The organism is Lysinibacillus irui (genome assembly GCF_028877475.1).
Lineage (GTDB): Bacteria > Bacillota > Bacilli > Bacillales_A > Planococcaceae > Lysinibacillus > Lysinibacillus irui.
On record NZ_CP113527.1, the window covers coordinates 3,459,310 to 3,920,682 of the forward strand.

Annotated in this window: 431 protein-coding genes, 16 tRNA genes, 6 rRNA genes, 1 other RNA gene, 2 pseudogenes, 7 riboswitches and 1 other annotated feature (2 of these 464 cut by a window edge); of the genes and pseudogenes, 108 read left to right on the plus strand and 348 right to left on the minus strand. The window is 37.7% G+C overall.

Annotated elements, in window-relative coordinates; genetic code table 11:
- On the minus strand, window positions 1–673 hold the 5' portion of the coding sequence (locus OU989_RS17455) for a phosphoadenylyl-sulfate reductase (RefSeq protein WP_274794229.1). Its footprint begins 29 nt before the window's first position; 673 of the gene's 702 nt are visible here — the first part of the coding sequence; its start codon is at window positions 671–673; its stop codon lies off the left edge, out of view.
- Between the two features lie 441 nt (window positions 674–1,114).
- On the opposite strand from OU989_RS17455, the gene OU989_RS17460 reads away from it, so the two are divergent.
- The 4 genes from OU989_RS17460 to OU989_RS17475 are packed head-to-tail and all read left to right on the plus strand — an operon-like array spanning window position 1,115 to window position 4,972.
- Window positions 1,115–2,167, plus strand: a complete 1,053-nt coding sequence (locus OU989_RS17460; RefSeq protein ID WP_274794230.1) for a sulfate ABC transporter substrate-binding protein — start codon at window positions 1,115–1,117, stop codon at window positions 2,165–2,167.
- A gap of 11 nt (window positions 2,168–2,178) precedes the next feature.
- A complete protein-coding gene (cysT, locus tag OU989_RS17465) occupies window positions 2,179–3,012 on the plus strand; it encodes a sulfate ABC transporter permease subunit CysT (RefSeq protein ID WP_274794231.1) in 834 nt (277 codons plus the stop codon).
- Window positions 3,013–3,022: 10 nt separating this feature from the next.
- On the plus strand, window positions 3,023–3,886 hold the full coding sequence (cysW, locus tag OU989_RS17470) for a sulfate ABC transporter permease subunit CysW (RefSeq protein WP_274794232.1): 864 nt from the start codon (window positions 3,023–3,025) through the stop codon (window positions 3,884–3,886).
- A 15-nt stretch (window positions 3,887–3,901) separates the two neighbouring features.
- Window positions 3,902–4,972: a sulfate/molybdate ABC transporter ATP-binding protein gene (locus OU989_RS17475; RefSeq protein WP_274794233.1), complete on the plus strand. Its 1,071-nt coding sequence runs from the start codon at window positions 3,902–3,904 to the stop codon at window positions 4,970–4,972.
- Window positions 4,973–5,081: 109 nt separating this feature from the next.
- Here the strand turns inward: OU989_RS17475 and cysI are convergent, their stop codons facing one another.
- The 7 genes from cysI to OU989_RS17510 all read right to left on the minus strand — a co-directional run bounded on the left by cysI (window position 5,082) and on the right by OU989_RS17510 (window position 12,544).
- Window positions 5,082–6,797, minus strand: a complete 1,716-nt coding sequence (cysI, locus tag OU989_RS17480; RefSeq protein ID WP_274794234.1) for an assimilatory sulfite reductase (NADPH) hemoprotein subunit — start codon at window positions 6,795–6,797, stop codon at window positions 5,082–5,084.
- A 108-nt stretch (window positions 6,798–6,905) separates the two neighbouring features.
- Window positions 6,906–8,693 (minus strand): assimilatory sulfite reductase (NADPH) flavoprotein subunit, encoded by a 1,788-nt coding sequence (locus tag OU989_RS17485; RefSeq protein WP_274794235.1) that lies wholly within the window; start codon window positions 8,691–8,693, stop codon window positions 6,906–6,908.
- Between the two features lie 45 nt (window positions 8,694–8,738).
- Entirely contained in the window at window positions 8,739–8,888 is a 150-nt protein-coding gene (locus tag OU989_RS17490; RefSeq protein WP_274794236.1) for a YezD family protein, read from the minus strand.
- Window positions 8,888–9,628, minus strand: a complete 741-nt coding sequence (locus OU989_RS17495) for a sirohydrochlorin chelatase (RefSeq protein WP_274794238.1) — start codon at window positions 9,626–9,628, stop codon at window positions 8,888–8,890. Before OU989_RS17495 ends, OU989_RS17490 begins: the two co-directional genes overlap by 1 nt.
- Before the next feature lie 12 nt (window positions 9,629–9,640).
- The gene (gene cobA, locus OU989_RS17500) at window positions 9,641–10,414 is read right to left on the minus strand and encodes a uroporphyrinogen-III C-methyltransferase (RefSeq protein ID WP_274794239.1); all 774 of its coding nucleotides are present in this window, start codon (window positions 10,412–10,414) and stop codon (window positions 9,641–9,643) included.
- Between the two features lie 283 nt (window positions 10,415–10,697).
- Window positions 10,698–10,901 (minus strand): uroporphyrin-III methyltransferase, encoded by a 204-nt coding sequence (locus OU989_RS17505; RefSeq protein WP_274794240.1) that lies wholly within the window; start codon window positions 10,899–10,901, stop codon window positions 10,698–10,700.
- 134 nt (window positions 10,902–11,035) lie between these two features.
- On the minus strand, window positions 11,036–12,544 hold the full coding sequence (locus tag OU989_RS17510; protein WP_274794241.1) for a leucyl aminopeptidase: 1,509 nt from the start codon (window positions 12,542–12,544) through the stop codon (window positions 11,036–11,038).
- A gap of 122 nt (window positions 12,545–12,666) precedes the next feature.
- Between OU989_RS17510 and OU989_RS17515 the strand changes: the two genes are divergently transcribed.
- Complete coding sequence (locus tag OU989_RS17515) at window positions 12,667–13,152, plus strand: divergent PAP2 family protein (protein WP_274794242.1); 486 nt, start codon at window positions 12,667–12,669, stop codon at window positions 13,150–13,152.
- A gap of 89 nt (window positions 13,153–13,241) precedes the next feature.
- Here OU989_RS17515 and OU989_RS17520 read toward each other — a convergent pair whose 3' ends face one another.
- The 7 genes from OU989_RS17520 to OU989_RS17550 all read right to left on the minus strand — a co-directional run bounded on the left by OU989_RS17520 (window position 13,242) and on the right by OU989_RS17550 (window position 20,019).
- A complete protein-coding gene (locus tag OU989_RS17520; protein ID WP_025116669.1) occupies window positions 13,242–13,571 on the minus strand; it encodes a YuiB family protein in 330 nt (109 codons plus the stop codon).
- Window positions 13,572–14,043: 472 nt separating this feature from the next.
- Entirely contained in the window at window positions 14,044–15,837 is a 1,794-nt protein-coding gene (locus tag OU989_RS17525) for a carbon starvation CstA family protein (protein WP_274794243.1), read from the minus strand.
- 119 nt (window positions 15,838–15,956) lie between these two features.
- A complete protein-coding gene (locus OU989_RS17530) occupies window positions 15,957–16,700 on the minus strand; it encodes a LytR/AlgR family response regulator transcription factor (RefSeq protein WP_274794244.1) in 744 nt (247 codons plus the stop codon).
- Between the two features lie 6 nt (window positions 16,701–16,706).
- Window positions 16,707–18,458, minus strand: a complete 1,752-nt coding sequence (locus OU989_RS17535) for a sensor histidine kinase (protein ID WP_274794245.1) — start codon at window positions 18,456–18,458, stop codon at window positions 16,707–16,709.
- Between the two features lie 23 nt (window positions 18,459–18,481).
- Window positions 18,482–18,979, minus strand: coding sequence for an NUDIX hydrolase (locus OU989_RS17540; RefSeq protein ID WP_274794246.1), 498 nt, complete (start codon window positions 18,977–18,979; stop codon window positions 18,482–18,484).
- Window positions 18,980–19,105: 126 nt separating this feature from the next.
- Window positions 19,106–19,600 (minus strand): DUF4871 domain-containing protein, encoded by a 495-nt coding sequence (locus OU989_RS17545; protein ID WP_274794247.1) that lies wholly within the window; start codon window positions 19,598–19,600, stop codon window positions 19,106–19,108.
- A gap of 11 nt (window positions 19,601–19,611) precedes the next feature.
- Window positions 19,612–20,019 carry an NUDIX hydrolase gene (locus OU989_RS17550; protein ID WP_274794248.1) on the minus strand — a complete coding sequence of 136 codons (408 nt, stop codon included), beginning with the start codon at window positions 20,017–20,019 and terminating at the stop codon, window positions 19,612–19,614.
- A gap of 118 nt (window positions 20,020–20,137) precedes the next feature.
- On the opposite strand from OU989_RS17550, the gene OU989_RS17555 reads away from it, so the two are divergent.
- Window positions 20,138–20,659 (plus strand): GNAT family N-acetyltransferase, encoded by a 522-nt coding sequence (locus OU989_RS17555; RefSeq protein ID WP_274794249.1) that lies wholly within the window; start codon window positions 20,138–20,140, stop codon window positions 20,657–20,659.
- Window positions 20,660–20,857: 198 nt separating this feature from the next.
- Here the strand turns inward: OU989_RS17555 and OU989_RS17560 are convergent, their stop codons facing one another.
- The gene (locus OU989_RS17560; protein WP_274794250.1) at window positions 20,858–21,232 is read right to left on the minus strand and encodes a HesB/IscA family protein; all 375 of its coding nucleotides are present in this window, start codon (window positions 21,230–21,232) and stop codon (window positions 20,858–20,860) included.
- A 186-nt stretch (window positions 21,233–21,418) separates the two neighbouring features.
- On the opposite strand from OU989_RS17560, the gene OU989_RS17565 reads away from it, so the two are divergent.
- Window positions 21,419–22,111 carry a DUF2225 domain-containing protein gene (locus tag OU989_RS17565; RefSeq protein ID WP_274794251.1) on the plus strand — a complete coding sequence of 231 codons (693 nt, stop codon included), beginning with the start codon at window positions 21,419–21,421 and terminating at the stop codon, window positions 22,109–22,111.
- A 48-nt stretch (window positions 22,112–22,159) separates the two neighbouring features.
- On the opposite strand, the gene OU989_RS17570 is transcribed toward OU989_RS17565, so the two are convergent.
- Entirely contained in the window at window positions 22,160–22,396 is a 237-nt protein-coding gene (locus OU989_RS17570) for a NifU family protein (RefSeq protein WP_004228295.1), read from the minus strand.
- 83 nt (window positions 22,397–22,479) lie between these two features.
- On the opposite strand from OU989_RS17570, the gene OU989_RS17575 reads away from it, so the two are divergent.
- Entirely contained in the window at window positions 22,480–22,815 is a 336-nt protein-coding gene (locus OU989_RS17575) for a YuzD family protein (protein WP_274794252.1), read from the plus strand.
- A gap of 53 nt (window positions 22,816–22,868) precedes the next feature.
- On the opposite strand, the gene OU989_RS17580 is transcribed toward OU989_RS17575, so the two are convergent.
- Window positions 22,869–23,933, minus strand: a complete 1,065-nt coding sequence (locus OU989_RS17580; protein WP_274794253.1) for an NAD(P)/FAD-dependent oxidoreductase — start codon at window positions 23,931–23,933, stop codon at window positions 22,869–22,871.
- Window positions 23,934–24,203: 270 nt separating this feature from the next.
- Here OU989_RS17580 and OU989_RS17585 point away from each other — a divergent pair, with 270 nt between their 5' ends.
- Window positions 24,204–24,440, plus strand: coding sequence for a YuzB family protein (locus OU989_RS17585; RefSeq protein WP_036119739.1), 237 nt, complete (start codon window positions 24,204–24,206; stop codon window positions 24,438–24,440).
- Window positions 24,441–24,518: 78 nt separating this feature from the next.
- Here the strand turns inward: OU989_RS17585 and OU989_RS17590 are convergent, their stop codons facing one another.
- Window positions 24,519–25,271, minus strand: a complete 753-nt coding sequence (locus OU989_RS17590) for a TIGR01457 family HAD-type hydrolase (protein ID WP_274794254.1) — start codon at window positions 25,269–25,271, stop codon at window positions 24,519–24,521.
- A complete protein-coding gene (locus tag OU989_RS17595; RefSeq protein ID WP_274794255.1) occupies window positions 25,268–25,720 on the minus strand; it encodes a DUF86 domain-containing protein in 453 nt (150 codons plus the stop codon). The genes OU989_RS17590 and OU989_RS17595 overlap by 4 nt, the downstream gene beginning before the upstream one ends.
- 88 nt (window positions 25,721–25,808) lie before the next feature.
- Here OU989_RS17595 and OU989_RS17600 point away from each other — a divergent pair, with 88 nt between their 5' ends.
- On the plus strand, window positions 25,809–26,075 hold the full coding sequence (locus OU989_RS17600; protein ID WP_274794256.1) for a DUF3055 domain-containing protein: 267 nt from the start codon (window positions 25,809–25,811) through the stop codon (window positions 26,073–26,075).
- A gap of 149 nt (window positions 26,076–26,224) precedes the next feature.
- On the opposite strand, the gene OU989_RS17605 is transcribed toward OU989_RS17600, so the two are convergent.
- The 14 genes from OU989_RS17605 to sufC all read right to left on the minus strand — a co-directional run bounded on the left by OU989_RS17605 (window position 26,225) and on the right by sufC (window position 39,085).
- Window positions 26,225–26,404 carry a hypothetical protein gene (locus OU989_RS17605; protein ID WP_274794257.1) on the minus strand — a complete coding sequence of 60 codons (180 nt, stop codon included), beginning with the start codon at window positions 26,402–26,404 and terminating at the stop codon, window positions 26,225–26,227.
- Between the two features lie 65 nt (window positions 26,405–26,469).
- A complete protein-coding gene (locus OU989_RS17610) occupies window positions 26,470–27,042 on the minus strand; it encodes a D-glycero-alpha-D-manno-heptose-1,7-bisphosphate 7-phosphatase (protein WP_341386949.1) in 573 nt (190 codons plus the stop codon).
- A gap of 63 nt (window positions 27,043–27,105) precedes the next feature.
- A complete protein-coding gene (locus OU989_RS17615) occupies window positions 27,106–27,453 on the minus strand; it encodes a YutD family protein (protein WP_274794259.1) in 348 nt (115 codons plus the stop codon).
- A gap of 33 nt (window positions 27,454–27,486) precedes the next feature.
- Complete coding sequence (gene lipA, locus OU989_RS17620) at window positions 27,487–28,404, minus strand: lipoyl synthase (protein WP_274794260.1); 918 nt, start codon at window positions 28,402–28,404, stop codon at window positions 27,487–27,489.
- A gap of 107 nt (window positions 28,405–28,511) precedes the next feature.
- Window positions 28,512–29,309 carry a sporulation protein YunB gene (yunB, locus tag OU989_RS17625; protein ID WP_274794261.1) on the minus strand — a complete coding sequence of 266 codons (798 nt, stop codon included), beginning with the start codon at window positions 29,307–29,309 and terminating at the stop codon, window positions 28,512–28,514.
- A 23-nt stretch (window positions 29,310–29,332) separates the two neighbouring features.
- Entirely contained in the window at window positions 29,333–30,442 is a 1,110-nt protein-coding gene (locus OU989_RS17630; RefSeq protein ID WP_274794262.1) for an HD-GYP domain-containing protein, read from the minus strand.
- A 33-nt stretch (window positions 30,443–30,475) separates the two neighbouring features.
- Window positions 30,476–31,843: a bifunctional metallophosphatase/5'-nucleotidase gene (locus tag OU989_RS17635; RefSeq protein ID WP_274794263.1), complete on the minus strand. Its 1,368-nt coding sequence runs from the start codon at window positions 31,841–31,843 to the stop codon at window positions 30,476–30,478.
- Window positions 31,844–31,874: 31 nt separating this feature from the next.
- Entirely contained in the window at window positions 31,875–32,699 is an 825-nt protein-coding gene (locus tag OU989_RS17640) for a sulfite exporter TauE/SafE family protein (RefSeq protein ID WP_274794264.1), read from the minus strand.
- Window positions 32,699–33,556, minus strand: a complete 858-nt coding sequence (locus OU989_RS17645; protein WP_274794265.1) for a DUF72 domain-containing protein — start codon at window positions 33,554–33,556, stop codon at window positions 32,699–32,701. The genes OU989_RS17640 and OU989_RS17645 overlap by 1 nt, the downstream gene beginning before the upstream one ends.
- Before the next feature lie 286 nt (window positions 33,557–33,842).
- Window positions 33,843–35,240, minus strand: a complete 1,398-nt coding sequence (sufB, locus tag OU989_RS17650; protein ID WP_274794266.1) for a Fe-S cluster assembly protein SufB — start codon at window positions 35,238–35,240, stop codon at window positions 33,843–33,845.
- 95 nt (window positions 35,241–35,335) lie between these two features.
- The gene (gene sufU / locus OU989_RS17655) at window positions 35,336–35,761 is read right to left on the minus strand and encodes a Fe-S cluster assembly sulfur transfer protein SufU (protein ID WP_274794267.1); all 426 of its coding nucleotides are present in this window, start codon (window positions 35,759–35,761) and stop codon (window positions 35,336–35,338) included.
- Window positions 35,751–36,980, minus strand: a complete 1,230-nt coding sequence (locus OU989_RS17660; protein WP_274794268.1) for a cysteine desulfurase — start codon at window positions 36,978–36,980, stop codon at window positions 35,751–35,753. The genes sufU and OU989_RS17660 overlap by 11 nt, the downstream gene beginning before the upstream one ends.
- Window positions 36,980–38,287, minus strand: coding sequence for a Fe-S cluster assembly protein SufD (sufD, locus tag OU989_RS17665; RefSeq protein WP_274794269.1), 1,308 nt, complete (start codon window positions 38,285–38,287; stop codon window positions 36,980–36,982). Before sufD ends, OU989_RS17660 begins: the two co-directional genes overlap by 1 nt.
- Before the next feature lie 18 nt (window positions 38,288–38,305).
- Entirely contained in the window at window positions 38,306–39,085 is a 780-nt protein-coding gene (sufC, locus tag OU989_RS17670; RefSeq protein ID WP_396631737.1) for a Fe-S cluster assembly ATPase SufC, read from the minus strand.
- A 523-nt stretch (window positions 39,086–39,608) separates the two neighbouring features.
- Here sufC and OU989_RS17675 point away from each other — a divergent pair.
- Entirely contained in the window at window positions 39,609–40,511 is a 903-nt protein-coding gene (locus OU989_RS17675) for a glutamate biosynthesis transcriptional regulator GltC (protein WP_274794270.1), read from the plus strand.
- Window positions 40,512–40,539: 28 nt separating this feature from the next.
- On the opposite strand, the gene OU989_RS17680 is transcribed toward OU989_RS17675, so the two are convergent.
- The 19 genes from OU989_RS17680 to OU989_RS17770 all read right to left on the minus strand — a co-directional run bounded on the left by OU989_RS17680 (window position 40,540) and on the right by OU989_RS17770 (window position 65,634).
- On the minus strand, window positions 40,540–41,586 hold the full coding sequence (locus tag OU989_RS17680) for a glycosyl hydrolase family 18 protein (RefSeq protein WP_274794271.1): 1,047 nt from the start codon (window positions 41,584–41,586) through the stop codon (window positions 40,540–40,542).
- A 22-nt stretch (window positions 41,587–41,608) separates the two neighbouring features.
- A complete protein-coding gene (locus OU989_RS17685; protein ID WP_274794272.1) occupies window positions 41,609–43,360 on the minus strand; it encodes a polysaccharide deacetylase family protein in 1,752 nt (583 codons plus the stop codon).
- On the minus strand, window positions 43,357–45,225 hold the full coding sequence (locus OU989_RS17690) for a glycosyltransferase family 2 protein (RefSeq protein ID WP_274794273.1): 1,869 nt from the start codon (window positions 45,223–45,225) through the stop codon (window positions 43,357–43,359). The genes OU989_RS17685 and OU989_RS17690 overlap by 4 nt, the downstream gene beginning before the upstream one ends.
- Window positions 45,222–46,655, minus strand: a complete 1,434-nt coding sequence (locus OU989_RS17695; RefSeq protein ID WP_274794274.1) for a polysaccharide deacetylase family protein — start codon at window positions 46,653–46,655, stop codon at window positions 45,222–45,224. The genes OU989_RS17690 and OU989_RS17695 overlap by 4 nt, the downstream gene beginning before the upstream one ends.
- 16 nt (window positions 46,656–46,671) lie before the next feature.
- Complete coding sequence (locus OU989_RS17700; protein ID WP_274794275.1) at window positions 46,672–47,997, minus strand: nucleotide sugar dehydrogenase; 1,326 nt, start codon at window positions 47,995–47,997, stop codon at window positions 46,672–46,674.
- A gap of 471 nt (window positions 47,998–48,468) precedes the next feature.
- Window positions 48,469–51,648 carry a hypothetical protein gene (locus OU989_RS17705; RefSeq protein ID WP_274794276.1) on the minus strand — a complete coding sequence of 1,060 codons (3,180 nt, stop codon included), beginning with the start codon at window positions 51,646–51,648 and terminating at the stop codon, window positions 48,469–48,471.
- On the minus strand, window positions 51,645–53,066 hold the full coding sequence (locus tag OU989_RS17710) for a glycosyltransferase family 2 protein (protein ID WP_274794277.1): 1,422 nt from the start codon (window positions 53,064–53,066) through the stop codon (window positions 51,645–51,647). Before OU989_RS17710 ends, OU989_RS17705 begins: the two co-directional genes overlap by 4 nt.
- The gene (locus OU989_RS17715) at window positions 53,067–54,110 is read right to left on the minus strand and encodes a HEAT repeat domain-containing protein (RefSeq protein WP_274794278.1); all 1,044 of its coding nucleotides are present in this window, start codon (window positions 54,108–54,110) and stop codon (window positions 53,067–53,069) included.
- Window positions 54,107–54,979, minus strand: coding sequence for a response regulator (locus OU989_RS17720; protein WP_274794279.1), 873 nt, complete (start codon window positions 54,977–54,979; stop codon window positions 54,107–54,109). The genes OU989_RS17715 and OU989_RS17720 overlap by 4 nt, the downstream gene beginning before the upstream one ends.
- Before the next feature lie 282 nt (window positions 54,980–55,261).
- Window positions 55,262–56,113: a MetQ/NlpA family ABC transporter substrate-binding protein gene (locus tag OU989_RS17725; RefSeq protein WP_274794280.1), complete on the minus strand. Its 852-nt coding sequence runs from the start codon at window positions 56,111–56,113 to the stop codon at window positions 55,262–55,264.
- A gap of 70 nt (window positions 56,114–56,183) precedes the next feature.
- Complete coding sequence (locus OU989_RS17730; protein WP_274794281.1) at window positions 56,184–56,852, minus strand: methionine ABC transporter permease; 669 nt, start codon at window positions 56,850–56,852, stop codon at window positions 56,184–56,186.
- The gene (locus tag OU989_RS17735; RefSeq protein WP_274794282.1) at window positions 56,842–57,870 is read right to left on the minus strand and encodes a methionine ABC transporter ATP-binding protein; all 1,029 of its coding nucleotides are present in this window, start codon (window positions 57,868–57,870) and stop codon (window positions 56,842–56,844) included. The genes OU989_RS17730 and OU989_RS17735 overlap by 11 nt, the downstream gene beginning before the upstream one ends.
- Before the next feature lie 83 nt (window positions 57,871–57,953).
- Window positions 57,954–58,057, minus strand: a riboswitch (SAM riboswitch).
- A gap of 56 nt (window positions 58,058–58,113) precedes the next feature.
- Window positions 58,114–58,425 (minus strand): thioredoxin family protein, encoded by a 312-nt coding sequence (locus OU989_RS17740; RefSeq protein ID WP_274794283.1) that lies wholly within the window; start codon window positions 58,423–58,425, stop codon window positions 58,114–58,116.
- Window positions 58,426–58,440: 15 nt separating this feature from the next.
- Complete coding sequence (locus OU989_RS17745) at window positions 58,441–58,782, minus strand: toprim domain-containing protein (protein ID WP_004228229.1); 342 nt, start codon at window positions 58,780–58,782, stop codon at window positions 58,441–58,443.
- Between the two features lie 91 nt (window positions 58,783–58,873).
- Window positions 58,874–59,254 carry a glycine cleavage system protein GcvH gene (gene gcvH, locus OU989_RS17750; RefSeq protein ID WP_004228227.1) on the minus strand — a complete coding sequence of 127 codons (381 nt, stop codon included), beginning with the start codon at window positions 59,252–59,254 and terminating at the stop codon, window positions 58,874–58,876.
- Between the two features lie 215 nt (window positions 59,255–59,469).
- Complete coding sequence (locus OU989_RS17755) at window positions 59,470–59,826, minus strand: arsenate reductase family protein (protein WP_274794284.1); 357 nt, start codon at window positions 59,824–59,826, stop codon at window positions 59,470–59,472.
- Window positions 59,827–60,024: 198 nt separating this feature from the next.
- Window positions 60,025–61,809, minus strand: a complete 1,785-nt coding sequence (locus OU989_RS17760) for an acyl-CoA dehydrogenase FadE (RefSeq protein WP_274794285.1) — start codon at window positions 61,807–61,809, stop codon at window positions 60,025–60,027.
- Between the two features lie 218 nt (window positions 61,810–62,027).
- A complete protein-coding gene (locus OU989_RS17765; RefSeq protein WP_274794286.1) occupies window positions 62,028–63,200 on the minus strand; it encodes an acetyl-CoA C-acetyltransferase in 1,173 nt (390 codons plus the stop codon).
- A gap of 49 nt (window positions 63,201–63,249) precedes the next feature.
- On the minus strand, window positions 63,250–65,634 hold the full coding sequence (locus tag OU989_RS17770) for a 3-hydroxyacyl-CoA dehydrogenase/enoyl-CoA hydratase family protein (RefSeq protein ID WP_274794287.1): 2,385 nt from the start codon (window positions 65,632–65,634) through the stop codon (window positions 63,250–63,252).
- Window positions 65,635–65,984: 350 nt separating this feature from the next.
- Between OU989_RS17770 and OU989_RS17775 the strand changes: the two genes are divergently transcribed.
- Together OU989_RS17775 and OU989_RS17780 are read left to right on the plus strand one after the other, a co-directional pair.
- Entirely contained in the window at window positions 65,985–66,329 is a 345-nt protein-coding gene (locus OU989_RS17775; protein WP_274794288.1) for a thioredoxin family protein, read from the plus strand.
- A 57-nt stretch (window positions 66,330–66,386) separates the two neighbouring features.
- A complete protein-coding gene (locus OU989_RS17780) occupies window positions 66,387–66,890 on the plus strand; it encodes a C39 family peptidase (protein ID WP_274794289.1) in 504 nt (167 codons plus the stop codon).
- A gap of 55 nt (window positions 66,891–66,945) precedes the next feature.
- Here the strand turns inward: OU989_RS17780 and OU989_RS17785 are convergent, their stop codons facing one another.
- Both OU989_RS17785 and OU989_RS17790 read right to left on the minus strand, forming a co-directional pair.
- A complete protein-coding gene (locus OU989_RS17785; RefSeq protein WP_274794290.1) occupies window positions 66,946–67,833 on the minus strand; it encodes a 5'-3' exonuclease in 888 nt (295 codons plus the stop codon).
- A 114-nt stretch (window positions 67,834–67,947) separates the two neighbouring features.
- Window positions 67,948–68,934 carry an agmatinase family protein gene (locus OU989_RS17790; RefSeq protein ID WP_274794291.1) on the minus strand — a complete coding sequence of 329 codons (987 nt, stop codon included), beginning with the start codon at window positions 68,932–68,934 and terminating at the stop codon, window positions 67,948–67,950.
- 390 nt (window positions 68,935–69,324) lie between these two features.
- On the opposite strand from OU989_RS17790, the gene OU989_RS17795 reads away from it, so the two are divergent.
- On the plus strand, window positions 69,325–69,909 hold the full coding sequence (locus OU989_RS17795; RefSeq protein WP_274794292.1) for a hypothetical protein: 585 nt from the start codon (window positions 69,325–69,327) through the stop codon (window positions 69,907–69,909).
- Here OU989_RS17795 and OU989_RS17800 read toward each other — a convergent pair.
- The 6 genes from OU989_RS17800 to OU989_RS17825 all read right to left on the minus strand — a co-directional run bounded on the left by OU989_RS17800 (window position 69,852) and on the right by OU989_RS17825 (window position 75,618).
- Window positions 69,852–70,844, minus strand: a complete 993-nt coding sequence (locus OU989_RS17800; protein ID WP_274794293.1) for a polysaccharide deacetylase family protein — start codon at window positions 70,842–70,844, stop codon at window positions 69,852–69,854. The genes OU989_RS17795 and OU989_RS17800 overlap by 58 nt on opposite strands.
- 4 nt (window positions 70,845–70,848) lie before the next feature.
- Window positions 70,849–71,595 (minus strand): hypothetical protein, encoded by a 747-nt coding sequence (locus OU989_RS17805; protein WP_274794294.1) that lies wholly within the window; start codon window positions 71,593–71,595, stop codon window positions 70,849–70,851.
- A complete protein-coding gene (locus tag OU989_RS17810; RefSeq protein WP_274794295.1) occupies window positions 71,576–73,249 on the minus strand; it encodes a GNAT family N-acetyltransferase in 1,674 nt (557 codons plus the stop codon). The genes OU989_RS17805 and OU989_RS17810 overlap by 20 nt, the downstream gene beginning before the upstream one ends.
- Before the next feature lies 1 nt (window position 73,250).
- Window positions 73,251–74,381 carry a glycosyltransferase family 4 protein gene (locus OU989_RS17815; RefSeq protein ID WP_274794296.1) on the minus strand — a complete coding sequence of 377 codons (1,131 nt, stop codon included), beginning with the start codon at window positions 74,379–74,381 and terminating at the stop codon, window positions 73,251–73,253.
- A gap of 10 nt (window positions 74,382–74,391) precedes the next feature.
- Window positions 74,392–75,027: a sugar transferase gene (locus tag OU989_RS17820; protein ID WP_274794297.1), complete on the minus strand. Its 636-nt coding sequence runs from the start codon at window positions 75,025–75,027 to the stop codon at window positions 74,392–74,394.
- Between the two features lie 141 nt (window positions 75,028–75,168).
- Window positions 75,169–75,618 (minus strand): SACOL1771 family peroxiredoxin, encoded by a 450-nt coding sequence (locus OU989_RS17825; protein ID WP_274794298.1) that lies wholly within the window; start codon window positions 75,616–75,618, stop codon window positions 75,169–75,171.
- 346 nt (window positions 75,619–75,964) lie between these two features.
- On the opposite strand from OU989_RS17825, the gene OU989_RS17830 reads away from it, so the two are divergent.
- Window positions 75,965–76,612, plus strand: a complete 648-nt coding sequence (locus OU989_RS17830; protein ID WP_274794299.1) for a 3-ketosteroid-delta-1-dehydrogenase — start codon at window positions 75,965–75,967, stop codon at window positions 76,610–76,612.
- Window positions 76,613–76,653: 41 nt separating this feature from the next.
- Here the strand turns inward: OU989_RS17830 and OU989_RS17835 are convergent, their stop codons facing one another.
- The 3 genes from OU989_RS17835 to OU989_RS17845 form a co-directional block, all read right to left on the minus strand.
- Window positions 76,654–78,309: a GNAT family N-acetyltransferase gene (locus OU989_RS17835; protein WP_274794300.1), complete on the minus strand. Its 1,656-nt coding sequence runs from the start codon at window positions 78,307–78,309 to the stop codon at window positions 76,654–76,656.
- 96 nt (window positions 78,310–78,405) lie between these two features.
- A complete protein-coding gene (locus OU989_RS17840) occupies window positions 78,406–80,094 on the minus strand; it encodes an FAD-binding protein (protein WP_274794301.1) in 1,689 nt (562 codons plus the stop codon).
- Between the two features lie 133 nt (window positions 80,095–80,227).
- Window positions 80,228–81,367 (minus strand): zinc-dependent alcohol dehydrogenase, encoded by a 1,140-nt coding sequence (locus OU989_RS17845; RefSeq protein WP_274794302.1) that lies wholly within the window; start codon window positions 81,365–81,367, stop codon window positions 80,228–80,230.
- Between the two features lie 203 nt (window positions 81,368–81,570).
- On the opposite strand from OU989_RS17845, the gene OU989_RS17850 reads away from it, so the two are divergent.
- Window positions 81,571–82,257, plus strand: a complete 687-nt coding sequence (locus tag OU989_RS17850; protein WP_274797374.1) for a ZIP family metal transporter — start codon at window positions 81,571–81,573, stop codon at window positions 82,255–82,257.
- A 40-nt stretch (window positions 82,258–82,297) separates the two neighbouring features.
- On the opposite strand, the gene OU989_RS17855 is transcribed toward OU989_RS17850, so the two are convergent.
- From OU989_RS17855 to OU989_RS17910, 12 genes are all read right to left on the minus strand, one after another.
- The gene (locus OU989_RS17855; protein WP_274794303.1) at window positions 82,298–83,359 is read right to left on the minus strand and encodes an S-layer homology domain-containing protein; all 1,062 of its coding nucleotides are present in this window, start codon (window positions 83,357–83,359) and stop codon (window positions 82,298–82,300) included.
- Window positions 83,360–84,034: 675 nt separating this feature from the next.
- Window positions 84,035–84,703: a M15 family metallopeptidase gene (locus tag OU989_RS17860; RefSeq protein WP_274794304.1), complete on the minus strand. Its 669-nt coding sequence runs from the start codon at window positions 84,701–84,703 to the stop codon at window positions 84,035–84,037.
- Window positions 84,700–85,104, minus strand: a complete 405-nt coding sequence (locus tag OU989_RS17865; protein ID WP_274794305.1) for a phage holin family protein — start codon at window positions 85,102–85,104, stop codon at window positions 84,700–84,702. Before OU989_RS17865 ends, OU989_RS17860 begins: the two co-directional genes overlap by 4 nt.
- Window positions 85,105–85,194: 90 nt before the next feature.
- Complete coding sequence (locus OU989_RS17870) at window positions 85,195–86,343, minus strand: siphovirus ReqiPepy6 Gp37-like family protein (RefSeq protein WP_274794306.1); 1,149 nt, start codon at window positions 86,341–86,343, stop codon at window positions 85,195–85,197.
- 79 nt (window positions 86,344–86,422) lie between these two features.
- Window positions 86,423–87,790, minus strand: coding sequence for a pyocin knob domain-containing protein (locus tag OU989_RS17875; protein ID WP_274794307.1), 1,368 nt, complete (start codon window positions 87,788–87,790; stop codon window positions 86,423–86,425).
- 12 nt (window positions 87,791–87,802) lie between these two features.
- A complete protein-coding gene (locus OU989_RS17880; RefSeq protein ID WP_274794308.1) occupies window positions 87,803–88,663 on the minus strand; it encodes a phage tail family protein in 861 nt (286 codons plus the stop codon).
- Complete coding sequence (locus tag OU989_RS17885) at window positions 88,663–92,007, minus strand: phage tail tape measure protein (protein ID WP_274794309.1); 3,345 nt, start codon at window positions 92,005–92,007, stop codon at window positions 88,663–88,665. The genes OU989_RS17880 and OU989_RS17885 overlap by 1 nt, the downstream gene beginning before the upstream one ends.
- A 190-nt stretch (window positions 92,008–92,197) precedes the next feature.
- Entirely contained in the window at window positions 92,198–92,512 is a 315-nt protein-coding gene (gpG, locus tag OU989_RS17890; RefSeq protein WP_274794310.1) for a phage tail assembly chaperone G, read from the minus strand.
- 70 nt (window positions 92,513–92,582) lie between these two features.
- A complete protein-coding gene (locus OU989_RS17895) occupies window positions 92,583–93,158 on the minus strand; it encodes a major tail protein (RefSeq protein WP_274794311.1) in 576 nt (191 codons plus the stop codon).
- Between the two features lie 26 nt (window positions 93,159–93,184).
- Complete coding sequence (locus OU989_RS17900) at window positions 93,185–93,526, minus strand: hypothetical protein (protein WP_274794312.1); 342 nt, start codon at window positions 93,524–93,526, stop codon at window positions 93,185–93,187.
- A 245-nt stretch (window positions 93,527–93,771) separates the two neighbouring features.
- Window positions 93,772–94,083, minus strand: coding sequence for a hypothetical protein (locus OU989_RS17905; RefSeq protein ID WP_274794313.1), 312 nt, complete (start codon window positions 94,081–94,083; stop codon window positions 93,772–93,774).
- A gap of 372 nt (window positions 94,084–94,455) precedes the next feature.
- Window positions 94,456–94,854, minus strand: a complete 399-nt coding sequence (locus tag OU989_RS17910) for a hypothetical protein (protein ID WP_274794314.1) — start codon at window positions 94,852–94,854, stop codon at window positions 94,456–94,458.
- A 316-nt stretch (window positions 94,855–95,170) separates the two neighbouring features.
- Here OU989_RS17910 and OU989_RS17915 point away from each other — a divergent pair, with 316 nt between their 5' ends.
- Both OU989_RS17915 and OU989_RS17920 read left to right on the plus strand, forming a co-directional pair.
- Window positions 95,171–95,803 (plus strand): LexA family protein, encoded by a 633-nt coding sequence (locus OU989_RS17915; protein ID WP_274794315.1) that lies wholly within the window; start codon window positions 95,171–95,173, stop codon window positions 95,801–95,803.
- Between the two features lie 294 nt (window positions 95,804–96,097).
- On the plus strand, window positions 96,098–96,997 hold the full coding sequence (locus tag OU989_RS17920; RefSeq protein WP_274794316.1) for a 3-hydroxyacyl-CoA dehydrogenase: 900 nt from the start codon (window positions 96,098–96,100) through the stop codon (window positions 96,995–96,997).
- 55 nt (window positions 96,998–97,052) lie between these two features.
- On the opposite strand, the gene OU989_RS17925 is transcribed toward OU989_RS17920, so the two are convergent.
- Entirely contained in the window at window positions 97,053–97,244 is a 192-nt protein-coding gene (locus OU989_RS17925; protein ID WP_274794317.1) for a hypothetical protein, read from the minus strand.
- A 2-nt stretch (window positions 97,245–97,246) separates the two neighbouring features.
- Window positions 97,247–97,798, minus strand: coding sequence for a sigma-70 family RNA polymerase sigma factor (locus OU989_RS17930; protein ID WP_274794318.1), 552 nt, complete (start codon window positions 97,796–97,798; stop codon window positions 97,247–97,249).
- 172 nt (window positions 97,799–97,970) lie between these two features.
- On the opposite strand from OU989_RS17930, the gene OU989_RS17935 reads away from it, so the two are divergent.
- Together OU989_RS17935 and OU989_RS17940 are read left to right on the plus strand one after the other, a co-directional pair.
- Complete coding sequence (locus OU989_RS17935; RefSeq protein ID WP_274794319.1) at window positions 97,971–98,129, plus strand: YvrJ family protein; 159 nt, start codon at window positions 97,971–97,973, stop codon at window positions 98,127–98,129.
- 111 nt (window positions 98,130–98,240) lie between these two features.
- Window positions 98,241–98,486, plus strand: coding sequence for a hypothetical protein (locus OU989_RS17940; RefSeq protein WP_274794320.1), 246 nt, complete (start codon window positions 98,241–98,243; stop codon window positions 98,484–98,486).
- A gap of 59 nt (window positions 98,487–98,545) precedes the next feature.
- Here OU989_RS17940 and OU989_RS17945 read toward each other — a convergent pair whose 3' ends face one another.
- Entirely contained in the window at window positions 98,546–99,043 is a 498-nt protein-coding gene (locus tag OU989_RS17945) for a GNAT family N-acetyltransferase (protein WP_274794321.1), read from the minus strand.
- Window positions 99,044–99,778: 735 nt separating this feature from the next.
- Here OU989_RS17945 and OU989_RS17950 point away from each other — a divergent pair.
- Window positions 99,779–101,209 (plus strand): amino acid permease, encoded by a 1,431-nt coding sequence (locus tag OU989_RS17950; RefSeq protein ID WP_274794322.1) that lies wholly within the window; start codon window positions 99,779–99,781, stop codon window positions 101,207–101,209.
- 165 nt (window positions 101,210–101,374) lie between these two features.
- Here the strand turns inward: OU989_RS17950 and ald are convergent, their stop codons facing one another.
- From ald to OU989_RS17970, 4 genes are all read right to left on the minus strand, one after another.
- A complete protein-coding gene (gene ald / locus OU989_RS17955) occupies window positions 101,375–102,505 on the minus strand; it encodes an alanine dehydrogenase (protein ID WP_274794323.1) in 1,131 nt (376 codons plus the stop codon).
- A 19-nt stretch (window positions 102,506–102,524) separates the two neighbouring features.
- Window positions 102,525–103,811: a kynureninase gene (kynU, locus tag OU989_RS17960; protein WP_274797375.1), complete on the minus strand. Its 1,287-nt coding sequence runs from the start codon at window positions 103,809–103,811 to the stop codon at window positions 102,525–102,527.
- Window positions 103,812–103,967: 156 nt separating this feature from the next.
- The gene (locus OU989_RS17965) at window positions 103,968–104,576 is read right to left on the minus strand and encodes a TetR/AcrR family transcriptional regulator (RefSeq protein ID WP_274794324.1); all 609 of its coding nucleotides are present in this window, start codon (window positions 104,574–104,576) and stop codon (window positions 103,968–103,970) included.
- Window positions 104,577–104,675: 99 nt separating this feature from the next.
- Window positions 104,676–105,524, minus strand: a complete 849-nt coding sequence (locus OU989_RS17970; protein WP_274797376.1) for a pyridoxamine kinase — start codon at window positions 105,522–105,524, stop codon at window positions 104,676–104,678.
- Between the two features lie 178 nt (window positions 105,525–105,702).
- Between OU989_RS17970 and OU989_RS17975 the strand changes: the two genes are divergently transcribed.
- Both OU989_RS17975 and OU989_RS17980 read left to right on the plus strand, forming a co-directional pair.
- Entirely contained in the window at window positions 105,703–106,257 is a 555-nt protein-coding gene (locus OU989_RS17975) for an ECF transporter S component (RefSeq protein ID WP_274794325.1), read from the plus strand.
- 141 nt (window positions 106,258–106,398) lie between these two features.
- A complete protein-coding gene (locus tag OU989_RS17980) occupies window positions 106,399–106,839 on the plus strand; it encodes a cell wall hydrolase (RefSeq protein WP_274794326.1) in 441 nt (146 codons plus the stop codon).
- Between the two features lie 120 nt (window positions 106,840–106,959).
- Here the strand turns inward: OU989_RS17980 and OU989_RS17985 are convergent, their stop codons facing one another.
- From OU989_RS17985 to OU989_RS17995, 3 genes are all read right to left on the minus strand, one after another.
- The gene (locus OU989_RS17985; RefSeq protein WP_404809740.1) at window positions 106,960–109,134 is read right to left on the minus strand and encodes a 5'-nucleotidase C-terminal domain-containing protein; all 2,175 of its coding nucleotides are present in this window, start codon (window positions 109,132–109,134) and stop codon (window positions 106,960–106,962) included.
- Between the two features lie 274 nt (window positions 109,135–109,408).
- Window positions 109,409–110,674: an MFS transporter gene (locus OU989_RS17990; RefSeq protein ID WP_274794328.1), complete on the minus strand. Its 1,266-nt coding sequence runs from the start codon at window positions 110,672–110,674 to the stop codon at window positions 109,409–109,411.
- A 116-nt stretch (window positions 110,675–110,790) separates the two neighbouring features.
- Window positions 110,791–112,251, minus strand: a complete 1,461-nt coding sequence (locus OU989_RS17995; RefSeq protein ID WP_274794329.1) for an amidase — start codon at window positions 112,249–112,251, stop codon at window positions 110,791–110,793.
- A gap of 130 nt (window positions 112,252–112,381) precedes the next feature.
- Here OU989_RS17995 and OU989_RS18000 point away from each other — a divergent pair, with 130 nt between their 5' ends.
- On the plus strand, window positions 112,382–113,113 hold the full coding sequence (locus OU989_RS18000) for a response regulator transcription factor (protein ID WP_274794330.1): 732 nt from the start codon (window positions 112,382–112,384) through the stop codon (window positions 113,111–113,113).
- 227 nt (window positions 113,114–113,340) lie between these two features.
- Here the strand turns inward: OU989_RS18000 and OU989_RS18005 are convergent, their stop codons facing one another.
- The 11 genes from OU989_RS18005 to OU989_RS18055 form a co-directional block, all read right to left on the minus strand.
- On the minus strand, window positions 113,341–114,237 hold the full coding sequence (locus OU989_RS18005) for a hydroxymethylglutaryl-CoA lyase (RefSeq protein ID WP_274794331.1): 897 nt from the start codon (window positions 114,235–114,237) through the stop codon (window positions 113,341–113,343).
- 19 nt (window positions 114,238–114,256) lie between these two features.
- Window positions 114,257–115,612 (minus strand): tripartite tricarboxylate transporter permease, encoded by a 1,356-nt coding sequence (locus OU989_RS18010; protein WP_016995237.1) that lies wholly within the window; start codon window positions 115,610–115,612, stop codon window positions 114,257–114,259.
- A complete protein-coding gene (locus OU989_RS18015) occupies window positions 115,609–116,049 on the minus strand; it encodes a hypothetical protein (RefSeq protein WP_274794332.1) in 441 nt (146 codons plus the stop codon). The genes OU989_RS18010 and OU989_RS18015 overlap by 4 nt, the downstream gene beginning before the upstream one ends.
- 3 nt (window positions 116,050–116,052) lie before the next feature.
- Window positions 116,053–117,309, minus strand: a complete 1,257-nt coding sequence (locus OU989_RS18020; RefSeq protein ID WP_216485256.1) for a hydroxymethylglutaryl-CoA reductase, degradative — start codon at window positions 117,307–117,309, stop codon at window positions 116,053–116,055.
- Window positions 117,310–117,446: 137 nt separating this feature from the next.
- On the minus strand, window positions 117,447–117,995 hold the full coding sequence (locus tag OU989_RS18025; RefSeq protein ID WP_112116562.1) for a helix-turn-helix domain-containing protein: 549 nt from the start codon (window positions 117,993–117,995) through the stop codon (window positions 117,447–117,449).
- A 634-nt stretch (window positions 117,996–118,629) separates the two neighbouring features.
- Window positions 118,630–118,779: a hypothetical protein gene (locus OU989_RS18030; protein WP_257961980.1), complete on the minus strand. Its 150-nt coding sequence runs from the start codon at window positions 118,777–118,779 to the stop codon at window positions 118,630–118,632.
- A gap of 444 nt (window positions 118,780–119,223) precedes the next feature.
- The gene (locus OU989_RS18035; RefSeq protein ID WP_274794333.1) at window positions 119,224–121,968 is read right to left on the minus strand and encodes an N-6 DNA methylase; all 2,745 of its coding nucleotides are present in this window, start codon (window positions 121,966–121,968) and stop codon (window positions 119,224–119,226) included.
- Window positions 121,961–122,839: a DNA-methyltransferase gene (locus OU989_RS18040; RefSeq protein WP_274794334.1), complete on the minus strand. Its 879-nt coding sequence runs from the start codon at window positions 122,837–122,839 to the stop codon at window positions 121,961–121,963. Before OU989_RS18040 ends, OU989_RS18035 begins: the two co-directional genes overlap by 8 nt.
- Window positions 122,840–123,120: 281 nt before the next feature.
- Window positions 123,121–125,520: an AAA family ATPase gene (locus OU989_RS18045; protein ID WP_274794335.1), complete on the minus strand. Its 2,400-nt coding sequence runs from the start codon at window positions 125,518–125,520 to the stop codon at window positions 123,121–123,123.
- A 7-nt stretch (window positions 125,521–125,527) separates the two neighbouring features.
- Window positions 125,528–126,250: an ABC-three component system middle component 1 gene (locus OU989_RS18050; protein ID WP_274794336.1), complete on the minus strand. Its 723-nt coding sequence runs from the start codon at window positions 126,248–126,250 to the stop codon at window positions 125,528–125,530.
- Window positions 126,240–127,754 (minus strand): ABC-three component system protein, encoded by a 1,515-nt coding sequence (locus OU989_RS18055; RefSeq protein ID WP_274794337.1) that lies wholly within the window; start codon window positions 127,752–127,754, stop codon window positions 126,240–126,242. Before OU989_RS18055 ends, OU989_RS18050 begins: the two co-directional genes overlap by 11 nt.
- A 285-nt stretch (window positions 127,755–128,039) precedes the next feature.
- Between OU989_RS18055 and OU989_RS18060 the strand changes: the two genes are divergently transcribed.
- The 4 genes from OU989_RS18060 to radC all read left to right on the plus strand — a co-directional run bounded on the left by OU989_RS18060 (window position 128,040) and on the right by radC (window position 130,281).
- Window positions 128,040–128,255 (plus strand): hypothetical protein, encoded by a 216-nt coding sequence (locus OU989_RS18060; RefSeq protein ID WP_274794338.1) that lies wholly within the window; start codon window positions 128,040–128,042, stop codon window positions 128,253–128,255.
- A gap of 2 nt (window positions 128,256–128,257) precedes the next feature.
- On the plus strand, window positions 128,258–128,731 hold the full coding sequence (locus OU989_RS18065) for a hypothetical protein (protein ID WP_274794339.1): 474 nt from the start codon (window positions 128,258–128,260) through the stop codon (window positions 128,729–128,731).
- A gap of 8 nt (window positions 128,732–128,739) precedes the next feature.
- Window positions 128,740–129,504 (plus strand): hypothetical protein, encoded by a 765-nt coding sequence (locus OU989_RS18070; RefSeq protein ID WP_274794340.1) that lies wholly within the window; start codon window positions 128,740–128,742, stop codon window positions 129,502–129,504.
- Window positions 129,505–129,675: 171 nt separating this feature from the next.
- A complete protein-coding gene (gene radC, locus OU989_RS18075) occupies window positions 129,676–130,281 on the plus strand; it encodes a RadC family protein (RefSeq protein ID WP_274794341.1) in 606 nt (201 codons plus the stop codon).
- A 198-nt stretch (window positions 130,282–130,479) separates the two neighbouring features.
- On the opposite strand, the gene OU989_RS18080 is transcribed toward radC, so the two are convergent.
- Window positions 130,480–131,523, minus strand: coding sequence for a hypothetical protein (locus OU989_RS18080; RefSeq protein WP_274794342.1), 1,044 nt, complete (start codon window positions 131,521–131,523; stop codon window positions 130,480–130,482).
- A 349-nt stretch (window positions 131,524–131,872) separates the two neighbouring features.
- Between OU989_RS18080 and OU989_RS18085 the strand changes: the two genes are divergently transcribed.
- Window positions 131,873–132,124: a helix-turn-helix domain-containing protein gene (locus tag OU989_RS18085; protein ID WP_274794343.1), complete on the plus strand. Its 252-nt coding sequence runs from the start codon at window positions 131,873–131,875 to the stop codon at window positions 132,122–132,124.
- Between the two features lie 105 nt (window positions 132,125–132,229).
- Entirely contained in the window at window positions 132,230–133,396 is a 1,167-nt protein-coding gene (locus OU989_RS18090) for a site-specific integrase (RefSeq protein ID WP_274794344.1), read from the plus strand.
- Between the two features lie 139 nt (window positions 133,397–133,535).
- Here the strand turns inward: OU989_RS18090 and ssrA are convergent.
- The 17 genes from ssrA to secG form a co-directional block, all read right to left on the minus strand.
- Window positions 133,536–133,891, minus strand: a transfer-messenger RNA (tmRNA) gene (gene ssrA, locus OU989_RS18095).
- 204 nt (window positions 133,892–134,095) lie between these two features.
- Window positions 134,096–135,019 (minus strand): DMT family transporter, encoded by a 924-nt coding sequence (locus tag OU989_RS18100; RefSeq protein ID WP_274794345.1) that lies wholly within the window; start codon window positions 135,017–135,019, stop codon window positions 134,096–134,098.
- 218 nt (window positions 135,020–135,237) lie between these two features.
- Window positions 135,238–135,546: a Zn-ribbon domain-containing OB-fold protein gene (locus OU989_RS18105; RefSeq protein WP_274794346.1), complete on the minus strand. Its 309-nt coding sequence runs from the start codon at window positions 135,544–135,546 to the stop codon at window positions 135,238–135,240.
- Between the two features lie 3 nt (window positions 135,547–135,549).
- Complete coding sequence (locus OU989_RS18110; RefSeq protein ID WP_274794347.1) at window positions 135,550–136,683, minus strand: thiolase C-terminal domain-containing protein; 1,134 nt, start codon at window positions 136,681–136,683, stop codon at window positions 135,550–135,552.
- The gene (locus OU989_RS18115; RefSeq protein ID WP_274794348.1) at window positions 136,680–138,161 is read right to left on the minus strand and encodes a class I adenylate-forming enzyme family protein; all 1,482 of its coding nucleotides are present in this window, start codon (window positions 138,159–138,161) and stop codon (window positions 136,680–136,682) included. The genes OU989_RS18110 and OU989_RS18115 overlap by 4 nt, the downstream gene beginning before the upstream one ends.
- A 13-nt stretch (window positions 138,162–138,174) precedes the next feature.
- Window positions 138,175–138,651, minus strand: coding sequence for a PCC domain-containing protein (locus tag OU989_RS18120; protein WP_274794350.1), 477 nt, complete (start codon window positions 138,649–138,651; stop codon window positions 138,175–138,177).
- Window positions 138,644–139,390, minus strand: a complete 747-nt coding sequence (locus OU989_RS18125) for an SDR family NAD(P)-dependent oxidoreductase (protein ID WP_274794351.1) — start codon at window positions 139,388–139,390, stop codon at window positions 138,644–138,646. The genes OU989_RS18120 and OU989_RS18125 overlap by 8 nt, the downstream gene beginning before the upstream one ends.
- A gap of 17 nt (window positions 139,391–139,407) precedes the next feature.
- Window positions 139,408–140,733: a TRAP transporter large permease gene (locus OU989_RS18130; protein WP_274794352.1), complete on the minus strand. Its 1,326-nt coding sequence runs from the start codon at window positions 140,731–140,733 to the stop codon at window positions 139,408–139,410.
- Window positions 140,730–141,227, minus strand: coding sequence for a TRAP transporter small permease (locus tag OU989_RS18135; protein ID WP_274794353.1), 498 nt, complete (start codon window positions 141,225–141,227; stop codon window positions 140,730–140,732). Before OU989_RS18135 ends, OU989_RS18130 begins: the two co-directional genes overlap by 4 nt.
- 11 nt (window positions 141,228–141,238) lie before the next feature.
- Entirely contained in the window at window positions 141,239–142,270 is a 1,032-nt protein-coding gene (locus OU989_RS18140; protein WP_274794354.1) for a DctP family TRAP transporter solute-binding subunit, read from the minus strand.
- A 185-nt stretch (window positions 142,271–142,455) separates the two neighbouring features.
- A complete protein-coding gene (locus OU989_RS18145) occupies window positions 142,456–143,556 on the minus strand; it encodes a CdaR family transcriptional regulator (protein WP_274794355.1) in 1,101 nt (366 codons plus the stop codon).
- A gap of 44 nt (window positions 143,557–143,600) precedes the next feature.
- Window positions 143,601–144,941, minus strand: a complete 1,341-nt coding sequence (locus OU989_RS18150) for a (Fe-S)-binding protein (protein WP_274794356.1) — start codon at window positions 144,939–144,941, stop codon at window positions 143,601–143,603.
- Window positions 144,928–146,343, minus strand: a complete 1,416-nt coding sequence (locus tag OU989_RS18155) for an FAD-binding oxidoreductase (RefSeq protein ID WP_274794357.1) — start codon at window positions 146,341–146,343, stop codon at window positions 144,928–144,930. The genes OU989_RS18150 and OU989_RS18155 overlap by 14 nt, the downstream gene beginning before the upstream one ends.
- 230 nt (window positions 146,344–146,573) lie before the next feature.
- Window positions 146,574–147,038, minus strand: a complete 465-nt coding sequence (gene smpB / locus OU989_RS18160) for an SsrA-binding protein SmpB (protein WP_274794358.1) — start codon at window positions 147,036–147,038, stop codon at window positions 146,574–146,576.
- Window positions 147,039–147,109: 71 nt separating this feature from the next.
- Window positions 147,110–149,578, minus strand: coding sequence for a ribonuclease R (gene rnr, locus OU989_RS18165; protein ID WP_274794359.1), 2,469 nt, complete (start codon window positions 149,576–149,578; stop codon window positions 147,110–147,112).
- 38 nt (window positions 149,579–149,616) lie between these two features.
- Complete coding sequence (locus OU989_RS18170) at window positions 149,617–150,363, minus strand: alpha/beta hydrolase (RefSeq protein ID WP_274794360.1); 747 nt, start codon at window positions 150,361–150,363, stop codon at window positions 149,617–149,619.
- A gap of 169 nt (window positions 150,364–150,532) precedes the next feature.
- Complete coding sequence (gene secG / locus OU989_RS18175) at window positions 150,533–150,760, minus strand: preprotein translocase subunit SecG (RefSeq protein WP_008173196.1); 228 nt, start codon at window positions 150,758–150,760, stop codon at window positions 150,533–150,535.
- Window positions 150,761–150,965: 205 nt separating this feature from the next.
- Between secG and OU989_RS18180 the strand changes: the two genes are divergently transcribed.
- The 7 genes from OU989_RS18180 to dltD all read left to right on the plus strand — a co-directional run bounded on the left by OU989_RS18180 (window position 150,966) and on the right by dltD (window position 158,529).
- Window positions 150,966–152,216, plus strand: coding sequence for a transglutaminase domain-containing protein (locus OU989_RS18180; protein WP_274794361.1), 1,251 nt, complete (start codon window positions 150,966–150,968; stop codon window positions 152,214–152,216).
- A 145-nt stretch (window positions 152,217–152,361) separates the two neighbouring features.
- Window positions 152,362–154,008 (plus strand): alkaline phosphatase, encoded by a 1,647-nt coding sequence (locus OU989_RS18185; RefSeq protein WP_274794362.1) that lies wholly within the window; start codon window positions 152,362–152,364, stop codon window positions 154,006–154,008.
- A gap of 280 nt (window positions 154,009–154,288) precedes the next feature.
- A complete protein-coding gene (locus OU989_RS18190; protein ID WP_274794363.1) occupies window positions 154,289–154,426 on the plus strand; it encodes a teichoic acid D-Ala incorporation-associated protein DltX in 138 nt (45 codons plus the stop codon).
- A 17-nt stretch (window positions 154,427–154,443) separates the two neighbouring features.
- Entirely contained in the window at window positions 154,444–155,919 is a 1,476-nt protein-coding gene (gene dltA / locus OU989_RS18195; RefSeq protein WP_274794364.1) for a D-alanine--poly(phosphoribitol) ligase subunit DltA, read from the plus strand.
- A complete protein-coding gene (gene dltB / locus OU989_RS18200) occupies window positions 155,916–157,079 on the plus strand; it encodes a D-alanyl-lipoteichoic acid biosynthesis protein DltB (protein WP_274794365.1) in 1,164 nt (387 codons plus the stop codon). Before dltA ends, dltB begins: the two co-directional genes overlap by 4 nt.
- 41 nt (window positions 157,080–157,120) lie before the next feature.
- Entirely contained in the window at window positions 157,121–157,354 is a 234-nt protein-coding gene (gene dltC / locus OU989_RS18205) for a D-alanine--poly(phosphoribitol) ligase subunit 2 (protein ID WP_016994756.1), read from the plus strand.
- Window positions 157,351–158,529 carry a D-alanyl-lipoteichoic acid biosynthesis protein DltD gene (gene dltD / locus OU989_RS18210; protein ID WP_274794366.1) on the plus strand — a complete coding sequence of 393 codons (1,179 nt, stop codon included), beginning with the start codon at window positions 157,351–157,353 and terminating at the stop codon, window positions 158,527–158,529. Before dltC ends, dltD begins: the two co-directional genes overlap by 4 nt.
- 40 nt (window positions 158,530–158,569) lie before the next feature.
- On the opposite strand, the gene OU989_RS18215 is transcribed toward dltD, so the two are convergent.
- The 11 genes from OU989_RS18215 to OU989_RS18265 form a co-directional block, all read right to left on the minus strand.
- Window positions 158,570–159,391 (minus strand): methyl-accepting chemotaxis protein, encoded by an 822-nt coding sequence (locus OU989_RS18215; RefSeq protein WP_274794367.1) that lies wholly within the window; start codon window positions 159,389–159,391, stop codon window positions 158,570–158,572.
- A gap of 118 nt (window positions 159,392–159,509) precedes the next feature.
- The gene (eno, locus tag OU989_RS18220) at window positions 159,510–160,802 is read right to left on the minus strand and encodes a phosphopyruvate hydratase (RefSeq protein ID WP_274794368.1); all 1,293 of its coding nucleotides are present in this window, start codon (window positions 160,800–160,802) and stop codon (window positions 159,510–159,512) included.
- Window positions 160,803–160,804: 2 nt separating this feature from the next.
- Entirely contained in the window at window positions 160,805–162,346 is a 1,542-nt protein-coding gene (gene gpmI, locus OU989_RS18225; protein WP_274794369.1) for a 2,3-bisphosphoglycerate-independent phosphoglycerate mutase, read from the minus strand.
- Entirely contained in the window at window positions 162,339–163,100 is a 762-nt protein-coding gene (gene tpiA, locus OU989_RS18230) for a triose-phosphate isomerase (protein WP_274794370.1), read from the minus strand. The genes gpmI and tpiA overlap by 8 nt, the downstream gene beginning before the upstream one ends.
- 28 nt (window positions 163,101–163,128) lie before the next feature.
- A complete protein-coding gene (locus OU989_RS18235; protein WP_274794371.1) occupies window positions 163,129–164,313 on the minus strand; it encodes a phosphoglycerate kinase in 1,185 nt (394 codons plus the stop codon).
- 216 nt (window positions 164,314–164,529) lie between these two features.
- On the minus strand, window positions 164,530–164,679 hold the full coding sequence (locus OU989_RS18240) for a hypothetical protein (protein ID WP_274794372.1): 150 nt from the start codon (window positions 164,677–164,679) through the stop codon (window positions 164,530–164,532).
- Window positions 164,680–164,862: 183 nt separating this feature from the next.
- Entirely contained in the window at window positions 164,863–165,879 is a 1,017-nt protein-coding gene (gene gap, locus OU989_RS18245) for a type I glyceraldehyde-3-phosphate dehydrogenase (protein WP_274794373.1), read from the minus strand.
- A gap of 126 nt (window positions 165,880–166,005) precedes the next feature.
- Window positions 166,006–167,046, minus strand: a complete 1,041-nt coding sequence (locus OU989_RS18250; protein WP_274794374.1) for a sugar-binding transcriptional regulator — start codon at window positions 167,044–167,046, stop codon at window positions 166,006–166,008.
- A 175-nt stretch (window positions 167,047–167,221) separates the two neighbouring features.
- Window positions 167,222–167,344: a hypothetical protein gene (locus OU989_RS18255; RefSeq protein ID WP_255250346.1), complete on the minus strand. Its 123-nt coding sequence runs from the start codon at window positions 167,342–167,344 to the stop codon at window positions 167,222–167,224.
- 261 nt (window positions 167,345–167,605) lie between these two features.
- Window positions 167,606–167,839: a glutaredoxin family protein gene (locus OU989_RS18260; protein ID WP_274794375.1), complete on the minus strand. Its 234-nt coding sequence runs from the start codon at window positions 167,837–167,839 to the stop codon at window positions 167,606–167,608.
- A gap of 51 nt (window positions 167,840–167,890) precedes the next feature.
- On the minus strand, window positions 167,891–168,808 hold the full coding sequence (locus OU989_RS18265) for a DMT family transporter (protein ID WP_274794376.1): 918 nt from the start codon (window positions 168,806–168,808) through the stop codon (window positions 167,891–167,893).
- A gap of 123 nt (window positions 168,809–168,931) precedes the next feature.
- Here OU989_RS18265 and OU989_RS18270 point away from each other — a divergent pair.
- Window positions 168,932–170,303: pseudogene (locus tag OU989_RS18270) on the plus strand (aminotransferase-like domain-containing protein).
- Window positions 170,304–170,360: 57 nt separating this feature from the next.
- On the opposite strand, the gene OU989_RS18275 reads toward OU989_RS18270, so the two are convergent.
- From OU989_RS18275 to OU989_RS18285, 3 genes are all read right to left on the minus strand, one after another.
- Window positions 170,361–172,631, minus strand: a complete 2,271-nt coding sequence (locus OU989_RS18275) for a S9 family peptidase (protein WP_274794377.1) — start codon at window positions 172,629–172,631, stop codon at window positions 170,361–170,363.
- A 148-nt stretch (window positions 172,632–172,779) separates the two neighbouring features.
- Entirely contained in the window at window positions 172,780–173,529 is a 750-nt protein-coding gene (locus OU989_RS18280; RefSeq protein ID WP_274794378.1) for a TPM domain-containing protein, read from the minus strand.
- The gene (locus OU989_RS18285) at window positions 173,529–174,113 is read right to left on the minus strand and encodes a LemA family protein (RefSeq protein WP_274794379.1); all 585 of its coding nucleotides are present in this window, start codon (window positions 174,111–174,113) and stop codon (window positions 173,529–173,531) included. The genes OU989_RS18280 and OU989_RS18285 overlap by 1 nt, the downstream gene beginning before the upstream one ends.
- 135 nt (window positions 174,114–174,248) lie before the next feature.
- On the opposite strand from OU989_RS18285, the gene OU989_RS18290 reads away from it, so the two are divergent.
- Complete coding sequence (locus OU989_RS18290) at window positions 174,249–174,863, plus strand: spore coat protein (protein ID WP_274794380.1); 615 nt, start codon at window positions 174,249–174,251, stop codon at window positions 174,861–174,863.
- A gap of 45 nt (window positions 174,864–174,908) precedes the next feature.
- Here OU989_RS18290 and OU989_RS18295 read toward each other — a convergent pair whose 3' ends face one another.
- The 4 genes from OU989_RS18295 to OU989_RS18310 form a co-directional block, all read right to left on the minus strand.
- Window positions 174,909–175,631, minus strand: a complete 723-nt coding sequence (locus tag OU989_RS18295) for an amino acid ABC transporter ATP-binding protein (RefSeq protein WP_274794381.1) — start codon at window positions 175,629–175,631, stop codon at window positions 174,909–174,911.
- Window positions 175,628–176,332, minus strand: coding sequence for an amino acid ABC transporter permease (locus OU989_RS18300; RefSeq protein WP_274794382.1), 705 nt, complete (start codon window positions 176,330–176,332; stop codon window positions 175,628–175,630). The genes OU989_RS18295 and OU989_RS18300 overlap by 4 nt, the downstream gene beginning before the upstream one ends.
- A gap of 88 nt (window positions 176,333–176,420) precedes the next feature.
- Window positions 176,421–177,218: a basic amino acid ABC transporter substrate-binding protein gene (locus OU989_RS18305; protein WP_274794383.1), complete on the minus strand. Its 798-nt coding sequence runs from the start codon at window positions 177,216–177,218 to the stop codon at window positions 176,421–176,423.
- 496 nt (window positions 177,219–177,714) lie between these two features.
- Window positions 177,715–177,789, minus strand: a tRNA-Arg gene (locus tag OU989_RS18310).
- Window positions 177,790–178,095: 306 nt separating this feature from the next.
- On the opposite strand from OU989_RS18310, the gene clpP reads away from it, so the two are divergent.
- Both clpP and OU989_RS18320 read left to right on the plus strand, forming a co-directional pair.
- A complete protein-coding gene (clpP, locus tag OU989_RS18315; protein WP_004228025.1) occupies window positions 178,096–178,686 on the plus strand; it encodes an ATP-dependent Clp endopeptidase proteolytic subunit ClpP in 591 nt (196 codons plus the stop codon).
- 149 nt (window positions 178,687–178,835) lie between these two features.
- The gene (locus OU989_RS18320; protein WP_274794384.1) at window positions 178,836–178,967 is read left to right on the plus strand and encodes a hypothetical protein; all 132 of its coding nucleotides are present in this window, start codon (window positions 178,836–178,838) and stop codon (window positions 178,965–178,967) included.
- Here OU989_RS18320 and OU989_RS18325 read toward each other — a convergent pair.
- From OU989_RS18325 to OU989_RS18465, 29 genes are all read right to left on the minus strand, one after another.
- The gene (locus tag OU989_RS18325) at window positions 178,964–179,221 is read right to left on the minus strand and encodes an HPr family phosphocarrier protein (RefSeq protein ID WP_274794385.1); all 258 of its coding nucleotides are present in this window, start codon (window positions 179,219–179,221) and stop codon (window positions 178,964–178,966) included. The genes OU989_RS18320 and OU989_RS18325 overlap by 4 nt on opposite strands.
- 113 nt (window positions 179,222–179,334) lie before the next feature.
- Entirely contained in the window at window positions 179,335–180,282 is a 948-nt protein-coding gene (gene whiA / locus OU989_RS18330) for a DNA-binding protein WhiA (RefSeq protein ID WP_274794386.1), read from the minus strand.
- Window positions 180,283–180,345: 63 nt separating this feature from the next.
- Window positions 180,346–181,341: a gluconeogenesis factor YvcK family protein gene (locus OU989_RS18335; protein WP_274794387.1), complete on the minus strand. Its 996-nt coding sequence runs from the start codon at window positions 181,339–181,341 to the stop codon at window positions 180,346–180,348.
- Window positions 181,342–181,345: 4 nt separating this feature from the next.
- The gene (gene rapZ / locus OU989_RS18340) at window positions 181,346–182,239 is read right to left on the minus strand and encodes an RNase adapter RapZ (protein WP_274794388.1); all 894 of its coding nucleotides are present in this window, start codon (window positions 182,237–182,239) and stop codon (window positions 181,346–181,348) included.
- A 9-nt stretch (window positions 182,240–182,248) separates the two neighbouring features.
- Window positions 182,249–182,716: an NUDIX hydrolase gene (locus OU989_RS18345; RefSeq protein WP_274794389.1), complete on the minus strand. Its 468-nt coding sequence runs from the start codon at window positions 182,714–182,716 to the stop codon at window positions 182,249–182,251.
- A gap of 423 nt (window positions 182,717–183,139) precedes the next feature.
- Entirely contained in the window at window positions 183,140–184,084 is a 945-nt protein-coding gene (gene trxB / locus OU989_RS18350; RefSeq protein WP_274794390.1) for a thioredoxin-disulfide reductase, read from the minus strand.
- A 186-nt stretch (window positions 184,085–184,270) separates the two neighbouring features.
- Window positions 184,271–185,794: a tetratricopeptide repeat protein gene (locus OU989_RS18355; protein ID WP_274794391.1), complete on the minus strand. Its 1,524-nt coding sequence runs from the start codon at window positions 185,792–185,794 to the stop codon at window positions 184,271–184,273.
- A 90-nt stretch (window positions 185,795–185,884) separates the two neighbouring features.
- Window positions 185,885–186,502, minus strand: a complete 618-nt coding sequence (hisIE, locus tag OU989_RS18360; protein ID WP_274794392.1) for a bifunctional phosphoribosyl-AMP cyclohydrolase/phosphoribosyl-ATP diphosphatase HisIE — start codon at window positions 186,500–186,502, stop codon at window positions 185,885–185,887.
- Window positions 186,499–187,260, minus strand: a complete 762-nt coding sequence (hisF, locus tag OU989_RS18365) for an imidazole glycerol phosphate synthase subunit HisF (protein ID WP_274794393.1) — start codon at window positions 187,258–187,260, stop codon at window positions 186,499–186,501. Before hisF ends, hisIE begins: the two co-directional genes overlap by 4 nt.
- Window positions 187,254–187,886, minus strand: coding sequence for an imidazole glycerol phosphate synthase subunit HisH (gene hisH, locus OU989_RS18370; protein ID WP_274794394.1), 633 nt, complete (start codon window positions 187,884–187,886; stop codon window positions 187,254–187,256). Before hisH ends, hisF begins: the two co-directional genes overlap by 7 nt.
- A complete protein-coding gene (gene hisB / locus OU989_RS18375; RefSeq protein WP_274794395.1) occupies window positions 187,883–188,482 on the minus strand; it encodes an imidazoleglycerol-phosphate dehydratase HisB in 600 nt (199 codons plus the stop codon). The genes hisH and hisB overlap by 4 nt, the downstream gene beginning before the upstream one ends.
- Before the next feature lie 4 nt (window positions 188,483–188,486).
- Window positions 188,487–189,761 (minus strand): histidinol dehydrogenase, encoded by a 1,275-nt coding sequence (hisD, locus tag OU989_RS18380; RefSeq protein ID WP_274794396.1) that lies wholly within the window; start codon window positions 189,759–189,761, stop codon window positions 188,487–188,489.
- A gap of 32 nt (window positions 189,762–189,793) precedes the next feature.
- Window positions 189,794–190,438 carry an ATP phosphoribosyltransferase gene (gene hisG / locus OU989_RS18385; RefSeq protein WP_274794397.1) on the minus strand — a complete coding sequence of 215 codons (645 nt, stop codon included), beginning with the start codon at window positions 190,436–190,438 and terminating at the stop codon, window positions 189,794–189,796.
- Window positions 190,431–191,603 (minus strand): ATP phosphoribosyltransferase regulatory subunit, encoded by a 1,173-nt coding sequence (locus OU989_RS18390; protein WP_274794398.1) that lies wholly within the window; start codon window positions 191,601–191,603, stop codon window positions 190,431–190,433. Before OU989_RS18390 ends, hisG begins: the two co-directional genes overlap by 8 nt.
- A gap of 331 nt (window positions 191,604–191,934) precedes the next feature.
- Window positions 191,935–192,477, minus strand: coding sequence for an acyltransferase (locus tag OU989_RS18395; RefSeq protein ID WP_274794399.1), 543 nt, complete (start codon window positions 192,475–192,477; stop codon window positions 191,935–191,937).
- Between the two features lie 5 nt (window positions 192,478–192,482).
- Window positions 192,483–193,124: a pyrophosphatase PpaX gene (ppaX, locus tag OU989_RS18400; protein WP_274794400.1), complete on the minus strand. Its 642-nt coding sequence runs from the start codon at window positions 193,122–193,124 to the stop codon at window positions 192,483–192,485.
- Between the two features lie 15 nt (window positions 193,125–193,139).
- Window positions 193,140–193,961: a prolipoprotein diacylglyceryl transferase gene (gene lgt, locus OU989_RS18405; RefSeq protein ID WP_274794401.1), complete on the minus strand. Its 822-nt coding sequence runs from the start codon at window positions 193,959–193,961 to the stop codon at window positions 193,140–193,142.
- A 51-nt stretch (window positions 193,962–194,012) separates the two neighbouring features.
- Window positions 194,013–194,948 (minus strand): HPr(Ser) kinase/phosphatase, encoded by a 936-nt coding sequence (gene hprK, locus OU989_RS18410; RefSeq protein WP_274794402.1) that lies wholly within the window; start codon window positions 194,946–194,948, stop codon window positions 194,013–194,015.
- 122 nt (window positions 194,949–195,070) lie between these two features.
- A complete protein-coding gene (gene cccB, locus OU989_RS18415) occupies window positions 195,071–195,388 on the minus strand; it encodes a cytochrome c551 (RefSeq protein WP_274794403.1) in 318 nt (105 codons plus the stop codon).
- Window positions 195,389–195,436: 48 nt separating this feature from the next.
- Window positions 195,437–196,279, minus strand: a complete 843-nt coding sequence (locus OU989_RS18420; RefSeq protein ID WP_274794404.1) for a YitT family protein — start codon at window positions 196,277–196,279, stop codon at window positions 195,437–195,439.
- Between the two features lie 169 nt (window positions 196,280–196,448).
- On the minus strand, window positions 196,449–197,678 hold the full coding sequence (locus tag OU989_RS18425; protein ID WP_274794405.1) for an EAL and HDOD domain-containing protein: 1,230 nt from the start codon (window positions 197,676–197,678) through the stop codon (window positions 196,449–196,451).
- Window positions 197,679–197,827: 149 nt separating this feature from the next.
- Window positions 197,828–198,472 (minus strand): VTT domain-containing protein, encoded by a 645-nt coding sequence (locus OU989_RS18430; protein ID WP_274797377.1) that lies wholly within the window; start codon window positions 198,470–198,472, stop codon window positions 197,828–197,830.
- A 252-nt stretch (window positions 198,473–198,724) separates the two neighbouring features.
- A complete protein-coding gene (locus OU989_RS18435) occupies window positions 198,725–200,272 on the minus strand; it encodes a fatty acid--CoA ligase family protein (protein WP_274794406.1) in 1,548 nt (515 codons plus the stop codon).
- Between the two features lie 142 nt (window positions 200,273–200,414).
- Window positions 200,415–202,349 carry an FtsX-like permease family protein gene (locus OU989_RS18440; RefSeq protein ID WP_274794407.1) on the minus strand — a complete coding sequence of 645 codons (1,935 nt, stop codon included), beginning with the start codon at window positions 202,347–202,349 and terminating at the stop codon, window positions 200,415–200,417.
- Entirely contained in the window at window positions 202,321–203,097 is a 777-nt protein-coding gene (locus tag OU989_RS18445) for an ABC transporter ATP-binding protein (protein WP_274794408.1), read from the minus strand. Before OU989_RS18445 ends, OU989_RS18440 begins: the two co-directional genes overlap by 29 nt.
- Window positions 203,098–203,109: 12 nt before the next feature.
- On the minus strand, window positions 203,110–203,535 hold the full coding sequence (locus OU989_RS18450) for a hypothetical protein (RefSeq protein WP_274794409.1): 426 nt from the start codon (window positions 203,533–203,535) through the stop codon (window positions 203,110–203,112).
- A gap of 11 nt (window positions 203,536–203,546) precedes the next feature.
- On the minus strand, window positions 203,547–204,530 hold the full coding sequence (locus OU989_RS18455; RefSeq protein ID WP_274794410.1) for a sensor histidine kinase: 984 nt from the start codon (window positions 204,528–204,530) through the stop codon (window positions 203,547–203,549).
- Window positions 204,530–205,234 carry a response regulator transcription factor gene (locus tag OU989_RS18460; RefSeq protein WP_274794411.1) on the minus strand — a complete coding sequence of 235 codons (705 nt, stop codon included), beginning with the start codon at window positions 205,232–205,234 and terminating at the stop codon, window positions 204,530–204,532. Before OU989_RS18460 ends, OU989_RS18455 begins: the two co-directional genes overlap by 1 nt.
- A 100-nt stretch (window positions 205,235–205,334) precedes the next feature.
- A complete protein-coding gene (locus OU989_RS18465) occupies window positions 205,335–206,327 on the minus strand; it encodes a lipoate--protein ligase (protein WP_274794412.1) in 993 nt (330 codons plus the stop codon).
- Between the two features lie 144 nt (window positions 206,328–206,471).
- Between OU989_RS18465 and yhfH the strand changes: the two genes are divergently transcribed.
- A complete protein-coding gene (gene yhfH, locus OU989_RS18470) occupies window positions 206,472–206,597 on the plus strand; it encodes a protein YhfH (protein WP_004230455.1) in 126 nt (41 codons plus the stop codon).
- A 220-nt stretch (window positions 206,598–206,817) separates the two neighbouring features.
- On the opposite strand, the gene OU989_RS18475 is transcribed toward yhfH, so the two are convergent.
- The 6 genes from OU989_RS18475 to OU989_RS18500 form a co-directional block, all read right to left on the minus strand.
- Complete coding sequence (locus tag OU989_RS18475) at window positions 206,818–209,007, minus strand: YhgE/Pip domain-containing protein (protein ID WP_274794413.1); 2,190 nt, start codon at window positions 209,005–209,007, stop codon at window positions 206,818–206,820.
- Window positions 209,008–209,138: 131 nt separating this feature from the next.
- A complete protein-coding gene (locus tag OU989_RS18480; RefSeq protein WP_274794414.1) occupies window positions 209,139–209,711 on the minus strand; it encodes a TetR/AcrR family transcriptional regulator in 573 nt (190 codons plus the stop codon).
- Window positions 209,712–209,831: 120 nt separating this feature from the next.
- On the minus strand, window positions 209,832–210,356 hold the full coding sequence (locus OU989_RS18485; protein ID WP_274794415.1) for a FixH family protein: 525 nt from the start codon (window positions 210,354–210,356) through the stop codon (window positions 209,832–209,834).
- 3 nt (window positions 210,357–210,359) lie between these two features.
- Window positions 210,360–211,748, minus strand: a complete 1,389-nt coding sequence (locus OU989_RS18490; RefSeq protein WP_274794416.1) for a sensor histidine kinase — start codon at window positions 211,746–211,748, stop codon at window positions 210,360–210,362.
- Window positions 211,745–212,428 carry a response regulator transcription factor gene (locus OU989_RS18495; protein WP_274797378.1) on the minus strand — a complete coding sequence of 228 codons (684 nt, stop codon included), beginning with the start codon at window positions 212,426–212,428 and terminating at the stop codon, window positions 211,745–211,747. The genes OU989_RS18490 and OU989_RS18495 overlap by 4 nt, the downstream gene beginning before the upstream one ends.
- Entirely contained in the window at window positions 212,428–213,396 is a 969-nt protein-coding gene (locus tag OU989_RS18500; protein WP_274794417.1) for a YncE family protein, read from the minus strand. Before OU989_RS18500 ends, OU989_RS18495 begins: the two co-directional genes overlap by 1 nt.
- Before the next feature lie 177 nt (window positions 213,397–213,573).
- Between OU989_RS18500 and OU989_RS18505 the strand changes: the two genes are divergently transcribed.
- Together OU989_RS18505 and OU989_RS18510 are read left to right on the plus strand one after the other, a co-directional pair.
- On the plus strand, window positions 213,574–214,659 hold the full coding sequence (locus tag OU989_RS18505) for a glycosyltransferase (RefSeq protein ID WP_274794418.1): 1,086 nt from the start codon (window positions 213,574–213,576) through the stop codon (window positions 214,657–214,659).
- 188 nt (window positions 214,660–214,847) lie between these two features.
- A pseudogene (locus tag OU989_RS18510) lies at window positions 214,848–217,638 on the plus strand (beta strand repeat-containing protein).
- Between the two features lie 146 nt (window positions 217,639–217,784).
- Here OU989_RS18510 and hemY read toward each other — a convergent pair.
- The 3 genes from hemY to hemE all read right to left on the minus strand — a co-directional run bounded on the left by hemY (window position 217,785) and on the right by hemE (window position 221,340).
- Window positions 217,785–219,209 carry a protoporphyrinogen oxidase gene (hemY, locus tag OU989_RS18515; protein ID WP_274794419.1) on the minus strand — a complete coding sequence of 475 codons (1,425 nt, stop codon included), beginning with the start codon at window positions 219,207–219,209 and terminating at the stop codon, window positions 217,785–217,787.
- 14 nt (window positions 219,210–219,223) lie between these two features.
- Window positions 219,224–220,144, minus strand: a complete 921-nt coding sequence (gene hemH, locus OU989_RS18520) for a ferrochelatase (protein ID WP_274794420.1) — start codon at window positions 220,142–220,144, stop codon at window positions 219,224–219,226.
- Window positions 220,145–220,290: 146 nt separating this feature from the next.
- Window positions 220,291–221,340, minus strand: coding sequence for a uroporphyrinogen decarboxylase (gene hemE, locus OU989_RS18525; RefSeq protein WP_274794421.1), 1,050 nt, complete (start codon window positions 221,338–221,340; stop codon window positions 220,291–220,293).
- Window positions 221,341–221,626: 286 nt separating this feature from the next.
- Here hemE and OU989_RS18530 point away from each other — a divergent pair, with 286 nt between their 5' ends.
- The gene (locus OU989_RS18530; protein WP_274794422.1) at window positions 221,627–222,145 is read left to right on the plus strand and encodes an antibiotic biosynthesis monooxygenase family protein; all 519 of its coding nucleotides are present in this window, start codon (window positions 221,627–221,629) and stop codon (window positions 222,143–222,145) included.
- Window positions 222,146–222,224: 79 nt separating this feature from the next.
- Here the strand turns inward: OU989_RS18530 and OU989_RS18535 are convergent, their stop codons facing one another.
- Window positions 222,225–223,406 carry an ABC transporter permease gene (locus OU989_RS18535; protein ID WP_274794423.1) on the minus strand — a complete coding sequence of 394 codons (1,182 nt, stop codon included), beginning with the start codon at window positions 223,404–223,406 and terminating at the stop codon, window positions 222,225–222,227.
- Window positions 223,390–224,139 (minus strand): ABC transporter ATP-binding protein, encoded by a 750-nt coding sequence (locus OU989_RS18540; RefSeq protein WP_274794424.1) that lies wholly within the window; start codon window positions 224,137–224,139, stop codon window positions 223,390–223,392. The genes OU989_RS18535 and OU989_RS18540 overlap by 17 nt, the downstream gene beginning before the upstream one ends.
- Before the next feature lie 104 nt (window positions 224,140–224,243).
- Here OU989_RS18540 and OU989_RS18545 point away from each other — a divergent pair, with 104 nt between their 5' ends.
- The 6 genes from OU989_RS18545 (at window position 224,244) to OU989_RS18570 (ending at window position 227,578) form a co-directional block, all read left to right on the plus strand.
- Window positions 224,244–224,657: an HIT family protein gene (locus tag OU989_RS18545; RefSeq protein ID WP_274794425.1), complete on the plus strand. Its 414-nt coding sequence runs from the start codon at window positions 224,244–224,246 to the stop codon at window positions 224,655–224,657.
- Between the two features lie 146 nt (window positions 224,658–224,803).
- Window positions 224,804–225,340 (plus strand): tryptophan transporter, encoded by a 537-nt coding sequence (locus OU989_RS18550; RefSeq protein ID WP_274794426.1) that lies wholly within the window; start codon window positions 224,804–224,806, stop codon window positions 225,338–225,340.
- Between the two features lie 133 nt (window positions 225,341–225,473).
- Window positions 225,474–225,869 (plus strand): YtxH domain-containing protein, encoded by a 396-nt coding sequence (locus OU989_RS18555; protein ID WP_274794427.1) that lies wholly within the window; start codon window positions 225,474–225,476, stop codon window positions 225,867–225,869.
- A gap of 157 nt (window positions 225,870–226,026) precedes the next feature.
- Window positions 226,027–226,587, plus strand: a complete 561-nt coding sequence (locus OU989_RS18560) for an HTH-type transcriptional regulator Hpr (protein ID WP_016992097.1) — start codon at window positions 226,027–226,029, stop codon at window positions 226,585–226,587.
- A 189-nt stretch (window positions 226,588–226,776) separates the two neighbouring features.
- The gene (locus OU989_RS18565) at window positions 226,777–227,322 is read left to right on the plus strand and encodes a DUF3267 domain-containing protein (RefSeq protein ID WP_274794428.1); all 546 of its coding nucleotides are present in this window, start codon (window positions 226,777–226,779) and stop codon (window positions 227,320–227,322) included.
- 70 nt (window positions 227,323–227,392) lie between these two features.
- Window positions 227,393–227,578, plus strand: coding sequence for a hypothetical protein (locus OU989_RS18570; RefSeq protein WP_274794429.1), 186 nt, complete (start codon window positions 227,393–227,395; stop codon window positions 227,576–227,578).
- Between the two features lie 229 nt (window positions 227,579–227,807).
- Here OU989_RS18570 and OU989_RS18575 read toward each other — a convergent pair whose 3' ends face one another.
- Window positions 227,808–227,912 carry a YjcZ family sporulation protein gene (locus tag OU989_RS18575; protein ID WP_274794430.1) on the minus strand — a complete coding sequence of 35 codons (105 nt, stop codon included), beginning with the start codon at window positions 227,910–227,912 and terminating at the stop codon, window positions 227,808–227,810.
- 143 nt (window positions 227,913–228,055) lie between these two features.
- Between OU989_RS18575 and OU989_RS18580 the strand changes: the two genes are divergently transcribed.
- Window positions 228,056–229,033 (plus strand): peptidylprolyl isomerase, encoded by a 978-nt coding sequence (locus tag OU989_RS18580; protein WP_274794431.1) that lies wholly within the window; start codon window positions 228,056–228,058, stop codon window positions 229,031–229,033.
- A gap of 145 nt (window positions 229,034–229,178) precedes the next feature.
- On the opposite strand, the gene yhaM is transcribed toward OU989_RS18580, so the two are convergent.
- The 3 genes from yhaM to OU989_RS18595 are packed head-to-tail and all read right to left on the minus strand — an operon-like array spanning window position 229,179 to window position 234,218.
- Window positions 229,179–230,114: a 3'-5' exoribonuclease YhaM gene (gene yhaM / locus OU989_RS18585; protein WP_274794432.1), complete on the minus strand. Its 936-nt coding sequence runs from the start codon at window positions 230,112–230,114 to the stop codon at window positions 229,179–229,181.
- Window positions 230,111–232,999, minus strand: coding sequence for an ATP-binding protein (locus OU989_RS18590; RefSeq protein ID WP_274794433.1), 2,889 nt, complete (start codon window positions 232,997–232,999; stop codon window positions 230,111–230,113). Before OU989_RS18590 ends, yhaM begins: the two co-directional genes overlap by 4 nt.
- 4 nt (window positions 233,000–233,003) lie before the next feature.
- On the minus strand, window positions 233,004–234,218 hold the full coding sequence (locus OU989_RS18595) for a metallophosphoesterase family protein (RefSeq protein ID WP_274794434.1): 1,215 nt from the start codon (window positions 234,216–234,218) through the stop codon (window positions 233,004–233,006).
- 256 nt (window positions 234,219–234,474) lie between these two features.
- Here OU989_RS18595 and OU989_RS18600 point away from each other — a divergent pair, with 256 nt between their 5' ends.
- Window positions 234,475–234,660, plus strand: coding sequence for a YhzD family protein (locus OU989_RS18600; RefSeq protein WP_274794435.1), 186 nt, complete (start codon window positions 234,475–234,477; stop codon window positions 234,658–234,660).
- 49 nt (window positions 234,661–234,709) lie between these two features.
- On the opposite strand, the gene OU989_RS18605 is transcribed toward OU989_RS18600, so the two are convergent.
- A complete protein-coding gene (locus tag OU989_RS18605) occupies window positions 234,710–235,492 on the minus strand; it encodes an enoyl-CoA hydratase (protein ID WP_274794436.1) in 783 nt (260 codons plus the stop codon).
- A gap of 139 nt (window positions 235,493–235,631) precedes the next feature.
- Between OU989_RS18605 and trhO the strand changes: the two genes are divergently transcribed.
- Window positions 235,632–236,600: an oxygen-dependent tRNA uridine(34) hydroxylase TrhO gene (gene trhO, locus OU989_RS18610; RefSeq protein ID WP_274794437.1), complete on the plus strand. Its 969-nt coding sequence runs from the start codon at window positions 235,632–235,634 to the stop codon at window positions 236,598–236,600.
- Window positions 236,601–236,938: 338 nt separating this feature from the next.
- Here the strand turns inward: trhO and OU989_RS18615 are convergent, their stop codons facing one another.
- Window positions 236,939–238,591, minus strand: coding sequence for an FAD-binding dehydrogenase (locus tag OU989_RS18615; protein WP_274794438.1), 1,653 nt, complete (start codon window positions 238,589–238,591; stop codon window positions 236,939–236,941).
- A gap of 405 nt (window positions 238,592–238,996) precedes the next feature.
- Window positions 238,997–239,238, plus strand: a binding site (T-box leader).
- A 161-nt stretch (window positions 239,239–239,399) separates the two neighbouring features.
- Between OU989_RS18615 and serA the strand changes: the two genes are divergently transcribed.
- From serA to OU989_RS18630, 3 genes are all read left to right on the plus strand, one after another.
- Window positions 239,400–241,007 carry a phosphoglycerate dehydrogenase gene (serA, locus tag OU989_RS18620; RefSeq protein ID WP_274794439.1) on the plus strand — a complete coding sequence of 536 codons (1,608 nt, stop codon included), beginning with the start codon at window positions 239,400–239,402 and terminating at the stop codon, window positions 241,005–241,007.
- Window positions 241,008–241,112: 105 nt separating this feature from the next.
- Entirely contained in the window at window positions 241,113–241,607 is a 495-nt protein-coding gene (locus tag OU989_RS18625) for an RNA polymerase sigma factor (protein ID WP_274794440.1), read from the plus strand.
- Entirely contained in the window at window positions 241,594–242,526 is a 933-nt protein-coding gene (locus OU989_RS18630) for a hypothetical protein (RefSeq protein WP_274794441.1), read from the plus strand. Before OU989_RS18625 ends, OU989_RS18630 begins: the two co-directional genes overlap by 14 nt.
- 56 nt (window positions 242,527–242,582) lie before the next feature.
- Here OU989_RS18630 and OU989_RS18635 read toward each other — a convergent pair whose 3' ends face one another.
- The 5 genes from OU989_RS18635 to OU989_RS18655 form a co-directional block, all read right to left on the minus strand.
- Window positions 242,583–243,371 carry an HAD family hydrolase gene (locus OU989_RS18635; protein WP_274794442.1) on the minus strand — a complete coding sequence of 263 codons (789 nt, stop codon included), beginning with the start codon at window positions 243,369–243,371 and terminating at the stop codon, window positions 242,583–242,585.
- A 130-nt stretch (window positions 243,372–243,501) separates the two neighbouring features.
- Window positions 243,502–243,750, minus strand: coding sequence for a DUF3006 domain-containing protein (locus OU989_RS18640; protein WP_274794443.1), 249 nt, complete (start codon window positions 243,748–243,750; stop codon window positions 243,502–243,504).
- A complete protein-coding gene (locus OU989_RS18645; RefSeq protein WP_274794444.1) occupies window positions 243,737–244,924 on the minus strand; it encodes an MBL fold metallo-hydrolase in 1,188 nt (395 codons plus the stop codon). The genes OU989_RS18640 and OU989_RS18645 overlap by 14 nt, the downstream gene beginning before the upstream one ends.
- A 67-nt stretch (window positions 244,925–244,991) precedes the next feature.
- Complete coding sequence (locus OU989_RS18650) at window positions 244,992–246,338, minus strand: GntP family permease (RefSeq protein ID WP_274794445.1); 1,347 nt, start codon at window positions 246,336–246,338, stop codon at window positions 244,992–244,994.
- Window positions 246,339–247,478: a glycerate kinase gene (locus OU989_RS18655; RefSeq protein ID WP_274794446.1), complete on the minus strand. Its 1,140-nt coding sequence runs from the start codon at window positions 247,476–247,478 to the stop codon at window positions 246,339–246,341. It lies immediately after the preceding gene.
- A gap of 155 nt (window positions 247,479–247,633) precedes the next feature.
- On the opposite strand from OU989_RS18655, the gene OU989_RS18660 reads away from it, so the two are divergent.
- Window positions 247,634–248,731 carry a CdaR family transcriptional regulator gene (locus OU989_RS18660; protein ID WP_274794447.1) on the plus strand — a complete coding sequence of 366 codons (1,098 nt, stop codon included), beginning with the start codon at window positions 247,634–247,636 and terminating at the stop codon, window positions 248,729–248,731.
- Window positions 248,732–248,752: 21 nt separating this feature from the next.
- On the opposite strand, the gene OU989_RS18665 is transcribed toward OU989_RS18660, so the two are convergent.
- The gene (locus OU989_RS18665) at window positions 248,753–250,258 is read right to left on the minus strand and encodes a coproporphyrinogen III oxidase (RefSeq protein ID WP_274794448.1); all 1,506 of its coding nucleotides are present in this window, start codon (window positions 250,256–250,258) and stop codon (window positions 248,753–248,755) included.
- A gap of 174 nt (window positions 250,259–250,432) precedes the next feature.
- Here OU989_RS18665 and OU989_RS18670 point away from each other — a divergent pair, with 174 nt between their 5' ends.
- Window positions 250,433–250,831, plus strand: a complete 399-nt coding sequence (locus OU989_RS18670) for a hypothetical protein (RefSeq protein WP_274794449.1) — start codon at window positions 250,433–250,435, stop codon at window positions 250,829–250,831.
- A gap of 53 nt (window positions 250,832–250,884) precedes the next feature.
- Here OU989_RS18670 and OU989_RS18675 read toward each other — a convergent pair whose 3' ends face one another.
- Window positions 250,885–251,793: a copper amine oxidase N-terminal domain-containing protein gene (locus OU989_RS18675; RefSeq protein WP_274794450.1), complete on the minus strand. Its 909-nt coding sequence runs from the start codon at window positions 251,791–251,793 to the stop codon at window positions 250,885–250,887.
- Between the two features lie 190 nt (window positions 251,794–251,983).
- Here OU989_RS18675 and OU989_RS18680 point away from each other — a divergent pair, with 190 nt between their 5' ends.
- The gene (locus OU989_RS18680; RefSeq protein ID WP_274794451.1) at window positions 251,984–253,063 is read left to right on the plus strand and encodes a hypothetical protein; all 1,080 of its coding nucleotides are present in this window, start codon (window positions 251,984–251,986) and stop codon (window positions 253,061–253,063) included.
- A gap of 46 nt (window positions 253,064–253,109) precedes the next feature.
- Here OU989_RS18680 and OU989_RS18685 read toward each other — a convergent pair whose 3' ends face one another.
- From OU989_RS18685 to OU989_RS18695, 3 genes are all read right to left on the minus strand, one after another.
- Window positions 253,110–253,772: a ribonuclease H family protein gene (locus tag OU989_RS18685; RefSeq protein WP_274794452.1), complete on the minus strand. Its 663-nt coding sequence runs from the start codon at window positions 253,770–253,772 to the stop codon at window positions 253,110–253,112.
- Window positions 253,773–253,909: 137 nt separating this feature from the next.
- A complete protein-coding gene (locus OU989_RS18690; protein WP_274794453.1) occupies window positions 253,910–254,257 on the minus strand; it encodes a YlbF family regulator in 348 nt (115 codons plus the stop codon).
- A 16-nt stretch (window positions 254,258–254,273) separates the two neighbouring features.
- Entirely contained in the window at window positions 254,274–255,416 is a 1,143-nt protein-coding gene (locus OU989_RS18695) for a DUF445 domain-containing protein (RefSeq protein WP_274794454.1), read from the minus strand.
- A 209-nt stretch (window positions 255,417–255,625) separates the two neighbouring features.
- Between OU989_RS18695 and OU989_RS18700 the strand changes: the two genes are divergently transcribed.
- From OU989_RS18700 to OU989_RS18715, 4 genes are all read left to right on the plus strand, one after another.
- Window positions 255,626–255,829: a YheE family protein gene (locus OU989_RS18700; protein ID WP_274797379.1), complete on the plus strand. Its 204-nt coding sequence runs from the start codon at window positions 255,626–255,628 to the stop codon at window positions 255,827–255,829.
- A 171-nt stretch (window positions 255,830–256,000) separates the two neighbouring features.
- A complete protein-coding gene (locus tag OU989_RS18705; RefSeq protein WP_274794455.1) occupies window positions 256,001–256,417 on the plus strand; it encodes a hypothetical protein in 417 nt (138 codons plus the stop codon).
- A gap of 432 nt (window positions 256,418–256,849) precedes the next feature.
- A complete protein-coding gene (locus tag OU989_RS18710; RefSeq protein WP_274797380.1) occupies window positions 256,850–258,169 on the plus strand; it encodes a hemolysin family protein in 1,320 nt (439 codons plus the stop codon).
- A 189-nt stretch (window positions 258,170–258,358) separates the two neighbouring features.
- A complete protein-coding gene (locus OU989_RS18715) occupies window positions 258,359–259,267 on the plus strand; it encodes a cation diffusion facilitator family transporter (RefSeq protein WP_274794456.1) in 909 nt (302 codons plus the stop codon).
- 18 nt (window positions 259,268–259,285) lie between these two features.
- Here the strand turns inward: OU989_RS18715 and OU989_RS18720 are convergent, their stop codons facing one another.
- Window positions 259,286–260,032 carry an effector binding domain-containing protein gene (locus tag OU989_RS18720; protein WP_274794457.1) on the minus strand — a complete coding sequence of 249 codons (747 nt, stop codon included), beginning with the start codon at window positions 260,030–260,032 and terminating at the stop codon, window positions 259,286–259,288.
- A 65-nt stretch (window positions 260,033–260,097) separates the two neighbouring features.
- On the minus strand, window positions 260,098–261,024 hold the full coding sequence (locus OU989_RS18725) for a helix-turn-helix transcriptional regulator (protein ID WP_274794458.1): 927 nt from the start codon (window positions 261,022–261,024) through the stop codon (window positions 260,098–260,100).
- Window positions 261,025–261,562: 538 nt separating this feature from the next.
- Here OU989_RS18725 and OU989_RS18730 point away from each other — a divergent pair.
- On the plus strand, window positions 261,563–262,684 hold the full coding sequence (locus OU989_RS18730) for a response regulator (protein ID WP_274794459.1): 1,122 nt from the start codon (window positions 261,563–261,565) through the stop codon (window positions 262,682–262,684).
- 74 nt (window positions 262,685–262,758) lie between these two features.
- Here the strand turns inward: OU989_RS18730 and OU989_RS18735 are convergent, their stop codons facing one another.
- Entirely contained in the window at window positions 262,759–263,406 is a 648-nt protein-coding gene (locus tag OU989_RS18735) for a response regulator (protein WP_274794460.1), read from the minus strand.
- Between the two features lie 12 nt (window positions 263,407–263,418).
- Complete coding sequence (locus OU989_RS18740; RefSeq protein ID WP_274794461.1) at window positions 263,419–264,534, minus strand: GAF domain-containing sensor histidine kinase; 1,116 nt, start codon at window positions 264,532–264,534, stop codon at window positions 263,419–263,421.
- A gap of 188 nt (window positions 264,535–264,722) precedes the next feature.
- Here OU989_RS18740 and OU989_RS18745 point away from each other — a divergent pair, with 188 nt between their 5' ends.
- The gene (locus OU989_RS18745; RefSeq protein ID WP_274794462.1) at window positions 264,723–265,148 is read left to right on the plus strand and encodes a disulfide formation protein C; all 426 of its coding nucleotides are present in this window, start codon (window positions 264,723–264,725) and stop codon (window positions 265,146–265,148) included.
- A 56-nt stretch (window positions 265,149–265,204) separates the two neighbouring features.
- On the plus strand, window positions 265,205–266,044 hold the full coding sequence (locus tag OU989_RS18750; protein ID WP_274794463.1) for an RluA family pseudouridine synthase: 840 nt from the start codon (window positions 265,205–265,207) through the stop codon (window positions 266,042–266,044).
- Window positions 266,045–266,090: 46 nt separating this feature from the next.
- On the opposite strand, the gene OU989_RS18755 is transcribed toward OU989_RS18750, so the two are convergent.
- Complete coding sequence (locus OU989_RS18755; RefSeq protein ID WP_274794464.1) at window positions 266,091–266,921, minus strand: aldo/keto reductase; 831 nt, start codon at window positions 266,919–266,921, stop codon at window positions 266,091–266,093.
- Window positions 266,922–266,999: 78 nt separating this feature from the next.
- Complete coding sequence (locus OU989_RS18760; protein ID WP_274794466.1) at window positions 267,000–267,170, minus strand: hypothetical protein; 171 nt, start codon at window positions 267,168–267,170, stop codon at window positions 267,000–267,002.
- Window positions 267,171–267,560: 390 nt separating this feature from the next.
- Here OU989_RS18760 and OU989_RS18765 point away from each other — a divergent pair, with 390 nt between their 5' ends.
- A complete protein-coding gene (locus OU989_RS18765) occupies window positions 267,561–268,406 on the plus strand; it encodes a VOC family protein (protein WP_274794467.1) in 846 nt (281 codons plus the stop codon).
- A 71-nt stretch (window positions 268,407–268,477) separates the two neighbouring features.
- On the opposite strand, the gene trmL is transcribed toward OU989_RS18765, so the two are convergent.
- The 3 genes from trmL to queG all read right to left on the minus strand — a co-directional run bounded on the left by trmL (window position 268,478) and on the right by queG (window position 270,980).
- Entirely contained in the window at window positions 268,478–268,951 is a 474-nt protein-coding gene (trmL, locus tag OU989_RS18770) for a tRNA (uridine(34)/cytosine(34)/5-carboxymethylaminomethyluridine(34)-2'-O)-methyltransferase TrmL (RefSeq protein WP_274794468.1), read from the minus strand.
- A 75-nt stretch (window positions 268,952–269,026) separates the two neighbouring features.
- A complete protein-coding gene (locus OU989_RS18775; protein WP_274794469.1) occupies window positions 269,027–269,779 on the minus strand; it encodes a hypothetical protein in 753 nt (250 codons plus the stop codon).
- 70 nt (window positions 269,780–269,849) lie between these two features.
- Window positions 269,850–270,980 (minus strand): tRNA epoxyqueuosine(34) reductase QueG, encoded by a 1,131-nt coding sequence (gene queG, locus OU989_RS18780; RefSeq protein WP_274794470.1) that lies wholly within the window; start codon window positions 270,978–270,980, stop codon window positions 269,850–269,852.
- 59 nt (window positions 270,981–271,039) lie between these two features.
- On the opposite strand from queG, the gene OU989_RS18785 reads away from it, so the two are divergent.
- From OU989_RS18785 to OU989_RS18795, 3 genes are all read left to right on the plus strand, one after another.
- Window positions 271,040–271,729 (plus strand): B3/B4 domain-containing protein, encoded by a 690-nt coding sequence (locus OU989_RS18785; RefSeq protein WP_274794471.1) that lies wholly within the window; start codon window positions 271,040–271,042, stop codon window positions 271,727–271,729.
- 15 nt (window positions 271,730–271,744) lie between these two features.
- Complete coding sequence (locus OU989_RS18790; protein WP_274794472.1) at window positions 271,745–272,254, plus strand: hypothetical protein; 510 nt, start codon at window positions 271,745–271,747, stop codon at window positions 272,252–272,254.
- A gap of 304 nt (window positions 272,255–272,558) precedes the next feature.
- Entirely contained in the window at window positions 272,559–274,145 is a 1,587-nt protein-coding gene (locus OU989_RS18795; RefSeq protein WP_274794473.1) for a catalase, read from the plus strand.
- 45 nt (window positions 274,146–274,190) lie between these two features.
- Here the strand turns inward: OU989_RS18795 and OU989_RS18800 are convergent, their stop codons facing one another.
- The 3 genes from OU989_RS18800 to nagB all read right to left on the minus strand — a co-directional run bounded on the left by OU989_RS18800 (window position 274,191) and on the right by nagB (window position 276,585).
- Window positions 274,191–274,589, minus strand: a complete 399-nt coding sequence (locus OU989_RS18800) for a cytidine deaminase (RefSeq protein WP_274794474.1) — start codon at window positions 274,587–274,589, stop codon at window positions 274,191–274,193.
- A gap of 13 nt (window positions 274,590–274,602) precedes the next feature.
- Window positions 274,603–275,508, minus strand: a complete 906-nt coding sequence (locus OU989_RS18805; RefSeq protein WP_274794475.1) for a S66 peptidase family protein — start codon at window positions 275,506–275,508, stop codon at window positions 274,603–274,605.
- 363 nt (window positions 275,509–275,871) lie between these two features.
- Window positions 275,872–276,585, minus strand: a complete 714-nt coding sequence (nagB, locus tag OU989_RS18810; RefSeq protein ID WP_274794476.1) for a glucosamine-6-phosphate deaminase — start codon at window positions 276,583–276,585, stop codon at window positions 275,872–275,874.
- 186 nt (window positions 276,586–276,771) lie between these two features.
- Here nagB and OU989_RS18815 point away from each other — a divergent pair, with 186 nt between their 5' ends.
- Window positions 276,772–277,518: an arylamine N-acetyltransferase family protein gene (locus tag OU989_RS18815; protein WP_274794477.1), complete on the plus strand. Its 747-nt coding sequence runs from the start codon at window positions 276,772–276,774 to the stop codon at window positions 277,516–277,518.
- Between the two features lie 36 nt (window positions 277,519–277,554).
- Here OU989_RS18815 and OU989_RS18820 read toward each other — a convergent pair whose 3' ends face one another.
- From OU989_RS18820 to OU989_RS18940, 25 genes are all read right to left on the minus strand, one after another.
- The gene (locus tag OU989_RS18820) at window positions 277,555–278,640 is read right to left on the minus strand and encodes an S-layer homology domain-containing protein (RefSeq protein WP_274794478.1); all 1,086 of its coding nucleotides are present in this window, start codon (window positions 278,638–278,640) and stop codon (window positions 277,555–277,557) included.
- A gap of 79 nt (window positions 278,641–278,719) precedes the next feature.
- Window positions 278,720–279,070, minus strand: coding sequence for a VOC family protein (locus OU989_RS18825; protein WP_274794479.1), 351 nt, complete (start codon window positions 279,068–279,070; stop codon window positions 278,720–278,722).
- Window positions 279,071–279,194: 124 nt separating this feature from the next.
- Entirely contained in the window at window positions 279,195–279,881 is a 687-nt protein-coding gene (locus OU989_RS18830; RefSeq protein WP_274794480.1) for an ABC transporter ATP-binding protein, read from the minus strand.
- 2 nt (window positions 279,882–279,883) lie between these two features.
- Window positions 279,884–280,915, minus strand: a complete 1,032-nt coding sequence (locus OU989_RS18835; RefSeq protein ID WP_274794481.1) for an ABC transporter permease — start codon at window positions 280,913–280,915, stop codon at window positions 279,884–279,886.
- A gap of 144 nt (window positions 280,916–281,059) precedes the next feature.
- On the minus strand, window positions 281,060–281,851 hold the full coding sequence (locus tag OU989_RS18840; RefSeq protein WP_274794482.1) for a phosphotransferase family protein: 792 nt from the start codon (window positions 281,849–281,851) through the stop codon (window positions 281,060–281,062).
- A 349-nt stretch (window positions 281,852–282,200) separates the two neighbouring features.
- The gene (locus OU989_RS18845; RefSeq protein ID WP_274794483.1) at window positions 282,201–282,551 is read right to left on the minus strand and encodes a hypothetical protein; all 351 of its coding nucleotides are present in this window, start codon (window positions 282,549–282,551) and stop codon (window positions 282,201–282,203) included.
- 403 nt (window positions 282,552–282,954) lie between these two features.
- Window positions 282,955–283,035: transfer RNA gene (locus tag OU989_RS18850), tRNA-Leu, on the minus strand.
- A 47-nt stretch (window positions 283,036–283,082) separates the two neighbouring features.
- Window positions 283,083–283,156: transfer RNA gene (locus OU989_RS18855), tRNA-Cys, on the minus strand.
- A 7-nt stretch (window positions 283,157–283,163) separates the two neighbouring features.
- A tRNA-Gly gene (locus OU989_RS18860) sits at window positions 283,164–283,238 on the minus strand.
- A gap of 5 nt (window positions 283,239–283,243) precedes the next feature.
- Window positions 283,244–283,318, minus strand: a tRNA-Gln gene (locus tag OU989_RS18865).
- 4 nt (window positions 283,319–283,322) lie between these two features.
- Window positions 283,323–283,398: transfer RNA gene (locus OU989_RS18870), tRNA-His, on the minus strand.
- Window positions 283,399–283,410: 12 nt separating this feature from the next.
- Window positions 283,411–283,484 (minus strand) — tRNA-Trp (locus OU989_RS18875).
- Between the two features lie 14 nt (window positions 283,485–283,498).
- Window positions 283,499–283,582: transfer RNA gene (locus tag OU989_RS18880), tRNA-Tyr, on the minus strand.
- Between the two features lie 7 nt (window positions 283,583–283,589).
- A tRNA-Thr gene (locus OU989_RS18885) sits at window positions 283,590–283,665 on the minus strand.
- 9 nt (window positions 283,666–283,674) lie between these two features.
- Window positions 283,675–283,750: transfer RNA gene (locus tag OU989_RS18890), tRNA-Phe, on the minus strand.
- 17 nt (window positions 283,751–283,767) lie between these two features.
- Window positions 283,768–283,843, minus strand: a tRNA-Asp gene (locus OU989_RS18895).
- A gap of 3 nt (window positions 283,844–283,846) precedes the next feature.
- Window positions 283,847–283,921: transfer RNA gene (locus OU989_RS18900), tRNA-Met, on the minus strand.
- 26 nt (window positions 283,922–283,947) lie between these two features.
- Window positions 283,948–284,023 (minus strand) — tRNA-Val (locus OU989_RS18905).
- A gap of 15 nt (window positions 284,024–284,038) precedes the next feature.
- Window positions 284,039–284,113 (minus strand) — tRNA-Glu (locus OU989_RS18910).
- 24 nt (window positions 284,114–284,137) lie between these two features.
- A tRNA-Ser gene (locus OU989_RS18915) sits at window positions 284,138–284,229 on the minus strand.
- 5 nt (window positions 284,230–284,234) lie between these two features.
- Window positions 284,235–284,311: transfer RNA gene (locus OU989_RS18920), tRNA-Asn, on the minus strand.
- A gap of 16 nt (window positions 284,312–284,327) precedes the next feature.
- Window positions 284,328–284,443, minus strand: a 5S ribosomal RNA gene (gene rrf / locus OU989_RS18925).
- 110 nt (window positions 284,444–284,553) lie between these two features.
- A 23S ribosomal RNA gene (locus OU989_RS18930) occupies window positions 284,554–287,481 on the minus strand.
- A 305-nt stretch (window positions 287,482–287,786) separates the two neighbouring features.
- Window positions 287,787–289,338: ribosomal RNA gene (locus OU989_RS18935) — 16S ribosomal RNA — on the minus strand.
- The 16S, 23S and 5S rRNA genes sit together here with 15 tRNA genes alongside, the layout of an rRNA operon.
- Before the next feature lie 345 nt (window positions 289,339–289,683).
- Window positions 289,684–290,571 carry a nucleotidyltransferase-like protein gene (locus OU989_RS18940; RefSeq protein ID WP_274794484.1) on the minus strand — a complete coding sequence of 296 codons (888 nt, stop codon included), beginning with the start codon at window positions 290,569–290,571 and terminating at the stop codon, window positions 289,684–289,686.
- A 148-nt stretch (window positions 290,572–290,719) separates the two neighbouring features.
- On the opposite strand from OU989_RS18940, the gene OU989_RS18945 reads away from it, so the two are divergent.
- The gene (locus tag OU989_RS18945; RefSeq protein ID WP_274794485.1) at window positions 290,720–291,073 is read left to right on the plus strand and encodes a YgzB family protein; all 354 of its coding nucleotides are present in this window, start codon (window positions 290,720–290,722) and stop codon (window positions 291,071–291,073) included.
- Between the two features lie 19 nt (window positions 291,074–291,092).
- Here the strand turns inward: OU989_RS18945 and perR are convergent, their stop codons facing one another.
- The 3 genes from perR to bcp all read right to left on the minus strand — a co-directional run bounded on the left by perR (window position 291,093) and on the right by bcp (window position 293,074).
- Entirely contained in the window at window positions 291,093–291,536 is a 444-nt protein-coding gene (gene perR, locus OU989_RS18950) for a peroxide-responsive transcriptional repressor PerR (protein WP_274794486.1), read from the minus strand.
- A 120-nt stretch (window positions 291,537–291,656) separates the two neighbouring features.
- Entirely contained in the window at window positions 291,657–292,601 is a 945-nt protein-coding gene (locus OU989_RS18955; protein WP_274794487.1) for a D-2-hydroxyacid dehydrogenase, read from the minus strand.
- Window positions 292,598–293,074, minus strand: a complete 477-nt coding sequence (gene bcp / locus OU989_RS18960) for a thioredoxin-dependent thiol peroxidase (RefSeq protein ID WP_274794488.1) — start codon at window positions 293,072–293,074, stop codon at window positions 292,598–292,600. The genes OU989_RS18955 and bcp overlap by 4 nt, the downstream gene beginning before the upstream one ends.
- Before the next feature lie 130 nt (window positions 293,075–293,204).
- On the opposite strand from bcp, the gene OU989_RS18965 reads away from it, so the two are divergent.
- Together OU989_RS18965 and OU989_RS18970 are read left to right on the plus strand one after the other, a co-directional pair.
- The gene (locus tag OU989_RS18965; protein WP_274794489.1) at window positions 293,205–294,494 is read left to right on the plus strand and encodes a glutamate-1-semialdehyde 2,1-aminomutase; all 1,290 of its coding nucleotides are present in this window, start codon (window positions 293,205–293,207) and stop codon (window positions 294,492–294,494) included.
- A gap of 134 nt (window positions 294,495–294,628) precedes the next feature.
- Window positions 294,629–295,717: an FUSC family protein gene (locus OU989_RS18970; protein WP_274794490.1), complete on the plus strand. Its 1,089-nt coding sequence runs from the start codon at window positions 294,629–294,631 to the stop codon at window positions 295,715–295,717.
- A gap of 138 nt (window positions 295,718–295,855) precedes the next feature.
- On the opposite strand, the gene OU989_RS18975 is transcribed toward OU989_RS18970, so the two are convergent.
- The 18 genes from OU989_RS18975 to mutY all read right to left on the minus strand — a co-directional run bounded on the left by OU989_RS18975 (window position 295,856) and on the right by mutY (window position 315,767).
- Window positions 295,856–296,890, minus strand: a complete 1,035-nt coding sequence (locus OU989_RS18975; RefSeq protein ID WP_274794491.1) for a toxic anion resistance protein — start codon at window positions 296,888–296,890, stop codon at window positions 295,856–295,858.
- A gap of 22 nt (window positions 296,891–296,912) precedes the next feature.
- Entirely contained in the window at window positions 296,913–298,544 is a 1,632-nt protein-coding gene (locus OU989_RS18980; RefSeq protein WP_274794492.1) for a YceG family protein, read from the minus strand.
- Window positions 298,545–298,642: 98 nt separating this feature from the next.
- Entirely contained in the window at window positions 298,643–299,455 is an 813-nt protein-coding gene (locus tag OU989_RS18985) for an HAD family hydrolase (protein WP_274794493.1), read from the minus strand.
- Window positions 299,456–299,466: 11 nt separating this feature from the next.
- Entirely contained in the window at window positions 299,467–300,567 is a 1,101-nt protein-coding gene (locus tag OU989_RS18990; protein ID WP_274797381.1) for a cysteine protease StiP family protein, read from the minus strand.
- An 11-nt stretch (window positions 300,568–300,578) separates the two neighbouring features.
- Window positions 300,579–301,925, minus strand: a complete 1,347-nt coding sequence (locus OU989_RS18995) for a phosphoribosyltransferase family protein (RefSeq protein WP_274794494.1) — start codon at window positions 301,923–301,925, stop codon at window positions 300,579–300,581.
- The gene (locus OU989_RS19000) at window positions 301,906–303,099 is read right to left on the minus strand and encodes an HpcH/HpaI aldolase/citrate lyase family protein (protein ID WP_274794495.1); all 1,194 of its coding nucleotides are present in this window, start codon (window positions 303,097–303,099) and stop codon (window positions 301,906–301,908) included. Before OU989_RS19000 ends, OU989_RS18995 begins: the two co-directional genes overlap by 20 nt.
- A gap of 298 nt (window positions 303,100–303,397) precedes the next feature.
- Window positions 303,398–303,973 (minus strand): TerD family protein, encoded by a 576-nt coding sequence (locus tag OU989_RS19005; RefSeq protein WP_274794496.1) that lies wholly within the window; start codon window positions 303,971–303,973, stop codon window positions 303,398–303,400.
- A 33-nt stretch (window positions 303,974–304,006) separates the two neighbouring features.
- The gene (locus OU989_RS19010) at window positions 304,007–304,588 is read right to left on the minus strand and encodes a TerD family protein (protein WP_274794497.1); all 582 of its coding nucleotides are present in this window, start codon (window positions 304,586–304,588) and stop codon (window positions 304,007–304,009) included.
- Window positions 304,589–304,617: 29 nt separating this feature from the next.
- Window positions 304,618–305,235 (minus strand): TerD family protein, encoded by a 618-nt coding sequence (locus tag OU989_RS19015; protein ID WP_274794498.1) that lies wholly within the window; start codon window positions 305,233–305,235, stop codon window positions 304,618–304,620.
- A gap of 283 nt (window positions 305,236–305,518) precedes the next feature.
- Window positions 305,519–306,415 carry a nickel transporter permease gene (gene nikC, locus OU989_RS19020; protein ID WP_274794499.1) on the minus strand — a complete coding sequence of 299 codons (897 nt, stop codon included), beginning with the start codon at window positions 306,413–306,415 and terminating at the stop codon, window positions 305,519–305,521.
- A gap of 12 nt (window positions 306,416–306,427) precedes the next feature.
- Complete coding sequence (locus tag OU989_RS19025) at window positions 306,428–307,432, minus strand: ABC transporter permease (protein ID WP_274794500.1); 1,005 nt, start codon at window positions 307,430–307,432, stop codon at window positions 306,428–306,430.
- A 224-nt stretch (window positions 307,433–307,656) separates the two neighbouring features.
- Window positions 307,657–309,273: an ABC transporter substrate-binding protein gene (locus OU989_RS19030; RefSeq protein ID WP_274794501.1), complete on the minus strand. Its 1,617-nt coding sequence runs from the start codon at window positions 309,271–309,273 to the stop codon at window positions 307,657–307,659.
- A 31-nt stretch (window positions 309,274–309,304) separates the two neighbouring features.
- On the minus strand, window positions 309,305–310,285 hold the full coding sequence (locus OU989_RS19035) for an ABC transporter ATP-binding protein (protein WP_274794502.1): 981 nt from the start codon (window positions 310,283–310,285) through the stop codon (window positions 309,305–309,307).
- On the minus strand, window positions 310,260–311,273 hold the full coding sequence (locus tag OU989_RS19040) for an ABC transporter ATP-binding protein (protein ID WP_274794503.1): 1,014 nt from the start codon (window positions 311,271–311,273) through the stop codon (window positions 310,260–310,262). The genes OU989_RS19035 and OU989_RS19040 overlap by 26 nt, the downstream gene beginning before the upstream one ends.
- A gap of 285 nt (window positions 311,274–311,558) precedes the next feature.
- Window positions 311,559–313,283, minus strand: coding sequence for an ABC transporter ATP-binding protein (locus tag OU989_RS19045; protein ID WP_274794504.1), 1,725 nt, complete (start codon window positions 313,281–313,283; stop codon window positions 311,559–311,561).
- A gap of 307 nt (window positions 313,284–313,590) precedes the next feature.
- On the minus strand, window positions 313,591–314,139 hold the full coding sequence (gene ntdP / locus OU989_RS19050; RefSeq protein ID WP_274794505.1) for a nucleoside tri-diphosphate phosphatase: 549 nt from the start codon (window positions 314,137–314,139) through the stop codon (window positions 313,591–313,593).
- A 321-nt stretch (window positions 314,140–314,460) separates the two neighbouring features.
- A complete protein-coding gene (locus OU989_RS19055) occupies window positions 314,461–314,637 on the minus strand; it encodes a gamma-type small acid-soluble spore protein (RefSeq protein WP_274794506.1) in 177 nt (58 codons plus the stop codon).
- An 80-nt stretch (window positions 314,638–314,717) separates the two neighbouring features.
- Complete coding sequence (gene mutY, locus OU989_RS19060) at window positions 314,718–315,767, minus strand: A/G-specific adenine glycosylase (protein WP_274794507.1); 1,050 nt, start codon at window positions 315,765–315,767, stop codon at window positions 314,718–314,720.
- A gap of 197 nt (window positions 315,768–315,964) precedes the next feature.
- Here mutY and OU989_RS19065 point away from each other — a divergent pair, with 197 nt between their 5' ends.
- Window positions 315,965–316,951 carry a metal-dependent hydrolase gene (locus OU989_RS19065; protein ID WP_274794508.1) on the plus strand — a complete coding sequence of 329 codons (987 nt, stop codon included), beginning with the start codon at window positions 315,965–315,967 and terminating at the stop codon, window positions 316,949–316,951.
- Between the two features lie 35 nt (window positions 316,952–316,986).
- Here the strand turns inward: OU989_RS19065 and OU989_RS19070 are convergent, their stop codons facing one another.
- Genes OU989_RS19070 through recX form a run of 3 tightly spaced genes read right to left on the minus strand, consistent with a single transcriptional unit; the run spans window position 316,987 to window position 318,386 of the window.
- Entirely contained in the window at window positions 316,987–317,256 is a 270-nt protein-coding gene (locus tag OU989_RS19070; RefSeq protein WP_274794509.1) for a YfhJ family protein, read from the minus strand.
- Window positions 317,257–317,586, minus strand: coding sequence for a YfhH family protein (locus OU989_RS19075; protein ID WP_274794510.1), 330 nt, complete (start codon window positions 317,584–317,586; stop codon window positions 317,257–317,259).
- Complete coding sequence (recX, locus tag OU989_RS19080) at window positions 317,583–318,386, minus strand: recombination regulator RecX (protein ID WP_274794511.1); 804 nt, start codon at window positions 318,384–318,386, stop codon at window positions 317,583–317,585. Before recX ends, OU989_RS19075 begins: the two co-directional genes overlap by 4 nt.
- A gap of 254 nt (window positions 318,387–318,640) precedes the next feature.
- Here recX and OU989_RS19085 point away from each other — a divergent pair, with 254 nt between their 5' ends.
- The 3 genes from OU989_RS19085 to rlmD (OU989_RS19095) are packed head-to-tail and all read left to right on the plus strand — an operon-like array spanning window position 318,641 to window position 321,847.
- On the plus strand, window positions 318,641–319,549 hold the full coding sequence (locus OU989_RS19085; RefSeq protein WP_274794512.1) for a TIGR01777 family oxidoreductase: 909 nt from the start codon (window positions 318,641–318,643) through the stop codon (window positions 319,547–319,549).
- A 56-nt stretch (window positions 319,550–319,605) separates the two neighbouring features.
- Window positions 319,606–320,430 (plus strand): polysaccharide deacetylase family protein, encoded by an 825-nt coding sequence (locus OU989_RS19090; RefSeq protein ID WP_274794513.1) that lies wholly within the window; start codon window positions 319,606–319,608, stop codon window positions 320,428–320,430.
- A 37-nt stretch (window positions 320,431–320,467) separates the two neighbouring features.
- Complete coding sequence (rlmD, locus tag OU989_RS19095) at window positions 320,468–321,847, plus strand: 23S rRNA (uracil(1939)-C(5))-methyltransferase RlmD (RefSeq protein WP_274794514.1); 1,380 nt, start codon at window positions 320,468–320,470, stop codon at window positions 321,845–321,847.
- Between the two features lie 333 nt (window positions 321,848–322,180).
- On the opposite strand, the gene OU989_RS19100 is transcribed toward rlmD (OU989_RS19095), so the two are convergent.
- Together OU989_RS19100 and OU989_RS19105 are read right to left on the minus strand one after the other, a co-directional pair.
- Complete coding sequence (locus OU989_RS19100) at window positions 322,181–322,816, minus strand: hypothetical protein (RefSeq protein ID WP_274794515.1); 636 nt, start codon at window positions 322,814–322,816, stop codon at window positions 322,181–322,183.
- 239 nt (window positions 322,817–323,055) lie between these two features.
- Entirely contained in the window at window positions 323,056–324,240 is a 1,185-nt protein-coding gene (locus tag OU989_RS19105) for an MFS transporter (protein WP_274794516.1), read from the minus strand.
- 369 nt (window positions 324,241–324,609) lie between these two features.
- Between OU989_RS19105 and OU989_RS19110 the strand changes: the two genes are divergently transcribed.
- On the plus strand, window positions 324,610–324,795 hold the full coding sequence (locus OU989_RS19110) for an SE1561 family protein (protein ID WP_274794517.1): 186 nt from the start codon (window positions 324,610–324,612) through the stop codon (window positions 324,793–324,795).
- Window positions 324,796–324,913: 118 nt separating this feature from the next.
- Here OU989_RS19110 and OU989_RS19115 read toward each other — a convergent pair whose 3' ends face one another.
- The gene (locus tag OU989_RS19115) at window positions 324,914–325,714 is read right to left on the minus strand and encodes a YwqG family protein (RefSeq protein ID WP_274794518.1); all 801 of its coding nucleotides are present in this window, start codon (window positions 325,712–325,714) and stop codon (window positions 324,914–324,916) included.
- A gap of 190 nt (window positions 325,715–325,904) precedes the next feature.
- Between OU989_RS19115 and OU989_RS19120 the strand changes: the two genes are divergently transcribed.
- Window positions 325,905–327,443, plus strand: coding sequence for a fumarate hydratase (locus OU989_RS19120; protein WP_274794519.1), 1,539 nt, complete (start codon window positions 325,905–325,907; stop codon window positions 327,441–327,443).
- A 289-nt stretch (window positions 327,444–327,732) separates the two neighbouring features.
- Window positions 327,733–329,637: a heavy metal translocating P-type ATPase gene (locus OU989_RS19125; protein ID WP_274794520.1), complete on the plus strand. Its 1,905-nt coding sequence runs from the start codon at window positions 327,733–327,735 to the stop codon at window positions 329,635–329,637.
- Between the two features lie 54 nt (window positions 329,638–329,691).
- Here the strand turns inward: OU989_RS19125 and OU989_RS19130 are convergent, their stop codons facing one another.
- A complete protein-coding gene (locus tag OU989_RS19130; RefSeq protein ID WP_274794521.1) occupies window positions 329,692–330,606 on the minus strand; it encodes a YihY/virulence factor BrkB family protein in 915 nt (304 codons plus the stop codon).
- A 22-nt stretch (window positions 330,607–330,628) separates the two neighbouring features.
- Complete coding sequence (locus OU989_RS19135; RefSeq protein ID WP_274794522.1) at window positions 330,629–330,955, minus strand: YtxH domain-containing protein; 327 nt, start codon at window positions 330,953–330,955, stop codon at window positions 330,629–330,631.
- A 177-nt stretch (window positions 330,956–331,132) separates the two neighbouring features.
- Here OU989_RS19135 and OU989_RS19140 point away from each other — a divergent pair, with 177 nt between their 5' ends.
- Window positions 331,133–331,354, plus strand: coding sequence for a DUF1128 domain-containing protein (locus tag OU989_RS19140; RefSeq protein WP_036123318.1), 222 nt, complete (start codon window positions 331,133–331,135; stop codon window positions 331,352–331,354).
- 55 nt (window positions 331,355–331,409) lie between these two features.
- On the opposite strand, the gene motB is transcribed toward OU989_RS19140, so the two are convergent.
- Together motB and motA are read right to left on the minus strand one after the other, a co-directional pair.
- The gene (gene motB, locus OU989_RS19145) at window positions 331,410–332,174 is read right to left on the minus strand and encodes a flagellar motor protein MotB (RefSeq protein WP_274794523.1); all 765 of its coding nucleotides are present in this window, start codon (window positions 332,172–332,174) and stop codon (window positions 331,410–331,412) included.
- Window positions 332,158–332,961 (minus strand): flagellar motor stator protein MotA, encoded by an 804-nt coding sequence (motA, locus tag OU989_RS19150; protein WP_274794524.1) that lies wholly within the window; start codon window positions 332,959–332,961, stop codon window positions 332,158–332,160. The genes motB and motA overlap by 17 nt, the downstream gene beginning before the upstream one ends.
- 189 nt (window positions 332,962–333,150) lie before the next feature.
- On the opposite strand from motA, the gene OU989_RS19155 reads away from it, so the two are divergent.
- The 3 genes from OU989_RS19155 to OU989_RS19165 all read left to right on the plus strand — a co-directional run bounded on the left by OU989_RS19155 (window position 333,151) and on the right by OU989_RS19165 (window position 335,397).
- On the plus strand, window positions 333,151–334,392 hold the full coding sequence (locus OU989_RS19155) for an aminopeptidase (RefSeq protein ID WP_274794525.1): 1,242 nt from the start codon (window positions 333,151–333,153) through the stop codon (window positions 334,390–334,392).
- 139 nt (window positions 334,393–334,531) lie between these two features.
- Entirely contained in the window at window positions 334,532–334,666 is a 135-nt protein-coding gene (locus OU989_RS19160; protein WP_274794526.1) for a hypothetical protein, read from the plus strand.
- Window positions 334,667–334,833: 167 nt separating this feature from the next.
- Window positions 334,834–335,397 (plus strand): beta-class carbonic anhydrase, encoded by a 564-nt coding sequence (locus OU989_RS19165; RefSeq protein ID WP_274794527.1) that lies wholly within the window; start codon window positions 334,834–334,836, stop codon window positions 335,395–335,397.
- A gap of 71 nt (window positions 335,398–335,468) precedes the next feature.
- On the opposite strand, the gene OU989_RS19170 is transcribed toward OU989_RS19165, so the two are convergent.
- Window positions 335,469–336,056 (minus strand): GNAT family N-acetyltransferase, encoded by a 588-nt coding sequence (locus tag OU989_RS19170; protein ID WP_274794529.1) that lies wholly within the window; start codon window positions 336,054–336,056, stop codon window positions 335,469–335,471.
- 218 nt (window positions 336,057–336,274) lie between these two features.
- Window positions 336,275–337,078: a polyphosphate kinase 2 family protein gene (locus OU989_RS19175; protein ID WP_274794530.1), complete on the minus strand. Its 804-nt coding sequence runs from the start codon at window positions 337,076–337,078 to the stop codon at window positions 336,275–336,277.
- A gap of 200 nt (window positions 337,079–337,278) precedes the next feature.
- Between OU989_RS19175 and OU989_RS19180 the strand changes: the two genes are divergently transcribed.
- On the plus strand, window positions 337,279–337,992 hold the full coding sequence (locus OU989_RS19180) for a TspO-related membrane protein (protein WP_274794531.1): 714 nt from the start codon (window positions 337,279–337,281) through the stop codon (window positions 337,990–337,992).
- A gap of 28 nt (window positions 337,993–338,020) precedes the next feature.
- Here the strand turns inward: OU989_RS19180 and map are convergent, their stop codons facing one another.
- Both map and thiT read right to left on the minus strand, forming a co-directional pair.
- Complete coding sequence (map, locus tag OU989_RS19185) at window positions 338,021–338,776, minus strand: type I methionyl aminopeptidase (RefSeq protein ID WP_274794532.1); 756 nt, start codon at window positions 338,774–338,776, stop codon at window positions 338,021–338,023.
- Window positions 338,777–339,057: 281 nt separating this feature from the next.
- Entirely contained in the window at window positions 339,058–339,618 is a 561-nt protein-coding gene (gene thiT / locus OU989_RS19190; RefSeq protein WP_274794533.1) for an energy-coupled thiamine transporter ThiT, read from the minus strand.
- Between the two features lie 119 nt (window positions 339,619–339,737).
- Window positions 339,738–339,845, minus strand: a riboswitch (TPP riboswitch).
- Window positions 339,846–339,972: 127 nt separating this feature from the next.
- Between thiT and OU989_RS19195 the strand changes: the two genes are divergently transcribed.
- Both OU989_RS19195 and OU989_RS19200 read left to right on the plus strand, forming a co-directional pair.
- A complete protein-coding gene (locus OU989_RS19195; RefSeq protein ID WP_274794534.1) occupies window positions 339,973–340,296 on the plus strand; it encodes a magnetosome magnetite crystal formation protein family in 324 nt (107 codons plus the stop codon).
- Between the two features lie 55 nt (window positions 340,297–340,351).
- Window positions 340,352–340,474, plus strand: coding sequence for a hypothetical protein (locus OU989_RS19200; protein WP_274794535.1), 123 nt, complete (start codon window positions 340,352–340,354; stop codon window positions 340,472–340,474).
- Between the two features lie 40 nt (window positions 340,475–340,514).
- Here the strand turns inward: OU989_RS19200 and OU989_RS19205 are convergent, their stop codons facing one another.
- From OU989_RS19205 to OU989_RS19245, 9 genes are all read right to left on the minus strand, one after another.
- Window positions 340,515–343,595, minus strand: coding sequence for an SbcC/MukB-like Walker B domain-containing protein (locus OU989_RS19205; protein WP_274794536.1), 3,081 nt, complete (start codon window positions 343,593–343,595; stop codon window positions 340,515–340,517).
- On the minus strand, window positions 343,592–344,749 hold the full coding sequence (locus tag OU989_RS19210) for an exonuclease SbcCD subunit D (RefSeq protein WP_274794537.1): 1,158 nt from the start codon (window positions 344,747–344,749) through the stop codon (window positions 343,592–343,594). Before OU989_RS19210 ends, OU989_RS19205 begins: the two co-directional genes overlap by 4 nt.
- Before the next feature lie 137 nt (window positions 344,750–344,886).
- Window positions 344,887–345,789: an SGNH/GDSL hydrolase family protein gene (locus tag OU989_RS19215; protein ID WP_274794538.1), complete on the minus strand. Its 903-nt coding sequence runs from the start codon at window positions 345,787–345,789 to the stop codon at window positions 344,887–344,889.
- 31 nt (window positions 345,790–345,820) lie between these two features.
- Window positions 345,821–347,050, minus strand: coding sequence for an aminopeptidase (locus tag OU989_RS19220; protein ID WP_274794539.1), 1,230 nt, complete (start codon window positions 347,048–347,050; stop codon window positions 345,821–345,823).
- 1 nt (window position 347,051) lies between these two features.
- On the minus strand, window positions 347,052–348,200 hold the full coding sequence (locus OU989_RS19225; RefSeq protein ID WP_274794540.1) for a DEAD/DEAH box helicase: 1,149 nt from the start codon (window positions 348,198–348,200) through the stop codon (window positions 347,052–347,054).
- Window positions 348,201–348,421: 221 nt separating this feature from the next.
- Window positions 348,422–349,123 carry a cysteate racemase gene (locus OU989_RS19230; RefSeq protein WP_274794541.1) on the minus strand — a complete coding sequence of 234 codons (702 nt, stop codon included), beginning with the start codon at window positions 349,121–349,123 and terminating at the stop codon, window positions 348,422–348,424.
- On the minus strand, window positions 349,120–350,352 hold the full coding sequence (locus tag OU989_RS19235) for a carboxylate--amine ligase (protein ID WP_274794542.1): 1,233 nt from the start codon (window positions 350,350–350,352) through the stop codon (window positions 349,120–349,122). The genes OU989_RS19230 and OU989_RS19235 overlap by 4 nt, the downstream gene beginning before the upstream one ends.
- Before the next feature lie 61 nt (window positions 350,353–350,413).
- Complete coding sequence (locus OU989_RS19240) at window positions 350,414–351,403, minus strand: C39 family peptidase (RefSeq protein WP_274794544.1); 990 nt, start codon at window positions 351,401–351,403, stop codon at window positions 350,414–350,416.
- Window positions 351,404–351,591: 188 nt separating this feature from the next.
- Window positions 351,592–353,088, minus strand: a complete 1,497-nt coding sequence (locus tag OU989_RS19245; protein WP_274794545.1) for a class I adenylate-forming enzyme family protein — start codon at window positions 353,086–353,088, stop codon at window positions 351,592–351,594.
- Between the two features lie 379 nt (window positions 353,089–353,467).
- Between OU989_RS19245 and OU989_RS19250 the strand changes: the two genes are divergently transcribed.
- On the plus strand, window positions 353,468–354,070 hold the full coding sequence (locus OU989_RS19250) for a metallophosphoesterase family protein (RefSeq protein WP_274794546.1): 603 nt from the start codon (window positions 353,468–353,470) through the stop codon (window positions 354,068–354,070).
- A 44-nt stretch (window positions 354,071–354,114) separates the two neighbouring features.
- On the opposite strand, the gene OU989_RS19255 is transcribed toward OU989_RS19250, so the two are convergent.
- The 6 genes from OU989_RS19255 to OU989_RS19280 form a co-directional block, all read right to left on the minus strand.
- Window positions 354,115–355,866 carry a protoglobin domain-containing protein gene (locus tag OU989_RS19255; RefSeq protein WP_274794547.1) on the minus strand — a complete coding sequence of 584 codons (1,752 nt, stop codon included), beginning with the start codon at window positions 355,864–355,866 and terminating at the stop codon, window positions 354,115–354,117.
- A 283-nt stretch (window positions 355,867–356,149) separates the two neighbouring features.
- A complete protein-coding gene (locus OU989_RS19260; protein WP_274794548.1) occupies window positions 356,150–356,734 on the minus strand; it encodes a DUF305 domain-containing protein in 585 nt (194 codons plus the stop codon).
- Between the two features lie 94 nt (window positions 356,735–356,828).
- Window positions 356,829–357,020: a cysteine-rich CWC family protein gene (locus OU989_RS19265; protein ID WP_274794549.1), complete on the minus strand. Its 192-nt coding sequence runs from the start codon at window positions 357,018–357,020 to the stop codon at window positions 356,829–356,831.
- A gap of 80 nt (window positions 357,021–357,100) precedes the next feature.
- Complete coding sequence (locus OU989_RS19270; RefSeq protein ID WP_274794550.1) at window positions 357,101–357,298, minus strand: gamma-type small acid-soluble spore protein; 198 nt, start codon at window positions 357,296–357,298, stop codon at window positions 357,101–357,103.
- A gap of 13 nt (window positions 357,299–357,311) precedes the next feature.
- Complete coding sequence (locus OU989_RS19275; RefSeq protein ID WP_274794551.1) at window positions 357,312–357,521, minus strand: hypothetical protein; 210 nt, start codon at window positions 357,519–357,521, stop codon at window positions 357,312–357,314.
- A gap of 44 nt (window positions 357,522–357,565) precedes the next feature.
- Entirely contained in the window at window positions 357,566–357,799 is a 234-nt protein-coding gene (locus tag OU989_RS19280; RefSeq protein WP_274794552.1) for a hypothetical protein, read from the minus strand.
- 132 nt (window positions 357,800–357,931) lie between these two features.
- On the opposite strand from OU989_RS19280, the gene OU989_RS19285 reads away from it, so the two are divergent.
- Window positions 357,932–358,426 (plus strand): L,D-transpeptidase family protein, encoded by a 495-nt coding sequence (locus OU989_RS19285; protein ID WP_274794553.1) that lies wholly within the window; start codon window positions 357,932–357,934, stop codon window positions 358,424–358,426.
- A 55-nt stretch (window positions 358,427–358,481) separates the two neighbouring features.
- Here the strand turns inward: OU989_RS19285 and OU989_RS19290 are convergent, their stop codons facing one another.
- The gene (locus OU989_RS19290) at window positions 358,482–359,246 is read right to left on the minus strand and encodes a DUF2935 domain-containing protein (protein WP_274794554.1); all 765 of its coding nucleotides are present in this window, start codon (window positions 359,244–359,246) and stop codon (window positions 358,482–358,484) included.
- A 242-nt stretch (window positions 359,247–359,488) separates the two neighbouring features.
- Between OU989_RS19290 and OU989_RS19295 the strand changes: the two genes are divergently transcribed.
- On the plus strand, window positions 359,489–361,162 hold the full coding sequence (locus OU989_RS19295; protein WP_274794555.1) for a ribonuclease J: 1,674 nt from the start codon (window positions 359,489–359,491) through the stop codon (window positions 361,160–361,162).
- A gap of 46 nt (window positions 361,163–361,208) precedes the next feature.
- On the opposite strand, the gene OU989_RS19300 is transcribed toward OU989_RS19295, so the two are convergent.
- Entirely contained in the window at window positions 361,209–361,865 is a 657-nt protein-coding gene (locus OU989_RS19300) for a restriction endonuclease subunit S domain-containing protein (RefSeq protein WP_274794556.1), read from the minus strand.
- A 212-nt stretch (window positions 361,866–362,077) separates the two neighbouring features.
- On the opposite strand from OU989_RS19300, the gene OU989_RS19305 reads away from it, so the two are divergent.
- The gene (locus OU989_RS19305) at window positions 362,078–362,467 is read left to right on the plus strand and encodes a helix-turn-helix domain-containing protein (protein WP_274794557.1); all 390 of its coding nucleotides are present in this window, start codon (window positions 362,078–362,080) and stop codon (window positions 362,465–362,467) included.
- A gap of 35 nt (window positions 362,468–362,502) precedes the next feature.
- Here the strand turns inward: OU989_RS19305 and OU989_RS19310 are convergent, their stop codons facing one another.
- Window positions 362,503–363,378, minus strand: coding sequence for a radical SAM/SPASM domain-containing protein (locus OU989_RS19310; protein ID WP_274794558.1), 876 nt, complete (start codon window positions 363,376–363,378; stop codon window positions 362,503–362,505).
- 191 nt (window positions 363,379–363,569) lie between these two features.
- Here OU989_RS19310 and OU989_RS19315 point away from each other — a divergent pair, with 191 nt between their 5' ends.
- The gene (locus OU989_RS19315; RefSeq protein ID WP_274794559.1) at window positions 363,570–363,977 is read left to right on the plus strand and encodes a hypothetical protein; all 408 of its coding nucleotides are present in this window, start codon (window positions 363,570–363,572) and stop codon (window positions 363,975–363,977) included.
- A gap of 55 nt (window positions 363,978–364,032) precedes the next feature.
- Here OU989_RS19315 and OU989_RS19320 read toward each other — a convergent pair whose 3' ends face one another.
- From OU989_RS19320 to OU989_RS19330, 3 genes are all read right to left on the minus strand, one after another.
- The gene (locus tag OU989_RS19320; RefSeq protein ID WP_274794560.1) at window positions 364,033–365,436 is read right to left on the minus strand and encodes a SpoVR family protein; all 1,404 of its coding nucleotides are present in this window, start codon (window positions 365,434–365,436) and stop codon (window positions 364,033–364,035) included.
- A 44-nt stretch (window positions 365,437–365,480) separates the two neighbouring features.
- Complete coding sequence (gene yhbH / locus OU989_RS19325) at window positions 365,481–366,638, minus strand: sporulation protein YhbH (RefSeq protein WP_274794561.1); 1,158 nt, start codon at window positions 366,636–366,638, stop codon at window positions 365,481–365,483.
- A 173-nt stretch (window positions 366,639–366,811) separates the two neighbouring features.
- Window positions 366,812–368,707 (minus strand): PrkA family serine protein kinase, encoded by a 1,896-nt coding sequence (locus OU989_RS19330; RefSeq protein ID WP_322606347.1) that lies wholly within the window; start codon window positions 368,705–368,707, stop codon window positions 366,812–366,814.
- A 215-nt stretch (window positions 368,708–368,922) separates the two neighbouring features.
- On the opposite strand from OU989_RS19330, the gene OU989_RS19335 reads away from it, so the two are divergent.
- Together OU989_RS19335 and OU989_RS19340 are read left to right on the plus strand one after the other, a co-directional pair.
- Complete coding sequence (locus tag OU989_RS19335; protein ID WP_274794563.1) at window positions 368,923–369,918, plus strand: M23 family metallopeptidase; 996 nt, start codon at window positions 368,923–368,925, stop codon at window positions 369,916–369,918.
- 275 nt (window positions 369,919–370,193) lie between these two features.
- Entirely contained in the window at window positions 370,194–371,888 is a 1,695-nt protein-coding gene (locus OU989_RS19340) for a methyl-accepting chemotaxis protein (RefSeq protein ID WP_274794564.1), read from the plus strand.
- A gap of 44 nt (window positions 371,889–371,932) precedes the next feature.
- On the opposite strand, the gene OU989_RS19345 is transcribed toward OU989_RS19340, so the two are convergent.
- The 6 genes from OU989_RS19345 to OU989_RS19370 all read right to left on the minus strand — a co-directional run bounded on the left by OU989_RS19345 (window position 371,933) and on the right by OU989_RS19370 (window position 378,050).
- Entirely contained in the window at window positions 371,933–372,622 is a 690-nt protein-coding gene (locus tag OU989_RS19345) for a hypothetical protein (protein WP_274794565.1), read from the minus strand.
- Between the two features lie 161 nt (window positions 372,623–372,783).
- Complete coding sequence (locus tag OU989_RS19350; RefSeq protein WP_274794566.1) at window positions 372,784–374,274, minus strand: sodium:solute symporter family protein; 1,491 nt, start codon at window positions 374,272–374,274, stop codon at window positions 372,784–372,786.
- Between the two features lie 22 nt (window positions 374,275–374,296).
- Window positions 374,297–375,049, minus strand: coding sequence for an SDR family NAD(P)-dependent oxidoreductase (locus OU989_RS19355; protein ID WP_274794567.1), 753 nt, complete (start codon window positions 375,047–375,049; stop codon window positions 374,297–374,299).
- Window positions 375,039–376,790: a methyl-accepting chemotaxis protein gene (locus OU989_RS19360; protein ID WP_274794568.1), complete on the minus strand. Its 1,752-nt coding sequence runs from the start codon at window positions 376,788–376,790 to the stop codon at window positions 375,039–375,041. Before OU989_RS19360 ends, OU989_RS19355 begins: the two co-directional genes overlap by 11 nt.
- A gap of 107 nt (window positions 376,791–376,897) precedes the next feature.
- A riboswitch (cyclic di-GMP riboswitch) is annotated at window positions 376,898–376,983 on the minus strand.
- A gap of 228 nt (window positions 376,984–377,211) precedes the next feature.
- Window positions 377,212–377,406, minus strand: a complete 195-nt coding sequence (locus OU989_RS19365) for a hypothetical protein (protein ID WP_274794569.1) — start codon at window positions 377,404–377,406, stop codon at window positions 377,212–377,214.
- A gap of 149 nt (window positions 377,407–377,555) precedes the next feature.
- On the minus strand, window positions 377,556–378,050 hold the full coding sequence (locus OU989_RS19370; protein ID WP_274794571.1) for a YehS family protein: 495 nt from the start codon (window positions 378,048–378,050) through the stop codon (window positions 377,556–377,558).
- A gap of 183 nt (window positions 378,051–378,233) precedes the next feature.
- Here OU989_RS19370 and OU989_RS19375 point away from each other — a divergent pair, with 183 nt between their 5' ends.
- Window positions 378,234–378,437: an alpha/beta-type small acid-soluble spore protein gene (locus OU989_RS19375; RefSeq protein ID WP_004225662.1), complete on the plus strand. Its 204-nt coding sequence runs from the start codon at window positions 378,234–378,236 to the stop codon at window positions 378,435–378,437.
- Window positions 378,438–378,511: 74 nt separating this feature from the next.
- Here OU989_RS19375 and OU989_RS19380 read toward each other — a convergent pair whose 3' ends face one another.
- The 19 genes from OU989_RS19380 to OU989_RS19470 form a co-directional block, all read right to left on the minus strand.
- Window positions 378,512–379,708, minus strand: a complete 1,197-nt coding sequence (locus tag OU989_RS19380) for an MFS transporter (protein ID WP_274794572.1) — start codon at window positions 379,706–379,708, stop codon at window positions 378,512–378,514.
- A gap of 309 nt (window positions 379,709–380,017) precedes the next feature.
- Window positions 380,018–381,376 (minus strand): trypsin-like peptidase domain-containing protein, encoded by a 1,359-nt coding sequence (locus OU989_RS19385; RefSeq protein WP_274794573.1) that lies wholly within the window; start codon window positions 381,374–381,376, stop codon window positions 380,018–380,020.
- A gap of 261 nt (window positions 381,377–381,637) precedes the next feature.
- Complete coding sequence (locus tag OU989_RS19390) at window positions 381,638–382,606, minus strand: tRNA dihydrouridine synthase (protein ID WP_274794574.1); 969 nt, start codon at window positions 382,604–382,606, stop codon at window positions 381,638–381,640.
- Between the two features lie 184 nt (window positions 382,607–382,790).
- Window positions 382,791–384,155 carry a 23S rRNA (uracil(1939)-C(5))-methyltransferase RlmD gene (gene rlmD, locus OU989_RS19395; RefSeq protein WP_274797382.1) on the minus strand — a complete coding sequence of 455 codons (1,365 nt, stop codon included), beginning with the start codon at window positions 384,153–384,155 and terminating at the stop codon, window positions 382,791–382,793.
- Between the two features lie 109 nt (window positions 384,156–384,264).
- The gene (gene cydS / locus OU989_RS19400; protein ID WP_012292033.1) at window positions 384,265–384,387 is read right to left on the minus strand and encodes a cytochrome bd oxidase small subunit CydS family protein; all 123 of its coding nucleotides are present in this window, start codon (window positions 384,385–384,387) and stop codon (window positions 384,265–384,267) included.
- Window positions 384,388–384,400: 13 nt separating this feature from the next.
- Window positions 384,401–385,426 (minus strand): cytochrome d ubiquinol oxidase subunit II, encoded by a 1,026-nt coding sequence (locus OU989_RS19405; protein WP_274794575.1) that lies wholly within the window; start codon window positions 385,424–385,426, stop codon window positions 384,401–384,403.
- Window positions 385,423–386,769, minus strand: coding sequence for a cytochrome ubiquinol oxidase subunit I (locus OU989_RS19410; protein ID WP_274794576.1), 1,347 nt, complete (start codon window positions 386,767–386,769; stop codon window positions 385,423–385,425). Before OU989_RS19410 ends, OU989_RS19405 begins: the two co-directional genes overlap by 4 nt.
- 981 nt (window positions 386,770–387,750) lie before the next feature.
- Window positions 387,751–388,665: a diacylglycerol kinase gene (locus tag OU989_RS19415; RefSeq protein ID WP_274794577.1), complete on the minus strand. Its 915-nt coding sequence runs from the start codon at window positions 388,663–388,665 to the stop codon at window positions 387,751–387,753.
- Window positions 388,666–388,737: 72 nt separating this feature from the next.
- Complete coding sequence (locus OU989_RS19420) at window positions 388,738–389,301, minus strand: thioredoxin family protein (protein WP_274794578.1); 564 nt, start codon at window positions 389,299–389,301, stop codon at window positions 388,738–388,740.
- A 156-nt stretch (window positions 389,302–389,457) separates the two neighbouring features.
- Window positions 389,458–390,885, minus strand: coding sequence for an Asp-tRNA(Asn)/Glu-tRNA(Gln) amidotransferase subunit GatB (gene gatB, locus OU989_RS19425; protein ID WP_274794579.1), 1,428 nt, complete (start codon window positions 390,883–390,885; stop codon window positions 389,458–389,460).
- Window position 390,886: 1 nt separating this feature from the next.
- Entirely contained in the window at window positions 390,887–392,350 is a 1,464-nt protein-coding gene (gene gatA, locus OU989_RS19430) for an Asp-tRNA(Asn)/Glu-tRNA(Gln) amidotransferase subunit GatA (protein WP_274794580.1), read from the minus strand.
- 24 nt (window positions 392,351–392,374) lie between these two features.
- Entirely contained in the window at window positions 392,375–392,662 is a 288-nt protein-coding gene (gene gatC / locus OU989_RS19435; RefSeq protein WP_274794581.1) for an Asp-tRNA(Asn)/Glu-tRNA(Gln) amidotransferase subunit GatC, read from the minus strand.
- A 232-nt stretch (window positions 392,663–392,894) separates the two neighbouring features.
- On the minus strand, window positions 392,895–394,034 hold the full coding sequence (locus OU989_RS19440; RefSeq protein WP_274794582.1) for a CamS family sex pheromone protein: 1,140 nt from the start codon (window positions 394,032–394,034) through the stop codon (window positions 392,895–392,897).
- 113 nt (window positions 394,035–394,147) lie between these two features.
- The gene (gene ligA, locus OU989_RS19445; protein WP_274794583.1) at window positions 394,148–396,151 is read right to left on the minus strand and encodes an NAD-dependent DNA ligase LigA; all 2,004 of its coding nucleotides are present in this window, start codon (window positions 396,149–396,151) and stop codon (window positions 394,148–394,150) included.
- A 13-nt stretch (window positions 396,152–396,164) separates the two neighbouring features.
- Window positions 396,165–398,420, minus strand: a complete 2,256-nt coding sequence (pcrA, locus tag OU989_RS19450) for a DNA helicase PcrA (protein ID WP_274794584.1) — start codon at window positions 398,418–398,420, stop codon at window positions 396,165–396,167.
- A gap of 33 nt (window positions 398,421–398,453) precedes the next feature.
- Window positions 398,454–399,143: a heptaprenylglyceryl phosphate synthase gene (locus OU989_RS19455; protein WP_274794585.1), complete on the minus strand. Its 690-nt coding sequence runs from the start codon at window positions 399,141–399,143 to the stop codon at window positions 398,454–398,456.
- A 111-nt stretch (window positions 399,144–399,254) separates the two neighbouring features.
- Window positions 399,255–399,575, minus strand: a complete 321-nt coding sequence (locus OU989_RS19460; RefSeq protein WP_004225717.1) for a YerC/YecD family TrpR-related protein — start codon at window positions 399,573–399,575, stop codon at window positions 399,255–399,257.
- Window positions 399,576–399,590: 15 nt separating this feature from the next.
- A complete protein-coding gene (locus tag OU989_RS19465; RefSeq protein ID WP_319023456.1) occupies window positions 399,591–400,646 on the minus strand; it encodes a DUF3048 domain-containing protein in 1,056 nt (351 codons plus the stop codon).
- A 62-nt stretch (window positions 400,647–400,708) separates the two neighbouring features.
- On the minus strand, window positions 400,709–402,430 hold the full coding sequence (locus tag OU989_RS19470) for an adenine deaminase C-terminal domain-containing protein (RefSeq protein WP_274794587.1): 1,722 nt from the start codon (window positions 402,428–402,430) through the stop codon (window positions 400,709–400,711).
- A 199-nt stretch (window positions 402,431–402,629) separates the two neighbouring features.
- Here OU989_RS19470 and OU989_RS19475 point away from each other — a divergent pair, with 199 nt between their 5' ends.
- Complete coding sequence (locus OU989_RS19475) at window positions 402,630–403,043, plus strand: YgaP-like transmembrane domain (RefSeq protein ID WP_274794588.1); 414 nt, start codon at window positions 402,630–402,632, stop codon at window positions 403,041–403,043.
- Window positions 403,044–403,157: 114 nt separating this feature from the next.
- Here the strand turns inward: OU989_RS19475 and purD are convergent, their stop codons facing one another.
- The 26 genes from purD to OU989_RS19605 all read right to left on the minus strand — a co-directional run bounded on the left by purD (window position 403,158) and on the right by OU989_RS19605 (window position 434,816).
- On the minus strand, window positions 403,158–404,414 hold the full coding sequence (purD, locus tag OU989_RS19480) for a phosphoribosylamine--glycine ligase (RefSeq protein ID WP_274794589.1): 1,257 nt from the start codon (window positions 404,412–404,414) through the stop codon (window positions 403,158–403,160).
- Window positions 404,415–404,495: 81 nt separating this feature from the next.
- Window positions 404,496–406,022, minus strand: coding sequence for a bifunctional phosphoribosylaminoimidazolecarboxamide formyltransferase/IMP cyclohydrolase (purH, locus tag OU989_RS19485; RefSeq protein WP_274794590.1), 1,527 nt, complete (start codon window positions 406,020–406,022; stop codon window positions 404,496–404,498).
- Window positions 406,023–406,134: 112 nt separating this feature from the next.
- Complete coding sequence (gene purN, locus OU989_RS19490) at window positions 406,135–406,704, minus strand: phosphoribosylglycinamide formyltransferase (RefSeq protein WP_274794591.1); 570 nt, start codon at window positions 406,702–406,704, stop codon at window positions 406,135–406,137.
- The gene (purM, locus tag OU989_RS19495; protein WP_274794593.1) at window positions 406,704–407,759 is read right to left on the minus strand and encodes a phosphoribosylformylglycinamidine cyclo-ligase; all 1,056 of its coding nucleotides are present in this window, start codon (window positions 407,757–407,759) and stop codon (window positions 406,704–406,706) included. The genes purN and purM overlap by 1 nt, the downstream gene beginning before the upstream one ends.
- 94 nt (window positions 407,760–407,853) lie before the next feature.
- Window positions 407,854–409,278 (minus strand): amidophosphoribosyltransferase, encoded by a 1,425-nt coding sequence (purF, locus tag OU989_RS19500; protein WP_274794594.1) that lies wholly within the window; start codon window positions 409,276–409,278, stop codon window positions 407,854–407,856.
- Window positions 409,254–411,488 carry a phosphoribosylformylglycinamidine synthase subunit PurL gene (gene purL, locus OU989_RS19505; RefSeq protein WP_274794595.1) on the minus strand — a complete coding sequence of 745 codons (2,235 nt, stop codon included), beginning with the start codon at window positions 411,486–411,488 and terminating at the stop codon, window positions 409,254–409,256. The genes purF and purL overlap by 25 nt, the downstream gene beginning before the upstream one ends.
- On the minus strand, window positions 411,475–412,158 hold the full coding sequence (gene purQ, locus OU989_RS19510) for a phosphoribosylformylglycinamidine synthase subunit PurQ (RefSeq protein ID WP_054611985.1): 684 nt from the start codon (window positions 412,156–412,158) through the stop codon (window positions 411,475–411,477). Before purQ ends, purL begins: the two co-directional genes overlap by 14 nt.
- A 2-nt stretch (window positions 412,159–412,160) precedes the next feature.
- Window positions 412,161–412,409, minus strand: a complete 249-nt coding sequence (gene purS, locus OU989_RS19515) for a phosphoribosylformylglycinamidine synthase subunit PurS (protein WP_274794596.1) — start codon at window positions 412,407–412,409, stop codon at window positions 412,161–412,163.
- 2 nt (window positions 412,410–412,411) lie between these two features.
- Window positions 412,412–413,122, minus strand: coding sequence for a phosphoribosylaminoimidazolesuccinocarboxamide synthase (purC, locus tag OU989_RS19520; RefSeq protein ID WP_274794597.1), 711 nt, complete (start codon window positions 413,120–413,122; stop codon window positions 412,412–412,414).
- 120 nt (window positions 413,123–413,242) lie between these two features.
- Window positions 413,243–414,538 (minus strand): adenylosuccinate lyase, encoded by a 1,296-nt coding sequence (gene purB / locus OU989_RS19525; RefSeq protein WP_274794598.1) that lies wholly within the window; start codon window positions 414,536–414,538, stop codon window positions 413,243–413,245.
- A 13-nt stretch (window positions 414,539–414,551) separates the two neighbouring features.
- Window positions 414,552–415,676, minus strand: coding sequence for a 5-(carboxyamino)imidazole ribonucleotide synthase (purK, locus tag OU989_RS19530; protein WP_274794599.1), 1,125 nt, complete (start codon window positions 415,674–415,676; stop codon window positions 414,552–414,554).
- A complete protein-coding gene (gene purE / locus OU989_RS19535) occupies window positions 415,673–416,161 on the minus strand; it encodes a 5-(carboxyamino)imidazole ribonucleotide mutase (RefSeq protein WP_274794600.1) in 489 nt (162 codons plus the stop codon). Before purE ends, purK begins: the two co-directional genes overlap by 4 nt.
- Window positions 416,162–416,367: 206 nt before the next feature.
- Window positions 416,368–416,466: riboswitch (purine riboswitch) on the minus strand.
- A 93-nt stretch (window positions 416,467–416,559) separates the two neighbouring features.
- Window positions 416,560–416,754 (minus strand): NETI motif-containing protein, encoded by a 195-nt coding sequence (locus tag OU989_RS19540; RefSeq protein WP_274794601.1) that lies wholly within the window; start codon window positions 416,752–416,754, stop codon window positions 416,560–416,562.
- 242 nt (window positions 416,755–416,996) lie between these two features.
- On the minus strand, window positions 416,997–417,257 hold the full coding sequence (locus OU989_RS19545) for a hypothetical protein (RefSeq protein WP_274794602.1): 261 nt from the start codon (window positions 417,255–417,257) through the stop codon (window positions 416,997–416,999).
- 146 nt (window positions 417,258–417,403) lie between these two features.
- Window positions 417,404–417,519: ribosomal RNA gene (gene rrf / locus OU989_RS19550) — 5S ribosomal RNA — on the minus strand.
- 194 nt (window positions 417,520–417,713) lie between these two features.
- Window positions 417,714–420,641: ribosomal RNA gene (locus tag OU989_RS19555) — 23S ribosomal RNA — on the minus strand.
- Window positions 420,642–420,946: 305 nt separating this feature from the next.
- A 16S ribosomal RNA gene (locus tag OU989_RS19560) occupies window positions 420,947–422,498 on the minus strand.
- A 520-nt stretch (window positions 422,499–423,018) separates the two neighbouring features.
- Window positions 423,019–424,320 carry an NCS2 family permease gene (locus OU989_RS19565; protein WP_274794603.1) on the minus strand — a complete coding sequence of 434 codons (1,302 nt, stop codon included), beginning with the start codon at window positions 424,318–424,320 and terminating at the stop codon, window positions 423,019–423,021.
- A 130-nt stretch (window positions 424,321–424,450) separates the two neighbouring features.
- A riboswitch (purine riboswitch) is annotated at window positions 424,451–424,552 on the minus strand.
- A 216-nt stretch (window positions 424,553–424,768) separates the two neighbouring features.
- On the minus strand, window positions 424,769–425,437 hold the full coding sequence (locus OU989_RS19570; RefSeq protein WP_274794604.1) for an MOSC domain-containing protein: 669 nt from the start codon (window positions 425,435–425,437) through the stop codon (window positions 424,769–424,771).
- A gap of 177 nt (window positions 425,438–425,614) precedes the next feature.
- Window positions 425,615–427,168, minus strand: coding sequence for a glutamine-hydrolyzing GMP synthase (guaA, locus tag OU989_RS19575; RefSeq protein WP_274794605.1), 1,554 nt, complete (start codon window positions 427,166–427,168; stop codon window positions 425,615–425,617).
- Between the two features lie 156 nt (window positions 427,169–427,324).
- Window positions 427,325–427,426: riboswitch (purine riboswitch) on the minus strand.
- A gap of 32 nt (window positions 427,427–427,458) precedes the next feature.
- Window positions 427,459–429,642, minus strand: coding sequence for a DUF4129 domain-containing transglutaminase family protein (locus OU989_RS19580; protein WP_274794606.1), 2,184 nt, complete (start codon window positions 429,640–429,642; stop codon window positions 427,459–427,461).
- A complete protein-coding gene (locus OU989_RS19585; protein WP_274794607.1) occupies window positions 429,639–430,820 on the minus strand; it encodes a DUF58 domain-containing protein in 1,182 nt (393 codons plus the stop codon). The genes OU989_RS19580 and OU989_RS19585 overlap by 4 nt, the downstream gene beginning before the upstream one ends.
- A complete protein-coding gene (locus OU989_RS19590) occupies window positions 430,817–431,761 on the minus strand; it encodes an AAA family ATPase (RefSeq protein WP_274794608.1) in 945 nt (314 codons plus the stop codon). The genes OU989_RS19585 and OU989_RS19590 overlap by 4 nt, the downstream gene beginning before the upstream one ends.
- A gap of 269 nt (window positions 431,762–432,030) precedes the next feature.
- Window positions 432,031–432,351 carry an NAD synthetase gene (locus OU989_RS19595; protein WP_274794609.1) on the minus strand — a complete coding sequence of 107 codons (321 nt, stop codon included), beginning with the start codon at window positions 432,349–432,351 and terminating at the stop codon, window positions 432,031–432,033.
- Window positions 432,352–432,510: 159 nt separating this feature from the next.
- Complete coding sequence (gene nadE, locus OU989_RS19600; protein ID WP_274794610.1) at window positions 432,511–433,335, minus strand: NAD(+) synthase; 825 nt, start codon at window positions 433,333–433,335, stop codon at window positions 432,511–432,513.
- 20 nt (window positions 433,336–433,355) lie between these two features.
- On the minus strand, window positions 433,356–434,816 hold the full coding sequence (locus OU989_RS19605) for a nicotinate phosphoribosyltransferase (RefSeq protein WP_274794611.1): 1,461 nt from the start codon (window positions 434,814–434,816) through the stop codon (window positions 433,356–433,358).
- Window positions 434,817–435,127: 311 nt separating this feature from the next.
- Between OU989_RS19605 and OU989_RS19610 the strand changes: the two genes are divergently transcribed.
- On the plus strand, window positions 435,128–435,469 hold the full coding sequence (locus tag OU989_RS19610) for a P-II family nitrogen regulator (protein WP_274794612.1): 342 nt from the start codon (window positions 435,128–435,130) through the stop codon (window positions 435,467–435,469).
- Between the two features lie 14 nt (window positions 435,470–435,483).
- Entirely contained in the window at window positions 435,484–436,785 is a 1,302-nt protein-coding gene (locus OU989_RS19615) for an ammonium transporter (protein ID WP_274794613.1), read from the plus strand.
- Between the two features lie 368 nt (window positions 436,786–437,153).
- On the opposite strand, the gene OU989_RS19620 is transcribed toward OU989_RS19615, so the two are convergent.
- Complete coding sequence (locus OU989_RS19620; RefSeq protein WP_274794614.1) at window positions 437,154–437,654, minus strand: methylated-DNA--[protein]-cysteine S-methyltransferase; 501 nt, start codon at window positions 437,652–437,654, stop codon at window positions 437,154–437,156.
- Window positions 437,655–437,747: 93 nt separating this feature from the next.
- On the opposite strand from OU989_RS19620, the gene OU989_RS19625 reads away from it, so the two are divergent.
- The 3 genes from OU989_RS19625 to OU989_RS19635 all read left to right on the plus strand — a co-directional run bounded on the left by OU989_RS19625 (window position 437,748) and on the right by OU989_RS19635 (window position 440,277).
- Window positions 437,748–438,479 carry an ABC transporter ATP-binding protein gene (locus OU989_RS19625; RefSeq protein ID WP_274794615.1) on the plus strand — a complete coding sequence of 244 codons (732 nt, stop codon included), beginning with the start codon at window positions 437,748–437,750 and terminating at the stop codon, window positions 438,477–438,479.
- Window positions 438,476–439,228: an ABC transporter permease gene (locus tag OU989_RS19630; RefSeq protein WP_274794616.1), complete on the plus strand. Its 753-nt coding sequence runs from the start codon at window positions 438,476–438,478 to the stop codon at window positions 439,226–439,228. Before OU989_RS19625 ends, OU989_RS19630 begins: the two co-directional genes overlap by 4 nt.
- 74 nt (window positions 439,229–439,302) lie before the next feature.
- Window positions 439,303–440,277 carry a proline dehydrogenase family protein gene (locus tag OU989_RS19635; protein WP_274794617.1) on the plus strand — a complete coding sequence of 325 codons (975 nt, stop codon included), beginning with the start codon at window positions 439,303–439,305 and terminating at the stop codon, window positions 440,275–440,277.
- Window positions 440,278–440,321: 44 nt separating this feature from the next.
- On the opposite strand, the gene OU989_RS19640 is transcribed toward OU989_RS19635, so the two are convergent.
- The 10 genes from OU989_RS19640 to OU989_RS19685 all read right to left on the minus strand — a co-directional run bounded on the left by OU989_RS19640 (window position 440,322) and on the right by OU989_RS19685 (window position 455,394).
- Window positions 440,322–440,933, minus strand: coding sequence for a response regulator transcription factor (locus tag OU989_RS19640; protein WP_274794618.1), 612 nt, complete (start codon window positions 440,931–440,933; stop codon window positions 440,322–440,324).
- Between the two features lie 16 nt (window positions 440,934–440,949).
- Window positions 440,950–442,098 carry a sensor histidine kinase gene (locus OU989_RS19645; protein WP_429978485.1) on the minus strand — a complete coding sequence of 383 codons (1,149 nt, stop codon included), beginning with the start codon at window positions 442,096–442,098 and terminating at the stop codon, window positions 440,950–440,952.
- 126 nt (window positions 442,099–442,224) lie between these two features.
- Window positions 442,225–443,256, minus strand: coding sequence for a Delta(5) desaturase DesA (locus OU989_RS19650; RefSeq protein ID WP_274794619.1), 1,032 nt, complete (start codon window positions 443,254–443,256; stop codon window positions 442,225–442,227).
- Between the two features lie 109 nt (window positions 443,257–443,365).
- On the minus strand, window positions 443,366–443,863 hold the full coding sequence (locus OU989_RS19655; RefSeq protein ID WP_274794620.1) for a GNAT family N-acetyltransferase: 498 nt from the start codon (window positions 443,861–443,863) through the stop codon (window positions 443,366–443,368).
- Window positions 443,864–443,944: 81 nt separating this feature from the next.
- Window positions 443,945–447,376 (minus strand): methionine synthase, encoded by a 3,432-nt coding sequence (metH, locus tag OU989_RS19660; RefSeq protein ID WP_274794621.1) that lies wholly within the window; start codon window positions 447,374–447,376, stop codon window positions 443,945–443,947.
- Window positions 447,369–449,216, minus strand: a complete 1,848-nt coding sequence (locus tag OU989_RS19665) for a bifunctional homocysteine S-methyltransferase/methylenetetrahydrofolate reductase (protein WP_274794622.1) — start codon at window positions 449,214–449,216, stop codon at window positions 447,369–447,371. The genes metH and OU989_RS19665 overlap by 8 nt, the downstream gene beginning before the upstream one ends.
- 88 nt (window positions 449,217–449,304) lie before the next feature.
- Window positions 449,305–449,404, minus strand: a riboswitch (SAM riboswitch).
- Between the two features lie 99 nt (window positions 449,405–449,503).
- Window positions 449,504–450,898, minus strand: coding sequence for a protoporphyrinogen oxidase (locus OU989_RS19670; RefSeq protein WP_274794623.1), 1,395 nt, complete (start codon window positions 450,896–450,898; stop codon window positions 449,504–449,506).
- 186 nt (window positions 450,899–451,084) lie between these two features.
- Complete coding sequence (locus tag OU989_RS19675) at window positions 451,085–452,377, minus strand: globin-coupled sensor protein (RefSeq protein ID WP_274794624.1); 1,293 nt, start codon at window positions 452,375–452,377, stop codon at window positions 451,085–451,087.
- Window positions 452,378–452,925: 548 nt separating this feature from the next.
- Window positions 452,926–454,215 carry an SEL1-like repeat protein gene (locus tag OU989_RS19680; RefSeq protein WP_274794625.1) on the minus strand — a complete coding sequence of 430 codons (1,290 nt, stop codon included), beginning with the start codon at window positions 454,213–454,215 and terminating at the stop codon, window positions 452,926–452,928.
- A 162-nt stretch (window positions 454,216–454,377) separates the two neighbouring features.
- Entirely contained in the window at window positions 454,378–455,394 is a 1,017-nt protein-coding gene (locus OU989_RS19685; RefSeq protein ID WP_274794626.1) for a YdcF family protein, read from the minus strand.
- A gap of 184 nt (window positions 455,395–455,578) precedes the next feature.
- Here OU989_RS19685 and OU989_RS19690 point away from each other — a divergent pair, with 184 nt between their 5' ends.
- Complete coding sequence (locus OU989_RS19690) at window positions 455,579–456,043, plus strand: hypothetical protein (protein ID WP_274794627.1); 465 nt, start codon at window positions 455,579–455,581, stop codon at window positions 456,041–456,043.
- On the plus strand, window positions 456,031–456,318 hold the full coding sequence (locus OU989_RS19695; RefSeq protein WP_274794628.1) for a DUF2653 family protein: 288 nt from the start codon (window positions 456,031–456,033) through the stop codon (window positions 456,316–456,318). Before OU989_RS19690 ends, OU989_RS19695 begins: the two co-directional genes overlap by 13 nt.
- 50 nt (window positions 456,319–456,368) lie before the next feature.
- Here OU989_RS19695 and OU989_RS19700 read toward each other — a convergent pair whose 3' ends face one another.
- The 4 genes from OU989_RS19700 to OU989_RS19715 all read right to left on the minus strand — a co-directional run bounded on the left by OU989_RS19700 (window position 456,369) and on the right by OU989_RS19715 (window position 459,978).
- The gene (locus OU989_RS19700) at window positions 456,369–456,737 is read right to left on the minus strand and encodes an ion channel (RefSeq protein WP_274794629.1); all 369 of its coding nucleotides are present in this window, start codon (window positions 456,735–456,737) and stop codon (window positions 456,369–456,371) included.
- Window positions 456,738–456,842: 105 nt separating this feature from the next.
- Window positions 456,843–458,465, minus strand: coding sequence for an S-layer homology domain-containing protein (locus tag OU989_RS19705; protein ID WP_274794630.1), 1,623 nt, complete (start codon window positions 458,463–458,465; stop codon window positions 456,843–456,845).
- A gap of 109 nt (window positions 458,466–458,574) precedes the next feature.
- Complete coding sequence (locus OU989_RS19710) at window positions 458,575–459,741, minus strand: endonuclease Q family protein (protein WP_274794631.1); 1,167 nt, start codon at window positions 459,739–459,741, stop codon at window positions 458,575–458,577.
- A gap of 66 nt (window positions 459,742–459,807) precedes the next feature.
- Entirely contained in the window at window positions 459,808–459,978 is a 171-nt protein-coding gene (locus tag OU989_RS19715) for a hypothetical protein (RefSeq protein WP_274797398.1), read from the minus strand.
- Window positions 459,979–460,276: 298 nt separating this feature from the next.
- On the opposite strand from OU989_RS19715, the gene OU989_RS19720 reads away from it, so the two are divergent.
- The 3 genes from OU989_RS19720 to OU989_RS19730 form a co-directional block, all read left to right on the plus strand.
- Entirely contained in the window at window positions 460,277–460,855 is a 579-nt protein-coding gene (locus OU989_RS19720) for a TetR/AcrR family transcriptional regulator (RefSeq protein ID WP_274794632.1), read from the plus strand.
- A 71-nt stretch (window positions 460,856–460,926) separates the two neighbouring features.
- On the plus strand, window positions 460,927–461,280 hold the full coding sequence (locus OU989_RS19725; RefSeq protein WP_274794633.1) for a DMT family transporter: 354 nt from the start codon (window positions 460,927–460,929) through the stop codon (window positions 461,278–461,280).
- Window positions 461,280–461,373 carry the 5' end (the start) of a DMT family transporter gene (locus OU989_RS19730; protein WP_274794634.1) on the plus strand. The gene runs 221 nt beyond the window's last position, so 94 of the gene's 315 nt are visible here — the first part of the coding sequence; its start codon is at window positions 461,280–461,282; the stop codon falls past the right edge of the window. The genes OU989_RS19725 and OU989_RS19730 overlap by 1 nt, the downstream gene beginning before the upstream one ends.

Sequence of the window (461,373 nt, forward strand, 5' to 3'; positions counted from 1 at the left end):
CCGACCCTTGCCATCTGCCCGACCGTAAATCATCCATTGTAAATGCTGGCTTTGTACAATGCTCACAGCCAATACTTGGATAACCTTGATCATGCAAAGGATTGTATGGCAGATTGTGCTTAGAGACATAGCGCCAGACATCCTTCCAAGTCCAATGAATCAATGGACAAACTTTAATGGATGTAAATTTCTCGTCGCGATTAAGAAAATTTGTTTGTTGACGTGTTGGCGACTGTTCACGACGTAAGCCAGAAATCCAAGCCTTTTTCCCTGACAAAGCTTCATGTAAAGGCTTAATTTTACGAATGTCACAGCATTTATTTGGATTTGACTTCCATAGTTCATCGCCATATTGTGCAGCTTGTTGTTCAAGTGTAAGTGCAGGCTTTTTCATAACGATGTTTAATAGCGGATATCTTTCTTTAACTTTATTAATAGTTTCATATGTTTCTTTAAAATGAACATCTGTATCTAAAAAGACAATCGTCGCATCAGGCCTTACCTTTGAAATAAGATCAATGAGTACTATTCCCTCAATACCAAAGCTACATGCATAGACGATTTCATCCCCATATTCTTGAAAGCTCCACTTTAACACCTCCAGTGCTGCCTTATACGTTTCATCGATTTGAAAATCAATGGTTGGTTCTTGCCAATTTGCATATGTTAACATCGAATCCCCCTCATAGCGAAAAAAGGCGTTCTAACAACAGACACAGTAAAACAGGTCTTTGTTAAAACGCCTCTAGTTTGACTAGCCAGCTCTTTATTTAATGATTGTTCACTAGTAGTTGCTACCTCATTCTTCAATCATTTTTCTTATTACCAAATATATACTAAAGTACACCTAGCAGTCAACTAGGTTTTTAAAATTTTTAAATAATCCCACTTTTTCAATTCTCCAGCTGCATATGATGAATGGAAAATTGAAAATAAAAAATCTTTTTATAATTCCTTGTTGACTAATAGGAAATATATGTTTAATGTATTACTAAAGCTTTGACACCAACAATAACATGCTGATCAGAGGATCTGAAGGCCATCTACCCATGAGGTGAATTCACTATGGGGGGTGGCCTTTTGCATTCTTTAGACAGAAAAGGAGCGAAATGATATGAAAAAAAGGAAATTTGTACTGCAATCAATAGCGCTAATATCTTTATTTGCTTTGGGCTTAACAGGCTGTGGGCGTGCTAGCTCAGACAAAGAAGCAAGTGACCAGGATGCAAAGAAATCTGTAGAACTACTAAATGTCTCCTATGATCCGACACGTGAGCTTTACGATGAATTCAACAAAGACTTTATTAAAAAATGGAAGGATGAAACAGGTCAAGATGTCACGATCAATCAATCTCATGGTGGATCTGGTAAACAGGGGCGGGCGGTGATTGATGGGCTTGAGGCTGACGTTGTCACACTTGCACTAGCTTACGATATTGATGAAATTGCTCAAACGCGCGATCTCTTGGATAAAGATTGGCAGACAGAGTTTGATCATAACTCTACTCCATATACATCAACCATTGTTTTTTTAGTACGTAAGGGTAATCCAAAAAACATTCAAGACTGGAATGACTTGATTAAAAAAGATGTGTCTGTCATTACACCGAACCCTAAAACTTCTGGTGGTGCACGTTGGAATTACTTAGCTGCTTGGGCTTATGCTGGGAAATTATATAACGATGATGAAACAAAAATAAAACAATTTATGAAATCACTATATAGCAATGTAGAGGTACTAGACTCCGGAGCTCGTGGTGCCACTACAACATTTGTAGAACGAAAAATCGGTGATGTCTTAATTGCATGGGAAAATGAGGCATACTTATCTCTAAATGAATTAGGTAAGGATGAATTTGAAATCGTTACACCTTCATTAAGTATTTTAGCTGAACCACCAGTTGCTATTGTCGACAAAATTGTTGATAAAAAAGGGACACGCGAAGTGGCTGAAGCTTACTTACAGCATTTATATAGCGATATCGGGCAAGAAATTGCTGCGAAAAACTATTATCGACCACGTAATGAAACGATTTTGGCGAAATATAAAGAACAATTCCCACAGCTTGAACTTGTCTCAATAGATGATTTTGGTGGCTGGGCACAAGCACAAGCAACCCACTTTAAAGATGGTGGTACCTTTGATGAAATATACGTACCACAATAAGGAGCGTTTTAATGAGTAGTTTAATCCGTCTTAAAAAATCGCATCGCATTATTCCAGGCTTTCATCTATCACTCGGTTATACAATGCTTTATGTTAGTTTACTAGTGTTATTGCCACTTTCTATGATTTTTATTCATACCATGTCATTAAGCTGGACGGCGTTTATAGATATTATTACAGACCCTCGTGCTGTTGCTTCTTATAAAGTAAGCTTCAGCACAGCGTTAATTGCTGGTTTACTCAATGTTATTTTCGGCACAATTATCGCTTGGGTTCTTGTTCGTTACCAATTTCCCTTTAAACGAATCATCGATGGACTTGTCGATTTACCTTTTGCCTTACCAACTGCTGTCGCAGGCATTGCTTTAACGTCACTCTATGCACCAAATGGTTGGATCGGCCAATTTTTCAATTTTAAAATTGCCTTTACACCCCTTGGTATCATTATTGCCTTAACTTTTATCGGGCTACCCTTTGTTGTGCGAACAGTTCAGCCTGTATTACAAAATAGTAGTGCTGAGGTGGAAGAAGCTTCAGCAAGTCTTGGCGCAAATCGATTACAAACCTTCCATAAAGTTATTTTGCCTGAGCTATTACCCGCCATATTAACTGGCTTTTCGTTAGCCTTTGCTCGGGCATTAGGTGAATATGGCTCTGTTGTTTTTATTGCTGGAAATATGCCGATGAAAACGGAAATTACGCCATTAATCATTATGACAAAGCTAGAGCAATATGATTATGCGGGTGCAACAGCAATAGCAGTTGTCATGCTTGTCACATCCTTTATTTTGTTATTCACCATCAACTTCATACAATGGCTAGCTAATCGTCGCTTTGTGCATTAGGAGGTACGTTATGGAACAATCAACTTTTATTCAACAGTCAAATAAAGCTGTCACAACGTCTGCTGCATTACAGGAGCCTCGTATTATTCGCTATACGTTAACTGGCATTGCCTTCGCTTTTTTAGCTTTATTTATTGTGCTGCCGTTAGTATCTATTTTTATTACTGCCTTTCAACAAGGAAAAGATGTTTATCTAGCAGCTATTACACATCCAGATGCATTAGCAGCTATTAAACTTACTCTTATTGTTGTGGCGATTACGGTACCATTGAATGCTATTTTTGGTGTAATGGCTGCTTGGGCACTCACAAAATTTAATTTTAAAGGAAAAAATCTTTTACTTACCATTGTTGATCTACCTTTTGCAGTCTCGCCTGTTATCGCAGGTTTAGTGTTTATTCTTTTGTTTGGCTCTCAGGGACTATTTGGTGATTGGCTGTTCGCAAACAATATAAAAATTGTTTTTGCCCTCCCTGGTATTGTTCTCGCCACTATTTTCGTCACGTTGCCCTTTGTAGCACGTGAGTTAATCCCGCTCATGCAGACACAGGGAACCTCTGAGGAGGAAGCGTCTATTTCACTTGGTGCTAGTGGTTTTAAGACCTTTTGGTATGTCACATTACCGAATATTAAATGGGGACTGTTTTATGGGTTAATTTTATGTAATGCCCGTGCTATTGGAGAATTTGGTGCTGTCTCTGTTGTATCCGGTCATATTCGAGGTTTGACCAATACGATGCCACTTCATATTGAAATTCTTTATAATGAATATCAATTTTCAGCAGCCTTTGCTGTCGCATCTTTAATGAGTGTCATGGCAATCTTTACATTAGTAGTGAAAGACATGATTGCCTGGAAATCAAAATCTAGTTAAAAGGAGATCGTCACTATGAGTATACAAATTCAGAACGTATCCAAAAAATATGGTTCGTTCCAAGCATTAGAGGATGTATCAGTCCATATTCAATCTGGAGAGCTAGTAGCATTGCTTGGCCCTTCCGGTTCAGGAAAAACCTCTTTATTACGTGTCATTGCAGGGCTTGAAGCTACTGATGTTGGGGACATATTATTTGATGGGCAATCTATAACCAATCAACATCCAAAGGAACGCAACGTAGGCTTTGTGTTTCAACATTATGCACTTTTTCGTCATATGACGGTCTTTGATAATGTGGGTTATGGCCTAAAGGTTCGTCCAAGAAAAAACAGACCTTCAAAGGAAGAAATAACAAAAAAAGTAATGGAATTGTTGCAACTAGTTAAACTTGAAAATTTATCTGACCGGTATCCAACGCAGCTTTCCGGAGGGCAACGTCAACGTGTAGCACTAGCAAGAGCACTGGCTGTAGAGCCTAAAGTCCTTTTATTAGATGAACCATTCGGAGCCCTTGATGCAAAAGTACGCAAGGAGTTACGTCGCTGGCTACGGAAGCTGCATGATGAGTTTCATATTACAAGTATTTTTGTTACACATGACCAAGAGGAAGCACTTGATGTAGCTGATCGTATTGTGGTCATGAACAATGGCAAAATTGAGCAAATTGGCAGTCCAGACGAGGTATATACAAATCCTAAAAGTCCGTTTGTTTATGATTTTTTAGGCAATGTCAATCTTTTTAAAGGGCGCTTACATAATGGCAAGCTCTTGCATGGCGAAATTGCACTTGATGTACCTGATGCTTTAACACATACTGAAGACAACGCCATTGGCTATGTACGCCCGCATGATATTCATATTGAGAAAACAAGTATTCCAGGTACGGTTCCTGTTATAATCAGTCATATACATTTGTTAGGCCCTATTGTTCAAATGGAGCTACGCCGTGAGGATCTTGATGAGTTTTTAGAGGTAGAGTTATCTAAAGAGCAATTTCATCATCTCCAGCTTCATGTTGGCGATCAAGTATTTGTAAAGCCGAAACAATTGAAGGTGTTTATACCTGAGGATTACTCTATTTAAATAGAATTTTTGTGGCAGGTGGAACGGATATCCCCCCTCACCCTACCCATCATCTTTTTCTAACAACATAAAACCATGTAGCAAAGAAAATGCTACATGGTTTTTAAGATTAGTGAAAATCTCTTCCATCATACACGGCTGTTACATACCCAGTGCGAATAACAAAGTCTCCAAAATGCTCGCCCTCTAAACGTTCCTTCGCAAAATGTAGAAGAATTGGGCGTAGCTCTGCTAAAATTTCCTCTTCGCCAATATTTTCACGATAGATTTTATTTAAGCGATTGCCTGTAAAGCTAGCACCTAGGTACATATTATATTTTCCTGGCCCTTTACCGATAAAGCCGATTTCCGCCATAGCTGCACGTGAGCAACCATTTGGACAACCAGACATACGAATGACGATCTCGGTTTCATTTAAGCCCGCTTCATCAATAATCTCATCGATTTTAGTAATTAGAGAGGGTAAATAGCGTTCTGCTTCAGCCATCGCTAAACCACATGTCGGTAAAGAAACACAGGCAATAGAATTGCGACGTAAAGCTGAATAATGGGCCCCATCCGTTAGCTTGTATTGTTCAATAATCGTATTTATTTTGTCCTTGTTCTGTGGTGTTACATTACTAATCATTAAATTTTGGTTTGGTGTTAAACGAAAATCACCTGTGTGTACCTTAGCTATTTCTCGTAATCCAGTTAACAACTGATAATCCTCAAAATCTTTTAAACGACCATTTTGAATGAATAATGTATAATGCCAATTGTCATCAGACCCTTTAATCCAGCCAAATTCATCACCTGTACGCTCAAATGTATAGGGGCGAGCCGGCTGAATTTCCCAGCCTAGACGACGAGTTAATTCTTCTTGGAACCATTCAAGTCCTCTTGCATCAATCGTGTATTTAAAACGTGCATTTTTGCGAACAGAGCGATTTCCATAATCACGCTGGATCGTCAGTATTTTTTCTGCTGTTTCTAGCAATTTATCGGGTGTAATAAAGCCAATTACACGAGCAAGCTGTGGATAGGTATCATGATCACCATGTGTCATACCCATTCCTCCGCCAACAGCAATATTAAATCCGATAAGTTCGTTCTTTTCAACAATGGCAATAAGGCCGATATCCTGTGAAAAAACATCTACATCATTACTTGGTGGAATGGCAATTCCAATTTTAAATTTACGTGGTAAATATTGAGCTCCGTAAATCGGTTCAATTTCTTCATCCTGACTATCTACTACCTTTTCTCCATCCAACCATAATTCATGGTATGCACGCGTTCGAGGTAATAAATGCTCACTTAATTTAGCTGACCAATTATATACTTCCTCATGCAATGCAGATTGATTTGGATTCACATTACACATCACATTGCGGTTTACATCTCCACATGCTGCAAGAGAATCCAATAACACTTCATTGATTTCCTGCATATATTTTTTCACATTCCATTTTAAAATGCCGTGTACTTGAAATGCTTGACGTGTTGTTAATTTTAAGGAACCATTCCCATACTTTCTTGCCATTTCATCCATAACAAGCCATTGAGCCGGTGTAGCTGCTCCTCCAGGTGTTCGTACACGAACCATAAATTGATAGGCTGGTTCTAGCTTTTGACGTTGACGCTCATTGCGAAGATCTCGATCATCCTGTAAGTAACTGCCATGGAATTTCATTAGACGATTATCATCCTCAGGAATACCAGAGCTTAATGGATCATTCATCGATTGCTCAAGTGTTCCACGTAGGTAATTACTTTCGGTCTTAATACGTTCTACATCGCTTGGTTTCCCAGGCTGTGGAGGTAATACTATTTTTTCTGACATTCCTTATCGCTCCTTTAATCCATAACACTTCGGTGTTTTCTGACACACCTAAGACCCCGCTTGCTAGCAAAGGTTCACTATAGGTTTTTTAACATGCACGAAATACTGTTAATAAACGTCCCGTTGGTAGCGTTTTTGCTGCTTTAATTCTTTCACAAAGGATTTTGCTTCTTCTGGTGTTTTCTGTCCTTGCTGCTCAATAATTTGATGAATGGTTGCATCGACATCAGCTGCCATTGATTTTTTATCCCCACATACATAAATGACTGCACCCTGCTCAAGCCATTCATAAAAACTTGCTGCATGTTCTTGCAATTTATGTTGAACATATACTTTTTTCTCGGTATCCCGTGAGAAGGCAACATGCATTTGGCTTAATGTGCCAGAAGCAAGCCATCGTTGCCAATCCGTCTGGTAGAGGAAATCCGTGACAAAATGTTGATCACCAAAGATGAGCCAAGCTTTCCCCTCAATGCCTAACTCCTCTCGTTCTTCTAGAAAAGCACGATAAGGAGCAACACCTGTGCCCGCACCAATCATAATAATTGGTGTATCCTCATTTTCTGGTAATCTGAAGTTCGGGTTTTTATGAACATAAATTGGTAAAGTATCGCCGGGTTGAATGCGTTCTGATATACTACCAGAGCAAACACCAAGACGTTGTCTACCATTAGTCTCATAACTTACCTTACTAATCGTTAAATGAACCTCTTCACTATTGGCCTTTTGGCTACTAGCTATGGAATAAAGTCGTGCTGGAATTTTACGGAGCATCTCGACAAATTGCTGAGCACTCCAAGTAAAAGGTGCAAAATCCTCTACTACATCAAGTAAGTCTCTTCCCTCTGCATAGTCCTTCCAAGCATTAGGCTCTTCCAATAGCTTTAAAAACTCAGGATGTTTTGTATAGGCACTAACTTTTTCAAGTAACGGCTTAGATAACACGGTAATTTCTAACTTTTTCTGTAGAGCCTGCTTGATAGTGATTGCTTCATCCAAAACCGTCACCTCGGTTTCTGGATTAAACTCCAGTGCAGTCAATAATGCACTAACTAACTGTTCATCATTCTCCGGTTGAATCCCAATACTATCTCCAGGTTCAAAATGAAAATTAGCGCCCTCAATAGATAATTCAAGATGACGTGTTTCTTTATTAGAGCCGCGACCATTTAAATTAATATTTTCTAACACTTCAGCGTAAAATGGATTTTTTCTTGAATATGTAGAATCTCCTAGACCTTGGTTTTCATTGGTTTGTGTTGCTGTTACTGCTGTCGTCTGTTGCAGAAATTCCTTTTCTACGGCTAAGAACCATTGTGCAGCTGCGTCATCATAATCCACATCACAATCAGTTCGAGGAACAATTCTTTTTGCGCCTAATTTAGCAAATTGTTCATCAAAATCCTTACCAGTCTTACAGAAAAATTCATAGGAGCTATCCCCTAAAGCAAGAACTGAATAGTGTAAATGCTCTAGTTTTGGTGCACGCTTACTATGCAAAAATTCATAGAATTGAATCGCTTGATCTGGTGGATCTCCCTCTCCATGTGTACTGACAATCAGTAAGAGATTGGTGATCTTTTTTAAATTCGTTGCTTTAAATTTCCCTAGGGATGAAATTGTAACATCTACATTCTGGGCTTTTAAAGCTGACGCGTATTTTTCCGCTAATCCTTGACTATTGCCTGTTTGCGAGCCATATAAAATCGTCATTGTTTTTGTAATAGGTTCGACCGCTGGTAATGCATCTTCAACAAGCGCTTCAAGTGTTGCTTGTGGTGCACTTAAATAGCCGTTTAGCCATATTTTCTGTTCGATTGTTAATTTAGGAAGAAGCTCATTTAATAGCTTCACCTGCTCTTCATTAAATGGACTATTTATTACTTGCAATTTCAATCTTTGCCACCTCACGAATTATCATTTAATCCTCTTTCAAAGGTATTATCGAAGTCTTATTTTTTCCTTTTTTTCTATTTGAACCACATAAGAGTTTTGAACAATCAATGTAATTGATCCGTGGTTCACTGTATTTAACATTTGGCGGACATTATCTAATGCTAGATTTACATTTTCTGCCCTTTTATCTACCATTACGAAACACCTTCCTCTTTAACTTGTAGTAATTCATCAATACGTTCCACTAACACCTTTTTTACATTGTCGTCATAGCCTAAGCTTTCACATAACATGATGTTCTTGCTGTCAAAGCCCTGTAATTGTTTGGTAATACTTTGCCGTAATATACCTGTAAATAATAAATAGGGTACGATAAAGACTTGTTGTTGCTCCACTTTTGCTTGTTGAAGCCAGTCTTCAAATGTTGGTCCCATCCCATATAAAAAGCATGTTTCCACTGAATGATAGTTATATTTAGTACGTAACCGCGCGGCAATTTTAGCTAAATCTCTTTTGACGCTTGGATCACTACTCCCACGCCCAATAAGTAAAACACGGGCATTGCGATTAGGTTGCTGTTTTTCTATAATCCTAGCTTGTAAGGTATCAATTAATCGTTCATGGATTCCAAGAGGCTCACCATAAGTGAATTTTACATAAGGATATTGTTTTTGAGCTTTCGCAATTTCTATCGGAATATCTTGCTTTGCGTGTTGGGCAGCCAGGAGCAGAATGGGCACCACAGCAATCGTTGTTGCACCCTTTCGTATACAGCTTTCAATTCCTTCAGCAATTGTTGGTGTTGCAAGCTCTAAAAAGCATATTTCCTGAATAGATACATGGACTGCTTGTTGAACTCCTTGAAGAAATGTTACGGCTTGCTCTACACCTGCCTTGACACGACTACCATGTGCAATATATAAAATAGCCTGCATAAATCCACATCCTTACCCAGTAATTTGGACTGGCTGTGGATGGTTACTCTCAAACCATTGAATGGTTTCTCTTAGTGTCACAACCTTCCCCACTAAAATGATGCTAGGGTTTTGAATATTTTCTAAACGGACATTTTCTTCAATTGTGGCTAAAGTACCCGTAACCGTTTTTTGCTTAGATGAAAAAGTGCCCCAATGAATAACGGCTACAGGTGTTTCTTCATCACGTCCATATTTGAGTAGCTGTTGACGGATGTATGGCAGATTACCAACCCCCATATAAATGGCAATCGTATCGATCCCTTTTGCAAGACTTTCCCAACGTATAGCGTCTTCCTTACCATCTTGCATATGCCCCGTAACCATGGCAAAACTTGAACCTAAATCTCGATGTGTCACAGGAATCCCTGCATAAGCTGGTGCTGCTATACCCGACGTAATACCAGGAACAATTTCAAATGGTATATCATGCTTAGCTAGTACCTCAGCCTCCTCAGCTCCTCTGCCAAAGACAAATGGGTCTCCTCCTTTTAATCGTGTTACGACATAGCCTTGCTGTGCGTAACTGACAAGTGTTTGATTGATATGCTCTTGAATCATGGCATGCTGTTGTGGTAATTTACCGCAAAAAATTAATCTAGCATCTTTCTTTGCGTAGGCTAATAGCTCTTTATTTATGAGTCTGTCATATAAAATGATGTCTGCACATTCAATACAACGTAATCCTTTGACCGTAATGAGGTCAACATCCCCAGGACCTGCACCTACGATATAAACTTTCCCCATTTATTTCACTCCTCTTCTGTACAAGACACATTGCTTTCGAAAAAAACAATTACTGAATCAAGATAAAGAAAAAAGGCCAATATTATTCCTTAGACACAAAAATGTCTATGAACAATAATAGCCTCTAGTTTGCTAGTCAGCCTCGTATTTAATTCTTAGTAATATAATAAGAATAATAAATAATTTAGTATATTCTGTCAACACCAAATTTGCTCCATGTTCAATCAATACAAAAAACCAGTCGCCGATTTTGTAACCGACAACTGGTTGATCTTTTATGTGCTTACCATGGTCTACGATATCTCGGACCTGGTCGAAAATATGGACCTGGCGGATATGGTCGATAGTTTGGATAATATGGATTGTAAGGATATTGATTAAATTGAGAGCCAAGGAAACTTCCTAAAAACCCACCAAAAAACGGTGCACCAAATGGCCAAATAAGACCACCAAATCCTCCTCCTGGGTAACCTCCGAAATTGCGCATATGCTACCTCCCCTTTTTACTCTATCGTATGAAGGAAGACACATCTATCATATGTATAATGCCTAATCTATCGGGATTAGTACCTGTAATCATAAAAAATCAGCGGGAAAACTCCCGCTAATTGATATGGTCTATTATTTTTCTTCGCCTAGACGTTGAACAAAATTCGCAAGCGTACGAACCATAACACCTGTACCGCCTTTTGGTCCTAAATCATGAACAGATACCGCATCAGATGTGCCAGCAATATCTAAGTGAATCCATGGTGTATCACCAACAAATTCTCCTACAAAGCCCCCACCGAAAATCATATGACCATCACGGCCAGGAGAGTTATTTAAATCAGCTACATCTGACTTACGAATTCGTTTTTTATCGTTCTCTGTTAAAGGCATGCGCCAAACAAATTCATCAGTTTCTTTTGCGGCTTCCATAAATGCTTCAAAGAATGCATCATCATTCGCAAGAGCACCTGTTTTATCCATACCTAATGCAGTAATGACGCCGCCTGTTAAAGTAGCAACATCGATAAGTGATGTAGCCCCTTGCTGTTTAGCATATGTAGTCGCATCTGCCAGAACTAAACGTCCTTCTGCATCCGTATTTAACACCTCAACTGTTTTTCCACTATACGTTGTAATGACATCATCTGGTTTAAATGCTGTATCAGAAACCATGTTGTCTGTAGAACCGATAACAGCTACGACGTTTTTATTTGGGCGCAGTTCACCGATAATGTTCATGGCACCAAGTACAGCAGCGGCACCGCCCATATCACCCTTCATACCAACCATCGAGTCTTTTGGTTTTAAAGAATAACCACCAGTATCATATGTTACACCCTTACCAACAAGGCCAATCGGATCTTCAAAATCTTCAGTCGCTTTATATTTTAAGGTAATTAATCGAGGTTCCTCATAAGAGCCTTGGTTAACACTCAAAATACCACCCATGCCTAGTTCCTCTAGTTGGGCTTTACCTAAAATCTCTACTTCAAAGTTGTATTTAACTGCAAGAGATTCTGCATAATTAGCTAAATCCGTTGCTGTTAGTAAGTTTGGCGGTAAATTAATTAAGCTACGAGCTTCATTGACAGCATCTGCATAAATGACACCTACTTCAAAGCTGGCTACTACCTCATCTAAATCCTCTGAGTTTGTTACTAGATGAACAGCATCGATTCGTTTATCTACTTCATTTGATGTTGTTTTGTAATGCGGAATCGAATAATAGCCAAGGCCAATTCCTTCACCCGCTAAAAATGCTACATCTGCTGCAGTAATTGAATCTGTTGTAAACGATTCAAGCCAAATGGAATATTCTTTTACTTTTAAAGCTTTTAATTCTTTTCCAACTAAGCCAAATGCAGCTCGAACATCCCCTTCTGTTAGGTTTTTACGCTCATCCAGTCCTACAAATAAAATACGCTTAAGGTTGGCATGTTCCTTCACAAATGGTAACTTTGTTAGTTTCTTTAATTCAGTTGACACATCTCCTGCACTAATCCACGCATCAAGTGCTTCACCATAAAATGATGAAAAGCTTGTCCAGTCCTGCATTTGTTCACGATGTTTTGTGACTCCCACCACTAATAGTTCAGTAGAAATCGTTTCAAATGTTTTTGCTTCTTTTACAATATGCATGTAAATTCCTCCATTCCATTACTATTATAACGAAGTTTCTGAAAAGCGCGTAATATTTGCCTATATCTTCTTTTAGAAAATAATGAATGTTATAATAAAAGCAATTATTTGTGAAGGTTGTGATGAATTTGAGTTTACTTCAAAATACCCCATTACTAATTGCCCTCTTTGCAGTACTCTTTGCACAGTTTGTCAAAATCCCCATCCATTTTTTAATGACTCGACAAGTAAAATGGAGTCTCTTTACTTCGACAGGTGGTATGCCAAGCTCTCACTCCGCTTCTGTCACTGGACTGGCAACCTCTATAGCTTATGAGACAGGCTTGGATTCCCCCATTTTTGCGGTAGCTGCCATGTTTTCAATTATCGTTATGTACGACGCAAGTGGTGTTCGATACCAGGCAGGGCAACATGCAGCTATCCTCAATCAGCTACGCAAGGATTTCCAAACATTACTACATGATTTAAAAAAATGGCCACAGATGGATGGACAGGAGAAAATGGAGGAATTGAAAACACTATTAGGTCATAAACGAAGTGAGGTATTTTTTGGGGCTCTCACAGGAATTTTTATCGCCATCATAACCTACGAGTTTTTCATATTGTAAACACTCTGACACAGCCTTTAAAAAGGAGCTGTGTTTTTTTCTATAAAAAAAGTATTCCTCCCTCGATTGAAAGAAGAATACTAACCACATTAGAACATTCGGTATCCACTTTTTCGTAAAAAAATCATCACAATGCCCGCCACAATCGAACCTGCAAAACCACCTGATAAAATAGCAATATCTACAAACTGAAGAGCTTGTAATTTATCGATTAACGCTGGAAATGCAGAGCCTGGCTTAAATATATAATCTAAGAAGCTGACTTCATCAACGATAAAGATGACAACAATTGGATACACAATCGCCATTAACCACGTCATACGTAACAGCATATTTAATAAGAATCCGATACCAAAGAACATGACGAAAAATAACAAAATAGAAATGATTAACTGTACTAATGAAACTGGACCATCCATATATGTATAACCTCCGTTTTCCTCTCATTAGTTTACATGATTACGACAACGCTTTCAATGAACATATCCTTGATTTCGCTTGTTCGACATATTTAGGAAAATCACTGATTTATCATCGTCTGCTAACTACGATTAACGTTTGCGGGTGTTCACTCTTCTTCCGCGGGTATTCGCTTCTCTTCCGCGGGTGTTCACTCCTCTTCATCGGGTGTTCACTTCTCTTCCGCGGGTATTCGCTTCTCTTCCGCGGGTGTTCACTTCTCTTCCGCGGGTATTCGCTTCTCCTCCGCGGGTATTCACTTCTCCTCCGCGGGTATTCGCTTCTCTTCCGCGGGTGTTCACTTCTCTTCCGCGGGTATTCACTTCTCTTCCGCGGGTGTTCGGTTCTCTTCCGCGGGTGTTCACTCCTTTCCTTTTTAACTAAAAAAACTATTGAAGACAAATACTTATCTTCAATAGTTCTACTATTACTTTATGAAGTTGATTGGGTTAACAAAAACTTAGGTGATTTCCAAAGCTGGGCCCACTTTTTAATGGCTGTGATGACAATTAATAGACCGAGCATTAGCATAATAACCGATAAAATACCGTTTAACATATTGAAGCCTGCAGCTGCTGGATTCCAATATACATTTTTAATCATCCAGTAGCCGGCAACATTAACAGTGACGTATAAATAAGCCAATGGAATAAAGCATGTCAATGCATAGATTCGCTTATCAGCAACCTTTAATACCATCGTCACCCCACATACTAAACCAATGGCTGCCATTAGCTGATTGGATACTCCGAACAATACCCAGATGGAGCTAATATCGCCTGAATACAATAAATACCCCCACATAAAGCAAGCAAGTGCACTAGCAAAAATTGTTCCTGGCACCCAATTAGTACGCTTTAATGGTTTATAGACATTGCCTCCAAAGTCTTGTATTAAGTAACGAGCTACCCTCGTTCCTGCATCGATTGCAGTTAGAATGAAAACAGCCTCAAACATGATGACAAATTGATAGAAATAAGAAGATAAGTTCGCAAACCATGGAATCCCTGTAAAGATATCCGTCATCCCGACAGCAAGTGTTACAGCTCCGCCTGTGCGCCCTTCTAAGTCCATGCCAATACTTTGTGATAAGGCTTGTAAATGAACAGGCTCCATTCCTAATGTAGCAAACACAGCTGGTGCTGAATTAATCGCAAAATAATCTGCTGGATGAAGTGCCGTTGCAGCAATTAATGCCATTACACCTACTAAAGATTCTACTAACATAGCGCCAAAGCCTACAATACGTATATCTTCCCAACGGTCAATCATTTTAGGCGTTGTACCTGATCCTACAAAAGCATGGAAACCAGAAATGGCACCACAAGCAATTGTGATGGATACAAACGGCCAGACAGGACCTGCTATTACTGGACCACCACCATGAATAAACTCCGTAAATGGTGGGAATTGAATAGCAGGGTTGACGAAGAAGACACCAATAATTAACGCAATGAATACCCCAATTTTCATGAAACTACTTAAATAATCACGTGGAGCTAATAATAGCCACACAGGTAAAGCTGCAGCGAAAAATGCATAGATTGGTAGAATAATCGCTAACGTATCACGATCAAATGTTAAAAATTCACCAAAAGCTGTACCTTGAATAAGCGGTCCTACAAATACACCTATCATTAATAAAATAAAGCCAATAGTTGACGTAACAATTAAATTACCTGTTTTACGATAGGCAATCCCCACGAGCATGGCGATAGGAATAGTAATCCCTACTGCAAATGTTCCCCATGGGTTGCGTTCTAATGCACCTAGCACTACCATCGATAGGCCAGCCATTGTAATCGTAATAATAAATAGCATCGCAAGGCCTGTACAGAAGCCTGCAATAGGACCAAGCTCCTCCTTCATTACTTCCGATAATGATTTACCACCATGACGCATGGAAGCAAATAGCACAACTGCATCATGGACTGCCCCACCAATTACCGCTCCTATTAATAACCAGAGTAGTCCAGGTAAATATCCAAACTGTGCAGCCAAAATTGGTCCAACTAAAGGTCCTGCTGCGGCAATTGCTGCAAAATGATGCCCAAATGTTACCCATTTATTCGTCGGAACATAGTCCTTACCATCTTCCAAAGCGTGGGCGGGTGTGGGCGTATCATCTTTTATTTTGAGCACCTTCTTTGTAAAGAAAATGCCATACAAACGATAGCTGATCATTAAAATACAAATCGAGCCTATCACAATTGTAATCGCATTCATCTCAACACCCCTTTTACTTTTTTTCACATCATAGCAAAGGAATGTCCACATTATTCACAAAATTAATCGAAATGTCAGAAATCAATGTTGAAAGGTAGTATTCTATTGTTGAAATGCAACTATTTTGAGAGGTCGAAAATTTTTCGAACATCCTTCATATACAGCCTACTTACAGGAATTGAATGTCTGTTATGCAAGATTAAATTATATTTAGAATTGCTCCAAGGCTCCAGTTCCACAATATGCTCTAAATTGACTATAAACGCACGGTGGACACGCACAAAGCCTTTTAACGATAGCCTCTTTTCTAAGGCTGCTAATGACTCGGAAGCAAAAAATCTTCCTTGTTCTGTCACCACAACTGTTTTACTATCTTCAGATGTACAATATAAAATATCCTGTACTTTTATTAATAAAATTCGATCATTGATAAAAACTGTTAATTTATCAAGCTTATCCAACTGTGACCCCTTTATTTCTTCCAATGTTTTTACCTGAGCAGCTCGTTTTTTAGCTATTAACTTTTCTACAGCTATTTGTACCCGCTGTGCCTCAAAGGGTTTCAAAATATAATCAAATGCATTCACTTCAAATGCCTGTAATGCATAGTCATCATAGGCCGTAGCAAAAATAATTTCAGGTCTCTGTTCATTTAGCAAAAGCTGTCTGGCTAAATCAAGACCATTATTCATCCCTAATTCAATATCTAAAAATACACAATCTACCTCTTCAAGCTGTGATTCTTTGTAAAACTCCTCTAGATTTTCAGATTCACCACAAACATTGACTAAACCCGTTTGCTCTAACAAATAACGTAGCTCAGCCCTTGCTAATGGTTCATCATCAACAATATATACATTCAATTTCGTCTACTCCCATCTAGTCGCCTTTAACGGCAGTTGAATCATAATTTTTGTTCCTACATCTAACGTACTTGTTATATGAAAATCAGCCTCAGAACCGTAAATTTCATGTATTCGCTGATAAATATTCCATAACGCCGTGCCTGTCCCATGTTCCGATTCCATAATACGTTTGCCCAGTTGTTTCACCTGTTCCTTCCTCATGCCACAGCCATTATCCTCGGTCAATAGCAACAGTTTGTCGTTCACGCGTTGTACTTTGACATAAATTTTGCCTTCCTTACGATTTTTAAAGGCATGGTAAATAGCATTTTCGACGAGTGGCTGTAAGGTAAATGGAGGGATTTGTACATCAAAGAGTGTTTCATCCATTATAAATTCAACTTCATAGCGATTTGGAAACCTTGTTTGCTCAATGGATAAATAAGCTTCAACATGATCAATTTCATTCTTCAATGGAATGAGCATTTGTCGTGCGCCCTGCAGATTGCTTCTAAAAAATGTACTAAGCTTGATTAATAAAGCTCGCGCCTCATCCGCATCTGTTCGAATTAAGCTTGATATAGTATTAAGGCTATTAAAGAAGAAGTGGGGATGGACTTGTGCTTGTAACGCTTTAATTTCAGCATCCTTTAATAATTTCCGTTGTTGTTCACTTTCAGCATATTCAAGCTGTGAGGAGAATAGTCTGCTTAAACCCTCCGCCAATTCCTTCTTTACCCCTGTCAAAGAATCTGCTTTAGTGAAATAAAGCTTCAAGCTTCCTACTGTTCGATGCTGCACCTTCAATGGTAGGACAATGGCAGCACTTAATGGACACCCTTCATGTGGACATTGAATTTCCTGTTCAGATGTAGCCATTAAAATTTTGCCTTCCTCTAATACCCGTTTCGTCAAAGCCGTCATTATTTCACGATGTATTAAATGATGATCCTCACCAACTCCAACATGTGCTAACACGCCATTTTTGTCAGTAATAGCGACCGCATCTACTTTTATTTCTCTTTTAATAATTTCAGCAACCGTTTGGCACGATTCTTCATTTAAGCCTTTTCGAAAATGCTCAATGGTTTGTTGGGCAATAGAAAAAGCCTGATGTGTCTGTAATGCCTTCGTCCGCTCCTCTTCATCAATAAACGTTTTAATAATCATAAAAAACAAAAATATCCCAAAGGCATTCATTAAAATCATAGGCATCGCAATTAATGATACTAACTGCAAGGCCTGTTCAAATGGCTTCGCGACTACTAAAATCACCATCATCTGTATCGTTTCCGCGCAGATTCCAATGATGACAGCTTTCTTATAGGAGAAAGTTTGCCGTATTTTGAAACGTTTACTTAAACCACCTGTAATAAAACCAGCTAGAATCGTCGAAACACCACATGCTATTGCTGTAAAGCCCCCTAGTGTAATACGATGAATACCTGCAATAATACCTACACAAACACCAACAAGAGGTCCACCAAAAATACCCGCAATGGCGACACCGATTAATCTCGTATTGGCAATGGCCTCCTCTGCATTGATCGTACTATGTATCATCTGATTTAAAGGATGGATGGTACCACTTTCAATTTTAATCCCTGTATAACTACTGATAATACATAGGCTACTGAAGATGATAATAAGCCATATTTTTTCCTTCGTTCCTTGCTCCTGAAACAACTTCTCTCGAAACAGTCGCCACCTTGACATTAAAAAGGCAAACACAATGATCAGCCCGACTCGCTCTAACATAAATAAAAATAGCTCCATCAAGGTTCCCTCCTGAAGCCCTATCATTTTTTAAAGAACAATCGATAGGAAGTATAACCAAAAATATCCCCAGGATTAATTCCCTCGATCGCTTCTAATTGATGTTTTTCAAATTGATTGGATGCCATTTCCTTTAACATCACAGAGGTCGTTTCATCTTGTGCTAGTTCCTGTGGATACAACCATTTCGCTTCTAATATTTCTTTTTCCTGAATGGTAACCTGCTGTCGCGCATCTAGCATATGACAATAGAATATGGCCATATTATCACTAATATCATCACGGATAACACCTGTTCTAAATCCAATTAAGCCCGATACTTTACAATCGATTCCAGTTTCTTCTTTGATTTCACGAATGACTGCCTCATCTACTGTTTCACCCGCATTCACAAATCCCGCTGGCAAGGACCAACGCCCCTTCAGTCCACTATACGCCTTTTTAACAACTAACCATTGCCCATGCTCGTTAACTGTAACACCGGATACACCTAACCATATTTTCCCTCGATCTTTTCTCATAACCTTCACCTCTATCTCCCTATTATACCTGCTTGCTTTCAATGGAATGAAGCATTTATTCTGAATTTTACGGCTAATCCACATTAAAAAGGCCTCTTCCATTGAACATCAATGAAAGAAGCTTTTTTATTGTACATCGACTGCTATTTCATCAAAGAGAGACTCGCCGATGTAAACATGTAACTCCCATACCCCAGCTGACGGGAAATCCATTAAAGTAGGAAAATGTGTATCAGCACCATTGTTCGGACTTAACCCAATTTGATTAGAATAAGCCCAAACCTTCCCATTAGAATCTTTTAATATTTTATGTTCTTTTCCCTCTTCATCAATCCCTATAATCTTTAATGGGCCCTCTAGTTCTTCCTTCTTTCCCCAAAAGTGCCACATATACTTATTAGCTTTTCCATGTACAATCGGTTGAACCTCAGACTCTCCTTTCTTTCCTGAACCAATTAAAAAACCAAGCCTTCCTTCTTTTCCAATTAACACATATTCACCTTCAGTCCCATCGTCAAAAGTCACAGGTAGTTTAAAAGTTGGACTGACAGTCATACGCTCATCATCAGAGCATCCCATTAATAGAACAGTGAACAACAATCCCGCAAAAAGCCGCTTCATGCCTAACCTCCTTATTCAAAGTAAATTGGGTCTCTATTATTATTTAAACAAGTTATGAGTTCTCTTTTGAAATTTTCATTTTTAATAAGTATGAATGCTGTCTCCAAATCGAAAAAACCAACCTCTAAACTTTCATTACTTGTTTGACATGTACCACTAATCGGCATTCCGATCCACCACATATTACAGACATTACTCTTTACTTCCTGTGAAACGCCGCAAAATTTTATAATTTCAATATCTATTCCCGTTTCCTCTTTTACTTCTCTAATAACCGCTTCTTTAAACGTTTCATTCTTTTCTACACAACCACCCGGTAACTCCCACCCCCTAATCGGATCTTTCTTTAAAAGGATTTTATTCTGATGATCTACTACTACTGCACCTGAAGTAATTTTAAACAGTTGTATGATTCTCATCTCCTCTATTATTTAGCACATTCCCTCTATAATAAATTACCATATTCCTACCATTATATATGATACCTTGTTACAATTCACAATAGGTATTTTTACTTGCTATAGGAAGGAGATTATAATGATCATTAAAATGAATCATCTAAATATGAAAGACTTTAATAAATCCAACGAGGGTTTCATGGTCTCTGGTAGAATTATACCGACCTTAGAGAATAATGTTTGGAGCTATACAGAAGAAATATTTACTCAACCATACGTTAAGAAGTACGAAGATGATGAAATAGACATCAGTTATATTGAAGATGATAGGAAAGCTGTATTTTTTTATTACGTGGACAACAACTGTGTTGGACAAATAAAGCTCTGTTCGAACTGGAATGGGTATGGACTTATTGAAGATATTGCTGTTAAGAGTGCTTATAGAAAAAATGGTGTTGGAACGGCATTAATCAATCAAGCAATGAAATGGGCTAAGGAAAACAATTTATGTGGACTGATGCTTGAAACACAAGATATTAATGTATCCGCTTGTTATTTTTATGCTAAAAATAATTTTGTTATTGGTGCCGTTGATACAATGCTTTATTCAAACTTTCCATCAGCCAATGAACTAGCAATTTTTTGGTATTATAAATTTTAGATATATTGTTGTTTTGAACAAAAGGACTTGTGTTTAACTAAACAAGGAGGGGCAGTTCATAGTAAAAAACGCTCCCCTCCGTTATTTCAATACGGAAGAAAGCGCAGGTTAGCATTCATATTCAAATATTCGTTAAACCAACGATCAACTCGTTGGTATCATTACGTAAGCATGACATCCTATTGTCTGTTCAATGAATTACTCACAAACCTCAGGTGTACCTTCACGCTTTGCTGTTCTGAAAGACGTACCACAGCCACATGATGCAATGGCATTTGGATTATCGATTGTGAAGCCACCGCCCATTAGCGATTGTTTATAGTCAATTTTTGTTCCCATCAAAATCGGCGCATCTTCACGGGAAACAAGAATTGTTAAACCATGCTGTACATCTTCAAAATCATCTACTTTTTTCTCTTGATCAAAATGCATGCCATAGGATAGCCCGCTACAGCCACCACCATTTACTACTACGCGTAAAAAAGAACCTTGCTCTTCATTATGCTCCATCATTTCATTAATATGAAAGCCAGCAGCTTGTGTAATTTCAATAACTTGCTTTGTACTTGTCATCCCAATCACCTTCCTTCTTACGTATTATCATATCAATTTTGACCATTGTATGACAAACATTCAGCTTCAAGTCGATTTTTAGTCATAATTCTAATATTCTTCACTTTATTAGTTCATTTTATTCATGTTTATAAAAACACCATTGGTATAATAGTTACAATGACTTCTATGCAGGGGGTAATATATATGGAGATTTCACCATATTATGAAAAACAAATTCAGTGTTTGAATTGTAAGAAAGAATTTCCAACGTTAAAAGTTCGCTCTAAGTTTATCAAGGTAGATCATACAGAAACAGATTTCCAGCCAATTTATTCAGATGATGTGAATGCGCTTTATTACAATGTCTTTGTTTGTGAGCATTGCGGCTTTTCCTTTACAGAAGACTTCACAAAATATTTTGCACCAGGTATCCAGGATGTCATACGCACACAAATTACGGAAAAATGGGTGCACCATGATTTCAAAGGTGAACGTACTGTATTTCAGGCGATTCAAGCTTATAAACTTGCCTTTCTCTGTGGCACAATTAAAAAGGAAAAAAATGTAGCAATTGCTGGATTAGCTTTACGACTTGCATGGCTTTATCGTTCTTTGAACAATAGTGGACAAGAGGAACGCTTTATGAAGTTAGCACGTGATCATTATATGGAATCTTACTCAACTGAAGATTATAGCTCCACACAAATGTCAGCTGTTCGTATTATGTATATGATTGCTGAACTATCTAGACGAATAGGGGATATTGAAAATGCCACACGCTTCCTTTCAAGAGTTATTGAAAAGCAAAGCTCAGGTGGCGAAGCAAAAATTATTGATATGGCGAAAGAACAATGGGCTATTATACGTAGGGAAAAAGAACATGCACGTCATGTGTAATAATTAAAAAAGTTCTAGCTGGCGATCAGCTAGAACTTTTATGATGACTTAGAATACTTGCTCTACTTCCACAATACCTGGTACTTCTTCTAATAAAGCACGTTCAATACCAGCTTTTAGCGTAATCGTAGAACTTGGGCAACTACCACAAGCACCTAATAAACGTAGTTTAACAACGCCATCCTCTACATCTACTAATTCACAGTCTCCACCGTCACGTAGTAAGAAGGGACGTAATTTATCTAATACCTCTTGAACTTGGTCATTAATTGTTGCTTCTGCCATTTATCTCGACTCCTTTCCTTATAATGATTATAATGTTAGCAACAGAAAAAATCCAATAATGAATCACAAGGAGAGTAAATACTATGCAACCAACGAAACCTATGATTGAAATTTATGGAACAGCTGTCATCTGTGCTAGCTGTGTCAATGCCCCATCTTCAAAGGATACATATGAGTGGCTACAAGCAGCCATCAATCGCAAATATCCAGATCAAGCATACGATATTCGCTATATCGATATTGAAGGTCCAATTGAGAATGACCGCGACCAAGAATATGCGACACGTATTCAAGAAGATGAGTTCTTCTACCCACTTGTCCTTATTAATAATGAGGTTGTTGGAGAAGGCTATGTCCAGTTAAAGCCTGTATTTACAGCACTTGAAAACTTAGGCTTTGTTCCAGACGAAACGGTATAGCAAAGGCAAAGGGATTGTTTCAAAATGATTTTGAAACAATCCCTTTCAACTAATTAATCATTTTGACGTTTGTAATACCATAGTAATCCTGATTTCATCAAGCGAGCGATACGACCTGTTACTGTTGTATCAGCTAAATATACAAAGCCTTGTTTTTTACCAAGAGCTCCCATAAAGCCTTTTAATTTAATATCCGGCATTTTCTCTGGTAATTGCTCACCTTTCCAACGCATACGAAGTACTTTCACGATTTGCTCCGCTTGTTCCTCAGCCAATTGGGCTGTTGGTGGCAAATCTGATGCAGCACAATCCCCTACAACATAGACATGCTCATCATCAAGTACATTAAAGTATTGCGTTACAAGAGGTCGATTATGTTTATCCTTCTCAACATCTAGGTCACGAACGATTTTGACAGGTTGAACCCCAGCAGTCCATACGACAGCATCAAGTAAAATTTCATCATCATGATTGAAAATTTTCCCTGCCTCCACTTTTGTAATATTAGAATTGGCAACGACATCTACATTATGTTTTACAAACCAATCCTTGACGTATTTACTTAGTTTTTCTGGAAAATCCTTTAGAATACGTTGACCACGGTCAAATAATTTTATTTTTAAATCTGAACGACTTTCACGTAGCTCACTTGCAAGCTCAATTCCACTTAAGCCAGCCCCTACAATTCCCACTGTAGATCCAGCCGGTAAACCACAAAGTGCTTGGAATGTGGCACGAGATTGTCCCATTGTTTGGATGCTGTATGTGTTCTCTGCAGCACCTGGTACACCATGATATTTATCTTCACAACCTAGACCAATGACTAAATCATCATATTCAATACGTTGTCCGTCTTCTAAAATGACTACTTTTTCCGCACGATTAATTTCAACGACTTCACCATATATAGCTGTTAAACGTTCATGTTCTGGGAAGCTTACACGAATTTCTTTATCTGTTGCAGTCCCTGCTGCTAATGCATAAAACTCAGTTTTTAAACTATGGAATGGGGCTCTATCTACTATAACTACCTCTCTGTCTAATGGCAGGTTATTTAATAGACGAAGCATGACACGCATATTGCCGTAGCCGCCACCTAAAAGTACTAATTTTCCCATAATAGTCTCCTTTTATGTCTCTTTTAATAATTGTTCACAAAGTATCCACAAACGAGTATAACTGATTGTGAGAAGTTTCACAATATCAGAATGAAATTTTGTGAAAGATTTCACAAAACAAACGAGAACTTGCTGATTTCGCACGTTTTTATACGTAATTACTAACGATTTTCCCTTTATCTGTTATAAAAAAACGTTCCTTTACCTTAAACTTAAATAATTGACGAAAATCGTAAAACCGAGTAGCATTACTTTGGTGAGGTGACATGGATGAATCCAATGGTTGAATTTTGTATTAGTAATTTAGCAAATGGCTCTCAAGCAACTTATGAAGTACTCGAACGCGACCCGAACATCGACGTTTTAGAATATGGCTGCCTCAGTTATTGTACAAAGTGCTCAGAATCTTTTTATGCCATTGTAAACGGTGAATTAGTCGAAGCTGATTCTCCCGATGCATTAACAAAAGCCATTTATCAGTTTATTGAAGAAAATCCATTATGGTAGTTTTTCTTAAATACCTATATGAATAAATTTGAACAAATAAAAAGGATGTTATGCTAAAACAGCATAAACATCCTTTTATTACTTTAATACATCCATTACATATGTAGGTCGACTTTCTTTCTCTAGAACAACCTTGGTAGGCGTAACGCCAGTATTTACGTGGATGGTGTCACAGCCAAAATTAATGCCACACATAATATCCGTATCATAATTATCACCGATCATTACCATATCTTCTTTAGTAAAGCGATGCTCTATAGCGATCATTTCTAGCATGGCTGGTGATGGCTTACCTATGTAGATTGGTTCAACATCAGCAACCTCACCTACTAAGCGAGCAAAGGAACCATTACCGGGTAAGAAACCATATTCGGTTGGGAATTTAATATCTTGATTAGTAGCAACAAAAACGGCTCCCTTTTGGACAAAAATCGTAGCTCTAGCTAGCGCCATATAATCAAGCGTACGATCAATCCCCATAACAAATACATCCGGCTCATCCTCAACAGGCACAATATTTTCATTAAGTAATGCCTGTCGAATACCATCTGTACCCATCATGGCTACTTTTTTACCTGGAAAATTAAGTGCCACATACTTTGCTGTTACCAATGCACTTGAATAAATATGCTCTAATGGTGCCTTTATACCAATAGACAATAAAGCTTCTTGCAGTTGTTCTCGCGTCTTCGAAGAGTTATTTGTTACATAGAATGGCTCGATTCCTGCTTGCTGTAAACGATGAATAAAAGCAACCGCAGAAGGAATTCCTTCCTTCCCACGGTAGACAGTGCCATCTAAATCAAAACAATAGGCTTTATATTGTTTCATTGATGATCCTCTGGCAAAAATGCAGAAACTGGCCCTAATTCATTTGTTAAATAATTATGGACCGCTGGCGAGAATTGCTTAAGAGCTGATAAATTGTTTGTTAATACATTGATAACCTCTTGGATATCTACATCTATAAACTCGCGTACAAGCATTTTACGCAAGCCCACAACGGCTTTATATGGTGCTTCCATTTCAGCAGCTACAACTTTTTCATCGACTAAAATATCAATAATATCCTCGTAGCTTCCTGGATCGCGCATAATGAAACCGTCAATCATTAAATTTCCTACATCCATCATTGACTCCATAATGTTGTGTCCAATTCGCTCGATAGCTAATTTCTTTATATCATTTTGAAGCCAGTTATCCTCTGACTCCAAAATTGCTAATAGCCCATCTAAGTACTGTAAATTTTTTGTGATTTTATTACGATCTACAAAATACACAAGGAAAGCCCCCATTCAAATCATTAAAAGTTGATAGTCTTTTCTCTTCTATAGTACCATAACTATAGGATTGGAAGGAGATTAAAAGATGGAACGTTTTTTTTTATATGATGATGTCGAAGATACAAAAACACGCTTTGTTAGTTTTGCTGGGAAAAAGTTACGTTATGATTTAGCTATTTTACAATCAGGCCGCTTCTTTGGGAAAGTACTTGTCATGGATATCCAATTTGGTCGCTTTGCTATTATCGGCCCTGATGATGTAGAAGAACCAGGTTATTTAGAACATGTGTATAATCGCACAGAGGAAGAAACAGTCGAATTACGAGAATATTTACGTGAATTATTGAACTAACACCTTTTATAAACTGCCCCGTAAACGTTAGAAACAACTTTTAACGACTACGGGGTGTTTATATATGGCATAAAAAAATTTCGCAGCTCTAAGCTATTGCGAAATCTTTTTACTTATAGTCTTTTTACTTATAGTCTTTTTACTTATAGCTATTTATTTAAAGTAGATGGATTATCTTTATTATGTGGCTTGTCTTTATTTTCATTATCATTTTGTTTTTTCGCTTGCTCATTTTGACCAATGACAGCTAAATCATCTACACTTAAATCAAAGCCAAACCCATATTCCTCTCGATCTAATGGCTTTTTATTACGTTTTTCCTTTGCCAATATGATCACCTCCAGTCATAAATTATCCTTTTTTTTATGATTTATACTTCTTTTTCATCATAATATTAAGCCGTTGCATCCTTAATAATCCATTGCGCAGCGCTAATTAAATCTGGAAAGACAGCATCAGCTAATGGGTCTTGTTCCCCTAGGAATACACCCTTTGTTCCCGCTCGTTTTCCTGCCATAATATCCGTATCGGTATCTCCTACCATATAGGATTTTGATAAATCAATATTATATTTCTTCCCTAGATCCACAATTAATTTACTATTGGGCTTTCGGCAAGCACAGCCAGACTTTGGCTTATGCGGACAATAAACGACTTCGTGGATGGTTGCTCCCTTTTTCTTTAACTCCTTCACCATATGCTCATGTATTTTTTGCAAGCCACTTTCCTTCATAAAACCTAAACCTACGCCACCTTGATTTGTCACGACAAAAACATAATCAAAATGCTTATTTAGCTTTTTTATCGCTTCAGGTACATGTGGCAAAAAATACAGATCCTTCGGCTTATTCACGAATTTTACACGATTCGTTAGTACTTCATTGATGACACCATCACGATCTAAAAATACGGCTCTTTTCATTTCAACACACCTTTGATAGCTGTTTTGAGCTTTAGTTTTCCCCAATTTTTCTAAAGATAACAAGAACAAAGAAAAAACCTGATGCCTAGCACATCAGGTTTTAGTAATTTATTCTGCTAATGATTCGTGATCTGTTGGCTTTGATAGCTCATTCGCATCCAATACTTCTGGCTTTTTCGTGACTTTACCAGTTTTCCGTAGGACAAAATAAGCACAGCCAAAATTACAATACTCATATAGGTAATCTTGCAACGTACTTATTTTCGTATCAAACGTTGATTTTTGATTTTTATCATCAAAAAAGCCCTTTAAACGTAATTGGTTATAGCCCCAATCGCCTACAATATAATCATATCTAGCTAAGATATCTGAGTACCTTTCCTGGAAAACATCCTCCTGAAAGGCTTCTCGATAGTCTTCTATTAGTTCATATTCTAATCCTTCAACTATGATCAAAGTGACACCACCCTTTTTGTTCAGCCTTGACGTTTAGAATTCTGCTTGTAATTGACGTTCTTTTGTTGCAGCATTTACTTGTTCGTCAGCATGGTAACTACTACGTACAAGTGGGCCAGCTTCACAATGTTTAAAGCCTTTTTCCATAGCGATCTTACGCAGTTTACCAAATTCTATTGGTGAATAATACTTTTTAACTGGAAGATGCTTTTTCGTTGGCTGTAAATATTGTCCAATCGTCATAATATCTACATTATTCGCACGTAAATCATCCATTACTTCTAAAATTTCTTCGTGTGTTTCACCTAATCCAATCATTAAAGATGATTTTGTTGGAATATCTGGCTGCATCTCTTTTGCCAAACGAAGGAACTCTAAAGAGCGTTCGTATTTTGCACGAGCACGTACTCTTGGTGTTAAGCGACGTACTGTTTCAATATTATGATTTAAAATATCTGGTTTCGCATCCATAAGCATTTGAAGGTTTTCCTTCACTCCACCTAAATCTGATGGTAATACCTCAACAGATGTGAATGGACTTTTACGGCGAATAGCACGAACTGTTTCTGCTAAAACCTGTGCACCGCCATCCTTTAAATCGTCACGCGCTACCATTGTAATAACCACGTGTTTTAGGTTCATAATAGCTACTGAATCTGCAACGCGCTCTGGTTCTGCTAAATCTAATTCATTAGGTAAGCCTGTTTTAACGGCACAGAAACGGCATGCACGTGTACATACAGATCCAAGAATCATCATAGTAGCAGTTCGTCTTTCTCCCCAACATTCATGGATATTTGGACAGCGAGCCTCTTCACAAACTGTATGCAGATTTTTTTCACGCATTAGCTTTTTAAGCCCTTTATATTCATCATTCGTGTTTAGTTTTATTTTTAGCCACTCTGGTTTTCTTAAATGTTCTTCTTTACTTGTAGGTTTACAAGATGTCATACGAATATCGCCCCTATCAAAAATATGCATTTTTTAATATTAACTATCTTCACTGTTGTCAATGTAACATATTAAATGAACTCCAACAACTATCACAACAAACATTTCTATTTAAATGGGACAGGTATTTCAATGGAAGGTTGAGGTGCATCACTGCTATTTGTATAAATGTTTGGAACAGGCCCTCTTGTTAAGCCCATTGCTACAGGGATATCCTGTGCAACGGTTGAAGATTTACTTGCAAATGGGACAATAATCTGGACATTTACTTCTAAATGAATGCCTACCTCCACATAGGCACTGTTAATCCCAAATTCTTGAATGGAGGATGTCACATTGCTATGAACGTTCCCAATTACGTGGAAGCGAATCGGGATTTTTGGTCCTAGATTTCCGAGCAAAGGGATATTAGCCGCCTGACCAAGTGGCACAAAGAAAACTATACCATCACCTTCTTGAATTCTGTTTATATCGTATTCAACATTCTCTAATTCAGGTAAATGGGATAATTCCCCTTGTTCAGCTTGCTCTAAATACATTTTGACAAGCTCTAATGTCTCCGCTCGAACACGATTAATAATTTCCGTATTAAATTTTGTCGTCATCATTTCAGACGTACCTGGAGGAATATCTTCAATGATATCATTTACATCTAATACATTGGAGGTACGCGAATTAATTGCTTTACTCACAACATATGATGCAATTTTATTGGTCTGTACTTCAGCGTATTGCAAATAGGTGGGCATGAGCCTTTCATTTAAAAAATAAATAAATAATATAAGGCAAGCAACCATACTAATAATTAAAATGGTTAATCGATTAAGACGCATTCCCCTTTTACTATATGAGCGTAATTTCATTCTTTTTCGAGGGAAAAACAAAAAAATCTCCTCCTGTTCCATAACGTATGAACAGGAGGAGCAATTTATTCTACTTTTGTAGGAACCACATAATCTGTCTCAACATTTTCGATTGTCACTCCAGGATAGTCCACTAAATTAATTTCATATGTAGCTGCGAGCAATTGATTTTGCTCCTCAAAAATACGAATCCACGGCAATGCTGCATCTAATGGATTTTGTCTAGAGACAATACCACGTCGTCCATCAGATAACTTTAAAATAACGCCATTAGGATAATGGACAACAGCTCGTTTTAAAGCTTTTACAATTCGTGCATCAAACAGAGTACCAGAGCCCGCTTCAACGATAGCTAGTCCTTGTGAGGGCAACATCTTTTCACGATAAACACGATTTGTAGTAACAGCATCAAATACATCAGCAACGCCAATAATCTTGGCAAATGGATGAATTTCAAAGTCTACAAGGCCTCTTGGATAGCCACTTCCATCAATGCGTTCATGATGTTGAAATGCACAGTGTGCCACAAGCAATGAGATGGAATGTAAATTGCGCAATAAATCAAAGCCATAACGAGCATGCATTTTCATTGCTTCAAACTCCTCATTTGAGAGGCGACCTGGCTTTGTTAAAATGTCTTTCGGTACCATTAGCTTACCAACATCGTGCAATAATGCACCAATCCCTATCAAGCGTAAATCCTCAGCTGAATAGCCAAGTTCTTTGGCAATCGCAATAGAATACAATGTCACTTGGAAGGAGTGTTGATAAAGATATTCATCAAATAAATAAGCATCTGTTAGTATCGTTAAAATTTCATCATTGCCTGTAACAGCCGAAAGTAGCTCATCTACAATGGAGACAATTGTTTTAGATTGCTGATCTAAAATATAAGAGGCATTTACTTGATTTAAACCATCAATTGATTGGAATGAATCCTTAATAGTCGTAATGACTTTACTTCGCATAGCTGGTGGAACTGTCTCTTCTACTTCTATGCCATTAGAAATTTCATCGTCAATATATAAATAGTGTGTATTTAGCTGTTGAAGTCTTTGAATAATACGGTCATTAATGACAACATCTTTCTTTAAAAGCGGATGACCTGCTTCATTCCAAATGGTTCTTCCTAATACCATTCCTTCTTTTAATACATCGATTGAAATTAATCGCATGACTTCTTCCCCAATCCATTCTTTAAGCTCTCTCTATTGCTTAAAGAATCTTTGACCATAATCTATCATAATGTTTCGTAAAAATTCAGGTAAAATATATTGTTTCTTTGCATATTTAAAACTTGGATAAAAATAACCAAATGTAAACAAATCTAATGTTACAAGTTTATAAATGTGATCTTGATCCGCCAAATTACCATTAATTAGTAATTGCCGATTTTCATTCATTGAAAAGCCATATGTTAGCATTTTGCCAAAAATAACGCCTCTAAAACCTAAGCCTTTTAATTCAATATAGGGCCACTCTTCATTTTTAGATTGCATATAAATTTCTTTCATTTCAGCAACGGATAATTCAATTATACATAAATTAATAGGATGCGGAAAAATACGATGCAAATCTAAGGCTGTTACCGTTCCTTTAGGCAGACCATCTAAAAATATCCCTGCATTGAATAATGCACAATCGGCACCGCTTTTTTCTAGAATAGCTTGGGCAAATAAATCAGATAGCTGTGAATAGTGGAACCATTCTTTGTTGTAGGATTTCGTCGTTGTAAAGACTGGAGTGTTTAGTATTCTATTCCCTTCATCCTCGAAAAACTGGACCCTTTCCTGTTCGTTTTGAACGATTGGCAAATCCTTATTATGAATTAAAGTATCCTTTTTTTCAACAATTTTCCTCATTTTTTTATCGTATTCAATGACAAGATGGCCTGTATATTGTCCAAATTTCCCTCCTCCTGTCAGTAATACACCATTAATGAGTTTGCCGGTTGGCAGGACATGATGTGTATGGGAGCCGAATATCACATCAATTTCTGGACATTCTTCGGCTAAAAGCTCATCCTCTGTAATACCTAAATGTGATAAGCACACAATAATGTCTACTTCTTTGCGGAGCTGATGAGCTAGTTGTAGTAGTGTAATGCGTGGCTCGTCCATTTGCCAATTTAATTCCTGATAATACACTTCAAACATAGCCGTGGCTGCTATTACACCCACCTTTGTACCTGCTTCGGTTGTTAACACAACATAGGGCTTCATCCACGCAGGATTTTTCCCCGTAGTTGAATAGACATTTGCGACCACAACATCAAAATTTGCATTATCATACAAATGAAAGAGCTCTTCGTGGGATAATGTAATACCTTCATTATTACCGATAGTCACCACATCGTACCCTGCATCATTTAGTAATTGTACATTACCTTTACCAACAGTTGCCTCTGTATAGATATTGGAGCGGTCTAAATGATCGCCAACATCAAATAAATAGCTTGTTTCCCCTATTTTTGCCAAACTGTTGCGCATCTCTTTCACAAAGCTTTGCATTCGTGGCCAATACTTAAAATGACTGTGCAAATCATTTGTGTGAAATATATGGATCTTTTCAAGCATTAAAGCCACCTCATTTCTTTAGCTACCATACTTAAGCCAATATGCCTTCAATGATGGATCGAATTCCTAATAATAATAAAATAATCCTTAGTGCAAGAACAAGCGTATCTGATTTAATTTTTTTATTTAATGCTGCGCCCAATTTTGCGCCAATATATGCTCCTGGAATAACAGGAATGGTATAAAGCCATGGAACATGTCCCAAAGCAATATGACTCGCAGAATTAACAATGGACGTTAAAAATACCATAAACATGGATGTCGCCACTGCAACATGTGGTGGAAATAAAAACAAAATAATCATGGCTGGTACAATCATCGAGCCTCCACCAATGCCAAACAACCCTGAGGCAAAGCCAATACCAAATGTTAATGTAATCGCAAACCAAATAGGATACCCATAGACAAAGGTTTGTCCTTCAGAGTCTGTAAATTCTTGTTGCATCCCGTTTTTTACAAACCACTTCACTGGCTTGAGCTTGTCACGGACAAGCAATATAATTGATAAAATAATCAATAGAATACCGAAATACAAATTAAAGGATGGTAAATCCAATCCTTTATTCACCCAAGCACCTAGAATGGTACCTGGAATGCTTCCAATAAAGAATATAAACCCGCTTTTATAGTCTACTGTTTTGGATTTCATATAGCTTAGCGTGGAGGCAAGTCCTGTGAAAATCATCATAACTACAGATAAACCGACTACTTTTTGTGGTGTAATATCTGGAATCATGCCAAGATTTAAACCAATGTATAACGTTGCTGGCACGAGCACAACGCCACCACCTAGCCCAACTAACGAGCCAATTAGACCAGCAAATAAAGCAATGACTACTAATAAAATAAACTCCATTATAGTTCCCCTTCAAATATGTTTAATTGTTTAGGTGCTAACCCGACATCTTTAATATTTAAAATGCTTTGTAGCTCCTTTGCGTTTTTCGCTGCATGATTACCTGAATTATTATTAAATAATACGAAGAGTTCATGGACCTCTGATTCGAGCTTTAGCATACTTTGTCCAAGCTGTTGCAATTCTTCTTTATTATAATCATATAAAAAGCGAACTTTACGCCAATTTTCTGCGTTTCCTGTGTTTCGCCATCCATGGATATTACGACCATGGATACGAATAAGTGCCTTTTTGGCAGTTACTTCAGGGTAGAAGGGGACGGAACCTACACCAGCCTGTGGTTCATCACAAATCGTATGAATAAATTGATGTTCACGTAAAAAATTCATTGTCTGCTGAACAACATGATCTGCATACCATGTTTGATTGCGAAACTCTATCGCTACTTCAAAATCCTTAAGTTGCTGCCGAATATATAATAAATATTGAACATTTTTTGCCTGACAATCAAACCATGGTGGAAACTGAGCTAAAACCATTCCTAACTTTCCATAACGTTTAAATTCATGGGCACATTCGATAAAAGCGTTGAACATGTCATTTTTCGATTCAAAAGGAATATCTCCCCGCAAATGTCCGGTCATGCCTTGATAGGCCTTTACGATAAAGCGGAAATTTTCTGGTGTATCCTCACACCATTTACGAACATGCTCTTTAGATGGTATAGCATAAAAAGAAGTATCGACTTCAACTGTTAAAAAATGACCTGTATAATCGAATAATTTATCCTTTGAGGGAGTCACTCCACTATAAAGTGAAGGGTGATCACCCCATCCAGTTAAACCAACTACAATCATGTGACATCCTCCTCTATGTACATAATCATAGCACACAGCATGACACTACAAATAAACATCATGTAAAAAATATCGCTTTCTTTTGAACATTACAATGAAAAGGTTTGTCTCTTCTCGAGAATTTATACAAACGAAAAAGCATGAGATATATTACATTGTCCTCATGCCATTTGTTTTAACTGTCTAACAAACATTTAAGTAGCTCTATTAGTATGTAGACTTGCAAGGCGAGCTATAAAAAAAACCCTTGCCACAAATTTAATTGTGACAAGGGTTGGTTAGTAAATTAACCGATAGAACCTTCCATCTCGAACTTGATAAGACGGTTCATCTCTACTGCGTATTCCATTGGTAATTCTTTTGTAAATGGCTCAATGAAGCCCATTACGATCATTTCTGTCGCTTCTTCTTCAGAAATTCCGCGAGACATTAAGTAGAATAATTGCTCTTCAGATACTTTTGAAACTTTTGCTTCATGCTCTAAAGAAACATTATCATTAAAGATCTCATTGTATGGAATTGTATCAGAAGTAGATTGGTTATCCATGATCAGTGTATCACACTCGATGTTAGCACGTGCACCACTTGCTTTAGGACCGAAACGAACTTGTCCCATATACGTTACTTTACCACCTTGTTTTGCAATCGATTTAGAAACGATTGTTGAAGATGTATTTGGTGCCATATGGATCATTTTTGCGCCAGCATGTTGGTGCTGTCCTTTACCTGCTAATGCAATGGATAATGTCATACCACGAGCACCTTCACCCTTTAGGATACATGCTGGGTATTTCATTGTTAATTTAGAACCAATGTTACCATCAATCCATTCCATAGTACCGTTTTCTTCTACAACTGTACGTTTCGTTACAAGGTTGTAAACGTTGTTCGCCCAGTTTTGAATTGTTGTATAACGGCAATATGCATCTTTACGTACAACGATTTCTACAACCGCTGAGTGTAAAGAGTTTGTTGTGTAAACAGGAGCTGTACAACCTTCAACATAGTGTACGTGAGCGCCTTCATCTACAATAATAAGTGTACGTTCGAATTGACCCATATTTTCAGAGTTAATACGGAAGTAAGCTTGTAATGGAGTTTCGACTTTAACACCTGGTGGTACATAGATAAATGATCCACCTGACCATACAGCTGAGTTTAATGCAGCGAATTTATTGTCAGTATAAGGAATAACTTTACCCCAATATTGTTTGAAAATATCTTCGTTTTCACGTAATGCTGAGTCTGTATCTTTGAACACAATTCCAAGATCCTCAAGGTCTTTTTTCATGTTATGATAAACTACCTCAGATTCGTATTGAGCAGATACCCCAGCAAGATATTTTTGCTCTGCTTCTGGAATACCTAATTTATCAAAAGTAGCTTTGATTTCATCAGGTACTTCATCCCATGAGCGTTGTGTTGCTTCTGATGGTTTTACATAGTACGTAATTTCATCAAAATCTAAATCCCCAAGATCGCCACCCCATTGTGGCATTGGTTTTGTATAAAAAGTTTCAAGTGCTTTTAAGCGGTACTCAAGCATCCACTCTGGCTCTTGTTTCATATTAGAAATTTCACGGACGATTTCTTCAGTCAAACCACGTTTTGAACGGAAAATTGATACGTCCTTGTCATGGAATCCGTATTTGTAATCGCCGATATCAGGCATTTTTTTAGCCATCGTTTCTCCTCCGTTCATTGAGCTGTATTTTTCTGTACAATCCTTGCCCTGAGTGAAAGTTTGTAGCTTTCACTCAGGCAACAAGGAAGTAAGTTTTATTTCACACCTTTTTCCATCGCTTTCCAAGCTAATGTCGCACATTTAATACGTGCAGGAAATTGTGATACACCTTGCAGTGCTTCAACATCCTCAAGGTCATATTTATCGCTGTACTCTTCGCCCATCATCATTTTAGAAAAAATATCGGAAAGCTCTACTGCTTCCTCTACTTTCTTCCCTTTGATAAGCTGTGTCATCATCGATGCAGAGGACATAGATATTGAACAGCCTTCACCGTCAAATTTCGCATCCTCTACAACACCGTCTGTCACTTTCAATGTTAAGTGAATACGGTCGCCACAAGTTGGATTGTTCATATCAATCGTTACAGCATCCTCTTCTAAAGATCCTTTATTACGAGGATTTTTATAGTGATCCATAATAACTGAACGATATAGTTGATCTAAATTATTAAAAGACATCGCCAAAATACTCCTTCGCAGAACGTAACCCTGCGACTAAACGGTCAATATCCTCCTCTGTATTGTACAGATAGAAGCTTGCTCGTGCTGTCGCTACTTGCTGAAGACATTTCATTAGTGGCTGTGCACAATGATGTCCTGCACGAACAGCAATACCGTTCATGTCAAGCACCGTTGCCACATCATGTGGATGTACATCATCTAAGTTAAATGTCACAAGTCCACAACGCTTCATTGGGTCACGTGGGCCGAAAATTTTTAAACCGTCGATTGTTTCAAGCTGATCCATTGCATAGCCCGCAAGCTTATGCTCATGCTCCGCAATTTTATCTAGCCCAATATCAGTTAAGAAATCAATAGCGGCACCTAAACCTATTGCACCTGCAATAATAGGCGTTCCACCTTCAAATTTCCACGGTAATTCCTTCCACGTTGACTCATAAAGCCCAACAAAGTCAATCATTTCGCCACCAAACTCAATTGGCTCCATTTTTTCAAGGTGTTCCTTTTTACCATATAGTACACCTATTCCTGTTGGACCGCACATTTTATGCCCAGAGAAACCTAAGAAATCGACATCCAAATCTTGCACATCAATTTTCATATGTGGGGCAGCTTGAGCACCATCGGCAACCATAACCGCTCCATTAGCATGTGCAATTTGAGCAATTTCTTTAATGGGATTAATTGTTCCAAGTACGTTTGAGGCCATTGATACCGAAACGATTTTTGTGTTAGGCGTAATCGTCGCACGTACTTTTTCCAGACTAATCGTGCCATCTGCTTCTAGCTCAATATATTTCAATGTCGCATTTTTCTCTTTAGCTAGCTGTTGCCAAGGAATAATATTGGAGTGATGCTCCATTTGCGTAATGACAATTTCATCACCCTCGGCAACATTTGCACGTCCATAACTTGATGCTACTGTATTTAAAGCTGTTGTTGTACCACGTGTGAAAATAATTTCCTGTGTTGATTGAGCATTTATAAACTTTCGAACCTTTTCACGTGCACCCTCATATTTATCTGTAGCACGGTTTCCTAATGTATGCACACCACGATGTACATTAGAATTATCAAATTCATAATAAGCCTTAATGGCCTCAATCACTTGAACAGGTTTTTGAGACGTCGCTGCACTATCAAGATAAACAAGTCTATGCCCATTTACATCTTGATTCAAAATTGGGAAATAGCTTTTAATGTCTTTATTCATCATTAGCGAACTTTCCTTTCAATAACCTCCGTCAGTTGCTTTTGAACGCCTTCGATTGGTAATTGCGTAACAACTGGCGCAAGGAATCCATGGATAACAAGGCGCTCTGCTTCTGCTTTCGAGATACCACGACTCATTAAATAGTAAAGCTGTAATGGATCTACTCGACCAACAGACGCTGCGTGTCCTGCTGTTACATCATCTTCATCAATTAAGAGAATTGGGTTTGCATCCCCACGAGCTTTTTCTGATAGCATTAATACACGTGATTCTTGCTGTGCATCAGCTTTTGTCGCACCATGCTCGATATAGCCAATACCGTTAAAGATAGATTGTGCTGCATCCTTCATGACACCATGCTTTAGGATATGCCCGTTAGAGTTTTTACCCCAATGACGAACCTCTGTAGTGAAGTTAAGTTTTTGTTCTCCACGACCAACCACTACTGTTTTAGTATCTGCATGAGAACCGTCACCAATTAAATGCGTAATGTTTTCAGAAATCGTGTCTGAGTCATTCATTAAACCAAGAGCCCAGTCAACTTTAGCATCACGAGCTAAACGTGCACGACGATTTACGTATGTTGTATAGCCTTTTGCAAGGACATCTACCGCACCGTATGTTACTTGAGCATTATCTTGGACTACAACTTCCGCAATAATATTCGCTTGGCCTTTTGCCTCTTCCACTGTAGAAATATATGTTTCCACATATGTTACAGCAGAGTTTGCTTCTGCTACTACTAACACGTGGTTGTATAGTGAAGCTTCTGCATTATCGTTTAAGAAAACAACTTGAAGTGGTTGTTCAATAACTACATTTTTTGGTACGTATACAAACACACCACCATTAACAAGTGCAGTATGAAGTGCTGTTAACTTATGCTCATCCACTTTAACTGCTTCAGTCATAAAGTATTTTTGTACAAGCTCACCATGTTCACGAACTGCTGTAAAGATATCGGTAAAAATAACACCTTTATCTGCAAGCTCTTGTGATGTCTTAATGTAAGCTGGTGTATTATTACGTTGAATATATAGGTTTTCCTGTGCTTCAAGGTCAATTAAACCTTTTGCTTCTTCAGGTAAAGCGTCCAATGAAGGGAATGCCTCACTATGAACTGTAAATGTTGGGAAGTTCATGAAATCCCATTTTGTAATATTAGTTCTATCTGGTTTTGGCAAATCTAAACCAGTTACTTTGTCTAGTGCTGCCGCGCGAAGCTCTGTAAACCAAGTTGGTTCACCGTTTGCTTCTGAGAACGAGCGCACGTCCTGTACTGTTACAGGCAAGTTAAGTTCCACTGTCATGCTAGTTCGTCCTCCCTCTTATGCTTCTTGTTCTTCTGTTTCTTCTTCGATACCTAATTCTTTTTTAATCCAGTCATAACCTTCTGCTTCTAAACGTTGTGCAAGTTCTGCACCACCAGATTTAACAACACGTCCTTGCATCATTACGTGTACATGGTCTGGAGTAATGTAGTTTAATAGACGTTGATAGTGCGTAATCATTAAGCAGCCAAAGCCTTCACCGCGCATTGCGTTGATACCCTTTGATACTACTTTAAGTGCATCGATATCAAGACCAGAGTCGATTTCGTCTAAAATAGCAAATGTTGGTTTAATCATCATTAATTGAAGAATCTCATTACGTTTTTTCTCACCGCCAGAGAAACCTTCATTTAAATAGCGTTGAGCCATATCTTCATTCATTTCTAGGAATTCCATATTTTTATCTAATTCACGGATAAATTTCATTAATGAAATTTCATCGCCTTCTTCACGACGTGCATTAATGGCTGAACGTAAGAAGTCAGCATTTGTTACACCTGCAATTTCAGATGGATATTGCATAGCTAGGAATAATCCCGCTTGAGCACGCTCGTCCACTTCCATTTCAAGTACATTTTCACCATCAAGCTCAACAGTACCTGAAGTTACTTCATATTTAGGATGACCCATAATAGCAGAAGCTAGTGTTGATTTACCAGTTCCGTTTGGTCCCATGATTGCGTGAATTTCATTTGTATTAATTGTAAGATTTACGCCTTTTAAAATCTCTTTCCCGTCGATAGCAACGTGAAGATCTTTAATTACTAAAGTTGACATGAAAATACCTCCATAGTGTTCAGTGAATGGGTCAACCATTCCTTAATTATCATCATTCTAATCTTAACTGAAAATCGTTCTCTATGCAAACCATTTCAATTACTTTCCTACTTCTTAAATAAAATCTTGAAAAATAAAGGCTTTGTAAGCATTTTCAGATTATTACTACTTGAACTAGATAATGAGAATGGACTTTCTTCATTTTCAATAAAATATCCCTAAATGAGAATCGATTTCATCTAGCTACATAGTGAAAACCTCTTGGAAAGTGCTAATTGTAGCGGTTTTGTGACAAATATGCATAAACAACATATCTATACTATAACCTATTTCATTAAAATGGAATCAATAAAAGAAGATATTTATATGATGTTTCTTTGAGACTTTACTATCCCAAACTATCCTACGAGATAGCATGCTACTTTAACTTTTATTTTGTCGTTACCAATCACTTTTCATCTTAAATAATATATAATTAAGGTAAAATCAATCTTATAATTAGATTAATAGAGGTGAATTATTAGTGGAGTTACGTCAATTACGCTATTTTGTAGAAGTTGCTGAACGTGAGCATATTTCAGAAGCCGCCGAGCATCTCCATGTAGCCCAATCTGCCATTAGTCGGCAAATCGCCAATCTTGAAGATGAGTTAGGTACTCCATTATTCGAGCGTGTTGGACGAAATGTTAAATTAACCCCTATAGGGAAGACGTTTCTAGAACATACCATAACAGCATTAAAGGCTATTGATTTTGCTGCCAAACAGGTGGAAGAATATCTTGATCCTGCTAAAGGCTCGATTAAAATTGGATTTCCAACAAGTTTGGCAAGCTATGTCCTACCTACCGTTATATCAGCCTTTAAACGAGAATTTCCTGATTTACAATTCCAACTGCGACAAGGATCTTACCGATTTTTGATTGATGCTGTCAAAAATAGAGAATTAAATCTAGCCTTTCTGGGTCCTCTTCCCCCAAAGGACGAATCGATTCAATCCACAATCCTGTTTACTGAAAATATTGCTGCTCTTTTACCGGCCAATCACCCATTAGCTAAAAGAGAGAGTATCCAGCTTGCAGAGTTAAGAAATGATCTATTTGTATTATTTCCCGATGGCTATATTTTACATAAAGTCGCGATGGACGCTTGTCGAGCTGCTGGCTTCTTGCCAAATGTAATTTCTGAAGGGGAAGATTTAGATGCACTAAAAGGATTAGTGGCTGCTGGCATAGGTGTTAGCCTATTACCTGAAAGCTCCCTTTATGATTCTGCCGCTCGATTTACTGTCAAGGTTCCGATTGAATCTCCCACAATACCTAGAACAGTTGGTATTATCTCCCCTGTTAATCGAGAAATCGCACCCTCAGAAGTCATATTTTTAGATTTTGTGAAAAACTTCTTTTCCCGCCTTTCCCAATTCCAATAAAAAAATCGCCTTTTGGGCGATTTTTTTATTATTCTGTTGATTGCTCAGCAATCCATTCTATTGTTTTCTCTCCTAAGCCTCCTGCACGCCATAATACAACGTCATGATAGCTTTTCTTCTGTACGTAAGTAACCCATTTTTCTAGCGTTTCTTGATCAGCATACCAAACTTCATGGCTGACATTATTGTCATCTACATATGAAAAATAAACGGCTCCACTTGCTTGATCACGCTGCTTAGCTGCTTTTCTATCGGCTAGTAATTGTTCGGCCTCAAGCTCTGTTAAAGCGACTGTTTTGCCCTGAGCTACCCAATCGAAACCTCCAGTGGCAAAGGCGATAGCTAAATCTTGATTAGACTTCTTTATTTTTGTTACTAAATCATCTAGAAAAGAAAAAGTAGCTTTAGCACCTGGCCCACTGTGGTAACCATGAACATTATAGGCCATTACTGTATAGTGAGGTCCATCTGGCAATTTCACATCAAAAGGAAAGCGTGGTTCGAGTACAACATGCAATGTAACATCCTTTTTGGAAAGCTCTTGGTAAAGCTCTTCTAAAAATAGGATATAGTTTTGAAGGTCATCTTTAGCCACCTTTTCATAATCAATCTCAATGCCATTTACTTGATATTGTTCCACAACCCGCAAAATATTTCCAATATGCTTTTGCCTTGCTGAGGAATCCTGCAATAATCTATGCAAAAGCGTGCTATCCTTTTGAACAGATGGGGCATTCTCTGTTACATAATCATTGATGAGTGTTAGGATCACATGATGGGAATCATTAAATTGCTGCTTGGTCTTTTGCAACATATCTACGGCATTTTCTGTTAACAATAGTTCATCCTTGCTATTAAAATATGCGCCAAAAACACGTATATCTTGTAATCCAAGTTGAGAATTTTCCACATCTTTCATGGCGGATTTATTTTGCCATTCTGGTAACCAAATAGATAATCGGAGCTTCTCCTTATCGTTAAATTCTTCCTTTGCTTTAGCTGGCTGTTCTTTACTATTACTACAAGCTGTAATAAATAGTAGCGCAATACAAATAAATAACATAATATTCTTCACTTGACTCTAATTTCACCCCGATTTAGAAGGTCTCGATAAAGAAATCAACGACATGATTAAATAACGCAGTGGATTTATACTTAACCTTCTCGAAATTCGTATATTGGTTCGTAAAAATAGTTTGATGGTTTTTATCTGTAATCAAAATATCTTCAATTAATGTATCGTAAATATCATCTGCATACTGTTCATGTGAAGTGTTCTTATTACTGTACAACGCACCAAATCCAATCTGTGCCCCTTGTAATTTCGGATTTATTTGAACGGTCTCGGATAATACATTATCTACATCTATTTCTATTTTATCCTTATTTATAGCAATGTTAAATACTCTTTTTTCCGTTAGGTTTCTTGGGTACTCTTCTTCATCTATACGTGACCCTTTTTGCGTATCATGGTAAGTGTAAACTGTTGCTTTATTAAATGCGTATTCTTCTTCATTCCACTTAATTTCATTTAATGGAAAGCGTTCTTTTTCGACAATTCCCCCGCCTGGTAATTTTTCACTTATTACAATCTCATTATCGACTAGTGCAATTCGTAAATAACTATTTGTTTTTTCATCATAATTTACATAGAAAGCTTGTTGGCCAACCACATTCCCTTTAAACGCAAAATTCACATTATATTGATCTGGCAGTTGCTCCTTTAGAAGAATTCTGCCTTCACTTGATGGAGCTGAAGTTAAGGTGATCTCATTATTTTCATATTCTGCCGCACCATTTATCACTTCCCAGTGTTGAGCTACTTCCCGATCTCCTATTTTAAATTGTACGTTTTGTCTACTGGCCTGTCTGATCTTCATCATCACATGATTGGTTGACCAATATGGCGATACTTGTAATCGGCTTAAATTATAAAGATCTGCCTCTTTATCATTGTAGGCCCCTAATTCTCGATTAAAATGCATACGAAACTTGTCCTTAATTTCTTTGTTATTGACACTTTCCACGAGAGGATCCATATTGTTATAAAGTGAGTTTGCATGCATAATTGCGTAGGCTTTAGGGACTTCCCCCAGCTCTTCATGATAGATATCCTGCATTAAATTGTAGTCCTTCTTAATTCGAGCCTCCATCTCTTGTCGAGTTTCACTTGGTATCATATATTGATTACGAATAAAATCCATTAAATAGTGATTATAGTATTCTATTGTTGTTTTATTCGGTACGTTGTTTTCATCGATGACGCCTAAGGACTGTCCTTTATCATTAAAAATATTAATATAAGTTAACCTATATCCATTGGAGCCCATTTCCCAATAACCACTTTTTTCCATCAACTTTAAATCTTTAGGCTTTAAAAATTTATTATCGGTTGTATCCATTTTATTGGCATACGTAAACATCGTTGCCTTATAATTTAATTTTTCCATAATATTTTGAGCAAAAATACTAGAATCTGTACGACCATCTTCAAATGATAGATACAAAGCTTTTTCCGGCAATGGTTTATCATGCTGATAGAAGTCTAAAATATCCTTTTGAGTAATAGTTTGATACCCTTGTTTTTCTAACAAAGTTAATTGTTCTTCTAAATTCTTTTTAGACACATATTTAGGTGATTCATTTCTACTGACGCCAAAATAGGAAAGGGCAATAAAACCCTCTTTATTATTTAATGGAACTGTTTCAGCTCCTCTTTTCTCTGTTAGAAAAACAGCTTTAATTAAAATGACAGCTAACAATACTACTATAATTAATTGAGCGATCGAACGAATGATTTTCCGACGATTTTTTTTAGCTGGCTGAAGCTCTACACTTTTTCCGTTCATTCCTTCTCACCCTTTTTTCTAATTTTCAACATCGAAAATCGGGATTTTCGTAATTTTTGCTTTTCCATTTTCTTTTCCTTCGCTAGAACATCCTGTGGTGTTTCCCTTGTCCCCCATGTAGATTTCCAAAAAGTCACCCAAGCAACTGGCATCTGCCATAGCAAAATAAATTCATAATAAAGGACAAAGATAAAACCAAATCCCCATAGTTTACTTTTTCTAAAGAATAGATGAGCCAAACTCATTAGCATGGCCATTAATAGTAAACCTATTAAAAACGTTGTAGGAAAAATACCATACATGACTGGTACATAAATTAAGTTATAAACAACGACAATCGGTGCTGCAATCGGCACAATTAAACCGATAATGAAGAAAAGGAACATAAACGGTTCTTTTTTCCACATAAATAAAAATGCGCGCAATGATTCTCGAAGCCAAGAACGTTTCCATCTCATTTGCTGGGATAGAAAAACTTTTGTGTCAGATGGAACAATTGTCGAACAAATGGCATTGTCCTGATAGCCTGTTCGATGTGTTTTTAAAATATAGTTCGTCATACTACGGTCATCACCAAAAGTTGCTGGCTGACCAAGAAATTTTTGATTAAGCCAAGCTGTTTCATTTTTTAAAATTAGCTCTTTTCGGTAACAGGCTAGTGGTCCTGATAAGCAAGTAACCGTATCAAACCATGATTCAGCTGCTTTCATGATACGGAAGGCAATATAATAACGAACCGTTTGTAATTTAGTTAGCGCATTCGTAAATTTATTTTCAACCTCTGTTCGACCAGCCACACCGCCCATTTTAGGATCTTGAAAAGGTTGTACTAAATTGCGGATTGCATGTGGTTCTAAAAAACTATCTGAATCCACAAAAACAACTAAATCATGCTTTGCTTGATGAACACCCGCAACTAACGCTTCCCTTTTCCCACCATTTTGCGGAAGCTTATAAAACTTTAATCGATCATTCGTCTTAAATCTTTCACCCTCCTGATGAATAAGGTTAATCATGTCGTTTGCCTTTTCCTCTGTACGATCCGTTGAACAATCATCAACAACGATTACTTCTAATTTATCCACTGGGTAATATTGATTGATACAACTAGAAATCGTGCGGTGAATCCACTCTTCCTCATTAAAGACTGGGATAATAATGGAGACACCTGGTTCAAACTTCGGATTGATCGGTACACTTTTATAAAAAATACCAAATAAATATCTACTTAATAGAAATGTTGCTGCAATAATACTATAAAGATATAAAAATTTATTAAACCTAAAGTAAATCACACTTTCTGCTCTCATTAACATGACAATAAGCGATACGACCAATAAAAATAAACTGGCCATAAAAATAGAAATGCCCCAACGTTTTTTTGTCATATATTCGTTTAAAGGCTGTAAAAATTCACAGGCAGCATAATAACGTAGTTCTCCATCCACTTCTTTTGTAAAATAACGGACAACCTTAGCCTTTAACTTCATTTTAGCTTCATAGCCCTCAGGCATTGCACCACCCGGTATGGTGAATTTCATTGTTAAAATTTCATCTATTAAAAATTGATGAGGTTGATTAGAGTAAACGAGGATACCCGTTACCGAAATATCCTCTGCATAAAGTTTTTCTACGCTCACTTGGCGTTTTACCCTTTTAATATGAACCTCAAAATGAGTTTCGTAGCGTAAACTCAATTGTTGAAGTCGATAAATTTCATTCACATCCGTCGGATCAATTTCCTCTTTCTGATAGGATGCTCCACGACGATTCACAAGGCTCCTTACATTTTCGGGATCGGGAATATTTGAAAGAATCCTACGGTCAGAGCGTGGTATCGTTAAGATCTCTTTTTTTGTTTTCATTGTTCATTCACATCCCTATTTGAATCTTCTTCAATCCAAGTTGACATTTTGCTAAAGCTATAACCATCTTCTAGAAGTTTTTCAATGATGAGTGGAAGTGCTTCTACCGTGTTTGTCCCATCTAGGATATGCATAACAATGACCTTTCCGGGCGCAACTCTAGAAATCACCCGGTCGTAAATATCTTGTGCTGAGTAATCTAAATTCCAATCAAAAGAAGCGATATCATACATAGCAATCGTTTTGATTCCCGCAGCAGTAATGATTTTAGCTGTTCGTTCATCCATGATTCCTTGAGCTGGTCGGAAATAAAGAAGTGGCGGCTCTTGTAATGCATAGGTTAATGCCTGATGTGCCTTCACTAAATCCGCTTGTAAGTCTTCTGGTGTCATCTTTGTAACATCTAAATGGTAATAGGAGTGGCTTGCTACCTCATGTCCTTCCTCTACAATCATCTTCGCTAATTGCGGATTCTTCTCTACTCCACTTCCTATTAGGAAAAAAGTGCTTTTGATATTATATTTACGTAATACATCCAACACTTCTTTTACTCTTTTTTCATGTGCCCAATCATCAAAAGTGATAGCTATTTCCTTTTTGGTTGTCTCTTTTCGATAATATAATTTTGGCTGGACTTGCTCATAATTTAAATTGGGACTAACAGCATCATATCCAGCAATCTCTTCCACTGACTTTGTTAAATAACGTTCATCTAATAGATCACTTAAGGTAGTAATAGTATACTCGCGTTCTTTAGCTAATTGAGCTAATAATGGTATTGCATCAATAATGGCTGGATTAATGTATGTGTTGAGATGAATAATAGAGCCCCTATCAATATATTTACTGATATAATTAATCAGCTCCTGAGCACTTTGCATTTTTCTATCAAGTGGGTTAATAGATAATCCAATAACAGCTTTCATATCAAGCGCCTTAGCTGCTAAGCGCATATTATCGGTAACGTCGCCTGAACGACTACGAACAAATTTTGGTGTATAGCCTAAATGCTCTTCAAAAATTTGATTGGTTAACATAATTTCTTCATACGTTTGCTCATAATTCAAAGTCGATACATCTGGAAATGTTAATGTACCATTTTGCACCTCATGTCCTCTTTTTAAGATATCTTTCACAAGCTCTGGCTCCTGAGCAACACGCATTCCGTCCAGAAAAAAGGTAGCCTTCATATTGGATTCATCTAGTTTCGTTAATAGCAACTTCATCGTGTCGTTATCTGCTAAGCCATTAAATGTTAACGATACTTTCGGCACTACAATATTGGCATGACTGATTACATCACTTTTACTTCCATCAGATTTTTTAACCTCTATAGAAGAATCGATGGGATGAATCGTTTCTTGGGTCGCTGTCTGACAGCCCGCTAAGAATAGTATGATGAGCAGACCACATAGTTTTAGTAGTTTCATTTCCTATGAATTCCCCTTATAATTTGTAATAATTTTTATTTTCGAACAAAAAATGGGTATTGCGTGTATCAAAAATTAAAGAAGCTTGTTGATCAATTAAAGAGTAATCAATAGTTGAATGATTCGTTAAAATTAATACTGCATCTGCTTGTTGGATTATTGGTGCTGTTAATGCAACCGTATCGAAATGCGATTGTTCGATAGAGAATGTTTGTATAAAAGGATCAATGATCGTTAATTGGCATTGTTTATCTAGTAGTTGTTGAATAACATGAAGTGCTGGCGATTCACGTGAATCATTTATGTTAGGCTTATAAGTGACACCAATGACAACAATATTGGCTCTATACAGCTCTTTATTTTGAATACGTAAGTAATTACTTAGTCTCTCGACTACAAAGTTGGGCATTGAGTCATTGATTTTATCAGCTGCTTCAATTAACGTTGCAGAGATACCATGTTGTTGCCCAGCCCATAGTAGATATTTAGGATCGACTGGAATACAATGTCCTCCCACTCCTGGCCCTGGTGTAAATGGCATAAAACCATACGGCTTTGTAGACGCTGCATCAATAACTTCCCAAATATCAATGTTCATCTTATAGCAAATCTGACTTAACTCATTTACAAGGGCTATATTAATTTGGCGAAAAGTATTTTCAAGTAATTTCTCCATTTCAGCCACTCTAGGGCTTGTCACAGTACACACATGTGTATGAAGGACTGTTTCATAAAAAATTTTTGATAATTCTAGGCATGTGGCTGTTATTCCCCCAATGACTTTAGGTGTATTCGACACGGAAAAGGTGCTATTTCCTGGATCAACACGTTCTGGTGAATACGCTAAAAACAAATCATGACCAATAGCAAAACCATATTTTTGTAAAATAGGCTGGACCATTTCTTCTGTTGTCCCAGGGTAAGTCGTACTTTCAAGAATAACTAGCGTATTCGCTTTAATATTTTGTCCAATAGCATGCGTTGCTTCCTCGATATATGAAATATTAGGTGTCCCATCAGTAGTAGTAGGTGTAGGTACACAAATAATCACAACGTCTACTTGTGAAAGCATAGAAAAATCTTTAGTTGCTTCAAATTGTTTACTTTCGATTGTTTGCTCTATATTTTCTCTCGGTAAATCAGCAATATAACTTTCACCATTTTGCAACTGTCTGATTTTTTCTTGATTCTTATCAAAGCCAATAACCTTAAATCCTTTTTGAGCCATTTCCACAGCAAACGGTAAACCTACATAGCCAAGTCCGATCACTCCAATTGTTGCTTTTTTTGTTTGAAATTTTTTCAATAAAGCTGTACTCAGTGATTTCGTTTCGATTGTCATTAAAATTACTCCTTTAATTAATCTGTTTTTCAATTTTTCGTTATTTTAACCGAGGAAAGTATTCCATAAAGTAATGGTTCAATTCCAGTCATTCTTTGTAAAAAGCCCCCTTCAACATTCAAACTTACATATGTCTCTTTAGTCGAAATAGATCAGTAGGATTACATATCATTCAAAATAAATTTATTAACGTTTATATAGTACTAATTGAAACTGAACAATTTCTAAACAATTACATTCTCGGTATTAAAGACCTATCATTTAAATAAATACACCGTTTTTTCATTATAAAAATATCCATTTACAATACTTTTACATTAACCATTAACTGTAAAATAAAAATACTTTGTTTAGAAAACTTTTTCTTTCTACAATTCTAAAAATCCCCTTAATCGCCGGTTGTCCACCGACACTTAAGGGGATTGATAAATAATAAAAAACTAAGGGCAGAACAATCTACCCTTAGCTTCTTTAATATGCTTTAAATAATTTTTGTAAAATATAATAGGATTGTTTTAAGCGCTCTTCATATTTTGGTACTTGCCAAGTTTCCCATGTATAAGCAGACAGTGGTGGTAAAACACCATTAGTAGCTGCTGGCATAGATTGAACAACGTTGTTCTCTTTATCTACAAATAAAGCACCAATATAAATATTGTCTACTTTAACGGAAGCCTGATTACCATCTTTATAGAGGTCACCTATAAACTCACGTTGACTTGGATCTTTGGCTTGAATCAATAACCAAGGGATGCGAAGTTCTATAACATTATCTTCAGCCCAAGTATAATCAACTAGAGAATCATAGTCTTTCGCTTCTGGATTAGCATTTCCTTGATGTAATTTTCCTGTTTCATAAATACTAAAATCAGTCGTTCTATTTTGCTCAGGTAAAAATAGTTGTTTATTTAACACATAGTAAATAGGGGCGAACTTTCCACTATTTTTCATAGCATTAGCCATTCGAGGAGCAACTAAATTTAAACGGTGGCCATATAAATAATCATAAAAATCGTAGTATTCATCAATAACAACCCGAGAATCACCATTTTTATTGAGCTCAACTATAAAATCAATACCATTTGAAAACGTCATATTTTTTATAGATGTAGCAGACGTATTTCCTTGATCTGGTACAACATCTAATAAAATGCGAGGGGAGGTATGGGCTAACTCCTCACTTTTTAATTTAATGTACAAATAGCGCTCGTCATAGTCTACTGCAAAATCTGTTGGATTGTTTGGTGTAGTATCATATAGCTGTTTACCCATCCATTCCGTTGTCTCGCCATCTACTTTTACCTTCATTCTATCAAAGCTTAATAAACCAAACTGTTGCTCATTTGTTTGGGCATTGGACCAAAATGGTCGACGATTCGGATCATCATAATCCATCGTATTCCACGTTCGTTTAAACCACTCATCTTGCCATGTAAAAACAAGTCCTCCCATGAGCCCTTCATGCATAATATCCTCAAATAAATGTTGAAGTGTTTCTCCCTGTGCTTGTTCTGACATTTGCCCCTGATTCCAACCATATACATTATCATGTGTTTTACCACGTGATGCAGGGATACCAAATTCCGCAATAAGAACTGGCATATTATGAGCTTCATGGAGCTCTTTTAAATAACCTGCATAGCTATTTTTATTCCCTCGGAAATCGACATAATTTAAATAATCTTTATCAAAATTAAAGAAGTCAGGGTAGTAAGGATACACATGATAGGAAGCAAATTGTCCCGGTGCAGTCATCTCTCCTTTTGTATAAATAACATTTGGATTGACCCCTACTAAATCTTCATCCTCAGATGGCTCTGACGGATGTTCAAGAATGTCAGTTGTGACCCAGTTCGTAAAACTCATTGGACGTATCCAGTTATATTTTTCCTTTTCATAAACTGACACAAGATCCATTTGTTCTGCTAGCCAATGCTCAAATGGAGAGGCATCCTTTGTTTCAAAAAAAGTACCGTTGTATTGACCAATATTTGCATGTTTTTCATTTGTTCCAACAACCATATGTGGATACCATTCGATTCCTAATACCCATCCTATAACATATTTTGATACGTCTACATCATACAAGCCAGATGCATGTCCTGGTTGAGGCTCCACATAGATATTTCCATGAATGACATCTACCATTCGTTTCATTTCTAATTGAAAATCTTCTAACGTATCTTTATCATAGGCGTCCAATGAATTTGATAAGCCCTCTTCATTAATCCAAACTCCATGTAAAACATATAATGGATTTTTTGGATGTTCTTCATTATATTTAGCAAGTGCTCTATAAAAGCCGGGTGGATGTAATGTATAGACTCGTATCGTATTAGCATTCATGTCTGCTATTTGTTTAAACCATCGATAATATTCCTCTTCAGTAATTGCTGCTTCTCCAGGAAAGGCACCAGGTTTCCCCATTCCGATATTGACACCCTTAAATACGATTGGTTCCCATTTGCCGTCTCTTCGCACTTCAAAAGATTGTCCCTGAATCCGTGCATTATAGTTTAATTTCTCATGATTCACAGTATCCTGAACCTCTTTGTGCTCAAATGAATCAAATATTTTATGCATTACCGGGATGTAAATGGACCAATAAAACGAACTGTCTGCATACTTCTCAGCATATTTATAGATTGTTGGTAACCCTTTTATCTTATAAATATTTGGTACCCTTGCGATATCATTAAAATCTCCCGCAAAATAATAACTAGATGTGTAGCGCTTATCTTGACCTACAATTGCTGCAAATTGTTCTGGAATACCATTAGCCTTTAACAGCTCTGTTCCCTTTTTCGTTAAATCCCATTTATAATTTGCAAGAGCATCTTCAGCATATTTAGGTGTAATAATATCAAACCAATAATCGTATTGCGCCCTTGCAGATGAATGAAAGAATTTTTTACCATTTTCAGTAAACTGTACTTGAATACCTGCAGATTTAACATGCTTGTCCAATTCAAGTACAAGTAGCTCTTCTGTTATTTCATTAAATAGTAAAAATCCTCCACCCTTATATGACCAATTATCGCCATGTTCATCGATAACCCATTGCGGTATTTCTAAATTTTTATGATAATCAAGCTCATCGAAATAACGCCCGATCCAGCCAGACCATGTGATTCCTAAATAATCCTGTAATTCTTTACGAACTTCCTCTGATGTTGGTGAAGCAAACGTGTTATACTCAGCAATTAACATGCTCTTCTTTTTGCTGGCTAAGCGTTCGACGATTGCCTGCCATTCTTTCTGTTCAAGTCCTCCAACAATTTTTTCAGAACGTTCACCTAAACGTTTTGTTTGTTGCAAATCATCTTTATAAACTCCGTACGTATCTGCCAAATAAATAACATCATAGTCACTATAATCATTTGGCAACTTCTTTTCTACAACACTTTTAGTTTCATCATTTGGTGCTGTTCCATAGTAATCGCGTTCTACGTCATAAGGTTCATTATTTAATCTATATTTATAATGGTTTAAAAACCAATTCACCCCTAAGTGCTCTCGGTAAGACTCATTCGGAACCGTTTTATCTATAACGGCTACATTTAGCTGTTTCTCATCTTCCAAGTACCACCATGCAATAGGGATTATCATGAGGCCTAGTACGACCATAATCCCTATATAGATTCGTTTCATACACTTTTCTCCTTTTCAGCAATGCCGACACGTTTCATATTACCCCATTCACTTTTTCTTAAGACAAAACGAACTAATCCCTCACAGCGCCAGAATAATGTTAGTGGGCGATACCAAAAAATTTCTGTAAACGCTAAAAGAATCATACGTAACAACTCTCGTTTTTTCGGATACGTATTCATACTCCACGATTCAAACAATACTGCCGCTATTGAAAAAATAACACCATAAATAACGAATAGTAGTAGCAGCATGAGCGCAACTTCATAATAAATTTTCCCTAAGAAAAAGGCTATGACAATATAAATATATCCACCTAACTCCACAAGAGGCCCTAGACATTCTACTAGCCAAAAATACGGGAACGAGAGAAATCCAATCATGCCATATCTAGGATTCAAAGTCATTTTTTTGTGCTTCCATAGACTTTCAAATAACCCTTGATGCCACCTTCTTCGTTGATTGCGCAGTACCCCTAATGTTTGAGGTGCTTCCGTCCAGCAAACTGGGTCGGGTACAAATTCAATACGTTTATTTTCTTTTTTTTCTTTTATAAGTCGATGAATATTCACTACAAGTTCCATATCTTCGCCAATAATATTGGTTGAATATCCACCTGCTTCAACAGCCCATTTTTTAGAGAAAACACTAAATGCTCCTGAAATAATAAGGACTAAATTGAATTTACTTAAGGCTATTCTCCCCATTAAAAATGCCCGCAAGTATTCGATTACTTGCATGATTACTAAGTAATTACTAGGTAATTGAGTCTCATAAATAGAGCCAAACTGCATCTTTGCGCCATTTGCAATACGAATATTACCACCTGCTGCAATGACCTCACCATCAGATAAAATGATAGGCTTCATCACCCGCAGCAAGGATTTTTCATCTAAAATGGAATCCCCATCAATGGAGCAAAAATACGGATATTGAGAGACATTAATACCCACATTTAACGCATCAGCCTTACCACCATTTTCTTTATCAACTAAAATACAATTTTTATAGATTTCAGATTCATATATTTGCTTAATATCTTTTGTAGGGATGTTAGTTCGGACAATTTTGTTGATTGGCTTCATTTGAAAATGTTCGATGACCGTTTGAAGGGTTTGATCTGTAGACCCGTCGTTAATAATGATAATTTCAGTTTGAGGATAACGTAAATTCAATAATGAATAAACTGTATCTACAACCCCTACTTCTTCATTGTAAGCAGGAACAAGTAACGACACGGGTTTTGAATAAAAAGCATCTATATGTGCATCATCATACTCTGATAGATCGAGACGATAGCGTTTTCTTAAATCCAGCATAGCAATGATGAACATTGTACAATATGAAACGATAACGAACAGCATATAAAATAAAATAATGCCCCCAAAAAACATCATGCAATAGTCAATTATTTTCATTTACTTCCCCTCTTTTCTCGCTGCAATTTCCTGGGCCATTTCAATTGCATATTGGTCATTTGAGGATTCAATGAATTGCTGTAATTTAGCTATACCATGTCGATCTTCTACAATCGTTTTTGCCGCTTGAGAACGTACCCACCAATTCTCATCTTGAAGAAGTTGCTCTAAATAACTATAAGTGTAAGTAAGCGGTACATGCTTGAAAATTTTGGCAACCATTAACCTTGCTTCCCACATTTCTGAAGTCACAAAAGGGATAAAGGGATCCATCTCATCAATAATACCTATTTCATAAAGGCCTTTTAATGCTCTGATGTTTATTTCCGTCGTATCATGGTCTAATAATTTTTTTAACTCCTCCAAATACTCCATCTTTCTTTTTACAGCAGCAGTATCAATAACAGCAAATTGCATATTAGCTGGCAAGCTATTAAAATCATGGAAAAATTGAATAAATACATTATCATCTAATAATACAAACAGTCTTCTATATTCACTTTCAGCGTAATTTACATTGGAATTTTTTATTTTCTCCATAAATAAATCTGGTTGGAAAAGGGAGTATATTTTTAATAACTGGAAATGTTCTTCATCTGTAATGTTATTTTTTTCGAATTCTTGGCACTTCGTTAGCAATTGATCTATTTGTAAGTCTGCAATTCGATAGAGGGCATTCATTCGAATACTCCATCGTCTACTTGATAAATCTTTTTCGTAGAATGCTTTTAAATATTGATTGGAGAATTGTTTAATTTTTAGTTCCAACTGTTCATTCCTTATATTCTTTAAATAGGATGAAAAAATTCTTTCAATAGCTTCAACTTGCGCCCTTCCTCTAGGTACCAATACGATACTAAATAGTGCGTTATTGAATAAGTAATCATACCAAAGTTGAGAATAATTTTGTAAATAACGGTCACGAACTTTTTCAAAATAGCTTTCACGCTGTCGCTGAACAAGTAAATACAGTAAAAAGATAAAGAGCACAACTAGTAAGAAGGAAATTATTGCGAAAAGCGTAGAAATAGTCAGCTTGATCATAGCCAAAACCTCGCAAAAGTTCTTTTAATTTTGGCTTCGAGCAAACGTAAATTAAATGGTTTGACAATATATTCATCAACACCGCCTTCATAAGCATTAAGCGCTGCCCCTTCAGAATTGCGTTCTGACATCATATAAATAATAAATTTCTTTTCATTTGGCATATGTCGTAAGATATGCAATATTTCTAAGCCATTTTTTAGAGGTAAAATATCATTCATAAGAATTAGATGCATATGCCCTGATTTATAATGATCCGATTGTAAAAAGCTATAACCATCCTCATAAGCCTTTACATCCAGAGTAAAATGAGGGATATCTAATTGTTTTAGCGTTGACTCTAATACTTGTCTAAAAATAGCGTTCTGTTCAATAATACTAACTTTCACTAATTCCGTTGGTTGCTCACTATAATCTTTTACTTGTGCTATACTCCACGTTAATTGCTCATCCTCTGATAGCATTTGTTTATTTTTATTTAACAACTCTTCAAAGATAACGTTATTATTTCTTATTTCTGTTATAGAGGCCTTTAATGCAATATGTTGAAACTTCCGTTCTGCTTCTAGGATGGCAAATATTCGTTTTAAAAATGCTTTAGCTTCTACATCACTACTTTGTAAAAAAAAGATACCCCAATGATTTCCATCTGATAATTGAAAAAGCAAATCTGTCTTACGTATTTTCGATTGTAAAAATGAGGTAACTTGATCATTCGTGGTTTCATTTGGTTGTGTAGAATTAGCTCTTTTTAAAAAGACTGCTGTTATTGTAAGGCGTGATCTAATAACACTTTCCCGCCATATTTCAAAGTAGCGTTCTACTTCATGTTCTTGCATGATATCATGGGCGAATTTTATATCATTCATTAGAATCACTCCCTATTTGTTTTTCTATATTATTATTTTCTATCATTTATTTAATAAATTAACAACAGTATTATAGTAAAAAATATAACTAGACAATATCTGAACATACCTATACGTCATAAAAAGTACATAGTTGAGGATAATTAATCATCTGTACCCTTTCTTAGGAAAGTTGGGCTTCCCAATGACCGAGATGAAAAGCAACCGCCTCGCTTTTTTCAATAACACAAAAGGGTACATAAGTCATTAAACTTATGTACCCTTTTGAAGAATTTTCAATTCTTATTTTACCGGCACTACTGCACCTTTCCATTCTTCTAAGATGAAGTCTTGGATTTCTTTCGAAGTTAATACTTCTAATAATTTTTTAATTTCTGGTTTTGTTTCATCACCTTTACGTACAGCAATGATGTTTACATATGGAGATTCTTTGTCTTCAAGAGAAATAGCGTCTTCGATTGGGTTTAAGCCGTTATCAATAGCAAAGTTAGAGTTGATTAATACTGCATCACCTTCGTCATTTTCATACATTTGTACAAGCATTTCTGGTGCAGTATTCGCATCGAATTTAAAGTTTTTAGGATTTTCTTCAATATCCTTTAATTCAGCTGCTGTTTTATCAATACCCTCTTTTAGTTTAATTAAGCCTTTTGCTTCTAATAATGATAGCATACGACCATGGTCGGATACTGAATTAGAAAGTAAAATTGTTGCTCCTTCAGGAAGGTCCTCTAATGATTTATATTTTTTAGAGTAAATACCGATTGGTTCAATATGAACGCCACCTGCATTAACGAAATCATAGCCATTGTCTTTAATTTGTAACTCTAAGTAAGGAATATGCTGGAAATAGTTTGCATCAATTTCTTCTGACTCTAAATCTTGGTTTGGCAAAACATAATCTGTATATGTTTCGATTTCAAGATCAATACCTTCTTTTGCTAAAATCGGTTTTGCCTTTTCTAAAATAACAGCATGTGGTGTGTTAGAAGCACCTACTTTTAATGTTACGTTTTCTTTGCTATCTGATTGATCATCTGATGCTGAATTTGCATCTTCTTTTTTATCAGTACCACAAGCTGCTAAAGCTAGGACAAGTATTGATAAAAATAATCCTGCCAATAATTTCTTCATTTATGACACTCCCTTTTACTTTGTTTGAAATATGTTAGCGGTAAGAACCGGAATAACCTCTAATGTCTTTCTAGCGTTTATCGATTTTATCGGTAATGACATCACCAATCCATTGAATGATAAATACAACTACTAAGATCAAAATAGTTGCCATTAATGTCACATCTTGGCGATTTCGTTGGAAGCCATCAAGGAAAGCTAAGTTTCCAAGACCACCTGCACCGATAATCCCTGCCATTGCAGTATAACCAACAAGTGCTACAGCCGTTACGGTAATACCAGAAATCAGAGCTGGTAATGATTCAGGGATTAGGACTTTCCAAATAATTGTGGACGTTTTAGCCCCCATTGAACGAGCTGCTTCAATGACACCTTTATCAATTTCGCGTAATGCAATTAAAACCATACGAGCGTAAAATGGAGCTGCACCGATAATTAAGGCTGGTAAAGCCGCATTTGCTCCGCGAATTGTCCCAAGTAAAAACTTCGTAAATGGAATTAATAAAATAATTAATACGATAAATGGAATGGAACGGAATATATTAACGAGTGACCCCGTTAAAAAGTTAACAATTTTATTAGCCCATAACTGATTAGGACTTGTTAAAAATAGCAAGATACCAATAACCAATCCAAGAATAAATGTGACAAATGTTGAAATAGCTGTCATATACAATGTTTCATACGTAGCTTGCCACATATTTTCCCAGTCTACGTTCGGAAAGAGATTAGTTAGCATTTGCGATCACCTCCGTTTGAACTTCGACTGTATTTAAATAATGTAGGGCATCAGCCACATTTTCCTTAGAACCATCAATTTGCACAATAAGTGTACCGTATGCTCCATTTTTCGTTTGCGAAATATTGCCATGAACAATGCTTACTTCCACATCGAATTTTTTAACAAGATGTGAAATGACGGGCTGTTCCGTTTTTTCACCAACAAAGATCAGCTTGACAAGTTGACCAGTTGGGTAGTTTGCTTTGATCTGTTCCACTGTATCCTTTGTTTCTTTTGTGTCGGTAATCTGGGCTACAAATTTCTTAGTAATAGCTGCTTGTGGTGCTTGGAAAACTTGCAACACCTCACCACGCTCTACAATTTCACCAGCCTCCATTACGGCTACACGATGACATATTTTACGGATAACGTGCATTTCATGGGTAATCAATACGATCGTTAACCCTAAACGTTCATTGATATCAACTAGTAAGTCAAGAATAGCATCTGTCGTTTCAGGATCCAGTGCAGATGTCGCCTCATCACATAGTAAAACTTCTGGATTATTAGCTAATGCTCGTGCAATCCCAACTCGCTGCTTTTGACCACCTGAAAGCTGTGATGGGTATGCCTTATCACGTCCTTCTAAACCTACAAGTGAGATTAACTCCTTCACACGGGCTTCTCGTTGAGCTTTTGGAACACCTGCAATTTCCAGAGGGAAAGCGATGTTTTCAGCAACTGTTCTAGACCAAAGTAAATTGAAATGCTGGAAGATCATACTTACCTTTTGTCTAGCAGCTCTTAACTTTTGCCCTTTAATGGATGAAAATTCTAGATTGTTTACTGTTACCGTTCCTGTTGTCGGTTTCTCTAATCCATTTAATAAACGAATCATGGTACTTTTACCGGCACCACTATAGCCGATGATGCCAAAGATTTCACCTTTATTTATAGTAAGGTTGACGTCTTTGACTGCCGTTAATTCGCCATTTGCTGTTTTGTATTTCTTCGTAATATTTTGAAGCTGAATCATAGCGAATACTCCTTTTCTTATATAAAAAAACCCCTTCACTCATAGACAAGTAGAAGGGGTCACGTATGATACGTTAAACCGTTCTCTCATCTTTCAAAGAAAAATCTTTGGGTGATTTGGCACCTTTTCACATGGTGATGGTTGCCGGGCTTCATAGGGCACTTCCCTCCGCCGCTCTTCATAAGAGTTCGATATATTTAATGTTTTAGTAATATATTTGATACTTTACCACGCTAGTAATGTTCAGTCAATTGATTTTTTTAACAATTCGTACAAAAAAGGTACAGATTGAAAAGCATAAATTTTATCTGTCACTTTCCCGCCATCAGTAACAAGTAAACATGGGACACTTTCAATTTGATGCTCATAAGCAATCTGCTCTAGAAAGTTGATATTTGCTTTGCCAATTTGAAGCTGTGGCAGCAATTGTTCAATAACTGACAGCATTTTTGATGCCACCGCACATGTTCCACACATCGGTGTATATAAATAAAATGCAGCTTTTTCACCCGACTGTATAGCCGCTTCCCACTGCTCTTTTGACCATTCTTCCATTGATTTCACGCAACCTTACAAAATATATTCATTATGGATTGAGAAATGAGCGCGCAATAAAATCATCGCTAACACTTTTCTTGGTGTTGTCTCTACTTCCTTATATGTTGGCATTGTACGTAAATGCTCAGCCTCTGGATAATGTCTGTCCATTAATGCACGTAGCTTATCGCCAGACGTATCTGCATCAAAAAAAGTGAAAAGCTCACAGCCCTCATAAGGATCGAGTAGCTCTTCTAATTGATGCACACCAATTGTACCATTCGTACAAAGTATTGTAACATTCTCATTTAAAATAGGCTCAATTTGTAGCTTATCTGAGCGTCCTTCTACGATCAAGCATTTTCCCTCGAACATTACGCCACCTCCAATTAGACATCCCCACTTATAAGTCATTATATAACAAAAAACGCCGGTAGTTTCCGACGTTTTTCGATTATAGCTTGTCTTATTCAGCGATCATTTCTTCGTATTGCTCTGCTGTCATAAGTTTTTCAACTTCAGATGCATCAGCAGGCTCAACAACGATCATCCATGCTTTTTCATATGGTGATTCATTAACGAATTCTGGGCTATCTTCTAAATCTGCATTGACTTCAACTACAGTACCTGAGATTGGTGCATATAATTCAGAAACAGTTTTAACTGATTCTACGCTACCGAATGGATCATCTGTTTTGATTTCGTCGCCAACCTGTGGAAGCTCAACGAAAACGATATCTCCTAATTCAGATTGTGCGAAGTGAGTAATACCAATACGTACTTTTCCATCTTCTACTTTTACCCATTCATGTTCTTCAGAGTATCGTAAGTCTTTAGGTGTGCTCATGCAATAAACCCCTCCATAAATATGTAATATATTCACTTTCAGTGTGCCATACTTCTCCTATAAAAACAAGATTCAATTACACCTCTAGGTAATTGAAAGCATATTTTTTCGAGTTCGCTTCAAAAATTAGAAACATCCATCGGAGACATTATTTTCATTCAGATCATGCCTTACACTTCCAAATAGAGGTAAGCCCTTTATCACGATCAAGACGGCTATTTCCAAGTTTGCTCAAAATCAGCTTCTTTAAACCCTAACGTTACTTTTTTTCCATCAGTCACGATAGGTCGTTTAATTAACATACCATCAGAAGCAAGTAGCTCAAGCTGTTCCTCTTCCGTCATATCAGCCAACTTGTCCTTTAAACCAAGCTCACGATATTTCATACCAGATGTATTAAAAAACTTCTTTAAAGGCATTCCACTTGCCTGCCATAAAGCTGTTATTTCTTCCTTTGTAGGTGGTTGCTCTACAATGTGAACCTCTTCATAGGAAACTTCATGATCATTTAACCACTTTTGCGCTTTTTTACATGTTGTACATTTAGGGTAATGGATAAATTGAATAGTCATTAATATGCTCCTCTACTGTCTTTTTCTGTAGTATACCATCATAATTGTTTTGAATGGAGGAACTTCTCTCATTTTCATCAGTCTATCCATCTGTTTTGCTTTTTTATCCGTCACTTTTATGATTCTCTATTTTGCAATTTATTGGTATCGCAAAAACTAGCTACCCAAAAGAGGATAGCTAGTTTGCTACATTGATGATTAAACGATATATTTTTCTGCTTCGATTAATTTTACAGATGCTTCACGTTTTTTCGCAATTAAGTTGTATGGGTTATTGCGAGTTAGCTTACGAAGCGCAGATAATGTCATACGCGCTGCATCACCATCTGCTGAAGCAAGAATTGTATCTTTTGCTTCTTTTTCGATTTCAGCAAATGCTTCTTGGCAGAAGATTTGTGTATAAAGCAATTTTTGATGTGCTTTTTCAGCGCCATCACGAGCAATTGCTTTTTCTGTACGTAAAACAGCCGATTCCATCGCAAATAATTGGTTAGCGATATTCGCAATATTCACTAATACTTCTTGCTCCTGATCAAGCTTTGCACCAAAGCGTTGCGCTGCTAAACCTGCTGCTAATACAGCAATCTTCTTCGCATTTTTCACTAAATATTTTTCTTGAGCAAGTGGCTCTGTACCGATATCTTCTGGCATTAACATTAGAAGCTCTTGCTGTAAGTTTTGGGCAACCTGTAATAGTGGTAACTCACCTTTTAGCGCCTTTTTCATAAATGTGCCTGGTACAATCATGCGGTTAATTTCATTTGTACCTTCAAAAATTCGATTGATACGAGAATCACGATAAATACGCTCAACCTCGTATTCAGCCATAAAGCCATAGCCACCATGTAGCTGTACTGCTTCATCTGCAATGTAATCTAGTGTTTCTGAACCAAACACTTTTGCAATAGAGCATTCAATTGCGTATTCTGCGATAGCACCTGCAATCACTTTTCCTTGCTTTTGCTCTTCAAGGCTTAACTGACTTAAACGATCTTCAAACAGACCAACCGTACGATAATTTAAAGATTCCGATGCATACAGTTGAGAAGCCATTGTTGATAATTTCTCTTTAGTAAGATTGAAATCAGAAAGCTTTGTTTTAAATTGCTGACGTTGGTTTGTGTATTGAATTGCTAACTCTAATGCACGTTTAGAGCCACCAATTGTGCCCACACCCAGCTTATAACGACCAATATTTAAAATATTAAACGCAATTACATGCCCACGGCCAATTTCACCCAATAGATTTTCTACAGGTACTTCCGCATCTTCTAACACTAATGTACGAGTTGATGATGATTTAATCCCCATTTTCTTCTCTTCAGGGCCAACTGAAACGCCGTTGAATGCACGTTCTACGATGAATGCAGAGAATTTATCGCCATCAATTTTCGCGTAGACAACAAACACATCTGCAAAGCCTGCATTAGTAATCCATTGCTTTTCACCATTTAAAATATAATGTGTTCCTGCATCATTAAGCTTCGCAGTTGTTTTTGCTCCAAGGGCATCTGAACCCGAACCTGGTTCTGTTAATGCATAGGCTGCAATTAACTCCCCAGAGGCAAGCTTAGGTAAATATTTTTTCTTTTGATCTTCATTACCGAAAAGAACGATTGGTAATGAGCCAATCCCCACATGAGCGCCATGTGTAATAGAGAACCCACCTGCAACAGACATTTTCTCAGCAATTAAAGCAGAAGAAACTTTGTCTAATCCAAGCCCTTCGTATTCTTCTGGTACATCTGCTCCAAGTAAACCTAATTCGCCTGCACTTTTAAGAAGACGCACTGAATGCTCAAATTCATGGTGCTCTAAGTTTTCAACTACTGGTAATACTTCATTTGCTACATATTCCTCTGTTGTTTTAGCAATCATTTTATGCTCATCAGTGAAATCTTCTGGTGTAAATACACGATCTAATTCCACATCTTCAATAAGAAATCCGCCGCCTTTAATGAAATCAGTTGTTTTTTCAGTCATGTTTAATTCCTCCCAATGTATCTATTTTGATTGTCTAATCCCCTAATAAGTGACACCTCAGCGCCATAAATTCATCGTCCCTATAAAGAGATAGCTGACGCTTCGATTGCACTCCAAAAACCATGTTTCTTGGCTTAACATATCTATAGAAAAGCTTGATGTATACAATGTTCGGAGGCAACCGTAAACAGTACACCTCAAGCTTATCTAGCAAATTATTAAAGAATTTCAAATACCCCAGCAGCGCCCATACCGCCACCAATACACATTGTCACTACGCCATATTTCTTACCTTGGCGTTTCAATTCATGAATAAGCTTAAGTGTTAAAATGGCCCCTGTTGCACCAAGCGGATGACCTAACGCAATGGCTCCACCATTTACATTGACTTTTTCTTGGTCGATCCCTAAATGACGTACGACCTGTAATGATTGAGAAGCAAATGCTTCATTGATTTCCCATAAATCAATATCCTCTATAGATAAACCTGCGATTTCTAACGCTTTTGGTACAGCAACAATTGGACCAATCCCCATTACTTCGGGCGGTACCCCTCCAACAGCAAAGCCTAAGAATTTTGCCATTGGCGTTAGCCCTTGCTTGACAGCTTCTTCACGGTCCATTACGAGTACAGCAGCAGCACCATCAGAAGTTTGAGAGGCATTACCAGCCGTTACACTGCCTTTTACATGGAAAGCTGGACGTAGTTTTGCTAAACCTTCAACAGATGTACCTGGACGTACCCCTTCATCCATACTAAATGTGAATTTTTTCACTTGTGGTTTATTTTGATCATCTACATAATGCTGTTCCACTTCGATTGGTACAATTTCATCATTGAATTTACCTTCTTTAATGGCCTTTTCAGCAAGCTCATGTGAGCGAACAGCAAAAGCATCCTGGTCTTCTCGACTAACATTGTACTGGCGAGCCACTTCCTCAGCTGTATGGCCCATCCCCATATAATATTGTGGAGCCGTTTCAGCTAACGTTGGATTTAGGCGTGGTGTATTTCCCACCATTGGCACCATACTCATAGACTCTACACCACCAGCAAGAATCGCTTTGGAATGTCCGAGCATGATCCGTTCTGCCGCATAGGCAATCGCCTGTAAACCTGACGAACAAAATCGATTAATCGTTAGAGCAGGTGTTGTATCTGGTAACCCAGCAAGTGCACCAATACTACGTGCTACATTCATCCCCTGCTCCGCTTCTGGCATCGCACAGCCTAAGATTAAATCATCAATCGGTCCTTCATAGCCCGCTCTTTTCAATGTTTCTTTGACTACAACAGCACCAAAATCATCTGGTCTCACCGTTGCTAATGAACCTTTTTTTGCTTTTCCTATTGGAGTTCGTGCTCCTGCTACAATAACGGCTTCACGCATCCTATTAATCCCCCTTTGTTTCATGTGCAAGATTGATCTATTTCGTCAATTAATTACGAAGTGGTTTACCTTTTAACAGCATGTGTTGCATTCTTTGCTGTGAAAGTGGATCAGCAACAAGGCTTAGGAACGCCTCACGCTCTAAGTTTAATAAATACTGTTCATCAACTAATGTGCCGTATGGAACCTTACCACCTGCAATAACATAAGCTAATTTTTTAGCAATTTTTAAATCATGTTCACTAATAAAGCCTGACTCAAACATCCCTTGCGCACCGATGAGTAATGTACCGTAACCTGATGCACCGACAACAGGCACTTTTGTAGGTACAGGTGGTTGATAGCCTGCTTCATAAAGCGCTAAAGCCGCCTGCTTTGCATCATATAATTGATGATCTGGGTTAACGGAAATACCATCTGCAAAGTTTAAGAAGTTATTTTCACGTGCTTCTTCGCCAGAAGTTGATACCTTAGCCATCGCAATTGTTTCAAATACTTTATTAGCAATATGTTGATAGTCTACCTCTACGCCATTTGGCAAGCCCTTAAGGAATTTTTGATAAAGCGCTTTATTTCCGCCACCGCCAGGAATTAAACCAACGCCTACTTCCACTAAGCCCATATACGTTTCCATCGTTGCTTGGATATGTGCAGCTGGTAGACAAACCTCTGCTCCACCGCCTAATGTCATCGCAAAAGGTGCTGCCACAACTGGCTTACGGGAATATTTAATTTTTTGCATAGCATCTTGGAATGCCTTAATGACGAAATCTAGCTCGAAGATATTATCATCCTGTGCTTCTACTAAAATCATTCCTAGATTTGCGCCAACGCAGAAGTTTTTCCCTTGGTTACCGATAACTAGGCCCTTGTAGTTAGCCTCTACTTCATCTACTGCAAAGTTAATCATTTGGATAATATCTAAACCAATTGCATTCGATTGTGAATGGAATTCAAGTAATGCGATACCATCCCCTAAGTCTATTAAACTAGCACCTGTATTTGATTTAATGACACCATGCTTTTTCTTATAACGTTTTAAATTAATCTCTTTTTCATTAACTGGCACTTTCACATATTGTGACCCATTGTAATAAGCTAAATCGCCATCTATTTCAGAATAGAATGTCTCAAAACCATTTGCCAGCATCTCTTTAACAAATGCAGGTACATCACGACCTTCTGACTCCATTTTCGCTACAGAGTCTTTTACGCCAAGAGCATCCCAAATTTCAAATGGTCCTTGTTGCCAGCCGAAGCCCCATTTCATGGCATTGTCAATGGCTACGATATCATCCGCAATTTCACCATGTAGCTGAGCAGAATAAATTAATGTTGGTGCAAAAATTCCCCATAATAGCTCACCTGTACGATCCTTCGCATATGTTAATGCTTTGACTTTATTAGCCAAGCCTCGCGTTTGTTTTGCCATTTCAATAGAAGGAGTTTTCAACTTTTTCACCGGGCTATAAGTTAAAGTTGTTGGATCAATCTCATGTATGTCCTTACCTTGTTTAAAGAAGAACCCTTGACCAGATTTAGCACCTAGCCAGCCATTCGCGACCATTTTCTGTAAAAACTCTGGTACAGCAAACACCTGCTGCTCCTCACCTGTTGTTTGATCGTAAACATTTTTAGCTACATGAATAAATGTATCTAATCCCACAACATCCAGTGTACGGAAAGTGGCAGATTTCGGACGACCAATAAGTGGACCTGTTACAGAGTCTACTTCACCAACAGAATAACCACCTTTTAACATTTCCTGTAAAGTTATAAGTAAACCATACGTTCCGATACGGTTCGCAATAAAGTTTGGAGTATCCTTTGCTAATACAACACCTTTCCCAAGCACATCTTCCCCAAACGTTTTCATGAAGCTAACTACTTCAGGCGCAGTTGTATTAGCAGGAATCACTTCTAATAGTTTTAAATAGCGAGGAGGATTGAAAAAGTGCGTTCCAAGGAAATGCCTTTTAAAGTCGTCTGAGCGTCCCTCTGCCATTGCGTTAATACTAATTCCTGATGTGTTTGAACTGATAATTGTTCCTGGTTTACGAACAGCATCAATTTTTTCATAGAGACTTTGTTTAATTGGTAAATTTTCAACTACAACTTCGATTATCCAATCTACATCTTTTAGTTTCCCTAGATCGTCTTCAAAGTTGCCAACCGTTAGTAGTGATAAATTTTTCTTAGAAGTAAGTGGTGCTGGCTTTTGCTTTAATAACTTTTGCAAAGCTCCGTTTACAATACGATTTCTTACAGCTGGATGCTCTAAAGAAAGACCCTTTGCCTCTTCCTCTTGCGTCAGTTCCTTCGGTGCAATATCTAATAGTAATGTTGGTATACCGATATTGGCTAAATGTGCTGCAATTCCAGAGCCCATCACCCCAGAACCTAGAACAGCTGCTTTTTTAATGTTGTAAGTCACAAGCAATTCCCCCTTATTCTCCCATTGAATGAATAGCCATTCATTTTTTGGCCAAAAAAATATCAAGTGTACCTTAGTGTTTTTTCGTCCTGTTGTTGGATGAAATTCATTCCAGGCAACTAAGCCCGACTAAGGCTTATCTTCGTTCTTAACTCACTTTTTAATGAATGAAGATAAAACTACTTTTCTGTTTTTAGTGTAGATTATTTTGTCTAATTTAGCAATCTTTTTTCAAGAATTATTTTTGCAATATACATCTTTTTCTGTTTTTTACGAGCTAAAAGCAGACAATAAGTAGCAATCAAAACGGCCAAACAGAAAACTTTCAGGTTAAGAGAAAAATGTGTAGAATGGAAAACAAGGAGAGTGAATATATAATGAAAACAATTACTACAGCAGATCAATTTAATGAACTAATCGCGGGTGACCAAAAAGTACTAGTGAAATTTTACGCTGGCTGGTGCCCAGATTGCACACGAATGAACATGTTCATCGATCCAATCATTGAAGAGTACAACCAATATGACTGGTATGAGCTAAACCGTGATGAGCTTCCAGAAATTGCAGACAAATATGATGTAATGGGAATCCCAAGCTTATTAATTTTCCAAAACGGTGAAAAACTTGCACATTTACACAGTGCCAATGCAAAAACACCTCAGCAAGTAACAGAATTTTTATCTGCTCAACAATAAAGAGCAAAGAGCTGCATTTCATTTTTGAAATGCAGCTCTTTTTAAAAGGAGATTGTTATGCACAAACAATTAGTTCTACTCGGTACATCACAATATGATACATCGATTGCACCAAGATTCCGTCAATCTGCCTGTGGACCTACTACTATTCACGTTATATTAAACTTTTTGAACAAATCAGCCCCTTCAATAAATGAACTCTACAAGCTGCTCGGTGGCACAAAAATTGGCTTATTTAAATGGCGACTTATCCACAATCTCCGTCGACTATATCCAACTTGGGATATTCGAAATTGTTCATTAAAAGAAGCTTTACAGGAGATTGACGCCGGTCGTCCCGTTGCTATGCGTTTTGATCGTTACTTTAGCCTTCAATGGCGAGATAAAAAATCGGCCTTTGCCTATCATTGGGTACCGCTAATTGGCTATAACATAAAAAATGGCGACCTATCGTTAATTTTTCATGATAATGGTAGACCTCATCATGAAAGTACTATTCGTCGAGCTTTCTATAAAGATAATGAGAAGGTGTTATCGTTTGTTAAAATTAAACCTCAATAGCGCTTATTTATAAAAAATAAAAAGCAGAGCATATTACTATACTCTGCGTTCATTGTTAAATAAGGGAATACAAGGAGCGTGCGTGCTTGGCGATTAGCGTGTAGCCACTCTCTTCTATTTCTTTAAAAATATGTGGTTCATAGCTTGGTAACGCTAGGCTTGCAAAATCTGCTTCAATTGGTACATCGGTTTGAATAGTTGCAAGCTCATGGGATAATTTTAGCATGTCCAAATTTTCCTGGATTTTTGTGCGTTGGCCTGGCTTTAATTCACCAAGTGATTCTAGAATCTTGTCAATTGAGCCATATGTTTGAATGAGCGTCAATGCTTGCTTCGGACCAATACCCTTGACACCTGGATAGCCATCACTAGTATCGCCCATAAAGGCTTTCACCTGTGCAAACTGCGTTGGCTCTATACGATATTCTTCTTTAAAGCGTGTATGTGTATAAATATCATACTCTGTGTAGCCCTTTTTCGTAAAGGCAATTTCTGTAGAAGGTCTTAAAAGCTGAAGCAAGTCTTTATCCCCACTAATAACCGTAATATCTGCCTCATCCTGCCATTTAGTAATCATGGAACCAATTAAATCATCTGCTTCCATACCCTTCACACCGAAATTTTTCCAGCCAATTTGCTGCGATAATTTTTTCGCCATATCAAATTGAGGCAGCATTTCCTCTGGTGGGGCTGGGCGATTTGCTTTATAGCCATCAAATAAATCATTGCGGAACGTATGTGCCCCCATATCCCAGCAAACAGCCATATGCGTTGGCTTCATAATTGATTGTGCTGTTAAAACATGACGTACAAATCCTTGGGCCCCATTCGTCGGTGTCCCATCTGCCAAGCGAATAAAATGTCCCATTGCAGCTGAGGCAAAAAATGAACGGAATAACAGTGCCATACCGTCAACAATCAATAGTTTTGGTTTTGTTGTCATATAATTTCCTCTCTATTACAAATACAAAGTTTGTATAAAATAAAATGTTTCCTATTTTACATTATAACAAACTTTCACTAATCAGCATTGTCAATACACAGAAATACTATTACTTTACGGCGTAACCTTCCCTTTTTTTGAAATACGATTACGGTGATCAAGTTGAATGCCTGTTAACCACTGTAAAAATGCTGTTACCCCAATTTTAACGGTTTCCGGACGGAGCATTCCTTCCTTAGGATCAGCATAAACAAAATCAATATGACGAACTCCTTCATTTTCTCCAATCAGCTTGAGAATATCAAATAATTCGTAGGCCGTTAAGCCACCTGGTGTTGCTGCAGGAACGTCACGAGCAAACATAATATCTAGAGCATCTAAATCTACTGAAACATAAATACGATCTACTTCATACATCAGCTGACGAAGCATTTCACGAATTGTGAGCTGTATACCATCTCGTCGCATTTGCTTTAACGTAATCATATGAATCCCTTGCTCTCTTGCGTAATGAATCATTTCAGGTGAATTGAAAAAGCCATGCAAACCGACATTATACACATGTTTCCCCTCAACAACTCCTGCTGCCATTAACTGATGAATGGGAGAATCTTGTGCTAAACCAACCTCTTCTTGATTCCTTGCATCTAAGTGTGTATCAATCTGAATAATGCCAATCCGATCTTGCGGAAAAGCATTTTTTATACCTCTTAAGGAACAGGCAGTAACCGCATGATCTCCTCCAATCAAACAAGTAAAGCTTTTTTGAAAAGCAATACTTAAATTTTCCGCTGCTGCTTCGATGGCAGATTCAGAAAGCATACGATCTTGTTCATGAATCGCCACATCTCCTATATCCACGACTGACAGCGCACGTAAATTAACCTGTTCATCTAAATTATATGATTGAAAACTAGGCCACACTTTACGAAATTCAGTTGGATATTGCGCTTTTGTTGATCCTCCACTGGCATACGATAAAAGCGCACCATAAATTACAATATCCACATCATTTGGATTCGGATTAGCTTGCTGCTTTATCCATTGATGCATTGCTGATCCATTTTCTTGCTTCCACTGGCATTCCGGTTGAATAAACATTATTCTCTACCACCCTTCATATCTTTTCCATCCAAGTTAAATTTACCTACATAAATTTTTACTTTCCGCAAAATGTCCTACCATAAAATTTCTACTATTATAGTACCATTCGTACATTCATTTTCGTCATTGTTTTACTTTTTTCCTCTTTTCTTTTGAAATTTCTCAATTAGACAACAAAAAAGCAAACTAGAAACCGATCTAGTTTGCTTTCAATAACGAAAGGGTGATTTTCATATTGTGAGTTGGCCTTATATCTTTCATTTAAAGTGAGGAGCACCATAGTTAGGAGCGCTTTGCTCAGATTTTGGAGCGGTTACCTCCTCTTTTGGAGCGCTTTGTCAACACTTTCGAGCAGTTACCTTCTCTTTTGGAGCGACTTGCCACACTTTGGAGCGGTTACCTTCTCTTTTGGAGCACCTTGTCCACACTTTCGAGCGGTTACCTTCTCTTTTGGAGCGCCTTGCCCACACTTTCGAGCGGTTACCCCCCCTTTTGGAGCGCCTTACCCTCACTTTCGAGCGGTTACCTTCTCTTTTGGAACGCTTTGCCCTCACTTTCGAGCGGGTATCACAACCTTTGGAGCGCCTTGCTCACACCTTCGAGCGGGTATCACAACCTTTGGAGCGCCTTGCCCTTACTTTCGAGCGGTTACCTTCTCTTTTGGAGCGCTTTGCTCACACCTTCGAGCGGTTACCACCTCTTTTGGAGCGCCTTGCCCTCACTTTCGAGCGGGTACCACAACCTTTGGAGCGCTTTGCCCTCACTTTCGAGCGGTTACCTTCTCTTTTGGAGCGCCTTGTCCACACTTTCGAGCGGTTACCTTCGCTTTTGGAGCGCCTTGCCCTCACTTTCGAGCGGGTATCACAACCTTTGGAGCGCCTTGCTCACACTTTGGAGCGGTTAACTCATCAAAACTATTTCTGCTGTTTAAAGTGGCTTTGGCATAGCTCAGCAACTTCATGCATGGAATAACTTTGAAAATTGTATTGGCTGCGCAACTCTTGATAATAGCGTAATAGCTCTTCCAGCATCGCTAAATTTTTATCAATGTGCTTGCCAAAATTATGAGGGTGCCACCATAAATGATAAAATGCTTGTGCCTTTGCAGCTTCGAGCATACTTTCCTTAATACGTTTTACTTTTAACCCTTCGAATACACGCAATGGACCACAATAAGGCCTTAAAAAGGCACTTGACCGAATATTAATGAGCTGCGCCTCTTGCATTTCTGCTAGTGTTGCCATATGGTGTCCGGTTAGATTCCAATAGCTATCTAGCCATTTCTTTGCTCCGAAAAGTCTGCCCTTCTTCGTAAACTTTTGAGCTTGATACAATGCATGGTTTTCAGTTCCTCTGTAGCAAATATAGCCAGCTTCTGAACACGCTGATAAATAGTCTTTGTTTATTTGGTTACGTGGAAAGACAATGGATTTCATCGGAGCGATATATCCTTCACTAATTGTTTTTGTAGCATGTAAATCGGCACGAAAAGCTGCCTCTGTTTGCCCCTTTTCCAAGCAATAGAAATGGGAGAAGGTATGACTTCCTATTTCCTGATGTGGTGTACGTTTAATATCCTCGATTAAAGATTTACCAAAATGTAAGAGATCCTCTTGTTCATTTTCGCCTACTTTTGCTAGCTGTGTATGTGCAGCAAAGCGCATATTTTCATATTTCACAGGGATACCTCGTAAATAATGAGCCATTTCTGCCTTTGATTCTGCAAACAATAATCCGACTGTAGCCCAAGTCGCATGAATGTCATATTGCTCAAATAACGCTAGTATCCTGGGCAATGCTTTACGTACACCATATAGGTTTTTATTGTATTGTCCATATCGAAAAACGTCATGGACACCCCAATTCAGCTCAAAATCTAATGAAATAACGAGACCCCCACCATTCATGTTGCTACTTCCTCCATTTTTGTACACCTAATAGCAGTGCACGTATTTTTGATTGGGTGATGTAGCCTGAGTAGACATGGACAATTTGGCCACCAAAGCTTAGTTTAAAGGCTCGTACATTATGACTATTTGTTAATTCACCCATATCATATAAAACAAAACCTTGCTCCTTTAAGTGGAGTAGATTATGCCAGATTAAAAAACGATTGGCATAACGGATCGGTCGTTTTAAATGTGAAGGCATAGCTGATGCATGACAAGTAGCCTCGTAAAAAGACATCGCTCTTTTCTCATGAACAATATCTAATCGATAGCACAGTGTTTGTCCACAAATACTCTGGATCTCGGATAATAATAATGCACCCTGTTCATTTAGGAGCATGAGTGTTTCCATTTGTGACTTGCCAATTGCTTCAAGCTTTTTTCTTTTGGCAAACTGATTGTAGAATTGCTGGAAGGCTCGCAAGTTGTCCATCGAGGGCTCTTTGTACAAAATAACTTGATAAAATTCTTTTTGGGCCCGTCGAAGGATTTTACGATTCCCTTCTGAAAGTGCTAAATATAACGAAAGCTCATGCTCTTGCAAATGAATGTGAACCGTTTCGCTTTTTACAAGCTTTCTGCTAGGTACAAGTGAATGTGTATAGCCTACAACTTTCATTGAGTTTCGAACATTTGCTGGCTTTTCTAGAAGATAAAAATGCTGCATTGCGATATTCCATCGCTTACTTTTAATGGACAGAATGAACATCGCCCCCACTCTCCGTATATTTTTCTACACGATTTCGCTCAAAGCGAGCGAATTTAAAATGTTTCATTCGAGAAATAGGTTTATAGCCTAGCTGTACTAAGCGCTTACGCTTACGCCATTGCCAAAAGCTTGCCGTTACCCATAGTGTTTGTGCCGGTTTTATTTTTCGAAAATAAGCTGTAATAATATCGATTTGTTTGAAAACATCATAGGCTAAAAAATAGGTCTGCTTCGGTAACGGTTCTATAATCCGCAATGAATCGACTCGCCAATTTGTGGCATGTAACGCAAAGGCTGGTTTATTCGTTTCTGCAAAGGAGTCTTTATAAATCGTATATCCCTTATAAAAGAGGGCAATGACTTCCTCCTGATCAAGCTGCATCGCTTCCTGAATCGACATTTCTTCAAATAAGTTACCAACAGGCTGCTGTGGCGATACATCCTCTGAGGGAGTTAATTCATACAGCTCCACTTGTTTCATACGAACAAATTTTTCTACGAATTGTTGTCCATATTCTAGCCAATCTTTTAGCTTTCCATACTTTACTAAAAAACGTAACTGGCCTAGTGAATTACGCTTCCAGTCCACAATTCGCTGATTACTTTTTACGTATTCCTTAAGTCGTTGCTTTAATGATAAAAATCCTGTCAGTAAATTTGTACGTTTCGAACCACTGCTGGCAAGCATATGCCTTGTAAAATCAATGCTAGAGCGCCAGTCAAATTTATAAGGCTCATAGCCAATACTCATATCAAATAGGCGATAATTGGCTGCGAACGTTCGCTGAATGGTTTCCTGATTGACGATACGTCCAGCACCAAATAAATTAAATGTTGGCTCATGTGCAAGAGCGTAAGTTACATAACGCCCCCGACAGCAAAGTCCATATGTGAAACCAATCCACTGATTTTCAAAGACAAGTGCATCGACCTCCACCTGTAAGGCCTCTCCCTTTAGCATTGTTAAACGTTCAAAAAAGTCTCTTTTCTTGCCCTTTGTAAATTCACTTGTATCAAGCTTTTTTGCCCAACGACGATTAAATAATCGAAACATTTGCCAAAGCTCGTCCTGCGATGGAGCACGTCTTTCTAATGAGCCTAAATTTCGTAGCTTTCGTTCGCGTCGATCGACACCATGCATTTTTCGTCGTTGATTGAAATGATGTTGAAAATCTACTTCTGAAAATGCTAGATACGGTGTCACTACACGGAATATGCTTGTACGTAATTGTCTTTCAACAAAATATTGCTCCAAGATTTTAGTAGATGCTTTACTTTCTAATAAGCCATGGAGAGAAAAAACAACGTGTCGATATTTTTTAATCAGCTCATCAAATATAAAGGTCGCTGCTTGGAGTAACCACTGTTGTTTAGCGACTATCCCGGTATAGTTAGCAATCTGTTTACCTGCAAATGTATACACCCTTATTCCCCATCGAATAGACACCGTAAAGGGGAAAAAGGCGATGATTGTCCCCTCATGTTCAATGGCATAAAGCTCTACACGTTCTTTACGTCCAACAATTTGCCACCAATTATAAAACCAAGCAAATTCTATAAATGGGTTATCATTGTCCTCTGCTTCTAAAATGGCATCCCAAATTTCCTTGTACCACATAAGCTCATCATCAGTTCTAATGCGAATTAATTGCAATTTAATCCCCTTTCTTCGCTAGTTCTGAAACAGCTTGCTGATAGACCATTATTGTTTTTTGATACATAGGGGTAAACGTGAAATACTGCAAATAACGGCATTCACTTACATTCCCCATTTGTTGCCTTAAATCGGCATCTATTATTAGTTGGTGTAGCCTCTGCTTTAATAATTCAAAATTATCTCGTTCTACTAAAAATCCATTACCATGATCTTCTACAAGCTCTTTTACACCACCTACATTTGTTGCAATAATAGGGAGACCTACACGCATCGCTTCAATAATAGAAATCGGCAAGCCTTCCCAATCTGACAACAAGACAAAAATGTGGCTTTTCTCAAGATAAGAATGGACATCTAATTGATTGCCTAAAAATGTTATACGTGCTGTTAAACCAGACTGTTCAACAAGTTTTTCTAAGTCAGAACGTAGTGAACCATCTCCAATTAGTTGAAGATGCCATGGAATATGCGTCAGCTCCGCCAAAGCCTTGAGTAAGATATCCTGCCTTTTTGGCACTTCAAAACGAGCAACCATAACAATGATTGGCTGCTCCAAAAATGTTCTTTCAGTTGTTGTCCTTTTCTCTATTAGATCAATGCCATTATGAATTGTCAGTAATTTATGTGCAGGAGCCACCTCCTTCATTAGTGCTAATTCTCGATCGTATTCGGATACCGTAATAATTTTTGTAGTAAATAGCTGAACAGATTTTTCCATCCGATGGTATAGCAGCTTTTTCTTTTGTGGAACACCTTCTGTAAAACTCCAGCTATGTGCTGTAAAGATAGTTGGAATTCCTAGTAAACTACCAACTACACGACCTATGATACCTGCCTTGGATGAATGGGTGGCTACAACATCTGGTTGTATTCGTTTAAAGACAGCTCTTAATTGCCAGAATGATCGAAAGTCTTTCGCTAAATGAATCGCTCGTTGTAAGGAAGGTATATTGATGACGGGAATTTGCAGTTCTTGCAAGCGCCACAGTGATGGCTGATAGGAGCCTGTTACAACTGTCACCTCATGTCCATCTTGTTGTAATTGGATAGAAAGTGCCTCCACATGTTTTTGAGCACCTCCGACCTTATCCATTCTTGTAATAAGCTGAACTATTTTCAGTACTGCCACTCCTTATTTTTTAATAAGCACCCGTTCTTGCTACGATGACATAAATAGTCTTCAACATAATTTGGATATCCATCCAAAAGGAGAAATTTTCAACATATTCAATGTCATACGAGATTTTTTGTCCATGTGATATATTCGATCTACCATTTATTTGAGCAAGCCCCGTCAATCCTGGCTTTACCTCCAGTCGCCGAGCTTGTAAAGAGTTATAAGCATTTGTAATCGTTGGAACTTCCGGGCGTGGACCTACAATGCTCATATCACCCTTTAGCACATTTAAAAGTTGTGGGATTTCATCAATACTTAGCTTTCGAAGGATAGCGCCCACTTTTGTGATACGTGTATCTTGCTTCGTTTTAAAGTAATAATCATCAGGGATACCATTAGCACAAATAGTCGGCATATTTACTGGAACTGCCTGAATACACATTGTTCGTAGCTTCCAAATCACAAAGCGGTGATGATCGAGGCCAGTTCGTATTTGTTTGAAGAAAATGGGGCGACCCGTTGTCATGAGTAAAATGAGAAAGACTATTAACATAAGAGGAATCGTTATAAAAAGTAAAATTAAAGCCCCAATAATATCAACTATTCTTTTGCCGTACTGACCATAGAATGTGAGATTCTGAGCTGTCTGAACGTGCAATACATCATCCTTTGCATTTTTTTAGCACTTAACACTATATATTCATTTTGTACATTTCTAGAACTAGTATAGAAAAAGTGCTCCCTTTAAGAAAAAAAGAGTTATGTCAGCGTCATATGCTGAATAACTCTTTTTGCCGTATTATATGCTTGCTTCTAAAATTTGAACATCACATTCAATCAAAACATTCCCCTTCACCGCTTTACTTATCATACAAGTCTGTTCCGCCTTGTGTGCTAAGCGCTCTATTCTTTTTGCAAGATGTTCCGATAGCTCTTGGACAACAATCGTTGGTTTATGGACAATTTTTTCATAAGTAAAAACGCCATTTTCTACGCTTACAAACCCATGAGCCTGCATGGATAAAGACATCACATCTATTTCCGATCTTTCAAGCAGAGCAGCTAAGGTGATTAAATAACAGGTTGCCGCTGCACCTAAAAGCATTTCATCTGGATTTGTACCAATCCCTGGACCATTCATTTCCTGAGGAATAGATATTTGCGTTTGTAAATTGCTTGATGTTATGTTCCCTGTCCCATTTCTTCCATCCGCCCAAGTTAAATCCATTGTAAATTTATGCTGAACCATCGTTTATATCCTCCTTTATTTTTGGCTAAGAAAAATGCGAAATATTTATCGTAAGGCAAGCAAGGCGTAGCTTACCTTTGCTTTCTTTAACTCTACCACATTTTCAACGTGATGCTTGAAATCAAAAATTGCGTTGATTACTTCGAACAGCCACCAGTAACTTCAAGTGCAGTTTGAATCCCTAGCAAAACATTCAACCTCACTGTGTTTCGAAAGAACCATTGCCATAGCTCCACTATTAGGGGTGATTTCCTTTATCGTACAAAATCAACCATTATTTTACGAAAAACAATGTGATAATTTTTATGGTAGAATAGAATAAATAATTCTTTAGGAGATTTTCAAAATGATTTTAACAAAGCAAGAAGCAATACAAGCATTAAAAAAGAACAAGTTCATCGGTTTTACGATTACAACAGGAAATATTATTATGAAAAAGATTAATAAAACCGATTATAATATTTTTGTCTTTGAAGAAGGGAAAGAAAAACCTTTACGTTATGTTGGTTCTATTATGAACGTAATGGCGACAATGAGTGATAAAGCCTCAAATAAAGACTTTTTCATTGTTGAACAGTTACCATCAGAAAATAGTGCTGTAGAAGCTCAAACTACTGAACATGAGGCAACAACAGAAGAAAAAGTAACACCTGTTAAGGAAAAAGAAGAAACTGTTGCTGAAGAAAAAGAAGATATTGTTGTTGAAGGAAATGAGGAAAGCCGTGCTATCGCTGGCTATGAAGGATTATATGAAATGACGGCAAGTGGTCGAATTATTACGGTCCGTGAAAACCGTGCGTTAGCTCGTTGTAATGATGAGTACGGCTTCCATATTGCACGCTTGACGAAGGATGGCAAAGCAACTAGTCATAATGTTTTTGAACTTTGGAAACAAACATTCCCAGAACTAGAGCAAACTCATTTTAAAGGTGCTTTAAAAGCAAAATATGGTACAGGCTGTAAGCTAATCGATAAACCTGGTATCCACTTTTAATCATGAAACACCCTCAGCTTTTTTGCTGAGGGTGTTGTCGTTTAGAATTGATATATTTTTCGCCATTTGAACAACTGTAAGATACTGATTTTCTCCACTTTACGGAAACCTGCTTGCACCAACTTTCGCCTTCTTTTTCTATCAAACCACGGGGCAATCGTACAAACGGCTCTTCCTTCTCTCTGGACATCAGCAATGATATCAACGAGTTGCTGACTGTCATACTCTCTTATATACGACATATTGTCTGCTAGCTCATAGGAATAGTTAGCAGCTTCTTCAGATGCTATTTTATCATGCCTCTTATATATAATTTGATCACCATTTCCCAAAAGTCGATAGCCCCTATAGAAACTTGAAACATAGTTTGCTCGCTCATGCATCTCCGTAATATCCTTCATTGATACTTCTTGAAAGTTCACTTGCCCGAAAGCATATTTTTGTTCTGCTATATAAACATCTAAAATATGTACTGCTAAAAATCGTTGTATTATCCTAACTGAAGCTCTTAACCAATCTTTTATTTTCGCGTGCTTCACAAAATATCGTAGTTCTCCTAAACGGTCCCGCTTCCATTTCACGAGCTGATGATTATTCGTTAACAAACCTTTTAAGCGATCTCGTAAGACCATCCAGGATCGAAGTACACGCTCTTTTGTTCCTTTCGTACTCATAACAAATTTTCTTGTAAAATCAATATGGGTATACCATTCAAACTTGTATGGCTCATAGCCACTTCCTAGATCATAATAACGATAGCCTACACCATGTGCTTTTAACATATTTTCTTTTTCAATAATGCGGCCTGGGCCAAATAGATTGAAGTCAGGCTCATGTCCCATTGCCAGACAAAAATTACGCTCTCTACAGCAAAGGTCAATCGTAAACGCAATCCACCGGCCTTCAAATTGCAGGCTATCCACCTCTACTCGAAATGCCTTATTGGAGACCTTGGCCAATCGCTCGTAGAACAATCGAGTCTGTTTTTCAGTAAAACCACTTTTATCAATTTTCTTTTGCCACCTTCTCGTAAATAACGTAAACATGTCTTGTAAATGATGGTGATTTTCTTCTTGAAATGCTACATGACCAAGTAACTTTAATTTATTTTCCCGACGCTTCAAACTTTTGAATTTTTTTCGATGCTTCTGCAAAAAATTATCAAGTGTAATTGATTGAAAATCTATATAAGGCGTGACAGTCCGAAAAATAGAATGTGGCATCTGATATTCTATCGCAAATTTTTCTAATTCTTGAGAGGTATTTTTACTTTCTAACAATCCATGTAACACCATTAAATAACGCTTGTATTTTTTTGAAAGCTCCTTCAGCATAAAGTTAATGGAACGTTCAAGCCAATTCTTTTCAGCGACTACTTCCATATAAGTCGCAAACCCTTGTCCCAAAAAGCCAAAATGATGCACTTTACCAAACCGTACTGTATGCACTAATGGAAAAAAGGCAACTGCTACTCCTTGATATTCAACTACATAAATCTCAACATTGTCATGAGTACCTAGTGTTGTCCACCAAGTTGAGACCCACTCGTACTCAATAAAAGGATTATCATTGTGCTCTTTTTCGAGTATTGTTGACCAAGTACTTCGATAGGGCTCTAATGCTTCAATAGTCGTGATGAGTTTATACGTAAGCAATTTACTATATCGCTCCTTTTTTCCATTATCATCGCCATACATGTTGTAGCCACTATATTCTTAGCAAGAAAATATTAGAACATTTCATCCACGTGAAAGCCCTTCCTTATCACAGTCATAGGAAGGGCTTAGTCAACTTTATATTTTTACAAGCGGTACTTCTTCTTTTTTTACGGCGTTAGCCATATGTGTAGTCGCCACAAAGCTTAATGTCATACCAGGCCCAATCGTAGCACCCGGTCCAGGATACGTTTCTCCCATGATCGACGCTGAACAATTACCTGAAGCATATAATCCTTCGATTGGTTCGCCATCTGCCTTAATAACCCGAGCATGTTCATCCACTACCAAGCCTCCCTTTGTGCCAATATCGCCTGGATATATACGTAATGCATAGAAAGGAGCTTTTTTGATCTCTGCTAAATTTGGATTTGGCAATGTTGGGTCCCCATAGTAATTATCATAGGCACTATCACCACGATAAAAATCATCATCATGACCATTTCGGGCAAAGTCATTAAAACGATTTACTGTCTCTATTAGACTTTCAGGCAGCACATCCATTTGTCTAGCAAGTTCTTCAATGGACTCTGCACTTTTCACGATGCCATGATCAAACCAGCTTTTTGGGAAGGCTTGTCCTGGGAACAGACCTGTAAAAATATAACGGCTTTTAGCAGAGGCATCAATGACTATCCATGAAGGAACAGCCTGTTGCGTGGTCTTTTGATGCTCGTACATGGTATCTACAAATTCATGATAAGGAGCCGCTTCATTCACTAAACGCTGTCCTGCGCTATCTACAACAATCATATTTGGTACGCCCCTGTCCGCTACTAGGAAGAAGGGTTGTCCTTGTGGATCAATAACAGAAGGCGCTCCCCACACTTTATCCATTAAATCTAATGTAGCGCCAATTTTTACACCTGGTTCTATAACGTCACCTGTTTGTCCCTCTGGTGAAGAAGTCCATGCAGCGTTCGTTGGGCTTGGTAAATATTGTTCTCGAAGTGCTTGGTTGTGTGAAAAGCCGCCTGATGAAAGAACAACACCTTTCTTTGCCTCAATTCGTAGCTCTTGTCCATCTCGTTCCACAATGATCCCCATCACTCGACCCTTATCCATCATAAAATCTTTAAAGGCCGTTGATAGCCAAAGCTCACCATTTGCCTCCGCTAGCGATAGTCGTAAACGTGCTACTAAAGCTTCACCTAACGCAACTGGCTCACTTTTTGTCACCTTTGATTTTACTAGGCGCATGCCTAATTTCAGTGCAGTTGTTTTACCTTTTAACGTCCGTGTTATCATATTAACTTTATGAAACTCATAGCTATTCATTGTAAAGCCCTTAGTTGATAGAGTTGCTCGACGCATAGTATGTGCTAAAGAGCCCATTTTCGTTAAATCGAAAATTAGTGGTTCAATGGAACGTCCCTGAGACAAGCCCCCTGGTTTTTCTGGATAGTAGTCCGAGTAACCTTTTGCATATTGGAAACGCATATGCTTAGTTTTATTGTATAAAAACCGCAACATTTCTGGGCCTCTTGTAATATAGGCCTCCTTTAAAGCTTCAGGCACTCGATCACCAACTGTTGAATCTAAATATTGGCGTGCAAGTTCATGTGTATCTGGAACACCTGCACCTTTAATAACATGATTATTCGGAATCCATAAGGCACCGCCTGAAATAGCAGAAGCACCACCATAGCGATCCGTTTTTTCAATTACTAATGATTTCAAACCTTGTAACTTTGCTGTTAAACCTGCTGTCAATCCCGCAGCTCCAGAGCCTACTACAACTACATCATAACTTGCATCCCATTTCATTCAACCATTCCTCCCTTAATGAGCTAAATCGATGAATCTGGTCTTCCTATTAGAAAGTATAGAATTAAACTAATATTCAGTCAATTTTTCCATCCCAACATTACACACAAAAAAAGGAGCGTCGACGCTCCCTTTAAGGTTTTAAAATCACTTTAATACAGTTATCTTCACGGTTACTAAATAGTTTATAGGCTTTACTTGCTTCCTCTAATGGTAGCTTATGTGTAATTATGTCAGTCGGATCAAACTTTCCTGCAGTGATTAAATCAAATAATTTTGGCATGAGATGAATAACAGGTGCCTGGCCCATTTTTAGAGATATATTACGTTCAAACAGATGTCCTAATGGAAATTGATTGTACTTAGCGCCATAAACACCTGTAATTTGGATTGTGCCAAATTTGCGTACTGCATCCATTGCAATTCGCAGTGGGCTTAATGTTCCTCCTTGTACTTTCATTTTTTGTCCGATAGCTTCTAAAGGTGTTTTTTTCCCATCCATACCAACGCAATCAATGACAACATCTGCTCCACCTTTCGTTATTTCACGAATATAAAAAGCCACTTCATCGTAATCGTCTAAATTAATAATTTCAACATTGTTCATTTTTTTCGCGTGGGCTAAGCGATAGCTAATATAATCAACAGCAATTACTCGCTTTGCACCCTTCATCCATGCAAATTTCTGTGTCAATAAGCCCACTGGTCCACAACCTAACACCACCACTGTATCGCCCTTTTTAACTCCCGCATTTTCCACACTCCAATAGGCAGTTGGTACAATGTCCGATAAAAATAAAAGTGCTTCATCCTCTAGCTCACAAGAGTCAGGAATGACAAAGGGCATAAAATTGCCATAGGGAACATGTAAAAATTCAGCTTGTCCACCAGGATAATTACCATAACGCTGGGTAAAGCCTACGTACCCTCCTGAATCTACTCCAAGATTGTCATTGGAATGATCACATTGACTTTCCATAGCATTGTTACAATAAAAGCAATCTCCGCACGATACATTAAAAGGTAGGATTACACGGTCCCCCTTTTTCACCTTGGTCACATCTGAACCCACTTCTTCTACAATGCCCATTGGCTCATGTCCAATCACATAATCTTTATACGTAGGAATAGCTCCCTGGTAAATATGCAAATCTGAACCACAAATGGCTGTCGAGGTAATACGGACAATGATATCATCCTTCTTTTTAATAGCTGGGTCCTCTACATTTTTAACTTGAATGTCTTTAATCCCTTGATATGTTACTGCCTTCATGTCAACATCTCCCTTTTACAAATTATCAAGCATCGATTCTGACACTATTCTCTCCTTCTCTACCCGACAGTATGCACAACAAACTTCCTTTATAGATTGTATACAGCCAAGTGGACAGAAAGCATAATCGTTTCTAGTTAGCATATATTTGGTAAAACAGCTTTTAGTTTAAGATAGGGCGGAGGAATTTACAGGTGAGTGCAATGATTCTTGGTGGATTTCTATTTTTTAGTGTGAGCATAGGAGGCGCGATTGCCTGGATTTTCTCTAAGCTATTTCAGCATACAACGCAAGGGCTATCTTTATTATGCGGGGGTTTTTTAGTCGGCTTACTGGTGCTAGATATCATCCCTTCTTCCTTTCAAATCTATCAGTCTTTCGGAGTCATTCTTGGTATTTTTATTGGTTACTTCATCTTTCAGTTATTAGATACCCTATTTCATGCTTCCCATGCACAAAATCCCTCAGTCTCTCTATTAACGCTAGCTATGATTATCCATACTATTCCCATTAGTCTCACCGTCGGCAATTTACTAGGAAACGCTGCATTAAGTATTTCGCTCACTGCGTCCATCATTCTTCATCATGTGCCAGAAGGTTTTGCTCTATCGACTGCACTCATTTCACAGGGTGAAAGGCTTTGGAGACTTTTTATTTATTTCTTTATCTTCTCTATTTTCTTTAGTCTTTTCATTTGGCTTGGACAATATTGGGCCTTAACCGAAAAGGCACAGGGCATTTTAATGGGGATTTCCATTGGATTGATTGCGACGGCCAGTATTTCTGAATTCATTTTGCATCAAATCCAAAAAGTCTCCTTCCGATCATTTTTTATGTATCTTTTCTTAGGCTATTTTCTCAGCTATATTTTCCATATTCTCGTTGAATAAAAAGGGGTGTCTCTATGGATATGAGACACCCCCTTTCCTATTAAGCTTCTTCACTCAATAGCAATAAAGTCATTGTTAAAATTTTTGAAACCTCTGCACGAGTTAGATTGCCTTTTGGATTAAATTTGCCATTCGTGCCATTTAATATTCCTAAATGCTGCAATAGACCAATAGCTTCTACTGTTTCTTTACGCATTTGGTTTTTATCTGTAAATGTGTTGTTTTTACTTACTTGAGATAGGTCAACTTCCATTGCTGTTAAGTACCTAGCAGTGATATAGGCCATTTCTTCGCGTGTAACAGGCTTTTTCGGCTGGAATTTGTCGCCGTCGAAAATATCTATTAAACCATATTCTTCAAGAATAGCTACTTCCTTTGCACCCCAGAAACCATTCAGATCCGTATAAGAAGCAGGACCCTCATAATCTTCATTCACATTTAAGCCAGAGGCACGGAAAATAATAGCTGCCAGTTCTCCACGAGTCACTTGACCATTTGGATTAAACGAAGTTGCCGTTGTGCCATTAATGATGTCTGTTTGATAGAGCAACTGGATATAGCTCTCAGCCCAATGCCCAATAGCATCCTTGAAATAACCACCTGGTTTTAACTCAACATCTGCACGACCAAAAACCATGATCATCCCATTTAAATCTTCAGCACTAACCGCTTCCCATTTACCAGCAGTATAGATTTCACTCTTGAAGCCATTTCCAGTTTGTGTGATTTTTATTTGGATGGCATTCCCGAATATTTTCTTAAATTCCTCATAGTTTTCCTTAAATTCTTTTTCTCCCTCAGGATAAAGATTTGTACCATCTTTGTAGGATTGAAGAATCGCCTCTAACGAAACCTTTACCGTAATACTATTTTTTGTTGTAACAATCGTTACCTCATTATTTTCAAAGCCTATTTTAGATAACAGCAACATTTTATAAACATCTTGATAAGACATGGCTTGTAATTGATTAGTGGCTGCAACAGCTTGCTTTGGATGGATGATACTTGCCACATCCACAGCTTCCTGTGCATATGCCTGCCCGCCAAATCCTCCTGTAAAACATGCAATACTTAGTGCGCCAGCTAACATTATTTTTTTCACTGTTCTTCCCCCTTAGATTCATAAAATCAGTGTACTAAAACAACAGTTTGTAAATCTATAATAAAATGTAAATTATGCAAGAATTATATAAAAGACCTATTTTTCACATATTAGCATTTTACTACTTCAATTTTTCAATTCGGAAGGAGTCCAATAAAGAAATACGATAATTTTTTATTGCTATAAGAGAAATTCACTCAAATTATAATAAAACATGTCGCTTTACATGATACAAATGTAACCTAAATTTATGAGTAGGTATAAAGTAGAGGAATGCCCTAAATTTAGTAAGTAGCTGCTTGGAATGGTTATCAGCTTAGAATTATATATCTAGCCCTTGAATTGCAATAGATGGCGGAAAGCTTTGCCCATTGAAATAGAATATCTTGTTCAAGTATTGGATTAAAAGACTCCACCATTTTTGGCATCTGTTAATCGTTTATGTATTCATGTCATTAATCGACTCTTTGAGAAAACCATTGTTCAATCATATATATTTAATTGTTAATACTGCATATATGTTGTGTCTTATTTGGAGCCCTGTAGTAACCTTTAAGGGGCTTATAGTACATCATCGTCATACACCTAATCATGATATAAACAACAGGAGTTTCAATGTGTGGTTTTTAGTATGGTAATTAACTTTTAAAACACCGCCATTTGGCGGTATTTTAACTAATTGGCACGTCGCTGTTGAATGGTAATAAATAGACCAAGTAAGTGATCAGTTGTCATTACACCGTTCCTTAAATCTTCTAAATGTGATTCTTGAATAACCCCTTCTTTGATTGCTTGTGCTATATAACTCTCCGTTTCTGTACGTATTGCTTTCGAAGCTGGGTTCCATGCTTGAGCCACTTTCGTCTCCTCCTCGTTTTCTACGATAATTAACTGGACTTTCTTTTTACTGCTGATAGGTACAATGACTTGTCCCTCTAATTTATAATTAGCTGGCATCTTCCAAGATTTCGGTACCTCGAAATGAGGTCGATCTTTATTACCTGTCCAATCACCACCCCATGTTATTCCTAGCTTACGAGCAATAGCTCCTACTCGTTTTAAAGTAACTTCATCATACAAAGATTGCGGGGGACCAATTGCAATATCCCATGCAAGGCGTGATGTATGATTGCTACTCAATGTCCAAGTTACAATTTGCCCTGGTCTAGTTCGACCTTGTGCATATAGGTAATTTTGTCTTTCCTGAGAACGATATGTTTCAGTAATAAAAATATTATTTATTCCTTCTTTATAGCATTCTTGAAATAATAAACGACATGCTATTTGAGCCACTGATAGCAACTGATCTAAATCTCTACAAGTCGTTGTTATATTCGTACTCATTTGCTGTCACCCTCATCAGATTGATCTTTTACAATCGCTAAAATATTTTTGATGAAATTTGGTGTTGGCAACCCCATCTTCGTTCCATTTTCGGTAATTGAAATAAATTCAAGGACGCAAAATGCAATAGCTGCTCCATCACCTGCATACTCGATCCCTGGAATCACAAAAGCAAGCAGGTAAATAGAACCTACCAACATCAAATAATAGATTTTTCTAATAATACCATTAACACCAATACGACTATTTAAATTATGATTAACAATTCCCGACAATATCCCAGTAATATAATCTATAGCCATAAATCCTATTAAAACAGTTACGGCAATACCCAAACCATTTACTGAGTATGAAATAAGAGCTCCAATAAATCCACCCAATGTCCCTATCCATTTTTCCACTTCACCACTTCCTTTTTGTAGAAAAGGCCTTCCATATATAGAAGTATGGAAGGCCTTTAGATAAGTTACGAATATTGTTGTTCATATCAGTTATTTTCTTACTTCTCCGCTGATTTGATTAAACTCTTGCTTAATTTTTTGTATAAGTGTGGGTCGGTTGTTTCCAAACGTTGCTTCAATGCTAAATCCTGTAGTTTCATAAATCTCTTTTATATCTGTTATTTGTGCATCCATCGAAATATTCCAATCAGAATTTTGGATGGTAATAACATCCCCTAAGTCATAATCCTTTTGATATTCAAATGGACTATTTGTTAAAACTTGTCCCTCTAAATACTCTTCCTGCATGAATTCTTTTAATTGTTGTTTTCCACGATCAACTAAAGCTTCAGTTATTTTCTCCTGTGATATTAATTGTTGATTTTCATCAACTTCAGCAATATCTCTTGCATCAATAAAAACTTCATGGCGTTTTGTTGATGTATAGTCACCTACCTCGATGATTCGCCGATCCACACCTTCACCTTGTCCAGCAACTATTGCTAGATTTTTGTAATTTAATTCGCTTTCTGTGTAATGCAATGATTTTAAACTTTCAAATTGAGGTGAAAAAATGACGGGTGGATTAACTGATTGCCCTACTGTTAAATTCCTACCTTCCATAACATCAAATATCCACTTTTTATTTTTTAAATCCAGTGTTACATCCCAACCTAACTTACTCGATAAAGAAAGAATGTTCATGTCTTCTGCTAAGTTTTTAAATCTAGTCGAATAACTTAGTTGTATACCACGCTGCTGATCAGTTTCTATTAACAAATGTGGTATTTTTCTTTTACTATTAATCGGATTCACAAGATTCTGATATACATAGTATTTCATTACAGTTTCAGCTGTACCGGTCTTTATATCATATGCATTATTTGCAGGGGGAATGGTAATACGCTGAGCAATAATCGATTTAAGAGAGTACCCCTTAATGAGCCAGTTTTCCGTAACCTTCCCACTTTCATCTAATTCAATTTCTCGATGTTTAATGATAAAAACCTTATTCAAATCTGTACCGATCAGAATAAGGTTATCTTTTAATAAAGTGTTAGCGTATTTTATATGGCGATTTATTCGTAATTCTATTGTTCCTACATCATACCATGAACGATTAAAAAACATGGACTCATAGTTGTCAATTTCAGCTAATATATCCATGTTTAAGGATAATATTCGGATAGGCTTGTTCATCCTAAACACCTTCTGTATTTAACCAATATTTTATCCCTCCAACTTTTTCAATTTCACTTTTTATAAATATTCACTTCTCTCATCCCCAAGCTTGTACTGTAATCACCAAAGTTTGAGCAGAGATTGTTGTAGAAGAATGGTAAGTCAATCTTACACGCACATAATTTCCATCAATAACAGTTTGGTATGTGCCATCAGTGTGAAAATACTTTGATACATTTGCCATAATAATACCATTACTGGTTGCACCACCTGCCTGACGAAAACTAGATTCTCCAGCGGTCAAAGATATGCTTGTTCCTGTCCTTTTTGAATTATTATCATAAGAAAAATCATGACAAATTATATTTGCGTGTTTAATGGTAAATCCAGCATCAAAAAGGAACTCAAGTTGATGTCTTGCTGCTGTTCCTACTTCGAATAAGAAGTATTGTTCTCTATATTTGAATGTTTGAATAGCTCTAACATTTTTAGCAATCGTCGCAAACTCTGCTGTTGGAGATGTTGCCACTCCCATGTCAGTAATAGCGCTTGCGACTAATGCTTTCCCATTACTGACAGATTGCTTTAAACCTTGTAGACTTGGCCCCCATGGTGACCACTGACCATTATAAAAATGTCTGATTTTCATATCTGCTTTATCACCAAGATATGACCTAGCAAATTGAGATCGACTACTATTTGGCCCAACAGTATTATAAAATATTTGGTCAATATACCAAAAATTATTACTACCTTCACTTTGAGCATTAGCATGGTTGGTAATTAAAATCGAATCTAGAGATGTATTTGGATCAGGATAATCCACACCAACTGATTTATCAGCTGCTATAAAATCTGCTTTCTTATCCCATTTTCCACGTTCTCCATCTTGAAGGTGCTTACTGTTGTCCGCAATATGTTGCTTCAAAGCATTATCATCAAAACTTGGCAAAATGTTACTATCAGCCCACGGACAAATATCATTTGTTCCACGTTCATCTACAACAGCTTCAGCTGAAATAAATGTCTGTCCCCCTACTACAAGAACTTGAGCTAAACTAATCTCGTAAAAATTTGCTGTTTGGGTTAATGGTGGTGCAACAGGATTTGCAGACGCTACACCCTTTTTAATAAATGCTTTGACATATCTTGCCTCTGTACTTAAATCCATTCTAATAACTATTCTGTCGATACGACTATTTCCAAGTGACTCCGTATCATGTAGCAATTCTTTTAAACTATCATTTTCATAATAGCGCCCTAATATAAATGCAACCCCTGTGTCAATGGTTGTCATCATATTAGATCCATTTGCTGTAACGTTTAATTGATTGCCGGCTGCTTTTAGAATGCCAGTATTTATTAACGTTTTAAAATAATCAGTAAACTCTTGAGCACTATATTCTCTATCATATGTTCCATCTTCTCTTTGTACTGGATCAAAAAATTTATATTTTTCTGCCATTTCATCACATCCTTATACACTTAAATATCTTTTTTTATACTTTACGTATACCTCAGGATTTCCACTATCAGTAATAAATGCAACCCTATTTTCACCTACCTCTAAGTGAAAGAAGGTTGACTGTAAATCAATGTAGTGGAATGCATTTTCTTTAACACCATTAGGATTCTCTATCTCGACTTTTTTATTGCCAAATGATGTATCAAGAATAAGTTTGTAGCCTATAGGTATTTCTCGATTTACACGAATAAATTCCCCAGTTGTTATATTGGTAATTTGGGGATTTACAACAGGTCCTCTGAACTCTACTACGATTGGTGTTGGTACATCACCATTATTAATTAGCACTTTCGAGTCACCTCGTGTTGCAAAACGTACAGGGAAATAAAAAGGAAATCTAAAATTACTAACAAAGTCTACTAACTTATAACTTTCAGTAGAAAATGCCTGCCAAAAAGGTGAAGGACAAAGAAAATTAATAATAGTTCGTTGAAATCTTATGCCATTGTTCTCTCTTCCCACACCAAAAACTGGTACATTTTCAACAACTGCTTGAATTTCTCGTTTTGTATTTCCTTTAATGTAAGTGAGCTTTCCAAGCCCAAATTTAGGATTGCATATAGTAACAAGCAGCTGCCGCTGTTCTAACATTGATAAGGTGTTTTCTGCCAATACTGCAACATTTAAAGCTATCGAACGCTGTTGTAGGTAGCTGTCTATATAAGTGCTACCGTCTTGAAATGGCGCAGATTGTGTTTGAATATCAGCACTAATATCCGCTTTCCCCTCAACAGATTGTAATAAGAAGGGCTTTTGATTGGAGAATTTAATGGATTGTCCACGTGCGTTTGTAAATATTACCTCTTCAATCATCAGATCATCCCCCATTCCATTGCTAATTGACGTTGTACTTGTTTATTTTTTCGGGCTATTTCTGACGGTGAAGGGTGACTATCATATATATAAATATTTGTATCTCCATTAGTATAGGTGCGAGATCTATCAATTGATGTAGCTTGGGAAGAACTTATACCTTTATAACCATCCATAGTTGAAGCTAACTGCTGTGTTGCAGTTGCAACCCTACCTGCTATATCATCAATCCCTAAAATTAATCCTTGGCCAATATTAATGCCAAAACTACGCATAACACGTGAAGGACTATGAATACCCAAGTTTTTCCGAACTGTATCTTCAACACTATCTGTTAAGTCATTCATTACTCCTTTTAGATTATTTTTTCTCTCGGCCATTCCAATTTCCCAGCCCTCGATTGTGTTTCTTCCAATAGCCATAAATACTCGAGACGGAGATTTAATACCTAGGATTTCCATTGCCCAGTTTGGAATAAGTCCTGCTAATTCTTCAATTTTCCTACGGACATTCCCAAACATATCACCTATTCCTGAAATCAAACCTAAGACAATGTTTTTACCTATACTTGCTAGCTCAATATTTTTCAAAAATGACTGTGCCTCATTCCACTTTGTTTCGATTTTATTTTTGACCTCTGTCATTTTGTCTTCGACTGTGGATTTCATCTCTTCTATTTTCCTACCAGGCCAAGCCTTTATTTCTTCCCAAATACGTATGGTGTCTGCTTTCATTTCTTCCCATTTATTCGAGGCACTTGCTTTAATATCATCCCACTTTTTTGAAGCATTATTTTTAAAAACTTCCCACTTGGAAAGTACTTCTCCAGTTTCCCAATTTACTTTATTTACATGTTCTTCAGCTTGGAGTTTTGCTTCACTAACAACTTTTTGATGCATAGATTCAGCGTTTTTAATGGTTTCATCTCGTTTACGAGCAGCTTCATCAATCACAGCTTGTGCCTCTTCTGCAGACATGGCACCAGTTTCATCTCGTTGTCTTATTGCCCACTTGTATGTTTCGTTGTATTGATCTTCAGCATCTCGTATAACATCTTCTTTTTGTTTCAAGGAGTTTTGGACAACTTCAGCAGCTTGCTCTGCTGAAATCTTTGAGGCTTCATTTTTTAAACTTTCTAAAATAATCTTTTGCTCTACCTCACTATCAGAAAGATGCTTTATTGCATTCTCCTTCATCATTTCTTGAATCAAATTAATTTCCTGTTGCTCTGCTTCTGTTATACTTCTATTGTTTTCAGCAGCATTTTGATAAATTTCTGTAATTCGTGCCTTTCCATCTGTAATAACCATTTGTTGCTTTGCGTGACTCTGTGCAACACGTTCTAAAATACTTGCTTCCTGCTCTTCAGTTAAAGCATTACTTGAAGCAAAATGGTTCTGCATTGTCTCAAGTTCTTGAGCATGATCAGCTTGCATTTCAGCTAACACTTGATCACCCATATCGCTATAAATGGCTATCATATTTGTCGCCATCTCTTGTGTTACTGTTTCTCCAGACCATGCTAGTTGATTAAGTGCCACTGTTGCTTGATCTGATAACTCTAAAAAGCTTCCTACTGACTCTGCAGTAGCTTCAGATACTTTCCCTTTCCAATCTTCCACCTGAATAGATGATTCATTAAGGTCCTTAGTTACTGCATATGCTGCGATTCCAATAGTTGCAAGTGCACCGACAGTAAGACCTATTGGTCCCGTTATTAAGGCTAAAGTAGCCCCTAATGCCGTGGTCGCCCCACCTGCAGCTCCAATTGCCACTGAAAATCCACCAATCGCGGTTACAATTGATCCAATACTTGAAATTAATGTTCCTCCAACTACTAGTAGAGGGCCAATAGCAGCTGCTAAACCTCCAATAATGACAATAGTATTTTGTGTTTCAGAAGATAAACTGCTGAACTTCTCTATCCAGGGTACAAAAACATCAAGAACTTTTTGAATAATGGGAATTAACACATTTCCGATGCTTATACCTACATCTACCAGTTGATTTTTCATTATAGCTATTTGAGATTCTGTCGTTTGATAACGCTCAGCTGCTTTATCAGATAAAGCCGTGTTTTCCTTCCAGGCATCTGTAGAAGAATTAACAGCTGATGTAAGTAAATCCGAAGCACCAGCCATACTTAAAAGTACATCAGTTTCATCACCATTAACCCCTAAATCTGCAAGCACATCTTTTAAGTTAGCTCCACCTTCAGACGATTCAGCTAACCCTTTTACCAATGCATCTAACGCAGAGGCCGCATCTGTTTCGAATGCCTTTTTAAAATCGGCACTAGTCATGTTAGCTACTTTAGCAAAACCAGATAAACTTTCACCGCCATCACCAACTGCCTTTTGAATCTTTTGCAAAACTGAAGTCATAGCTGCTCCCCCAGTTTCTGCATTAATCCCTAGGCTCGACATAGTAGCAGCGAGTCCCATTATTTGAGCTTCAGTTAAACCAATTTTAGAACCTTGCTCAGCAAATCCCATTCCCATCTTCATAATGTCGGAGGCAGCCACACCCATTGTAGTACTCAGATCAACAATAGAAGAACCTAATCGATCAAAGTCTCCTTGCCCCATTCCTACAATATTTGCAAATTCAGCAAACTCTTTTGCTGCCTGTTCACGTGTCATCCCCGTTGAATTGCCCATATCAATAACAGCACGAGAAAATGAAAGTAGATGTTCTTCTGCAATTCCTAGCTGTCCTGCAGATTCAACAACTCCTGCAATTTCAGTAGCACTTACTGGAAGCTCCTTAGCCATACTACGAATTCCACTTTCAAGCTTCTTAAAATTTTCCTCACTTGTGTTTACAGTTTGACGCACACCAGCAAAAGCACTTTCAAAATCTACAGCAGCATTTAGGGCATATACACCAAAAGCTTTAACAGGAGCTGTAATCGTGGACATACTTTCTCCGACAGTCTTTAACTTTCCACCAAGCTCTTGAAATTTGTTCCATTTTGATGATTGTTCACTTAATTGCTGATCAACTTCTTTTAGCTGTGTATTTAAACTATTGTATTCAACAAGAGCTTCATTCACAGCAATTGCTTGTTTTTCTATTTCTTCAGTATTTGCTGAACCTGAGGCTATTAATTCATCATACTTTCTACGTTGCTCCGTAAAATTAAGGTTTGCAGCTTCAACAGAACGTGTTAGAATATTGTGTTTATTCGTTAAACCTTCCACCGAACTTTCATATTCATTACCTAGTGCTTGTAATGCCCTTAATTCAGCTCCCATTGCTGTCAAATTACGAGTTGATTGTTCTATAGAGCCATTAAAATTCGTTGTATTTAAATTAAGCTCAACAGCACTAATTTCTGCCATATTCAATCACCACCTTTATTCCATCACAACCAGGAAATTTCATCAGCTGTGACTTCCTCTACTTCATCAATATCAACTATTAGTTCGAACCAAAAATGAATATCCATTTCGTCTACCTCATGTAGTTTATAACCCTCTTTTATCAATTTTCTATAAAATAATTTAATATGTTGATAAGGAGTTATTTCACTTACTTTCCCTCCTCATCATTTATAATGCTTTTTGTTTCTAGTCCTCCAATGTTAAGAACACTATTAAAAACGCGCATAATTTCATCTTGCAATTTTCCTGCCTCTAACCCATCCCAAACATCATCCATTGTGAATTGGTTCTCAAACACATTGACAACAAAGGCAATCATTTCATCAAACGTTTCAACAGAAATTTCATTTCCTTCTTGTCTCATTTTCTCATTCATTTTTAAAGCATTGCGAAAAACTCGGGCTTTCACAAAGTCATTTGAAAATTGTTTTTCTTGTCCATCAATTTTTAACGTAATTTGCATTTCGTTATTCATCCTTTCTAGTAACTTTCTATTCTGAATAAAGAAGAAACCCTATAAAGGGTTTCTTTTTTTAAGGCGTTACAACAGTTTCACTTGGTTTTGCGACAGAGGCAAAGAATGTTTCGGCTGTCACCGTTACTCCTGCATCTCGTGTGTCTACCGTATGTTTAATTACTCCATCAATTAATGGCAATGCCTCACCACCGAATGGATATACCTTGTAACCTGTTTCACCTTTCTTACGAGTCGAATTTGTTTCTTCACCTAATTTCAATTTTGCCTTTAATAGCCAAACAAGCTTAGTTCCCGATTCAAATCCAATAGCAATTGGATTCGGTGTATCATTTGAATTTGTAATGATACCTCCTTCTGCTGACTTCTTATGCCCGTACCAATCTACTAGCACTTCAGTAGGTAAATCAGCCGTTTCCCCTGCAATTGTAATCGAATCCAATTGTGCTTCCTGATCTACTACGCGGTCACCTGCATCTAAATGCGCTTCTGAGAAGTTAGGTGTAAGTGTCATGGAAATAGGCATGGTTAAAGTTTTAACTTCACCCCATGTCTCTGTTTGTTCATTTGTCATTAGTGCATAATGAATACGTTTTAAGCTAAGTTTTTGTGGTTTTTCATTTAAAATTGTCATTTACATGACCTCCATATTTTTTATTATTATTCATCACAGAAGACGAATTGAAGTACCCTGTTATAATGGGATTCACCGGCAATATAAGGCTCATCATATTCTAGAATCCGTTCAAATTCTGCATTTCCCATCAAATGTTTAATACTCTCTGCTAGCTGATGATAGTTTATATTGGACCATACATTAATTTGAATAATCCTCTCAGTTTCAATTTCGTTTCCACCAGCTACAAAGATTGGCTTTGCACTTATTTCTAAAAAAGTAATAAACTGATTTGGTTTTTCGGAATCTTTAGGAAATCCATTAAAAATGATAGGCAAACCTAATGGCTCTAAAATAATAGGAATATGATTCATTAGATCCTTCATATTTATTTCTCCTAACTCATTGAAAAGTTATAAAGCACAGTCAATGCTAGATTTTTAATATATTCCCCTTAAGTGAATGAAAAATTGAACTTCTAAAATAAAGAATCAATTCAACTACAGTCATTCTACAATTGTTGATTTTTTGCAAACTAAAAACGCCTACTGACAATAACTCAGTAGACGTTATCTTTTGATCTCTTTTAATCACGTTTTTTCACCACCTTTCAATAATATTTTTAATACTGCTAGCTACTTTCAACCATATTTTTAATTTCAGCCATACTATTACAAATACTATGTTTCAATGTAGACTCAATTTTCTTTAACTTATCAAACTGGAAACTATTAACATTTTTCATTTCAAGATATAGTTTCCTTAATTCGCCTTGAAGTTTTCGTATATTATCATCAGTGTAATAACATACGTATTCTCGGCCACAGTTAGGGCAAGAAAAATAGTTTTTTTCAATTGTATGGTTCAGTCTTTCTTTCTTAAAATATTGAACATAGAATTTATAACCACATGACTTATTACATTTTGCATATAGTACTTCCATCCAATCGTCTCCTTAAATGAGTATTTTAAAAGACCACTCTATTTGAGTGGTCTTTAGCTAACATAATTCATGTAAAGTTAACATTTCATATCACAATCTTCTACATTAACATCATATAATGGAATTTCTATACTTTCTATTCAATCATCTGAGTGTCAGTAAAAGGAAAGAAACTAAAAATAATTTTCAGCTAAAATGTACTTCAAATAACCGAACTTTTACATTACCATCATATTACGAGTTAGCAATCCTTTCTATACAATCTAGTTGGTGTCAATTAAGTGAAAGCTATAATTTAGGCAATAGAAAAGACCACCTTTAACAAAAGTGGTCACCCCATTATTTAATATTCATAAGATCCTACTAATCCAATTAATTTGTTAGTTTAATTTCATGAGCAAATTTTATCATCTTCGCAATTTCTGCATGCTTTTTGTAAATATAACTTGCACTGTAATTTAATACTTCCGCTATTTCTTCTAATGTCATGCCATCCACATATTTCAACTTTAATATTTTATGATTCAGTCCACTAAACTTGCTAATAAGGTCCAAGAAATTTTTCTGTTCCATCAGTTTAACTTGCAACTCTCGTTCAATTCGTTCAATACGTTCTTCTAGTTTCGCTCCATCTGATTCAGCAGTAAGTTTTACCCCAGCCAAATCCCCAGTAACCCATCGTTTTAATTCTTTTTGTGATCGCTCAAGGTTATATTCTAAAAAAGCAATTTCATCCTCAATTTGCTGGTAATCTAGTAACCATTCGTACATATATAACACCCACCCTTTTGGATTTCTGAATTTTTTTCTAATTTCACTTTTGAACTGTTTACATTTTATAAAACACCTTTAAACGGTATTTCATGTGAACAACTTACTTCTTCTCATTTCTTTTTTACAACGATACTTATTAAATTGCACTTCTAACTCCCCCTATTATCCAAGTAATTTATTAACCATATAACAAGTTATCTCCAATATAGTACCTTTAAACGGTATAGTCAAGATAAAAATACTCTTAAACGGTATTATTAGGTTTACATCACTACTTTTTATCAGTATTATTATTATAAGGTGGTGATGAAATATGGATAACTCGGATAAATTAAAGAGGGTTTTTTCAAAAAACTTAAAACTTCAATTAGAGAAGAAAGGTTTAAATCAAACAGACATGGCGAGGGAACTAAATATACCTGAAACAACTGTATCTAATTGGATGAAAGCTAGTACGTACCCTAGACACGATAAAATTCAATTAATGGCAGACTATTTTAATATAAGACGCTCTGATTTAACAGAAGAACAACCAACAAACTTAATAGAGGTACAGCCTAACTTTGTTAAAATTCCAATTTTAGGTGTGATCGCTTGTGGAGAGCCGATAATCGCACAACAAAATGTAGAAGGGTATTTGTACGAGTTTTCAGAATTACTGCCAACAGGTAATATTTTCGCTCTTGTGGCTAAAGGTGATTCAATGGAACCAACCATACCAAACGGCTCTAAAGTGCTTATAAGGGAGCAGAGTGAAGTTGAATACGGTGAAATAGCGGCTGTACTTGTAAATGGTGATACTGAAGCGACTCTTAAACGCGTAAAAAAACAGGGTGATACGATTTTACTTATGCCAGATAACCCCAAACATGAACCTTATATAGTGGATGAGAATAATCCTGCAAAAATTATTGGAAAAGCTATTAGTTTTAAGGTTACATTATAATTTCACAGTCATAGAAATAATAATTAATGAAAAGATAAAAGTAAATAATTTTATAGATTAAGCATGTCACTCAATTGGGTGACAATTTTTTTATGACTAATTTTTAATGTAAATTCGCACATACTACTCAAATAGAGTTTTTAACTAGCCATCCATTCTTTTTATACTTATATAATATCAGGGGCTATCATTTGATTTTTATTCCAGGGTAGAAGTAGTATGGAATTGTAACAAAGGAATATCTACATATCCCAACTATTATATTAATGTAACAATTTCGAAGGAGGAATTTCGATGAATTATCAAAACATTACGGTTGCAGGTAGTGGTGTATTAGGAAGTCAAATTGCTTATCAGTCTGCGTTCAAAGGGTTCAATGTAACAGTTTACGACATTAACGATGAGGCTCTAAAAAATGCACAGGACCGAATCACAAAATTAAAACCATTGTATCAACAAGACTTAGGTGCAACTCAAGAAGAAGTGGATGCTGCCTATGCACGTCTTACCTTCAATAGTGACTTGGCTCAAGCCGTTGCCAATGCTGATCTTGTAATTGAAGCCATTCCTGAAGTTGTTAGCATCAAAACAGAATTTTACACAAATCTTAGTAAAGTAGCGCCAGCAAAAACAATCTTTGCTACGAACTCATCTACTTTATTACCGAGCCAATTTGCTGAAGCAACTGGCCGTCCTGAGAAATTTTTAGCGCTTCACTTTGCTAATACTATTTGGAAAAACAATACAGCTGAAATTATGAAACACCCAGGTACAGATATGAAGGTATTTGATGAGATTGTTGAATTTGCACGTGCAATCGGCATGGTACCACTGCCATTATATAAAGAACAACCTGGCTATATTTTAAACTCATTGCTCGTGCCATTTTTAGATGCAGCTGAATCTTTACTTGTAAAAGAAGTGGCTGATCCAGAAACAATTGATAAAACATGGATGATTGGTACAGGCGCTCCACTTGGACCATTTGCTATCCTAGACATCGTTGGCATTAACACTGCTTATAACATTGTGGAAGCGAAAGCGACTGCAACTGGTGATGAGAACATGAAAAAATTAGCCAACCTCTTAAAAACAGAGTATATCGAAAAAGGCAAACTTGGCCGTGCAACAGGTGAAGGCTTCTACACATATCCAAATCCAAGCTTTGCAAAACCAGATTTTCTAAAAGGCTAATGATATCGAAAGAGCAATTGTCCTCTTTAAAAGGATCATTGCTCTTTTCCTTAGTTTATATAAAAAAATCCCAAAAACTAGGTGTATCATTAAATTCTTGCTTTGCCAGCTTTTCAATAATTTTTAATTTGATCTCCTGTTCCAAGTCCTCTCTTTCCTGATAGCTTGTTTGGTGAAGACATTGCTTAATTTTTGGTGTAAAGTTCTCGATGATCATTAACGCTTCCTCATTGTAGTTGTTTTCCATTCCTAGTTCACCTCTTTTCTAAGCATATGATGAAGTTTATTTAATGCCTTTCGATGAAGATTGGATATATTCTGGGGTGTTGTTTGTAAGCTTTCAGCAATAACTTTTATAGGACTGTCTTTTACATAAATCATTTCTAAAATTTGAAGCTGCTTGTCTGTTAACTTTCTTAATGCTTTAAAAAGCTCTTCATTTTCAATCGTATCTAATAGCCCTTCTTCAATCCTTTCATCTTCCCCTGCACTGTCAGACCCTGATATGCCGTTGTCTACAATTAATAAGTAACGGTTTTGCAATCTTCTCCTTTTTTTATCAAAATCCAAGCTAAAATAATAAATTAAACTGCTGACATATTTTATTTTTCGAACCCTTATATAGTGTGATTGGAAAGTTTCATCAACCATTTTCATATTACAATCGGTTGGATATAAGATAGCATTTTGAACCAAATATAAATTTTTAGCATCAGCCAAAAAACTACTGATAATTGGATTTTTAACCTGCTCTATATTCCTGCGAAAAAACTCTTCTATTTTTTGATGCTCATTACACATTTTCATCACTCCTATAGATCCGCCTTCTTTGATAAATAAAGTGAATATCATATATCTATTATAAACCAAAAACAGAACAAATGTTCTCAAAAATATTTATTCATATTGATTTTATAAAGAGACATTTCACTTTTTGTTGTAAGGCACAACATTAAAGAAGGAGGAAAATGACATGATAACACTCGAAACGATTCAAATATGGGTAAGCCTAATTGGAAATTCTGGTTTCCCTATTGCCATCACCATCTATCTCTTTATACGCTTTGAAAAAAAAATTGAGGATTTAGAAGCAGCCATCATGAAGTTATTAGATAAAAACGAGGATTCATAATAAGAATTTACGGTAGCACCCTTTTTAAAGAGTAAAGTACTGCCGTGTGACTTAAGCGTGCATTTGCATACCATATATGTAAGAACAAATAGTTAGATGGGGGGGAATTTTATGGATCTTATAGTGACCATTTTTCTCATGCTAGATATTCCCTATAATTACTTTCACGATTCATTCCCCATTATGATTGAATACTTGGGGATTCTTGGATTTTGGCTAGCACTCCCATTATCGGTCATTGTTATCTTGCTAAGTATATGGTTACTTATAAAGAAAGTGGGCATTGTTAGCTCTTTACTTATTCTTTTTACGACAGCCATTCTTTTATATTTTGCATTATGTTCATTGTTCCTTTGATACTCTCCATAACCAAATTGAAGCCTTTGAATGTGCATACCTCAAAGGCTTTTTCTTTTTTAGAAATAAAGTACCATATAATCCTCATCAAAATATTGCTGTCCTATTTTTAAGGCATTTCGCTCTGTTCCAAAAACGCGAAAGCCTAACGATGTGTATAAACCTTTTGCTGATTCATTGGAAGAAACAACTGTTAAATTAATCTGCTCGACATCTACTAATGTCTTTGCTTGATTGATCACTTCTACCATTAGTTGCTTTCCTATGCCCAATCCCCGTTTTTTGGGAGAAACATAGACAGCAAAAATGCTCGCTTTGTGCTTGAGCTTCACTTTATTTGCTTGCACTAATGTCGCTACTCCAAGCAAATCCCCCTGGTTAAATGCCCCAATTGTAAATGTTCCCTCCCCTTCGATTCTACTTGCAAACGACTCAAGCGATATATCCTTTTCTTCCTCAAAGCTAGAGCCAAATGCCTCAGGATTCGTTTGTAGTCCTTCCAATCTCAATTCTCGATAAACTTCGGCATCTGCTGCTGTTAAAAGCCTAATATTCATTCTTTTCCCTCCCAAAATACTTTTCATTTTTATCGACCATAATGATGAGCATTTAATGTACATTGTTAACAAATTCCATAAAGTGGGAATGAGGTGAATGGAATCTAACAATATAGCCAAATATTTTTAAACATTACAGGAGCAACGAACCTTACCTACAAGCTACTCATTTATTATCACAGGAAGAACTATGGCGAGAACACATGAGGGAAAAGCTCCATTGGTGAACACTTTTATCACCTCCATTTGATTCAGAAGAGCTACATACAGCAATTGCCCACTATTAATCTTATTCAAGAGATTCAGTTGTTGGCTATTCATGAAAGGCATCACTTTACCATCATTCAAGAAATGACTGTATAAAAAGAAAGGAGGTCTTTGTAGGTTACTTTCCTCAAAGGCTTTTTTATATGTAGTTCATCTATCAATGTTATATTTCCTTCGAAAATTGATAATATATCAATTATTGATACGAATGTCTTTTTTCAATGAAAAGGATAGTTATACATTTAAACACCTTAATATAATTGATATATCTTTCATTTTTATTAAAACCCTCAAACCAATATACATACACTAAACAGAAAAATACGACATTATTCAGCAAATCATGACGCATAATATTGACACGGTGTCATTTTTAAATTAGTATATGCTTATATTCACAAGATTTATAGCAATGACAGAAAGAAGTTGATCTATGAAAGGTATTATCTACACAAAGGGGCTGAAAGAATGGTTAAAAACAATCACAGTATGGAAGACATTATGGAGCGTGAGAAAGGTTTAAATAAGGGGTTAAAAACGAAGCAAATCACGATGATTGCCATAGGAGGTGCGATTGGAACTGGGTTATTTCTTGGCAGTAGTTTAGCAATTGGTCTCGCTGGTCCAAGTGTTATTCTTAGTTACGCTGTAGGAGCTTTGATCGCACTATTATTAATGGGTTGTCTTGCTGAAATGACGGTTGCACATCCTACAACTGGTTCATTCGGTGCTTATGCTGAAAAATATGTAAATTCATGGTCCGGCTTTGCTATTCGATATTCTTATTGGTTTGCATTAATTTGCTCAATTGGTACAGAGGTCACAGCGGTTGCACTTTATATGCGCTACTGGTTCCCAAGTGTACCAAATGCTGTGTGGATTATATTGTTTGCTGCTATACTGCTTTATGTAAACGCTACCACAGTAAAATTATTCGGTGCTGTAGAATATTGGTTCTCGGTTGTTAAAATCGTCGCGATTGTCGGCTTTATTATTTTAGCTACGGTTGTTATTTTTGGAGCAGATAGCTCCTCCAACATTGGTATACAAAACTATTTTAATGATGGAGGCTTTTTCCCACATGGCTTCTGGGGTATGTGGATGGGGATTTTTATCTCATTATTTAGTTACTTAAGTATTGAAATGATTGCAGTAAGTGCTGGGGAGGCTGAGGATCCAAGGAAAGCTGTCCCAATAGCATTAAAATCAGCAGTAATACGTCTAATTTTATTCTATATTGTCACGCTTATCCTGATGCTCATGATTGTTCCTTGGGGAATGGCTGGTGCAGACAAAAGTCCATTCGTTAAAGTAATGGAGATTTTAAATATTCCTGGTGCGGCATCCGTCATGAACTTTGTTGTCCTAATTGCGGCGCTTTCGGCTATGAATAGCCAGCTTTACATTTCAACTCGCATGATGTTCTCACTTTCAAGAGGTGGCTTTGCGCCAAAGAAATTAGGTGAGCTCAACAAAAGACAAGTACCCACGAAGGCATTGTTTGCATCTATTATCGGTATTGTCATTGCGACAGTATTCTCTATTTTTAAGCCAGAATCAGCTTTATCGCTTATGATTTCAATATCAAGCTTTGGTGCAATGTTTGCATGGTTTATGATTTTTATCACCCATTTATTTTTCCGTAAAAAATACAAGGCAAAAGATGGAGAAAAACTGCCAGTACGTATGATTGGTTATCCTTATTTAACAATCCTAGGTGCCGTTTTATTAGCTTCAGTTGTATTATCAACATGGTTTTCTCCTGACTTTAAGGCAACATTACTTGTTGGTTTCCCATGGCTACTCTTCATTTCCATCTGTTATTTTGTTTGGAAAAAAGTAAATGAAGCGAGAAATCGTGTCATTAAAAATGAGCTTGAGGAAGAACATATCATTTAACACAGTTGCTTTACCGTCGACATAGATAAGATACCTCCAAGACAGATAGGGATAAGCTGCCATCTTGGAGGTATTTTTCTGAATTTATTCCTCATTAAAAGCCTGAGTCCCTAACTACCGAACTCAGGCTGTTTAATATTATTAAATCCTTCACTTTTTAGAGTGCTATAATACAAGCTGACCTTTTAGAAGGTCCTCTGCACTTTCATATGGTAGCTGTAATGCTTCAGCAACCTTACTCATCGTAATCTTACCTTGATAAACATTCAAGCCTTTTCGTAATGCTTCGTTTTGTAATAGTGCTTCCTTATAACCATTTGCTGCAATTTGTAGCGCATAAGGCAATGTCACATTTGTTAAAGCCATGGACGATGTTTTTGGCACCGCACCTGGCATATTACCTACTGCATAATGCACAACACCATGCTTTTCGTATGTTGGATGATCGTGTGTTGTCACATGGTCTGCTGTTTCCACAATTCCACCTTGGTCAATAGCTACGTCTACGATAACAGAGGCTGGCTGCATATCCTTAACCATGTCCTCCGTGACGAGTCGTGGCGCTTTAGCACCAGGAATAAGTACTGCACCAATAACCAAGTCAGCTGTTTTGAGTTGTTCTGCAATATTAAAGCTATTCGATATTAACGTTTGAATACTATCACCGAAAATCTCTTCAAGCTGGCGTAGGCGTGCCGGATTAACATCTAGAATGGTTACGTTTGCACCTAACCCTACAGCAATTTTTGCTGCACTATAGCCTACAACTCCACCACCTATAATGGTTACATTGCCCTTTGCTACACCTGGCACGCCACTTAGTAATATGCCTTTACCGCCATTTGTTTTTTCTAAATAATGTGCACCGATTTGCGCAGCCATTCGTCCAGCAACTTCTGACATTGGAGCAAGTAGCGGCAGGCTACCATCTGCAAGTTGGACCGTTTCATAGGCAATGGCCACCACTCCCTTTTCTAATAACGCCTTCGTTAATGCTTCATCGGCTGCTAGATGTAAGTAAGTAAATAATATTTGCCCCTTGTAAAAATAATCGTATTCCGAAGCGATCGGTTCTTTTACTTTCATGACCATTTCTGCAGCCCATGCATCCTTCGCTGTTGGAACAATTGTTGCACCGGACTCCATATATTGCTTATCTGTAAAATTTGAACCAAGACCTGCGTTCGATTCAATTAGCACTGTATGTCCCTCAGCAATTAAAACACTAGCACTTGCAGGCGTTAACGCGACACGATTCTCCATTACTTTTATTTCCTTGGGTACACCAATAATCATCTAATTCCCACCTTTTTTGTTATGCTACGATTTCACGTTCGTTTTTGAATTGCTCATACAACTTTTCATCCATAATGGTCTTTAAAATTTGCACAACTTCATAAACTTCCTCAAATGAGTTGTACAGTGCCACAGGTGCAATACGAATGCCATTTGGTGCTCTAAAATCAGGAACAACTCCCTTTGCCTTCAATGCCTTACAAATACGAGCTGAATCTGAATGTGTAAGATAGACATGACCACCGCGCAAGTCATTGTTCACTGGGCAATTTAATGTAAAGTCGTAATCACCTATATAATAATTGTATAGTTGAATAAAATACTCTGTTAGCTGCATGGATTTCTCACGAATGCGTGTAATTCCTACTTCATTAAAAAGTTCCAGTGCACCTAGTAGTGGTGCTAGGCTTAATAAATGTGGTGTCCCCATTTGGTAGGCACTTACATTTTGGGCCTGTATAAGGCTTGTTTCCATATCAAATTGCTTCGCTTTATCGGAACTGAACCAGCCTGCCAATCCAGGCTTTGTACCAAAATGCTCCTCATGTACAAACAACCCAGCAACTGCACCAGGTCCTCCATTTAGATGTTTATAGTTACACCAGAAGGCAAAGTCTACATCCCAATCATGAAGGGAATGCTCTACAGAACCAACTGAGTGGCAAAGATCAAAGCCTATTAAAATACCACGTTGATGCGCCTCTTTTGTTAACGCTTTCATATCTAGAATTTGACCGCTTCTATATAACACGCCAGGTAGTACAATCAAAGCTACATCTTCTGTCATTGCTGCAACAATATCCTCATGCGTATAATAGTGCCCGTCCTGACTACGTATATATTGAATATGCTCCTCGATATTTTCGTAGTGTAAACCTAGCTGGCTTTGTACAGCATATAAATCTGTTGGAAAGTTTAATTCGTCAATAACAATTTTTGTTTTCTTGCCTGTTGGCTTATAAAATGTTGCAATCATTTGATGCAGGTTAACAGTAGTAGAGCCAGTTGCAATGACTTCCTCTGGTTTCGCACCTACGATCTTTGAAAGCTGAGCACCTACCTGCTCTGATAAAAAGAACCAAGGATGCTCCCCTTGTGTCCATCCATCAATGCCATGCTGCTTCCAAGAATCCAAAAGCTTCAACAAGCTAGCCTCTGCTCTCTTTGATAACAGTCCTAATGAATTCCCATCAAAATAAATTGTGCCTGGTTGAAGATAAAATTGTTCTCTAAATTTTTTTAAATCATCATTTTTGTCTAAAAAAGCTGCGTATTCTCTTGTAGGATTAAATTCCATTATAAACACCTCACTTTTGAAATGATGGTAGCATTGCAATCTATTAACCATCTTATACTCATCTTATCAAAAAGTGACACAGTGTCAATATTTTTAAAAGAAGAATTTTTAAGTTTAAAATCTAATTTTCATCACATTAAACAGAAAAACCTCCAACAAGGGAGGTTAATCTGTATAGAGGCCTTTAATATAAAAGTGTACAATTAATTCTACGTTTTCCTCGATCGAAACATTTTTATCTTGCAAGCAACGCCAAAGGAAGTTCTCATTTATGTGATACCACATATTCGCTACATCTTTAGCATTTAAATGAGGTAAGGCAATATTATTATGTTGTACATATAAAATATCCTTCTCAATATGATCAATAAAATGTTGCTGGACAAGAGACCATTTGTGACGAATTTCCTCTGACACACCAATCGCCTCTTGCACTAGCCTCATCAATTTCTCATTTTCAATACCTTGTTTATTGAACGCTTTTACCTGATATGTAATTTGCTCCCTCGCCTCTTCCTTTGATTTTGGAACAAAACTTAGCTTCGCAATACTGTACATTTTTTCAAGAAGCGAATCAATTATTTCTATTAACAGGGCATCCTTATTAGAAAAATAAACGTATGCTGTGCCATGGCCTACACCAGCTTCTTTAATAATTTGCTTCATTGTTGCTTTCTGAAAGCCCAGTTCAAAAAAAACCTTTTTCCCCGCCTCAATTAATGTCTTGCGTGTTTCATGAGCACGGTCTTGCTTTATCTGACTACGATTCTTCATAATACACCAACTTCCACTTTCTCTATGCCTTTATTATACAAAAGATACACTACTATTACTTTCCGATGTCATTAATGTACGATCAAATGACTACAATCGCTAAAGGAGCATTCGTAAAAACTGTTCAAAATGCACGCCTGCCTCGGGTGGAACTTGCTCCTTCGATGTTGCTTCAATGGCAGCGGCTAAAAATGTCTCCGCTAGCTTCATGGACTCCACTAAATCTTGCCCACGCATCATGCCACCCATTATGATGGATGCGAATAGATCCCCTGTGCCTGAATAGCTTTGACCGTTGTAGTTGCGAATACTATGAAAAGACCGCTTCGCATCGACATACATATTCCCAACATAACGCTTGTCCGCATCTGCTACTGGTGGATTCAAGCCAGTAATAATGACATTGGCTCCAGTTGCCTGCTGTAGATGTTGACCTGCTTCTTCTAGGGCATGAATATAGTCTAAATCATTTTGATAGCTCAGTAGCTTTTCATATGGCAAGCCCGTAAGCAAGCAGCATTCCGTAACATTAGGGGTAATAATGTCCGCACACTTCACTAATTCTTTCATCCGATCAAGTAATTCTCCTGTAAACATTTTATAGACTTCGCCATGATCGCCCATTACTGGATCAACAAGCAATGTCGTCTTATCGGAGTGAAACACATCTAAAAATCGAAAGATATTATCTATTTGCTCCTTTCCTGTGACAAAGCCCGTGTGAATACCGTCAAAGGTAGCCCCTAGCTTGCTCCATTCGTCTACGAAGAAATCCATCTTTGACGTTAAATCTTCACAATAAAAGGTCGAATACCCAGTTTGCGCCGTTAAAATAGCTGTTGGTAGCGGCACGGCTTGCACACCCATCACAGATAGCACTGGCATCGCAGCTGTTAATGAGCATTTCCCAAAGGAAGACATATCCTGAATGACAGCAACTTTTTTCATCATACATTCCACCTTACTAATCCTGCTTATACTCATCTCATCGTATCATAATTAGAAGAATGCGAAAATAACCTCAATCTGACCCCTATTTTTTTTATAAAATTGACACTTTCACAACAGTCAGTCCTTTGTTAAAGTAAAAATCATCAAAATATTCATCATAGTGAGGAAGAGACAAATGCAAAATATACAAAGGCCATCATCCTATACAAAATCACGCACCAAAACATTTGATTTAGTTATTACAGCGATTTTAGCAGCACTTGTTTTCGTTGCTACAATGTTTATCAATCTAAAGCTACCATTTGGTCAAGGTGGGCTTATTCACTTAGGGACATCCATGCTTTTTATTTCTGCCATTTTATTTGGGCCTAAAAAAGGAGCTCTTGCTGGAGCAATTGGAATGGGCTTATTCGATATCGTAGGGGGCTGGTTAATTTGGGCACCTACTACTATTATTTCTCGTGCATTACAGGGCTTCATCGTTGGTAAAATTGCTTGGTCAAAAGGTCATAAAGGCGACAATATTGGATTCAACATTTTAGGTGCAGTAGTATCAATGCCTGTGATGATTGCTGTGTACTATATTGGGCAAGCCATTATGTTTAATAGCTGGGTTGCACCATTGGCATCCATTCCAGGAGACGTCATTCAAAACATCGTTGGTTTAATTATTGCCATCCCTGTTTGTGTAGTGCTAAAAAAAACACCCTATTTCAAAAGGAATTTTTAAATTGAAACACGCCATCTTGCTGTTTAGCCCACAGCTTAGATAGCGTGTTTTTATATTTTGTCAGTATGCCAAACAAATGATTTTACAGATAAAGTGAAACTAGCCTAGTTCTTTTTCATACTATAAGGTGGAGGTGTAAAAATGCCAAGAGTAAAATATCGCGATGCAGACGTTGCTTTAATGGCTAGGATGATGAGAGCTGAGGCTGAGGGTGAAGGAAAACAAGGCATGTTATACGTTGGCAATGTCATTGTAAATCGTGCAGTAGCAACTTGTTTAGATTTTAACGATGTCAGAACTATCGAGCAAGTGATTTACCAGGTACAAGGAGGAAACTTTTCGTTTGAAGCTGTTCAAAAAGGTAATATGTTTTATCAAAGAGCAAGAGAATCCGAAAAAAGATTGGCGAAACAGAACCTAGACTACTGGCGAGATCATCCAGCAAAATACGCACTTTGGTACTTCAATCCATATGCGCCATGTCCCCCAACATGGTACGGCCAACCGTTTACTGGTCAATTTAAGAACCATTGTTTCTACGAGCCTGCACCAGGGACTTGTGAGAGTGTTTATACGGGGTAAGAGGTTACTTGAGCTACGTTAAAAAGTATTTTCATCGCGATTCCGTACCTGTAAGCTTTTCAAAGTGCTGAATAAAAAAAAGCTGAAGGAATAGTGGTTCCTTCAGCCTTTTACTACTGCTTATTTTTTAATCTTTACATATTTGCTATAAACATAGCCCGTTTTATCTTGATAAGCTATTTTATACCAGCCTTGCACTTCACCTAAAATGGCAATTTCAGTATTCTTTGAAATTGTTCCAATTACTTTTCCTGAGTTCGATGGCTTTGAACGTACATTTAAGTGATAGGCCGTAACAATTCCTTTAGGTGATTCTGGTTGAGTAACAACAGGCTTTGATTTGTCTGGAGCTGGCTTACTTGGATCCTCAGGCTTTTCTCCCGGCTTATCTTGTCCCTGTTCAGCCTTAGGATTATTCATTGCTTTTACCAACTTCTGATAAAATTCGCCTGTCGTTTTAACCCCAGCAAATTGGCTTGCATCAACATTTGCTTTTGTTGCTAGCTCTTTTATTTCTTCTTTTGTAATCACATCTTTTACATTAATAGATGCGATATTTGTATATTTTCCATCTTCTGTTGTAGGGATAGCTAAAATGTCTTTATTGATTAATTCAACAACAGCAGCACGAGCTGGCGATTTCGTATCAACTCCAATGATTTTCCAATTATTTTGGATCACTGGCTCATACACACCGTTCATCTCTTCTTTTAAATATCGAATGGCTAGATTACGGATAGTACCTCCTGTTTCTCCATAGGCACTTTCTTCTTTAGAGGACCAGATCATATTGAACTTACGCCCTTCAAGTGCTTGACCTTTTGATACAAGAAAATCCATTCGATAAGAGTTCATACCAAGCTTTAAATTGTCTTCCATCTTAATTGGCGTACCGTCTAATTTGCGTAGATTTTTGATTCTGTTACCTGGCTGCTCCGTTAAATCGATGTCATATTTTACATTTCCGAAATAATCATTCGTACTATATTTAGAGGAACGACGAGTTTTATCAAAACTAATCGTCACATCTCCATCTCGTGTGCTATTAAAATAGCCAACTGCCCATTCCATATAATCTTTTAAATCTTTGCCCGTCACTTCATAAACAGATACTTCTCCACCAGCAAATTGATAATTATAGGCGATATCCTTTTTCTTAATAGGGCCTACATCCAATGAAGCTTTATCATTATCAATTTGATGCGCTACTACATCTGCCTTACTATAATGTAGCATGACCTCATGGAAAAAGTCTGATAAAGGTGTTTCTTGAATGTGTACAGTTGGTATGCCTTTAATTTCATTTTTAGGGACAAGATTTGTTCCTTTAAGCTGTGCTACTTCGATATTAGCATCTTCACGTGCAAACTCATGGTATGGCTTCAACGTTTCTTCTAGTTCTTTATCAGATTGAACGAATGTTCCATCTTCTTTCTTTACTGGAATAGTCGAAGCATCTTTTTCCTTTAGCTCTAATTGTTCGCCTTGGCGAGTAAATGTTAAATCAATACGTGAAATATGTGTTCCATATTTATTTGGCTCTGTTATAAAAACGCCGTTCACATCTTCTTTATTAATAAGAACATGATTATGCCCTGCAAAAATAGCTGCAAGCTCTGGAATAGCATTAGCCATTTCCTTTACGCCTGTCCCAGGAACACCATTTTCATTTTCTAGCCCCATATGCATCAGGCCAATCATAACATCTACCTTACCTTCTAATTCCTTAACGGCCTTTTTAGTTTCTTCTATTGGGTTTTTGATCACTAATCCATCTAAATGATTTGTGCCCTTCTCATACTCTGTAATTAACGGTGTTACCATGCCAATAACGCCGATCTTAACACCTTCACGCTCAATAATTGTATAAGCGGGTAAATAACGTTCTCCATTTTCTTTATAAACGTTCCCAGCAAGTCTTGCTCCATTAAATTGGCTAGAAACTTTATCTAAGACATCCAAACCAAAGTTGAACTCATGATTACCATATGTCCAAGCTTCATAGCCCATTTCATTGACTGCAACCATCATTGGGGATTGTGGCTGATCATTGAATAATTCTGCAGAATTATCCTGTATTAAATCTCCATTTTCCAATAAGATGGTATTCGGATTATCATGACGAATATCTTTAATAATTGTATATAACTGCGTTAAACTTCCTGTGAGATTTGGTCCATCCACCGCATAATCCCAAGGCATAGTGCGGCCATGAATATCTGACGTAGCGAGGAGTGTAATATGTATATCTTTATTTTCCTCTTGTGCATTGACAGGCGTTGGCGTAACGACCATTCCTGTTGCCAGAATCAATACTGCCATACTTAGTATAGATATAACTTGTTTCAATTGATTCATTTCCTAGTTTTCTCCCTTTTAATTCTGAATTTTAAGATTCCTACCCAGTGTAGCATGTATGGTGATGCCTAACCAGGTAAAATCTATCATAAAAGTTATATAATTTCATCGTTTTAACAGATTTTAGCGCGAGTAAGAGGAAAAAAGCTATAGTAAAGGGATATTGAATAAAAGTTCAATATCCCTAATCAGACTTATATCTCATAGAATCCTAGCCATTGTCAATCTGAGCTCTCTCTCGCTTTTCTTTTAATAACAGCACGCCCATCAAGCCGATCACGGAGAATAGGACTGGCGAAACGAAGCCATAGTAATATCCATCACTTACATTCCCTGTGGCAGCTTGAAAATAATCTAAAATATACCCAAAAATAATTGGAAGCAATGCTGCACTTAGAAAGCCCCCTGTATTAGCAAACCCAGAAACGATACCAGATTCAGTAATAGGGAACGTTTGACGAACAGCCGCAAAGGTTAAGGCACTGGCGCCATAGCCAAAGCCAATAATAAAGAACAGTACGATGAGCCCCCAAAATGACGGATGCCCTTTTACTATAAGGAAGGAAAACCAACTCAATAAAACGGTCATTTGAATAGCGATATAGGGTCTTTTAATTGTTCCTAGCCAGCCGGCAACCCCACTCATTAAAGGAGCTCCTAGCAGCGCCCCGATTAGGCCAATCATTATTAGCTGACTAGCCTCTGAACGTGTCATCTCATACATGTCGATGCCGTACGGTACTGCCCACGAACTAATAAAACCAACATAGCCTCCAACAACTCCAAAATGACAAAAAAATAAGGCCCATGCTTGCCTACTTGAAAATATTCTTCTTATTAAAATAGAAGTTTTTTCACGAGTTACTTCCTCAGTGATCACTGCTGGTTTCTCTGGAATGAGACGTTTGGTGTTTTTCACAAGTACAAAATAAAGAAGCACACCACATAACAATAATAATAAGCCCGTTGAAAAAAATGTGATACGCCAACCAAATAAAAGAATCAATGTAGCAAAAGGAACTGTCGCCAATAAAAAACCTAGACTCCCTGTCATACCTGCAAAGCCGATTAAGCGAACAAACTCCTTTTTATGAAACCATTGTGCCAAAATAAGCACCATATTCACCCATATGGTCGCGTCCCCTACCCCTGTTAACATTCTAGAAAAAAACAGCACAAACTCATGTGTACCTAAGCTGTAAAGAATTGTCCCTAATCCTGTAAGCGTAGCACCAAAGATGAGAAAAAAATTCGGTCCAAAGCGATCTGCTAAAATCCCCATAGGAATCTGCAAACTTGTATACACAAAAAATTGGATACTCGTTAATAGCCCGATAGTGGAGGCTGTTACACTAAAATCCCTCATCAATTGGTCTGTAATTAACCCTGGAGCAGTTCGTTGACTTGCCATTAACAAATAGGTAAACAATACAGCAACAAACACAATCCACCTGTACCTATGATGTTGTTTGTCCAATAATCACTACTCCTATTAGCTTTTATTTTATATATATGTAATTTTGATTGTAAGGAAGACCAGCTTTTTCAAGAATAAAACGCACCTAATCGATACTAGGTGCGTTTATCCCTATATTATACGGCGGGCTGAGGCTGTTCACTGACATGTACTGCCGGTTTACGATCTTTCCAAGGCATTGCTTCCTCTAATTGTCTACCTAGCTGTAATAGCGTCAGTTCATCTGCAAATTTACTTGTAAATTGTAGACCAATTGGTAGGCCTGATTTACTTTCGGCTAATGGCAATGATAAGGAAGGCTGACCTGTAGCATTGAATAAGTTTGTAAATGGCGCATACGTGAAAATTTGCTCCGTCCATTCAACAGCTGAAATGCTAGGATTATTGGCATTTAATTCACCAATTTTCGCAGGCAATGTACCGATTGTTGGACTCAATAAGATGTCGTAGTCTTCAAAGAAGCCCGCAACCTGACGCGAAACAACTGCATTAGTATGAATAGCTTCTAATAAATCAGCCGCCTTTAACTGTCCACCATATTCATAGCATTTCCAAATGGCTGCTTCAATATGGTCTGGAGAAACTGCTTTACCCGTCCCCGCTGCTGCACCTTGAATCATTTGATAAATATTCGCTGTCCAAATAGCAACCGTCGCCTTTGTAAATGACGCTTGCTCATATTTCGGACGAGCCTCAACTACTTCGTGTCCTAGGTCCTTTAACACTTGAACTGTTTTATGAACAGCCTCTATGCATTCAGGATCTACAAATGCTCCAGAATTTGTTTCAGTTGTCCATGCAATTTTTAAAGGGCGTACTTTTTCATGGATTAGCTGTCCATATGGTGCATGTGTTACTTCTAATTTGGAGTAGCTTCCTAAATCAGGACCCGCTACTTGATCCAGTAGCACTGCTGTATCGCGAATTGTACGAGTCACAGCGAACTCGATTGCAATACCATTTAAAGGCTCGCTATTGAATGGACCAGCTGGAACTCTTCCTCGTGTAGGCTTTAATCCAACTAACCCACTACAGGAAGCGGGAATACGAATAGAACCACCACCATCATTCGCATGGGCAATTGGTACAATACCACTCGCAACAGCTGCTGCCGACCCACCACTTGAACCACCTGGACTATGCTGTAAATTCCACGGATTACGCGTTGCACCATAAATAACTGCTTCAGTAGCTGCATTATAGCCAAACTCAGGTGTAGTCGTAGTACCTGCTAAAATCAAACCAGCCTTTCTAAAGCGCGCCATTAATTCACTATCAACAGGCATAACTGTATTTTCCCCTATACGACTCCCCATACTATGCGGGACACCCTCTGCATGTAACACAAGCTCTTTAATTAAAAACGGAACACCTGCAAACGGAGCGTTTTCATCAACCTTCTCAATGGCTTTATCAGCCTGCTCTTCTAACACACTAACTACCGCATTAATGGATGGGTTTACTTTCTTTATCCCTTCTAACGCTAGCTTTTTTAGCTCCTGTGGTGTTACTTTCTTTGATTTAACTAGTTCGGCTAACCCCAAGCCATCATATGATGCATACTCTTGTAAATTCATATCATCACCTCGTATAGTAGTAATCTTACAACTATAATGTACTGAATATTCTAAGTATTTAACATTACCCGAAAGGATAATTCTCCTCAAAGTAGAATATAAAAGCATAAGAGAGAAACGAGGTGTTTTCATGTTTTACGAAAATGATGTAGAAAACATTCTTAAAGCTAGCTATCATATTTCAAATATGAATGTTAAACAAAGTAATGAAGGCTTTAAAAGAGAACTGTTGCAAACGTTAAGTCAGCATCTCGACTATCACCATATGCTTTTTTGGGAACTATCAAATAACGAATTAAGTGCCCCAGTGCTTTTTAATATAGAAGGTCATACGATTAATGATTACTTACAAAGCTATAAACACCTTGATCCATTACACCCTCAAAATATAAATTCACAGCATTCCATTCACCTAATGACCAAGAATGAAATTATGTGCCCACAAAAACAAACACACTATAAAGAAGTCTTTTTAAAAGAAAATCGCTATGAAGATGAAATGGCTATGTATTTAAAGGTAGACAATAAACCCGTAGCAGTTATCGGCTTTTTAAGAAAATTGGGCGAGAAGCTATTTAATGAAAAAGATATGTTAAAGCTAGTATATTTGAAAAGAAATATCGAAAACATGTACTCCCTACATCACTATTCACAGCCCTCTATCCTATTTGAAATGACAGAACGAGAACGTGACGTGTTGAATTTTGTTTTCAAAGGCTTAAAAAACGGAGAAATCGCCCAACAATTATTCGTCAGCGAAAATACCATCAAAAAACACCTTCAAAACCTCTATAGAAAGTTTCAAGTAACCAATCGTACCCAGCTGCTTGCCAAGTGTTTGAAGTATATTGACCATGTTTAATAGGTTCCTTCATAGAATTCAAAGGTAGTGTAAATTGGTTCAAATATGCTTCTACGCCTTCATATTGGATTTTATTACCCTAACGAACGATTGATTTAACAGCTTCCAACTTTTCCTCCGTAGAAAAAACTGCATCACCAATTAGTAGAGTGTGTCAAACAATTGGTGTGCAGTTCTGATTTTGACTCTATCTATAGGGGAGAAGGTCCCTCCCCATATCCTTTTTCTTAATTACTTTGCACTTTATACACTTTACTATCAAGCTGTCTATTCATTGCCTGCTGTAAAAATCGTGTAGCGGTAAACAATTTTTCTTCATCAATATTCGTTTGCACGCCTAAACGGTGCAGGAAATTCACTAAATCATTCGTTGCCACATTGCCGCTTGCACCAGGGGCATAGGGGCACCCCCCTAAACCTCCAATAGCACTGTCGTATTTTGTAATGCCCAGCTCAAGTGCTGCAAATATATTTGCTAAAGCGCGGCCATACGTATCATGAAAATGAAGGGCAAACAAATCACGGTCATATTGGGTGAGCAGCTCTGATAAAATAGCTTTCACTTGTACAGGGTCAGCTACACCAATTGTATCGCCGAGTGAAATTTCAGAAACGCCCATTGCTAGATAGGCATCAATGATTTCCTTCACGGTTTGAAGCTTTACTTCATCACCAAACGGACTGCCAAATACAGTTGAAATATAACCTCTTAACGATATACCTTCACGATTTGCTACTTCAGCTACAGCTTTTAAGTTCTGCAAAGATTGGTTGATTGAAGCGTTTACATTACTTTGATTATGCTCTTCAGAAGCAGAAATAAATAAAGCAATTTCATCAACTTTTTGTTGGATGGCTCCTTCTATCCCTTTCAAATTAGGCACAAGAGCTGTATACGTTATGTTTTCATGACGTGTGATTTGCTCGAATACTTCATGATGATCGGCTAAAGCCGGTATCCACTTGGGACTAACAAAAGAGGATACTTCGATATGGCGGACACCTGTTTCACTTATTAAGTTAATCCATTGCACCTTCAAATCAGTTGGAATAAAAATTTTCTCATTTTGTAAGCCGTCACGCGGACTTACTTCTCTAATCTCCACTGCTTTTGGTAAGTTCATCAAGATACACTTCCTTTAATTAAATGCCGAACAGCTGTAGCATAATCCAGCTTGATGCGTAGAATACCATGAATTGCACACCGGCCCCTACACCTAAAATACGATTTAATAAACCACCAACAGTTGCGACTGTAAACGTTAAAACTACTCCTAATAATTGTGCCTCGTTATAAGCAAGCAAGAACGCTAAACCTATGAACATCGCTACAATTGCTTCCTGGCTGATATATTTTAATACTAATACAGACGCTTTACGTGCATAATTCATCGCAAATGGATAGGCAATTAAAGCAGCTACACTTATACCAATTAACCCAAAAATAAAAAAGTCCCAAGAAGACATTAATGTGTGTAAGTTGTTTACTGGATCTACTGTAAAAATTGGGGGTGCATTAAACAATGGTGATGCTGGTCCAAGTGCTACTGGGCTTAACGGAATACCGAATGCAATTAATGGAATAATCGCTTCAGCAATATAAGTCGATTCCGTTACACCATTCATGACAGTAAGACTCGTTGTTGATTTTTTATAGGCACCTTTTGTGCGGGAGCCTACAATTTCTCCCATCAATGACGTCATCCCTACAGGACTAAAAACAAATGTAAGGGAGGAAAGAAACGTTGTAATGCTCGTAAAAATGGTCTGCCTTTTCGATAAAATTTTAAATGGATTCGGGAAATAGCCTTTCCAAGACTTCGTTTCGGGAGCAAGATTGTATTGATTTGGCTTACTGCGAGCTAGATCATTTTTAGCAACAGAAGAAGCCGCCATTAAAATATTACAAAACATCGGTCCAATCGCAATTCCTAAAAAGAATGTAATACTTAAATGTTTATCAAGCATCGCAAAGCTAACGCTATCTAAAGCCTTTATGAAAAATGCAAATGGAATAATAATTAAAATACTTGCCCATTTTCCCTTTGAAAAGAATGCGATTAAAATAGCGGCAAGTGTAAAAATAATGCCTGATGAAGATTTAAAAAAATCGGCGAATTGACCTAAAAACTGACCTAAAAGTACAGCTGTTGGTAGGGCGATAAATGCACCGATGACGCCGCCGGAAATCATTTTACGTAGTGCGACGTGCGGCATCCCTAAACGGCGTAATGTATTGGCATGGTCGATTAACGGTACAGCTGTTGTATCCCCAGGAATACCTAATAACGCAGTTGGTACAGCATGTGTTAAGTGCTTTGCTAACACCCCCGCCATGAAAAAGGCGAATACCCCTTCAGGAGGCGCTCCTAGCAAAATAACTAACAATGTAATTGGTACCATAATTGCTGTTTCATCTGTACCCGAAATAAGTCCAATTATAGTAAAGATAGCTGCACCAAGAAGTGCAAATAAAAGAGCTATTAAATAAATACTCATTTTTTATCCGCTCCTTTCAAGCCTTGTAAGCTAGAAAGAATACCAAAATCCTCAAGCTCCTTTTTTGTCACTGGATCTTCCTCGATTAAACGTATTTCCTCGTCTATATCAATTTGTAAATCCTCAAATGCTTCCTTTAAAGAATGACTAGATGCTTCATCCTCTACTAAAATACGCTTTGGTTTAAAAAGAATCGTATTAATAGCAACAACAATCAGAATTCCCGTGATTCCTGTTAACAGTGAATAAGAGTTAATCATTTGAGGGTCTGCAAACTTCGGAAAAACCCACTGGCCAAACTGATAGCCTAAAAAGCTTGCAGCAACGCTTAAAATAATTGAAATAATTAATTGATTACCAGAAACCGTGTCTCCTAAAATTTCAATAAACTTCTTTTCCTCTACCTTTTTTTGCTCATTGTATGGAGTATTCGCCATGTATTATTCACCTCGCAGAGAGTTTGTAATCTCTAAAACACGATCATAACGGAAATCCTTCTCTTCAACCGCCTGCTGCACAACACGATCAATAATATCGCCTGTTGCCCCAGCCATTACAGCCAAGTTTTTCGCATGCAGACGCATATGACCAGATTGAATACCCTCCGCTGAAAGTGCGCGTAAGCTTGCTAGATTTTCTACTAATCCTACTGCGGCAATGTAGCTAGCTAGCTCCTCTGCAGATTGCACATCCATAATTTTTAGCGCTGCTTTTGCAACAGGATGAGTCTTCGTAGCCCCTCCAACAATACCAACAGCTAATGGCAATTCCAACGTTCCAACAAGATTGCCTGCTTTATTCAGCTCCCACGTTGTTAAAGAACGATATCTACCAGAACGAGCAGCATAGGCATGAGCACCAGCCTCAACAGCACGTGTATCATTACCCGATGCTAATACTGCAGCAGTAATACCATTCATAACCCCTTTATTATGTGTGGCAGCCCGATACGGGTCAGCATCTGCAAATTCGTAAGCACTTACTATATTTTTAGCAATTTCTATACCGCCAAGCATATCTGTCGAGAATTCTCCACGCGCACGGACAATACGCTTATCTGCTAAATTTGAAATAATCCGAAGCACAACTCGTCCATTTGTAATCCGTTCGATTAATGGTGACACAGATTCCGCCATCGTATTAACAGCGTTTGCCCCCATTGCATCCTTCGTATCTACGATTAAATGGACGACAACCATTGTTTCTTTTGCTGTGTCGATTAAGTGCACTTCTATATCCTTCACTCCACCGCCTAACTTGACTAACGTTGGATCCTTTTCATTACAATGCTCGATGATCTCATTTTTATGTTCAAAAATTTTCGCCCTTGCTGCATGAGGGTCCTCAATATTTAATACCTGAATCTGTCCTCGCATAACTGTTCCCGAGCTGGAAGTAAAAATACCACCTAACTCATATGCTGCCCGAGCCGCATTACTAGCCGCAGCGATTACTGAAGGCTCTTCCGTAGCCATCGGAATAAATACCTCTTTACCATTCACCTTAAAGTTGGCCGCTACCCCTAGAGGCACTGAAATATGTCCAATAACATTTTCAACCATTGCATCAGCAAGCTCTAATGAAATTCCACTTTTTAAAGCTTCAACTTCCTCGTTGGTTAAATTTGATTTTTCAGCGATTAACTTAATTCGCTCTTCTACTGAAAGTAAATAAAATCCCTTAATACGTGAAGTCATCCCCATACCCCCAAAATTAAAAAAGTGTAATATAATTCAACTTAGTTGAATAACATTACACCAATTGTAAATTGTCTGAATAGTATTGTAAACAAGAAAATTGTATTTTCGATAATATTTACGTTTAAAGGAAAGATTTAATCCTCAACATAAATCGTTAATACCTTTGAGTTCTCTACAGAATTGTTAATAAAGATATGCTCCTTTTTCCCAGAAAAATACGCAGAGTCCCCTTCTTCTAAATTGTAAAATTTATGATCGTATTTCAAGACGATACTACCCGAAATGACATAAATAAATTCATCATTATCGTGTGTATAAGGAGCTAAATTTTCCGCCCCATTATGTACAGTAACAATAGAAGGATTGATATTGCTCATATAACTCTTATTCGCTAACAGCTCATATTGATAGCCAAGTTCATTCGTTTCTACAGTCTCATTGCGTTCTTTTTTCGAAACAATCGAAATGCCATCAAATTGATCCTGAATAACAAACCAGGCCATTGGAACATCAAATATTTCCGCAATTTTAGACAATGTCACCAAGCTAGGTGTTGCTTTGCCATTTTCTATTTTTGAAATATGACTTTTCGTTAAATTAATCTGCGAAGCTAAATCATCCTGAGACATTTTATTTTTCTTCCGCATCTGCTTTATTTTTACTCCAACTTCTAGTAAGTTCATCTATTCCAGTCCCCTCGATCATTTCGGTTTTTACAATAACTATACTATATTTTTAAATGATGGATAGAAAAATACGGAGCGTATAACACTCCTTTATTTTCGTCTGTTCAATTAAATACAAAAGGGTGTGCTAAAAGTTTCTAGACTTTTTAGCACACCCTTATACCATTACAGTGATGACATTCCCATCTTCTTAGGCTGTATACCGCGAATCGTACTTTTCGGAATTGTTGCATCATGCTCAATAATAAATACTTTGAGAGGCCAAAATCAGCTTAAGTTGAACTGAAGAAAGACCACTAATTCAAAAGCTCTTGATAGAATCGGTGACAGTTCCGACCTTGTCATAAAAGCGTTCAAAAAAATGAAAATGAGATGGATTAATTCTCTCAAATTTTCAATGATTTCATTTGTTTTTCAAAAAAGAGTTTCTTCCCTATGACAACAAATGCACGGAGTATGAACAAATAAAAATTCTAGGGTGGACGGTACAAGAAATGTTAAGAGGAATGGATATCTGATAATAAGTTTTCTGTCATCGAATCTGCAATTTAGGAAAATAATAAAATCTACCGCAATTTTATTTTAAAGAAAAACATAGGGAGATTTTAGTCTTCCTATGTTTTCATTCAAATTATTGATCTGTTTGTTCTTGCTTCTTTTTCAAATACTCCGCTCGTATTTTCTCAAGTTGCTGCTTTTTATCAAATTGGGCTGGCTTGTGTTTTTCATGATACTTGGCCACAGCCACCTTACCTTTAGTATCCAATTGATATTTCCCCACTTTGGTTCACCTACTTTTCTTACCTTTAAAGAAATCTTATTCAACAAATATATATAATATACCTTATTTTGCTGATGTAAACCTTTTTACTATATTAGCGTACCGCTTAACCTTAATTTTAGTAAAAACTTAGTAATAATTCATAGGGTATTTAAAATATCTGTTTCCCACACATTTCAGACGACGATACCTTTATCCTTATTTATCGCTACAATATTCCTCACCTTTATGTATGGAGACGGCGGGAGTCGAACCAACCGTCTCAAAGTACTGATATATCAATAGCTGCGGGGGCAATTAATTTTTTTGACTACGTTTTTGACTACGCTTAAAAATATTGTATTACGGGGGCAGTTCGTTATCTGTAAAAACTATAAAGCCGATTAAGAATTTGACTAAACTTCTAAAATATTAATTGCTAAAAATGTATTTAAACCTTTAATATTAATTATCTTTTACTGATAATCGAGAAGTTTGAAGAGATACTAAGGTATGTTTTATATCATCATATAAATGGTCAATTCCGTATGCTTGTAATACAACATGGTCAAAATTAATTCTATCTTCTAATTGAAGCTCTTTTAACGTTTCTTCGATGTCTCTATTTTTCAAAGGTTCAAATGCTTTCTTAATCTTTAATTTATCGTCAGCAGCTATTAACTCAGGATTTAGCATATACATTCGTTCAAAACTGCCTTTGTTAATATCTAAGGCACCTTGCCCCATACCAAAACCATTAGCCTCAACAAAGAACATCCCTACTATTGAATTCAAGAGCGCTAAACATAATTCTAAATCAGTATCATTATCTTTCTCAACAAATCCTATTAAACGTTGGTTAATATAAGTATAATCATCAAAGCATCCATAAAATATTCTTTTAAAGGGATTCATACCAGTAAATAATTTTACAGGTTTTGTCCCTTTAAGAATATGCCAATCTCTTCCTCTAACCTTAACTGACGCATTTAGATTACTCTCAAATGATTGTAGATATTTTATAGTTTTATTATCTTGTAGTACCATTAATTCATCTCTAGTTCTAGTACAATAAAAAACCTTTGTATCAACCTCCGCTTTTATATTATTGATATTTTTAGAAGTCTTTAATCCGGATATTATATACTCCTCATTAACTAATGACTCATCTTTCAAATAAAAAATAGGGTCTTGTCCCGTTTTTACACCTCTAATAATATTAAATATGTTATTTATTGGACAAATAATCGATTCTAATTTAAGCAGCCATTCTGGATTATAAAAATATAAATTTAATGAATCTATAAATTTAGAGATTCTCGACATTTCAGAAGGCTTAATATTAGTTAAACCTAAAATAGATCCGAATTTTTGAGGGACAGTATTAACATTTATTGAATTGGCTATTGCATTAATTGTTGTTTCATCCCAATTTCTAATATTAGATTTAATCAAACCAAATGTAATCGTTTCGTCAGATGGTTGAGAAACTTGCTTTTTTTCAAGGACTAATATCGTAGTTACTACATCAGCATTGGTAAACCATATACCATTTCCGCTTATTACTACTTTCTGAATATTATAGTACCATTGCAATGCTTCATAAAAACTTTTACCAGCATCCGTTCCTAACCAAGAATTCGAAATTATTACACCTAATTTACCTCCATTAGATAGGTTTTTCCATAAACTAAATATTATATATGCATAAACATCATTTCTGTCCGATAACTCAATTTTAGTATTAGTATATACTTCTTCTTTTATTGAATTTAAATATTCAATATCTTCTCGTTTTAGAGTATTAAAATCTACAAAAGGCAGGTTACTTACTATGCTGTCGAACTTAGGTAATTTTAAATTCAATATTTTTCCGTCAGCAGGATTAACGATTTCTACACCATCATCAGGTAATAAGGCAAATACGTTCCGCTGGATTACTCTAGCTGGGATGTTAATACTATCAGGATTCGTTAAGCTAATGTTAGTCACTTGTAAGGGGAAAGAAAATTTATCCGAAGCCCATGTTGTTTCATAAGCATTCTTAATCTGATTTCCACTTTCAATTTTATATTTTATTACTTGATTAGGAATAGTCCCTGTTCCACAACAAGGGTCAATTGAATTACCCGTTGTATCTAGAATAGTTATCTTACATAATAATTCTGCAAGCTTTGGTGGCGTAGGATATTGCCCTATTATCTCTCTTCTAGTAGCTAAAACTGTATTTTCTAAAATACTTTGAAGTGTTTCTTGACTAACATGCTCAATGTCATTCTTGGATAAGAACTCATTAAAATCTATAATTTCTGTCCAAGATTGTTGGGGAATTAACTCGCCTAGTTTGTAATTTTTAAATATATTATAAAAATCACATTCGTTACTTACTTCTCTAAAAATGTCTATGGCTTCTTTTGTTGTTTTTCCACTAAGTATCTTCTCAACTTTCCTAGCTGGTGAATGATGCAGCTTTATACTATGTGCAAAAACGAACTTATTAAGCCAATCAACTAAGATTGTTTTTGCATATGCATGATACATATTTTGTTCATCTGCCATATACTCTTGTTTAACTTCTTCCCACCAAATCTGTACATAGCTTTTAATAGTTACATTTTTCAATGCAGAATCCTCAATATACTCTGCTACTAATGTTTTATTTCGTTCTATAAGTTGCGGCATAATTGATTCAGAAATAGCAAAATCTAAGCTTCTAGGTACTAAAGCTCCCTTTTCTAAAAAGTCATTAATTTCTATCAATACTTTTTGTAATAACGTTTCCCAATCAGTTCTATATAAAGAAACATCTTCTCTAGTAACAATGTGATTTGTATTGTCCCAATAAGCTGCTTCTTCAAATAGTTCAGTATCTTTGTTTTTAATAAATAATTTGCAATATGTAAAATTCCAAACCACATAACTATTTAAGCCTAAAATTCTAGCCTTTCTTTCAGCATCAGCAATAAAATCAATATTGGTTATACTAACATCGGGCATTTTAATTTCCCATCCCTGAAGTATGGTACCTTGTACCTTATCGCCATATAAAAGAATATCCGGGAACATAACTGATTTTCCGGTATTAATAGTGGCTTCTCCCCCTACACTTTTAATTTGCCAAGTCTTATCTTTAATAAATCCCGCAATAAATGAAATCATCTGACCTGACCAGAATCTTTCATTACCCGTGGCAGAAATATTCTTATTCATTTTGTGACTCCTCTACTAAAGTGTGCATATCAATACTTTTTAAAAGTTCAGAATAATAAATAATACTCCTTTTTTCTTCATCTAGAAATTGCCAAGTGTTTTTCACTCTCATGCCACATACTTCAATATAATCAATATCCTTATTCTTGAATCTTGCCACATCTTCATTTTTTTCAATACCAATGAAATTTCTTCCTTCCATCATTGCAGCCACTAAAAAAGAACCGCTTCCACATGTATTATCAAGCACAATATCGCCTTCATTAGTATAAGTTCGAATCAAATATCTCCCTAGTTCTACTGGCTTTTGAGTAGGGTGAAATACTTCCCCTTCTGATTCTGCAGTTTTAAAATAGATTACATCTGTTGGATATCTCATACCGTCACTTTGAACATGTGCTGGAGAAAAATCTCCATAGCTTCCTGTTAATTGATTTTTACGTACCCCTTTATCATACGCATCCCCTTCAGTCATTTGAGGATTATAGACAGGTTGCTTTTTGTAAAAAACGCAAACATCTTCATGTTTTCTTAACGGTTGTTTCTTTGAGTTCAAGAAATTTGTTGCTTTGGATTTTTCCCATACCCATTTGTACTTATAATATTTAGTATTACTCATTATTAATTGTGCTGTAAATATACCATTTGAAGTCAATACAATGGCTCCGTTATCTTTAATAATTCTTAGATATTCTTTCCATAGTTCATCTAATGGAATTACAGAGTCCCATTTATTTTGAGTAGTACCATATGGCAAATCACATAAAATCATATCTATCGATTTACTTGGCAATTCTTTCATTTTTTCTAAACAATCTGCCTGAAAAACTGTATTTAAAAAAGGTTTAATCTCTTCGTTTATCGTATTCAATGTACAATCTCCTAACATTCATCAAATCACTAAAGTGTCTATACATTAAATAGAACCACTTGCTCTTACTATACATTAAAAAAATACGATATTGAATAATTTAGATTACAGAAAATATTGCTTTAAATTCCAATAAAAATAGCCCCCGCTGCTAACTTGATATTGCGTAAAGGAGCCATTCCAAATATTGAAAACCTAACATTTCAATTGCTTTTACACCATCCCTGACTAAGTACTTACATATTTAGTTTATCGGTGTTTGTTTATTCAATTTTATATCACTAGTGTTTGTTTTCAGAATAATACTTTTTTCTTAAATTTAATGATTGTGTTTGTAAATTATAATTAGAAAACTTGTAGAGCATATATTTCGTTACATGTTCCTCATGTGTAGATAAAATAATTTGTTTATCACTAAAATCATTTCTTAAAAGCTCTAAAAATGAAGAGATATTAATGTCATCCATGGTTTGTAACGGATCATCTATTAATAATGTTGATAATCCTTTATTACCATATACTTTATTTAATGCAAGTGTAAGTGAGAGTGTAATTGCAGATAATTGTCCTGAACTCATAAAATTAGAAACGTCATGATCTTTTTCAGGATGTGTAATAAATCTTATGATTTTCGATTCACTTTCTTTCATAAATATTCCTAAACCTCGTTGATGATTTTGCAGTATCTTACCAGAGTATATATAAAATACAATCTCTATATCTTTCATTATCTTTTTCCAGTACATCTTAGTTTTACTGCTATACTCATTAACTAAAATACCTAAATCAATATAAAGACCATCGTAATTACCCTTATCAATAATTGTTTTATCTAATTCAGTTTGTAATTCACTTTTCTTGTTCAGAACATCATTATAGTAAGAAGCCTTAATATAATTTATTTTATTATTTATTAATTCCTCATTACAAGAATTTACTGCAATTGAATTATTAGAAAAGTATCTTTTAAATATAGAATCATATATCTCAATGTCTTGAAGTGTCAGCTCACTGTTAATTACTTGTTTATAATTAGCTTTTAATCTGCTAATCAATTTTTGAGATTTACTATCAAGTTCCTCCTCACCTATATAATGATCTCCCTTTTCAATAATCGTATCTAATTCTATATTATTTTCACTTAACCAAGTTTCAAACTCCTTAACCCTTTCTATATTGCTTTGACTTAGAATTAACTGCTTATAATTATCACTACTAATAAGTGAAATATTTTCTATATTGAAATATTCTTCACTACTAGAAATGATATTTATAATTTCTTTTGAATGTAGCTCTTCTAAATTCTTATTAATCTCGTTCGATACATCATCTAATAAACTTTGTAAAAAATCCCTTTTTTGCTCCAATACATCAATTAGATTATCGAACGTTTCCCAATCACTGCCACAAAGTGGACAATGTGATTCTATAATTTCTGGATGCATTGAATGGTTTTGTTTAAACTTTTCAACAAAGTTATTTCTAATATTCAATAGTTCTCGTAAACTACTAGATATTTGTGTTGAGCTTTCTTCAGTTTTAATAAGCTCATTTATCTTATCCGTTATTCTTTTATAACTTTCTTCCGAGAGTAATTTAACATCTGATAATTTATTTTCTATAATTTTTTTGAAATCTATTTCTTTCCATTTTGAAATGAATGATGTCTTTTCTAAATCTTTAATAACATTGTATACATCTACTTGTGATTGATATTGTTTTATCAGATCTTCAATTTTAGAATTTTTTGAGGCAATAATAATAAAATCTTTAATTAAATTGGGGGCTTCTATATAACCAGTTATTAATTTATTTATTTTTTCCGACTTATAATCATCGAAATTCTTTAAAAACATTTTAATTTTTTCTAATTCTATAAAATACTTTTCCATTTTTATATTATCTTTTATATTTAAATTTTCTAAATCCCATGGTTCTAAAACATCTAAATGTGGCAATAACCTAAAATATTCTATATTCCCATTTTCTTTTTCAATGTTGAGATTCAAGTTTTGAATTTCTTTTTTTAGTGTATCTATTTTCCCTTTTAATTTAGTTCTCTTAGCATTTACAGTGGTTCTTAAATCGCGATAATATTTCTCTTCACTTTGTTCCTCTTCAGTATTAAATAATGAAGATAACTGTACTAATCTCTCACTTTCATTCATGCTTAATAGAAATTTATTATCTTCTTGTTCAATATAGTGGATTAAATTAAATATATTATTTAAATCAATTTCGAACTTTTGAAATATTTCATTATAACTTTTAATTAAAGTTTCATTTGATAAATCATCCTCAAACGATGAAAGTATATGCGTTTCAAATATATCAAAATTATCCGGTAAGTTTTTTTCAGTATTATAATTAGCTTCTATTTTTTTAGCTAATGTGAATTGTTTTTCTCCTAACTCATTAACAAATTCTACTTTTAATAAACTCTCTTCGGAATTATTGTTTTTTAATAATACTTCATTATACTTACTCCTAGAATCTGCTTTTTTTATTCTTTTTAGTCGGCCAGTTATTATTAGTTCTATTACATCAAATATTGAAGTTTTTCCAAAACCATTCGGCCCGTCTAATACAACTAGATTTTTACTATTTATTTCCAAAGGTTGAGCTAAACTGTTAAAAAGTTTAAAGTTCTTAATATATATTCGATTTATAAAAAAACTCATTTTAACTTTACTCCTTATCTACATATAAATTAATAAGTTCATCTAAAAAGTCATCATTTATTTCACTATAATTGAGTTTTAGTTTATCTATTTTTACTTTCAAATCACTTAAATTTCTCTGTTCAAGTGAATCGTTTATCATAGTTCTTAAAGATGTAACCTTTTTATCTTCAACATTCATACGAATAATTGAGAGTTTAATAAAAATTGTGGCAATAAGATTATAAATACTATTATCATCAGGATTTTTTTTAAAAGTCTCAAACAACTCAATATTATTAATAATTTCTTCCATTACTTTCACTACACCTTTAGCTTTTATTTCAGCTAAATGTGTTTTAAATAAATCATTTACCTCATCATCTGAATATTGAAGTAAATATTTCCTGAAGTAATATGGGTCTTCTTCTAGTTTTAAAACTAAGTTGTCTGAAACTCTTCTTGAATTTAAAAGGACTAATAAGGAAGTATTTTTTTCAATGTTTGGATCTTCACCAAAAAACTCTTTTAATAAATAAAAGTAACGAGCTTGATTTTCTAATATTTTATTTAGCAAATTTTCGTCTTCTAAAAATAAGACAATGTAATAATTTTTTTTCAGAGGATTTTTTGCAAAAATACTTTTATTAAGCAGCTCATCTTGATCATCTACATTTGAGAAGTTTGTATTTACATAATTAAGTTCTTCAAATATTTTTTCTATCAACCCATTAATATTTTCATTCAGCATTTCTCTCTCTCCTTAAACGACATTCATTTAGATCTATTAGATCTATATTTTTTATTGATAAAATATGATTATTATGGTTAGGTTGTTCATATTCTTTCATTGCTGTTGTTTTATGTATATAATCTTTCAATGGCTTATTTATATTTCCAGTAATAATATAATCAATTTTATAAAGCTCTTTATAAATTTTATTATTTTCCAAGATATTTATTGCTATTTTGCTTATTGTAGCCTCGATATTAGCATTTATTTGCCGTTGATAAAATAAAGAATCTGTAGGATTAGGCTCTGGCAATGTGTGGACTATTGTCGTAGCTAAATAATGTGAATTATTTATGTTTATCGAAAAATCTTCTTTTACTATGTTCTCATGAAAATCTACTAATGCTTGAAACCATGGATAGTTCATAAATTGAGAAGTAACAAGCTCACTAAGATATAAGAAACTGTCGTTAAAATCTACTTTTACATGAGGATTTATTTTATGACAAAATAACAAGAATTCTTCTTCGCCTAATTCTCTATAAACTTTTTTAATTAGACCTAAAATTTTATTAAGTCCTTCTTCCAGATTCTTACATTCTTCAATTTCAGTTTCATGTTGTAAATACAAATATCCATTTCGAATAAACTGCATTTGACTATTATAATATTCATTAAAGTTTCGAATTAGTTTATCTTTCAAATAATACACATAAAGTGATTTTGGTAGTTTATCATATTCTTCATTTAAAATATCCTTGATTTCGGTTAAATTTATTTCTTTATCATAATTTTCGATACCATTTTGCCTATTATAATGTCTTATATTTATGTGTTTATCAATAAACCCTAAAAGATTTACATATGAACTTTCTGTATATTTATCTAACAATCCCTTTTGTTCTAGTTGTTCCTTTTTTCCTGTGAATTCATAATACTCTATAATTTTCTCTTTTACTGTTCCTTCTATTTCTAATAAAGTACAATATAAATTTTCATTAGAATATTTATACAAAGTAAATTTTTCAAATGCTTGATCTAATAAATCTTTTTCAAATATGTAATTATATAATTCTGAAGGGCTCATTTGAGTTAAAGACTCTGAACTTTTTGGTTTTGTATAGCTCGTTAAAACTGTTCTTAGAGTGCTATTATTAGTAATAATACCTTTCTTAGAGTCAATACTTTCAGCAGCGTGTAAATATGCCTTTTCAATTGTTTCATAATCTTCATAAACCGATTTTCCAAGTAATAACCATATAGCATCCTTATATTCACTCAATGATTCAATTCCATATGATTTAACTTGATGAATTTGAATATATTTACCATCCTTCTTTATTGAAAAATCCTCCAAATATTCAAACTCCAAACTATATTGATTAATTAATTCAGTATCCTTAATTGAATTTATTATGTAATCAATTACGGCAATAATAGCTACTTTACCTTGATAGCAAAAACCATTCCAACTATGTGTCGCATCAAATTCAACATTTTTTTCAATAATTTTATTTACCACTACTTTATATACCTCCCAAATTTACTCACAGTATTATCTTACATTTATATTGTAAAGTAATAGAAAATAAATAGTAATACTTTACCAAAAATATCAGGTAAAAAACTATATTTTTTCACCCATCACCTGGTCATTTATTTAAGTAAGAGGGGTACCTGCGTTTCATGCCCCACCCCTCTACACATAAGTCGTTATGTATCCATTCGGATATGTAACGGCTTTTTGTGTTACAGCGAAAAAGGGGCGTAGTGAGAAGAGCACCAATATTGAAAGGAGGTGAAGACGATGAATAAAACACTGTTGCGCATCTTAATTCGTGCCAAGGAGGTAAACAAATGGGTTGCTACTAAGCATCTTGTAGAAGTCTCATTGCAACGCTCGATTCTGTTGCATTTAGAAGATCAAAGGTTGTTATTAGTAAATAGTCATCAAGAAGATGGCATTCTCATCAAGTTAACGGTAAAAGGTTATCACCAATATAAAAGTGTATCGGAGGAATAAACATGTTAAAACGATTCAAACAACGTTTCCAAGCATCGCCATTAGAAGAAGGTGTTGTTTTATCAACGAAGGAAATAAAAGAGATTCACCTGGATTTAACGCAGCAACTACACAAATTGGAGGAAGCAATTCTACGTGTTATTGATCGAAATAATTACACATTATTATCTGACTTAGTCGTTGAAAGGAAACGCATTTCCATCGCTATTGATATTGTCGAAACGACACTCGATCAAACACATCGACGTCGTTTCTTTTCGTCTACAGCCATTGCTAAGTTGACGACAAAGCTCGATGATTCACTAACATCCATCAACAATGCATCGAAAAACATCACTGCCAATGTCATCAACCGCGCAGCAAAAGGTTTAGCTTATAGTTCTCAACTTAGTGGAAAAATGCAACATTCTCTTCGACAGTCATCAACACGGTTATCTCAATTATCAGAGCAAGTCATTCAACAAACAAAGGAGTGAAAAAACAAATGAAACAACAAATTTCAAACAACGTCGTTCATCTAAAAAAAGAATCAACAACAAATCCGTCGTCGACACTACCTGATTTAATCATTACGTCGACAGAAGCAAAGGAGCGTATCGAAAAGCTACAAGAGTTCGTAAAGACGTCGATGGTGCGCGGTGTCGATTATGGCTCAATCGACGGTTTCTCAAAACCTACATTGTTAAAGCCAGGTGCTGAAAAGTTCTGTGATGCATTCGGTTTTTCTAAAACTGTCGACGTCATCAACCGCATTGAACAATGGGACGTTGGGATTTTTTCTTATGAAGTACGCGTGACATTATCAAATAAGGAAACAGGTGTCGTGGAGGCTGAAGGGATTGGCTCATGCAATAGCAAAGAAGCTTCTTTCCGTTATCAAGACCCTTTTACAGTCGTCAACACACTTCTGAAGATGGCAAAGAAGCGTGCGTTGATTGACGCTGTATTATCCGCTACAAGAGCATCTGGGCTATTCACACAAGATATTGAGGACTTTCCTAAACCAGACCGTAAAGGAGGTGATGCCCCAGCAACAGCGCATCAATTAAAAACACTTTTCCGCATCGTCAAGCAAATGGATATGTCTAACGGTGTAGCAAAGGAGATGATGAAGATTAAGTTCGACGTCGACAAAAGTATCTTGTTGACGAAGCAGCAAGCCCATGAATTCATTCAAGATTTATTGTTATTACAATACGCTCAACAACATGGTAACGATGCTGTCATCGACCATATTCAGCAACAGTAAAACCCATCCATTGCAATCGCAGTAGATGGGCTTTTGTATGTGTAGATACATTTGAGAGATGCATCTACATGTGTTATTAACCTTTATTCAATTTTAACACACACAAGGGAGTGGCGTCGACGCTGCTCCTTTTTGCATTTAAAAAACTTACACAAATCGGAGGAATATATTATGACTACAATCAGTGAAAACACATTCAAATCATTAATCGCTACGACATTACGTGAGAAGGAAGATGGTTATATTCTATCGGAAATCTTCACACGCTATCCATCTATTCAAGAACTATTGGATGTGACGGAGGTAGAACTATTAAACATCAAGGGTATTGGTAAAGTAAAGGCACAACAAATCATCGCAGCACTTCAATTAGCACGCATGAATCCAGTGACAACTGAACAACGTTTCAAAATCCGCAGTCCACAAGATGCATATACCTATCTCCAAGATTTACAACATCTACAACAGGAGCACTTTGTTGTACTGGGGTTAAATACAAAAAACGAGATAATGTTCCGTAAAACAATCTTTGTAGGTTCTTTAAATGCATCTATCTGTCATCCACGCGAAATCATGAAAGAGTTGATTAAACGCTCTTGTGCCTGTGCAATCCTATCACATAATCATCCTTCTGGAGACACGACACCATCCCCAGAGGATATCCAAGTAACTGAGCGATTAGTTGGTGCTGGCAACATCATCGGTATTACAATCATCGACCATGTGATTATTGGCTCAAACAAGTATCTGTCGATGAAAGAAAAAGGATACTTCTAAGCTAGTAAGGGGTGCGTCTATTGATTTAGACGTGCCTTTCTTTTCTTCAATTTCATTAATGGGCTTAAGTTTGGTGTTTTGTGTACTTTCTTTTTCAGTACCACTTAAAATAGCGATAAATCAATGTTTCTGTATATTAGTATAGCCATGAAGCGCGGCTTACTTTAGCCTCTTATATTTATATACAAACTAAAGTCGCTAATTGTAACATTGGAATCTCCTTTTTCCATTTTTAAATTTCGTGAAATCAAATTCAGACACCACTAAATCAGGAATACTCGCATCTTTTACTATCTCTAATTCTGATTCAATCAAATTAGAAAATTGAGACTTAATTTTTTTAAAGCCAGATTCAGAATAAGCTTCTTTTGCATTAGTACCTAATAAAGATTTTCTAGTTGCAAAAGCAATTAAACTCGATTTTGAATTAGTTGAAATATTAAGCTTTTCAATATACTCGATTGTTTGTGCTAATTCAGTTGTCTGGTATGAGTTAGTAATCCCTAGTCTTCTCAGATATCGATTCAATACAGGCAAAATTGTTGCAGAACTTAATAATTCGGTTGTGTTTTTTGTACCCTGCAACTTTCTTATTTCATTATTATTCAATTCAACCTCGTATCTAATTACTCCATTTAAAAATGGTATAAGTTTCTCGTAATTTTCATGCATCGAGTTATTTTCTAATACTTCTTCTTTTTTATCATAAAGCTTTTCTTTACGTGTTTTTGCCTGCCAGATAACACTTTGAACTTGGTTACCTCCCTTTTTCATATAAACATTGAGTTTATGTTGTCGAAGTGTTGTGTTACTTGCTGCTTTTAAATATGCATTCACCTTAGCTCCAACATTAAGGTTTTTACAAATATGCAGCTTAGTCACTTTCCAAGAATCAACAGGCGGCATTCTAGAAATTACAACTGACAATTGGCGACTTATATACATTTTTAATAAACCTAATGTAAATATTAGTTCGTTATCGTCCACTTCATAAAAGTTAGTACCGTATCTTAACTTTGGCAAAGAAACTTCTACACTTAGTTTGAAATAGTTGGGGTCTGATTTCTTACAGACATATTTGATTCTTGGGCATCCAATATACTCATTATCATAATGTTTGAATGAAACAAAGGTTTCACCATTATCAACATATTTCGTTTTATTATTCCTACTCCAATTTGCATTGTTGATTTCATCATCAGTTAATTTTAACGGAATATCGAATTTTACTGTATCTATCATTATGAATATCCTCCTCAAGTACCTTAGAGTAGCCCGAAATACGAGTATTACTAAGAACTTTGTCTTTTGTTTATTGTCTATTTTAAGCAACTTATTTTATTTGGCAAATACCAAAAACCCCACAAAATCTATTGATTCTGTGAGTTTGTGGATAACTTTAATGATAATTTGTCTTCCCTTTCGGAAAATCAAAAGAATTTATTCAATACTTAAAAAAAATGGCAAAATCGCATCGTACACTACATCAAAATCTGTTGATAATTTTTACTATTTTCGATGCTACAATAGCAACATCAAATGGTACCAATTGAAATCTAATAAAATACAAACCTTGAAAGGAACGATTATTATGAATACAGAAAGCAAATATTCTATCGAAGACATTGTTAATAAAACAATTTTAAAAACGCTTCACTCCATTAACTTTGAAATACATCCTAAAGAATGGATGACTCTTAAAGAGGCTGCTGCATATTCAGGTGTTTCTTATAACACTTTCATCAAATTTAGAACAATGGGATTGAAGGTGACAGAAATAGACGGGGTAAAACGTGTATCAAAGAAAGAAGTAGATCGTTTTATGGAAAGCTATAGCTTTTAATATCTTCAGAGAGGAATTAACTGTACCCATTCATTTATAATGGTGTTTGAGGTTAATCCTCTCCTTTTATATCTTGCCCCCGCAACGATACTAGGAGGAATTATTATGACAAAGAAGAAAGTATCACCGATTAATAGCTATAAAACTAAAAAAGGTGAAACAAGGTATTGGTTTCCTGTTTATGCGGGCGTTGATCCATTAACAGGTAAACAAAAACGCACAAGAAGATTAGGTTATAAGACTCGTAAGGAAGCTGAATTAGCTTTAGCTCGAATCAAGCTAGAGATTGCTAATGGGACATTTCATCAAGAAAGAGCTGAAACTTATCAAGAAGTTTATGATTTATGGATAACTGCTTATGAAAAGACGGTTGAGGAAAGTACATTTGTAAAAACGTTAAGTATTTTCAAAAATCACATCTTACCTGCAATGGGCTCATACAAAATAGAAAAAATACACGTGGATGTCTGCCAAAAGCACGTTGATGAATGGTCTAAGAAATTAAAGAACTTCCGTATGGTTAAATCCTATGCAGCAAAGGTACTTGATTTTGCAATGAAGCGCGGTTACATTCAACAGAATCCATTCACATTAATTGACATGCCTAAATCTCAGAAAAAGTCTTCTCCTTCGGCTGAAGCACAAGAAAACTTTTATACAAAAGAGCAGCTCAATACATTTTTAACTTGCTTAGAGAAGGAAACAAATTTTAAAGCATATGTATTCTTCCGATTACTTGCCTTCAGTGGTATGCGTAAAGGAGAAGCATTCGCACTAACGTGGAATGATATTAACTTTAAAGCGAATGAAACAAAAATCACGAAAGCTCTTTCTCGCGGTAAAGATAATCGACTATATGTTAAATCTACAAAGACAGGAGATTCTCGTTCAGTTAGTATGGATGAGAAAACAATGGGGATTTTAAAGGAATGGAAAAAAAAGCAGAAGCTAGATTATTTAAAGCTTGGTTATAACACGATGCAACCTGGACAATTGGTATTTAGCAATGAAACTAATGAGCTAATGCAACCAACGAAATCACGTAAATGGTTATTGCATGTTGTAGAAAAATATAAGTTACACCAAATCACTACACATGGATTACGTCATACGCATTGTTCACTACTCTTTGAAGCGGGTGCTACACTCAAAGAAGTGCAAGATCGATTAGGTCATAGTGACGCCCAAACAACAATGAACATCTACGCTCATGTATCACAAAAAGCGAGAGATGGCGCTATTCAGAAGTTTGAGAACTTCTTAAACATGTGAACTTCCTTATATAGATTTTTTTGACTACGTTTTTGACTACGTTTGACTACGTTCATATGAAATTGAATGAAAATGAAAAAACGCCAAAACCCTTATATATAAAGGATTTTGACGTTCAGTGAAATTCTATGAAATTCATTTATGGAGACGGCGGGAGTCGAACCCGCGTCCAGAAACTCCAATACTTCAGCTTCTACGCGTGTAGTTTGCCTATTTACGATTCACGTAACATTATGCCGACAAACAGGCGTCCTGTACGCTAACCTGGAAATCTCTTGCCGATGACTCAGGTGGCACCATCGACCGTATCCCACTAAAGTTGGGCCCTACGTTCTCTACATGGGCGATAGAGAGGCAGAGCGCTTAAGAGCTTACGCTGCGAAAGCTAAGTTTTGTTGTTTGCCAGTTATTATATAACTGTCGTTGATGACGGAGCCGAGCCCTCCGACGCGCGACCAAAGCTTGAACCATCCCTGTCGAATCCGTAACGTCCCCGGATATAATCCGGTTATAAACCGTTCGGACAACGCTGCATAATGCAGGTTGTAAATGAACATCGTATGAGTAGATGCTCACTGGCATGTAGTACTATTATAAAATAAAGAGCTTAAAATATCAAGTAGAGACACACTGAATAAGCTGGATCATCAACTAAAGTATTCTTATAGAGCCAAGGAAATACTGAGCATCTCTACTTTTCTAACATTCTAGTTTATCGCGATTTTTTTTCCTTTGAAGAAGTCTTTCCTCTAAATTGCTTGTGCCGATTATAACGCCTGAAATAATAATTAAACTACCGATAAATTGCTGAAGTGTAATGACTTCATGTAAAAATAAGGCCGCTCCAATTAATGCGAATACGGTATTGAAATTCACAAAAATAGCGGATTCCGCTGCACCAATGTGTTTTATACATAAATTATATAGTGTATGTCCGATCGAAGTAGCTAAAATAGCGGACATGAAAAATACGAGCCATATGAACGGACTGAAGGATAAAAATGCCCCGTAGCTTCGGAAGCTTGTAGCGAATGTGAAAATTAATAAGATGGATGAGCCAATAAGTAGCATCCAGCCTGTCATCAGCATCGGAGAGATGACTTCAGTGGCACGACGAATTGCGATAAAGCTAAATGCCTGCAAAAAGAATGACATAAACACGAGAAAATCACCTAGCTGTAGATTGGTCAGCTCAGTAATGTCGTCTACCACTGCGAATAGCACGCCAACTCCACCGAGTGCAAAGCCAATTAATTTAGATTTTGTCATAACCGTGTCTTTGAATAGTACGGCAATGAGAGCCGTGAAAAGTGGACTTAAGCCACTAATAATGGCCGTTTTCATGGCGGTTGTTTGAACGATGCCATATGCTAAAAAGACGTGGTGACAAATGACGCCAAAAAAACAACCAATTAATATGTACTTAAATGGCATTCCTTTTACATAAAGCGGTTGCTTCGTTAGCTTTAAAATAATAAAAATCGTAATAGCCGCAAGAAAAATACGGGCCGTTTGTATCGTTAATGGATCGCCGTTGGAGACAATTACTTTCAGCCATGTAACATTCATTCCCCAAAGAAACATAACGAAAACTAAAATGGAATAAACCTTTGCATTTGCCAAGTTATCACCTCCTGTTTTATTCGAGCGCATGATAAGAAGTCTCATTATCTTCTACGTTCTATAGGGCAACAGACTAACATCCGCAGCAAGACCCAAATTGAAATTCTGCCTCAATAAAGGAACATTTATAAAAAGTCTAGTAGACTATTCATAAGAAAGTAGGCTGTCAGGAAAGACAAATCGCCTTCCAAACAGCCTACCATACTTCATACCCTTCGTTAAGCAGTTCTCACCTTTTGATAAATGTATGTTCCATTTTTAATTTCTTCAAGCTGTACGAGGTCACCGATTTGTACACTCTCTTGAATGCGTACTGTTAGCTTGGCTGTCGAATCCCTTAGCTGTACTAGTGCCACGGTATACGGTGCCAAATGGGCGAACTCTTCTGGTGCAATGTGAATGACCGTAAAGCTATACACGGTTCCCTTATCTGAGACTTCTCGTTCGTTTTTGATTTCTTGGCGGCAGGTGCTGCAATACACTTTTTTCGTTACTGACTCCACACCACAGCATTCATAAACCTTCATCTGCTACACCCTTTCTAATATGTGGACAACCGAATAAGAACCAGTGCCACCTAAATTTTGTGCAAGTGCTAATCGTGGTCGTTTTTCTAGCTGGTTTGGTGCGTTTCCGCGTAATTGCAGTACTAATTGGTAAAACTGCGCCACACCCGTTGCGCCAATAGGATGTCCTCTCGATAAAAGACCTCCGCTTGTATTGACAGGCTTTTCTCCGTTCACGCGCGTTTTGCCTTGCTCAATAGCTAACCAGCCTTCTAATTTCGGGAAAAAACCGAGCTCTTCAATGGCTAGCATTTCTGTCATAGAGAAGCAATCGTGAATTTCCACAACATCGATATCCTCAGGACCAACCCCTGCTTTTTCATAGGCTTGCTGACCTGATATACGAATCGCTGGTAATGATAATAAATCAATGGCATCCTGCATCATCGTCGGTCCTGAAGCCTGTGCAGATGCTGCTATTTTAATATCCGATGGCTTACGAGATAACACAACTGCTGCTGCTCCATCTGTAATCGGTGAACAATCGAATAAGCCAAGTGGATCGGTAATCATGCGTGCGTTCATTATTTCTTCGAGTGTTGCTGGTTTTTGGAATTGGGCTAGTGGATTTTGTAAAGCATTTTCACGGTTTTTGAGCGCTAATTTTGCTAAATGGGATTTATTTGCACCTGTCTCATGGAAGTAGCGATTTGCGACTACGCCAAAAAATCCTGGGAAGGTTAGACCCGCATAACGTTCGTTTGTCGTCTGATCCATTGCAGAGTTAATAAATTGCGTTACAGTGGCGGTTGGCGCATGCTTCATTTTTTCTACACCGACAACTAAAACGCTTTCATATTCGCCACTTAAAATACCTAAAATACCTTGTCTTAAAGCGATACCACCTGATGCACAGGCACCCTCTAATTTAGCTGTAGGAATAGGACCGAGCCCCAAGTCATTTGCTACAATCGCGCCTAGAATTTCTTGATTGGCTAAGCTACCTCCCATGTAGTTACCAACAAAAACCGCATCAATTTTTAAGTCTCTTGCCTCATCTAGCGCCTCTCGACTAGCAGTGAGCATTAAATCCTTCAATGAAGCATTTTCATTGTTACCGAACTTCGTCATGCTTACACTATGAACATATACTGTCATTGTGTCACCTCCATATGCTGTTTTACTAGCTCGCGTTTTAAAATCTTCCCGTAGGAGCTTTTTGGTAGGGACTCTACTACGAAAATTTCTTTTGGCTTTTTAAAGCTCGCTAAATGTTGCTGACAAAGCTCGATTAAAGCTTCCTTCTCAATTTCTCCACGCCCGTTTGGCACGACATATGCGACAATGGATTCGCCCCATTTGTCATCAGGAATACCAATTACACATGTTTCCTTGACGAATTCATGCTTGTTCAACACTTCCTCTACTTCGCGAGGATAGATATTAACGCCACCTGAAATAATGACCTCCTTCTTACGGTCAACGATATATAGGTAGCCATGCTCATCTAGTTTGCCTAAATCGCCTGTATGAAGCCAGCCGTCACGCAATGTTTCCGCTGTCGCCTTTTCGTTATTCCAATAGCCCTGCATAATAAGTGGACCCTTTGCTGTAATTTCACCTATTTCTCCTACTGGACATTCATTGCCCTCAGCATCCACTATTTTCACATCAACAAATGGTCCAACTCTGCCACATGAATCAAGGCGAGATGGTAAATCCTCACGTGGCATCATAGAAATGCACATCGGCCCTTCTACTTGACCATAGGTTTCTACAAATTTTGTTCCTACTTTATCTAGTGCCTCTTGTAACTTAGCAGCAGCAATGGGTGAACCTGCCATATTAATCGATTTAATGGTATGAAGCTTCTGCGGGTTGAACTGATCGTGCTGAATCATTAAGTTGACCATCGTTGGTACTAGGAAAATGATTGAAATACGGTCCTGCTCTAATAAATGAACAAATTGCTCTGGCTCAAATTTATCGTAGACAACTTGTGTTAAGCCATAGAGCCATGCCACGTGACTTAAAAAGTTTGCCCCGTGTGTGAGTGGTGCAACGTGACCGAGCATATCCGTATAGTCAACCTCACACGCCATTGCTAATGACAAGGCTCCACTGACCATATTGCGATGTGATAGCATAACGCCCTTCGGATTGCCTGTCGTTCCGGAAGTATACATAATGGCCATTGTATCATTCTCATCTACTTCATTTTCATGGGACTGGCCTTCAAATTGTTTCACTACTTGCTCATACGGTTCTCCACAATAAAGAATTGGAAAATCAATTTGCAGCGGAACAATTAATGACTTTTCACCAATAATCAGACTCATACCTGAATCCTTCACCTGATAATCATGTTCTTTCGGATGCAAACGGTAATTCAGCGGTACTTTAATAAGACCATATAAAGAAACAGCTACATCAAGCTCAATATGCTCTAATCGATTGGACATTAAAATACCTACGCGCTCGCCCTTTTGTAAGTTCAGGCTTTTAAAATAAGCTGTTAGTGCATAGGCTCGTTCCATTAATTCGGCATAGGAAATCGCACGGTCTTTGAATTTAACTGCTATTTTATCTGGATACGCTCGAGCGGATTTCAGTGCTAGTTGGCCAATTGTACTCATTTATCTTTCCCCCCTATTCATCAAAATGAAAAATTAGCACCCCAAATTGGTCATCCTTTCGTCTTTTCGGTATGGCCTCTTTTAATGGATAGAGTATAAATTCGACTGTGATAGCGATTTCATTTTCTCCTTCAAGAAAATGACCACCAGAAAAATGTTGATCACAATCGACAAAAGATCCATGGAAATGAATATCTAAATCATTCGTCTCCATATCTATCCCAATAAAGCCTAAACCTGAAATAAGTTCGACTGGAGATGTAGTTTGCCGTTTTGGTGAATAAACGATGGTCCCTTGCTTTTCACCTCGCTGAACTTGAACATAGGTCGCCTGCTTTAAGGACCCCATGCATTGAAATTGCCCGCCTCTGACACCAAAGTGATTGCAAACCTCTTTCATCCCTGTAAATAAATCCGTTCCTGCTTTCAATCTGCCGATAATTCTATCCGTAGGTCGGTCATACAAAGCTTGCCACCGAGAATTATCCAATACTAATCCCTCCATCTACTTTTAACACCTGAGCAGTCGCATAGCTAGCCTCCCTAGATGCAAAGTATAAGACAGCACTTGCAATATCTTCAGGTGTACCAATACGCTTAATAACCTGCTGATCTAAATTGTATGGAACCCCCGTTGTAATAGCTGTTAAGGTTGCGCCTGGTGCTACGGAGTTACAAGTAATATTGAAAGGTCCCAGCTCCTTTGCTACCCATTTCGTGAGAGCAATTACACCGCCTTTTGATGCTGCATATGCTGGGCCTGAGCGACCTGTACCATCCTCACCAGATGTAACACCACCGTTTATACCTGATACTGAGCTAATATTAATAATGCGACCATATTGTGCATCCTTCATATGTGGGTACACACATGCCTGTGTAAACATAAATGTTGCCTTTAGGTTCGTATCAAGATCACGTGACCAGTCCTCAAATGTCATCGTTTCAATATTTTTGCGACTACATGTACCAGCATTGTTCACCAAAATATGAATCTCTCCATATTTTTCTACTGTTCGGTTGACTGTTGCTTTGACAAATTCCGCATCGCGAATATCCCCCAAACACTCTAAATAGCTATCATGTGCTAGTTTTTCAATTGTCGCCTCACATGAATTTAAGTCAACTAATACAACATGTGCACCTTGCTTTGAAAGCTGAACTGCGACTGCCTGTCCAATACCACTTGCCGCTCCTGTAACAATCGCTACATCATCTTTTAATGTCATAATCATTTTCCCCTTTGCTACTTAATATTTAATAAATCTGGTAAAAATGTTGATAGAGAAGGTATATACGTTACAAGTAATAAGACGATAATCGAAGCAACAATAAACGGTACGACCCCTTTTGAAATTTGAATGATATTAGTCTTTGACATACTTGCTGCAACATATAAATTTAACCCTACAGGTGGTGTAAATAAGCCGATTGCTAAGTTAATCGTCATGAACACGCCAAATACAGCCGGATCTACATCGAGCATTAACATAATCGGTAGTAATATCGGAACGAAAATATAAAATGCTGAAATGGCATCAATAAACGCACCCGCAATTAATAAAATAATGTTGACTAGTAGTAAAATAATGATTTTATTATCTGTTAAACCTAAAACCGTATTTGAAATAGTTGAGGCAATTTGCTCTGTTGTGACAATGTAGGCAAAAACAGAGGCTGCACTTACGATAATCATTACAACAGCTGTTTGTAACGCCGATTCAATAAAAATACGATACATCATTTTTATGTAGCCTTTTCGGTGAATGAACAGTCCAACAACTAATCCATATACAACAGCAATTACTGCCGCTTCTGTTGGTGTGAAAAAGCCTCCATAAATTCCACCTAAAATAATGACAGGAATCATTAATCCAGGAAGTGCTTTAATAAATGCTTCCCACCGTTCTTTTCCTGTGCTTTTTTTCATAGCTGCTTCTACAGAGTCATTAAAAATACCCTTTTGAATATCACGTTTGCGGACATACATCCCAGCGATAAATAAACCGATCCCTACTAAAATACCTGGTATAACCCCAGCCATAAAAAGTCGGTTAATCGTAATAGGGATTTGATCGCCTGCTACGACTGCAAAAATAATAAAGGCGATCGATGGGGGAATAATAATGCCAATTGCACCAGCACTCGCCACCAATCCTCCAGCAGTTTCTTTGCGATAGCCGTTTTTCACCATTGCCGGAATTAAGATACCTCCAATTGCAGCAACTGTTGCGGGGCCAGACCCTGAAATAGCAGCAAAGAAAATCGCGACTAATACAGTTACAAGTACAATGCCACCTTTACGATGCCCTACTAATGTTTGTGCAAAGTCAATTAAACGCTTGGAGATTCCAATATGGTCCATAATGACACCCGCTAAAATAAAGAATGGAATCGCTAATAGCGTAAACTTAGCTACACTTGTATACATAATATCCGTTAATGCTTCAAATCCTGATAGCCCTTGTGATGTAAATAGGACTACCATTGAAGCTACTGCTAAGGATGCAGCAATAGGAACCCTTAAAAATACGAGCACGATAAAGGAGCCAAAAAGTAATAATGCTGTCATACTAGCTCATCCCCTTTCGCTCCATTCCCTTCATTACTTACCGCTTTATATTCTTCAACCATTGCTTGAACTGTACGAATTAAACATAGTAATGCACCTAATGGTAAGGCAGAAGATAAAATCCACTGCGGCATTCCTAAGGCCGGTGTCGTTTGATTAATCTGCATTTGGAACAATACCATATCCATTCCGTAATAAAGCAATACTGCAAACAATACACCACTTGCTACTGATGAAATAATTACAATCGCCTTTTTTGTCAGCTTATTCCCTTTATCGAACAACAAGGTAAAACCAAGGTGTGCGTATCTACGCACACCTAAGGCTGTACCAACAAATGTCAGTAATACTAACAAATTAACTGTGATTTCCTCTGTAAACGAAAGGGATAAATTGACTACATTGCGAGAAACAATGTTTACAAATGTAATAAAGGTAATCGCTGCAAATGTAACGCTTAATACAATCTCTTCAAAGTAGTCTAAGAACTTCATATGTTTCCCCCCTATGGCGTAAACGCTTTCAGTAAATCTTCTCCCCAGATATCCGTATATTTATCATATACAGGCTGAACGACTTTTTTAAACGCCTCCAATTCCTCTTCTGTTGGCGTATAGACATTCATTCCTTTTGACTTTAAATCTTCAATTTGTGACGCTTCTTTTTCGCGTGCAATTTTTACTTGATAAGCAGCTGCTTCTTTCCCTAAACGATCGAATAATTCACGGTCTGCATCGCTTAAAGAATCGTATAGCTTTTTATTCATACCTAACACTAATGGGTCATAGGAATAGTTCCATAATGTTAAATAATCTTGAACTTCCTCTAGCTTTGACGAAGCAATTACATCAATAGGGTTTTCTTGACCATCAATTGTTCCTTGCTGTAACGCTGTAAACACTTCTGAGAATGTCATGGTTGAAGGATCTGTTCCTAATGAACGATATAAATCTGTGTACATCGTAATACCAGGTATACGAATCTTTAATCCATTTAAGTCTTCTGGTAGTTTAATCTCACGCTTACTGTTTGTTATTTGACGGAAGCCATTTTCGCCATATCCTAAAGCCTGTACACCCTTTTCAGCTAAAAGTTCTTTAAGCTTTTCTCCACCTTCCCCATTAAACACTTTATCTACCTCAGAATGATCCTTAAGTAAAAATGGTGCACTTGCCACACCAAAGCGTTGATCTAAAATCGAATAAATAATAGTAGAATTAAAAGTTAAATCGATTGATCCTTTTGCTAAGCCTTCAACAGCCTTCCCTGAATCTCCCCCAGATAATTGCTCATTCGTGAATACTTCAATTTTAATGCGACCATCTGTTTCTTTGTCCATATCATCTGCCAGTTTTTTGGCTGCCTCATACCATGTGGATGAATCTGATACAGTGACTGACATTTTTAATTTATAGGACTTTTCTTTGCCTTCAGCATCAGCACTCTCTCCACCGCTACCACCACAGGCAGCTAATATTGCTGAAACAATCAAGAGCATTGCAAGAAGTAGATTTCTCCCTTTTAAAAATTTCCTCATAAAATATCCCCCTACTCTTTTTATGTTAGACTTAATAATTATTTTATAATTCCGAAAAATCTAAATATATATTCTTTGAGGATAAAAAATTATAAAATAATTGATCGATTTTTGTCTCTAACATATAAAAACCACACAAAAAGCAGCATATTAAAGTATTTAATGACAAGTTTCTCTCCTAAAACTTAAACGCTCTTTCTCTTTCGAAACAGTAAAATAGCAATCATTAATTCCAATTTATTTTCATTATTATTAATATCAATATTTAACAGCTTTTCTATTTTTTTCAGTCGATATTTTAAAGTGTTTTTATGGATATGAAGCGCATCGGCAATTTCCTGTAAACCTCCTTTACTTTTTAGCCACATTTCTAGATTGTATATTAATTCCTCCTCCTCTATTAAAGAGCCAATGGTTCTGCCGATGAAATGGCCCACCTTTTGTTCATCGAGATCGGACAATAGTAGCTCTAATTTCAAATCCTCTTCAAACACAATCTGTCTATTTTCAACAGCAACCGTTAGTGCAATACTTGCTTCATTATAGGATTCATTTAGTGCAAAAAAGGAATGTGAATTGCCAACACCTATAAATATTTCGTCATCATAGAGCTTTATCAGTTTACGGTTAAATGAATGCAGCGTTTGCTCTAAATGAACACGAGTGACTTTTGGTACAAGCAAAACGAGCTTATCGAAGCTCCATTGAAAAATATGTAGTTGAGGATGGATTATTTGAATTGCACGCAAATAATCCATCCCCTTTTCATCAATTCTCCTATTCAATTGAATAATAATCACTCGATCGTAAAGGTCCGTTTCAATATTTAGCATTTCAGCTCGTTGCTCTAGTAGTAATTGATTTACCTGTCCATTTAATAAATCTAGTAAGAAAAGCTCAAACATTTTTGTCTCTCGTTCTTTTTTACGGTGCATTAAAAAATCTTCAACAAAAAACTGTGTAATTTTCTGGACAAGCTTCCCATATTTTTCGATTTCAAACGGTTGTCCTGTAACACCAATTACTCCAATTGGTGTATCCTCAATCACTAATGGCATGACTAGACCCTCGCGCACACCCTTTAATTGTGCTGACAGCTCCTTCGTCATATGCATGACTTCTTTGTTTTTCATCGCTATTAATGCACCCTCATGAAATTGATTCATCCTCGTCATGTCTGTGCTGGCGATAATAAATCCATTATGATCGATTACAACGACATGTTGATCAATCAGTTCACCAAGCTCTCTAACAATCTTTGTTCCAATAATTTGTAAATCAAACATTGTGCCACCTCCATAGAGACTAATATACTGATTATACTGAAAATTTAGTATATTTTAGATATTTTACTATAGTTTTCTATGCTCTTGTAGATAAAATCAACAATATGTGTGGCTTGCATGTTTGCTTCTAGATTTTCTTTATGGATACCAGATTGAATTTGCAGCAAGCAACCTGGATTGGCTGTGACAATCACTGTAGGCTGTAGCGCCTTAATCGTAGCCATTTTGGTAGTTAAAATATTACCTGCTGATGCAGGCTGCAATAAATTATATATCCCTGCTGAACCACAACATGTATTAGCATTTGGCAGCTCTTTAAAGTGGACATTCGGTAGGGCCTGTAAAATCATTCTTGGCTCATTGAAGACTTTATTGACATTACGTAAATGGCAGGAATCCTGATAGGTCACAAGAGTCTTGTTTTCTTGCTGTGGCAAGGTTGCTAAATAATCCAGTAACCCAGCTTTGACAAGCAGGCTTGAAATATCAATTGTCTTCTCTGAAAATCGAACTGCTTTTTCACGATAGCGTTCATCACTATGTAAGTGCTTTTCATATTCCTTTAAGAAAGCACCACAACCACCTGCATTATTAACAATATAGGTATAATCATCTGAATCAAATAACTCTACATTACGAATTAAGTTTTGCTTACCACGCTTTAGCTCACCACTATGTCCATGGAGAGCCCCGCAGCAACTTTGATTATCTGGAATAACAACATCAACACCAAGCATTTGTAGCAAGGACACCGTTTTTTCATTTGTTTCCTTATAAAGTGTATCCATAAGACAGCCTGTAAAAAAGGCCACCTTCATCGAAGCCGTTTTTACCTTCTTTAATGGCTGTACCTTTTTAGCTACTGGTGGTAAAGCTGCCTCCATTGTTTTTAAATGCTTTGGGAATAAATTTAAAAAGCCAATTTTCCGTACAACTTTTTGTAGGCCTGTTTTCTGATAAAGGTGAACTAGACTAGCTGCATGCTCCATATTTTTTTGCTTGACGAAAAGATGATTGAAAACAATTTTTCTTGTCGTTTTTTCTACGAAGGATGATTGCTTCACCTCTTGTACGGCTTCACGGGTTTGCTCGATTAAAGCACCATACTGTACGCCAGCTGGACATGCCGGCTCACATGCGCGACATCCTAAACATAAATCGAATGACTGTTCTACAGATGCATCGAAAGGTACAATTCCGTCACGTACTGCCTTCATTAATGCAATGCGACCACGTGGTGATTGCGCCTCATCCTGCTCCATGTGAAGATATGTCGGACAGCTTGGCAAACAGAAGCCGCATCTCATACAGTCGAGCAATAAATTTTCATCGACATGTGTCTTGAAGGAATGCTGCATCTGCTGTTGTACGTTAGTTACCACCATGTACCACCACTCTTTTCTTCGTTTCTTTTGCAAAGACTTTGCCAGGATTCATAATATGGTTAGGATCGAAGGTTTGCTTAATGTTTTTCATTACATTGATACCGACAGGACCAATTTTCCATTCTAAATAAGGTGCTTTCATTTCACCTACACCGTGCTCCCCTGTAATCGTGCCACCAAGCGAAAGTGCTGCCTCAAAAATTTCCGCAAATGCCGCTTCCACACGGTGCATTTCCTCTTCATCTCGCAGGTCTGTTAAGCATGTAGGATGCAAATTTCCATCTCCTGCATGACCAAATGTGGCAATATTGACATTGTACTTTTCAGATATATCATTAATTCTCATCACCATTTTGGCCAGCTCTGATCGTGGTACTGTGGCATCCTCTAAAATAACTGTCGGTTTTAATTTTGCTAATGCTGATAATGCGACACGTCTTGCTGTTTTAATTTGCTCCGCTTCCTGTGCATCTTTTGCAATTTGCGTAAAGAGAGCTCCATTTTCTTCAGCGATTCGTACCATTTCTTTGACATCTTGTTCTACTTGATGCATTTCACCATCCTGCTCAAGTAATAGCATTGCTTCTACATCTGTTGAGAGTCCTATTTTCATATATTGCTCGACGGCGCTAATTGTTTTTTTATCAAGAAATTCTAGCGTTACGGGAATGATTTTATTGGCAATAATGCTGGAGACTGTTCTCGCAGCATCCTCTAAGGATTCAAAGTATGCGATGCTCGTCATTTTATATTGTGGCAACGGAATAAGCTTTAAAGTAATCGCTGTTACGACACCCAATGTTCCCTCTGCTCCAACAAATAATGATGTGAGGTCATAGCCCGCTACGTCCTTTGCTAGTTTGCCACCTGTTTCTAAAATATCCCCGTTTGGTAAAACAACTTGTAGACCTTTGACATAATCCTTTGTTACACCATATTTTAAGCCACGCAAGCCACCTGAGTTTTCACTAACATTGCCACCAATCGTAGAAATTCTCATGGAGCTTGGATCAGGAGGGTAAAATAAACCATGTGCTTCGACGAATGTACAAAGATTCTCAGATATAATGCCAGGCTGGACTGTAATCGTTAAATTTTCCTTATCGAAATTTAAAATTTGATCCATTCTATTAAATAAAATCACTACGCCCCCATCGTAAGGCACCGTTCCTGCTGCAAGATTTGTTCCAGAACCTCGCGGAATAATTGACATTTTATATTCATTACATACTTTAATTACCTCAGCAATTTCCTCTGCATTTCCTGGTGAAATGACAAGATCAGGTAAGCGCTGAAAATTTGCCGTTGCATCATAGGAATATGCTAAAAGCTGTGCAATTGAGCTTTTAATGTATTTTTCACCAACAATGTGCGTAATTTTTTCGATAACTGTTTTATTCATAAGACTCACCTCGAAATGAAATATGTAGTTACTACAATTTTAATTGTTGGAATTTTCTAAACATATGTCTTGGAAGATAAAAAAGGGGATTATATTTTAATTTTTTTGTGTTATAGGACCAAAAAAGAAGCTGTTGGATAAATCCAAACAGCTTCTAAAAAGGTTTTGCTTCAATATAGTAAAAAGCAGATGAGAAAGTTCGGCACTTGCCTGCTTTCTCATCTGCTTTGCTAACGCTGACGTTCCTTAAAGACACGTTCCATTTCGCGTTTTGCTTCTTTTTTGCGCATGTCGTTACGCTTGTCGTAGTCTTTTTTCCCTTTGCCGACGCCGATGAGGAGCTTGGCGTAGCCGTCCTTGATGTACATTTTTAGTGGGACGATTGTGTAGCCGTCACGTTTTACAGCACCGACTAGCTCGCCGATTTGCTTTTTGTGGAGCAACAGCTTACGGGTACGTAGTGGATCGTGGTTAAAGCGGTTGCCTTGTTCGAATGCGCTTACGTGCATATTATTGATCCATGCTTCGCCATTACGGACACGAACAAAGGAGTCTTTAAGTTGGACTTTGCCTGCACGGATAGATTTAATTTCTGTGCCTGTTAGTACCATGCCTGCTTCAATTGTCTCCTCGATGAAGTAGTCATGGCCTGCTTTTTTGTTTTGTGCTAATACTTTACCAGTACCTTTTGCCATATTTTTCACCCTCTACTTAAAAGGTTGAGCTTGAGCGAAAGCATCCACAACAAGGATACTTTCGCTCATGCTTATTTACGTTTTGATTTTTTCTTTTTGCCTTTTTTAGCAATGCCTTCATAGAACTTTTGCTTTTGTTTCACGCGTTTTTTAGGTCCAGGGCTTGAGTCATCTTTGCGGCGTCCACGTGGATCACGGTCGCTTTCACGGCGTTCACCTTGTTTGCTGCTTCGACTTCCTCTTTCTTCCTCTTGGCGACGGCCTCTTCGACTACCACCACGACTGCCTCGTTCCTCATCACTGCGTGTACTTCTGCGACTGCTGCCACCTTTGTTATCACTGTAATTTTTTCGTGCATGGATTACAGTAGGTGCTGCTTTGCGTGTTCGTCCATATGAAGTTACCATTCCAACGATTTCAAAGTCAATCGATGACTCCTCAATAATGACATTAGCCACACGAACGGTCACCTCATCACCAATACGGAATTGGCGATTCGTTCGTTCACCGATCATAATCATTTGACGATCATCGAAGCGGTAGTAATCATCTGTCATATTGCTAATATGGACAAGTCCTTCAATCGTGTTTGGTAGCTCCACAAAAATACCGAAGTTTGTAATCGATGAAACAATTCCTTCGAATTCTTCGCCAATTTTGTCGGACATATATTGTGCTTTTTTCAGAGCGTCTGTATCACGTTCTGCATCAACAGCACGGCGTTCGCGTTCAGATGTGTGATCAGCAATTTCATCCATTGCCATACTCCACTGGGCAATCGTTTCTCTAGATGTATCCTTATTAATTATATACGTACGAATTAAACGGTGTACGATTAAATCAGGATAACGGCGAATTGGTGATGTGAAGTGTGTATAGAAATCCGTTGATAAACCAAAGTGACCAAGGCTTTCTGGATAATATTTTGCCTGCTGCATCGAGCGTAATAGCATCGTTGAAATAACAGGCTCCTCTGGCATCCCTTCAATTGCTTTCAATACATCCTGTAACGCTTTTGGATGGACGGTATTACCCGTACCTTTAATTAAAATACCGAAATTCGTGACAAATTCAAAGAAGCGTTGAAGCTTTTCAGGCTTTGGATCTTCGTGAATACGGTATAGGAACGGTACATTCATCCAGTGGAAGTGCTCTGCTACGGTTTCATTGGCAGCTAGCATGAAATCTTCAATTAATTTCTCGGCTACTGTACGTTCACGTAATTCAATATCTACAGGCCATCCTTCTTCATTTACAATAACTTTAGATTCTTTAAAGTCGAAGTCTATGGCTCCTCGCATTTCACGTTTACGACGTAAAATATTGGAGAGCTCTGCCATGTTTTTAAACATTGGAACAAGTGGCTCATAGCGTTTAATTAGCGCCTCATCCTGCTCCTCTAAAATCTTGTAAACGTCCCTATACGTCATACGTTCCGTCGTTTTAATCACACTTTGGAAAATTTCATGTGAAATCACATTACCATTCGCATCAATGATCATTTCACAGGATAGCGTTAAACGGTCAACCTGTGGATTTAAAGAACAAATACCATTCGATAATCGATGTGGAATCATCGGTATAACACGGTCTGTTAAATAAACACTTGTCGCACGGTCGTAAGCTTCAAGGTCAATAACCGAGCCTTGCGTTACATAATAACTTACGTCTGCAATATGTACGCCAAGCTTGTAAGTACCATCGACATTTTTCGTTACGGTAACCGCATCATCCAAGTCCTTTGCATCTGCACCATCAATCGTCACAATTGTTTCATGTCGTAAATCACGGCGACCTTCTAAATCAGCCTCTGTAATTTCATCTGGTACACGTTGTGCTGCAGTGATGACTTCATCTGGGAATTCAGGTGGGATGTCATGCTTATATAAAATCGATAAAATATCCACACCCGGATCATTTTTATGGCCTAAAATTTTTGTAATATAGCCGGTTGCCGATTTTAAATCCTCAGGCCATGTCGCAACCTCAACAACAACCTTATGTCCATCGACAGCTCCTAATGTATCCCCTTTAGCAATAAAGATATCCATTGGTAGCTTTTTATCGTCTAGGACAACAAAGCCGAAGCCTCGATTTGCTTGGAATGTCCCAACAAAGCTTGTTTGACCACGTTCAACGACCTTTGTTACAGTACCTTCGCGACGATCTCCGAATGATTCCTTTAAAACACGAATTAAAACGATGTCTCCATTAATGGCACCATTAATTTCATGTGGTGGAATGAACACATCGTCCATGCCCTCAATATCAGGCGTTACAAAGCCGAAGCCCTTCGCATGCCCAATAAATTTACCTCTTAGTAAATTCATACGCTCTGGTAGGCCATAACGATTGGAGCGTGAACGAACAACTAAGCCTTGTCCTTCCATGCGGACTAATGTTTTTACAAGCTCCTTAAATTCCTCCGCATCCTCAAAGCCGAATTCTTCCTCGATTTCACCAACAGTTAATGGTTTATAATCATCTTGACCGAAGAAATCGAGTAAACGACTTTGTAGTGTATCTTTTTGGTCTTTCATACATATTCCCTCCTTCATGAGAAAATCCTATTTATAATTTATTGTGCCCAATTTAGGCTTTCTAAAAAGCGATAAATGTCTTCATGTAATTGATCTTTTTCTTGATCTAGTGTAATAACATGTTTTGAGTTTTCATACCACTTGATGTGCTTTTCAAGTGACTCAGTTTGATTATATATAATGTTGGCAGATTCTGTCTCTATTACCTCATCATTTGTAGCTTGAACGACAAAAATTGGCGCATAAATCATGTCTATTTCTTGTCGCGTACGTGCAATAAATTCACGTAGCTCCTGTAGTGACGGCATGCCCTTTTCAGCAATGAGCGAAACTTCTGCTTCAATTTGGTCATCCTGTTTCCCTTGGAATTTCTTATATTCTCTAGCGTATTTCAAAACACCCTCAAACATAACGTCTGTTGTACGCATTGTCATGGGTGCACACATTGTGACAATTCCTTTTACAGGATTATTTAATGCAACGTTTAATGCCATAACACCACCTAATGAGAGGCCTGCAACAGCAATTTCCTGATAGCCAGCATCCTGTAACTGTTTGTAGGCGGCTACGACATCCTGCCACCAGTCTGCTGGACCTGTTGTGACCAGTTCCTCCGGCTCCACACCGTGGCCTTTATAGTGAGGTGCTAAAGTAGTATACCCTTTTTTCTCTAAAAATCTACCAAGCATACGCACGTCTGCAGAGCTGCCTGTAAAGCCATGTAATAGTAAAACGGCACGTGGTCCTGCTTGAAAGAAAAATGGCTGTGATAATGATTTGTTCATTGTAAGCACTCCTTCATCTAAACACTCATTTCTACTATACCCATTATAGTCATCTCCATAATGCTAAGCGATTGATAATTTGGTTAGTAGGTTACAGAGAGATTCTTCCATTAAGTTATGATAAAAGAAAACGCCCAACCAATTAGGTTAGGCGATATATCTTCAACTATTAGATTTTTGTAATAGCGATTGCTAGAATAAAGAATAGTATAGCTAACACAATTGTTGCACGGTGAAGGATTAAATCCATACCACGTGCTTTTTGCTTTCCAAATAGTTGCTCAGCTCCACCCGAGATGGCACCTGATAAGCCTGCACTTTTACTAGATTGAAGTAATACCACAACGATTAACGCTAATGATACGATAACTAATGAAACTAATACTACTGTATGCATTCACTGCACCTCCCGAACTTTGAAACATCACAACAGACTATATTATAACAAAAAAAGGTTGCCATGACAAACTTAGCTTTAAGTTTAACAGTTTTTTTCCGCTTCATCCCCCTCTACTTGTCGACTTTTGCTACTATTAGTGGATATCGCCAACCCTCTAATTAGATTATAATGGAAGAAATGAAATTTTCTCGGAGGAAAGAACTTGAATAAAAAAATAATAACTCTTCTTTTATTATGCTGTATGATTCCCTTTCTTACAGCATGCTCAAAAGCTCTAGACCTGCTGCTTGAAGAAGAGGATGACACAACTACGACGTTAGCAGAAGAAACAAAAAATGATGTGAAGCAGCCAGAGAGTAAAGCATTATCCCCCTCTTTTTCGCCTACAGACTTATTCTCAACATCTTTATTTAAAGATGATCCCGCATTATTACAATTTACCAAAAGAGTCGAGAAGCAAGTGGCAACATTTGAACAGCGCTTTCAAGTCCCTTATACAGGAAAGCTAGATTTTGAGGATTTTGAGGTTCAACTAAATGATTTAAATAGCTTGCTTACCTTTGTGGACCCCTATACAGCCGGTTATTTTCTTGACTATGAATGGACGGCTTGGGAAACCGATGATGGCTATTTAGTTGAACTGTCGATTGATTATTTAACAGATGCCAGGAAGGAGCAAAAGGTAGATCACTTTGTGGAAGCCTTTGCTGACAAGCATATTACGAAGGAAATGACAGATTTCGAACGTGCTAAAATCATTAATGATTATGTGGTGCAATTAGCCACTTATACAGAAGAGGGCTCGACGGAAGGACAGACGGTTTTTGAATTGATTAGTGAAAAAACTGCGGTATGCCAGGCCTATGCCTTACTTGCTTACCGTTTATTAGTAGCATCAGGTCTTGATGCAAAATATGTATACGGCTATAGCGAGGATCAACTACATGCGTGGAATTTAGTTAGTGTCGAAGACCAGTGGTATCATCTTGATACAACTTGGAACGATGTTGACTCTAATGAACCCTATGCGATTTCTTACGAGTATTTTTTAGTCAATGATCAAAAGCTTAGCCAGGATCATTTATGGGTTGCTGAAAACTATTTTGCTGCTACTAGTAATGATTATGATTTTATGCATGATATGTGGTATGCCAATACAGTTGCTGATGTGATTTATTATAATAGCATGAAAGATAATATGGTTTATTCCTATAATTTAGCGACCAATGAACATAAAAAGATAACTGAAACAGCTTGTTATTATTTAGCGACTTATCATGACTCCATCTATTGCAGTGATTATGACAACGCTGGTTATTTAACAAAAATTAAACTCGAGGACGGCTCTGAAGAAATACTAGTGGAAGATGAAGTCCTTAATTTAACGATCCAAGATGGTATTTTATATTACGAAACGATCGACGGCTCACAGCATCAACAAATACTTCAATAAAATCTGTGTGATGTTCACACAGATTTTTTTCTTTCTTCCTATGCCACCATTTACAGTATTACCATATTTTATTAACAAATTTTTAACGCTAGCTTTACACCCTTCCTTTACACTTACAATTGAATTCACCAAAAGGAGGAAAATCATGAAATACGCAAAAAAATGGACTTCATTGTTTCTAGCAAGTGCAGTAACTTTATCCGCAGTGAGTATTCCACAGCAAGAGGTACAAGCAGCTGATGTAAAGAAACCGACAAATGTCATTATGCTTGTGATGGACGGAAGCAGTAATAATGCTGTAACCCTTTCTCGCTGGTATAAAGGTGAAAGCTTAGCAATGGATGAAATTTTATCAGGTGCTATGCGCACGTATTCTGCAGAATCAGCCATTACCGATTCTGCGCCCGCTGCTACTGCTTTAGCAACTGGCCATAAATCGAACGATAAATATATAGGTGTGCTTCCATCGGTGGTTAATTCACCTGGATTAGCACAAATTACTCAAGAGGATGCTTTCAAACCTGTAGCGAATGTGCTCGAAGGAGCTAAACAACAAGGAAAGGCTACCGGATTAATTTCTACATCTGAAATTCAACATGCTACTCCAGCTGGTTTTTCAGCACATGTTAATAATAGAAGTCAATATGGGGATATTGCTGAACAGCAAGTCTATCAAAATATTGATGTTGTTTTAGGTGGAGGGCTAGAATCGTTGTCACCTGGCACATCTAAAAATGCCCGTAAGGATGGCGAGGATTTACTAAATGTACTGAAAGAAAAAAATTACGATCTCGTTCAAACCCGTGATGAGCTAGTGAATAGTCAGTCCTCTAAAATTTGGGGAAGCTTTGCACCAAGCGCACTCGCCTATGATTTAGATCGTGCTAAAACGAGAGCATCTGAGCCTACACTGGCTGAAATGACTAATAAAGCGATTAATACGCTAAAAAAGGATGAGGACGGCTTCTTCCTTTTTGTTGAAGGGAGTAAGGTTGACTGGGCGGCACATGCCAACGATACAATTGGTATTATTAGCGATATCTTATCGTTTGATGATGCAGTAAAAGAAGCAGTTGATTTTGCAAAGGAAGATGGCAACACATTAGTAATTGCTGTAACAGACCATGGAAATAGCGGAATTACGATGGGGAACGCCAACACAACGAGCACCTATTCAAGCATTCCTGTCTCTGCTTATATTGATCCATTGAAAAAAGCTTCGATGACTGTTGAAGGTGCACTAAGCCAATTAAAAGAAGATCGCTCTAATTTAGTAGAGGTGGCTGCCCTTTATGGATTAGATCAGTTAACAGAGGATGAACTAACGACATTAAAATCTGCAAAAGACTTAGGCAGTGAGATGGTTAAGATGTTAGCAAATCGCGCGAACATTGGCTATACAACAGGTGGTCATACAGGGGAAGATGTGTTTTTATATTCATTCGGACCTTCTAAATTGACAGGGCTAGTTGAAAATACGGATCTAGCTCATACGATGGCACAATTTATGGGCTTTGACTTAAATACACTAACAAATGATTTATATGTCCCTGCAACAAAAGCATTTACGGATAAAGGCTATACGACAAAAATCGATTTATCGGATAAAGAAAACCCAACATTTATTGCTCAAAAAGCAGATGTAACTGTGAAAATTCCAGTCAATAAAAACACAATGATTTATGAGGAAACATCCACAAATACTGCAAAAACACATACATTTGATACAATTAACGTCTATAATGGCTCTGAATTCTATGTATCTAAAAAACTGATCAATGCAGTGAAATAAAAACAAAGGCGCGAACATAAGTTGAGATTATTCCCTTATGTTCGCGCTTCTTTTACATAAAAACAACCACCCATAATTGTCCAAACTAAAGATCTTCCCCCGGAACCTTAAATTCACCTTAATTTTATCTTATGATTTACTGAATTCACCTTAATTCAGCAACATTTTTCTCCACATTCCGTCAAATCAGTGTTAAAAACATAAGGTAAGGATTTTTAACTAATAAATTACTATTTTTTGAAAGTTTAATCCTATACTTTTTTTCATTGGAGGTGGACAAATGCAATCCATCAAAAATAACGAACATCTGCGCTTTATTGGCATGACGCTATTTTATTTGATCGTTTTGGTACTGCTGTTTCTTATACATGGCTTCCATGATATGAACGCTGGACCATTTATATATACGGAATTTTAATAAAAGGAGTTTTAATCATGTTAAGTATTTTAGCAGCTATTGAACGTGTGGCCATCCAGCAGCCACAAAAAACTGCTTATCAAACGCACAATGCCTCCTTAACATATGGTGAGCTTTGGCACTTATCGGATTGTATGGCCGATTATATCTCGAAGCTTCATTTACAGAGGCAGCAGCCGATTGTCGTTTATGGACATATGTCCCCGCTACAAATTGTTGCCTTTCTAGGTGCTGTCAAGGCTGGACACCCTTACGTACCCGTTGATTCGTCAACCCCTTCTGAAAGAATACAACTTATTTTAGAAGCCTCTGGAGCAGGATTACTATGCACAACAGAGCCATTACACATGCTGACGAACATTCCCGTTGCAGCGGTGAGTGATATCTTAGAGAACTCCTCCTCTGAAGTATCTCTACCCTCCACAGCATGGGTGAAGAACGAGGAAATCTATTATATTATTTACACTTCTGGATCAACTGGTCAGCCAAAGGGCGTTCAAATAACCGCTACTAATTTAGCACATTTCGTTTCTTGGATGCAGGAACACTTCCCTTTACAGCAAGACGGAGTATTTTTAAATCAGGCGCCTTTTTCCTTTGACTTATCTGTCATGGACCTTTATCCAGCACTTGTTGGAGGACATACGCTATATGCCATTACACAACAAGAAATTGCGAACCCGAGAGCGTTATTTGATTCATTAGCTTCGTCCAATACTCGTGTTTGGACGTCGACACCATCCTTTGTCAAAATGTGCTTAATGAACAAAGAGTGGAATCAACAGCTCATGCCAGCATTAGATACATTTTTATTCTGTGGCGAGGTACTGCCCATCGCAGTTAGTAAGGAGTTAATGGAGCGTTTTCCACAGGCAACTATTTATAATTTATATGGTCCAACGGAAACGACTGTTGCGGTTTCCTATGTAAAGGTAACGGAAGAATTGATAGCTCGCTTTGAGCAATTGCCTATTGCTCCACTAACGGAGACAAACATTTCTTTATTAGAGGATGGAGAAATTGCTATTTCAGGTCCAACAGTTAGTGCAGGGTATTTGGGGGCACCGGAATTAACAGCAAAAGCCTTTCCGACAGTAGCTGGCAATCGCATCTATCGTACTGGAGATGTTGGCTATGAGCGAGATGGATATGTATTCTTTTCTGGTCGCAAGGATTTCCAAGTGAAGCTACATGGCTATCGTTTAGAAATCGAGGAAATCGAAAAGCAGATAAGTAACCTTCCACCGGTTTCAAGCTGCGTGGTTGTACCTGTTTATAAAGAGAAGGAAATTACTGCTCTAAATGCCCATCTTGTTTTGCGTGAGCCATTAAAGGACTCTGCCTTCAAAATGACAAAACAGTTGAAAGCACTTTTATCGGAGTACTTACCTGCCTATATGATTCCGAAAACGTTTAAATATATGGACGCTTTACCGCTTAACGCAAATGGTAAGGTGGATCGTAAAGGATTGGCGGTTATGGAAACAGTATGACGCCTTATGGAAATATAGCATTCTTTCTGATTATCGGACTATTATTACTACCAACCATCATACTCGGCTTACGTGGCAAATCATCGAAACACTATAATCTATTTGTCTCGTTGATTGTCTTAGCCCTTATTTTTGGTAGCTCATTGAACGGTAGCATTTCGCTCGTATTGTTTACAGTTTTTCAAGTAGTCCTTATTGTTGGCTACCAACGCTATCGACTCCAGCAAAATAGTGGTATGGTCTTTGTTATCGCTGTGGTATTGTCGATTTTACCACTTGTACTTGTGAAGGTACTGCCTATTCTAGGGTTACACCATTTATTTGGCTTCCTTGGTGTGTCTTACATTACCTTCAAAGCTGTACAAATGATTTTAGAAACCCGAGATGGCTTAATGAAAGAGAACATTTCTGTTGTAGAGCTTGCCTATTTTTTACTGTTCTTTCCTACAGTATCTTCAGGTCCTATTGATCGTTGGCGACGCTTTACAAAGGATTATCATTCGGTACCATCCGCGGAAGACTATCAAAAGCTGTTATTAAGTGGGATTAACTATATCTTTGTAGGCTTTTTATATAAATTTATTTTGGCCTACTTAATTTACAACTACACCCTTATCTACCTGCCAAATCATACGTATAACTATTTAACGCCCTTCCAGGGACAATTAGCGTATATGTATATGTATAGCTTTTATTTATTCTTTGATTTTGCTGGCTATAGTGCATTTGCTGTTGGTGTTAGCCGAATAATGGGGATTCAAACACCCATTAACTTTAACCGACCATTCGCCAGCCGCAATATTAAAGACTTTTGGAATCGTTGGCATATGAGTCTTTCCTTCTGGTTTAGAGATTATGTCTATATGCGATTCGTGCTTTGGATGACGAAGAAAAAATGGCTGAAAAATAAATTCGCCATTTCCTATATTGGTTTCTTTTTACTATTCCTTTTAATGGGCATTTGGCATGGCCTAGAATGGCACTTTGTAGTCTACGGACTCTATCATGCCCTATTAATAGTAAGCTTTGATAAGTTTGAACGCTGGAATAAAAAGCATAAGCGTTGGCCTAAAAATAAGTGGACACATGCCATTGGCGTATTCATCACTTTTAATGCCGTGTGCTTTGGCTTCTATATTTTTTCTGGCAAATTATTTTAACCAAGGGCTAAAAAAGCCTGTTCAATAAAGGAGAATTATTAATGGATCAACAACAAGTTTTAGAAATGCTAGTCGAGTTATGTGAAGATGAAATTATTGTAGAGAACCCAGATATTGATTTATTCGAAGAAGGGCTACTAGACTCTTTCGGAACGATTAATCTATTAGTAGAAATTGAAAATCGATTTAATATTTCTGTGCCAATTACTGATTTTAATCGTGAAGAATGGAACACGCCTAATCGCATTGCAGGGAAATTAGCTGAAAGACAATGATCAAGAAAGGCTTTTTATCTTTATGTATTGCCTTCGCTCTATTTACTGGCTTTATCTTCTTTCCCAATGCGTGGATCAAGGCATGGATATCGGATGAGGATGTAGAGCAGGCTAAAACAAATATGTCTCCGCTTGTATTCCAAGGTACGTATTTACAGGAGCGCATGCTGCAGGAGCCTAATTCCATGCCTTTATATGGCTCCTCAGAATTAAATCGTTTTGATCCCTTCCATCCATATAATTATGCACGAGCAACAGAGGCGCCTTATTCGACCTTTATGGTTGGTCGTGGGGGCATGCAGTCCATTACTCATTTTTTAAATTTTGCTGCACAAGAGAAAAATTTAAAGGATAAAAAAGTAGTCTTTATTATCTCTCCACAATGGTTTACAGCAAAAGGTATGGGGGAATTTCATTTTTCACCGAATTACTCTATGCTGCAAGCCTATGATTTAGCTTTTAATGATGAAATGGATGCTAATCTTCGCAAACGTGCCATGGAGCGCCTATTAGAATTTGATACTGTTAAGCGTGATCGTCTTTTAAAGACTATGTATCAATATCAAATGTCAAACGGTAAGAAAAATCCGATTACTGGTCGTATGGCCATGATAGCAGGGCGTTTTCATAAGGAATTGCTAGAAAAGAAGGATTTATATTATTCGCTATTCCCACGAAAAGGTCATAAATTAAAAAGTAATGATACCCTTATTGCCAACCAAACCTTTGACCAACAAGTGCAGGCTGCTGAAGCATATGGCAAAAAACGTGTATCAAATGATTATATGATTGAGAATCGTGCCTATCAGCGACTTGTGAATGCTAATTTCTCCAAGTTTAAAGGAATGCGCAAGCAAGAGGATTATACGAAATCTCCAGAGTATGAGGATTTTCAGCTTGTGATCGATGTTTTAAAGGATGCTGGTGCTAAGCCATTATTCGTGTCCATTCCGGTCAATGGCTATTGGTATGATTATAATGGCTATCCGGAGGAACGTCGTCACCAGTACTACGATAAGATGGCTCAAGTCCTAAAAGATGCAGATGTTAGCTATGTTGATTTTACAGACCATGAATATGATCCTTATTTTATAATGGATACCATTCATATTGCCTGGAAGGGCTGGGTCTATCTTGATCGTGAAATGGACCACCATTGGGCACAGTCAAAATAAACACGAAGGACAGTCTAAAAATAATAGACTGTCCTTTTCCTTATCGCAATATCCCTTTGACGTAGAGTGCCATTTGGTCACTGACATCGCTTAGTTTTTCAATAGCCTCGCTAAATTGTTGTACAAGTTCCGACTGTTCGTTAGAAGCGGCTTCAATTTGCTCCATACTTTCCATAAGAGATTGAACATTACTCGTAATGGTTTTCAGGGAGCTTTCAATTTGTTCTGTTGCAGTAGCAGTCTCACTAGAAAGCTTTCGTACTTCCTGAGCTACGATATTAAATCCTGCCCCGTACTGCCCAGCACGTGCGGCTTCAATAGAGGCATTTAACCCTAGTAAATTGGTTTGTCTGGAAATCGTTTTAATAAAATCTGTTACCTCATTTGAACGAGAAGAATTTTCGAGAGCATGTCGAGATTTCTCTGTAATGGTTTCACTCGTTGCTGACAATTCTTCGGAATGGGCAGCGAAAGTATGTATTTTTAGTTGTAGCTCTTGAATAACAGCTTGTAGGCTGTCCATAAAGCCCTCCACTTTTTCTTGAGCATCTAATGGAAACAGTAAGCTTAATACAGCTACCACTTTGCCCTGTTCACGCACAGGATAAAGCTCACTATTCATCGGAATCCCAAAATACTCTTTCGGAATGCTACGCTTTAATATTTCCCCTCTTGCAACACGACGAAAATCCGGTGAATCCTCCGCTAATGAACCGATTTGTAAGTTCGTTTGAACCCTCGTTCCCTCCAAAACAAAAAGCGTTTCCCTTCCTTCTGCACTTGTAATGGTTATCGCAATTTCTTTGTTAAAGATTTCATGAAAAATCGGTAAAGTCTCTTCTAATGATTGTATAATCCCCATAACCCTTCCCCCTCTATTTTTCTTTATTATACTTGACTGCTTGGGGTAAACATACTTCTTTTTAAAACATAATAAAATACCTCAAAGTATGAACATACTTTGAGGTATTTTTTGTCTATTATTTAAGGTTGTAGAACGATTGTAAACCAAGATACTCTGCTGTTGAACCAAGTTGATCTTCAATGCGAAGAAGTTGGTTGTATTTTGCTACACGGTCTGTACGTGATGGAGCACCTGTTTTAATTTGACCAGCATTTGTTGCAACAGCGATATCAGCAATTGTTGCGTCTTCTGATTCACCAGAACGGTGAGAGATAACTGCTGTGTAGCCTGCACGTTTCGCCATTTCGATCGCTTCAAATGTTTCTGTTAGCGTACCGATTTGGTTTACTTTGATAAGGATGGCATTGCCTACACCTTGCTCAATACCAGCTGCTAATTTTTTCGTATTCGTTACAAATAGGTCATCACCTACTAATTGTACACGACTACCGATACGATCTGTTAATAGCTTGTGTCCAGCCCAGTCATTTTCGTCTAAGCCGTCTTCAATTGAGATGATTGGGTATTTGTTTGTTAACTCCTCGTACCAATCAACCATTTCTTCTGATGTTTTCACAACGCCTTCACCATCTAAGTGGTATTTACCGTCTTCTTTATTGAATAGCTCAGATGATGCTACGTCCATCGCAAGTTTAACTTCTTCGCCTGCTTTGTAGCCAGCTTTTTCAATTGCTTCTAAGATGACAGTGATTGCTTCTTCGTTAGAGCCAAGGTTTGGTGCAAAACCACCTTCATCCCCTACTGCTGTATTATAACCTTTTGCTTTTAGAACAGCTTTTAAGCTATGGAAAATTTCAGCACCAATGCGTAATGCATGGCGGAAAGATTCCGCTCCAACAGGCATAACCATAAATTCTTGGATGTCTACATTGTTATCTGCGTGAGCGCCACCGTTTAAAATGTTCATCATAGGTACTGGTAATTGTTTAGAATTAAACCCACCAAGATATTGATAAAGAGGTACATCTAAATAATCTGCCGCAGCATGTGCAACTGCCATAGACACACCAAGAATTGCGTTGGCACCTAGCTTGCCCTTATTTTCTGTGCCATCTAGCTCGATTAAAGCTTTATCAATGACAACTTGGTCAAGAACTGAATAGTTACCTTCTAATTCTTCTGCAATAATTGTGTTTACATTTTCAACTGCTTTTAATACACCTTTGCCTAGGTAACGTGATTTGTCACCATCGCGTAATTCTACCGCTTCGTATTCACCTGTTGATGCACCTGATGGTACGATTGCGCGTCCAAATGCACCTGATTCTGTAAATACTTCAACCTCTACTGTTGGGTTGCCACGTGAGTCTAAAACTTCGCGCGCATAAACTTGTGTAATAAATGGCATAATTAATTCTCCTCTTTTTCAATTAATGATTTTCCTGTCATTTCAGTAGGTTGTGACACCTCTAATAATTCTAACATGGTTGGCGCTAAATCGGCTAAAATGCCACCATTTCTTAACACTAAATTTGGTTTTGTCACAATTACAGGAACAGGATTGGTTGTATGAGCTGTCATTGGCTCGCCTGCTAAAGTCAGTACTTCATCAGAGTTACCATGGTCAGCTGTAATAATAGCTGCGCCGCCTTTGGCAAGGAGTGCATCTACTACTTTCCCTAAACATTCATCTACTGCCTCAATGGCTTTAATAGTTGGCTCAAGCATTCCACTATGACCAACCATATCAGGGTTAGCAAAATTAAGAATAATGCCATCAAATCGATCAGCCTCAATCTCTGCAAGCAAGGCTTCTGTCACCTCATAGGCAGACATTTCAGGTTTTAAATCATATGTTGCAACCTTTGGTGATGCAATTAAAATACGTTCTTCACCTGGGAATTTTTCCTCACGGCCACCACTCATAAAGAATGTAACATGTGGATATTTTTCCGTTTCAGCAATACGTAATTGTGTTTTACCATTCGTTGAAAGTACTTCACCAATCGTATTTTTCAGGTTGTCGTTTTCATAAGCAACCTGTGCGTTCACTTCATCACTATAGTGTGTGAAGGACACAAATTTTAAATTTTTTGGATGGTTTGCAGATACCGCAAATCCATCAAATGTTTCATTTGTAAACACTGTGGATAGCTGGATGGCACGATCAGGACGGAAGTTAAAGAAAATAACTGCATCATTATCACGAATCGTTGCTACTGGCTCACCATGCTCTTGAATACTAAATGGAATGACAAATTCATCTGTCACTTCACGTTCATAGGATGCTGCCACACCACTTTTTGCACTTTCTGCTGCTTGGCCAACACCATCTACCAATACATTATACGTAAGTGCAACACGATCCCAACGTTTGTCACGATCCATGGCGTAGTAACGTCCATGTATCGAAGCAAATTGACCAATACCCATTTCTGTCATCTGTTTTTCTGTTTCTTCGATATAGTCTAAGGCTGTTGTAGGACCAACATCTCGACCATCTAAGAAGCCATGTACATAAACGTCCTCTAACCCTTGTTGTTTAGCCAGCTTTAATAACGCAAACATGTGCTCATAATGACTATGCACACCGCCATCTGACAGTAAGCCCATCACATGTAGCTTTGACTGATGTGCTTTTACATGTGCCACTGCATCTATAAATGCTTGATTTGTAAAGAAGTCCCCTTCACGAATGGACTTATTTAAACGTGTTAAGCTTTGATAAACAATACGTCCAGCACCGATATTTAAGTGACCTACCTCGGAATTACCCATCTGACCCTCTGGTAATCCAACTGCCTCTCCCGCTGCTGTTAATGTCGCGTGGGGGTATTGGCTCCAATATCGATCAAAATTAGGCTTGTTAGCCTGTGCTACTGCATTCCCAAATGTTTCATCACGAAATGCAAAGCCATCTAAAATAATTAATGCTACTGGCTTTTTAGGCATTTGCTGCCGCCTCCAATAATGTTAAATAAGATTCTGGTTGTAAGCTTGCTCCACCAACTAAAGCACCATCAATATGTTCTTTTGCTAAAAGCTCCTGAATGTTGTCAGGCTTCACACTGCCACCATATTGAATGCGAACAGCATTCGCCGTTTCAGCATCATACAGCTCTTCGATAACTGCTCGAATGGCTCCACATACTTGATTTGCATCATCTGCAGTAGCAGTTTTACCAGTTCCAATCGCCCAAATCGGTTCATAGGCAATGACCATATGCTCTATTTGCTGTGCTTCAAACCCAGCCAGTGCCGCTTTAATCTGACCTGCCACCTTTTGTTCTGTTGTGCCAGCTTCACGTTCTTCTAGTGTTTCACCACAGCAAATAATTGGTACGATGCTATGTGCGAGTGCCGCTACTACCTTCTTATTAATAGCGTCATCTGTTTCATTGTAGTATTCACGACGTTCTGAATGTCCTAAAATGACATAATCTACTTCTACACTTGCAAGCTGTGCTGGGCTAATTTCACCAGTAAAGGCCCCTTCATTTTCATAGTGCATTGTTTGAGCGCCAATCGCTAATTCTGATTCGCTTGCAACCTGCACAAGTGTAGGTAGGTAAAGAGCTGGTGCGCAAACAACAGCATCTACTTTCTCATTAGAAGGGAGTTTATCCTGCACTGCATCTACAAACTGAATAGCTTCCTCAAATGTTTTAAACATTTTCCAGTTACCTGCAATAATTGGTTTACGCATCATCATGCCTCCGATATGTTTAGTTCGCTTATTTATCGTTTAGTGCTACAATTCCTGGAAGCTCTTTGCCTTCCATTAATTCTAGGGAAGCACCGCCACCTGTAGAAATGTGATCCATTTTGTCCGCCACTTCAAACTTTTCAACAGCAGCTGCTGAATCACCACCACCGATCACTGTATAGCCTGTTGTTGCCGCCATTGCATCGGCAACTGTTTTTGTACCGTTTGCAAATTTATCCATTTCGAAGACACCCATTGGACCATTCCAAATGATTAATTTAGAGTTTTTAATCACTTCTGCATAGTGAGCAGCCGTTTTTGGTCCAATATCTAGACCCATCCAATCAGCTGGAATAGCGTCTACATCAACGATTTGTGTTTCTGCATCTTGTGAGAATTCATTGGCAACGACAGCGTCGATTGGCATATGTAATTGCACGCCTTTTGCTTTTGCTTTTTCAATGAAAGATTTAGCTAGCTCGATTTTATCTTCTTCTAACAAGGATTTACCGATATCGTGCCCTTGTGCCTTGATAAATGTAAATGATAAACCACCACCGATAATTAAGTGATCTACTTTTTCTAATAGGCTTTCAATTACGCCAATTTTATCTTTTACTTTAGCACCACCGATAATTGCAGTAAATGGATGCTCAGGGTTAGATAAAGCTTTTCCTAATACATCTAATTCCTTTTGCATAAGGAAACCAGAGACAGCTGGAATATGCTTAGCAATCCCTTCTGTAGAAGCATGTGCACGGTGAGCTGCACCGAAAGCATCATTGACATAAATATCCGCTAGCTGAGCAAATTGCTGTGCTAATGCTGGATCATTTTTCTCTTCCCCTGCATGGAAGCGAACATTTTCAAGAAGAAGGATGTCTCCATCCTGCATGTTTGCAACGGCTTCTTCCACCGCTTGCCCAATAGATTCTTCAAGCTTCATAACAGGCTTGCCCATTAATTCAGCTAAGCGAATACCAACAGCTGTTAAACGCATGTCTTCTTTTACTTCACCCTTTGGACGACCTAAGTGAGAAGCTAAAATAACTTTCGCACCCTGCTCTACTAAATACTTTATTGTAGGAATAGCTGCACGAATACGTGTTTCGTCGGTAATGGCGCCATCTGCCATTGGAACATTAAAATCTACACGTACAAAAACGCGTTTACCCTTAACATCAATATCTTTCATTGTCTTCTTATTTAACATGAAGAAACTCCCTTCAAAGTTTGTTTTAGTTTTACATCCTTGTGTTTTACCCATCTTGGCTCCACACCATGCTTACTAAATTGAAAAGGCATGTTGATACTTTTTCGATCATCATCTACGAGCATTGAATTCTTCAACTTTTGATAATGAACCCTAATACTTGTTTTTATAGTAGCAAAAGTTACTTACTATGTCTTGCAATTCACCATGTATCAATTACGCCTCAGTCATAATTGCATCCAGATTTTTTTGAGCTTGCTCGGAAAGCTCCTCTTCAAAATCTGTGACATCCGCTGGGGCCATTATCTTGATTTTAGTCGGTGTTTGGACACCTACTGAATCGAAGTGAACCATTTGCACATTCATTTCACCATCTATAGAGGTGGCTGCTTTCTGCTGAATCAAGATAAAAAAGGGAGTAAGGGTAAAATCCCTTACTCCCATTACCCTTGTATATTATATCTATTGGATATTATAAAGGCTATACTTTTTGTGCATAAAAAGCCGTAATATGTCACACTTTTTACTCAAAATGTCGAAATATGATACTTATTTATGGTTTAATCCTTGTTCAGCAATGTATAAAGCTAAGTCCATTAAGCGAGTAGAGTAACCAATTTCGTTATCGTACCAAGCTAGTACTTTCACCATTTTATTTTCTAAAACCATTGTTGAAAGACCATCTACTGTAGATGAATGATGGTTACCATTATAATCAATAGAAACTAATGGTAGCTCATTGTAGCCTAAAATGCCTTTTAATTCATTTTCAGAAGCTTCTTTTAATACTTCGTTAATCGATTCTCTTGTTACATCTGCTTTTAGTTCTACAACTAAGTCCACACAAGATACGTTAGGTGTTGGCACACGCATAGAGAAGCCATCTAACTTACCTTTTAATTGTGGTAATACTTTTGAAACAGCTACTGCTGCACCAGTTGTTGTTGGAATCATAGACACCGCACCAGCACGTGCACGACGTGGATCAGAGTGTGGGAAGTCAAGGATACGTTGGTCATTTGTATAAGAGTGAATTGTTGTCATCATACCGCGTTCAATACCAAATTTCTCATCTAACACTTTAGCTACTGGTGCAAGACAGTTTGTTGTACAAGAAGCATTGGAGATCACATCATCAGTTGCTGGGTTATAGTCCTCATGGTTTACACCTATAACAAATGTAGGCATTGCCCCTTTAGCTGGTGCAGATAGAATAGCTTTTTTAGCACCTGCTTCAATGTGCTTTCCTACTTCCTCCATTGAACGGAAACGTCCTGTACATTCAAGAACTACGTCTACACCTAATTCGCCCCATGGTAATTGTGCTGGATCTTTTTCAGCATATACTTTTACGCGTCGACCATTTACTACGAAAGAATCTTCATCTGCATTGACTTCAGCATCATAGATACCGTGTACTGAATCATATTTCAATAAGTGTGCAAGCTGACCAGCATCTGTTAAGTCATTGACAGCCACTACTTCGAATTCATCATGCTTCATTGCCTCACGAAATACTAAACGTCCAATACGTCCAAATCCATTAATCGCTAATTTTAATGCCATTGTTAATTCCTCCAATAATGTGTATTGTCTGTCCCTAATAGTAGGAACATTAAATTTGTTTTATGCTCATTCAAAAAGTGTTCCAACACTTTTTGAGATCGAGTGACATGTTTGATATGATCCCCATCATCGATGGTTATTTTCTAAATTAGCAGCAATTGCTTTTGCAGCTGCTTCATCTGTTATAAAGATTGTTTGCTTTGGCGCCACTTTAAAATAAGAAAGCATGGCATTGACTTTTTGTTTTCCTGCAGCCACTGCAATGACTTGCTGACTGTTTTGAACCTGCTCAAGTTGAATACCAATCGTGCGGATACGATGCACGATTTCTCCTTCAGCATTAAAGTAATAGCCAAATGCCTCACTGACAGCGCCTTTTTCCTCTAAAATTCGCAAATCCTCAGGAGATGAATTACGACGAATGGCCATTTCCTCTGCTGAGCCGATCCCATGAATGACACAATCTGCTTGATCATAAAATGCCATCATTTCTGTTACCATCGGCTCTGTCAACATCGCTTGATAAGCCTGCTCACTTAAATGCTCTGGTAAGAATAAAGTGCGGTACTGTGTTTCCATTTGCATAGCAAAGGTTGCAACAAGTGTATTGGCCTGCATTTGCATTTCATGTCCAATTCCTCCCCGTGCAGCAACAAAAGTTATCTTCTTTTGAAGATCCACAGGATGCAAAAATTGTGCAAGAGAGGCAACGGATTTCCCACCAGTGACAGCTACTATTTGCCCATCAAAAGCTGAGGACATAAATTGAAGTGCTGCTTCTTTGCCAAGCAAGGATAGGATTGTATCGTCTTCATTATAGTCACCAGGAACAACGACAACACGATGGATACCGAAATGTTGTTCGAGCTTTTTAGCAAGCTGAGTTAAACCAGACCATTCATAAACAATAGCTCTTAGTTTCTCAATAACAATTTCTCCATCTTCTGTACATACCATACCCGACTTTTGCGAATCTATTAACCCTTGTTCACGTAAAATATCTGTTTCTTTACGAATTTCTCTTTCTGTCATTTTCAATGAATCAGCAAGTGTGCGTCGTCCGATTGGCTGCATAAGTTGAACGGCTTGCAAAATTCGATACCTTGATTGCAGAAGCGGATACATTTCAGGAAGTAGCCTTTGCTGCGCCTCTGGAACAGTTAACATATTTATCTACTCCCTTATCAATAGTTGTGGGTTATTTTTCATCCCACTATATTATTTTGTGTCCCACTTATGATTTTATTATAATATGCATTTTTTTAAAGCGCAAGTAATTGTCTAGTTTTGGATGAAAAAAAGTCCCATAGCCAATAAAAACGGCTACGAGACTTTGGGGAACTTATTTTGTGAAAGATAAAATTGCGTTTTTCTTAAATCCTTCTAAAGCTTTTGTTGCTTCATTTTTATTCGTAAATTCAAAAATTCGAACATCCTTTTTCTCAAAAACTGTAATAACCCACATTGTAAAATCTCCCTTCACATCATCCATTTTTGTAATATAACAACCACTAAAACCTGTGATACATTTGATTAACTGTTTTATAACAACTTCTTACTTGATACCTATTCTACTCCGATTTTTATGAAAAGAAAGTCTAATGTGAAGGTCTTCACAAACTGTTCAATTTCAAAACGCTTTCATTGAACAATTTGTGAATTGTGTGAATTACAGCTAACATTCTAGTCATTTTTACCGTTAATAACTCTTTATACGTTTGGTAACTTAACTGCCTAATTGCTCCATTAACGTGGCATAATCTAAATGACCATACTGGATGACAACACCATCTTTTTCAACTACGGGAATCATTAGCATATATTTTTCATGTATGAAATCATCCTGTTCAATATCGATCATATCAATTTCGAATGGAACATCTTCCTGAACAAGCTTTAATGTTTGCAACCCCTCTACACATAATGGACAATTGGCTCGACTAAAAAATTTTACAATCATGAATAGCACCTCCCACTCTATTATAAACAAAAGTGTGATAAAGAAATGCTTCTATTCATTGATGGCTTTTGATGGAACAGGTTTAGATTCTTTTTGCTTAACCGTCGTATTTTTGCCCACAATGACTGAAAGTACGACAATCATTGCTACAACGACTGTAAATGATGTGATAGATTCATTTAAAAAAAGAGTTGCAAAAAGGATCATTAAAAATGGCTGTACATATTGAATTTGACTCACTCTTGCAATGCCTCCCATAGCCATTCCGCCATACCAAGCAACATATGCTAAAAACTGGCTGACAACGGCTAAGTAGAACAGGCTAAGCCATGCTGTGGCAGGGGCCTGTAGCATATCTGCTGTAAAGCTTAAAAAAACTGGAATGATAAAAAAAGGACCTGCTATTAGAATGGCCCATGCAATAACTTGCCAACTACCTAGTTCCTTGGATAATTGTCCTCCTTCCGCATAGCTAAGACCTAGTATTAGCACTGCCGCTAATAGGGCTAAATCCGCCATATGTAATTGCCCTAAGCCTAGATAGCTAGCATAGATGATGACTGCTATCGCCCCAATGACACTTGATAGCCAAAATTTTAATGAGGGTCGTTCACCTGCTCGAAAGATGGCAAAACCTGCAGTTGCTAAAGGTAATAATGCTAATTCTACTGCGCCATGAGATACAGGCAAACTGGTCATTGCCCAAGAAGTAAGCAACGGAAATCCTAACACCGCTCCAAAGGAGACAATCATTAAGCTCTTAAATTGCCTTACAGAAGGTAGCCTTTCTTTTCTTACAAGCAACACAATGGCTACAATAATCCCAGCGATTACAGCTCTCCCCAACCCAACGATTGTAGTACCAAAATACGGTACCGCTATACTTGTTGCAGGTAATGTCAAACTAAAGCAAATTACTCCAACAACACCTAACAACAAGCCTATTTTTTCTTTTCTTTTATCCGGCATAATTCTCATCCTTCCATTTTTCTCCCTATCTGTCCCTGATATAATCAATAGTAAGAGGTACTACATCAAAAATAAACAGAATTTTCTAGCAACTGTCCTGGTACAGATAAGGGGGGAAACGAATTGGAGGCTAAATATTTGGGGATTATCGAGGACATAAAAGATAAGATGGCAAACGGCTTACTCACTACAGGTAGTAAGCTCCCTTCTGTTCGACAATTAGCTGAGCAATTTTCCTGTAGTAAAAATACAGTAATCAGAGCGTACAATGAGCTGGAAAAGGAACATTTTATTTTTTCCATTCCAAAAAGCGGTTACTATGTTGTGAATAAATTAGAGCAGCCAACCACATCACAATATGTCGTTGATTTTTTGTCTGCGGGTCCAGACAAAACGATTATGCCTTATATTGAATTTCAGCATTGTATCAATCAAGCCATCGATATCTATAAGGAAGAATTATTTAGTTATAGTGACCAACAAGGCCTTTACTCTCTTCGTGTTCAAATAACGAAGTATTTACAAAGCTTGCAGGTCTTTACCGATCCTGATCGCTTATTTATCGTTTCAGGCTCTCAGCAAGCCTTACATTTATTAGTGTCCATGCCATTTCCGAATGGAAAAAGTAATATATTAATTGAACAGCCTACCTATTTCGGTTTTATAGAATCTGTTCACCTACATCAGGCTACTACCTTTGGGATTGATTTGACGATGGAGGGTATTGATTTAGAGCGACTCGAATATATTTTTCGCAATAATGATATCAAGTTTTTCTATATAGTGCCGAGATTCCAAAATCCTCTCGGTCATAGCTATACAAATGCTGAAAAAAGAAAAATTGTAGAACTAGCAGAAAAATATGATGTTTATATTGTGGAGGATGATTTTTTAGGAGATTTGGATCCAGACTCTAAATCGGATCCATTGTTCGCTTATAATCCTTCTGGCAGAATTTATTTATATTAAAAGCTTTTCAAAGGTGTTTCTCCCTGGCCTCAGAGTTGCTACTGTCGTACTCCCAACTATAATGATGAATCATTTCTTGCGTTATAAATTCAGTGCAGATTTCAATAGCGCTGTTCTCTCACAGGGTGCCTTAGATATTTATTTAAAAAGTGGTATGTTTAATAGCCATATTAAAACGATAAAAGCACTTTATGTAGGAAAAATGAAGGCTTTACAGGAGGCTTGCGAATCATTACTTCCAAGTCATACTAACTTCACGAAACCTGTATCAGGCTTTTATCTGTCAATCGTTCTTCCAGACAATGTGAGCGCTAAGCAGACAGTGCACCTATTAAAAAATAAAAATATTTTCATGGATGATGCTTCTAGAATGTTTTTACCAGAATTTAAAAGGGATAATCTGATTCGTTTAAGTATCTCTCAAGTGGATGAGCAATTCATTCATCACGGCATTGAGGAACTAGCTCAATGTATTTCTTCATTAGAACGTAAGAAGCCTTACCCAAATACCATTCACCTACTATAATCAACAAAAGGCATCGAGTGCGAGCAAGCTACACATCAATGCCTTTCGTTTTTCATGTTATTTTAAGTGACTGTCGAAGAATTTCACCATAGCATTATAGAATTCAATTCTATTTTCTTCATTCGCGAAGCCATGTCCTTCATTATCCTTAAGCATATACTCTACGTCGACACCTCTAGCACGTAAAGCTTCTACAATTTGATCAGATTCTGCTTTATTGACACGTGGATCATTTGCGCCTTGAGCGACAAATAAAGGTGTTTTAATTTTATCCGCATGGAAGATAGGTGAAACAGCTGTTAATAATTCTTTGTCTTTTTCTGGGTGACCTACTCGTTCATAAAACATGTCACGCATAGTTTCCCAGTATGGCGGGATGGTATTTAATAATGTGAAAATGTTAGAAACGCCTACATAGTCAACCGCTGCAGCATATAAATCAGGTGTATACGTAATACCAGCTAGTGTTGCATAACCACCAAAGGATGCACCATAAATACCAATGCGTTCTGGATCTGCAATACCTTGATCAATAGCCCATTGTACGCCATCTGTAATATCATCTTGAATTTTTAGACCCCATTGCTTATTACCAGCTTGAAGGAACTCCTTCCCATAGCCAGTTGACGAACGGAAATTCACTTGTAGTACTGCATAGCCACGGTTTGCTAATAATTGTACTTCTGGGTTAAAGCCCCACATATCACGAGCCCATGGTCCACCGTGTGGATTCACGATAAGAGGGAGATTTTTTGCCTCTTTATTTTTCGGCAAAGTTAAATAACCGTTAATTATTAAGCCGTCTCGACTCTTATATGAAATTGGATGCATTTCAGCAAGCTCCTCTGGGTTTAACCAAGGGCTTAGAGTGGCCAATTCTTTTAATTCGTCCGTAGTGGAATCATAATAATAATATTGCCCATAAACGGTATCACTAGAAACACTAACAATAAATTTTGTCATCTCTTTATTGTAATCATTAATACCTAATTCACTTTCAGGCACACCAAGTTTGTTTTGGATTTTACGGAATAATTTTTCAAAATCCTCGTCAAAGAATTGATAATTTGTTTTATCCGTAATATATGCACCATATAACAATTTATCTTGATCTGCATTATATAGTATACCTGAGACGTCTACTTCATCATTTGACATGATAACTTCTTCTTTACCTTTTAAATCATATTTTACTACTTCTACCTTATCCCGACCTTTATTCGATGTTGCGTAAATGTATTGATTGTCTTTCGAGAAAGCTACTGGCATTACTTCATCTCCAGCCTCAACTTCAATAAATGGTCTAAATTCATCCTTTTCAGAATCTCGATAAAGAATTGTGCCTGCCACACCGTCTGAAGCAACGGCAACACGCACATTACCGTTTCTATCTGCTAACCAGCTTGTAATATTGCCAGGGTTTTTTGCAACATGAGTCGTTTCCCCTGTTTTTACATTGAGCTTGTACACATCAAAAACAGTGGCATCCTCTTTATTCATCATGATCAATATTTCATCTTTCACACCCTGTAGACCACTTAAAATTCCAACTGTTACGTTTGGATACGGAGTTAAATCTTTTTCCTCTGACCCATTAAATGTTGTAGAATAAATATGGAAGTTTTCATCTCCTCCTTTATCCTTTAAATAAAGTAAAGTATCATCTTTCCAGAAAAAACCTGCAATATCACGATCTTTTGAGCTTGAGACACGTATCGGCTCACTATCATCATTCATTTTTTTCACGAACACATTAGAACGACTCTCCCATGCAGAGGCAAACGTAATGTAATTTCCATCTGGTGAAAGTTCATAACCGAAATTCCCAGGATTTTTCATGAAATCCTCTACAGAAATTTCCTTTACTCCTTCATTATTAGAACCATTCTTTATCTGATTTGCATTGTTTAAAATTTTTACTGCATCTTGTTTCGAAATAAATTCAGTACTTACCACACCATTAAATAAACCAAGTTTATTCGCCTTTTCTAAATACTCAGCAAGTGATGCTTCTTTCTCTTCTTTATTTATAGCTCTTACTAAAATACGAGCAACCTCATCACGTTTTATCATCGAACTTAAATCTGTTAACTCTCCAGCCTTTACCCATTGCCCAATAATCTGTTGGCGCATTGGTTCTGATCCGTGCTGGAATGTTAAAGCTGTTACAGCTAAATTCAAAAATTCCTGTGCTGAAATGCGTTCCTCCTGTGCTACCACGACACTGTTCGTTTCATCTGCAGCACGTACTTCTTGTAGTGTTGTAGGAATGACCACAGATGTTGTTAATATTATCGCTAATGATGCAGATAAAAATCTTTTTTTCAAAATGATTCCTCCTTATATCAGTTTACGTTATACCGATTGTCGATATACCCAAATTATACCAATAATGTAATTAATGTCAATGAAAAGGTCACTAAATATATCCATAAGGAAAGCGAACTAATATGATTAGTTCGCTAATACAGACAGATTAGAATTTTCTGCTTGCTCCTCCTCCTGCAGAAGATCCTCCACCAAAGCCTCCGAAGCCTCCACCACTCGATCGACCTCCACCAAAGCTTCCTGGAAAACCACCAAAGCCCCCAGCTCTTGGACCACCACCGCCTTTTGAAAAGAACGAATAAATGATGAGGACAACAATTATGATTAAGATGATTAACCAAACAGGCATATCTTCACCCTCGTTAGCTCCTACAGGTACTTCACCATTCCAATTATACTCTTCCGCAACAGTGCGAAATACTTCAGCATATGTAGCTTGGAAGGCTTGATCAATGTTTCCCTCACTCGCAAATGGGTAAAATGCATGATCTAAAATACGTCCTAGCTTACCATCTGGTAATGGTCCCTCTAGTCCCTGACCAACAGCTATTACCACATCATTATTGCCTTCACCCTGACCAAAAGTGGCTAGTATTAGGACACCATTATTTTTTTCTTTGTCACCTATTCCCCATGAGCGAATCATTTTGGTTGCATACATCTTCGGCTCCTGCCCGCTGAGACTATCCACTGTGACAACCATAATCTCAGCACCTGTGCCCTGATCTAACTGCTCTGAATAATGATTTAATTGTTCTTTGACATTTGTAGATAAAACATTGGCAAAATCATGAATATACGTATTTTTCATTGGTGATGGCATAGCTGCTTTCGTCATATTCGTACAAAAAAGAAGCACCGAGCAAACGATGATAATCTGTACAATATAACGTTTCATTAGTGTGTACCTGAAGATTGACTAAAATCGATTGATGGCGCCTTGTCAGCCCCTGCGGCCGCTTTAAAGTATTCTTTTTGCTCGAATCCAAACATCCCTGCAACTAAATTACCCGGGAAACGTTTAACATGCTTATTAAATTGCTGTACCTCATTGTTATAATCCTCGCGTGCTACAGCTAGACGATTTTCTGTGCCTGCTAATTCATCCATTAACTGACGGAAATTTGCATCAGCCTTTAAATTGGGGTAATTTTCCACTACTACAAGTAATCTGCTTAGTGCGCCAGTTAAAGCATCATTTGCCACAGCTTGCTCCTGCGGTGAATTAGCACTCCCCATTTGAGCACGTGCTTCCGTTATACTTGTTATGACTTCTTGTTCATGATTGGCATAACCTTTTACAGATTCTACTAAATTGGGGATTAAATCAAAACGGCGTTGGAGCTGATTCTCAACTTGAGCCCATTTTGAATCAACATTTTCCTCTGCCGACACCAGGCTATTATATTTAGGAATGAATAATAAAGCGATTACCACAAAAATAATAACAATGACAGCAATAGGTCCGAACGATTTTTTCAAATTTTAATGCCTCCTCAACTTCCTTTTCCTTCTGTCATTAGTCTACATTTTTGCTTTTACATTTATACCGTATGAAATGGAATGGACTCGACATACTAAATACTGCAACAAAATATCTTTGAGGAGGCGTTTTTTTTGTCACAATCGTTTTATAACGAATCATCAAATCAAACAAATTTCAATCAACAACATAGCCTAAATCATGGTGGCCATGAAATGATGGACATACATGAAACGATCGGCGAAATTATTGCTGGTATGAACCAAGCAATTATTTTACGCCCACATGTAAAGGATCCAGAGCTACTAAGCATTTTGGATCGCCAATATAACTTCACTCTAGGTATGTACAATACAATTGTGGAGTCCTTTAAAACTGGACATGATCCATCTGTGCCAACAGGGCGTTATCAAATGGAGACAGGTAATGACTTTAAATACGGCTTACATGCTGGTCAACCTAAAAAGCCAATGCAAAATGCCAATGAAATTAATGATGAAGCCATTTCTGGTTTCTTACTTGGTGCTCAAAAAGGGGCAGCTAAATGTATGACTACTGCGGCGATGGAGACAACAAACCCTGTTGTTCGTCGTGTTGTTGCTGATAGTATTCCAAACTGCATCGAAATGGCATACGAATTATCGATCTACCAAAATATGCATGGCTATTATCAGGTGCCTCAGTACTCTGAACAGGATATGCAAACGATGCTTAATGCATACGACACAACATCTAATCCCCTTCATTAAAAAACAGTCCATGGTGTAATTTCTCACCATGGACTGTCTTTTTAATTATAGAACTTTCCCTAAAAATGCCTTCGTACGTTCGTTTTGCGGATTGCCGAACAATTCATCCGGAGAGCCTTCTTCTACGATAAAGCCTCCATCCATAAAGACAACTCGATCGCCCACTTCACGAGCAAACCCCATTTCATGGGTAACAACAACCATTGTCATCCCTTCAGCAGCTAGATTTTTCATTACATCTAGCACCTCTTTTACCATTTCTGGATCGAGTGCGGAAGTAGGCTCGTCAAATAGAATGGCTTTGGGCTTCATTGCTAAGGCACGTGCAATGGCTACACGCTGCTGCTGACCACCTGAAAGCTGCTCAGGATAATTATAAGCCTTGCTGTCGAGTCCAACCTTTTTCAATAGCTCATGTCCAAGTGCTTCAGCATCTGGACGACTCATTTTACGAATTTGCATAGGTGCCATCGTTACATTATCGAGAACTGTCATATGAGGGAATAAGTTAAATTGTTGAAACACCATGCCAACTTCAGCTCGAATCTCATTGATATTCGTTTTAGGATCATTTATTTTTACGTTTTCAATATAAATAGCACCATCTGTCACTTCTTCAAGCATATTGATGCAGCGTAAAAATGTACTTTTCCCTGAACCAGATGGTCCAATGACGCAGACAACCTGTTTCTCTTGAATTTCATAATCGATTCCTTTTAATACTTCAAGCTTGCCAAAATATTTGTGTAGGTTCTCAATTTTTATCATCTTGCTTCCCGCCCTTCTGCTTTACGAGGGACATAACTATTGCTAAAACGTTTCTCGATAAATGCGACAATCTTCGTTACACCATATGTTAAAACTAAGTATAGTAATGCAGCAACGATGTACGGTTCCCAGAAGCGGAAACTTGCACCTGCTACTACTTTACTAGCATATAAAATATCTGGTGCTGCAATAACTGTTACTAATGATGAATCTTTTAATAATGCAATGAATTCATTCCCTAACGGTGGAATCATGCGTCTAAATGCTTGCGGTAAAATGACCTTTCGCATCGCCTGGTTATGCGTTAAACCAAGAGAACGAGCTGCCTCCATTTGCCCTTTTGCAATACTTTGAATACCTGCACGGAAGATTTCCGCATTGTAAGCTGCACAGTTTAAAATTAGTGCTGTAATACCTGAAACCATATAGCCTAAAGAATGACCAAAGATTGTTGGAATCACTGCTAAGTGTATTAACAAAATTTGCACAAGCATTGGTGTTCCACGGAATAAATCGATATATAGTTTAGATGGCCAATAAATCCATTTTTTACTCGATAATTTTCCTAGGCCCAAAAATAGACCTAATAGAATACCTCCAAAATAACCACTAAGTGTCAAAATAAGTGTTACGCCAATACCTCGTATAAACATATCTCGGTAGTTCCAGACAATGTCCCAGCGTAGGTCAAAGATGTCCATCCGAAAACCCCATTCCCCTTTAAAGTTACGAAAATTAAATGAGCCGCCAGCACAGTAGCTGTGCTAGTGGCATCACCCTACTCATTTATTACTGAAAATCCGTACCTGTAATTTCTTTTAATTTTCCGTTTTCTTTAATCTTTTTAAGACCTTCATTTAATTTATCTAATAGCTCTTTATTCCCCTTTTGAACCATAAAGCCATAGTATTCTTTTTCGAATGCATCATCTTCAATTACTTTTAGTTTTTGATCTGGATGAGCTTTAATATATTCATAAACTACTGCATTATCTCCAATAGCTGCATCAACGTTTCCATTTAACATCTCTTGAATAGCGATTGGCTGACTTTCAAAAGCCATAATATTTGTACTTGCTTCACCTTGTAACTTTTTCGCTGCCATATGACCAGTAGCATTAATTTGAACGGATACCTTTTTATCTTTTAGTTCTTCTAATGACTTAATCTTTGAATCTTCTTTCACAACGATTAGTAATTGAGATTCATAGTATGGTTCTGTAAAATCAAATGATTCTTTACGCTCTTCCGTGATTGTGATCCCAGAAGCACCGATATCTGTTTCGCCATTTTTAATTGTTTGGAAAACAGGCTCCCAACCAATATTATTCCATTCAACCTCAAAATCCATTTCATCCGCAATAGCTTGTAAAATATCGACATCAATCCCTACAATTTTCCCTGAATCGTCAACAGATTCAAATGGTGCAAAAGTAGCCTCTGTACCTACTTTATATACTTTCTTCCCATCTCCGCCATCTTCTGAAGGTGTACTACCTGAGGATGCATCATCTTTTGTTCCGCAACCTGCAAGTGCTAATGTTAAAGCTGCTATCATCATCAATAACATCCATCCTGTTTTTTTCATTGTTTTTCCCCCTGTTTCGATAATATTCCGAAATGCGTATTATTTTTCGCAATTCGGAAATGTTAGACTATTAGGTCAATTATATTAACATTATAGTAATTAGACAACAACTTTTCACATAAAACTAAATATTTTTTCATATAAATTTATATTAAATGCATATAATTAGATAAAATATGTATAAATAACAAGAAATCAAACCTAAAACTAATATATATACAATATAAACGATGCCAATTTTCGATAAATTTTGGCAAAAAAAAAGAATCCCCTCAGAAAGGATTCTTTTTTTGACTATGACTAGTCCACGTACAGTATGTTCACTAAAAAATAATTTGGAGTTGTTGCTTTTTTGAAGGTTTGAAAGGAACAAATAGGGGAATAATGCCAACTAGGACAGTATTCCCTTACTTTTTCCTCTCTATCTCCACTAAGCAGGCTGCTAAACTACTTATTAGGAGACGAGCTATAACAAGTATATCTATAATCAGTAAAATGGCGCCCTCGGAGGGAATCGAACCCCCAGTGCAAGAACCGGAATCTTACGTGTTATCCATTACACCACGAGGGCAAAAGCACAAAAAAAAAGTACTCACTCTAGGCTTACGAAAAGCATGATGTAGATAATCCTCATTTTTGAAGCATACCTGCAAAATAGTGTCCTGTACTTTAAACTTATAACCTTAACTATTATACAAACGTATCTCACAAAATACAACCATAGAATGCAAAAACAATATATTTTTTTTAATTTCACTTTAGCAGGGTTAATATTTGACCTTCCCTGACTATAATGTGTATGATAAGGATACAGCTGAAATAACAATGGAAATTTCAGCAAAGGTATTCGAATTTAGTTTTTTAAGGAGGATTTAACATGAATTTAATTCCTACAGTTATTGAACAAACAAGTCGTGGTGAACGTGCATACGATATTTACTCACGTCTGCTTAAAGACCGTATTATCCTTTTAGGAAGTGCTATTGATGACAATGTAGCTAACTCTATTGTCGCACAGCTTCTTTTCCTACAAGCAGAAGATCCAGATAAAGATATCTCTCTTTACATCAATTCACCAGGTGGATCTATTACGGCTGGTATGGCTATCTACGACACAATGCAAATTATTAAGCCACAAGTTCAAACAATTTGTATTGGTATGGCTGCGTCAATGGGAGCATTCTTACTTGCTGCTGGGGAACCTGGTAAACGTTTTGCATTACCAAATGCAGAAGTCATGATTCACCAACCACTAGGTGGTGCACAAGGTCAAGCGACGGAAATTGAAATTGCTGCTAAACGTATTTTATTCTTACGTGAAAAATTAAACGGCATTTTATCTGAACGCACTGGTCAACCACTTGAAGTCATTGCAAGAGACACAGATCGTGATAACTTCATGACTGCTGAGCGAGCTAAAGAATACGGTTTAATCGACCATATTATGCATCGTAGCGATAATAAATAAAAAACAGAAGGCATCACAGATTTGCTCTGTGATGCCTTTATTGTATTGAAAAATAAATTTTTTTGTGAAAGGTGATAATGTTCTCCCTACTCATTTTAAGCGTCACTCTTAGAGGATCAACGTCACAAATGAGATAAGGAGCGAACGTAATGAGTGAAGCGGCTCATCGGACGCCTCTGGGGAAAGGACGCGGGCGGAACGGAACATTTATTCAACAACATAAAGGCACCACAGAATTGCTCTGTGGTGCCTTTATGTTCGATAATATTACAAATGTTTAATCTTCTTTTTCGATAAGTGTTGCCAATGCTGTAACCGCTTGCTCGGCATCGTTACCTTCACTGCTTAAAGTAACTTCGGTACCTTTAGCGACAGCTAGACTCATGACACCCATAATTGATTTCGCATTTACTTTTTTCTCATCTTTTTCTAGAAAGATATCAGCACTAAAACGATTTGCTTCTTGCACAAATAGTGCTGCTTGTCTAGCTTGTAGTCCTAATTTTAATTTGACCTGGACTCTTCTCTCAATCATTCTCAAAACTCCCCTTCACTACCGTTCATCTATTAGTTTTATCTTACCTTACTTACTAGCAAAAGAACAATAAGCGATTACGCATGACATTCATACCTGAAAAGTATGAAAACTTAACCACCTATTTTTTCACCGCGTCTTAATGCTTCCGCAATTTCGTCAATTTTTCTTAATCGATGGTTAACGCCTGATTTACTAACCGTTCCACTGGAAACCATTTCACCAAGCTCTTTTAACGTAACATCTTGGTATTCTACACGTAGACGTGCTATTTCACGAAGCTTCTCTGGCAGTTGATCAAGGCCAATTGAATTTTCAATAAATCGAATATTCTCCACTTGCCGTAATGCTGCACCTATGGTCTTATTTAAATTGGCTGTTTCACAGTTTACAATACGGTTGACACTATTGCGCATATCTCGCAATATCCGAACATCTTCAAACTTCATCATAGCCTGGTGGGCACCAACAATATTAAGGAAATCTGAAATTTTTTCTGCTTCCTTTAAATACGTCACAAAACCTTTTTTCCGTTCAATTGTTTTAGCATTGAGCTCAAATTCATTCATTAAATCCATTAATGCTTCACCATGCTCTTTATATAAAGAATATATCTCTAAATGATAGGCTGATGTTTCTGGATTATTGACAGAACCTCCTGCTAAAAATGCACCTCTTAAATACGCTCTTTTTTGTCCACTCTTTTTAATGAGCTCTCTTGAGATTGTATGATTAAATTGAAAGTCGTCTGAGATGATTTCTAAATCAATTAACAGCTCACGTGCACCTTCTCTTACACGGCATATATACACATTATTTTTTTTAAGTCGCATTTTCTTGCGAACTAGTAATTCCACATTGTATGGATATAACTTTTTCATAATCGTATATAATCTTCTAGCTATTGCAGCGTTTTCAGTTTGCACGTCTAAGCTTAGTTGTTTATTTGCAAAGGATAATGAACCATTCATACGAATTAGGGCAGAAACTTCTGCTTTCATACAATGATTGTCCGCTTCTATTTGCGTCAGTTCTTTTTTTGTTTCAGAAGCAAAAGACATATCACGCCCCCCTTTCAATCATATTTCTATGTATATGTTATCTTACCATATACAATAAACGTATTATGTTTCTATAATCGGTCTATTTACCTTTTGATGGTAAATATCAGCGTAATCTACTAGCCATTCTGCAACATTTGCAGCATTATGTCGAACAGTTCCATCCTGCCTAATAGTCGCAATGTCACGTTTAATTACCTCTAAACCCATACTTTCAAGCTTTGCCACATCAAATGTTACTGGTTCAGCTCTTTCTTCTTTATACAGTTCTTTTACTGGAATTGGGAGTTCTTCATCATTTACTAAAATAGAATCAATAAAATCGTTGCCAACATGCTTATGTATGGCTGCTACATGATCGCCTGCTGTATAAGAAATGGTTTCACCTTTTTGCGTCATTAAATTACAAACATATATTTTTCTTCCTTTTGCTTTCACTACAGCTTCACCAATCTCCTTCACAAGCAGATTGGGAATGATACTTGTATACAAGCTTCCAGGACCGATTAAAATATAGTCTGCACGATGTATGGCACGAATAGCTTCTGGTAACGGTTGCACATTTTCAGGTACTAAAAAAACGCGATTAATGCGCTTTGTTGCTGTTGGTATTTTGGATTCTCCTTCGATAATTGAACCGTCCTCTAGCACAGCATGTAGGTTTATTTTTTTATTTGCAGCTGGTATAACGCGACCATGAACTTTTAAAACCTTTCCCATTTCACTTATAGCATGGCTGAAATCGCCTGTAATATCAGTAAGAGCTGTAAGCATTAAGTTTCCCAAAGAATGTCCTCGTAAATCCTCTGATGCTGAAAAACGGTACTGAAACATTTGCTCAACAAGTGGCTCAATATCTGATAATGCTGCAATGACATTGCGAACATCACCAGGTGGTGGAATATCGTAGTCATCACGTAAACGGCCAGAAGAACCACCATCATCTGCCACTGTTACAATAGCAGTAATATCAAATGGATGATGCTTAAGCCCGCGCAGTAACGTAGAAAGTCCTGTGCCACCACCTATTACCACAAGCTTTGTTTGCTTTTTCCCCATTCACTCATTCCTTTCTACGATTAATATCCCGATGCGTAATAACCGTATTTTCCTTGCCTGCAAAATAGGCACCAAAAAATTCTGCTAACGTCACTGAGCGATGCTGCCCCCCAGTACAACCGAAAGCAATGACAAGTTGAGATTTACCTTCTTGTCGATAAAGAGGAATCATAAAGTCTAATAAATCCGTTAGTTTTTGGATGAGTATTTGTGTATCTTCCAAAGCTAAAACATAAGAGGATACCTCTGTTTGAAGACCCGTTTTAGGACGCAGTTCCTCCACATAATATGGATTTTTAAGAAAACGCACATCGAATACTAAATCAGCATCAATGGGCATACCATGCTTAAAGCCAAAGGACATGATGTTAACAGTAAAAATAGTATCTGCATCACTAGCAAATTCTTTGACAATTCTTTCGCGCAGTTGCTTTGGCTTCATGTTAGATGTGTTATAAACGAAATTAGCACGGCCTTTTACTTCAGATAAGAGTGCACGTTCATGTTTGATTCCATCTAATGGTAAACCATTTACTGCTAATGGATGGGCACGCCTTGTTTCTTTATAGCGTCTGACTAATGTGGCATCGTCTGCATCTAAAAATAAAATACGAGCTACAATATCGCCTTCTTTTAGTATATGGTCTAATGCGCCAATTAGAGCATCAAAAAAATCGCCACCACGCATATCCATTACCGCCGCGATACGCGTACTATTTTTACCAGAATCTCTTAGCAGAGTTAAAAAAGTTGTAAGTAACGCAGGTGGTAAATTATCAATACAGTAATACCCTAAATCCTCAAAGCTTTGAATAGCCACTGTCTTTCCAGCTCCAGACATTCCTGTAATAATAACCAATTCATGTGTACTTTGTTGGCTTTCAACCACCACTGTCATGCAACTCCTTTATTGTTCTTTTGATATTTGTATTTTCTGATGAAGTAATTCAAAATTCGTTGTATAGTCAAACGTGCCATATTGAATACCTGTTTGTGAAACGGCAAATTGTAAATTAGTTCGATCTCCTTCAGCCATTGGCAAATGTGCTAAATCCTCAACTGGGTGCCATGCAAGCTTGCCTTCTCTCGTTTCTTCAAATGGTATACCTTCTACATCCTTTGCAACAAATGTATAGAGCATCCATTCGTCCACAACATCATTGTTTTCTTTAATGATCATTGTATAAACACCCTTTAAATGAACATTCAAAGGTGTAACATTTGTCTCTTCTTGAAACTCACGGACAGCAGCCTCAAAGATAGACTCACCGCTCTCCATTTTGCCTCCTGGAGCAACATACCAGCCTCGTCTTGGTTTCTGAAGTAATAATACTTTACCGTCTTTTACGGCAATTAAATTTGCAATTCTTTGCATAGGCACACCTCTAATCACTTTTGCATTCTACTCTCCATTATAGCAAGACCTTGCAAGATTTGTCCTCATTTACAACTCTCCGCAAAGACAATTAACAATTTAGTTTTATTCAAGCATTGTGAATTATTTGTGGGCATAACTTACGCTTTTTATAAATTAAATATCCTTACTGGAATGATCGTCATTCCGCTAGATGACGCTTAAGAGGTGTTCTCTTCATTTAGTAAAACAATGTAAATAACATCATGATCAATACAAATAAAAAAGTAGGTTGCTCCCACCTATTGAGGCGGAAACAACCTACTAACAAAATAAAAGGGGGATTGCTAATTACATGTTTAATCATACACCTTTTATATGTCATTCAAGTTACAGCAATATTAAAACCACATTAAAATTGTATTTTTTTCCTTAAAAGCCATGTTAGGCATTAATTTTTTCTAATAGTTCTTCTACATAATGCTGTACAGCTTGTGCAGCAATACTACCATCACCTGTTGCTGTGACAATTTGACGAAGTGATTTTTCACGAACATCTCCAGCAGCAAAAATACCTGGGATTGTTGTTTCCATATTGTCATTTGTCAAAATATAACCAGCATCATTTAAAATACCTAATGATTCAAATGGTTTAGTTAAAGGTAACATTCCAATGTATACAAAGACACCATCTGTTGCAAATTCAGATTCTGTACCATCAACAGTTGATTGTAGTGTTACACTACCAACTTTACCATTAGCCTCATTAATTTCTTTTACAGTTGCATTCCAAATGAAATCAATTTTGTCGTTAGCAAAAGCACGATCTTGCAGAATTTTTTGAGCACGTAATTTATCGCGACGGTGGACAATTGTGACTTTATCAGCAAAGCGAGTCAGATAAACACCCTCTTCAACAGCTGAATCTCCTCCACCTACAACGACTAGATTTTTTTGTTTAAAGAATGCCCCATCACATACTGCACAGTAGCTGACGCCACGGCCGCCAAGTTCTTTTTCACCTGGCACACCCATTTTTTTATACTCTGCTCCTGTTGTAATGATAATGGCACGTGTTTTATATTCTTTTGCACCTGATTTAATGGTTTTATATTCTTCACCATCAATGATTTCTGTTACATCACCGTAGGCATATTCAGCACCAAATTTTTTAGCGTGCTCAAACATTTTTGTAGAAAGCTCTGGCCCTAAAATTGTATCAAAACCTGGGTAATTTTCTACTTCTTCTGTGTTAGCCATTTGCCCACCAGGAATACCACGTTCAATCATTAATGTTGATAAATTTGCACGAGATGTATAGACAGCAGCAGTCATCCCTGCAGGACCTGCACCAATGATTACTACATCATAAATTTTTTCTTCCGACATAAATACTTCCCCCTAAACAAAATACTTTTTATCTTCATTAAGTGTAACGTCACCTATTGAAGAAGATAAAGCCCTTGGCGGATAGGACGGTTATAAAACGCAATGTCGCCAAGGAATATTGGTGATAACGTTAGTATGTTCATCGTATGTGAAAGTATAAAGTTATTCAACTATGTTGCTCACACGCTAATTATGACTATCAGGTAAAAATGTTAAGATTTCATCAATATACTTCGTTAAAGTGGAAACAGAAACCCCATATTGTTGAGCTATTTCTTTTTTTGTTACTTTGAGCATCTGTGAAGATTTAAACAAATAGTCATTTGCTCCCGCAATCGCTGCAGGATTAGTAAAACGATAATTTTGTACTAAAGCTTGTTCACAAAGTACAAACCACATCTGAAACATTGGAACAATCAGTGATGATAGCTTTCCATACTGTTCTAATAAAATTTCTGACACATGGACTGCACGTAAAAAGCTTGCTTCTACTTTATTTTTCTTATCAAATTCATGACCCAGTGCGTAAGCCAAAAATAACTTCTCGAATGAGCCTAATTGTTCAATATTGACCCATTTCGGATGGGCGATAATTTCTTGCTTATGGGCAGTTCCTTTCAATAAAAACAACCCAAAAATACGTTCACTTGTATAAGAACTTTCTAATTTTTCAACAATAAAATCACGATCATGCTCCAAGGCATCCAGAGCAAATTCATTCTCCTGTTGGCGCCATGGCTCAAAGCCTTCTTTGTCTGGATCTAGCTCTAGAAGCTGATCCCAAGCACTTTTCGAAATCTCCACATGATCTGAGAAATATGCAGCATGGGATAACCAAAAGTAAAAACCTGCATCTCCAACATAGCCTCTCTTTTGCATACTGCGTAACCACTTATAGGCTAATTCGTATTGCCCTATTAAGGCTAATGTCGCTCCAAGCTTATAACGATGCTCCCATGTATAAGGCTGAATTTTAACAAGCACATTTAATAGCGCTTGTAAGTCTTCTTCATTCTTTTCATAATACGCAATCACCGTTAAATTACATAGCGCATGTAAGTTGCCCTTATTTTCACGTAGCACTGTATGTAAGAGAGCTTTTGCTTGTTCTTCTTCTCCAACATAAAAATAAGCGAGCGCTAAATTATTATAGGCAGACCAAAATGCTGGGCGATCTTCAATTAAATCTTCTAAAATATTAATAGCTTCTGGGAAATCTCCCTTTTCCATACAACGACGAGCCTGCTCCTGGCGATATAAATCCTCACCTGAGCCTTCAAGTTCTTCTAAATCGTCCTGCTCAAAAGCGACGAATTCTAATATTTCTGCTGCCTCATCCGCATAAGCACCTTCTGGCTCTAACTTTAAGTATTCTTCCGCAAAGCGTTTAGCATCATGCATTATGCCTACACACCCAGATACCTCTGCCATATAAAATATGATTTCAGGATTATCTGGATCAATTTGATAAGCATGACGAAGCAGATCATACGCTTCCTCAAAACGTTGACCCTCTAACTCTACTATGGCTAGCTGCAAGTTAATCATTGGATCATCAGGACTTAAATCTACCGCACGCTGTAAATATTTATAAGCCTTATTCATTTGACCACTGTTCATAGCTTGAATTGATTTTTTATAATAATAGTCGCCTGTTGGAATGAACGACACTATATTCGATTGAGTCTCATTTTGACGTTTCTTTTCCAATATATTTCCTCCGAAACAAGAAATAAGGAACGTATTTCACGTTCCTTTACACAGTAATCTCTATTATACCATACAATCAATAATATGCTGTTATTTCTCCTCGTGACGTTTTTCCAACACATGTAGTACATCATAAATACTTACCTTTTGTTCTTGCAGTAAAACGAGAAGGTGATACAGCAGATCAGCTGCCTCCCATTTTACTTCCTCAGCATCTCGATTTTTAGCCCCTATGACAACCTCCGTCGCTTCTTCTCCAACCTTTTTACAGATTTTATCAATACCCTTATCAAATAAATATGTAGTATATGCTCCCTCTGGCATTTCCTGCTCACGCTTTTCAATCACACGTGCAAGTTTAGAGATAATGTCCACGGAGCCTACCTTATCATATTGTTGAATAACCTCCGTAAAGCAAGAAGTTGTACCGTTATGACAGGCTGGTCCAGCTGGTAGAACTTCCACCACTAAGGCATCTTGATCACAGTCTGCCTTTATGGATACTACTTGTTGCGTATGACCACTTGTAGCCCCTTTATGCCAAAGCTCTTGGCGCGAACGAGAATAAAACCAAGTTTCTCCTGATTGAATTGTTTTAGCCAATGACTCTTGATTCATATAAGCTACCGTTAGCACTTCTTTTGTATTGGCATCTTGTACAACAGCTGTAACAAGACCTCGCTCATCGAATTGGATGTTCTCTATCATCTTATTGCCACTCCTTTTTCACGTAGGTATTCTTTTACTTGTGCTACGCTTGTTTCCTTGTAATGGAAGATCGAAGCTGCCAGTGCAGCATCTGCATCTACCTCTTGTGCTAATACTTCGTAAAAATGCTCGGCATGTCCTGCTCCACCACTAGCAATAACCGGGACTGTTACTGCCTCTCGTACCGCTTTTGTTAAAGCTAAATCAAAACCGGACTTTTCTCCATCTTGATTCATGCTTGTTAATAAAATTTCACCTGCTCCTAAACGTACAGCTTCCTTTGCCCAATCAATAGCCGACCAAGCTGTTTTGTTACGCCCACCATGTGTATAAACCATCCACGTGCCGTCCACTTCACTATAGCGAGCATCAATTGCTACTACGATACATTGTGCACCAAAGAAATCGGAGCCTTCTTGGATAAGGGCTGGTCGCTCCAAAGCAGAAGTATTGATTGATACTTTATCAGCACCCGCACGTAAAATACGTTTCATATCATCCAATGTACGAATACCACCACCTACTGTAAAAGGAATGGCAAGTGTAGCAGCTGTTTGACGAACAACGTCTACCATCGTTTGGCGACCTTCATGTGAAGCAGAAATATCTAGAAAGACAAGCTCATCTGCCCCTTGTTCATCATAGAACTGCGCAAGCTCTACTGGATCACCTGCATCACGAATAGATTCAAATTGTATGCCCTTTACAACCCGACCTTCCTTCACATCAAGACATGGGATAATACGTTTCGTTAGCATACTTTCACACCTTTCAGCCATTGCTCTAATAAATAAATACCTAGTTCCCCTGACTTTTCAGGGTGAAATTGCATGCCTGTCACGGAACCATTTGTCACAATACCTGGCACTTTCATGCCATAATAATCTGCATAGGCAACAAGCTCTGATTCCTCTATATTTTTTGCATAATAGGAATGAACAAAATAAACATGCTTCGCTGCTATTTCATTGTTCAACCATGCCGGCTGATTCGTTAATATCAGCTCATTCCACCCCATATGTGGCACCCGGTATAGCTGGTCTTCTGTCATACCGGTAAAGCGGGTAATACACCCTTTAAAAAATCCTAACCCTTTTGTTGGCGTTACTTCATCACTTTGCTCAAATAATAATTGCATGCCTAGACAAATTCCCAATAAGGGGCGATTTTCGCTATACGCCTTTTGTAAATAACAATCTAGCTTTGTTTCTGCTAATCGCTTTCTAGCATCAGGGAATGCGCCAACTCCTGGTAATAAAAGCGCATCTGTCGTATCTAGCATCTTTTCATCAGCAGACACAACAACCTCACAACCTAGTCGCTTTAATGCCTGTTCTACACTAAATAAATTACCCATACCATAATCAATCACGCCTATTTTCACGTTAACAGCCCCTTAGTCGATGGTACACCTTTAACACGTGGATCAATTTCTACTGCAGCATCAATAGCACGTGCTAGTGCTTTGAAAATTGCCTCAATAATATGATGTGTATTGTTTCCATAAGGTACTATAACGTGAACATTCATACGTGCTTCTAGCGCAAATTTCCATAAAAATTCATGCACTAACTCTGTATCAAACGTCCCTACTTTTTCTTTTAATGGTGGCACTCGATACTCTAAATGTGGTCGATTGGAGCAATCTACTACAACCTGTGCTAGTGCGTCATCCATCGGCACAAATGCTGTACCATAGCGTTTAATACCTTTTTTATCACCAAGTGCTTCACGAATAGCTTGGCCTAAGACAATACCAAGATCTTCTGTTGTATGATGATCGTCGATGTAAGTATCACCATTCGCTTGGATGGTTCCATTAAATAGTCCATGCTTGATAAATAAATCTAACATATGGTCCATAAATCCAACACCTGTTTGAATAGTTGCTTGGCCTTCACCATCTAAATCAATTGCTACTGTAATTTGCGTTTCATTTGTGGTACGTTCTACTTTTGCATATCGTTTCTTTTCTACCATTGTCCTATTCCTTCTCCCATCCGCGTGATTCAACTGCACGCGCATGACCCTCTAAGCCTTCCATACGCGCTAGACGTGCAATTTTCGGTGCATTTTCTTCCCATGTTTTTCCGCTATAATAAACAATACTTGATTTTTTCACAAAATCATCAACACTTAAGCCACTTGCAAAACGAGCCGTGCTATTGGTTGGTAACACATGATTTGTCCCTGCAAAGTAATCTCCAACAGGCTCTGAGCTGTATCGGCCAATAAATATACCACCCGCATGTCTTACTTGCTCAGCAATAACTTCTGCATTTTCTGTAAGAATTTCTAAATGCTCAGGTGCTAACGTGTTAATCGCTTCCACTGCATCTGCTAAAGTGTCAGCAACATAAATTGCTCCGAATTTTTCTATGGAAGCCCGTGCCACTTCTTGACGTGGTAAAGTCTTCAATTGCTTGTCTACTTCCTCAGCAACCTTTTTCGCTAGTTGTTCCGAAGTCGTTACGAGGATGGCACAAGCTAATACATCATGCTCTGCCTGTGATAAAAGATCCGCAGCAATTTCATCAGCGTAGGCTGTGTCGTCAGCCAACACCGCAATTTCACTAGGTCCCGCAATCATATCAATCGCTACTTCACCAAACACCTCCCGTTTGGCCAGAGCCACGAAAATATTGCCAGGGCCTGTAATTTTATCGACTGGAGCAATTGTTTCTGTACCGTATGCAAGTGCAGCAATCGCTTGTGCTCCACCAACTTTATAGATTTCATTTATGCCTAAAAGATGAGCTGCTACAAGTACACCTGCTGGTAATTTTCCGCTCTGATTAGCAGGAGAAGTAATGACAATACGCTGCACGCCTGCAACCTGAGCCGGAATCACATTCATTAATACCGATGATGGATATGCTGCAGTACCACCTGGAACATACAACCCTACTGCATCCAAAGCAGTCACTCGTTGTCCTAACCAAGAACCATCTCCCAACTCCATATGGTAGCCTGTACGTATTTGTTGTTCATGGTATAATCGAATATTTTCAGCAGCCTCTGCTAAATCGCTATACAGTTGTTGATCAAGAGCATTTACGGCTTCTGCAATTTCCTTCTCTGTAACACGCAAGCTTTCAGGAGCATAGCCATCCCATTTTTCAGTATAGAATCGTAACGCTGCATCTCCCTGTTTCTTCACCTCAGATAAGACTTGTCTCACAACATTTAGCTGTTCCTCATTTCCTCCTTCAAGTGGCCTTTTTAAAGAAATACCTTTTGCAAGCTTTGTTATTTTCATCGAATTAAACCCCTTTAGTCCCTTATATGTAACTAAATTTGATTATTTTTGTGCTCATTCACACATTTTTTCAATCGCTTGACAAGATCCATAATACGCTCACCCTTCATACGATAACTTACAGGGTTTGCTATTAATCGTGAAGAAACGGCAGTAATAAATTCGTACTCTACTAAACCATTTTCTTTTAGTGTACGGCCAGTAGAAACAATATCGACAATACGATCCGCTAAACCAATCATCGGTGCTAATTCAATAGATCCATTAAGTTCGATAATTTCTACTTGCTCTCCAATTCCCTTATAATATTTCATAGCGATATTCGGATATTTCGTAGCAATTCGAGGTGCAATTTCATTCATTGATGTATTTGGTAAACCTGCAGATGCGATATAGCAATTACTAATTTTTAAATCGAGTAATTCATGAACCTCACGCTGCTGTTCTAACAAAACATCCTTTCCAGCAATCCCAATATCAGCAACACCATGTTCAACATAGACAGGAACGTCCATTGGCTTTGATAAAATAAAGCGAATTTTTTCCTCTGGTATTTCAATCATTAATTTACGTGACATTTCTACTTCTGCTGGTAAATTAAAGCCTGCCTCTAATAGCATTCGATACGCCTCTTCAAAGATTCGCCCTTTTGGCATTGCAATCGTTAATTCATTCACTGCCAATTTCCTCCTGTCCTACAACCACCACTTCAGTAAAGTAAGCTAAATAGGCTGCTTCATCTACTAGGCTGCTACGTAACTGTAAAGTAGCCAATTTCCCTGCTGCTCGCAATGCTTTGACCTTTAACAATGCTGCCTCGAATTGTTCTTCCTCAAAGAGCACAACGGTTGCTTCCTGTTGTTTCTCTGACTCCCCATTTAACGTTTCTAATAATCGGTCAACTCGAATGCTAAAACCTGTCGCACCAACCTTTGAACCAAATACCCCTAGCAAGCCATCATAACGGCCACCATTCCCTAACGGAAAACCGCTCCCTACCGCAAATACTTCAAAAAGCATGCCAGTGTAATAGCTCATATGACTCGAAAGTGTGAAATCAAAAGTAACATGTTCAGCTAAGTCAGCCATTTCTAGTAGCTGAGCAAGCTGCTGCATATACTCTAACGCATCATTTTTACGTACATATTTTTCAATATCCCGAATATCCCTTACATTCATTGCTTCTTCTATAAACTGGAGGAGAGCATCGGTTTTAGCTTTTGGCAAATCAAATGACTCCACCGCTTCTTCAAACCCTACATAATTCCGTTGGACAAGCAAAGCTCTTAGTATTGCTTGTTGCTCGTTACTCTCTGTGTAATCTTGTAAAATGCAATGAAGGATGCCTGCATGACCAATTGTCACTTTAAATTCCTCTAATTTAAAATGCTTCAATAGCTCCATTGCTGTAACAATGACTTCTGCATCAGCAAATACGGATTGATCACCTATTAACTCAATCCCCATCTGGTCGAACTCTGCTGGTCTTCCTCCCTCAGCTTCTTGAGCACGAAAAACACTTGCGAAATACGCAAGGCGTAGTGGAATCATTTCTTTCAATAATTTCGATGTTGCTACTCGAGCAATAGGCGTTGTCATATCTGGTCGCAATACTAGTGTGTTCCCCTGACTATCCACCAATTTAAATAAATGAGCATCCGCTATCGCTGAAGCTTTCCCGACCGTATCGAAATATTCCACAGCAGGTGTTTTAATAAACTCATAACCCCTTTTATATAAAAAGTCTCTGCCTGCATGTCTAACGGCTTCAACCTTCTCATAGATTTGCGGGAATGTATCACGCATTCCAAGTGGTTTTTCAAACATTTTTAATGAAGACATATGGTCACATCCTTATATCACACTTTAATTCACTAGAGTATTAGAGAATTAGATTATGAAAGAATTCTAACTTATTTTGCTTAAACAGTCAACGTTATCTTCTCTATTTTCACAATCTTTAAATACTTATTTTTCTGTTAATTATATACATTGTATGGTGTACGAACCCATAACATCATTTCTTTAAATTTAAACAATATGTGTATTTGGACTATATTATGACGAAGCACTTTCATGGACCATCACAATAAAAGCTATGCCTACAAGTGTTCTGGATAGCCTTTATACTAAAAAAACTCACGAAGTATGTCTCCATACAACGTGAGTTTTTCTACTTTTGTGGCGTACTCCACTCTACAACTTCATTACGCTTACGCTCTGCCATTTGTTCAGCAGTATAAATAATTCTCATAGGGTTTCCTCCTGCTAAACAACCTGCTGGTACATCCTTATGTACGAGGGAGGCGGCTGAAACAATAGCACCATCTCCAATTGTTACACCAGGTAAAATCGTTGAATTTGCTCCAATCATGACTTCATTACCAATATGAACATCACCTAAACGGTATTCTTCTATTAAATATTCATGCGCTAAAATGGTCGTATTAAAACCAATTACCGTATTTTCTCCAATGAAAATACGTTCAGGAAACATAGTGTCTGGCATAACCATCAACGCTAATGAAGTTCGCTCGCCAATTGTCATATTTAAAAATGTACGATATAACCAGTTTTTCACACGTAAAAATGGTGTGAAGCGTCCGATTTGAATGACAATGAAACACTTCATCACCTTCCAAAAGGACACCGTGTCATAAATATTCCAAAGCGAATTAGCTCCTTCAACACGGTAACGTTCTGTTTTACGCGCCATCTAACTTACCCCTCTTTCACAATATCAAATAAATCCGTCATATGCTGAAGCATATATTCTGGTTGATATTGCTGTAAGTATGCCTCACCTTTAATCGCCCAAGCAACACCTGCTGCTCTTACTCCTGCACGATGACCCGCTTCAATATCATGCGAATTATCTCCAATCATAATTGCGTCTTCCTTGTCTATCCCTAAGCGCTCCAAAGCTAGTAGGACTGGCTCTGGATCAGGCTTTACATTTTTCACATCGTCTGTGCCAATACGGACATCAAATAGATGTGTAGCACCTAGTATTGAAAGTCCTCGATCAATGGTATCATTACGTTTCGTCGAAACAATGGCCAAGCGAATACCTTGTGCTTTTAATTGTTCTAGCGTTGTTACTACATCAGGGTATTGGCTCACAAGTTCATCATGATGTTCTATATTCCAAGCGCGATATTTTGCTATTAAAGCCTCCTCTTCACCTGGAGCAATGTCATTAAATGTCTGTTTCAGGGATGGACCAATGAATTTCAAGCAGTCTTTTGGCGAATATTGCCCGGGAAATCGCTCATTTAACACATGCATAAATGTTTGAATGATTAAATCATTTGTATTAAGTAAAGTTCCATCAAAGTCGAATAGTAGAGCTTTTACAGCCATATTTTTTACATCCCCTTATTTGTTATCCAAGTATTTCACGGCTGGTTTTACCTTTATTCTGCGATAAATAATCGCTCCAAGTCCAACGATAATCCCAATAATAGATACAACCTGCGCTGAGCGTAAATCGCCTACAAGATACAGACTATCTGTACGCATTCCTTCAATAAAGAAACGACCAATTGAATACCAAATTAAATAACTAAAGAAAATTTCCCCACGATTTAAATTTACTTTGCGTAAAACAAGTAAAATAATAAGCCCAATAAGGTTCCAGACGGATTCATATAAAAACGTCGGATGTACATATGAACCTAATTCTTCGATATACATTTGATTGATAATCCAATCTGGCAGCATGAGATTTTCTAAAAATGCTTTAGATACCTCTCCACCATAGGCCTCTTGGTTCATAAAGTTGCCCCATCGACCAATAATCTGACCGATTAAAATACTTGGTGCTGCAATATCCGCTACTCGTAAAAAGCTTACATTTTTTATACGAGTATATATGTAAGCTGTGACAAATGCCCCGATGAGGGCACCATGAATGGCAATACCGCCATTCCATATTTCAATGATTTTCCCGGGATTTTCACTATAGTAATCCCATCGCATTGACACATAGTAAATACGTGCACAGATGATGGATATTGGCACTGCCCATAATAACAAGTCTGCAAGGAAGTCTTCAGGCAATCCTCTCTTAACAGCCTCTCTCTGCCCGACAACATAGGCTAAAATGATTCCCGACACAATCAGCAATCCATACCAACGCACTGGAATTGGCCCTAAATGGAAAGCAATCGGGTTAATCTGTAATAGTAATAAATCCATCTTCTACCCCTCTCAATATGTCATTAATCATGGATGGTTTGTTTGTTTGTATTAATCGTCTAACACATCATTCGACGAAATGACTTCATCTAAGCGTCTTGAAAATTCCTCAGCTGCATTAACTCCCATTTTCTTCAAGCGATAATTCATCGCAGCTACTTCAATAATAACGGAGACATTGCGCCCTGGGCGTACTGGGATTGTTAATTTTGTCAGCTCAGTATCAATTATTTTCATTTTCTCTTCTTCTAAGCCTAATCGATCATAAACTTTTTGCGGGTCCCAAATTTCCAGCTCAATGATCAGTGTAATACGTTTATATGGACGCACTGCACTCGCACCAAATAGTGTCATAATGTCAATAATCCCAATACCACGTATTTCTAATAAATGCTCCAACAAAGGTGGTGGACTACCAATTAATAAGTTTTCCGATTCTTGACGAATTTCTACACAGTCATCTGCTACTAATCGATGACCCTTTTTTACAAGCTCAAGTGCTGTTTCACTTTTACCTACGCCACTTTTCCCAATAATTAAAATACCAATTCCATACACATCGACGAGTACACCATGGGCTGCTGTCATTGGTGCTAGGCGTCCCTCTAAGTAGTTTGTCAATCTACTCGAAAATTTTGTTGTCGTCATATGTGTTTTAAAAACTGGAACATGCTTTTCGTTGGAAGCTTGTATAAGCTCCTCTGGCACTTCTAAATCTCGAGAAATAATAATAGCAGGCGTATCTTGCGAACAAAGCAAACGCATACGCTCTAGCTTGACATCTGCTGGCAGCATTTCAAAAAAAGATAGCTCTGTTTTGCCAAGCAATTGTACACGATTAGCAGGATAATGTGTAAAATAACCTGCCATTTCAAGTCCAGGTCTTGAAATATCACTTGTCACTATTGTTCTGCCGATCCCTTCCTCACCAGCTAATAACTCTAACTTAAATTTCTCCATAACATCTCTTGTTAATACTACGACCAATGAAAAAGCCTCCAATCAATGGATAAGGTTCTCCTTATTTTAGCATGTCTATGTATAAAAGAAATGTATTTACTCTTAACAAAAAAACTAGCGGCTCTCCAGTCCGCTAGTTTTGAATAGTATTATTTCTGAGTAGCTAACCATTTAGCAACTGCCTCAGCATCTGCCCCTTTAACAACTCCAGGAGGCATGCCACCTTTACCATTATTAATAATATCTAAAATTTCTGATTCTGATAAACGAGAACCTACATCGTTTAATGCTGGTCCAGTCGCACCTTGTAGCTCGCCACCATGACAAGAAACACAAGATTTCATAGCAATTGCTTCACCATCCGGAGCAGCGGCACTTTCATTGTTAGTTGCCTCTTTATCTCCGCCGCCACATGCAGCTAAAAAGATTGCTGATCCGAACACTAATGTTAACATTGCTTTTTTCATTAGTACCCCTCCTCATAATAATTATCTTACGCCGCCATTATACCAAAATTATGCACGTTTGAAACCTTCTCCTAATACCTCATACGCATCAGAAACGATAACAAACGCTGATGGGTCAACGCTTTTAATGAGTTGTTTCAGCTTTGTGAATTCTGTTTGATAAACAACAACCATAAGAACTGGTCGTGCTTCTCCCGTATAACCTCCGATGGCTTGTAACTTCGTGACTCCACGATTGATTTCAGCATAAATGGCTTGCCGAACTTCATCTTGTTTCACCGTAATAATATAGACCATTTTAGATTGACTAAAACCTAGCTGAATGATATCAATTGTTTTTGTCGTTACATAAAGTCCAATCAGGGCATACAAACCTTTCTCTAAATCAAAAACAACTGCTGCACTAATCGCAATGATTCCATCTATTAATAGCACACTCGTACCAAGCGATAATCCAGTAAATTTCGTAATGATTTGCGCTAGTAAATCAGTGCCACCAGTTGAAGCATTCCCTTTAAAGACCAGTCCTATTCCTAATCCAACAACAATTCCACCAAAAAGAGCTCCAAGTAAAGAATTATCAGTCCAAGGTTCCCAGCTATTTGTTAACAAGACAATAAACGGTAACGTAATCGTACCGATAAATGATTTAATACCAAATTTTTTGCCCAGCAACAACACTCCAGCAATAAATAGTGGAATATTAAACGCATATTGAACAATTCCCGGATTCCAACCAAATAAACCATGCAAAATCGTACTAATTCCACTGACCCCACCTGAAGCGACTTGATTTGGTAATAAAAAGACATTAAAACCAATAGCTATTATTGCCGCTCCTACTATCACATACACATACTCCACAATGCTTTCTCTCACATCATGCTTCATTTCCCCACGCCCACTTCAACTATCAGAATTTTTTAAAGACGTGATGATTATAGCAAATACTTTTCACATTGAGAACTTCATCTTGATGAAGAAAGCACTGTCTTGTAGACATACAAAAGAAGCTAACTCACCTGAAAATAAGATAGCTTCTTAATAAGAGTACAGTCATTTAAAATGATTTTTCTGCCCATTCCATGGCCTCATAATATAATTGATCAATATCAACTAATTGGATATTCAATTGTGTAGCTAGCCCCTCTAATCGCTCCCAGTCTAATTTACTTAAAGCGATACTAAACTCCAAATAAGGTGTCATGTCCGTTTCATTACCTAATATTGTATTCGTGATATCCTCCGAAAATGGAAGCTGGTGTAGAATAGCTTCCATCGGTCTTTGAAGTAATGTATCAATTAGTGAAAACATGCCCACTAAGAAATATTCCGAGAAATTCTTTTTGTAGGAAAGCTTCGCTAATTTCTCACAGACCTTTGCACGGAATAAAGATGTACACATCACTTCTTTAAATAAATCAGAGTCGGCATCTATATCCATTTCTCGCATAGCCAATAAATAAATCCATTTTCGTAAATTCGAAATCCCAAGGAGGACAATGGCTTGTTTAATAGAGCGTACTTTAGATTTTGAGCGCTTAGAAGAATTATTAATCATTTGTAATAATTTATACGTCAATGAGATGTCCCGTTCAATATTTTCTGCTAGTAGTTGAATATTTGGCTCTTCTTCTTTTAGTAATGAGATGATATGAATGTATTGGATCGTATTCGCTGGAATGTCTGTTGCGTGTATTATTTGAGGTTGTTCAAAAAAATAGCCTTGAAACAATACATACCCAGAGGATTTAGCCACTTCAAATTGATGGCGAGTTTCTACTTTTTCAGCGAGTAATTGAATATGTGGAAATCTTTCCTTTACTTCACTTTCAATCTCCATTCTTTTTACGATAGATGAAGCTAAAAAGTCTACTTTAATATAGTCGACTTGTTCGAACAGTTCATCATAAACTTCTACATGTTCTTCCATAATAAAATCATCTAATGCTATTTGGAATCCATGTTTTTTCAGCTCAATCACCCGTTCAACTAACTGTGGGGTAAGCGGAACATCTTCTAATATCTCAATCACAACCTGTGAGGGATTTAAAAATTCATGAATTGAGCTCATCAATAAGTTTTCTGTAAAATTAACAAAACCCGGTTTACCTTTTGTTACTTCTTCAAAACCAATTGAAAGAAATGAGTTCACAAGTACGTCAATAGTTGCTGCATCTGAATCAACCATTGGAAAGGCATTTACGTTTTTGCCACGATATAATAATTCATACGCAACAACCTGCTCATGAAGATTAAAGATAGGCTGTCTGCCAATAAATACTTCCATTTCGATACCCCCATTTCTCCATATTCTAGTAATTCTAAGTATAGCATTTTTTACAACCTGATGCTTATACTTCAATATAATTTAACACGGTCCTACTAATCCAAAAAAAGACAGTCCAAGTGATTTTTTCATCACAAGGACTGTCCTTATTATTTACCAACTTTGGATTTAATGGCTCCGATTACTGCAGGTACAACAGAGATAAAGATAATCAATATAAGTACTATTGAGAAGTTATCTTTGATAATAGGAATATTCCCAAAGAAATAGCCTAGTAATGTACAGCTGAAAACCCATAAAACGGCACCAAGAATATTATAAAGAAGGAAGTAGCTATAGTTCATTTTACTTGCACCGGCTACAAACGGAATGAATGTACGAATAAATGGCATAAAACGGGCTATAACAATCGTTTTCCCACCATGAGTATTAAAGAATTTTTCTGCTGCCTCCATGCGTTCTTTCTTCACAACTCTACCAAGAAGGCTCTTTGGAGGTATAGATGTTCCTACCTTATGACCAATATGATAGTTCATCGTATCTCCTAAAATAGCTGCTGCTAAAAATACAGGGATTAGAATCCACATATCAAAGGCTCCCATTGCAGCTGCTAGTGTACCACTTGCAAATAGCAATGAATCACCAGGTAAGAACGGGAAAATAACAACGCCTGTCTCTACAAAAACAATCGCAAATAAAATAAGATAACTCCAATTGCCAAAATCACGAATAATTTCTTCTAAATGTACATCAATATGGATAATAAAGCTTATTAACTCTTTAATGAGTTCAATCATGTTTTTGTATGCTCTCTTTCAATAGTATTTTTACTAAAAGCTTTGACGTAGCTCCACATCAAAGGGTTCCAAGTTTTGTACGTCTTTTTACATTACTTCCTCACTATATGACAAGCTCTTGAAAAGTATGTAGAAGATTTCACAAGTTTGATTTTATCACTTACAGATAGTTACGCTCAACTGATTTTACTATTATACGAATAATGTACAAAAAAAGAGCTACCATTTTTCAATAGTAGCTTTTCTCGTTTAAACTTTTTCTTTTAATGAACGACGTAGTATTTTTCCTGTCGTGTTCTTCGGAAGTTCGTCTAAAATCTCGATTACTTTTGGAACTTTATACTTTACCATATGCTTAGCACAATAAGAAAGGAGGTCCTCTGTAGACGTGGCTGCTACTTCTTTTAGTACAACATATGCATGAACGGCTTCCCCTAAGTTAGGATCTGGGAACCCTACAACTGCTGCCTCCACAATATTATTATGGGTAAACAAGACTTCCTCCACTTCTCGAGGATAAACATTATAGCCCCCAACAATAATCATATCTTTTTTGCGATCAACAATATAAAAATACCCTTCCTCATCTACTCTTGCTAAATCTCCTGTATAAAGCCAGCCATCCCGTATCGCCATCGCTGTTTCTTCTGGCATTTTATAATAGCCCTTCATTACGTTAGGACCACGTACAATTAGCTCCCCTACTTCGCCAACAGGCACTTCCTGACCGTTCACATCAACCACTTTATTCTCTACATTACTAATGGAAGTACCAATAGAGCCGGCTTTTCGATCACGATCTAGCGGATTAAAGCATGTAACGGGTGAAGCTTCTGATAAGCCATACCCCTCGGACACACGCACATTAAATTTCTGCTCGAAATTATGTAATAGTGCAACAGGTAAAGAGGCACCACCTGAAATGGCCAAACGAATTGTCGAGAAATCTTCTGGATTGCCCTCAGGTAATTGATATAAGAAATTATACATAGTTGGAACACCAGCAAATACTGTTGCTTTTTGTTCTCTCGCTAGTGCAAAAATTTCTGTAGGACTAAATCTTGGTGTAAGTAAAACTGTAGCTCCGCTTAATAAAGGCGCATTGACTACAACCGTTAAGGCAAATACATGGAATACCGGTAAAGTAGCGATAACACGATCATCCGCCTTAATTCCTAAATAATGGGCAACATCACGAGCATTTGAATAGACATTGCCATGTGTCAGCATGGCACCCTTTGGACTGCCTGTTGTACCAGAAGTATACAAAATGATAGCATTATCGTCATCTGCAACTTCAATAGGCTGTAAAGATTGAGAAGCATTAGCGATAACTTGTGTAAATAAATGTGTCTTTTCTTGTGCTTGTGGTGATAAAGCAGCCACTTTTTCTACTACATCTGGCGTTGTTTCACAAATAACGAATGATGCTACTTGCGGAAAAGCTTGTACACCCTTTTCAACAAGTGGTAGCAAAGCATCCAGCGCAATAACTACTTTTACATCCCCATTATGCAAAATATATGAAATTTCATCAGGTGTATAGATTGGATTGACTGGTATTGCTGTTGCCCCTAAGCGCATTGTTGCATACAAAGCAATTAAATAATGAGGCGTATTGCCGAGTAAAAACGCCACATGATCCCCTTTTTCAACGCCTAAATCTTGTAACCCCTTTGCAAAGCGACCAACTGTAAGCTCAAATTCCCCGTAAGTAGTATCCTTCCCCATAAAATGATACGCAACTTTTTCCGGTTGTTCTGTTGCCTGTTGGTGAACACGTGAAACTAAATTCAATTACACCATCCCCTTATCGTATAAAATGAATCGTTATTCAGTAATATTATATAAGAAATATATCTAAAAGACAATGAGTCTTTTTATTTCATGTCGTAAATTACGTCAAATAATTCATTTTTTGCTCTTTTAAACAAATACATCATGAACGAATATGAGAGATGTAGCGCCAACGAATTAAATAAAAGTAGACGACTTGTATTAACACAAAAAAGCCAAAAGCAAAGAACACTTCTTTTACAATCGAAATATTTGCAATGTCTCTCAAAATGCCCTGAACCATTAGAAAAGCAAAGGCACTATGCATCATCGCAACACCCCATGGTAAGAAGAATTGAGGAAATAAATGACGATTAACAAGCTTTTTAAGCTCTGCATCGGTTAAACCCATACGCTTTAATACATCAAATTTGCGCTTTTCTCGTTCAAGTGACGTATGCAATTTGAAATAGATAAAGCTCCCAGCTGCAAGTAGAAAGACAGTGGCAACTAAAACACCTACTAATGTAAAGAGTGAGTAAGTAGCTAGTATATAAGAATAATTTAATCCAGCATTCTCAAAGTAAAAAGGACTAAATTTATCCTTCTTAATAAAATACAAATTAGACTCTAGATAATCTATATTTTTACCGATTTCCTTAGTCTCCATCCACTGTGGAATCACAAACGTAAATAAATGATAGCTTGGTTGAATAATGTCTTGATCAGCAATTGGACGAACAAGCTTAGCAAAATCTTCATCACTGATGACGATGGAATTGACACTTACAATCGAACCAGGGAATACTATTTTTGGATAGACACTATCAATCGTTATCGGTATATTATTTTCCTCTAGCACGGTATGCACGATTCTATTTTTTAATTTTTTTAGTGAATCCTCTGAATAAGGGATAAACACTGCCTCTCCAGATCCTAAATTCAACAAAGGATAGCTGTAAGAAGAAAGTAAGACATTCATATCGGACTCTCGAAAGACCTCAACCTCATTGCGTGTAAAAGAAGAGGTTTGCTTCACTACAATAAAACGAGAAAGCTGATAGGATAAACCCTTCTCCTCTAATTGTAGCCTTAATGAATTGATATGCTCTCGTTCATATGGATTATCGACATCCCCTTTATAAACGAGCCCCAATGGATTTAGCCGATCATATTGGGTTGTATAGGAGGACATAGTCGCTAAAACACCAACAGATAAAAATGCAAGGGTTGATACCATCGTTACAACGAAAAACATTTTTACATTATCCATCATAATATGAGTTTGTTCAGCAAGAGATAGTAGACGATACCGCTGCCAATGATATTTGCGTTTTCCCCGGGCTAAATCTAAAAAGCAAGGAACGGAATCACTAAAAAAATAATATGTTCCAAATGTTGCGGAAAATGGGATTAACAGGGTTAAACCGATCAAAGAAGTATGTCCTACAACAAACGCTAAAATATATGTCGTTAAAATTAAAGCAACACCATAGACAGCTCGGATTTTTGAATAGGTAGCTAGGCTATTTAAATAATCACTACCTTTTAAAAGATCACGTAATTTTCGCTCTCGTGTGAAGTACACACTAATAAATGAAATTACTACAAACGCACTTGTGAACACTCCAATTGTCAGTAAAAATGGCTCCCAGGAAACGTAAAGGGGTAAATCATCTAAATGCAAAATTTCTCGTACAATCATAAAAAAGAATTTGGAAAACGAGAAGCCAAACACAATCCCTACAATGATGGAGCCAGATCCAATGATCATTGTTTCTAAAAAAACAAGTCGATTCATCTGGCGCTTTTCCATTCCCAAATGCAATAAAATGGCGAATTCTTGGGATCTAGCCTCTAAAAAGGCACTCATGGAATAATATAAAAAGAATAATGTAAAGAGGACGAGTACAATTTCTGCACCCACCATTCCTATCAGGGATACTTCGCCTAATATCCCTCGTTCAATATCTGGATGAAACATTAACATGGAATAGATAAAAAATACAGCCACCGAAAAAAAGCTTGCCATGAAAAAGGCACCATAGATACGGCTGTTCCGCACGACATTACGGTAAGCGAATTGTCGAAAGGTCACCTACTTGCCCTCCTCCTAGTAAGCTCAAAACATTTAATATGCGTTGGAAAAACATTTGACGACGATCATCACGATAAATTTCATTGAAAAATTCACCATCTTTAATGAATAACACTCGATCACAATAGCTTGCTGCAATCGGATCATGCGTGACCATCACAATCGTTGTTTGTTTCTCACGATTAACTTTCGTTAAAAGTTCTAGCACATCACGTGAAGAATTCGAATCTAAATTACCCGTTGGCTCATCTGCTAAAATGAGGCTAGGATTATGAATAAGTGCTCGCCCAATGGCAGTTCTTTGTGCCTGTCCACCAGAAATTTCATTTGGACGTTTATGAAGAAAAGAAGTTAAGTCTAGCTTTTCAACAATACTAGCTAGACGTTCCTCCATTACTTCTAGCGGCTGCTGATCTAAAGTTAATGGCAGCACGATATTTTCTTCAACCGTCAGCATATGCAAAAGATTGAAATCTTGAAAGACAAAACCGAGCTGTCTTCTTCTGAAGTAAGCAAGCTCTGTTGCATTCAGCTTATGTGGATTCATTCCATCCAGTATGATTTCTCCACTTGTCGGTTCATCAATGGTTGAAATAATATTCAGTAATGTTGTTTTACCGCTTCCTGAAGGCCCCATAACAGCTAGAAACTCACCTTCTTCAACATCAAAGCTCAATTGATTTAAAGCACGGTGCGTGACCTTACCTTCATACACTTTCGTCACATCTTTAATTTGTAAAATAGGCATCCTTCATTCACCTTATTTCTTCATTAATTCTAATGGCTGTGGTAAAAGCCACTCTAATACTACCTCAAAGCCAATTTGAAAATGAGGCTCTATCAATGCCATTACGGACTCTTCCTCTACCAAACTAAAGCAATGTTCTCCAATAATGACATCCCAAGCATCCATTTCTCCATCTACAATCTCACCACATACCGTATAATACCCACTGTACATAATCTTTTGATCTTCGACAGGAAATGCATTCAATAATGTCGGTTGTTGTAAGTTTAACCCAAGCATATTTGAAAAATGCAGTAGTTCTACGCCTAGCTTTTCATTTGCTATGAGGAAATTTTGATAAGCTAATGTATCTCCATGTTGCATATGAGTCATATAAAGAGCTTTTGTTTTCTCCTTATCAATCGTTAATACCCAATCTTCAATACGTACTTCTACCATTCTAGCGCCCCCTAGTTTGTAAATGTAACAGTCACAATCGTCCCTTTTCCTACCTCTGACGTAATAGCCAAATCATGTCCTAGTTTTTCACAGATTTCTTTGGCTAAATACAGGCCCATCCCAGTAGATTCCCCTGTTTTTCGCCCATTTTCCCCGGTAAAAAAGGCCTTCGTCACACGTGACAGATCGGAAGCTGGAATTCCAATTCCCTCATCACAAATGGCTAGCTGTACAAAGTCATCCTTCGTTATGGCAGAAATTGTAATTTTTTTATTGGCTTCAAAAGTATATTTCACAGCATTTGTAATAAATTGTCCTAGAATGAAGCGAAGCCATTTTGAATCACTCGCAACAATAAGATTATCGTCTATATGAATTTCTGGGAAAACTCTTTTCGTAATAAATAAACGTTTATTTTCATTAACAGTTGCAGTAACAATTGCTTTAAGCACAACCTGCTCAACTTGCATATCGTCCTCAAAATTTTCTAAACGCGCATTGACTAGTACCATGTCCAAGCCTCTACGCAAGCGATCTATTTCCTCCTGTATATTCTTTTTATCAAGAGGTCGGTCATCCTGTAATAATAGCTCCATTACAGAAATTGGTGTTTTCATTTGATGTACCCATTGATTCATAAACTGATCATGTCTCTTTTGACTGGCATATAATGCATGTAGCTCATGCTGATAAAGACGATACAATTCATGCATATATTTCTCAGTTTGCATAGCTTCTGGCGTCTTCGCATTTTTTTGGAGCACATCCTCCATCGCTGTTGGAAGCTGGGTTATTTTCACTAAGTATCGTTGTCGCATTAAATAACGGACAAGTAAAAAGGAAGCTAATAGTACAAGGCTAATACAAAAGGAATATATAGCCGTATCAATATTTCGGAAACCGTCTAGTCCATAGATGACCATGATAAAGCCAACTAATAAAAGCTGGAACACTATAAATGAAGCATAATCACGTAAAAATAATTTCCAGCCCACTACAGTTCACCCGCACTTAATATAAATCGATAACCAGCGCCACGTACGGTTTCAATAGTTGACGATATGTTATAATCGGTTAATTTTTTACGTACTCGGGTCATATTAACATTCAATGTGTTCTCATCAACAAATGCCTGATCGTCCCACAGCTCCTCTAAAAGTTGCTCACGTGTCACGACTTTTGGCGCATTCCCCATCAGTAATTCTAGAATGATACATTCTTTTTTCTGAAGTGGAATTTCTAAATCATTTTTATGTAGCTCCATTCTTTCTAAATGAAGTACAAGCTGTCCTTGCTTAATTGTCCGCTCCTCTTGCCTTGCTGCATACTCACCATATGTACGGCGTAGATGACTGCGAATTTTAGCTAAAACAATCTCATAGTTGAACGGCTTTGTAATGAAATCGTCTCCCCCATTTTCAAGTGCGAAAATTTGGTCCATTTCTCCTGAGCGAGCAGAAATAAAAATAATTGGGCACGTTGTATGCTGGCGTAGCTGACGACACCAATAGTAGCCATCATAGGCTGGTAAATTTATATCAAGCAGCACCATATGTGGATTAAATGCTGTAAATTCTTCAATAAGATGATCAAATTCTTGAATTGTTGCAACTTCGTATTGATATTTTCTAAGCGTTTCCGCTAGTAACGATGCAATTTTAATATCATCTTCGACTATGAATATTCGATGCTTTTCCATATCAACACTCCTTTCTTTCTATATTGTATCAAAAAAAGGTTCGACGACATAATTGTCAGCGAACCTTTAGGCTAAAATAGTACACGAAACCGAATTTTCCTTAATAAATTAATTGTAAAAAGTCCTCAGTTGAAATTCCACCAAAATATGTAGGAATATCAATGTCTGCTAATACATTAGCAATGGCCGCTCGATCATAGTTTGTCCCAATTAGGCGCTGCTCTATATCAGCCATATCACCTACACCAAAGAAATCACCAAAAATATGTGCTTCTTCAATTACTCCATGGTTCACTTCTAGGCGGATGTCAATACCACCTGTTGGGAAACGATGTGTTTTTTGAATGTTAAAGCGCGGTGATTTCCCAAAGTTCCATTCCCATGTTTGATAACGCTCTGCTGATAGCTTGTGAATATTTGCCCAATCTTCCTCTGTTAACTCATAATAACGAATATTTTCTTCTCCACCGAAAATGGATTTCAAAATCTCAAGGCGAAACTCTTCTATCGTCATGTTCTCCTTTAAAAACTCTGTAATGTTTGCTACTCGGGAACGTATAGATTTAATACCTTTCGATTCAATCTTATCCTTTTTGACTTTTAATGCAGAGACAACCGCATCAATTTCTGTATCGAACATCAATGTGCCGTGGCTGAACATACGCCCTCTTGTAGAAAACTGAGCATTTCCAGAAACTTTACGCCCCTCTGCAAGAATGTCATTGCGTCCTGAAAGCTCTGCATTGACACCCATTTTTGCTAGAGCATCTACCACTGGCTGTGTGAATTTTTTATAATTCATAAAACTATTGCCATCATCATTTGTAATAAAGCTGAAGTTAAGATTCCCTAAATCATGATAAACAGCTCCTCCCCCTGATAAACGGCGCACTACAATAATGCCATTGTCCTCTACATAGTCTGTATTGATTTCCTCAATTGTATTTTGGTTTTTCCCGATGATGATGGACGGTTGATTGATGTAAAAAAGAAGCACAGGCTCTTTCTCAACGTCCATTGTTTTTAACAAATACTCCTCAATAGCAAGATTAATACGTGGATCATGGATCCCTTTATTATCAACGAAAATCATAGTTTACGTTTCCTCCTTCACAAAATATCCATTTTAATTTTAACGTAAATTAGGCATTTTGTGTTGACGAAACGCATCTGTTATAATACACTAGAAAATATAGAAACAGTAATAGTACAGATGAACTTAAAGGAGGAGTCCACAATGTTAGAAAACGTAGTTGAATTTTTCAAGAATTTACCTGCAAAGCAATGTACTGAGTGCGGTGAAAAGATGGAAGAACAAAGCGAATGCTACAGCAACACTTGTGAAAAATGTAACCACCTATAAGCATTTGCCTATTCTGTAATTGTCATATACGTGCCCCACACGTAGCAATATTGACACCCTTCATCATATTTTGATGAACCCTTAATTAAATCTCTTACACTTACAAAACACCAGCTGATACGCTCATATCAGCTGGTGTTTTATGTTGTCGATAAGATTCATTGACAATCCTTTAACATGAACAAAAAGCACTCACCAACTTTGGTGAGTGCTTTATGAATTAGTTTTCTTCTGCTACTTTAGAGTAACGTTTATTGTGAAGTAGCATGAAGTAACCGAAAGTGATTGCTAAGAATGCTACTAAGAATCCAGCTAGAACACCATAGTTTTGCATTAAGAATGATGTATCGCCAGTAGAAATGCTTGATTTAAATGCTTGAACCGTATATGTCATCGGTAATAGCTTGTTAAATACTTGTAATGGTGATGGGATTAATTCTAGTGGGAACGTACCTGCACTTGTTGTTAATTGTAAAATTAACACGACAATTGCCATGAAACGTCCAGGGTCACCAAAAATTGAAACTAGCATTTGAATTAAAGCTAAGAATACATAGCTAGTTAATAATGCTGTTACGATAAAGTAGCCCATATTATTCACTTCAAGTCCTAGACCCCATTTAACAATAACTACCGTTAACAATGTTTGTATTAAACCTACAACTGCTAATACAGTTACTTTACTTGTAAACCAAGTTGCTCCATTTTTTGGGCGAATTGCTGGTTCAACAAGTGGGAACACAATCGAAATTAATAATGCTCCTACGAATAAGCCAAGAGAAATGAAGTATGGTGCGAAACCTGTACCATAGTTAGGAACATGGTTAACAGATTCTTTTTCAACTTCAACTGGACTACCTACCATATCATAAGTGTCTTGATTTGCTTTTACTTCATTTGCTTTTTCACTTGCTTCACCTAATTTGCCAGATAAAGTAGATGTACCATCTGCTAATTCAGTAGAACCATCTGCAAGTGTTGCTGAACCCTGTGCTAGCTCACCAGATTTTGACGCAAGTGTAGAAGTACCTTGATTTAATGTTGTTGTACCACTCGCTAATTCATTTAATCCTGATGCTAACGTTTTTGAACCTGTTACAGCCGTATTCACACCAGCGTGTAATTCACCTAATTTTGCCGCTAATGTCGCATTACCTGCTTGTAAGCCTTTGGCACCTTCCATTAAAGCACTGCTTTTCGCTGTTAATGCATTAGCCCCTGCTAATACTTCTGCTTGACCTGCTGCAATTTGACTTGCACCAGAGCTTACTTGATTAGCACCCGCTTGAAGTTTTTCTGTTCCAGCAGATAATGATGATAAACCATTATGCACACTAGCACTTCCTGCTTGTAGTTCTGTTAATGTTTGTTTTAATACAGCTGCTTGCTCTTCAGGCATTGAAGCCATCATACCTTGTAATTGATTTGCTAGAGCTGTAATACCTTCTTCAACTTTTGCAGAACCAGCTGTAAGTTGATTTGCTGCACCGTTTAAGGCACCTGCATTTTCAGCAATAGATGCTGCCCCTGCACTAATTTGTTGTTGTTTGTCGTTTAAAGTATTTAAACCTGCACCAACTTTTGCAACACCTTGTGTGTATTGCGATAACCCTTGTTCTAGACTAGAAGCACCATTTGCCGCTTGCTGTGCACCTTGTTGTAATTGAACAGTACCATCTTGTAGTTTGACTAAACCACTAGATAAATCATTCGCACCTTTTGCAGCATCTCCAGCACCTTTTGTTAGTTTATCTGTTCCATTAGATAATTCAACTGTACTTGATGCCAATTGCTCTAAGTACCCTTTTAAATCTTTTGCACCATTTGCTACTTTTTGTGCACCCTCATCTAGCTTATGGGAGCCATCTGCCGCCTCTGTAAAGCCATCTCCAAGTGTTGCAATAGAGTCAAATAATTTTTCAGCATAAGTCGCTGATACTTGTGCATTTACTTCTGCCCGTACACGATCCATGGCTGTTTCACCAATTTGAGCACCAAGGAAGTTTAGTCCCTCGTTTGGAATGTAATTCATCACTAATTTTGATGGTTTGTCATCTAATAGCGTTGTAGCATGTTCAGAGAAATTTGTTGGAATTTCTAGAATCATATAATAATCACGACCATTTAAACCTTTTTCAGCCTCATCCTTTGAAACTTCTATAAAGTTAAATTGTTCGCTATCCATCAACTTATCGACTAAGGTGTTCCCTAAATCTAATTTAACGCCATCCATCTCAGCACCAGTATCTTCATTTACAACAGCTACTGGTAGATTAGGCAGCCCTGCATAAGGATCCCAAAACGCCCATAAAAACATACCTGCATACATTACTGGGATAAAGAGCACAGCAATGATTGAGACAAGCATTTTTCTCGTTTTAAAGATCTTCAGCCATTCAGCTTTAATCATATAATATCCTCACTCCTAAACTATTTGACCGAAAACGTCATTTGGTCATTTTCATTCAAAAAAAATAATCAACCTCAACAATTTTGCAAAACTTACTGGATTCAATATTTCTTTATCTGTTAATAATCGAATCAATTTACAATTAAGCCTCGAAAAATGGTTTCCTTAAAAAGATTAAGAATCTTCTCTTCAGGAATCACATCACCGTGTAACTCATGCCAATCGACAACAAAAGCAAGATATGCCTTTAACAATAAGTAACTAACAAGCTCTGCGTCACATTCTCTAATTTCACCTTTATTAATACGTCTTTGTATTAACTCTGCAACATACGATAAAATTTCTGTCTCTATCTGTAGTAGCACCTGTTTAACAGCTGGTGTTCGTAATTCTTTTTCTTCTTCGATAAGCTTTGCAAATAAAAGATGTTTTTCACGGAACTGTAGCATTTTCATTAAAGCATTATGCGCATTATCCATAAAGCTTGCTGATGCATCCAACACTGCATCCGCTTCCGCCTTCATTTCACGTACAAGTGACATTGCAATCTCTTGAAATAAAATTTCTTTATTTGCAAAGAATGTATAAATCGTACCTTTACCGACATTGGCAATTTTCGCCACTTGCTCCATCGTCGTAGCCTTGTAGCCAAACAATGTAAAAGATTTTGCAGCTGCTTCAATAATTTCCTGCCTACGATCCATTAGTAACATCCTTTCTTGTTGGGTTATGTACATCTAACGTACACTTCATAAAAATGACCAGAAAACCATTTCGGTCATCTGGTCATTATCATATTCCTATTTTATAAAAAAAGCAAGCGTTTAATGATGATTTTTTTCATCTTTTTTTTCGTCTTCATGTTCTGTATTATCTGACGAATTATTACTATGATTCATCATGTTATTATCCATGCTGTTATTGGATTTTTCATCCTCTGGTAAAACCTGTGTCATATCAGGGCTTCCAGCAATAATTTGTTGCTTTGGCATATTATGAACACCGTTTGCTGTAGTATGTGCATACATATAGTAAACACCGTCATGATCAAATGTTGTCGATGCTTTATAAACACCATCTTTTTCTAATTTCCCATTAATCATTTGTCCTTCATCACGTTTCCCTGATTCCCAAACCTCAAACTCTACCACAGCATCATCAACATTTTGCCCACCTTGTTCTACATGTGCTGCCAGCTCAATTGTTTCATTAAGCGATACTTCTTTTGGTGTTAAAATTTCTACATCTGGAATTTGCGGCACTTCTGGTTCTGGTAAAGCCTCTTTTTTTTCTCCACATCCTACTAATAATGTAGGTACTGCAATTAGTGCGAATAACCATCTTTTCATCTTTTAATCCTCCATTAATGGCAACTGTATCTTAACAGTTGTGCCTTTTTCTACAACACTTTCAATTTCTAACGATCCCTGTAACTGCTTTAGTAGCTGTTCAACAATGGATAATCCTAATCCACTACCACCGTCTGCACGACTCCTTGCTTTGTTAACTCGATAAAATCGCTCTGTGACATGTGCTAAATCCTCGGACGGGATACCGATACCATAATCCTTAATGGTAATGAGTGCACTCCCCGTCTTTTCAACAGCAACAATTTCCACAATAGAATTTTCATGTGAGTAATTAATCGCATTTTCAATAATGTTAATAAAAATTTGCTTTAGCTTTACTTCATCAGCTTCAATAATTAGCGCATCATCTACATCCACATGTAATGTTATGTTCTTTTTATCTGCTTGATGTGTTAGTATTTTTTGAACTTCCCTTAAAGTCTCACCAAGCGGAATAGGATATAAAGCAATGTCGGTTTGTTCATTTTCTGTTCTTGCTAGTTGAAGTAATTCGTTTGTTAACCTCTCCATTCGATTCGCCTCACGGACAATCAACTGAATAGTTTCTTCTTTTTGGCTTTCTGTAATAATGCCATTTTGCATAGCTTCACTATAGCCTTTAACATAGCTTATTGGTGTCCGTAATTCATGCGAAACTGTTGCCAGAAATGTTTTTTGGGCTTCATCCTCTAGCTGAATCGACTCTGCCATTTTATTAAAGGTACTAGATAATTTACCGATTTCATCCCGTGAATTGACAGGTACACGTGTCTCATAATTCCCGTGGGACATCTGTTCTACTGCACGTTGTAAATCGTTTAATGGTCGCATAATATGTCGAATACCTTTATAAATCAAATAGCTAGCTACCACTAAAAATATAAAGGCACTAATGAACAGGAGAATAACTCCACTATTAGCTAACTCACTAATTTTAGCTAGCGGGAAGTAAATATAAATAATACCCTCTAATCGATTTTGATCAACGAGTGGTATCACTACTGAAATTAGTTGTCGATCAAACCTGGGCTCATAGCCAATTTTTTGCACGTATTTTCCTGATAATAATTTCTGTCTTTCTTCTGGTCCAATCAGTGTCTCATAATCTATATCAAACGGAACACAGGCACTTAACTCCCGAGGATTTCTTACTGCAAATATATTTAAATTTGAATAATCGTTAAATTGTTCAATATCTGCAATAAATTCATCCGTAACCTTGCCATTGTTATACATTGTCTGTAGCTTCAAGCCAACTTCCACCATTGTCTCTTCAGTATCTTGGACATATAAACGTTGATACAAAAAATTTGTGAGAACGTACATAAAGACAACGGTAATGATGAGAAATGCGAAAATCAACAACCAAATGCGAGTAGCAATCTTTTTCATTCGCCAGGATCAAAGCGGTAGCCCACTCCCCAAACGGTTTGAATATGCGCAGCCGCATCCTTTCCAAGCTTTATTCGTAAAGTTTTGATATGGGTATCAACGGTGCGCGTTCCACCTACATAATCAATATCCCAAATACGTTCTAATAATTGCTCTCTTGTATAGGCATTGCCCGGATTTTTCATAAATAAATGCAATAATTCAAATTCCTTTAAAGTAAGTGGAATACTCTTACCATCAACAGATACTTTACGTGCAATCTCGTCTATTTTAATAGGACCAAAAATTACGTACTTTTGCTGTAGCTCTGTAATATTCGCCCCACTTCTTCTTAAAACAGCATAAATCCTTGCTACAAGTTCATCATGTGTAAATGGCTTAACTATATAGTCATCTCCACCAAGTGTAAGGCCTTTTACCTTATCCTCATTGGCATCACGTGCTGTTAGAAAAATAATCGGTACATTGGACATCGCACGAATACTTTGACAAACAACAAAGCCATCCTCATGGGGCATCATGACATCGAGCAATACTAAATCAATTTTTTCTCGTACGATCACATCATATGCCTCTGTACCATTTGCGGCTGTAAATGTCTCAATATCGGAGTTATTGAGCATCATTTCTATTAATTTACGCATATCCTGCTCATCATCGACTATTAATACAGTTGTCATCATTGTTCCTCCCTTACTAACAGCTGAAAAGCACCTTTTCCTACATCAACTGTTTTTTCCTTCTGGCCGTCCTTTATAAAGTACAATGTATGATCATCATAGCCAGCGACAACAATATAGTTATTAAACTGGTTTACTACAAATGGATTTGCGCCAACCTCTTGATGCCATTTGATCTGGCCATCAAAACTAGCAACATATAACTCATTATGACCATGACTAACAACAAGGACAGCATCTTTTGTCTTTTTTAATCCTACAGGCATCAGAGGCATGTCAATCTCTCCATGCAGTTGGCCAGTAGATAAATCATATTTTTTAACAGAACTATTTGGCTTACTGCCTTCTCCATGTCCACCAATCCACAGCTCATGTGTTTCTTCAAGAATGGCTATTCCATGTGAGGATTTTTGAATGGGCCATTCCTGTTCAATGGACAAATCCTTCATATTTAACACCGATAATTTTGTATCTTTAAAATTTATAACATACAGTTTATCTTGATACGATGCCATAGACATAGGATAATTGCCAAGCTGCTGTGAACCAAGCTCATTTCCTTCTCGATCAAAGCTTGTCACTGTATTGGTTTTACTATTTGTTATAAAAAATTGTTGGATGTTGTCATCATAGTATACATTTGTTGTACCTATCTCTACTTTTTTTGAATAGAGCTTTTCTCCGGTTGATATTGTATAGACGTCAATATTATTTAATTGGTGTCCATACAATAATATTTGATCATTTCCTAATAGTATTGCCCCTGAATAAGCTTTATCAAATAACCATGTTGCAAAAACATTCCCATCCTCATCAATAAAATCTAATGATGGTTCTTGTATGTTTAATGAAGCTATAAAATTTCGATCTCTCTCAATGGGTTCATATGATTTTTCAGCGCAACCCGCTAACCATATTATTTGTAGTAACGAAAAAATGAAGAATGCCCATTTTTTCAACTTTATCACCTCTGCCCCTCTACTATACTTCACAATTGTGAAATTCGGGTGAAACTTGGAAGGTGAATTTATGACAAACCATAAAAATACATTTCACATTTTTTGCGTCGATTCCCTCCGTTCAATCATCTAACCAATTTTTTCTTTGTTACATATAGTACTAAGATAATGGTAAGGAGGTATAACATGATTTCAATCAGCTTATGTATGATTGTAAAAAATGAAGAAGATGTTATTGGTAGATGTCTTGAATCCGTTAAAGATTTAGTAGATGAAATTAATATCGTTGATACGGGCTCAACAGATAGCACGAAACAAGTCGTTGCACAATTTACAGATCGAATTTTTGACTTTAAATGGATTCATCATTTTGCAGCTGCACGGAACTTTTCCTTTCAGCAAGCAACAAAGGAATATATTCTCTGGCTAGATGCGGACGATGTTTTATTAGAGGAAGATCGAGAAAAATTTAAGGCGCTAAAAGAATCTCTGACTTCTGATATTGATGCTATTTCAATGAATTATCATTTAAGTTTTGATCATGAAGGTAATGTAGACGCCTTAATAAGAAGATATCGCCTTGTAAGAAGAGATAAGAAATTTCAGTGGATTGGAGCAGTGCATGAATATTTAGAAGTGGGTGGTATGCTGTTTGATAGTGATGTCGCCGTAAGTCACTTACCATTAACGCATGATCATACACGTAATATTGAGATTTATAAACAACTAGTCGAATCTGGAGAAACATTATCACCACGAGATACATTTTATTTTGCCAATGAATTACTAGATCATGGTTATTATGAAGAAGCCATTCATTATTACGAATTATTTTTAACCTCAAAATTAGGCTGGGTGGAAGATAATATTCGAGCTTGTTTCAAATTAGCAGATTGCTTTTCTCATTTAAACGATACAGAAAACAACTTTAGTGCTATTTTACGAAGCTTTGAATATGATGTACCTCGCCCTGAAGCTTGCTGCCGATTAGGTTATCATTTCATGGAGCAAAATAGAAATGATGAAGCCATTTTTTGGTACGAACAAGCACTTGTCATTAAACAAAAACCAAACGCTCCTTTTCAAAATAAAAGCTTTACTACTTGGCTCCCCCACTTACAGCTTTGTGTGCTTTATGACCGTTTGCAACAATACGAATTAGCAAATGCACACAATGAATTAGCTAGCTCCTTCATTCCGAATGACCCTAAAATTTTACACAATAAAAGGTATTTCGAAAGCATTTTAGCTAATGGACTAGACGATATCTAAATTACACTAGATACTCTAACTTAAGAAATTTAGGCAAATTGTAGCTAAGCATTCTAGTAGAATACATGCTGTTAAAAATAACTCTCGAAGTTTTAAAAATAACTCTATGTTTTAAAGGGAATAAGTAGTTATGTGTCTACCTCCTCTCTCATTCACAGAATACGATACTTGAGAGAGGAGGTGAAACTATGCATTTTGGGAAATTTCTAGATCGAGTTTGTAATAAATGCCATTCCTTTCCCTGTTGTTGTAAAACAGGGCCTATACCAGGTTGTCCAATTTGGCCGGTAAAACCTACCGGACCTACTGGATGTATTACAGGACCAACTGGACCTACGGGTATGACAGGTGTTACAGGGGCTACTGGGGCTACTGGACCTGCCGGCGTGACTGGACCTACTGGCGTGACTGGGCCTACTGGTGCTACTGGGGCTACCGGTTCGACTGGGGCTACTGGGGCTACTGGGGCTACTGGGGCTACTGGACCTGCTGGCGTGACTGGGCCTACTGGGGCCATTGGACCTGCTGGCATTACTGGGGCTACTGGGGCCATTGGACCTGCTGGCATTACTGGGGCTACTGGGGCTACTGGACCTGCCGGCGTGACTGGACCTACTGGCGCTATTGGACCTGCTGGTGTGACTGGGCCTACTGGGGCTACTGGGGCTACTGGACCGGCTGGCGTGACTGGGCCTACTGGTGCAATTGGACCGGCTGGCGCTACTGGCGCTACTGGGGCTACTGGCGGTATCGGGCCTGCCGGCGTGACTGGGCCTACTGGGGCTACCGGAGCGATTGGACCTGCCGGCATGACTGGGCCTACTGGGGCTACCGGAGCGATTGGGCCTGCTGGCGTGACTGGGCCTACTGGGGCTACTGGCGATATCGGGCCTGCCGGCGTGACTGGGGCTACCGGAGCGATTGGACCTGCTGGCGTAACTGGACCTACTGGCGCTACTGGTGAGATCGGACCTACTGGCGTGACTGGGGCTACTGGTGCCATTGGACCTGCCGGCATTACTGGGGCTACTGGTTCGACTGGTGCTACTGGACCTGCCGGCGTGACTGGGCCTACTGGCGCTATTGGACCTGCCGGCGTGACTGGGCCTACTGGGGCTACCGGAGCGATTGGGCCTGCTGGCGTAACTGGACCTACTGGCGCTACTGGTGAGATCGGACCTACTGGCGTGACTGGGGCTACTGGTGCCATTGGACCTGCCGGCATTACTGGGGCTACTGGTTCGACTGGTGCTACTGGACCTGCCGGCGTGACTGGGCCTACTGGGGCTACCGGAGCGATTGGACCTGCGGGCGTGACTGGACCTACTGGCGTAACTGGACCTACTGGTGCCATCGGACCTGCCGGCATTACTGGGGCTACTGGGGCTACTGGACCTGCCGGCGTGACTGGACCTACTGGGGCGCGTAACTGGACCTACTGGCGTGACTGGGCCTACTGGCGCTATTGGACCTGCCGGCGTACCTGGACCTACTGGCGCTACTGGTGATATTGGACCTACTGGCGTAACTGGCGCTACCGGGGCTACTGGTGCCATTGGACCTGCTGGTGTGACTGGACCTACTGGTGAGATCGGACCTACTGGCGTAACTGGACCTACTGGCGCAATTGGGCCTGTGGGCGTGACTGGACCTACTGGTGAGATCGGACCTACTGGCGTAACTGGACCTACTGGTGCCATTGGGCCTGCCGGCGTGACTGGGCCTACTGGTGCCATTGGACCTGCCGGCATTACTGGTGCTACTGGGGCTACTGGACCTGCCGGCGTGACTGGGCCTACTGGCGCTATTGGACCGGCTGGCGTGACTGGGCCTACTGGCGCTATTGGACCTGCCGGCATTACTGGTGCTACTGGGGCTACTGGACCTGCCGGCGTGACTGGGCCTACTGGGGCTACCGGAGCGATTGGACCTGCTGGCGTAACTGGACCTACTGGGGCTACTGGTGAGATCGGACCTACTGGCGTGACTGGACCTACTGGTGCCATTGGACCTGCCGGCATTACTGGTGCTACTGGTTCGACTGGTGCTACTGGACCTGCCGGCGTGACTGGGCCTACTGGCGCTATTGGACCTGCCGGCGTGACTGGGCCTACTGGCGCTATTGGACCTGCCGGCGTGACTGGGGCTACCGGAGCGATTGGGCCTGCTGGCGTAACTGGACCTACTGGTGAGATCGGACCTGCCGGCATTACTGGTGCTACTGGGGCTACCGGAGCGATTGGGCCTGCTGGTGTGACTGGACCTACTGGTGAGATCGGACCTGCCGGCATTACTGGTGCTACTGGGGCTACCGGAGCGATTGGGCCTGCTGGTGTGACTGGACCTACTGGGGCTACTGGTACCATTGGACCTGCTGGTGTGACTGGGCCTACTGGGGCTACTGGTGCCATTGGACCTGCTGGTGTGACTGGACCTACTGGGGCTACTGGTGCCATTGGACCTGCTGGTGTGACTGGACCTACTGGGGCTACTGGACCTGCGCTTACCGAAGGATTCTCAGCATTTAAAAACACACTAACTGTTAACGCTTCTACCTCTATTGCTGACTGGAGTGTAGCATCACCTTACTTTACAACGCCTGCTTTTAATCCAGCAACGGGGATTTTCACTGTACCAACTACAGGAAGATACTCCTTTGAAGCAACTATAAATTACTCTACTACTGCGGCCATTAGTGTTACTTTAGGGGGTGGAATCAATCCTTCATTTGCAATACGAAGAAATGCAACAACAAATCTAATTAGCGGCTTGTTCCCTGTATTGAATGTAAACGTCGCACTGGTATTAACTTTACGTGCAATACTTGGAAATGGTACTATCACTTTGGCAGGTGAAGTAGAATTAGTAGCTGGGGATACAATTGACTTGTTCTATGAAGCCAATGGTTTGACAATTGGACTTACGCTAGGTGGAGCTAACTCCGGTGGTATCGTTTGGTCATGTCATCGAATATCTTAAGTCTAATTATCTATTAGCTTTTTAAAGCAATTAGTAATCGAAATAGCAAACTATCTATATTAGTTTGCTATTTCTTATTCATCATTCAAAACATACATAAAAAAATAGTACAAACATTGATAGCTCATGTTTTGTACTATTTCTTTTTATTGCTGAAACATTTCCCTTACCACATCTTCTGCAATATGTTTCCCTTGCTGCACACATTCTGGTATAGATATTCCTTCAAATGAGCTTCCTGCAAGTTTTACAGTTGGAAAATGTTCATACAATTCCTGTTTTATTCGCTGGACCTTGGCTTCATGTCCTACTGTATATTGTGGCATTGCATTTTTCCAACGAGTCACTACTGTCATCATTGGTTCGCCATTTACCCCAATGGTTTTATTTAAATCCTGAAGTACAGTTTTTTCTATTTCAGTATCAGATAATGCTACAATGGCTTCGTCTCCAACACGCCCAATATAGCTACGTAATAATACATAATCGTCTGGAGAGGTACCTGGCCATTTTCGGTTCATCCAAGTACAAGAAGTAATTGAAAAATCACTATTTCGAGAGACATAAAAAGAAAGTGCATCCAAATCGCCAAGCTGTTCCTTTTTAAAGGCCATTGTGACAGTTGCAATGGTTGCTGCCTTCATCGTCCCTAATTCATTTAACAGACTATGCTTACTAAACATTTTTTCTGCCACATTAAATGGTGTAGCGATAATAACAGCATCTGCTTTTATATTGGAAAAATTGTTTAACATCACTTGAACGGTTCCGTCCTTGCCATGTTCAATTTCCTCCACTTTCACACCCTTCATAACTGTCCCTGGAAGTAGTGATTCTTCTATACTTTCAATCAGTGTTTCAAGGCCATTACTAAAGGTCTGAAAAATCCCTTTATTTTCATCAATCAAATGATTGCTTAAGAAATTTGTTCCTGCCTTTTTCATGCCAATTAGTAAGCTACGATATTTTTGCTCTAAACTGTAAAGCTGCGGGAAAGTGGAGCTCATACTTAATTGCTCGATATCACCTGCAAATGTACCTGCCAGTAAAGGTTCTACTAAGTTTTCCACGATCTCTGCACCAAATCTTCTTCTAAAAAAGGCACCTAACGGTTGATCGTCATCTTGTGCTGAACGGGGAATGAAAAAATCCCCCGCAGCACGCACTTTTCCGCTAAGTGAAAATAACCCTGATGTTATGAATGACGAGATATGAGGCGTTTCTCCAGATAAAAGTTGACTAGGAATAGGGTATAACTGGCTACCTACTGCAACATAAGTCGGTCCTGCATTACTCGTTTGTATTTTCTGCTCGATACCGAGATCCTTCGCTAAAGCACTAACATAGTTTTCACGATCAAAAAAAGATTCTGGCCCGCGCTCAATAATAAAACCATCTTTTCTCAATGTTTGAATTTTTCCGCCAAGACGTAATGACGACTCGACAAGTACGATATCTAATGGCAATTCTTTTGCGCTTGCTTCTTTTTGCATATAGAACGCAGCTGTAAGGCCTGTAATGCCAGCGCCTATGACAACTACCTTTCGTCTTTTCTGAGTCACCAACATCATCACTTTCTTTTCGCTTAGCTTAATTTTTTATGAATTGCATCTACCATCGCATCGATAAATAATGGGTGTGTATTTGGCATCGCTGGGCGATAGTATTTTGCGTCAAGTTCATCACAAACAACTTTACACTCAAAATCATTATCATATAATACTTCTAAATGCTCCGTTACAAAACCTACTGGTGTATAAACAAATGAACGGTAACCTTTTTCTTCAAATAGTTCACGAGTTAAGTCTTGGACATCTGGACCAATCCAAGGTTCTGGTGTTTGCCCTGCTGATTGCCAGCCCACCTCAACATTTTTTAAACCTGTTGCTTCTTGAATAAGTCGAGCTGTTTCGATTAATTGATCCTCATAAGGATCTCCTAAATCTTTAATCTTTTCAGGAAGTGAATGTGCTGACACGATTAAACATGCTTTTTCACGTTCTTCCTCAGACATAGCCTCAAACGTAGCATTCACTTGTTGTTTCCAATACTCGATGAATTTTGGCTCATCGTACCAAGACTCTACAGAAGTAATCGTTAAACGATCACCTGCCGCCTCTACAGCACGACCGTTATAGGATTTAATAGAGAACGTAGAGAAATGAGGAGCTAAAACAATAGAAACCGCTTCTTTGATGCCCTCTGCCACCATTTGCTCAACTGCATCTTCAATAAATGGATGAATATGCTTTAAACCAATAAACAATTTATATTCCACTGTATCCTGCACTTCATTTAACCGTGCACATAAAGCTTCAGCTTGTGCCTGTGTTGCTGCTGCTAATGGTGATAAACCACCAATTGCTTCATAGCGGCTACGAAGATCTTCTAAATGCTCTTCAGAAGGTTTGCGGCCATGACGAATATGTGTATAGTAAGGTTCGATATCTTCTTCTTTATAAGGTGTTCCGTATGCCATTACCAATAAGCCTTTAACTTCTTTCATTACCCATTCACCTCAAAAATTGTTTTATATTTTATACATTATGTGATAAAAAGAAGCTGCCCAGTCTTTCATATTGGACAGCTCCCTTTCTATGATAAAATCATTCATCCATAGAAAAGGGATTTTCACATTTAATTTGTTTGTTATTAGGAACGTGCTTGAATTTGCTGTGCACTATACTCATGAATAAGTGTAGTCAGACGTTTTAATACATCTGGATCTACTTCTGGGAAAACTCCATGCCCCAGGTTAAAAATATGTCCTGGCATTTCTAAGCCTTGGTCAATAATATCTTTGGCTCTTTTTTCAATAACAGACCAATCCGCAAGTAATAGAGATGGGTCTAAGTTACCTTGAACAGGTTTTGTAATGCCATTTGCACGTGCCTCTTTAATAGGTAAACGCCAGTCTAAGCCAACAACATCAATCGGTAAATCATTCCATTCTTTTGCTAAATGGCTAGCACCGACACCAAATTGAATTAATGGCACATTTTCTTTTTGCAACTCTGCAAAAATTCGCGTCATAATTGGTTTTATAAACACACGGTAATCTTCAACATTTAATGCACCAACCCAAGAATCGAAGACTTGTATTGCTTTTGCACCCGCTTTAATTTGAGCAGTTACATCTGCAATAATCATATCAGCTAGTTTATCCATTAATGCAAACCATGCTTGAGGTTCTGATACCATAAATGATTTTGTTTTATTATAGTTTTTTGACGGACCGCCTTCAATCATGTAGCTTGCAAGTGTAAATGGTGCGCCAGCAAAACCGATTAAAGGAACATTTAATTGCTCTTCTGTCAGCAACTTAATCGTTTCTAATACAAAGGGTGTATGCTCTTTAGCATTAAATTCACCTAATTTTTCTACATCCGCAACTGAACGAATAGGATTTGAAATAACAGGACCAACGCCTGCTTTGATTTTTACATCTATCCCAATGCCAGGAAGAGGTGTGACAATATCTTTGTATAAAATAGCAGCATCGACATTGTAATTTTCTACAGGTAGACGAGTGACATACGCACATAGCTCAGGTTGATGTGTAATTTCCTCTAAGGAATATTTTTCTTTTATAGCACGGTATTCTGGCTGTGAACGTCCTGCCTGACGCATATACCATACTGGCGTGTGTGCTGTCCTTTCTCCACGTGCAGCTCGCAGAAGTGTATCATTAAAAGTTGTCATGAAATTTCCTTCCCCTCAAAAAATCATTTTTCTCCTTTATACCTGTTGTTTCACTTTCGGTACAAAAAATATTTGGTGAATCAAGTTAAAAATGTCTTGTTTATTCCTTTATTATTGATATCCGTTTCCAATAGTAAACGCTTCCTCTGTTATTGTATAGTTTTCCTAGTGAAATGTCATAAAATTGTTCTTTCTCGGCAGATTCTTTTTGGTCAAAGCGTTAGACTTATGCTTAAAAGGGTATAATCACGCTATAATTAATAAGATTCATAAGGAGGATAAATTGATGTATATTTATTTAACTTCTGGTACTGGTGATTTTTTAGAACAGGTAAAAAATAAGTATCCAAATGAGCATATGATCTTAATCCACGGAGACGGAAACTCTGTCTTGATACATGAAACAGAAGGAAAAACAGTGTTTGCAACGCCTCGTAAATTCGAAGTTTTGGATTCAGTAAATGACCTAGAGGAACGAGGCTTCTTTGTTTTTAATAATATTCCTGTGACAGACGAGGGACGTCCTGTATTCGAACACCGCTTTTTAGAGCGTTCGCGAGCCATTGAGGAGGAGCCGGGCTTTGTTGCCTTCCGTTTATTAAGACCCATCAAGAGTGATACTTACATTGTCATGACACAATGGAATGGGCCACATTCATTTGAAGCATGGAAGAGTTCTAAAGCCTTTGAAAATGCCCATGCTAAAAAAGATGATTCAACTGGAGTACGCCAGCAGAACATCTTTTCAGCAGCTTCTTATGTAACAACCTATAGCGCAATACCGAAGGAAGAAGATTCACAATAAGCCTAAATAATTAAAAGCTCATTTATCCAACAATAGCATTGGGTGAATGAGCTTTTTAATTTATCAATAGTATTCTATTCTACTTAGAAACCTTCGATGTCAATTCACTAATAACCAAAACAACGATGACAGTAATATAAAACATTGGTTGTGTCATTGCACATAAGCCCACAATAATAGCTTGTGTAATCATTGCTAAACGCACAACCTGCTTCACAGCTAATGGACGGGCATTATCGGGTAATGGATAGAGCATATCCATTCGAAATTCACCGCTTGATAGTAATGCTTGCTTTAACTGAATGGTTGTCGCAAAGCTCAGTGCACCAGCAGCAATCCATGTAACGACAGGAATGTCTACAAATGCAGCAATGATTGCTGAAATAGCTGTAAGACGAAGCCATAAATAGAAATGGTCATCTGTTCGAACAAAGGTACGAAATACCAGATACTTTTGAGCATTGCCCTTACCGTATGGTACAAATTTATAGAGCCAGTCCATCCAACTACGGCGACGGATGCTTCCATGTAAATGGGGTACGTCTGTAAAATAATTAGCAAAACGGTAAAAGCTCATCATACGATTCTGTTCAAGCTTTACAAAATGTTCATAAGGCACAGGTTCACCGGTCGATTTTTTTCTAAAGACAATGATATAAATAACGCTGATAACTGTAACGACTACTGCTAATAGGAGCTGAGCATGGAGTCCCAAATAGATTGCAGCTGCAAATACGATAGCTCGAATAAGCCTGTCCACCCAGACCATATTGCCTCGTTCACTATAACGATAGTTGAATTCTCCTTGAACACTTATATATTTCAAAACAATGACAAGTAAAAATACTGTCCATATGTCGATCGTTGTTAATTCCGTTACTGCTTTTAATAATGGAATACAAACAATATAGACAATCGCTACTATCCACACTTGAGACCAATAAGTCCAAGCCAATGCCTTATTAAAATACTGTGATATTTTTGATTCTAAAGGCAATAGGTATACTTGGTCTGGCTCTCTCAAGAGCGTAGTAGGGCGGCTAAAGGCCAATAAAATCCCTACGATTAGAGCAATGATGATTTCTGCTGGAAAGTCTGTTTGTACAACTTTCAGCCATTCACTATATTGATAGCCCCCTGCTCCAATAAGAAAAACAAGTACAATCGCAATATGCCCTGTAAATATAAATTGCATATATTTTTGTACTTCTCCTATATAATGCATGAAGCGAGAGGACCATACATCACGCAAGTTCTTCATGGTCCCGCTCCTTTGTCATGGCAATATAGAGATCGTCCAATGTCGCATTCGGCATTGCAAACGATTTGCGTAAATCAGCCATTGTTCCCTGCGCTCGAACTCTTCCTTCGTGCAATAAAATAATTCGATCACAATGCTTTTCAGCTGTCGATAGTATGTGTGTAGACATTAATATAGAAGCACCTTCTTTTTTCTTTTCATCCATCTGGTCTAATAATGATTGAATACCTAGGGGATCTAAGCCCACAAAAGGCTCATCAATAATATAAAGACTTGGATTCACTAAAAAGGCACACATAATCATGACTTTTTGACGCATTCCCTTTGAAAAATGCGAAGGGAACCAATTTAATCTTTTCTCCATTCGAAATTCTTTTAATAGCACCTCTGAACGAGCATCAAGGGTTGCCTTATCAATACCATATGCCATCGCTGTTAACTCTAAATGCTCTCTTAATGTAAGCTCATCATATAGCACAGGGGTTTCGGGAATATAGGAAAAGGCTGTTCGATACTTGTCCGTATCTTCTTTTAATGTTACCCCGTTTAGTCGAATGTCCCCTTCCTTTGGTAACATTGTTCCTATAATATGTTTAATTGTTGTACTTTTACCAGCTCCATTTAAACCGATTAAGCCAACTAATTCCCCTTTTCCAATAGTAAAAGATAAATCTTTAATAACAGGTTTTCTAGTATATCCACCCGTCACATGCTGTACCTCTAATACTGACATATCCTCACTCCTCTTCTTGTTTTATATTTTATCAAAAATTAGCAAATGATACAGGTTTGAGTATGATAGAATGTATTTACACATACGTTAAGGGGGAAATTCTCATGAGCGATTGCCTATTCTGCAAAATTATCGATGGATCCATTCCAAGTACAAAAATCTACGAGGATGACCATGTCTATGCCTTTACAGATATTTCACCTGTTGCTAAAGGCCACACATTATTAATACCAAAGCATCACTGCCAAGATCTATTTGAAATGCCAGAGGAAGTGGCACGTAATCTATATGCTGTTGCACCAAAAATCGCCAATGCTATTAAAGCAGCATTTCAGCCGATTGGTTTGAATACGATTAATAATAATGGCGCTGCAGCTGGACAGACTGTTTTCCACTACCACTTACATTTTATTCCGCGTTACGACGAAAAAGAAGGGCTTGGCCTAATTTGGCAAACGCAAAAATATTCAGCAGAGCAGTTAGCTGAAGTAGCAGAAAGTATTAAAGCGAATCTGTAAAGGATTGGAATTTTTAACACAAAAAGATTCAGAATATTGTATTGCAAATAGAAACATTTTAGCGTACAATCACAAATAAGTTTCGCTAACGGTCAGGAGGACACGTTAGGTGACAAATAGATTAGCTTAGCTGAGGAGAGATTCAAATGAATACGAAGAATTTAGTTTTAATGGCACTATTAATTGGTGTCGGTGCAGCCCTTTATGTGGTTACACCAGGAATGGTAAATGGTATGAAACCTGATTTCATGTTAACAATGATGTTTATTGGAATATTATTGTTCCCAACTGTGAAAGAAACGTTCTTACTATCACTTTCAACGGGTGTACTTTCAGGTTTATTTACAACATTCCCAGCAGGTCTTGTCCCGAATATTATCGATAAAGCTGTTACAGGCTTTGTATTTTTAGCCTGTTTATTGATTCTAAAAAAACTGGCAAGTCATTTCGCTGTTTCTGCTGTTTTAGTTGGTTTAGGTACCATTCTATCAGGAACTGTCTTTTTAAGCGTCGCGCTTTTTGTATTCAATGCAAATGTCGGTGCAACCTTTACAATGCTATTTATTGGCGTTGTCCTGCCAGCTGTTGCATTTAACGTCGTTGCTTTTGCTGTCATTTATCCAATTGTCGCAAAATTAGTAAAGCGCTCTAAATTCAATACAGCTATTTCTCAAATTTCATAAATACTCACTTTAAATAATCAAAAGAAACTAAACCGTGATAGTAAATCACTCGTTTAGTTTCTTTTTTCTTTTTGTATTCGGGCATTTCATGGTTTAATAGTAGATAAACATGACTAGAAATGAGGTAAACAATATGAAAGCAAAACCATTTTTACTTGGACTAACAACAGGGATTATAGGTGGGACAATCGCTGTGCTTTTCTCAACACCACAATCAGGGCAACAAGTACGTGCTACTCTTAAACAAAATCTTGACCAAACAAAAGGTATGCTCCTTGATGTAAAACAACAAGTAGGGACTGTTAAGCACTCTGTCAATACTTTAACAAATGAAGTGAAAAATAATATCCCACAAATAATAAATGATTTAAAGCAAACAATCACAACTTTTACTGAAGAAATCGAACCAACGAAAAATAATTTACAACAAGAATTAGATGCTTTACAGAATTCGATTAGCGAAATCGAGAAAAACATTGCACAAATCACCGAAAACAAGAAAAAACCGCAAGAAAAAGTTAGCGACTAAAGTCCTTTCAAAGCAGTTAAAAATCTATTTTTTTACCAAAAATTATTGCTATAATATTATTTTTTAACCACTTTTCAATTTTTTAATTTTTCTAACTTTAAACTTTTTTTCTTTACTGCTATAATATTTTTAAAAATGTGAAAGAAAGCAGTAGGTGATGGCTTTGTCAGAGGAATTATACACACAAAAAGAAGCGATGCTTTATAGTCAAAGAATCGCACAATTATCGAAGGCGCTATGGAAAGCGGTTGAAAAGGATTGGCAACAATGGATTAAACCCTATGATTTAAATATTAATGAACACCATATTTTATGGATTTCTTATCATTTAAAAGGGGCTTCCATTTCTGATGTAGCAAAATTCGGAGTGATGCATGTTTCTACAGCATTTAACTTCTCCAAAAAATTAGAAGAGCGTGGCTTCCTTAAGTTTTCGAAGCGTGATGACGATAAACGAAATACGTATGTTGAGCTTACTGAAGCTGGTACAGAGCTTATTGTAGAGATGAATAAGAACTACCATAATACGTATCATTCCGTACTGGAGGGATCCCTTGCCTTAAAAGATTTATATGGCCGTTTCCCAGATTTTTTAGATGTAATGGCTGTTATTCGCAATATTTATGGCGAGGATTTCATCGATATTTTCGAACGCTCCTTCCAACATTTCCGTGATTCCTTTGACACGCTAGAAGAAAGAACACCTGTAAAGGGATAGGACGAAGCTTCAAACTACTCGTAATTTTTTCTGGATGAACGCATTTAGTATTCCTGCTCATTCGAATGTAAATCATGTGAAAGGAGGTATTTCAGAAATATTTCTGAAGTACCTCCTTTTTCTTGCATTCTAACATAATTCAATTTACATTAAATAGGACACTTCCTATTTTGGAGTTGATACAAAACCATGCATTGTTGGAAAATTTTAAACCTAGAACATCATTATGGTACAACGCGTATTATTATAATGGGTGTTATTACTTTTCTATTGGTCTTTTCTGTTTCATATGTAATGTTTAATTTATTTAACGAAGAGCATTACACAGATCGGTTATTCTGGCTTTTTGTAATTGCTGTACTCACTCTTTATCCAGTTCATAAATTTTTGCACTTTCTTGCACTATATGATTTGCGCCAGCATTTAAAATTACGTGTACGTACCCAATTTTATATAATTCCTGTTTTGCATATGCGAATTCGTGAACCTTTATCTAAAAATCGTTACATCTTAGCATTACTTACGCCTTTTATCGTTCTAAACACAAGTATTATAGTAGGAACTTGGCTATTACCAGCCTATACACACTACGGAACATTGCTGTTAGCTTATCACTGTAGTTTATGTTTGATTGATATCCTTTACGTGAAATACTTACTAAATTCACCTAAAAACTCCCAAATAGAAGAAACACCTAAAGGCTATGAAATTTTAGTTCCACCAACTGTTCACTAAAATGCTTGTACTTGTTTTTTATTGGCGTTCTTTGTTATGCTATTACTATTGAAAGAGGGGAGGAATAGACTTGCTATTAATGATTGTAGTTCTATTCTCGGTATTCTATTTATTTCAAATTAATCGCATGACATATGCTTTATGCATGCGACGTGAAATTCCCGAAGAAAACCAACCAAAAATATTCCGAACTATAAATATACTAATTACCATTTTACTTGTCTCATTTTATGTGGAAATTTTATATGCAGTTTAATGGAAGTATCCTTTACGCCTCGGCGTAAAGGCATCCATATCGGTTCAAAACATTGACAAAATAAATTGAAAGACATCCGCGTTCGTCCGCACACTCAAAATAAGTTGAGCCCCCATGCAACAACTTTTTCTAACCAATAAATTTGGTAGAACTAAGCTTGCGGCGCGAATGTCTACCATTGTTAAGAAAAGCTAAGAGTTGAGCTCTTAGCTTTTCACTGTTTTATTAATTAGTATAGGTACGCTGCGCCAACAATAATTAATAAAATAAATAACACAACTAATAAAGCAAAGCCTGAGCCGTAGCCACCGCCACCGTATCCTCCGTTGCCCATAACTTCACCCCCTTTCTTTTCTATATCCTATGCGCTTCAAAATTTGAAATATAGGCAATACTCAAGGGGGAACCATTTTGTTTTTAAAACGTTTATGTTATAGTAAAAAATGGACGAAACCATGTTAGGAGAGAATATCCACTATGAAAAAGACAGTTTTATCTTTAACTTTAGCTGCTTCTGTATTAGCTCTTGGTGCTTGTAGCGGCGGAGATAGCAAAGCAATCGTTACTTCTAAAGTGGGCGATATATCAGTAGCTGATTTTAATGAAAAGGCAAAAGCTTTAACAGGCTCATATGTAATGCAACAACTTGTGACTGAAAAAGTTTTAGCTGACAAATATGAGGTAACAGATAAAGAAATTAAAGAAGCTTACGACACTACAGCATCACAATTTGGTGATGGCTTTACACAAGCACTTGCTGAAAGTGGTTTAACAGAACAAGGCTTTAAAGATTCTTTACGTGTTCAGCTTCTTCAAGAAAAAGCTTTAAAAGATCAAGCAATTAAAGAAGAAGATGTGAAAAAATACTACGAACAAATGAAAACAGAACTAAATGGTCGTCATATTTTAGTAGCAGATGAGAAAACAGCGAAAGAAGTCATTGCAAAAATTAAAGGCGGTGCTAAATTTGCTGATGTAGCGAAAGAATATTCTACAGATACAGGTTCTGCGAAAAACGGTGGAGAGCTTGGATGGTTCTCTGTTGGTTCAATGGTTGATGAATTTAACGATGCTGCTTACGCTCTTGAATTAAATACATTAAGCGAGCCAGTAAAATCAAGCTTTGGATATCATGTTATTGAAATTACGGACAAGCGTGACGTAAAAGGTGTTGGTGAATTTAAAGATGAAGAAGACAACATCCGTTCAACAATGATAAACAAGCTAAACCAAACTGGTGAAGCGCAAACGATTTTAAAAGACATCGTTGCAAAAATGGCAAAAGATGCAGATGTGAAAACATCAGATAAAGATTTAAAAGAATCACTTAAATTCTTTACAACAACAAGTGAAGAACAAGCCAAAGCGGCTGAAGAAGCAGCTAAAAAAGCAGAAGATAATGCTGCTAAAGATTCTGAAGACAAAGCAGAAGATACTGACAAGGAATCTAAATAGTCTGGATAAATTTTAGTTCATCTAATAATGACAGTATCCTCAGCGAAAAGGAGCATCTGATTTTTCAGATGCTCCCTTTCTTTTTGCATTATTCTTTATGCCTGAAGACCGTTTTTGAACTACTATCTATATGAATTTACTTTTTCTATATAGTTGGTTTATAGAACGAGCGGTTATCCAGCGGGAAGAGTCGCTCTGTAAATTCCCCTGGAGCTGTTTTCCCTAATGCCCTTGTGAGCATATTCATTTTTGCATCTATGTTATCAATATAGTGCAAGATTTCCGCTTCTTGGAGCATAGGTTTTTTCGGGCTACCCCACTCTTCTTTTCCATGATGAGACAGAACCATATGTTGTAATAGCATGACTTCTTCACCATCAATTTCAAGTTCACTAGCAATTTTAGCAATTTCATTCACCATAATCGTAATGTGTCCTAATAAATTACCTTCAACTGTATACATCGTGGCAACTGGACCAGATAACTCTACAACCTTGCCTATGTCATGCAAAATAATTCCTGCATATAATAAATCGCGATTAAGCGTTGGATATAAATCAGCAATCGCTTTACCTAGTTTTAGCATAGATACCATATGATCTAATAAACCAGATGCATAGTCATGATGGTTTTTTGTTGCTGCTGGGAAGACTAAAATAGCATCCTGATGCTTTTTAATAGCTGCTCTCGTAATACGTGAGATATTTGGATTTTTAATATCAAAGAAAAATTGTGTCAATTCTTCATATAGTTGTTCTTTGGGCGTTGCTGAGGAGGGAACTAAATCATGAATTGCGATTCCTTCCTCTGGCTTTGCAACACGTATCGATTTAATACGTAATTGATTTTTTCCTCTATAGTCATGAATCTCTCCGCCAACACGCACAATCGCTTCAGCATGATACATTTTTTCATGATCCTCATTCGTGTCCCATAATTTTGCCTCAATATCCCCACTTTTATCTTGTAATAATAGCGACATAAATGGCTTTCCAACGGTTGTAACACCTTTTGTCGCTTGTTTTATCAATAAAAATTGATCTACTGCTTCTCCAACTTGAAGCGTCGTAATCCCTTTCATGTTGACGCCACTCCCCTTTCATTTGCTAGTGCTCCGATATCGACAATTTGCTCTTTATGCCAATGTTCGAGCATTGCGTCATGACAAGTAAAATATAAAATTTGACGTTCATATCCTACTTCTTTCATCAATTGTACCATTTTGTCTGTACGGTTTCGATCAAAATGGACAAATGGATCGTCCATAATGATTGGAAATGGGGCAGAGTCCATCAGTGTTTTTGCAAGGGCCATACGTAATGCAATATAGGCTTGCTCTTTTGTCGCCTGTGACAATTCAATCATTTGGTAACGTATTCCTGCAACATCTTGTGCAACAAAATAGCCTTCATCATGAATCGAAATTCTCTCATATCGTCCACCTGTCAGTAAACTGAATATCGCATTCACCTTCGAAAGAACATGAGGTAATTTTTCTTCTCGAAGGCGGAATAATGCTTCATGAATGGCAGTAGCTACAGCCTTTTTAGTTGCCCATTGCTCAATCAGCTGCTGTAATTCTGTTTTCTCCTGCTCAAACTGTTGAAGTAATTGCCCATACTTTTCATCATTTAATAGCTGCTCTTTTTCAATAAGCAATGAAGCACGGTGTTCAAGACATTTGTCTATCTCTTGCTGTAACGAGCTTTGCTCCAGTTCCAAAGCATGTAGAGCTTCTATAATAGAATCCTCCATCAGATTTTCTTGCTGTGGCAGGTTGAGTGAAGCCAATTGTGCTTGAACCGTTTGCAATTCTGCTATGATTTTTCTTTGTTGCTCAAACTGTTCATATATTTCATAATAAGCTTGCTCGTTTTGCACTTGTGCCTCACTAAATAACAGAGCTATTTCAGATGTATATTGGTCAATTCTAGATTGGCCACCCTCTAGTTTTATTTTAAGGCTGGCTAACTGGTCCTTCGTTTGTTGTACTTGTTGTTGATGCTTTTGTGCTTCCAGGTAGGCTGTTCGTAAATACATATATATTTCATGTTCATTGTAGGCTCCATCTAAGACCTGTTGGAGCTGTTCATAAATACTGTTCTTTTCCATCTGAGCTTCTTGTAGAAGGCTCAGTGTACTATTCCTTTTTGCTGCAAGCTCTTGAACGCCACGAATTCGCATAAATAACTCAGGCATTAAAGTTCTGGCTATTGATCCTTGTAATCGATAACGCTTTAAAAAAAGCTGAAGTGCCTGTGTGGCCTCTTCACTCTCTAACTCTGCTTGTTGAATTTTATATTCAAGTTGAACGTATTGCTGTTCTTTTTCTTTTTGCTGTTCATTGACATGTAACCAACGATCCTCATATCGTTGTTTCTTTAATAGCACAGCTTGTACTGTCATTTCTTCTTGTTCTAACTCTCGTAGGAGATAACTTTGCTCTTTATTTATAGGCTCCTCTGCTTGTTTATTATGTCTCATATACAAAATGCTAAGCAATGACAAAAATGCTCCGACAATGATCACAACCACATTCTTTTCAAACACTCCATAAGCAAATGACAATAAACCAATTAGTAGTATAAGCCAGATAAAATACAAAGGTTGTGATTGCTTATTTCGTAGTGACTTAGCAGCACGTAATTGCTCAAGCCTTCGTTTTTGCTGGGGCCACTGTGCTAAAATATGTTCTTCTTCACTTGTTAATGATTCCTGTACAATCCGTTGCTTTTGTTTAGCAATTGCATCTATTTCTAGATGTACTTGTTCAAGTGATCGTAAATGAAACTTAAGCTCCTCCTCTGCATCCTGCAGCTTACTTAATTGAAATTGAAACTGCTGTTCCTGCTGAAGTGAAACAGTCTCCCCAAGAAGATTTTCCTGTTCCTCTTTTTCTTGAACGCCTAATAAACGAAACTGTGCTTCCATTTCTTGTTCAAGCATAAAGAGATCATCTTGTAAATTTTGCACCTTCACCAGCAATTGATGCCAGGTTGCCTCTTTTTGTATAAGGCGAGCCATCTCATTAACCGTTTGCTCGTTCACTGTTGCTAGTACTTTATCTTGTAACGTTTGAAATTGCTCTTTTAATTGCAACAGCTGTTGGTTTTCATGCATTAGTCGGTCTTTTAACTGTTCATATCGTCTAATACCTTCTGGTGGAAATTGTATATCTTGATAGTTGGCTAAAGTTTGTTGCAAAGCCTGTTGCTGCTTCATTAGAGGTAGTGCTTGTTTTTGTATAGTTAGCTGTTGCCACTGTTGTTGTTGCATTTTTTGTGTCTCATAAAGCCGCTCTAAATTTTGCTCTAGGAGTTGTAGCTGCTTTAATTTATCTTCAAAGGTTTGAATTTTCCCTTGTTCCTGTTTAATCGTTCGTTCAAGCTGCTTTAAATGCTCTATTTTTTGATTAATTACTGGCACTTTACCGGTTTTCCTAAATAATTCATTTGCCTCTTTATCCATTTTCTTCTCAAGGGTCGATAAATGTTGAATACCTGTCGTACCTGAGGCTAGTAGCAAATGTGTTAGTTCCTCCTCTGACATTTTCTCAATCCCTTGTAGCTCATGTAATGAAAATGAAAAAATAGACTCAAAGCTGGCTCTTGAATAGCCATATAATAGTTTTGCTAACAGCTCCTCCTGTCCAGTTGTACCATCCTCTAAAAAGACAGTAACATCGCCCGTTGCCTTCCCTTTCACACGTTCAATGGTACATTGGCCATAAATCGGATGCTTGAGTATCAGCTGACCACCATACTTTGTCGAAGCTTTTGGTTCATATTTGCGCTGTGTCTGCTGCCTCGTGGGGAAACCAAAGAGCATTTGTAGAATAAATTGCTGAATTGTCGTTTTTCCCGCTTCATTTAATCCATAAAAAATGGTAACACCATCGCTTAACGAAATGGTCATATTTTCATGCTTACCAAAGCCATAAATTTGGATTTTTTGTATTGTCAGCATGTGATCACGCCCTTTGAATTTCTTCTGCCAATAATGCCTGTGCGCTATTCGTTAAATTCTCTATATCCTTGTCTGTAAGTGGCTCTATCAGCCTTGCGCCCCCAGCATATTGGTATAAATCTTTAAGTATATCCTTCCATTCATTACTATCCCATTGTTCCATTAAGCTGACAACTGATTGAGTTGTTGCAGTATGTTCATAAAATTTCCTAGTCTTCTGCAACACCAATTTTTGTACCCAACACATTGGCTCAATGCCTTCTTCAGCTTCCCGAACGGTCTCTAACCATGCATCTACTGTGGCATGCTCAAATAATGCTTCTGTTTGTTCATCAATATTTTGCAAATGAAGCTCTATAACTGATGCACCATATTTTGTTCTATTGACTGTAATTGCTTCTGCACATCTTTTGAGTAATTCATTAGCATGGATTACATTTTTACAATCCACTTCAACTGTACTATAAACTACAGTTGAAGTTGGAATAAAATCTAGTTCAGCCGAAGTTCGGGATAAAGTTACATCATAATAACCTTTCAAACCTTGCTCTTTACGATGGCGACTTTGTATATTGCCTGGATAAACAATTGGAGGATTTTGATGTAAAAGCTGTCGTTTATGAATATGGCCTAAAGCCCAATAATGGTAGTTTTTCTCTAGCAATTGTTGCTTAGTAAAGGGAGCATACACATCATGAGTCGTATTACTTGCCTCACTTCCGTGTAGCATACCAATATGAATGGTTTGTTGATTTTGTGCAATGGGATAGCTTTCGATAACCGATTCCCTCAAGTGGCGTTCATGATAACTGAAACCATATATATTGACTTGCTGATCCCGAATTTTTAATTGAACAACACTCGTTTCAGCTGGTAATTCATAGACATTACTTGGCAAAGAAAAGCGTGTCCAAGTACCATTTAAGTGATCATGATTTCCATAGCTCACAATCACTGGGATATTATGTTGGAAGAGCTTTTCCATTGCATCTTGAAATCTACGTTGCGCTTGCAAACTACGATTTTCACCATCATAAATATCTCCAACAATTAGCAAAAAGTCAGGCTTCTCTTGAATTGCTTTTTGAATAATTTTGTCGAATGCATCAAAAGTACTTGACCGAATGTTCTTTAAAATGTGTTCAGATAAACCAAATAAACCCTTAAATGGACTATCTAAATGTAAATCTGCCATATGGAAAAAACGAATTGCTGTCATCCAATCACCTCAAATAGTAGATAATTCTTAACTTGGTACTAATCAAAGTAGTACGAGTTCACTTATCAAAACCGAATATTTGTTCTATTTTATCATACTTCATCTTTTATGAAAAATGGTATGAAGGAAAATACTTGACCGCCTTACTTTTTCCACAATTTTCGTAATTTATCAAAAAAATCACTAGTTTTACCGTGAAGTTTATAAATCTTCTATGTATAATAGAAATATATTTTAGTAAAAGGGTGGGGTTTGCATGGAGAATTATCGTTTTACAGCTTTTGAAAAAACAGGGGAAACATTGTTTGATGAAACATGGACATTTGAAAATGATGAGGCTGCTAAACTAAATGGACAACAACAAATTGAGGAAAAAGGTGTTGCCGACAAAACTCATCGACTTGTAAACTCTTCAGGTAAATTAATATTATTCCATGTTTAATAGCGAGTAAAAGGCACGTAGACAATGCTGCTACGCGCCTTTTTACTATTTATTTCCCTACAAATACCGGTGTCCTTTTCTCTACAAATGCATGAATACCCTCTATATGATCTGTTGTTTTACGCATAGCAGATTGTCCTTCTGCTTCCAATGCTAGAACATTTTCTAGCTGTGATAAATTTTGAGCATGGAGAATTTTTTTCGTTGTAATCATCGAAGAGATAGGTGAAGCAAGCATTTTACCTACAAGCTGGTCAGCCATTGCAAATACTGTACCATCAGGTGCAATATAATCAATTAATCCTGCATCCAATGCTTCTTTTGCAGTTAATACCTTCCCTTCCCATATCATTTGTTTCGCTTTTACAGTCCCCACACGTTCTTTCATAAAGAAGTGACCACCTCCATCTGGAATCAGTCCTATTCCTATGAAGTTCATAGCTAGTTTACTATTTTCACAGGCTACAACAATATCTGCACCAAGTGTCAAACTAAATCCTAGGCCTGCCGAAGCACCATGAACTGCCGCAATAACAATCATCGGTAGCTGATAATAGGCCCTCACAATACGTGTTAGATAAACCATTGCCTCATCTATATTTAGTGGTTTGTTTTCATCGAGCATTGCCTTAATATCGCCACCCGCAGAAAAGACCTTTCCTTCTCCACGAATAACAAGTACCTGTATATCTTTTTCTTGTTGTAGAGCTTCAAAGCATTCTGCAAGTTCACGCATCATGTCACCATCCATAGCATTCATTGCCTGTGGACGATTCAATGTTAACGTTGCTCGACGTTCTAATTTTTCTAAAGTAATCGTTGAAAATTCCATCTCTCTTCCCCCCAAATATGAATAGTCATTCACTATGTACTATTCGAGTTTTTTTAGAAAACTCCTCCTACTCTAAGCAAAATTACTGTTGTTGTGCTATATTAAATGACGAACATTGTTATAAAGGTGGTTACGTATTTTGACACAAAAAGACTATCGTGTATTACTTTATTATAAATATATTACGATTGAAGACCCAGTAGCCTTTGCAGAAGAACATTTAGCATTATGTAAAGAAATTGGACTTCTTGGTCGTATTTTAGTAGGAAATGAAGGTATTAACGGAACGGTTTCAGGGACCATTGAGCAAACAGAAGCTTACATGAACCATATGAAGACAGATGCTCGTTTTAGTGATATTATGTGGAAAATTGATGAAGCTGAAGGGCATACCTTTAAAAAAATGCATGTACGCCCGCGACGAGAAATTGTTCATTTAGGTTTAGAGGATGATATCAACCCATTAGAAATCACTGGTGATTATTTATCTCCTAAAGAATTTATGGAACAAATGCAAGAAGATAACACCGTAATCATCGATGCACGTAATGACTACGAATATGATTTAGGTCATTTCAGAGGAGCAGTTCGACCTGATATTGAAAATTTCCGTGACTTGCCAGCTTGGATGGAAGCTCATAAAGAAGATTTTGCAGATAAAAAGATTTTAACTTACTGTACAGGTGGTATCCGCTGTGAAAAATTCTCTGGCTGGCTAAAACGCGAGGGCTATGGTAAAAGTGTTGGTCAATTACACGGTGGTATCGCCACGTATGCAAAAGATCCAGAAGTAAAAGGCCAGTTATGGGATGGTCAAATGTTTGTTTTTGACCGTCGTCGAAGTGTACCTATTAATCAAGTGGAACATGTCGTCGTTGGGAAGGATTATTTCACAGGTGAACCTTCTGAACGTTATACAAACTGCGCAAACCCTGAATGTCATAAATTAATGCTTTGCGAGGAAAAGCATGAGGCATTTTATATGCGTAGCTGCTCAGACGAATGTCGTCGTGCACCACGTAACTTCTTCGTTGAAGAACATGGTTGGTCGAAAGAACAGGTTGAAGAGCAAATTGCTAAAATAGCAGAGGCTCAAAAATCAAAGTAAGTATGCTTGATATAAACGGTATGGGTCCTTTTGTAAAAGTGAATGGAAACCCTTGGAGACACCGATTCTATCAGACTAACTAAAAGAGCATCGTTCGTTAAGACGATGCTCTTTTATGGTGTTAAAAAATCAAATCAATTAGCATTTTGCTAAAGGCGAGAAAGGCTTTCTATCCCACACTAGTGTTTATTTTGAGTTTTCAGATAAATGAATTTGCTTACTACTCTAGAACGAACGTAGTGAGCAAAGTGGCTCATTGGACGTCCCCTGGAAAGTACGCTGGCGGAACGGAAATCAACCCTGCTTTGCAAAACTTTTATTGCTACTTACATCATATTTTATTTTTCTTGAGCTAAATAACGCCCGACCTGCCGTCCACTAAATAGACAGCCTCCAACAAATGTGCCTTCCAAAGCACGGTAGCCATGAACACCACCGCCACCAAAACCACTTACTTCACCAGCTGCATATAAACCAGGTATTGGCTGACCATCCATTCCTAACACCGCACCATTCAGATTTGTTTGTAAGCCACCTAAAGTTTTTCGTGTTAAGATGTTTAATCGTACAGCAATTAATGGCCAATTTTTAGGATCTAACATTTTATGTGGTTTGGCAACACGCACCAATTTATCGCCAATATAATTCCTTGCTCCATGAATGGCATTAACCTGTAAATCCTTCGTAAATTTATTGTCCATTTCTCGGTCTCTTGCCAAGATCTGCTCTTTAATTTTCATGAAATCTAGTAGCTCATTTCCTGCCAGCTTATTCATACCATCAACAAGCTCTTTCAAATCATGAGCAATCACAAAATCCTCACCATGATTTTTAAAGGCTTGGATTGGAGCAGGTGGACCTGGCATGATTCGTTTCAAAACATCTCCAATGCTTTTGTTTGTTAAATCTGGATTTTGTTCTGAGCCAGATAGTGCAAATTCCTTCTCAATAATTTTTTCAGTTAAAATGAACCACGAGTAATCATAGCCTGTTTTTTGAATAGCCTCTAATGTGCTAAGCGTATCGAATCCTGGGAAATTTGGTGCATGAAATCGATTACCCTCTGCGTCAAACCATAAGGAGGAAGGCCCCGGCAAAATTCGTATTCCATGATTGGGCCAAATAGGATCCCAATTTTTTAACCCCTCTGTGTAATGCCACATTCGGTCCCGATTCACAATGCGACCCCCTACATGCTCAGTGATTTCTAGCATTCTCCCATCAACATAAGCTGGCACACCGCAAACCATATTTTTAGGTGGGGTCCCCAATCGTGCTGGCCAATTTTTTCTTACTAAATCAAAATTAGCCCCAATCCCCCCACTTGCCACAATTACAGCATCTGCTTCGTAGTTAAATTCTCCAATTCCTAGTCTTGAGCTTTTTTCACCTCTATTGATAAAAGTTTCCGCTAGTACAGTCCCACTAATGCCAGTAATTTTTCCGTTTTTTTGCAAAAATTCATCTACACGATGTCTTGGTTTAAAATCAATATATCCTTCTTTGATCCCCTGTTTTACTTTATCAACAAATGGCTTAACAATGCCTGGACCAGTTCCCCATACAATATGAAACCTTGGTACTGAATTACCATGTCCCCCCGCAAGAGAACCACCTCGTTCTGCCCAGCCAACAACAGGGAAAAATTTGATGCCCTTTGATTTTAACCAATCATATTTTTCACCCGCCGCAAAATCAACATAAGCTTTAGCCCATTTATATGCCCAGGAATCCTCATCCTCTAATCGATCAAAGCCAGCTGTCCCTTGCCAATCTTGCCATGCAAGCTCCTTACTATCTTTAATTCCAAGCCTTCTTTGCTCAGGAGAGTTCACTAAAAAAATCCCACCAAATGACCAATATGCCTGTCCCCCCATTGAATTTTCAGGCTCCTGATCAACTAAAACAACTTTTTTCTTTGCGTCGATTAACTCACAAGCTGCAACTAGCCCTGCAAGTCCAGCACCAATTATTGCAACATCGTATTTCATTACTACACCCCCAAATCAAATCATCCTTAACTAACATTCTTCCCTAACAGGCTGTTTACCTTCTAAAAAAACATTTTTTGTCTAAATTGTGACAGAGAAAAATGTTCGCTTTCTACACTTGAAACTACCATGGACTTGTATGAAGCAGCTAATTTATTCCAGTTAATTCCCATATAATTTTTTCTTCTCAAACTACATAGAAACCTAGTATTATCGGACTTTTCAAATATCGTTAGCGCTTTCATTGTATTCTCCAAAAAGACGTACAATATAATTGTTTAACAAAAAGATCGTTCGTGTTTGGTTATTATTCAGACTTTCGAAGTCAATATTTTTAAAGTATTTTAGAAATATCGTTGACAAAGGTGAACAATAAGGATTATGATGTTAACAAATTTAATCACACAAAATATAACGACGGAGACACACTAGTCGTAAGAAAATCCCAAGAGAGCTGATGGTTGGTGTAAATCAGTGATTTCTACGATAATAGTTCCACTCCCGAATAGATAGGCCGAACAACCCTAAGTAAGCTTATCCGTCACATGCACGTTACGCATATAGCTAAGACTGCAAGAATAATTTTTTCTAGTAGTAATTAAGGGTGGTACCGCGAACCAATGTTTATTCAGCCTTTCGCCCCTTACAACACAATAACTGTGTTTGTAAGGCGTGGAAGGCTTTTTATTTTGTTCTCGATCTAGTAGAAAGGAGATTGTTTGCATGCTGTAAGATGTTCGAATTTTACAACTTCCAGACTCTCATTGGTAAGACCACAATCATTTTTATTAAAAAGGAGCTAATTATAATGACTACTGCAACAAAAACAATTAACGTATTTATCGCTGATCCACTAAGTGAAGATGGTATTTTCCCACTACGTCAGGAACAAGACTTAGATTTAAACATTATCGTGGACACTGGTCTAGCACCAGAAGAATTAATCGCAAAAATTGCCGATGTAGATGTGTTACTTGTGCGTTCTCAAACAACTGTGACACGTGAGGTGATTGAAGCAGCTAAAAACTTAAAATTGATCGGTCGTGCTGGTGTGGGTGTTGATAATATTGACCTTGCTGCTGCAACTGAACATGGGATTATCGTTGTCAATGCACCAGATGGTAACACGAACTCTGCTGCTGAGCACACGATTGCGATGATGACATCACTTGCTCGTCATATTCCACAAGCTTTTAATACTTTGAAAAATGGAAAATGGGATCGTAAATCTTATGTCGGGGTAGAGCTAAAAAATAAAACTTTAGGTGTTGTAGGATTTGGACGTATTGGTGTTGAAGTAGCTTATCGTGCAAAGGGTCAACGTATGAATGTTATGGCATATGATCCTTTCCTTACAGATGAACGAGCAAAAGAGTTAGGTGTAACAAAAGCGACAGTTGAAGAAATTTGCGCAGCAGCAGATTTCATCACAGTACACACTCCTCTTCTTCCTGAAACACGTAATCTTATTAATAAAGAAAAATTCGCAATCATGAAAGATGGCGTACGTATTATTAACTGTGCACGTGGCGGTATCATTAATGAAGACGATTTATATGATGCGATTGTAGCAGGTAAAGTTGCTGGTGCAGCCCTTGATGTATTTGTCTCTGAACCTGCAACAGATCATAAACTACTGACGTTACCGCAAGTTATCGCAACGCCTCACTTAGGTGCATCTACTATTGAAGCACAAGAATCTGTAGCAGTTGATGTATCAAATGACATCATTAAGTTCTATAAAACAGGTACTGTAACAAATCCAGTGAATATGCCATCTATTCCGAAAGAACTTCTTGCACAAGTGGAACCTTTCTTTGAGCTAGCAGAAAAACTTGGTTCTTTTTTATCACAGGTAACAACAGAGCCTGTAAAAGAAATCAACTTATCTTATGCTGGTGAAGTAGCAAACTATGATGTTCGTCCATTAACTTCAAACGCATTAAAAGGTTTATTATCTAAAAACCACGGTAATCATGTAAATGATGTGAATGCTCGTTACTTGTCTGAACGTATTGGCATGAAAATTAATGAGCACAAAACAACAACGGCAAAAGGCTTTACAAGTTTAATTACGATTGAAATTATTACAGCCAATGAAACACATACAGTAGCTGGTACGTTATTAAATGGTTTAGGTGCACGTATTGTTAAGGTGGAAGACTATGTTGTGGACGTTATTCCTCAAGGTCACCTGCTTTACATTAAGAACACTGATAAACCAGGTGCCATTGGCCGTGTAGCAACAAAACTTGCAGAAAAAGATATCAACATTGCCACAATGCAAGTTGGTCGTGCGCAAGTTGGTGGGACAGCAGTTATGATGCTTACGATTGATAATGTAGTAACAGAAGAAGATTTAGTATTCGTGTCTCAACTCGAAAATATTGATGAGGTAAAAGCCATTACCCTATAGTAATGACTAACGTAAGCAGGGAGTTTCTACTCTCTGCTTTTTCTTTTTGGAAAAATGATACTTTTTAGTACCTTAATCGTCTTTAAAGGAAAGGGGGTGTATGGAATGAAAGTAGAAAAAATATTTCACTTACATAATCAAACCATTTTTAAATACTTATATTACTTACTGAATGACGAAACATTAGCAGAGGATTTTACACAGGAGACCTTTGTTCGTTATTTTAACTATCAACAATCAATTAAAGAAGGAGCACAACTCGCTTGGCTTCGTTCCACTGCTCGTAACCTTGCCTACGATCATTTTCGACGGAAGAGGCTTATACAATTTGTCCCTTTTTTACAACAGCATGAAAAACAATCCTCGCCCTCCCCAAATGAATGGTTAATGCAACAAGATGCCAAGATTCTGTATCTTGCCATTAGTAAACTAAAAATTACATATCGTGATGTCATTATTCTACGGAAAATTGAAGGTCTATCAATCGAAGAGACCTGTGAAGTACTCGGTTGGAACGAAGGAAAGGTAAAAAATACATTAAAACGAGCACTCGTTGCATTAAAAAAACAGCTTGGAGGTGAGATGGATGAAGAATTATAAAAAGGGATGGCAGCATTTACATGATTTGAAATTAACCGATCAGCAAGAACAATATTTATTGCGTCAAATAACAGCCCCTTCCTCAACGAGAAAAAAATCGTCTACGACTATGTGGAGGATTCCATCTGTGGCATTGTTATTTGTAGTAGTTCTCTCTATATTACTTTTATCCTTTATTCAAGAGCCTACTACTGCTCCTAGATCAACAGACTCTACTAAAATGATCGATCGAATTTATGTAAAGGACAATAAAAATACAGAGAGTTTTCTACCAAAGGGTACTTGCCTTTATGTACCGCAACAATGCTACCTAGATAACAAACGACTAACTCAGTTACAAGAAAAAATGAAGGAGGCTTCCCCTATTTCGATTACTAGTGGACAATGGGAAAGCAATGATTACTTTACACCTTATGATTTATTCATACTGTATACAGATGGTTCTCAAGAGAAATGGAAGGTACTCAATAATGATATTCTCTTCAATGTTGAAACTCAGCAAGCCTTTTTAATCGAAGAATCAATGGACTCACTTATATATTTTTATGATGACAAGCGGTCAACCAAATTGATCATTGGTAATATATTTATCTTTCTTACGCATTTCATATTATGGATTGCTAAAAAAAGAATGCCTCATACCGAGCGCCGCTTTTTTGCTGCGACAGTTGAGCATGCTATTGCCAATTTAATTATGCTTTTATTGTTTGGAGGTATTTTATTTAGTATTTATCTTGTCCAACATACTATTCATGCAACAATTATTTATAGCTTTTTCTTACTATACTCAATCATGCAAATCCTTTATCGCAAAAAAGCTGGTGAACCTCATGGTTTCTTAATTGCTAGCGCTTTTGTTCAGCTTTGTTTAGCTATAGCTTTTACAAGTTTATACCTTGCACTGAATGTCTTTTTTTAATAGATGGATCGAAAAATAAAAAATGTACTGACCACAAGGGACAGTACATTTTTTCATTATAGCTTATTTATAAGTTCTAACAATGCTGTCAAAGAGTCTACTTCATAGGTTGGTGTGACAGCTCCATTGGCAATATTGTTTTCACGATTAATCCATACATTGCGCATTCCGACACGCGAAGAACCTAAAATATCAGTATTGAGATTATCGCCAACCATGATTGCCTCATCTGCTGTAATACTTGCTTTCTCCATAACAAATTCAAAAATAGATGCATCAGGCTTACCCTTGCCAAAGTCTCCCGAAATAATAATATGATCAAAATACGGGGCAATTTCAGGTGTGATTTCTAGCTTCAGGTTTTGTAGACTTGGTGCTCCATTTGTGAGTAATACAAGCTGATACTTTCCTTTTAGTTGATCTAATACAGCAAATGTATCTTCATATAAAAATGGTGATACTTTACGCTCAGCCATAAAGCGCTCTCCTAGCTCAGCTCCAAACTGCGCATCATCAATATTAAGAGCAGCTAACCCTTTTGTCCAAGCTTCTGCACGATAGCCAGGAACAATTTCTTTCATCTTTTGGAAAGAATCTGTCGTATCATCAAACGTCCCCCAAAGACCTTCGAACGGGTTAATACCTATTAAGACTGTATAATCATATGTTTCATACCCCTCATACAGGGCGCGTGCCTCTCGACGAACAGCCTCCTCTAGTTTAACAGGATTCACATTATGTACTGTTGCTGCATAATTACAAGTTTTTTCAAAGGCTGTTTTGACTGATTTTTTATCCCATAGCAGTGTATCATCTAAATCAAAAATAATTGTACTTATCGACATTTTGTCCGCTCCTAGCTCCCGGTTAATACTACTATTTTAGCATATTTTCAAAATATTTAGGATAACAAATTATGCATAATTCCTTTCATTAAAACAAGCTGTGCGTCAATTTCTCACAGCTTGTCATCCATTATTTTTGTTTATTACGTAAACGGTTCATAAGGCGTTGAATATCCGCTTTTTTTTGATCAGTTTCTTCCTTTAAAATTTCTATATGGTAATGTCCGTCTTTTTCTTCAATCTCCACACGATCTCCTACTTGCACAGGCTCGTTTATGGCTGATTGTATAATAATTAGTTGTTCCTCTTCATCTGGAAACTTTAAGAAAATAGCATAACCATCTTCAATACGGTCTAACGTGTATTTAGTCGAGCTCACTTATCAGTTCCCCTTTCTCATTACGTAATTGAGCAGCATCTCCTTCGTTTAACCAAATCTGCTTCGTTGTCCATTTTAAATAATTTTGCCCTTCTCGCGCATTGGCTCCGCTTGTAATATAAATCGTTTTTCCTGGCTGCAATGATAGATTAGGAAAATTAAAAACTTGATTACCTTCAATAGAGATAAGCTGCCAATCTTTTAACGAAACTGCTTGCTGTCCATTATTTTTTATACCTACAATTTCACCAACTAAATCCTTGCTCGTGATTTCAATAGCGGGCGTCAGCGGAACTACTTCAGATGTTTTTTCAGTATTCGCCACAGAGGTTTCCTTCCCATTCACCGCATAGTTTACCCCATCTGTTGTCACAGTAATCGTTCCTATATCAGCCGTGGCATAGATTTTACTACCAATCTCCTTCAATCCATCTACCACTTCCGCATGTGGATGTCCATATTTATTATCTTTCCCATAACTTAATATCGTGACCTCTGGCTTTACAGCACGAATGAAATCCTCTGAACTACTAGTATTCGATCCATGGTGACCGGCTTTTAAAACTGTTGCTGACACATCATATTGCATCATTTCTTTTTCTAACGCTATTCCAGCATCACCTGTTAATAAAAAGGAGACATTGCCATAAACTATTTTTAACACAATCGAAGCATCATTATTATCTGATGCCTGCTCATTTGCATTTAAAACTTTCACAGTGACATCCTCATCAAACTTAATATTGTCACCTGGCGTCGGTACATCATAAGGAATATTTTTTTCATCAATCAGCGTCAACATTTCTTCAAATGTTTGAGATGTATGTACTTTTCCTGAATCGTAAAATTGCTCAATTGTCATTGAGTTTAATACAGGAATGAGCCCACCAATGTGATCAGCATCAGGATGTGTCGCCACTACTATATCGAGCTTACTCACCCCAATTTCCCTTAAATAAGAAACTACTTGCGGGCCAGCTCCTTTTACACCTCCATCTACAAGCATTGTTTTACCATTTGGTGACTCTATTAATATAGAATCCCCTTGACCTACATCAATAAAATGAACGCGCATATCATGGCCAGCCGTTACAGGGATTTTTTCTGTCTGGATTGCTTCCGTACAGCCTGCTAATAAAAAAATACAAAGGAGCAATACTATTATTTTTTTCATCTACTAACTTCCTTTCTATTTTTTCATTATACAAAAAGAGAGCTAGCCATGGGCCGCTCTCCTTTTTTTAAACGAATATCCACCATAATATCATCGTAATAATTATTGTCACTAGACCTTGTAATAAGGTTGCAGCCGTTTGTGCTTTGTAGGCTTGTGTGACTTCCATACCGCTATACTGTGTAATTACCCAGAAGAAGCTATCATTGACATGGCTAACTGTCATTGCGCCAGCACCAATTGCCATTACCACTAATGCTAAAGGTACCGCCCCTTCAATTCCAAGTGTCACAAGCATTGGTGCTACTAAAGTAGATGTGATCACAAGGGCTGTTGTGGAAGAGCCTTGAGCTGTTTTTAATGCTGCTGCTACAATAAACGGTACAAGAAGGAATAAAGTACCTGATGCAAACACTCCTAAATCCATTTCCTGTAGAAGTTCTCCGACTCCAGCATTCTTAATAACGGTCCCAAATGAACCGCCAGCACCTGTAATCAGTAAAATAGGAGCCGCTTCTTTTAAACTCTCACCAATCCAACCAGTTAATGTCGTTTCATTGATTTCAGGAAGTAATAAAAATGCCGCTGCTACCCCTAAAAATAAAGCTACTGTAGGGGAGCCTAAAAATTTAAAAACTGTATTGAATGTCGACTCTGTATCACCCACTAATGCTGCGATCGAACCTAGACCAATCAAGACAATTGGCAGAACGATTGGTAAAAATGCTTTAAAAGTTGATGGCATTTTGCCAAAGGATTTAATAACTTCCTCATAATCCAATGCCTCTACCTCATCCTCAGGTACTCGAATTTTTGTCGCTACTTTTACCGACCATAGATAGCCTACAAATGTCGCTGGTATCGCTACTAATAAACCAATAACAATAACTGTACCTAAATAATCTGCTGCACCAATATTCCCTGCAGCTGCAATAGGACCAGGAGTTGGAGGTACTAATACATGTGTCGCAAATAAGCCTGTCGCTAAAGCTACTGCCATTGAAGCAATGGTTACATTTGCTCGCTTTGCTAAAGACTTCTGCAAGCTGGATAAAATAATAAAGCCAGAATCACAAAATACTGGAATGGACACAATGTAACCGATTAAAGACATCGCTAATTGCGGACGCTTTGGACCTACAATTCGTAATACCACTTCTGCCATGCGATAGGCAGCCCCTGATTTTTCTAATATTAAGCCGATAATCGTTCCAGCGATAATGACTAGTCCAATACTTGTCATCAAGCCACCAAATCCAGTATTTATGCTTTCAACTACTGTTAATAATGGCATTCCTGAAGCAATCCCAACGAAGAAGGCACTAATTAATAGCGCTAAAAACGGGTGAAGCTTTAATTTAGCCGTCCCCAATACTACAAACAATACCCCTATTAAAATAATGATGAACAACATCTAGTCATCCCCCTTTTGTATGTAACACTCAATAATTTTCTTTATTTTTAAGCGAATAAAGTGAGCAGGTTCTTGCATGGCCTGCTGAACAGTGACCTCTTGATCTACTAATGACTCCACAACTGAAAAATACTTTTGCAATGTCCCCTTTGCCTTTACATCAATCCCACCAGACAATAATATTGCCTCTACGTTTGCTTGCTTAGCAGCTTTCGCCACCCCTAATGGAGCCTTACCATGTAATGTTTGTAGATCGGATTTTCCTTCCCCCGTAATCACTAATTGCGCATCTGCTAAATGGCCCTGTAACTTGACAGCACCCAAAACAATTTCAATTCCCGCATGAAACGTTCCTTTTAAAAATGCAATTAAAGCTCCTCCCATTCCCCCTGCAGCTCCCGCACCTTTATAATCATGAAGTCGAATGGAAAATTGTTTTTCTACAATATCTGCAAAATGTTTTAAACAATTATCAAAATGTACTATTTGATGTTTTTTGACACCTTTTTGAGGACCGAAAATGGCTGTTGCCCCTCGTTCACCTATGAGCGGATTATCAACATCACAAGCGATCGTAAATGTGGCATCTGCTAATCTAGCATCCATCTGTCGAATATCAATAGTAGCTAATTTCTCTAAATTTAACACGCCATTCTCAAGCTCTGAACCATCCGTTGCTAATAATCGCACTCCTAATGCCTTTAGCATGCCAATCCCCGCATCATTTGTAGCACTTCCTCCAATGCCGATAATAAACTTTCTAAAGCCTTGATCGAGCGCAGCTTTAATTAATTGACCCGTTCCATATGATGTAGCTAGATTAGGATTTTTCTCATTGTCTTGTAACAGCATAATCCCAGATGCTTGAGCCATCTCTATCACACACGTCTCTTGATCTCCTAATACTCCATATTGAGCCTGGATAGCTCTTCCCAATGGATCTAATACATTTACTGAAAAATATTGACCCTCAGTAGAGGTGATAAGCGATTGCAGTGTGCCCTCTCCACCATCTGCAACTGGTAATATCATTGTTTCAATCGATTGATCCGCATCCAAGATCCCTCTTTGCATTGATTTTGCCACTTCCACAGCTGACAGCGTACCCTTATAGGAATCTGGACTAATTATGACTTTCATGCTCTACCTCCACTTTTGTCGTCCCTTGATATTTAAATTTTTTCTTAGTTAAGCGCTTACAATTTATTATAATGACAATAAATTCAGAAAACATTATAATAGGTGTACAATTTATCTGTCCTATAACAGAGTTTTTTTATGCGAGGTGTATAAACATGTTGACGAAAAAATTAGCAGAAGAAATCGTACACCAAACGATGTTACGCTTACGTCACAATATAAATGTCATTAGCCCAAGTGGAGTCATTTTAGCCTCTGGCGATAAAATGAGGGTGGAAAAAATTCATGAAGGTGCACTTTATGTGGCACAAACAAAAAAGACATTGATTATTAATGAAGAAAATATAGAGCTGTATCCAAATACGAAACCAGGCATTAATATGCCTATTATGTATCAGGATGAAGTGGTGGGTGTTATTGGCATAACAGGAGAATCAGATGACATGCTTGATATTGCCAAGCTTGTGCAACTAACAACAGAAATCATGACACATCAAGCAATTGTTGAATCAAAAAGCGAATGGCAACGGAAAAATAATGATTACATATTTGAAGCGCTCGTTCACGGCAGTAAGCTCGATGCTGCATTAAATGAACGAATTCAGAAACTCCCCTTTTCACTACTAGCACCCTTTCAAGTGATTTTAGTAAGCTTAAATGAAACGTCATACGCCGAAAATACAATCCCTTTCTTTTTTGAGGATTTATTTTACAAACAGCCTATTCTTGCGGGACATAGCCAATTACAGGAATATTATATCTTACTGTCAAATTATGGAGAACAGAGTTGTCGCCCCATTATTAAAGCACTACGCAAGCAAAAACAGAAGCTACCTTCACTTCAAATAGGAGTTGGTCCTGTTGTCCAACATCTATCACAGCTTCCTTATAGCTACCAAGGCGCTAGAACTGCGCTTGAATTTGCTACAATCCAAAATGAATTAACCTTTTTTGAGGACGTCGAGTTATTTTCCCTTTTTAAGCCTCGAGAATCAGATGAAGTACAAGCCTTTCAACATCGCATTCTTAAAAACTTAGATGCTAAACAGCTAGATACATTACAATCATTTTTTGACTGTAATTTACAGCTGAAGCTTTGTGCACAACAATTAAACATTCATCGTCATACACTTACTTACCGCTTAAATAAAATAAGAGAAATAACAGGCTATGATCCAACCTATTTTGAGGATGCCGTTATTCTAAAAATGGCCTGTACATTACAAAAGCTTCAAACAATAAAGGCAATCTGAACAACTCAGATTGCCTTTATTTTATCCATTATATAATTCATCTAAAAACTCTAGTTTTTTCCCAATCGCATCTTCAAAGGTCATAATATAGGCTGCTGGATCTTTCGGATTATGGAATTGTGTGATTTTTCCCGTCTTAGGATGAACAAATTTAGAAGAGGCTCCACAGCCTATTCCTAAAATCGTTTGTACTTCTTCCATAATGACAATATTATAGATACTTTCTTCACCAACTTTACTATAGCCGACATTTTCTAAATTACCTAAAATATTTTTTTGACGATATAAATAGTAAGGAACATAGTTATTTTCCTTTGTCCAAACCTGTGCCATTTCCATCATTTCAGCCACCGTATCACGATCTGCTACTTTATATTTATCCTTATTACGAGTCATCTCGGACGCACGTTTGAATGATAATGTATGAACCGTTAACGACTCTGGCTGCATTTTAGCAGATTCCTCTAATGAATGCTGGAATTCCTCAATTCCCTCATTCGGTAACCCAATAATTAGATCCATATTAATATTATTCATTCCCGATTCTCTTGCAAGCCAAAACTTATCAATCGTTTCTTGCACCGTATGATGACGACCAATTGCTTTTAATGTTTCATCTGTATAAGATTGTGGATTAACACTAATACGATCAATGCCCCATTTTTTAAGTACTGCTAATTTTTCAGGTGTAATCGTATCTGGTCTTCCCGCTTCAACTGTAACCTCACGAATTGTTTCTGGATTTGGGAATGATTCATACATCGTTTGATATAAGGCATCCATTTCATCTGCCTCAATTGAAGTTGGTGTACCGCCCCCCCAATAAATAGAGGTAATTTTCATATTATTGTCCTTCAGCCATTTACCCATTTCACGCAATTCAATGTGTAAGCCGTCTAAAAAGGTAGTCACACGACCTTGCTTACGGTTGCTACCAATGGCGTAGGCTGGGAATGTACAATAGGCACATTTCGTTGGACAAAATGGAATACCGATATAGACACTGATTTCCTGACCAATTTCATCAATATCAGGAATGGTTACTAATTGTCGTTCTACAATTTCCTTTAAAAGTGCCACCTTGTCTTCTGATAAACGAAAATCACGAATAAGAAGATCGGCAATTTCTTGCTCCGTTTTGCCTTCTTTTCTAAATTTATGATATAGCTTAGTTGGGCGCACACCTGTTAAAATCCCCCACTGTTGATGCATCCCAGTATATTGCTCCAGAACATCTAAAAACACGTGTGACAATGCACGTTTAATGCGAATATTTAGCTCACGACCAGTTGCAGCTGATTCGTATTGTATGCTGTATTCATTTTTATATTGCTTTCCATCTACATTCAGAACTGCTTTTGTGGATATGGAAAAATTGTCATCAGTTAGATAATCAAATGAAGCGGACATATCTGCTCCATTTGAATCAACCTTCAGCTTTGAATCCTCAAAAAATAAATTCGCTATATGATTTAGTACGCGAATCCAATCTTCAGGATATTTTTGATCTATGTGAATAATTTTCATTTACTTTCGCTCTCTTCTTTTCTTATTCCTGATATATTGCAGATTTAAGTTTAACAAATTTCTATGACTTTAAGCAAAGTTACAATGAGAAACTTAGAAATAACAGAATATTCAGTTTGAAATAGACAATCTATTTTTTTGTCATTATAATTTTTACAAAAGGTGGTGTTGATAGTGTTTATTTTAAAAAATAGCAACCGTACAGCCATTTCGAGCTTTATTCATCAAATAGAAGTAATATTCCACCGGTTTGATTTAGATCGTTGTGATGAAAAAACATTATATGTGACTGTCTTATTTAAATACGGTACACATAAAGCTCTGTGTGATTTTATCTACATTATTGACCAGCAAGAAATATATGGTGCAATTTCTATCAACAAGCACTACGAAAAAGTAAGAGATTTTATTCAACAACACTTCCAGCAATTTGTGCTGTATTCAGATGAAATGACATTAGCTAAAACCTTTATGAAGACAGTATCCTTTAAGGAATGTCTTCAACAATTTGCCAAAAGGTATCCAACCTACTTGTCCTCGAAAAGTCCATATGCCTTGAAAATTGCTGAATGACAGGTAAATTAAAAAATAGTATGCCAGGAAATCCTGGCATACTACTATTTCTTTTATTTTAAATAATCTTCAACAAATTCAACAGGTACATATGTCTTTGTGTTTTTTAGTGTTGGTGCTACTGTTAATGTACGCAATGCTTTGTTATAACCAAATGTTTTGTCTCCACGAGTTAGTGTGTAAGACATATTTCCTTTTGAAAGAATAGCCCCTTTACTTGTAGATTCCACTTTATATCCTAGCTTTTCAGCAATGACACGTAATGGCACCATTTTTGTTCCAGCTAAATCATAAGAATCTAATGCGATGATGCTCTCAATTTCTTCATTTACTGGATTTGTCGTATTTGCTGAATTATCATTAAGAACAATCACTTTAGATGGTGTTGTTTGGGCTGGAATACTTTTAGTAGATGCCGTATAGAAAACAACTAGATGCTGCTCTGCTAAATCTTTAACGTCTACCTTTTCACCTTCTACATTGAGTAGCTCTGTCTCTTTCCCAATATTTAATTTTAGAATATCATACGTATTAGTTAAATCTTCAAAGAAATAATCCACTTCAACAAAGCCCACTTTTTCAGTTTCAACAATAACAACCTCAGGATTAAATTGCGGTGGATAAATATATTTTTGAGGCTTATTAGCAAATGTATAAGCGATCACTTTATCACCTTTTTGAAGCGCTACTTTTTTTCCAGTATTATCAAATACAAGCGTATCTTTAGTAATTTCTAATACATTTGTTTGCTCGCCATCTTTGACTGTGTAATATGTAATGTTTTCTCCAACACGAATATCATCAACAGTACCGCGAGTATTATTGAAAATATGTACTGGATCTATTTGGATTTGTGGAACCTCCGCTGTCGTTGTATGTTCATTTGCTGATGCTACTGGCACAACGGCACTTCCAACTAATAATGCAGTCATGGCTACAGGTGCAAATTTTTTCATGTTCATAAAATCTCTCTCCTTAATGTTTGAATTCATAAGAGTAGTAGTTTTAACATGGAAAAAGTTTCATCGAAAACTGAAAAATACATTATAGATACTACATAAAATAAACTAAAAAGAGGAATTAAACAATATTATATTATTTTTTCTAATATGTTATATTCTTACTTGATTATTATTATAAGGAGATGTTGTATTGAAAAAGTTAATTATACCTATTTTACTATTTAGCCTTTTATTATTTGCTTGTGAGGCTCAACAAACAGAAGAACATTTTGTCCCAGAGCCTGCCAATTCTTCTAATGAAGAAGATTTAAATTTTTCTACTGATGAGTGGCAACAATTAGCATTTGATAGTTCATGGTATCGTAATCTGAATATTAATAGTGAAGATACATATTCTAAAATGGTAGATTTTGAAGGAGATCAAGTACCTGAAATTTTCATAGGTTATAATGGAACACACTATGGTTATATCATAGGTAAATACAATAAAGAAAACAAAACATGGTCGTTATGGACTTCCCTACAAGAAGAGACACCTATTCATGGAGAAGTACGTTTTAAAGGCTATTTGAAGGAACAAGACAATAAGGAGATACCCTTAATTACAGTTTTTAATGCTAATGCATCTAACTATTCTGAGGTGCTTCACTTACTAAAAGTTTCAAATGACAACAACAAAATTATTAGCGGTCAAACTTATAACCTCTCAATGAATAGAGAGTTAGTAATAGACAGTGCTAATTCATTTAGTATCCAAGCAGAAAGTTATTCAGAACACTATAAACTTCTAGACCATACAATTATAAATGAATATGGTACAACTAAGCTTTTTTCTGGATTACCTATTATTCAAAATGATAGCTTACTTACTCTTCTAAATCATAATTTCTTTCAAACTGGCATTATTTTTGGAGATTCTTATCCTACTGCCAAGATTAAAGCGGGTACTCCAAATTATGAAGACTTTTATGAAGGAGGCCTATGTTCTTTCTACGAAGATTATTTCTTTTGCCTAGGTGAAGATGAAATCCCAATTAGCCATTTTTATTTATCGAATTTTAGAAACAACGTAACAAAAGCAGATCTGGAACAAGCTGTTGGTCAAGGCATTCAAATTAGTTCATTTGAAAGATTTGAAAATCCTGATGATATTGTTTATTATGCTGATTTTGAATTCGATAACGTTTATTTTCATGCGGAGTTCAATCATAATCAAAGTGATGCAACTTTAGTGAATCTAACATTAAGCTTAACATTGCATAATAGCTAGAAGCGATAAACCACCAGTGAAAATTTACTGGTGGTTTCATCATTCGTTATTCTTTAACAATCTCACTCAAACCAGTAATATCGATACCATTTAATGCTTGGGTAGCTAGGCGGTCCGCTTCTGAATTGTCCTTACGCGAAATAAGCTGGTATTCCGCTTGGATGCTAAGCTGCTCTAACTTAGCATCAATTTTATCTGCCCAACTTGCTAATTCCTTTTCTAATGCTGGCCATTCGCCACTTAACTGATTGATGACCACCTGCGAATCTCCTATAAAGCGTACAGGTATATGGTGAACATGTAATAATTCTAGCTCCACTAAGCCTAAATAGAGCGCTGCATATTCTGCTTCATTATTTGATTTAAGCTCTGATGAAAAGGCATTTCTTCTTAAACGATAAGGCTTACCGTTTTGTTCATAATATATGGCACACCCTAGCCCTGCCTGCCTTGTCCCCCTGTCAAAGCCTCCATCAAAATAGACTGTAATATTATGGGGCTCTGTATCTATTTCCTTTAAATATGCTTTTAGTTCTTTTAATGTCCAATTTGTATTTTGTCGATCAATACAATGAAGGGACTTAACTCTTCCCGTTTTCTCCATATCCTCTGCAAGTAATAAAGCTTGAGCGGCTGGCATTTCTTCAGAACGTAAAACAGTTGTTGCTCCTTTAGGTGTTTTATAGGTCCATTCAATAAGTACATGCATAATATTAACCTCCAATACGCTTAGATTGAAACATAAAGTAAAAACGTGTACCGACCACTTGCGGATACACGTTCTTTTACTTACTTGTTATATGTGCAATTCTTAGGACAATTATTCCTTTTTAAATTGCTATTATCTTATTGAATCCCCTCATATAAGCCTTGGATCGGTTTTATTAAAATACGATTCACTTCTTCGATCACCTTGCTTAACTTCATTTCAGCTTCAAGCATAGTTGATATTTTTTCATTTTGCTGTGCGAGCTGTGCCGCCTTTTGTGCATAGACAAGCTCATCTTCCAAAATATCCTCACCAGCTAGTTGTTTTTTCTGTAAATCGATTTGGATTTTACGGAAGTTTTTAAAGACATTTAATGCCTCTTCATCATTTTTTACAACTTCAACAGCAGCCTTTAAAGCTTCAAACTCAGAAGTTTTACGGAATGTTGCCTCAAGCGCATTAATGTCATTATAAATATTAATCATTTATACAATCTCCTTTTTAAATAAAGTAAACAATTAACCCTTGCACAATCCCAATCAATCCACCAAGAACTGCACCTAATACGGTAATCATTTTAAACTCACGTTTTGAAATACCTAATACAAGCTCCTCTAATTTTGCTACCGGGAAGGAATCTACCTGTTCTCGAACAACTTCTTGTAGATTTAAACGTTTTAATACATCCTCAAGTTTTTCCTCTGCTTTCACAAAAGCTTTGTCAATAACTTGTGGAATTACCGTATATTTGGCCCACTCATTTCCTTCAGGCCAGTAATAAGAAATCGGTTGATTTAAACGTTCAGAAATAGCTAATTGCTCTTTTACATACACTTGTAATTTCGATAAAATCGGCTCAAATTGAATATCTTGTAAAAAGTCCATTGCTGGTCGATCTTTTAATTTTTCCCATTCCTGTGTAAATATTTTCGTTAGTAAAGTTGAAGTTCCTGGTGCTTGTAGAAACTTCACAAGCTCACGTTGAACTTTTCCAACTAGTGAGGAGGAATCACCTAAAAACATGTTGATCATACCACCAAGAGACCCCTTGGATGATAAGAAGTCATCAATCATTGCCTTAATCGTCATTTCGCCTTCAGGTGATAAAAAATAATCCTCACCCTTTTCCAAAATATGATGTACGGCTACAGGAATTTTTGCATCAATTGTATTTTGAATATCTTCAGACAACAGTGTACGAATTGATTTTGTTGATAGTGTATTCTTTACTGACGCAAATTGTCCCTCAACAATCGCTTCAACCTTCTGCTCAATGGTACTGGGCATGTGTGAAAAGCCCGCTAAGTTTAGCCAATCTTGAATTGTTTTATCGTTTGTAAAGATTGTTTCTTCAACCTTTGTTTGCACAAAATGTTCTACTTTGTCCTGGATGTCCTTTGAGAAAAATTTCTTTCTAAATGTTTCAGGCGTTAATAAATAATTCACGACTGTAAGGCCAAGCTGCTTCGCCAATTCATCACGTCTTTTTGGAATAAGTCCTGGTGTAAATGGTACACGCCAATTTTTAATATATATCGCATTATGTGGGCGAAAAAGCATTTTAATGGCCAAATGATTTGTTACGCCCCCAATAGCAGCCCCAATAATTGCCATAAAAAGTAATGTCACTAGAAAATTGTCCATTAGTATCCTCTCATTTCAATTGTATTCATGATTGGCGTAATTTGTCGCCTTCTGCACTCATTATAGCAGAGCAATGTTTTTCAACGAAAGAAATACCCTCTTTAGAATATCAAACTTATTCTATTACTATCTATGAAAAGCGAATAGTTGCAAAAATACCGTTATCCTTGAATAATATGAACTACATAGTACAGAAATGGGGTTAAATGATGATTCAGCATTTCAGTTTTAAACCTTTATTTGAAAATACTCAACTTCCAGGATGGTCCATTTCGTTTTTTTATCTGCGAGAACGATATGCAGCTGAGTATTTAAAGGACGGCACAATTCAATGGATAGGATCCATTCCTCCAAATGAGGAAGATGTTAAAAAAATGATTCATGAGCTTATGCTTTTCCACGTATACGAGTAACAAAAATAGTCATTTTTTCATGATACCCCCGCATAAAAATACCTATATTTACTATAAATAGCACGCCCTTTAAGCTAATTATGTTGATTCATGTTGAAATTTGTATATTTTTCTTATACATTTAGGGTATTAATTTAATAGTAAATGTTTTTTATGCAGGGGGCCATTTTAATGAGTAAAGTCGCACTTTCAGATGATCTAAACAGCTATAATTCCAAAGCGTTAATTCGTACAAAAGTAAAAGAATTATTTTCAGAATTTTCCACCAAAATATTCGAACTAGCCGATGAAGCTGGTGCTATTAACAGTAAAAAATTTGAAGCTCTTTCTGGCTTTAAAAGCGACTTTTATAATGAATATTGTAGTCAATTAAAGGGCTTTTTTGATTCTTCTGCTAGTACTTTCGGTAAGAAATCAATCAAAACTTTATATTTAACGTATAATGGTAAAAACTATATCCTCACACAACAGGGCATTACGGAAAAAGCGCCTGTATCCATAGCACCTTTTACTGAAGAAATACCTGTAAAGGAAACCATTCATGATGTTGAAAAGGCATGTTTAAAATTACGCTTCCAACAAGAATAAACCAGAAAGCATTTTTAAGTACGTAGAAAAGAGAGAGTCTCAAAAATGAGACTCTCTCTTTAGCTATAAAAAATAATTCATTTAAAAAAATCCGCAAGCTAAAGCACTCTTGAGATTTTTGACGTGTCGTATTATATGAGATGCAAAATGCTTCTTTCCCTAAACAAACCCTTTGCTCTTTTTTAAATTAGCATATAGTATTGGCAATTACAATCTTTTGGTATTTGAATCTAGTGACTTTTTTCGAAAAGCCACTTGAAAAACAAGCGAAAAAGTTGTTGTCAATATTTGTGTTTTTCTTTTAAATAATTTATGATTGAAACATCCAACAATTTTTTAAATCATAGGAGGTGTACACTTTGTTTACTTCCCTCATTCGGGCGGGAACAAAGGAATTATTTGGACGGAGACATATTGGAGATAACCATTAGGTTGGCGGCATTCGCCCTACTAATTATAATGACAGGATTTTTCGTTGCAACTGAATTTGCAATCGTAAAAGTGAGATCTACCCGCATTGATCAATTGCTCGCTGAAGGGCATAAAAAAGCGAAAAATGCTAAACGTGTTGTTTCAGATTTAGATGAATACTTATCTGCGTGTCAGCTAGGTATCACCATCACTGCACTCGGTTTAGGTTGGTTAGGTGAACCTACATTCGAAATTATTTTGCACCCAGTGTTTGAATTTCTAAATTTGAATGGTAGTATTACATCTATCCTTTCATTCATACTTGCATTCTCTATCGTAACGTTTATGCATGTTGTTATTGGGGAATTGGCGCCAAAAACATTAGCCATCCAAAAAGCAGAATTTGTCACATTAAACTTTTCTGGCCCATTAATTTTATTCCACAATATAACATATCCAATCATTAAGTTATTAAACGGATCTGCCCGCGGATTAACTGGTCTTTTCGGCTTAAAAATGATGTCAGAATCTGAAGTAGCTCATACAGAAGAAGAGCTGCGCATGATTTTGTCGGATAGTTTAAAAGGTGGGGAAATTAATAACTCAGAATATGAATATGTTAACAGTATTTTTGAGTTTTCAGATCGTCTTGCAAAAGAAATTATGGTTCCTCGAACTGAAATTGTTGGCATTGATAAAGAGCTAACAATTAAAGAAGTATTTGATTTAATGGGTGTTGAGCAATATACTCGTTATCCAATTCTTGATGGAGATAAAGACCATATTATCGGCTTAGTCAACATGAAGCATTTATTAACCGCTTACATTAAAGACTCAAAGAATGGTGATAAACCAGTTATTGACTATATGCAGCCTATTATTCGAGTAATGGAAACAACGCAAATTAACGATTTATTACTAAAAATTCAACGAGAACGTATTCATATGGCCATTTTAATGGATGAATATGGCGGAACATCTGGTTTAGTAACGATTGAAGATATTATTGAGGAAATTGTCGGCGATATTCAAGATGAATTCGATGAAGATGAGATCCCAGAAGTACAAGAAATTGCAGAAAATCACTTTATTTTAGATGCCAAGATGCTTCTTGAAAATGTGAATGATATGCTAGGTACTGACATAGAAGATGATGATATTGATACTATTGGCGGTTGGTTCATGACAAAGCGTTTTGATGCAGTCGAAGGAGACAGTATTCAGGAGCAAGGTTTTGAATTTATCGCAAAGGAATTAGATGGACACCATATTTTATACTTAGAAGTTCTGAAATTACCTGAAAGTGATTTATCAAATGAATTAGACGCTGTCACTGACTAAAATTGAATTGCCTTATTGAACTTGTCGTGGTACTATTAAAAGCACGCTTGTTTATTCAAGGCTATAAATATGGTTGTTCCTTCACACCTTATAGGTGGGAGGAATTCCGTAAGAAATAGATGAAAACGACTCCCTTTTCAAAAGGGGGTCGTTTTCTAATGTCCGAAAGTTTTGCGAGGAGGAAACAAAATGGAGCTCTATACAAATTTACGTCAAGGGGAAAAAGGTGCCTGGTTATCCATCGGTACATATCTAATTTTAAGCTCCATTAAGCTAACGATTGGCTATATTGGTACGTCGGAGGCATTAAAAGCAGATGGCTTAAATAATACGACAGATATTATCGCGTCTATCGCGGTATTAATTGGCTTACGTATTGCTCAAAGACCGCCTGATTCCAATCATCAATATGGACATTTACGTGCTGAAACAGTTGCCTCTTTGGTAGCATCATTCATTATGCTCGTTGTGGGTCTTCAGGTACTAATCAATTCTTTACAAAGTTTATGGGAACCCACTGGTACAACCCCATCCCTCTTAACAGCTTATGTAGCAATAGGAAGTGCTGTAGCTATGTATGTTGTTTATCGCTATAATTTAGCACTATCTAAAAGAATTAAAAGTGCTGCTGTTAAAGCTGCTGCCTTTGACAATCGCTCAGATGCACTTGTCAGTATTGGAACAGCAATCGGTATTTTCGGAGCTATATTTGGCTTCCCTATTATCGATTCTCTTACAGCCCTAGTCGTAGCCTTTTTAATTATTAAAACTGCAGTCGAAATCTTTTGGGAAGCTGTGCAAAGTCTTACTGATGCATTTGACATTGATGAGGTCGAGACTTTATCAGTCTTAATACGTAATGTTGATGGTGTAATCGAGCTCTTGGATTTTAAAGGTCGAGCACATGGTAATATGTACTTTATCGATATAACCGTAACAGTTGACCCTTACCTCAATGTTTTTGAAAGCCATCGTATTACCGAGGAAATAGAACGTACCATTTTACGTGAAAATCGTTTTTGCCAGGTTCTCGTGCATATCGAGCCGCATATCGAAATGATTCTCCCACAAAACGACGACAAGTCTCCTACCAATTGATTGGTAAGAGACTTGTTTTTATTTTACCGCTATATAGATTTCTACCTGAGCTTCCTGTGGATTCGCACAACGTTCATCATACAATTCAAAATCTCCTGTATACGTTCGTTCTACGCCAGAGTTGGCAAACCATGCCCAAATGTCTTGCCATGTTTGTATGACAACGTCTGGTAACGCTCCTTGATTTGATGTAAAAACTAAATATTTAGCTGCTGGTACGGTTTTAACAGTTAAACCAGCTGGTATGTCACCATCAAGACTATTTAACATTTGTACTCCTAGTGTAATGAAGTATTCCCCATTTACATCCGTCTCGTAATCCGAATATAAACCATAGATGTTTGCATTTTTTTGATTAGCTATTTGCTCTATAATATTTTGCTGATAAAAATCATTCCATAATTGCGGGATTTTAGCTTGTGACGTTATTTCTTTTGCATTGCTTGTTTGGGCTGATATTCCTACGATTTGAAATGAATCCCTTTCCACCATTTTCGGGTCCTTCCATTCGCCTTTTCTCCATCTTTTTAAGCTAGGTAAAAAAGAATTAAGCATACTACGTGCTTCATTTTCAGGCATACCCTCTTCCTTTAGATGCTGCACACAAAGGTCAATCATCCCTTCTACGGTTAATTGAGGTTGTGTAAATTTGCCTTCCTCATAACAATAAGCACAATACTCCTGACTTTTGTGACCACCTTTTTCAGTTCCTAATAATGCCTCTTCTATTAATGGCATTCCACAGCTTTGACAATAGCTCTGCATGTTTACTCCACCTTTCGCTTTAGTTGTCCTAACTATAGCAAAGGAAACCTGACAACTGTCTGTCATCAATTGTTTTCATTTTTATATAAATAAACAATTTCTTGTGCTCGTTTTTGAATAATATCTCTTATATACAATGGTTCTATAATTTTTATACGATGGCCAAAACTAAGTAAAAAGCCATAAAGCCATTCATCTTCGGGTATCGAGATATGAATCATGGACTGCTCATGATCAATATGCTCTGCACCAAACGATTCTTCCACCAATGTCGTGATCTTTTTATCAAAAGAAATAACTAAATTGACTAAGTTTTGAGGTTGATGCCATTCTTTACCCCAAGGGAGTTCACTTAAATTAACTTTCTTACGCTCAAATGTGGAATCCTCTTGAATTATATTTTTCATTCTCGCCAGTTTAAACAAACGAAAATCCCTTCTTAAGACGCAATAGCCATATAAATACCATGTCTTTCCTTTTTGAACTAACGTATGCGGTTCAACTACTCGATTTGTTTGTTGACCATATGTAGTGGAATAGCTGAAACTTACACAATGCTTACTTGCTATTGCTTTCTTTAACGTTGTAACAAGCTCTTTAAAAACAGTGTTTGGTCCCCATGGACTAAGATCTACAAATAGGTGATCAATCGATTGTTTTACTTGGCTATCCGCAATACTTGTTAATTTCTCAAGAACTGCTTCAGCATGTGAATCCTCATAGGTAGTCAAGGCACTTTTAATAGCGATGGAAAGTGAAGTAAGCTCATCTTTTGTCAAAACTTGTTTATCGACACGATAGCCTTCAATTAAACTAATACCTCCATTAACACCTTGTTGACTAATAACAGGTACACCTGCACAGCTAAGTGTTTCAATATCTCGATAAATCGTACGCACTGACACATTAAATAGCTCTGCTAGTTCTTGAGCTTTAACCTTTTTACGATTAATTAAAATCATCGTCATGGTTAATAGACGCTCTAATTTCATGCAAAATCTCCTTTCAGATATATCCCATAGTTCCTATACTCTATTACATCTTAGTTACTAACAAACTATCCTTTTAAGTATTTTTTAAGTACTTTTTGAGTTTTATTTAAGACAAATGTACTATAATAACGCCTAATTAACAATTACAATGATTATACTATTTTTACAATATAAGATAACAATGCATCTGGCTACACGACAGCTTTATTTCTCAATACAATATTGTTTTATTTTTTTATAAGAATAGTTTCAAAATTTAAACGCCTAAACAATTATTTCAATTCTCTTACACAACATAAAAAACTTCTAACTTCTATATAATGAACGGCGGGTACTTTCTATGAAGGGAATCTCAACACACCACAGGATCTACTACTCTCGCCTGTGATAGATTTACCCCTAAGATTGCTTTTTTCTATTAGCAAATTTTTAATAGAAAAGATTTGCTTTTCTCCCCCCTTCATTATATAGAAGCCTTTTCACCCAAAATAAACTAGTTTAATGGTTTTCAATTTAATTGTAAAAAGGAGAGTTTGATGTGATTCGAGCCGTTTTAATAGACAATGAACCTTTAGCTTTACACTACTTCCAAAATAAACTACACGCCTTTCAACAAATACAGGTTATTCAAACCTTTACAAGTGTAGAAAAATTTCTTAATGAGTTGCCAAACATAGAGTTTGACGTCATGTTTTTAGAGATAAAACTCCAAGAATTATCTGGACTTGAAGTAGCAGATATTATTAAAACAGAACGTCCACAAGTCAGCGTTATTTTTATTACCTCCTATCATGAATTTGCTTTACAAGCCTATGAAATCGGAGGTCTCGATTATTTATTAAAGCCTATTAGTCATACTCGTTTAGAAAAATCGATAGCCCGTATTGAGCATGAATTTTCTATACAGCAAATGCTACAACAAGCAACACAAACAGTCTTAAACGTACAATGCTTTGATCAATTTGCTGTCTATAGCAATAATAGCTTAGTGGCATTTAAAACTGAAAAGACGAAGGAATTATTTGCTTATTTTATTTTGCACCCAAACATACCGATACATCGAGATAATTTAATTGATATTCTATGGCCAGATTTAGATTATGTACGTGCCAAATCAAATCTTCATACAGCTCTTTCTTATTTAAGAAAAACGTTAAATACAATAGGCTATGACAACTGTATTGTTTTTTCAAACAAATACTATGTTTTTGAAAAACCAAATATTGTGTGTGATTTATATGATTTTCAAAAACTTCATGAAGAATTTTCACGTTTGGAATTTCCCTCTATTTCATTGATTCATCAGTGTCTTTCTATTTATAAAAATGGCCTATTTGTTTTCGATGATTATGAATGGTCAACTGCCTACAAAGATAGATTAACGAAATCATACATAGAGTTACTAGAAAAAGGGTTTCAACTAACGATTTTTTCAGATACTGAAAAAGCAATTGAATTTTTACACGCTTTATTAGATTATGATCCATACAATGAACAAAAACTTGAGCACTATTTGTATACGTTAATACAGGCAGGACTTCATGAACAGGCACACAAAATATTCCAAGCATATAAGCAAAAACTAAAGGAAGATTTAGCACTAACACCAAGCCCTTCCTTACTAGAAATATCCAAAAAATTAATTGTTTACAATAAATAGTTTTAAAAACGGCGAGTACTACTAATTTGTAGGTACTCGCCGTTTAATTATCAACTTATATTTGCTGTACGTCTTTAAGTGCCACTACCCTCTGTTAGGCCATGCTTCACTGCATAGAGCGCAGCCTGTGTACGGTCTTGCACTTGTAGCTTTGTAAAGATATTTGAAATATGCGTTTTAACCGTTTTTTCAGTAACAAAAAGTGAGGATGCTATTTCTCGATTACTCTTTCCTTTTGTAAGCTCTGCTAGCACATCTTGCTCGCGAGGTGTTAACGGATTTAATAAATGTGGTGCATTTTGTGATTCTTGTCGGTCCATTTCAAGCGTTGTGGTTGCATCTGGATGCAATGTATTTTCGCCACGCATTATACGTCGAATGGATAATACTAATTCATCTGGCTCAATATCTTTTAACTGATAGCCAGCTGCTCCCGCCTCCATTGCTGGAACAACATGATCTCGATCAGAAAAGCTAGTGAGCATTAAAATTTCTATTTGTGGATATTTGGCTTTGATGCGTTTAGTTGCCTGAATGCCATCCATTTCTGGCATGACTAAATCCATTAAGATAATATCTGGTTGGATACTTTCTGCTAATGATACAGCTTCAAGTCCATTTTTCGCCTCTCCGACAACCTCAATATCTTTTTGTGTCTTTAAGAAAAACAAAAGTCCACGACGTACCACATGATGATCGTCTGCAATTAATACTCGTATCATGTCCTCTCCCCCTTAATATGGTAAGCGGATTAGCAGCTCCGTACCTTTGCCTATTTCACTTACCCAGTCAGCGGTGCCACCCACTGATTTAGCACGATCTTTTATAGATTGTAAGCCCATTGACAGCAACTTTATATTATTGTCGATTACAAATCCCCGTCCCTCATCACGAATAACCAATAAAATATCTGTAGGTGTCACAGTAATATATAATGCTGCTTCTAGCACACCAGCATGGCGACGCACATTATTTAATGCTTCTTGAGCTACTCGAAATAATGTTTCTTCAATACGTGAGGGGAATTGTAGTACACCTGACACCGTAACATGTAATTTTAATCCTAGCATTTCAGCATATACCTTTATGGCTTCAAGTAAACCATTTTCTAATCCCTTAGGGCGCAATTGCCAAATCAACGCACGCATCTCTGTTAGGGCATCTTGTGTTAAGTGCTGAATCTCTTTAAAGGTTTCTTTCACCTCATGGTCCTCTGTCATTTCAATACCAGCTCTCGCTGTTAATGTTACGGAGAATAGAAGTTGATTGACAGAATCATGTAAATCACGCGCTAGACGGTTCCGTTCCTTCACAAGGGCCATTTCTTGCTCTTGTTTTGTTAATAAAATTCGTTTAATCGCCGACCCCATCTGAAATGCCACCGATTCTAGTAAGGCAAGATCTTCCTCTGAAAAACGTACAGTGTCCTTCGATGCAACATTTAACACCCCAAAACGTTCTTGTCCAGATTGCAGGGGTACTGTGGCATGATGTGTAATCCCTTCATGGTCTCCAACATTTGCTGCGATAGCACTTTCAATACGTTGACACTCGATAATATTTGAAGCTTTTTTCAGTTCCTCATTGCGATAACGGGAGACACACCAACAGCCACCCTTATTTAAATAATGACAATTTTTATATTCCAATGCTTCTGGTAAATTTTCATGGACAACAAGCTCAGAGCGCCCCTTTGCATCAATAAAAAAAATCCAACCTGTTTCAAATTTGGTGCCATTTAAAAATTTGATGAGTGCACCTTTTAGCATTGTGACAATTTCAGTTTCTTCATTTAATAGTTCAGCAATTTCTTTTAAAATACCGATATTGGAATGCTCATTCTCCCTCACGAAAACACCTCTTCTTTAGCATTACTACTACTAATGATACCATTAAGGAGTTAGAGTCGTCTGCTTCCGTCATTCATACTTTAGACTGAAATTAAAGGCATACCTTATTTTGCGTAAGTTGATTTACATATAAAACTAGAACATCTATAATCGTACAAGTACATGGTTTTATGAAGGGAAGATTGGAAATGTCTAAAAAAGAGGAAAATGGCTTATTATTTATTTGGATTGTTTCTGCAGTAGCGACATTAGGTTCATTATACTTTTCCGAAATTCGTCACTATGAGCCTTGTAAATTATGTTGGATTCAACGTATTTTTATGTACCCAATTGTCATTATGACAACTGTAGCATTTATTCAAAAAAATGCTCGCATCGCTGTCACAACGGCCGTTTTTTCTGTCATCGGAGGCTGTATTTCACTATACCATTACGGCATTCAAAAGCTTAGCTTTTTAGCTGATAATGCTCCTTCCTGTGGCGCGGTTTCTTGTACAGGACAATATATTAACTGGTTAGGATTTATTACTATTCCGTTTCTAGCATTAACTGCATTTATTTTAATCGCAGGGGCAAGCTTTTATATAATAAAGGCTGCTAAAGCTGCAAAATAATCGAAAGACCGTGTTCTACCATTGGAATACGGTCTTTTCATCGGAGGATACAATCTATGTTTCTTTATGAAATGAATGAAGATAACTTAACTATTGAAGAGCTATTGCGTAATCAGTGGAGGCTTGGGAAAAAGCTAGTCCATGAATTACGTATGGCTAAAGCAATCACATTAGCAAATGATGAGCTTATTCAATGGAATACACCTTTACAGACAGGAACGATAATCAAAATTACGTTTCCTATTCCAACATCTAGCTACAAACCAACACCTGTTTGTGCTATTGACGTTGTCTATGAAGATGACCATTGTTTAATCGTATCGAAGCCAAAAGGTATGGCAACACACCCTAATGATGAACGTGATACGCATACTTGTATGAACCATGTTATGGCACACATAAAAGAACATGGTGGCATTTATGCAGAGCATGTCCATCGTCTCGATAAAGGAACACAAGGGTTACTGCTTGTAGCAAAGCATCCTTTAGCAAAATCTATTTTTGATCGGATGATTGAGGAAAAATCTATTATTCGTACGTATGCTGCAGAAGTCCAAGGAAATTTAAGGTCTTCCACTGGAACTATTTCTGAGCCAATTGGCAAAGACCGACATCATGCTACAAGACGTGTTGTGTCCAAAACTGGTCAGCATGCTGTAACTCACTATGAAGTTGTGGCTCGCTACAAAAATTCCTGTGTTGTCCATCTGATTCTTGAAACTGGACGTACACATCAAATACGTGTTCATTTAGCCTATATCGGCCATCCGATTATCGGCGATACAATGTACGGCGCACGAGAAACGGCAAGCGGTGACTATGAGCTCCATGCCATTCAATTAGAATTTGAACATCCATTTTTAAATCAACGAATTATCGTTAAGGACGAGCAATAATCAAAAAAATCCCGCTTCTCTCCTCTGAGAGCGGGATTTTTACTTATTAGAAATCAAATTTAAAATGATCAGGATCTTGCCCAAATCGCTGATTGCGATTTAATGTTGCCATCTTCTCCATTTGTTCCTGTGTTAATGCAAAGTCAAAAATCTCTGCATTTTCCTCAATTCGGCTCGGAGTCACTGATTTAGGTATAACAAGTGTATCATTTTGTAAATGCCAACGTAGCACTACCTGAGCAGGCGTTTTACCGATTTCTTTCCCTATTTCAACAATGGTAGAATCAGTAAGTACGCCTCCACGACCTAGCGGTGACCAAGCAGTAACCGCAATTTGGTGTTCACTGCAAAATGCACTTAATGCTTGTTGCTGTAAATAAGGATGTACCTCCACCTGATTAACCATCGGAGCGGTATTTGCCTTAGCCAATATTTTCTCTAAATGGTGCTCATGATGATTTGATACACCCGTTGCACGAATTAGTTTTTCGTCATATAGGCGTTCAATCGCGCGATATGTTTCTTCAAATGTTTCTGGGACAGCCCAATGTGTTAAATATAAATCTAAGTAATCCATATTTAATTTCTTGAGTGAAACCTCAAAAGCACGTAATGTTGCGTCATATCCTTGGTCATTATTCCATACTTTAGTCGTCACAAAAATATCTTCACGTCGAATACCTGAATGACGAATGGCTTCTCCTACTTCTACTTCATTACCATACAATGATGCTGTATCAATCGCTCGATAACCAAATTTTAATGCTTTGTCGATGGCCTGTAATGTCTCTTCACGTTCTGTCATTTTATAAACCCCTAAGCCGAAGCGAGGCATTTCTACACCATTAGATAATGTTTTTGTTGATTGTAAATGCAAGAACTACAACCCCTTTCTTTTCCTAGTACCATTATACAAAATATTGGATTTAAGAAAAATAAAGAAGGTTTCATAACACTACTCTTTCTTTAATTCAACATCTTCCAATTGTATAGGATCAGCAATACGCTCATCCTCTGCCAACTCCAGACCGTCTCGTAAATGCTCCATCTGCTTTCCTAAATCTTTTAATTCCTTCATATCTCTTGCCATCGTACCATTTTCAATGTTTGGCACCTTTTTTTCCATAATGATCACCTCATTTATAGTTTTCCCTATATCGATATGTTTGAACCATTTCTGACATATTTTATTCAGCTATGTCGTTTCATTTTTATAATAGATAGGCTATACTAAAAAGAGATGTCTTTATAAACATGAGGAGGGTACTTCCATGAAATTATTATTAATTCTTGGTGTAACAATTGCTTTCTTATCTGCTATTTTCACTGCTGGTTACGAAGGCGACTACAAAGCTGATAAATAAAACCTCAAGAAAATCACTAAGCATAGAAAAATGCTTAGTGATTTTCTTTTTTTATGGAACAATATAATTACTTGACTTTCCTTTATTTTTAAAATAAACTAACTTACATAAAGTAACTAGATAAAAAAAGATAACTAACCGGAGGTATCCACATGCATTTTCATGAAAAACCGAATACTTATGTCACAAATGTTGAATTAAAAGTAAGTGATCTACAACGCTCTTTAACATATTATCAAGATGTCATTGGCTTCAAAGTTTTACACCAAGAATCACATAAAGCTACGTTAACAGCAGATGGACGTACAGCTTTATTGACAATTGTTCAACCTGAAACAGTAGAAGAAAAGCAACGTATGACTACTGGCCTTTATCACTTTGCTCTACTATTACCAACCCGTCGTGATTTAGCAAATATTATTACTCATTTTCATGAAAAAGGCGTATATCTTGGAGCTTCCGACCACGCTGTGAGTGAAGCACTTTATTTAAATGATCCTGACCATAATGGCATTGAGGTTTATGTGGATCGACCTGAAAGTGAATGGACATGGTATGTCGATCAAGTGCATATGGTAACGGAGCCATTAAATATTCAATCAATCTTAGAAGAAGGCAATGGAAACTGGAGTGGTCTTCCAGAAGGAACAGTAATGGGACATATTCATTTATCTGTCTCCAACTTAGCAGAGACTGAGCAATTTTATACAAAGGGCTTAGGTTACGATATTGTCTCACGCTATGGCACACAAGCATTATTTATTTCTACAGGTCGATATCACCATCATATCGGTTTAAATACTTGGCATTCTGAAAATGCTCCAAAGCTTGGTGAAAATCAAGTGGGCCTAAAGACATTCTCGCTACGTTTAGACAATGAAGAACAAGCATCTTCTATGAAAGCAAACTTACGTGCAATGGGTGCACCTGTCATAGATATTGACGGTGGGTTCCAAACTGAAGACCCTTCAGGGAATGTTGTATTATTGAAATTTTAATCATATGTAAAAAGCAATTCTCACATATAAGTTGCCTATTCATGGGCAGCCCTATATAGAGAATTGCTTTTTTAATGTAATCCTGGATATCCTTGTTGACGTAATGCCTCATAAATTACAATAGCAGCCGTATTAGATAAATTAAGAGAACGGACATGCTCACTTTGCGGAATACGTAAACACATATCTCGACGTTCATAAGCAAAGTCCTTTGGCAAACCTGTTGTTTCTTTTCCGAACATAAAATAAATATCTCGGTTTTGATCACTAAAATCATGTGTCGTAAATGGCTCTTCACTATATGTTTCGATTAAATATACATCTCCATTTTTAGAGTATTCTATAAAATCATCAAGTGAGTCATGATAGACCACATTAACACTATGCCAATAATCTAAGCCCGCACGTTTAAGCATTTTATCATCCGTCGAAAAGCCAAGTGGACGAATTAAATGTAACGATGTATTAGTGCCTGCACAGGTGCGAGCAATGTTCCCTGTATTGGCTGGTATTTCTGGTTGATACAAAACGATATGCAATGGCATAACGGTACACTTCCTTATTAAGAATTTCTTTAAATCGGTTTAAGAGGACTGCGAAACTCATTTAGAGGGCAACTCTCACTTTTGGAGCGGTTTTGCCTGCATAGGAGCGACTTCCCCTCTGCTTTGAGCGGGGCTCGGCTCTTTTGGAGCGATTTTACCCGCTTTTGGAGCGGTTGCCATCTCTTTTCGAGCGACTTCACCCACATATGGAGCGGTTGCCATCTCTTTTCGAGCGACTTCACTCACTTTTGGAGCGGTTGCCACCTCTTTTCGAGCGACTTCACTCACTTTTGGAGCGGTTGCCATCTCTTTTCGAGCGACTTCACTCACTTTTGGAGCGGTTGCCGCCTCTTTTGGAGCGACTTCACTCACTTTCGGAGCGGTTACCACCTCTTTTGGAGCGACTTCACCCACATTTGGAGCGGTTGCCATCTCTTTTCGAGCGACTTCACTCACTTTTGGAGCGGTTGCCACCTCATTTGGAGCGACTTCACTCACTTTCGGAGCGGTTACCACCTTTTTTGGAGCGACTTCACTCACTTTTGGAGCGGTTGCCATCTCTTTTCGAGCGACTTCACTCACTTTTGGAGCGGTTGCCACCTCTTTTCGAGCAACTTCACTCACATTTGGAGCGGTTGCCATCTCTTTTCGAGCGACTTCACTCACTTTTGGAGCGGTTGCCACCTCTTTTCGAGCGACTTCACTCACTTTCGGAGCGGTTACCACCTTTTTTGGAGTGACTTCACTCACTTTTAGAGCGGTTGCCACCTCTTTTCGAGCGACTTCACTCACTTTTAGAGTGGTTATCACTGCATTTGGAACCGCCACACCCACCTGGAGCGGTTGCTACTCCTCTAAAGTGACCCCCTCTTTAATTTAGTGGAGAAAATCGACCTCATTACTGAAAAAACTGCAATCCTTTGTTAATTTCAGCAAGCACATCTTCGTCCTGCTCTATAAGATCCGCTTCTTCTAAGGCGACTTTGGCCTGTTCTCCACCTATCTTTCCTAAAGCCCATGCTGCGGTGCCCCGGATGACTGGACGATCATCGTTTTTTAGCAGGCCGATTAAATCCGGTATGGCGGCTTCTTCTTTAAAATGAGCAAGTGCCAAAATGGCATTGCGTTGAATGGGCTTTTTGCCCCGCCAGGAACCTGATACGTGGCCAAACTTTGTCTTAAACTCTCGATTTGAAATGGTTAAGAGCGGTGTCAGTAGTGGCTTAGCAAGTTCTGGATCTGGTTTGAATTCTTCATGTATCGAATTGATTTTCCCTTTATTTTTTGGGCAAACTGTTTGGCATGTATCACAGCCATATAAACGATTACCGATATGACTACGAAACTCATCTGGCAATGTTCCCTTTGTCTGGGTTAGAAAGGCGATGCAGCGCTGGGCATTTAATTGTCCTCCTTCGATTAATGCGCCCGTTGGACATACATCCAAGCACAAACGGCAATCTCCACATTCATCCTCCATTGGCTTATCTGGTGCAAATGGAATGTTTGTGATGAGCTCACCCAAATATACATAAGAGCCAAACTCTGGCGTTATAATCGAGCAGTTTTTACCGCTCCAGCCAATGCCTGCACGTTCTGCTACTGCACGATCTACAAGAGCACCCGTATCAACCATTGATTCAATACGTACACCCTCCACACGTTCCTCAAGCCAAATAGATAATAGCTTTAAACGTTCACGTAATGCTGTATGATAATCGACACCCCATGAAGCACGGCAGAAAATTCCCCGCCTTGCACCTCTTTTACCAGTAGGTGCATTTTCCATACGTGATGGATAGGCAACTGCTATTGCGACAATGCTCTCTGCTTCATTCAATAATTGAAGGGGTTCGGTACGTTTTTCAATATCACTTTCTTCAAAGCCAGACTGATAGCCTAGCTCCTGCTGACGACGCAGTCTGTTTTTAAGTTCTGTAAAGGGAGCTGCTGTGGTAAAACCTATTTTATCAACGCCAATGGACATGGCATATGCCACAAAGTCACGTTGTAGGTCATCTAAGTTCATTTTATTTCCAACTCCTTACATGGTACAATAGTAGAAATAGATAAAGTAGGTGAAGTTCTTTGGAAATTTCCATTAACCAATCTCTATTAGCACAACATCCCGAGCTAAAAATCGGCATTATTCATTATACCAAAATTGTCGTTGCAGAATCCCCTCAAATGATTAAAGGTAGAATGCAATTGTATCAGGAAAACCTTTATTTAGAATTGCAGGATCATCCTGTTACTCAGCTAGAGGGTATTGCTGAATGGCGAAAGCTATGGAAAAAACTCGGTGCTGATCCAAACCGTTATCGTCACTCAGCAGAAAGCTTAATGCGCCGAATTAGTAAACAAAATTATTTAACACCTCTTCATTCAGGTGTTGATTTGAATAATTTTTTCTCTCTCCAATACGAAATGCCAATTGGTCTATATGATGTCTCGAAAATCAAAGAGTTTGTAGAAATTACTTTAGGTCATGAAGAAGTTGGCTACGAAGGTTTAAATGGTCGTTTTAATACATTAAAAAATATTCTCTACAGTCGTGATGAGGTAGGTGGATTTGGTTCACCTTTCGTAGATTCTACACGTACAGCTGTTACAGAAGAAACAACTGAGGCGTTACAGCTATTTTATCTTCGACCATCCTTAACAAATGAAGCTGCAAACGACCTTCTTATGTCAGCAGGAAAAATGTTTAATCAAATTCATGGCGGTGACTATCAAATCGCTCTCTTGTCTAACGATGCACCATCTACAACACTATAAAAAGGACGTGTTTTCGTGATTAACCTTGCAGAAGCTGTTAAATTAAAAAGTATATTAGGAAAGAAAACTCAAGAACTTGTGAGTGAATTACATCGCAGTGCTTTTGTAACAGTAGAAAAAGGACAAGCTCCTAAAACAAGTTATCGTGCGATGCCGCTAATTGAAGCTGAATTAGCACAGGTTCGTTTAGATGCACGCACATTAGATCGTTTAGTATATGAAGCGAATATCCAAAACTCAGTAGATTTTAAAGGGCAAAAACTAGCTCTGGTGGAAGCCATTGAACTAGCAACACAGCTCCGTGCCGAGGCTGAACTTTGTAAAGAATTCAGCATGCGTGAAAAAGAAAGTGTCCGATTTGGCTATGGTGAAAATGCGTTGTTATACGAAATCGCCATGTATGAACCCGACGACTATCGAGAACGTGCGATTAAACTTGAAAAAGATGCACATAAATTATCCAATCTTATTAATTCGAAAAATTATAGTATACAAATTAATTTTGATGACTCTCGTTATTTCTAGACTCGGGGCGGTGAGACTCCAAACCGAGGTTGGATGTGCTGTTTTCAAATTAGCTTTTTCTGCTAACTTAGTTTAAACCAATTCCAAGTGACCTGTTACTGTATGACCGATGACTAATGACCAACCATAGGCAAAAGCCATACTCAAAACAACTTGATTCCGTTTGAAAACGCCATCCGAAGCTCTCCTACATTTATGTAAGGAGAGCTTTTTTATTGGCTCACACAATAGGCTTAGATTTTTAATGTCTAGTTTGCCCCATTCAAGGACAAAATGGAAGTATCTATAGGAAAGGGGTCATACTATGACAAAGCAAAATGATTCAACCCATGAGCAAGATACAACATTGACAAATCGACAGGGTCATCCGATTACAAACAACCAAAACCTAAGAACAATCGGTAATCGTGGTCCAGCAACTCTTGAAAATTATGATTTTCTAGAGAAACTGAGTCACTTTGACCGAGAAAGAGTTCCAGAGCGAGTTGTCCATGCTCGTGGTGCAGGGGCACATGGCTATTTTGAAACGTATGGTGTTGTTGGTGACGATCCGATTTCTAAATATACACGTGCCAAAGTCTTTCAGGAAAAAGGGAAGAAAACGCCTGTCTTTGTACGTTTCTCAACCGTTATACATGGTGGACACTCCCCCGAAACATTACGTGACCCTCGAGGCTTTGCGGTTAAGTTTTATACAGAGGATGGAAACTGGGATTTGGTAGGCAATAATTTAAAGATTTTCTTCATTCGCGATGCCATTAAATTTCCAGACATGATTCATGCTTTTAAGCCTGATCCTATTACGAATATACAGAATGTTGAACGTTTCTTTGATTTTTGTGCGAGCTCGCCAGAAACATTCCATATGGTCACTTTTGTGTACTCCCCTTGGGGCATTCCAGCTAACTATCGGATGATGCAAGGCTCTGGCGTTAATACGTATAAGTGGGTTAATAATGAGGGGAAAGCAGTACTCGTTAAATACCATTGGGAACCGCTTCAAGGTATTAAAAATTTAACACAAAAGGAAGCAGAAGAAATTCAAAAGAAGAATTTCAATCATGCCACACAGGATTTGTATGACGCGATTGAACGTGGGGAATATCCTGAATGGGAGCTACATGTGCAAATTATGGAGGACGGCCCACATCCTGAGCTTGATTTTGATCCACTGGATGATACAAAGCTTTGGCCAAACGATCAATTCCCATGGTATCCGGTCGGCAAAATGGTGTTAAATAAAAATCCTGAAGATTATTTTGCAGAGGTGGAACAAGCTACTTTCGGCACAGGGGTACTTGTCGATGGCTTAGATTTTTCGGATGATAAAATGTTGCAAGGTCGTACTTTCTCTTATTCCGATACACAGCGTCATCGTGTAGGAGCCAACTATTTGCAATTACCGATTAACGCACCTAAAAAACGGGTTGCAACCAATCAACATGGTGGGCAAATGATGTATAAGCGTGATTTGGCACCTGGTCAAAATCCACATATTAATTATGAACCATCCATGTTGAATGGTTTAAAGGAAGCCACACAGACAGGCAAGGAATATACACCTTATGTAGAAGGAAATCTTGTTCGAGAATCGATTGATCGTCAAAGTAATACGAAGCAAGCAGGTGAAACCTACCGTAACTTTGAGCAATGGGAACGTGATGAGCTTCTTGAAAATTTAATTCGTGACTTAGCTGTCTGTCATGAAGATATTCAAAACGCCATGATAGCTCTTGCGGAAGAAGCGGATGAAGAATATGGCCGCTTACTAAAAGAAGGATTACAAAAGGCCAGAGAACATTCCTCTACTTCTAAGCCACTTGGCAATATTGATGGCAATCAAGCGCCTCAAGATGCAATAAATAAAGGTCATGATGCTGAGCCTTATTAACAAAGCAAAAAAAGACATTACATATTTTGTAATGTCTTTTTTGTATTATTGATATGCTCTATACCAATGATAGGGCTGTATTTCTTTCAATGATTTAAATAGTAATTCACCATCTGGGTTGGTAATGGCTGCTTTGACATTCTCTCCCCAATAAAAAAGTCTTTCCTGGCAAACCCCACATGGTGTAAGCACTACAAACTCTGATTTTTCATTTTCTCGAGCTACACAAATCGAATGCGTAACCTTTACATTAAATTTATGTGCCTCTAGTATAGCACCTGTTTCCATACATAGTTCAGTAGCTGCATTGATTACCTCTGGTGCAACACTTGTTAAAATCTGTCCATTTTCGGTATATAACGCTGCAGCTCCTCCCCATCCAGAGGGGTATCTTTTTTCTGCTAATGCTATTGCAGCCTCATAGAGTACTTTTTCAATAGCCATCTTCATCCCCCTCTCATTCATGCACGCCAGGTAAAATCCGCAACACCTTTTCCTGCGCATCTAAAATAGCATCTACTCCGAACGGGATGGCAATATTCGTTGTTTCATGTCCAATCTTAAAGCCAGCCACAACTGGAATGCCTAAATCCCCAAAATATTCCTTCATTAATAGATGTAATGCCGTTTCATCAGATTTTGTCTGTGTAAATGAGCCAATGACAACACCTGCGAGCTGTTCTAACTTTCTTGCTTGTTTTAATTGCTGAAGCATCGAATCAATTCCTGAGATCGTTTCCCCCATTTCCTCTATTAATAAAATACGGCCCTCTGTTTGCACTTCAAATTTAGTTCCTAATGTGCTGACAAGACGATTGAGATTACCTCCGATCATTTCACCTCGTGCCACACCACCAGCAATCGTTGTTAAGGGAGAGATCGCCTCTGTATACTGAATTTCGATCGGAGAAAATAATTGTAAGAACATTTTCTTCGATAAATCATCTATCTTACTAGCTGACATCAACATTGGTCCGTGAAATGTCACTAGATGAGCATACTCATTTATCGCACAATGTAAATATGTAAGATCTGAAAACCCCCAAAATATTTTAGGATTTTCTTCTAATAAAGCATAATCAATTTTTTCAGCTATTCGTGCAGAGCCGTAGCCCCCCTTTGCACAAAAGATTGCTTTGACCTCCGGATTTTTCACCATTTCATGCAGGTCACTTAATCTCGTCTCATCATCCCCAGCCAAATAATCATGTTTGGCATGGATCGTATCACCGATAATATAGCGAAGACCCAATTCATCTAAAAATGCTAATGCTTCCCCTAGCTTTTCAGGTTCTACAACACTTGAAAGGGCAACAACACCAACTAGATCTCCCTTTTCTAAATGTGGTACGGTACTTTTCAACACAATCCCTCCTCTGTTTTCCTAATTCTAGCATACCAATACTCTGCAAGCATTGAATAGTCTCCTGAAAGGTAATGATATCTTCTGCTCTATTGATGCACGAGGTTTGCTCCAAGATTAGGTGAACCCGCTCATAGTAGCATGAAATCCGCTCCTAGATGGAATGAAGACGCTCAATAAGAGAAGAGAATCGTTCTTAGCTAAGGGGAAAACGCTCAAAAACGGGTGCGATCCGCTCCAAAGTAGTGCGAAGGCGCTCAGAAACCAGTGTTATCTACTTTAAGCTAAGTCGTTAGTAGTGTATTTTCCAGAAAAAAACAAAAAGCAAAGACCTCAATCATAAGAAGTCCTTGCTTATTATGTTTATTTTGTTCCACCAAAGATAATTGTAACATTTGGATGGTTTAATAATTGACTTGCAGGGAATTCTTCCGTCACATGACCACTTTTTAATTTTTCAATAGCATCAAGTTTCTTTTCCCCAAAGGCAATAAGGACAATTTCTTTGGCCTTCATAATGGATTGAATCCCCATTGTAATTGCATGTGTTGGTACTTCAGAAGGATCATTAAAATAAATAGCATTTTCTGTTCTTGTAGACTCAGTTAATTCTACAATATTGGTCATAGAATCAAACGGAGTACCAGGCTCATTAAAACCTATATGTCCATTTACCCCGATTCCTAAAAGCTGTAAATCTATTCCCCCTGCTTCTTTAATTCGCTCATCATAAGCTACACACTCAGCAGTTAAATCTGCTGTCTTACCATTTGGCAAATGAATATTCTCCGGCTGTATATCCACAAAATTAAATAAATTCTCATGCATAAATGTCCAGTAGCTTGCAGGACTAGTTTGTTCAAGACCGACATATTCATCCAAGTTAAACGTTTGAATATTCTTAAATGATAAACGATCTGCTTGATGTCGTTTCACTAATTCCTTATACATGCCTACAGGTGAACCGCCTGTTGCTAATCCTAAAATGCTATCAGGCTTCTCTTGTATTTGTTTGGAGAAAATATTCGCGGCAACTTCGCTCATTTCCTCATATGTATTCACTTCTATCCATTTCATTATGCTTACCATACCTACCTTACGTTCATTATTATTAACTAAAATGTAAAATATTTCACTTTATAGTAGCTAATATATTAATTTTACTAGTTATATAACTATTTTTCTATCATTTCCTTGTTAATATTATGCGTGTAATCTTAGGCTGTTTCGGTTATGTTATTAGTATGGAAGTGAGGCGATTTTATGAATTCACAGATTCAGCTTTATTTACAGCAAATTCAATTTCAAGGATCTTTGGAGCCAACCATCCAATTACTTGGAAAGCTCCAAACTAAGCATCTATTGACCATTCCCTATGAAAATTTAGATGTGGCCTTGAACCGTGGTATCTCCTTCGCTATTCCTGATTTATTTCAAAAAATAATTATTAATCGGCGTGGCGGAAATTGCTTTGAACTCAATATTTTATTTAGTTGGCTCTTACGGGAGCTTGGCTTTTCCGTAACCAATCGCTATGCTCAATTTTGGCGCAACGTGGCAGAAAACACTCCTGTAGAAGAGATTCCCATGCATCAGCTTTTATTAGTAAATGACGCTGGACAATCCTATATATCAGATGTGGGTGTAGGTGCTTTAGCCCCCTGTAAGCCTGTACCTTTAATTGCAGGACATCAACACCGTGAAGGCGGTGAGTTATATAAAGTAGAACGGGATGAAATAAATGGTTGGATGCTTTTCGAGCAAGCAAAACAAAACTGGCGTTTGCTCTATAGTTTTCGTGACGATGCAAATGATGCTATGTTTGCTCCCAGACTCTCTAAGCAAAAAAATAAAATTGCTATGATTCGAACGGCTCATGGACGTCATACTATGATGAACAACGAATTTAGAATCTATGAAGGATCCTCCTTAACAACCTATACAACACAGAATGATAAGGAATGGCTACAAGCACTTCAGCGGTTTTTTCATATAACTTTACATGCTTAAAGCAAGCCCACTTTAAAAAGGAGGCTTGCTTTCTGTTTATTTCATTGTACGATTAAGTAACTCGTAAACGACAATATCATTGTGTAGCTCTTTGACTAAACCAATCTCATCGACAAAATAATAAGTTTTTACTACATCACTATAAATTGATTTTTCTTCAAGTATTATCACACCTGAATATTGCACATCACCCGCCTGAACAGTACCGTTAGTTGTTTTAACTGTCACTCGTACACCAGACGAAACTCCAGGATCATCTTCATGTAACATGACACCTATTCTAAGAGGTAGTTCCAAATATAAGTCGTAATGTGTGTTAGCCTTATCAGCAATAGCCTGACCATATATACGATCATGACCATACAACAGCTCATTAGGAAATGTTTGAGCTGAACTTAAATTTTGAACCGTCCATACATCATTTTTACCGTCATGATGATGATACTGGTAGTTTAACGTATAACGTTTATGATCATTTAAAGAATAATAGGCATACGTATAAACAAAAGTAGGATCTTTTAATAGGTTAGGTCTAGCCAGGGTCATCGCTCGTGCCAAAAACGCTGAGAAATGGGCTCGTGTAACAGGTTTATTTGGCTGAAATGACCCATCCTCATAGCCCCTTACTAAATGATTATGAGCCAGTGCTAAAATTTCCTTATACCCTGGTGTCTGTTCCGTTACATCTGAAAAATAATAGGAATCGGTGCCTTTTAATTGGAAAGCCCGTTGCAGCACAATAGCCATTTGTCCCCTGGTAATCATTGAATCTGGATTAAATTTATCAGCTGAATCAAAAATACCCTTATTTTCTACTGCAGCTATTTCTTTATAATACTTATGCGCTGTCGTTACATCCTGAAAGTTTGGATTTTCTACATTAATTGTATTTAAACCCAAAGCACGAGTTAACATTACAGCTACCTGTGCTTTTGTAACATTTTCATTCGGTTTGAATAAGGTTTTGGAGTAGCCTTTTATAATATCCTGCTCCACCAAATAATCAATTTCTGTCATCAATGTATCATCAGCTATATCTATAAAACTAGCCGCCTTTGCTTCCTTAGGTAATATGCCAATAGTTATCAGGATTAAACATACTATTTTCAATAGGTTTTTCATGTCATTCCTCCTCCATCGATTCTTTACCCTAAAAACTACTTCTTAAAAATTAAAAAAGCCTCTTCTTTAAGAGGCTTTTTTATTTATATTGAATTAATCCTATGCCTATTCCAGTCGGATCAACCAAATAGGCAAGAAAAAAATTATCAAATTCCATTTTATCTCGCAAAATAGAAGCATCATTGTTTTTTGCCTGTTCAATCACTTCATCAATGGCATCTACTTCAATTTGAATACGAGTACCATGTGGAAAATCGCTTGGTCCTTTACCTATTCCACCATCAATCCCTTTTATCTCTTCGTTCCCTGTCGTAACTTCTCTATAATCCCAAAAGGGGGGTGCCACCTCCCAGCCAAACACCTTATTATAAAACGCAGCTGCTTTCTCTGGATCTTGACTATTTAATTCAAAACCGACCACTCTTCCCATATATATCCTCCTCTACATATTGAAGCATAATGTTTAGTTCAATAAACTAGATAAGATTTCCTCTTTATTTAATTAAAAAATGACATTAATATTTAGTTTTATCAATTAGTGTTAGCCTAAAAACTTACTGTATGGTTTGTAATACAATTCCATCATTCATTTTAACAATACGGTCTGTATAAGCTAACATTTCTTCATCATGCGTCACCATCAACGTTGTAATCTTTAATGTTTTGGTTAATTCTCTGAGTAAAAACATAATTTCTTGAGAACGCTGGGAATCTAAGCTAGCTGTTGGCTCATCAGCAAATAATACTTTAGGTTGATGGATGATCGCACGTGCAATTGCAACACGCTGTTTTTCCCCACCTGATAATGAAGAAGGATAAGCTTTTTTACGATGAGCCATTCCCACCAATTGTAATAAGCGATTCACTTCATACTGCTGTTCATGACTCTTTAATGGAGATTCAGCTACATCTAGCATTAATAGCAGCTGCTCCTCCACTGTAAGAAAGGGTACGAGATGCGCGAATTGAAAGACAAAGCCAAATTTACTAGCACGCAACTTTCGTATCTGTTCAGTGCTCATCTTTGTAAGATTTTGTTCCTCAAAGAGTACTTGCCCTTCAGTTGCTTTCTGCAATCCAGCTGCTATCGTTAACAATGTACTTTTCCCTGAACCAGAGGCACCAACCAATGCCGTAATTTCTCCCTCTTTTAATGAAAGATTAATGCCTTTCAAAATTTCTTCTTCGACTTCGCCATTTTTAAACGTTTTTCTTACTGCATCGATTGTAAATAACGTCATGATTAAGCCTCCCCTTGTTGTATAGCTTGTAACGGTTCAATTTTTTTAATTTGTAGCCCTGACAATGTCGCTCCGATAAAACCAATGATGAGGAACACCATGGATAATTGTGTTGTTGTACCAAATGTTAAGGTGAAGGGCATTCCTTTGGGAGCAACTACATTGAAAACCTGGCTAAGACTGACTGATACCACAAGTGATAGAGCTGTAATAATAACCATTTGAGTCCAAATCATTTTGAACAACCTACTTGTTTTTAAACCAATTGCTTTTAAAATGCCGTACAAACCAATTTTTTGTACATTCATCATATAGAAGAAAATAGCGAATAGCATGCCGCTAATCACAACTAAAAACCAAATGATCATGTTTAAGGACAACTGTTCCGCATTATAGCTAGGAATAGTATTGAGAAATTCTTTATTGCTATATGCCTGAAGCTCATTAATGTCCTCTGCTCCGCTGTTTGGTACAAAAATTAGCTGCATATCTTTTACTCGGTACATTTCCTGGTAGGCCTCTTTACTAATATAAGCGACAGGCGAATGACTAAATTTCTTTTGCTCTACAAACCCTTTGACAATAAATTCTCCACTGTATTGATTATTCGTCAATACGTCACCAATCTGAATCCCTTTTTCCTGCAACGAGCTATCTAAAATAACCTCACCTTGATGTACATTTTTAAACAGTGTGGATTCCGTAGATGAAACAAAAGCAACACTCTGCTGTTTATCGTCCTTATCATTTAAAAAGCCCATTTGAATCGAAAAAGCCACTGCCTCTTTCTCTTTACCCATTACCTCCTGCTGAAGATTGCTATCGATTCTCGAAAGATTAAACGTACCCTCTGCATCCTCAGCCATGTAAAAATGTCCCTTTGGTAAATCTTTAATTAATGCTGCATTATCTTGTGACAGGCCATTTGCCAAACCTGAAATAATAAATGTTAAAAAGCTTACTAGAAAAATAATGGAGCCCAAAATTAAAAACCGTACTTTATTCTTCTTTATTTCCTTCCAGGCAAGATTCATCCTTAACCCCTCCATTTCGTTGATACCCATATCTTAAAATTGTTAAATGAACGGAGAATGAACTAATATAAAAAAGACATAGAAAACAAAAAACCACTCAAAGATATTTTTATCCTTTAGAGTGGTTGAAGGTTTATTAATTTTTTAAAAAAATTCATATAATCCATTTTTAAAATAGTTGTATTCACTTTCGTCTATTAACTTTACGCCATACCCTTCATAAAAAATTTGTTTATCTATTTCTGTTTCAAATGCCCATGGCTTAGGACGAACTGCTAAAGCAACATCATATCGTGGGTCACCCCATGCTCCAGCGCTCCAATCAATTATTCCCGAAATCCTCCGATTATGTACAAGTACATTATCAATTGTGAAATCACCATGAATAAAGGTTTGCTGAGTTATCTTTGGTTTGTGTCTCTTCAACCTACTTAACAATTCAGCTGTGCCATCTACTTTATAATTTTTCATATTAAACTCAGCTTGTTCTAGCATATCGTCTATCCATGCTGTGTCCTTTATTAACTCCTCTGGACATGGAGTTGAATGAATGGCAGATAGCAACTTTCCAAAGTTAAATAGTATTTCATGTCTATTTTCTGTATTACCCTCTTTTTCTAGAGCGCTTCTAACGGTGTCGCCTTCTAAATATGCCATTAAAGCCCATGACTGATTTTGTAATGGTTGTTCGATAAAATAATATAGCCTCGGAGTAAGTAAAGCAGATGCTGCTAGATTTTTAAGTACCCATGCTTCTTTCGATAACCAAGCACAGAATGGCATTCCTTTTGCTCTTTTTAAAACGAATGTCCCTCTTTTAGAATTAAGAATTCCTACATCCGATGTATGTCCCTGTCTAGGAAAATGAATATTAATAACTGCTCCGACATACTCGACGATCTCTTTAGGTATTTCGTTTAGTTGTATGGGTTTCAAAATTTTCAACACCTCAGCTTTGATGTATTAACTTCTACTTTACCATCTATAAATTCAATTCTTTGTTATCTTTTCCTTTCTATGCAACAACATTTTTGTATGGTCCACAATGTTAGAGTTGTAATTGAAAGAATAATTATTGGGATAGTTAAATATCATATAAAAATAAGAGAATCCTTTTGAATAGAAGGTTAAAGTGTAGCGAGTATAAGGCTTCTTAAAAGTAATATGTAAACTTTCCTTTTATATAAGCATTGCTGCTTCCTCATAAGCTCTTGGTGGAAGTCGCTATCTCAAAATGTTTTTTAGCATTTCAATTATTTTCTTTTAACCTTATGCATTTATAGTTTCATAGCGTTTTTATATACTTTATGAGGTTATCAATATTTTGCGAATTATATTCCTCCTCTGACAAAAGATAGTAACCACTTTTCGAAAAATCAATGTGACTAAGTAAACTTTTTAAATATGGAGAAATCAAAACTAATACGCCATCATTTTCTAATAATTCCTCTGGAGATTCATACCCATGAGTTACTTCTACATTAAAAGTACTCAAATTATTTTCTTTTAGTGAATCTTCTATGGTTTTTTTCAGTCTCGATGACCTTTTTTTCAAAAAGAATCCTTCTCGATCTAAACCAGTTGCAAATCCTCTAAACCCCATTGCTAATTTTGGATAAATATAAATCGTTTTCATTATAATCATCCTTTCAAAAAAATTATAATCCTTTTAATACTAATCATAAATTTTCTCCAACTTCTATTTTATGTAATATTCATTCATATATTCATTATATTTCCATTTTATTATATCATGTATAGAACATTAGAGACATGATTATAGCTGTGTTAAGTAAATTCATACTGTCCCTTAAATAGCTCTCTTGCTTTTACTAGGTTTAAAATCTAGACTAAGATTAGAAGAATTGTTGGAACCTCTCATAAAACCTTTTTTTAGATAATGAGCTTGTGTAAACATAATCAATTCTACTCGTTTTCGATCGTATTCCTAGGAAATACAAAAAGCTCACAAACCTTGATAGTACAAGGTTTGTGAGCTTTCTAAACTTACTAAATGTAACGTATATATAACGTAATGATACCGGTGGTCGGGGTCGAACCGACACTCCAAAGGAACACGATTTTGAGTCGTGCGCGTCTGCCAATTCCGCCACACCGGCATAATGGAGATAAAAAAAATCGGATAAACCGATTATCAGATAAAATATGGAGGCGGCAACCGGATTTGAACCGGTGATAAGGGTGTTGCAGACCCGTGCCTTACCACTTGGCTATGCCGCCATCATATTGGAGCGGAAGACGAGGTTCGAACTCGCGACCCCCACCTTGGCAAGGTGGTGTTCTACCACTGAACTACTTCCGCAAAAATGGCTGGGGTACTAGGATTCGAACCTAGGCATGACGGAATCAAAATCCGTTGCCTTACCGCTTGGCTATACCCCAACAATGGGGCGACTGATGGGAATCGAACCCACGAATGCCGGAACCACAATCCGGTGCGTTAACCACTTCGCCACAATCGCCATAAAATTAATTGGCAGGGGCAGTAGGAATCGAACCCACACCAAAGGTTTTGGAGACCTCTATTCTACCGTTGAACTATGCCCCTATAGTAAAAAAAACTGGTGGAGGGGGACGGATTCGAACCGCCGAACCCTAAGGAGCGGATTTACAGTCCGCCGCGTTTAGCCACTTCGCTACCCCTCCGGAAAAATGGTGCCGGCTATAGGAATCGAACCCACGACCTACTGATTACAAGTCAGTTGCTCTACCTGCTGAGCTAAACCGGCAAAAAAATATGGTGGGTCAGGACGGAATCGAACCGCCGACACTTAGAGCTTCAATCTAATGCTCTACCAACTGAGCTACTGACCCATATTTAAAAAAATAAATGGCGGTCCCGACCGGGATCGAACCGGCGATCTCCTGCGTGACAGGCAGGCATGTTAACCGCTACACCACGGGACCATTTGGTTGCGGGGGCCGGATTTGAACCAACGACCTTCGGGTTATGAGCCCGACGAGCTACCACTGCTCCACCCCGCGATAATACTATGTTGTTATGAAAAATATGGTGGAGGATGACGGGCTCGAACCGCCGACCCTCTGCTTGTAAGGCAGATGCTCTCCCAGCTGAGCTAATCCTCCATCTGGGTATTTAAATGGTGACCCCTACGGGATTCGAACCCGTGTTACCGCCGTGAAAGGGCGGTGTCTTAACCACTTGACCAAGGGGCCTTCGTTTGGAATAAATCAAAGTGCTGGCGGAGAGTAAGGGATTTGAACCCTTGAGACAGTGTTAACCGCCTACACGATTTCCAATCGTGCTCCTTCGGCCACTCGGACAACTCTCCAAGAATGGCTCCGAAGGCAGGACTCGAACCTGCGACAACCTGATTAACAGTCAGGTGCTACTACCAACTGAGCTACTTCGGAATAATTTTAGTATATAGCCTAGCGATGTCCTACTCTCACAGGGGGAAGCCCCCAACTACCATCGGCGCTAAAGAGCTTAACTTCCGTGTTCGGTATGGGAACGGGTGTGACCTCTTTGCCATCATCACTAGACTATTTGAAAGACAATACCTATTATAACATATTTTATCAAAATTACAAGTATATTATAATATTTTATTCTTTCAAAACTGGATAAACGTGCATTGACTGCTTCAAACAATTTGGTTAAGTCCTCGATCGATTAGTATTCGTCAGCTCCATGTGTCACCACACTTCCACCTCGAACCTATCTACCTCATCGTCTTTGAGGGATCTTACTTACTTGCGTAATGGGAAATCTCATCTTGAGGGGGGCTTCATGCTTAGATGCTTTCAGCACTTATCCCGTCCACACATAGCTACCCAGCGATGCCTTTGGCAAGACAACTGGTACACCAGCGGTGTGTCCATCCCGGTCCTCTCGTACTAAGGACAGCTCCTCTCAAATTTCCTACGCCCACGACGGATAGGGACCGAACTGTCTCACGACGTTCTGAACCCAGCTCGCGTACCGCTTTAATGGGCGAACAGCCCAACCCTTGGGACCGACTACAGCCCCAGGATGCGATGAGCCGACATCGAGGTGCCAAACCTCCCCGTCGATGTGGACTCTTGGGGGAGATAAGCCTGTTATCCCCGGGGTAGCTTTTATCCGTTGAGCGATGGCCCTTCCATGCGGAACCACCGGATCACTAAGCCCGTCTTTCGACCCTGCTCGACTTGTAGGTCTCGCAGTCAAGCTCCCTTGTGCCTTTACACTCTACGAATGATTTCCAACCATTCTGAGGGAACCTTTGGGCGCCTCCGTTACCTTTTAGGAGGCGACCGCCCCAGTCAAACTGTCCGCCTGACACTGTCTCCTGCCCCGCTAAGGGGCATGGGTTAGAATTTCAATACAACCAGGGTAGTATCCCACCGACGCCTCCTTCGAAGCTGGCGCTCCGAGATCTCTGGCTCCTACCTATCCTGTACAAGTTGTACCAAAATTCAATATCAGGCTACAGTAAAGCTCCACGGGGTCTTTCCGTCCTGTCGCGGGTAACCTGCATCTTCACAGGTACTATAATTTCACCGAGTCTCTCGTTGAGACAGTGCCCAGATCGTTACGCCTTTCGTGCGGGTCGGAACTTACCCGACAAGGAATTTCGCTACCTTAGGACCGTTATAGTTACGGCCGCCGTTTACTGGGGCTTCAATTCGCAGCTTCGCTTGCGCTAACCACTCCTCTTAACCTTCCAGCACCGGGCAGGCGTCAGCCCCTATACGTCACCTTACGGTTTTGCAGAGACCTGTGTTTTTGCTAAACAGTCGCCTGGGCCTATTCACTGCGGCTCTCATGCGCTTGCACGCTCAAGAGCACCCCTTCTCCCGAAGTTACGGGGTCATTTTGCCGAGTTCCTTAACGAGAGTTCTCTCGCACACCTTAGGATTCTCTCCTCGACTACCTGTGTCGGTTTGCGGTACGGGCACCTCTCACCTCGATAGAGGCTTTTCTTGGCAGTGTGAAATCAGGAACTTCGTCCATACGGACTCGCCATCACAGCTCAACGTTACAGTGTGCGGATTTGCCTACACACACGCCTTACTGCTTGGACGCGCATAACCAACAGCGCGCTTACCCTATCCTACTGCGTCCCCCCATTTCTCAAACGGTGAGGAGGTGGTACAGGAATATCAACCTGTTGTCCATCGCCTACGCCTGTCGGCCTCGGCTTAGGTCCCGACTAACCCTGAGCGGACGAGCCTTCCTCAGGAAACCTTAGTCATACGGTGGACGGGATTCTCACCCGTCTTTCGCTACTCATACCGGCATTCTCACTTCTAAGCGCTCCACCAGTCCTTCCGGTCTGACTTCAACGCACTTAGAACGCTCTCCTACCACTGACATCGTAGATGTCAATCCACAGCTTCGGTGAATCGTTTAGCCCCGATACATTTTCGGCGCAGCGTCACTCGACCAGTGAGCTATTACGCACTCTTTAAATGATGGCTGCTTCTAAGCCAACATCCTGGTTGTCTGTGCAACGCCACATCCTTTTCCACTTAACGATTACTTTGGGACCTTAGCTGGTGGTCTGGGCTGTTTCCCTTTTGACTACGGATCTTATCACTCGCAGTCTGACTCCCGTGTATAAATATCTGGCATTCGGAGTTTGTCTGAATTCGGTAAACCGGGATGGCCCCCTAGTCCAAACAGTGCTCTACCTCCAGTATTCTCATCACGAGGCTAGCCCTAAAGCTATTTCGGAGAGAACCAGCTATCTCCAAGTTCGATTGGAATTTCTCCGCTACCCACACCTCATCCCCGCACTTTTCAACGTGCGTGGGTTCGGGCCTCCAGTAAGTGTTACCTTACCTTCACCCTGGACATGGGTAGATCACCTGGTTTCGGGTCTACGACCACGTACTATTTCGCCCTATTCAGACTCGCTTTCGCTGCGGCTCCGCCTTCTAAAGCTTAACCTTGCACGTAATCGTAACTCGCCGGTTCATTCTACAAAAGGCACGCTATCACCCATTAACGGGCTCTAACTACTTGTAGGCACACGGTTTCAGGATCTCTTTCACTCCCCTCCCGGGGTGCTTTTCACCTTTCCCTCACGGTACTGGTTCACTATCGGTCACTAGGTAGTATTTAGCCTTGGGAGATGGTCCTCCCGGATTCCGACGGAATTTCACGTGTTCCGCCGTACTCAGGATCCACTCAGGAGAGAACGAACTTTCGACTACAGGGCTTTTACCTGCTCTGGCGGACCTTTCCAAGTCGCTTCATCTAACTCGCTCTTTTGTAACTCCGTATAGAGTGTCCTACAACCCCAAGAGGCAAGCCTCTTGGTTTGGGCTCTTCCCGTTTCGCTCGCCGCTACTCAGGGAATCGATTTTTCTTTCTCTTCCTCCAGGTACTTAGATGTTTCAGTTCCCTGGGTCTGCCTTCAAGACGCTATGTATTCACGTCAAGATACTACGCGATTAAACGTAGTGGGTTCCCCCATTCGGAAATCTCCGGATCAAAGCTCACTTACAGCTCCCCGAAGCATATCGGTGTTAGTGCCGTCCTTCTTCGGCTCCTAGTGCCAAGGCATTCGCCGTGCGCCCTTAATAACTTAACCTACAGCTTTCAATACACATCGCATTTCGTTGTCAGCTTCACTCGTTCAATCAGTCACGTACTGAAGTACGCTCCTTCATTCACTCGATTGCTTCCTAGAACTGCTTGTGTCTTGAAACCTTACTAATGTTATTAAGCCTATAAAAAACTTAAAAAATAAATGTGTTTGTTACAATTTCAATGTCGTTTTATCCAGTTTTCAAAGAACAAGTTTTGAAGTATTTCATTCGGAAGAATGAACCTTCAAAACTGAACGCAAAACGTAATCTTACAAACCCTAGGTTTGTATTCCGAAATAATCCTTAGAAAGGAGGTGATCCAGCCGCACCTTCCGATACGGCTACCTTGTTACGACTTCACCCCAATCATCTATCCCACCTTCGGCGGCTGGCTCCAAAAGGTTACCTCACCGACTTCGGGTGTTACAAACTCTCGTGGTGTGACGGGCGGTGTGTACAAGGCCCGGGAACGTATTCACCGCGGCATGCTGATCCGCGATTACTAGCGATTCCGGCTTCATGTAGGCGAGTTGCAGCCTACAATCCGAACTGAGAACGACTTTATCGGATTAGCTCCCTCTCGCGAGTTGGCAACCGTTTGTATCGTCCATTGTAGCACGTGTGTAGCCCAGGTCATAAGGGGCATGATGATTTGACGTCATCCCCACCTTCCTCCGGTTTGTCACCGGCAGTCACCTTAGAGTGCCCAACTAAATGATGGCAACTAAGATCAAGGGTTGCGCTCGTTGCGGGACTTAACCCAACATCTCACGACACGAGCTGACGACAACCATGCACCACCTGTCACCGTTGCCCCCGAAGGGGAAACTATATCTCTACAGTGGTCAACGGGATGTCAAGACCTGGTAAGGTTCTTCGCGTTGCTTCGAATTAAACCACATGCTCCACCGCTTGTGCGGGCCCCCGTCAATTCCTTTGAGTTTCAGTCTTGCGACCGTACTCCCCAGGCGGAGTGCTTAATGCGTTAGCTGCAGCACTAAGGGGCGGAAACCCCCTAACACTTAGCACTCATCGTTTACGGCGTGGACTACCAGGGTATCTAATCCTGTTTGCTCCCCACGCTTTCGCGCCTCAGCGTCAGTTACAGACCAGAAAGTCGCCTTCGCCACTGGTGTTCCTCCAAATCTCTACGCATTTCACCGCTACACTTGGAATTCCACTTTCCTCTTCTGCACTCAAGTCCCCCAGTTTCCAATGACCCTCCACGGTTGAGCCGTGGGCTTTCACATCAGACTTAAAGGACCGCCTGCGCGCGCTTTACGCCCAATAATTCCGGACAACGCTTGCCACCTACGTATTACCGCGGCTGCTGGCACGTAGTTAGCCGTGGCTTTCTAATAAGGTACCGTCAAGGTACAGCCAGTTACTACTGTACTTGTTCTTCCCTTACAACAGAGTTTTACGATCCGAAAACCTTCTTCACTCACGCGGCGTTGCTCCATCAGGCTTTCGCCCATTGTGGAAGATTCCCTACTGCTGCCTCCCGTAGGAGTCTGGGCCGTGTCTCAGTCCCAGTGTGGCCGATCACCCTCTCAGGTCGGCTACGCATCGTCGCCTTGGTGAGCCGTTACCTCACCAACTAGCTAATGCGCCGCGGGCCCATCCTATAGCGACAGCCGAAACCGTCTTTCAGTGTTCCACCATGAGGTGGAACAGATTATTCGGTATTAGCCCCGGTTTCCCGGAGTTATCCCAAACTATAAGGTAGGTTGCCCACGTGTTACTCACCCGTCCGCCGCTAACGTCAAAGGAGCAAGCTCCTTCTCTGTTCGCTCGACTTGCATGTATTAGGCACGCCGCCAGCGTTCGTCCTGAGCCAGGATCAAACTCTCCATAAAAGAAATTTGATTAGCTCAAATTGTTTTGCTGGCATCAATTTTGATGTCCAAAATTTTGTTTTGTTCACTAGCTGAAGCTAGTTACTTAAAACTTTATTGATTACGTTTTGCTTGTTCAGTTTTCAAGGTTCATTTTTAAGTCGTTTTTCAGCGACTTCTTTATATTAACATCTCACTCAAATCATGTCAACTACTTTTTAAAAAAGTTTTTTGTGTTTTTCATTGAGTTTTTGTTATGTCTTAGCGACAATTAATATAATACAATACTAAGATATTATTCGTCAACTATTTTTCTAAAAAAATATCGAGGTATTTTTAAATACCTCGATTACAAGCATACTACAGTCATAGCTCCATTTCTAGAGCTTCTTTATTTACCTTGTAATGACGGTGAAAAATCATATCACTTTTCGCAGCAATTGGTTCTATTTGAATGTAGCCTTTATCCACTAAATACTCTACAAACACTTCTAAATCTACTGAGTAATTCATGAGCTCATGATGATCATGCAATTCCTGAATAGTCCACATATCTTTTGTTTGCATGACTTCTAAAATATGCTGTGCTCCATCACGTGTACGAGAATGTATTAAAAACTCACTTGCTAAAAATAATAACTCTAAGCGCTTTTCTATCGGCTCATTACTTGTGACAAGCTCTTCATATAATTTATAGATGGCTGGCTCGATTTTTTTTACCTGTGCCCAGACCGTTACTTCAGGGTACAATCCACTATCTATAATAGAGAGACGGCCTAAATGATGTAGGGAATCAACCACATGATTATAAGCATCCAAGTAACTCCCTTTATCAAAGTACTCTTTCCCTTCTAGATAACGACGAATCAACTTCGAAAATTGGATACCAGTTTTAATTTTACGTCCACTGTAAGGGAATTCCTGCAATTCAATTTTTAATTTATGCAAAAATTCATTACGATCAAATAAAACTCTTCCAAAGAAAATCCAATCGACTACCTTCTTATTAGAACCAATAAGCAACCATTTTCTTATTAATTTCTCCGTAACAGTATGTAGAGCAACTTTATTTCCTTCATATAGGTAATGTTTCGAAAAGACAGGCTGCTCTGCTTCTTTTACGATAATTAGTAATACTGTATCAAAAGTATCTGTAACGTTACTTTTTTCCTCACGCTTTTCCACTAAAATGACGCCTAGTGTGTTCGACTGACTTGCACGTTCTTGGTATATTGGACGCAAGACTTGCTCCATGTTCAGCCCCCCTTTTTCATGTAGATTCCATTGTTCCGTTAAAAATTCGACATACTCTAAAAGTATTCCTTCTTTCAACCTTCTCAAAGCTAAAATACTTTGCCCTTATATGTTATAGTAGATTTTAGATTGGGAGGCAAGATGAAAAATGAAACCTTATAAAAGTAAAATTAATAAAATTCGTTCATTCGCATTAGCACTAATCTTTATCGGTTTTATTGTTATGTATGGAGGTATTTTCTTTAAAAATAGCCCGATACTAGTTTTAATTTTTATGACACTTGGGGTTTTATGTATTATCGGAAGTACAGTTGTATATGCATGGATAGGATTATTGTCAACAAGAGCTGTACAAGTTGAATGCCCGAATTGTCATAAACACACAAAAGTATTAGGTCGTGTAGATATGTGCATGTACTGCAATGAACCTTTAACACTTGATCCTTCTCTAGAAGGTAAAGAGTTCGATCAATCCTATAATCATAAAGCAAAAAAATCCTAGCCCATTAAGAGCTAGGATTTTATTGTATTTTAGCAGTTACTTCTTTACATGATGGACAAGTGCCGTATATCTCTAAACGATGCGAGTGCACATCAAAGCCAGTTACCTGAGATGCAAAATGCTCAATTTCGTCGAGTCCAGGATAATGGAAATCGACAATCTTGCCACAGCATTCACAAATCATATGATAATGATCATTTGTCACGAAATCAAAGCGACTTGAAGCATCTCCATAAGTCAGCTCTTTCACAAGACCCACCTCACGAAATACGCGCAGGTTGTTATAGACAGTCGCTACACTCATATTAGGAAACTTGCCCTCAAGTGCTTTATAAATTTCATCGGCAGTAGGATGTGCCATTGATTGAATCAAATATTCCAAAATAGCATGACGCTGAGGAGTAATACGTACACCAGTTGTTTTTAACGTGTCCAGTGCATCCTGTAAATGCGTTGCAGACATCGTCATGCACCTCTTCCATAAGTATTATTAATTTATAATTGTTATAATTAGTGTATCCAATTCGCACTACTTCGTCAACAATCACATACTCTTTATCCTTCTTCTAACAATGGCTATCCCTTAATATCCCCTTGATAAATCCATAACATTTTCTAAATCAGTATCGCCCTTCAGCCATTTTATCAGACTTGGCTTAAAGATCTCTAAGCTTCGTTCAACATAACGAGAAGAATGACTTGAAATATGTGGCGATACAATAACATTTGAGAAGGACCATAATGGACTATCCGATGACAAAGGTTCTACTTCAAATACATCTAAAACAGCGTAGCCAATTTGCTCTGTTGCAATTGCTTGAATAAGCACCTTCTCATCAACCAAGTTCCCTCGACCAAAATTCATGAAAATAGCACTGCTTTTCATGGCAACAAAATGCTCTTCTTTTAATAAATGCGTTGTTTCTGGTGTTTTTGGTAACACAGAAATGACGATATCTGCATTGGGTAAGGCTTCTTTTAATTGGGCAAAGCTAATCATACTATCCATATAGGCCGCTTCTTTCCTCGAACGGTTGCAGCCAATCGTCGTTACTCCAAAAGCCTGCAATAAACGTCCAACTTCCGAGCCAATAGCACCTGGCCCCAAAATTAGCGCTGTGCTATCTCGTAATTCGGTTTGCTTTGCTTTTTTGGACCATTCACTTTTCTTTTGTTGCTCATACATCCATGGCAAAGCACGTTTAATCGCTAAAATATGGGCTAGCATTGATTCTGCCATTGGTGTTTTATGAATTCCCCGTACATTGGAAACTAAAATACCACGTTCCATAATAGCTCGGGCTGGCATTTTTTCTATACCTGCTGAAGCAACGAAAATCCATTTCAACTTAGTTGCATATTGGATATTCTCTTCTGTTAAATCTTCACCATATGTAACTAAAATATCAGCTTGCTGAAGCTCTTCATTTGATAATCCACTGTCAAATACAAAATCAAGCTGTGGAAAATCGGTTAGCAACGACTCACGTAAATCCGGTCTAGGTTCAAATGTAAAATAAACTCTCATTTCTCTGCCTCCCGTTCTGCTAAATAGGCATAAACTTCTTCAATATGATTTTTCACACGTACTTTGCGCCAAGCTTTTACAAGCTTACCCTCCGTATCAATTAAAAACGTTGAACGCTCTATGCCCATAAATTCCCGACCATACATTTTCTTTAAAACCCAAACACCGTATGCTTCAGCAACTGCATGATCCTCATCAACTAATAGTGAGAACGGTAAGCCGTGCTTATCAATAAATTTCGTATGTTTAGTTGCATCATCTGGACTTACTCCAAGAACAGCAGCATTTAAATGACTGAAGTCCTCAAACTTATCTCGAAAATCACATGCTTCTGTCGTGCAGCCTGGTGTCATATCCTTTGGGTAGAAATATAAAATAACATTCTGACCTTTAAAATCAGATAAATGCACCATTTCCCCCTTTTCGTTCATTAGAGAAAAATTTGGCGCCTTTTGTCCTTCCAGTAAAGTCATAACAATCTCCTCCTTTGTAGGTTCTATTTTACTCTAAGTAACAAATCAAGTCATATCTCTTAATTTCTTTGGATTTCTTACAACGATAGGTCTACAATAGATTACGTATAAAAAGTTAGGAGGCAATACAATGAATCACGCAAAATCTGAAGCAGTACACGCAGAGGCGTTACAGCACATCGTTGGTGGTGTAAACAGCCCTTCTCGTTCATATAAAGCAGTAGGTGGCGGTTCTCCTGTGGCAATGGCTCGAGGAAAAGGTGCTTATTTTTGGGATGTAGATGGCAACCGTTATATTGATTATCTAGCCGCTTATGGCCCTATCGTGACAGGACATGGTCACCCACATATTGCTAAGGCAATTACACATGCAGCAGAAAACGGAACACTTTTCGGAACCCCAACTGAATATGAGGTTACATTCGCTAAAATGCTTAAAGAAGCTATTCCTTCTATGGATAAAGTACGATTTAACAACTCTGGTACAGAGGCAGTTATGACAACCATTCGTGTTGCTCGTGCCTATACTGGTCGTACAAAAATCATGAAATTTGCAGGCTGCTACCATGGTCACTTCGATTTAGTATTAGTAGCTGCTGGCTCTGGTCCTGCAACATTAGGAACTCCTGACTCTGCAGGTGTGACGACTTCTACAGCAGAGGAGGTTATTACAGTACCGTTTAATAACCCAGAAGCTTTTACTGAGGCAATGAATAAATGGGGCGACCAAATTGCGGCTATCTTAATCGAACCTATCGTAGGGAACTTTGGAATTGTAGAACCAAACCCAGGCTTCCTTGAATTGGTCCATGCTACCGCAAAAGAAAAAGGAGCATTGACGATATACGACGAGGTTATCACTGCTTTCCGCTTCCACTATGGTGGAGCTCAAAATTTACTTGGCCTCACACCTGATCTGACTGCACTTGGTAAAGTTATTGGTGGTGGTTTACCAATCGGTGCTTATGGTGGTCGTAAAGAAATTATGGATACAGTTGCACCACTTGGCCCAGCTTACCAAGCAGGGACAATGGCTGGGAATCCTGCCTCAATGCAAGCTGGGATTGCCTGCCTAGAAGTGCTACAAACACCAGGTATTTACGATGAGATGGATCGACTAGGTGGTATTTTAGAAAATGGTATTTTAACGGCGGCTAAAAAACACGGTGTAACTATTACATTAAATCGTCTTAAAGGAGCACTAACTATTTACTTTACAGATGTGAAAGTAGAAAATTATGAGCAAGCTGAAAACTCTGACGGTGAAATCTTTGGGCGCTTCTTTAAATTAATGCTAGAACAAGGTATTAATTTAGCGCCATCTAAATATGAGGCTTGGTTCCTAACAACTGAGCATACAGAAGCAGACATTCTTGAAACCATTAAAGCTGTAGATTATGCTTTTTCTCAATTGTCATAATGTGTCAATAAAAAGGCGACTTACGAGTTAAGTCGCCTTTTTCTTATTCATGCATGCAAATCTATGTATTTTATGTGCACTTCCTTCTATAATGTAAAGAAACTAAAAAAATATTAGACAGAAAGGACATCTTTATGAAATTAGGTGCCCGTGTATTTAAAACTGGTGTTGCTATCGTTTTTGCCCTGTTTATTGCAGAGTTATTAAAACTACCTTCACCTGTTTTTGCTGGAATTGCAGCCATTTTTGCGATTCAGCCTTCTATTTATCGTTCTTATCAAACCATTGTAGAGCAAGTACAAGCAAATATTATAGGAGCGACAATTGCTGTCATTTTCGGCTTACTTTTTGGCCATCATGTTGTAGCCATTGGTATAGCTGTCATAATTGCTATTGGTTTAATGTTAAAGTTTAAACTTGAAAAATCACTTTCGCTGGCATTGGTGTCAGTCGTAGCTATTATGGAGTTTCAAGGCGATGACTTTTTAACGTTTGGTTTAATACGCTTTGTGACAATCTTGGTTGGGGTGTTGGCAGCATTTGTTGTAAACCTATTTTTCCTACCACCAAAATACGAGGTAAAACTATTCCGCAAAATCTATATTTTACAGGATGATATTATTCGTTGGACACGACTTGCTGTACGTCAGGCTTCTGAACATACCTCTACAAAGGCAGCATTAAGTAAATTTAAAAGTCGTATGTTACGAGTGGATACATTGTACGATTTATATAAGGAAGAACGAAATTACTTAAAAAATAAAAAGTATGTGAAAGCACGTAAACTAGTGGTCTATCGTCAAATGATTTTAACTTCCAAAAAAAGTTTAGAACTGCTTCAGCGGTTGCATAACCATGAAAATGAACTAGCTCAGCTACCTACACAATTTCACTTAATGATTCAAGAGCGACTTGATTCCTTGCTAACTTACCATGAGCAATTACTCTTAAAATATACAGGGAAACTTAAGCCTGAGCATTCAGAGTGGAGCAAAAGCATTGACTATGTCCAACGCAATGAGCTAATGGAAATTTTCATCAAGCAAATTAACTTTGCTCGCGAAGAGGGCGATACAGAATTTTCTAGCTATCATTTACTTTATATTTTATCGCGCATATTAGATTATGAAGAAAATCTAGAGCATCTAGACACGCTTATCGTGTCTTACCAAAGCTACCATGGACATGAAATTAATGTAGAATTTGAAGAAGAGTTCATCTAGTTAGCATTTTAGGGTGGTAGATTATTTTATTCAGCGGGTTTTGAACACCCGCTGAATACCTCGCCCCCTAGAAAAAGAAATCTGTTGTATTTACATACAAAAAATCCCCCAAGTAGTAATCTACTTAGAGGAAGTGAATTAATGCCGCAATGTTAACAGTTGTTGCTCTGCTTGCTGACGCTTAATGGTTTGCTCATCACGTAAATGCTGATAATTTGCAATACCTGAAACAATAATATCCCACATTTCTTCTAGGCTCTGCGTTGTGCTAGATTGTTGAGCCATAGCAGTACTTAATTGAACCGCTTCCTTGCTGGCTCCCCCAAATTGCTTCATACGGTCTTCAAAGGCAGATGCTGATTGACTTTGTAATTGTTGACGTCTTTCATTAACTGCATTCATCAAACCCATTTTAAAAACAGGAATGGTTTTAACAAAAGCCCCATTAATTTGTTCAATCAACTCACTGTTACCATTTCGCAGCATGTCAATTTGAGGGGCAGTTAAAATGGCCACCATACGCGACTTTTCCAACTCGTCTATTTTCTGCTGGAGTAACTCGGCAATAGCTTGCAAACGATTCAGCTCCATTTTTGCTACCTGATTGCCTGCCTCTCCCTGTTTTTCATACATAGGGATTAATGTTGTTTGTACTTCATGTAATTTCATATCTGTTGCTACGATATATTTTTCCAGCTCTAGATAGTACGTTAAATCTTCATTATATAATCGTGCAAGTATTCGATTATCCTTAGCTAATTCTTCTTCAATAAGCACAAATTGATAATGAATTTTCTCAATATCTCTACCAAGTACATTGTATTTTTCAAATAGATCGTCATCATTTTTAGGTTTACGTGCAAAGAGCTTTTTAAAAAACCCTCTTTGCTCAGCAAAATCTTTTTTGTCAAATGACAACATTAAAGTTTCAAGCTGCTTAAATAATGTATTTGATTCAAAAGAGGCAGAGCGGGTAACGATATCTAATAGTTGATCAGAGAACTTTGCTAATTTTGTCGCTGGTTCTTTTCCCAATGCCATTAGCTCTATCTGGTTTTTTATATTGATTTGATTGGCAATTTGCTGTATCTCTACATGTTCTCTTAATTGTTCTTTAACGGCTGCTGCTGTTTCAGGTGTTAGCTGTTCCAGCGATAACGAGATATTTGACATTTGTGCTGCCTCCTTCCTACCATCAGAAAAAACGATTAAAGAGCTTTTTGATGATTTTGTCGGGTGCCTTTTTTTGCTGCTTAGGTTCCTCATAGTGCAAGTCAAACAGCATATGTTCTAAACGATGTACATCGTAAGTATCCTCTTGCAAATGCTTTTCTAAGTCTAACTGTCCTGTTGGATTATATAAGATAATATCCATTCCAAAGCGATTTAAAAATGCTAATAATGCAATATCTTCACGCGATAATGCTGGCTGTTGAGGCGCCTGGAATAACACGATTTTGGGTACCTCTTGTGAATAATCAAAGCCTTGCAGTAACCGTAAGATATCTTGAGGAATCATCGATAGTTGTTTAAATATAAATAACTGTAAATCATATAACGTTTCATTTGGCTGTTGTTTTAACATTGGTTGTTCACATGACGTTTTTATTGTGTGGGCAATTGCATGCTGTAGCTCGAATGTTAATTCACCATATTGCCACCAATCGCTTTGCATAATGCGCTCTACAGATAGTTCACCATTCACGAGACAATGCTTATAGTGAAAATGAAAATTGGCCCTGCTCGTAGTTGTAAAAGGGAAGTCCTGTACAAAAACAGTTTGTGGACTTGATAGTAACTGATGCATATAATGCCAATACTCTTCTCGTTTACTCGAAACCCCACTTATTTTTGCAAAGATGACTGGAATGACTACCTCGTTGCCAATTACCTCAAATTGTGGTCGAACCAATGCTTTTTCTTTAGCATAAATAAAAATATCATCATATGTCATCCGTAATGTTAATGACCGTGGCATAAAATCCTTAAACTGCCAAGGCTTATAAACACCTGATTGCTGATCATGCATTAATTGCTCGAAATGTTGACTAGAACGATAACCTACAGTTGCCTGGCGATCACGGAGCTTGTCAGGAAATGGCTGTAAAGTTGTTTGGTTGGGATATGAGTATGTGATGGAAAACGACTCTGTAGGATCAATTTCAGCGAACTCATCTATTTTAGCTGGATGAAAAATTAATACATCACATCCAAGCTCCATTAAAAGTAATAAAAAATAACGTTGGCTAACCGTTGTGTCCCCATACCAAACAACTTTTGGAAAATCATCTGTTGGATTCATTGTTTTTGTCCATTGAATCCAATGATTTTTTAACCATTTCACCATATCAATTAAAAAACGGCGAAATTCATTTGATAGCAGACCTAGTGATTGTTGTTCTTGAAAGAGCTCCACAACTTTAATAGTTGCTAGCTGTAAATGTCGATTCATTACGCTATCATCATGTTTGGGAATTAACTGATGGCCATACATCATCGCCACTAAACGGTTAATTGATAGCCCTTTTGGCGTTTGTTGATGCTGCGATAAAATGGTTTGTATAGCCTGAAAATCCTTTTGCTCAATATGCTTATTTAATTCTTCACTTAAAATATGGATCTGAGGGTTTTGTGACAATGTAAATAATGAATTAAAATAATCATCTTCTTCGATTGGTACGCCTAATACACGAACCGCAATCCTGCTAAAACTCACTTGCTGTGCTGTTTCCTCATAAAATGCACGATCCCTTGGTGAATCTTGAAACGCCTGTAGCCAATCATCAGGGTGACGCTCCAACACTGATTTAATTGTGATTGTTTGCATACAAACGCACCTCCTCAAAATCATCCTCAGCATATGCTGAGGATTTCAATTGTCATAGGACGACTCTACCTTATGACTACAAAAAATATTTGAATAACCTATACAACGGTTTGGTGTGAAGCTATTTGCAAGACCATTTCTAGCAAGTCCTTTGTAAATGCTTCACCGTTGTGAGCCGAGTAAGTTGTATTTTGTAGAATTTTTGGCTGTTTATCCTTTAAATCTCCGTGGTTCGGTGTAAAAGCTACATCAGCCATTGCCAGCATTCCATAATCCATAATAGAGTCACCCGCTGCTATATGCACATCGTATGTACAGAATTCTTTTATATATTCGATAGCCGCTTCCTTTGTCAGTACCTTTGGCATAAAATACAGTTTTTTACCTTGTAGAAGAACATACCAACCATGAGCATCAAACTCTTGAATTATAGCTTGTAATTCATCGTGGGGTAAAACTTCAATATCCACATGATGGACGTAAAAAAGATCATCTATATACAAAGTACGTTGTAGCCATGTTTCAGATTGAATGGTATAAAAATGCTTTAACATATCCTCACGAGGAATAGAGGAATCCTCGATACGTCTGCTTAAGATTTTCGTCCATTTTTCATATGGCTGACCCTTTTCTAATATTGTACCCCCATTGCTTGCAATTGCAAAAGTAGGACACAAATCATTAATAAAATGGATTCTCTTATATTGATGTAACGCCCTAGTCGTAACAGGTACAAAGAGTGTTTGTTGATGTACCTGATGTAATAGTGTTGCGGTTGCCTGCGTCATCATACTCATTGCTTCCTCAGCTTTGTGTTCAACTACCAATGTCTCTGTAGCAGGTGGAAACAGTTTCATCATATGTTTAGAATAAATAAGTGTTCTATCTAAATCCGATGTAAATAGTATCATCTTAATCTCCTCTATATTTCTTTTATTAAACCACAACATGCATAGGACATATTAGAATATTCTTCTATTACTATATGTTTTTCTTGGGCAAGAAATAAAATATGTTGCAGTTCATCCATGTACCGCGGATTAATTAAAATTTTCCAAGGTAAACGTCGCAGCAAAACTCTTGTCGTCTCACCAACACCCGGTTTGATAAAATGAATATTATCAATACAAAAATCTCGTTGAATATTTTGCACAGACTTCATGCCCTCCCAAGTAATTGGAGATTCGTCCTGCTTTTGTAATTGTTGCATAATTGTACTCTGCACCTGTTCAAAGCATGTGACAATACGTTCTATGTACAGATTGGAGACGTCTAGATCCTCTAATTCTTTATAGTATTTAGCACCATGAAAGTCGTTCGCATCCATAAATTGTCGATTTAAAACCGTTCTACTCACCAATCCCGATACAGTCGAATTTAAACAAGCAGATGGTATTAAAAAGTCTTCTCGAGTACCATAAATGGCTGCACAATGCCCAGGATCGGCCAATACAGCTAAATTGGCATTCAATTGCCCTTGGTATTGCGCATTAAATTTTTGACAGGATTGAATTAATTCATTGGTAATTGCCCCTTTACCAGTCCAACCATCGATAAATTGAAGACAGCCGAGAGGATGCTGTGTCAAAATGAAACGAATGGCTGTTTCATCAAAACCGCGACCGCGCAAAATAGAGATGGAGTAATGCGGAACATTCACCCTATAACGCATAGATATATAGCGTTTGATTAAAATGCCGATAGGTGTACCTGCTCGGGCTAAACTAACAAGAATTAAATTGTCTAACCCCCTACTTTCGATTATTTGCTCTGCCACTACGCCAACAGCAATTGCAATTCTTTCTGCATAAGCGTCTAACGTTTTATAAAAAAGATTCATATACGTATCGGATGGTTGCTTCTCTATTGGTAGCATTTCTGAATAATGTGTGCCTGATTGAATAAGCTGCTCACGTTTCTCATTATCCATTTCAAGAAATACATTTCCTATATCACGCAATAAAAAAGTAACGTCCTCTGGAGCATAGCTGCCCATTTTATCTGGCTGTAAAGTCGATATCATCATTCAACCTCCTATTCATGCATACAAATCACATATATTGTAGCGCTACTAACTTCTTGTAGTGCCTTTACCATACGGGCAACTACCTCTTTACTTGCTATACGTTCCACCACAACAAAAAGTTCCGTGTAGGACTGACTTTCAACATTATATAAATAATTTTGAACCCCATTATTTTCTGGACTCTCAAAGGCAATTTTTTCTGTAATCACATACCCAACATCATCCGAGCAATAAATTGGACTGCGCGTGGTTGATTGAAAATATACATCGTTCCCTAAGTAAGAGGCAATTTGCATAGGAACATACATAAACTCACCTGTTCCAATGACAAGTGCTGGTCCATCTGTACGTAGCCCTTTTAATTGCTGGGCGATTACTTGTAGCATTTCCTTTTGTTGAACATGTTGTTTTGAAGTAAGCATAAATCTTCCTGTTGCTACTAAATAAGGTTGTTTGTTTACTAAACCGTTCTCTGCAACTGATTGGAAAGTTTTGCGATCAGCAGACACTTGAATTGGCCACAATGTCATATCCTGTGCACTCTGTGTTTGTACGCTTGGCTGTATGCTTGTTAAGCTGGGAGTCCCTGAACAACTAAAATGTCCACACATGATTGCGATGAACTCAATAGAAATATCCCACTGATCCTCTAAATTTTTAAAGAGCATTTGCTGCTGCTCGGAACGCCAATCTAAAATAGATAACACAGCATATTGCCTAACTAACGGAAATTTCTTTCTTAACGTTTGAATAATGTTAATGACCGTATTACCAGTAGTAATCTCATCATCAATTAACACGATGCGTTTAGCTTGCAGTAAAGCTTCAGGATCTTCCGTATAAATTCTATGGCTTGTCGCATGTGAGTGTTCTTCCTCAAATGTAATAAATGGCTCTAAATCAGGAAGAACTTCACGTGTTGTGTGGATGTACATAGCGTTTGAATGGAACGCATTAAATACTGCATGTCCTAGGGCAGTAGCCGTCTCAGCAAATCCTATAAACAATGTTTCTTGTGCTAACTCTATGCTGCCCTCAACGGAATTTTGAACCTCATCGAACCTATTCCCATCTTTTAAAGCTTTTACAACGGCATCCGAAGTCATTGCTTTATCTCCAGTAAGATTCTCATGATACATCAAGGCTAAAAGAGCTCCAGTCAGTAAAGGGACTTGTGGGCGTACAGCTAAATGTTTACCTAGAACGGTGCTTACAAACAAAAATTGCCTTTTCTTATTAATACGGGCTGCCATTTTAAATAAATCAGTTAGTTCAAATTGGTGCGGATTGGAGGTAATTTCAATATCGATTGAATAATCCGGTAAAATACTTAATTTACTCATTTGTTGTTGCATAAATACTACCACCTATATCAGAGTTTAATAAGAGTGAGGCAAAATCAACGGATTCATGATATACGCCATAGACATGTGCCTGTTTTACTATTCGCTGTGCCCATCTCATATGTGGTTTGATTTCATTCATTTTATTAGCATGATGGCTTTTCATCACACCTTTACGGCCATCATTATTTTCTATAATACTTAGCGCATCTAGATATTCTTCAAAGGAAATCGCATATAATGCATGCACGACTCGAATATGACTAGGATGAATAATCGTTTTACCCACAATGCCATTTTGTTTGTCCATGAGAACTTCTTTCATTAATCCATCTAAACAATCGTCTAATAATGCTTTCCTCGTATCAAGTGCACCCTTCTCGCTAAATGGTGTTTCTCTTAATGCAGGCTTTAATACACGCTGATTACTAAAATACTCCCACACTGGCCCAGATATAACAAAGCCATCTTCCTCGCGACCAAGGATATTAACAATATCTGCAATACAATCTCGAATTACACTAATATCATAAATAGTAGAGTCCATACGGCGGCGAATACCGTAAATACCACAGAAATCAGTTGCACCAATACGTACATTTAATACACGGTTTCTGTATTGATGTAGAACTTCTTTAATGCCTAATAATGCTTCCATGCGAGATTCCTTATAGAGGACCTCATGACTCTCTAAAATCGGCATACCATATAAAACTAAATCATTCTCTAAAATTGTTTGTTCTAGAATTTCAAAATAACAGGCGCCTTTTGCTGCTGTAAATTTCGGGAAAACATAGCCAGTTAGGATTTCTTGCTTTTTTCCTAAAGCAGTCGTTAAATAACGAAATTGTTCAACATGACGTACACGAATAAAAAGCAATGGAAGATCTTCAAGTAGCAGTTGTTTTTGTTGGTAGAGCTCGTATAACTCGCTCATATCCTCAATCAACTTTGCTTCACAATCTACTAATTCTATATCCCCTACGGCATCCTCCAGATCAATAACGAGTGATGTGAGTTCTTTATATTTTTGTGATTGAATCAAACTCACAATTGTAGGCATGGAAGCAGGCATATATAAAGTAGCGCCTAGGGCATATGACAAAATATCTGGCGATTCCCATTTTGTAAAAGGCTGTGGCTTCTTATAAAAAATAGTCTCTGCTTCTGTTGCAAAGTGTTGCATCGTATCCTCTCCCCAATAACTATGCCTTTTGTGAAAAAAGCACTGTATCAGCCTGTTCCATACAGACCAATACAGTGCCTTGTTTACACTGCTGTTTTCTTATTCATCTTGTGTGCAACAAATGTCAATAAGAATGCAGCAATTAATAAAGAAAAATTTCATTTGAAAGATGGTACCAAATATAGTAGCAATTTTCAGTGCAATACGATAAGGCTTCAAGATACAGAATCTGTAAAACTGGTCACCTCACAGTTCTTCACATCACCCAAGACCCTTCAGCGTATACCTACCCTACTCTTTACTGTAGGCCATATGCGTTGATTAATGCTGCTAGTCCACCTTGATAGCCTGAGCCTACTGCAGCAAATTTCCACTCACCGTTATGACGGTACAGCTCACAAAAAACTACAGCCGTTTCAATACTAAAATCTTCGCCTAAATCATAACGTAATACCTCAGATCCAGTCTCTTCATTCGTCAAACGAACATAGGCATTTAAGACTTGTCCAAAGTTTTGATGGCGCCCCTCTGCATCATAAATGGTAACCGTCACCACAATCTTTTCAATTTGAGGAGACACTTGCTTTAGGTTCACAAGGATTTTCTCATCATCCCCATCACCTTCACCTGTCCGGTTATCACCAGTATGAACAACAGATTGGTCTGCACTTGCTAAATTATTGTAAAAGATAAAGTCCTGCTCATTACGACACTTGCCTGATGCATCTAATAAAAATACAGATGCATCAAGGTCAAAGTCTTGCCCACCATCGAATTGCTTAACGTCCCAGCCCAAGCCAATTCCGATGCTGTTTAAACCAGGATCTTGCTTTGTTAAATCAATTCGTTGCCCTTTACTTAATTGAATAGCCATTCAAAATCTCCCTTTCTGTCCAAAGATGAAATTTTAGTTTACGCTCAAGCCATAGTCATTACATAAAGCAGCTAGGCCACCCTGATAGCCAGCACCAATTGCGTTAAATTTCCATTCACCGTTATGACGATATAATTCACCGACTACAATAGCTGTTTCAATACTGAAATCCTCACCTAAATCATAGCGAATAATTTCTTCATTGGATGCAGCATTTATAATACGAATATAGGCATTCGATACCATTCCAAAGTTTTGACTGCGAGATTCCGCATCATGAATAGTTACCGTGAATGCTAGACGTTGAACATGAGCAGGAACTTGAGTTAATGCGACTTTCACCACTTCATCGTCACCTTCACCGACACCTGTTAAATTATCACCTGAATGCTCTACTGAACCGTTTCCACCAATTGTATTGTTGTAAAAAATAAAGTCATTTTGATCTGCTACTTTCCCTGTATCAGCAAGTAAAAATACAGATGAGTCTAAATCAAAATCATGACCACCATCATATTTATTTGTATCCCAGCCTAATCCTACCACAACATTTGTTAATCCTGGATTTGTTTTTGTTAAATCTACCTTTTGACCTTTTTGTAGTGAAATGCCCATATTTTTATTCCTCCTATTTAGTCATTTATTTATTGATATCTTCGAACAACGTCGCCAAGTTTCAAATCATTTGTTCCCGTACCAACTGCAGCAAATTTCCATTCATTATTATGGCGGTAAATCTCCCCACAGACTAACGTCGTTAAATTCGAATAATTATCAGTTAAATTATAACGAATTAGCTCACTTCCTGTCCTGTCATCATACACACGAATATATGCATTTTGAATCATACCAAAGTGTTGGTTACGCCCTGCTGCATCGTAAATGTTTACAACAAACACAAGCTTGTTATATTGAGTTGGCACAGACGATAGCTCAATTGTAATTACCTCATCATCCCCATCGCCGTCACCTGTTAAATTATCACCTGAATGTTGAACAGAGCCGCATTTACTTGTTAATTTTCCAAAATAAACAACATCGTCTCCCGCAATAACCTTATCATCTTGCAGCATTAATACAGATGCATCACAGTCAACGCTTCGTCCACTACCGCTATTTCTACTAGAAAATAAACCGCCTAAAAAGCCGCCGCTTTTCTCTTGCCCTACAGGGTCCCAGCCTAAGCCTACTTTAATTTTATTTAAACCAGCATTTCCTTTTGTTAAATCAACACGTTGCCCTTTTTGTAAATTAATCCCCAATTTTAACACCCTCCTAAAATATGTATTTCAACTGAAAGATTATATGGTAAGCAATAATCTACTATGATAAAAATTTTCTACTTTTTAAGTCTAAATTAACATGACAAAAAATTCAATTAATGGCTCCAGAAAGATAATTTCACTTATTTTTGAAAAGCAGTTTGGTCCACTACTATAATTTAGAACGTTTTTGCTGTAAAAGAGTTCCTATTTACCCCTTTGTTCATGTTTGCCAAGTAGCTGAAAAAAAACCTTCTAACTTGTAGAAGGTGTAATGTATTAACTAGCTTTTCATTTTTGGATCAAGTGCATCTCGTAGTCCATCACCCATTAGGTTAAAGCCTAGAACTGTTAGCATAATAGCTAAACCAGGGAAAATCATTGTCCAAGGAGCATTTAATAAATACTTCCGCGCATCGGCTAGCATTTTTCCCCATTCTGGTGCTGGAGCTTGAGCCCCTAGTCCAAGGAAACCTAACGCTGCCGCTTCAATAATAGCTGTCGCAATAGCAAGCGTTCCTTGTACAATAATAGGTGTCATAGAGTTCGGCAAAATATGTGAAAATAATATTCTTGAATCCCGCATGCCAATTGCTTTTGCTGATACGATATACTCCTCTTCCTTGACACTCAACACTTTTGAGCGTATTAAACGACCAAAATTAGGTATGTTAATAATTGCAATAGCAATTAATGCATTTTGTAAGGATGGTCCAAGCACTGACACGACAGCAATCGCTAATAGCATACTAGGGAAAGCTAGCATAATATCAAAAATACGTGAAATAACTGTATCAATCCATTTTCCATAATAACCTGCAATAATTCCAAGCAAACTACCAACAATTACGGATAAAACTACTGAAAAAAAACCTACCCATAACGAAATTCGTGCACCATGAATGATTCTAGAGAAAATATCCCGCCCAAAATCATCCGTACCAAACCAATGTTCACTTGATGGTGCCAATAAACGTTTTGATAAATCTTGTTCATTTATCCCCTGTGGCGCCACATATGGGCCTAAAATAGCAAGTAAAATAAAAAATAGTACAATTCCTGCACCTACTAAAGACACTTTGCTCTTTTTAAAGCTTCGCCAGCCTTCAAGCCATGGGCCTACTGCCTTTTCTTGAACAGGTGCTGCTTCTTTTTTTATGTCAATTGCTCCAGTCATCATTGCAACTCCCTTCTATTTGTATTTAATACGTGGATCAATCACTGTATACAACAAGTCCACGATTAAGTTAATCATGATGAAAATAAATGCAACGATTAGGATACCTGATTGAATGACCGGATAATCCCTGAAGCCAATCGCATCATAAATATAACGACCAATGCCTGGCCAACTAAAAATCGTCTCTGTTAAAATGGCACCGCCTAACAGTAATCCTGTTTGTAAACCGATTACCGTTAATACAGGAATAACAGCATTTTTTAATGCATGCTTATAAACCACAATAAACATTTTTTGTCCTTTAGCTCGTGCGGTGCGTACATAATCTGAACGCATCACTTCAAGCATGGATGCCCTTGTGATTCTTGCAATAATAGCCATCGGAATCGTCGCAAGCGCAACACCTGGTAATATTAATCTCTTTAAAACTTCAATGAATTGATCGAAGCGTCCTTGCATGAGCGTATCTAGTAAATAGAAATGGGTTATGGCGGTTACAGGATTACGAACATCATCTCGACCTGAAGTAGGCAACCAGCCAAGCTGACTACTAAATGTCCACTGCTCCATTAAACCTAGCCAAAATACGGGTACAGATACACCAACTAGTGCCACAACCATAGCAATGTAATCGAACCAAGAATTTTGGAACCAGGCAGAAATAATGCCAGCATTAACACCTATAACAATAGCAATAATCATAGCAAAAAATGCAAGCTCAGCCGTTGCTGCTAGATACGGAAATACTTCCTCTGATACAGGTAATTTTGTACGTAAAGACACCCCTAAATCTCCCTGAAAAATACCTGCTAAATAACTAAAATATTGTGTATACCAAGGCTTATCTAATCCTAAACTTGCGTTTAATGCCTCGACCGCCTCTTTTGTTGCCTGTTGTCCTAAAATAACTTGTGCTGGATTTCCAGGTATTGCACGTATCAACATAAAGACGATAAAAGTCATTCCAAGCAAAACTGGGATTAGTTGAAGTAATCGTCTCCCCATATAGTGAAGCATTTTCATCACCTCTCTATGATTTTCATAATCTACTTTGAAGTCTATATACTGTTGAAAGGTTAAGCTTTCACCAAACGGCTTTAATGTTTAGATGAGATCTTTCATACAGAGTAAAGGATTGGATTTCCTTTACTAGAAAAGAATCTGCTAGAATTCCACGGCTTACCCGCAGAAAAGCAAGCAGATTCTTTACATACCTCTTTATTATTTAAGAATGCAGTTTACTATTGAATATCTATTGCATCTAAACGGTCAGAACCAGTTGGATGCGCAATATAATTTGTAACTTTCTTGTTAGCAGCTAAAATTGGTGTTGAGTGAGCAAGAGGAACCCATGGAGCATCCTCAGAAATAATAACTTGTGCCTGCTTATACAATTCATTACGCTTATCTTCATCAATTTCAGTTTGCGCAGCTGTTAATAACTTGTGTAATTCTTGGTTGTCGTAGAATGTATAGTTATTTGAGCCAATATTATCACCGTCTAATAATGAATAAAGGAAGTTATCTGCATCTCCATTATCCCCTGTCCAGCCAAGTAAGAATGCATCCGCTTCACCCTTTTCAGCTTTATCTAAATAAGTTGCCCATTCATATGACACAATTTTAGATTTAATGCCCACATCTTCTAAATTCTTTTGAATCGCTTCAGCAATTTTTTGTCCGTCTGGCATGTATGGACGTGGAACTGGCATTGCCCATAGCTCAATTTCCTTACCATCATAGCCTGCTTCAGCAAGTAATGCTTTCGCTTTTTCAGGATCATACGTATAGCCTGTTACCTCATCGTTATAGCCTGTAATTACCGGTGGCATTGGGTTTTTCGCTGGCTCTGCTAAGCCTTCATAAAATGCATCTACTAAAGCTTGTTTATCAATTGCATAGTTGACTGCCTGACGTACTTTGACATTATCAAATGGAGGACGAGTTACTGTTAAACCAAGATATCCAACATTCATAGATGGACGTTCAATTAACTGTAGATTTGCATCGCCTTCAATTGTTCCTTTATCAGATGGACTTAAGCCATCAGCTACATCAATATTACCTGCGATTAAATCATTTAAACGTGCAGAGTTTTCAGGTATAGAACGATAAATAACTTTATCTAGTTTTGGATAACCATCAATATAGTAATCTGGATTTTTTTCAATTGTGATAGAATCATTTCGTACCCAGCTAACAAACTTGAATGGACCTGTTCCTACAGGATTTGTTGATAATCCTTCTTCATCTGCCTCAAAGGCTGTTGGAGAAGCAATCGCAAATGGAGACATGGCTAAATTTTTCAGGAACGGTGCTTGTGGTTGGCTTAGCTTAAATACAACTGTATAGTCACCCTCAGCAGTTACTGAGTCAATAATTTGCTTGCCACCAACGACAAATTGAGTACTAAAGTATGGATATTTATCAGTACTTGATTTCCAACGTTCAATATTTTTAACAACTGCCTCGGCATTGAAGTCTGTACCATCATGGAATTTAACACCTTCTTGGAGCTGGAAAGTATACGTCAATCCATCCTCTGATGCCTCCCAAGATTTTGCTAGACCAGGATTAATTGTTACATCTCTCTCACCAAAGTTTACAAGCGTCTCGTAAATATTAGCTGTCACTGTAAAAGATTCACCGTCTGTGACAACAGCAGGGTCTAGTGCTACAGAATCTCCACCACGACCATAAACTAAAATTTTTGGTTCACCACTGCCAGCTGAATCGCCACCAGTTGATGTATCTTTACTACCCGTATCCTTAGTATCTGAGCCGCCACAAGCTGCTAAGATCGTCGAGAGAATAAGGAGTAGCATTACACCCAAGGTCCAAAGCTTCTTTTTCTTCATTGATTTTCCCCCTATGTCGTTTTTATATCATTTAATGTTGGAGCGCCTCATACAGATGGCAAGCAACATAATGACCTGGTTTTACTTCTTGCATTTTAGGCACTACTTGTGAGCATTGTTCCTTTTTAAAAGGACATCTCGTATGGAAGGTACAACCGCTCGGCGGATTTGATGCACTTGGGATATCTCCAGAAATAATAATCTGTTCACGCTCAAATGTAGGATCGGGAACTGGAACTGAAGATAAAAGTGCCTGTGTATATGGATGAAGCGGTTCAGCATACAAGTCCTCACTCGCTGTCAACTCAACTAATTTACCTAAGTACATTACGCCAACACGATTGCTAATGTGACGTACAACCCCTAAATCATGTGATATAAAAATATACGTTAGCTTTAAATCTTTTTGCAGCTTTTGCAATAAATTCAAGACTTGTGCCTGAATGGACACATCTAGCGCCGAGACTGGCTCATCCGCAATAATTAAGCGAGGGTTCGTCATCAATGCTCTAGCAATGCCAATACGCTGCCTTTGCCCTCCACTAAACTGATGCGGATAACGCTTGATATGATATTCATTTAACCCAACAATCTCCAGAAGCTCCAACACTTTTTGTTTTCGCTCTTTGGCATTACCGATGCCATGGACAATAAGTGGCTCCTCTAATATTTTGCCGATATTATGGCGCGGATTTAATGAGGCATAAGGATCCTGAAAGATCATTTGGATATCCCTGCGTGCCTTCCTCATTTCGTTGTTAGATAATTCTGAAATCATTTTACCTGCGAATTCTATTTTACCTTCAGTTGGCTCTAGCAAACGCATTAATAGGCGACCCGTCGTCGATTTGCCACAGCCAGATTCTCCAACAATACCTAATGTCTCTCCTTCAAACACTTCAAACGAAACATCATCTACCGCCTTTACATCTCCTGCATGAGAATTAAGGACACCCTTTCGAATAGGGAAATATTTCTTTAAACCATCAACCTTTAATAACGCTTTCGACACGTTGCTCCACCTCCTGCTCCTCTAGTAAAAAACATCTTGATTTATGGTTCTCTGCTGCCTCAAATAAAGGTGGTGTTTCCTGTAAACAGCGTTCCATCGCATATTCGCAGCGTGCCGCAAAGCGACAACCAACTTGAATACTTCCAGGTTTAGGAACACTGCCAGGGATGGAGTATAGATTATCCTTTTTATAGCGCATATCAGGCACTGATTGAATAAGACCTTGTGTATATGGATGTTTAGGATTCTTAAAAATTTCTTGAATCGGCGCCTCCTCTACAATTTGTCCAGCATACATAACAATCACACGCTCACACGTTTCTGCTACAACACCCAAATCATGTGTAATTAACAATACAGCTGTATTCAATCTTTTATTTAAGTCTTTCATTAGCTGTAAAATTTGTGCCTGAATGGTAACATCCAATGCAGTTGTTGGCTCATCTGCAATTAGTACCTGAGGGTCACAAACCAGTGCCATGGCAATCATCACCCTTTGGCGCATCCCTCCAGATAGCTGATGCGGATAATCTTTTAGTAGGTCCTCTGCTCGTGGTAAACCTACAAGTTTCATAATGTCGATTGCTCTTGAAACCGCTTCCTTTTTTGACCACTTAGGATTATGAATTAATATAGCCTCTTTGAGCTGATCACCGATTGTAAATAAAGGGTTTAGAGAAGTCATCGGTTCTTGGAAAATCATTGCTATGTCTCTACCACGTATTTTTTGCATTTGTTTATCTGTACATTTCGCAAGGTTTTTGCCATCTAGCAATATTTCACCACCTGTAATTTTTCCTGGTGGTGATGGAATTAACCCCATGATGGATAGCGACGTAACACTTTTACCACTTCCCGATTCCCCTACAATCCCTAAAATTTCTCCTTCATGGACAGAAAAATCGATATCGTCTACAGCAGGAATTTCTCCATTATCTGTAAAAAAGGTTGTTTTTAACCCTTTTATTTCTAGTAGCTTTTTCCTCATGTGTAACGCCTCACCCTACCTATATTTTACTTAATTGTATAATAATATTAATAGAATACTATAACTTTCGTTAAATTCCTTATTTTCAGATAATTCTAACTAAAATACTGAACTCTTTCAATCATTAATATTCTGCAAATTACATAGAATTTCTACAATAATCGCCTTCAATAATAATTAAATCTTATAAAGGGATAATTTTTTACATTTATCACAAAAAAATAGCCTTCCATTTATAAATAAATGGAAGACTTTTTTGAAATAATTTCATAATTTGTACGAATTTTAATCCAAATGCTGTACTTGGAATAAATTATAATACGTCCCTTGTTTGTCCATTAACTGCTCATGTGTACCGCTTTCGATTAATTGACCATGATCTATGACAAAAATTTTATCAGCATGGGTAATAGTAGAAAGTCGGTGTGCGATGACAATAGTTGTCCGTTCATGAGCGAGCTGATCTAAGGATTCTTGAATCAATGCTTCACTTTCTAAATCTAAGGCAGAAGTAGCTTCATCCAGAATTAAAATCGGTGGATTTTTTAAAAATACACGTGCAATAGCAACACGCTGTTTTTGTCCTCCCGATAGCTTTACTCCTCGTTCACCAACCTTTGTGTCATAACCATTTGGCAGACTCATAATAAAGTCATGGGCATTTGCCGCTTTGGCTGCTTCGATGACCTGTTCATCTGTTGCATCTGGGCGACCCATTAAAATATTCTCTTTAACAGAATCACTAAAAAGTATATTATCTTGCAGGACGATCCCAATTTGTGAACGCAACGAATGTAAAGTGACATCTCGTACATCGTATCCATCAATGGTTACTTGACCACTTGTTGTATCGTAAAAACGAGGAATTAAACTGATAATCGTGGATTTACCACCGCCACTCATGCCAACAAAGGCAACAGTCTCTCCAGGATTAATCGTAAAATCAATTGAACTTAAAATAGGTGACCCCGTTTTTTCATATTGGAAGGATACATTGTGAAAGCGAACTTTCCCATTTGCACGTGGTAGTTCACGTGCATGTTCCCTATTTTTCACTTCATAGGGCTCGTCTATTAAATCAAACATCCGATCCATTGAGGCAATTGATTGCGTTAAAGTGGTTGATGAGCTTACAAGTCGTCTCAGTGGACCATATAATCGCTCAATATAAGCAATAAAGGCAACCATCGTACCGACAGAAAGTGAGCCATTTATTACTTGGTAGCCCGCATAGGCTATAACTAGCAATGGCGCAACATCGGTAATAGTATTCACGACTGCAAATGATTTTGCATTCCATTTTGTTTGATCAAGTGCCTTCTCTAAAAATTCCCCATTTGCTGTATCAAATAATTTTTGTTCATGCTTTTCTAACGTAAAGCTTTTAATAATACTCATACCCGCTACACGTTCATGTAAATAGCTTTGTACACCTGCAAGTGCTTGAGAACGTTTACGTGTTAAGTCTCGCAGTTTGCCAAAAAAGTATTTAACACTCAATGCATAAAATGGAAAGGCAACTAACGCCACTAATGTCAGCTTTACATCCATCGTTAGCATGATGACAATGGCAATAACAATTGTCGCAAGATCCAGCCATACATTCATTAAACCTGTCATAACAAAGTTTTTCGTTTGTTCGACATCATTAATGACCCTTGAGATCACATCTCCAGCACGTGTATTGGCATAATATCTTAAACTTAATCGCTGTAAATGTGCATAGATTTCCTTACGAATATCAAACAAAACCTTATTGCTTACGTGTTGTGCAAAATATTGTCGATAATACTCAATTGGTGGACGGATAATAAAGAACACAAGAATCGTTCCGCCTAGCCAATAAAACAGCTCTTTCGTTTTTTCTACATCTGTTAAATCTTCTGCTGCAATAATATCGTCTAACACAATCTTAATGAGCAGTGGAATAAATAGAGGAATAGCAAATTTTACTATACCAATGACAATCGTTAAAATAATTTCCCATGTATATGGTTTTACAAAGCGCATATACCGCCTGATACTTCCCAATTTTTTATCACATCCTTACAAAAAGAAACAGACATTCAATGATGAATGCCCTAAGTATTATAGCAATATTTTGATTAAAATACAGTTATGATGACTTTATAGCGAACTATTTTATATTCGCTGTTATTACACCTAATTTTCCGAGGACACATACAACATGTGCTGAAATTAACAAAAAAACAGGCAAAAATCATTTACGCCTCTTGATAACCGAGTGTCTTAAATAGAAAAAACGAACTATCTGGAGTCACTACTATAGAGTCTCACAGAATAGTTCGGATTTTCTTTAACAATCATCTGACTGCATATCAAGTTGGAATTTGTAACGATTTGTCCAGACATCGATGAAATCGGGTGCAAATGGTCCTCTTTTTTGTTGAATCCAGCTTATTAATTTATCGACATTGCGCTTTAAAATTTTATCAATGACATCAGGATAAGACATTTCCTTACGATGAAGCTCATATTCATCCTCGTCTAAGAGGGTATAAGACATATCAGGAAAAACTTTAATGTCTAAATCATAGTCGATATATTTAATGGCATTATTATCGAAAACAAATGGTGAGCTTAGATTGCAATAATAATACACTCCGTCTTCCCGTAGCATACAGATGATATTAAACCAGTGTTCCGCATGGAAGTAACAAATAGAAGGCTCTCTCGTTAGCCATGTACGACCATCGGATTCTGTCACAAGTGTCCGTTCATTCGCACCGATCATGATATTCTTCGTACCTTTTAAAACCATCGTTTCTTGCCAAACACGGTGGATACGGCCATTGTGCTTATAACTATGTATTTGTATCGTTTCTCCTTCTACCGGTAATGCCATTTTGAAGCCCACCTTTTCGTCTATGCTACCTAAATCTAGCAGTCTCTAGTATATTATAGCAATGTGTACGCGAAAGGTGTAGTTAGAAAACCACAAATTTCACTACGCTATTTTGAATTCGTATAAAATTTAGTCAATTATAAATGAATTTTATTATAACATCCACTTTGTTGATATTTTTTAGTTTTTTCACCAACTATTCTACTTCTAAAGGCACGCCTATATTCACTTCTTTCCTCAATAAGAAAGGGGCTGTCTTATTCATCTTTTCGGATTTCAGACAGCCCCTTAGAGGTAAATGCATTATGCAATTACAAAGTATTATTCACCTAAATCTTGGTTAGTTTTCGAGAAACGACCTGAAGATTGAGCTTTCTTTTGCTCTGCTTTTGCATTTTGCTTTTGCACTTCATTTACGTCCGTTTCAAAACCAAACTCTTCACTTTGACGTTGCATGTTTTTATTCGGTTGGAAATTTTGGTTGTTTTGCTTTTTCATTATTCATTCACCTCCACGCTAATTATTGTGTACGGAGGTGATGACATTTATGCTCATGAATTGATGATTTACAGAAGGATTTATTTCCCTATGATTTGCTTTTTTACTTCTTCCCAAATTTTTAACATAGGAACCGGCATCGGTAATCGTTCTATCTGCTCCGGCGTTAACCAATTGCCCATTGTAGCTGTCTCACATTTCATATAATAGCTATTTAAATGCCATGTTAAATGTGAAAAAACATGTTTAAAAGAAATCAGCTCCTGTTTAGCTTGTCCCTCTAATGGGTATTCCTTTGTAAAGTTTTCAATTGATGATTGACTAGTATCAATCATCGGAAATTGCCATAATTTAGCCAGCAATCCTTCCTCAGGTCGTTGTTCCATTAGAAATTTTCCATTAACATCTTCACATATAAGGACTTCGTACGTGAGATGCTTCATTTTTATTTTCTTTGATTTGACAGGTAACTTTTCTGGTTCGCCCTCATTAAATGCGGTGCAATACTCTCTTACTGGACATAATAAACATTTTGGAGAGGTAGGCGTACAAATGAGTGCCCCTAGTTCCATTAGACCTTGGTTAAAAGAGGAAGCATGATTAGGATCAATTAGCTCTTCGACCGCTACTTCAAAAATTTTCTTCGTTTTTGGCAAGGCTATATCATCATGTATATCAAGCACTCTACTTAAAACACGCATAACATTGCCGTCAACTGCATGTTCAGGCTTATTATAGGCAATACTTAAAATAGCTCCAGCAGTATAGGGGCCAACACCTTTTAATTTCGATATTTCGTGACGATTATCGGGCACAACGCCACCGTAATTTTCTAAAACTTCACGAGCACCTGCTTGTAAATTACGTACACGGGAATAATAACCAAGACCTTCCCAATGCTTCAGTAAATAATCTTGTGGTGCTTCCGCGAGTAAATCTAATGTTGGAAAACTTTCCATAAAACGATTGTAATAAGGAATAACTGTGTCGACACGTGTCTGCTGTAGCATCACTTCCGATACCCAAATTTTATAAGGGTCTGTTGTATGTCTCCACGGTAAGTCGCGTTTCTCAGCGTTAAACCATTCGACTAAAGATTGTCGAAATTCTGTTACATATGGGTAATTCACAGTGACCTCCGATGTTTTTACGATTTAATTTATGATGAAAAGGGTATACAATTAGGAAAAGTACATTCGGGAATAATCGACAAAAATTGTCTTTATTCCAAGACTGAATGTTAGAAATTTCAATATACCTTTTATTATTGAAATAAAGATGTATGCACATTGTACTCGATTTTATTGCATACTAGGAGTGGATATTTTTGGATTCAGGTACACATTTCGTTATGGGTATAGCCCTTGGCGGTCTTGCATTAGCCGACCCTGTAGTAGCCAACCATTCAATGACTTTTACTGCAGTAATGGCAGGTACAATTATTGGCTCACAGGCTCCAGATGTCGACACTGTGCTAAAACTACGTAATAACGCCATCTATATTCGTCATCACCGTGGAATTACACATTCACTACCAGCTGTAGCTATTTGGCCCATTTTAATTACAGTTGTTTTATCGCTTATTTTGCAAGACGTAAATGTGTTTCATTTATGGCTTTGGACATTTTTAGCTGTAGCCCTTCACGTCTTTGTTGATATTTTTAACGCCTATGGTACTCAAGCAATACGACCATTTTCTAGAAAGTGGGTAGCGTTAGGTGTTATAAATACATTTGATCCAATTATTTTTTCCTTACATTGTCTTGGTATTGTGTTATGGGCATTTGGTACAAATCCTGTTTGGACATTTAGCATCATGTATGTCGTCATTGTAGTTTATTATATTTTACGATTTGCTGTTCAAAAAGCTGTAAAAAAAGCTGTGCATCATACCTTACAGGACGAAGAATACGTCATTGTAGCACCTACTATGCGCTTCTTTCATTGGCGAATCGCAGCCAAATCTAAAACACATTACTATGTAGGGCGAGCTTATGGAAGGACAGTTAATATTTACGATAAATTCGAAATTAAGCCTTTACCAAAAACTGCGCTTATCCATGCTGCAATGAAAGACCCTAACTTAGCAGCATTTGTGTCCTTTTCCCCCATGTACCGATGGGAAATCTCAGAGCTTGAAAACGGCTTAACAGAAGTAAGATTAATCGATCTGCGTTACCGTAGCGATAATCGTTATCCTTTCGTGGCCGTTGCACATTTAAATGATAATAATGAAATCATGACGTCCTATACGGGCTGGATTTTCACAGAAGATAAGTTACAGAAAAAACTACAAATCGGTGCAAGTAATTAAGCAGTAAACCCTGACCAATAGTGGTCAGGGTTTTCTTATTGGATCATATCATCACTAGCATCTAATAAATGAGAGTACTTTGGATTGCGTCCTGCAAAGGTATGGAGTTTATCACCATAGCTTGTAATTAATTGGCGTACTAGATTTTCTGTATAATCTGCGCCTCGATAAGCGTATCCTGCTTTGGCAGCTGTTGATTCAAAGTCACTCCATAACAGTTCAACCCAAACACGTGCTCGGCCCACTGACATTTGCGGATTTTTTGCCAGCAACTCAGCTGTCAATTTTTCAATTTTATCTTCCACTTACTTTCCCACCTTTACAGGGGATAGTATAGATACAGGTAATGCTTCTTGATACTTGTTTCCACCTAAACGGTGTCCCCAAGCAAAGCGTCCCTTTAGATAATCTACTTGGAAAAATTCATTATCCGAACCATCAATACGATACATTTCTCCTGGTACAATCGTATCCAGATCTACTAAATAAGCAGCTGCCATTAAGGCTTTGCGTTCATAAACAGCAAACTCATTGATAATTCCTAGCTGCTCGGCCTTACGTGCTTTTTCTTTTAGAAAAGCTATTTCCTCACGTAGTTCATGCTCCGACATAGCAGCATAATTTTTTTCGTTCATTCTTCATTCTCCTTCTCTTCTATAAAACGATCTATTACCTCTATAGGAAAACCCTTTTGATAGAGCGCCTGTTTAATTTTCATTTTCAGCTCATAACCAGTATACTTCGATACGTACTTTTTCCAAACTTTTTCGCCTTGAACATCGAGGAGCTGTTGCCAGTTGTCTTCATCTTGTCCAAGCTCTATTTGGTTAAGCACCTCTTCAACAATAGAAAATGCATAACCTTTTCTTAACAGATAATCTTGGATTTTTGCCTTTACTTGTGTTGGTGTTTTTTTGTTTTCTGAACGAACAATTTTATCGGCTAACTGGCTAGCTAGGTTTAATTGTTCTTCGAAACTATATGTAGCAAGCACCTCATCCTGTAAGTTTTTATCTATGCCTTTTTTGATAAGATCTTGTCTAATCGCTCTTGGCCCTTTTTTCATAGTAGCCTTTTTTGTATCGAGCAATGCCTTTGAGTAATTTTCATCATTGATAAAACCATATGTTTTTAACTTCTGGATTGCCTCTAACACCACTGCTTCTCCAAATTCTAATGCAAGGAGCTTTTTCTTAACCTCATGCTCACTTCGCATTTGATAAGATAAAAAATTTAATCCTTTATTAAATGCCTTACGTATTTCATCCTCATAGGCAATTTCCTGGATTTCAAATTCGTCCAGTACTTTCCCCTTTGTTAAACCAAATTGAATGAGAATAGCTTCATCAACCGGAAAAGCATATTCTTCATTTAAATAAATATTATAGCGCTCAGGATTGTTTTTTTGACGTGCAATTTTTGTAATCATACGCATAGCAAACACCTCACTCTAGTTATTATAGCATTTCTTTTTAAAGGATTTGATAATTGGTATTAGTATTTTGCCTACGTACACTGGTATTCACCTCTCTAATTAGGTAGTTATCTCTGCTTGCATGGGTACTATATATTAGCGAAGATTTTTTGCGCCTCTGACACATACGTTTTCAAACCATACGCTACAGATGTTCACTAATCGGTTACATGGTAAACTTACAAGTAAGCTTTTATTCGAAAAGAGGTGTTGTTATGAAAATCGTTATTGCAGGTGGTACTGGCTTTGTTGGAAAAGCCCTTATAAAGCTATTGCAAGACTATGGTCATAACCTTTTTGTCTTAACACGTCATCAATCAAAAATAGATAATGGCGTTCACTATGTACAATGGCTACAGCCGCACCAGCCTTCTGTAGAGTTATTTGAAGGTGTAGATGTTTTTGTTAATCTTGCAGGTGTTTCTTTAAATAATGGGCGCTGGACGAAAAGACAAAAAAAGGCTATCTATTGGAGCCGAATGAATACGACACTTGAAATAATACGGATAATGGAAATACTTACGAAAAAACCTAAAGTATTTGTTAATGCTAGTGCGGTAGGTATTTATCCGACTTCAACAGAAGCAATCTATGATGAAGATTTTACGGCTTATGCAACTGACTTTTTGGGAACAACCGTCCATGATTGGGAACGCCATGCAAAACGAGCAGAGCGTTTTGGGATTCGGGTTGCTCTCGCACGTTTTGGTGTCATTTTAGGACGAGACAATGGTGCACTCCCACCAATGCTATTACCGTATAAAATGCATGTAGGTGGAACTATTGGCTCCGGTGAACAATGGCTGTCATGGGTACATATCGATGACGTAGCACGTGCCATTTATTTCGCTATAATGAATGAAAGTATCCATGGACCATTTAATGTAACGGCCCCAAATGCTATGAGAATGAAAGATTTTGGACAAACACTCGCAAAGGTCATGGGTAGACGTCATTGGATGCCTGTGCCAGGTTTTGCTATACGTTTAGCTCTCGGTGAACAAAGTAAACTTGTTTTAGAGGGGCAACATGTCCTCCCAACAGTTTTAGAAAAACATCATTTTACATTTCAATATCCTTATTTAACACAAGCACTTGAAGACATATTAAATGCTCGGAAATAGTGGATAATTTCTAGCTTTTTTACGCATCCTAATGAAAAAGAAAGGATGCGTTTTTTATGTGGAAACAACATATTGTAGGTGCGGTAATCGCTACTTTTATTATTGCCGCAGGAATTAGCTTTAATCCAAATTTTGCTGCCGGTTCTGATGAACACCATTGGGGCTTTAAGCGCGCTAAAAATGGAGAACAGGCAGAGGCAGGAGCGCAGCTTGATCAGTTACTTGATAAATATGGAGCTATTTACAAAGGAAAGCCGGATAAAAAAATTGCCTATTTAACATTTGATAATGGCTATGAAAACGGCTTTACCGAAAGTATTTTGGATACATTGAAAAAGGAAAATGTACCTGCAACCTTCTTTTTAACAGGACATTATTTAGACAGTGCCAGCGATTTAGTAAAACGCATGGTAAAAGATGGTCATACAATCGGGAATCACTCTTATGGTCATCCCAATATGGCTCGTCTCTCTCCAGATGGAATGCGTGCAGAATGGAAAAAGTTCGATGGAAAGCTACGCGAATTAACTGGAATTGACCGCACAACTTATGCCCGTCCACCCGAAGGTATTTTTAATGCAAAAGTGTTAGAGGTGGGAAATGCAGAAGGTTATCGTCATATTTTCTGGTCTGTAGCATTTAAGGATTGGATGAAGGATGAACGTCGTGGTGCGGATTATGCTTATAATGCACTAATGGAACAATTGCATCCTGGAGCGGTTATATTAATGCACACAGTAGCACAGGACAATGCTGAAGCTTTACCAATGTTTATTGCAGAAGCAAAAAAACAAGGCTATACATTTTTATCACTTGACGATTTAGTATTAGAATATGATGATTTCCCTGTTGCTTTGCAATCCCCTGTACCTTCGTTATAATGGGGAGATGACATTATAAAGCAGGGACGTGGAACGTTTGACGCAGCAAACAACGATGACCGTGGGACAAAAATTCCCATTAACAATAAAAAGACTTGGTATTAATGGTGAGGGTGTAGGATTTTACAAACGTAATGTAGTATTTGTGAAAGGGGCAATTCCTGGAGAAGAAATTACAGCTCAAGTAACAAAAACACAGCGTAATTTTGCTGAAGCTGAAATATTATCAATCCGAAAAGCTTCAAAATACCGTCAGGAAGCACCTTGTCCAGTTTACAACGAATGTGGTGGCTGTCAGCTTCAGCACATGACTTATGACAAACAGCTAGTGGAAAAGCGTGATATTGTTATTCAAGCATTAGAACGTTATGCAAAACCATTAGCTGAAACTGTAGAGGTACGGAAAACACTTGGTATGGATAATCCTTGGCACTATCGTAATAAAAGCCAGTTCCAAGTGCGTAAAGAAGGCAAGCGCGTATATGCTGGCTTATTTGCAGAAGGAAGTAACAAGCTATTGAATATAAATGATTGCCTTGTTCAGCACCCCGTCACTTCTAAAATTACTGTTGCAACACGTAAGATTTTACAAAAATTGAATATAACTATTTACGATGGTCGTACGCTTGATGGTTTAGTTCGTACGATTGTAGTTCGTACTGGTATACGCACTGGGGAGACACAAGTAGTACTTGTAACTACTCGTAAAGAAATTCCTCATTTAACTGAACTTATAACACGTATTAAAAAGATTGATCCTAGCATTGTATCCATTGCACAAAATATAAATCGTGAGAAAACTTCTTTAATCTTTGGTGATGAAACGATTGTTCTTGATGGTAAAGAAACAATCCACGAGGAGCTTGGTGAATTGGCCTTTGATTTATCAGCACGCGCCTTTTTCCAGCTAAATCCAACGCAAACTGTTCATCTCTATAATGAAATTAAAAAGGCTGCTGCTTTAACTGGTAAAGAAACAGTTGTAGATGCTTATTGTGGAGTCGGAACAATTGGACTTTGGCTAGCAGATCAAGCGAAGGAAGTCCGTGGGATGGATGTCATTCCTGAAAGCATTCAAGATGCACGTAAAAATGCACGTAATCATGGCTTTAAGCATACTAAATATGCAGTTGGTACAGCAGAAAATGTCCTAGCTAAATGGAGAAAAGAAGGGTTTACACCAGATGTTATTACTGTAGATCCACCACGTACAGGACTTGCTCCTGAGTTTATTCGAACAGTGCTTAAGCTTAAACCTAAACGTTTTGTTTATACCTCTTGTAACCCTTCGACTTTAGCTAAGGACTTACAACAGTTATCGAACCTTTATCATGTTGAGTATATTCAGCCTGTTGACATGTTCGCTCAGACAGCTCAGGTGGAATGCGTGGCAAAGCTTGTATTGAAAAATAAATAAATGGCAAAAAGGACGTCTCAAAAAAATTGAGACGTCCTTTTCTTTATTTAGCACAGCACAAGCTGCCTGGTGGATGATAGACGGTCTAGAAAAGTCGATACCTTAACCATTTCCCCAGGATTTAAAAGATTTTTAAATGTTGAATTTTGAGCTTTTACCAAAAGAACTTTAAGACGTAAGCTTTGTACTTTTATCTTTACTCTTTAAGCTTTCAATTTAGTTTAGTTGAAAGTTTCCATTGGGTAAGGCATGTTTAAGGTTTTTACTCGCACACATGCCTTCAAGCGCGAGCGACTTTTCGTTTTCCATTTTCGCTAGGTCATGCAAATCTCGTTAAGCTTGTACTTCAATAAATGTTGTGGCATTCGACTCTGATAGAACAGCATCAACCTCAGATTCAAATTCTTCAATTCGATTACTCAATGTTTCTATTTGTTTTTTGACGTTTAGTGGATCGATTAATTCATACTCATTTCTTTTCATAAATGTTTCAGTATGTAATTTGACTTCCTCTGGAGATTGTTTGTCTTTATTGCCTAATATGTTAATTAAATAAGTTTCCAACTTGGCTGGTAATGCATCATTTTCTTTGGCAACTGTATGAATTGCTGAACGGTATTGATGCTGCATAACTTCGAGCAAATTCTTTTCAAATTGAATAGATTGCTTTCGTTCAATTGCCTCTGCAACTGTCATTTCTTCCTTGCCAACTTTCACCTTAGTTTGGGCATTAGATTGAACAACGAGTGCTTTTATTTTATTTCGATAGTGAATTAAGCCAATCACTTTATCATACGAAGCTTGCATTTGTTTTTCATACTCACCAATTTCTATACCATTAATCTTACTATTACTTTTTCGATTAGCTAATACCGAGCTAACCTCATTTGTTGCTGCTTCAATTCTTATATTCAACATTTTTAATTCTGTTAACGCACGATGAATAGATAATTTTTTCATTTCAGTCATGATAAAATCTCCCTGTCTAAGCAAGTGTATTTTTTTATTATAAATGGTAATATTAACAATGTCCAAAATATACCTTTAATTTTTTATTGATTTCAAAAGAACATGTCTGTATAATATCTTTCTAGGTGCCAAACCTATGTAACTTGGACGGAACATCCTTGTTACGCAAAAAACGCCATAACAGCACGGATTTGCTGGGCGTTTTTTTGTTTTGAGCGGGAAGATGAGCCCCGCTCTTTTTATTTTGCCATCGATGGTTGTTTATGCTTCTGACGTCCAAAAATTAGTAAAACGATTGCAACTGCAAGCAATAGCATTGCCACAAGTAAAAGGAAGCTATAATTTTTTACATATTCTAAATAAACCCCACCTAAAAAAGGTCCTGTTAAGCTACCAATGCTTAGAGCAATACCGCACAGTAAATTTCCTGTAGGTAAAAGCTCCTTTGGTGTTAAATCCGCCATAAATGTAATCCCCAAAGAAAACATCGAGCCAACTAACGTACCCGTTAAGAAAAACGCTACAGCCACAGCCATTTGGGAATGCTCTAAAAAGCTTGCAATTCCGAAAATGATAGCACCCCCAAATGACCCTATCAGCAAGATGTTCCTTCTCCCGATTTTATCGCCTAGTGCACCTAGTGGAACTTGAGTCAAAATACCACCAAATGTAAAGACAGATAAAATAATAGGAATCATACCGACTTCAAAACCTTTGCGTAAAGCATAAACTGGAAACAACGCATTTAGTGAAGACTCCAGAAACCCATAAACGAAAGGTCCTAAAAAGGCAATCCAACCAAATACAATGGCCATTTTATAACGTTGCCATCCTCTTGCTTTTAAGTCACCAGTTAGTCGCTCTGGTTTTTCATTTTGTAAGAAAAATACAAAGGACCATGCGAATAGGCACATGATGGATGAGACGATAAACGGTAAAGCTTCTGTAATTTCTATCAGCTTGACTAAGAGTGGCCCAACTGCAAAGCCTATACTAAATGATAAACCATAGATGGCCATGCCTTTCCCTAAACTTTTAGGATCTGCTGTACTTGTAATCCATGTTTGTGTCGCATAGTGTAAAGCATGATCTCCTACACCGATTAGTAAACGAAGTACAAACCAAAAGGTCACACTCTTCCATAAGGGAAATGCAAGTAAAGACGCAAAAACAAGTGCTCCACCAACTAATATAATCGGTTTGTAACCCCATTTCCGTAAAGGCTGCTCAATAAAAGGTGAAATTAATAATGTTCCTATGTATAAGCCTGTTGCATTCAAGCCATTCAATGCAGAGGATACCCCATCACGTTCAAATATGATCGAAATAAGCGGTAGTAGCATCCCTTGTGAAAAGCCTGATATGGATACAATTAATACTAAAATGGTAAATCTTTTTTTGCTGTAATCTGAGAAGTACGTCATTTTTCCCTCCAATATCAAGTCATTCTTCCAAAGAACAGCATACCAAAAAGCCTTAGCGCTCACCACATGTGATTTTACGCTAAGGCCTAACTAATACTTATCCTCATTTAATTGTATAAACACGAATTTCGGCTTTTGATTATTACCGAGTACTTGTTTAAACTCCCTCCTTTTCGAGTTAGTGTCGCAATTATTTTTTCAATCAGCTCCTTTACTTTATCTTAAAACAACTTTAACATACATCAACAATATTGTAAATATTCTGTCTATTCATTTTTAAAATTAATCGCTAAGTCCTAGGTGTTTACCTAAACATTGAAATTTCAGCTAAAATCAGCTACGATGAAGGGGATGAAATGAGGTGTACGAATGTCAAATCCAATCACTGATAAAAAGCAGCAAGTAACTTATTTAAAAGAGCGTCTTGAAATGTTTTTAGAAGTATTAGATGCCCTTGATCCTGAAACAGCTGAATTAGAAGATATTGATCGTTTAATTCAAATGATGGATGATTTAGAAGATAAAATGGAGCAATTTAATGCTCGTGAACAATAATGAATCGTAAATAGACAAGCACTATTTATACTCGCCTAAAGACTATTGGCAAACTTCAACATTTAAAAATTTGCCTATAGTCTTTTTACTTTAGTAAAGCTTTAATTTTCGCTTGTTTTTAATGACAGTCCCAGTTATATAATACTTTGCTAAAATCTTTATTCTTTAATTCTTCCTCTGTAATGAAGAAGTTACCAACACCACAATCACCCCAAAGAATATCATCCCCCACACTATCTACTTGTAACAGCAAGATTGTAGAGTCAGTATAATCTCCGTATGCTCTTGGATCTTCTTGTGTAAAGAACGGATAACCACCTATTTTATGACCATCCCCCGTTAAAGCATCATAGAATGCATCCTCTAACATTTCATCCTCCTCTATAGAAGTTAAGATGCTGCCATACTTGTCATTACTTCTAAAATCATCAATCGACAATGGTTCCAAACCTTTTTCAAAGGATAATGCCATTTCACGCTCTACAGGAAAATACATTTCCTCACCCTCAATATTGACAAATGAAAAATCCTGGACAAGTTGCGATTCATCATACGTGATTGTTTCATGGAAAATAACCCGAAAACCTTCTTGATGTTGTCCATTATCGAAATCCATTCCTAAAACGTCATCATACCCATCAATATAAAACTGCAATATTCCTTCCTCGGGGAAATTTGGTAAATGGTTAGGTACCTCTGCAAAATTAATTTGAGCTAATAGTTTCAATGGTTGTCCATTGATGTTTTTGGGGTACTCCATCGACAATGGAAAATAAGGATCCCCTGCAAACTTACTTTGAAACAAAGTTGTTGTACTGATTTCCGTATCAACTAATACAACAGGTTTCATAGTTTCCTCTATTAACGGTCTATATTGTTCAATTTTCTCGGGTAACTCAAGTAACGTTTTAGCACACATACTAGTTCCTCCTTAATTGTGGATTCTCTTTCATATTAGAACAAACGTTCTGTAAAATCAACTCTCAACTAAAATACTATTAAAATATGCTCTTATTTAACACTCTCAGATAAGGACTCTTTTTTTCATTAGTTGAAAAGAGTATAATGTAACGTGGAAATAATCAATTTTTCTATGGGGGGCAATACCAATGAATCTACAAACTTTGGAGAAAAGTCTTTACGATTTAATTACTGAAACATCTACGAATTTACCTAAGGATGTTCGTCGTGCTATTAAAAAAGCAAAAGAGGCTGAGAATGCTGGCACTCGTGCAGCAATGAGCTTAGACACAATCTCTACTAATATTATTATGGCAGAAGATAACGTGTCACCAATTTGTCAGGATACAGGACTTCCAACTTTCAAAATTTATACACCTGTTGGCGTAAATCAATTAGAAATTAAAGCTGCAATCAAAAAAGCAATCAATGATACGACAGCAGATGCAAAATTACGTCCAAACGCAGTGGATTCCTTAACTGGTGCAAACAGTGGTAATAACCTTGGTGATGGTTTACCAGTTATGAAATTTGAACAATGGGAAAAAGACTACATTACAATTAAGTTAATTTTAAAAGGTGGCGGCTGTGAAAATAAAAACATACAATACAGTCTACCATGTGAACTAGAAGGTCTTGGTCGTGCGGGTCGTGACTTAGACGGTATTCGTAAATGTATTATACACTCAGTATACCAAGCTCAAGGGCAAGGCTGTTCAGCTGGTTTCATTGGTGTTGGTATTGGTGGAGATCGTTCTTCAGGCTATGATTTAGCAAAAGAACAATTATTCCGTCATGTAGAAGATACAAATCCAAATCCAGATCTTGCAAAATTAGAAGAGTATGTAGTTAAAACAGCTAATACATTCGGTATCGGTACAATGGGCTTCGGTGGTGAGGCAACATTATTAGGATGTAAAATCGGCGTAATGCACCGTATCCCTGCTTCTTTCTATGTATCTGTAGCATATAATTGCTGGGCATACCGCCGCATGGCTGTAGACATTGATCCTCAAACTGGCGAAATTATTAAATGGCACTATCAAGAAGGCGAAAAAATTACCTTCAAAGAAGATGAAGTGGCTGCTACAACAGAAGATACAACAACAAATGTAGTAGAGCTTACTGCACCAATTACTGAAGAACAAATTCGCTCACTAAAAGTTGGTGATGTCGTTTCTATTTCTGGTCGTATGTATACTGGTCGTGACGCTATCCACCACCATTTAATGAGCCACGATGCACCAGTTGACCTAAACGGACAAGTTATTTATCACTGTGGACCTGTTATGGCAAAAGACGAAGAAGGTAATTGGACAGTAAAAGCTGCTGGTCCAACGACATCTATTCGTGAGGAACCATACCAAGGTGATATCATGAAAAAATTTGGTATCCGTGCTGTAATCGGTAAAGGTGGTATGGGACCAAAAACATTAAAAGCTCTTAATGAACATGGTGGTGTTTACTTGAACGCTATCGGTGGAGCAGCTCAATACTACGCAGACTGCATTAAAGGTGTTGACGGTGTTGATTTAATGGAGTTTGGTATTCCTGAAGCAATGTGGCACTTAAATGTGGAAAACTTTACAGCAGTTGTAACAATGGACTCACACGGTAACTCATTACATGCAGATGTTGATAAATCATCATTAGAAAAACTAGCTTTGCATGCTGAAAGAGTCTTCTAATTAAATAAAAGGTTGCAGTGATCTATTTTACTGCACAATTTAGTAAGGCACAGAATATTCCTAGTGAATAGACTGTGCCTTATTCTTTATTCGAAACAGACTCCCCTAACCGCCTTATGAACAACATAAAACTCCTTCAAACTTCCTACTTTATTTTTATAAATTCCTTTGTTATAATAATTCTAAATAAAATAGATGGTAATTGAAATCTATTTTCAATTAAAACCACTGAATAAACACTTATTTATAGAGGTTTTGATATTGATTTTCATTATCAGGAGGGATATGAATGGAATACTCTAATCGAGAAAATATAAATTTAATTGAGAAAATTAAGGAGCATGCTGAATTAATCGCTGCTCTTATGGCCGGCATTTTTATTCTACTTGCTTGGCGTTTAGATACAAGCGGACAAACAACTGCATCAGTTCTACTGTATTTAATAGCGTTTTGTGTAGGTGGTTTTGCAAAGGCCAAAGAAGGTATTGAAGAAACGATTGAAGATCGGAAACTTAATGTGGAACTACTAATGGTATTAGCCGCCATTGGTTCGGCAGCAATAGGCTATTGGACAGAGGGAGCTATTCTTATTTTTATCTTTGCTGTAAGTGGTGCTCTTGAAACATATGCCATGAATAAAAGTCACCGTGAAATATCAGCCCTTATGAACTTACAGCCAGAAGAAGCTTGGTTAGTGCGAGGCGGTTTTGAGCCAATGAAGGTGTCAGTCTCAACGTTACAAATCGGTGATCATTTACTTATTAAACCTGGAGAACGCATTCCAGCAGATGGGGTTATTTTCAAAGGGCAGTCTTCCATTGATGAATCTGCGATTAGCGGTGAGCCATTACCTGTTTTAAAAAACGAAGGTGATGAAGTATTTGCAGGCACAGTTAACTTAAATGGTGCTATTACGATGGAAATGACAAAAGCTAATTCAGAAACACTATTCCAAAAAATTATACAACTTGTTCAAAGTGCACAAAGTGAAAAATCACCCTCTCAGCAATTTATTGAGAAATTTGAAGGGACTTATGTAAAATTTGTATTATTAGCTGTTGCCATTATGATGTTCCTTCCCCACTTTTTACTTGGCTGGGACTGGACAACAACATTTTACCGAGCAATGGTGTTATTGGTAGTTGCCTCGCCATGTGCACTTGTTGCATCCATCATGCCTGCTACATTAGCAGCAATCTCTAATGGTGCAAAAAATGGTGTCCTATTTAAAGGTGGTTTACATTTAGAACATCTCAGTGTTTTACGTGCATTAGCAGTTGATAAAACAGGTACTTTAACACAAGGTAAACCCGAAGTTACAGATTTCATTGTCCGAGATGGTGAAGATCGTGCTAAGGCTTTAGCCATTCTTGCAGGGATTGAATCTCAATCCAATCATCCACTTGCCCAAGCCATTACCTCGTATGCTAAGGCTCAAGGCATTACTGCCTTGCCTCAAGCAACAATAGAGGATATTCCAGGCTGGGGTATGAAAGGAACAATTCAAAACAAGGAATATCAAGTAGGAAAACCAGAGTTTGTGGATGCGCAACTTGCCAATGATTTTGCAAACGGCGCAGTGACTAAGCTGGCAGCAGAAGGAAAAACAGTTATTTTCATTCGCGATGAACATGGAATTGTTGCATTAGCAGCATTAAAAGATACTGTACGCTCCGAAGCTAAGAAAGCTGTCACTTTATTAAAAGAGCTTGGTATCCAAGTGGTAATGCTAACAGGCGACAATGAAAAAACGGCTAAAGTGATTGCTCAAGAAGCTGGCGTTACGGAATATGTTGCAGAATGTCTGCCTGAAACAAAGGTAACTGAAATGAAACGATTACTTACCCAACATCAATTTGTTGGTATGGTCGGCGATGGTATTAATGATGCTCCTGCGCTTGCTACTGCAACTACAGGGATTGCTATGGGTGAAGGCACAGACGTTGCACTAGAAACAGCAGATGTCGTGCTAATGAAAAATGACTTATCTAAAATCGCTTATGCTGTTCGCCTATCACGAAAAATGCAGCGAATAATAAAACAAAATATATTCTTTTCAATTGGAGTTATTGTCCTATTAATCGCCTCAAACTTCTTACAAGTAGTCGACTTACCTTTAGGTGTAATTGGCCATGAGGGTAGTACAATTCTAGTAATATTAAACGGTTTACGCATGCTTAATAAAAGTGTCTAGGCTAACATAAAACAGCCCCGCTCATCTTGTACCAAGAAGCGAGGCTGTTTTTTCTTATTTTAGCATTTCCTTTTGAAGTGCCCTTTTCTGCATTGTAGCATTTAATATCCCACCAAAGATAAGGATAATCCCCGTAAAATATAGCCAGAGCATTAAAATAATGACGCCACCAATACTACCATATGTAGCAGAATAATTAGCAAAATTATTAATATAAAAAGAGAAACCATATGTGACTGCTAACCAAGCGAATGTAGCAAACATCGCTCCTGGCCAAACGCCCATTATTTTCAAGCGAGGACTTGTATTAGGTACAATCCAGTAGATCCCCATTAAAACGATAAAAATAAGTATTGGTGGAATGGACCATCTTAATCTATGCCAAATGGATTCAAACTGCTCCTCTATTCCAATGATTGAGAATAGGAAATGGCCAATTTGCTGACCAAATACAGGCAATAAGAGAGCAATCGCAATAACAAAAACGAGAGCGACTGTAAAAACTAATGACAAGCCTCTATCTAGTATACCTACTCTACCCTCTGTATCATAAGCTTTATTTAATGCACGAATCAGTGCATTAATGCCTTTAGATGCAGACCAAATTGTACCTAGTACCCCGATCGACAATAAGCTACTATTTCTATTTGTTAAAATCTCATTCAGCGTATTTTCAATGAGTTTATACACTTCATCTGGTAATACATTCACTAAAAATGAATAAACCTGTGTCGTTTTTAAGTTTAAATAAGGTAATAACGTCACTAAGAAAATAAGTAAGGGGAAGAACGATAATAAAAAGAAATAAGCCAATTGTGCAGCAAGCGCAGATATTTCAACTCGCTTTAGCCGACCTATTAAATCTTGGACAAAGCCTTTGGATGTCATCACACTCACTTCCTCTTCAGGAGAGACGAACGATTTCACAACTCCAAAAGCATTATGCATAGTTGCTTTTTTCTTCTCCATACAATTCCTCCTAAAACTACCTTTATTCCTTATGAGGTACAGTAAAGGCTGATTTGGTGTCTTCAATCATTCCCTGTATTGTAGAAGGTAAATCTTTAAATTCATCAACCTTTTCTGCAATTGTGTTGACATTTTCTGACACACTTTCACAAAGTACCTTCGCAGCTAATACTTTTTCCTCAACTAAATCCTGTAATTCTTCTCGATTGGTTGCATAATAAGAAATGGCTTCCTTCATTTTTTTAGTTGTGGCAATTGTTTTTTCCCGAGTTGTACGATCTAGCATACTTAATGCAGCACCAACTGCTGCTCCTGCCACGATAGATGCTAATAATTTACTTTGACCCATATTAAAACCCCCTGCTTGTGTAATTGCATATTCCCTATTATTTCATAAATAAACAGTCTACTGCCCTTATTCTACCCAATAACAGTCTATTTTTAAAGCAATGCCCAAATACGGAGTTGACATTTTTTTTATTCAATGAAATGATATGTGCGAGGAGAACGAAAGGTAGGGTAAAAAATGGATTTATCAGTTCCATCTAAAGAAAACGTTGTTTATATGGTTGATCAAATGAAAGACAAGCTTCGCATGGTGAATGTCGATGCGATGAAATCGGAACACTTCGATGAAGCAAATTATGAAGATTTAGTGTATTTATATGAAATGGTTATGAAAAGAGAAACATTTAGCCCAAGTGAAATGCAAGCAATTGTCGCTGAATTAGGATCTTTACGTAAATAAGTCAATAAAAAGGCCATTAGCAAGAGACATTTTGTCTGTTGCTAATAGCCTTTTTTTATTGTGTATTTTTAGCTTCCGAACCATCCTCAGTCACTAATGGCTGGATGAGCACCTCAACACGACGATTCTGTGCACGACCCTCTGCTGTATCATTCGGTGCAATAGCTCGGTTTTCACCATAACCCTTCGCACTAAAGTTCTCCGATTTTAATTGTGAATTACTATCCAATAATACCATGTAAAAATTGGATGCACGCATTAAGGACAACTCTAAATTTGATGAGAAATTAGGTCCAGCTGGCACATTATCCGTATGACCCGTAATGACAATGTTACGTGGCGGATTAGACACTAGTACATCTGCAAGCTCTTTGGCAATTGGAATATATTCTGGTTTAATCGTTGCTTGACCAGGATCAAATAAAATACTATCTCGAATTGTCACAAGTAACCCTTCATCCGTCATCTCTGTTGCAAATTGTTCTTCCATTTCATTGACGGCAATAAAGTTATCCACACTATCTTTAATAGCTGCTAGCTCTTGCTGATCTTTTAAATAGGCTGAATTTTGCTGTGGTGTTTGGTCGCTGTCCGCATTTGGAGTTGGTACTGGTGCTGGTTGCTCTAAAAAGCTTGTTCCACCTTCAAATACTTGATTAAATACTGCTGACATTCTATCTAACTTTTCTTGGTCGACTGAACTTGAAGCAAATAAAATAATAAACACCGCTAAGAGCAGCGTTAAGATATCTGCATATGGTACTAACCAAGATTCATCAATATGCTCATCATGCTTTTTTTTCTTAGCTTTCTTTGCCAAGGCCACCCGCCCCGCTTTCACCAGAAATTTGACGACGTTCTTCCATCGTTAAGTATGATGATAATTTCTGTTCAATAACACGTGGAGCCTCCCCTTCTAATACTGAAAGGATACCCTCAATCATCATTCTCTTTTGTTTTACTTCTAAAGCAGACTTACGCTTTAATTTGTTTGCAAATGGGTGCCATAACACATAACCAGTAAAGATACCGAGTAATGTAGCCATGAAGGCTGCCGAAATAGCATGTCCAAGTTTTTCAATATCGTTCATATCTGCCAATGCGGCAATTAACCCTACTACTGCACCAAGAACCCCTAGAGTAGGTGCATATGTACCTGCTTGCGTAAAGATAGCAGAACCACTAGCATGACGCTCTTCCATTGCCTCTACTTCTTCCGTTAGTACGTCACGAATGTAATCAGCATTTTGACCATCAATTGCTAATGTAAGACCATTTTTTAAAAATGGGTCTTCAATTTCCGAAGCTTTACTTTCTAGCGCTAATAATCCTTCACGACGAGCTAAATCAGCCCATTGTGAAAACATTTTAATAATTTCTATATCATCTGCTAATTTAGTTTCTTTAAAAAGAATTTTAAATAGCTTTGGTACACGCTTTAACTCCTTCATAGGAAAGGCAATTGTTACTGCGGAAATAGTACCAAAAATGATAATTAGAATGGCTGCTGGGTTATAAAATGCAGATAAACTTACACCCTTCATGACCATCCCTACTAACAGCGCTATTAACGCAATTATCAACCCTATAACTGATGACTTATCCATCCTAGAACCTCCAAATCTACTAATAATGTTAATTTCGGCTGTTTTTCCATAATTTAAATATATAAATGTAGTATAAATGTATTTCACTTATTTTTCGATGAAATTAATGCTTTTTATTCACATTTCGACCATTTTTGATTATATTGAATTAAGAATATTACACTAAACTGTCTTATTTCGAAAGGGGATATGAATTTGTTATTATCATTCGACACAAAATTAATAAAATATGCTGAATTGGCGGTAAAAGTAGGAGTAAATATCCAAAAAGATCAATATCTTTATATAAGCTGTTCGACCGATAACTTAAAATTAGCACAAATAATTACTAAAATTGCTTATAAAAATGGTGCAAAGCAAGTATTCGTCGATTTATCAGATGACGAACTTGTACGCGCTCGCTATGAAGGAGCACCAAAAGACTCATTTGATTTCTTCCCTCCTTGGAAAGTACAAGAGCGTGAATGGTTGGCGGATCATGGAGCTGCATTCTTAAGCATTAGTTCACAAAACCCAGATTTATTAAAAGGTATAGAACGAGACAGAATCATGGCCTTTCAAAAAGCATCTGGTCAAGCATTGGCTAACTATTATCAATGGCTACAAGCAGATAAATTTAGCTGGTCAGTGATTGCTGCACCTTCTAAGGCTTGGGCAGCAAAGGTTTTCCCCAATTTACCAGAAGAGCAACAAATCGATGCCTTATGGGAAGCGATCTTTGCAGCGACACGTATTGACGTTGAACAGTCTGTTGAAGCTTGGCATGCTCATGATCAGGAATTACATAGCAAAGCCGACTATTTAAACTCAAAGCAATATAAGTCACTTCACTATACTGCTCCAGGCACTGACCTCATGATTGAGCTACCTGCACATCACATATGGACAGGTGGGAGTAGTATCAACATACAAGGCCAGGCATTTATGGCCAATATGCCTACAGAAGAAATTTTTACTGCACCGTTAAAAACAGGTGTTAATGGCTATGTAACAAGCACTAAGCCATTAAGCTACGGCGGCAATATTATCGATCATTTTACATTAACATTTAAAGATGGTCGTATCATTGACATCAAGGCTGAGCAAGGGCAAGACATTTTAGCTGCTCTAGTTGAAACGGATGAGGGAGCTCATTACCTTGGTGAAATAGCATTAGTACCACATGCATCACCTATTTCACAATCTAATTTGTTATTTTACAATACATTATTCGATGAAAATGCCTCCAATCATTTAGCCATCGGAAGTGCTTATGCATTTTGTATAGAGGGTGGTAAAGAAATGACTACTGAGGAATTAAGTGCACATGGACTTAACCAAAGCTTGACTCATGTTGATTTTATGATTGGTTCGAACAAAATGAATATAGACGGAATTACTAACGATGGTCAAAAAGAACCTATATTCAGAGATGGAAATTGGGCATTCTAAATAATCCATTCCTACTACTAGTATTCTAGGCTAACTATGTTAAGGTTGTCATAAATTATCCTTAGATTTTACTAGGAACCTATTGTATAATTGTTTTAGGGTAATTAATAGATCATTTAAGTAGAGAGGAGCTCTAATAATGTTCATTACAACTGTTCTTGGCTTTACAGTAGTTTTATTAATTTCTATGGCATTCTTCATCCACTACCTACAAGTTGGTTTAGATAGCAAGTCTTCAGTAACTGTAGATCCAAAGCCAAACGAAAAATTCTAATGTATAAAAAACAGCTACTATAAAGGTAGCTGTTTTTTTATAGCCTACAATTTAAAAATGTATGAAGTTGCTCCTTTATTGTAAAAATTATCTGAATAAAGTCTTTATAGTTTGCATATTTAAAATTTTGCTCTAAAATATTTTTTGTAAGGAAGGGAGCAATTTTCATGACAATGTTACAAGATATTTTAGAGTTTAACAAAGTGTTTGTCGAAGAAAAAAAATATGAACCATTCATCACTACAAAATATCCTGATAAACGTATTGTTGTTTTATCTTGTATGGATACTCGACTTGTAGAGCTTTTACCGAAAGCAATGAATTTACGTAATGGCGATGTTAAAATTGTGAAAAGTGCTGGCGCTTTAGTTAGCCATCCTTTCGGCGCAGTTATGCGTAGTTTATTGGTTGCTGTTTATGGCCTACAAGCAGATGAAGTTTATGTCGTTGGGCATTATGACTGTGGTATGAGTGCAGTTGATCCCGAAGCAATGTTAAGTGAAATGATTAAAAGAGGTATTGATCCAAAAACAATTAATATGCTAGAATATTCCGGTTTTGACTTAAAAGAGTTTTTACGTGGTTTTGGTGATGTAGCGACAAGTGTTAAAAAAAGTGTTGATACAATTCGAAATCATCCGCTAATGGTGAAAGATGTACCTGTTCATGGCCTCATTATCGATCCAAATACAGGTCATCTAGATTTAATTGAAGATGGTAATAAACAATAGTCATTACCTTTTGATTTACAACTAATAAGGTGCCTATCTTTCTCCATAACGAAAGATAGGCACCTCTCTAATTATTCATCCTCTAAACGTGCATATATAAAATGATCTACCCATTGACCATTTATATACAACAGCTTTCTTAACAGACCTTCCTGTTGAAACCCTGCTTTCTCTAATACGCGCATAGAAGGTGCATTTTGAGTAGAAACATATGCCTCTACACGATGTAGGCCTATTTGATCGAACGCGAATCGTACCACCATATTTACGGCCTCTGTGACGATTCCCTTCCCTACATAAATTTCATCCATCGCATAGCCAACAAATGCACTTGAGTATGGTAAGCGTTTTACAGCATAAAGTGCAATATGTCCTATTAGATTGTTTGTACCATGCTCAAAAATACCAAAAGTATATTCTCGCTTTGACTCCATCAAATAGAGACTTTCTTGAATTTTTTTGTATTGAGCGTCAATTGTATAATATTCTGGTCTTTGTAGTGGCTCGTAAATAGACCAAAAGTATTTATTTCGGCTTACGAGACCCGTTAAACTTCGTGCATCTTTTTCTTGGAATGTGCGGATGTAGCATTTTTCTCCCTTTATCGTTACCACATTCCCACCCTTTTTTCTTAATAGATTCCAAATTTTAAGCACCATTTCTCCACACTAGCCTTCCAATAAATATCAGTACATTCATCATTCTGGTAACATCACTACTTTGAATTTAACATAGCTTAAAAAATGGTTTTCATTCGCTACATTTCAAAGGTTGAACATTTAGTTTATTTCATTGTATGTAAGAAAAGATGCTGCTACAACTAAAACAACTCATGTCCTATTTCATAGCAGCACAATTCATTATTTTGATTTGGTTCTTACTTCTCGTCCCCAATTTCTAAACTGGACGAATCAGCATCCTCTAGTTGGCCATTATCTAATACATTTGTTAAATGGAGACCACGTTTTAGAGCCTCTCGTTCAATATGTGCAATGGTTTCCTGCAGCACCTGTACACGGGCGTGCTTTTTATCATCACCAGCAACTAAGATCCATGGAGCATCCTTTTTATCAGTCTTTTCAAACATTTCATTTGCCGCTTCAATATACTGTGGTGTTTTTTCACGATTTCGCCAATCTTCGTCTGTTAGCTTCCAAGATTTATAAGGGTTTTGTTCCCGTTCTTTAAAGCGTTTTAATTGTTCTTCATCTGATACATGAAGCCAAAATTTAATGATTATGTAATCTCCTGCAGTTAAAATTTTCTCGAAGTTATTGATTTCTTCATACGCACGAGACCATTCATCCTTCGATGCGAATCCTTCGATACGTTCTACTAATACACGACCATACCAAGAACGATCAAAAATAGCGATTTGCCCATGCTGCGGTAACTTTCTCCAGAATCTTTGTAAATAGTTATAGCGCAATTCATGAGGCTGTGGAGCTGAAATAGGGTGTACAACATAACCTCGTGGATCGACACGTTCAATTAGTCGTTTAATAGCGCCACCTTTACCAGCGGCATCCATTCCTTCAAATACCAAAATTAAACCAATTTTGTTTTTTAATAAAAACTGTTGGGCATTTAACATTTCATATTGGAGTACTTTTAATTTCTTTTTATACATTTTTTTATCTAGTTCAATCGATAAGTCTAGATTTTTTAAATTTTGTGCCAATGAAACTTCACTCCTTTTATGTAGATAATCCCATTGTACTAAAGAAAAATATAGATGCCTATTGAGATGGTAAATTGTAGTGATTATTAGCAAAACAACACGATACATTGTTGGAAATTTCCGTTATAATAAAAAAAGTGACAGTACTATACTTATTTGTCTTTTCCCTATACAATCTAAACACGAAGGGAGAGGAAATCATGCCTCGGTTTATCTTGATGACAATCTCTTATCTTGTCTCATTCATCCTAACCTTTTTATCCTTTTTCATGAAAATAAACGGTCAATCTTCTCTAGAAATTTCTAATCGGTTTTCTGTAGTATTTGCACCAGTTGATATTAGTCATGCAATATGGATTGTCATTTATTTATTAATTGGCTATTGGTTATTGGTGAACATTAAAAAGACATCTATGAAACAGTCTGCTCTCTTTAGTTGCATAAATATTTTGCAAGCCTTAACGATATATGTATGGCATCATGAGTTATTTATTGTTTCTCTTGGCATCACCTTGCTTTTGGTCTTGTACTTATTTATGTTGTATAATACGTACTCTCTTCACGACAAAGCGTTGTCAGGTCGTATTCCTTTCTCCATTTATTTTGCATGGATGACATTTATCTTGATTACGAATAGTAGCTTTACGTTAACGGCTTATGGTTGGAACGGCTTTGGTCTTAGCACTCCTCTTTGGGCAGTAATTTTACTGACACTTGGTGGAGCTATTGCACTACATATCCGCTTTCATCACTTTGATACCATGTATCCGAGTGTTTTTATTTGGGCTTATTTAGGAATCGCTTTACATAATGGTTTTGATGAGCTTCTTGTAACAACTGCCGCCTTATTTTTATGTGGTGTTCTCTTTGTTGGTATTTTATTTATTAAAAAAAATCCTGCCCACCAAAAATAAATTGGTTAGCAGGATTTTAAATTATATCCTATTCTTCATCTAAGGAAGTTAAAATAATTGGTTTATCTTTAGTGACAATAACTGAATGTTCAATTTGAGCTACAAGCGATTTATCAGGTGTAACAAATGTCCAACCATCACCAGCTTCTACAATATGCTCTGCTTTTGCTGAGATAAATGGCTCAACAGCAAGCACCATTCCTTCTTTCATAATCGTAGAATCCCATGCATCATAATAATTTAAAATATGATTAGGCTCATCATGTAAAGATTGACCTAAGCCATGTCCTGTTAAATTCATAATAACAGTTAAACCATTAGCATTCGCCTCTCGTTCAACCGCTTTACCTATTTGATTTAATTTAGACCCAGCTTTAACCTTTGTCATTGCTCGATCAAAAGCACTTTTAGCAACTCGGCATAGTTTTTCTTTGTCCTCATAACCCTCACCAACAACAAATGAAATGCCAGTATCTGCAAAGTATCCATTTAAAGACCCAGAAACATCGATATTCACAATATCCCCTTCTTGAATAACACGTTTTCCTGGAATACCATGTGCCACTTCTTCATTGACACTAATACATGTATATCCTGGGAAATCATATTCCCCCTTAGGTCCAGAAATAGCACCAGCCTCTGCAAACATGCGGCCAGCAATTTCATCTAGCTCAAGTGTTGTAACACCTGGTTTTGTTGCTGCTTTCATGGCTTCACGAATTTCGGCACAAATGCGTCCAATTTTTTTAAAAGCTTCAATCTCTTCTTGCGTTTTTACAATCATTTATAACGTCCCTTTCATCTAATATCTATTCTTTAATATAACATAACTTTTTATGCGTATAACGATAAACGCTTTAAATATTGTATGCTTTCCTACAATGCAAAGTGCTAAAAGAGCTATTCATGACCAAAAGTCCCTTCACATGAGTGAAGGGACTTGCTTGTTGTTGAAAAAAGTTGATAATTTTGCTAATGATTCTGTGCGAAAGCGAATATCATCAAGTAGTATAGAACGAAAAGCTTTTATACCCTTTTACAATAAATCATTTGAGGAAACTTTTATTATGCTTTTCTTTGCATTAATTGTGGAGCGGCTGTGAATAAAAGCACCCCTACAATTGCCGTTAAAATGGTTGCTGGCAACATATATGTACCATTATAAATGATAGAATAGATCCATGCATTTTGATCACCCGCATACTCTGCAAAAAATACAGCTCCAGCAATTGTATGTGCTGCGTATCGTAAAAAGCCTGCAAAAACAGTACCTATGATAATGTAAAGTGCCATTTTCGTTTTGTTCATATTTTTTGCAGCATCCAACACAGGTCCACGTACAACTGCTGCTAATCCTACAACTGTAAAGGCAACACCATAATCCAATAATCCTTGAAGCCAGTGCACAATATAAGCACCAAACATGGTTTGCATAACACCCACAAGTAATCCCGTTGTTAGCCCAGCAACTAAGCCCCAACGAAATGCAATTAACATAATAGGCACCATGACAAGACTAACAGAGCCACCTTGTGCCCATACTTTAAAGGATACTTGATCGAGCACAAGGCCAATCGCTGCAAATATCGCAATCTCCACAAGCATTAATAGTCTTTTTTTGTCCATACATATTCTCTCCTTTGTTCCGATGTAGGATACAAGAGCAGGAATAGAAATGCAGACATCTTTTTTATTCCTAAAGAATGAAAAAACGATGCCAGGACAGAGCCTGACATCGTACAAGTGTCGGTTTCTATCCACATCCCTACGCAAGTGTTAACTTACAGGTTCAAAGAGTCAAGGCATTACGTGCCCAGTCTCAGCTGACATCATCAGCTCCCCTTGTGGTCGTTACATCTGAATTTATTTGAACAATCCCATTGTACGCAAAGGATTGGATGATTACAACCTCTTCCATACATTATTTTTTTGAAACTTTGCCGTTTTTCATGCGTAAATATTAAAAAAGGAGGTACAACTATGGAGAACCAAAAAATTTTATCTGCCTTTAGTTATCTTAGTATTTTCTTCGCCCCTTTTATCGTCCCATTAATTGTTTACTTTGTAACGAAAGATAGTGATGTAAAAAGACATTCAATTCGTGCACTTGTCTCTCATTTAATTCCTTTTGTTTTTGGCATCCTATTTTTTATTGTCTTTGTTTTTTCTACATTAAGATTAGATCCAACGTCAAGTAATAATACTGTGATGGTTGTTTGGTTAGTTTCATTTGCCGTTTATGCCATTGTCTCACTTGGTATTGTCATATGGAATATTATTCAGGCTGTTCGAGTAATACGTTAATGTTTCAATTTTAAGCGAAACAGGTAGTAATAATTGTAAAAGGAGCTGTTTTTTAATGAAAGTATCAAACGTTGTGAAAACTGCTGTAAAATTGGCACCTATTGTTATTCCTATCGTCAAAAAAGTAATGGCTGCAAAAAAAGGAACAACTCCTACAGCCACTTCTCGAAAAAAATAAAACAAAGGCGTATTCCCTATTTCGGAAATACGCCTTTCACTTATTTCACTTCAAAGTATGTCTGACTATGGCCATTTAATGTCTTTTCTACATGTAAAACCGCTGGCATTGCAGATTTTAATTCAGGCACATGAGAGATTACGCCAATCATGCGACCAGAATCCTGTAAATCAATTAATGTATCGATTGCTTTATTTAATGATTCCTCATCAAGCGAACCAAAGCCCTCATCAATAAACATCGTTTCAATATGAATATTACCTTGGAAGCTTTGAATTACATCTGCCATTCCTAAGGCAAGGCTTAATGAGGCATTAAATTTTTCGCCTCCCGATAATGTTTTGACATCTCGTAGTTGATCGGTATAGGCATCGTAGACATCAAGACCTAGTCCGCTTTGTTTCGCATGCTTTTCCAATCTATCTGAACGTCTGAGCTCAAATTGACCATTTGATAAATGATAAAGGCGAATATTGGCAGCTTCAGTAATTTGGTCTAAGTAATTAATTTGAATATAGCGCTCAAAAGATAACTTTTTCGAATTTTGGCCGTTTAATAATCCATAGAGCTCCTTTACTCTTCCCGCTTCTTGCTCAAGTAAATGAAGCTCCCTCGCTATTTCTTCTACTCTTTCAATAAAACCTTGGCAAGCTTGAGCAAAACCTCTCAACTGTTGTAAACGTTTAAATGCTTCCTCATAAGATATACGAAGTTGTTCTACTTTGGCTTCCATGGACACTAAATCTTGTTGCTCTTTTCCTTGAAGATACATAGCCCCTTCAGTAATTTGGATTTGCAATGTGTGTACCTGTAAAGCATAGTCACTACAAGCTTTTCGAAGGGTCTCTATTTGCAATAAACTCCGTTTGGCAGCTGTATATTCCTCGTAGCTGTCAAAGCCTATCTCCTGCATGCTTGCTGAGAATTGCTGACGTTTTTCATTCATTTTGAGTTGTAATTCTTCAAAAGTTTGTTTGGCTATTTCCATCGTCAATTTTGCATTACTTGTTGCTTCCTTCGCTCTATGCAATTCGTCTTGACTCTCTTGCCATCTTTTTTGCAAATCCATTTTTTGTTTACTGATATCTGTAAGCTGTTGCTGTAATTGCTGCAAGGTTGGTAAATGGTTTGGCATATGTTTAAGCTGTTCTTCAAGAACTGCTTGCAGTCTTGTCATTTCTTTCAACTGCTCAGCTAAATATTGCTCTAAGTTCATCTGTTTAGTTCGTAGCTGCTCTATTCTCTCACGTTGCTGCTTAAGTTTTAATCGCATATCTGCTAATTGATGATGAACAATTTTTAATGTCGCAATCTCTTGCTCTATGTTGTTTAATGTAGAGATGAGCTGTGCATGGTCTTGCTGTGTAATGTGCTGCTCTTCTAGTTGCTGACAGGTTTCTTGATAAAGCTGTTGCGCAGATGACAAGAGCGCTTCTTTTTCTAGGTACTTACGCTCATCTAAAGAAGCCTTAGCCCTTAACACTTCGACTTCAGAGAGCTCTATCATTTCCTGTTGCTCATTATGTGTTTTCTGGTGTGTCAAACTGCCACATACAGGGCAAGGTTCCCCGTCCTTCAACTGTTCAGCCAGAATACTAGCCTGACTTGTCAACCAACGCTGCTCTAATAATTGTAGAGCCTTTTTACTCTCCTGATAGTGAATGTCAGAAGTGGCTACGTCCTGCTTAGCTAACTCTACAGCCCCTTTGTATTTGTCTACTTGTTTTATTAATGCTACCTGCTCACGAAGTTTCGGTAACTGCTCTAAGTAGCTTTCATATGGCTCAACCTGTTTTTCATATTGTTCCATCGTTTGAGAAAATTGCTGTAACTGCCCTTGTTCTTTCTCCAATAACATAAGATTATCAGCTACTGCCTGTTTTGCTGTTTCGACATATTGTTCTGCTATTTGCAGCTGCTGCACATTGTTTTCATAGGCTTCAAATTTAGGCAATAAAGTCTGTAATTGCAATTCCTGCTGCAACATCTGTTGACGTTCAGGCTCTTTCGCCTCTTCAATCTGATATTTTTCTTGTGCCCGTTGTAGCTGCTCTTTTGTTTGTTGAAGTTTAAATTGAGCCTGTTGAAATGTTTGTTCTTTTAAGTTCAGTTCAGCACGTAAATCAATACATTGTTGTTCAAGTGGCACAAGTCGCTCCGCTTGTTCTGCTAAAACAATCTCCTGCTCCTTTGCTCGGTATCTATCCTGTTCTTTTAACAATAGTTGCAGTCTCTGCTGCCGACTAGCTTGCTCTTCGAACTGCTCATTTATAGTTTTTGCTAGTCGATAATATTCCTGCTCCTTTTGATGAAGACTATAAACTTCATCATATTGCTGCTGTTCTTCCTCTATACATTTCTTATAGTAGCTAAACTCCTCTTCAAGTGCCTGTGTCAGTTGATGTAAATTTTCCGTATTGTCAGCAATCAAGGTGAATAAAGAGGATGAACGTTGCGGTAAGGCACCAACAATTTGACCTAATAGATGTTCCTTTAATTGCTTGGCACGTTCAAAATCCTTCTCCGCCTCTTTCCGTTTGGCATCCAGTTTTTTTGTCATGACGCCAAAACGATCTGTTTTAAAGATTTTTCGTAAAATAACTTCCTTATTTGTAGAGTCAGAGGTCAATAACTTGCGAAATTCACCTTGAGGTAACATTACAATTTGGCTAAATTGATCTTTTGTGAGACCTATGATTTCCAGCAATTTTTTATCGACTTCAAGCGTTTGTTGTTTCTCTACGATGCTATAATCGAGCTTTCCCTCTCTTACTTCAGCTAATTCTATTTTCTTACCTGTGATCGTTTTATTTTTTTCTTTAATATGACCTGGCTGTCTTACTATTTGATAAACTCTGCCATGCATTTCAAATAGGAGCTCTACAGCTGTATAGACATCATCATGAGCAAAGCCGCTTCTCAGTAAAGCCGTATCCTGGCGATCCTCACCACTACCTGATCCGTAAAGCGCATAACAAATAGCGTCGAAAATGGTTGTTTTCCCAGCGCCTGTTTTTCCGGAGATGGCAAACAAACGATGTTCTCCAAGCTCTTGGAAATCAATCACCTCAGTATCTTTATACGGACCAAATGCAGTAATCGTTAACTTTAATGGCTTCATTTTACTGTCTCTCGCTCCTCATCTAATAATTCCTGTAACATCTCGGTAAAAAGGCGTTCCGTATCTTCATCTGGCTGGATGCCGATAATATTCGTAAAGAAAGAACGGAACAAGTCTATATCCTCTAGCTTTTCTGTTTCTACAACTTGTAACTCACGTGGTGACTCTTGTCGTAGTATCTTACGTTCTACATGCATCGCATGGGGAAAAACACTACGAATGCGTTCCATCGGTGAAGAGACGGTTGTCGTATCCGTCAATCTGACAAAGACATAATCATCACTCGGTGGTAGCTTTAACAGATCCTCCAATTGACCTTCTACTACTCGTAAATTTCTTCTTGGTACGAGCTTTCTTTTGGTTACTATGCTTTTACCGTGTTCATCTAATTCAATGATTAAAAAGCCTTTTTCATGTAAGTGCTCTGATAATGAATATTTTAACGGAGAGCCTGCATATCGGATCGTTTCATTTAAGACAAAATGTGCCTTATGTAAGTGTCCAAGAGCGGTATAGTGGAAAGGTTTAAATAAAGCTGCATTCACACAATCTGAGCCCCCGATAGAAAGCGGACGCTCTGAATCACTGGTATTGGCTTCTTCCTCACCATACTTTGTGACGAAAGCATGTCCCACAAAAATATGACGCTTACTCGCATCCATATCCTGAGTAATATGATCTATAATTCTCTGCATAGCGTCTTGATGAGAACGAATCGTTTCATCTTCAAAAATATGACGAATTGAGGCGGGCTCAGCATACGGTACAAGATGAAAATGTACCTCTCCATATTGATCATTCAAAATAATAGGGACATGATCTTTCGTAAATTGCCCCTTGATATATAAACCACTATCACTCATCAATCGACTCCCAAAATTTAAACGACCCGCACTATCATGATTTCCCGCCACTGCTAAAACAGGAATCTGCTTCTCTAATACTATTTTCGCTAATACATCATTTAGTAAATTGACTGCCTCAATAGGGGGCATTGAACGGTCATATAGATCACCTGCGATGACAATTACATCTGGTTTTTCATCATCTATCGCTTGTATAAATTGTTGCAGAATATATTGTTGATCTTCTGTCATATAAACACCTTGAACAAGCTTCCCTAAATGCCAATCTGCTGTATGAAATATCTTCATTCTAGTCCCTCCTAATCTTCTTTATATTTTAGCATGACTACTGCCTATCTAGTGGTATTCAGCAGTATAGTAGTTCTATCCAATATTGGATTTCATATAAAAAAGCATCTAAATAGATGCCCTTTAATAACGATTATTTAAATGTTTTCTAAAAAAGCTTTATAGCCAGGAAATCCTTGAATAGCATAAGCTGTACGGGTAGACTGCCGTTGTGTCGTTTCCCGTTCCTTGGATTTCGCTGATAATTGTTGCTTTATAATTTCCTCAAACGATAGAGGATTGGGCTTGGGTAATTCGGATGAAGAGATCGTCAAAGCATTACTACCACTATAAGACTGTAAAAATGCATTAGCCATTTGACGGTAGCCTTCAAAGTTTGGATGAACATCTGCACTATTTGGTAAGTAGTTTATGGCATCCAATCCAAAGCGATCATAAACATCTACATAAACCGCTCCTGCATCCTCTGCCTGTTGTTGTAAAATCGTATTTAATTTAACTAGCTGTTCGTTCGTTCCCTTTTTTTGTGTAGGATGAACATATGGATAGGCAAAATAATAGCCCATTACAAAAATCTTTGCTTTCGGCGCAAGTTCATTTAACTCATCTAAAATGGTTATCATATTTTTTCTAGCCAAGTTTAAAGTGGAATCTGTTTGAAGCTGTGAAAATGCTAATGTGCCAGCAGTTGGGTTCACTTTAACAAGGCGTAATAAATCATTGGCCCCTGCTGACACTGTAATAAGGGTCGCATTTTCTAGTAAGTGTTTGGATTCCTCAGATTGGATTCGTTCTAGCACATCGGCCGTTGTAAAGCCTGGAAAGGCAAGTTCTTTTGTATAAAATGATAATTGACCCAGTGAACTTAACTTCATGGCTATTAAATCACTATATCCTGCATCAATTTCTTGATAAGGTGTTTGACCAGCAGCTAAGGAATCTCCAATAGCTATATAGCTTTCTGTTTGAGCATAAGCAGATGAGGCCCAACATGTCATTGCTAATATCGTCACACCGATGAAGCTCCATAATCGCTTCATCTACTCTCCTCCTTTGCACTTTGACTAGTGATTAAAAGGCCCAGCTACCCTTGCGGAAAATTGGCTCTACTGTACCATCCGGTAAAATACCATCAATATCCATTTCTCCACTACCAATCATAAAGTCCTCATGTGTCACAGAAATATTTGCACCTAGTGCCTCAAGTTGACCATTTTCTAAATCTCTTCCACCTTCTAAGCATGTCGGATAGGCTTCACCGATAGCTAAATGGTTTGAAGCATTTTCATCGAATAACGTATTGAAATATAAAATCTCCGACGCTGAAATTGGTGATTCATGAGGGACAAGTGCTACTTCACCTAAATAGCTAGAGCCTTCATCTACTTGTATCAGCTCTTGCAGTAAATCATGACCCACTTCAGCTTCTGCTTTAATAATTTTGCCCTCTTTAAAGGTTAATTTAAAGCCATCAATGATATTGCCTTGATAAACTAAAGGCTTGGTATTACTTACGTACCCATTTACACCTTGTTTCATCGGAAGTGTATAAACTTCTTCTGTCGGCATATTGGCAATGAAAATATTACCATCTGGTGTTTGACTGCCACCTGTTAGCCATTTATGCTGTGGCGCTAAGGCAATTGTTAAATCTGTTCCTGGTGCTGTATAGTGAAGCTTTGCATATTTTTTATTATTTAGCAATTGTGCACGTGATTCTAAATTAGCTACATGCTCTCGCCAATTATCCACTGCATTCCCTTCCCCAATATGAACCGTTTTAAAGATAGCTTCCCACAATGCTGGAACTTGCTCCGTTTCCGTTAATTGAGGAAATACCTTCGCTGCCCATTTTGGTGAAGGAACCGCGACGATAGACCAAGCAATTAAATCCTTCATGACTGCATTACGATATTTTTTCAATGCTGCTCCTGACACTTTTTGGTGTGTTGCTAATCTGTCTGCAGGTATTCCTGTCAATTTATCAGGATCAGCAGCATCAATCCATAGTAAAGCACCTTTACGCTCAATTAGTTCATCACGCATTTTTACGACCCATTCAGGGAAACGATTAAACTCCTCATCAGAAGCGTGTTCAAAATACGCACGATCCATTTCATCATCCGAAAAGTTTACATGGACACGCCCTGCGCCAGCCTTATAAGCCTCTTTTACAACTAAACGAGCAAAATCTAAAGCTTCTACTGATGTATTCACTAACAAATATTGACCTGGTTGAATATTGACACCCACTTTTACCGCAAGCTCTGCATATGCCTGTAATTTTTCATCAAATGTCATGTTAATTCCCTCGCTTTTGTCCAATTGTTTTAGAATTACCTTCAATCAGCTTGCCATCATGCCATATTTTTTGCACAGGCTTGCCTGGAATTTCTCTTGTCCATTTTTTATAGGTCTTCTCATCACGATAAGATAATAACGTCAATACTTCTCCGTCTGCTCCTGCACGACCAGTACGCCCTGAGCGATGTAAGTACTGTTCAATTGTTCTTGGTACATCAACATGAATAACATGTGTTAAACCTGCAATATCTAAACCACGAGCGGCGATATCTGTTGCGATTAAAATACGTGCATCCCCTTTACGGAATGCATCTAATGCCTTTTTACGTTCTTCCTTTTTCATGTCGGAGTGAAGTGTTACGATTGGCGCAGAGCGATATTGTAATTTCGTTTCCTTCATTAATAATTGATCGATATTATTGACGAAAGCAAGTGCTCTTAACCCTTCAGTATGTGATAGTCTTCGTAGAAAATCAGTTTTATCACGTTCTTCTACCTTCACAAATGAGTGGATAACTTTGCCGACCTTTAACATATCCTCTGGCTTAATTTTAAAACGAACTGGTTCGAACATCATACGACTTGCTACTAATTCAATTTCCTCTGTAATCGTAGCTGAAACAACAACGACTTGTCGGCCATAGGCAGAACCTTCGATAAAGGATTTGATAACTACACGGTATTCGCGACTAAGCAGTTGATCACACTCATCTAAAATAATCGTTTCTATTTCTTTTAGTTTTAATTTTCCTGCTCGTGCTAATTCATTTAAACGGCCAGGGGTTCCAACAACAATCGTTGGTTTTTTCTTGAGCTTTTCAATTTGACGAGCAGAATTGGCACCACCAATAAGCTGCTGAACTGTAATATCTGTGCCAGCTGTCCATTCGCGGATAACTTCTACAATCTGCATAGCAAGTTCTTGTGAAGGAGCCACGATCAGTCCCTGTGTTTGTTTTTTTGCCCCGTTTACTTTATTCAATAGTGGTAAAACATACGCTAATGTTTTACCTGATCCCGTTGGCGATTCCGCTACAATGTCTTTACCTTCAAGCATAGCTGGTATCATTTCATCTTGAATTTTCATAGGTGTTTCAAAGTTCCATTTTGCTTGAATTTCTTCTTTTAATAAATTAATGACTGACATGTTATTTCCCACCTTCTATCTACTTGACACTAGTTTAACACACTCCGCCGTTTCCTACTTTATATGTACGAAGCAATGGACCATTCGTTTCAAAAATCAGCGGTTCCTTCCATAAAAAATCTGCCTAACCTAACACGGAAAAAGTAGCATGTCCACAACTCTTTAAAGACTTGTAGCTTACCCGTGAAAAGCAAGCAGATTCTTTTCAATTCACTCAACAACTAATCGACTAGCTCATAACCGCAAGCCAAAATGGCACATTCAGCTAATACGATTAGTGAATCGATATATATTTCATTTAATTTCAAATCCCGATTAACAATAGATAGCTCTGTACAGCCTAACACAATGCGATCACAATTTAATGCCAGCATCGCATCTTCTAGTGGTTGCCAGTCCTCCAGCGTAACATCCTTACCAGCCTTGACATAATCATAAATGATAGTCATGACATAGGCTCTCATTTCATTATCTGGTACTACTGGTGTAATGCCATATTCCTCTAAGGCTTCTTGGTACATACGAGATGTTAAAGTACCTGTCGTTGCTAAAATACCAACACGTTTTGCACCTAAATCCGCAGCACGCTTCGCTGTTTCACGAATCATATGCAATACTGGAATGGGTGAACCCTCTTGAATATCATGATAAAACGTATGGGCTGTATTACATGGAATAGCAATCATATCTGCCCCTACAGAAGCTAATTTTTTTGCATCCTCAATTATGACTGGAACTGGATTATCCTTCGTTTTATCTAAAATAAAAGCTGTACGGTCAGGGATATTTGTATCATTATCTATGATCGTATGTAAATGCTCCTGATCCTTTTGTGCCTTCGTACGTCTTACAATCATTTCACCAATAAACATTGTTGCAAGTGGCCCTACGCCACCAATGATACCTAAAGTTTGTTTTTTCATATATTAGACAGACCTTTGTTATTAAAATATTTCTTATATTTGCGATAAAAGCTTAAATTATCAAGCGTAACATTCAACCATCGTTTCGCATTCATATCCTTGTAATTAAAAATAGAATCTGTAGCCATCCCTTGACGAATCAAGCTTTTCGCTTCAATCACTAATTGTTCATTTTGAACATATTTGAAAAGAACACCATTTGGTACAATCGTCCAAAGATGCTTGTTTTCCACGTATGTTAACGATTGTTTACTCCCTCGAACAAAATCATCCGCTACATACTGCATAAAGTTATAGCCACTAGCTGTCACATAATAATTGGAAAGCTCATTATGTAATTCTATACTCAACAATTTATATTGACCATCACGATCATCATATTTCATATCGAATGTAGCAAAGCCTTGGAATTGTATTGCTTCAAGGAATGTCTTCACGATATCCATCAATTCCTTATTATAAGTTGTCATGATGGCTACATAACGACCTATTCCTTCTGGAGAATGCTCTTCTAAAATGGGATTGCCCACAGCAAGAAGTTTTGCTTTTCCATCTTGTCCAACATACGTATTGACAACACGCATATTAGCATCTTCTCCTGGAATATATTGCTGAATCATCAGATCATCACGATAGGCTGATTCCTTATAAATAGCATGGAATATACTGTCCTTTTCATCCTTATCATGTGCAATATATACTTTTTTCTTACCAGGAAAAATACATGCAGCATATTTTTCCATATTCATGGGCTTAATGACAATTGGATACTCAAAAGGCATGTCGAAGTTTTCATAATCATTAACCGTGCATACATGCATGGCAGGAAATTGAAAACCATATTGTGCACAAAGCTCATACATCTTTTCTCGGGTTAATAGCTGATGAGCAAGTGTAGCATCTACATAAGGAATAATGAAATCCTCTGTTAATTCTGCTTTATGCTCTACAATTTTTTTGACATAAAATTCGTCACAGGCTAGGAGCAGTAATTTTTTATCTATAAATTCCTGGGCAATTGACTTAAGTGCCGTAACAAATCGTTCTTCTATATGAAGTCTCGGTACCTCACGAAAAGTCAGTATATCACTTTGCTGAATTTTTTCCATGTTTGTATGATTTAGTGCAAGGGGCTTTACACCATAGGCTTCGTAAAATGCTCTGGCCATGCCATAAGCATTCATTTCATCCCCAAGCAATACGGGTAAAAAAGCGTGTTCAATGGCCATTCTACTCAACTCACTTTTTGCTTTTTTTATTAGTGTAACATACTAAAGATTTATAGCTTGCTTATTTATGGACAGCTACAGCCTGTTTGCCTAACTCACGATAGCTATTAAAGAACTGATCCACATTGTATGTTACGTAGCCCTTTAACGGGTCCATTACAACTACTTTATCGCCTAAATGTCCTGTTAAAACAACAGCATGTAAATTCATAAAGGCATCCCGTGAAGTTGACTCACCTTCATAAATCCAGCCTCGTTCAGCTTTTTGTTTAGGCTTTGATAAATCCAGTGTCACCCATGTCACAACAGGAACTCCCTCACGGACTAGCTCTAAAATATCTGCCTGTGATGCCTGACTCATATTCGTTACGCGTAAATTTTCCTGTTTATCTGCAATGACTGCCTCTGCCGCTTTGACAATTGGTGCAGCAAAAACATACATCCCATGAGCCTTATCACGAGGATTGCCAGCAAAAGCTACATTTGGATTTGGTCCAAAACGTTTTCCGCCTACTGTACGTATTTCTTGCTTTGGTAAATAATGATCTGCCATTTCAAGCTTTGTCACATTCATTCCAAAATAATTTAACACGGCTGTGAGTGATGTGATTTCACAGCCATGTGGAAGTTCAGGATTTTGCATAACAACAGGTACATCTAATTCTTGCTCGTCTCTAGAAAAATGTGTTTGCAATCGATAGTACGGCTTTGTTGTATCGTACGTAAAATTCTCAATTGTTGTATATCCGACATTTGCCTCACTATTTTCTAGTGTAGTTGCAGCAATTGCATATTCTTGTCCTGCCTTTAGCTTCGAAAATATTGCTTCCCCTTCTTCAGAACCAATTGCTTCTTCTACTACATCACCTGTTTGTACATCTGTGATCGTTAAATATAAATTAGGGATAGGTGCTCCACTATTAAATTCTACTGTTAAAACTGTTAATTGGTTTTTTTGTTGTGAATCTTGCTGTGATAATGGCTGGCAGCTAGACAGCAACATGATGATCAAAATGCCAATAAGTAAAAGGCGCTTATATCCTGTCCACAAGACAAATTCCGCTCCTATTCTAATTCAAAGAGTAATCTCTTCTCCAATTCTATTAATACAATTTGTCGTAGACTCTATTATACGATACTTTCCTAGTTGTTCCTATTAGAATAGAAGCTTATTCGAGCATGAATTCTATCAAATGTAAAGCCATTATGGTGATGCATCCAAAGCGTAATGGATAATACTTAAATCGTCGTTTCTTTTGGTCGTAATGTATGCTTTAATACCTTACCAGAGGCATTCCGCGGTAGCTCAGCTAAAAATTCGATCTCATAGGGGACTTTATATTTGGCAAGTCTAGTCTGACAATAGAAGAGTATCGAATTTTCATCAAGGGATTTGTCTTCTTTTAAAACAACAAATGCTTTTGGCACCTCACCATACACTTCATGTGGTAAGCCAACCACTGCTGCTTCTAAAACTTCTGGCATTTGATATAAAACTTCCTCCACTTCGATTGGGTAAATATTTTCCCCTCCTCGAATGATCATATCCTTTTTCCGATCTACTATATACAAATAGCCTTCATCGTCAAACCGTCCTAAATCACCTGAGTAAAGCCACCCATCTCTAATTGTTCTAGCTGTTTCTTCTGGATTGCGCAAATATCCCTTCATAACCTGTGGCCCTTTTACACAAATTTCCCCTACCTCACCAGCTGGTACTGACTTACCTTCACTATCAACTACACAGACCTCTGTATGCGCTAATGGCTTACCAACGGAGCCGATTTTCGTTAAAGCATCCATATCAAGTAAGGATGTGGCCGCAGGTGAATTTTCTGTTTGACCGTATAGATTTTGAACTTTTACATTTGGAAATGCCTCTTTTACTTGTTTTACAAGCTCATAAGGCATTGGAGCTGCCCCGTAACATAATAAACGTAAATGGTTTAAGCTATGTTCCTTAAATCCAGGCGTATTTAAAATGATCGTGTACATGGATGGAACTCCGAAGAAAATCGTCGCTTCTGTTGCTGCAATTTGCGCTAATGTTTTAGTTGGTGAAAATACTTCTTCAATAACAACGGTTCCCCCTTGATAAAACATCGGCATAGCAAAAACATGCAGGCCAGCACAATGAAATAAAGGTGTGCAAATAAACATCTTATCCTTGCTCGACATGTTCATAGAAGCAGACCAAATTTCTGCTGTAGCCGCAATATTATGATGGGTGAGCATGACACCTTTTGGTTTACCAGTTGTACCAGAGGTGTACATAACAACGGCTGTATCATCCGCCACCAATGGAACGATCGTTCTTTCACGATCCTGTTGTTCAATCCTATTATTCATTTCCTGAAGTTCAATAGCATGTTGGAACGAATAGGAAACATCCTTCAATGTTTCTGCTAATCTTTCATCATAGATTAGTCCCTTTGCCTGTGAGTGATAAAAAATATAATCAACCTCTGGTGCCGCTAATTTAGTGTTAATGGGCATCACGATAAAGCCTGCTAATTGAACACCTAAATAAGCGATTAAAAACAAATCCGAATTAAGCGTATATAATGCAATTACATCCTCTTTTTCATAACCTTGCTCCTGTAAGTAAGCAGCAAATCGATCAACACGTTGATAAAGTTCACGATAACTTAGCTTTTTTCCATCATACAAGGTTGCTATCGTATTTGGTTGCTGTACAGCATAGTTTTCAAGAATATCTGTCATACACGTCGTCATTTTAAGCCCTCCAAAAGTTCATTTTTTAATCCGAGATAGAGTAAATTAATTCGTCTCAACATTCATGCATCCAGAATTCTTCAATCCGTCCCATACATTTGAGTAGAACCTTTGGGATAACATGATGTCCCTACACTTTCATTGCCATATACACGTTTAACAGGTCTTCCCTATTTACATGGAATACCGCTAAATTAACACCAGTACACAAAATCAATAAAATTCAGAAAATTATGATTATATTTTAACAAGCAATGAATTTCTTGGCAATTTTCCTCACGTTCAAATTAAAGAAATATTCTTAGACGTTTTACTTTTCTAGTAATTTCTAATAGGTGTATGATGTTTGTACGATTATTAAAGGAAAGGCCGGATTTACATGCTTTATGCACTTTTAGGAGATTTACATTCTAATATAGAAGATACTAAAGCTGTTCTTGCTCATATACAACAAACAGCAGAGGAAGCAACCATCATTGGGTTAGGTGATTTATATGAATGCACTGTTAGTAAGAAAAAGGCGCAAACTATGTCTGGCTTGTCGTTGGAAAAGGCAGCCATAGTAGAAAATGAATTTGAAGAACTACTAACCTTCCCGTCTATACGAGGCAATCAAGAAGAACGCATTACTCAAGTTACAGGCATCCAACGTTTTAAAGCTTTACCTGAGTCAATGGAGATTGATGGTGCGATACTTATGCACGGACATCAATTTAAGTGGAACGTCAACTGGCAACCTACATTTCCTCCTTTTCATCAACCATTGTTATTCTTTGGTCATAGCCATGAATCGGGACTCTATCATCAGCAAAAAAAATTACCTATCCGTATTCGTTACGGCCAACCGATTGCAATACAAGAGAAACAATATGGGGTTAACGTAGGTTCAGTTATTGACCACCGTGAATGGTGTCTCTATGATAGTAAAAAACGGACAGTGACATTTATGTGTGTCCCCCCTACTATAAACGTAACTGAATAGCAAACATAAAGAGCAAGCTAGTTTTAACTAGCCTGCTCAAATTTTTAGTGTATATATTGTTTTTTACTGTTTAGTAAAATTTCCTTTAACGCCTGTAGTTTTTCTATGACAACAGAAGATTCTTCCGTAATTTCCTCCAGGTATTTCTCAGCCTCCACTTTATTACCTGTATTATATTCACGGACTGCTTTTTTAGCTATATCATGTATATGAATAAACGGTTGTTCAAGCTCTATATAGGCCCGCTCATCACCTAACAACTTTTTGCCTGTGCCATAATACCATTCGCCAAGGCGCGATTCCTCCGGTGAACCTACGTCCTGTTCAGTCATCGCTTCAAAGCCCAGCAGTAAATTATAAATCTTCCAACGCCATAATAAATGGTCTGTAATCGCTAATTGAATAATATCCTCTTGGCTAATAATAAAGTTTTTAGAAATCGTTGTTGATCGGTATCCATCAATCATTTTACTTAGCTTATAAATGGCAGAACCCATATCAAAAACAATTACCTTACTTTTTTGCATACTCTCTGTGATTGTATGATTACGTTCAGAAATAATTGTAGCGGATTGTGCTTGTACCTTGGTTGTAGTCGCTATTTCCTCAAAACGAGCTCCTTGCTGCTGTAAATTTCTGTTTATTTCTCCAAGGGTTTGTGAAACATGTAAGGTATCCGTAACACCTTGATGTAAATCTTGTGAAAATTGTGTTGTTAAAAAACTAATATTTTGCGTAATTTGAAGTAATTCCTGGATATCTGTATGTATCGATTTAACAGATGTATTTGTATCATCTGCAAGTTTTCGCACTTCCTCTGCAACAACCGCAAAGCCTTTCCCTGCTTCACCGGCACGAGCCGCCTCAATTGATGCATTTAATGCCAACAGATTAGTTTGATCTGCAATTTTCTTAATTAATTCCATTAGTTTTGCGACGCTATTTACACGATCCACTAAACGTTTGATATCCTCCTGCATGGATTTATGCCCCTCATCGGTCGTTTGCAAAATGGATGAAATTTGTTGTAAAGATTCCAAATCCTCATTTAATTTTTTAAACGCCTGCTTTGTTTGCTCGGAAATATCACCAACAGATGTGGCGATTTCTTCAATACTTTCATCTAACTCATGCATCAATTGGTCTGCCGCAATAATCTCCTGATGTTGAATATCTTGAAATTCAATCAATTCCTTTATTGTATCTAACTGTGTATTATAAGTAATGATTTCGCCTAAACCGTTAACTACAGACCCTGCTTGAATTTCAATATAGGTCTCCAAAATAATTTGCTGGTCAATCGTTACTAAGCTATCATAAGACAATAAAACATCAAGCATTTTTTCTTGATCTCGTGATAGTTCTTTTACAATAAGCGGAATAATTAATTGATTGATCAACGTATAGGCTGAAATCATCCAATTCGGGAGTACACCAATGCGAGCATGAATGTAGGCGATTTTACGTCGTTTAAATACATAATCTAAATCTAACTCATCGTCAAATAAGCTAATAAAATGTGAATCAAATAAGCCTTTCAAACGCTCTACTGATGAATGCGTATTGATGACCTGGTTAAACTCTGGAATTTCCAGTAGACGATCATAAAAATTATCCAGTATATGCTGACGATTGTTCTCATACATTTTACGTAAAAAACCTACAGACTCCCTTCTTATTCTAGACAAAGCAAGAAAATCTAGTTTTTCTTTAAAACGTTCATTGGCCTCAATGTCTGAGTTTTTTGTTGCTGAGAAATAATCATAGTTTTGACTAATCTTCTTCCTTTTGAACATAGTTCCCACTCCTTTTCGAATCTAAAGTAAATATAAATTCCCAGTGTTTTAAAACGAATTATAGATCTTTCCTCATTACCTTCAACAAAATAAAACATATATATTTTACCAACAATAAAAAAACAAAAGTAGATTCTCCAAAAATTCTTTACACTTTCTTATTTTTTTGTCCACCTTATTGACAATTTCTCATTTTCTAGATAAACACTATTTTTACGCAGAAAAAACGCTAAAATCATCATTTGACTTTAGCGTTTTTTACCGTATAAGATTAAAATTTGACCTAGCACTCGCAATCGCAATTTTGTAAGCTATCCAGTAACTTTTCCATCTCCTCTAGTTGCTCACAAAGCGTTTGAATCATGCACTTTAGAATTGGAATTAATTCTTGGCAAATACAGAATCTAAGGACATTTTGTGCTAGTCTTATACCTCCCTGATGATGGACAATCATTTCCCTTAAATAGTTAATGTTAATACTATTGGATACTGGTGGTGCACACATGCAATTAAACATTGCTTCCGTGATTTCTTTGTAAGCACACATATACTCGTATAATTCGTACTCTGAATTTTGTACGACACAACATCGATTTTGTATCGCTTCAAGACTTTCAAGCATTTCTGTATGTGTTCGAATGATTTCTAATGCGAGATCCTGTACAGGAATATTTGTTGTGTAGCGTAAAACATTTTCTGACATTTGGATTGCCGCTACTTGATGAGGAATGATTTGCTTAATAAAATTTTCTGAAATACTACAAGTAATGGTTACATAGGTCATACCCTGCATCATTTTTTTGAGGATTCGTTGATATTCCTCTAAATATGCCTTTGTTACATTACTAAGTTCAATTGGTTTAACCATTAGACACACTCCTTTCAGGGTAATGTATGCCCGCTAGGTTGTTGTGCGATAGACAATTGTACCAATTACTTAATAATTACGGATGCATCATTTCTCAATGCTTGTATTTTTCTTTATATGTATCTAAGCATGTTTGACAAATACATTTATCTGACTCTTTCTGTGCAACTTTTAAAACTTTCTCTGGAAAGTTGACTGTCATACACCAGCATTCTTTTTCACCTTTTACTAGACCACAATGGTTTTTCCCCCCACATAATGGACAACTCTCTTCTCCTATTAACAAGATGCTCACCTCCCTTACTTTACTCACCATTGTAAAGTAAAAAAGGAAGAGCACTCAATACCTTACTCCTCCCCATACATTTATTGCTGATTCTTGTGTATTTCTTGTCTTACTTCTTCAAAATCTGTATCACTATAGATAGCCGTCCCATGTCCTCCGGTTTTAGCCAATAGCGCCTTTACGTCATTATAGGATAATCCTGCCTCTGCGTTTTTTTGCTTCACTTCATTAATATTTGTACCCGCAGAGGTAAATTGGACTTCTTTTTCATCATGCATATACTTCTACCTCCTATAATTCATCAGGCTGCATTTCAATCAATTCATCGCCTTCTCTTTCCACTCTCTTATTAAGTTCTTCAATTGGAATAGCGTCTACAGTTTGCATATCCTCATGCAAATCGAAAAGACTAATGTTATCTGATTCAACCATATCAGGCTTATCTTTACTATTTAAATTCATAAACATTTTCTTTTGATGTGGTACTTTATTCATATCCATCTTGTCACACTCCTTTACCTATAATGTGTGTAGTGCTGGATATATTATGTGTTTTTCTGTTTTGTACTTTTATCAATACGATGATATTCAGATATTTGAATAACTCGTACATGCCTTGTATGCAATTCATGATAGATACCTCTACTGTCTGTAAAGGATATATATTGATCTCTTTCACTTTTAACCAATTGCTCTGCTTCTTGCTGAGATTCAATATAAATAAATCTTCTCACATAATGCATCTCATCAAAAAAATAAGTAATCTTAAATTCCTTCATTCTCAATGCTCCTTGGCTATACATGGTACTCTATATTCTATCCAAAGAGCTGAAAAATTTACGTTCTTAAAATTACTTAAATCATTCAAGCATATAGTAAAACAATTACCAATGCTTAGGAGGAAATCAAGATTGAATCATACAGTCAAAGCGGGAGAAACACTGTCCCAAATTGCTCAAGATTATCGCACCTCTATCACATCAATCATTGCTGCTAATCCAGGGATTCAGCCAGATCATCTTTTAGTTGGTCAACAAATTGCTATTCCTGGCTTTCCCAATCCTGATACAATTCCATATCGTATTGAGATATCTACCAATAATCGTTGGCTACGCTTGTATAGAGACAATATCCTTCAAAAACAATACCCTATTGCAGTGGGACGCATGTTACATGAAACACCAGTAGGCAGTTTTATTATCATCAATAAAGCCCCAAACCCAGGTGGTCCTTTTGGAACGATGTGGATGAGCTTATCTAAAGAACACTACGGAATTCATGGCACTAATAATCCTAGTTCCATTGGGCATGCTGTTTCACACGGATGTATTCGCTTGCATAATCGAGATGTTGAAGAGTTAGCAAGTATTGTGCCTATTGGTACGGAAGTAATAATCCATCCATAATAAAAGGGCTATCTTTTTTTGATGAATCAAAATAAGATAGCCTTGTTTATTATTTTTACCCATCGCTTCTAGCTTGTGCAAGCTTTGTTAAATAGTATTGCTCTTCACGCCACATATGGTCTGCCATTGGCGCTGTAAATGTGCCTAATACCTCTGCACTTAACTCCATTTCTTCTAATTCTTTTAAAAACGTCTTAAATAAAGCCATTTCGATTTCTACATCTTGATTAAAGCGCTTTAAAGCTGGAAAATAATGCATATTTGTACGTAAATAGCCCGTTAATTCGACTGCCTTTAAATAAAATCCTTCAAAATGCTTAGCAAATGCATGACTCTTCTGCTTTAATCGTTTCTCTACACCATCTAAATCATCATTGATGATGCCTGCGTGTCCAGAGGCGTCTAAAAGCCACACTAAATGATGATGTAGCTCGTGAAAGATTGGTGGAGCCTCACCTTTTTTCAAGTAACTCAGTACATTTTGGTATTCTTCTAATTCATTAATCATGTGATTGATAAATGTAGGCGTTAAATGGATCCCAATATCACCCGACAGTTGATGTCTAAGTAGATGAAGTTTGTATTGCTTCAATTGCTCAACATTGTCATCCACTGTTACTGAAAACGAAACAGCATTTGAATCATCGAGAGAAGGAATATAAGTAAGTAGCTGTGAGAATTGTAGGATATACTGATTAGCTCTTTGAATATCACCTTTTTCTGAAGGATAAAGTGCGTCATGAATAAATTGAGCGTGGTTTTGCATGATTTCTAGCCAAAATCGATGTTCGAAAATGGCATGTTGCACAAAATTAGACAATCATTTACCCCCTTTATTTTAAATTTTGAGTTTAACTTTTAAGGAACAAAAAAATTTAAACAGAAACATGCTGTTCGTAAGGATATCTCTCCATTCTATTCATCGAGCAATTCAAATAGTAGCAATCCATATAAATAGATCGTTCATTGTAAATATCGTATAGGATGAAATATGAAAAGCTATACTACCTATGGCTAAAGAAATTTTTAATGCATTTAGTGAAAACTATAGGAGGGAATACGTTGTCTACAAGTAAACAGTTATTATCCATATTCGCCCTTGGTGGCATTAACGAAATCGGAAAAAATATGTATGTAGTGCAGTATGCAGATGACATTATCATTATTGATTGTGGGGCAAAGTTTCCAGATGAGACCTTGCTTGGTATTGATTTAATTATTCCTGATATTACTTATTTACTTGAAAATAAAGAAAAAATTAAAGCTTTAATTGTGACTCATGGACATGAGGATCATATTGGTGGAGTACCTTATCTACTAAAAAAAATAAATGTACCTGTCTATGCAACTCGATTCACTTTAGGTCTTATTGAATTAAAGTTAAAAGAACATAAACTTTTAAGAGAAACCGATTTAATTGAAATTCACGCTGACTCTTCTTTACATCTAGGACAAATAGATATTAGTTTCTTTAGAACCAATCACAGTATTCCCGATTGTTTAGGAATCGTTCTAGCCACACCCGAAGGAAATGTTGTCCATACAGGAGACTTTAAATTTGATCTAACACCTGTGAATAATCAGTTCGCCGATATTCACAAAATGGCAGAAATTGGATCGAACGGAGTGTTAGTTCTTATTTCTGAAAGTACCAATGCAGAAAGGCCAGGTTTAACGCCTTCTGAACAACTTGTCGGACATCATATCGAAGAAGCCTTTTTACACGCTGAACGTAAAGTAATTATCTCAACTTTTGCTTCCAACGTTAATCGTATCCAACAAATTGTTAATGCCGCTATTACTACGAATAGGAAGTTAGCATTATTAGGTCGCAGTATGGTGAACGTCGTTGATGTTGCAATTCAACGCGGTTATTTAAATGTTCCAGAAGATATGCTGATTGATGCTCGCGAAGTTAAATACCTTCCACCAGAGGAGGTTGTAGTGCTATGCACAGGTAGCCAAGGTGAACCACTAGCCGCACTCGCTCGTTTAGCAAATGGCAACCATCGTGAAGTAAAAATCCTACCAGACGATACCGTTATTCTAGCGGCCTCTCCTATTCCAGGCAACGAGAAGGGTGTTTCTCGTATTGTCGACAATTTGTTTCAACTAGGTGCAAAAGTCATTTATGGATCTTCTAGTCATACTGGAATGCATGTTTCAGGTCATGGACATCAAGAAGATTTGAAGCTTATGTTAACATTCATGAAGCCTAAATTTTTTATTCCTATTCATGGTGAGTACCGTATGTTACATCAACATCGTTTATTAGCTGAAGCCGTTGGCGTTCAAAAGGGACATACATTTATTATGAAGAACGGTGATGTCGTTGATATTGAAAATTCAAAGGCAAGACAAACACGTAAAATTCCAGCTGGTGATACGTATGTTGACGGTATCGGAATAGGAGAAGTCGAAGGAATTGTTCTACGAGATCGCAAACAGTTATCAGAAGATGGAATGCTTGTCATTGTTTTGACACTTAATAAAACAGATGGTGCTTTTATTTCCGAACCAGATACTATTTCACGAGGTTTTGTTTATGCAAAGGATTTCGAGGAGCTCTTAAATAAGGTCAATGTCCTTACTAAAGAAATAGTCAATGAGCTTCAAGAAGAAAATAGACAACAAATACATGTTCTACGAAGAGAAATTAAAAGGGCTGTAGGACAATATTTATTTGCACAAACGAAACGCAAGCCAATGATTTTACCGATTATTATCGAAATTTAACATGTCGGTGCAAGGATTTTTACATCCTTTTGCACCGACTTATTTTTTATTGGTTTCCTAGCTGTCGAAGAGTGTCATTCAAAAAATCACCATTGAAAATTTTATGTAACATTTCACTATAAAGATGTTGGATCTGTTCAAAGCCATGATGTAAGTCTTTTGAATGCTGCTTTGCTTGGCTTGAAATATGATCGAAACGCTGTGGAAGCTCCTCTACCGCCATTACTAAAGAGTCTTTATTCATTGTTAAATGTTGAATAGCATTTAATAGTTGAACTATTTTAAGCTGAATATCTATAGGAGGTAATTCAAGCATTAGCCGATAAATATTACGCTTTTCCTTATTTTCTTGGTACCATTTTAAAAAATGAAATAAATAATCACTGATAACAATAGATTCATTCGGGATAATGGCAATGATACCATGTCCAATGTATATATCTTTATTACATCGATAAATGGATGCTTCCTTCAAATTTATTTTATTAAGAAGAATACTTTTCGCAGGCACTTGTAAAACGGTAAACTCATTAATCGAATAATCTATCCTAGGCACTTGACTAAAATCGTCTTCTATCAATAATTTCAGTAACGTTTCTTCAGTTATAAATGGAGTACCTTCCCTAGTAAAAAATTGATCATTCATAATTCTATTGCCAATTTGAATTTTTGCTACTTCTTCTAAAAAAACCTGTTTCACCATGTGAACCCTCCAATCCTCTGTCTCAAGTTATACCCTTTCTGTAACATTCATTAACGCATTATACCTAGTAATTCAATTAGGTCATTTGTCTAATAAAAGTTACTACTCTAAAGATTGTACCATTTTAATATAACATTTTCTCTATTATACCACTATAATAGTATAGTCAACTCCTTTGTTTTTCACTAGCTTTTAACATAGAGGTGAATCATATGTCAGATTTCTTAAAGCTAGTAGGTGAACAGCTCCGCATTATTAGATTATCCAAAGGGCTAAGTCAGGAGGAAGTGGCCGAAAGAACAGGTAAGTTAGGTTTCAGTAAAGGGCGAGTGTCTAATATTGAACACGGTCAATCAAATATTACGCTAAGTACATTGGAAACAATCATGAAGGCTTTAGATATTGCCCCTGAGGAGCTTTTTAATTTTCAAAAATTATCAGGCGTTACTGATATTGAGGAAAAGAACCTCATGCTAGACATTCATCGATCATTATTAAGAGAACGAAATTTAGACGAGGTAAAATATGTAGTTCGTATTACAAAGGATTTTTTAGATACAATTGATTCTCAATCGAAAAAAAACAGCTCCAATGGTCAATGACGCATTGGAGCTGTTTCTTTATTACGTTTTAGTCGTTACATGCCAAATTTTTGTCGATAGCCGCATTTTCTACAAAGCTCTTCAACAGCCTCTCTTCGTGAAAATCCATCTACAATTTTAGTAGCACGTTCCCCTTCTACAATTTCAGAGAAGGATTTTTCATGGACATTTCCTAAATTAATAACTCCTTCACCATCTAAGCAGCAAGGCACAACGGTCCCATCTACAAGAATTGCTGCTTGACTACGAAGTGCGTGACAAAAACCTTTTCCTTCATCCTCATGCTCGAGCAAGCTTGGCCATCTAAATTCATGATCTTGATTCAAATAAACATGAGGGGCAATTTTGACCCCTTTACCCGGCTCTACTTTTTCCTCGATGCGATAGTCAAGATTATATTCTTTTTCTAAAATTTCTAATGTCTCACGGTTGCGACGTGCTGCAATATCAGAAACATGATCCCTTTGTAAATTCCATAAACGATAAGAAATAATTGTATTATATTCTCTAGACGCTCGTACAAAAGTCAAAATATCCTCTAAATACTTTTCGCGGTTTTCGGAACCCTCATGACCATCAAAGCTATGCAATGAAAAATTAATTTGACGTAATGCTGGTTTTCCTAATATTTTTTCATGGTTCTTTTTAATCAACGTACCATTCGTTGTAATATTGACTTTAAAACCCTTTTCATGGGCAGCATCTAATAATTGATCAATTCTTGGATGTAAAAGCGGCTCTCCCTTCACATGCAAATAAATGTATTTTGTATGCGGTCGAATCTCATCTAATATTTTATTAAATTGTTCTACTTTTATAAGACCTTTTGCACGTGCCGTTGGTGGACAAAAACTGCATGCTAAATTACAGACACTAGTTATCTCTATATAAACCTTTTTAAATGTTCTCAATGTTGCTTCTCCGTTCCAGTTCGCTAAATATTCAAATCCTATTTATTTTAACAAATTTATTGTATAGATAGCAAAATTCGACGAGTTTTCATATAAACACCCTTTTCTCTATAGAACATGGCTACACGTACAAGTGATCTTACAAAGCACTAATATCCTAATAGTAATATTAAACGAAAGGAGGAGAAACGATGTCTAGCTTTAATTCAAAGAAATTTTATGGACCAGAAGAACCTGAAAACGAATCCTCTAATAAGTCAGCCAAAAACCATATAACAATTAATTTGACATTCAATATAGGAAATACAGATTTTCACTTTGCACAACGAGCAGAAGGTGGAGGACAAATCAACCATGATGTGGGGACAAATGCTAACCAAGGAGGACAAAACGCTAGTGATGGTAGTCACACCCGTAACGTCAATTCTCAATTTGCTGATGGTAATGGCAGAAGTGGCATAGCTGGTAATAATAATGATGAGGCTGGTGGGCAGCAAGGCATAAAGGTGCGGGACAGCCTAGTCATTGATAGCGATATCCACTCATCTTCTGAAAGTAATGAAAAGGAAAATGATGTATTAACTGAAGAAGGTGAATAAACGATCTAAAAAACTTCTATCTGTTCGAGCAGGTTCAACAGATAGAAGCTTTTGGTTACACATTGCGTTTATAGTTTTTTGTACCATCAAAGGAGTAAAGCATTGGTTTATTATCCACATACGTCTCTAAATGAACCGGACGTCCCCACAGCTGATAAATATATGGCAATACATTTTCTAAATAATGAGGGTCTAGCTCCATTCCTTCGTAGCCATGCACTAAATAAAGCTCACCATTACGTAAATAATCACCATTTTTCACCACAATATAAGGAAAGCCACCATTGACACGCATCGATACAAGCTGATCTCGAACCATCTCATGATCCTTATCAGTAATACGATACTCATTACCTTTCTTTTGGAACAAATATAAATCTTCACGCTTCGCTAAATCCTTAGTTAAGTAGTTTCGGATAAAGGAAATATCGGATTCTACCTCTCTTACCTCAAAAATCTTTTCACGCCCCGAATTTGGCAGTACACCTAACTTCTTCATTTCCTCTGTAGGGTTATTATAGCGATTTTCAATATCTTCAAATATTTTAATCCCGAGGTAATATGGATTTATCGATGTTTTGGAGGGTTGCACGACCCCTGCATTTAATTTTGCATATTCGATGGTCTCAGCGGTTGTTAGCTTTAACTCCCGCATAATTCGTTGGTGCCAGAAGGATGCCCATCCCTCATTCATGATTTTCGTTTCTAATTGAGGCCAAAAATAAAGCATTTCCTCCCGCATCATCGTTAATATATCACGTTGCCATTCTTCCAACTCACGACTATGCTCCTCTAAAAACAACAGCAGGTCCTTTTCTGGCTGCGGCGGAAATTGCTTTAATCTGCGGCGGATAGGTTTATAAACTTTTTCCTTTTCTTCTATGCTCCACAAATCATCATATGGTGATTTTGTTGGTGGTTTTTCCTCATCAAGCTCATCGTCCTCACTCCAGGATAACTTCGGTCGTAAAATAGATGGATCAATATGTTCTTGAATCGCTAAAACTGCATCTAAAAACTGTTCAACCTCATCTTTGCCATATTCTCGTTCATAGCCAGCTATACGCTCAGCCGTTGCGGTCATGCTCTCTACCATATCTCTTCTTGTATTGGAAAAACGGACATTATTTTTAAAGAAATCACAGTGCGCTAAAACGTGGGCGATAATTAATTTATTTTGGGTCAATGTATTTGTATCAAGTAAAAAAGCATAGCATGGATTAGAATTAATGACGAGCTCATAGATTTGGCTAAGTCCTAAATCATATTGAAGCTTCATTTTATGAAACTGTTTTCCAAAGCTCCAATGAGAAAAGCGGGTAGGCATACCGTAGGCACCAAATGTATAAATGATATCCGCTGGACAAATTTCATAACGCATTGGATAGAAATCTAAGCCAAAGCTAGTGGCAATTTCGGTAATTTCATCTATTGCTCGATGAAGCTCTTTCGTGTCCATTTTACGTCCCCTCCTTTGAACGTGATGCTAATCAAACAATCATACTATTCTTCATTTTTCTTAAAAAAGCTCTTTAAGGCATCATATACATCGCCTTTTTTTCTCAAAATATGATATCTAAATTTGGGATCATCAATTTTCTTATACGTATACATAAGTGTTGAGAAACGATTATGCTGATTGACTTCACCATAGCCAAACATGCTGGATACATCCATTAATTCTCCTACTAGTTTCAAACATTTTTCATTATCCATCGAAATATTTTCACCATCTGAAAAATGGACAGGATAAATATTGTAGCGAGATGGATGATATTTATCCTGTATCAATTCCAATGCCTTTTTATAAGCTGAAGAACAAATAGTTCCCCCACTCTCTCCCTTCGTGAAAAACTCCTCTTCTGTGACAACCTTCGCCTCCGTATGATGGGCAATAAATTCAATCTCCACCGTTTCATATTTTGACCGTAAGAACTTAGTCATCCAAAAGAAGAAACTACGTGCACAATATTTTTCAAAGGATCCCATCGAGCCACTTGTATCCATCATGGCAAGCACTACTGCTTTGGATTCTGGTTTTTCAACCTCATCCCACGTTTTGAAACGTAAATCATCATTATGGATAGGTGTTATTTCCGCTTTTCCATACATCGCATTTCGCTTTAACGCATTTAAAATGGTACGTTTTTTATCAACGTTACCCATTAACCCCTTTTTGCGAATATCATTAAACTCAATTTTTTCGGTTTTAATATCTGCCTTTTCTTTTTGCTGTAGATTGGGTAACTCAAGTTCATGAAATAAGATGTTTTGAATTTCCTCAATACTTACTTCCGCTTCATAATAATCTTGGCCAGGCTTGTCACCCGCTTCTTTCCCTTTACCTTGCGCCTGATTTGCTTTACTGCCATCCCGCGCCACTACATCTCCAACATTACTATCGCCTTGTCCTTGCCCTACATGCTTAGAGTTATCATAGTTATAACGAATTTTATATTCATCAAGTGAACGAATCGGTATTTTAATAACCTCGCGACCATTGGACATCACAATACTTTCTTCACTAACTAAATCTGGTAAATTATTTTTAATCGCATCTTTCACTTTTTCCATATGACGTTGCTGGTCTTGGTGCCCTTTACGATGGAGGGACCAATTTTCCTGAGAGATAACAAAGCGTTTATTTTCGTGTTCAGTCATTTTTATCCTCACCCATCTATCAAATTCGCTTTTTCTATACTATGCTTGTGAGCCAAATTCTTGAACTTTTTTCGTAAAATCAATTGTGCATCTAATGAAAACCTTATTTTGATAATAAAAGGAGTGCCCTAAAAATGGGACACTCCTATCTGACTTGTAAACGTAAAAGTCAATTAACGATTGAGTAGACTACCTACATATTGTAGCAGCTCGTTTGCCGATGTGGTGTTATAGCCATGCTCATCTACGAGCCTTGCTACGACTTCATTTATTTTCTTCAGTTGCGATTCATCTGGCATTTTAGAGGAAGTTGTAATTTTCACAACATCCTTCAAATCTGCAAACAATTTCTTTTGTATCGCTTCTCTTAATCTTTCATGAGAATTATAGTCAAAACGTTTGCCTTTTCGTGCATAGGCTGAAATTCGAATGAGAATCTCCTCACGGAATGCCTTTTTAGCATTTTCTGATATTCCAATTTGCTCCTCAATCGAGCGCATTAATTTTTCATCAGGGTTCATTTCCTCACCAGTCAGTGGATCATAAAGCTTATTTTTATTACAAAATGCCTCTACATTGTCTAGATAGTTGTTCATTAATGTTTTCGCAGATTCTTCATATGAGTATACAAAAGCCTTTTGTACTTCATTTTTAGCAATTTCATCGTACTCTCTACGAGCAACCGCAATATAATTCATGTACTTTTCGCGATCCTCTTGAGAAATAGATGCATGCTGATCCAATCCATCCTTTAGAGCTCGTAAGACATCTAAAGCATTTATAGATGGTACTTCTTTGCGAATAATAGCAGAAGAAATACGGTTAATAATATAGCGTGGATCAATACCGTTCATGCCTTCGTTCGGAAACTCTTTTTTCAGCTCCTCTAAGTCAACGGAATTAAATCCCTCCACATTTTCTCCGTCGTACAAGCGCATTTTCTTAATTAGATCCACACCTTGTTTTTTCGGTACTTCTAATCTAGTCAGAACCGAAAAGATTGCTGCAGCCTTTAAAGCATGCGGTGCAATATGGACGTGGGACATATCACTCTCTTTTATCATCTTTTCATAAATATGCTCTTCCTGACTTACTTTAAGGTTATATGGAATTGGCATAACGATAATTCGAGAATGTAATGCCTCGTTCTTTTTATTAGAAATAAAGGATCGATATTCTGTTTCATTCGTATGAGCAACGATTAACTCATCTGCACTAATTAAAGCAAATCTACCCGCTTTAAAATTCCCTTCCTGTGTTAGGGATAATAAATTCCATAAGAATTTTTCATCAAGCTTCAGCATTTCTTGGAATTCCATCATTCCTCTATTGGCCTTGTTCAGCTCACCATCGAAACGATAAGCACGAGGATCAGACTCTGAGCCAAATTCGCCAATTGTAGAAAAATCAATACTTCCTGTTAAATCAGCAATATCTTGTGATTTAGGGTCTGATGGTGTAAATGTTCCTATACCAACACGTTTGTCTTCTGAAAAAGTAATACGTTCAATCATTACGTTTTCAATACGCCCTTCGTATTCCTTTTCAAGACGCATCGTATTTAAAGGCGATAAACTTCCTTCAATTCTTATGCCATACTCTTCAAAAAAGTCATTACGTAAATGATGTGGAATCAAATGCAGTGGATCTTCATGCATCGGACATCCCTTAATTGCGTAAACCGCACCCTCATCTGTGCGTGAGTATTGCTCTAATCCGCGTTTCAATAAAGTAACTATTGTGGATTTACCACCACTTACAGGTCCCATTAATAATAAAATACGTTTTCTAACATCTAACCTGCGTGCTGCTGGATGGAAATATTCCTCCACCAGTCTTTCAATTGCTGTTTCAAGCCCAAAAATTTCTTGTCCGAAAAATTTGTACATTTTTTGCCCATCGCGTTCCACTACACCAGCACTTTTTATCATATTGTAGACGCGTGAATGGGCTGTTTGAGCAACTTCAGGTCTTTCCCTAAGGATGTTTAAATAATCTGCAAATGTCCCTTCCCACTTCAGCCTGTTTTCTTCTTCGCGATAGTTTTTCACTTTATCTAAAATGTTAATAGCCTTCCCTCCATTCAGGGCTTGATTTATAACATAGTATGAAGTAAATGACATGATGATACCCATTACTTTTTCTTTGATGAAGTTTCTTCTTATTATTTATATTTTTTTAACTACAACAATGGGAATTTACCGACGATTTTGATACATAAAAGCTTACTGAATGAAGATAAAAAATTCGGTTATTCTAACGTTAGAAAGGAGGTCCATTATCATTGAATCGCCATTTTAAATTTCTTTTCACATGTTTACTTTTAGGGATGCTACTTTATCCTTCTGCAGCTTATGCAAAAGAAGAGCTTACAGAAGAAGAAATTTTACAGCAGCGTATGACCTATTATGTACAATTCGATGAATTACTCATCCCCTGGTATTTTTTAGCAGCTATTGATCAGTATGAAAGGAATTTACAGTCTGTTCGTAAAGATATCCCTAAACGGGAAGGCTATTTGGCTATACAATTCTCTGATGAATATTGGTCAGGTGCATTTAATCCTGTAAAGGAAGATACCTCACCTGAAACGATTAGCTATTTCGGAGGAATGGGCCTTGATGGTAATCATGACGGAATCGCTAGTCCAAAGGATGATGAGGATGTCATCTTTTCCATGGCTAGTTATTTAGGGAAATTTGGAACGACTGATGAGGATTTTAAATTAGCATTATGGGAATATTACGGAAGTGAAGAAGCCGTTAATCAAATTTTCACTATCTCAACACTATACAGACATTTTAAAACAACGGAACTTGATGCCCATACCTTCCCACTTAATATTCGCTCTGATTATAGCTACAAAGGCACTTGGGGCGCAAATAGAGGGTGGGGTGGACGTCGCATCCATGAGGGAACCGATATTTTTGCAAGCTACGGAACCCCTGTACTTTCTACCTCCTATGGTATTGTCGAGGTAAAAGGTTGGAATCAATTTGGTGGCTGGCGTATCGGAATTCGTGACAATCATAACTCCTATCACTATTATGCCCACCTTGGGAGCTATCATAAGGATATTGAAGTAGGCACCATTGTAAAGCCTGGCACAGTTCTTGGCTATGTAGGAAGCTCAGGATACGGAAAAGAAGGGACATCAGGTAAATTCCCACCCCATCTCCATTATGGTATTTACAAATTTAATGGTAGAACTGAATGGGCTTTTGATCCATACCCTTCCTTACTGCAATGGGAGCGGCAAGCAAAAAATCAAAAAAAGTAGGTTTTATTTCTTTCATTCATACATGTTGTGCACTTGAAGCAATTTGCTACAAGTGCTTTTTTTATTTATATAGGTAATTTTACATAAATACATTAATTAGTTGCTCGACCTCTATATATTTTTAACTACTAGCAGAAGGAAAATAAGTGTACTGTTGTACTAAAAAACTATTTTTAAATATTTCTACCGAAAGCCTTATTTATCAACCTAAATAGTTATAAAATAATAATTGTGTTTTATTAAAACTCTTGATGAGTTAGTAAAGGGATGGGGAAATGAAGAGCATTTTTCAGTTTAAGACACTTAAAGCTCGTATTTTAAGTGCATTTATTCTTTTATTAGTATTAGTAATTAGTTTTACAACCTACACTTACAATTCCAATACAAATATGGAAAAACAGGCAAAAGGTTTAGTAAAGGAAGATTTAGTAGTTTTGAACGCTAGTAAAAATTTAGCATTGTCTATGAGTGTCCGTCTGTCTGCAGCTTTAAACTATGTGATGACTGGAGACGAAAAGTACAAGGAAACATTTAATGAGTATCGGGAAATGGCTGAAGAAAATAATGCTATTCTAGACAAATATGAAAAATCTGAGGAACGTACCAAACTAGTAGAAATAGCACGTGATTGGAGCAATCTCGTCAATACAGAGGTATTTGATATTTATCAAAAGGGCAATCATGAATTGGCTTTAGAAAATTTAATGGATACCCATGACCTCGTCACGACTATACGCAATGGGTATGAAAAACTTGCAGATGAACGTGCAGACGCGATTATGGACGTTGGCAATGATGTTGTGTCAACCAGTTCAAATAACAGGTCAATTGGCATTGTTGTTAGTTTGGTCTTAACTATCGCTGGTATAGTGATTGCTATTATCACAGCAAGTATCATTTCTAAACCAGTGACAGTAGTAGCAAATCGAATGAAAGAATTAGCAGATGGTAATTTGCAACTTGAACCATTAGTAGTAAAAACAAGAGATGAAATCGGAACGTTAATGGCTTCTGCCAACGACATGAACGATAAATTAAAACAAACCATTCACTCGATCTACACTGTTTCTGAAACAGTAGCAGCAAGTAGTGAAGAGCTTGCCCAATCATCGAATGAGGTACAAGCAGGGACTGAACAAATTACAATAACAATGCAGGAGCTTGCTTCAGGCACAGAAACACAAGCATCAACAACAGGTGATTTAGCAGAAACAATGAACGTATTTAAGCGTAGTATTTATGATACTACACAAGAAGGCGTTGAATTAAAGGAACATTCTAGTCATGTTCAAAACTTAACGGTTTCTGGCAAAAGCTTAATGGTACAATCTACAAAGCAAATGGCCGCCATTAACGACATTATGTTAGATTCCGTCAAGAAGGTAGAAAGTTTAAATAGCCAGTCTGCTGAAATTTCAAAGCTAGTTTCCGTTATAGACGATATTTCAAACCAAACAAATTTACTCGCATTAAATGCAGCAATTGAGGCAGCACGAGCAGGTGAACATGGGAAAGGCTTCGCTGTCGTTGCAGATGAGGTCCGTAAGCTTGCCGAACAAGTACAATTCTCTGTCACAGATATATCAACTATTGTCCACCGCATTCAAGGTGAGACGAGCAATGTCACTTCTGCTTTACAAATGGGCTATGAGGAAGTAAAAAGAGGGACAACACAGCTTGATCAAACGAATGAAACATTTGAACAAATCTCTAGTGCTGTAGAGGATATGATTGATAATATTACAACCATTTCAACTAATTTAAACAGTCTTGCTCAAAACTCTGACACCATTAATGCCTCTATAGATGATATGGCTTCCATTTCGCAAGAATCAGCCGCTGGTGTTGAACAAACAACAGCTACTGTAGAGGAAACTGCTGCTACTATGGATGAAATTGCTAGAAGCGCAAATCAGCTAGCAGGAATGGCTGAAGAGCTAAATAATCAACTACAACAATTTAAAATATAAAGTACTATAAAAGCTATCTCAAACTTACGAGATAGCTTTTTGTATCATTGCCAATGTCTAATTGGGACTCTTTCAAGTTCGTGACGTTTGATAATTACACTTATCTTTTGGTACCACTTCTCACATAATTCCATTGCTTCTTTATATTCATCCTCTTCTTTTGAAATAGGATCTTCTTCAGTATCCATAAAAGTATACTCTAAAATAGGATCTGATAAATGATCAACTACTAGCTTTAGCGATAGCTTTGTTACCGTATCCTCTTCTTCTTCATCCTCTTGTTCTGCTAATTCCTCATCCTCATTATCTTCTTCTAATAATGAACCACTCATTAAATAATTTTTAGTTTTAAGCATAAACACTTCATCTTCCATAATAGCTACTTCATATATTTTGCTAAATGGAATCTCCGTAATTGTCAGCTCTCCGCCTAACTCTTCTCTTTGTGCGATTATGAGCATATTGGTTTGTTCATTTAACAATAATGCATGTAAAGCATTACTAGATAATGTGTATTGAGTATGAGGTATAGCCATTATTTCCTCTGTACTAGCCTCTGTTAGCGCAGCCATGGCTTGGGCCGCAAGATACCGTTCTTTTATATAACGAACAATACCTATACATACTAAAGCTAAGCCAATTAAAAAAAATACCTCTTGAATGATGATTATATTTATTGCATTTGCTAGAAAAAGATAGATAATCCCTAATAAAATGAAAAAAATAATTTTCATTCAGATCCCGCCTTTATCAAGATAATCGCTAGAGAAATAGTTTGATGTACTAGCAATTTATTCTCGACTCTATCTTTTCATTCTTATTTCTCATATTTATCTACCATAAATAAAAAACACGAGAACCTTGAATAGCCAATGTTCTCGTGTGTAAGAGTCAATTAACGACCGATTAATTCTTCTTTACTGCTTACGTCGTCTAAAGTTTTATCTTTTTCTATTTTATGCATCTCTAGGACATGCTGTGACGGTGGTACTAGTAAGCTCACCACTACTATCGTGATACCTGTTATAACAACGCCTGAAAATACAGGTGCTTGCCATAATTCATTTAGTAAACCAATGAAACCATCCGATTGGATTGTGAGACTAGGTACGAATGTTAGAGATGTAATAATGTAATAGATTAAACCAACGGAAATACTTGCCCAAACTGCAGGTGTACTCACACGTTTCCAAAATGGGCCTAATACAATTGGCCAGAAAATCGTTACAAAAATAATATCCCATGCTAAATAAGCTAGATCAATTACTTTTTGGAAGCTTATAGCCAGCACTAAACCTAATAATGCACTTGATAGAATAATAGAGCGTGAGAATCTTAAAAGCTTTTTCGGATCTGGATTACGGTTAATAAAATCTAAATAGATATTCTTTGTCACAATACCCGAAGTCGCTACATAACATGCCGCTACAGTAGACATCCCCATAGCTGCCATTGCCGTTAAGAAAATAGCTGCTAATAAAGGAGGGAAATAGCCCTGTGCGAAAGTCAGCATCAATGTTTCTGGGTTTGTACTATTGGGATAAATGGATTTGAAAGCTTCACCCAACATCCCTGGAATCCAGCTAATAGCAATAACAATACTACCTGCAATAATCATACTGCGCTGTGCCACTCTTGGGCTTTTCGCAGCTGCTACCCTTTGTCCTAAGTCAACTGCAGGGATGTCACCGAGTGCTAGAACAAGATACAATGTCCAAAACTCGGCTCCTGCCTTTTCAAATAATGTACTGATATTCCACCACTCAGGGTTGAAGGTAACGTCTGGATAGTAAAATAAAATAAAAATAGTAATACCTAGTATTCCAGCTACTGCAAGCGCCCCTTGCACTATTTCTGTATAAGCAACTGCCCATAAACCCCCAATAACAGAATAGATAGCAGTTAAGGATACAAATAAAAGCGCTGCCGGAATGAAATCAATTTGTAATAGTTGCTGAATAATATACGTCCCACCAACTGTTAATGCAGCTGCATTAAAAACACCGAAAGCAATAGCCATTACGATACCAGTATACGCACCTAGCTTTTTACTGCCATAGCGTAATCCATAGTAATCTGCTAGTGTCCAACCCTTTAAGCGTCGTAATGGCTTTGTCCAAATGAGTGACCCAAGAATCATACAAGTCCCTAGACCACCCATTGTTGCCGTTCCCTCAAAGCCACCGCTCGTATAGCCTGAACCTACAGCCGCAAAAAAGAATGGAGCTGCTAGTAAGGCAGCAACTAAACTCCCCGTGACAACTGAAAGAGGCATACTCCAGCCAGCGACAATTAAATCCTCAGCTGTGTTGACACGCTTATAACCTTTATAACCAATGTAATAGATAAATAGTAAGTATAAGCAAAAAATTATAACGTTTAACATAGTCGTACTCCTTAGTTTTCCATTATCCGTTCATCACAACTCCACCATTAGGCGTTAAAATTTGACCTGTATAGAAGTCAGCATGATTAGAGGCTAAAAATAGCACACTTTTCGCAATCTCTTCAGGTTGCGCTAAACGTTTTAATGGATATTTAGCGGACTCTTCCTCCACATAGTTATCTCCAAACTCTTTTAGAATGTCCGTAAATGTTCCACTAGGAGCAACAGCGTTGACAAGTATTGAAGGTGCTAACTCTCTAGCTAATGCCTTTGTAAAAGCATTGATAGCGCCTTTTGCCGCTGAGTAATGAGTAAATTCCTCACAACCTAGGCTGCCAATATCGGATGATATATTGATGATTTTCCCTGTATTGCGTTCCTTCATTCTTTTAGCTGCTTCACGGCAATTGTAGAAGCAACCATATAAATGAACTTTAATCATTTTATCCCACTGTTCATCCGTTAAATCTGTAATGCTAGATCCCTGTGCAAATCCGGCGTTATTTACAAGAATATCAATTTCCCCGAAGTGCTCGTCCATAAATTGATGCATCGCTTGTACTTCTTGTGAGTTAGAAACATCGGCATGGAAAGTTAAAGCTTTCACACCAAACTTTTCTGCTTCAGCACGTACAGCTTCTGCCTCTTGCTCATTCCCAATATAATTGATTAAAATATTCGCACCATGTTGAGCAAAGCCTAATGCAATGGCCTTGCCAATTCCTTTACTTGAGCCAGTAATTAATACATTTTTACCTGTAAAGTTAATTTCCATCCTGATCATTCTCCAATTTGAATTTTGCAACAAGCCCTTGTAGCTCTTCAGCTGTTTTTCCTAATGAAGAAGAGGCATCCTTTACTTCCTGCATTGTAGATAATTGCTCTTGTGTAGATTTCGAAACATTTGAAGAGAATTCTGCTGACTGCTCTGCCGATTGTTTAATATTATTGACAGATGCCGCTACTTCCTCTGATGAGGCAGAGATTTGTTGTGAGGCAGCTGAAATTTCACGTATTTGGCTAGCTACTTCTTCTGATGAAGTAAGAATTTCTTTAAAGATTTCTCCTACTTCATTCGTGAATGCCATACCCACTTTAACATCCGCTTTCCCTTTCTCCATTACAGTTATCGAAGCGTTAGAATCAGATTGAATAGAACTAATTAGATTATAAATTTCTGTTGCTGACTGTGAAGATTGTTCAGCTAAACGTCTCACCTCATCGGCTACAACAGCAAAGCCTTTACCATGCTCACCTGCTCGTGCTGCTTCAATAGCGGCATTCAATGCTAACAGATTTGTTTGATCGGCAATAGCAGTAATCAAGCTTACAATTTCACTTATTTTTTTCGTATTGACATGTAAACCATTAATTGTTGTCCCTATTTGTTCAACAGAATCATTAATTAATTCCATTTGTGCAATAACTTGCTGTACAACTTGATTACCTCGTTCAGAAGCTTGCGAAGCCGAAATAGAAGATTCCGCAGCCGTGTTAGCAGAGTCAGCAATTTGCTGGATACCTGTAGCTGTCTCTTCCATTGCAGCAGCTGTTTCTTCTGTCATGGTCATAGAAGCTTCAGCATTCTGAGTGATTAGTTTCATATCTTGTGCAATATTTGTGGAGCTATTATACGTCTCCCCAGCATGTACCGTTAATTGATTGGCTGCTGAAGAAACATGATTTGAAGTATTTCTTATGTTTAAAATAATATGTTGTAAATTAGCAACCATTGTACGAATGGACTCAGATAATTTTCCAATTTCATCTTTTGACGTATCTAAATCCACATCGATTAATTCGCCATTGGCAACTTGATTTGCAACATTTACTACTTTTTTAAGTGGTTTTAAAAGACGGTCTATAATTATGTAAACTAAAACTAATAAAATTAATATTCCGATAATAGCAATAACAATTTGTTTAATAACACTTGTTTTAATTATCGTATTAATATAATCAGCGGAGTAATCAATTCCTAATAATGCAATCAGTTGTCCGTTATCATCTTTAATTGGACTAAAAACGGTTCTCCAAGAGCCAAAAGGATCTTCAAAAATATCCGTTACTTCCGTACTATTATTTTCAATAGCCTTCTTTGCTGTTTCAACATGTTCATCCGCTAAATCAGTAAAAATTTCTCCGGCTTCATACACCTCATTTAAATTGGTTGTATAACCGATTGGGTTGACCCCACCTTCATCTTGAACGTCCCAAATATAGCTCCAACTCATAATACCTTGTTGTTCCTGGATCATATCGAGTTGTTTTTGGATCTTTGTAAACTTAGCGTTCTTTTCCCCTTTTTCAGACAATAAATCTTTTACTTCATCACTATCTAAATTCATAGCTGTCAATAAACCAACACTTTTTAACTCTTGCTCTAAGTCGACAGTCATCCGATTATTTAATTCGCTAATACTTTGCGAAGTAATAATGGCGATGAGCAGTAACACTACAATTGTAACCGTCAGTAAAAGTTTGTTTTTTAATGAGGCATTTTTTAATAACTTCATGATCTTTTTCCTCCTTACAATGATTTTTTTGCAAAAAAATAACCTATTTCAAAAGAAATAGGCATAAAAGAACATAAACTAGAAATTGATGGATATAACTAGCAGTCTTTTGCAACCCAGCCATCCTAGCAATTATTGCCTTAGACCTGTAGCTTTGCGTCTCTACTTTTCAGTAAATTTGCCTATATTTCCACTCCCAAAATTAACACAGCAGGTAAAAGTAGTCAATGCTATCCAGGTAAAATATACATACTTTATACTATTTTACCCTTCGTTAACAAATGGTTGATTGATTGAAAATACAGCAACGTGAAGCATTCATTCACCATTTCTTTTCATAAAGAAAAACAGCTACAACTGTTTTTAACGTTGTAGCTGTCTATTTTTCATCATTTCACTTACCCCTAAGTGTTTGAATACATTATACGTTTTGTGTAACAAGTAAAACAGATGGTATAAAGGATAGTGCAAACATAGTGATATACCAAACTGAAGTACGTCGTAATGAAAAACGAACTTTCTTTCGTTCTGCATAAAAAATATCTAACATTACTGCAACAATAAAAGGCATTGTAACACATGCAATAGCTACCAATAAGATGTCAAAATAAATCATACAAGCACCCCTTTGTTTGTGAACATTTTTCATCTTTTTTGTGAACATTTTGTGATAATTTTATTGTACACAATTTCGTCACAAAATGTCAACAAAATTTAAAGAAAAAAATGGTACTTTTTGATTTCTATTGACAAGGCATTTATGCTTTATTCTCTATACTTATATGTTAAGCCTCTTAAAAAATTCCGAACGAATGAATCGCCACATTCTTTATAATTGCGATGGCTTGGATTTCTTAATAAAGCGCCTAATTCACCTTTTGTAACTTTGATTCCACCATCATATAAAATTTCGAGCATATCCTCTGTTGTTAACGCTAAGGCAATTTTTACTTTCTTTAAAAGCATATTATTTGGACTTTCTTTGCCTGTCACAGGTAGCGGTCCTTCAGGCTGACCATCCTTTGATTTTTGTGGTCCACGTTTAAAAGTAATTAATCCATTTAAAAATGCTTCAAGCATTTTATTATTACATTTGATGTATTCTTCTGGCGCTTCTTCCTCATCATTAATCTTAATGAGCATATTTAAGACTTCTTCTTTCGAATAGTCGAGTCCGCCTAATTTAAAAATTTCCACCATATCAACATTTTTTATATCTAGTGCATAGCGTAAGCGAATTAAAATATCATTATTCGTCATTATATTGTCCTCCTTTTACTCCTACTATAGAAATGAGCCAGGCTTTATTATAACAGAGAGTTTGCTGATTATTGCTAGCTTTCCACAAGTTGTTGTTGTTAGCAATTAGCGTGTGCGTTTCCTTCTTTTAAAATGTATGAAAAATACGTTAGCAACCATTCTAAACTCAAGGAGGTGAGAAAAATGGCTAACAATAACCGCAGTTCAAATAAACTTCTAGTACCTGGTGTACATGAAGCTGTCAATCAAATGAAATACGAAATTGCACAAGAGTTTGGCGTTCAGCTAGGGCCAGAAGCATCTTCTCGCGCAAATGGTTCCGTAGGAGGAGAAATTACAAAACGCCTTGTAGAAATCGCTGAGAAACGTTCAAAAGGTTTACTATAATTAATTAAAAACTAATAAGAAAAGAACGAATCCCATTTGAAGAAGTGGAATTCGTTCTTTCGTGATTTTAAAAATTATGCTGTTTGCATTTCCTTGCTGGAGCTTTTAAGCGTGAGCATAACGATAAAGGAAATACAATATAGTGCTGCTAAGTAAATCATTACAACTGTCATATCATAGCTTTGTAAAATATAGCCGACAAAGATTGGTGAAAATCCACCAATAGCTCGACCAAAGTTAAATATCGTGTTTGTTGCTGTACTGCGAATTTGTACTGGATAGAAGCTGCTAATTAATGCACCATACCCTGCAAACATTCCGTTAGAGAAGAATCCTACAACCGCACCACCAATTAATATAGCTGCTGCACCAGTGGCAAAGGAATAAAGGAACACTGCACAAGCAGATGCTAATAAAAAGATACCAAACGATCGCTTCGCACCAAAGCGATCCATAAATCTACCAAATGTCAGCATCCCAATTATCATCCCGACGGCAGTACTAATTGTCCACAATGCTGAGCTTGAGACAGATAAACCTTGCGATTTCTGTAGCATCGATGGTAACCAAATCATCAGACCATTATAGCCTGCGATTTGAACAGTAGCCATTAAAATTAGAGAAAGAGTCGTTAGTGTAATGCGTGGAGAAGCAAATAACTGAGCTAGTTTTCCCTTCTCTTGCTTGTTATTATCTTTTTTCTGCGATGCTAACCATTCTGGTGATTCCTCCAGATTTTTACGAACAATAAAGGCGAAAATCACTGGTAATAACCCAACGAAGAATAATGCTCTCCATCCTAAAGTTGGTAAAATGATGGCACTTAATAATGCTGCTAATATAACCCCATATTGTGCTCCTACACTTACATACGAAGAAGCTCTACCTTGTTTATTTTTTGGCCAAGCTTCCGCTACAAGCGCCATACCAATACCATATTCCCCACCGGCACCTAGACCGGCGATAAATCTATAGACATAAACTTGTTCAATGCTTGTTGCTACTCCTGTTAAGGCTGTACCGATAGCAAATAGTATGACCGTATACGTAAACACTTTAACACGACCATATTTATCTGCTAACACCCCGAAAATAATTCCACCAAGTAGCATCCCAATATTCGTGATGGATGAAATCAATCCACCTGTTGCAAGATCAATATTAAATTCTGCAATAATCATTGTCATGGCAAAAGAAATAAACATAATGTCCATTCCTTCTAAAGTCAACCCAGCCACTGAAGCGACAACGGTTTTTTTCCGATAATCCATTCTTTCTAACCTCCAAGTTTTCTAGTTGTCTATCTCTTTTAGTGTTCGAGTGAATGGATTAAAGATGTCTTGTCCATTCTCTTTTGAAGCCTCACGGGACTTCCTTTAAAAGAGGGATGTGAACAAAAATAAAGCCCTTCTGTCACAGAGGACAAAAGGGCATGCCAAAGCAAAGATATTAGCTTAAAAATATCATGTAGCCCTTTTCAGCCTCTCTGGACCGTATTAAAGGTAATTTATATCGTTCATTTATACCGTTCTACATTCTATAAGATTACGAATGAAAAAGCAATGGTTGAATAGTGGAAATTAACTCGGTAACTCTATAAAGTTTTGAGCAAACTGATAAATTAAATGTGCAGGCACAGCCAAGTTAAGATTCTGGCCATCATCAAAGCCAGCTGTAATCAAACCGACTAACCTCCCATGCATATCCAATAAAGCACCACCAGAACTGCCATTTGAAATTGCAGCTGTAAATTGAATCATAGACATATTTCGTAGATCCCTAAAACCCGAAACAATTCCATCAGAAACTGAATTAAATAATCCTAAAGGACTGCCAATCGCAACAATTTTCTGCCCACGAACTAATTGACCATCTACTTTAACAGGTAAAGGTTTGCTTTTCCTCTCCACCTTTAAAATAGCCAAATCATGCATATCATGATATTTCACAAATTGGTGGGTAATATACTCATTGGTATCATTTTCATATATTACAGAATAATATTTTCCACCACCCACAACATGTAGGTTCGTTAAAATATAACCATCTTGATGGAGAACAACACCAGACCCAAAACATAAAACATTGTCATCCTCCCCGAATGTCTTAATCATCACAACAGATGTCGCAAAAGCAGCCAGCTGCTCATAACTACATTCTTCTGTAATAGCTGTGTAATTAGGGGTTGGGACAGGCATTGGTTGTGGCGGGAGTATGCTTTTCATCGACCGTATCTTAGGGATTATTAATTCTTGTTTATAGCAATCACGACATTTATGTAAAGTGGATGATGCTGCAATAATGGGATGCAAATTGGCAATATCACCTTTCGGATTCATATAACAAATATCACATCCTAATGTGGATAAAAAATATAAGAATAATAATTCGTGCTGAGTAATGTCCCCTATAAAAACAATTTTCTGTGATGTACAGTTATCCTGAGAAAAAATTTGAGGCAAATAAAAATCCATCCAGTATAAAAATTTTACTGCAAAGTTTTTCAGTAACGTATCATTAGCCTGTGGCTGTTGTTCCTTATAAAGATGAATGATTTGTTTAAAGCTCAGCTTTTTTGTCCATTCAAGTTGATCATTCGTTAACGTACCGCATAATGGTGTTTTATAAAGTATGGGAATATTATCAACTGCGGCCTGCAATTTTTCCCAAAGCTCCGTCAATCCATCTATATCTTTTTTATTATTAATAACCTCAAGCCTATGTAGTCGTAAATAAAATACACTTTGATTTGCGAAATATTCATCCATTTTTAAAATATCTTCTTTATAAAGATCAACAGAATCAGGTATGCCGATATAACGTTGAAAAATAACTTCCTTCGTAAAGGCACTACCGTTAGGATTGATCTGCATAAAGTCCTGAAAAGGGTTTGCCGACTTTTTATACTTAATTTTTAACGGTCTAGTTGTTACAATCATCTTCATACAACTCCTATAAGCACGTCATTAACAATACTTATATACAATTCTCTGACATTCTTTTAAATCCTCTAAAAAAATCCAAATCTTTAAAGAATGGACACTTCTAGTAATTTCAATAAAAAACTTATCAGATGTAATTGAACAGCCTTGCATAAAACTACATCTCTTGCAGCGGTAAACCCCTCTTTATGATTACAAAAAAACCGTTGCTAATAATAGCAACGATTTTTCAAACTCCTTAGACTTTACCGTTCATTATTATTCAATATGGTTTGATTCAAAATGATCAAGCAATGCACGTACTTCATCAGTTGATTTCGTGTTCATCAATTGACTTCTTAATTCACTAGCTCCACGGAATCCTTTGACGTAAATTTTGAAGAAGCGATGAAGCCCCGTGATCGAACGTGGTAGTACTTCTGCATAGTGATCTTGAAGATCGAGCTGCAGTCTTAACAGGTCAAGGTATTCTTTACTGCTATGTTCTTTTGGTTTTTTTTCAAAGGCAAACGGATTTTTAAAAATACCTCGTCCAATCATAACACCATCAATACCATATTGTTCAGCAAGCTGAAGCCCAGTTTGACGATCAGGGATATCTCCATTGATGGTTAGTAGCGTATTTGGTGCAATACGGTCACGTAGCTTTTTGATTTCCGGAATGAGCTCCCAATGTGCATCTACTAGGCTCATTTCCTTTCTTGTACGTAAATGAATCGAAAGGTTTGCAATATCTTGTTTTAAAATATGTGTGAGCCACTCCTCCCACTCATTCACATCTTTATAGCCAAGTCGTGTTTTCACACTAACAGGTAGTCCACCTGCCTTTGCTGCCTGAATTAATTCTGCCGCAACGTCTGGACGGAGAATTAGTCCACTACCTTTCCCTCTCGATGCTACATTCGGTACAGGGCAGCCCATATTAATATCGATACCTTTAAAACCTAGCTCAGCCATGCCCATACTCATTTGACGGAAATAGTCGGGATTATCCCCCCAAATATGTGCCACCATAGGCTGTTCATCCTCGGTAAAAAGCAAACGGCCACGCACACTTTTCTGTCCTTCAGGATGACAATAGCTGTCGGAATTTGTAAACTCTGTGAAAAAGACATCTGGTCGACCAGCTTTACTTACTACATGACGAAAAACAACGTCCGTCACATCTTCCATTGGTGCAAGTACAAAAAATGGCCGTGGTAAATCACGCCAAAAATTATCTATCATGTTAATTCCAAATCCTCTCACTATGCTCTAAACTTTTTTATTTTACATGTATACCATGAAACATAAGTACATGTTTATGATAAAAATCAACAATGTTTATTGTAACGAAATTCTGCCCTAAATGGTATTTTAAAAAACAAAAAAGCAGATGATATAGATTTTTTCTATATCTACTGCTTTTCAATTATACTAACTCCAACCATGCCACCGCTTCACAATGCGTCGAATGCGGGAACATATCTACTGGCTGAATTTCCTGTGTTTGATAGCCACCATCCTCCAAAATACGAAGGTCGCGTGCTAATGTGGCTGGGTTACAGGATACATAAACTACCCGTTTTGGACGCTGTTCTAAAATTGTTTTTAGAAGTGCTTCATCGCAGCCTTTGCGTGGTGGATCCACAACAAGCACATCCGCTTCTTTGCCTTCTTTATACCATCTCGGAATAACTTCCTCTGCAGGGCCTGCCTCAAAATAAGTATTTGTAAAACCATTGAGTACTGCGTTGCGTTTGGCATCTTCAATTGCTTGTGGGACAATTTCAACTCCCATGACTGCTTTTGCTTTTTGTGCAAGGAATAAAGAAATCGTACCAATTCCACAATACGCATCAATGACGCGTTCATCACCCTGCAAGTCAGCATAATCCAGTGCTTGTTTGTAGAGGACCTCTGTTTGCTCTGGGTTGACTTGATAGAAGGAGCGAGCTGAAATTTCAAAGCGTACGTCGCCAATTGTATCTATAATGACATCCTTGCCCCAAAGGTTGATCGTGTCATCACCAAAAATCACATTGGTTTTCTCACTATTTACATTTTGCATAATTGATGTGACATTCGGAACAAGCTTTTGAATCACTGTAATGGCTGCCTCTTTTTGAGGGAACTTTTTCTTTTTGGTCACGAGGACAACCATGACTTCACCTGTTGCTCGTGCCTTTCGAATGACAACATGACGTAGCATTCCTTCATGTGTATGTTCGTTGTAAGGGCGAATCCCTATCGCGTTTAATTCTTTTTTCAAGCCAGCTAGAATTGCGTCTGCTTCTCCTGTTTGAATTAAGCAACGTTCCATATCAACAATGCTATGTGTTTTTGTTTTATAAAACCCTGCAATCGCTTGACCTGACTCATTTTCAGAGAAAGGAATCTGCGCTTTATTACGATAATGCCAAGGCTCTTTCATTCCTTTTACAGGAAGAACTGGTGCATCAATTTTACCAATGCGCTGCATCACATTACGCACCATATTTTCTTTCCATTTTAGCTGTCCCTCATAGGATAAATGCTGTAATTGACAGCCGCCACATTGTTTGAAATAGGCACAAGGTGCTTCTACTCGGTCTGGTGATGGCTCGATAATTTCTACAACTTTTGCAAAGCCATAATTTTTCAAAGTTTTCATCACATGGATTTCAGCTGTTTCATTTGGTAGTGCGCCTTGTATAAATAATGGATAGCCCTCAACCTTAGCGACACCATTACCATCATGCGTTAAATCTTCTATATAAACAGTAAGTCGTTCATTTTTTTTCACGGGTGCTGACATTCGTACATCCTCCATTTCAATCTCCTTATTGTAGCATGTGTTGGCGAATGAAAAAAGAACAAGACTTGCCGTCATCATTTCTCTTGTAGCTCACTTGAAAAAAGAGCCGCTATTCGCGACTCTTTCCTTGCTCTTTAGTAATATGATAATCCCTTGGTGCCCACCAAAAAGCACACAAGATACCAAGAATGACGACAATAAAAGGCGCATAAAAAATTAAAAAACTTTGCATAATTGATTTCCTCCTATGCGTGATTGTCTTCTTTTCCTGTCACATAGTTTTTATTGAACAAGAATAATTTCATCAATAAATAAAGTGAAGGGAGAAGAAGACACAGCCCTAAAATAAATGCGATGACTAAAGCAATCGCCATTTGTGTGCTTGTGAAGCTATCGTAAATTGTTAAATACGGATACAGTAAATATGGATATTGCGCAATACCATACGCAAAGAAAGCTACTGCAAATTGAGCTATAAGAAGACCAACTGCGAGACCGTATTTTTTACGCATCGCAATGAGTATGACTGTGATGATAAATAAAACAGCTGAAATCGCAAACATCCACCATAAATTAACCATGTGGCTAAAACTTTCTGGATTGATGGATTTCATTTCATACATAATGCCAAGTGCACTAATCATAAGCGGTGCTGCCCACACAAGTGCATATTTTCGCATCAGTTTTGTTGCTTCTTTGTCATTTGCTTTATGGGCATACCAAGTTAAAAATACAGCCGATATATACAATACAGCAGCAATACTTAGTACTACGATGCTCCATGCAAATGGACTTGTATATAAAGTCCAATAGTTTAGCACAGGTTGCCCTTCGACTAGATCAACATAGCCTCCACCCGCAATGGCAAAGACCACAGACAAGGAAGCGGGAATTAATAAACCTGCCACACCATATGTCAGTGTATATCCTATATGTCCTCGTGTTCCATAGGATTCAAAGGCATAGTAGGAGCCTCGAATTGCCAATAGTACAAGTGAAATACTGACTGGTACAAGTAAAATCGTTCCGTAATAAAAAGCAGTTTGCGGGAAAAATCCTACGATTCCTACAAAGAAGAATACTAAAAAGACATTAGTTACTTCCCAGACTGGCGATAAATAACGTTTAATAATATTTGTTAAAATGTGATTTTTACCAATAAGGAGACTATAGGCGTTAAAGAAGCCAGCACCAAAATCAATTGATGCGACAATCACATAGCCAAATAGAAAAATCCATAATACTGAAATACCTAATATCTCTAACGTCATAGAATGTCACCGCCTTTTTCAGAGTGACGATCTTCAATCTCACGTTCGATTGGATTCTTTTTAAACATTCGTACCAATACAACAATACTTCCTACAGCTAATACAGCATAAACACCTGCAAATAATAGCATCATTAAATCCACATGATCACTCGTAGTAGCTCCTTCTGGTGTACGCATCAAACCATAAAGTATCCATGGTTGTCGTCCCACTTCTGCAAGCCACCATCCCGCTTCAATGGCGATGATGGACAGTGGTCCTCCCGCTACAATAATCCATCTATACCATCGTGAATGAATAAACTGCCATCCCCGTGCCTTCCCTACAACATAAAGTAATGAAACTAGCACCATAAACATACCGATGGAAACCATGATATCGAAGAGATAATGAATATAGAGTGGTGGTAGATCCTCTTCCGCAAATTGATCTAAGCCGATTACCTCTGCATTAGGATTAAAATGTGCAAGAATGCTTAAAGCATACGGAATTTTGATTGCATATTTTACTTCTTCTCCCTCTAATACACCAAATAGTACAAGAGAAGCTTTCCCTTCTGTTTCAAAATGCCATTCTGCTGCGGCTAGTTTTTCCGGTTGATATTCGGCTAAGTATTTTCCTGAAAAATCTCCAATGACAGCTGCTGCTATAGAGAAGATCAAGCCAATTTTCATTAATAAAAGTAATGATTTTTTATGGTATATATGCTTAGAACCTTTTAGCATTCTAAATCCTGCAATAGCTGCTAGCACAAATGCCGATGTCATATACGCTGTGACAAGCACATGTGCCACCTTTGTCGGCATGGCCGGGTTAAACATTGCAAGAAAAGGTTGAATATTAACAAGCTCACCGTCTACAATATCGAATCCTCTCGGCGCATTCATAAAAGCATTAACGATTGTAATGAATACAGCTGACATCGATGCTCCCACAGCAACAGGGATTAACAATAGCATATGCTTTTTCTGACTATCAAAGCGGTCCCATGTATATAAATATATGCCCAAGAAGATTGCCTCAAAGAAAAATGCAAACGTTTCCATAAATAGTGGTAATGCAATGGTTTGACCAGCTAACTGCATAAAGTTAGGCCACAATAAAGAAAGTTGTAAGCCAATGGCAGTCCCCGTTACCACACCAACTGCCACAGTAATAACAAAACCACGCGCCCAACGTCTTGCCATTAAGATATAATGCTCATCATTCTTTTTATACCCAGTCCATTGTGCAATCATAATCATTAACGGGACACCCACACCAATCGTTGCATAAATAATATGGAACGATAATGTTAACTCCGTTAAGGCTCGACTCCAAAAGACTGCTGATTCATTAATCATCTCATTGCCCCCCTAACTTCCAAATATTCTTCCAAGAATGGAAAGTAGCATAATAATTGCAACACCAAAGCTTAGCCATATAAGCTTCTTTTCTTGTGACTTATACAAAGGCAACACTTCCTTTCCCTTATCCATACCCCCATTTTCCACTATTACAACGAAAAAAACCTTAATAACGGCCTGAAATTTCAGCCTATTATTAAGGTTTCAAATTTTGTTCAAGTAATATACGCACATTCGCCAAACATTTTTCTAAATTCATTCACAATTCCAGTTCTAAATGATAAAACCGGGATTTCAATGGATTTTATTCTAGTTAGGGAAAATGGATAGAATGGATTTTCAGGAATTTTCTTGCTTCGTAAGTTTCTTTTGATTGTATATTGAAGTTAATTGGGGTGAGCTTTCTTTTGGAGCGGGTCCTATACTTTTATGAGCGCTTTTGGTTTCCTTATGAGCGGGTGCCACACCTTTTTGAGCGCTTCCGGCTTCCTTTCGAGCGGGTGCCACACCTTTTTGAGCGCTTTTGCCTTCCTTTCGAGCGGGTGCCACGCCTTTTTGAGCGCTTCCGGCTTCCTTTTGAGCGGGTGCCACACTTTTATGAGCGCTTCCGCCTTCCTTTCGAGCGGGTCCTACACTTTTATGAGCGCTTCTGGCTTCCGTTCGAGCGGGTGCCACACCTTTTTGAGCGCTTCCGGCTTCCTTTTGAGCGGGTGCCACACTTTTATGAGCGCTTCCGACTTACTTTTGAGCGGGTCCTACACTTTTATGAGCGCTTCCAGCTCCAGTTCGAGCGGGTCCTACACTTTTATGAGCGCTTTTGCCTTCCTTTCGAGCGGGTGCCACACCTTTTTGAGCGCTTCCGCCTTCCTTTTGAGCGGGTGCCACACTTTTATGAGCGCTTCCGGCTTCCTTTTGAGCGGGTGCCCACACATTATGAAAAAAGCTCATCCACACTATACTGGATGAGCTTTATAATATTTAAATTCGGTCTTCTTCTCGAATATCAGCAAGAGGAACAAAGATTTCAATGTGACGCTTCAGGTTTTCAAATGTAGCAGGTGCGTCACCGCCATATTCGCCATCTAGGTTGAGATGTACCTCATTTTCAGTTGTCACTTTGACGACACTAGCTTTTTTGTAAATGACGCGATCATCATTCAGGTGCTCGCCTCTTAAGGCCATCGCAGCTAGTTGAATAAACTCTGGGAGGCTTACTTTTTTTAGTACTAGCAATGTAAAGTATCCATCATTAATGCTTGCATCAGGTGCTAGTTTTTCAAAGCCTCCAACTGAATTCGTTAATCCACATAGGAACATCATGGCATCACCGTCAAACACTTCGCCATCATATTCGATGCGCATGTGCGAGGCCTTAATTGAAGGGATCATTTCTACTGCCTTTAAATAATAAGCTAACTGACCAAGCATCGTTTTCATTTTACTTGGTACTTCATATGTTAGCTCCGTAATGCGTCCTCCAGCAGCAATATTGATAAAATAGCGTTCACCATTTAATAGACCCACATCAACAGGTAATGTGTCGCCTTGAATAATAATGTCTACTGCCTCATCAATATTTCGAGGAATATGCACGGCACGGGCAAAATCATTTGTAGTGCCCATCGGAATTAGACCAACTTTCGGACGGTTTTCAAATGGACTTACACCTGAAACAACTTCATTTAATGTGCCATCTCCACCAACTGCGATGATGATATCAAAACCGCGTTCTACCGCATTTTTTGCTGCAAGCGTTGCATCACCCTCACATGTTGTTGCGTGACAGGATGTTTCATAGCCTGCTACCTCTAGTTTTTCCAACACCTCTGGTAGATGTTTCTTAAACACTTCGCGTCCAGATGTAGGATTATAAATGATTCTTGCTCGTTTCATAACATACCTTCCTGCTTCATAAGATTCTATTTCATTCAACGAATTATACGTCGAAATGTTGCCATGCTTTTGTTATTTTTGTAAAGCGTTTGTTACCTGCTTTTTAAAATCCTCATAGACATACGTCCAGTATGTTTGATTCGAAATGTTTTCCTCTCGAATTTCTGCATATAAGGCTTTTTGAGCTTCTTCAAATGCTGGATCTTCCTTATCAGGTAAGCTCGCACGTTTTGTTACTACTAGTTCTTGTAATTCAGGTGCACGTGGTCCCCATTTGCCAATAACCTCACCTGCATCATCTAATAGCAAGTAAATTGGGATCGCACGACCACCATTTGTTAGATAACGGTCAATAAGTTCTGTATCTGCATCACGGAAAACAGTACGCATCTCTAATCCTGCTGCTTCAGCAACACGACGAATAATTGGATTGTTTAACATTGCATCTCCGCACCAGTCTTCTGTGATTGTTAAAATTTTTGGTTGTTTGTTCTTTAACAATTCGATAAAACCATCATTTGTTGGCACTTCAAAGCCATCATAAATACGAAAGCTCTCTTCCTTCAGTGTAGACATATTGTCCATATATTGTTGTATTGAAATAGCTTCATTGAAATATTGTTGTTCTGTTTTCATTGGCTCGTCCCCCTTATTATTATCTATTCTATATTTTGCTATGAATACTCTTTTTAAACAACTATTAAGTATCGTGAATTTCAAATTTGTTACATTTATTAAAATTAATAGCCGAGGGAGCAAGAAGCTCTCTCGGCTATTATGTTACAACGAGTATTATCGTTTGGCAATTTCTTGTTGTAATAATTTATTAACCATTGGTGGATTGGCTTGGCCTTTTGTTGCTTTCATAATTTGACCAACTAAGAAGCCAATAGCACGATCCTTACCATTTTTGAAGTCTTCGATAGATTGAGCATTGTTATCTAAAACCTCTGTTACGATAGCTAGTAATGCACCCTCATCGGAAATTTGAACTAACCCTTTAGCTTTTACAATTTCCTGTGCAGAACCACCTTTTTCAACTAATTCAGCAAATACCTTTTTACCGATCTTAGAAGAAATTGTACCATCAGAAATTAATTTCACCATCTCAGCAAGGTTTTCTGGTGTTAATGCAGTATCTTTTAAGTCTTTTAATTCTGCATTTAAGTAAGCAGAAACATCACCCATTAGCCAGTTGGCAGATAGTTTTGCATCTGCACCATTTGCTACCATTGCCTCGAAGAAGTCTGAGATTTCTTTAGAAATAACAAGCACACCTGCATCATATGGTGTTAAGCCTAATTCTTCAACGTAACGTTTTTTACGTGCATCTGGAAGCTCAGGAATTTCAGATTTTACACGCTCTAACCATTCGTCATCAATAGAAAGACGAACTAAGTCTGGCTCTGGGAAGTAGCGGTAATCATCTGTTCCCTCTTTAACACGCATTAAAATTGTTTTACCTGTTTTTTCATCAAAACGACGTGTTTCTTGCTCAATCACGCCACCTGATAATAATACATCTGCTTGGCGTAATTCTTCATGCTCTAAACCACGACGAACATAGTTGAAGGAGTTGAGGTTTTTAAGCTCTGTTTTTGTTCCAAACTCTTCTTGACCATAAGGACGAATAGAAATGTTGGCATCACAACGAAGTGATCCTTCTTCCATCTTACAGTCAGATACTTCTGTATATTGGATAATTGATTTTAATTTTTCAAGGTAAGCATACGCTTCGTTTGGTGTACGAATGTCTGGCTCTGAAACGATTTCTACTAGTGGTGTTCCTTGACGGTTAAAGTCAACTAATGAATGATCACCAGCATGTGAAAGTTTACCAGCATCTTCTTCCATATGAAGACGTGTAATACCAATACGTTTTGTATAGCCGTCTACTTCAATATCAATCCAGCCATTTTTACCGATTGGTTTATCAAATTGTGAGATTTGATAAGCTTTCGGATTATCTGGATAGAAGTAGTTTTTACGGTCAAACTTTGTTTCTTGCTCGATTTCCATGTTAAGTGCAAGAGCGGCACGCATTGCGAAATCTACCACATTTTTATTAAGTACTGGTAGGACACCAGGATAGCCTAAGTCGATTACTGTTGTATTTGTATTTGGTTCAGCACCGAAGTGAGCAGGTGCTGGTGAGAAGATTTTTGAGTTAGTTTTCAACTCAACGTGTACTTCTAAACCAATGACTGTTTCAAAGTTCATGTTATTTTCCCTCCCACATTTGAGGAACTTCTTTATGGAACTCCGTTGCTTGTTCAAAAGCATGAGCTACACGGTAAATAGTTGCTTCATCGAAGTATTTACCGATAATTTGTAAACCTAGTGGTAAGCCATTTTCAAAGCCACATGGAATAGAAATGGCTGGTACGCCTGCTAAGTTCATCGGGATTGTTAAAATATCGTTGGCATACATTGTCATAGGATCATCAACGTTTTCACCAATTTTGAAAGCTGGTGTTGGAGATGTTGGTCCAATGATTACGTCAAAGTCTTCAAATACTTTGTCGTAGTCTGCTTTGATCAGTGTACGTGCTTGTTGTGCTTTTTTATAATAGGCGTCATACGTACCAGCACTTAATGAGTAAGTTCCTAGCATAATACGACGTTTTACTTCATCACCAAATCCTTGTGCACGTGTTTCTTTATAAAGATCCATTAAATTAGTAACGTTTTCTGCACGGAAACCATAACGGATACCATCGAAACGGGATAAGTTAGAAGACGCTTCAGATGAAGAAAGGATATAGTACGCTGCAAGTGCATATTTCGAATGAGGAAGAGATACTTCTTCTACTGTAGCACCTAAGCCTTTTAATACTTCTAATGCAGCAAGCACTGATTGACGTGCTGCTTCGCCAACACCCTCACCAAGGAATTCTTTTGGTACAGCGATACGTAAACCTTTTACATCACCAGTAAGAGCTGCTGCATAATTTGGCACCTCTACGTTTGCAGAAGTAGAATCATTTGGATCTAAACCTGCAATCGCTTCAAGTAATAGCGCATTATCTTCAACATTGCGTGTAATTGGTCCAATTTGATCTAGAGATGATGCAAATGCTACTAGACCAAAACGAGATACACGACCATATGTAGGTTTCATTCCTACAACACCACAGTAAGCTGCAGGTTGACGGATTGAACCACCTGTATCAGAACCAAGAGAGAATGGAACTTCCCCTGCTGCTACTGCTGCTGCAGATGCACCTGAAGATCCCCCTGGTACGTGGTTTAAGTTCCATGGATTTTTTGTTGTTTTATAGTATGAGTTTTCGTTAGAAGAACCCATAGCAAACTCGTCCATGTTTAATTTACCGATTGTAATCATTCCAGCTTCGCGTAGCTTATTTACAACAGTTGCATCGTAAATTGGCATAAAGCCTTCTAGAATTTTAGAGGCACAAGTTGTTTCTAATCCTTCTGTTACAATGTTGTCTTTCACACCGATTGGAAGACCAAATAAAGGTCCACGCTTTTCAAATGGTACTTTATCCATTTCAGCAGCTTGTGCAGTTGCTTTTTCTTCGTTTGAAGCAAGGAATGCTTGTACATCGCCATCAAGCTTTGCAATACGTTCGTATGCTTCTTTCGTTAAGTCAGCGATTGATAAGTTACCTGCTTTTATTTCAGCTTGTAACTCCTTTGCTGAACGTTCAAATAACGTCATGAGGAATCCTCCTATGTTTTAGTATTACATGATAGCTGGTACTTTTACTTGACCATCTTCTTGTTCTTTTACGTTTAACATCATTACTTCGCGGTCTAAACCTTTTACTGCTACATCTTCACGCATTACATTCACTAGTGGTAAAACGTGAGTAGTTGGTTCAACATTTGTTGTATCTAGCTCATTTAACTGCTCCGCAAATTCAGTAATTTTTCCAAGTTGCTCAGCAAATTTCTCTGCTTCTTCTTCTGTTATTGCAAGACGTGCTAAATTTGCCACGTGCTTTACTTCTTCTTTTGTTAATTTAGCCATATTTCACACCTCCGAATACTTGTTCAATTCATTGTTTTTATTGATAACAATAGGGTTGAATAAAGTTAACCATGCCAATAATCATAACATTTTTCATATTAAAAATCACAACTTTCACCAAAAATATAGAAACTTTCACTACTATAGCAAAGTGTTGTCACGATATACCAGTTCCCTCTCCTGCATTTTATCCGTCTACATAAAAATATAGCCAGCACAGAGGCTGACTATATTAATCATAAACATGAACGAAAGGATCCTTGTCATTGGCTTTTTTTATGATCAATGCCTCTGGACCATTTACTGAAGTAACGCTCACTTCAACATGAATATTATCAAATTGATTGATTAAAATACCTGTCAAATATTGCGTAAAGCCTATTATTTCAGCTTTGCCGAAAAATTGGATTGGAATTTCAATCGAAAGATTTTGTATTTGCTTATTACGATAGAAGCCAGTCCCGATCACACTTGTATAGTTAGAGAAATATTTATCAACATCTTGTTTAAAATTCTTGAAATTATTGTTGATATCACGGTATACATCCTGTGAATCATCTGTTGGGAACAGGACGTAATTTTCATCTATTCCTTCCCAATCAGCAATGTTATTCTGTCCAGCTTTTGCTACACCATAGCTAAAATAGGTTCCTGGAATAATCTGATTGCGAGCTTGCTGTTTAAACAAGCCAACAACAATCGGAATATCCTTTAACTCATCACGTGTTCGCAAACGCGAAACAATTTCCGCGGCCATTTTTTTGCCTTGCTCAACAAGAGTAGACTCAGAAATTGGTTTCTCGTAGTATTCACCATATTGTTCCTTTTGATAATAATAAATAGAATTTAACGCAAGACCGATTGATATTCCACCTAATTTAACTTTATTATCCTTTGTCTTCGTTAAGTAATTTTGCTCGACAATATGGGATAAATAAACAGGAGCCTTTAGTGCTCGCTCTTCAGGTGTCATTGTGTCTGTTGTCGGTGGATTTAATCCATCTTCTGTTTGCGAACTTCGAGCAAGCCAAGAGCTCACTGTACTTTCAGCTAAATATTGACCTTCTTGGAAGTAATAGTTTTCAGTGTCAAACTCATTTTGAGATAGACGCATTAAACCTGTTTCAACTTCCTTCATATCATATTTCGTATAAATATTAGATACAACTAGACCTCTACTTGCACTCTCTTTATAAGGAATAAGTGTCTTATAATAGGATTCATCAATTTGTATGCTTGGGATAATTGTTGTTTCAGCTTTTTCTTTCTGTTGCGTTTCCTGTGTAAGCTCTGTCTCCTCCTTGTTAGAAGGCACACAGCCGACTAGCATTGCAGCAGCTACGATTGCTGGAATGAGTCGAAAAGACTTCATTATTTAGTGCTCCTTTACTAATAATCAATTTTGTCCGACGAAATCACTGGACGCCATGATGTAATCTAGCATTCCACATGCCTTTCATGAGGATATGTCGTCAGTGTTTTTTATTAGATGAGGTCAAGTTGTTCAATTAAGTTTTCTTCATTCCAAACTTCAATACCTAATTGCTCAGCCTTTGCCAGCTTAGAGCCTGCGTCCGCACCCGCGATAACAAGGTCTGTTTTTTTGCTGACACTGCCTGTGACAGTACCACCTAACTCTTCTATTTTCGCCTTTGCTTCGTTACGTGTCAATTGCTCAAGTTTACCAGTTAAAACAATTGTTTTCCCTGCAAAAGGACTTTCCCCAATAGCCACTTCTACTTTTTTACCTTTATAGGTCATATTTACGCCTGCCTCTGCAAGACGTCCAATAACCGCGCGTGCGTCTTCATTTGAGAAATATTCCACTAACGAAGACGCCATTTTATCACCAATCTCATAAATTGCCACTAGCTGATCCTCTGTTGCTACCATTACCGCTTCCATTGAACCAAATTCCTCTGATACAATTTTTGCTGCTTTTTCACCAACATGTCGAATTCCAAGACCGATTAATAAACGCTCCATAGAATTCTCCTTCGAAGCTTGGATGGCATTCACTAAATTAGTTGCCGATTTTTCACCCATGCGTTCTAATTCAACAAGTTGCTCAACTGTTAGATGATATAAATCAGAAACATCATGGATTAAATCTGCACGTAATAATTGCTCAACTACTTTATCTCCAAGGCCATCAATGTTCATGGCATTTCGAGAAACAAAATATTTTATGCTTTCCGCAATTTGAGCAAAGCAAGCAGGATTTACACAGCGTAATGCTACTTCACCTTCAATACGAATCAATTCACTATCACAAACAGGGCAATTTTTTGGCATCATAAATGGAACGGAGTCCTCTGGTCGTTGTTCGATTAGCACCCCTACCACCTGTGGGATAATATCACCTGCTTTTCGAATGATGACTGTATCCCCTAAACGAATATCTTTATCTCTAATTAAATCTTCATTGTGTAGGGAAGCACGTTGCACCGTTGTCCCTGCTACTTGTACTGGTGTTAAAATAGCCGTTGGCGTAACTACACCTGTACGTCCCACTGTTAAGTCAATATCAAGCAATGTTGTAACAACTTCTTCTGCGGGAAATTTGTATGCAATCGCCCAACGTGGACTCTTTGCTGTATAACCTAGCTCATCTTGCTGAGCATAACGGTCCACTTTAATAACAATGCCGTCAATCTCGTAAGCTAATTTTGGACGGTTTTCTGTCCAATGTTCTATAAAGGACATTACTTCTTCAATAGTAGAGCATCGTTGGCGCTCTTTATTTGAAGGGAAGCCCAAGCCTTCCAAATAATCAAGCATCTCCGCATGACCATCGATACCATATACTTCTCCGTCTCCGCCAATGGCATAGATAAAAGTTGATAGTTGGCGACTTGCCGCAATTTTAGGGTCTAACTGGCGTAATGAGCCAGCTGCAGCATTACGAGGATTGGCAAACAATTCCTCACCATTGTCAGCACGTTGGGCATTTAATTTTTCAAAAGACTTTTTAGGCATATATGCCTCACCACGAACTTCAATCGTAACTGGTTCCTTTAAACGAAGGGGAATCGCACGGATTGTCTTTAAATTGGCTGTAATATCTTCCCCAACTACACCATCTCCTCGTGTAGCACCTTGTATAAACACACCATTTTCGTACTTAAGTGAAATAGCTAGACCATCTATTTTCAACTCACATACATAAGAAAAATGGTCCCCAATCGCCTGACGAACTTTACGATCGAATTCTCGTAAATCTGCTTCGTTAAAAGCATTGGAAAGACTAAGCATTGGATAATCATGTGTTACTTTTTTAAAGCCCTCTACCACCGCTCCACCAACACGCTGCGTAGGAGAATCTGGGTAAATAAGTGACGGATTTGCTTCTTCTAATGCAATCAGCTCATGTAATAATTGATCGTAGACACTATCAGCTACGACAGGTTTATCTAACACATAATAGGCATGACCATATTCGTGCAATAATTTATTTAACTCTGCAATTCGCTGTTCGATTTCGTTCATTTACGTTCCTCCGCTATGCTTTTTCAATTGGGGCAAATTGCGCCAGTAATCGCTTAATACCAATTGGTTGTGGAAAAGCGATATCAAGTTCTGTACTATCACCTTCACCTTTTACACTAACAACCATACCCGTTCCCCATTTTTTATGAATAGCCTTATCTCCAGCCTTCCAGCCAAATTGATCTCCGCCAGTTGCTTGTAAACGTGCGGTAGCAGGCTGCGTTTGCTGAATTGCTCCTAGTGTACGTTTTTGATGATAGCCACCTGTCGTACGATTGCCAGTAGCAAACGGCATAGTTGATTTAGTACCTGCCTTCGAAATAGATTCAGTAATGTCTTCTGAAATTTCGCCTAAAAATCTTGAGGCATTATTAAAGCTTGAACGGCCAAAAATTGTTCGGCTCTGAGCACATGTTAAATAAAGGCGCTCCTCTGCACGTGTCACCCCAACATACATAAGTCGACGCTCTTCCTCCATTTCATCCTGATCATCTAGAGAGCGGGAATGAGGGAAGATGTTTTCCTCCATGCCAATGATAAAGACAATCGGGAACTCTAAACCTTTAGCAGCGTGCATAGTCATTAAAATAATATTGCCCTTAGAGGCATCCTCTTTATCGAGCGCATCAATATCAGCAATTAGGGCTAAGTCCGTTAAAAATGCTACTAAGCTTTTATCATCACTACGCTCTTCAAAAGCCTTCGTAACAGATAAGAACTCTTCAATATTTTCTAAACGGCTTTCTGCTTCAATCGTTTTTTCATTTTGTAGCATTGCACGATAGCCAGATTTATCAATGACTTGCTCTACAATTTCCGTGACAGACAAATATTCCTGCATGTCTGTAAAGCCTTTAATCATTGCATAAAATTGCTCTGCTGAGTTTGCTGCCTTCCCTGATAGACCCATAAATACAAGATCATTCATTGCATCAAAAATCGAACGATCCTGGTCAATCGCATAGCGTGCCATCTTCTCAAATGATGTAGCGCCAATACTACGCTTTGGTTCATTAATAATACGAGCTAACGATAAATCATCGTCATTATTGGCAATAAGACGCAAATAAGCTAGTAAATCTTTAATTTCTTTTCGATCATAGAACTTTGTCCCGCCAACAATTTGATAGGCCATATTAGACTTAACAAGTACTTCCTCCATTACACGGGATTGAGCATTTGTACGATAAAGAATAGCAAAATCATCAAATGAACGATTTTCTTTTTCAATTAACTGTTGAATGGTTTGTACAACAAATTGCGCTTCTTCCTGCTCGTTATAAGCTTTATATAAGGCAATTTTTTCACCTTCTGCGTTTTCAGTGCGCAGTTCTTTTGGGTAACGTGTTGTATTATTTTGAATGACGTCATTCGCTGCCTGTAGGATGCGTTTAGTTGAACGATAATTTTGCTCAAGCATAATCACTTTGGCATCAGGATAATCCTTTTCAAAAGAAAGAATATTGCCAATATCTGCACCACGCCAACGATAAATAGACTGATCAGAATCCCCTACAACACAAATATTTTTAAACTTTTTAGCAAGTAATTGAACAAGTAAATATTGTGATTTATTCGTATCTTGATATTCATCAACATGAATGTATTGGAATTTATTTTGATAGTATTCAAGTACTTCAGGTACACGATTAAACAACGTAATTGTCGTCATAATTAAATCATCAAAATCAAGAGATTGATTGCGTCGTAATCTTTTTTCATAGCCTTTATAAACACGTGCAACAGTTTGTTCATATGGATTTTTTTCGTTCATTTGACCAGCATAATCCTCTGCTGTTATACACTCGTTCTTCGCTGCACTAATGGCATTTAAAATGGCACGTGGCTCATAGCGCTTAGGATCAATATTCTCATCCTTCATCACATTTTTAATCACTGATAATTGATCGGTAGAATCTAAAATGGAGAAATTACGAGATATACCTAGCTGATCGATATTACGACGTAAAATTCTTACACACATTGAGTGGAACGTAGAGACCCACATACTATCGCCTGTGCCATTACCAAGAATGTTATCTATACGCTCGCGCATTTCACGTGCCGCTTTATTCGTAAACGTAATGGCTAATATTTTTGAAGGATATACTTCCTTTTCGATGACTAAGTAAGCAATACGATGTGTTAAAACTCGTGTTTTTCCTGACCCAGCACCCGCCATAATCAGCAATGGTCCCTCAGTTGTTTTGACCGCTCTTTCCTGTTCAGGATTCATGCCTGCTAGTAAATTTTTTGTTAACTGTTCCATTTCGCACCGCCTTACAAACATTTGTTCTAAAAATTATAACGTATTTTTCACAGCCTTAACAGTCGAAAGTGCAGCTTTTATATCTTCATAAATAATATTTCCAACTACTACTGTATCTGCAAACTGTGCCATTTCCTCTGCCTGCTTTGCAGATGTAATTCCTCCACCATAAAAGAGCTTCGTATGCTTTAGCTCATTTTTTACTGTGCTAACTACTTCTAGATTCCCATAAACTCCACTGTATTCTAAATAAAACACTGGAAGCTTAAAGAAATTTTCTGCCATCCGTGCATAAGCTACGACATCATCAATGGTTAAATCAGTTTTTGCGCCTGTTACTTCTGCTACTTTACAATCTGGATTTAAAATGCAATATCCCTCGGCAACTAATTCATCCCACACCATAATATCTCCGTATTCTCTAATGGCTTCATGATGTAAATTTTTAATCCATTTTGGGTCATCACTATTTAATACAGTTGGGATAAAATAATAGTCATAGCCTGGTGTAACGGCATCAATGGTAGAAATCTCAAGAGCTATAGGGACTTCAAAGCGACGCACACGTACAAGTAAATCTAATACCCCATCTAATGTCACGTTGTCTGTTCCGCCAACCAAAATAACGTCTGTCCCAGATTCACAAATTTTTTCTAAGTCTTCATCTGAAATGTCCTTTGCTGGATCAAGCTTGAACACATGTCTCCATTCTAAATAATCCATTTATTTTACCACCTATCATTTTCTATCTATTCGTTTACAAGTATAGCTTATGATGAACGACAAAAAAATGAAAAAGACTGAGTAGAACTTCTACCCAGTCTCTTTTTCCTACTATTCTTTTGGTGCTTGGAATGGTTTTTCATCAGGATACAAACGACCTAGCATTTCATCATATGTATCATTTCCATAATCGAAGCAACGACGCACACGTGAAATAGTAGCTGTACTTGCCCCAGTTTCCTTTTTAATGGATTCGTAGGTTTTCTTTAAACGTAATAAATGTGCAACCTCAAAGCGTTGTGCCAACGATTGAATTTCACTAATCGTACATAAATCATCAAAAAACTTATAGCATTCCTCGATGTCTTTCAGCTCTAACACTGCTTTAAATAATTGATCTGTTTGATGCCCCCGAATTTTTTCGATTTGCATGCAATTTTCCTCCCTTTAAGGCTGCGTTTTCACCATTGCTTGTAACCCTGGTGAAGATGGTACGAAGTGAACCCAAGACTTTCCTGGTACAAGCTTTACAGGTTCTCCTGATTGCTCTACAGCGGTCGGTATTCCATTCACATTAGACCATTCAACTTCCCTCAAATAGCCATTTTGAAATACGTACGCATTTCCACCAGACGTTAAATCAATTTCTTGGCGACCGATATCATCAATTATTTGGTGATCCATTTCAAAAAACAGGACATTTGCTAATGATATTGTTTCGCCCGTTAACATATCTTTTGTGTCCACGCCAGCCGATTGTCGTTCATAGTGATTACTTTGATGATCATACACATACGAGTTGTGGAAATCTTCATTATTTCCGTAGTAAATGTCAACTTGACTTGTTTCAATGCCTATTTTACCACGTTCATTGGGTTCATAAAAACCCTGAAGTACTTTTTCACTGTAATTCATTGAAGCGTCTACCATTTTAGCACCTTTTACAATGTTTTCTGATGTAATATATGAATTGTGCGGAGCCACACGATCGCTAGAACGTTTAAAAAGTATGCCATCATAAGCCATCCCATTAATATTGTCTACTATACGATTATCAAGCATGGTTTTCGCTTCAGGGCTATAGCCATGTGCTACGTAAAAGGCATCATATCCCTTTGCCATATCGATAAAATAGGAGCGCGCACTACGCACAGGCCCAATATTTTCCGGTAGTTCACTTTGGTAGATTGCTAAAAAGCGTGTCACATTACCTTCCGCAAGCATTTCATAAATAATATCTGCAGCAGCTAAACCAGATTGTGGACGTGCTGCTGGATGATTATTGATTGTCACCATAATAGGCCGCTGTGTAATTTCCTTCTGCACAGCCTCCCCAGTAAGGGGTGCCACGAATTCTGGTTGTTGTACAGTTTCTTCAACTACTGTTTCTTCCTCCACTACATTTTCATCATCTTCTTTAACCTTTGGCGCTTCCTTCGAACATCCCCCGATTACGAAGGCACTAAAAGCCATAGCAATCAATATTTTCTTCGATTTGAACACAAGCATACCTCTCCTTTAAACAATTACACATAACTGCAATTGTTTTAAAACACTTTCACCAATTAGCGCATAACAGCAGGCAATAATAACTTATTCTTCATTACATCGAAAATTCCTTTTGGTGTGATGCGAATATATGGTAAATGAGTAGATTGTAAAAATAATAGCGTGTAAATGGCATCCCCTAGTTGATAGCCTCGATCTGCTAAAGCTTGTTTTAAAGCCTTTTCTTTCTCCATTAGTGTTAGTACATCCCCATCATATAAAAGACCGCCTATTGTGAGTGGTATATCTGCTACGACTTCCCCTTTTTCGACCAGAACAATACCGCCATTCATTGCCTTCATTTCTTCAAAGGCTTTGATCATATCGTCTTTATTTTTTCCGATTAATAAAATATCGCCTGTGTTTGAATAGGAGGATGCAAAGCCTTGGACATCGGTTGCGAACCCTTTAATCATTGTATTAACATGCCAGTTTCCTTCTCGATTTATTAGCATTAAATAGCATTCATCATGATTGGCAAGCTGACCTTCTCTTGTAATCAATGAATTATAAGGTTTTGTAATGACATCATTAACAAGCGCAATTCCAAACGGCATAGAAAACTGGAAATCCTGTGAATCTAATGAAAAATCTAAATCAAATGCAGGAATAGCTGAATAATCTATTGTTGCAAGTTTATGCACACGTTCACCATCACGCTTTAGCCAAACACCTTTAGATAAGACACTTTCTGGAACAGGATGATTTTCATCTTGTAAAATATTTATAGAAGCAAAACGTCCTGTCGCGATAAAACCATGTAAATTAGACATATTATAATAGCGTGCCACATTATAAGATGCCATTTGGTAGGCATCAATTGGAGATACCCCCGCATCTAAGGCAGCTTGTATGCATTTATCCATTACACCATCCTCATGGAATGAAGGTGGCGAGCCATCCGTTGTCATCATTAAATGATCAAAAATAGGAAGTTCTTTTTCTACTATTCCTTTTAGCAGATCGGGTAAATCTGGACGAATTGAAGAATGGCGTAATGTTACGGCATAGCCTTGCATAATGCGTCGCTCAACCTCTTCCACTGTCATCGCCTCATGGTCACCATCAGCACCAAGTAATTTCATGCGTGCTAACGTTCTTTCTGAAGCACCAGGAAAATGTCCTTCAATCTTTTTACCTAGACCCTTTGCCATTTGCATACGATAAAGCATTTGATCATCGCCATGTAGTAGCTTTGGCCAGCCCGTCAATTCTCCACCAAGCAGGACATCACTTCGCTCTAACCACTCTAATATCGAGGTATTAGAGAAAACTTCTTCCTCTTGTTCAAGCTCTGTTTGTGAATCAAAGCGAGTCCACCAATAAAAAGAAAACGGTAGCTTTTTCAAATTATCTAAAATTAAAAACGCTTTCTTATTTTCTAAATTTAAAACAAAGCTTAAATTATCCGAAATAAATGTCGTTGTTCCAAGCTGACCACAAAAATCTGCAAATGACTGTGGATGGTAAAGCTGGAATGGATGAACATGAGGTTCAATATAGCCAGGTACAATTGTTTTTCCTGTACAATCCACGACTTCTGTTCCTTCTAATAAAGGAGGCATTCTATCACCAGCATAGACAATGCGATCTCCTAAAATCCAAATGTTTCCCACTGTAAATTGTTTCAACATACTATGCAAATAACGTGCATTTTTCAGCACGATATCAGGTGCCTTTTTCCCATCGATTACTGCTAATTGCTGACGTAATGTTGTTATTTTCCATACTGGATCCATGCTATTCGCTCCTTCCTAAATTACGTAATTTTTCATTGTGTAAATCCAACTTGAAATCACATACTACTACTGCATAATCGCATATTTTCTTAAAAATTATGCTTTATGCAATCATCTTGTTTCAATCGTAACACAGCACTTTCATAAAGCAAAGTGCACCTCGCTAATTTTTTCCACAATGACTAAAGGAGGAAGTTTGATGATGCAGCAAGCAAATTTAAGCGAAAAAAATGCATTTTGTCGTTTTGCCATGGGTACAGGTTTGACAGCATTTGGTATCGCGAAAGTTTCAAGAAATCCTAATTGTACAAAAGGTCGATTGATGATTGCATTAGGTGCCATGAAAATGGCAGAGGGATTGTTTAAATATTGTCCAACAAAGTCAATCTTAAACTCCAATATGCAAAATGCCATGAACACCTCTATGCAAAGTATGTTCAGCGGGCAAAATTCTATGTCTTCTGAACAAATCGATAAGCTCATGAAGGATTTTTCTTCTGCTATTTCTGGTAATTCTTCAGGTTCTCAAGCTACTACTTCAAAGCAATCTGATACCAGCACTTCAACTCAAAATTCCTCAACAAGTAGTAATAACGCTCAAAATCCTTCTTAGTCAAAGGAGCCGTCCCAATCTATTATTGAGACGGCTCTTACCTCTTACGTTTTGAATCAACAAGAGGTTTCAAAAGTTGATTAAAAATTACTTTAAATTTTAGTAAAAATACGTTTACTTAAATGTACGCCAGCCAATATCTTTACGGTAGAAAAAGTGATCCCACTTTTCTGTGGCTATGCCTGCATATACTTTTTCCTGTGCTTCCTGTAATGTAGACGCTTTTGCACCGATAAGTAATACACGTCCACCAATACCAACAAATCGGCCGTCCACTAGTTTTGTACCAGCATGGTATACTGCATGTGTTGTAGAAAGTGCCTCTAAATTTGGTAACGCTTTACCTTTTTCAACATCACCAGGGTATCCTTCTGCCGCAATGACAACACCTAACATTGCTTCTTCAGACCATTGCAGATCAAATGGCTGTTCATCCATTAATGCCATCATAAATGCCCCAAAATCTGAAACCATGCGCGGTAAGACTACTTGTGTTTCTGGATCACCGAAACGTGCATTAAATTCTATTACCTGAGGGCCATTTTTCGTTAAAATCAACCCTGCATATAAGATACCTGTAAAGGAAGCGCCATCAGCCTCCATTCCTTTAACAGTAGGCTCTACAATCGTTTGAAATGCAATATCAACTACCTCTTGTGAAATTTGTGGTACTGGTGAATAAGCACCCATTCCTCCAGTGTTTGGTCCTTTATCCCCGTCATAAGCACGTTTATGATCCTGTGCAATAACCATTGGATAAATCTGTCCTTTATGCACAAAGGACATAAAGGAGAATTCTTCCCCATCTAAAAACTCTTCAATGACAACACGTGAAGAAGATTCACCGAATCGTTGGTTCCCAATCATATCCTGCACGGCAGCAATAGCTTCTTTCTCTGTCATCGCTACAACAACGCCCTTACCAGCAGCTAAACCATCTGCTTTTATTACGATAGGCGCTCCTTGTTCTTTAATATAAGCTATTGCCTTTTCTGCTTCAGTAAACGTTTCATAGGCTGCAGTAGGGATGTTGTATTTGTTCATAATTTCTTTCGCATAGGATTTACTACTTTCTATTTGAGCCGCAACTTTTGTAGGGCCAAAAATACGTAAGTCACGAGCTGTAAAGAAATCAACAATCCCCTCAGCAAGCGGCTGTTCAGGACCAACAAATGTTAAAGCAATATCATTTTCCTTAGCAAATTGAGCGAGACCTGCAAAGTCCATTGAATCAATAGACACCACTTCTACCTCGCCTCGCATGCCATCATTGCCTGGCGCGACAAATACTTTGTTAACGGATGGAGATATACTAAATTGCTTAGCGATTGCATGCTCACGACCGCCACTTCCTATTACTAATACATTCATTTTAGAGAATCCTCCTCTTTGTGAGTAAGACCGAGATGAACCAACATCTCGGTCTGTTTTGCTTTCTATATGTTTAGTCAATTAGTGTTTAAAATGGCGTACACCTGTAAATACCATTGCAATACCATATTCATTTGCTTTATCAATAGAATCTTGATCCTTGATTGAGCCACCTGGTTGAATAATCGCTGTAATTCCAGCAGCAGCCGCAGCTTCAACAGTATCACTCATTGGGAAAAATGCATCTGATGCTAGTGCTGCACCTTTTGCTTTTTCTCCTGCTTGCTCAAATGCAATTTTAGCTGCCCCAACGCGGTTCATTTGGCCTGCACCTACACCAAGTGTCATATGAGAATCTGTGACAACAATCGCATTTGATTTAACATGCTTTACAACCGACCAACCAAGTTGTAGTGCATCCCATTCTTGTTCTGTTGGCTCACGATCTGTCACTACCTTAATATCTGCATTGCCAAAGCCATAGCGATCTGGCTCTTGTACAAGCAGGCCGCCTTCAACTGATACTACATTGAATTGATCTTGTTTTGCTTGTTCGAAAGGAATAGTTAATAAGCGAATATTTTTCTTTTTGGTTAAAATGTCTAATGCTTCTTGTGAGAAAGCTGGTGCGATAATAATTTCAAGGAAAATATGACTTAGTTTCTCAGCCGTTGCTGCATCCACTTCCATATTTAATGCGATAATACCACCAAAAATAGATGTTGGATCTGCTTCATAAGCTTTATCAAATGCTGCCTCTAATGTGTTACCTGTTCCAACACCACATGGATTCATATGCTTCACTGCTACTGCAGCTGGCTTTTCAAATTCTTTTACAATTTGTAATGCTGCATTTCCATCTTGAATGTTGTTGTAGGATAGCTCTTTACCATGTAATTGTGTTGCATAGGCTAATGAGAAATCAGAGCCAAGGCGTTTTTGGTAGAATGCCGCTTTTTGGTGCGGGTTTTCACCATAGCGTAAGTTTTGCTTCAATTCATATGTCATCGTTAAGCTCTCTGGGAACTCTTCCTCTGTCAGGTAGTTTGAGATATAAGAATCATAAGCGGCTGTGTGACGGAAAACTTTTGCAGCTAGTTTTCGACGTGTTTCAATTGTCGTTGCACCATTAGCTTTTAGTTCTTCTAATACTGTTGCATAGTCATTGCTGTCCACGATTACTGTTACATATTGATGGTTTTTTGCAGCAGAACGTAACATTGTTGGACCACCGATATCAATGTTTTCAATTGCATCATCCCATGTTACATTAGGCTTTGAAATTGTTTCAACAAATGGATATAGATTAACACATACAATCTCAATTGGCTCAATTCCATGCTCATTCATTTGTGCTTGATGAGATGCATCGTCAAACTTCCCTAATAGACCACCATGAATCATTGGATTTAATGTTTTAACACGGCCATCTAAAATTTCTGGGAATTTCGTTACTTCATCTACTGCTGTTACAGCTACTGCATTGTCCTGTAGCATTTTTTTTGTACCGCCAGTTGATAAAATTTCATAACCTAATGCTACTAATTCCTTTGCAAATTCTAAAATACCATCCTTATTGGAAACACTGATTAATGCACGTTTTGTCACAACAATATCCTCCTAATTTTTATCGCGCTTTTGCGCGAATAGACTTGCTTAATAGATTAATAGAGTTAGGTCTTATTTGCTGAGTAAGGCTCTCGACCTAACTCCTCTTTAGTTACTGTAATAATTGCTTTAAAGCTTTTGTATATAATAGATGCTCTTGCTCGTGAATGGCCGCTTCTGTTGCCTCCTGATTTCCTTCTATAACAGGTACTGCAGCCTGAGCGATAATCGGGCCAGTATCCATCCCTTCATCTACAAAATGGACCGTTACACCTGTGATTTTCACACCATGATTCATTGCCTGTCCGATGGCGTCCTTTCCAGGGAATGCTGGCAATAAAGAAGGATGAATATTAACTATTCGTTGTGGAAATGCGGCTAATAATACGTCACTAATTAAACGCATATATCCTGCAAGTACAATCCATTTAACATCGCATTTTTGTAAAGCATCAATAATAGCATTCTCGTAAGCAGCCTTCGATGAAAATTCCTTTGGGTTTAAAGCTAACACGGGAATCCCAAAGTTTTCAGCACGTGTCACTACAAAAGCACCGGGCTTATCTGTCACCACAAGTTCAACCTTTGCATGCAGTTCCCCACGATCAATAGCTTCTTGAATAGCTTGAAAATTACTACCGCTGCCTGAAGCAAACACGGCTATTTTTGTTGGTGCAGTCATTACACTAGACTCCCATCATGTGAGCCATTAAATACTACGCCTTCACCTTTAATAACACGGCCGATTGTATATGCTTTTTCGCCATTTGCTTCTACTGCTGTGATGACTTTATCAGCTTCATCTGCTGGTACAGCTATTACAAAACCAATACCCATATTAAACACATTATATAAATCTTTATCTTCTAACTGACCTTTATCTTTCAGGAATTCAAAGATACGTAATACAGGCCAAGAACCTAGGTCGATTTCAGTTGCTAATCCTTCAGGCATCATACGTGGTAGATTTTCATAGAATCCTCCACCCGTAACATGTGCACAGCCATGTACATCGGCTGCCTTTAAAGCAGCTAATACTGGCTTAGCGTATAGCTTTGTTGGTACGAGAAGTGCCTCACCAATTGGTCCTAAATCTTCATAGCCTTCTACAACAGCATCAACCTTGTATTGATGATCTGCAAAGACAATTTTACGCACTAAAGAATAACCGTTTGAATGTACACCGCTTGATGCAATACCAATTAGGACATCACCTTCTACGATTTTTTCTCCTGTAATAATGTCAGATTTTTCGCATGCACCTACAGCAAAGCCAGCTAGATCATATTCATCCTCTTCATATAGACCAGGCATTTCAGCAGTTTCGCCACCTATTAATGCCGCACCAGATTGCACACAGCCATCTGCAACACCTTTAACAATCTGTTCGATTTTTGCAGGCTCAGCTTTTCCAAGAGCTACGTAATCTAAAAAGTACAAGGGCTCTGCTCCCTGGGCAACTATATCATTAACACACATGGCTACACAGTCAACGCCAATTGTATCGTGCTTATCTACCATAAATGCTAGCTTTAGCTTTGTTCCAACACCATCTGTCCCTGAAATAAGAACAGGTTCTTTAAGTTGAAGTTCTGACAAGTCAAACATGCCACCAAAGCCACCGAACGTTCCCATAACACCAAGACGGTTTGTACGTTCAACATGAGACTTCATTCGTTTAACGGCTTCATAGCCCGCTTCTATATTTACACCTGCTTGTTCATATGCCTTTGACACGCAGAGTTCCTCCTTATCATCCGAATCGCCTAATTATTATTCTAGAATCACTGTACAACCTTCTAGAGGTCACTAATTCGTTGCGATATTTTTCTTAACGTAACAGTTCTTTTTCATGTGGTAAGATGGTATCCGGGAAAATCTCGGTTGGATATTTGCCTGTAAAACATGCTAAGCATAGTCCACGGTTGTCATCTTCATAGGGACGAGCGATGGTCTCTACCATTCCTTCAACAGAAAGGAACGTCAAAGAATCTGCACCGATCGCTTCACGAATTTCATCTACATTATGACTAGAGGCAATCAGTTCCTCATGTGTGGAAGTATCAATGCCATAATAACAAGGGTTTGTCATCGGCGGAGATGAGATCACAACATGGACCTCTGCTGCACCAGCATCTTTTAACATTTTGACAATACGACGTGATGTTGTGCCGCGAACAATGGAGTCGTCCACCATAACTACACGTTTACCCTTTACGACTTGAACAACTGGTGAAAGCTTCATTTTTACGCCACGTTCACGTAATTCTTGTGTAGGTTGAATAAACGTACGACCAACATAGCGATTTTTAATAAGACCTAGTTCATAAGGGATACCACTTTCCTCTGCAAAGCCGATTGCTGCTGAAATACTTGAATCAGGTACACCTGTTACAACATCAGCCTCAATATGCGCACATTCACGAGCAAGCTGTTTCCCCATACGTTTACGTGCCATGTGAACGTTAATACCGTCAATATCAGAGTCAGGACGTGCTAAATAGACATACTCCATTGCACACATAGAACGCTTTTCCATATCAGCAAAACGATCTGATTTGACACCCTCATCGTTAATAATGATTAGTTCTCCTGGTTCCACAGAACGAACGAATTCTGCACCAATTAAATCAAATGCACAAGTTTCAGAAGCTACCACCCAGCCATCTCCTAGCTTTCCTAGAGATAATGGACGTAAACCATGTGGATCACGTGCAACAAGCATTTCATCCTTTGTCATAATTAAGAAAGAATACGCTCCCTTTAATAAAGAAAGGGCATTTTTCACTTTCGCACGGAAAGGTGAATGTGAGCTTTTCTTAATAAGATGCGCCAGCACTTCTGTATCAGAGCTTGAATGAAAAATACTACCTTGTCGCTCTAAATACTGTTTTAAATGTGTCGCATTGACCAAGTTACCGTTATGGGCAATTGAAAGGCTACCAGTTGAGGAATGGAATAATAATGGCTGGACATTTTCAATACCGCCACCACCAGCAGTCGTGTAACGAACATGAGCAATAGCTGCTTTGCCGTCCACTGCTTTTAATTTTTCTTCGTTGAAAACATCATTAACTAGTCCTTCGCCTTTCACCGCGCGAAGATGCTGTCCGTCTGAAACGACAATTCCAGCACCTTCTTGTCCACGGTGTTGAAGAGCATGGAGCCCGTAATAGCTAAGGTGTGCTGGATTTGGGTTACCCCAAATACCAAACACCCCACATTCTTCGTTTAAGCCTCTGAGTTCAGCAAGCATGGGATTGCTCCTTTCCAATTAGAACGGAATTCCTCCACTGTACCTTCTACAAGCACACCTTTGTCCCCGTTGATTTTAACTAGTGCATCGTTTGTTACGACACCAATTTTTTGAGCGTCTTTCATAATTTCTACAAATGCAGCTGTATTTTCTTCTTTAACTGTTACAACAAAACGAGATTGACTCTCGCTGAATAATGCAGTGGTTGCAGAGCCTGATAATGTTACATCAACACCAAGACCGTTTGCACCGAATGTTGTTTCAGCAATAGCCACCGCTAGGCCACCTTCAGCTACGTCATGAGCTGATTGTACAAGACCAGCTTTAATAGCCTTTAATAAAGCTTGCTGACGTGCTGCTTCTACATCTAAATCGATGGCAGGTGCTTTCCCTGAAATAACCCCATTATTTAATAGTTTTTGAAGCTCTGACCCACCAAACTCGGTTTTAGTCTCACCAATCACAAATACGATATCTCCTGCACATTTTACTTCTTGTGTAGTGACATGAGCTAAATCTTCAATAAGACCAACCATACCAATTGTTGGCGTTGGATAAACCGCTTCGCCTGAACGTTCATTGTAAAGTGAGACGTTACCACCAATAACTGGGGCATTTAATGCCGTACATGCAGCTGAAATACCATCAGCAGATTTTTCAATTTGCCAGAAGATTTCTGGTTTCTCTGGATTACCAAAGTTCAAGCAGTCTGTAATGGCAAGTGGCGTACCACCAGTTGCCACGATATTACGAGCTGCTTCAGCTACAGCAATAGCACCGCCCACTTCTGGATCTAGGTAAATATAACGAGAGTTACAGTCTGTTGTCATTGCTAAACCTTTATTTGTACCACGTACACGAATAACGGCAGCATCAGATCCCGGTTTAACAACTGTGGATGTACGCACTTGATAATCATATTGATCATATACCCACTCTTTAGAGGCAATTGTTGGTGCTTTTAATAATGCATTTAATGTCTCTTTGTAATCTGTCACAACAGGCTCTATATTTTCAATTGCTTGGAACTCTGCATAGTATGCAGGCTCTGCAGATGGCTTATGATAAACGGGTGCATCTTCTGCAAGTGCATCAGCAGGTACTTCAGCTACAACTTCTCCGTTGTGTAATAGACGAAGCATTTTATCATCAGTCACTCGACCGATTGCAACAGCATCTAAATCATATTTATCAAAAATCGCTTTAATTTCATCTTCGCGACCTTTTTTCACAACTAGTAGCATACGTTCTTGAGACTCAGATAACATCATTTCATAAGCTGTCATACCTGTCTCACGTTGAGGGACTAAGTCTAAGTTCATTTCTACACCAGAACCAGCCTTTGATGCCATTTCTGCTGAAGAAGAAGTAAGACCAGCAGCACCCATATCTTGAATACCAACTAAAGCATCGGATTTGACAACCTCTAAACAAGCTTCAAGTAAAAGCTTCTCCATAAATGGATCTCCCACTTGTACTGCTGGACGTTGGTTTTCTGATTCCTCAGTTAATTCTTCGGAGGCAAATGTTGCACCATGAATTCCGTCACGACCTGTTTTCGCACCAACGTACATAACTGTATTACCTACGCCAGCTGCAATACCACGTTGAATATCCTTATGGTCGATTAAACCGACACACATCGCATTTACTAGTGGATTTCCTTCATAACACGGATCAAATTGAATTTCACCGCCTACTGTTGGAATTCCAATACAGTTACCATACCCAGCAATACCAGCAACGACTTCTTCAAAAAGATATTTACCACGCGCCGATTTTAATTCACCAAAGCGTAATGAATTTAACATGGCGATTGGACGTGCACCCATAGAGAAAACATCACGAATAATACCGCCTACACCAGTAGCAGCTCCTTGATAAGGTTCAATCGCAGATGGATGGTTATGAGATTCCATTTTAAATACTACTGCTTGTTCGTCACCAATATCGACAATCCCTGCGCCTTCACCTGGTCCTTGTAAAACTTGAGGACCTTTTGTAGGGAATTTACGTAATACTGGCTTTGAATTTTTGTAAGAGCAGTGCTCAGACCACATTACTGAGAAAAGACCTGTCTCTGTCCAGTTAGGTAGACGTCCTAAAATACCTTCTACCATTGCAAATTCTTCGTCTGACATCCCCATACCAGCGTATAGCTTTTCATCTTTAATTTGCTGTGCTGTTGGCTCAAACTTAGTTGTTGACATGATTTTCCCTCCACTGCTTCACAATTGATTTAAATACTGCTAGACCGTCAGCTCCGCCCACCAGTGCATCAACAGCACGCTCTGGGTGTGGCATCATCCCTAATACATTGCCGCGTTCATTTATAATCCCTGCGATATCTTCTAAAGAACCGTTTGGATTATCACCTGAGTATGTGAATACAATTTGATTATTATCTTTTAGTGATTGTAATGTTTCCTCATCACAGTAGTAATTTCCTTCACCATGTGCGATTGGAATATTAATGATTTGACCTTGCTCATATTGATTTGTAAATAATGTATTGTTGTTTTCAACTTTTAGCTGTACTGTGCGGCACATAAATTTTAAATTTTTATTGCGCAGTAAAGCTCCTGGCAATAAACCAGCTTCTGTTAGGATTTGGAAGCCATTACATACACCTAGAACTGGTTTACCAGCATCAGCTGCTTTTTTAACCTCTGCCATAATGTTAGATTGATTAGCCATTGCACCACAACGAAGATAATCTCCGTAAGAGAAGCCTCCAGGTACTAAAACGCCATCAAACCCACTTAGATCTGTTGCTGTATGCCATACATATTCTACTTCTTCACCTAGCTCGTCTTTAATGGCATGATACATATCGATGTCACAGTTTGACCCAGGGAATACGAGTACTGCGAATTTCATGATTAGTTAGCCTCCTCGACTTCGTAACGGTAGTCTTCAATTACAACGTTCGTTAAAACCTTTTCACACATTTCTTTTACTAGAGTATCAATGTCACGTTCTGTATCTTTAATTGTTAGTTCAAGATATTTACCGATACGTAAATCCGCTACTTCACCGTAGCCCATTTTAGCTAAAGAACCTTGTACTGCAGAGCCTTGTGGGTCAAGAATGCTCTCACGTAATGTTACATAGATTTTTACTTTTTTCATTGTTATTTGCCTCCGAGTCTAGAAAGTATAATAGTATAAACTTCAGTTAAATTACCAAGGTCACGACGAAAAACATCTTTGTCTAACTTTTGCTTTGTTGTTGCATCCCAAAGTCTGCAAGTATCCGGTGAAATTTCATCAGCTAATAATACATTGCCATTCGTATCACGGCCAAATTCTAATTTGAAATCAATTAGTGTCACATTAACATCTGCAAAGATTGGCTGTAGAACTTTGTTAACCGCTAGTGCCCCATCATAAATAGCAGTTACTTCAGTAGAAGTCGCAAGGTCAAGAAGATCTATATGCTCTGTTGTAATAAGGGGATCGCCTAACTCATCATCTTTATAATAAAATTCGACGATTGGTCTTTTTAAAGCTGTGCCTTCTTCCAGACCAAGACGTTTTGCTAAACTTCCAGCAGCTATATTACGAACAACCACTTCAATCGGAATAATTTCTACTTTTTTTACAAGTTGTTGCGTATCAGATAATTGTTTTACGAAATGTGACGCAATTCCGTTTGCTTGTAATTTTTCGAAAATTAATGAAGTAATGCGATTATTTAAAATGCCCTTGCCTTCTATTTCTTCTTTTTTTTCACCATTGAATGCTGTTGCACTATCCTTATACTCAACAAGAAGCACATTTTCTTCCTCAGTTGTGTACAATTTTTTTGCTTTACCTTCATACAAAAGTTGACCTTTAGTCATGTCGTTTTTCCCCCTGATATTATAGATACGCTTGTATTAATGTCCAGAATTGAATCGTGTCACCACGATCCAACTCTGAAACATTTACTAGTGGGCTCTAACATTTAGAAAGTTTAAATATTAGATAAGTCCTAATCGTTCAAAAATCATATCAACATGCTGTAAGTGGTAGTTGTAATCAAAACACTCATCCAGCTCTTCCTTAGTTAAATAAGATGTGATTTTTTCACTTGCATCGACTAATGTACGGAACTGAACTTGCTCGTCCCATGCCTGCATCGCTAAAGGCTGTACGGTATCATAAGCTTCTTCACGTACTAAGCCTTTATCTATCAATGCTAACAAGATGCGTTGAGAATAAATTAGACCAAATGTGCGATCCATATTACGTTTCATATTTTCAGGGAATACTGTTAAGTTTTTCACAATATTACCGAAGCGATTTAACATATAGTTAAGAGTAATTGTTGCATCCGGTAAAATAACGCGCTCTGCGGATGAATGAGAAATATCACGCTCATGCCATAAAGCAACATTCTCATACGCTGTCACCATGTATCCACGCATTAAACGAGACATACCAACCATGTTTTCAGAACCAATTGGATTACGTTTATGTGGCATTGCTGATGACCCTTTTTGTCCTTTTGCAAAAGCTTCTTCTACTTCGCGTGTTTCCGATTTCTGTAAGCCGCGAATTTCTGTTGCGAATTTTTCAATAGATGTAGCGATTAAAGCTAAGGCACTTAAATACTGTGCATGGCGATCACGCTGTAAAGTCTGTGTTGAAATCGGTGATGCTGTAAGTCCTAATTTATCGCATACATACTGTTCAACACGAGGATCGATGTTGGCATATGTTCCAACGGCTCCAGACATTTTCCCAGTTTCAATTACTTTAGCTGCTGCTTCAAAACGTTCAAGGTTACGCTTCATTTCCTCATACCATAAACCAAGTTTTAAACCGAAAGTTGTTGGTTCTGCATGAACACCATGTGTACGTCCCATCATAACTGTATATTTATGTTCTTTTGCCTTAGCAGCAATAATATCAATGAAATTCACAATGTCTTTGCGTAAAATATCATTTGCTTGTTTGATTAAATAAGATAATGCTGTGTCCACTACGTCTGTAGAAGTCAAACCATAATGTACCCACTTACGTTCTTCACCAAGTGTTTCAGAAACGGCACGTGTAAAGGCAACAACGTCATGACGAGTTTCTTGTTCAATCTCTAAAATACGGTTCACATCAAATGAAGCATTTTCACGAATTTTAGCAACATCCTCTTTTGGGATATCCCCTATTTCAGCCCAAGCCTCACAAGCTAAAATTTCAACTTCTAGCCAAGCTTGGTATTTATTTTGTTCTGTCCAAATTGCGCCCATTTCGGGTCTTGTGTAACGTTCAATCATCGCGTATCTCCTTCTATTCTGACCAGATGCCAGAACTCTCGATTTGTTGTAGTGTTTCCTCTATGTCTTTTGTCATAATCGTTACATGGCCCATCTTACGGTTGACCTTAGCTTCAGCTTTCCCATAAAGATGGATGGACCATTCAGGATATTTAGCAATTGAGTTACTAAGTGGCACGACATGCTGCCCTAATACATTGACCATAATAGATGGTGCCCAAAGTTCTGGTTTTCGTAATGGCCAACCACAGACAGCTCGAATATGCTGATGGAATTGAGAAACATTACATGCCTCTATTGAATAGTGACCAGAATTATGAGGTCTCGGTGCTAATTCATTAATAACAATCCCACCATCTTCTAACACAAACATTTCTACCGCTAACGTTCCTACTAAATGTAAGTAATCTGCAATTTTTAAAGCTTCACGTTCTGCAGCTTGAGCTGTACTTTCTGATATGCGAGCAGGCACAATTGTTTCATGTAGAATATGATGAACATGAATGTTCTCTCCAACTGGCTGACAATACGATTCACCGTGGCCATTTCTTTGAACAATGACCGATACTTCCTTAACGAAAGGAACAAAGCCTTCTGCAATACATTGAGAATGCGTGAATAAATCTTTCGCTAAAGGTAGATCGTCAGTTGATTTTAAAAGCTGCTGCCCTTTGCCATCATAGCCACCTCTTGCTGTTTTGACTATACAAGGATACCCAATCGAATCAATATTGGCTACTAATTCTTCATAAGTTTTTGCAACAATATATGGAGCTACTGGACAACCAGCTTTCACAATAGCGTCTTTCTCTGTTACACGGTTTTGTGTAATGCGTACCAACTCCGCCCCTTGTGGAACGTAAGCCATTTGTGATAAACGCTTTAAGCCTTCATAATCAATATTTTCAAATTCATACGTGATGACATCACTTACTTCTGCAAGCTCTTCTAAAGCAGCTTCATCATCATATGGGGCTACAATACGAATATCAGCTACCTGTCCACACGGTGAGTCCATTGCAGGTTCAAGAACAGCAATTTTAAATCCAGACTCTTTAGCAGCAAGTGCCATCATCCGACCAAGTTGGCCACCACCTATAATACCTATCGTTTGTCCAGGATAAATAATCTTCGTCACACTAAGTCACCTGTGCTTTCTAATACTTGCTGCTTTGTTGCTTCACGTCTAGCATCTAATTTATTGGCAAGTTCTGAATCTGTTGTTGACAAAATTTGAGCTGCAAGTAATCCTGCATTTGTTGCTCCTGCTTTGCCAATAGCTACAGTTGCTACAGGTACACCACCAGGCATTTGAACAATGGATAATAATGAATCAAGTCCATTAAGTACACGTGACTGAACTGGAACTCCAATTACAGGCAACGTTGTTTTAGCTGCCACCATTCCTGGTAAATGTGCAGCCCCACCTGCTCCAGCGATAATTACTTGTATTCCTCGCTCACGAGCAAGCTCTGCATATTCAAACATTAAATCAGGTGTACGATGTGCAGATACAACCTTTTTTTCGTACGGTACTTGTAATTCATCTAAAATATCACATGCATGTTTCATTGTTTCCCAGTCACTTGAACTACCCATAATGACACCGATTTTCGGATTCATAAATTGTCGCTCCTTTTAAACGATAGAAAAATGATCAGTTATTGTGCTAGCATCTATTTTTAATAGCACTGCAATTCTTATCTTATACAAAGAAAATCCCCAAATAAACTACTCTCTACTACTACACGTGAAAGCAGCTTACTTGAGGACTTATCAGAACAAGAATATACCTATGTACAAACTGCACATAGAGTTTCTCATCATATGCCAAAAGTGCTTTCCCGCATAGTCCAGCATTTACGGTGCCGGGTAGAGACACTAGAGCCAATCCTCTAGCATATATGTGGGATATATTTGTTTTTCCTTATCACATTTTAACAAGTGATTACCTTATCGTCAATGCAAAAATGCGAACATTTTTTATAAGTGCAAAAAAAACGTTCGGATTTTAGTCATAATCATTCCGTATCTTGCGCAGGAATAGCTTTAAATTGAATTTTTTGACGCAAATAGGTTGGTTCACCATTGACGATATGAAAAAGAGGCTCTTCTTTTCGTCCAATGGCCATATAACCGTCTTGTCGCATTCTTGCTAAACACTCTTCTATGGATTCATTTTCTTGTACTTCATACCAAATTTGTTTTTTTCCCAACTTCTTCTTCCTTTCCACTTCACGTTTTGCATCTTTACTACTTGTACTCCATTATACCTTTAGTTGCTTATAGAAGTATGCAGGAACTTAATAATGATTTTTAGTGTCTATATCATATTCAAATCCTTAGTAGTCTCTTTATATAAAAAAGAAGAACCTAAATTTTATTAAGTTCTTCTTTAAGAATCGTTTCTTATTAAATTTGAAAATCTATCTCCTTCGGCAATGCTTACCTATTACTATTAAAAAGCTTTTATATAAATGCCTAAAAAAAGAAGTAGTATAAATGAATGAAGGACAACAAGAACCATACGATAATCACCTTTAATACCGAAAATGGCACTGATCATACCTATCCCTGCTAATATAAACGGCATAAACATATTTACGTCATAGAGAAGTTTTAAAAAGCTCCCATACCATTTCTTTGAATCATACCCAAACATAAAGATTGTTATTAATAAGCATAAGATTGAAATAGTAGAAAAAATGATACGTCTCATTTTAATTCCTCCATTATCAAATCCGATTGTGTACAGTTCAGTGAATTGTCAAAATGTATGGAAATAGCTTTATTTATTATAACATTTTATGAATAGTGCACATAACAAAAAAAGCCATGGAATATGTCCATGGCTTTTCATAAATTGCCTAGCGACGTCCTACTCTCACAGGGAGAAGCCCCCAACTACCATCGGCGCTAAAGAGCTTAACTTCCGTGTTCGGTATGGGAACGGGTGTGACCTCTTTGCCATCATCACTAGACTATATTCGACCTTCAATACACGGCGCATTACTGCGTCAGCTGCTCTCGCTCAATCAGTCACGTACAGAAGTATGCTCCCTCAATCACTCAGTTGCTTCCTTGTTCTACTTGTGTCTTGAAGCTCTCATTATTATTGTTGAAAGAATTGTTCTTTCAAAACTGGATAAACGGCGCATTGATTGCTTCAAACAATTTGGTTAAGTCCTCGATCGATTAGTATTCGTCAGCTCCATGTGTCACCACACTTCCACCTCGAACCTATCTACCTCATCGTCTTTGAGGGATCTTACTTACTTGCGTAATGGGAAATCTCATCTTGAGGGGGGCTTCATGCTTAGATGCTTTCAGCACTTATCCCGTCCACACATAGCTACCCAGCGATGCCTTTGGCAAGACAACTGGTACACCAGCGGTGTGTCCATCCCGGTCCTCTCGTACTAAGGACAGCTCCTCTCAAATTTCCTACGCCCACGACGGATAGGGACCGAACTGTCTCACGACGTTCTGAACCCAGCTCGCGTACCGCTTTAATGGGCGAACAGCCCAACCCTTGGGACCGACTACAGCCCCAGGATGCGATGAGCCGACATCGAGGTGCCAAACCTCCCCGTCGATGTGGACTCTTGGGGGAGATAAGCCTGTTATCCCCGGGGTAGCTTTTATCCGTTGAGCGATGGCCCTTCCATGCGGAACCACCGGATCACTAAGCCCGTCTTTCGACCCTGCTCGACTTGTAGGTCTCGCAGTCAAGCTCCCTTGTGCCTTTACACTCTACGAATGATTTCCAACCATTCTGAGGGAACCTTTGGGCGCCTCCGTTACCTTTTAGGAGGCGACCGCCCCAGTCAAACTGTCCGCCTGACACTGTCTCCTGCCCCGCTAAGGGGCATGGGTTAGAATTTCAATACAACCAGGGTAGTATCCCACCGACGCCTCCTTCGAAGCTGGCGCTCCGAGATCTCTGGCTCCTACCTATCCTGTACAAGTTGTACCAAAATTCAATATCAGGCTACAGTAAAGCTCCACGGGGTCTTTCCGTCCTGTCGCGGGTAACCTGCATCTTCACAGGTACTATAATTTCACCGAGTCTCTCGTTGAGACAGTGCCCAGATCGTTACGCCTTTCGTGCGGGTCGGAACTTACCCGACAAGGAATTTCGCTACCTTAGGACCGTTATAGTTACGGCCGCCGTTTACTGGGGCTTCAATTCGCAGCTTCGCTTGCGCTAACCACTCCTCTTAACCTTCCAGCACCGGGCAGGCGTCAGCCCCTATACGTCACCTTACGGTTTTGCAGAGACCTGTGTTTTTGCTAAACAGTCGCCTGGGCCTATTCACTGCGGCTCTCATGCGCTTGCACGCTCAAGAGCACCCCTTCTCCCGAAGTTACGGGGTCATTTTGCCGAGTTCCTTAACGAGAGTTCTCTCGCACACCTTAGGATTCTCTCCTCGACTACCTGTGTCGGTTTGCGGTACGGGCACCTCTCACCTCGATAGAGGCTTTTCTTGGCAGTGTGAAATCAGGAACTTCGTCCATACGGACTCGCCATCACAGCTCAACGTTACAGTGTGCGGATTTGCCTACACACACGCCTTACTGCTTGGACGCGCATAACCAACAGCGCGCTTACCCTATCCTACTGCGTCCCCCCATTTCTCAAACGGTGAGGAGGTGGTACAGGAATATCAACCTGTTGTCCATCGCCTACGCCTGTCGGCCTCGGCTTAGGTCCCGACTAACCCTGAGCGGACGAGCCTTCCTCAGGAAACCTTAGTCATACGGTGGACGGGATTCTCACCCGTCTTTCGCTACTCATACCGGCATTCTCACTTCTAAGCGCTCCACCAGTCCTTCCGGTCTGACTTCAACGCACTTAGAACGCTCTCCTACCACTGACATCGTAGATGTCAATCCACAGCTTCGGTGAATCGTTTAGCCCCGATACATTTTCGGCGCAGCGTCACTCGACCAGTGAGCTATTACGCACTCTTTAAATGATGGCTGCTTCTAAGCCAACATCCTGGTTGTCTGTGCAACGCCACATCCTTTTCCACTTAACGATTACTTTGGGACCTTAGCTGGTGGTCTGGGCTGTTTCCCTTTTGACTACGGATCTTATCACTCGCAGTCTGACTCCCGTGTATAAATATCTGGCATTCGGAGTTTGTCTGAATTCGGTAAACCGGGATGGCCCCCTAGTCCAAACAGTGCTCTACCTCCAGTATTCTCATCACGAGGCTAGCCCTAAAGCTATTTCGGAGAGAACCAGCTATCTCCAAGTTCGATTGGAATTTCTCCGCTACCCACACCTCATCCCCGCACTTTTCAACGTGCGTGGGTTCGGGCCTCCAGTAAGTGTTACCTTACCTTCACCCTGGACATGGGTAGATCACCTGGTTTCGGGTCTACGACCACGTACTATTTCGCCCTATTCAGACTCGCTTTCGCTGCGGCTCCGCCTTCTAAAGCTTAACCTTGCACGTAATCGTAACTCGCCGGTTCATTCTACAAAAGGCACGCTATCACCCATTAACGGGCTCTAACTACTTGTAGGCACACGGTTTCAGGATCTCTTTCACTCCCCTCCCGGGGTGCTTTTCACCTTTCCCTCACGGTACTGGTTCACTATCGGTCACTAGGTAGTATTTAGCCTTGGGAGATGGTCCTCCCGGATTCCGACGGAATTTCACGTGTTCCGCCGTACTCAGGATCCACTCAGGAGAGAACGAACTTTCGACTACAGGGCTTTTACCTGCTCTGGCGGACCTTTCCAAGTCGCTTCATCTAACTCGCTCTTTTGTAACTCCGTATAGAGTGTCCTACAACCCCAAGAGGCAAGCCTCTTGGTTTGGGCTCTTCCCGTTTCGCTCGCCGCTACTCAGGGAATCGATTTTTCTTTCTCTTCCTCCAGGTACTTAGATGTTTCAGTTCCCTGGGTCTGCCTTCAAGACGCTATGTATTCACGTCAAGATACTACGCGATTAAACGTAGTGGGTTCCCCCATTCGGAAATCTCCGGATCAAAGCTCACTTACAGCTCCCCGAAGCATATCGGTGTTAGTGCCGTCCTTCTTCGGCTCCTAGTGCCAAGGCATTCGCCGTGCGCCCTTAATAACTTAACCTACAGCTTTCAATACACATCGCATTTCGTTGTCAGCTTCACTCGTTCAATCAGTCACGTACTGAAGTACGCTCCTTCATTCACTCGATTGCTTCCTAGAACTGCTTGTGTCTTGAAACCTTACTAATGTTATTAAGCCTATAAAAAACTTAAAAAATAAATGTGTTTGTTACAATTTCAATGTCGTTTTATCCAGTTTTCAAAGAACAAGTTTTGAAGTATTTCATTCGGAAGAATGAACCTTCAAAACTGAACGCAAAACGTAATCTTACAAACCCTAGGTTTGTATTCCGAAATAATCCTTAGAAAGGAGGTGATCCAGCCGCACCTTCCGATACGGCTACCTTGTTACGACTTCACCCCAATCATCTATCCCACCTTCGGCGGCTGGCTCCAAAAGGTTACCTCACCGACTTCGGGTGTTACAAACTCTCGTGGTGTGACGGGCGGTGTGTACAAGGCCCGGGAACGTATTCACCGCGGCATGCTGATCCGCGATTACTAGCGATTCCGGCTTCATGTAGGCGAGTTGCAGCCTACAATCCGAACTGAGAACGACTTTATCGGATTAGCTCCCTCTCGCGAGTTGGCAACCGTTTGTATCGTCCATTGTAGCACGTGTGTAGCCCAGGTCATAAGGGGCATGATGATTTGACGTCATCCCCACCTTCCTCCGGTTTGTCACCGGCAGTCACCTTAGAGTGCCCAACTAAATGATGGCAACTAAGATCAAGGGTTGCGCTCGTTGCGGGACTTAACCCAACATCTCACGACACGAGCTGACGACAACCATGCACCACCTGTCACCGTTGCCCCCGAAGGGGAAACTATATCTCTACAGTGGTCAACGGGATGTCAAGACCTGGTAAGGTTCTTCGCGTTGCTTCGAATTAAACCACATGCTCCACCGCTTGTGCGGGCCCCCGTCAATTCCTTTGAGTTTCAGTCTTGCGACCGTACTCCCCAGGCGGAGTGCTTAATGCGTTAGCTGCAGCACTAAGGGGCGGAAACCCCCTAACACTTAGCACTCATCGTTTACGGCGTGGACTACCAGGGTATCTAATCCTGTTTGCTCCCCACGCTTTCGCGCCTCAGCGTCAGTTACAGACCAGAAAGTCGCCTTCGCCACTGGTGTTCCTCCAAATCTCTACGCATTTCACCGCTACACTTGGAATTCCACTTTCCTCTTCTGCACTCAAGTCCCCCAGTTTCCAATGACCCTCCACGGTTGAGCCGTGGGCTTTCACATCAGACTTAAAGGACCGCCTGCGCGCGCTTTACGCCCAATAATTCCGGACAACGCTTGCCACCTACGTATTACCGCGGCTGCTGGCACGTAGTTAGCCGTGGCTTTCTAATAAGGTACCGTCAAGGTACAGCCAGTTACTACTGTACTTGTTCTTCCCTTACAACAGAGTTTTACGATCCGAAAACCTTCTTCACTCACGCGGCGTTGCTCCATCAGGCTTTCGCCCATTGTGGAAGATTCCCTACTGCTGCCTCCCGTAGGAGTCTGGGCCGTGTCTCAGTCCCAGTGTGGCCGATCACCCTCTCAGGTCGGCTACGCATCGTCGCCTTGGTGAGCCGTTACCTCACCAACTAGCTAATGCGCCGCGGGCCAATCTTATAGCGACAGCCGAAACCGTCTTTCAGTATTCCACCATGAGGTGGAATAGATTATTCGGTATTAGCCCCGGTTTCCCGGAGTTATCCCAAACTATAAGGTAGGTTGCCCACGTGTTACTCACCCGTCCGCCGCTAACGTCAAAGGAGCAAGCTCCTTCTCTGTTCGCTCGACTTGCATGTATTAGGCACGCCGCCAGCGTTCGTCCTGAGCCAGGATCAAACTCTCCATAAAAGAAATTTGATTTGCTCAAATTGTTTTGCTGGCATCAATTTTGATGTCCAAAATTTTGTTTCGTTCACTAGCCGAAACTAGTTACTTAAAACTTTATTGATTACGTTTTGCTTGTTCAGTTTTCAAGGTTCATTTAGTAGTTACAAGAAGTAACTTTTTATACTTTAACATAATGCCAACTTACTGTCAACTATTAATGTTATTATTTTTTATGTTGTTCGTTTGTTTCGTAACAACGTGTTTAAATATATCATCTTAAAATTGAGTTTGCAAGTGTTTCTTCAAAGTAAAACTATTCATATAATTAAAAAATGAGTTTCTTCTATATTAATGTATAAAATCCATTACTTGATATGTTTAGAGAAACACTATGTGTGATTACCTTAATCAAACAAAAAATTACTTACATAAAGAACAACCCGTTGAAAAATAGTGCATAAAAAATTATATTCAATAAAAAAACACCTTCAACAGTTAGTATCTTACCTAACCATTGAGGTGCCTTTAAAAGTGTGTTTAACTATCTTACCCAGATGAAGTATGCAAGGAAGACGAAGAATAAGCCATACATCATAGGGTGAATTTCCTTTTTACGACCTGCTAATAGCATTGTAATTGGATAGAAGACGAAGCCAATTGCAATACCCGTAGCAATTGAATAACCTAATGGCATCATTAATACTGTAAAGAATGCAGGTACTGCTATTTCGAATTTATCCCAATCAATTAAACGTAATGATGATACCATTAATACACCTACAATTACTAGAGCAGGAGCAGTAACAGCGGGCGTTACCACCGCTAGTAATGGCGAGAAGAATAAAGCTACTAAGAATAATACCGCTGTTACGACTGCAGAGAAACCTGAGCGAGCACCCGCAGCAACACCAGAAGTCGATTCTACATAAGCTGTTGTTGTTGATGTACCAAATAAAGATCCAATTGTCGTTGCAAGTGCATCAGCCATCAATGCGCGGCCTGCACGTGGTAATTTATTATCTTTTACTAAGCCTGCCTGTGTTGCTACAGCCATTAAAGTACCAGCTGTATCAAAGAAATCAACAAACAAGAATGTTAACACTACTACTAAAAACTTCACGTTAAATAGGGTTTCAATGTCACCAAGGGGTTTTAACGCAACCATAAATGTAGAATCCACACTTGGAATTGCAGAAACAATCGCTGCTGGCGGTTCAATAATACCTGTAATCATTCCAACAACTGCAGTGATTACCATCCCTAAGAAAATACCGATACTGCGTAATTTAATAATAAGAATAACAGAAAGAATAATTCCGAATACTGCTAGTAATGTTGCACCAGTAAACGTTCCTAAAGTAACTAATGTAGCTGGACTATCTACAACAATCCCTGCACCTTGTAAACCTACGAACGTGATAAATAAACCAATACCTGCTGATACTGCATATTTAAGTTGTACTGGAATTGCATTAATAACTGTTTCACGAATTCCTGTTAAAGACAAAATGATAAAGATAATTCCAGAGAAGAAAACTCCAGTTAAACCAGTTTGCCATGGAATGCCATATGCGCCTACTACGGTAAAGGCGAAGAATGCATTTAGGCCCATACCAGGAGCAAGTGAGATTGGGAACTTAGCGAAAATCCCCATAATCAAAGAACCAACTGCTGCTGCTAACGCTGTAGCTACAAAAACTGCACCTTTATCCATCCCTGCATTTTCTAAAATACCTGGGTTAACAGCTAGAATATATGCCATTGCAAGGAAAGTTGTAATACCACCTATTATTTCGCGGCGATAATTAGTTCCCAATTCATCGAACATGAAATATTTTTTCATTTTCAAAAAATCCTCCGTGTGGTCGTCTTCAATATCGAAAACAAAAAAGACACGCTGACTACTCTACTAGTCGCATGTCTACGATAATTTCATCACAAATAGTGTGTGAAATAAATTAGGGTTTATACATCTTTATATAAACTCCAATCGTAGTCAAGTTATTTACGGTAACTTGGTAGAAACTCACGGGCCTTATTCCCGACATTATACGACGACTTATTTAATTTACATTCGTAATATATCATTTCATTTTTTAGATTTCAACCCCATTTCCGAACATTTTCATAAAATAAAATACGAAAGTTCGTGTAAAATTCTTATTTAATGTTCACATTCTAAAAAATCATCGCCAGAAAAGCAAAAGTACTGAACAATTATTAACCGATAGAAAGTAAAAAATCCCCCAGAATTCTTTCGAATTTTAGAGGATGCCCATCTTATGTCTGTCCTAATTCAACACTTTACTCTGCAAGAGCTGAATTCTTTTTTCTAATTTTTCTTTCCAATCTTCCGCTAATACATCTACTGCTTGTATTTGTTGCATGGCAATAGCATCTTTGTTTTTAAAATATACTTCATTGCAATACAAAACGGATATACGTGCAGGGTGCTTTTCTACTAATTCAACTTTTGAGTCTGCACAGATTGTTCCTTCTTCTAGTACGCGCGCAAGGAAGCCTGTATAGCCTGTCTCAATTAAACGTTTAAGTAATATGTTGGCCTCAGTATATCGATCAATCGTGCTACATGGAATACGCCCTTGTGTAATTTGGATGACAGCATCCCCAATTTTATAAATATCACCAATACAAACTTCTGCTTCCAACATATTTGTTACAGTTAAGTTTTCACCAAATGCAGCAGTAGGCAATGTTTTACCAAGTTCCTGTTCCCACTGTATGTAATGCTCCGCTGGGTATAAACAAACAGCACGATCAGGGCCACCATGATGTTTTTTATCTGCCACATCATCCCCCTCGAAACCACGAGATGATAAATAAACTTCTTGTACTCGTTGCTTTTCAATCCCTGTAATCATCGAACGCCCTTTACTATCAAGTAATTCTTTCGGCATTCCAACTGCAAGTGTGTGAATCATCGGCATCTTTTGCTTCATTTAAATCACCCCTAATCTAAATAGTATCATTTCTTCCATTCATTTAGTTTACTACATACAGCGCTTTATCAGCAATTATTGCTTTATTTTACACTTTGAAGTTTTTGACTGAAGTTTCACTTTATAAACGAAAAAAACCCTAAAAACCTTTTATCAAGGTCTTTAGGGCATTTGTTTTTATTCCCACTCAATCGTTGCAGGTGGCTTAGATGTAATGTCATACACTACACGGTTAACATGTTTTACTTCGTTTACTAGGCGAACTGAGATTTTCTCTAGCACATCCCATGGAATACGTGCCCAGTCAGAAGTCATACCGTCGATAGATGTAACGGCACGGATACCGATTGCATAGTCATACGTACGAGCATCGCCCATTACGCCAACTGAACGGATATCAGGTAATACCGTGAAGTATTGCCAGATGTCACGATCAAGACCAGCATTTGCAATCTCTTCACGTAGGATATAATCAGATTCGCGAACGATTTCTAATTTTTCTTCTGTTACTTCTCCAAGTACACGGATACCTAATCCAGGACCTGGGAATGGTTGACGCCAAACGATTTTTTCGTCAAGACCAAGTTCTAAACCTAGCGCACGTACTTCATCTTTAAATAAAGTTTTCAGTGGCTCGATTAATTGGAATTGCATATCTTCTGGAAGACCACCAACGTTATGGTGTGATTTGATTGTTTGTGCAGTAGAAGTACCCGATTCAATAATATCCGTGTAAAGAGTTCCTTGTGCTAAGAAATCCATACCTTCAAGTTTTGATGCTTCTTCATCAAATACATAAATGAATTCATTACCGATAATTTTACGTTTTTTCTCAGGATCAGAAACACCAGCAAGTTTGTCCATGAAACGTTTACGTGCATCAATTTTAATAACATTCATGTCGAAGTCTTCTGTGAATGTTTTCATTACCTGTTCAACTTCACCTTTACGGTTTAAGTTATGGTCTACAAACATACATGTTAATTGATCGCCGATTGCTTTATGGATTAACACTGCCACAACTGAAGAGTCTACTCCACCAGAAAGTGCACATAATACTTTTTTATCGCCAACTGTTTCGCGAATTTTAGCGATTTCAATCTCAATGAAGTTTGCCATTGACCAATCGCCTTTTGCTTCACAAATATCGAATACGAATTGTCGTAATAAGTCATTACCATAAACAGAGTGACGTACTTCTGGATGGAATTGTACAGCATATAATTTACGTTCTACATTTGCCATTGCAGCAATTGGGCAAGATGCGCTTGTTGCGATAACTTCAAATCCAGCTGGAACTTCAGTTACATGGTCCCCATGACTCATCCATACGATTTGTTCAGCAGGTAACTCACCAAATAACTTGTTTGAAGTCGTTACTTGAATTTCAGCTTTACCATATTCACGCGTTTCAGCACCTTCAACTTTACCACCGTTTGTATGTGCCATTAGTTGCATACCGTAGCAAATACCTAAGATTGGTAAGCCTAAATCGAAAATAGCTGGATCCACATGGAAAGCATTCTCATCATAAACAGAGTTAGGGCCACCAGAAAAAATAATACCCGTTGCATTCATATCTTTAATTTCTTCCGCAGTTACCGTATGTGGATGTAATTCACTGAAAACACCAAATTCACGGATACGACGCGTAATTAATTGGTTAAATTGGCTACCGAAGTCCAGTACAACGATTTTTTCTTGCTCTTTTAATAAAGGGCTAGCTGTCAAAATTTCCACCTCTTCTACTATTTTTAAAGGATATTTTCATTTGTTCAAAGAAAAACGCGAAGAAAGTAAAATAACTTTCTACGCGTTCAAAAGCTCTAGAATCGTGATAAAGGCGAATGCGTAGCAAAGTAAAGTGATTTACTATACTTTTCACCTAACGAAAACATCCGCCTTCATAGAGAAATCATTTATGGTGATTTCGTAGAAACATCCGAACCCTATTATCGAACTTATATGAAAGCAATCCTTGCATTTAATTTTTTTCATTTTACTCTTTGTCTACGTTAAAATCAACTGATAGTGCGATTGATTAAATATTCCCAACTTTCTTTCAGCTTTATAAAATCAACGTCTTCTTTATCTTTCCCATAAACATGTTGCTCATATACTACTGTTAACTTTTGCATTTCATCTGTCTCAAGTGCTAAATCTACACGCTCTGCGAAAGCACGTAATGTTTCCCCATCTCTCCTGCGCAAGCCAATACGAGATAATTGCTTTAATAACACTTGATAAGAAGAATCAAAGTTTGACCAATCAGCTGCCTTTTTGCGATATGACCTTACATGCATTTTCGGGATCCACGTTTTCCTTTTCAAATATAAGGAAATACCAGTAATGATTAATAAAACAATGATGCCAATCCACACATAAGTATACTTTTTCAACCACGTCCACACAGCATCTAAGCTAAATGTTGCCGGAGACTGTACCTTTTCAGTTACCTCTTTTTGCTGTTTCTTCTGCTCAGGTTTTTGTTCTGGCTGTATTACTTCTTCCTGGTCAGATGTATCTAATGGCACATCATAATCTATGTTCACATTACCGGAAAATCCAATGGTAGGTTCAAATTCCATCCAACCAGCCCCTGGTATATATGCTTCAACCCAAGAGTGTGCATTGTCATTTGTGACTTGATATTCACGTAGTCCGTCTGTCATTGGTCCTGCTGTTCCAGGCGCAAAACCTTTAACCCATCTTGCCGGAATTCCTACAGAACGTAAGAGCACAACCATTGAAGTAGAGAAATTATCACAATACCCTACTTTTGTATCAAATAAAAATTGATCGACATAATCTTGATTTTCAGCAGGAATTGCAGCTTCCTTTTTATCATATCTAAAGCCATTTGTTCTAAAGTAACTTTCTACAGCTTTAATTTGATCGTATACCGAAGCTTTACCTTGCGTTATTTCAGACGCCAAGTCTCTTACACGCTGCGGAAGCTGATTTGGTAATTGTAAAAAACGATTAAACGAAGAATCTAATGTTTCAAGTGTAGAGGGATAGGACAATTGGAGCTGTTCCATACTATAAACTGGTTCACTATAAGATAATGAGTAGTTTGATAATGATTTTGATTCATCTACCTGCTGCTCTATCATCATCTTTTCAGTCTGCTCATCTTGAATAAATAACGTGGAGCCTTGTGCTGAAACAGATATCAAACCATATGTTTGAATTAAAAACGGCATTGGAATAGCAATATCTAGTTGGATGTGGCGTTCATTTTCAGATGGTCCTACTTGTAAAGAGGTTAAAATCGGTGTATCTGTCTCATAGACATTTTTCCCAAAGTTCCCCTCTGAAACAACCCAGCCTTTAGATGTATAGGTATCTTTCGTTTCGATGCGCCAATAATGACGATCACGAGAAGAGGCAGTAAAAATTAATGTATTATCTCCTTGAAAGGGACCACCCAACTGACTATCGTCTTGGCTATAACCAACTGATTTTTCACCAGCTCCATTTCCATCTTGTCCAGTAACTCCCTGGATAAATGGAACAGGATCTGCCCATGTTGGTCCAGTCTTTGGTAAAAAGAATGCAACAGAACTAACAAGTAATACTGACACAAGCATAGGAATAACAATTTTCCACTTCTCTATTGCAGTACTTGTTGTTTCCATTTGAAGCCATAGACGTTTAACAAAAAGTACACCTGTCATGATTAATCCAAGAACAACAACTTTTACAATTGCAGCTTTACCATCGTAGTCACTAAACGTATCTAAAGTGGCAATAAAGAATACTGTCATGGCAAAAAAGTAAAATATATTTTTTCGTACTGATACCCAATGGTGAATTAAATATACGAGCATCCAGATTAAAACAAGAAAGAGCACTGTCCTAAAAGCATCTGAAACTTGTCCAAAATCTCCTGATAGTATCGTTGCCATATTCCCTTTCCATTCAGACAATAAGAATGGTACAGTTTCTCGAGAAAGAACAGGACTTTTGCTATAAACAAAAACGATAAACCAAGTTATATAGCTAAACTTTACGAATCCCGATAACAACGGATGTACACGGAGTAAACTTAGCGCTAAGGACATCCCAATAAAAACAAGGAAGAGATTCATTCCACCAGTATTAGTTAATTGCATAATAGGAATGAGCCATTCTCGTAAAATGAAGAATACAATTATATACGCAATGGCCAATTCTATAAATTCCCCTAACGATTGCTTCACGGTTTTATCACCTCCGTGAATAAATGATAAAAATCTGTTGGGTCTACAAAGACAACTTGAATATGTTTATAACGCATCGTGTGCTCTGATTGCACAGGCGGCTGTTTTGCCACTACAAAACAAATACAGCTTTTTACTATATTCGCAAGAGTATGTAGCAACTCGTCAGAGACATCACTTGTCACATAAAGCAATGTTGCTACTTGCTTAAAGGCTTGTTGATCATAGAATCGGAATTTAACATTCTCAGCAGGTTTGATAGCAGCTAAATGATACATGACCTGATCTAACTGCTTTTCACCCTGTATAACCGGAAAAACTTTCGTCATTTCCCCAGCTGTAATAAAAGATAAATCACCACGCTCTTGTATAATCATCTGGAGCATCGATGCAACTAATTCCACTTTTTCTTCAAACATTGAAGACCTTTTAGCGTCAAGCACTAACATTAACTCAGATGATTGCCGATCCTCGAATTCCTTAGATTGTAAGGTTTGTGTTCTCGCAAACGATTTCCAATGAATCCATGAAAATCGATCACCCGGAACATACTCTCTTAACCCAACAGCCATAGAAGTGTCCTTTACAATGGAATAAGGAGACATCATTGGACCAACATCATATTTCGTCTGAAGTGCTGCGTATTTCATCTCTCGTATTCTCGGATAAACTAAAATAGTTTGTTCCTTTTCCGCTACGACAACTTTTTTTGCCCAGCCAAAGAAATCATAGAAGATAACTGTAACTCCTAAGTAGCGATGCTCTCCACGAGGAACATTATCCAAATCATAATGCCAGCTAAACTTTTTTCTAAATCCAACAAACTTAATGGCATTTGAATTTTCTTTTTTAGCTTGTACCAACCCTTCACTATCGACAAGTTCCTCCATCATAATATAAGCAAAAGGGAAACTTGTTTTTCGTTCTATCGTAATATGCACCTTTGCTGATTGCCCACGTTCTATATGCGCTGGTTCAATTTTGCGTTCTACTAATAGAATATCTTCTCGAACAACAAAGAACATGAGTGCGTACACTAAAAATGGACTAACTGTAAAAAAAACAAACCAGCTAACAAATCCACCTTGGAACATAGCATAACAAAATGTTACGACCATCAAGAAAGTAATTAATAGGAAATGTTTACTTTTTTCTAATAAAGCTTTCCATCGCTTCATTGTTCTGCAAACCTTTTTGTTGGCACTGGTGTTTTAGCAATAATACGCTGGATAATTTCATCTGCTGTCACATTATCGTAGCGAGCATCTGGCTTTAGAACTAAACGATGGCTGAAAACAAATGGCACTAGGTATTGAACATCGTCAGGAGTAACATAGCTTCTTCCTTTCATAAATGCGTAAGCTTGAGAAGCTTTCATTAGCGCGATTGTTGCCCGTGGGCTCACCCCTAAATGTACATAGTTATTTTCCCTAGTTTGGGTAGCAAGTTCCACCATATAATTTTTTACTGAGTCTTCTACATACACACCTTGGACGAGCTCCTGTAGTTCTATTAATTGCGCTACGGATAACACCGCTTCAATTTTTTCAATTGGTTTACCATTCTCAGCTCTTCGCAAAATTTCAATTTCCTGTCCCCTAGATGGATAACCCATTTTTATCTTCAATAGAAATCGATCTAATTGCGCTTCTGGCAAAGGATAGGTACCTTCATGTTCAATCGGATTTTGTGTGGCCATAACAAAAAACGGCTGATTTATCATCAATGTTGTTCCGTCAATTGTAACAGAGGCCTCCTCCATACCCTCTAACAAGGCGGACTGTGTTTTTGGCGACGTACGGTTTATTTCATCCGCTAAGACAACATCCCCCATAATTGGTCCAGGACGAAATTCAAACTCCATAGTCTTTGGATTATAAATAGAAACACCAACTACATCTGATGGCAATAAATCTGGCGTAAATTGAATTCGCTTAAATTGTGCATCAAAAGATTTTGCAAGTGCTCGCACCATCATTGTCTTTCCGACCCCAGGAACATCTTCCAATAATACATGGCCCCTCGCTAATAATGCGACAATACCGAGCTCAGCAACCTCTCTTTTACCAATCATTACTTTTTCTATATTTTCCAAAACATCTTGTATTTGAGAATTCATAAATCAAAAAACCTCCCATTCCGTCAGACAATTGCGAGAATTGTACGATAACTTATCTAAGCATATCGAAATTTGGCTAGTAAAACAATTATCTGAAACTTCTACCTATAGCTATTAAAGAAGGCTTGTTTGAATGTCATCAAACAAGCCTAGTTCTTATTATATAACGTTCTTCACAATTAGAATGTTACAATTTTAATCTTTTTAACCATATTTTTCACAATTAGATTAAAAACTCCCCACATCAGAAAATGTAGGGAGAGCCATTTTTAAATAGATGAGCGGTAACTATTGAGTCTCTTCTTTTGCTTACTTAAACGACTTAGTTTTAAGGCTGTTTCATTTAATTCGTGACGTATTTGCAAATCACACGCACTATCCATATGAATAGGCGCAACATGTTGAAGTTGTCTCTGTTGAGTTGGTGTAGCCATTGTATTGTGCTTCTTCTCTTTATTTCTTTGCAAACTATGTCTAAATTGCTTTTGTGGATTCCCTCCAAAATTGTGGCTTAAATCACCAGCATGTAAATATTGAGTTTCCTGTCGAAAAACACTACTTGTCGTTGCACTTATTCTAGAAGTCCTCATAAAAAGTTACCCTCCTCTACATTTTATTATCCTTATAGGTAATTATATCGACATTATATGCTGTTAATGAACAGTATAGAACCAAATTAAATAAAAAAAGAGAGAAAAGAGCTATTTTTAAAAGTGATAAACACTTTTTCATAACCCTTTTCTCTCATCTTACTTCCAAAAATCATCAAATATCGTAATTGGCATATGACGTTTATGTTGAGAACGTAAATAATAGCCCTCTAATAGCTTGCGCGATTCTTCTGGAATTTCTTTACCCTCTAAATAATCATCAATTTGATCATACGTTACACCAAGCGCCACTTCATCTGGTAATGATGGTCGATTTTCCTCTAAATCTGCTGTTGGTACCTTTTTATAAAGATGCTCTGGACAATTTAGTTCTGCTAACAACTGTTTTCCTTGGCGTTTATTCAATCGAAAGATTGGCATTAAGTCTGCTCCGCCATCACCAAACTTTGTGTAAAAGCCTGTGATAGCTTCGGCAGCATGATCCGTCCCTAAGACAACTGCCCCATTCATTGCAGCAATTGAATACTGCACCTTCATACGTTCACGAGCTTTTTCGTTCCCTTTTACAAAGTCATTTAGCTCAACACCTGCATTTGCTAGGGCGATCACACTTGCATCTACAGCCTCTTTTATATTCACTGTGTACGTTTTCGTTGGTTTTATATAATCAATGGCATCTTGGCAATCTTGTTCATCTGCTTGCACGCCATATGGTAAACGAACGGCAAAAAATGAATACTTCATTTCTCCTGCCTCTGCATTTAATTCATCAATCGCCAACTGCGCTAGCTTCCCAGTTAAAGTTGAGTCTTGACCGCCAGAAATACCAAGAACAAACCCTTTCACAAAGTTATAACGTTTTGCATATTCCTTTAAAAAATCAATGGATTTACGTATTTCCTCCTGAACATTAATAGTAGGTAATACACGCAGCTCCTCAATAATTTTTTGCTGTAAAGTCATCGTACCGTTCACTCCTTCTTTTACATTCGCTTTACCATATTGTGTACTTCTTCAATATTTCGCATCTTATTATCCCAACATTTTTGACTGAGATCGACTGGATATTCTTCAGGATTCATCGCACGTTTATATTCATCCCACAGCAATTCTAAATTTTCAGCAGCATAGTCACGCATTGCCTCTAAAGTAGGATTTTGATAGTGGATTGTCCCATTTTCAATGACATGCTGATGAAGATTTTTCGCTTCAAAATTTGTGACAAACTTTGATACAAATGTATGGATTGGATGGAACATTTTAATGCGTTCCTCAGCTTGAGGATTTTCATCTTGCATCGTGATGTAATCCCCTTCTGCCTTCCCATTCTTTTTATCAATAATTCGGTAAACATTTTTTAGTCCAGGCGTTGATACTTTTTCAGCATTGGCCGAGATTTTAATTGTATCCTCTAGCTGCCCTTCACTATTTTCAATAGCAACCATTTTATAAACCGCACCTAATGCAGGTTGATCGTAAGCTGTAATAAGTTTTGTACCTATTCCCCAGACATCTACTTTTGCACCTTGAGCTTTTAAATTTAAGATTGTATATTCATCTAAATCGTTTGAAACAATGATTTTAGCATCTTGGAAGCCAGCAGCATCCAACATCCGACGAGCTTCTTTTGATAAAAACGCAATATCTCCACTATCTAAACGTATGCCAATAAAATTAATTTTGTCTCCTAGTTCTTTCGCAACTTTTATAGCGGTTGGCACCCCAGATTTCAACGTATTGTAAGTATCTACCAAAAATACACAATCTCGATGACGTTTAGCATACGCATGGAATGCATCATAGTCATTTTTATAAGCTTGTACTAATGCATGCGCATGTGTACCTGAGACAGGAATATTAAAAAGTTTACCCGCTCGAACATTACTAGTGGAAGCAAAACCTCCGATAAACGCTGCACGCGTTCCCCAAATGGCCGCATCCATTTCCTGTGCACGCCTTGTTCCAAATTCCATAGCCACTTCATTTTTGATAATTTGCTTAATTCGACTCGCCTTTGTTGCAATTAATGTTTGGTAGTTAACAATATTAAGCAATGCTGTTTCAATTAGTTGAGCTTCCACTAACGGAGCTTCAATTCGAACAATTGGTTCATTAGCAAAAACAAGCTCTCCTTCTACCATGGAATACATATCCCCTGTGAATCGAACATTCTTCAAATAGTCAATAAAGTCCTCTTTATAGCCTACTTCCTCACGTAAATACGCAATATCGGATTCACTAAAATGAAAATCACGAAGATAATCAAGCATTCGCTCTAATCCAGCAAATACGGCATAACCATTACCAAAAGGTAATTTCCTAAAATATAATTCAAAAACCGCTTTCTTATTATGTATGCCATCCGCCCAGTAGGATTCTGCCATATTTATTTGATATAAGTCTGTGTGTAGCGCTAAGCTATCATCTGCATAGTTTGATCTCACATAAACCCCTTCTTCCGCTTTGATAATTAGTCCTAGTATACACTATATACCCAAATTCTTGCGCCTTACATTTCTTCTACCCGATGTCAGCTTTCCTAACATAAATAGTCAGAAAATTTAGAACTGTACACATTTTAGACACAAATTTTAGTACCGCTTTCATTCCCTTTATAAAAACCTTTTTTGAAAAATAGTTCGATACCAGAAATATATCATGTTATATAACATTACATGTATTCTAAAAAAACAATTGCACTGTTTTTCATACCGTTTTAACATGTAAATTAAATTTACGCAAGGAGCTGGTAGACATGAAAAAAATTGAAGCAATCATTCGGCCTGAAGTTTTTGGGGCAGTTCGGGACGGACTTGCACAGGAAGGAATTGCTGGTTTAAGTGTTTCTGAAATCGCTGGCTGCGGTCGTCAGCTCGGTAGAACAGGGCTATTTCGCGGCAATACGTATGAAATAGAATTTTCACCTAAATTAAAGTTAGAAATGATTGTAGACGATGGAAAAGTTGATGCCATCGTAGAGATTTTGTTGCATGAGGCAGCAACTGGCAAGGTTGGTGATGGAAAAATTTTCATTTATCCTGTAGAACAAGCAATTCGCATCCGAACAAAAGAAGTCGGTTCGGTTGCAGTAGAATAAAGGGGGCGATATAGATGGATGAAGTACTCTTATCTGTTAATTTAATTTGGGTGATGCTAGGCACAATTTTAGTATTCTTTATGCATGCAGGATTTGCCATGGTTGAGGCAGGATTTACTCGTTCTAAAAATGCAGTTAATATTATCATGAAGAATTTCCTTACTATTTCAATCGGCGGCATCGTCTATTTTTTATGTGGCTACGCCATAATGTTTGGCGACACATTAGGTGGTATTTTCGGCACTAGCGGCTTCGCCTTAAATGGGGTCGACGATCTTTCTTTCTTTATTTTCCAAACTATGTTTGCCGCAACAGGAGCAACTATATTATCTGGTGCTGTTGCAGAACGTACGAATATTTTCGCTTATATCGGAGTTATTATACTCATGTCTTTAGTTGTCTACCCTGTTGTAGGTCACTGGGTTTGGAGTGGTCAAGGCTGGTTAACAGATTTAGGCTTTATTGATTTTGCCGGATCTACGGTTGTTCACTTAACAGGGGCTGTCGCAGCATTTGTCGCAGCCGTTATGGTAGGACCACGACTTGGTAAATATGAAAATGGTCGGGTAAATGTTATTACAGGGCACAGTATTCCATTAGGCGCTTTAGGCGTATTTCTACTTTGGTTTGGTTGGTTTGGTTTTAATGGGGCATCTACTTTAGCCGCAGATCCTGAACTAGTTCCCAATGTCATTGCCAATACATTCTTTGCCGCAGCAGCTGGCGTAGCTGCTACCGCATTCTATACGAAATTTCGTTACGGACATATTGATGGTTCCCTTACATTAAACGGTGCATTAGCAGGTCTTGTAGGGATTACAGCTGGTGCTGCAAATGTTAGTATTATAGGTTCCCTTATTATTGGCCTTGTAGCAGCTCCATTCCTTGTTGAAGGTGTACGTTTCCTAGAGTGGAAGCTAAAAGTAGATGATCCCGTTGGAGCAATTGCTGTTCATGGGATATGTGGGATTTGGGGAACACTAGCCGTTGGATTATTTGACATCGGTGGTCAAGGCCTATTTTATGGTGGTGGATTTGGTCTGCTAGGTATCCAAGCAATCGGTATCATCGCAACCATTGCCTGGGTTAGCGTATCTGTGGCAGTTGGCCTTTTAATTATCAAAGCATTTATTCCATTACGCGTAACGGCTGAAGAAGAAATTGCTGGCTTAGATGTAATGGAACACGGTGCTCCAGCTTACGAATTCCAGGATATATTTAAAAGCTCCGCGGTTCGAGGGGAAACCTTCGCCCACCGTTTAACACACTTTGGTAAAACACAGCAAAACCATGTAAAAGAAGAACAACACGTATAACTAGGGAAATCTGCCGCCTTTTCTTAAAGTAATGGGGGCAGATTTCTATATATATTTGTCTATCGAAAGTTATCTCTTTTTTTGCTCGAGGTAGAGAGATGTGATCATACTTTTGCCGAAAGTGCTCTTAACTTAAAGTGATCATACTCTTGCCGAAAGCGCTCCTAACCTCGATCAAAGTGATCATTTCTTTGCCGAAAGCGCTCCTAACCTCGATCAAAGTGATCATTCTTTGCCATAAGCGCTCTTAGCCCAGCTCGAAGTGATCATTTTCTTGCCAAAAACTCTCTTAACCACGGGCGAAGTGATCCCCCTACCATAAGCGCTCCTAACCTCGATCCAAGTGATCATTCCCACTATCGATTCACTTAAGCTTTCTCTAAATCAAGTAAAAACTGCTTCATCTCTAGGCCACTGCGAAAACCAGTTAATTGACCATTTTTGCCAATGACACGATGACACGGAATAATAGCTAGAATTGGATTTGCTCCAATTGCACTGCCTACAGCTCTCACCGCTTTCGGATTACCAATACGCTGTGCGATATTCCCATACGATGTCGTTGTTCCATAGGGTAATTCTTTAAGAGCATCCCAAACCGCTAATTGAAAAGGCGTTCCTTTTACATGAATGGGTAGGTCAAATTCAGTTAGTTCCTTGTTAAAAAAAGCTATTAGTTGTTCTTTATACGGTTGTAATTTTTCTCGGTTCTCTTCAAAATTGTATCCTTTAAATCGTTTTTTTGCCCACTCTTCAACCTCTTCAAATGAAGCATTGGGCGTTCCTATATAAACAATACCTATATCTGAAGCTACAATATACATTTCTCCTTGTGCATACGTCAATGTATCAAAATACAATATTCCCATTTCCCAATCTCCCCAACTTTCTTTATTTAAACTGCAACTTCAGTCATTTCATGCTACAGTTATTTTACTGACTATAGCAAAGGAGTTTAATTGATGAACACGCCTTACGAGCCTGCCATTCATTTTCAACAAGTTCACTTTTCAGTAAATGACAAATTGATATTAAAGTCAATTACTGGGTCATTTCCTAAAGGCCAAATTACTACCCTTGTCGGTCCCTCTGGGGCGGGTAAAACAACTTTATTAAAATTATGTAATGGCCTTCTTTCTCCAACAAATGGACACATACTAATTGATAATCAGCCCATCTCTACCTATGAGCCTACAACCTTAAGAAGACATGTAGGTATTGCTTTACAGGCAGCTCCTATGATAACGGGCACTGTACTAGAAAATCTTGCAATCCCACGAACATTGCAAGGACAAAAACTATCACAACAGGAGGCCATCCAATTTTTAGAGGATGTCGGTTTAGATGAAAGCTTCCTCCACCAATCAGCCAGCGAATTATCGGGAGGCCAACGTCAAAAGGTCTCGATCGCAAGAACACTAATCAATCAGTCCTCTATTTTGTTATTAGATGAAATAACATCTGCACTGGATCGTCAATCAGTACAGGAAATTGAAAAGCTGATCGCTACAATAAATAAAAAATACAATGTTACGATGATTTGGATTACACATAATTTACAACAAGCATTAACAATCGGGCATTACACATGGGTCATGATGGATGGAGAATTAATCGAAACCGGTAAAAGCGCTTTACTCAAAGCCCCAACAAATCCACGCGTAGCAGAATTTGTACAGGGGGTAAGCAAATGACCTATACAGCTTTATTACTATCTTTGATTTTTGTATGTATCCCCCTTCTATTATCCAAAACATTAAAATTAGGACTTGAAAGAGATACACTTATCGCAACATTTCGCTCTATCGTTCAATTGCTTGCGGTCGGTTATATTTTAAAGTTTATCTTCGAGGCCAACAGCTATATCTATATTTTTCTCATGGTAGCTTTAATGATTATAGTCGCTACGTTAAATGCACGAAAAAAAGGAGCAGGCATTAAGGGGATCACCTGGAAAATAGCACTTACACTAGTGATGATCGAAATAGTGACACAAGGCGTTTTGCTTGGCTTTAAAATTGTTCCGGCAACTGCCCAATATATAATCCCTATTAGTGGCATGTTAATTGGTAATTCAATGGTGCTATCCATTTTATTTTTAAATCGATTCACTGCTGAAATTACTAGTCATAAGGATCAAATGGAATTGATTTTATCATTAGGAGGGTCACCAAAGCAGGCCATACATCGACAGCTGATCAATGCTATTAAGGCTAGTATGATTCCTACTATTGAAAGCCAAAAAACTATCGGTTTAGTACAGTTGCCAGGAATGATGAGCGGTCAAATTATTGGCGGAGCAGATCCAATCCAAGCCGTCCAATTTCAACTTTTAATTATTTTCGCTCTACTAACAACAGCTACATTATCCAGCATCATGATTGGCTTTTTAAGCTATCCTGCGTTATTTAATGAACGAATGCAATTACTTGAAATGAAATAATTGTTAGGCTGAATGTAATATAGTTTAAATAATTTATGTTATACTAAGAAGAAAATGCAGTTAGGAGAATGACCATGTTATTACGCGATTTTTTCATCCATTTATCTGAAAACCAACTATTAAATAGTGCTGCAAAGAAATATGGCCTAAAATTAGGAGCACAAAGTGTAGTAGCTGGTACAAATATTGAAGAAACCATTGCAAGCATCAAAGAACTAAATGCACATCATATTTCTTGTACAGTAGATAACCTAGGTGAATTTGTTGCAAATAAAGAAGAAGCTACTGCTGCAAAAGAAAAAATCCTTGCTGTAATCGAAGCTATTCATGAGAATGGTGTTGATGCACATATTTCATTAAAACCATCCCAATTAGGTTTAGATATTGATGTTGATTTTTGTTATGACAACCTGTATGAAATTGTAGAAAAAGCCGCTTCTTATGATATATTTGTTAACTTTGATATGGAAGACTATGGACGTCTGCAAACATCTTTTGATATGGTAGAAGAATTATCAAAAACATTTAATAATGTTGGAACAGTAATCCAGTCTTACTTTTACCGTGCAAAAGACGATATCGAAAAATTCAAAGACTACCGTTTACGCATTGTAAAAGGAGCTTATAAAGAGCCAGTAGAAGTAGCTTACCAAGATAAATTAGATATTGATTTAAACTTTATTGAGTTGATTGAATACCATTTACTTCATGGTAAATTTACATCTATTGCAACACATGATCATAATATCATTGCTCATGTTAAACGATTTGTTGCGGATCACAATATTCCGCTCGATAAATTTGAATTCCAAATGCTATACGGTTTCCGTACAGATATGCAAAAAGAGCTTGCAAAAGAAGGCTATAACTTCTGTGTATACGTTCCATTCGGCGAAGATTGGTACGGCTACTTTATGCGCCGTTTAGCTGAACGGCCTCAAAACCTTAACCTTGTAACAAAGCAAGTGTTTACGAAAAAAACGAATACAGTTCTTGCTGTAGCAGCAGGTGCATTCGTTCTTGGTCGTTTAACAAAACGCAAAAAATAATATAGAAAAAGAACCTTGCCGCACCATGCGATAAGGTTCCTTTTTTATTTGTTCCATCCTTTTTCTTTAAAGCGTGCAATAGCCTCAATACGATTACCGACATTTAGTTTTTCTAGAATCGTTGAAATATAATTACGAACCGTACCAGCGGATAAAAACAGCTCTGCGGCAATTTCCTTAGTAGTCTTGCCCTCCGCCACAAGTGTCAGTACCTGGCTTTCCCGTTCTGTTAAAGGATTTTCACTATCATCCTCATAGACAAAATCAACAAGTTCTGGCGCATAAATGCGTTTGCCGTCCATGATGGTACGGATTGCAGTAACTAGTTCCTCAATAGGACTATCCTTTAATAAGTAGCCCCTTACGCCCGCCTTTCTAGCACGCTCAAAGTATCCTGGCCTTGCAAATGTAGTTAAAATAATGACTTTACAATTTGATCCAGTGCTATGCATTTCTTCTGCTGCGTCTAGTCCAGTTTTAACTGGCATTTCAATATCCATAATACAAATATCAGGCTGATGCTCTTCCACAAGCATCAATGCTTCCTCACCATTTTTTGCTAAGCCAACGACCTCCATATCCTCCTCCATACTAAGTAAAGAGCGAAGAGCGCCTAATAGCATCCCCTGATCTTCAGCAATTACAATTCGTATCATGTCACATGCCTCTTTTCTATATGTTCTTCAAATTTTCTTTGACATTTTGATGTGTAATCGTCACTGGAATCGTAACCGTTAATGTAGTACCTTCAACACTTTCAATTTTAAAGGACCCATTAATAAACTCTAAGCGTTCCCGCATCCCATTTAATCCATTACCAGTTTTCCATGCTTGTTTTTTCGTTATTCCTTGTCCATTATCTCGGACTACTAAGTAAACTTCCTTAAAGTTTTGATGAAAAGCAATTTCGCATTTGGTTGCTCCACTATGTTTGACAACATTATTGACTGCCTCTTTTAAGCACATAGATAAAACGTTTTCTACAAGCGGTGGAACTTGCAATGCATTTTTATCGCCCTCAAAGATAAACTCCATTTCTGCCGCCTTTAATATTTGGGAAATACGCATGAGCTCATCTTCAAATTTCGCCGTGCGCATGTCCGAAACCAATTCACGTACCTCTTTTAAGGCGATACTAGCCGTCTGGCGTATATCCTTAATCTCAACTAAAGCTTGCTGTGGGTCACGTTCTATCAGCCTAGAGGCAAGATCACTTTTTAAACCAATCATAGACAATTTTTGACCCAGCGTATCATGTAAATCACGAGCTATCCGTTGACGTTCTTCAAAAACAATTAACTCAGCAATACGTTCATTCGCAGTCTCTAATTGACCTTCCAAGTTTTCACGCTTATTTTTGGAATAAATCGTTAATGGCAATAAGACAACAGCTAAAATGGTCAACACTACAAAGGGTAGCTGTGATAAAAATAAGTGGAGCTCAACAAAAAAGCCTGCTCCTGTAGAAATAACTGTAAACCCTATATGTAGACCATACATAATATAAAAGCCGACCGGTCTTCTTATGTTACCAATAAAAAAGGCTGTGAAAATAGATAGATATACATAACCATATAGAATGGTCATGACTATATTAATGACCATCTCGAAGCTAATCCACATATAAACTAAGCCGCTTTTCGAATTCATGGAAAATCGATAGAAAATAAAATAGAGCATTAAAAATGTAATACCTATTGATATTTCAATGTATGATGATTTTCTAAAAATAAAGAAAAACGGTAGGAAACAAAAAATAATCCATAAATATACGCTGAGCATTGGACTATTCGGAATAATACTATGCCATTTCCTCAACATAATCTCACGCTCTTTCCTACTTTTCCCTTATTATAACAAGAAAATTAATTTTATGCCTGTGCTTTGGATAAGACTCTTCCCTTTACATAAAACAGCCATCTCCCTTGCAGAGATGGCTGTTATCAACTAAGCGGCAATGCTGCCTCTTTCTTTGCGTTTTATAATTTCATTTACTTCTTTAAACGTAACAAATTTACCTTGATCTTCATCATATAGCTTGTAACGTAATGATTCTAAGCTTGTAGCTAAAGTAATCGTTGTCGCCATATGTAATGGCGGTGTTTCATTATGTGCTTTTTCAAGATTATAGTTAGGTACACGAGGGGCTAAGTGATGGACATGATGGAATCCGATATTCCCTGTAACCCATTGTAAAATTTTCGGTAATTTATAATACGAGCTACCCTCAACTGCGGCTTTCACATAATCCCACTCTGAGTTATGTTCAAAGTATGAATCTTCATATGTGTGCTGGATATAAAATAACCAAATTCCTAATGATCCGGCAATAAATAATGTAACACCTTGGACTAATAGAAATGCTTGCCAGCCCATAAAGAAAATTAAAGAGGCACACAATCCGACAATGACAATATTCGTTAACACCGTGTTGAAACGTTCCTTTTTCTTTGCATCCTTACGATTAAAGCGATTTAAGACAAGTACCATATATAAAGGCCCTAACCCAAACATAACAAATGGGTTTCGATAAAAACGATACCATAATCGTTGACCTTTTGAAGCTTGTAAATATTCCTCCACTGTCATCATATCAATATCACCAATACCACGCTTGTCTAGATTCGAGCTTGTTGCATGGTGAATTGTATGTTCACGTTTCCACTTTTCATATGGGAATGATGTTAGTACTCCCGTAAAAAATCCAACCCAGTCGTTTGCCTTTTTACTTTTGAAAAATGAACCATGTGTGCAATCGTGAAAGATAATAAAAGTTCTTACGACGAACCCAGCTGAAATGACACTTAAACCGACAGTTAGCCAAGGTGAAACATCCACTAACAAGTAACCTGCTACCCACAATGCAATTAACGGTACAATTGTATTTATCATTTGAAAAACACTTTTACGCGTATCTGATTTAGCAAATGGCGCTACATCTTGGCGTAACTTTTTCGTTTTTTCTTTAATTGTTGCCATCTTTTACTCCCTCGTTTCCTTTTCCTTATGACCTCATCATAAAATAAGAGTACAAGTGAGAACAGATGCAATCATCATAAAAAGGATATGACATTTGTCATACCCTTTATCATTTCGGTCCAACCAAATGCAGTTGATAAAACACAAGGTCTAGCCATTGTTCAAACTTATAACCTGCATTTCTGATTGTTCCTACATATTCAAAGCCTAATTTTTCATGTGCCTTTATACTACCAATATTTTCACCATCTATACCTGCTACAAGCGTTTTCACACCATTCTCTTGTGCAAATGCTATGAGCCTGTGCATAAGCTTAGTGGCAATCCCTTTTTGATAATGCTCTTTATGCACGTAAACAGAGTGCTCCATTGTATATTGGTAACCGGGATATGGGCGGAATTGACTGTAGGTAGCAAAGCCAGCGATCATCCCATTTTCCTCGAAAACAAGCAAAGGATTTCCTAGTGCCTGCTGCTCCTTAAACCACTGCATTTTTTCATCCAAAGATTGTATTTCATATCGATAGACTGCCTTGCTTGTTAAAATAATATCATTATAGATGTCCAAAACTTCAGGTATATCTTGTTCTTCCATGAATCGAATCATGTTGCTCACTTCCTTAACGAAATTGGTCACACATTCAATGTTTAAAAATAATCATCAGCAGAATGTTATTATATTACACCCTTAAACATTAAAATAGCGAGCATCAGGATGAGCAAAAACAATCGCAGATACAGATGCTTCCGGCTCCATCATAAATCCTTCAGTTAAATGAACACCAATATCTTCAGGCTTTAATAAGCCAAACAGCTTCTCTTGATCTTCCAAGTTAGGGCAGGCAGGGTAACCGAATGAAAAACGTTGCCCTTGATATTTTGCTGCAAACCGATCTCTCATCGTGAAATCTGTCGCGTCAGGGAAGCCCCATTGGTCACGAATTTCTTGATGCATACGTTCAGCAAAGCCCTCTGCTAATTCTAGTGCAGTCGATTGTAGTGCATGGCTTTCGAGGAATTTACCGTCCTCTTTTAACTGGCGTGCTGTAGCCATCACTCCTTTTCCTGCAGTTACTACCATGAGTGCAATATAGTCCATTTCACCGCTTTCTACTGTTTTTAAGAAGTCAGCAAGACATAAAAATGGTTCTACCTGCTGGCGCGGGAAAGTAAAACGTTCAATTTCTGTTTTACTATCAGCAGGATCATAAACAACGACATCATCCCCATCCGCTTGGGCAGGGAAAAATTGATACAAACCTGAAGGCTTTAATAAATCACTTTTCAAATAATCATCTACTAATTCTTTTAGCTCTGTAGCTCTAGAATCTCCCGCTTCAAGCAGTTGATGAACTTGCCCTTTCAAGCCTAAATGATGTCCTAGCAATGTCCGCATATTAACATATGGATATAAATGTGATACAGCATATTCTTTTTTTACATGGCGACGTAAATCTGCTGGTAAATATACAGCTGCTTCTTTGACTGTTCGTGCAGGTTTTATCGTTACCTCTTTTACAGGACGAGCAGCTCGTTTTTCATCTGCCTCTAAACGTTTTTGGCGAGATTCTGCGATTTCAGCTAAGAAATTGGCACGTGTCCCCTCTCCCATTAAAAGATTGGCCTGCTCTAGGCCTTGCATTGCATCTTTTGAATAAATTACAGGACCATCATATTCATCTGCTATTTTTGTTTCAGTAAAGCGTCGAGAAAGTGCCGCTCCACCCACTAAAATAGGTACATCAATACCTGCCTCTTTGAAATCTTGAGCAGTAATGACCATCTGTTGCGCTGATTTTACTAGCAAACCCGATAATCCGATAAAGTCTGGTTTCTCCTTGCGAATGGCTTCAATTAATTGGGCAGGGGTTACTTTAATGCCTAGATCTACAACCTTATAGCCATTATTACTTAATATAATATCCACAAGGTTCTTCCCAATATCGTGCACATCTCCTTTGACGGTAGCAAGTACCATTTTCCCTTTCCCAGCACTCTCTTCATTCTTCTCCATGAATTGCTCTAAATGGGCAACGGCAGCCTTCATCACACCCGCTGATTGTAAAACCTCTGCTACAATGAGTTGATTATCATTAAATAATCGACCTACCTCAGCCATTCCTTCCATTAAAGGACCATTAATGATATCAAGAGGTGTCTCAAAGATTTCACGGGCTGCATCTAAATCCTCTATTAGTCCTTCCTTCGTACCCTCTAGAATATAGTAAGCTAAACGACCCTCAACCGTTTTTGGTATATCGGCTTCCGTTTTTTCCTTCTTTTTGTCACGATAGAAGTCTGTGAATACGGCTAAGGTTTCATCATTTGTATTAAACAGCAAGTCATTAGCTAGCTTTATTTCCTCTTCAGGAATGGAAGCATATCGCTCTAGCTTCTCTGTATTAACAATAGCGTAATCCAAACCAGCAATTGTACAATGATAGAGATACACAGCATTCAGTACTTCTCGGCCCACTGGCGGTAAGCCAAACGAGATATTACTTACACCTAGAACTGTTAATGTTTGCGGCATTTTTTCTTTGATTAGTCGAATCCCTTCAATGGTTTCGAGAGCAGATCCAATATACTGCTCATCTCCAGTTCCTACTGGGAACATCAATGGGTCAAAAATAATATCTTCTGGTGCAATACCCCATTTTTCAGTTAAAAGTTGATAGGAACGTTCAGCAATTTCAAGCTTACGATGACGATCAACCGCCATACCTTTTTCATCAATTGTACCAACAACTAATGACGCACCGTATTTTTTCACAAGTGGTAATACGGCATCAAATCGCTCCTCGCCATCTTCCAGATTAATAGAGTTAATGATGGCTTTCCCTTGCGAAAATTTTAGCGCCTCCTCGATGACTTTTTCATCTGTTGAGTCAATCACAAGAGGAACCTTCACTTTTTTCACCACCTCCTGCATAAAGCCACGCATATCTTCTAATTCATCACGATCTGGGTTTGCTAAACAAATATCAATAACATGGGCACCATTTTTAACTTGCGCACGTGCAATCTCTGCTGCTTCCTCAAACTTTCCATCAATGATTAAATTTTTAAATTTTCGGGAGCCGATAACATTCGTTCTTTCTCCAATAAATAATGGACGCATGGAATCGTCATACAATAATGGTTCGATACCAGATACCGCATGACCATGCGTTTTTTCTGGTAATTGTCGTGGTTTTTCACCTTTTAAAACTTCACGAATAGCTGCAATATGTGCTGGAGTTGTTCCACAGCAACCACCTACAATATTAAGCCAACCCTTTTCTGCAAAGCCTTTTAATTTTTGCGATAAAGATTCTGGCGATTCATGGTAACAGCCTTCTTCATCAGGTAAGCCAGCATTTGGATAACAACTTATATAGCCTGTTGAAAGCTCTGCTAATGAACGAATATGATCCGTCATAAACTCTGGTCCTGTCGCACAGTTTAAGCCAACTGATAATGGTTTAATATGCTCAATAGATATATAAAAGGCATCAATCGTTTGTCCTGCGAGTGTCGTACCCATCGGTTCAATTGTTCCTGAAATCATAACGGGAAGTTCCTTGCCAGTTGCCGCGAAAGCACGTGTTACCCCTAATGTGCCGGCTTTAACATTCAGCATATCCTGACTTGTTTCCAATAACAGCACATCTGCTCCTGCCTCAATTAAGGCCTTCGCTTGGATAAAGAAATTTTCCTCGAGCTCATCAAATGTAATACCGCCAGTTACGGATAATGTTTTTGTTGTTGGTCCCATAGCTCCAGCTACAAATCGCGGCCAATCCGATGTTGTAAATTTATCCACCGCTTGGCGAGCAATTTCAACTGCACGTTTATTAATCTCTTCCGCTTTTGCACCCAGATCGTATTCATTTAACACAAGAGGAGTTCCACCAAATGTATTCGTACAAATGATATCTGCGCCAGCCTCTAAATATTTAAGATGAATTTTCTCTATAACATCAGGTCTAGTAAGCACAAGATTTTCATTACACCCATCGAGCTCCTCTCCACCAAAATCATCTGCCGATAAGTTTTCATTTTGTAGCATTGTTCCCATTGCGCCATCAAGAATTAAAATACGTTTCTCTAATTGCTCTTCAATCAAGTGCTTAGCCATGTATACTTACTCCTTTTTTTTGTTCATCCAATTGCTCAATATATTTCATCAACTCTAGTGTCACATCATAGCGTAAAAAAGGTGTAATAAGGTAAATACCATTAAAATATTGCGCAGCCACCTCTACTAATTCCCTTGCAATGGCAATACCCTCAGCTGTTGCACGTTCTTTATCTTCACCACAAGCCTTCATTCTTGCTAAGGCATCTTCTGATAATTTGATGCCAGGCACCTCGTGGTGTAAAAACTCTGCACTTTTATAACTCGTAACGGGCATAATCCCAATATATATCGGTGCTTGTAGATGCTTTGTTGCCTCGTAAATTTCCACAATTTTTTCCTTCGTATACACTGGCTGTGAAATAAAATAATCTGCACCATGTTCGATTTTCTTTTCTAAACGTGCCACAGCACGGTCTAACACACGAACGTTTGGATTAAATGCAGCAGCCACTGAAAAATTTGCTTTTTTTCGAAGGGGTTTACCAGAGAAAGAGACCCCTTCATTTAACTGCTTAATTAATTGGATTAGCTCCATCGAGGAGACATCATAAACGCTTGTCGCACCTGGGAAGTCCCCAACTTTTGTTGGATCACCCGTAACAGCTAAGACATCATGAATTCCTAAAGCATTTAATCCCATTAAATGTGATTGCAGACCGATTAAATTACGATCTCGACATGTAATATGTGTTAGAGGACGTACGCCATGTGTATTCTTCAACAATGCTCCCATTGCAATATTGCTAATACGAGGAGAGGCTAGAGAATTGTCTGCCATCATGACTACATCTGCGCCAGCATCATACAATTGTTTTGCTCCTTCAAGGAATCCATCAATTTCTAAATGTCTAGGTGTATCCAGTTCTACAATGACAGATCGTTCACGTTTTACTTTTTCATGAAGAGGCTCATACTTAGGAGGCTCTGCTTCTCGAACGACCTCAATCTTTTCAGGTTTCGCATGCTTTTCATGAACGGGTGATAACTCCTCTAAATATTTTTTTGCTGCCGCTATATGCTTTGGTGTCGTACCACAGCAGCCCCCAATCAAGCGTACCCCTTGATCACGTAGTTCTACTGCTGCTCGACCAAAATAATCAGCCTCCGATTCATAAACGACACGCCCATCTTCTAAGTCAAGAAGTGAAGCGTTCGGATAAGCTGACATAAATGCCTTTTCAGGAAGTTCTACGCCTTCAAATGCTTGTATTGTATGATGTGGGCCAAGCCGGCAATTGACACCAACGATATCTGCACCAAGTGTTTCTAGCTCATGCAAAGCATTATTTAAAGACATTCCATTTTGTAAAACACCAGGCTCATGCATAGATACTTGTGCAATAATTGGTAACATTGTTTTTGCACGTAACATTTTTAATGTTGCAGTTAATTCTTCAAAATCATAATAGGTTTCAAGTAAGAGGCCATCTGGATTTCCTGCAAGTAAAACACTTGCTTGTTCCTCTACAGTCGCTAATATTTCCTCTAGTGTTGCATCACTTTTTCGGATACCACGAATACCTCCTATTGTCCCTAAAACAAATTGACCTCCATCTGCAGCTGCTCGCTTAGCAATTGTAATAGCTGCTTCATTAAATTGTTGAACGCGTGATTCTAATCCATAGCGAGCTAATTTGATGGCATTTGCACCGTACGTATTCGTTTGAATGATGTCAGCACCAGCCGCAATATATTCTCTATGAATCTTTTCAATTAACTCTGGTCTCTGCACATTCATTTCCTCATGGCAATATTCCAATCCATAGCCATAAAGAACTGTGCCTATTGCACCATCCGCCGTCAATACATGCGTGTTTAACTTCTCAAGCAATCCCATAAAACTAGCCTCTCTTCCTATGTCTCTGTATAATAAAAAGCCTTCTTTCATAAAAAAGAAGGCTTTAACGATTCAGCATTGTTGTTCCTTCTCATCTTCGACTCAACGGTCTTCTGGATTTAGCACCTGACAATAAGTTGGTTGCTGAAGCTTCAATGGGCCAGTCCCTCTGCTTCTCTTGATAAGAATTAAGTATGAATTTTTTAAATAATTAAAAGAATCATATCGTTTACTGACGAATGAGTCAAGAGTATTTCACGTAACAAAGTAATTTTTAACTTAAAATCTTAGAAACTGGATAGTTCCTCTGCAAGCTCCTCACCAATTTTTTTCCCATTTTGAATGCAAGCTCCGATACCTACACCAAAATATGAACAGCCTGCTATAGCTAAATTTGGATAGTTTTTGTTCAGTTCCTGAAGCAACCCTTGTAACGCTTCTCTGTGAGCTAAGTCGTATTTAGGCATTTGATCAATCCATTTTGTTACATTTACTACGGTTGGATCCTCTTCTATTCCCAAGCTCTTTCGAACATCCTCTAAAGCAACGGTTGCCAATTCTTCATCAGTCATGGTACGTAGTTGTTCATACGCTGGGTTAATACTCTTATAGAAGAGTCGTACAAGTAATTTATTGTCTCTCGATGTATGCTTCCATTTACGACTTGTCCAAGTTGCTGCATTACAAGTAACGTTAGAATTATGAGAGACAATATAGCCCGTTCCATCTGCTGGCAATTTCGCGTCTGGTACATCGAAGCCTAAGTATATGGTAATGGCTGACGCAGTAGTAAATTGATTAAAATAACGGTTTAATGATTCGTCCTTCATGAGGCTTTGAACAGCTTCATTCGGTAGTGCAAGCACAACATAATCTGCTCCGATATTTTCACCATTTGCTAATGAAATTGTATAGCGGTCTTCCTGTTTTTGAACATGTAAAGTAGCGACACCCTTGATAATTTCAACATTGGTTAATGTTTGCTCAAGTCGATCGATTAAAGAAGTTAAACCATTTTTAAATGATATAAATTTTTTATTGGCAGCTTTAACAAATTGCTCACGGTTCGCATCAAAACCTTTAATGATACTTCCATAATCATTCTTATAATCAATTAAATACGGTAAAGTAGAAGCAATTGAAAGCTGATGTAAATCACCTGAATACACACCTGCTAGAACTGGTGCAATTTGGTTTTTTACTAGTTCCTCTCCTAAATAGTAGGTTAAGAACTCGCCAATTGAACTTTCCTTTGTAAAGCCTTTGTTTGGTAATGTCAAATCCTTTAATGCTTCCTGCTTTCCTTGCTCTGATATTAATGTGCTTTCCTCTAAGGATGCCAAGCTCATTGGAATACCAAATGTAGAATCAGCTGGAATAGCATGTAGTTCATTATTTGTGTAAATATAAGAAATGCCGGTTTCGTTATAAACTAGATTATCTTCAAAATCAAGCTCCTGCACTAGCTCCATAACACCTTTATGGCGAGCGACAATAGAATCAGCACCTGTTTCCATAATAAATCCTTCTTCATATGCCGAATGTAACTTACCACCTAGATATGTATTTTTCTCTACAAGTACTAGACGAACATCTAGATTATTCTCCTTCACTTGACGTTGTAAGTAATGCATTGTGCATAATCCTGTAATTCCGCCACCTAATACAACAACTGTTTTCATATAAACCGCCCCTATTATTAGTTCTTTCTACAGTATAAACCTATTTTCATTGAAAATTGCATTCAACCCTTTACAAATTTAGCAAAAATAGAGCTATCCCTTTAGGAGATAGCTCTAGCCAACATATATATTAATAGGTACTATAGTGTTAATTACGCCTAATACATTGTAGTAAATACTAACCGTCTATACTTTTAAATTTTGCGCAAAGGTCGCTAATTTTTCTGCCGAATTCGTTACTTCTGTAAATGATGTCCCTAACTCACCTAATATACCTACGATTGCTTGTATTTTTGTTGCCATGCAATCATTTTGTTCTTTTGCTTCAGTCATGGCATCTAGTATACTCGTAAACTGGCCTTCTGTTTGCAACATATTTTCCTCACCAGACGCTACTTCTCCTTGAATATTCGTCAAAGAATACTCTAATTTCTCAGTCCGTTCGCTTGTTTTTTTCAATAACAAAGCAACCGCTGTTACCGAATCTTTTGTTTGAATAGATAACTTTCGAACTTCGTCTGCTACTACACTAAATCCTTTTCCCGCCTCTCCAGCTCGAGCCGCTTCAATAGCTGCATTCAAAGCTAACAGATTAGTTTGATTCGCAATAGTAGTAACAACACTCATGATTGTCTCCATTTCTCTAGACATACCTGATAATTGTTCTATATTTTCTTCAATATCATAAAGTGAATGAATAATATTATGCATATTTTGTGATTGATTTTTTAAACGTTCCCGTCCTGCAAGTGCTTCATTTTCAGCTAAAGTCGATACATCAAGCGATTTTTTGGCCAATTTTTTAATCTCATCAGACTGCTTGCTGAGACAGCAAAAAGAATGATTGGTTTCCTGAGAGATTGTGGCAAGCTCTTCAGAAGAACGTACAATTTGTTGTTCAATTGCGACTCTCTCATGCTCCATGCTTTCTTTCATTTCTTCAACAGTATTTTCAAAAGCTTCTAAGACGAGCTGTTGCTCAAAGTTACAAATTTTCGATATAGCTCTTATTGTATTGAACTGATCATAAGGATACTCTATATTTTTTTCAACTAAATCAATAAATGAAATAGATAAATCTTGGAATGCGCAAATATACCATTGTGTTCTTAGTCCAATGTGGACATGTACCTTCGCAATTTTTACACGCCTTAGATAGAACTCCTCATCAATTATTCCATTAAACATTTCGATAATATGCTTCCGTAACGTTACTTTAAGCTTTTCTACAGAACTATGTTGACTAATAATATCTACCAAATGATGCTCTGTTCCTATCATGTTATAAAAGCGGTTTACGATGTGATCTACATTGTCCATAACATATGGCTGGAAAGCCTTTAAATATTGTAAGTCTTGCTCCGTTAAGTTCAGCATTTCAATTTGCTTCGCCATTGATTGGCGATTAGACAAATCCATTTTCACTGTGTATTGCTGTAGATCCAATACCTTCGTCTTTCTCTGTTTTTGAAAAATCACACATCTTCCCTCTTTCATTCTGTTTACTTTCAGCAGGCCGAGAAACATCAAATACCTTTTAACATATTGATAGATTAATGAAAAAATACCTATCCATAACGTCTTGGCATAACCATATACATTTTTCCAAGTTTATTGAAAAAAACTTCCCTTTCAAACACTATGAATGACAAACAGTAGATTTTTGCATATGTACCTTTTCAAAATCACTCATATACCTTAATCATTTTATAATTTGCTGTCAATTTTTAACCACCCAATATTTTACATAAAATGTATAAAAAGTCCCTACAGTAAATTCACTTTAAAAAACAATTAAAAAGCTACCACACTATTAATTGGTAGCTTTTTTTACCCGATTTCTTGATTATTATGCTTATTTTTTTAAAATTTCTTCTGGCACCCTATAAATTTCACTATATTAATAATTTTTACCCTTAAAACAACTAAAACTATATACTTACTAAAAGGTTTATTCATATACCAAAAGTTTCATGTTAATCAGATGTATAAATAATTCAAAGACACTATATTTTTTAACACAAAATTTACAAACTTTTAAGTTCCTGTAATATTTCCGAAGCTTCTTTAATGCCTGCATCTGCTGCAAGTCCATACCACTTGATGGCCTCTTTCAGATTTCTAGCTATCCCTTCACCTTTATTGTACATATGCCCTAGCTGTAACTTGGCCTCTGCATCCCCTTGAAGGGCAGCCTGTTTAAACCAATGAATGCCTTTTTCAATATTTCGTATACCTGCAAGCCCATTACTCCATATATACCCCAAATCATAAAAAGCATCTACATGATATTGTTCTGCAGCTCGTTCATACCAAAATAGTGCGCGGTTTACCTCCTTCGTTTGGCCTAGGCGTCCCTCTAAATAAATTCCACCAAGAAGATATTGTGCTTCTACATAACCGGCCTCTGCAGATTGTTTATAGGCATTGAATGCTGCCTCCATATCTACAGTCACGCCTAACCCCTGCTCATATATAATCCCTAGCGTAAACATGGCCTCTGGTACATTCTTTTTAGCAGCATAGTCAAACCATTTTTTTGCTAATGTATAATCCTTCGTTACTCCTTCACCATTAAAGTACATATCCGCTAAATTATTGGCAGCATCCGCATGTCCCTGCATTGACGCCTTTTCATAGTATAAAAAGGCCATCGAATGACTTTCTTCTACTCCAATTCCTTCAAAGTAAAAATTACCTAACATATATTGTGCATCGGCATTCCCTTGAGTCGCAGCTAACTCAAACCATTTCAATGATTTTTCGATCTGAAAATGATTACCTTCCCTAGCATTGTAATATTCACCTAGTTGATACTGTGCATCCGCGTCCTGTTCTTCAACCGCCTCTTTATATAGATCAATCATGACCTCATGATCCAAATCCTCTTCCTCTGAAATAGCAACTTGTTCATTATTTTGGTGGTGGAAGTACCATTCTATAATATCAAGCACGTCATCCACTACTTCTATACGATTTGCTAGCTTTTCTAGCGAGGAAATTTGCCAAACAAGTATATAGATTGACTGTGGTATGGCCTCACGCAACACATCGTCATACTCCGCTAACAATGTTAATACATTCTCCTGCACTGATTGGTATTGTTCTGATTGGACAATTTGTAAATGGCGTTGCTGCTGTTCTTTTAATAGCCTCCTCACTATTTGATACAATATTTTTTGCAAGGCTGCTAGGTTAACTTCAGCGAATGTAAGTAATTTTATATTTTGAGCAAACCATGAATTTTCTGTTTGTATCAGATTTTGTAGAGAATCAATTCGTTCTTTGTTTCGCTTAACTAACATTTGCTCGTACATTATTTTCCTCCCTTGCACGCTCTATCAATTACGTCCAAATTTTTTCGAACTTGCTCGAAAAGCTCACCTTCACAACTACCGCTTCACAATCAGAATAAAAATTGCTGAATCAAGCTAAAAAACTGCCTTACCACTATTATATGGAAGACAGTTGAATTTTGGTTACACATACGCTCTCAATAGCAAGCCTACGAATAGGGTGATGATTAAAAAGACTGTAATGTGTGCCCATTTATACATTTCTAATAAGCCAATAAATTCTCTTGTGAATGCGTTTGGAACATAGTAAAAGGCTGTCTTAGAACCAATTCCTTCCGCATCTAATTTTGCCTTTTTCGCATAAATACTTGCACGAAACACATGAAAATTATTCGTAACAAAAATAGAGCGATATTTTTCACCTTGTGCATGATGGTCCATTACCTTTTTCGAAAAGGACATATTTTGTTCTGTATTAGAGGATTGATCCTCTTTTAGAATCTTGTCAGGGGGAATTTGGTGAATATTAATTAAGTATTGTTTCATAGCAAATGCTTCCGATATCCTTTCATCATTCCCTTGCCCACCTGACACAATGATAAAAGGCCTTTCCCCATACTTTTTATATTGCTTCACCGCCTCATCTAAACGACTTGCTAAAAGAGGGGGCACTCTATCACCAATTAACCCTGAGCCCAGAGCAATTATATAGTTAGGTTCATAGCGTATCGGCGTATAATGATACAATATGGCATATGCTAGGACACTTGTGTATAAAAACATTGTATAGCCAAAAATCAAAAATGCATAGAAGAAAAGAATATGCCAAAGGACATTTTCAATTTCAATAAAAATGACGAAAACATACCATATCATCATCATAACAAAACTTAGCCCCAGAATGGCTAACATTAAATTACGTACTTTACGTCCTTCCTTTTCCAATAATACTTTACTATTGAAAAACATGGCGATTGATAAAATAAACATAATGCTAGGAAAGCTTGCTAATATAATAAATATCCCCATTTCTGAAATAATCCCCTGATCATTTGGCAGCAATAACGGATAATGGATCATAAGTAATCGAATAACATATACACCTATCAAACCAAGAGCTACCACATTGAGAAAGCGCCTTTTTTCTGTTAGGTACAACAGGAAAAATATTGAAATTAATATTATGAATGTTAGTAGCATCACTTCACCCCTTCCTATTACTTCATTTTTACAATCATTGTATCTGTCACTACTTGTTCAAATTTTTTGATAGAGCCCAATTATCTGAAGCGTTTGTTTTATTTTTTAATAAAGTTCATGTAATATTACTATATAAGAAATAGTTTATGACCAAACTCAAAATTATATTGGAGGAATGTAAGTAATGAAAAAAATTCTTGCCGCTCTTTTTGCAGCGACACTGATATTTTCAACGGTTGGTGCAACATTATTCATTTCAGATACACCAACGGCAGAAGCTAAATCCTATAAATCAGGTAAAAAAGGCTTCTCTAACAATAATAATAGCTCGAATATCCAGAAATCACAGGATACTTCTAAAGATCAAAACAATGCAACAACAAATAAATCTAATTCAACATCTACTAATAAAGTGGATACTACTAAAAAAGGTGGCTTTTTCTCAGGAGGTCTGATGAAAGGCTTAATGCTTGGGGGACTTGCTGGTTTATTATTCGGTAGTCTATTTAGTGGTATGGGGTTACTCGGAAATATTTTAGGTTTATTAATTAACGTAGCGGCAATTGTCGTTATTGTGATGCTTGTCATAAAAATTGTGAATATGTTTAAAGATAAAAAGCGTAAAGAGGAAGCACAATGGCACAAATAATTAATGAGCAAGATATTATTAATGCGATTTGTTTATCTCAGGCATATTATAAAAACATCCGCCCAGAAGATGTGCTAGTTGAATTAACATACGATGATGATACAGGCTTCGGTGCTGAGGTTGAAGTAAACGGTCAAATTGAGATGCTCAATACGGCAGCCATGATTGGCGCATTACGTGTTTGGATTAAAGACGTTCTACATGGTGACCCTTTCTCAACAGGAATTGAGCTAGTTTTAGACGATGAAGAAGGCATTATTGCCAAATTATCATAATAAAAATAGCAGTACAATGAATCCTTCATAAGATTCATCGTACTGCTATTTTACTTTTTCATCCGTTTCTTCACCTCTTCTTTTTCTTCTTCATTAAGAGAAAAATCGACTATTGAACGGCCAAGCATTAATAGCATGATAAACATGACTCCCGTACCAACAATTAAATAGATCATTGTGAAAACTTTAGAATATGCCGTAGTTGGATAGAGCCCTGTTTCTACGCCTGTTGGAATCAAACTGACAACTGCAAAATACATAGCGTCCAGCCAATACCATCCTTCAGTCCCCTTGTAAAACAATGTTCCTGAAAGAATGATTAAAAACAGTGTAGTAAATAATGAGATAAACTGTGGTCGCTTAAATGACCTCCACAATCCTTTCGCTAATCTTTTAGCAGATAATATAAATGAGAGCATCCCTAACCTCCTTTTTTCTGAACGTTCTATAACATAGTTAGACTATACGTTGTTTTTAACAAAAACGTCAAAAGGTAGAGGCAAATTACCTCTACCTTGTAAACTTTATTTAATCAATACATGACTAAGGTTTGTAAATATTTTCGCTGCTTGACCTCTCGTTGTGGCAGATTCCGGAGAGTATTTCCCCTGATTCCCTGTCACAATCCCTAATTCATATAACATAGAGACTGCACGTTTTGTTTCAGCATTATAGGAGGCTACATCTGAAAATGGCGATTCAGCTTTTGCAATATATGGCTGATTAAATTGTTGCTCATAGGCACGTTGAATCATTAATGCTAATTGGGCACGTGTAACAGACTGTCCAGGATTAAATTTCCCATCCGTTCCCTTTACGAGACCATGTACATATGCTGCTGCAATTTCAGACTGCATTGTAGCATCATAGTTTGCAATGTCCGTAAATGGTGCTTTTTCCGTTGTAGTTAAGCCCAAGCTTCTTACAAGAATAGCAGCAGCTTGAGCACGAGTTAGACTACTCTCAGGTCGAAATGTACCATCGGGATAACCATTCATAATACCGGTTTCTGCTACATTTTGAATATACTCTTTCGCCCAATGATTCTCTGTATCTGTGAAACTTATTGCTCCCCTTGTAGTAAACGTAACTGTAGGGTTTTGAACACTCTCATTTCCAGCTGCATCTATTGCTTTGATTGAAACACTGTAGGCAGTATTTTCTGTTAAATTTTCGAGCGTCATCTTAGTAGTATTCGCATTCAATGTACTGGCTAACTTACCATTCACATAAACATTGTAATTTGTCACACCTACATTATCCATTGCTTCTTGCCAGCTCACCTCTACCGTTGTCTTATCCTTCATATCTATTTGGATTGCCTTCGTTACATCCCATAGAGAACTTGTTTTAATGATTGGTAAAAATGCTTCATTGGCTACCGCAAAGTAACCCGCTTCGCTTAAATGAATGTTTTCTGGATTTGGTAGGTAGTTAGGAATATCCTTTGCCACAACATCATGTGTTGGTACAAAAATGGCCCCTGCTTTTTCAGCTGTTGTTTTGATTGTTGCATTTACTGTAGTCAATAACAGCTTAAATTGCTTTTGTAAGTTCTCACTATAGTAAGGGAAAGAATTATAATAGCCCATCACATATACTTCCGCATGTGGATTTAACTTTTTAATTTCAGCTAGAATCGAAGCTATATTAGATACAGCTTCTTTAGTTGCTTTTACGATAGCTACAGTATCAATCCCTGTAGTTTGCGACTCCTTTAAAAGAGGCAATAAATCATTTGCCCCAGCAGTTAATGTAATAATCTCTGCTTCTTTTATAGAAGCTCTTAATTTTACCTGCTCCTTTGTATAACCAAAGCCTGTTACTGTCTTTTCTACATCGTTTTGTAGATCAGCTAAAACATTTTTGGTTGTGTAGCCAGACATAGCAAAGCCTTTATTATATGAAGCAAGAAAGCCATTTTGCTGTAGAGCCTGTGCAATAAAATCTGTGTAACCTAAACCTATTACACCTACCTCATTCATTCCATGTGCTAATGAGTCCCCCAGTGCTAAATAATCAGTCTGTATAACCCAACTCGGGGCTATGTAATCACTTTGTTCTTCTGCATTAGCTACTGCCGGTATGGTTAATTGCAAAGCTAGTATACTTGCGGCCACATAACGAAATTTTTTTGATAATCGCATATACGCTCTCCTCCATTTAGAAAATAGTCATTGTTTTCACTATTTTACTAGAGGAGGGTTAAAAAAAGGTTAAAATATAACAATCTTTTTAAATTTTTTCATCTTGTATCTAATCTGTCTGAATCTTTCCATAGACACCACCACCACCAACCTCTATTGCTAGTTGGCCTGTTCTTGCTAAATCAATTAAATGAGCAATTTTATGAGGTACTATTCGTTCAAGCTCTTCAATCGTTACATTATGCAGAATATCCATTTCTGTACCAAATGCTTCTATCAAACGTTCCATCATTTTCGGCCCAATACCTGGGATAAAATCAAGGGGGACCTGATGAATATAAGGTGGTCGATATCTTTCTTTCAAAAAATCCTCAGATAGCTCATGTATGCGTGTAGCGACCCCTTTTATGATTTGAGTACTTCCACAGACAGTACAAACCGTTACTTCGTTACTTAGCTGTTCACCACATTTGGCACAGACTGTCTGATGATATTTGCCAAGCAATGGGTTTAGGCCATAATTGGCAATTACTGCTCGACCTTGTTGTTCATGAAGGGCCATTTTTAGTTCTGTAAAATTAGCTTCCTCTAAGCGTAACTTTTGATACTCACGTGCCAATTTCCCAAGTGAATGGGCATCCGAATTACTAACAAACGTGTACGCCTGAAGTTCTTTAATGTGGCTCACCATGTCTGTATCTGAACTTAAGCCTAATTCAATCGCATCTATTAGTTGAGGATCAAAAACTTCCGTTAAACTGCGAAGAACCCCTTTGCCAAACAAACTTTTAAAAGGAGTAAATACATGTGCAGGTATAAAAAGCCCTCCCAATTCATGCACCCTTTGCTGCAAAGTTCGTCCATCACAATATATACGCTGTGAACTTAAGTGAATATTTTTCATATATTGGGACATCCATGTTGAAAAATGCTTCATGAGCTTAAGAGTAGGAAAGTAAGCAAGCACATGAATAGGACCATGGCAATATTGATCATAGATTTCTATTTCCGATCCCGGTATCAAAGTTGTGTCTTGAAAGCGTAATCCTCCTTCCTTCAGTTCCTTTAATTCACCTCGTTCGATCATGTCCATCATTTCTTCAATGACCTCAGGTGAATGACAATCAATAATACCAATCATATCTAACCCTTTTCTTGCACTCGCCATCTCTAAAATCCTAGCTAATGTTAGTGTTTTACTGCCAGTAATTTTCACAGCACGCCCCTTATAAGTACGCCCAATATGAATATGTAAATCTGCATAGAATTCTTTCATTTTCATGACTCCTTTAGCTTTTTTAAAACGAAAATACCTTACATCACTGCAAGGCATTTTCATTTATTATGATGGATGATTGTTGGTCGTGCTATTATTAGTCTCGTAAGCACCAGAACCAGGTGTTGGCATAGAAGAAGAATCATAAGCCACTAATGTCACACCAATCTTTTTTTCAAGTTCATTAATTTTTGCAAGTTGTTGTGGATCTAATTGAGCAAATTTTATATTATCCATTATCATCATCCTTTCAATCATAAAGTTCCCTGAAATCATGATAACTATGCAAATAATAATACATCCACTTGATTGCCATAAATCTTCGCTTTCACGCTAATAAACAATCGTCCCAAACTAATCTTTTAAGCTGACGAGTAGGAATGTTAATCCAAAGACTCATGTCCTGCAACAACTGAAGTCGTATTGTCTTTTTTAAGGTCTAGAGGAAAATGACTGACTATCAGTCATTTTTTGTTGACATTCATTTTCTTCTCCTGTAACATACTAATCAAGTAAGGCAAAAGTGAGGGATTGCATGTCAAAGGAAGAAAAGATTATTCAAGCTGCTATTGAAGTTTTTCGTGAAAAAGGAATTGAAAAAACAAAGGTTTCGGATATCGTCAAAGCTGCAGGGATTGCCCAAGGAACTTTTTATCTCTATTTCCCGTCTCGCCTTTCTGTTATGCCTGCTATTGCAAAACATATGGTTGAAAGAATTATTGTAACCTTAGAAGAAGGTATTTCTATTGATAAACCTTTTGAGCAACAACTAGAAGAGGTTGTTGAGATGATTTTCTTAATTACGAAAGAATATGGCGATATCGTTGCACTCATTTATGCGGGTATTGCTCAAACAGAGCATTTAAAAGAATGGGAAAATATTTACGCCCCTTATTATGCTTGGATGGGTAATTTTTTATTATCTGCTCAGCAACAAGGAATGATTCGTGATTCTATCGATCCATCACGTTCAGCAAAGCTTATTATTGGTCTCATAGAATCTGCTGCAGAACAAATTTATTTGTTTGATGATAGCAAAGATGAAACGATGAAGCTACTAAAGCTTGAGCTTCTAGACTTTTTATATCATGCACTTGGCCTACGTCACACATAAGTGGCGTTCTTCTTTACCTCAAAAATGACTGAATGTCAGTCATTAATATACTATATGAAAGGAAATTTTTTATGCAAAAAGAATGGGTTTATGTTGGACTAACAAGTTTATTTGAGTTGTTTTGGATATTTGGTTTTAATGTAGCTAACTCTTGGTGGCATTGGGTTATTATTGTGTCTATGATTGCTCTTGATTTTCACTTTTTATCAAAAGCATGTGAAAAATTACCTACTGGCACAGTCTACGCTATTTTTGCTGGAGCAGGTGCAATCGGTACTACATTAATGGATATTTTTATTTTCGATGGAGAGTTTAATGCCATTAAAGGTATTTTTATGTTGATTTTAGTATCAGGCGTTATCGGGTTAAAACTTGCAGATAGCTCATCAGCAGAGCATGAAGAACAGAAAGAGGTGAATGCATAATGGGTTGGATATATATAGTATTAGCAGCAATGTCAGAAATTATAGGTGTTGTAGGTTTACGCTTTTATAGTCAAAATAAAACCGTACGAAATT

Bases quoted from the DNA above. Each gene is read 5' to 3' on its own strand.
- OU989_RS17460 (WP_274794230.1), top strand. From the start codon at position 1,115: ATGAAAAAAAGGAAATTTGTACTGCAATCAATAGCGCTAATATCTTTA.
- cysT (WP_274794231.1), top strand. From the start codon at position 2,179: ATGAGTAGTTTAATCCGTCTTAAAAAATCGCATCGCATTATTCCAGGC.
- cysW (WP_274794232.1), top strand. From the start codon at position 3,023: ATGGAACAATCAACTTTTATTCAACAGTCAAATAAAGCTGTCACAACG.
- OU989_RS17475 (WP_274794233.1), top strand. From the start codon at position 3,902: ATGAGTATACAAATTCAGAACGTATCCAAAAAATATGGTTCGTTCCAA.
- cysI (WP_274794234.1), bottom strand. From the start codon at position 6,797: ATGTCAGAAAAAATAGTATTACCTCCACAGCCTGGGAAACCAAGCGAT.
- OU989_RS17490 (WP_274794236.1), bottom strand. From the start codon at position 8,888: ATGGTAGATAAAAGGGCAGAAAATGTAAATCTAGCATTAGATAATGTC.
- OU989_RS17495 (WP_274794238.1), bottom strand. From the start codon at position 9,628: ATGCAGGCTATTTTATATATTGCACATGGTAGTCGTGTCAAGGCAGGT.
- cobA (WP_274794239.1), bottom strand. From the start codon at position 10,414: ATGGGGAAAGTTTATATCGTAGGTGCAGGTCCTGGGGATGTTGACCTC.
- OU989_RS17505 (WP_274794240.1), bottom strand. From the start codon at position 10,901: ATGCGCAATTTCGGAGGTTACCCAGGAGGAGGATTTGGTGGTCTTATT.
- OU989_RS17510 (WP_274794241.1), bottom strand. From the start codon at position 12,544: ATGCATATTGTAAAAGAAGCAAAAACATTTGAAACGATTTCTACTGAA.
- OU989_RS17515 (WP_274794242.1), top strand. From the start codon at position 12,667: ATGAATTTGAGTTTACTTCAAAATACCCCATTACTAATTGCCCTCTTT.
- OU989_RS17520 (WP_025116669.1), bottom strand. From the start codon at position 13,571: ATGGATGGTCCAGTTTCATTAGTACAGTTAATCATTTCTATTTTGTTA.
- OU989_RS17525 (WP_274794243.1), bottom strand. From the start codon at position 15,837: ATGAATGCGATTACAATTGTGATAGGCTCGATTTGTATTTTAATGATC.
- OU989_RS17535 (WP_274794245.1), bottom strand. From the start codon at position 18,458: ATGGAGCTATTTTTATTTATGTTAGAGCGAGTCGGGCTGATCATTGTG.
- OU989_RS17540 (WP_274794246.1), bottom strand. From the start codon at position 18,979: ATGAGAAAAGATCGAGGGAAAATATGGTTAGGTGTATCCGGTGTTACA.
- OU989_RS17545 (WP_274794247.1), bottom strand. From the start codon at position 19,600: ATGAAGCGGCTTTTTGCGGGATTGTTGTTCACTGTTCTATTAATGGGA.
- OU989_RS17550 (WP_274794248.1), bottom strand. From the start codon at position 20,019: ATGAGAATCATACAACTGTTTAAAATTACTTCAGGTGCAGTAGTAGTA.
- OU989_RS17555 (WP_274794249.1), top strand. From the start codon at position 20,138: ATGATCATTAAAATGAATCATCTAAATATGAAAGACTTTAATAAATCC.
- OU989_RS17560 (WP_274794250.1), bottom strand. From the start codon at position 21,232: ATGACAAGTACAAAGCAAGTTATTGAAATTACACAAGCTGCTGGCTTT.
- OU989_RS17565 (WP_274794251.1), top strand. From the start codon at position 21,419: ATGGAGATTTCACCATATTATGAAAAACAAATTCAGTGTTTGAATTGT.
- OU989_RS17570 (WP_004228295.1), bottom strand. From the start codon at position 22,396: ATGGCAGAAGCAACAATTAATGACCAAGTTCAAGAGGTATTAGATAAA.
- OU989_RS17575 (WP_274794252.1), top strand. From the start codon at position 22,480: ATGCAACCAACGAAACCTATGATTGAAATTTATGGAACAGCTGTCATC.
- OU989_RS17580 (WP_274794253.1), bottom strand. From the start codon at position 23,933: ATGGGAAAATTAGTACTTTTAGGTGGCGGCTACGGCAATATGCGTGTC.
- OU989_RS17585 (WP_036119739.1), top strand. From the start codon at position 24,204: ATGAATCCAATGGTTGAATTTTGTATTAGTAATTTAGCAAATGGCTCT.
- OU989_RS17590 (WP_274794254.1), bottom strand. From the start codon at position 25,271: ATGAAACAATATAAAGCCTATTGTTTTGATTTAGATGGCACTGTCTAC.
- OU989_RS17600 (WP_274794256.1), top strand. From the start codon at position 25,809: ATGGAACGTTTTTTTTTATATGATGATGTCGAAGATACAAAAACACGC.
- lipA (WP_274794260.1), bottom strand. From the start codon at position 28,404: ATGACATCTTGTAAACCTACAAGTAAAGAAGAACATTTAAGAAAACCA.
- yunB (WP_274794261.1), bottom strand. From the start codon at position 29,309: ATGGAACAGGAGGAGATTTTTTTGTTTTTCCCTCGAAAAAGAATGAAA.
- OU989_RS17630 (WP_274794262.1), bottom strand. From the start codon at position 30,442: ATGCGATTAATTTCAATCGATGTATTAAAAGAAGGAATGGTATTAGGA.
- OU989_RS17635 (WP_274794263.1), bottom strand. From the start codon at position 31,843: ATGCTTGAAAAGATCCATATATTTCACACAAATGATTTGCACAGTCAT.
- OU989_RS17640 (WP_274794264.1), bottom strand. From the start codon at position 32,699: ATGGAGTTTATTTTATTAGTAGTCATTGCTTTATTTGCTGGTCTAATT.
- OU989_RS17645 (WP_274794265.1), bottom strand. From the start codon at position 33,556: ATGATTGTAGTTGGTTTAACTGGATGGGGTGATCACCCTTCACTTTAT.
- sufB (WP_274794266.1), bottom strand. From the start codon at position 35,240: ATGGCTAAAAAAATGCCTGATATCGGCGATTACAAATACGGATTCCAT.
- sufU (WP_274794267.1), bottom strand. From the start codon at position 35,761: ATGTCTTTTAATAATTTAGATCAACTATATCGTTCAGTTATTATGGAT.
- OU989_RS17660 (WP_274794268.1), bottom strand. From the start codon at position 36,980: ATGATGAATAAAGACATTAAAAGCTATTTCCCAATTTTGAATCAAGAT.
- sufD (WP_274794269.1), bottom strand. From the start codon at position 38,287: ATGACAGTGGAACTTAACTTGCCTGTAACAGTACAGGACGTGCGCTCG.
- sufC (WP_396631737.1), bottom strand. From the start codon at position 39,085: ATGTCAACTTTAGTAATTAAAGATCTTCACGTTGCTATCGACGGGAAA.
- OU989_RS17685 (WP_274794272.1), bottom strand. From the start codon at position 43,360: ATGAACGGAAAAAGTGTAGAGCTTCAGCCAGCTAAAAAAAATCGTCGG.
- OU989_RS17690 (WP_274794273.1), bottom strand. From the start codon at position 45,225: ATGAAAACAAAAAAAGAGATCTTAACGATACCACGCTCTGACCGTAGG.
- OU989_RS17695 (WP_274794274.1), bottom strand. From the start codon at position 46,655: ATGAAACTACTAAAACTATGTGGTCTGCTCATCATACTATTCTTAGCG.
- OU989_RS17700 (WP_274794275.1), bottom strand. From the start codon at position 47,997: ATGACAATCGAAACGAAATCACTGAGTACAGCTTTATTGAAAAAATTT.
- OU989_RS17705 (WP_274794276.1), bottom strand. From the start codon at position 51,648: ATGAAACGAATCTATATAGGGATTATGGTCGTACTAGGCCTCATGATA.
- OU989_RS17710 (WP_274794277.1), bottom strand. From the start codon at position 53,066: ATGAAAATAATTGACTATTGCATGATGTTTTTTGGGGGCATTATTTTA.
- OU989_RS17715 (WP_274794278.1), bottom strand. From the start codon at position 54,110: ATGATCAAGCTGACTATTTCTACGCTTTTCGCAATAATTTCCTTCTTA.
- OU989_RS17720 (WP_274794279.1), bottom strand. From the start codon at position 54,979: ATGAATGATATAAAATTCGCCCATGATATCATGCAAGAACATGAAGTA.
- OU989_RS17725 (WP_274794280.1), bottom strand. From the start codon at position 56,113: ATGAAGAAATTATTGGCAGGATTATTTTTATCAATACTTGTCCTAGCT.
- OU989_RS17730 (WP_274794281.1), bottom strand. From the start codon at position 56,852: ATGCTAACTAATCTCTTTCCGAACGTAGACTGGGAAAATATGTGGCAA.
- OU989_RS17735 (WP_274794282.1), bottom strand. From the start codon at position 57,870: ATGATTCAGCTTCAAAATATTACGAAGAAATACAAAACAGCAAATGGC.
- OU989_RS17740 (WP_274794283.1), bottom strand. From the start codon at position 58,425: ATGGAAGAATGGTCAAAAGAGCAGTGGGAAGCGGCTATACAGTCGGGT.
- OU989_RS17745 (WP_004228229.1), bottom strand. From the start codon at position 58,782: ATGTTCGAGGGAAAATGCTTGATCGTAGAAGGACGCTCAGATAAGCTA.
- gcvH (WP_004228227.1), bottom strand. From the start codon at position 59,254: ATGAGCACACCTAAAGACTTACGATACTCTGAAGAACATGAATGGGTA.
- OU989_RS17755 (WP_274794284.1), bottom strand. From the start codon at position 59,826: ATGACTATTCAATTTATCCATTACCCTAAATGTACAACATGTAAAAAA.
- OU989_RS17760 (WP_274794285.1), bottom strand. From the start codon at position 61,809: ATGACTGAAAAAACAACTGATTTCATTAAAGGCGGCGGATTTCTTATT.
- OU989_RS17765 (WP_274794286.1), bottom strand. From the start codon at position 63,200: ATGCGTGAAGCCGTTATTGTAGCAGGAGCACGAACTCCAATAGGAAAA.
- OU989_RS17775 (WP_274794288.1), top strand. From the start codon at position 65,985: ATGGAAAACAAGGAGAGTGAATATATAATGAAAACAATTACTACAGCA.
- OU989_RS17780 (WP_274794289.1), top strand. From the start codon at position 66,387: ATGCACAAACAATTAGTTCTACTCGGTACATCACAATATGATACATCG.
- OU989_RS17785 (WP_274794290.1), bottom strand. From the start codon at position 67,833: ATGACAACAAAACCAAAACTATTGATTGTTGACGGTATGGCACTGTTA.
- OU989_RS17790 (WP_274794291.1), bottom strand. From the start codon at position 68,934: ATGTTTATTCAACCGGAATGCCAGTGGAAGCAAGAAAATGGATCAGCA.
- OU989_RS17800 (WP_274794293.1), bottom strand. From the start codon at position 70,844: ATGAATGGTGGGGGTCTCGTTATTTCATTAGATTTTGAGCTGAATTGG.
- OU989_RS17805 (WP_274794294.1), bottom strand. From the start codon at position 71,595: ATGTTCATTCTGTCCATTAAAAGTAAGCGATGGAATATCGCAATGCAG.
- OU989_RS17825 (WP_274794298.1), bottom strand. From the start codon at position 75,618: ATGGTTCAGCATAAATTTACAATGGATTTAACTTGGGCGGATGGAAGA.
- OU989_RS17830 (WP_274794299.1), top strand. From the start codon at position 75,965: ATGATTTTAACAAAGCAAGAAGCAATACAAGCATTAAAAAAGAACAAG.
- OU989_RS17835 (WP_274794300.1), bottom strand. From the start codon at position 78,309: ATGTATGGCGATGATAATGGAAAAAAGGAGCGATATAGTAAATTGCTT.
- OU989_RS17840 (WP_274794301.1), bottom strand. From the start codon at position 80,094: ATGAAATGGGATGCAAGTTATGATGTAGTTGTAGTAGGCTCTGGAGCT.
- OU989_RS17845 (WP_274794302.1), bottom strand. From the start codon at position 81,367: ATGAAGGCAGTAACATATCAAGGGATTAAAGACATTCAAGTTAAAAAT.
- OU989_RS17850 (WP_274797374.1), top strand. From the start codon at position 81,571: ATGATTCTTGGTGGATTTCTATTTTTTAGTGTGAGCATAGGAGGCGCG.
- OU989_RS17860 (WP_274794304.1), bottom strand. From the start codon at position 84,703: ATGAGTACGAATATAACAACGACTTGTAGAGATTTAGATCAGTTGCTA.
- OU989_RS17870 (WP_274794306.1), bottom strand. From the start codon at position 86,343: ATGAACAAGCCTATCCGAATATTATCCTTAAACATGGATATATTAGCT.
- OU989_RS17875 (WP_274794307.1), bottom strand. From the start codon at position 87,790: ATGGCAGAAAAATATAAATTTTTTGATCCAGTACAAAGAGAAGATGGA.
- OU989_RS17880 (WP_274794308.1), bottom strand. From the start codon at position 88,663: ATGATTGAAGAGGTAATATTTACAAACGCACGTGGACAATCCATTAAA.
- OU989_RS17885 (WP_274794309.1), bottom strand. From the start codon at position 92,007: ATGGCAGAAATTAGTGCTGTTGAGCTTAATTTAAATACAACGAATTTT.
- gpG (WP_274794310.1), bottom strand. From the start codon at position 92,512: ATGCAAATTACGTTAAAAATTGATGGACAAGAAAAACAATTTTCAAAT.
- OU989_RS17895 (WP_274794311.1), bottom strand. From the start codon at position 93,158: ATGACAATTTTAAATGAAAAACCACAAAAACTTAGCTTAAAACGTATT.
- OU989_RS17900 (WP_274794312.1), bottom strand. From the start codon at position 93,526: ATGAAGGATCTAATGAATCATATTCCTATTATTTTAGAGCCATTAGGT.
- OU989_RS17905 (WP_274794313.1), bottom strand. From the start codon at position 94,083: ATGGAAGTACTATATGCAAAATGTAATAAGTCATGTGGTTATAAATTC.
- OU989_RS17910 (WP_274794314.1), bottom strand. From the start codon at position 94,854: ATGTACGAATGGTTACTAGATTACCAGCAAATTGAGGATGAAATTGCT.
- OU989_RS17915 (WP_274794315.1), top strand. From the start codon at position 95,171: ATGGATAACTCGGATAAATTAAAGAGGGTTTTTTCAAAAAACTTAAAA.
- OU989_RS17920 (WP_274794316.1), top strand. From the start codon at position 96,098: ATGAATTATCAAAACATTACGGTTGCAGGTAGTGGTGTATTAGGAAGT.
- OU989_RS17925 (WP_274794317.1), bottom strand. From the start codon at position 97,244: ATGGAAAACAACTACAATGAGGAAGCGTTAATGATCATCGAGAACTTT.
- OU989_RS17930 (WP_274794318.1), bottom strand. From the start codon at position 97,798: ATGTGTAATGAGCATCAAAAAATAGAAGAGTTTTTTCGCAGGAATATA.
- OU989_RS17935 (WP_274794319.1), top strand. From the start codon at position 97,971: ATGATAACACTCGAAACGATTCAAATATGGGTAAGCCTAATTGGAAAT.
- OU989_RS17940 (WP_274794320.1), top strand. From the start codon at position 98,241: ATGGATCTTATAGTGACCATTTTTCTCATGCTAGATATTCCCTATAAT.
- OU989_RS17945 (WP_274794321.1), bottom strand. From the start codon at position 99,043: ATGAATATTAGGCTTTTAACAGCAGCAGATGCCGAAGTTTATCGAGAA.
- OU989_RS17950 (WP_274794322.1), top strand. From the start codon at position 99,779: ATGGTTAAAAACAATCACAGTATGGAAGACATTATGGAGCGTGAGAAA.
- ald (WP_274794323.1), bottom strand. From the start codon at position 102,505: ATGATTATTGGTGTACCCAAGGAAATAAAAGTAATGGAGAATCGTGTC.
- OU989_RS17965 (WP_274794324.1), bottom strand. From the start codon at position 104,576: ATGAAGAATCGTAGTCAGATAAAGCAAGACCGTGCTCATGAAACACGC.
- OU989_RS17970 (WP_274797376.1), bottom strand. From the start codon at position 105,524: ATGAAAAAAGTTGCTGTCATTCAGGATATGTCTTCCTTTGGGAAATGC.
- OU989_RS17975 (WP_274794325.1), top strand. From the start codon at position 105,703: ATGCAAAATATACAAAGGCCATCATCCTATACAAAATCACGCACCAAA.
- OU989_RS17980 (WP_274794326.1), top strand. From the start codon at position 106,399: ATGCCAAGAGTAAAATATCGCGATGCAGACGTTGCTTTAATGGCTAGG.
- OU989_RS17985 (WP_404809740.1), bottom strand. From the start codon at position 109,134: ATGGTCGTTACGCCAACGCCTGTCAATGCACAAGAGGAAAATAAAGAT.
- OU989_RS17995 (WP_274794329.1), bottom strand. From the start codon at position 112,251: ATGAATTTACAAGAGTATGCATCATATGATGGCTTGGGGTTAGCCGAA.
- OU989_RS18000 (WP_274794330.1), top strand. From the start codon at position 112,382: ATGTTTTACGAAAATGATGTAGAAAACATTCTTAAAGCTAGCTATCAT.
- OU989_RS18005 (WP_274794331.1), bottom strand. From the start codon at position 114,237: ATGAACTTACCAAAAGCAGTGGAGATTAGAGAAGTAAGTCCGCGTGAC.
- OU989_RS18010 (WP_016995237.1), bottom strand. From the start codon at position 115,612: ATGAGTATTTATTTAATAGCTCTTTTATTTGCACTTCTTGGTGCAGCT.
- OU989_RS18015 (WP_274794332.1), bottom strand. From the start codon at position 116,049: ATGGCGAATACTCCATACAATGAGCAAAAAAAGGTAGAGGAAAAGAAG.
- OU989_RS18020 (WP_216485256.1), bottom strand. From the start codon at position 117,309: ATGACTTCACGTATTAAGGGATTTTATTTACTTTCAGTAGAAGAGCGA.
- OU989_RS18025 (WP_112116562.1), bottom strand. From the start codon at position 117,995: ATGAACTTACTAGAAGTTGGAGTAAAAATAAAGCAGATGCGGAAGAAA.
- OU989_RS18035 (WP_274794333.1), bottom strand. From the start codon at position 121,968: ATGAATAAGAATATTTCTGCCACGGGTAATGAAAGATTCTGGTCAGGT.
- OU989_RS18045 (WP_274794335.1), bottom strand. From the start codon at position 125,520: ATGAGTTTTTTTATAAATCGAATATATATTAAGAACTTTAAACTTTTT.
- OU989_RS18050 (WP_274794336.1), bottom strand. From the start codon at position 126,250: ATGCTGAATGAAAATATTAATGGGTTGATAGAAAAAATATTTGAAGAA.
- OU989_RS18060 (WP_274794338.1), top strand. From the start codon at position 128,040: ATGAATAAAACACTGTTGCGCATCTTAATTCGTGCCAAGGAGGTAAAC.
- OU989_RS18065 (WP_274794339.1), top strand. From the start codon at position 128,258: ATGTTAAAACGATTCAAACAACGTTTCCAAGCATCGCCATTAGAAGAA.
- OU989_RS18070 (WP_274794340.1), top strand. From the start codon at position 128,740: ATGAAACAACAAATTTCAAACAACGTCGTTCATCTAAAAAAAGAATCA.
- radC (WP_274794341.1), top strand. From the start codon at position 129,676: ATGACTACAATCAGTGAAAACACATTCAAATCATTAATCGCTACGACA.
- OU989_RS18080 (WP_274794342.1), bottom strand. From the start codon at position 131,523: ATGATAGATACAGTAAAATTCGATATTCCGTTAAAATTAACTGATGAT.
- OU989_RS18085 (WP_274794343.1), top strand. From the start codon at position 131,873: ATGAATACAGAAAGCAAATATTCTATCGAAGACATTGTTAATAAAACA.
- OU989_RS18090 (WP_274794344.1), top strand. From the start codon at position 132,230: ATGACAAAGAAGAAAGTATCACCGATTAATAGCTATAAAACTAAAAAA.
- OU989_RS18105 (WP_274794346.1), bottom strand. From the start codon at position 135,546: ATGAAGGTTTATGAATGCTGTGGTGTGGAGTCAGTAACGAAAAAAGTG.
- OU989_RS18110 (WP_274794347.1), bottom strand. From the start codon at position 136,683: ATGACAGTATATGTTCATAGTGTAAGCATGACGAAGTTCGGTAACAAT.
- OU989_RS18115 (WP_274794348.1), bottom strand. From the start codon at position 138,161: ATGAGTACAATTGGCCAACTAGCACTGAAATCCGCTCGAGCGTATCCA.
- OU989_RS18125 (WP_274794351.1), bottom strand. From the start codon at position 139,390: ATGACATTAAAAGATGATGTAGCGATTGTTACAGGAGCGGCAAGTGGT.
- OU989_RS18130 (WP_274794352.1), bottom strand. From the start codon at position 140,733: ATGACAGCATTATTACTTTTTGGCTCCTTTATCGTGCTCGTATTTTTA.
- OU989_RS18135 (WP_274794353.1), bottom strand. From the start codon at position 141,227: ATGAAGTTCTTAGACTACTTTGAAGAGATTGTATTAAGCGTTACATTT.
- OU989_RS18140 (WP_274794354.1), bottom strand. From the start codon at position 142,270: ATGAGGAAATTTTTAAAAGGGAGAAATCTACTTCTTGCAATGCTCTTG.
- OU989_RS18145 (WP_274794355.1), bottom strand. From the start codon at position 143,556: ATGTTTGATTTACAAATTATTGGAACAAAGATTGTTAGAGAGCTTGGT.
- OU989_RS18150 (WP_274794356.1), bottom strand. From the start codon at position 144,941: ATGGTGGTAACTAACGTACAACAGCAGATGCAGCATTCCTTCAAGACA.
- OU989_RS18155 (WP_274794357.1), bottom strand. From the start codon at position 146,343: ATGAATAAAACAGTTATCGAAAAAATTACGCACATTGTTGGTGAAAAA.
- smpB (WP_274794358.1), bottom strand. From the start codon at position 147,038: ATGGCAAAAGGTACTGGTAAAGTATTAGCACAAAACAAAAAAGCAGGC.
- rnr (WP_274794359.1), bottom strand. From the start codon at position 149,578: ATGAAAGACCAAAAAGATACACTACAAAGTCGTTTACTCGATTTCTTC.
- OU989_RS18170 (WP_274794360.1), bottom strand. From the start codon at position 150,363: ATGAACAAATCATTATCACAGCCATTTTTCTTTCAAGCAGGACCACGT.
- secG (WP_008173196.1), bottom strand. From the start codon at position 150,760: ATGCATACAGTAGTATTAGTTTCATTAGTTATCGTATCATTAGCGTTA.
- OU989_RS18185 (WP_274794362.1), top strand. From the start codon at position 152,362: ATGAAATACGCAAAAAAATGGACTTCATTGTTTCTAGCAAGTGCAGTA.
- OU989_RS18190 (WP_274794363.1), top strand. From the start codon at position 154,289: ATGCAATCCATCAAAAATAACGAACATCTGCGCTTTATTGGCATGACG.
- dltA (WP_274794364.1), top strand. From the start codon at position 154,444: ATGTTAAGTATTTTAGCAGCTATTGAACGTGTGGCCATCCAGCAGCCA.
- dltB (WP_274794365.1), top strand. From the start codon at position 155,916: ATGACGCCTTATGGAAATATAGCATTCTTTCTGATTATCGGACTATTA.
- dltC (WP_016994756.1), top strand. From the start codon at position 157,121: ATGGATCAACAACAAGTTTTAGAAATGCTAGTCGAGTTATGTGAAGAT.
- dltD (WP_274794366.1), top strand. From the start codon at position 157,351: ATGATCAAGAAAGGCTTTTTATCTTTATGTATTGCCTTCGCTCTATTT.
- OU989_RS18215 (WP_274794367.1), bottom strand. From the start codon at position 159,391: ATGGGGATTATACAATCATTAGAAGAGACTTTACCGATTTTTCATGAA.
- eno (WP_274794368.1), bottom strand. From the start codon at position 160,802: ATGCCATTTATTACACAAGTTTATGCGCGCGAAGTTTTAGACTCACGT.
- gpmI (WP_274794369.1), bottom strand. From the start codon at position 162,346: ATGCCTAAAAAGCCAGTAGCATTAATTATTTTAGATGGCTTTGCATTT.
- tpiA (WP_274794370.1), bottom strand. From the start codon at position 163,100: ATGCGTAAACCAATTATTGCAGGTAACTGGAAAATGTTTAAAACATTT.
- OU989_RS18235 (WP_274794371.1), bottom strand. From the start codon at position 164,313: ATGTTAAATAAGAAGACAATGAAAGATATTGATGTTAAGGGTAAACGC.
- OU989_RS18240 (WP_274794372.1), bottom strand. From the start codon at position 164,679: ATGAATGTGCAAATGGTTCACTTCGATTCAGTAGGTGTCCAAACACCG.
- gap (WP_274794373.1), bottom strand. From the start codon at position 165,879: ATGGCATTAAAATTAGCGATTAATGGATTTGGACGTATTGGACGTTTA.
- OU989_RS18250 (WP_274794374.1), bottom strand. From the start codon at position 167,046: ATGTTAACTGTTCCAGAGGCGCAGCAAAGGCTACTTCCTGAAATGTAT.
- OU989_RS18255 (WP_255250346.1), bottom strand. From the start codon at position 167,344: ATGTGGGTTATTACAGTTTTTGAGAAAAAGGATGTTCGAATTTTTGAA.
- OU989_RS18260 (WP_274794375.1), bottom strand. From the start codon at position 167,839: ATGATTGTAAAATTTTTTAGTCGAGCCAATTGTCCATTATGTGTAGAG.
- OU989_RS18265 (WP_274794376.1), bottom strand. From the start codon at position 168,808: ATGCCGGATAAAAGAAAAGAAAAAATAGGCTTGTTGTTAGGTGTTGTT.
- OU989_RS18280 (WP_274794378.1), bottom strand. From the start codon at position 173,529: ATGAAACGTTATATTGTACAGATTATCATCGTTTGCTCGGTGCTTCTT.
- OU989_RS18295 (WP_274794381.1), bottom strand. From the start codon at position 175,631: ATGATAAAAATTGAGAACCTACACAAATATTTTGGCAAGCTTGAAGTA.
- OU989_RS18300 (WP_274794382.1), bottom strand. From the start codon at position 176,332: ATGGACATCTTTGACCTACGCTGGGACATTGTCTGGAACTACCGAGAT.
- OU989_RS18305 (WP_274794383.1), bottom strand. From the start codon at position 177,218: ATGAAAAAAACAGGATGGATGTTATTGATGATGATAGCAGCTTTAACA.
- clpP (WP_004228025.1), top strand. From the start codon at position 178,096: ATGAATTTAATTCCTACAGTTATTGAACAAACAAGTCGTGGTGAACGT.
- OU989_RS18320 (WP_274794384.1), top strand. From the start codon at position 178,836: ATGAGTGAAGCGGCTCATCGGACGCCTCTGGGGAAAGGACGCGGGCGG.
- OU989_RS18325 (WP_274794385.1), bottom strand. From the start codon at position 179,221: ATGATTGAGAGAAGAGTCCAGGTCAAATTAAAATTAGGACTACAAGCT.
- whiA (WP_274794386.1), bottom strand. From the start codon at position 180,282: ATGTCTTTTGCTTCTGAAACAAAAAAAGAACTGACGCAAATAGAAGCG.
- OU989_RS18335 (WP_274794387.1), bottom strand. From the start codon at position 181,341: ATGGGGAAAAAGCAAACAAAGCTTGTGGTAATAGGTGGTGGCACAGGA.
- rapZ (WP_274794388.1), bottom strand. From the start codon at position 182,239: ATGACAGTGGTGGTTGAAAGCCAACAAAGTACACATGAATTGGTTATT.
- OU989_RS18345 (WP_274794389.1), bottom strand. From the start codon at position 182,716: ATGCAAAGAATTGCAAATTTAATTGCCGTAAAAGACGGTAAAGTATTA.
- trxB (WP_274794390.1), bottom strand. From the start codon at position 184,084: ATGTCGGAAGAAAAAATTTATGATGTAGTAATCATTGGTGCAGGTCCT.
- hisIE (WP_274794392.1), bottom strand. From the start codon at position 186,502: ATGATAGAGAACATCCAATTCGATGAGCGAGGTCTTGTTACAGCTGTT.
- hisF (WP_274794393.1), bottom strand. From the start codon at position 187,260: ATGCTAACGAAACGTATTATCCCATGTCTTGATGTGAAGGAAGGTCGG.
- hisB (WP_274794395.1), bottom strand. From the start codon at position 188,482: ATGGTAGAAAAGAAACGATATGCAAAAGTAGAACGTACCACAAATGAA.
- hisD (WP_274794396.1), bottom strand. From the start codon at position 189,761: ATGAAAATAACAAAGCTTGCAAAAGGTATTTCTTTAAAAAGGCCACTT.
- OU989_RS18390 (WP_274794398.1), bottom strand. From the start codon at position 191,603: ATGTCTTCATTAAAAATGTTTGAAAAACCACTTGGAATGCGTGATACA.
- OU989_RS18395 (WP_274794399.1), bottom strand. From the start codon at position 192,477: ATGGCGCGTAAAACAGAACGTTACCGTGTTGAAGGAGCTAATTCGCTT.
- ppaX (WP_274794400.1), bottom strand. From the start codon at position 193,124: ATGGCTGTAAAAGCTCTACTATTCGACTTTGATGGAACTTTACTTAAT.
- lgt (WP_274794401.1), bottom strand. From the start codon at position 193,961: ATGGATTTATTACTATTACAGATTAACCCGATTGCTTTCCATTTAGGG.
- cccB (WP_274794403.1), bottom strand. From the start codon at position 195,388: ATGAAAAAAGCAATGTTAACATTAGTGTTCGGATCAGCAATCTTTTTA.
- OU989_RS18420 (WP_274794404.1), bottom strand. From the start codon at position 196,279: ATGAAGCATGATGTGAGAGAAAGCATTGTGGAGTATGTGTATGTGATA.
- OU989_RS18425 (WP_274794405.1), bottom strand. From the start codon at position 197,678: ATGGAAGTATTTATTGGCAGACAGCCTATCTTTAATCTTCATGAGCAG.
- OU989_RS18445 (WP_274794408.1), bottom strand. From the start codon at position 203,097: ATGCCTATTTTACAAATTAAAGATGTGACGAAAGTGTATGAAGGTAAG.
- OU989_RS18450 (WP_274794409.1), bottom strand. From the start codon at position 203,535: ATGGTAGAAGTACGTATTGAAGATTGGGTATTAACGATTGATAAGGAG.
- OU989_RS18460 (WP_274794411.1), bottom strand. From the start codon at position 205,234: ATGGAAAAGCATCGAATATTCATAGTCGAAGATGATATTAAAATTGCA.
- OU989_RS18465 (WP_274794412.1), bottom strand. From the start codon at position 206,327: ATGATTTTCGTTGATAATAAAGGGATCCATGATCCACGTATTAATCTT.
- yhfH (WP_004230455.1), top strand. From the start codon at position 206,472: ATGTTAGAAAACGTAGTTGAATTTTTCAAGAATTTACCTGCAAAGCAA.
- OU989_RS18475 (WP_274794413.1), bottom strand. From the start codon at position 209,007: ATGATTAAAGCTGAATGGCTGAAGATCTTTAAAACGAGAAAAATGCTT.
- OU989_RS18480 (WP_274794414.1), bottom strand. From the start codon at position 209,711: ATGGATCGTAGGCAGGAAATTATTGAAGCAGCTGCAAAATCTTTTACA.
- OU989_RS18485 (WP_274794415.1), bottom strand. From the start codon at position 210,356: ATGAAAAGATGGTTATTCGCACTAATTGCAGTACCTACATTATTAGTA.
- OU989_RS18490 (WP_274794416.1), bottom strand. From the start codon at position 211,748: ATGAAAAAGATTGCTACTCGCATTTGGTTGTTGATTTTCGCATTTCTC.
- OU989_RS18495 (WP_274797378.1), bottom strand. From the start codon at position 212,428: ATGACAACTGTATTAATAGTCGATGATGAGCAGGATATGCGTAAATTA.
- OU989_RS18505 (WP_274794418.1), top strand. From the start codon at position 213,574: ATGATTTCAATCAGCTTATGTATGATTGTAAAAAATGAAGAAGATGTT.
- hemY (WP_274794419.1), bottom strand. From the start codon at position 219,209: ATGATGTTGGTGACTCAGAAAAGACGAAAGGTAGTTGTCATAGGCGCT.
- hemH (WP_274794420.1), bottom strand. From the start codon at position 220,144: ATGAAAGAAGTTAAAGGCTTATTGGTAATGGCATACGGAACACCTTAT.
- hemE (WP_274794421.1), bottom strand. From the start codon at position 221,340: ATGACAACTTTTAATGATACACTTCTGCGAGCTGCACGTGGAGAAAGG.
- OU989_RS18530 (WP_274794422.1), top strand. From the start codon at position 221,627: ATGTATATTTATTTAACTTCTGGTACTGGTGATTTTTTAGAACAGGTA.
- OU989_RS18535 (WP_274794423.1), bottom strand. From the start codon at position 223,406: ATGAAGAACTTGCGTGATGTATGGTCCTCTCGCTTCATGCATTATATA.
- OU989_RS18540 (WP_274794424.1), bottom strand. From the start codon at position 224,139: ATGTCAGTATTAGAGGTACAGCATGTGACGGGTGGATATACTAGAAAA.
- OU989_RS18545 (WP_274794425.1), top strand. From the start codon at position 224,244: ATGAGCGATTGCCTATTCTGCAAAATTATCGATGGATCCATTCCAAGT.
- OU989_RS18550 (WP_274794426.1), top strand. From the start codon at position 224,804: ATGAATACGAAGAATTTAGTTTTAATGGCACTATTAATTGGTGTCGGT.
- OU989_RS18555 (WP_274794427.1), top strand. From the start codon at position 225,474: ATGAAAGCAAAACCATTTTTACTTGGACTAACAACAGGGATTATAGGT.
- OU989_RS18560 (WP_016992097.1), top strand. From the start codon at position 226,027: ATGGCTTTGTCAGAGGAATTATACACACAAAAAGAAGCGATGCTTTAT.
- OU989_RS18565 (WP_274794428.1), top strand. From the start codon at position 226,777: ATGCATTGTTGGAAAATTTTAAACCTAGAACATCATTATGGTACAACG.
- OU989_RS18575 (WP_274794430.1), bottom strand. From the start codon at position 227,912: ATGGGCAACGGAGGATACGGTGGCGGTGGCTACGGCTCAGGCTTTGCT.
- OU989_RS18580 (WP_274794431.1), top strand. From the start codon at position 228,056: ATGAAAAAGACAGTTTTATCTTTAACTTTAGCTGCTTCTGTATTAGCT.
- yhaM (WP_274794432.1), bottom strand. From the start codon at position 230,114: ATGAAAGGGATTACGACGCTTCAAGTTGGAGAAGCAGTAGATCAATTT.
- OU989_RS18590 (WP_274794433.1), bottom strand. From the start codon at position 232,999: ATGCTGACAATACAAAAAATCCAAATTTATGGCTTTGGTAAGCATGAA.
- OU989_RS18595 (WP_274794434.1), bottom strand. From the start codon at position 234,218: ATGACAGCAATTCGTTTTTTCCATATGGCAGATTTACATTTAGATAGT.
- OU989_RS18600 (WP_274794435.1), top strand. From the start codon at position 234,475: ATGGAGAATTATCGTTTTACAGCTTTTGAAAAAACAGGGGAAACATTG.
- OU989_RS18605 (WP_274794436.1), bottom strand. From the start codon at position 235,492: ATGGAATTTTCAACGATTACTTTAGAAAAATTAGAACGTCGAGCAACG.
- OU989_RS18615 (WP_274794438.1), bottom strand. From the start codon at position 238,591: ATGAAATACGATGTTGCAATAATTGGTGCTGGACTTGCAGGGCTAGTT.
- serA (WP_274794439.1), top strand. From the start codon at position 239,400: ATGACTACTGCAACAAAAACAATTAACGTATTTATCGCTGATCCACTA.
- OU989_RS18625 (WP_274794440.1), top strand. From the start codon at position 241,113: ATGAAAGTAGAAAAAATATTTCACTTACATAATCAAACCATTTTTAAA.
- OU989_RS18630 (WP_274794441.1), top strand. From the start codon at position 241,594: ATGAAGAATTATAAAAAGGGATGGCAGCATTTACATGATTTGAAATTA.
- OU989_RS18635 (WP_274794442.1), bottom strand. From the start codon at position 243,371: ATGTCGATAAGTACAATTATTTTTGATTTAGATGATACACTGCTATGG.
- OU989_RS18645 (WP_274794444.1), bottom strand. From the start codon at position 244,924: ATGAAAAAAATAATAGTATTGCTCCTTTGTATTTTTTTATTAGCAGGC.
- OU989_RS18650 (WP_274794445.1), bottom strand. From the start codon at position 246,338: ATGTTGTTCATCATTATTTTAATAGGGGTATTGTTTGTAGTATTGGGG.
- OU989_RS18655 (WP_274794446.1), bottom strand. From the start codon at position 247,478: ATGAAAGTCATAATTAGTCCAGATTCCTATAAGGGTACGCTGTCAGCT.
- OU989_RS18660 (WP_274794447.1), top strand. From the start codon at position 247,634: ATGTTGACGAAAAAATTAGCAGAAGAAATCGTACACCAAACGATGTTA.
- OU989_RS18665 (WP_274794448.1), bottom strand. From the start codon at position 250,258: ATGAAAATTATTCACATAGATCAAAAATATCCTGAAGATTGGATTCGC.
- OU989_RS18675 (WP_274794450.1), bottom strand. From the start codon at position 251,793: ATGAACATGAAAAAATTTGCACCTGTAGCCATGACTGCATTATTAGTT.
- OU989_RS18685 (WP_274794452.1), bottom strand. From the start codon at position 253,772: ATGCATGTACTTATTGAATGGACCTATAAAACACCTAAAGGAGCAACA.
- OU989_RS18690 (WP_274794453.1), bottom strand. From the start codon at position 254,257: ATGATTAATATTTATAATGACATTAATGCGCTTGAGGCAACATTCCGT.
- OU989_RS18695 (WP_274794454.1), bottom strand. From the start codon at position 255,416: ATGGACAATTTTCTAGTGACATTACTTTTTATGGCAATTATTGGGGCT.
- OU989_RS18700 (WP_274797379.1), top strand. From the start codon at position 255,626: ATGATTCAGCATTTCAGTTTTAAACCTTTATTTGAAAATACTCAACTT.
- OU989_RS18705 (WP_274794455.1), top strand. From the start codon at position 256,001: ATGAGTAAAGTCGCACTTTCAGATGATCTAAACAGCTATAATTCCAAA.
- OU989_RS18715 (WP_274794456.1), top strand. From the start codon at position 258,359: ATGGAGCTCTATACAAATTTACGTCAAGGGGAAAAAGGTGCCTGGTTA.
- OU989_RS18720 (WP_274794457.1), bottom strand. From the start codon at position 260,032: ATGCAGAGCTATTGTCAAAGCTGTGGAATGCCATTAATAGAAGAGGCA.
- OU989_RS18725 (WP_274794458.1), bottom strand. From the start codon at position 261,024: ATGAAATTAGAGCGTCTATTAACCATGACGATGATTTTAATTAATCGT.
- OU989_RS18735 (WP_274794460.1), bottom strand. From the start codon at position 263,406: ATGATACGAGTATTAATTGCAGACGATCATCATGTGGTACGTCGTGGA.
- OU989_RS18745 (WP_274794462.1), top strand. From the start codon at position 264,723: ATGTCTAAAAAAGAGGAAAATGGCTTATTATTTATTTGGATTGTTTCT.
- OU989_RS18750 (WP_274794463.1), top strand. From the start codon at position 265,205: ATGTTTCTTTATGAAATGAATGAAGATAACTTAACTATTGAAGAGCTA.
- OU989_RS18760 (WP_274794466.1), bottom strand. From the start codon at position 267,170: ATGGAAAAAAAGGTGCCAAACATTGAAAATGGTACGATGGCAAGAGAT.
- OU989_RS18765 (WP_274794467.1), top strand. From the start codon at position 267,561: ATGCATTTTCATGAAAAACCGAATACTTATGTCACAAATGTTGAATTA.
- trmL (WP_274794468.1), bottom strand. From the start codon at position 268,951: ATGCCATTGCATATCGTTTTGTATCAACCAGAAATACCAGCCAATACA.
- queG (WP_274794470.1), bottom strand. From the start codon at position 270,980: ATGAACTTAGATGACCTACAACGTGACTTTGTGGCATATGCCATGTCC.
- OU989_RS18795 (WP_274794473.1), top strand. From the start codon at position 272,559: ATGACAAAGCAAAATGATTCAACCCATGAGCAAGATACAACATTGACA.
- OU989_RS18800 (WP_274794474.1), bottom strand. From the start codon at position 274,589: ATGGCTATTGAAAAAGTACTCTATGAGGCTGCAATAGCATTAGCAGAA.
- nagB (WP_274794476.1), bottom strand. From the start codon at position 276,585: ATGAAATGGATAGAAGTGAATACATATGAGGAAATGAGCGAAGTTGCC.
- OU989_RS18815 (WP_274794477.1), top strand. From the start codon at position 276,772: ATGAATTCACAGATTCAGCTTTATTTACAGCAAATTCAATTTCAAGGA.
- OU989_RS18820 (WP_274794478.1), bottom strand. From the start codon at position 278,640: ATGAAAAACCTATTGAAAATAGTATGTTTAATCCTGATAACTATTGGC.
- OU989_RS18825 (WP_274794479.1), bottom strand. From the start codon at position 279,070: ATGGGAAGAGTGGTCGGTTTTGAATTAAATAGTCAAGATCCAGAGAAA.
- OU989_RS18830 (WP_274794480.1), bottom strand. From the start codon at position 279,881: ATGACGTTATTTACAATCGATGCAGTAAGAAAAACGTTTAAAAATGGC.
- OU989_RS18835 (WP_274794481.1), bottom strand. From the start codon at position 280,915: ATGAATCTTGCCTGGAAGGAAATAAAGAAGAATAAAGTACGGTTTTTA.
- OU989_RS18845 (WP_274794483.1), bottom strand. From the start codon at position 282,551: ATGAAAACGATTTATATTTATCCAAAATTAGCAATGGGGTTTAGAGGA.
- OU989_RS18940 (WP_274794484.1), bottom strand. From the start codon at position 290,571: ATGGAGCAAGTCTTGCGTCCAATATACCAAGAACGTGCAAGTCAGTCG.
- OU989_RS18945 (WP_274794485.1), top strand. From the start codon at position 290,720: ATGAAACCTTATAAAAGTAAAATTAATAAAATTCGTTCATTCGCATTA.
- perR (WP_274794486.1), bottom strand. From the start codon at position 291,536: ATGTCTGCAACGCATTTACAGGATGCACTGGACACGTTAAAAACAACT.
- OU989_RS18955 (WP_274794487.1), bottom strand. From the start codon at position 292,601: ATGAGAGTTTATTTTACATTTGAACCTAGACCGGATTTACGTGAGTCG.
- bcp (WP_274794488.1), bottom strand. From the start codon at position 293,074: ATGACTTTACTGGAAGGACAAAAGGCGCCAAATTTTTCTCTAATGAAC.
- OU989_RS18965 (WP_274794489.1), top strand. From the start codon at position 293,205: ATGAATCACGCAAAATCTGAAGCAGTACACGCAGAGGCGTTACAGCAC.
- OU989_RS18970 (WP_274794490.1), top strand. From the start codon at position 294,629: ATGAAATTAGGTGCCCGTGTATTTAAAACTGGTGTTGCTATCGTTTTT.
- OU989_RS18975 (WP_274794491.1), bottom strand. From the start codon at position 296,890: ATGTCAAATATCTCGTTATCGCTGGAACAGCTAACACCTGAAACAGCA.
- OU989_RS18980 (WP_274794492.1), bottom strand. From the start codon at position 298,544: ATGCAAACAATCACAATTAAATCAGTGTTGGAGCGTCACCCTGATGAT.
- OU989_RS18985 (WP_274794493.1), bottom strand. From the start codon at position 299,455: ATGATACTATTTACATCGGATTTAGATAGAACACTTATTTATTCTAAA.
- OU989_RS18990 (WP_274797381.1), bottom strand. From the start codon at position 300,567: ATGATATCGACTTTACAGCCAGATAAAATGGGCAGCTATGCTCCAGAG.
- OU989_RS18995 (WP_274794494.1), bottom strand. From the start codon at position 301,925: ATGCAACAACAAATGAGTAAATTAAGTATTTTACCGGATTATTCAATC.
- OU989_RS19000 (WP_274794495.1), bottom strand. From the start codon at position 303,099: ATGCAACACTTTGCAACAGAAGCAGAGACTATTTTTTATAAGAAGCCA.
- OU989_RS19005 (WP_274794496.1), bottom strand. From the start codon at position 303,973: ATGGCTATTCAATTAAGTAAAGGGCAACGAATTGATTTAACAAAGCAA.
- OU989_RS19010 (WP_274794497.1), bottom strand. From the start codon at position 304,588: ATGGGCATTTCACTACAAAAAGGTCAAAAGGTAGATTTAACAAAAACA.
- nikC (WP_274794499.1), bottom strand. From the start codon at position 306,415: ATGATGACTGGAGCAATTGACATAAAAAAAGAAGCAGCACCTGTTCAA.
- OU989_RS19025 (WP_274794500.1), bottom strand. From the start codon at position 307,432: ATGCTTCACTATATGGGGAGACGATTACTTCAACTAATCCCAGTTTTG.
- OU989_RS19030 (WP_274794501.1), bottom strand. From the start codon at position 309,273: ATGAAGAAAAAGAAGCTTTGGACCTTGGGTGTAATGCTACTCCTTATT.
- OU989_RS19040 (WP_274794503.1), bottom strand. From the start codon at position 311,273: ATGAGGAAAAAGCTACTAGAAATAAAAGGGTTAAAAACAACCTTTTTT.
- OU989_RS19045 (WP_274794504.1), bottom strand. From the start codon at position 313,283: ATGCGCTTTGTAAAACCATATACATGGGAAATTATTTTAACGATTGTC.
- ntdP (WP_274794505.1), bottom strand. From the start codon at position 314,139: ATGGCATTACCGGTAGAAGGAGAAACGATACAAATACATAGTTATAAG.
- OU989_RS19055 (WP_274794506.1), bottom strand. From the start codon at position 314,637: ATGAAAAAGCAAAACAACCAAAATTTCCAACCGAATAAAAACATGCAA.
- OU989_RS19075 (WP_274794510.1), bottom strand. From the start codon at position 317,586: ATGAACGAAAAAAATTATGCTGCTATGTCGGAGCATGAACTACGTGAG.
- recX (WP_274794511.1), bottom strand. From the start codon at position 318,386: ATGCGTATGATTACAAAAATTGCACGTCAAAAAAACAATCCTGAGCGC.
- OU989_RS19085 (WP_274794512.1), top strand. From the start codon at position 318,641: ATGAAAATCGTTATTGCAGGTGGTACTGGCTTTGTTGGAAAAGCCCTT.
- OU989_RS19090 (WP_274794513.1), top strand. From the start codon at position 319,606: ATGTGGAAACAACATATTGTAGGTGCGGTAATCGCTACTTTTATTATT.
- OU989_RS19100 (WP_274794515.1), bottom strand. From the start codon at position 322,816: ATGACTGAAATGAAAAAATTATCTATTCATCGTGCGTTAACAGAATTA.
- OU989_RS19105 (WP_274794516.1), bottom strand. From the start codon at position 324,240: ATGACGTACTTCTCAGATTACAGCAAAAAAAGATTTACCATTTTAGTA.
- OU989_RS19110 (WP_274794517.1), top strand. From the start codon at position 324,610: ATGTCAAATCCAATCACTGATAAAAAGCAGCAAGTAACTTATTTAAAA.
- OU989_RS19115 (WP_274794518.1), bottom strand. From the start codon at position 325,714: ATGTGTGCTAAAACGTTACTTGAGTTACCCGAGAAAATTGAACAATAT.
- OU989_RS19120 (WP_274794519.1), top strand. From the start codon at position 325,905: ATGAATCTACAAACTTTGGAGAAAAGTCTTTACGATTTAATTACTGAA.
- OU989_RS19125 (WP_274794520.1), top strand. From the start codon at position 327,733: ATGGAATACTCTAATCGAGAAAATATAAATTTAATTGAGAAAATTAAG.
- OU989_RS19130 (WP_274794521.1), bottom strand. From the start codon at position 330,606: ATGGAGAAGAAAAAAGCAACTATGCATAATGCTTTTGGAGTTGTGAAA.
- OU989_RS19135 (WP_274794522.1), bottom strand. From the start codon at position 330,955: ATGGGTCAAAGTAAATTATTAGCATCTATCGTGGCAGGAGCAGCAGTT.
- OU989_RS19140 (WP_036123318.1), top strand. From the start codon at position 331,133: ATGGATTTATCAGTTCCATCTAAAGAAAACGTTGTTTATATGGTTGAT.
- motA (WP_274794524.1), bottom strand. From the start codon at position 332,961: ATGGATAAGTCATCAGTTATAGGGTTGATAATTGCGTTAATAGCGCTG.
- OU989_RS19155 (WP_274794525.1), top strand. From the start codon at position 333,151: ATGAATTTGTTATTATCATTCGACACAAAATTAATAAAATATGCTGAA.
- OU989_RS19160 (WP_274794526.1), top strand. From the start codon at position 334,532: ATGTTCATTACAACTGTTCTTGGCTTTACAGTAGTTTTATTAATTTCT.
- OU989_RS19165 (WP_274794527.1), top strand. From the start codon at position 334,834: ATGACAATGTTACAAGATATTTTAGAGTTTAACAAAGTGTTTGTCGAA.
- OU989_RS19170 (WP_274794529.1), bottom strand. From the start codon at position 336,056: ATGGTGCTTAAAATTTGGAATCTATTAAGAAAAAAGGGTGGGAATGTG.
- OU989_RS19180 (WP_274794531.1), top strand. From the start codon at position 337,279: ATGCCTCGGTTTATCTTGATGACAATCTCTTATCTTGTCTCATTCATC.
- map (WP_274794532.1), bottom strand. From the start codon at position 338,776: ATGATTGTAAAAACGCAAGAAGAGATTGAAGCTTTTAAAAAAATTGGA.
- thiT (WP_274794533.1), bottom strand. From the start codon at position 339,618: ATGGACAAAAAAAGACTATTAATGCTTGTGGAGATTGCGATATTTGCA.
- OU989_RS19195 (WP_274794534.1), top strand. From the start codon at position 339,973: ATGGAGAACCAAAAAATTTTATCTGCCTTTAGTTATCTTAGTATTTTC.
- OU989_RS19200 (WP_274794535.1), top strand. From the start codon at position 340,352: ATGAAAGTATCAAACGTTGTGAAAACTGCTGTAAAATTGGCACCTATT.
- OU989_RS19205 (WP_274794536.1), bottom strand. From the start codon at position 343,595: ATGAAGCCATTAAAGTTAACGATTACTGCATTTGGTCCGTATAAAGAT.
- OU989_RS19210 (WP_274794537.1), bottom strand. From the start codon at position 344,749: ATGAAGATATTTCATACAGCAGATTGGCATTTAGGGAAGCTTGTTCAA.
- OU989_RS19215 (WP_274794538.1), bottom strand. From the start codon at position 345,789: ATGAAGCGATTATGGAGCTTCATCGGTGTGACGATATTAGCAATGACA.
- OU989_RS19220 (WP_274794539.1), bottom strand. From the start codon at position 347,050: ATGACATTTGATGAAAAATTACAGGCATATGCAGAGCTTGCGGTAAAA.
- OU989_RS19225 (WP_274794540.1), bottom strand. From the start codon at position 348,200: ATGTCAGTCATTAATTTATTAAAAGAAGAAATTCAAGCAAAATGGAAC.
- OU989_RS19230 (WP_274794541.1), bottom strand. From the start codon at position 349,123: ATGAAAAAACAAACTTTAGGTATCATTGGTGGCGTAGGGCCACTTGCA.
- OU989_RS19235 (WP_274794542.1), bottom strand. From the start codon at position 350,352: ATGGCCATTGAACACGCTTTTTTACCCGTATTGCTTGGGGATGAAATG.
- OU989_RS19245 (WP_274794545.1), bottom strand. From the start codon at position 353,088: ATGACGACGTGTATGACAGATATTCTTGAAAACTATGCTGTACAGCAA.
- OU989_RS19250 (WP_274794546.1), top strand. From the start codon at position 353,468: ATGCTTTATGCACTTTTAGGAGATTTACATTCTAATATAGAAGATACT.
- OU989_RS19255 (WP_274794547.1), bottom strand. From the start codon at position 355,866: ATGTTCAAAAGGAAGAAGATTAGTCAAAACTATGATTATTTCTCAGCA.
- OU989_RS19260 (WP_274794548.1), bottom strand. From the start codon at position 356,734: ATGGTTAAACCAATTGAACTTAGTAATGTAACAAAGGCATATTTAGAG.
- OU989_RS19270 (WP_274794550.1), bottom strand. From the start codon at position 357,298: ATGCATGATGAAAAAGAAGTCCAATTTACCTCTGCGGGTACAAATATT.
- OU989_RS19275 (WP_274794551.1), bottom strand. From the start codon at position 357,521: ATGGATATGAATAAAGTACCACATCAAAAGAAAATGTTTATGAATTTA.
- OU989_RS19280 (WP_274794552.1), bottom strand. From the start codon at position 357,799: ATGAAGGAATTTAAGATTACTTATTTTTTTGATGAGATGCATTATGTG.
- OU989_RS19300 (WP_274794556.1), bottom strand. From the start codon at position 361,865: ATGGTGAAACAGGTTTTTTTAGAAGAAGTAGCAAAAATTCAAATTGGC.
- OU989_RS19305 (WP_274794557.1), top strand. From the start codon at position 362,078: ATGTCAGATTTCTTAAAGCTAGTAGGTGAACAGCTCCGCATTATTAGA.
- OU989_RS19315 (WP_274794559.1), top strand. From the start codon at position 363,570: ATGTCTAGCTTTAATTCAAAGAAATTTTATGGACCAGAAGAACCTGAA.
- OU989_RS19320 (WP_274794560.1), bottom strand. From the start codon at position 365,436: ATGGACACGAAAGAGCTTCATCGAGCAATAGATGAAATTACCGAAATT.
- yhbH (WP_274794561.1), bottom strand. From the start codon at position 366,638: ATGACTGAACACGAAAATAAACGCTTTGTTATCTCTCAGGAAAATTGG.
- OU989_RS19340 (WP_274794564.1), top strand. From the start codon at position 370,194: ATGAAGAGCATTTTTCAGTTTAAGACACTTAAAGCTCGTATTTTAAGT.
- OU989_RS19345 (WP_274794565.1), bottom strand. From the start codon at position 372,622: ATGAAAATTATTTTTTTCATTTTATTAGGGATTATCTATCTTTTTCTA.
- OU989_RS19350 (WP_274794566.1), bottom strand. From the start codon at position 374,274: ATGTTAAACGTTATAATTTTTTGCTTATACTTACTATTTATCTATTAC.
- OU989_RS19355 (WP_274794567.1), bottom strand. From the start codon at position 375,049: ATGGAAATTAACTTTACAGGTAAAAATGTATTAATTACTGGCTCAAGT.
- OU989_RS19360 (WP_274794568.1), bottom strand. From the start codon at position 376,790: ATGAAGTTATTAAAAAATGCCTCATTAAAAAACAAACTTTTACTGACG.
- OU989_RS19365 (WP_274794569.1), bottom strand. From the start codon at position 377,406: ATGATTTATTTTGACATCTTATTGGTAGCTATTGCATGTGTTACAATG.
- OU989_RS19370 (WP_274794571.1), bottom strand. From the start codon at position 378,050: ATGACGAATAATGATATTTTAATTCGCTTACGCTATGCACTAGATATA.
- OU989_RS19375 (WP_004225662.1), top strand. From the start codon at position 378,234: ATGGCTAACAATAACCGCAGTTCAAATAAACTTCTAGTACCTGGTGTA.
- OU989_RS19380 (WP_274794572.1), bottom strand. From the start codon at position 379,708: ATGGATTATCGGAAAAAAACCGTTGTCGCTTCAGTGGCTGGGTTGACT.
- OU989_RS19385 (WP_274794573.1), bottom strand. From the start codon at position 381,376: ATGATTGTAACAACTAGACCGTTAAAAATTAAGTATAAAAAGTCGGCA.
- OU989_RS19390 (WP_274794574.1), bottom strand. From the start codon at position 382,606: ATGATAGATAATTTTTGGCGTGATTTACCACGGCCATTTTTTGTACTT.
- rlmD (WP_274797382.1), bottom strand. From the start codon at position 384,155: ATGTCAGCACCCGTGAAAAAAAATGAACGACTTACTGTTTATATAGAA.
- cydS (WP_012292033.1), bottom strand. From the start codon at position 384,387: ATGCAAAGTTTTTTAATTTTTTATGCGCCTTTTATTGTCGTCATTCTT.
- OU989_RS19405 (WP_274794575.1), bottom strand. From the start codon at position 385,426: ATGACGTTAGAGATATTAGGTATTTCAGTATTATGGATTTTTCTATTT.
- OU989_RS19410 (WP_274794576.1), bottom strand. From the start codon at position 386,769: ATGATTAATGAATCAGCAGTCTTTTGGAGTCGAGCCTTAACGGAGTTA.
- OU989_RS19415 (WP_274794577.1), bottom strand. From the start codon at position 388,665: ATGAAACGAGCAAGAATCATTTATAATCCTACATCTGGACGCGAAGTG.
- OU989_RS19420 (WP_274794578.1), bottom strand. From the start codon at position 389,301: ATGAAAACAGAACAACAATATTTCAATGAAGCTATTTCAATACAACAA.
- gatB (WP_274794579.1), bottom strand. From the start codon at position 390,885: ATGAACTTTGAAACAGTCATTGGTTTAGAAGTACACGTTGAGTTGAAA.
- gatA (WP_274794580.1), bottom strand. From the start codon at position 392,350: ATGACGTTATTTGAACGTTCAGCAAAGGAGTTACAAGCTGAAATAAAA.
- gatC (WP_274794581.1), bottom strand. From the start codon at position 392,662: ATGGCTAAATTAACAAAAGAAGAAGTAAAGCACGTGGCAAATTTAGCA.
- OU989_RS19440 (WP_274794582.1), bottom strand. From the start codon at position 394,034: ATGAAGTCTTTTCGACTCATTCCAGCAATCGTAGCTGCTGCAATGCTA.
- ligA (WP_274794583.1), bottom strand. From the start codon at position 396,151: ATGAACGAAATCGAACAGCGAATTGCAGAGTTAAATAAATTATTGCAC.
- pcrA (WP_274794584.1), bottom strand. From the start codon at position 398,420: ATGGAACAGTTAACAAAAAATTTACTAGCAGGCATGAATCCTGAACAG.
- OU989_RS19455 (WP_274794585.1), bottom strand. From the start codon at position 399,143: ATGGATTATTTAGAATGGAGACATGTGTTCAAGCTTGATCCAGCAAAG.
- OU989_RS19460 (WP_004225717.1), bottom strand. From the start codon at position 399,575: ATGCAAATCGAAAAAATTCGGGGGCATCAAACAGATCAATTATTTAAA.
- OU989_RS19470 (WP_274794587.1), bottom strand. From the start codon at position 402,430: ATGGATCCAGTATGGAAAATAACAACATTACGTCAGCAATTAGCAGTA.
- OU989_RS19475 (WP_274794588.1), top strand. From the start codon at position 402,630: ATGATGCAGCAAGCAAATTTAAGCGAAAAAAATGCATTTTGTCGTTTT.
- purD (WP_274794589.1), bottom strand. From the start codon at position 404,414: ATGAATGTATTAGTAATAGGAAGTGGCGGTCGTGAGCATGCAATCGCT.
- purN (WP_274794591.1), bottom strand. From the start codon at position 406,704: ATGACTGCACCAACAAAAATAGCCGTGTTTGCTTCAGGCAGCGGTAGT.
- purF (WP_274794594.1), bottom strand. From the start codon at position 409,278: ATGCTTGCTGAACTCAGAGGCTTAAACGAAGAATGTGGGGTGTTTGGT.
- purL (WP_274794595.1), bottom strand. From the start codon at position 411,488: ATGTCAACAACTAAGTTTGAGCCAACAGCACAGCAAATTAAAGATGAA.
- purQ (WP_054611985.1), bottom strand. From the start codon at position 412,158: ATGAAATTCGCAGTACTCGTATTCCCTGGGTCAAACTGTGACATCGAT.
- purS (WP_274794596.1), bottom strand. From the start codon at position 412,409: ATGAAAAAAGTAAAAATCTATGTAACATTACGTGAGAGCATTCTTGAC.
- purC (WP_274794597.1), bottom strand. From the start codon at position 413,122: ATGACTAAAGGTCAACTTTTGTATGAAGGTAAAGCAAAAAAATTGTAC.
- purB (WP_274794598.1), bottom strand. From the start codon at position 414,538: ATGATTGAACGTTACACAAGACCCGAAATGGGCGCAATTTGGACAGAA.
- purE (WP_274794600.1), bottom strand. From the start codon at position 416,161: ATGAATCCGAAAATCGGTGTCATTATGGGTAGTTCAAGTGACTGGGAA.
- OU989_RS19545 (WP_274794602.1), bottom strand. From the start codon at position 417,257: ATGAGACGTATCATTTTTTCTACTATTTCAATCTTATGCTTATTAATA.
- OU989_RS19565 (WP_274794603.1), bottom strand. From the start codon at position 424,320: ATGAAAAAATATTTCATGTTCGATGAATTGGGAACTAATTATCGCCGC.
- OU989_RS19570 (WP_274794604.1), bottom strand. From the start codon at position 425,437: ATGAAGCAAAAGATGCCGATGATTCACACACTTGCAGTTGGAATGCCG.
- OU989_RS19585 (WP_274794607.1), bottom strand. From the start codon at position 430,820: ATGAAGCGATGGAAAGCTTTATTAGAAAAAAGTAAACATTTCCTATTA.
- OU989_RS19590 (WP_274794608.1), bottom strand. From the start codon at position 431,761: ATGAATTCTCAAATACAAGATGTTTTGGAAAATATAGAAAAAGTAATG.
- OU989_RS19595 (WP_274794609.1), bottom strand. From the start codon at position 432,351: ATGAGGACTTCTAGAATAAGTGCAACGACAAGTAGTGTTTTTCGACAG.
- nadE (WP_274794610.1), bottom strand. From the start codon at position 433,335: ATGACTTTACAGCAAAAAATTATTGAGGAGCTGCGTGTATTACCTACT.
- OU989_RS19610 (WP_274794612.1), top strand. From the start codon at position 435,128: ATGAAAAAAATTGAAGCAATCATTCGGCCTGAAGTTTTTGGGGCAGTT.
- OU989_RS19615 (WP_274794613.1), top strand. From the start codon at position 435,484: ATGGATGAAGTACTCTTATCTGTTAATTTAATTTGGGTGATGCTAGGC.
- OU989_RS19620 (WP_274794614.1), bottom strand. From the start codon at position 437,654: ATGGGAATATTGTATTTTGATACATTGACGTATGCACAAGGAGAAATG.
- OU989_RS19625 (WP_274794615.1), top strand. From the start codon at position 437,748: ATGAACACGCCTTACGAGCCTGCCATTCATTTTCAACAAGTTCACTTT.
- OU989_RS19630 (WP_274794616.1), top strand. From the start codon at position 438,476: ATGACCTATACAGCTTTATTACTATCTTTGATTTTTGTATGTATCCCC.
- OU989_RS19635 (WP_274794617.1), top strand. From the start codon at position 439,303: ATGTTATTACGCGATTTTTTCATCCATTTATCTGAAAACCAACTATTA.
- OU989_RS19640 (WP_274794618.1), bottom strand. From the start codon at position 440,933: ATGATACGAATTGTAATTGCTGAAGATCAGGGGATGCTATTAGGCGCT.
- OU989_RS19645 (WP_429978485.1), bottom strand. From the start codon at position 442,098: ATGTTGAGGAAATGGCATAGTATTATTCCGAATAGTCCAATGCTCAGC.
- OU989_RS19650 (WP_274794619.1), bottom strand. From the start codon at position 443,256: ATGGCAACAATTAAAGAAAAAACGAAAAAGTTACGCCAAGATGTAGCG.
- OU989_RS19655 (WP_274794620.1), bottom strand. From the start codon at position 443,863: ATGATTCGATTCATGGAAGAACAAGATATACCTGAAGTTTTGGACATC.
- metH (WP_274794621.1), bottom strand. From the start codon at position 447,376: ATGGCTAAGCACTTGATTGAAGAGCAATTAGAGAAACGTATTTTAATT.
- OU989_RS19665 (WP_274794622.1), bottom strand. From the start codon at position 449,216: ATGGGATTGCTTGAGAAGTTAAACACGCATGTATTGACGGCGGATGGT.
- OU989_RS19670 (WP_274794623.1), bottom strand. From the start codon at position 450,898: ATGAAAACAGTTGTTGTATTAGGTGGCGGAATTACAGGATTATGCACA.
- OU989_RS19680 (WP_274794625.1), bottom strand. From the start codon at position 454,215: ATGTACGAGCAAATGTTAGTTAAGCGAAACAAAGAACGAATTGATTCT.
- OU989_RS19685 (WP_274794626.1), bottom strand. From the start codon at position 455,394: ATGCTACTAACATTCATAATATTAATTTCAATATTTTTCCTGTTGTAC.
- OU989_RS19690 (WP_274794627.1), top strand. From the start codon at position 455,579: ATGAAAAAAATTCTTGCCGCTCTTTTTGCAGCGACACTGATATTTTCA.
- OU989_RS19695 (WP_274794628.1), top strand. From the start codon at position 456,031: ATGGCACAAATAATTAATGAGCAAGATATTATTAATGCGATTTGTTTA.
- OU989_RS19700 (WP_274794629.1), bottom strand. From the start codon at position 456,737: ATGCTCTCATTTATATTATCTGCTAAAAGATTAGCGAAAGGATTGTGG.
- OU989_RS19705 (WP_274794630.1), bottom strand. From the start codon at position 458,465: ATGCGATTATCAAAAAAATTTCGTTATGTGGCCGCAAGTATACTAGCT.
- OU989_RS19710 (WP_274794631.1), bottom strand. From the start codon at position 459,741: ATGAAAGAATTCTATGCAGATTTACATATTCATATTGGGCGTACTTAT.
- OU989_RS19715 (WP_274797398.1), bottom strand. From the start codon at position 459,978: ATGGATAATATAAAATTTGCTCAATTAGATCCACAACAACTTGCAAAA.
- OU989_RS19720 (WP_274794632.1), top strand. From the start codon at position 460,277: ATGTCAAAGGAAGAAAAGATTATTCAAGCTGCTATTGAAGTTTTTCGT.
- OU989_RS19725 (WP_274794633.1), top strand. From the start codon at position 460,927: ATGCAAAAAGAATGGGTTTATGTTGGACTAACAAGTTTATTTGAGTTG.